This window comes from Citrobacter freundii complex sp. CFNIH2 (assembly GCF_002880615.1).
GTDB lineage: Bacteria > Pseudomonadota > Gammaproteobacteria > Enterobacterales > Enterobacteriaceae > Citrobacter_A > Citrobacter_A amalonaticus_F.
In genome coordinates, this window is the sequence record NZ_CP025757.1 from 3,387,252 (window position 1) to 3,848,624 (window position 461,373).

Here is a 461,373-nt window from a genome sequence, read left to right on the forward strand (position 1 = left end):
TAAGCCACAATCCAGGTAGACCCCATGATGAAGATCATGCTGATGGTGTTAAGTTTGCCGGAGGAAACCTTCGTTTTATCGCCTTTGTAACCGAACTTCAGCACCAGACCATTCAGCCCTTCCAGCGTTCCCAGGTAGTGACCGAAGAAGGATTTGAAGATGGCAACCAGCGCAATAATCGAGGCGCCATATTCCAGCACGGTGGCGAAAGTCGACTTCGTTCCGGACAGGGAAGCGAAGTGGTTTGCCAGATAAGACAATACCGGAATGTTCTGTGCTTTCGCATCTGCCATGTTTGCCGGAGAGAGCGTGAACAGGCAGCTAAAGGCGAAGAACATGACCACAGCGACCATCAGCATGCTGGCGCGAGAGATGATCTGAGAACATTTCTGCTCGGTGTATTCACGGCCAAAATCTTTCTCGTATTCTTCACGCTTAGAGACCACGAAAGACGAAACGATCGGCGAGAAGTTGAACGAGAACACCATGATGGAAATCCCCAGCCACACGGTGACCAGAATGCCATCGTGACCGGTTAAGGCGATATTACTGATATCGACCTGATCGATCACCGCAGAGTTCCAGTAAGGGATCAGCGACAGCGAGATCAGCACCAGGCTGGCAATGAACGGCCATACCAGGTAGCTCATCACTTTAACCATCAGATCCTTACCAAACCAGATAACGAACGCCATCAGCAGCAGCAGGAACAGTGCCACAAAACCACGGTTCAGCGCCGGCATCTGTAACTGGTTTTCCCAGAACGTCATGAACGTGTTGGTAATGGTGACGCCATAAATCCACAGCAGCGGACAAATCGCGAAGAAATAGAGGAACGTGATGACCACGCCGCCCGTCTTACCAAAGTGCTCTTCAACCGTTTCCGTGATGTTGCCGGACGGGTTTGACCCGGACAGACACAGACGCGCCAGCGCACGGTGGCAATAAAACGCGATGGGGTACGCCAGTACCAACATCAAAAGAATGGGGATTAAACCGCCAAATCCTGCGCGGATGGGGAAGAACAACACCCCGGCGCCGATGGCAGTACCAAATAAACCCAGTGTCCAGGTGGTGTCTGATTTACGCCAGGACGACTGTTTTGTCTGGCTGGATACAATGCTGTCAGTAGTACTCATATCCTATCCTCAACGAAGAGATTAATAGCCGGGTTTATGCGTCTGCTAAACCCGTAATTTGCGATACACGGGAAAGATCGATATTGCCGCCAGAAATAATGCTGACCGTTTTTCTGTTCTGGATATAGGCATCTAATTTCCCGCTTAATAAAGCAGCACATGCCAGTGCGCCTGCACCTTCTGTCACCACTTTGTTGCGTTGAATTAAAGCAATCATGCTGTTACGAATTTCGTCTTCGCTGACCAGGACAATGTCATCCACTAATTCACGCACAATTTCGTAAGTTAATTTACCCGGGCGGGAAACATCACAACCATCCGCCAGGGTGCCGGTCGTTCGGTGCGTGGTTATTTCTCCAGCCTGATAAGACGCCGCCATGCCGTGTACGTTTTCAGACTGCACGCCAATCACTTTAATGGTCGGGTTAATAGATTTTATGGCAATAGCAATACCGGCGATTAAACCGCCGCCGCCGATAGGAACAATCACGTTATCGACGTCATACAGGTCTTCCATAATTTCCAGACCGATAGTGCCCTGGCCGGCAATGACTTTCGGATCGTCATAGGGTGGGATAAAAATACGCCCTTCCATTTCGACAATCTCACTGACCTTGGCGATGGTGTCGTTGAAGTTATCGCCGTGCAGCACCACTTCCGCCGAGTAGTCGCAGGTAGCGGCCACTTTCGATTTCGGCGCGCCCTTCGGCATCACCACTTTGCCATCAATGCCCAGCATCGCACAGGAGAGGGAAACCCCTTGAGCGTGGTTACCCGCTGAACACGCGACAACGCCTTTGCGTTTTTCCGCATCCGTCAATGAACTGAGTTTGTTAAATGCGCCACGAATTTTAAATGAGCCGGTACGCTGCATGTTTTCAAACTTAAGGAATATTTCCCCTTTGCACCGCTCACTAAAATAGTTTGAGCGCGGCATGCCTGTTTTATATATTTTCCCCGCCAGTCGTTTTTTTGCTTCGAGGATATCTTCAATGGCAACCGGGAGATCGTAAGTAATGTGCATTGTAACCTCTTACCTGATAGTAAAGTAATAGATAGCCGTAACCAACGTCTGATATTAAGAACGATGGTATGAATTGAGGATTAAATTAAATTTAATCTGTTAGTTAATTTCAATTAATTGCTTTCGTCTGCAACCTTTATAAGATGAATATTCTTTGGCTAATTCAACCAAAACCGATGCGGCTTTTTTAATACGATAGTTTTTTGACCATATTGCGGCATAGCGCGCAATGGGTAACGATTCTTCTACAGGGAGAGTAATAAACTGGTTCGAACCAAAAGGTGCGGCCATATCGCACGGGATGACGGTCAAAAAATTAGCATTGAGAACAAGATTGTAAATGGTCACAACAGAGTCGGTTTTAACGATGTTTTCGATGCTGATGCCATTTCTTTGCAGGGTGGTGAGGAGTTCGCTGTAGTAGCCCATATTCGTTTGTGGCAACACCCACTGTTCGTTCTGCAACGATTCCAGTGTGGTGGTGCCGGTGCATGTTCGGGACTTATTCGCCACCAGCACGAACTCCGACTCAAAGAGCGGCTCGACGTGCAGATCCTGCAATTTCATTTCATCGCTGAGCGTACCAATCGCGAAGTCCAGTCGCCCGTCGCGGATCGCCGGCAGGAATGAGGAGAGTTGCGCCTCATACATGGAGACCTGTGATTTTGGGTAGACCTCTTTGAACTTCTGGATCATATCGGACATAAAGGTAAAGCCAATCAGCGAAGGAAACCCGAATGAGATATCAACCACCGTGTTGTCGGTCATGCTGTTCATCTCATTCACCATGTTTTTCATCTCACGGGTGATGGATTCGGACCAGGAGAGTAAAACCTGCCCGGCATGGGTTAAGGTGACGCCGGTATTTTTGCGAACCACCAACTCAACGCCAAAATAAGCTTCAATATCGTTAATGATTTTACTAACAGCTGGCTGAGTTAACCCTAATTCTTTTGCCGCAGAACCGATAGAACCGCTTCTGATTACTTCCTGAAAGACCACCAACTGCTGTGTTTTTGGGAGAGCAAACGTATTCATATCGACCTGCGTTAATAACTTTGTTGACGGCGTGAAGTGTAACAAATTACATGAAGCAGGATATGTGCGACCACTCACAAATTGCCTTCACCTATATTTCAAGGGGTTATTTGTAAATAAATAAATCATTTATATTCAATTGGTTATACAAATACCATGTCACTTTAGTCTGATTTTTGTCAAAAAAATAGGGGGGGATAACTATATTTTATGGCGATAACACACGTTATTTTTCCCTCACATCTAAAAATGAGGAATGACGATATTTCAAGCAATTATCGCGTAGTTAATGGTCAATTTGTTCATTAAATTTAATAAGTAATTTATCAAATATAATTAGATCCAGGACATAAGTTGGGTTAAATAACGTTATACATCACGTTTTTTTGCCTTATTTGTTTGTAAAGAAACATTGAATTTATCATTAATTAAATATAAGCACACAAACAGTTATCATTTACAACAACGTGTTAACACTGACATTTTCCTTTTTTTTAGTGTGTAATTTTAGACAAGAGAACGTTTGCTTTTCGTTTCTCTTGCCAAAGTCATCACTGGCAGCGTTTTGTGTTGATGCTCACAGAACCAGAAATCTCTTTATCGGCCCAGTGAATGTCCCCATTCACGCAGTCGCTGAAATAGCACATATAGCGCAGGAATAAAGAGGATCCCCACGACTGTCGCCATAACCATTCCACTGAATACCGTGGTCCCGATAATGCGACGACTCTGAGCCCCGGCACCGGTTGCCAGCATCAATGGCAGAACGCCAATGATAAAGGAAACGGCAGTCATCATGACCGCACGGAAACGGCGCGCCGCGCCTTCTTTTGCCGCCTCAAGCACGGATAATCCGCTTTCGCGGCGCACGCGGGCGAACTCAACGATCAATATGGCATTCTTAGCGGCCAGCGCGATGAGCAAGACCAAACCGATTTGCACATACACATCGTTTGCCAGCCCCAGTAGCCACAGTGTTATCAACGCCCCGCCGATCGCAAACAGTACCGACAACATCACGCTCGCCGGAAGCGTCCAGCTTTCATACTGGGCGACCAGAAACAACCATGCCATTACCACAGCGGCGATCAGGATCCACACTGCCTGATTGCCTGACTGCCGCTCCTGTAAGGAGATCCCACTCCAGGCGTAGTGATAGCCTGTGGGCAGATTCTCTGCGAGAATTTGCTCCATCACGGTCATCGCCGTACTACTGCTGACGCCAGGTGCGGCGGAGCCGCTCACAGAGACAGACGGGAACTGGTTATACTGTTGCAGGAAGGGGGCGCCCACGGTGGGCGTAACGGTGACCAGATGACTCAGGCGCACGCGCTCGCCACTGTTGCTGCGAACGAACTGATCGCGAATCTGATCGGCCCGTTCGCGCCACGGCATGTCGTTTTGCATCACGACATGATAGACACGGTTATTCACACTGAAATCCCCGGCGCGCGTGCCGCTGAACGCGGTTTGCAGACTGCTGAAAATACGGGAGACCGGCACATCCAGACTGGCCGCTCGCTCGCGATCGACAGTTAAGGTCAATTGCGGCACCGTGCTGCTCCAGGTGGTAAAAACATGGCGAAGCTGCGGGTGTTGATTCGCTATCTGCAAAATCTGATTTGTCACCCTTTCAAGTTCTTGTGAAGGCTGTCCGGCCTGAGCCTGAATGCGCAAGTCGAAACCAGCTGCATTACCGAGTCCAGGTAACGCTGGAGGTGCAAAGGTCATGATCGTCGCTTCAGGTAACGCCATGAGCTGGTGTTGCAGGGACTGCATGACGGTGGACAACGCGGGACGCTGCCCCCAGTCTTTAAGCATAACGGAGATAAATCCGCCATTAGAACCAGCCGTACCATTGAGAATGTTAAACCCGGAAACCTGCACCACATCCGCAACTGCTGGATTCGCCGCAATAATCTCCCGGGCGCTGGCCATCACGCGCTCCGTACGCTCAAGCGATGCCGCTTCCGGTAACTGTACGCTGGCAAAAAAGTAGCCCTGATCTTCCTGCGGCAGGAAGCTTTTTGGCATGGACAACAGCGCAACGGCAATCAAAGCAGCCACTGCCGATGTCGCCAATAGCGCGTACCACGGGCGGCGATTCATGGCATCGACGACGCTCGCATAGCCACCCCGAACGGCATCCAGTCCGACATTAAAATAGCGATAAATCGCTGCCGGACGCGCCGGGCGTGGGCGCAACAGCATCGCACACAATGCTGGCGTCAGGGTTAGTGCCACCAGACTGGATAACGCCACTGCCGTGGAGAGCGTCACCGCAAACTGACGATAAAGTTCCCCGACAATCCCCGGTAGCATCGCCACGGGAACAAAGACCGCCAACAGCACAAGGGTGGTGGCGATCACCGGGCCGGCGATCTGACGTAATGCCTGCGCGGTGGCGGCACGACGCTCCATCCCTTCCGCCATCAGCGATTCCACGTTTTCGACAACCACGATCGCATCGTCCACAACCATGGTCAGCGCCAGAATAATGGCAAACAGGCTCAACGTGTTCGCCGAATAGCCCAGGGCATAAAGCATGCCAAAGGTGCCAATCAGCGAGACCGGAATCGCGACGGCGACAATCAGAGTCGCCCGCCAGCTTTGCAGAAACAGCGATACAATCGCCACCACCGCCAGCAGGGTCAACGCCAGCGAGACGCCAATCTCTTTAATGGTTGCCGCCACAAAACGTGTGGTATCAAATTTGACGTCATAGGTGAGTCCATCCGGAAACTGCTTCGCTAATCGCGCCAGCTCCGTTCGCACTTCTCCCGCGACGCGCAGGGCGTTCGCCGACGGCGTGGGATAGATCCCCAGATAAGCAGAATCAAGACCATTAAGCTGTGCGCCAGAGGTGTAGCTGCGGGAACCGAGTTCAATCGTGGCGATATCGCCTAAACGCACCAGTTGTCCCTGATCTCCGGCACGAATAATGACATTGGCAAACTCGTCGGCCTGAGTGAGTCTCCCCAGCCCATTAATGGTCAGGGTCTGCTGCTGTCCGTTGAAGACGGGAGGCATCCCAACCTGACCGGCAGCCCCCTGCACATTTTGCTCACGCAGGGACTGAGCAATATCGTCAGACGTGATGTTCAGGGCATCCATTTTGTCCGGATGCAACCAGATGCGCATGCTGTACTCACGCGCCCCGAACATCTGCACCTGCCCAACGCCAGGCAGACGTGCCAGCGCTTCACGCACCTGCGTACTGGCGTAATTACTGACAAACAACAGTGAATGACTCTGGTCAGGCGAGTAAAGACTGACCCCCATCATCAGATTGGTGGCGCGCTTACGTACCTGTACACCATTTTGTTGGACCTCGGACGGCAACTGGGCAATAGCCTGCGCCACCCGATTTTGCACATCAATCGCCGCGAGATCCGGATCGGTGCCTGCCGCAAAGGTAATATTCAGGCTCCAGGTCCCCTCGTCTGAACTGGTCGATTCCATATAGAGCATATGGTCTACGCCGTTCAGTTGTGTCTCCAGCGGTGTGGCGATAGCTTCCGCCACATCAGCTGCACTCGCGCCAGGCCAACTGGCGCTGACATTCACGACCGGGAGGGTAATTTGTGGATACTGCTCAACCGGGATCAGTTTGAGGGCGATCCCTCCCAGCATCATGATGACCAGAGCAATCACCATCGCAAAGCGTGGTCGGCGGATAAAAAACGTCAGCATGGCATGTCCTTATTTCAGTCGCTGGATCGGGGCGCCCGGGAACAGGCGCTGAGCGCCTTCCACGACAACAAGCTCACCCGGCGCCACACCGGAAAGGACCTGAAAATGGTTATCAACCTGCTCTGCAAGCGTCAACAGGCGCTTTTCCGCCCTTTCATCCTCGCCAATAACCCAGGCAAAAAAACCATCGCTATTTTGTTGAATGGCGGCAACCGGAAGCGTCACGATCTCCTGTTCCATTTGCGGGCGCAGCCAAACCCGGGTATTGCCGCCGGGCAACAGGAGGTGGCGGGGATTGGCAAATTCTGCCCGCAGCATGACGCTGGCGGTTCGCGGATCAACGCGATTATCCACTGACGTCAGTTCACCAGTTTCCCGTCCACCCGCCACCTCAATCTGCGCCTGCCAGGCCTGTTTCATCGCCGTGATATCCGCATGCTGATCGGCTTTGATCACGAAGTTGTGCTCTTCAAGGGCAAAGGCGATACGCACCGGGTCGAGCTGTACGACTTCTGCGAGGACGCCGCTGGACGGCCCCACCAGACTGCCGACGTGAAATTGGCTATGACCGATACGCCCGGTCAACGGCGAATGAATCCGTGTGTATCCCAACGTCACATTGATGGCTTCTATGCGTGCCTTCGCCTGCTCTACCGCTGCGCGACTGACATCACGCTGCATGCGGGCGTTATCGACGTCCTGTTGGCTGATGGAGTGATTATTCTTCAACCCCTGATAACGCGTGAGCAGTTGTTGTGACTGGCGCAATGTGGCTTCTACGCTGCTCAACTCGGCCTTCGCCAAACGCAAGGTGGCGCGATGGGCTGCGTCATCAAGTTCAAACAGCAACTCCCCTTTATTCACATACTGTCCGTCGCGAAAATGAATCCTGTTAATGACGCCTTCGGTCCGGGCCCGAAGTTCAACGGTATGGATAGCTTCAATACGTCCAGGGATCTGTCGTTCCGGGGTGTGGCTTATCTGGGTTGCGGGTGTCACCCGCACCGGGAGAGGGTTGGCAAGAGCGGGGTGTACGACACCAAGAAACAGCGTCCCCATTAACATGAGGCGGTGGAGATTCATTTTCACAGCGCATTCCTTTGCTCTGGAAGACAGAGCGATAAGTAAGACATTCAGGGCCACAGGCGGATGGGAGTGTTACGTTTTGCACCTAAACCCTCAGTCAACGAGGTGACCAGTGCCGGTGTTCTTTGCGCTGCCATCAAGAAAACCGACATTGATTTACAGAAAACGCGTTTTGTCTAATGACGGGAAGTTGATCGCGGGACGCCGGATGGCGATGCTATCGCATCTTATCCGGCCTGGAGGATTTAGTGTGCTGTTCGTCGGCCTGATAAGCGAAACGCCATCAGGCAACAGCGTTGTAGCCGCCTGTAAGTTTTTGCAGCCTATAAAAGTAAAAACCCCGCCGAAGCGGGGTTTTCTTTGAAGAGTGAAGCTGACTGATAAGCCGCTTTCTTTCAGGTATAGCGTCGTGGACAGTCATTCATCTGACCTTCGCCACCCAACCCTACAAAAGCAAAAACCCCACCTGATGGCGGAGCTCTTAAAGTGGTGAAGCTGACCGATAAGCCGCTTTCTTTCAGGTATAGCGTCGTGGACAGTCATTCATCTGACCTTCGCCGCACAACCCTACAAAAGCAAAAACCCCGCCGAAGCGGGGTTTTCTTTGAAGAGTGAAGCTGACCGATAAGCCGGGTTCTGTCGTGGACAGTCATTCATCTAGGCCAGCAATCGCTCACTGGCTCAAGCAGCCTACCCGGGTTCAGTACGGGCCGTACCTTATGAACCCCTATTTGGCCTTGCTCCGGGTGGAGTTTACCGTGCCACGGACTGTTACCAGCCGCGCGGTGCGCTCTTACCGCACCCTTTCACCCTTACCTGATCCCACTTGCGTGGGCCATCGGCGGTTTGCTCTCTGTTGCACTGGTCGTGGGTTTCCCCCCCAGGCGTTACCTGGCACCCTGCCCTATGGAGCCCGGACTTTCCTCCCCTCCGCCTGTCTCCCCCGAAGGGGACGACGACGAAGCGGCGACTGTCTGGTCAGCTTCGGCGCGCAGTATAGAGGGTTTGCACGCCCTTGTCACCCTGCACTGCGCATTCCCACTGCCAGCGTCGCCGCAATGTTTCGCGACGCCCGGTAAATGTTGTCAAATGCGCCGCGAAAGGCCTCTTCCAGAGTACCAATACTGGTCAATACGCTGAATACGGCATCGATACCATATTGATGTACCACGCCGACATCCCGCGTCAGACTGCCCGCAATACCAATCACCGGCTTGTGGTATTTCTTCGCCACGTTCGCCACGCCCACCGGCACTTTGCCGTGAATGCTCTGGCTGTCGATGCGCCCTTCACCGGTCACAACCAGCGTACAGTCGTGAATATGTTCTTCCAGATTGAGCGCCTGAGTGACGATCTCAATCCCGCTTTTCAACTCCGCGCCGAGAAATGCCATCAGCGCCGCCCCCATGCCGCCCGCCGCGCCTGCGCCTGGGACGTTTTTCACATCCACACCCAGTGATTTTTTAATGATATCCGCGTAGTGAGCCAGATTGCGGTCCAGTTCGAGAATCAGCGGCTCCGTCGCCCCTTTTTGCGGACCGAAGATCCGCGAGGCTCCCTGTTCGCCCACCAGTGGATTGGTCACATCACAGGCAACGCGAATAGCACACTGTTTAATGCGCGGATCCAGACCAGACACATCAATGGTGTTGAGAGTGTTCAGGCTGCCGCCGCCGTAGCCAATTTCAGTTCCGTTGGCATCACACAGCTTCGCACCCAGCGCCTGAACCATCCCGGCACCGCCGTCATTGGTCGCACTCCCGCCAATGCCGATAATAATATTGCTTGCCCCACTGTCCAGCGCCTGCAAAATAAGCTCCCCAGTGCCACGAGAAGTGGTAATCAGGGGGTTACGTTTGTCGGGGGGAACCAGCGCCAGTCCGCTGGCGGCCGCCATTTCGATAAACGCGGTCTTTCCATCGCCTGACATGCCCCAGTTGGCATTCACTTTTTCACCCAGCGGTCCGGTCACCAGAGCGGAATGTGCAGAACCGTGCGTGGCGGCAATCATGGCTTCAACCGTCCCCTCGCCCCCATCGGCGACCGGAACGGAAACATACTGCGCATCGGGGAAAATTTCCCGAAATCCTTTTTCTATCGCCTGAGCTACCTCAGTAGCAGAGAGGCTTTCTTTATAAGAGTCTGGGGCAATTACGATTTTCATGATGATCGCCTGTTACTGCACAACGCCGAATGGCGTTTTACTTATCCGGCCAACAATCCAGGCCCGGACTGCGACGCGCTATCCGGGCACAAGGTCATTAGCGAGTGACTTCCACTTTCGCCAGTTTCTCGTAGTAGCATGCCAGAGCACTGTGGTCGGCGGTTCCCAGGCCGTCAGCACGCAGCGCCTGCATCATCTCCATAACGGCCGCTGTCAGCGGAAGCTGAGCGCCAACACCGTGAGACGTATCCAGCGCGTTTGCCAGATCTTTAATGTGCAGATCGATACGGAAACCGGGCTTGAAGTTACGATCCATCACCATCGGCGCTTTCGCATCCAGGACGGTGCTGCCCGCCAGGCCACCACGGATCGCCTGATAAACCAGATCCGGGTTTACGCCGGCTTTGGTTGCCAGGGTCAGCGCTTCAGACATCGCGGCAATGTTCAGCGCCACAATCACCTGGTTCGCCAGCTTGGTAACGTTACCCGCGCCGATATCACCGGTATGAACAACGGATCCCGCCATCGCTTTCAGCAGATCGTAGTATTTATCGAAAATCGCCTTGTCGCCGCCAACCATCACCGACAACGTACCGTCGATCGCCTTCGGCTCACCGCCGCTCACCGGTGCGTCCAGCATATCGATGCCTTTGGCTTTCAGCGCGTCGCTGATCTCACGGCTCGCCAGCGGCGCGATGGAGCTCATATCGATCAGTACCGTCCCCGGTTTCGCCCCTTCGATAATGCCGCCTTCGCCCAGCGCAACCTCTTTCACGTGCGGAGAGTTTGGCAGCATGGTGATGATCACATCACACTGCTCAGCAATCGCTTTGGCGTTAGAAGCGGTTTCTGCGCCTGCCGCGATAACGTCAGCGATCGCTTCAGGATTACGGTCAGAAACCACCAGCGAGTAACCTGCTTTCAGGAGGTTTTTACTCATTGGTTTACCCATGATACCCAAGCCAATAAAACCAACTTTCATAGTCATATCAATTATCTCTCTTGTTTCGGTGGTGGTTATTTCTTAAAGGAATCAGCCAGTTTCTGCGTGGCGGAACGGAACACGCCCAGGTCGCTGCCGACAGCAACAAACGTGGCACCCCATTCCAGATAGCGACGTGCGTCGGCATCAACCGGCGCCAGAATACCGCTCGGTTTGCCGTGCGCTTTTGCACGGGCAAAGATGTGCTGAATGGCTTTCTGCACCTCAGGATGAGACGCATTGCCGAGGTGACCTAACGCCGCAGCCAGATCGCTTGGGCCAACGAAAATACCGTCGACGCCTTCGGTGGCGGCGATAGCATCGACGTTATCCACGCCCTGCTGGCTCTCAATCTGCACAATGATGGTGATATTTTTGTTGGACTGCGCGAAGTAATCCGGGACGGTACCAAACATGTTGGCGCGATGCGATACGGACACGCCACGGATCCCTTCTGGCGGATAGCGTGTCGACGCAACGGCGTTCACCGCCTCTTCTTCTGTTTCAACAAACGGGATCAGGAAATTGTAAAAACCGATATCCAGCAGACGCTTGATAATCACCGGCTCATTGGTCGGTACACGCACAACCGGCGCGCTGGAACTGCCTTTCAGCGCCATCAGTTGTGGAATAAAGGTGGAGACATCATTTGGCGCATGCTCGCCATCCAACACCAGCCAGTCGAAGCCCGCCAGTCCTAAGACTTCGGTGCTGATGGGGCTTGCCAGCGCTGACCAGCAGCCAATCTGAATCTGATGCGCAGCCAGCGCTGCTTTGAATTTGTTCGGGAAGATGTCGTTATTCATCACTTTTACCTTGTCACTTAACCGTTAATTATTTCTGCAGTTCCATACGTTTAATGTCACCGACAATAAACAGGTAGCACACCATGGCCATCAGCGCGGAACAGCCAACGAATACCAGCGCGGCGTTGAAGGAATGCAGTTCACTTACCAGGTAACCGATAACCAGCGGCGTTACGATAGACGCCACGTTGCCAAAGACGTTAAATACTCCGCCGCACAGGCCCACAATCTCTTTCGGCGCGGTGTCTGAAATCACCGGCCAGCCCAGTGCGCCAAATCCTTTACCAAAGAAGGCCAGCGCCATCAGCGTCACCACCAGCGCGGTGTTGTCGGTGTAGTTGCACAGAATGATGGTGGAGGCCAGCAGCATTCCCAGCACAATCGGCAGCTTACGCGCAACGGTGATAGAAAAACCGCGCTTAATCAGATAATCCGAGAACACGCCGCCCAGTACGCCGCCAGCGAAACCACACAGCGCCGGAATCGAAGCCACCAGACCCACTTTCAGGATCGACATTCCTTTTTCCTGCACCAGGTAAATCGGGAACCAGGTCAGGAAGAACCAGGTGATAGTGTTGATGAAATACTGTCCGAAGAACACGCCAAGCATCATGCGGTTGGTCAATAACTGCTTGATGTAATGCAGTTTTGGACCACTTGCCACTGCGCTGCCCGGTTTTTTGTGGTCCATATCCACGACCGCACCGTTTTCAGAGATGAACTTCAACTCTTCTGCGGACATCCGCGGGTGGTCGGTGGGGTTATGAATCAGTTTGACCCACAACGCCGTCAGGACAAACCCGATCACGCCCATCACAGTGAAGACATGCTCCCAGCCCCAGGCAAAGGTCAACCAGCCCAGCAGCGGCGAGAACAGCGCCAGCGAGAAATACTGAGCAGAGTTAAAGATTGCCGACGCGGTTCCACGCTCTTTGGTCGGGAACCAGGCCGCAACAATACGGGCGTTTGCCGGGAACGAAGGCGCTTCCGAGAACCCCAACATAAAGCGCATAAAGAACATGGAAACCCCCGCCCAGGCCAGCGGGAACATATCCACGAAGCCTTGCAGGAAGGTGAACAGCGACCAGAAGAACAGGCTGTAGGTGTAAACTTTTTTCGAACCAAACTTATCGAGCAACCAGCCGCCGGGGATTTGCATCAGCAGGTAGGCCCAGCCAAATGCAGAGAAGATGTAGCCCATTGACACGGCGCTCAACTGCAACTCTTTAGCAACTTCGGTACCGGCAATGGATAGCGTCGCCCGGTCCGCGTAGTTAACCGCTGTAACAATAAAAATTATCAGCAGAATTAAATAGCGGGTATGCGTACCTTTCTTTTTTTCTACAACTGTATCCAGGATCATTTTATTTACCTCAGGCACTTAAGCAGACATTTTTATTATTATTTATTGATGACAGACGCTATCGCTTATTAATAAGTACAGATACTTATTTCGTGATTCAGTATAATCAGGCGGAAAGCATTACGCATTGTGCAGATGCTCATTAACAACGTTAATTACAAATAATATCTTGAGCAAATGCACATAACGCTGGGCGCTGATGCACATATTTACGCTTTACTGCCCCTGATAGCAGGGCTTTCGCCATAACGAGTGATCTGGATCACATTCTTATTTTTGAACTCCTGACATCCTTATTTCACGACAGATCTTCCTTATTTTAATAATCAGATTCGCAGAATCTCTCTATATTAATATCACCCCGGCTGGAGAATACTGGACAATGGCCAACATCGAAATCAGACAAGAATCGCCGAGCGCATTTTATATAAAGGTCCACGAGACAGATAATGTGGCGATCATTGTTAATGACAATGGTTTGAAAGCCGGGACGCGATTCCCGGATGGACTGGAGCTGATTGAACATATTCCACAGGGACATAAAGTCGCGCTGGTGGATATTCCGGTTCATGGCGAAATCGTACGTTACGGTGAAGTGATCGGCTACGCCATGCGCGACATTGCACGCGGAAGCTGGATTGATGAATCCATGGTTGAGCTACCGAAAGCGCCGCCGTTGAACACTCTGCCACTGGCGACCAAAGTACCGGAACCGTTGCCGCCGCTGGAAGGCTATACCTTTGAAGGGTACCGCAACGCCGATGGTAGCGTAGGCACCAAGAATCTGCTCGGTATCACCACCAGCGTGCACTGCGTGGCGGGCGTGGTGGATTATGTCGTCAAAATCATTGAGCGCGATCTGCTGCCTAAATACCCGAACGTCGATGGTGTGGTCGGACTTAACCACCTGTACGGTTGCGGCGTGGCAATTAACGCTCCGGCAGCCGTGGTGCCGATTCGTACCATCCATAACATCTCGCTGAACCCAAACTTTGGCGGCGAAGTGATGGTCATTGGCCTGGGCTGTGAAAAACTACAGCCGGAGCGTTTACTGGAAGGTACTGACGATGTGCAAAGTATTCCGGTCGACAGCGCAAGCATCGTCAGCCTTCAGGACGAGAAGCATGTAGGTTTTCGTTCTATGGTCGATGATATCCTGCAGGTCGCTGAGCGCCATCTGGCTAAGCTGAATCTGCGCCAGCGCGAAACCTGCCCGGCCTCTGAACTGGTCGTCGGCATGCAGTGCGGCGGCAGCGATGCGTTTTCCGGTGTGACGGCGAACCCGGCGGTGGGTTACGCCTCTGACCTGTTGGTACGCTGCGGCGCCACGGTGATGTTCTCCGAAGTCACCGAAGTGCGTGATGCGATTCATCTGCTGACGCCGCGCACCATCAACGAAGAGGTGGGTAAACGTCTGCTGGAAGAGATGGCCTGGTACGACAATTATCTCGATATGGGGAAAACCGATCGCAGCGCTAACCCCTCCCCGGGTAACAAAAAAGGTGGTCTGGCGAATGTGGTGGAAAAAGCGCTGGGCTCAATTGCGAAATCCGGTAAAAGCGCGATTGTCGAAGTGCTCTCTCCGGGTCAGCGCCCGACCAAACGCGGTCTGATTTATGCCGCAACGCCCGCCAGCGATTTTGTCTGCGGCACACAGCAGGTCGCGTCCGGGATCACCGTCCAGGTGTTCACCACGGGTCGCGGTACCCCCTACGGCCTGATGGCCGTGCCGGTGATTAAGATGGCAACCCGTACCGAACTGGCAAATCGCTGGTACGATTTAATGGATATCAATGCGGGCACCATCGCCACGGGCGAAGAGACCATTGAGGAAGTCGGTCAGAAACTGTTTGAGTTTATTCTCGATGTCGCCAGCGGCCGTAAGAAAACGTTCTCCGATCAATGGGGACTTCACAATCAGCTGGCCGTATTTAACCCGGCGCCAGTGACCTGATATTTTCGAAACGAAAGCAACCGAGAAAACGGGGATTAATCCCCGTTTTTTCTTTTCTGTCCGCGAAAGATAAGGTGATAGTGCTCGCAGTTTTGAAGGTTAATTTTTCGCCCGCCATTTTTCGATTTTCGTTGGTGTAAAAATCCTAACCCGTTGAAAGAAAGAATAATGTCTGAGCCCTCTCTTTTCGCCCTCTTTTCGTTTTGATAAAAGAGAAACCTACCGAAAAGCCGGGCTGTTTTAATGCGATAATTCCCTCATTTTTCCCCCTTTGACTTTCCCCTTTGTTAAACACAAGATTCAATGGCTTCTGTAATTTACCTCACCGACATTCTGACCCGAATAAAGAGGGAAGTTATGTATACCTTGAATAAAAATAATGTCGCCCTGGCATGCCTTTTTTCCTGTTTACTGGCCGCGCCGGCGGTTGCCAGTGCAGAAGGCCAGACGACAGATAAACCCGTTAAATTACGCTACACGCTATGGGATCGAAATCAACTTCCCGGCGAACAGCAGTTGGTTAATGAGTTTGAAAAAAACAATCCCGGTGTGAAAGTTGAAATTGAACTAACGCCCTATGATCAATATTTCATAAAACTCAGTTCAGCGGTCGGGGGAAATGTGGCGCCGGATGTATTCTGGATGAATATGCCGAATTTTCAGCAGTACGTTAAAAACGGCATGCTGGAACCACTGACCCCTTATTTAAAAGACAAATCATCACCAAATCTTGATGATTTCGTGAAAAGCTCTGTCGATGCTTATCAGTACCAATCTGCGCAATACGCTATTCCACGTGATATCGACGCGATTGCCGTCTGGTATAACAAAAAAATGTTTGATCAGGCTGGCGTAACCTATCCCGATAAAAACTGGACGTGGGACGATTTAAAACAGAAATCGGAACAGTTACGTAAAAATCTGGATCAGCATTCTTATCCGTTGGCGATGGATCTCGGCAGCGGTCAGGACAGTTACTTTAACCTGCTGCTCCAGGCCGGCACTCAGATTGTCCTGCCAGAGGGTAAAACGGACGTTGCCAGCGACAACGCGATCGCCATGTATCGCGACGTTCAGGGAATGCTGAAGGCAGGATTGCTCCAGCCGCCAGGCGAAATGAAAGCCGCCGACGTCTTCCAGTCCAACCGGGTGGCGATGATCTACGCGGGCTCCTGGTGGGCGCTGCCGTTCTCGCAGAACGAACTGATTAACGATCATGTCGGCGTAGTCCCGATGCCCAAAATGGCAGAACAGGCTGGCGTCTCTCATAGCCTGGCATTCGCCATGTCGGCCAAAAGCCAGCATAAAGAGGCCGCCTGGAAATTCATTGAATTTATGAGTTCAGAACATGCGCAGCAAACGCTGGCGGCGGGCAAAGTGGTGATTCCGGCCAATCAGAAAGTCGCCAAAGCGTGGGCGGAAGGCTTTAAGGATGTTGATGTTTCCGCCTATATCGATTCACTGGCATTTTCTCATAAATATCCCACCGCCGGATCCAATACCGCGAAATGGAATAGCATTCTCAACGACGGGCTGAAAAAAGTCTGGATGGGAAATGATCCGCAACAGGTTATGCCGGGTGTCGCAAAACGCGTTGAGCGTGAAATGCAGAAATAATAGTGAGGGAGCCTTGCTCCCTCTCACCTCTCCTGCGTTAACCCATTAATTGTTTGTAAAGTGAGCATCCCGGAGTCTGTATGAGCTATTCAGATGAAGCGGCATCCCCGCCGTTATCGGCCAGGGAACCCCATAAAAAATCCCTGACCCGACTGGAAAAAGAAGAACGTTTCTGGGGGTGGATAATGATTCTGCCGCTGTTGGCAGGATTAGTTATTTTTTACTTTACGCCGTTCTTCCAGAACGTATTTTACAGTTTTACCGATCTGGGCGAGTTTCAGATCTGGACGACAATCAGTCTGGATAATTACATTAATTTATTCAGCGATGATGAATTCCGTTCGGCGATCGTTAATACACTGGCCTATGTCTTTATCTGTGTACCGGTGATCACGGTCCTGTCTTTACTGCTGGCGATTGGTTTAAACCAGGCAATTCGCGGTCAGTGGCTGTTCCGTACGCTGTTATTTCTTCCGGCCGTCACGATGCCTGCCGCCATTGCGATGGTCTGGCAGTGGTTGATGAACCGTAATTTCGGTTTGCTCAATCAGATCCTGGCTTATTTCGATATTCCCGCCATTGGTTGGCTGTCCGATCCGGATATTGTCCGTCTGAGCGCCTCACTGGTCATTATCTGGTCGGCTATCGCCCTGAAGATGATCATTCTGCTCGCCGGATTGCAGGGGATCCCGAAGCAGATTTATGAAGCCATGTCCCTGGATGGCATCAGTAAACTGCGCGGCTTCTGGTCTATTACCCTGCCGTTAATGATCCCGACGCTGTTCTTTGTTCTGGTGATTTCGTTTATCGAAACGCTGCAAATATTCGATGTGGTGTATCTGCTGTTTGGCAGTTCTTCGATGGTGGACGAGCAGACCATGACTATCGCTTACCTCTTTTATAAATACGCCTTTATCTACCATGAAAAAGGGTACGCCTCCGCGATTGCCGTGGTGATTTTCGTTATCACGATGGTACTGACCCTGCTGCAGATATGGATAGGCAAACGGCTTAAAGCACAGTAAGGCAACCACTATGTTCATGACAAAACGTGAAAAATGGCTGATTTATGGCCTGATGATCCTGGCGACGCTGGTCACGGTGGTTCCCTTTATCTGGATGATCATCACCTCGTTTAAAACCCAGGCGGAAAGTATTGCCTTTCCGCCGATCCTGCTGCCCGCCAATCCGGGGTTTGAGGCGTACGATAAAATCTTGCATGAGATGCCATTCGGCAGCTTTTATTTTAACTCGATCGTTTCCACGCTGGTTATCGTCATCTTACAGACGCTGATTGCCGCGATGGCGGCGTATGGTTTCTCCCGCCTGCGTTTTAAAGGGCGCGATCTTCTCTTTATGCTCTGCATTTCGATTCTGATGGTTCCCGGACAGATCTTTTTGATCCCGCAGTTTTTAACGATCGAGAAAATAGGTCTGCTGAACTCAATTCCAGGTCTGGTGCTGCCGGGATTATTCAGTATTTATAGCGCCTTTTTATTGCGTCAGTTTTTTCTGTCCGTACCGAAAGAGCTGGAAGAAGCGGCCATTATGGATGGCTATAACCATTTAACGATCTTTTTCAAAATCATGCTGCCGCTGATTAAACCGGGGATTATCGCCTGCGTCATTATTAACGGGTTGTGGAGCTGGAATAACTTAATGTGGCCGCTCATCGTCAATACCTCAATGGACAAAATGACGCTGCCGGTGGGCCTGGCCTCGCTCTCAGGTCGCGCCGGGGTGGAGTATCCCATGCTCATGGCGGGGGCGTTGCTCGCGATTATCCCCATGTTGTTACTTTATATTTTCTTCCAGCGCTATTTCATTCGTGGCATCGCCGGTGCCGGAATTAAAGGATAAGGGGCATTGTTATGTCAGGCATTCAATTACAGTCAGTAGGCAAAATCTATCCGAATGGCTTCCAGGCGATTCATGGCGTTGACCTTGAAATTCACGATGGCGAATTTATGGTTTTTGTCGGGCCATCTGGCTGCGCAAAATCAACGTTACTGCGCATGATCGCCGGTCTGGAAGAGATTACTCATGGCCATATTTCAATTGGCGAACGGTGCGTCAACGACCTGCTGCCAAAAGAACGTGGCGTGGCGATGGTTTTTCAAAACTATGCCCTCTATCCCCACATGACAATCTACAAAAATATGGCCTTCAGCCTGCAGGGCAAAATGGACAAGCAGGAGATAGAGGTTCGCGTGCGGGAAGCCGCGCGCAAACTGGAAATCGAAGCGCTTCTCGATAAAAAACCCGGTCAACTTTCAGGGGGCCAGTGTCAGCGCGTTGCCGTTGGCAGGGCCATTGTACGTAAGCCTGAGGTGTTTTTGTTTGATGAGCCGTTGTCCAATCTCGACGCCAAACTGCGCGTATCGATGCGCGTGCGCCTGACCGAACTTCACCGCCAACTGCGTCACGAAGGGGTGAACGCGACAATGGTGTATGTCACACACGATCAGATTGAAGCGATGACCATGGGTGACCGCATTTGCGTGCTCAACGGTGGACGGATCATGCAGGTCGACACGCCGGGCAATATCTACCATCAGCCAAAGAATAAATTCGTGGCGGGCTTTATTGGTAATCCGGCGATGAATATCCATCTTCTGGCGCTCGACCCGGCTACGCACGGACTCCGTCTGGATGACGCGCTGACCTTGCCCTTAACCGCGCGACTGGCCTCCCAACTGACGAATTATCCGCACGACAGCGTCTGGTTTGGCATTCGTCCGGAGGCGATTCAGTTGGCGCAGCACAATGATCCTGCGGCTTTCGACGCCCGGATCACCAACGTGGAAAGAATGGGCAATGAAGATCTCCTGCATTTCGATATCGGCGCACAGCAAATGATCCTGCGAGTCAATTCGTCACCGGACTGGAGTCCGCTGCCCGGCGAATCGATCAAGGTGAAATTCAATCTCGAAGCCGCCTTTTTATTCGATAAGCAGGATGAAGAGAATTTAGCCGGAGCCTGATGGCGCAAACGTCATCAGCAATCGCAAGAAATTTCAGTTTATTTTTTTAATGCCCCACGGCGCAGAACAACGCGAATTCAGGCGAGGGCAAAATGAGAGGCTTATATGTGTGCAAAGAAAGTGACTGTGTTAGTGGTGGGTGCAGGCGCGCGCGGCGAAATCTATTCTCGCTACGCGCTTGAGCATCCGGACCGCATGCAGGTGGTCGGCGTGGCGGAACCCAGAGACGCGTATCGCCAACAATTTGTCGCTCAGCATAAAATTGAGCAGGAAAACATCTTTCGCGACTGGAAAGAGGCGGCGGCCCGCCCGCGAATGGCAGACGTCGTACTGATTTGTACTCAGGATACGATGCACAAAGAACCTGCCGTCGCGTTTGCCGACCTCGGCTATCATATTTTGCTGGAAAAACCGATCGCCCCCACGCCGGAAGATTGCCGCACCATTATTGCTGCGGTGAAGCGCAACAACGTCTTATTGGGTGTCGCCCACGTTCTGCGCTACACCCGCTACACGCAAAAACTCAAGTCCCTGCTCGACAGCGGGGTGATTGGCGATATCGTCAGCATGCAGCATCTCGAGCCGGTAGGTTACTGGCACCAGGCGCACTCTTTCGTTCGCGGTAACTGGCGTAACGAAGCGGAATCGTCGTTCATGCTGTTACAGAAATCCTGCCACGATATGGACTGGATCCGCTACATCATGGGCGATCACTGTCAGGATGTGACCTCATTTGGCAACCTGAGTCATTTCGTGAAGGAGAATCAGCCGGAGGGCGCCGCCGACCGCTGCCTGGATTGCCAGGTTGAGGCGACCTGCCCCTGGTCAGCCTGCAAAATTTATCTTGGTGAGGATCACAAATGCACGCCACATTTCCGTCGCGTGCTGACGGCGGATCCCACCGAGGAAAACGTCCGTCAGGCGCTGCGCGAGGGTCCGTATGGCCGCTGCGTTTATCGCTGCGATAACGACGTGGTGGATCATCAGGTGGTCAACTTGCGTTTCGCGCATCAGCAAACCGTGACGTTCACCATGACCGCCTTTACCCGTATGGAAGATCGAAAGACGCGTCTTTTCGGTACGAAAGGCTATCTCGAGGGCAATGGCGAGCAGATCCGGGTGTTTGATTTTCTGACGGACAGCGAGACGCTCTACACGATCGATGAGATCGCCGCAGGCACGCAGACCCAGATGGGAGGCCATGGCGGCGGGGATTACTATCTGATGGATCGCTTTATTCACGCCGTGATGGCGGGCGATCAAAGTATGATTCTCTCCGGCCCGGATGAATCGCTGGAAAGTCACTTAATGGTCTTTGCTGCAGAGCGCGCTCGCAAGGAAAACTGTCTGGTTACACTGTGAAGTTCGAGGAGATGTGGCATGTTTTACGGTGTTGATATTGGCGGCACAAAAACTGAAATTGTCGCCTTTGATAAGGAAATGCAGGTTTGCTGGCGCAAGCGCGTAGCCACGCCGGTTCAGGATTACGAACTCTTTCTCTCGACCTTTACCTCGCTCATCGATACCGCCGACTGGGCAACGGGAATGCAGGGTAAAATAGGCATTGGCATGCCAGGGCTGATGGACAGGCATACCGGAAAGCTGCTGTCGTCAAACGTCCCCTGCCTGACCGGACGGCAGGTGATGGACGATCTGGCGCACCGACTCAACCGCTCGGTGGCCCTGGACAATGATTGCTGCTGCTTCGCGCTGTCGGAGGCGCATACCCAGCAGGCTCGTCAGTTCTCGCGAATCTTTGGCGCCATTATCGGCACCGGCATGGGCGGAGGACTGGTGATCGACGGGCAGTTGTATCGTGGGCGCAACCGGATGGCCAGCGAGTTTGGGCATTTACCGCTGCCCGCCACCTTTATGCGCCGTTATAACCTGCCGGAGATCACGTGCGGCTGCGGCTTAAAGGGCTGTCTGGAGCGCTATCAGTCCGGTCCCGGTTTACTCTGGCTGCATAAGCACTTCAGCGGGGAACAGCTCAAAATGGAAACGCTGCTGGAAAACTACCGTCATGGCAACGCCAGCGCCGTCGTCACGGTTGAGGCGTGGATTGATATGCTGGGCTGTACGCTGGCGCAGTTGCAGCTCATTCTGGATGTTGACGCCTTTGTTCTGGGCGGCGGCGTCTCCAACATTGAGGAAATTTACACCTTATTGCCAGGCGCCATGTCGCGCTATCTCTTCCCCGGACTGGCCCCCGCGAATGTCTTCCCGGCCGTGCATGGCGCGTCCAGCGGCGTACGCGGCGCCGCCCTGTTGCTGGTCGAACAGGATGCACTGATGCACTAAGCGATCGCCGGCAAAACACGCTTTTGCCGGCGTTCTCCCTTATTCATCCACAATAACGACATCCACCCCCATCTGGCTGAGCGCCTGATGGTAATGTTCCGGGATACCGCTGTCGGTAATTACCCGGTCAATACCGCTGATTTCACTGATCATACAAAAACTTTTGCGGCCGAACTTGCTGGAATCCGCGACGACCGTAACCTCCTGCGCCACCTGACACATCACCTGGTTAAGGTGCGCTTCCCCTGGATGCGGCGTGGTGATCCCGGCCTCCAGACAAAATCCATCAACGCCCAAAAAAAGCTTATCAAACCGATACTGTCTGAGCTGATGTTCCGCTGAAGGGCCGTACAGCGAGTAAACGCTTTGCCTGACATTTCCCCCTAATATCATGACATCCACCCGTTCAAAATTGGCGAGTTCCCAGGCAATGTTAAGCGCGTTGGTCATCACCACCAGATCGCGACGACTTTTAAGCAATGGAGGAATAAGCGTGGTGGTCGAGCCGGAATCGAGAATCAGCGTGTCACCATCTTTCACAAAACTGGCCGCTTTTTCGGCAATCCGCGATTTCACATCGCGGTTCAGTCGGTCTTTGTCCTGTAAGGGGCGATCGAGGGCAAAGTGTTGATTTAATACGGCGCCGCCATAGGAGCGCATGACGCAGCCTTTCTGCTCGAGATAACGTAAGTCATTGCGGATTGTGACGCTTGAGACGCCAAAATGCACGCTCAGGGGTTCGACACGAACGCTACCTTGATCGCATAACAGATCTATTATTTGCTCGCGACGTCTTAAGTTATCCAGCATTGCTTTTGCTCCATTGCATATTGTTATGTTTTAGCGATTTATCGCTTTCGTTTTCTTTTTAATATATTAAATCAGAAGACTTAAGGCGAATTTGTGAACACGTCCGCAGCGCGGATTTTGACAAAAAAGCCTGTTTTTCTTTCGTTTTATCTAAACCGAAAATGAAAAATGCGAAAGATCGAAAAGCGTGCAGGACAGGTGAGCGGGAGAAGGAGACGAAAAATCAGTGAAAAAACGAAAGCGGGTTCGGCAAAAACCCGCTGACATTTTTCTTTTTGCTTAATTGAAGGACATCACATTTTTGAATTTTAACGATGCCGCTTAGACGATGATGACCTCAACGCCGCTGCGATGAAACTCCTTCAGGCTCTCTTCGGGAATGCCTTCATCGACAATGATGGTGTGAATACGTTGGGTATCAATAATTTTATGCAGGCTCGAGCGGTTAAATTTACTGGAGTCAGTGACCACGATAATCCGTTCCGCCACTTCACACATCCGGCGATTCAGTCGGGCTTCGTCTTCGTTATGGGTGCTGACGCCCCGCTCTAAATCAATGGCGTCGACGCCCAGAAACAGCATATCGAAGTGATAATTCTGCAACGACTGCTCGGCCTGGTCGCCATAAAACGACTGCGACTGACGACGCAAGTGACCACCGGTCATCAACAACTCCACGCCATCCGCTTCCAGTAAGGCATTGGCGACGTTCATCCCGTTGGTCATCGCAATCACATCGGTATGCTGACGCATCAGACGCGCAATCTCATAGGTCGTGGTGCCGGAGTCCAGGATCACGCGGTGACCCGGTTTGATCAACCCCACGGCCGCTTTGGCGATACTGCGTTTCACCGCCGTGTTCAGTGAGCTTTTATCTTCGACGGAAGGCTCCACGCCTGGCGTATTGCTGTCGCAAATCAATGCGCCGCCATAGGCGCGAACGGCGATCCCCTGCTTTTCCAGGAACGCCAGATCGTTGCGGATCGTCACCGTGGAAACGCCAAACAATCCCGAAAGATCGTTCACCTGTACGCTTCCTTGCTGCCGCAACCGCTGGATAATCTGCTCACGCCTTTCGCTGGTGCCTGACACCCGCTTGTCTCCAGAAGCATCGGTATTGCTCATAAGAAATCCTTTGGCTAATTCTTTCGTTTCATTTCGTTTCGCCTATTAACGCCTTTCTTTTATCGGAATGCAAGCCGAAAAAAGCCGACCAGAGGGGTGAAAAACCCGGCTGAATGCTTTCATTATGTTTCTTTTGTGAAACAGATCGGAAAACTATTATCTTTCGTTTTATTTTTATAAGACCATGATGCAGTATCAAGTGAAACAAAACGAAAGATTACATGTCGCAGTTATCTGACCTGGAGAGGAAAGTGAAACATCTGACTGATATGGTGGAACAGCATAAACGAGGTAAGACAAACGGAATTTACGCCGTTTGTTCCGCGCATCCGCTGGTGCTGGAATCCGCAATACGCTACGCGCAGGCAAATCACTCGCCGCTGCTGATTGAAGCAACCTCAAATCAGGTTGACCAGTTTGGCGGTTACACGGGCATGACCCCAGCCGATTTTCGCCATTTTGTCTGCCAATTGGCCGACTCACTTGATTTCCCACAGGAGCAGCTGATTCTGGGGGGCGACCACCTCGGTCCAAACCGTTGGCAAAATCTGGCCGCAGAACCGGCAATGGCCAATGCCGACGAACTGATCAGAAGCTATGTCGCCGCCGGATTCAAAAAAATCCACCTTGATTGCAGCATGTCCTGCCAGGGCGATCCCGTGCCATTGACCGATGCCATCGTCGCGGAACGTGCCGCGCGTCTGGCGAAGATCGCCGAAGAGACCTGCATTGATCATTTTGGTGAGTCGGATCTGGTTTATGTGATTGGCACTGAAGTACCAGTACCGGGCGGAGCCCATGAGACGCTGACCGAACTGGCGGTAACCACGCCCGAGGCCGCACGTGCGACGCTGGAAGCCCATCGTCACGCCTTTGAAAAACAGGGACTCGATGCCATCTGGCCCCGCATTATCGCGCTGGTGGTACAACCCGGCGTTGAGTTCGACCATACCCACATCATTGATTATCAGCCACAGAAAGCCGTCGCGTTAAGCAAGATGGTGGAAGCGTATGACACGCTGGTTTTTGAGGCGCACTCCACGGACTACCAGACGCCGCAGTCGCTGCGCCAGTTAGTGAAAGATCACTTTGCCATCCTGAAAGTCGGTCCTGCCCTGACCTTCGCCCTGCGCGAAGCGCTGTTCTCGCTGGCCGCCATTGAAGAAGAGTTGCTCCCGGCAAAAGCCTGTTCCGACCTGCGTCATGTCCTTGAGAGCGTCATGCTCGATCGTCCGGAATACTGGCAGAGTCACTACCACGGCGATGGCAATACCCGTCGCCTGGCGCGCGGCTACAGCTATTCCGATCGTGTTCGTTACTACTGGCCGGACAGCCAGATTGATGAGGCGTTTGAACGACTGGTGCGTAATCTGGCGGATGAACCGATTCCCCTGCCGCTCATTAGCCAGTATTTACCTTTGCAGTACGTGAAAGTGCGCGAGGGAGATCTCAATGCCACACCGCGAGAACTCATCATCAACCATATTCAGGACATACTGCAGCAGTACCATGCCGCCTGCCAGGGCGTAACGTCCCAAAACGGATAACAAAAAAGAGGAACACGCTATGCCAAATATTGTACTCAGCCGTATCGACGAAAGGCTCATTCATGGTCAGGTCGGGGTGCAGTGGGTCGGATTTGCGGGGGCAAATCTGGTCCTGGTCGCCAACGATGAAGTGGCGGAAGACACTGTGCAACAGAACCTGATGGAGATGGTGCTGGCGGAAGGGATCGCCGTGCGTTTCTGGTCGCTGCAAAAAGTGATCGACAACATTCACCGCGCCGCCGACCGGCAGAAAATTTTGCTGGTCTGCAAATCCCCCACCGATTTCCTCAGGCTGGTCGAAGGTGGGGTTCCTGTTACACGCATCAACGTCGGAAATATGCACTACGCCAATGGCAAACAGCAGATTGCGAAAACAGTCTCTGTCGACTCGACCGATATTACGGCGTTTAACGGCCTGAAAGCCGCGGGGGTGGAATGCTTTGTTCAGGGCGTTCCGACAGAACCCGCGCAGGATCTCTTTAAACTCATCTGAGGCCTTCACCATGGAAATTAGTCTGTTACAGGCTTTTGCATTAGGTATCCTCGCCTTTATTGCCGGCCTGGATATGTTCAACGGATTAACACACATGCACCGCCCGGTGGTGCTTGGGCCGCTGGTCGGCCTGATTCTGGGCGATCTGCATACCGGTATTTTAACCGGCGGTACGCTGGAACTGGTGTGGATGGGACTCGCACCGCTGGCAGGCGCGCAACCACCAAACGTCATCATCGGCACCATCGTGGGTACAACGTTCGCCATTACAACAGGGGTGAAACCGGATGTCGCCGTGGGCGTCGCCGTGCCGTTTGCCGTGGCGGTGCAAATGGGGATTACGTTCCTGTTCTCCGTGATGTCTGGGGTGATGTCCCGCTGCGATCGCATGGCGGCGAATGCCGACACCGCCGGTATTGAACGGGTCAACTATCTGGCGTTACTGGCACTGGGGATCTTCTATTTTCTGTGTGCGTTCCTGCCGATTTACTTCGGCGCAGAGCACGCGAAAACAGCCATTGATGTTCTGCCGGAACGTCTGATTGACGGTCTCGGCGTCGCAGGCGGCATCATGCCAGCCATCGGCTTTGCCGTACTGCTGAAAATCATGATGAAAAACGTCTATATCCCTTACTTTATCATCGGTTTCGTGGGAGCCGCCTGGCTCAAGCTGCCGGTACTGGCGATCGCCGCCGCGGCACTGGCTATGGCGCTGATCGACCTGCTGCGTAAATCTCCAGAACCAACCCAACCAGCGGCCCAGAAAGAGGAATTCGAAGATGGCATCTAATCAACAAACTCTTCCGACTGTTTCCGACAGCGAAGAAACGCTGCTTTCCGGCGTAAACGAAAACATCTATGAAGATCAGAGCATTGGCGCAGAGCTGACCAAAAAAGATATCAACCGGGTCGCCTGGCGTTCCATGCTGTTGCAGGCGTCATTTAACTATGAACGTATGCAGGCTTCCGGTTGGCTTTACGGGCTGCTGCCTGCGCTGAAAAAGATCCACACCAATAAACGCGACCTGGCGCGCGCCATGAAAGGCCACATGGGTTTCTTCAATACCCACCCCTTCCTGGTGACGTTTGTCATTGGCATCATTCTGGCGATGGAGCGCTCAAAGCAGGACGTTAACAGTATTCAGAGCACCAAAATTGCCGTTGGCGCACCGCTCGGCGGGATTGGCGATGCGATGTTCTGGCTGACGCTGTTGCCGATTTGCGGCGGCATCGGGGCCAGTCTGGCCTTGCAGGGTTCGATCCTCGGCGCAGTGGTCTTTATTGTACTGTTTAACGTGGTCCATCTGGGTCTGCGTTTTGGCCTGGCGCACTATGCTTATCGTATGGGGGTCGCCGCCATTCCGCTCATCAAGGCCAATACGAAGAAAGTGGGCCACGCGGCGTCTATCGTCGGGATGACGGTCATTGGCGCGCTCGTGGCGACCTATGTGCGTCTGAACACCACGCTCGAAATCAAGGCGGGGGATGCGGTCGTTAAGCTCCAGGCAGACGTGATCGACAAACTGATGCCCGCTTTTTTACCGCTGGTCTATACCCTGACGATGTTCTGGTTAGTCCGTCGCGGCTGGAGTCCGCTGCGCCTTATCGGTATCACCGTGGTACTGGGTGTCGTCGGCAAGTTCTGTCACTTCCTGTAAAGCAAAGAGGTCTTCGATGTTAGGTATTATTTTGACGGGGCACGGTGGGTTTGCCAGCGGTATGGAAAAAGCGATGAAACAGATCCTCGGCGAGCAGTCGCAGTTTATCGCCATCGACTTTCCGGAAACCTCCACCACTGCGCTGCTCACCTCGCAGCTTGAGCAGGCGATTGAACAACTGGACGGCGAGGAAGATATCGTGTTCCTGACCGACCTGCTCGGCGGCACACCGTTTCGCGTCGCCTCTACGCTGGCGATGTTGAAACCTGGCCGGGAAGTGATCACCGGCACTAACCTGCAACTGCTGCTGGAGATGGTGCTGGATCGCGAAGGACTCAGCAGCGAAGCATTTCGTGTGCAGGCGCTGGAGTGCGGGCATCGCGGCCTGACCAGCCTGGTCGATGAACTGGGGCGTTGCCGCGAGGAGCACCCCATCGAGGAAGGGATATGACGCAGGTTTTGCGCGCCAGACGCCTGCTCACCGAGCAGGGCTGGCTGGACGATCATCAGTTGCGCGTTGAAGAAGGCGTCATCACGGCCATCGAGCCGATTGCTGCGGGTATCACCGTGCGCGACGCCGAGCTACTGTGTCCCGCCTATATCGACACTCACGTCCACGGAGGCGCGGGGGTCGATGTGATGGACGATGAACCGGACGCACTCGATAAGCTGGCGATGCACAAAGCGCGTGAAGGGGTTGCCAGTTGGCTCCCCACCACCGTCACCGCGCCGCTGAAGACGATTCACCGCGCGCTTGAGCGCATCGCTCAACGTTGTTATTCCGGCGGGCCTGGCGCTCAGGTGCTCGGAAGTTATCTGGAAGGGCCGTACTTCACGCCGCAGAACAAAGGCGCCCATCCCCCGGAACTGTTTCGGGAACTGGACCTCACGGAACTGGATGAGCTGATCGCCATTTCACGACAGACCCTGCGGGTGGTGGCGCTGGCACCGGAAAAACCGGGCGCATTGCAGGCGATTCGCCATCTCAGACAGCAGGGTGTGCGGGTGATGCTGGGGCATAGCGCAGCAACCTGGGCGCAAACCCAGGCCGCCTTTGACGCAGGCGCGAACGGACTTGTGCACTGCTACAACGGCATGACCGGACTCCATCACCGGGAGCCTGGAATGGTCGGCGCAGGACTCACCGATCCACGCGCGTGGCTGGAGCTCATCGCCGACGGACACCACGTCCATCCGGCCGCCATGAAGCTCTGTTGCTGCTGTGCCAAAGAGAGGCTGGTACTGATCACTGATGCGATGCAGGCCGCCGGTATGCCCGACGGAAACTACACGCTGTGTGGTGAAAAAGTCGAAATGCACGACGGAATTGTGCGAACCGCATCGGGTGGCCTGGCGGGCAGTACGTTGTCGGTGGATGCGGCAGTGCGCAATATGGTTGAACTGACAGGTATCGCCCCTGAGGATGCGATCCATATGGCCTCGCTCCATCCGGCGCGACTGCTGGGGATCGACAGCCACTTAGGATCGTTAGCCGCGGGCAAACGCGCCAGCATGATCGCCCTCGACGGCGGACTGCATTTACAACAGATCTGGATTCAGGGTCAGCTCCTCCCCCTTTGACCCTTTTTTTTCTCCCTGGCCTTCGATCATGAATCGTAAGGCCTTTCTTTTCCTTTCGCTTAAGAAAACCCTCACCCCAGGACGTTCAGAGAGAATTATTACAGATCAATAAGATAAAAACGCTCTCCGTACAATCGATCACACTTTTCGTTTTATTTCATTTTGCATCATTGAACTTTCGATTTCTTTCCTATAGATTTTAATCAATCGATCATGTGAACAAGTGAAACGAAACGAAAGATAGCGACATTTTGCCAGCGTCTGATGTGGAATTCACAAGACTAAGGACTTACGTTATGCCAGAAACCTATACCCCTGCAGCGGCAACAACCGGAACCTGGACTGAAGAAGAGATCCGCCAGCAGCCTGCCAGTTGGATCCGATCGCTGACGAACATTGACGCGATTCGTACCGCGATCGACAACTTTCTCGCACCACTACTGCGCAAAGACGATCTGCGGATCGTTCTGACCGGAGCGGGTACCTCGGCATTCATTGGCGAGATCATCTCTCCCTGGCTTGCCAGCCACACGGGGCAAAACATCAGCGCAGTACCGACCACCGATCTGGTCACCAATCCGATGGATTATCTGAATCCGGCGCATCCGCTGCTGCTGGTCTCGTTTGCCCGTTCCGGCAACAGTCCGGAAAGCGTGGCCGCAGTGGAACTGGCAAACCAGTTCGTCCCTGAGTGCTATCACCTTTCGATCACCTGCAATGAAGCGGGCAGCCTGTACCAGAACGCGGTGGCAAGCGATAACGCCTTTGCTTTGCTGATGCCGGCAGAAACACACGATCGCGGTTTTGCGATGACCAGCAGTATTACCACCATGATGGCCAGTTGCCTGGCGGTGTTCGCACCGAAACTCTTCAACAGCCAGACCTTCCGCGATGTCGCGGATCGCTGCCAGACGATCCTGTCTTCACTGGGGGATTTCAGCCACGGCGTGTTTGGCAATGAAAGTTGGAAACGGATCGTCTACCTCGGCAGCGGCGGATTGCAAGGTGCGGCGCGTGAATCGGCCCTGAAAGTGCTGGAACTGACCGCCGGTAAGCTGGCGGCGTTTTACGATTCGCCAACCGGCTTCCGTCACGGTCCGAAATCACTGGTGGATAACGAAACGCTGATCGTGGTGTATATCTCCAGCCACCCTTACACCCGACAGTACGATCTCGATCTGCTGGCGGAGCTGCGTCGCGATGATCAGGCCATGCGCGTTGTTGCCATTGCAGCCGAAAGCGATTCCCTTATCGAAGCCGGCCCGCATATTTTGCTGCCGCCTGCGCGTCATTTCATCGATACCGAACTGGCGTTCTGCTACCTGATGTACGCCCAGGTCTTTGCGCTCACCCAGTCCATTACTGTCGGTAATACGCCGGATACCCCTTCCCGCAGCGGTACGGTCAACCGCGTGGTACAGGGCGTCGTTATTCACCCGTGGCAGGCTTAAGAGGATCCGATCATGAGCATCATTTCCACGAAGTATCTCTTGCAGGATGCCCAGGCAAAAGGCTACGCCGTACCGGCCTTCAACATCCATAATGCCGAGACGATCCAGGCGATCCTCGAAGTGTGTAGCGAAATGCAATCGCCGGTGATCCTCGCCGGTACGCCAGGCACCTTTAAACATATCGCGCTGGAAGAGCTTTACGCGCTGTGCACCGCCTACTCCACCACCTACGGTATGCCGCTGGCGCTGCATCTCGATCATCATGAATCGCTGGACGACATTCGCCATAAAGTGAACGCCGGAGTGCGCAGCGCCATGATCGACGGTAGCCATTTCCCGTTTGAAGAAAACGTGAAGCTGGTGAAATCGGTGGTAGATTTCTGCCACGCCCGCGATTGCAGCGTCGAAGCGGAGCTGGGGCGACTGGGTGGCGTCGAAGATGATATGAGCGTTGACGCAGAAAGCGCCTTTCTGACCGATCCGCAAGAGGCCAGACGCTTTGTTGAGCTGACCGGCGTCGACAGCCTTGCCGTCGCCATCGGTACCGCGCACGGCCTTTACACCAAAAAACCGAAAATCGATTTCCAGCGTCTGGCTGAAATTCGTGAAGTGGTGGATATTCCGCTGGTGCTACATGGCGCGAGCGATGTGCCTGACGAGTATGTCCGCCGCACGATAGAGCTTGGCGTCTGTAAGGTTAACGTCGCCACCGAACTGAAAATTGCCTTCGCCGATGCCGTAAAAGCGTGGTTTGCCGACAACCCACAGGGCAACGATCCGCGCTACTACATGCGTGTCGGTATGGATGCGATGAAAGAAGTGGTGAGAAGTAAAATCACGGTTTGCGGTTCGGCCAACAGATTAGTGGTTGATCACGATTTACAGCCTAAATAATTCGAGTTGTAGGCAGGCGGTAAGGGAGTGAATCCCCAGGAGCTTACTCGAGTAAGTGACTGGGGTGCACGACAAATCTGTCAGGAACAGATTTGAACGTCGCGGAGCGGCGGCCCGTAAGGGCGAGTCTCAAGGATGAGACGAGTAACTCAGCAACCAACGCACCTGCAGCTTGAAGTATGACGGGTATAGCCTAAAACCGTTTCAACACGATATTCAGAAGCGTTATCTGATTAATATCAGGTAGCGCTTTCTGGCCAAATAGCGGAGGAGAATAACGAGATTACATCACGCTGATTTAATTAATGAATGCGATACGGTAAGAATAATATATTTCAACAAACTCGGTCATTCAATTATTTTATGGTGAGGATTTAAGTATGGGCAGTCCAAATATCCTGTTAACGCGTATTGATAACCGACTGGTGCATGGTCAGGTGGGTGTCACCTGGACATCAACAATCGGCGCCAATCTACTGGTCGTTGTGGATGATGATGTCGCTCAGGATGAGATTCAGCAGAAATTAATGGGCATCACCGCAGAAACCTACGGTTTCGGTATCCGCTTCTTCTCTATAGAAAAAACCATCAATGTCATCGGTAAGGCCGCGCCACATCAGAAGATCTTCCTGATTTGCCGCACCCCGCAAACGGTCAGAAAGCTGCTCGAAGGCGGTATCACGCTCAACGACGTGAACGTCGGCAATATGCACTTCTCGGAAGGCAAAAAGCAGATCAGCAGCAAAGTTTATGTCAATGAGCAGGATCTTCAGGACCTGCAGTTCATTAAGAAACATGGCGTAAACATTTTTATTCAGGATGTCCCTGGCGATCAAAAAGAAGCGATCCCGGAGTAAATAACAAGCCAATGTTTTCATATTAAAGGGACTTATTTACATGAGGTGTTCAAAATGCATGAAATAACGCTTTTACAAGGGATATCCCTCGCGGCATTAGTCTTCTTTCTGGGAATCGATTTTTGGCTGGAAGCCCTGTTTTTATTCAGACCAATTATTGTCTGTACGCTCACTGGCGCCATTCTTGGCGACATTCATATTGGTTTGATCACCGGCGGTCTGACCGAACTGGCTTTTGCTGGTTTGACGCCTGCCGGCGGTGTACAACCGCCAAACCCCATCATGGCAGGGTTGATGACCACGGTGATCGCCTGGTCTACTGGCGTGGACGCCAAAACCGCCATCGGCCTTGGCTTGCCCTTCAGCCTGCTGATGCAATACGTGATTCTGTTCTTCTATTCCGCCTTCTCCCTGTTTATGTCCAGGGCCGACAACTGCGCGAAAGAAGCCAACACCCGCGCATTTGCCCGTCTGAACTGGCTGACGACGCTGATTGTCGCCTGCTCTTACGCCATTATCGCGTTTCTGTGTACCTATCTGGCGCAGGGCGCCATGCAGGCACTGGTGAAAGCCATGCCCGCCTGGCTTACTCATGGTTTTGAAGTCGCGGGCGGTATTCTGCCTGCCGTTGGTTTTGGTCTGTTGCTGCGCGTGATGTTCAAAGCGCAGTACATTCCTTACCTGATCGCTGGCTTCCTCTTTGTCTGCTACATCCAGGTCAACAACCTGCTCCCGGTCGCCGTCCTCGGCGCGGGATTCGCCGTGTACGAATTTTTCAATGCTAAAGCTAAACAGCAGGCGCAACCCCAGCCTGTCGCCCGTAAAAATGATGATGAAGAGGATTACAGCAATGGGATCTGAAATCAGTAAAAAAGACATTACCCGTCTTGGCTTCCGCTCTTCCCTTCTTCAGGCGAGCTTTAACTATGAAAGGATGCAGGCGGGCGGCTTTACCTGGGCGATGCTGCCGATTCTGAAAAAAATCTATAAAGATGATAAGCCGGGCCTGAGTGCGGCCATGAAAGATCATCTGGAATTTATCAATACTCACCCCAACCTCGTCGGTTTTCTGATGGGGTTACTGATCTCCATGGAAGAGAAAGGAGAAAACCGCGACACCATTAAAGGTCTGAAAGTGGCGCTGTTTGGCCCCATCGCCGGGATTGGCGATGCTATTTTCTGGTTCACCTTACTGCCGATCATGGCGGGGATCTGCTCCTCTTTCGCCAGCCAGGGCAATTTGCTGGGGCCAATTCTGTTTTTCGCCGTCTATCTGATGATCTTTTTCCTGCGCGTCGGCTGGACTCACGTCGGCTATTCGGTTGGGGTAAAAGCCATTGATAAGGTGAGGGAAAACTCGCAGATGATCGCCCGTTCAGCGACGATTCTCGGGATCACGGTGATTGGCGGTCTGATCGCCTCTTACGTCCATATCGATGTCGTGACCTCTTTTGCCATCGACAGCACGCACAATGTGGCACTACAAAAGGACTTCTTTGACAAGGTCTTCCCGAACATTTTACCGATGGGCTACACGCTGCTGATGTACTACCTGCTGCGGGTGAAAAAAGCGCATCCGGTCCTGTTAATCGGTGTCACTTTTGTGCTTTCTATCGTCTCTTCCGCACTCGGCATTTTGTAAACCGAACGGGGCGCGACGATACGTGCGCCCCTCGTCAAAAGGATGACTGACAAATGCAATGCATACAGTACTGCGACCACTACGATGCGCTCAGCGATCGCGCCAGCGAACGGTTGATTCAGGTCATACAGGACAAACCTGACGCGACGATTTGCCTGGCGACCGGTGCCACACCTGAACTGACCTATCGTTTCTTTGTCGAGAAAATACAGCAGCATCACATTGATATTCGGAACGTGACCTTCGTGAAGCTCGATGAGTGGCTGGGAATTCCCTTACACACGCCGGGTACCTGCGAATCGTTCCTGCAACAGCACATCGTGCAACCGCTTGGCCTGCGCCCGGAACAGTTGATCGGTTTTCAGTCGGAAAATATCGACGAAGCGGAGTGCGAACGCGTGACGGATTTGATTGCCTGTCGGGGCGGTCTCGATTTATGCGTACTGGGCATCGGCAAAAATGGTCATCTGGGGCTGAACGAGCCGGGAACCGCGCTGGAGCCGTGTTGCCATATCAGCAGGCTTGATGACCAAACGCGCCATCACGACATGCTGAAAACGGCCGGTCGTCCGGTGACGCACGGTATCACGCTGGGCCTGAAGGAGATCCTCAACGCAAAAGAAATTTTGCTGCTGGTTGCCGGGGAAGGCAAGCAGGCCGCTGTCGAAAAATACCTGACCGCTACCGTGACAACGGCGATTCCGGCCTCGTTTTTATGGCTGCATGACAATACGACATGCTTATTGGATGGCTCGCGATATTCTGATCGGTAACAACTCACCTCAACAGACACGCTGCAACGTTGCAGCGTGTCTGTTGAATTTACGCCCCCTGCTGCTCCAGCGCATGTTTGTACAGGGCGTTCTTTTTCACGCCGTGGATTTCAGCCGCCAGCGCCGCGGCTTTCTTCAACGGCAACTCGGCCTGTAACAACGCAAGGGTGCGCAGGGCATCGGCGGGCAGTTCATCTTCCTGCGCCTTGTGCCCCTCTACAATCAGCACCATCTCGCCTTTACGCCGGTTTTCATCCTCTTTAACCCACGCCAGCAGTTCACCCACCGGTGCGCCGTGGATCGTCTCCCAGGTTTTGGTCAGCTCGCGCGCCAGCACCACATAACGGGATTCGCCCCACACCGCGACCATATCTTCCAGACTGTCTAACAGGCGATGGGTGGATTCATAGAAAATCAGCGTACGCGGCTCGGTTTCGATAGCTTTCAGCGCGTCACGGCGTCCTTTTGATTTCGCCGGTAAAAAACCTTCATAGCAGAAGCGATCGGACGGCAACCCCGCCGCGCTTAATGCAGCTATCGCCGCACAGGGCCCCGGCAACGGCACGACACGGATGCCCTGCTCACGACAGGTACGCACGAGGTGGTACCCCGGATCGTTGATCAGCGGCGTTCCGGCATCGGAAACCAACGCGATGTTCTGCCCCTCTTTCAGCTTCGCCACCAGCGTTTCCGCTTTTTGCTGCTCGTTATGATCGTGCAGGGCGAACAATCGGGCATTAATCGCGAAATGCTGCAATAATAATCCGGTATGACGAGTATCTTCCGCGGCAATTAAATCAACGGCTTGTAACACTTCGAGGGCTCGTTGGGTAATATCAGACAAATTCCCGATTGGAGTAGGTACAATAAAGAGTTGGCCGCGAGAATTCTCCGCCGATTCGTGTTGTGTCATTGTGTCGTCCGTATTGCCGATTTAATATTGAGCATTGCGTATAAAAAATATCACTGGATACAGTATGGTACCCTTAACATTCTCTCGTTTAAAAGCCGCGCGCTGTCTGCCCATCGTTCTGGCAGCCCTGATTTTCGCCGGCTGTGGCACCCAGGCGCCCGATCAGAGCACTGCCCATATGCAGGGCACAGCGCAAGCTGATTCCGGCTTTTATCTGCAACAGATGCAGCAAAGCGCAAATGATAGCAAGACCAACTGGCAATTACTCGCCATTCGTGCACTGCTGAAAGAAGGCAAAAGCCAGCAGGCTATCGACCTGTTTAATCAGTTGCCGCAGGATCTGAATGATACCCAGCGTCGGGAACAATCGCTGTTAGCCGTTGAGATCAAACTGGCACAGAAAGATTTTGCCGGCGCGCAGGCGCTGCTGGATAAGCTCACCCCGTCTGATTTTGAGCAACATCAACAGGCTCGCTACTGGCAGGCGCAGATTGACGCCAGCCAGGGTCGCCCGTCACTCGCGCTACTGCGTGCCCTGATAGCTCAGGAGCCGCTGCTCAGCGAGAAAGATAAACAGAAAAACATGGACGCCACCTGGCAAGCACTGTCTGCCATGACGCAGGAACAGGCCCAGGCGCTGGTGATCAATGCCGATGAAAACGTGCTGCAGGGCTGGCTGGATCTGCAACGCGTCTGGTTTGATAACCGCAGCGATCCGGACATGATGAAAGCCGGTATTGCCGACTGGCAAAAACGCTATCCGCAAAACCCGGGAGCAAAACTGCTGCCCACTCAACTGGTCAATGTGCAGAGCTTTAAACCCGCCTCAACCAGCAAAATTGCCTTGCTGCTGCCGCTGAACGGTCAGGCTGCCGTATTTGGTCGCACGATCCAACAGGGCTTTGAAGCGGCCAAGAATCTCGGTACGCAACCTGTTGACGCACAGCCCGCCGCGCAACCGGCTCCGGTCGCTGCCCCAACGCCGGCAGACCCGCAGCCGCAGCCAACCGATGGCGTCGCCAGTCCTTCCCAGGCGTCGGTGAGCGATTTGACCCACGACGAGCAGGCTGAACAGCCGGCGCCGGTCAGCGCACCGCAGGCAACGCCGGCGCAACCAGCCACCGCAAGCGCGGCGGCAAATCCATCTGCTGAACTGAAAATTTATGACACCAGCGCCCAACCGCTCGATCAGATCCTGACGCAGGTTCAGCAGGATGGCGCAAGCATCGTGGTCGGCCCGCTGTTGAAAAACAACGTCGACGAACTGATCAAAAGTAACACCCCGCTGAATGTACTGGCGCTAAACCAGCCGGAATCGGTACAGAGCCGGGCAAACATCTGCTACTTCGCCCTCTCACCGGAAGATGAAGCGCGTGATGCCGCGCGCCATATCCGTGAACAGGGTAAACAGTCGCCGCTGTTGCTGATCCCGCGTAGCGCGCTTGGCGATCGTGTTGCTAACGCCTTTGCCCAGGAGTGGCAAAAACTGGGTGGCGGTACGGTGTTGCAGCAGAAATTTGGCTCAACCGCGGAACTGCGTATGGGCGTTAACGGCGGTTCCGGCATTGCCTTAACCGGTAGCCCGGTTGCCGCGGGCACACCGTCTCAACCTGGCGTCACCATTGGCAATTTAACCATTCCAGCGCCGCCTACGGATGCGCAAATCAGCGGTAACGGTGGGCGTGTGGACGCCGTGTATATTCTGGCAACGCCCAATGAGATCGCCTTCATCAAGCCGATGATCGCCATGCGCAACGGTAGCCAGAGCGGTGCAACGCTGTACGCCAGTTCGCGCAGCGCGCAGGGAAATGCCGGTCCGGACTTCCGTCTGGAAATGGATGGCCTGCAGTACAGCGAGATCCCGATGCTGGCGGGCGCAAACCCGTCGCTGATGCAGCAGGCGCTCGGCGCTGTGAATAACGACTACTCGCTGGCGCGCATGTATGCGATGGGCGTGGACGCCTGGTCGCTGGCAAACCATTTCTCCCAGATGCGTCAGGTACAGGGCTTCGAAATTAATGGGAATACCGGCGCGCTGACCGCCAGTCAGGATTGTGTGATTAACAGGAAGTTATCATGGCTCCAGTACCAGCAAGGGCAGATTGTCCCCGCCAGTTAACGAGTAAACAGGCCGGTGACGCGTGGGAAACCACTGCGCGTCGCTGGCTGGAGTGCAAGGGACTGCATTTCATCGCCGCCAACGTGCATGAACGCGGCGGCGAGATCGACCTGATTATGCGTGATGGCAAGACAACCGTCTTTATTGAGGTTCGCTACCGACGCTCTACGGCGTTCGGTGGCGCCGCTGCCAGTGTGACGCGCAGCAAGCAACGCAAATTATTACAGGCTGCCCGCTTGTGGCTCGCGCGCCACAATGGGAGTTTTGATACTGTGGATTGCCGGTTCGATGTGTTAGCCTTCACCGGAAATGATGTTGAGTGGTTCAGGAATGCGTTTACTGACTGCTCATAATTGAAGATTCAGAGCAGACCCATTGGGCGTATATTGTTGCAGTCAGCCTGGACACGGACAGCGCGGAACCGCCGGAGCGTACTGGTCGTACGTGAGGAGTGTGAGTACTGCCCTGGTCTGAAATGGCAAATAAAATAACCTAATGAGTTAGCTCTTAAGGATTAGCGTGTTAGACAGAATTAAAGTCTGCTTTACCGAAAGCATTCAAACTCAAATTGCCGCAGCAGAAGCCCTCCCGGATGCTATCTCTCGTGCCGCCATGACGCTGGTTCATTCACTGCTCAATGGCAACAAAATTCTCTGTTGTGGTAATGGGACATCCGCTGCCAACGCACAGCATTTTGCTGCCAGCATGATCAACCGTTTTGAAACAGAACGTCCCAGTTTACCTGCGATTGCACTAAATACGGATAATGTGGTCTTAACAGCGATTGCCAACGACCGTCTGCATGACGAAGTGTATGCAAAACAGGTTCGGGCGTTGGGTCATGCGGGTGATGTCTTACTGGCCATCTCGACGCGCGGTAACAGCCGCGATATCGTGAAGGCCGTGGAAGCAGCGGTCACGCGAGACATGACGATTGTGGCATTGACCGGGTATGACGGGGGTGAACTGGCTGGACTGTTAGGGCCACAGGATGTTGAGATCCGCATCCCTTCGCATCACAGCGCGCGCATTCAGGAAATGCATATGCTGACGGTAAACTGCCTGTGCGATCTGATCGATAACACGCTTTTCCCCCACCAGGATGATTAAGGAGTACACATGAAGGCTTTATCGCCAATCGCAGTCCTTATTTCTGCTCTGCTGTTGCAAGGTTGTGTGGCCGCCGCTGTTGTCGGTACAGCCGCCGTTGGTACCAAAGCAGCAACAGACCCACGTAGTGTAGGCACTCAGGTGGACGATGGAACCCTGGAAGTCCGCGTCAACAGTGCGCTGTCGAAAGATGCGCAGATCAAGAAAGAAACGCGAATTAACGTGACGGCTTATCAGGGTAAAGTGTTGCTGGTCGGCCAGTCGCCGAATAGCGAGCTCTCCTCACGCGCCAAACAGATTGCTATGGGCGTCGATGGTACCACCGAAGTCTATAACGAGATCCGTCAGGGTGAGCCGATTGGCATGGGCACCGCCTCGAACGACACCTGGATCACCACCAAAGTACGCTCTCAGTTACTGACCAGCGACCAGGTTAAATCTTCAAACGTGAAGGTGACAACCGAAAACGGTGAAGTGTTCCTGTTAGGCCTGGTGACCGAACGTGAAGCAAAAGCGGCTGCGGATATCGCCAGCCGGGTCAGCGGCGTGAAGCGCGTGACCACCGCGTTTACGTTTATTAAGTAAGTCCTTGTGTGCCGGATGACGGCGTAAACGCCTTATCCGGCCTACAGAATGTATCAACGAAGCGCCCCGGCATTCGACAGAATGTACGGCCGTAGGCCGGGTAAGCGAAGCGCCCCCGGCATACCTTTTTTATATCAGCGCAAGACTCCCCACTATCACGCCAGTGATAACCACTAGCACCGCCGTTAACCACAGCGCTTTTGCCGGGAACGCTTTACGTAGCATGATCAGCGACGGCAGGCTGACGGCGGGTAATGTCATCAACAGTGCAAGCGCAGGCGCAGTCCCCATCCCTGCCAGCATCATGGTCTGCACAATCGGGATTTCTGCTGCGGTCGGGATCACAAACAGACAACCGGCTACCGCCAGCGCAATCACCCACAGCAGACTGTTATCGATCGCCCCATCCGCATGCGGGAACAGCCAGACACGCGCAGCACCCAGTACCAGCACCGCCAGAATGTAGACCGGAATAGTGCTCCAGAACAGCGTCCATAGCGCGCGGCCCCAGCGAACAAAGAACCCATCCTGTGCGTCCGGCTGCGTGATTTCCACCGGCAACGCAGTCTGCGGAGGCTCTTTCACCCATTTTTGTACCAGCGTCGCCACTACCAGCACCATCGCCAGTCCGGCGACCAGACGGATCGCCGCGAAATGCCAGCCGAGGACAAAGCCCATAAACACCAGCGTCGCCGGATTTAATAACGGATTCCCCATCCAGAAAGCCAGTGCCCCGCCCATCGAAACCTGTTGGCGACGCATCCCCGCCGCCACCGGTGCGGCACAGCAGGTGCACATCATGCCGGGCAGGGAGAAAAGCGTCCCGAACAGCGTGCCGCGAAAACGCGCTTGCCCGAGCGTACGTAACAGCCAGTCACGCGGGATCAGAACCTGAATCAGCGAGCCGAGGATCACCCCCAATACCGCTGCCTTCCAGACCGCAATGAAATAGACCATTGCATAATCCCAGGCCGCCTGCCAGGGGTTCGCATCAGCCTGCGCCAGAATAGATTTACCGATGCTGTGAGTTTCTGCGGCGGTGAAGGCTTTCCCGTAATAAGGCTGCCATTTCACATACCAGAGACCGACGATGACGACGAGAAAGAAAAGAGCGGGTTTCCACCATTGAAACGGTGTTGCCGCCTGAGATGAAGACTGACCAGCCATAGCATTCCCCAGGGAGTATGAGAGTAATAAGCCGGGGAATACTACGCCTTTGGGAAATGTTTGGAAACGTTATATTTTCCGGATGCCTTGTCTGGCCTACGATTCACGCGTCAGGCGGCTCTTTCCCGCAGTTGAGACGAGGTCAGGATCGTCACGCCGTCGTGTTCAGGCGCCAGCGCTTCTGACAGCATCGCGCGCGCCACGTCCCGCGCGTCAATTGACTTCCAGTTGCCCGGTAGTAGCCAAAACAACGGCGAAAAAAGGGTTTCAGTGAACCGCTGTCGGGTCCGGTCGCCGAGCAGCATCGATGGACGCGCAATCGTCAGCCTTGGCCAATCTTGCGCGATTAGCGCCTCTTCCATCTCACCTTTTACACGGTTGTAGAAAAACGGCGAATGGGCGTTGGCCCCCATCGCGCTCACCACCAGCATATGCTGTGCGCCCAGACGGAGGCCGGTCAACGCGGTGTCGACCACCAGCGTATAGTCGGCATGGATAAACGCCTCTTTACTGCCGGCTTCCCGGCGGGTCGTGCCCAGGCAGCAAAAAACAATATCGACAGGATCGGTGACCTGCGCCAGCGCATCGGTCAGTTGCGGATCGTAGGGATTATGGACGCCAGGCATATCCGCCAGCGGGCGTCGCGTCGGCGCGGCAATGGAATGGATCTTCGGTTCATTAAGCAGCATCCGCAGTAAATGTCCGCCAACCAACCCGGTTGCTCCGGTAATCAGTACCTGACTCATCCTCACCCCTTTCCAGAATAGTCCGCCTTGCGCCCTCAGTCTCATCGACCAGGCTTATTAGTTCACGGTGTAATTATCCATCATCATGGAAAAATTGCCTTATCCAATGCCAATATCGCGGAGGACGCATGAGTAAGAAGATTGCCGTTTTGATCACTGACGAGTTTGAGGATTCAGAATTCACCTCACCCGCTGCAGAATTTCGCCAGGCCGGGCATGAGGTCATTACGATTGAAAAACAGGCGGGTAAAACGGTGAAAGGCAAAAAGGGCGAGGCCAGCGTCACCATTGATAAAGCGATTGATGAGGTCCGGCCTGCTGATTTTGATGCCCTGCTGTTACCTGGCGGTCACTCACCGGATTACCTGAGAGGTGACGATCGCTTCGTCACCTTTACGCGTGATTTCGTGAACACCGGTAAACCGGTCTTCGCCATCTGCCACGGGCCACAGCTACTGATCAGCGCCGATGTCATTCGTGGTCGTAAACTCACAGCGGTGAAACCGATCATTATCGATGTGAAAAACGCGGGTGCGGAATTTTACGATCAGGAAGTGGTGGTTGATAAAGACCAACTGGTAACCAGTCGTACCCCTGACGATCTGCCGGCGTTCAATCGCGAAGCATTACGTATCCTCGGTGCCTGACTGACGTAACCAAACCAACTTTTTACCAAAGCCCAGGGTGTTGTCGGTAAACTTGAGTTCATCCAGGCGGATTTCCCATACTGGCGCTGACAGCATTCTGGCGACCGGGAAGCGGCGGAGATAGGCCTGTCGCGCGGCGTCGCTTTCTTCCCCTGTCAGTTGACGAATCTCGCCTTTAAACTGCACGCCGCGAATCAATGCGACCGTTTTGGGTTGACCGTTTACCGTTCCCGCTACGGGGGCCTGCGGGCCTGACATCTGCGCATGCCGCGTTTTCTCTTCCGTCAGCAGATAAAAAACGACCTTTTTAGCGTCGAAGAGATAAAACGCATTTGCACACCACAGTTCGCCTTCATGATGCACGCACCAGGTCACAACGTGTTGTTTCGCCAGCCAACGACTGATCGCAGTGAGTGTTTCCATCTCGGTTCTCTTTTATACTGGATGCCAGAAACGTAACACGCCGAAGGCCACGATGACACCCTGGTATCTTTATCTGATCCGTACCGCCGACAATGCCCTGTATACCGGGATCACGACCGACGTAGCGCGCCGCTACCAGCAGCATCAACGGGGTAAAGGCGCGAAGGCGCTACGGGGAAAAGGGGAGCTGACGCTGGCATTTTCCGCACCGGTTGGCGATCGTTCACTGGCGTTACGCGCAGAATACCGGGTCAAAAGACTCACCAAGCGGCAAAAAGAACGGCTGGTTGCAGAAGGCGAAGGGTTTGCAGCGTTACTGAATGACCTGCAAACCCCGGCGCTTAAAAACGATTAAAGTGATCGTGATACTCGACCAGTCCCGTCACGCCGCTTAGCGCGTCTTCCGCTAAACGGTGTACCTGGAACGCGCTTTCGGTGCCCGGCCAGCGGCAATGCAGATCGTAATGGGCGGCCAGTTCAAAACCAAAGCGACTGTACAGTGCCGGATCGCCCAGGGTGACCACGGCGGCATAGCCAAATTCGTTGAGCGAATCCAGTCCTTCATAGACCAGCTGGCGCGCCAGACCTTGCCCACGGTAGTTTTCATCGACGGCCAGCGGTGCCATACCGACCCACTGCAGATCTTCACCCTGCACGTCGACGGGGCTGAATGCCACGTACCCCACCACCTGACCTTCATCGTCGGTGGCGACCAGACCGAGCGTCAGAAAACCATCTTCACGTAGATCGTGAACCAGTTTTGCTTCCGCATCGCTTTCGAATGAACGACGCAGCAGGGCATCAATGCCGGGGGCGTCAATGGGAATTTCTACTCGAATCAGCATGGTTCACCTACCGATGTTTGTTTGGTTTCTGGCGAGTATTTCATGCCCGCCTCAACAAAATCTGCCAGTTGCAGCAGCATAACGCGCAACGCTTTGGGCATCTGCTCCAGCTCAATGGCATCCATCAGGTTCTTCACATACAACCCTAACTCCGTATCCCCTTCGATCACCAGGCGGCGCTGGAAGAAGAGCGTATCCGGATCCTGCTTACGCGCGGCGATCATCAACAGATCGCTGGCATCAGCGCTAAAACTCACGTCGGCTTGCGCATCCTCGCTGACGATCAGTTTGTCATTCTCGACTGAGGTATACCACTTCAGGCCGATATCGCGAACCGTAATGCTTAACCAACGGCCTTCCAGGAATTCCAGTTCACCGTCTGCCAGGGCCTGGCGAAACTGCCAGCTCAGGACTTGTTCCAGAACCTGGCGTTGCAGTGCAAAGGGCGTCAGTTTAACTGGCACACTCATCAGAGACGGACCGAAATGTACTAAGCGTGAACGCAGCTTATCTAACACGAGCTTTACTCCCTGTTTCAATTATCCTGCTATTTTGCCATATCAGATAAACGACATAGCGGCGTAAATCAACAATTGCGTACGAAATCTCTACCTCTTTATTACTGATATCAATACGACTTTAACTGCCTTAAATCAAAAATTGTCGCAGCAAGGTTAACTAAAATCCTTGTTCGTTAACAATTATGCGTCCCAGGCGGCGCAATCTTCAGGATAAATTATGGAGCTGCTCTGCCCTGCCGGAAATCTCCCGGCGCTTAAGGCGGCCATCGAAAACGGCGCTGATGCTGTTTATATCGGGCTTAAAGATGATACCAACGCCCGCCACTTCGCCGGCCTTAACTTTACCGAGAAGAAATTGCAGGAAGCGGTGAGTTTTGTCCATCAACACCGCCGTAAATTGCACATCGCCATTAACACCTTTGCGCATCCGGACGGTTATGCCCGCTGGCAGCACGCGGTGGATATGGCCGCGCAACTGGGCGCGGATGCGCTGATCCTTGCCGATCTCGCGATGCTTGAGTATGCCGCAGTTCGTTATCCGCATATTGAGCGCCATGTCTCTGTTCAGGCTTCGGCAACGAATGAAGAAGCGATCAACTTTTATCACCGCAATTTTGATGTTGCCCGCGTCGTCCTGCCACGCGTGCTCTCGATTCATCAGGTGAAACAGCTTGCCCGCGTGACGCCCGTACCGCTGGAAGTTTTTGCTTTCGGCAGTCTATGCATTATGGCGGAAGGTCGCTGTTACCTCTCGTCCTATTTAACCGGTGAATCTCCCAATACGGTAGGCGCCTGCTCCCCTGCCCGCTTTGTGCGCTGGCAGCAGACGCCGCAGGGGCTGGAATCTCGCCTGAATGAAGTGTTGATCGACCGCTATCAGGACGGGGAAAACGCCGGTTATCCGACGCTGTGTAAAGGTCGTTATCTGGTTGATGGCGAGCGTTACCACGCACTGGAAGAACCAACCAGCCTGAACACGCTGGAACTGCTGCCGGAACTGTTGGCAGCGAATATTGCCTCGGTGAAAATCGAAGGCCGTCAGCGCAGCCCGGCCTATGTCAGCCAGGTCGCGAAAGTGTGGCGTCAGGCGATCGACCGCTGCATGGCCGACCCGCAAAACTATGCGCCGCAGGCAGCCTGGATGGAGACGCTCGGCGCGATGTCCGAAGGCACTCAGACGACGCTCGGCGCGTATCACCGTAAATGGCAGTGAGAAAAGCAATGAAATATTCCTTAGGGCCGGTGCTTTACTACTGGCCGAAAGAGACGCTGGAAGACTTCTATCAGCAGGCCGCCGCCAGCAGCGCGGATGTTATCTATCTCGGCGAAGCGGTGTGCAGCAAACGCCGCGCCACGAAAGTCGGCGACTGGCTGGATATGGCGAAGTCGCTCGCCGGTAGCGGCAAGCAGGTGGTGCTTTCAACGCTGGCGCTGGTGCAAGCCTCTTCTGAGCTGAATGAGCTGAAGCGTTATGTCGAAAACGGCGACTTTTTGCTGGAGGCCAGCGATCTTGGCGTGGTGAATATGTGCGCCGACCGCAAACTCCCGTTTGTCGCCGGACACGCGCTGAACTGCTACAACGCGGTCACGCTGCGCCTGCTGCTCAAACACGGGATGGTGCGCTGGTGTATGCCGGTAGAACTGTCCCGCGACTGGCTGATGAACCTGCTCAATCAGTGTGATGAACTGGGGATTCGCCAGCAGTTTGAAGTGGAAGTCCTGAGCTACGGGCATCTGCCGCTGGCTTACTCCGCTCGCTGCTTTACCGCTCGCTCGGAAGACCGGCCGAAAGATGAATGCGAAACCTGCTGCATCAAGTACCCGAATGGCCGCGACGTGCTCTCTCAGGAAAATCAACAGGTGTTCGTCCTCAATGGCATTCAGACCATGAGCGGCTATATCTACAATCTGGGTAACGAACTGACGTCAATGCAGGGTCTGGTGGATATCGTGCGTCTGTCACCGCTGGGAACCGAAACATTCGCTATGCTCGACGCCTTCCGCGCCAATGAAAATGGCGCATCGCCTCTGGCCCTTGAAGCACACAGTGATTGTAACGGTTACTGGAAACGCCTGGCCGGTCTGGAATTGCAGGCCTGATGCCTCTCTGCCGGATGGCGGCATAACTGCCTTATCCGGCCAACTCCAGGCCTGATCATCAGGTATTTTCTGTCCGCCACGCGTTTTATAAAGCTCACTTTGTTAACTACGGTTATCATTTTTTAATGCACTATTAAAAAATATGCCGATGACAAAGTGAGCCGTTATGACTGACAAAACCATTCCTTTCTCGGTGCTGGATCTGGCGCCGATTCCTGACGGATCCTCAGCAAAAGAGGCGTTCTCGCACTCGCTGGATCTTGCCCGTCTCGCGGAAAAACGGGGCTACCATCGCTACTGGCTGGCGGAACACCACAATATGACCGGTATCGCCAGTGCCGCAACTTCAGTGCTGATCGGCTATCTGGCCGCCAACACCCGCACGTTGCACCTCGGTTCCGGCGGCGTCATGCTTCCCAATCACTCACCGCTGGTGATCGCCGAGCAGTTCGGTACGTTGAATACGCTCTATCCGGGACGCATTGATCTCGGCCTAGGACGCGCGCCGGGCAGCGACCAGCCGACAATGCGAGCCCTGCGTCGTCATATGGGCGGCGATATCGATAACTTCCCTCGCGACGTCGCTGAGCTGGTGGACTGGTTTGACGCGCGCGATCCCAATCCGCAGGTACGCCCGGTGCCTGGCTACGGCGAGAAGATCCCGGTCTGGCTGTTAGGCTCCAGCCTCTACAGCGCACAGTTAGCCGCACAGCTTGGCCTGCCGTTCGCTTTTGCCTCCCACTTCGCACCGGATATGCTGTTCCAGGCGCTGCATCTGTACCGCACGCAGTTCCGGCCATCAGCACGGCTGGAAAAACCGTATGCCATGGTGTGCATCAACATCATTGCCGCCGACAGCAACCGTGATGCGGAGTATCTGTTCACCTCGATGCAACAGGCTTTCGTCAAGTTGCGGCGTGGTGAAACGGGCCAGCTCCCGGCGCCGATTCAAAATATGGATCAGTTCTGGTCGCCGTCAGAGCAGTACGGTGTACAGCAGGCGCTGAGCATGTCGCTGGTGGGCGATAAAACGAAAGTACGCCACGGACTGGAGTCAATTCTGCGTGAAACCCAGGCGGACGAGATCATGGTTAACGGGCAGATTTTTGATCATCAGGCGCGTCTGCACTCGTTTGATCTGGCGATAGATGTGAAAGAGGAGCTGGTGGGGTAGTTTTTTTGCCGGATAGCGGCTTCGCCTTATCCGGCCTACTCAATTCCTGTAGGCCCGGTAAGCGTAGCGCCACCGGGCATTTTGGTTACTGATACACAGGTAATAAATTAAAGCTCGACAGGATGTGTACCAGCGCGTTACCGACACCGAAAACCAGAATCAGGACAATTATCGGCTTACCACCCCAGACACGGAATTTCGGGCTGCCAAAGCGCTGACGTGACTTGCGAGCCAGCAGCGCCGGCACAATCGCGGCCCAGATGGTCGCCGCCAGTCCTGCGTAGCCAATGGCATACAGGAATCCGTTCGGCCACAACAACCCACCGACAATCGGCGGAACAAAGGTAAGCAGCGCCGTTTTGAAGCGCCCCAGCGCCGAATCGTCAAAACCAAACAGATCCGCCAGATAGTCAAACAGTCCCAACGTAACGCCGAGGAATGAACTCGCCACCGCAAAGTTGGAGAACACCACCAGCAACAGGTCCAGACTGCGACTGTTCAGCACCCCGCTTAGCGCCTGCACCAACACATCAATATTGCCGCCCTTCTGCGCGATACCGATAAACTCAGGACGAGGAATGTTTCCCATCGTCCCCAGCAACCAGACGCTGTACAGCACCAGCGCCAGCAGCGTGCCGTACACCAGGCACTTCACAATGGTGCGCGGGTCTTTACCGTAGTATTTCATCAGGCTTGGGACGTTACCGTGGTAGCCAAACGAAGCCAGACAGAACGGCAGCGTCATCAACAGGTACGGCGTATAAGAGGCGTGACTTTCCGCGACGTTAAACAGCGTTGTCGGCGTGACGTGCCCGAGCAGACTGCCGAAAGTCAGGAAGAAAGTAATGACCTTCGCACCCAGCACGATCGCCGTCATGCGGCTCACCGCTTTGGTACTCAACCACACGACAAACGCCACCAGCAGGGCAAAGCCAAACCCTGCCGCACGCGCAGGTACATTCAGCGACATTTCGCTGAAGGTATGGTGCAAAATAGAACCGCTCGCGGAAATATAAGCGTAGGTCAGGATATAGAGCACGAAGGCAATAGAAATACCGTTGACCACGTTCCAGCCTTTGCCCAGCAGATCTTTGGTGATGGTGTCGAAGCTTGAACCAATACGATAGTTGAGGTTTGCTTCGAGGATCATCAAACCGGAATGCAGCATGCAGAACCAGGTAAAAACCAGCGCCGCCATTGACCAGAAAAACCACGCACCGGACATGACCACCGGCAGAGAGAACATCCCTGCGCCGATAATGGTGCCGCCGATGATCACCACGCCGCCGAGCAGCGAAGGTGATGTCTGGGTGGTGGTTAGTGTTGCCATTTAGCGATTTCTCCAGCGAATAATGTTGTGGCCGCATTTTAATGTGCTGCACTGTACCAGTACAATAGTACGAATGAAATAAAAAAAGCCCCGATAATTTTACCGGGGCTGTATCTATTACTTTACATCAGTAAGCAAGAAGTTTTACGCGTCACGACGACGGCTGGAACCTTCTTCACGACGTGGGGCACGGCTACCTTCGCGACGTTCACCGCTGAAACGACGACCATCACCACGACCGCCTTCACGACGCTCACCGCCGAAACCGCGACCGCCTTCACGACGCTCGCCACCGAAGCTGCGACCACCGCCACGACGTTCAGTGTGCGGCTGTGCATCGCCCAGCAGCTGCATGTTCATCGGCTTGTTCAGGATGCGAGTGCGCGTAAAGTGCTGCAGTACTTCACCCGGCATGCCTTTCGGCAGTTCGATGGTGGAGTGCGAAGCGAACAGCTTGATGTTACCAATGTAACGGCTGCTGATGTCGCCTTCGTTTGCAATCGCGCCAACGATATGACGAACTTCAACACCATCATCACGGCCCACTTCAATGCGGTACAGCTGCATATCGCCAACGTCACGACGTTCACGACGCGGACGGTCTTCACGGTCGCCACGCGGGCCACGATCGTTGCGGTCACGCGGACCACGATCGTCACGGTCGCGGAACTCACGCTTCGGACGCATCGGCGCATCTGGCGGCAGAATCAGCGGACGTTCGCCCTGCGCCATCTTCAGCAGAGCGGCAGCCAGGGTTTCGATATCCAGCTCTTCGTCTTCCGCCGTCGGCTGCAGTTTCGCCAGCAGCGCACGGTACTGATCCAGATCGCTGCTTTCCAGCTGCTGCTGTACTTTAGCCGCAAATTTTTCCAGACGACGTTTGCCCAGCAGTTCTGCGTTCGGCAGTTCAACTTCCGGAATGGTCAGCTTCATCGTGCGTTCAATGTTACGCAGCAGACGACGCTCGCGGTTCTCAACGAACAGCAGCGCACGGCCTGCACGACCCGCACGACCGGTACGACCGATACGGTGAACGTAAGACTCGGAATCCATTGGGATATCGTAGTTTACGACCAGGCTGATACGCTCAACGTCCAGGCCACGGGCCGCAACGTCGGTTGCAATCAGGATATCCAGACGACCGTCTTTCAGACGTTCCAGGGTCTGCTCACGCAGTGCCTGGTTCATGTCGCCGTTCAGCGCAGCGCTGTTATAGCCGCTACGCTCCAGCGCTTCAGCCACTTCCAGAGTCGCGTTTTTGGTACGAACGAAGATAATCGCCGCATCAAAATCTTCCGCTTCCAGGAAACGCACCAGCGCTTCGTTTTTACGCATGCCCCAGACAGTCCAGTAGCTCTGGCTGATGTCCGGACGAGTCGTGACGCTGGACTGAATGCGCACTTCCTGCGGCTCTTTCATGAAGCGGCGGGTAATGCGACGAATCGCTTCCGGCATGGTGGCAGAGAACAGAGCGGTCTGATGACCTTCCGGGATCTGCGCCATGATGGTTTCAACGTCTTCGATGAAGCCCATACGCAGCATTTCATCGGCTTCGTCCAGTACCAGACCGCTCAGACGAGACAGATCCAGGGTACCGCGTTTTAAGTGATCAAGCAGACGACCCGGCGTACCGACGACGATCTGCGGCCCTTGACGCAGGGCGCGTAACTGCACGTCATAACGCTGGCCGCCGTACAGGGCAACCACGTTCACGCCGCGCATGTGTTTAGAGAAATCCGTCATGGCTTCGGCTACCTGAACCGCCAGTTCGCGGGTCGGTGCCAGCACCAGAATCTGAGGTGCCTTCAGCTCAGGATCAAGATTGTTGAGCAGCGGTAAAGAGAACGCTGCCGTTTTGCCGCTACCGGTCTGGGCCATGCCCAGAACATCGCGACCGCCCAGCAGATGCGGAATGCACTCTGCCTGGATTGGAGATGGTTTTTCGTAACCCAGATCGTTAAGGGCTTCAAGGATAGGAGCCTTCAGGCCCAGATCTGCAAAAGTGGTTTCGAATTCAGCCATGTAGTACGTGTGCCTCAAAATTAATGGCGGCCAGTCTACATAACTCATCATGAAATTGATCTGCAATTTTCATTGAAAAGTGTGAACCGGCTCAAAGTAGGTGTATTAACGAACAACAACGCCCTCACCCGTGAAGGTGATGGCAATCAAAAAAGATTACGGGCTGATGTGTACGTCAGCTATTGCTGGTCCGATTCTGCCAGGTCATCTTGGTCCTGGCCCAGGAGCGATAATTCCAACAATGCATATCGGTGCTCAACAAAGTTATGAACGTTGTTAGCCACCGCCAGTTTGAACAATGCCGTAGCGTTGTCCAAATCCCCCAGACTTAGGTAGTACTTACCTAAATAGAAGTTGGTTTCACTGAGATGCTCAGCGAGCGAGGTGTTATCCGTTGCGTCCGCCTTGAGCCTATCCATCAGCGTTGCTTCGCTAATGTTGCCCAGGTAGAACTCGACAATGTTCCATCCCCATTGTTCTTTATCCGATTTCTCGAAGCGCTGTTTCAGCGCGACTTTCGCCTGCTTCTCATCGAGCTTCTGCTCAGCGAGATAAAGCCACAGGCTGCGGAAAGGATCATTGGGATCGTCTTGATAAAACGCCAGCAGATCATCTTGCGCTAACTTGTCGCGACCGCCGTAATACAATGCGATACCGCGATTTAAGTGCGCGTAGTTGTAAGTTGGATCAAGCTCAAGTACAGAATCAAACGCTTCATAGGCAGCATCAAAATTGCCTGCCTGCGTTAAATAAATGCCTAAGTAATTGAATACTTCAGGCATATCAGGTCTGATTGCCAGCGCTTGTGAAAAATCATTTCGCGCTAATGCCCTCAAACCGAGACTATCATACAACACTCCGCGCTCATATAAAAGCTGTGCGCGTTCGTCATCGGTTAAAGCCCGACTGGCAAGAATTTGTTCCATGCGTGCCAGAATCACTTCCTGCTGCAAAGTCGGTTGCAATGGTACTGCGAGGACTTCACTCTTACGCCAGGTGGAGTTACTGCATCCAGCCAGCGTGAGTGCTGTTGCCACGAAACACCAGCGCAAAAAAGGCTTCATTTCCCACTCCCGAAGACAACGATTAATTGAACGTCCTGTTCCCCGGTTGCTAACAAGGCGTCCTGCCAGGTTAAAAGCCCTCCGCAACCGCGGAGGGCAAATGGCAACCTTACTCGCCCTGCTGGCTAGCCGGAGCTTCCGGTGCAGCCGCTGGCTGAGATTGTTCAGTTGCTTCTTTAATGCTCAGACGTACACGGCCCTGGCGATCAACTTCCAGAACTTTAACCGGTACTTCCTGGCCCATCTGCAGGTAATCGGTCACTTTCTCTACGCGCTTATCTGCGATCTGCGAGATGTGTACCAGACCTTCTTTACCGCCGCCGATGGCAACGAACGCACCAAAGTCAACGATACGGGTCACTTTACCGTTGTAGATACGGCCTACTTCGATTTCTGCGGTGATCTCTTCGATACGGCGAATTGCGTATTTCGCTTTTTCACCGTCGGTTGCTGCGATTTTCACGGTACCGTCATCTTCGATTTCGATGGTGGTGCCGGTTTCTTCGGTCAGCGCACGGATAACAGAACCGCCTTTACCGATCACGTCTTTGATTTTGTCCGGGCTGATCTTGATAGTGTGGATACGCGGTGCAAACTGAGAAATGTCGCCGCGTGGCGCATTGATCGCCTGTTCCATCACGCCCAGGATGTGCAGACGCGCACCTTTAGCCTGGTTCAGAGCAACCTGCATGATCTCTTTGGTGATACCTTCAATTTTGATATCCATCTGCAGAGCAGAGATACCGTCACGGGAACCCGCAACTTTGAAGTCCATATCGCCCAGGTGATCTTCGTCGCCCAGGATGTCAGACAGAACAACGTAGTTGTCGCCTTCTTTCACCAGACCCATCGCGATACCCGCAACGGCCGCTTTGATCGGCACGCCTGCGTCCATCAGCGCCAGGGAGGCACCACACACGGAAGCCATGGAAGAAGAACCGTTGGATTCGGTGATTTCAGAAACCACACGAACGGTGTACGGGAATTTATCCAGATCCGGCATCACTGCCAGCACGCCGCGTTTCGCCAGACGACCGTGACCAATTTCACGACGCTTCGGAGAACCTACCATGCCGGTTTCGCCGACGCAGTACGGAGGGAAGTTGTAGTGGAACAGGAAGTTGTCAGTACGCTCGCCCATCAGTTCGTCGAGGTTCTGCGCATCACGGGTGGTACCCAGGGTCGCGGTAACCAGCGCCTGAGTTTCGCCACGGGTGAACAGAGCGGAACCGTGGGTACGCGGCAGTACGCCAGTACGTACGTCCAGACCACGAATCATGTCTTTTTCGCGGCCATCGATACGCGGCTCACCGGCCAGTACGCGGCTACGAACCACGTTTTTCTCGATTGCGTGCAGGATTTCACCCAGTTCGTTAGCGTCCAGGGATTCATCTTCTGCCACCAGCGTCGCGATGGTTTCAGACTTGATCACGTCAACCTGAGCATAACGCTCTTGTTTGTCGGTGATGCGGTAAGCGTCGCTCAGGCGCGCTTCAGCCAGCGCAGCAACGCGCGCGTTCAGCGCTTCGTTGACGGCTTCTGGCTGCCAGTCCCAACGTGGTTTACCGGCTTCTTTCACCAGTTCGTTGATTTCTTTGATAACAACCTGCTGCTGATCGTGACCAAACACGACAGCACCCAGCATCTGGTCTTCGCTCAGCAGTTCTGCTTCGGACTCAACCATCAGCACGGCGGCTTCGGTACCAGCAACCACCAGATCCAGCTTGCTCTCTTTCAGCTCGTCCTGAGTCGGGTTCAGTACGTACTGGTCATTGATATAACCCACACGTGCCGCACCGATTGGGCCGTTAAACGGAATACCAGACAGAGACAGTGCAGCAGAGGCACCGATCATCGCGACGATATCCGGGTTAACCTGCGGGTTAACGGAAACGACGGTGGCGATAACCTGAACTTCGTTCACAAAACCTTCCGGGAACAGCGGGCGAACCGGGCGGTCAATCAGACGCGCGATCAGGGTTTCGCCTTCGCTTGGACGGCCTTCACGACGGAAGAAGCTACCTGGGATACGGCCAGCAGCGTAGGTACGCTCCTGATAGTTAACGGTCAGCGGGAAGAAGTCCTGGCCCGGCTTCGCTTTTTTCTGGCCGACAACGGTCACGAATACCGCAGTGTCATCCATGCTAACCATAACAGCGGCAGTGGCCTGACGGGCCATCATGCCGGTTTCCAGCGTGACGGTATGCTGACCGTACTGGAATTTACGAACGATCGGATTAAGCAAAATAATATCCTTTCAAATTTTTGGCGACACAGACTGAATCGCCGTTAATACCCGATCTTCTGCGCATCCTCGCGACTAATGACAACCCTAACCCATACGAAATTGGGTAAAGCCTCTCATTAGCCGCGCGAACCTCTGCAACGGAAGATCATTCATAGCAACAATACAATAGTTTCCAGTGAATTGCTGCCATCTGCTTGAAAAAAGGGGCCATGAAGGCCCCCTTTTACGAAACTCGCAAGAATTAGCGACGCAGACCCAGACGCTCGATCAGCGCGGTGTAGCGTGCAACATCTTTACGTTTCAGGTAGTCGAGCAGTTTACGACGCTGAGAAACCATGCGCAGCAGACCACGACGGCTGTGGTGATCTTTTTTGTGCTCTGCAAAGTGGCCCTGCAGGTGGTTAATCTGTGCAGTCAACAGAGCAACCTGAACATCGGTAGAACCGGTGTCGTTTGCATCACGACCGAACTCAGAAACGATTTTAGCTGTAGCTTCAGTACTTAGAGACATTTTAAAACTCCAAAGTATTAAGTATGAAAGGACGCCGATCTCTAATTCAGCGTTCCCAGTGTACGCCAGGTGAACTGTTAAAAAATTCACGCGACGTTAAGCGGCAGTATTCTACTCGTAGCGCCTTCTTATCGCAAGACGAACCCGTGCTACGCCGGATACTCCACCACTAATCGGCGAGGAGCCACCCGACCTTCGTCGTCGATCTCGCCCATACCGATAAATTTACCGTCATCACCTTCCGTGACACGGACTAACCCTTCCAGCGGCGCGCCGTTTGTACGAACCGGGTTACCGTTTTTGAAGTAAACCGAAGAGGTTAGCGGCAAATTAACGATAGGGTAGTCCGAAGCTGGACTGTCCATCGGCATCAACAGCGGATCAAGCAGTTGTGCTGCCGGGATCCCCTGTAGCTCCGCCTGTTCGACCATTTCACGCAGACGTTCCAGTGTGACCATACGATCCACCGGATATTTGCTGACCGTCAAACGACGCAGGAAGATTACGTGCGCGCCACATCCCAGTTTCTCACCCAGATCGTCAATAATAGTACGAATATAGGTGCCTTTCGAACAGTGCACTTCCAGCTCCAGTTCATCTCCTTCATGACGGATAAACAGCAGCTCGTAAACGGTAATCGGTCGGGCTTCACGCGGCACTTCAATGCCCTGGCGCGCGTACTCGTACAGTTTTTTGCCCTGATACTTCAGCGCCGAATACATCGACGGCACCTGCTCGATATCACCGCGGAACGTGTCCAGCGCGGCAGCCAATTGCTCAGGGGTGAAGGTGACCGGGCGCTCCTGCACGATTTGCCCATCGGCATCGGACGTGTCTGTACGCTGTCCCAGACGGGCAATCACCCGATAACGCTTGTCAGAATCCAGCAGATACTGCGAAAACTTGGTCGCTTCCCCGAGGCAAATCGGCAGCATGCCGGTCGCTAACGGATCCAGCGCTCCGGTATGCCCGGCGCGGTTGGCGTTATAGATGCGTTTGACTTTTTGCAGTACGTCATTGCTGGACATGCCCTGCGGCTTATCCAGCAGCAGGACACCATGAATGTCGCGACCACGACGACGAGGACGACTCATTAGTCCTCCTTGCTGTCGTCCGGGTTTACACGACGTTCTTCGTCATGTTTAACCACGTTGGTCACCAGGTTGGACATGCGCATCCCTTCCACCAGCGAGTTATCGTAGAAGAAGGTCAGTTCCGGCACGATACGCAGACGCATCGCTTTACCCAGCAGGCTACGGATGAAACCGGACGCTTCCTGTAACGCTTTGATGCCCGCCTTGATAGCGTCTTCATCTTTGTCATTCAGGAAGGTGACATACACTTTGGCATACGCCAGATCGCGTGACATTTCGACACCGGAAACGGTGGTCATCATGCCCAGACGCGGGTCTTTAATTTCGCGCTGCAGGATGATTGCGATTTCTTTTTGCATCTCCTGTCCCACGCGCTGCGGGCGACCGAATTCTTTCGCCATAATAAATTCTCCAGACAAAAAAGGGGCCTTGAGCCCCTTTTAAAAATTATTGCCGGGTGGCGCTTCGCTTCCCCGGCCTACGCAAAACCATCTTCTAAGTATTTCGGGTTGCAACAAGGCGGCAAGGGCGTGAATCCCCGGGAGCATAGATAACTATGTGACCGGGGTGAACGCACGTAGCCAACGCAGTGGCGGCCCGAAAGACGACGAAGATTATGCGATCGTACGCTGAATCTCGATGATCTCGAACACTTCGATCATATCGCCAACGCGAACGTCGTTGTAGTTCTTCACGCCGATACCACATTCCATGCCGTTACGGACTTCGTTAACGTCATCTTTGAAGCGGCGCAGGGATTCCAGCTCGCCTTCATAGATAACCACGTTGTCACGCAGGACGCGGATTGGGTTGTGACGTTTGATCGTCCCTTCGGTAACCATACAGCCCGCGATGGCACCAAATTTCGGTGATTTAAACACATCACGAACTTCAGCCAGACCGATGATCTGCTGTTTCAGTTCCGGAGACAGCATACCGCTCATCGCCGCTTTCACTTCGTCGATCAGGTTATAGATGACGGAGTAGTAGCGCAGATCCAGGCTTTCTGCTTCGATCACTTTACGTGCAGAGGCATCAGCACGGACGTTGAAGCCAACCAGAATCGCGTTGGACGCCGCAGCCAGGGTCGCGTCGGTTTCGGTGATACCACCGACACCAGAACCGATGATCTTCACTTTCACTTCGTCGGTAGACAGTTTCAGCAAGGAGTCGGAGATCGCTTCCACAGAGCCCTGAACGTCGGCCTTCAGCACGATGTTCACTTCGTGAACTTCGCCTTCGGTCATGTTGGCGAACATGTTCTCGAGTTTGGATTTCTGCTGACGCGCCAGTTTCACTTCACGGAATTTGCCCTGACGATACAGCGCAACTTCACGTGCTTTCTTCTCGTCACGTACCACAGTGACTTCGTCACCGGCAGCCGGAACACCAGACAGACCCAGGATTTCCACTGGAATGGACGGACCCGCTTCCAGTACTTCCTGACCCAGTTCGTTACGCATCGCACGAACGCGACCGTATTCGAAGCCGCACAGTACGATATCGCCTTTGTGCAGCGTACCTTCACGCACCAGTACGGTAGCAACCGGACCACGACCTTTATCCAGGAAGGATTCGATAACCGCACCGCTCGCCATCCCTTTACGGACCGCTTTCAGTTCGAGAACTTCGGCCTGCAGCAGGATCGCATCCAGCAGTTCGTCGATACCGGTACCTGCTTTTGCAGAAACGTGGACGAACTGGCTCTCACCGCCCCACTCTTCCGGCAGAATGCCGTACTGGGACAGTTCGTTTTTAACGCGATCCGGATCGGCTTCCGGCTTATCGATTTTGTTCACCGCCACCACAACCGGCACACCCGCCGCTTTCGCGTGCTGAATAGCTTCGATGGTCTGCGGCATCACGCCGTCATCTGCTGCAACAACCAGAACCACGATATCCGTTGCCTGCGCACCACGAGCACGCATGGAGGTAAACGCGGCGTGACCCGGGGTGTCCAGGAAGGTGATCATACCGTTGTCGGTTTCAACGTGGTAAGCACCGATGTGCTGGGTAATGCCGCCCGCTTCGCCAGAGGCCACTTTCGTTGAACGAATGTAGTCCAGCAGAGACGTTTTACCGTGATCAACGTGACCCATGATGGTCACAACCGGTGCGCGCGGTTCAGCCGCAGCACCCGTATCACGGTCGCTCATTACGGCTTCTTCCAGCTCGTTCTCACGACGCAGGATAACTTTGTGTCCCATCTCTTCGGCAACCAGCTGTGCGGTTTCCTGGTCGATCACCTGGTTGATGGTCGCCATTGCACCCAGCTTCATCATCGCTTTGATGACCTGAGAGCCTTTAACCGCCATCTTGTTCGCCAGATCGCCAACGGTGATGGTTTCGCCAATCACAACGTCACGGTTAACGGCCTGAGCTGGCTTCTGGAAGCCCTGCTGCAGTGCGGAACCTTTACGCTGTTTGCCGCCTTTACCACCGCGAACCGCGGCACGCGCTTCTTCACGGTCAGCTTTGGATTCAGCGTGTTTATTGCCTTTCTTCGCCGGACGCGCCGCTTTCGTGTTGCGACCACGGCCACGGCCGCCTTCCACTTCACGATCGTTTTCGTCTTCGGCCTGGCGAGCGTGCTGAGAAGTGGTGACATGATAATCGCTCTTATCTTCTTCCACTTTTTCCTGCTCAGCCCACACGCCTGCATTCTCTTCCGCCATACGGCGAGCTTCTTCCGCTACGCGGCGCGCTTCTTCTTCAAGCTTGCGACGTGCTTCTTCTTCCGCTTTACGCTTCAGCTCTGCAGCTTCATTCTCACGGCGGGCTTTCTCGGCCTGGGCGGTTTTGGTCATATCGTCAGTCTGTTGATTGCTCACTTTGTCTTTTTCCGCAGCTTCGCGTTTCGCTTTATCAGCGGCGTCACGCTTAGCTTGTTCTGCGGCCTCACGGTCAGCTTTTTGTTGCGCCTCGCGTTTGGCCATTTCTTCTGCCTCACGACGGGCCTGCTCTTCCGCTTCACGCTGCGCTTGCTCTTCCGCGGCAAGGCGTTCGGCCTCTTGCGGATCACGTTTCACAAAGGTGCGCTTCTTGCGGACTTCGATTTGTACCGATTTGCTTTTTCCACCGGTACCTGGAATGTTCAGGGTGCTGCGCGTTTTACGCTGCAGCGTCAGCTTATCCGGGCCAGAACCATTTTCACGGTTCAGGTGCGCCAGTAAAGTCTGTTTTTCTTGTGCGGACACAGAGTCATCAGCAGACTTCGGGATACCGGCATCAGCAAATTGCTGTACCAGGCGATCCACGGAGGTCTGTATCTCTGCGGCCAGCGCTTTTACGGTTACATCTGTCATGCTGTTCCTTCCTGCTACAGTTTATTACGCTTCGTCGCCGAACCAGCAAATATTACGGGCAGCCATAATCAGCTCACCGGCTTTTTCGTCGGTCAACCCTTCGATATCAGCCAGATCATCAATGCCCTGTTCGGCGAGATCTTCCAGCGTACAAACACCACGGGCAGCCAGTTTGAAGGCCATATCGCGATCTAATCCTTCCAGATTCAGCAGATCGTCAGCCGGCTTGTTATCACCGAGGCTTTCTTCCTGGGCCAGTGCCAGAGTGGTCAGTGCGTTTTTAGCACGCTCGCGCAATGCTTCAACGGTTGGCTCATCAAGGCCATCGATTTCCAGCAGTTCTTTCATTGGCACGTAGGCCAGTTCTTCCAGGGTTGCGAACCCTTCTTCAACCAGAACAGTGGCGAACTCTTCATCAATATCGAGATATTTGGTGAAGGTATCGATCGCGGCATGTGCTTCAGCCTGATGTTTAGCCTGGAGGTCATCAACGGTCATCACGTTGAGTTCCCAGCCGCTTAATTGTGAAGCCAGGCGGACGTTCTGACCATTACGTCCAATTGCTTGCGCCAGGTTACCGGCTTCAACGGCGATATCCATGGTGTGTTTATCTTCATCCACCACGATAGACGCAACGTCAGCAGGCGCCATAGCGTTAATCACGAACTGCGCCGGGTTATCATCCCACAGGACGATATCGATGCGCTCGCCGCCCAGCTCGGTCGAAACCGCCTGAACGCGTGCGCCACGCATACCGACACACGCGCCGACCGGGTCGATACGCTTGTCGTTGGTTTTCACCGCGATTTTCGCACGGGAACCCGGATCGCGAGCGGCTGCTTTAATTTCAATCACTTCTTCGCCAATTTCCGGCACTTCAATGCGGAACAGTTCGATCAGCATTTCCGGCTTGGAGCGCGTCACGAACAGCTGTGCGCCACGTGCTTCCGGGCGAACAGAGTAAAGAACGCCACGAATACGGTCGCCAGGGCGGAAGTTTTCGCGCGGCAGCATATCTTCACGCAGGATCACAGCTTCAGCATTGCTGCCCAGATCCAAAGAGATGTTGTCGCGGTTCACTTTCTTCACCACGCCGGTGATGATTTCACCTTCGTGTTCACGGAACTGATCGACAACCATCGCGCGTTCAGCTTCACGAACTTTCTGTACGATAACCTGTTTTGCGGTCTGGGTAGTGATACGGTCAAAGGTCACAGATTCAATCTGATCTTCAACGTAATCGCCCAGGTTCAGGCTTTCGTCTTCAAAACGCGCGGCTTCCAGCGTGATTTCTTTCGTCGGCTGGGTCACTTCTTCAACAATCACCCAACGACGGAAAGTGTCAAAATCACCGCTTTTACGATCGATTTCTACGCGAACGTCAATCTCTTGTTCATATTTTTTCTTTGTCGCTGTAGCCAGCGCACTTTCCAACGCTTCAAAAATTTTCTCGCGTGGCAGCGCCTTTTCATTGGATACGGCTTCAACAACAGCCAAAATTTCTTTGTTCATCGCGGGCTTTTCACCTCATCCAGACTGTTAAAAGTGGGGAACCAGGTTCGCCTTCTGGATATTACTCAGCGCGAACACTTCATCTTTTCCTTCGACTGTGACGGTGATCATTTCACCATCTACCGCTTTGATAACGCCCTGCCATTTACGGCGATTCTGTACCGCCATGCGGAGTACCAGCGAAACTTCTTCACCCAGGAAACGCACATAGTGTTCAGCAGTGAACATTGGGCGGTCGAGACCCGGTGAGGAGACTTCCAGGTTGTAAGCCACAGTAATAGGATCTTCGACGTCCAGAACTGCGCTCACCTGGTGGCTCACATCAGCACAATCATCAACATTGATGCCATCTTCACTATCAATATAGATGCGCAGTGTGGATGTGCGACCGCGAATAAATTCGATGCCGACCAGCTCGTAACCTAAGGCTTCAACTGGCGCTGTAATCATCTCTGTTAATTTTTGCTCTAATGTGGACAAGCCCACCCCCAAGACATAAAAAAAGGGCCTAAAGCCCAGTTATTCTGTAGTCAGATAACAAAAAACCCCGATAAATCGGGGCTTTAGATAACTGAACCCTATAACCGCAACTGCGGTCTGGAGAACCTTCCGAAAGAATTTTTTTCAAATCCAGCTACGAAGGCCATAGTCTTCACAGTATATTTGAAAAAGAACTCTAAGGGAAAGTGGTTGCGGGGGCCGGATTTGAACCGACGACCTTCGGGTTATGAGCCCGACGAGCTACCAGGCTGCTCCACCCCGCGCCTGAAACGTGGCAAATTTTACTCGTTTTGGGTAAAAGATGCAAATACTGCTGGGATTTGGTACCGAGGACGGGACGTAAAATCTGCGCGTATTATATTGATTACCCCCCCATTGTGTCAACCTTGTTAACGACATAACCTGACACGCCGTCATCAGCGTAATTTGCGGAAAAAAACACGAAACTCTTCCTGTCTCCGTAAAAAGATGATTAAATGAAAACTCATTTATTTTGCATAAAAATGCACTGAGAGCAGAAAGCCGATCTCACCTTCAGTCTATCAAGCAGGGTTTTATTTTATGACGACGATTCTCAAGCATCTCCCGGTAGGTCAACGTATTGGTATCGCTTTTTCCGGCGGCCTGGACACCAGCGCGGCACTGCTGTGGATGCGACAAAAAGGGGCTGTCCCATATGCATATACTGCGAACCTGGGTCAGCCAGACGAGGAGGACTATGATGAGATCCCTCGTCGTGCAATGGAATACGGTGCAGAGAACGCTCGACTGATCGACTGCCGTAAACAACTGGTTGCTGAAGGTATCGCCTCGATTCAGTGCGGTGCATTCCATAACACCACTGGCGGGCTCACCTATTTCAATACCACGCCGCTGGGTCGTGCAGTCACCGGCACCATGCTGGTTGCAGCGATGAAAGAAGATGGCGTCAATATCTGGGGCGACGGCAGCACCTATAAAGGAAACGACATCGAGCGTTTCTATCGCTATGGCCTGCTGACAAACGCTGAATTGCAGATTTACAAACCGTGGCTGGATACGGATTTTATCGATGAACTGGGCGGCCGTCATGAGATGTCTGAGTTTATGATCGCCTGCGGTTTCGACTACAAAATGTCCGTCGAAAAAGCCTACTCCACGGACTCCAACATGCTCGGCGCGACGCACGAAGCCAAAGACCTCGAGTTTCTGAATTCCAGCGTCAAGATCGTCAACCCAATCATGGGCGTGAAGTTCTGGGATGAGAACGTGAAGATCGCGGCGGAAGAAGTCACCGTTCGTTTCGAACAGGGTCATCCGGTCGCGCTGAACGGTAAGACCTTCAGTGACGATGTGGAAATGATGCTGGAAGCGAACCGCATCGGCGGTCGTCACGGTCTGGGAATGAGCGACCAGATTGAAAACCGTATTATTGAAGCCAAAAGCCGTGGTATTTACGAAGCCCCTGGGATGGCGCTGCTGCATATCGCCTATGAGCGTCTGCTGACGGGTATCCACAACGAAGACACCATCGAGCAGTATCACGCCCACGGCCGTCAGTTAGGTCGTCTGCTCTATCAGGGCCGTTGGTTCGATTCTCAGGCGCTGATGTTGCGTGATGGTCTGCAACGTTGGGTCGCCAGCCAGATTACCGGTGAAGTGACGCTGGAACTGCGTCGCGGCAACGACTATTCGATCCTCAATACCGTGTCCGACAACCTGACCTATAAGCCAGAGCGTCTGACAATGGAGAAAGGTGACTCCGTGTTCTCACCGGACGATCGTATTGGGCAGTTGACCATGCGTAACCTGGATATCACCGATACCCGCGAGAAGCTGTTCGGCTATGCGCAGTCTGGTCTGCTGACCGCCTCTTCCGCAACCGGCCTACCACAGGTTGAGAATCTGGAAAATAAAGCGAAATAAATATTCATCATCTTAAGGCCGCGAAAGCGGCCTTTTTTATGCGCGGAATATAGGGCGTCTGTAGATCGGATAAGGCGTTTACGCCGCCATCCGACATTATCACAACGCCTGATGGCGCTACGCTTATCAGGCCTACACAGGACAGCCACAAATGACAGGCGAAAAAAAAGACGCTTTTCAGCGTCTTTCTTTCGGAATATTGGTACTGAGGATGGGACTCGAACCCACAAGCCCGTTAGGGCACTACCACCTCAAGGTAGCGTGTCTACCAATTCCACCACCTCAGCACGGATACTACGATTACTGTGGGATATCGCTGGTCGGCTTAGCCGGAGCAGCTGGCTGAGGCTGTTCGGTTTTCGCCGGCGCACTCAGATTTTCCCACTCACTTCCTTTATTGGTTTTGTTGCTGTTGATATTGCCCAGCACCAGACTGATGATAAAGAACAATGTCGCCAGCACAGCCGTCATACGGGTCATGAAGTTACCAGAACCACTTGAACCAAACAGCGTAGCGGAAGCGCCTGCTCCGAAGGAGGCTCCCATATCAGCGCCTTTACCTTGCTGCAGCATGATCAAGCCCACAAGGCCAATTGCCACAATAAGGAAAACTACCAAAAGAGCTTCGTACATAATCAACCTGTTCCTTGCGGAGTTGCCGCATACCAATGCTTCTAACCAATAACGCGGGATATTTTACTGTTTCCCACTGAAGCGGGTGTGAATACTAACCAAAGCGAATGACCTTCGCAAGGGCAATTTTAGTGCATTGTATCAACTGCGGAAAAAAACAGCAAAAGCCGGTTTTCCCTTTAATAAAAAGGCAGCAAACGCCGCCTTTTTATGCAGTTAAGTCTGTCTTACACCGCTTTGACCGCATCCGCGATGCGATGGGCGAACTCGGTCACCTGGGCTTCGTCTTCGCCTTCAACCATCACGCGGATTAACGGCTCAGTGCCCGATTTACGCAGCAGTACTCGCCCACGACTTCCCAGTGCGGATTCCACGTCCGCGGTCACGGCTTTCACCGTTTCATTTTCCAGCGGATCGCCGCTGCCGGCGGTGTAACGCACATTCACCAGAATCTGCGGGAACATTTTCATGCCGCTGCACAGATCGTGAAGGCTCATGTGGTTACGCACCATCGCAGCCACCACCTGCAGACCGGCAACAATGCCATCACCGGTGGTGGTTTTATCCAGCAGAATGACGTGACCAGAGTTTTCCGCGCCGATACGCCAGCCTTTTTCCTGCATTTTTTCCAGCACGTAGCGGTCACCGACTTTCGCACGGGTAAACGGAATGCCGAGTTGCTTGAGCGCCAGTTCCAGACCCATGTTGCTCATCAGCGTCCCGACCGCGCCACCGCGCAGTTGTCCCTGACGCAGGGCTTCACGGGCGATGATATACATGATCTGATCGCCATCGACTTTATTGCCTTCATGGTCAACCATGATCACGCGGTCGCCGTCGCCATCCAGCGCGATACCCAGATCGGCTTTTTCCGCGAGCACGCGGGCCTGCAAGGCACGCACATCGGTGGCGCCGACTTCTTCGTTAATATTCACGCCATTTGGCTCACAGCCAATGGTAATCACCTTCGCACCCAGTTCACGCAGCACGTTAGGCGCAATGTGATAGGTTGCTCCATTGGCGCAATCCACCACAATTTTAAGTTCATTCAGGCTCAACTCGTTCGGGAATGTGCCTTTGCAAAATTCAATGTAACGCCCCGCTGCGTCAACGATGCGGCTGGCTTTACCGAGCTCAGCGGAGTCCACACAGGTGATCTCTTTTTCCATCTCCGCTTCAATGGCTTCTTCGACGGCGTCGGGCAGCTTGGTACCGTCGATGGAGAAGAATTTAATACCGTTGTCGTAGAAGGGGTTATGCGATGCGGAGATCACAATCCCGGCTTCGGCGCGGAAAGTACGCGTCAGGTAAGCAACCGCAGGCGTCGGCATTGGTCCTGTAAACGAGGCGGACAACCCTGCCGCCGCCAGGCCCGCTTCAAGCGCTGACTCCAGCATGTAACCGGAAATTCGGGTGTCTTTGCCGATGATGATTTTACGCGAGCCGTGGCGCGCCAGGACTTTACCGGCCGCCCAGCCCAACTTCAGTACAAAATCAGGCGTAATCGGCGCATCGCCCACGCGACCACGGATCCCATCAGTGCCAAAATATTTACGGTTACTCATAGCGTTTGTTTTCCTTTGCGGACAATGTGGCTTCCACCACACGCATCGCTTCTACGGTTTCTTTGACGTCATGGACACGAATGATCTGCGCCCCCTGCATAGCAGCAATGACCGCACAGGCAAGGCTACCGCTCAGACGCTCTGATGGACCCACATTGAGCAGTTGGCCCACCATCGATTTACGTGACATTCCCACCAGCAGCGGCAGGTTAAAATGGTGAAATTCAGCCAGTCGCGCCAGTAATGTATAGTTATGGGAGAGATTTTTACCGAAACCGAATCCCGGGTCGAGCAACAATTTCTCTTTTGCGATGCCAGCCCTTTCACAACGTGCTATTTGCTCAATAAAGTAGCGATTTACATCCGCAAACACGTCCTCATATTTGGGTGCTTCCTGCATGGTCTTCGGCTGTCCCTGCATATGCATCAGACAAACCGGCAAACCGGTTTCTGCCGCTGCCTCCAGCGCGCCGGGTTCAGAGAGCGAGCGAATATCGTTAATGATGTGAGCGCCCACTCTTGCTGATTCGCGGATCACTTCAGGCTTTGAGGTATCCACCGAAATCCAGACTTCAAAACGTTGGGCAATCGCCTCAACCACCGGGATAACACGCGCCAGTTCCTCTTCCACACTCACATCCGCCGCACCGGGGCGCGTAGACTCACCGCCGACATCAATGATGGTCGCCCCGGCATTAATCATCAGATTGGCATGTTTAACCGCCTCAATCAGCGTGTTATGCGTTCCACCATCTGAGAAGGAATCCGGCGTGACGTTAAGGATCCCCATCACATGAGGATGGCTAAGATCCAGTGAAGTGCCCTGGGCATAGAGTTTCATGGTGTTATCCCTGGTATAAATTGATAAGAAAAAACCCCGGAGCAAGCACCAGGGTTTTCAATAAAACGCAGTCATCAACAACGGTAACTTATTTGTCGCCTAACTGCTCTGACATGGTATTACCTGGGTTCGGCGTGCGCGGTTCATCAACCGGGCGCGGCGCACGAGGTGTGCCATTGTTGTCAGAATTGTTAGAGCCCGGTTCTTCCCAACCAGCTGGCGGGCGAACATCGCGGCGAGCCATCAGGTCATCAATCTGCGGCGCATCGATGGTCTCATATTTCATGAGCGCATCTTTCATGGCGTGCAGGATGTCCATGTTGTCATTCAGGAGCTGACGCGCACGATTGTAGTTACGCTCAATCAGCGCTTTCACTTCCTGGTCGATGATACGCGCGGTTTCATCGGACATATGTTTCGCTTTTGCAACGCTACGACCGAGGAATACTTCGCCCTCTTCTTCCGCGTACAACAGCGGACCGAGTTTGTCGGAGAAGCCCCACTGGGTCACCATGTTACGCGCCAGGTTAGTTGCAACCTTAATGTCGTTCGACGCACCGGTAGAAACATGTTCAACACCGTAGATGATCTCTTCTGCCAGACGACCGCCGTACAGCGTGGAGATCTGACTTTCCAGCTTCTGACGGCTGGCGCTGATCGCGTCGCCTTCAGGCAGGAAGAAGGTCACACCCAGCGCACGACCGCGCGGGATAATCGTCACTTTATGCACCGGATCGTGTTCCGGTACCAGGCGACCGATAATCGCGTGGCCTGCTTCGTGGTACGCGGTCGATTCTTTCTGCGCTTCCGTCATCACCATGGAGCGACGTTCCGCACCCATCATGATTTTGTCTTTCGCTTTCTCGAACTCAACCATCGACACGACGCGCTTGTTGCCACGAGCAGCAAACAATGCCGCTTCGTTCACCAGGTTCGCCAGGTCCGCACCGGAGAAGCCCGGCGTACCACGGGCAATGATTGCCGCGTCGATATCCGGCGCCAGCGGTACGCGACGCATATGCACTTTCAGGATCTGTTCACGACCACGCACATCCGGCAAGCCGACCACAACCTGACGGTCGAAACGGCCTGGACGCAGCAGCGCAGGGTCAAGAACGTCTGGACGGTTAGTTGCCGCGATAACGATGATACCCTCGTTACCTTCGAAACCATCCATCTCAACCAGCATCTGGTTCAGGGTCTGTTCACGTTCATCATGACCACCACCCAGACCTGCGCCACGCTGGCGACCTACAGCATCGATTTCATCGATGAAGATAATACACGGTGCTGCTTTCTTGGCCTGTTCGAACATGTCACGCACACGAGATGCACCGACACCGACGAACATTTCCACGAAGTCAGAACCTGAAATCGTAAAGAATGGAACCTTCGCTTCACCTGCAATGGCTTTCGCCAGCAAGGTTTTACCAGTACCCGGAGGACCGACCATCAGGACGCCTTTCGGGATTTTACCGCCCAGTTTCTGGAAGCGGCTCGGCTCGCGCAGGTATTCGACCAGTTCCGCTACCTCTTCTTTCGCTTCGTCACAGCCTGCGACGTCGGCAAAAGTGGTTTTGATCTGATCTTCCGTCAGCATGCGCGCTTTGCTCTTACCGAACGACATGGCGCCTTTGCCACCACCGCCCTGCATCTGACGCATAAAGAAGATCCAGACGCCGATCAACAGCAGCATTGGGAACCAGGAAATGAAGATGGAAGCCAGCAGGCTCGGTTCTTCTGGTGGTTCACCCACAACCTTGACGTTCTTAGTCAGCAGGTTATCAAGCAGCTTCGGATCGTTTACCGGAATGTAAGTCGTGTAACGGTTACTATCTTTCTTGGTAACGTTAATCTCACGTCCGTTGATACGTGCTTCACGAACCTGGTCGTTGTTGACCTCTTGCAGGAAGGTAGAGTAATCCACCTTACGGCCATTAGACTCGCTGGGCCCAAAGCTCTGGAATACTGACATCAGCACAACGGCAATGACCAGCCAGAGTATTAGGTTTTTCGCCATGTCACTCAAGGGATTAACCTCTTATTACAACTGTGTTAAAAACAGCGTCAGGATACTCTATATCCAGCGTCTTTCAAACTTTCGTCTGAAATCGACCAGTTATGGTTTACGCCCGGTCGCTACAATATACACTTCACGCGAACGTGCGCGAGAAGAGTCCGGCTTACGAACTTTCACCTTCGTAAACAGGGAGCGAATTTCCCTTAGGTACTCATCGAAACCTTCGCCCTGGAACACCTTCACTACAAAACTGCCACCTGGCGCTAGCACATCACGACACATTTCTAACGCCAGTTCCACCAGATACATGGCACGGGGGATATCCACCGCCGGTGTTCCGCTCATGTTTGGTGCCATATCTGACATGACAACCTGGACTTTACTGTCACCCACGCGTTCCAGCAGCGCTTTCATGACAAGTTCATCACGAAAATCGCCCTGAAGAAAGTCCACACCAACGATAGGATCCATAGGTAAAAGATCACAAGCGATGATACGGCCTTTGCCGCCAATCTGCGAGACCACATACTGTGACCAGCCTCCTGGCGCAGCACCGAGATCGACTACTGTCATCCCCGGCTTAAAAAGTTTGTCACTTTGCTGTATTTCATCAAGTTTAAACCAGGCACGGGAACGCAACCCCTTTTTCTGTGCCTCTTGAACATATTTATCGCTAAAGTGTTCCTGAAGCCAGCGACTCGAGCTGGCAGAACGCTTCTTACCTGTCATTTAACTTTCCCATCGGGGCAGAACATCGTTGCCATACGGCGTAAATTTCCACGCACTATTTGGCGATATATGGGAGATGGCGGTAGAATGACCCGTTTTCAATCCCAACGTAAGCAAAAATATACGATGAATCTGAGTACTAAACAAAAACAGCACCTGAAAGGTCTGGCACATCCGCTCAAGCCGGTCGTTATGCTTGGCAATAATGGTTTGACCGAAGGGGTACTGGCCGAGATTGAACAAGCGTTAGAGCACCATGAACTTATCAAGGTGAAAGTCGCGTCTGAAGATCGCGAAACAAAAACCTTGATCGTGGACGCTATCGTGCGCGAAACCGGCGCCTGTAATGTACAGGTCATCGGTAAAATGCTGGTGCTTTATCGCCCGAGTAAAGAACGCAAAATCTCGCTGCCACGCTAAGAATATCCTAAAGTCGAACACAAAACCTGTGTAAAACGAGGGATTTCCCGCAAGCAGGAGAGCAAAATGCCACGCTCTCTTCGTTGATAAAAGGCCGCTATGCGGCCTTTTTCCTTTCTTTACAATACATCAACATCTTGAGCACTTACAGGTATTCTACCTTAGTGACTTCATATTCCACTTCACCGCCCGGCGTTTTGATCACCACGACGTCATCCTGTTCTTTGCCAATCAGACCGCGTGCAATTGGCGAGTTGACGGAAATCAGGTTCTGTTTGAAGTCCGCTTCGTCATCGCCCACGATACGCCAGGTCTGCTCTTCGTCGTTATCAAGGTTCAGAACGGTGACCGTCGCGCCAAAGACAACGCGACCGTTATTCGGCATTTTGGTGACATCGATGACCTGTGCATTCGACAGCTTCGCTTCGATGTCTTTGATACGACCTTCACAGAACCCCTGCTGTTCACGCGCCGCGTGATATTCCGCATTCTCTTTCAGATCGCCATGCTCACGCGCTTCGGCAATAGAGGCGATAATTTCAGGGCGGCGCACAGATTTCAGAAAATCCAGCTCTTCGCGTAATTTTTCTGCACCACGTAAGGTCATCGGAATCGCTTGCATTGGTTATACCTCTTGAACATTCCTGTAGGGGGCGACGCTGTGCCCCGGCTGTTAAGCCTGCCCCGGTATGGCGTCATACCCGGGCCAGAAGCAAAAAAATACCGACCCGGACGCAAGGTCCAGGTCAGCTACAATTCTTAATTTGATACGTATTTTACCCTGGAGTTCCCTATGGGTCATCGTTTACTTTCCAGGGCATTGCGCCGTAGTATGACGGCTTGTTTCCAGGTTGTTAGCGCGAGATTATGCGATTTTCCAGATTTATCATCGGATTGACCACCAGTGTAGCGTTCAGCGTCCAGGCCGCGAACGTTGACGAGTACATCAACCAGCTCCCTGCCGGAGCCAACCTTGCCCTCATGGTTCAGAAGGTCGGCGCCCCGACTCCCGCAATTGATTATCATAGTCAGCAAATGGCACTTCCTGCCAGTACGCAGAAAGTGATTACCGCGCTGGCGGCCTTAATTCAGCTTGGCCCTGACTTCCGCTTTACGACCACGCTGGAGACCAAAGGTAGCGTTGATGCGGGCGTTCTCAAAGGTGACTTAGTGGCGCGATTTGGTGCCGATCCGACGCTAAAAAGACAGGATATTCGGAATATGGTAGCGAACCTGAAAAAATCAGGCGTCACGCAAATCACCGGAAATGTCCTGATTGATACCTCTGTTTTTGCCAGTCACGATAAAGCGCCGGGATGGCCCTGGAACGACATGACCCAGTGCTTCAGCGCGCCGCCTGCGGCCGCCATTGTCGATCGAAACTGCTTCTCGATTTCGCTCTACAGCGCGCAAAAAGCGAACGATTTGGCCTATATTCGCGTGGCGTCTTACTACCCGGTCACGATGTTCAGCCAGGTTCGCACCCTCGCGCGCGGCTCTGCGGAGGCGCAATATTGTGAGCTGGACGTGGTGCCGGGCGATTTAAACCGCTTCACGTTGACCGGGTGTCTGCCGCAGCGTGCCGACCCTCTGCCGCTGGCATTTGCCATTCAGGACGGCGCCAGCTATGCCGGGGCGATCCTGAAAGATGAGCTCAAACAGGCCGGTATCACCTACAGCGGAACGTTATTACGCCAGACGCAGGTCAATGAGCCAGGCACCATTGTGGCAAGCAAGCAGTCTGCGCCGCTGCACGATCTGCTTAAGATTATGCTGAAAAAGTCGGACAACATGATTGCCGATACCGTCTTCCGGATGATTGGTCACGCACGGTTTAATGTACCGGGAACGTGGCGTGCGGGCTCCGATGCCGTGCGGCAAATCCTGCGTCAGCAAGCAGGGGTCGATATTGGCAACACGATTATTGCCGATGGCTCCGGCCTGTCGCGCCATAACCTGATTGCCCCCGCTACCATGATGCAGGTACTGCAATACATCGCACAGCACGACAACGAGCTGAACTTCATCTCAATGCTGCCGCTGGCGGGCTATGACGGCTCTCTGCAGTACCGTGCGGGTCTGCATCAGGCGGGCGTCGACGGTAAGGTCTCAGCGAAAACGGGGTCATTGCAGGGGGTATACAACCTGGCGGGCTTTATTACCACCGTAAGCGGGCAACGGATGGCGTTTGTACAATATCTGTCGGGTTATGCGGTAGAACCTGCCGATCAACGTAACCGCCGCATTCCGCTGGTTCGCTTTGAAAGCCGATTGTACAAAGATATCTATCAGAATAACTGAGTCAGCAGAAACAAAAACCCCGGCAACATGCCGGGGTTTTCTTGAGATTAACGCTTATAGATGAACTCGACGCCTTCTTCGTCGTCTTCGTCCCAGTCGTCATCCCAGTCGTCCTCTGCTTCTTCTTCCACTTCTGCGATTTGCTGGCGATGATAATCATCCCACATGAACTCGACTTTCTCTGGCTGCTTCTCTTCTTCCGCCTGAGTAATCGGGTTCTCGATGATAAAGGTCATCACATCCCAGCAGAGATCTTTCACGCCCAGTTGGCTGGCGGCAGAGATCAGATAGTACTTATCTTCCCAGCCCAGCGCCTGCGCGATAGCTTTGGCTTTCTCTTCCGCTTCGGCTTTGTCCAGCAAATCGATCTTGTTGAACACTAACCAGCGCGGTTTGGCTGCCAGATCCTGACTGTATTTTTCCAGCTCGCCGATGATGATGCGCGCATTCTCAACCGGATCGGAACCGTCGATCGGATCGATATCGATGAGGTGCAGCAGTACGCGGCAACGCTCAAGGTGTTTCAGGAAGCGGATGCCCAGACCAGCACCTTCCGCAGCGCCTTCAATCAGCCCTGGAATGTCCGCGACCACGAAGCTCTTCTCGTTATCCATACGGACAACGCCGAGGCTCGGCACCAGCGTGGTAAACGGATAATCCGCCACTTTAGGCTTCGCCGCAGAGACCGCTCGGATAAAGGTCGATTTACCGGCATTTGGCATCCCCAGCATGCCCACATCCGCCAGCAGCATCAGCTCCAGCAGCAGGTCACGCTTGTCACCCGGCGTCCCCATTGTTTTCTGCCGCGGCGTACGGTTGACGGAGGATTTAAAGCGGGTGTTACCCAGACCGTGCCAGCCGCCTTTTGCGACCATCAGACGCTGACCGTGTTTGGTCATGTCGCCCATGGTTTCGCCCGTGCCCTGGTCGATCACACGCGTCCCTACCGGCACTTTAATGGTGACATCTTTCCCGCGTTTACCGGTGCAGTCACGGCTGGCGCCATTCTGACCTCGCTCTGCGCGAAAAGATTTCTCAAAACGGTAGTCGATCAGGGTGTTCAGGTTTTCGTCTGCTTCCATCCAGACGTCGCCACCATCACCGCCATCGCCGCCGTCCGGACCGCCTTTCGGGATATATTTCTCACGGCGGAAGCTTACGCAACCATTACCGCCATCGCCTGCAACGACCAGAATCGTTGCTTCATCAACAAACTTCATTTTACTCTCCGTAAATCATTCGCCTGAGCGGGGCTGCGATACCACCGATTCATGCTTACGTAATCCGCCCCAAATACGATGACCAATGGCGGAGTACATCGCGCCCGCAACCACGACAAACGCACCGAGATAACCGAGAAGGTTTAACATCGGTCTGGCGAAGAAATCGGGCCAGGCCATAGATAAAAGATCTGAAAATAACAGCGTAAACAGCGGGGTGAGCGTGATTAATGCGCTCACCTGCGCTGCCTGCCATCGCGCCATCGCTTCCGCCAGGGCGCCATATCCTACCAGTGTATTCAGCCCACAGAAAATTAAACAGGCTAGCTGCCAGTCACTGAGCTGAGCTATCACGCCGGGCTGCGCCAGCGGCAATAGCGCTATCGTACATAAAGTGTACAGTAAAAACAGAATCTGCGGTGATGCCAGACGCCGCAATAACACCTTTTGCGCGACACCATAGCTTACCCAGACCGTAGCCGCACCGACGCCAAAAATGACACCCCAGGTGTAATCGGTCAGCCTGGTAAAAATTTCGATCAGACTGGTATTGAAGAACATCACCAGTCCGCACAACAGCATTATCGCGCCGACAATCTGCGTACCGCGCATTTTCTCTTTAAGGATAAATACGCTCGCGACCATCATGCCCACCGGCGACAGTTGGCCGATCACCTGCGAAGCCGTTGGGCTTAAATACTGCAGGGAAGAGCTGAACAGGATGAAGTTGCCAAAGAGCCCACCGGTAGCAATCGCCAACAGGACCAGCCAACGCGGCTTGCGAAAAATGCGCAGCGGCGGAAGCTTACGCTTCGCGGCCAGAATCGCCCCGAGGCCAACACTGGCGATTAAAAAACGGTAAAAAACGATGGTAGGAGGCTCCATCACCTCCAGCACCTGCTTCATAGCAATTGGCAAAGCCCCCAACACACCGCCGTTGTGAGCGCCAAAAGAATACCAATGCCAGCCTGCTGCTTCATGCCCGTTTTCCCTGCAAGGGCTCGTTATCCGGTGCAAAACGGTTTCACGAGCATATTTACCGGTCGTCGAATGTAAAAAGCCCCGCAACAGGTTGCGGGGCTTTTATCCGTTACCGGACCACGAAAAACTTACTCAGCAACGATGCTGATGTATTTACGGTTGTTCGGGCCTTTAACTTCAAATTTCACTTTACCGTCTGCTTTAGCAAACAGAGTGTGGTCACGACCGCAACCTACGTTAGTGCCAGCGTGGAACTTGGTACCACGTTGACGAACGATGATGCTACCCGCCAGAACGGATTCGCCACCGAAACGCTTAACGCCCAGGCGTTTAGCTTCTGAATCGCGACCGTTACGAGTTGAGCCGCCAGCCTTTTTATGTGCCATTTAAATCTCTCCTCAGGTCTTAGGCGCTGATGCCAGTAATTTTCACATCAGTGAACCACTGACGATGGCCCTGCTGCTTACGATAGTGTTTACGACGACGAAACTTAACGATTTTAACTTTCTCGCCACGACCGTGAGCAACAACTTCAGCTTTGATAACGCCGCCATCAACGAAAGGAACGCCGATTTTGACTTCTTCACCGTTTGCGATCATCAGAACTTCAGCGAATTCAATAGATTCGCCAGTTGCGATGTCCAGCTTTTCCAGGCGAACGGTCTGACCTTCGCTTACTCGGTGTTGTTTACCACCACTTTGGAAAACCGCGTACATAAAAAACTCCGCTTCCGCGCACACCTTTTCAATGATTCAGAGTGCGCTATAAATATTCACAATAGGGCGCGAATATTACGCAAAACGTGAGCCTTTGACAAGTGCTACAGTCAATACATGAAGAAAAAAAACACAACGTGTATGGTAACGTTTATCTGCGGCGTTTTTTCAGTACAATCAGCATATATTTCTAACCCTAAACCCTAAGTTACCTTGCCGCATGATGAGGTAAACGGGGCGAAAAGCCCGGCTTTTGCGATGAATTTAGAAAAAATCAATGAGTTAACCGCGCAAGATATGGCGGGTGTCAATGCGACAATCCTTGAACAGCTTAATTCCGACGTCCAACTGATCAATCAGTTGGGCTATTACATTGTGAGCGGTGGCGGTAAACGCATTCGCCCGATGATTGCCGTACTCGCGGCGCGCGCCGTTGGCTATCAGGGAAATGCCCATGTCACGATCGCGGCATTGATCGAATTTATCCACACCGCCACCCTGCTTCATGACGATGTGGTGGATGAATCCGATATGCGCCGGGGTAAAGCCACGGCTAACGCCGCGTTTGGCAATGCCGCCAGCGTGCTGGTTGGCGATTTTATCTATACCCGAGCTTTCCAGATGATGACCAGCCTCGGCTCGCTGAAGGTGCTGGAAGTGATGTCTGAAGCCGTGAACGTCATTGCTGAAGGTGAAGTCCTGCAGTTAATGAACGTTAACGACCCGGACATTACGGAAGAAAGCTATATGCGCGTGATCTACAGTAAAACAGCGCGTCTGTTTGAAGCGGCGGCGCAGTGTTCCGGTCTCCTCGCGGGCTGTAGTGAAGCCGAGGAAAAAGGACTGCAGGATTATGGTCGCTATCTGGGCACTGCATTCCAGTTGATTGACGATCTGCTGGACTATAACGCCGACGGCGAACAGCTCGGTAAAAATGTCGGTGATGACCTGAACGAAGGCAAACCGACGTTACCGCTGCTGCATGCGATGCGTAACGGCACGCCAGAGCAGGCGCAAATGATTCGCCATGCGATCGAGCAAGGCAATGGCCGACACCTCCTGGAGCCCGTGCTGGAAGCGATGAACGCCTGCGGCTCACTGGAGTGGACACGCCAGCGTGCGGAAGAAGAGGCTGACAAAGCCATCGCTGCGCTGCAAGTGCTGCCGGATTCCCAATGGCGCGAAGCGTTGATCGGCCTGGCACATATCGCCGTCCAGCGCGACCGTTAATAACGATGGAATCATCCCGCTGCTCTGCGCGGGATGATTCATAAAAGCTCTAATAAAACCCACGCAATCTCTCTACTCCACTGCAAATAAAGCAAAAACTCTTAATAAATTCTGAATATTCAAACTCTTTACTCGAACATATTAGAACGACAATTCTCTGAGCGTATAGTGTCTTCTGCAAATTGATTGTGTCAATCAACGATGAATGACCATAAACGAGGGGATAAATGGAGAGCAAACTCATTGACTGGCATCCGGCAGATATCATTGCTGGATTACGTAAAAGAGGGACATCAATGGCTGCCGAGTCGCGCAGAAATGGATTAAGTTCCTCCACGCTGGCAAACGCCTTAACCCGACCGTGGCCGAAAGGCGAGCTGATCATTGCGAAAGCGCTCGGAACGGATCCCTGGGTGATCTGGCCTTCACGTTACCATGACGCGAAAACCCATGCGTTTATCGACAGAACGCGCATGATGCGGGCGGCACGTCGTGACAAGCAGGATGTAGAGTAAGGCACAAAGCAGTAGCCCCGGCCATCGGCAATGGGGCTACTGCTTTCATTGACACTTATTCGGCTTTTACGCGCTCGATATTGGCACCCAGCGCGCGCAGTTTATCTTCGATACGCTCGTATCCGCGATCGATATGATAAATACGATCCACAACCGTCGTCCCTTCCGCAATACATCCCGCCAGTACCAGACTGGCCGAAGCACGCAGATCCGTCGCCATCACCTGCGCGCCGGAGAGCTTATCGACACCGTGACAAATGACGGTATTGCTTTCGATTTCCGCATGAGCGCCCATACGGCTCAACTCAGGCACGTGCATAAAGCGGTTTTCAAACACGGTTTCCGTGATGAATCCGGTCCCTTCCGCTACCAGGTTCAGCAGCGTGAACTGGGCCTGCATGTCCGTCGGGAATGCCGGGTGCGGCGCGGTGCGCACGTTGACGGCTTTTGGACGTTTACCGTGCATGTCGAGGCTGATCCAGTCTTCACCTACTTCGATATCCGCGCCGGCATCGCGCAGTTTCGCCAGTACCGCGTCCAGCGTATCCGGCTGCGCGTTACGGCAGATGATTTTGCCGCGAGAAATCGCCGCGGCGACCAGGAAAGTCCCGGTTTCGATACGGTCCGGCAATACGCGATAGACACCGCCGCCCAGACGTTCTACGCCTTCGATGGTGATACGATCGGTACCCTGGCCGGAGATTTTCGCGCCCAGCGCAATCAGGAAGTTGGCCGTGTCGACAATTTCTGGTTCACGTGCGGCGTTTTCAATGATGGTGGTGCCTTCCGCCAGCGTGGCGGCACACATGATGGTGACCGTTGCGCCAACGCTGACTTTATCCATGACGATATGCGCGCCTTTCAGGCGGCCATCCACGGAAGCTTTCACATAGCCTTCTTCCAGCGTGATCGTGGCGCCCAGTTGCTCCAGACCGGTGATATGCAGGTCAACCGGACGTGCGCCGATCGTGCAACCGCCAGGCAGAGAAACCTGGCCCTGACCAAAACGGGCCACCAGCGGTCCCAGCGCCCAAATTGATGCACGCATGGTTTTTACCAGGTCATACGGTGCGCAGAAAACATTCACGTCGCGGGCATCGATGTGCACGGAGCCATTGCGTTCCACTTTCGCGCCAAGCTGACTCAGCAGTTTCATCGAGGTATCAACGTCCTTCAGTTTCGGGACGTTCTGGATCTCTACCGGCTCTTCCGCCAGCAACGCCGCAAAAAGGATCGGCAGAGCGGCGTTTTTCGCGCCAGAAATTGTGACTTCGCCCTGGAGCCGGGTTGGCCCCTGTACACGAAATTTATCCATGATGTTGTTCTCAGTTAAAATTCATCGTCGTTACCGGTGTATCACCCGTAACTCAAAAACCGTTTAGTTTGCGATCGCGCGCCCACTCTGCGGGGGTATACGCTTTGATCGACAGGGCATGAATGCGGTTGTCCGCAATGTACTCCATCAGCGGCGCATAGACCGACTGCTGCTTCTTCACCCGGCTCATGCCGTCAAACATCTCACCCACGGCAATAACCTGAAAGTGACTGCCATCGCCAGAGACGTGGACTTCCTGGAGGGAGAGTGCGTTCATCAGCACACTCTGAATTTCATTATTTTCCATGGGCTCTTCATTCGTCAGATTGTGAAAACAGCCCAACATCTTAGAGCAAAGTTGCGCTGTCATAAATAAGCAAAAAGCCTCGCGGGTCAATCCGGCGAGGCTGTAGATAATAACGTACTGATATTACTGACGCGGAAGCACGTCAGCCGGCAAATTATAGAGTTCCGCCAGGGTAAAGACTTTGTCGTTCACCCCCGACAGCGACACGTTGTTGCCCTGCTCTTTCGCCAGACTGATGAGATGGACCAGCAGCGCCAGTCCCCCCGTATCCACTCGGGAGACCTGGCTGAGATCGATGCAGGTCACACCGGTCATCGCTTCAATGCGCGCATCCCACAAAGGATTAAGCACATCCTGGTCCAGTTCTCCCACCAGCGACAGCTTGTCACCGTCACGCGTCCAGTTGAGTGACTGCGTCATTACTTCTTCTCTTCCAGCGTGATTTTTTGCTGCGAGATAGATTTCAGCTGCGCCGTCAGACCATCGATTCCTTTAGTACGCAGCAGATCGCTCCACTCGTTCTGTTTGGTGGTGATCATGCTGACACCTTCGGCGATCATGTCATAGGCCTGCCAGTGACCCGTCTGGGTGTTTTTACGCCACTGGAAGTCCAGACGCACCGGAGGGCGACCGTTTGGATCGAGAATGGTTACACGGATCGGAACGATGCTCGCATCGCCCAACGGTTGTTCCGGAGCAATCTGATACGTCTGCCCGTGATACATCGCCAGCGCCTGGCCGTAGGCCTGTTTCAGGTATTCGCGAAACGCGGCGAAATAGGCTTCACGCTGAGCCGGAGTAGCCTCTTTGTAGTAACGCCCCAACACCAGCGCGCCAGCGTATTTCACCTGCACATACGGCAGCAGCTCCTGATCAACCACATCACGCAGATAGTCCGGATTAGAGCGGATTTTCGGCTGTTCGTTTTTCAGGCGGTCGAAGGTTTTCTGCGCCGCTTCATCCATCAACTTGTAAGGGTTGGTCTGATCGGCTGCAATGGCGGTGCTCAGCGGTGCAATCACCAGCAGAGCCACCATCATTAAACGCTTAAGCATAATTCGATTCTCCTGAGATTAATTCGTTGTGCCCGCAGGCCCAGTGGCTTCATTATGGCCTTCGGTCGGCGCCGACGCATCGCCAGAATTCTTATTGTCATCGCCTTTACTGTTGCTGTTGTAAAGGAACTGACCAATCATGTCTTCCAGCACCATCGCGGATTTGGTGTCCTGGATTGTGCCGCCATCTTTGAGGATAGACGTTCCCAGCTCAGGATCTTCAAAACCAACGTTCAACGCCAGATACTGTTCCCCCAGCAGACCGGACGTCCGGATGCTCAGCGAACTGGTATCAGGGATGTGGTTATAGCGTTCTTCGATGTCCAGCGTCACGCGCGGTAAATAGGTCTTCGGATCCAGGGAGATATCCGCCACGCGGCCCACGACCACACCACCGATACGCACTGGCGAACGCACTTTCAGGCCGCCGATATTATCGAATGTCGCGTAAATCGTGTAGGTCGGTTCTGTGCGCATAGAGGTCACGTTGGCCGCCTTCAGGCAGACAAACAGCGCGGCCAGCAATGCGGCTAACAAGAAGATCCCCACCCAAATTTCATTTTTTTTCGTTTGCATGAACTCAATTCCCAAACATCAATGCGGTCAGTACAAAGTCCAGACCCAGAACGGCCAGCGACGAGTGCACAACGGTGCGTGTGGTTGCCCGGCTGATTCCCGCCGAGGTTGGAATCGCATCATACCCATTGAATAATGCAATCCAGGTTACCGTAATGGCGAACACCACGCTTTTAATCAAACAGTTGACCAGATCCAGACGCCAGTCGACGGCATTCTGCATCGCGGACCAGAAGAAGCCAGCATCAATCCCCTTCCAGCTTACGCCGACCAGAGAACCGCCCCAGATCCCGACGGCCACAAACAAAATCGTCAGCAGCGGCAGCGAAATCACGCCCGCCCAGAAACGCGGAGAGATCACCCGGCGCAGTGGATCGACGGCCATCATTTCCATACTGGAAAGCTGCTCGGTCGCGCGCATCAGGCCAATTTCAGCGGTCAGCGCAGAGCCCGCACGCCCCGCAAACAGCAGCGCGGCGACGACCGGACCGAGTTCACGCAGCAGCGACAGCGCCACTAACATCCCCAGACTGGTTTCCGCACTATAGGTGGTGAGTACCAGATAGCCCTGCAGCCCCAGCACCATGCCGATAAACACGCCAGAAACAATAATGATCAGCATCGACAGGACGCCCACATTATAAAGCTGGCGCACCAGCAACGGCGCGTGCTTACGAAACTCCGGTTTGCCAACCAGCGCATTGAACAACATTAACCCGGCGCGCCCGAACGTTCTGAGAGTTTTAATCCCCTTATGTCCCAGCGTCGCCAGTGCATTTAACAGCATGAGTGGCTCAACTCCCTGTTCCGAGTAAATCAGAGTGATAATCGCCCGCAGGATAACGGAACGGGACCGGCCCGTCTGCAATGCCATCCAGGAACTGACGCACACGCGGGTCGTCATTCTCTTGCAACGCCTGCGCGCTGCCGTGGGCCACAATCTTTTTGTCCGCCATAATATAGGCGTGATCGGCAATGCTCAGGACTTCCGGCACATCGTGAGAAACCACGACGCAGGTCACGCCCAGCGCATTATTTAATTCAGAAATCAGTTTGACCAGCACGCCCATGGTGATCGGATCCTGTCCGACAAACGGTTCATCAAACATGATGAGATCCGGCTCCAGCGCAATGGCGCGTGCTAACGCCGCCCGGCGCGCCATCCCACCGGAGAGTTCAGAGGGCATCAGTTTTGCCGCGCCGCGCAGACCGACGGCTTCCAGTTTCATCATCACCGTGCTCTTCAGCAACGGCGGGGGAAGCGTGGTATGTTCGCGTAACGGATAGGCCACGTTATCAAACACGTTCATGTCGGTGAACAGCGCCCCGGACTGAAACAGCATACTCATCCGTTTGCGTACCGTGTAGAGGCGCGAGCGAGACATCTCAGGAATGTTCTCGCCATCAAACAAGATCTCTCCTTGGTCCGGCACAATTTGTCCGCCGATCAGACGCAACAGCGTCGTTTTACCGATGCCCGATGGCCCCATGATCGCGGTTATCTTGCCACGCGGTACGGTCAGAGAGATGTTATCGAAAATGCAGCGGTCGCCGCGCGTAAAGCTGACATCGCGCATATCGACTAAATTCGCCACAGACTGCCCCATTGATTCATCCTTCGTGTTGCTTGTTGATCTCAGCATGGCGTGGAATTCAGCCATGAACCCAACATATTTACAGAATATTACCCGTGCTGGTTAGCTAAAGCTGGCATTTGTTTTACTTTTTAGCTGCATAAAGTCAAAATTAAGACTTCGTTACGGTTTCCAGACGATCCCGGTGGACCGGCGAGTATACCTGAAGAAAGGACTTTAGATGCTTTTAGCAACGGCGCTGTTAATTATTGGTTTATTATTGGTCGTCTACGGCGCCGACCGCCTGGTTTTTGCCGCGTCAATCTTATGTCGAACCTTCGGGATCCCGCCGCTGATTATCGGTATGACGGTAGTCAGTATAGGCACATCTCTGCCTGAAATTATTGTTTCTGTCGCCGCCTCTCTGCACGGGCAGTTAGATTTAGCCGTCGGCACCGCGCTCGGCTCTAACATTACCAACATTTTGTTGATCCTCGGGCTTGCCGCGCTGCTCCACCCTTTTACCGTGCATTCCGATGTTCTGCGTCGCGAATTGCCGCTAATGTTGCTGGTTAGCGTTGTGGCCGGATCCGTACTGTATGACGGACAACTCAGCCGCAGCGATGGTATCTTTCTTTTACTGTTAGCCGTGTTATGGCTGCTGTTCATTGTTAAAATCGCCCGTCTCGCTGAGCGTCAGGGCAATGACAGCCTCACCCGGGAGCAGGTTGCCGAGTTGCCGCGTGAAGGCGGATTACCGGTGGCGTTTTTATGGCTGGGCATTGCGCTGATTATCATGCCGATGGCGACCCGAATGGTGGTGGATAACGCCACTGTGATTGCCAATTACTTCGCGATGAGCGAACTGACGATTGGCCTGACGGTGATCGCCATTGGCACCAGCCTGCCTGAACTGGCAACCGCCATCGCGGGCGTGCGCAAAGGTGAGAACGATATCGCGGTGGGCAATATCATCGGCGCGAACATTTTTAACCTCACCATTGTTCTCGGCCTTCCCGCGCTGATTACGCCGGGTGACGTCAATCCGCTGGCGTTCAGCCGTGATTACAGCGTGATGCTGCTGGTGAGCATCATCTTTGCATTAGTTTGCTGGCGGCGTCCCCGCCAGTCCAGTCGCGGCGCGGGCGTGCTGCTGACCGGCGGTTTTATCGTATGGCTGGCGACGTTGTATTGGCTATCGCCACTTCTCGTTGGATAACTGGAAACAGACATATGTCGCACTTAGCGTTACAACCGGGTTTTGACTTTCAGCAAGCCGGCAAAGAGGTTCTGGCGATTGAACGTGAAGGCCTGGCGGAGCTCGATCAGTACATCAACCAGGATTTCACTCTCGCCTGTGAAAAAATGTTCAACTGCACCGGCAAAGTGGTGGTGATGGGCATGGGGAAATCGGGGCATATTGGCCGCAAAATGGCCGCGACCTTTGCCAGCACCGGTACCTCCTCATTCTTCGTTCATCCGGGCGAAGCCGCCCACGGCGATCTGGGGATGGTGACCTCGCAGGATGTAGTGATTGCCATCTCCAACTCCGGGGAATCCAGCGAGATCGCGGCCCTGATTCCGGTTCTTAAGCGACTGCAGGTTCAGCTTATCTGCATGACCGGTCGACCAGAAAGCAGCATGGCGCGTGCTGCGGATGTCCATCTGTGTGTTAAAGTACCGCAGGAAGCCTGTCCGCTTGGACTGGCCCCGACAAGCAGCACCACCGCCACATTAGTGATGGGCGATGCGCTGGCGGTGGCGTTGTTAAAGGCGCGCGGCTTTACCGCTGAGGATTTTGCGCTGTCACATCCGGGCGGTGCGCTGGGGCGTAAACTGCTGCTGCGCGTGAACGATATTATGCATACGGGTGATGAAATCCCGCATGTCACCAAAGAAGCCAGCCTGCGCGATGCGCTGCTGGAGATAACCCGCAAGAACCTTGGGATGACCGTGATTTGCGATGATGCGATGAAGATCGACGGTATCTTCACCGACGGTGATTTACGTCGCGTCTTTGATATGGGCGTTGATGTGCGCCAGCTCGGTATCGCCGACGTGATGACGCCAGGGGGCATTCGCGTGCGTCCAGGAATTCTGGCGGTCGATGCCCTGAACTTAATGCAGTCTCGTCATATCACCTCCGTAATGGTTGCCGATGGCGACCAGTTACTCGGTGTGTTACATATGCATGATCTCCTGCGTGCAGGCGTTGTGTAGAAATTCAAGGATAAAGAGAAATGAGCAAAGCAGGTGCGTCGCTTGCGACCTGTTATGGACCCGTCAGCGCGGATGTCATCGCCAAAGCAGAGAATATCCGTCTGCTGATTCTTGATGTTGATGGCGTGCTGTCGGATGGCCTGATTTATATGGGCAACAACGGTGAAGAACTGAAGGCTTTCAACGTCCGTGATGGTTACGGGATCCGTTGTGCGCTAACGTCTGATATCGACGTCGCCATCATTACCGGACGAAAGGCTAAACTAGTAGAAGATCGGTGTGCCACACTGGGGATCACGCATCTGTATCAGGGGCAATCAGACAAACTGGTCGCCTTTCACGATCTGCTGGCAAAACTGGCGATTGCACCGGAAAATGTGGCCTACGTCGGTGATGATCTGATTGACTGGCCGGTGATGGAAAAAATTGGCCTGAGTATTGCCGTTGCGGATGCGCATCCGTTACTGCTCCCGCGCGCGGATTACGTTACGAAAATCGCGGGCGGACGCGGCGCGGTACGAGAAGTCTGTGATTTATTATTACTGGCGCAGGGTAAGCTTGATGAGGCCAAAGGGCAATCGATATGAGTAAAGCCAGACGTTGGGTTATCATTCTACTGTCGTTGGCCGTGCTGGTGCTGATTGGGATTAACCTGGCCGATAAAGACGACACGGCGCAAGTGGTGGTGAATACGAGCGATCCGACCTACAAGAGCGAGCATACGGATACCGTTGTCTACAGTCCGGAAGGCGCGCTGAGCTATCGTTTGATCGCCCAACATGTTGAATATTATTCCGATCAGGCCGTTTCGTGGTTCACACAACCCGTATTAACGACGTTTGATAAGGACAAGATCCCGACGTGGTCAATCAAGGCTGATAAAGCCAAGCTGACTGAGGATCGGATGCTGTATCTTTATGGTCACGTTGAAGTCAACGCGCTGGTGCCTGACGCTCAACTTCGCAGAATTACCACCGATAACGCGCAGATCAATCTGGTGACGCAGGATGTTACCTCTGAAGACCTCGTCACGTTATACGGAACAACATTTAACTCCAGCGGACTGAAAATGCGCGGCAACTTACGCAGCAAGAACGCCGAGCTGATTGAAAAGGTTAGAACCTCCTATGAAATTCAAAACAAACAAACTCAGCCTTAATCTTGTGCTTGCCAGCTCACTTCTGGCCGCCAGCATTCCGGCGTTCGCCGTCACCGGCGATACCGAACAGCCGATCCACATTGAATCGGACCAGCAGTCTCTGGATATGCAGGGCAACGTCGTGACCTTCACCGGCAATGTCATTGTGACCCAGGGCACGATCAAAATTAACGCCGATAAAGTGGTCGTTACCCGCCCTGGCGGTGAAGAGGGTAAAGAGGTCATTGACGGCTTCGGCAACCCGGCCACGTTCTATCAAATGCAGGACAACGGTAAGCCGGTAAAAGGCCATGCGTCGAAAATGCATTATGAATTGGCGAAAGACTTTGTCGTGCTCACCGGCAATGCGTACCTGGAACAGCTCGACAGCAACATCACCGGGGACAAAATTACCTATCTGGTGAAAGAGCAGAAAATGCAGGCCTTCAGTGAGAAAGGCAAGCGTGTGACCACCGTTCTGGTTCCGTCGCAGTTGCAGGACAAAAACCAGGCCCCGGCTCAGAAGAAGAGTAACTAATTCGTTATGGCAACATTAACTGCAAAGAATCTGGCGAAGGCCTACAAAGGCCGCCGCGTCGTGGAAGATGTCAGCCTGACCGTCAACTCGGGCGAGATTGTCGGTCTGCTTGGGCCGAACGGTGCGGGTAAAACCACCACCTTCTACATGGTCGTCGGCATTGTGCCGCGCGATGCCGGTAACATCATTATTGATGATGAAGACATCAGCCTGCTGCCGTTGCACGCCCGCGCGCGCCGCGGAATTGGCTATCTGCCGCAGGAAGCGTCGATTTTTCGCCGCCTGAGCGTGTACGATAACCTGATGGCCGTGCTGCAAATTCGTGACGATCTCTCCAGCGAACAACGTGAAGACCGCGCTAACGAGCTGATGGAAGAGTTCCACATTGAGCATCTGCGCGACAACATGGGTCAGTCACTCTCCGGCGGGGAACGTCGCCGTGTGGAAATCGCCCGCGCCCTGGCCGCTAACCCGAAATTTATCCTGCTGGATGAACCGTTTGCCGGCGTTGACCCCATCTCCGTTATCGATATCAAACGCATTATTGAGCATCTGCGTGACAGCGGTCTCGGCGTGTTGATTACCGACCATAACGTCCGCGAAACGCTGGCCGTGTGTGAACGAGCCTATATCGTGAGCCAGGGACACCTGATCGCGCACGGTACGCCGACAGAAATCCTGCAGGACGAGCACGTGAAGCGCGTATACCTTGGGGAAGACTTCAGACTCTGATAGGGTAGAAGTTTGCGACGTCATAGCGGGAGAAAACGACTCTGAACATGAAGCAAGGTTTGCAACTCAGGCTGAGCCAACAACTGGCGATGACGCCGCAGCTACAACAGGCGATTCGTCTGTTGCAGTTGTCCACGCTGGAACTGCAACAGGAACTCCAGCAAGCGCTGGAAAGCAATCCGTTGCTGGAGCAAACCGATCTTCACGACGAAGTTGATACCCGCGAAACTCAGGACAGCGAAACGCTGGATACCGCCGACGCTCTCGAACAAAAAGAGATGCCGGAAGAGTTGCCGCTCGACGCCAGCTGGGATGAAATCTACACCGCCGGTACGCCGTCGGGCACCAGCGGCGACTACATCGACGATGAGCTCCCCGTTTACCAGGGTGAAACCACGCAGACCCTACAGGATTACCTGATGTGGCAGGTGGAACTCACCCCGTTCTCCGATACCGACCGCGCAATCGCCACGTCGATTGTGGATGCCGTTGACGACACGGGTTATCTCACCGTTTCGCTGGACGACATCCTCGAAAGCATGGGCAATGAAGAGGTCGGTCTTGATGAAGTCGAAGCCGTTCTCAAACGTATTCAGCGGTTTGATCCCATAGGCGTGGCGGCAAAAGATCTGCGCGATTGCCTGCTGATCCAGCTCTCACAGTTCGACAAAGCGACCCCCTTCCTTGAAGAAGCCCGATTGATCATCAGCGATCATCTCGATCTGCTGGCGAACCACGACTTCCGCACTCTGATGCGCGTCACACGTCTCAAAGAAGAAGTGCTCAAAGAGGCGGTCAATCTGATTCAGTCACTCGATCCCCGCCCGGGTCAGTCGATCCAGACCGGCGAACCAGAATACGTGATCCCGGACGTGCTGGTACGTAAGCATAACGGTCACTGGACGGTTGAGCTCAACGGTGACAGCATTCCCCGCCTGCAGATCAATCAGCACTACGCCGCAATGTGCAACGGTGGGCGTAATGACGCCGACAGTCAGTACATCCGCAGTAATTTGCAGGATGCGAAGTGGTTGATTAAGAGTCTGGAAAGCCGCAACGATACCCTGCTGCGCGTCAGCCGTTGCATCGTTGAGCAGCAACAAGCCTTCTTTGAGCAAGGCGAAGAATTTATGAAACCGATGGTGCTGGCAGACATCGCCCAGGCCGTCGAGATGCACGAATCGACCATTTCTCGTGTGACGACGCAGAAGTATCTGCACAGTCCACGCGGCATTTTTGAACTGAAGTATTTTTTCTCCAGCCATGTGAATACCGAGGGGGGTGGCGAAGCGTCCTCCACGGCGATCCGCGCACTGGTGAAGAAGTTGATTGCGGCGGAAAACCCCGCGAAGCCCCTGAGCGACAGCAAGCTAACGTCGATGCTGTCGGAACAAGGCATCATGGTGGCGCGCCGCACCGTTGCGAAGTACCGAGAGTCTTTATCCATTCCGCCGTCAAACCAGCGCAAACAACTGGTTTGACCCAACCGATAAGGAAGACACTATGCAGCTCAACATCACTGGAAACAACGTCGAGATCACAGAAGCCCTGCGTGATTTTGTGAATACCAAGTTCGCCAAACTCGAACAGTATTTTGACAGGATCAATCAGGTCTATATTGTGTTGAAAGTGGAGAAAGTCACCCACATCTCGGATGCAACACTGCATGTAAACGGTGGCGAAATTCACGCCAGCGCGGAAGGTCAGGACATGTACGCCGCCATTGATGGCTTAATTGACAAGCTGGCAAGACAGCTCACCAAACACAAAGATAAATTGAAACAACACTAATTGTCCGGGCAGTTAGCGGGTGCAGGACGGCCTGTTGTGCAGAACAACAGGCCATTTGTACAGTTAGCGCTCCGAATCCGCTCCGCTGTTGTGGGACGGATTCTTAGGTGAAATTATGATAAATAACGATACGACTCTACAACTGAGCAGTGTACTTAACCAGGAATGTACGCGCAGTGCCGTTCACTGCCAGAGCAAAAAACGCGCGCTGGAAATCATCAGTGAACTGGCTGCAAAACAGCTCAGTCTACCGCCGCAGGTCGTTTTTGAAGCGATCCTGACGCGCGAAAAAATGGGCAGTACCGGCATCGGCAATGGGATCGCCATCCCGCACGGTAAGCTGGAAGAAGATACCCTGCGCGCCGTCGGCGTGTTTGTGCAACTGGAAACACCCATCGCCTTCGACGCGATTGATAATCAACCTGTTGATCTGCTTTTTGCCCTGCTGGTGCCTGCGGATCAAACCAAAACGCACCTGCATACGCTATCGCTGGTGGCTAAGCGTCTGGCGGATAAAACCATCTGCCGTCGACTGCGCGCCGCGCAGAGCGATGAAGAGTTGTATCAAATCATCACTGACACCGAAGGCGGTCAGGATGAAGCGTAACTCCCCTTTTGTCGTGGTGAGGAGAAACAGTACATGGTACTGATGATCGTCAGCGGTCGTTCAGGGTCAGGTAAATCTGTCGCCCTGCGCGCGCTGGAAGATATGGGCTTTTACTGCGTGGATAACCTTCCCGTAGTATTGTTACCCGATCTGGCTCGCACGCTTGCCGAACGCCAGATTTCGGCTGCCGTCAGCATTGACGTACGCAATATGCCAGAGTCGCCGGAAATTTTTGAGCAGGCGATGAACAACCTGCCCGAGGCGTTCTCGCCGCAGCTGCTGTTCCTCGATGCCGATCGCAACACGTTGATTCGTCGCTACAGCGATACGCGTCGTCTGCACCCCCTCTCCAGCAAGAACCTGTCGCTGGAAAGCGCCATTGATCAGGAAAGTGACCTGCTGGAACCGCTGCGTTCTCGTGCCGACCTGATTGTCGACACCTCAGAAATGTCGGTGCATGAACTGGCAGAAATGCTGCGGACACGCCTGTTGGGTAAACGCGAACGTGAACTGACGATGGTGTTTGAGTCCTTCGGCTTTAAGCACGGAATCCCCATCGATGCCGATTATGTTTTCGACGTCCGCTTTTTGCCAAACCCCCACTGGGACCCGAAACTGCGGCCGATGACCGGTCTCGACAAACCCGTCGCCGCCTTCCTCGACAGACACACAGAAGTACACAATTTTATCTACCAGACTCGCAGCTATCTTGAGCTATGGTTACCCATGCTGGAGACCAACAACCGTAGCTATCTGACCGTTGCTATCGGTTGTACCGGCGGGAAACACCGTTCGGTGTATATTGCAGAACAGCTGGCAGACTACTTCCGCTCACGCGGTAAAAACGTACAGTCACGCCATCGTACGCTGGAAAAACGCAAAACATGACCGTGAAGCAAACTGTTGAAATCACGAACAAGCTGGGCATGCATGCCCGGCCAGCAATGAAGCTCTTTGAATTAATGCAGGGATTTGACGCGGAAGTCCTGCTACGAAATGATGAAGGCACCGAAGCGGAAGCCAACAGCGTCATCGCATTGCTGATGCTGGACTCCGCCAAAGGCCGACAGATTGAAGTTGAAGCCTCCGGCCCGCAAGAGGTTGAAGCGCTGGCGGCCGTCATCGCGCTTTTCAATTCGGGATTCGACGAAGACTGAGTTTTCTCGCGCCACGGATACCCTCACAGAAAACGCCATCTGGCGTTTTTTTCGTTTTTGCTCCCCTTAACTGTACAATTCGTGCGCTTTTTCACTTAAGAATTACCTTAAGAAAACCTTAAGACAAGTCGTTTAGGTTTCATTTAACCTGAGTGTTCATACTGAATTATTGTCAGTAAATATTTCCAGGATATCACTCATGATTCGTTTATCAGCAGAGACTCCCCTGGGCACCGGACGACATCGTAAGTGTTATGCGCATCCGGATGATGCCCAACGTTGTATTAAGATCGTTTACAACAGTGGCCAGGGCGGCGACAAAGAGACACAGCGTGAACTGAAGTACTATGCCCACCTCTCTCGCTACCTGAAAGACTGGAGCGGTATCCCGCGCTATTACGGCACGGTCGAGACCGACTGCGGAACGGGTTACGTTTACGATGTGATTGCCGATTACGACGGCAAGCCGTCCATCACTCTCACCGAATTTGCCAAACAATGTCGTTACGAAGACGACTTTGTCGTGCTACGTCATCTGCTGAAGACGCTAAAACGCTACCTGCGTGACAACCATATCGTCACCATGACGCTGAAACCACAAAACGTTCTTTGTCACCGTATCAGCGAATCGGAAGTAGTGCCGGTAGTGTGCGATAACATTGGTGAAGGGACGCTGATCCCGCTGGCGACCTGGTCAAAATGGTTCTGCCATCGTAAGCAGGAAAGACTGTGGCAGCGTTTTATCGCCCAACCGGTACTGGCCGTCGCGCTGGAAAAAGACGCCCATCCAAAAGAACGCAGCGGGCTGTCACTCTCTTCGCGCGAGGCGTAATGCAGATTTAATGCAGGTGGTGGCGGGTCATAAACGACTCCCCACCCAATTGTCGCATTTGACGCAGTATCCACGCCTGACGGCTACGCACATAGCCTGAAGGTGCTGCGGCCTTAAAACGCAGAGGATTGGGTAATACCGCGGCAAGCAACGCCGCTTCTGACTGGGTCAATCGGCTGGCCGGTTTGCCAAAATAGCGCTGTGCGGCGGCTTCGACGCCAAATACGCCATCACCAAATTCCGCGATATTCAGGTAGACCGTCAGGATCCGCTTCTTGCTCCAGACAGTCTCTACACCGACGGTAAGTCCGGCTTCAAGCCCTTTCCGCAACCAGCTACGCCCATCCCAGAGAAAGAGATTTTTAACCGTTTGCTGTGACAATGTTGACGCGCCGCGAATGCGGTTTTCATTACGTTCGTTATGTGACAACGCTTTCTCGATAGCGGCGACGTCAAAACCCCAGTGATCCGGGAAGGTCTGATCTTCTGCGGCAATCACCGCGAGTCCCATCCACGGTGAGATTTCGTCCATGCTCACCCAGTCAGAGTGGGCGACATAACCAAAATCGCCCTGAAGCCAGGCGCCAATCTGCCGCTCGACCATCACCGCCGAAAAAGGAACTGGCATCACGCTGAACAACGCGATGCCCCCACCCCAGAATACAGCGAGCACCAGCACGACACGTAAAATTATCCGGCGCAGAAAGGCGGCGACTCCTTTTTTCATTCCGCCAGAACCAGCACGCGTGATACTAGTTTTTCAATCCCCATTGCCGCCTGAGCGATGTCCTGCGCCAACATATAGGCCGGCGTGGTGACGATTTTATTGTCTTCATCAACGACGATATCATCGACCGGGCACGGCACATGCTCCGCCCCCATCTCTTCCAGCACTTCCGCTGTATCAATATCGGTCCCGATTGTCAGACGCAGCGGAAAGTCGAAGATTTTCGGCAGCATGGCCGGCGCGATGCACATAAAACCCAGCGGCTTGCCCGACTGATGCATCGCCAGAGCGAGCCCGGCTAAATCCGGGTCAACCCGGCATTCACTGCCCTGACTGGCAAAGTTGCTCAAATTCTTGGCCGCGCCAAAACCACCGGGAACAATCAGCGCATCCAAATCTGCTGAGACTGCCTGAGAAAGCGGACGAATATTGCCGCGCGTAATACGGGCCGCTTCGATCAGCACATTGCGGGTTTCCGCCATCGTTTCGCCCGTCAGATGATTAATCACATCGGCCTGCGCTTTGTCGGGCGCAAAGCAGACGGCCTGCGCGCCGCTGCGGGCAATGGCCAGCAACGTCAGTACGGTTTCATGAATTTCAGCACCGTCATACACACCGCATCCACTGAGAACTACGCCAATTTTTTTCATTCAAATGTCCTTTTCACCACTGTCTGCAGCACATTAATAATTGTGATTAAAATGCTACGCTTCACACATTTAACTGATTCATGTAACAAAGCATTTAAGATTTGCTATCTTAACTGCGTGCGGCCCGAATTTGAGCGCTGCGCCTTTTAAATCACAATTATAACTTACGGCGCAGCCACGATTTCCCTGGTGTTGGCGCAGTATTCGCGCACCCCGGTCAAACCGGGGTCATTTTTTTCCAGCGTTTGCCACCCAGGCCTTTAATACCGCAACGTCGTGTTGCCACTCCTGCTTCATCTCTTCAATCCATTCACCCACGTTATCTTCCCATGCCGGAAGATCGGGTGACTGGATCTGCTGCCCCAACTGTTGCAGATGACGGAGGCCAACAGAACCCGCAGCTCCTTTAATTTTGTGTCCTTCTTCAACCACGCCTTTTTTGTCTCGCGCGGTCAGATTGGATTCCAGAACGCTTAAATAACCTGGCATCATCTTCTCGAACACCGCCAGGCCATCGGTAATCAGTTTCGGCCCCACCAGCTCTATGTACTGTTCCAGCATCGGAATATCTAATAGCGCTTGCGATTTACTGCTCTCTTCAGATTTCACCGTGCACTCCTCCTCATCTTGGGTATCCCAGTACTTCTTAATCATGGCGGTTAACGCCGGTACCGACAGCGGCTTGCTCAGCACGTCATCCATACCGGCATCCAGATACTCTTTTTTATCTTTCAGGACGTTTGCCGTCAGCGCCACCAGCGGCGGCAGATCTTCACGCGCATAGCGCTGGGTCAGCTCGCGTGAAATATCGAGGCCGGTCATGTCCGGCAACTGAATATCCAGCAATACGAGGTCGTATTCGCCCGGCGTGAACATCTCCAGCGCCGCTTTTCCGGTCATGGCGACATCCACGCTATTGCCGAGTTTTTCCAGCACCGAGCGCGCCACTATGACGTTCAGTTCGATATCTTCCACCAGCAGGACATTCAACGCCGGCAGCGGTAAATCGTCATCCTCAAATGCATCTTCAACTTCTTCTGCCACCGCTGGCGCATGGACGGTCAGGGTGAAGATCGAGCCTTTACCTGGCTGACTTGCCACGGTGATATCTCCACCCATGTTTTTCGCCAGACGACGCGAGACTGCCAGACCGATGCCTGTACCGGTCGCTGGTTTTCCGCCGTGACTGTCTTTCACCTGATAATACATGGCGAAGATTTTGTCCTGCTCATCCTGCGGAATGCCGATGCCGGAATCTTCTACTTCAAAGTGCAGAATGCTGCCTGCATCGTAACGCACGCGCACGGTCACCTGGCCCTGCTGGGTAAACTTCACCGCGTTGCTGATCAGGTTCCACAGGATCTGCCGCAGACGCGTGCCGTCGGTCACCACTTTATGCGGCAGCGGCAAGGTTGGGTCGAGCACAAAACGCAGTCCTTTCTGCTGCGCCTGCAGGCCGGAGAGATTCTCCAGATCGGCCATGAAACTGGTGAAATCCACCGGCTGGTTATCCAGTTGAACCTTACGCCGCTCCATCTTATCCATATCAATGATATCGTTGAAAATATTCCCCAACGTCACGGCGGAGACATGGATGGTTTTCAGGTATTTTTCCTGCTCGGTCGTCAGGTCAGTGTCCAGCAGAATGCGGCTCAGACCGACAATTCCGTTCAGCGGTGTGCGCAGTTCGTGGCTGATGGTGGAAATAAAGGTAGTTTTATCGCGGCTGGCGCGCTCAAGCGCATCCTGATAGCGCTTGCGCTCGGTAATATCTCGACCAAAACCCATCAGACCATGACGTTTACCGACGCGATCGTAATAAGGCACTTTGCGGATTTCAAAACAGGCTTTGCGCCCATCCGGATAATCGAGCCATTGCTCATAGGTCAGCGACACATTATGGCGAAAGACTTTTTCATCGGTCTCAATGACCTTTTCGGCCGCTTCCGGCGAGTACACATCGGCAGGCTTTAAATGCACCAGCTGTTTTTCGCTTTTGCCGGTGAGCAACTCCATCGCCCGGTTACAGCCGGAAAACTCTTTATCTTCGTTGCGATAAAAAACCAGATCCGGCGAGGCATCCAGAAAGGAGCGTAAGAAGGAGGATTGCTGTTCAAGCTGGATCTGCGCCTCTTCGCGCTCTTTGATCTCAACTTTGAGCTGCTCAAACGTGGACTGGCGTTCCGCCTCTGCCTTTTCGCGGTCGGCAATCTCCTGATTCAACTGCGAAATATTATCTTTCAACTGGACATTAAGCTTAAGGTCGCGCTCGCGCATCTCTTCCAGCTTTTGCACCAGTCGGGATAACCGCTGACGGGATTCCTCCAGTTGCTCCACCACCACCGACAAAAAATAGACCGCCCAGGGGGTGATTAACAGACCAAAGAAAATGGAGCGGATGACATCGATCTGTTCGACCCGACCATGCAGCACCATGGTGACCGCCATCTGCACCACAATTGCCAGCACAACGAGCGCTAACGCCAACAACAGCGAAAAGCGCACCAGACCCAATTTCATCATCAGGTCCACATAGTACTGCGCCAGCATACGAATTTGCTTCATCAGGGATTTCCTTTACGACAACCTGGCACAATAATACTCAATTCTGGGCAAGACGTTGAAGAATGTGCAAGAAATGCGAATGCCCGTCATAGTTCAGGCGTCAGGCGGAACCCATGCCCGTCCGAGCGCAGAACCCTGTACACCATGCGCATTCAGATAACGATCCAGTTCCACCATCCCGGTCCAGCGGTTTTCGCACCACAACGGCGCCAGCAGCGTGGGACGGCGCGCGCTGGCGGAAATACGATGATAAATCACCTCCGGCGGGGTATGACGGATCATCTCGCCTGCGGTTCGCGTGTAGTCATCCAGTTCAATCCCGTTCAGACGCCCTGCTTCCCACGCCCTGGCCATAATGCTGCCCTTCACGATGTGCAGCGGATGCAGTTTGATGCCATCCACACCCGTCTCTACCACCCGCTCAAGCGTTTGCAGGCATTCCGTTTGCCCTTCTCCCGGCAGGCCGACAATAAGGTGCGAACAAACTTTCAGGCCGCGCTCACGGGCAAGGCGGGTCGTGCGCTGGTAACAGGCAAAATCGTGACCACGATTAATACGGTGTAGCGTTTTGTCATGCGCGGTTTGCAGCCCCAGCTCCAGCCACATTTCATAGCCCTGGTCTTTATACTCACAGAGCAGATCGAGAACCGCCTCCGGTACGCAGTCGGGACGCGTTCCCACACACAGGCCGACAATACTGGCCTGACTGACCGCCTGCTGATACATCGAGCGCAACACCTGCACTTCAGCAAAGGTACTGGTATAGGCCTGGAAATAGGCCAGATAGCGTTTCGCGCGATTAACCAGATGCGCCTGGCGCGCGAGTTGTTCGGCGATCGAATGATGCTGCTGCGCTTCATCCGCAAAAGAGGCCACATTACAGAAAGTGCAGCCGCCGCGTCCGATGGTGCCATCGCGATTTGGGCAGCTAAATCCGCCGTGGAGCGTCAGTTTATGAACCTTTTGCCCATAACGCCGAGAAAGATCCCCACCAAACATATTGACTAATTTCTGTAACTGCATAATCTGATAGACCGCGCCTTGAAAAGAGGCCAAAGCCTGCCATTTTTAGCCCTTATCGGCGATGACCTGGATCAATCGCCCTGGCAGGCTTTTATCAATTGCATATCCAGTCAAAATAAACGATATTTCATTCACAACCCAGCCAATTACTTTTCCTTATCTCCGGTCATTTTTTTTATCTTCTGACGTCGATTGCGCAAAAACAGTATCATGGAATGTCATATCGCAACAAACCAGCACAAAACACTACATCTGACGACGAATAAAGCGGAGACATGAGCTAACAAGCGGTTATGACAGTGAGACAGATCACACTCCCCGTCTCGTTTCCAGTACGTTAATTCAATGTCAAAATGATATTATTCTTAATATTTTCATAAAGATATATGCTCTGTAGCACATTATTAGAGAAATAAGATTGCCATTTGACCTGTGTGTGGATTCCCGATAACGTGGAAATCCGCTGGAAGCTTTCTGGATGAGCGGTGTGCTCATCATATTTATGCAGTAATTGAGATTCCCTCTGACAGCAAGTCCTCAAACTTGTTTGACCTAAGCGAAATGGATAAAGAGGGCGAATGCGAGGTACGCGTATGACACGCAAACCCCGTCGCCATGCTCTTGGTGTGCCCGTGCGCAAACGGTATCGGAAGGGGGTCTCGCAGAGCCTGGGGAGGTTCACTGATATGTTGTACGATAAATCCCTTGAGAAGGATAACTGTGGTTTCGGCCTGATCGCCCACATAGAAGGCGAACCTAGCCACAAGGTAGTGCGTACCGCCATACATGCACTGGCCCGAATGCAGCACCGTGGCGCAATCCTCGCAGATGGTAAAACCGGCGATGGTTGTGGTCTGCTGCTGCAAAAACCTGACCGCTTTTTCCGCATCGTTGCCGAAGAGCGCGGCTGGCGTTTAGCCAAAAACTACGCGGTCGGCATGATCTTCCTGAACAAAGATCCTGAACTGGCCGCCGAATCTCGCCGTATTGTCGAAGAAGAGCTTCAGCAGGAAACCCTGTCGATTGTTGGCTGGCGCGATGTGCCGACCAACGAAGGTGTACTGGGTGAAATCGCCCTCTCCTCCCTGCCGCGTATTGAACAAATTTTTGTGAATGCCCCTGCGGGCTGGCGTCCGCGCGATATGGAACGTCGCCTGTTCATCGCCCGTCGCCGTATTGAAAAACGACTGCAGGAAGACAAAGACTTCTACGTCTGTAGCCTGTCAAACCTGGTCAACATCTATAAGGGTCTGTGTATGCCGGCGGATCTGCCGCGCTTCTACCTGGACCTCGCGGACCTGCGTCTGGAATCGGCCATCTGCCTGTTCCACCAACGCTTTTCCACCAACACCGTGCCGCGCTGGCCACTGGCGCAGCCGTTCCGCTATCTGGCGCACAACGGTGAGATCAACACCATTACCGGTAACCGCCAATGGGCCCGCGCCCGTACCTATAAATTCCAGACCCCGTTGATCCCGGATCTGCACGACGCCGCGCCGTTCGTTAACGAAACCGGCTCCGACTCCAGTTCAATGGATAACATGCTGGAACTGCTGCTGGCGGGCGGGATGGACATCATCCGCGCCATGCGTCTGCTGGTACCGCCAGCCTGGCAGAACAACCCGGATATGGACCCGGATCTGCGCGCCTTCTTTGACTTCAACTCCATGCATATGGAACCGTGGGACGGCCCGGCTGGCATCGTCATGTCCGACGGGCGTTTCGCCGCCTGCAACCTCGACCGTAACGGTCTGCGTCCGGCGCGCTATGTCATCACCAAAGATAAGCTGATCACCTGCGCATCTGAAGTCGGGATCTGGGACTACCAGCCTGACGAAGTGGTCGAAAAGGGCCGTGTCGGCCCCGGCGAACTGATGGTTATCGACACCCGCGGCGGCTGCATTCTGCACTCCGCCGAAACGGACGACGACCTGAAAAGCCGCCATCCGTATAAAGAGTGGATGGAGAAAAACGTCCGCCGCCTGGTGCCGTTTGAAGATCTGACTGACGATCAGGTGGGCCAGCGTGAACTGGACGACGATACGCTCGCCAGCTACCAGAAACAGTTTAACTACAGCGCCGAAGAACTGGATTCCGTTCTCCGCGTGCTCGGCGAAAACGGTCAGGAAGCGGTCGGTTCAATGGGGGACGATACCCCATTTGCCGTGCTTTCCAGCCAGCCGCGCATCATTTACGACTACTTCCGCCAGCAGTTTGCCCAGGTGACGAACCCACCGATCGATCCGCTGCGTGAAGCGCATGTCATGTCGCTGGCGACCAGCATCGGTCGCGAGATGAACGTCTTCTGCGAAGCGGAAGGCCAGGCGCACCGGCTGAGCTTTAAATCACCGATTCTGCTGTACTCTGATTTCCAGCAGCTCACGACGATGAAAGAAGAGCACTATCGCGCCGACCGGCTCGATATCACCTTCGATGCGACGCAAACCACACTGGAAGAGACGGTCAAAGCACTGTGCGATACCGCCGAGCAGATGGTACGCAGCGGCACCGTTCTGCTGGTGCTGACGGACCGCAATATCGGCAAGAATCGTCTACCGGTACCGGCCCCGATGGCTGTCGGCGCAGTACAGACGCGCCTGGTAGAACAGAACCTGCGCTGCGACGCCAACATCATTGTCGAAACCGCAAGCGCGCGTGACCCGCACCACTTCGCCGTGCTGCTGGGCTTTGGCGCGACGGCCATCTACCCCTATCTCGCGTACGAAACGCTGGGCCGTCTGATCGACACGCAGGCGATCGCCAAAAACTACCGTACCGTGATGCTGAACTACCGTAACGGCATCAATAAAGGGCTGTACAAAATCATGTCCAAAATGGGCATCTCGACCATCGCCTCCTACCGCTGCTCCAAACTGTTTGAAGCGGTGGGCCTGCATGATGATGTCGTTGCGCTGTGCTTCCAGGGCGTGGTCAGTCGTATCGGCGGCGCGGGCTTTGCAGACTTCCAGCAGGATCTGCTGAACCTGTCCAAACGCGCCTGGCTGGCACGTAAACCCATTTCGCAGGGCGGCCTGCTGAAGTATGTGCATGGCGGCGAATACCACGCCTACAACCCGGACGTGGTACGTACCCTGCAACAGGCGGTACAGAGTGGGGAATACAGCGACTATCAGGAATACGCAAAACTGGTCAACGAGCGTCCCGCGACGACACTGCGCGATCTGCTGGCGATTAATCCTGGCGACGACGCGGTCAGCATCGAGGACGTCGAACCGGCGAGCGAACTGTTCAAACGTTTTGATACTGCAGCAATGTCGATCGGCGCACTGAGCCCGGAAGCACATGAAGCGCTGGCCGAAGCGATGAACAGCATCGGCGGTAATTCCAACTCCGGCGAAGGTGGCGAAGACCCGGCGCGCTACGGCACCAATAAAGTGTCACGCATTAAGCAGGTGGCCTCCGGTCGTTTCGGCGTCACCCCGGCATACCTGGTTAACGCCGACGTGATTCAGATTAAAGTCGCTCAGGGCGCAAAACCGGGAGAAGGCGGTCAGCTACCGGGTGATAAAGTGACCCCGTACATCGCCAAACTGCGCTACTCGGTACCGGGTGTGACGCTGATCTCCCCGCCGCCGCATCACGATATCTACTCTATCGAGGATTTAGCGCAGCTGATTTTCGACCTGAAGCAGGTGAACCCGAAAGCGATGATCTCCGTGAAGCTGGTGTCCGAACCGGGCGTCGGTACTATCGCCACCGGCGTGGCGAAAGCCTACGCTGACCTGATCACCATCGCCGGTTATGACGGCGGCACCGGTGCGAGCCCGCTCTCTTCGGTAAAATATGCGGGCTGTCCGTGGGAACTGGGCCTGGTGGAAACCCAGCAGGCGCTGGTCGCCAACGGCCTGCGTCATAAGATCCGTTTGCAGGTCGATGGCGGTCTGAAAACCGGCGTGGATATCATCAAAGCGGCGATCCTCGGTGCAGAAAGCTTCGGCTTCGGTACTGGCCCGATGGTGGCGCTGGGCTGTAAATATCTGCGTATTTGCCATCTCAATAACTGTGCAACCGGTGTGGCAACCCAGGACGACAAACTACGTAAGAACCACTATCACGGTCTGCCGTTCAAAGTGACCAACTACTTTGAGTTTATCGCCCGTGAAGTGCGCGAGCTGATGGCAAGCCTGGGCGTAACCCGCCTGGTGGATCTGATTGGCCGTACCGACCTGCTGAAAGAGCTGGACGGATTTACCGCCAAACAGCAGAAACTGGCGCTGTCCCGACTGCTGGAAACCGCGGAGCCGCATCCCGGCAAAGCGTTGTACTGCACCGAAAACAACCCGCCGTTCGATAACGGTGTGCTGAATGCGCAGTTGCTGCAACAGGCGAAACCGTATGTCGATGAGCGCCAGAGCAAAACCTTCTGGTTCGATATTCGTAACACCGATCGTTCTGTTGGCGCATCGCTCTCGGGATATATTGCCCAGACCCACGGCGATCAGGGACTGGCCTCTGACCCAATCAAAGCGCACTTCAGCGGTACCGCAGGCCAGAGCTTCGGCGTCTGGAACGCGGGCGGCGTGGAACTGTACCTGACCGGCGATGCTAACGACTATGTCGGCAAAGGCATGGCAGGCGGTCTGCTGGCGGTGCGTCCTCCGGTTGGTTCCGCTTTCCGCAGCCATGAAGCGAGCATCATCGGCAACACCTGCCTGTATGGCGCGACCGGTGGTCGTCTGTATGCCGCAGGGCGTGCGGGTGAACGTTTCGGGGTGCGTAACTCTGGCGCGATCACCGTGGTGGAAGGGATTGGCGACAACGGGTGTGAATACATGACTGGTGGGATCGTCTGTATCCTCGGCAAAACCGGGGTGAACTTCGGCGCGGGTATGACGGGCGGGTTCGCCTACGTGCTGGACGAAGATGGTGAGTTCCGTAAACGCGTAAACCCGGAACTGGTCGAAGTGCTGGGCGTTGACGAACTGGCTATCCACGAAGAGCATCTGCGTGGCCTGATCACCGAACACGTGCAGCATACCGGTTCACAGCGCGGAGAAGAGATTCTGGCTAACTGGTCAGCCTTCGCTAACAAATTCGCGCTGGTTAAACCGAAGTCCAGTGATGTGAAAGCACTGTTGGGTCACCGTAGTCGTAGCGCAGCAGAGCTGCGCGTGCAGGCGCAGTAAGGGGTAGCAGCAATGAGTCAGAACGTATACCAATTTATCGACCTGCAGCGCGTTGATCCGCCGAAGAAGCCGCTGAAGATCCGCAAAATCGAGTTTATTGAAATCTACGAACCGTTTTCAGAAGGTCAGGCAAAAGCGCAGGCGGACCGTTGTCTTTCCTGCGGCAACCCGTACTGTGAGTGGAAATGCCCGGTTCATAACTACATTCCGAACTGGCTGAAGCTCGCCAACGAAGGACGCATTTTTGAAGCAGCGGAACTGTCTCACCAGACCAACACGCTGCCGGAAGTGTGCGGGCGCGTATGCCCGCAGGATCGCCTTTGCGAAGGTTCCTGCACGCTAAACGATGAGTTTGGCGCCGTCACCATCGGCAACATCGAGCGTTATATCAATGATAAAGCGTTCGAAATGGGCTGGCGTCCGGATATGACCGGCGTTCGCCAGACCGACAAGCGAGTGGCAATCATCGGTGCCGGTCCGGCTGGCCTGGCCTGTGCCGACGTGTTGACCCGCAACGGCGTGAAGGCCGTGGTGTTTGACCGTCACCCGGAGATTGGCGGCCTGCTGACCTTTGGCATTCCTGCCTTCAAGCTGGAAAAAGAGGTGATGACTCGCCGCCGTGAAATTTTCACCGGTATGGGGATTGAGTTCAAACTGAATGTGGAAGTGGGGCGTGACGTACAGCTCGACGATCTGCTGAAAGAGTACGATGCGGTATTCCTCGGCGTCGGCACCTATCAGTCCATGCGCGGCGGGCTGGAAAACGAAGACGCCGATGGCGTATTTGACGCCCTGCCGTTCCTGATCGCCAACACCAAGCAGATCATGGGCTTTGGTGAAACCACCGACGAGCCGTACGTCAATATGGAAGGTAAACGCGTGGTGGTGCTGGGCGGCGGTGATACTGCCATGGACTGTGTGCGGACCTCTGTTCGTCAGGGCGCAACGCACGTCACCTGTGCCTATCGCCGTGATGAAGAGAACATGCCGGGCTCCCGCCGCGAAGTGAAAAACGCGCGCGAGGAAGGCGTTGAGTTCCAGTTCAACGTGCAACCGCTGGGTGTGGAAGTGAACGCCAATGGCAAGGTCAGCGGCGTGAAAATGGCACGTACCGAAATGGGTGCGCCGGATGCGAAAGGCCGCCGCCGTGCGGAGATCGTTCCAGGTTCCGAGCACATCGTACCGGCAGATGCCGTGGTCATGGCGTTTGGTTTCCGTCCCCACAGCATGGAGTGGCTGGCAAAACACAGCGTAGAACTGGACTCACAGGGGCGTATCATCGCTCCGGAAGGCAGCGACAACGCCTTCCAGACCAGTAACCCGAAAATCTTCGCCGGTGGTGACATTGTGCGTGGTTCGGATCTGGTGGTGACCGCCATTGCCGAAGGTCGCAAAGCGGCTGACGGGATCATGAACTGGCTGGAAGTATAGTAAACCTTTCTGACTCCCCTGCCCCGAGTACTCGCTCAGGGATGGGGAGTCACCCTTGCTTTTCGCAATATCCCACCTTCATTCTTCGAAAGCCTGACGAAAAATTACTGGCAGATGAACTCATTCGTTCGCAAATAGCACTGACAGCGCAAAAAGCTGAATCCTCAGAAACGTCGCTGACGGAATGATGAAAGGACTGAATATGTATAACGTAAATCCGGATGGTAAAAACCATCCGGTATTGTTATGCGACTAACAGGCTGGCGCGAACCTTGACGACAACTTTCGTAATCGCTTTCGGTTCACCCACACTGCACCCCGGTTTGTGCGGCTCTCCGGGCATAAACACCGCGAACATACCTGGTTGTAGGGTAATGCTTTGACTGTCAGCAATCTCACGGCAAAGCTGATAATCCTCCTCAACATGCATCTCTTCGCACTGGCGTGCAGAATCCGCCACGCCGAACTGAATGCGTTCCTCTCCTGCCAGCAGTAGCTGGATATCGATGTACTGCTCGTGCAGCTCTGCCTTTTTCTCCGTCGGCGATTGCGTGGCAAACTGCATCACATTCATAAAGACATCGTCCCCACGAAGCTCAACGCGGCCCGGGGTTTTCTCCTGCGGTCTGGCGGTTAACGCCAGCGTCAGTGCCTCTTCCAGCACAGGATGCAGACCGGCAGCAGATAACGTACGAACTTCACCCAATATCATCCTTTCTCTCCTTGTGCTAACAATGCCGCGCCCAGCAATCCCGCGTCGTGGCGGTAGTACGCCGCGCTGAGTTCTACGTGATAGACCGGGGGCATCTGTTCGAGACAGGCACGGACCTGCGCCAGATACCCTTGCGCCAGTCCAACACTGCCGCCGACAACCACCCGCTGACAATCGGTGACCGCTTTCGTATCGGCAATCAGCCGCGCCAGCACCTGTGCGGAGTAAGCGACCAGTCGGCGGGCCTGTTCATCGCCCTCTGCCGCGCGGGAAAAAATGGTTTTTGCATCACATCCGGCAAGTGCACCTTGCGCTGCGGCAGCAATACCGCGTCCCGACGCGACAGCCTCGACGCACCCCACCCGCCCACAGCCACACACTGGCCCATTAGGGTCCGCGAGGGTATGGCCCAGGTGTCCGGCCAGACCGCCGGTACCGGTGACTAACTGACCGTCGCTGACCACACCGCCGCCCACTCCGGTTGAAACGGTGATAAACACCATATCGCGCGTATCATCGGCAATCGCGTGATATTCCGCCCATGCGGCAGCCTGCGCATCATTGATCGCCAGCGTCGGTAATCCGGTGAGCGTTTCTAACGTCTGCACCAGCGGAAAGTGAAGCAATCCGCCCAGATTTCTCGGGTTAATCGCCAGCAGATTGCCTTCACGAATAATCCCCGTCGAGGCAACCGCCACCCGATGCGCCTGTGCCTGCAACGGTTGCACCAGCGTTTTCAGCGCGTCGCGTAGTGCCTGAGACGTTTTACTGGCGGGGGTGGGCAGCTCGCGACGTTCGCGAATCTGCATATCATCCTCCACCAGCGCGGCGGCGAGTTTAGTACCGCCAATATCAATTGCCAGCGTCGTCATAGCACCGCCCTTTTCAACGCCGTGTTATACCATTCGCAGATGTGCTCCAGCCGGGTAATCGCAGATCCTACCGTTACGGCCCAGGCGCCGTGGCGCATCGCTTCACCGGCCTGCGCCGGGGTGTTGTAGCGACCTTCAGCAATCACCCGGCACCCGGCCTCACTCAGCGATTTCACCAGCGCCAGATCCGGTTCATCAGGGGTTTCTGCCGTGGTGTAACCCGAAAGCGTGGTGCCAATAATGTCTGCACCGAGCGCCTGACAGGCCAGGCCGTCCTCCTGCGAGGAGCAATCGGCCATTGCCAGCACCTGGTGGTGATGGATACGCGCCAGCAGCGCCGCAACCGGCACCGGACGCACACGGTCAGTCCCGTCAATCGCGATAATGTCCGCGCCGGCCTGCGCCAGTGCATCCACATCTTCCAGAAACGCGGTGATGCGCACCGGAGAATCCGCAAGATCGCGCTTGAGAATGCCGATGATCGGCACGGAAACCACCGCGCGCGTCGCCTCCAGATTCTCAATCCCTTCAATACGTAACGCGACGGCCCCAGCCTGCTCTGCCGCCAGCACCATCGCTGCCACAATCTCGGGTTTATCCAGCGGACTGCCGGGAACCGGCTGGCAGGAGACAATCAAACCACCACGCGCGGCAATGTTTTTATCCAGTTGTGCAAGTAACGACATACTTCTTCCCTTACGAGTATTGCCCGGCGCAGGACCGGGCAAGTGGATTAACTTTTGCTTTTGACTAAGGGGCTTTTATCACCGCCGAACGGGATGGCGCCGCTGAACGGTTTACCGTCGATAGCGTCATGGGTACGTAGCGCCTCCGGTCGCAACCAGCGCTGGACGCGGGATGGCATATCCAGACCAATCAGCAGAATCACCACAAAGGTCAGGCTAAAAGAGAGCGATCCTAGCGCGGTGCCCAGATCCAGGCGTTGGGCAATCAGCGCCCCCAGAATCGGTGCCAGCGCCCCGCCGAGCGCCCCGACGTTATAGGTGAAGCCCAAACCCGCCGCACGCTGGTCGGTATCGAAATAGCCGCCGATCAGTTTCGGTAAGATTCCTGAGATTCCCTGGCCCAGCATCTGCTGGAAAAACAGCAGGAAACCGAGGACCCAGACGTTTGTCCCACCTATCGCAAACACCGGAATGATCAACACCTGCGAGGCCAGCAGGCTGCACACATAAGCTTTGCGGGTCCCCAGCCAGTCGCCGAGAAAACCGCCCACGCAGCAACCGACCGCGGCGCCAAAGCCGCTGAAGAAGAGTACGCGCGCCACGGTGGAAGGATCGTACGCCAGTTCCGTTTTCAGATACGTCGGCAACAGCGCCTGAATCGGCCACGAGTAGAGGAAAGCAAACAGGACGACAATCATGAGCATCACGCCCGTCGGCCAGCGCTTGCCGCTGCTTTGCACCATGAAGCTGATAAAGATCACCGCGCACAGCAAACCCAGTACCGCGACAATCGCCGCATTTTGAAGATCACCGGCAAAACAGAACCACAGTGCGGTCGCCGCCGCGATCGTCATCAGAATGTTGACGACGCGATGCTCACCCCGATAGAGAATATCAACCATCGTGCGTACTGGCGCTTTGCCTTCATGCTTCTCTTTCCAGTCCTCTGCTTCCGGTATGTTTTTCCGCAGCCAGAGGGCAAAAATAATCGGCAGAATGCCAATGAAGAACAGCGCGCGCCAGCCCCAGACCGGCACCACCAGACTGTAGACCTGAGCCGCAATCACGGCGCCAACGGAGAAACCCGAGATCAGAAAACCACTGGCCTTATTACGCAGATGTTTCGGCCAGCTTTCAATAACATAGGTCGCACTGGAACCGTATTCTCCCGCCATTCCCATGCCAATCACCAGTCGGGCGATAAACATGGTGGTGTAACCCGGCGCGAAACCACAGGCCAGCGTCCCCATTGAGAACAGAATAATACTGGTGACCATCGCCAGACGGCGTCCATAGCGGTCACCCATTGCGCCCAGCATTAACCCGCCAAACCAGCGGGAAATAAAGGCTGCCGAAATCAGGCTCGCCGCCTGAACCGTCGTCAGCCCGAATTCTCCCTGCACTTCCGTCAGCACAAGGGCAATCAACACAAAATCAAAACCATCCAGTAAATATCCCAACCATGCAGCGGAGAATGCCCGCCATTGCGCGCGGTTGAGATGGCGATACCACGGGATGCTTTGGGTAGAAGTACTCATTTTACTCTCCCGACGATTTTTGTTGTTGTGCCGGATGACGACTTTGCCTTATCCGGCACACGATTCTTTTTGTCGGCCGGGTAAGCGCAGCGCCCCCCGGCACTACGTTACGTGGTTACGCCTTCTCTGCCATTAACTGCTGCGCCAACGCCTTCAGTGCCGGCAGATATTTTTCATCCACGGGGGCAAACGGCTTACGACACAGCGGGACAGACACCACGTCCATATAGTGCAGAACCGTTTTCAGCCCGCGGAACACGCCGGTCTTAATGAGGAGATCGATAACCTTATTGCACTCTGTTTGCAGCTTTTGCGCAGTCCGGATGTCCCCTTCTTTGAGCGCTTTCACAATTCCCAGATATCGCCAGCCCATGATGTTGTAAGTACTGCCGATACCGCCGTCCGCTCCGGCCAGCAGGCCAGAAGCGAAAATTTCGTCATAACCGTTGTAAAGCACCAGATCCGGATGCGCGCGACGGATCTGCTCCATCTGAAACAGATCGCCTGACGTTTGTTTCAGTGCGCCAACGCCTGGCAACGTCACCAGCGTGTTGATCTGATCCAGGGTTAACTTCACGCCGCTTAACGCCGGAATGTTATAGACCACCATCGGCAGGCCATCCGCCGAATCAATGATGGCCCGGTAATGATCGCAGTGCTCTTCAAAACTGAACGGATAGTAGAACGGCGTCACTGCGGAGACAGCGTCAAAGCCGTAACGATGCGCTGCACGGGCGAGCTGCTGGCTCTCATGGGTGCTGACCGTCCCAACGTGCGCGATCAGCGTGACTTTGCTCTTCGCCTCTTCCGCAACCACTTCCAGCCCCTGCTCCCTTTCCGCGCAGCTCTGCACAAAGGCTTCGCCGGTGGAACCGCCTACGTACAACCCGTCGATACCCTGCGCAATGTTGAAACGCACCAGCCGGCGCAGGCTCTCAATATCCAGCTTTTGTTGGTTATCGAAAGGGGTTAACAACGCTGGCATTACGCCTCGTAAATCTTTTGCCATAACGACCTCTGTCATGATTAGTGTTATCTAACTGCATACCTTTATACCTGTTATACCAGAACAACGAAGCAGCAATATAATGCAGAACGCTTATAGTGCGATCTGCTTCACTAAACGATCGTCAGGATCGCGATCACTTACGCATTTTTGAATTTTTACCGAGGGCGTGCCAGGTGGCGGAAACGCTGTTGAGATGAGATTGCAATGCGCGATCGGCTTCATCCGGATCGCGTCGGCGAATCGCGTCCACGATGGCGATATGCTGCTGATAACTCACATTATTATGTTCGTAAAGTTCACGATCCGGCACGGTCGGGCGAGCGGCGATCAGCCAGTCAAGCAGCGCAACGTGGATCGCCATAAAGATCGGATTGCCGGGAATCTCCGCCAGCACGCGATGAAAATCGACATCTGAACGAATGAACAGCGCATTGTCATCCAGCGACTGACTGTTGATCTCAAGCGCTTTTGCCAGTAGATCGATCTGCTCTTCTGTCGCATTCTCCGCGGCATAACGCACGAGGCTGGACTCAAAGAACAGGCGCAACTGCTCAAAGTGGGCAATACCGCCAGGATGTGCGAGGAAATCTTTTGCCATCCCGGACAGTTCACCAATGATGGTGTCCGCCGAAGGGCGCGAAACGCGGGCGCGTTCGCCATTGTTGATTTGCACCAGACCTTTACGCTTCAGCGCTGCCAGCGCCTCACGCACAGAGGGACGACCGACGTTAAAAAAGGCCATCAGTTCCCGTTCGGACGGCAACTGTTCCCCCTCACCGAACTCACGGCGACGGATCATCTGCTCTAACTCTTCCTCGACCATTTCCGACAGCTTTTTACGCGCCAGCGGACGACGGCGAAGGCTACGCCCAATAGTGGCTGGAGAATCTTCTGCTTGAGAATCGAATGCGTTCATAAGACCTATTTGCGAGTCACGGTGACAAACAACAGCAGGCTCATCGTAACACAGGATCGGAAGGAGGGGGAAACCACGGCCGGCGCGATCAAAAACAGGCCCAGTGGGCCTGTTTTCATCTATTTAACAACACGTAATGCCGGTCGCCCACCACGCGGCGGCGGCGGATCGTCATCCGGATTGTTGTCATCGTCATGATCCGGTTTATCACCATCAATGACTGACATAACGGTTTCGCTCTCTGCGCCAGATGTCGCATCATCATCATTGAGACTGGCAACATCTTCATCATAAGCCGCTTCCGGTTCAAACATCGTTCCGGCACCGTTTTCACGCGCATAAATAGCCAGCACTGCCGCTAACGGCACAGAAACCTGACGCGGAACGCCGCCGAAACGCGCGTTAAAACGCACTTCGTCGTTAGCCAGTTCCAGATTCCCCACCGCGCGCGGTGCAATGTTCAGGACAATCTGTCCGTCGCGGGCATATTCCATCGGAACATGCACACCCGGCAACGTCACATCCACCACCAGGTGCGGCGTGAGCTGGTTGTCCAGCAACCACTCATAGAAAGCACGCAGCAGATACGGACGACGTGGTGTTAGCTGTGACAAATCCATCAGTATTAACCCCGGCCAAGACGCATTTCGCGTTCAGCTTCGGTTAAGGACGCCAGGAAAGAATCACGCTCAAAGACGCGGGTCATGTAACCTTTCAGCTCTTTCGCGCCCGCACCGCTGAACTCAATACCCAGCTGCGGCAGACGCCACAACAGCGGCGCCAGGTAGCAATCCACCAGGCTGAATTCATCGCTCAGGAAATACGGTTTCTGACCGAATACCGGCGCAATCGCCTGCAGTTCTTCACGCAGTTGTTTGCGGGCAACGTCAGCTTCTGAAGCAGACCCGTTAACGATGACGTTCATCAGCGTATACCAGTCTTTTTCGATACGGTGCATGTACAGGCGGCTTTCACCACGTGCCACCGGGTAAACCGGCATTAATGGCGGATGCGGGAAACGCTCATCCAGGTATTCCATAATGATGCGAGATTCCCACAGGGTCAGCTCACGATCTACCAGTGTCGGGACGCTCTGATTCGGGTTGAGGTCAATCAGATCCTGAGGTGGATTGTCCTTTTCCACGTGCTCGATCTCGAAACTTACACCTTTCTCAGCCAGCACAATGCGGACCTGATGGCTATAGATGTCAGTAGGACCAGAAAACAGCGTCATTACCGAACGTTTGTTGGCAGCGACAGCCATGAAAACCTCCAGGTATATTCAGAATTTTTACTGCTACCAGCCATCGCATGGCCAGTCAGAAGTGATGTCACCCACGTCGGAAAAGTCATCATCGTTCAAAAAGCAAACAAAAAATGAGCAATACCCGATATTTGGGCAGAAAATTGGATGATAGTTTACCAGATTTTGTGACCTTTGTGGTGAGTCGATTCTGGAAATGGGGAAAAAGAGGGTTTTGTCAGAGGATTACGCCAGATTTATCCATAAAAAAACCCGCCGAAGCGGGTTTTTTCGCCAACCGTAATCTGCCAAAGGCAGAAAACAATTAACGTTTGGAGAACTGCGGACGACGACGTGCTTTACGCAGGCCGACTTTCTTACGTTCAACCTGACGAGCATCACGAGTTACGAAGCCAGCTTTACGCAGTTCGGAACGCAGGGACTCGTCGTACTCCATCAGAGCGCGGGTGATACCGTGACGGATCGCACCAGCCTGACCAGAGATACCACCACCTTTAACAGTGATGTACAGATCCAGTTTCTCAACCATGTCGACCAGTTCCAGCGGCTGACGAACTACCATGCGGGCAGTTTCACGACCGAAGTACTGTTCCAGAGAACGTTGGTTGATAACGATTTTGCCGTTGCCCGGTTTGATGAAAACGCGAGCTGCGGAACTTTTGCGGCGACCAGTGCCGTAGTATTGATTTTCAGCCATTGCCTATAATCCCGATTAGATGTCAAGAACTTGCGGTTGCTGTGCCGCGTGGTTGTGCTCGTTGCCAGCGTAAACTTTCAGTTTACGGAACATAGCACGACCCAGCGGGCCTTTTGGCAGCATGCCTTTAACCGCGATTTCAATCACACGCTCAGGACGGCGAGCAATCATCTCTTCAAAGGTCGCTTCTTTGATACCACCGATGTGGCCGGTGTGGTGATAGTACACTTTGTCAGTACGCTTGTTGCCGGTTACAGCAACTTTGTCAGCGTTCAGAACGATGATGTAATCACCGGTATCTACGTGCGGAGTGTATTCCGCTTTATGCTTACCGCGCAGGCGACGAGCCAGTTCAGTAGCCAGACGGCCCAGAGTTTTACCGGTCGCGTCAACAACGTACCAGTCGCGTTTTACGGTTTCTGGTTTAGCTGTAAAAGTTTTCATTAAAAGCTTACCCAATAAATAAGTTACACGTTGGTGAACACCCAAACGTTATGTCAGTTGAGGTTCACACGACAAAGTCCGGCAAACCTACCCCTTCGAATAGCCAATGCCAGCACACAAAAAGTTTTGGGAAAAAAACTTTCTTGTAACGTGGGGTCGCAAGATTATAGAGAAGTCGGGGTCAAAGATCGACCCCTAAATGTGATTTGCTCAACAGTTTATTGCCAGCCGTCAGGGCATGTGCTCTCGCTTCAGATACTCTTCACTCTGCATCTCCTGTAAACGCGACAGGCAGCGCTGGAATTCGAACTTCAGTCGTTCGCCCTGATACACCTCATATAAAGGCACGGCGGCGCTCACCACCAGCTTGACGTGGCGCTCGTAAAATTCATCCACCAGCGCGATAAACCGACGCGCTTCGCTTTCCATTAACGGCGTCATTATTGGCACGTCAAACAGCATCACCGTATGGTAGAGGCGTGACAGCGCAATGTAGTCATGTTGGCTACGGGCATCGACGCACAGGGTGTGAAATGATACCGCCAGCGTCTGATTTTCCATGCCCAGCGTCGGCAATGGGCGATGATTAATCTCCAGAACCGGTCCTTGCTGTTCACGTCTGGCGCCCGCCAGCGCCAGCCAGAGGTTGTCCATCTGCTGCTGCGTTTCATTATTCAGCGGTGAGAGCCACAAATGCGCCTGGGTCAATGTCCGCAAACGATAATCCACGCCTGCGTCTACGTTCATGATGTCGCAATGCTGCTTAATCGCATCGATGGCGGGAAGAAAACGCGTGCGCTGTAACCCGTTACGGTACAGCTCATCTGGCGGAATATTCGAGGTTGCCACCAGCGTAATACCGCGCGCAAACAGCGCCTTCATCAGGCCGCCGAGCAGCATGGCGTCGGTAATATCAGAAACAAAAAACTCATCAAAACACAGCACATCCGTTTCGGCCTTAAAGCGGTCGGCCAGGATTTCGAGCGGATCGGTTTGTCCCTGCAGCGCGGTTAACTCCTCATGGACGCGCAGCATGAAGCGATGGAAGTGCAGACGCTGCTTACGAACGCCTGGCAGGCTATGGTAGAACAGATCCATCAGCCAGGTTTTTCCGCGCCCTACGCCCCCCCACATATATAAGCCTCGCACCGGCGCGCGGTGTATCTCTTCTTTTTTCCCCAGCAGTTTACCCACGCGGGCCATAAACCCTTTTGCTTCGGGAACCGCAGATGTGTTCGCCGTTAACGCCTGGTAAATGTTCTCCAGACGATTGACCGCTTCTCTCTGCACGTCGTCGGGCTGGTGAGTGCCTTCGTTAATGGCTTTCAGATAACGCGATGTGGGGGTAGAGCTCTGCATGATGTTATTGTTATTCCTTGAAAATCGGTGTGCCGTCGTTCACGGTTGACGAAAAAAAGGCCGTTCTACACTACGCGATATAAAGACGGGATTCCACTTCTGTGGGATTAGCGGTTATAGTGGCAGTATCAGGCGCAGGCATGGAGCCTAAAGCCAACACCCTACGGAAACAAAAGACAACGGGAGATGTTCATGACCTGGGAATATGCGCTAATTGGGTTAGTCGTCGGCATCATCGTCGGTGCTGTAGCCATGCGTTTTGGTAACCGGAAATTACGCCAGCAACAGGCGTTGCAGTACGAACTGGAAAAGAATAAAGCTGAGCTGGAAGAGTACCGCGAAGAGCTGGTCAGCCATTTTGCCCGCAGCGCCGAGTTGCTGGACACCATGGCCCACGATTACCGTCAGCTGTATCAGCACATGGCGAAAAGTTCCAGCAGTCTGCTGCCGGAACTGTCTGCGGAATCTAACCCGTTCCGTAACCGTCTGGCCGAGTCTGAAGCCGGCAACGACCAGGCTCCGGTACAAATGCCGCGTGACTACTCCGAAGGCGCATCCGGCCTGCTGCGTAGTGGGGCAAAACGCGACTGACCGCACAGCGATAATATTTTTCCTGGGCGCAGCGATTGCGCCCACCGCTTCTCTCCCGTCCCGACTATCATTTAATCATTATCCGCATTGTTAGCAGATTGAAAATTCAATAACATCAAACTGTTTTGAATCGTCTTTCCCTTTACTCAAGGTACGAGAGCAGGATCAATGAAAATACAAACCCAGCTGTTGAGTGCATTAGCGTTAAGTGTCGGGTTAACTCTCTCGGCGCCGTTTCAGGCCATTGCGTCGATTCCAGGCCAGGTTCCCGGCCAGCCCGCGCTTCCCAGTCTTGCCCCGATGCTCGAAAAAGTGCTGCCTGCCGTCGTTAGCGTGAAGGTTGAAGGCACCGCGACTCAAACGCAGAAAGTCCCGGAAGAGTTTAAAAAATTCTTTGGCGATGATCTGCCCGATCAGCAGGCGCAGCCGTTTGAAGGACTGGGTTCCGGGGTCATTATCGATGCCGCAAAAGGCTATGTCCTGACCAACAATCATGTGATTAATCAGGCGCAGAAGATCAGCGTTCAGTTGAATGACGGGCGTGAATTCGAGGCCAAACTGATTGGCAGCGACGATCAAAGCGACATCGCCCTGCTGCAAATTCAAAACGCCAGCAAGCTGACGCAAATCGCCATTGCCGACTCGGATAAACTGCGCGTGGGCGATTTTGCCGTGGCGGTCGGTAACCCGTTTGGTCTGGGGCAAACCGCCACCTCCGGTATCGTCTCAGCGCTGGGACGCAGTGGGTTGAACCTGGAAGGTCTGGAAAACTTTATTCAAACCGATGCTTCAATCAACCGCGGGAACTCCGGTGGCGCGCTGCTTAACCTGAACGGCGAGCTGATCGGTATTAACACCGCTATTCTTGCGCCTGGCGGCGGCAGCGTCGGGATCGGTTTTGCCATCCCCAGCAATATGGCCCGCATCCTGGCGCAGCAGCTGATTCAGTTTGGTGAAATCAAGCGGGGTCTGTTGGGGATTAAAGGGACCGAAATGACCGCCGACATCGCCAAAGCCTTCAAGATAGACGTGCAGCGCGGCGCCTTTGTCAGCGAAGTACTGCCGAACTCCGGTTCAGCCAAAGCGGGCATTAAGTCCGGCGATGTGATTACCAGTCTCAACAGCAAACCGCTCAACAGTTTTGCTGAGCTGCGTTCCCGGATTGCCACCACAGAACCCGGCACTAAAGTGAAGCTGGGCCTGTTGCGTAACGGCAAACCGCTGGAAGTGGAAGTGACACTGGATACCAGCACCTCGTCGTCTGCCAGCGCGGAGATGATTGCCCCGGCATTACAGGGCGCGACGCTGAGCGATGGTCAGCTCAAAGACGGTAATAAAGGCATCAAAATTGACAGCGTTGAAAAGAGCAGTCCCGCCGCACAGGCTGGTTTGCAGAAGGATGATGTGATCATCGGGGTCAACCGTGACCGCGTGAATTCTATCGCCGAGATGCGCAAAGTGCTGGAGGCCAAACCGTCCATTATTGCGCTACAGATCGTCCGCGGTAACGAGAGCATTTATCTGCTCCTGCGTTAAATCCAGACGACCGGGCATCAGCCTCGCGTGTGATGTCCGGTTAACTCGTGATATGCTGCTGCCGTTCCCTTTATTAATGACGCCTCCATCATGTTAGTGAAGCTCTTACGTTCGGTCGCAATTGGTTTGATTGTTGGCGCCATTCTTCTGGCCGCCATGCCTTCGCTACGCAAAATCAACACCCTTTCTGCGCCGCAATATGACAGTGCCGACGAGACGCCCGCCAGCTATAACTCTGCGGTACGTCGCGCGGCTCCCGCTGTGGTCAACGTCTATAACCGCAGTATGAACAGCACCGCGCATAATCAACTGGAAATTCGCACCCTGGGTTCAGGCGTGATTATGGATCAGCGCGGCTACATCATTACCAACAAGCATGTGATCAACGATGCCGATCAGATCATCGTCGCTTTGCAGGATGGGCGTGTGTTTGAAGCGCTGCTGGTTGGCTCCGATACGCTAACCGATCTGGCGGTACTGAAAATCAATGCCACCAGCGGTCTGCCGACGATTCCGATCAACGCCGGGCGTTCACCGCATATCGGCGACGTAGTACTGGCGATCGGTAACCCTTATAACCTCGGACAAACCATCACCCAGGGCATTATCAGCGCCACGGGGCGTATTGGTCTGAACCCGACCGGACGGCAGAACTTCCTGCAAACGGATGCCTCGATCAACCACGGTAACTCCGGTGGGGCGCTGGTGAACTCGCTGGGCGAGCTCATGGGCATCAACACCCTGTCGTTTGATAAAAGCAACGACGGCGAAACGCCGGAAGGGATCGGCTTTGCCATTCCGTTCCAGCTGGCAACCAAAATTATGGATAAGCTGATCCGCGATGGCCGTGTTATCCGTGGCTACATTGGGATTGGCGGTCGTGAAATTGCCCCACTGCACACGCAGGGCGGCGGTATGGACCAAATCCAGGGGATCGTCGTGAACGAAGTGGCGCCGGATGGCCCGGCGGCGCAGGCCGGTATTCAGGTTAACGACCTGATTATCTCCGTGAACAGCAGACCTGCGGTCTCCGCACTGGAAACCATGGACCAGGTAGCAGAGATTCGCCCAGGTTCGGTCATTCCGGTGATTGTCATGCGTGATGATAAGAAGCTGACGCTACAGGTCACTATTCAGGAATACCCGGCAACCAATTAGTTACCGGCAATCAGGCAATAAAAAACCGGAGACATATATTCGCTCCGGTTTTTTTATGGCTTCGCGGTTCGATTACTTGTTAACGAACTCTTCACCCAGTTGAATATCTTTCTTCAGGGTATCCAGCATGCCTTCCAGCGCGTTCTGCTCGAATGCGCTCAGTTTGCCGATAGACTGGCGCTCTTCTACGCCATTTTTACCCAGCAGCAGCGGCTGCGAGAAGAAACGTGCATACTGGCCATCGCCTTCAACGTAGGCACATTCAACAACGCCTTTTTCGCCCTGCAGCGCGCGAACCAGAGAAAGACCGAAACGAGCGGCCGCCTGGCCCATAGACAGGGTTGCCGATCCGCCACCTGCCTTCGCTTCAACCACTTCGGTACCTGCGTTCTGAATACGCTTGGTCAGGTCAGCGACTTCCTGGTCAGTGAAGCTCACGCCCGGGATCTGCGACAGCAGTGGCAGAATGGTCACGCCAGAGTGTCCGCCGATAACCGGAACTTCAACTTCAGTCGGCAGTTTACCTTTCAGTTCCGCCACAAAGGTGTTGGAGCGGATGATGTCCAGCGTGGTCACGCCAAACAGTTTATTTTTGTCGTAAACGCCTGCTTTTTTCAGTACTTCTGCTGCAATAGCGACAGTGGTGTTCACCGGATTGGTGATGATACCGATGCAGGCTTTCGGACAGGTCGTCGCGATCTGCTGTACCAGGTTCTTCACGATGCCCGCATTGACGTTAAACAGGTCGGAACGATCCATGCCCGGTTTACGCGCCACACCCGCGGAGATCAGCACCACGTCAGCACCGTGCAGTGCCGGGGTCGCATCTTCACCGGAGAAGCCTTTGATTTTCACAGCAGTTGGGATATGGCTAAGATCTACAGCCACACCGGGAGTCACTGGAGCGATGTCGTACAGGGAGAGTTCTGAACCTGAAGGCAGTTGGGTTTTTAACAGTAGTGCAAGCGCCTGGCCGATACCGCCGGCAGCGCCGAGGACTGCGACTTTCATCCTAAACTCCTTATTATATTGATAAACTAGTGTTTGTTGCTCCGCGGCGGCGACGTTAAACCACAAATTCGATGAATACAATCACCCGTATTCAATTCTGTGTTGTCACGCGAATTTAGCTTTTATGCATTTAATTGACGTAATCCGAAGATGTCTGTGCAGTAGAGCAACTTTCCAACAGGTGGTGACAATATACCCTACTGCCAGCCCAAAACAACATCAATTTGATAACAATTAATTTACTTTTAAGCTTATTTGCGAGGCGTGACACAGGCATGTTTCTTGATAACAATATTTGATAAAATTCCGCTCTTTCATAACATTATTTCAGCCTTCATTTGGGCAGACCATTTGCATAAAAATTCATCTGTATGCATAATAATGTTGTTTCCACTCTCATACTACGGGTGACTTATGCGAAGCTCAGCTAAGCAAGAAGAATTAGTTAAAGCGTTTAAAGCGCTACTTAAAGAAGAAAAATTCAGCTCTCAGGGTGAAATTGTCCTCGCCTTGCAGGATCAGGGCTTTGATAACATCAACCAGTCCAAAGTATCACGCATGCTGACAAAGTTTGGTGCGGTGCGTACCCGCAATGCGAAAATGGAGATGGTGTACTGCCTCCCGGCGGAACTGGGCGTACCCACCACCTCCAGCCCACTGAAAAACCTGGTGCTTGATATCGATTTTAACGATGCAGTGGTGGTGATCCACACAAGTCCTGGCGCGGCGCAGTTGATCGCCCGTCTGCTGGACTCGCTGGGTAAAGCGGAAGGCATTCTGGGCACTATCGCCGGGGATGACACCATTTTTACCACCCCGGCGAATGGCTTTACGGTAAAAGATCTCTACGAAGCCATTCTGGAGCTGTTCGAACAAGAGCTCTGACCCTCTCTCCCCCGTCGCCTGAGGCGGCGGGGTAAAACCCTGCATTAACGCCCACTTCCCGTTAATTTATCTGCCTGTTATTTAGCAAATAGTGCGCTTATCTGCCCAAAATCATTCACGCAGTGAATATGCAAACTCAAAACCGCACAAATCGCAAAACTTCATATCTACATGATTTTATTAGATATAAACAAAAACCATTACTTTTTAATTCCAGATAAGCATAAAAAAAGAAATTTTCATTACTTACGTATCGATGAAACAATTAGCGTGGTATTAATTTATCACGTGATTAGTGTATACTTGATTTTGTGATGAGGGTCACGAAACGAAGACCCCCAATAATAAATTCGACGAGGTACTTATCATGAAAATCAAAACAACTGTTGCTGCGTTAAGCGTTCTCTCTGTTCTTTCTTTCGGCGCATTCGCCGCAGATTCTATCAGCGCAGAACAAGCACAAAATCGCGAAGCGATTGGCTCTGTCTCCGTAAGTGCAATCGGCTCTAGCCCAATGGACATGCATGAAATGCTGAACAAAAAAGCCCAGGAAAAAGGCGCATCAGCGTATCAGATCACCGAAGCCCGTAGCGGTGACACCTGGCATGCCACTGCCGAATTGTACAAATAAACCCTCGTCGTCTAGTCCGACGACCTTGCCCCCGACTGTCGGGGGCTTTTTTATTTCTCAATGACGCACATTAAAACGCAACTGACCTTCCAGTTCTTCTTCCGCTTCATCAAACAACAAAATCAATGCGCCATAACGTCGGCGTGACTTCTCGGGTAGATGTACAAACTCGATCTCCAGCGGTAACGGCAGCGCTTCACTCATGATGATGTCCCACAGAGAGTCGAGATCGCTCACTTTCTCTTTGGCCAGGCCAAACATCCGCGCAAACTCGCGGTAAAAGTCGTCCTGATCCTCAATTTCATCAAAATCAAATGTATAGATATTCATCTATCGCCACCTTCCCGATATCGGTCTGACTACAGCCCGCCAATATGCAGGGTTTTCACTTCCAGAAATTCGTCTAACCCCAGCACCGATCCTTCACGCCCCAGCCCGGACTCTTTCACCCCGCCAAACGGTCCCAGTTCGGTGGAAACCGCACATTCGTTTATCCCGATCATGCCGCTCTCAATAGCCTGAGAGACACGGAACACCCGTTGTAGGTTTTGCGTATAGAAGTAAGCGGCCAGGCCAAACGGCGTGTTGTTCGCGCGCTCAATCACCTCTTCTTCGCCGGTAAAGCGGAAGCAAGCGGCAACCGGACCAAACGTCTCTTCGCTCGCCAGTTTCATGTCGTCACGACACTCACCCAATACCGTAGGTTGCCAGAAGTTGCCGCCGAGCGCGTGCGCTTTCCCGCCCGCCAGCACTTTGGCTCCTTTCGCGACAGCATCTTCAACGTGCTCACGCACTTTATCGACCGCAGACGGTTCGATCAGCGGCCCGACGACGACGCCGTCATCCAGACCATTCCCCACCTGCAATGCCTGAACCGCATCGGCCAGTTTGCGGGTGAATTCGTCGTAGACACTCTCCTGAATATAAAAGCGGTTCACGCTGACACAAACCTGGCCGGCATTACGGAACTTATTAGCGATAGCGCCTTTTACCGCCGCATCGATGTCCGCATCGTCGAACACGATATAGGGAGCATTGCCACCGAGTTCCATCGACACTTTTTTCATGGTTTCCGCTGCGTTACGTACCAGCGTTTTACCGACAGCCGTTGAACCGGTGAACGAAATTTTGCGCACCGCATGGCTTGCCATGATGGCATCGCTGATTTCCGGCGTATTGCCCGCTACGGCGTTGAGTACGCCATCAGGTACCCCCGCTTTCTTCGCCAGCGTAAGCAGCGCAAAGGCACTCAGCGGCGTGTTATTGGCCGGTTTTATCACCCCGGTACAGCCCGCCGCCAGCGCCGGACCGAGCTTACGGGTCAACATCGCCATCGGGAAATTCCACGGCGTGATTGCCGCCACGACACCAATCGGTTCACGGGTCGCCAGGATGCGGGAGCCGGGTTTGATCGGCGGGATGATTTCACCGTTGGCACGCTTCGCCTGTTCGGCAAACCATTGGATAAAACTGGCTGCGTACTCGACCTCACCCTCGGCTTCTTTCAGCGGTTTCCCCTGTTCGGTGGTCATCAGCCGTCCCAGCCAGCTTTTGTTTTCGATAATCAATTCATACCAGCGGTACAAAATTGCCGAGCGCTCTTTTGCCGTTTTTGCCCGCCAGGCAGGAAATGCCTTACTGGCCGCCGCAATAGCCTCTTCGGTCTGCTGTTTTCCTGATTTCGCCACCTTCGCGATCGTTTCGCCGGTCGCCGGATTAAGCACGTCAAAGGTGCTATCAAGCGTTTTCCACCGTCCATCAACCAAATATCCCGTCTGAAAAAGTTCGTTGTCCTGAAGCGTTTGCATGATGTTTTCTCCTTCTGATGTCCTGCGTTGCGCACATCGAATAAGTATAGCCATAAAAAAACCGACGCTTTTGGCATCGGTTTCTGAGGGTTAGCTGTCGGTTAGCGCATGCTGGTACTTGTGCAACATGCCGGTCAGTCGTTTCACCGGTTCGGTGACCTGCGGCGGCGCTTCCCAGACTCGCAGTTTTTCCTGGTACACGTCCAGCTCATCCAGTAGCTGACCAAAATAGCGTCGGCGCTTGTCGTCATTCACGGCTGAAATGACATGATCCGCCGTACGACGCAACTGCTGGTGGAACGCGGAAAGATCGTCGTTGACCGGAATCGGCGCATCTCGCAGACGCTGATGCGCAATGATCATCGTCAGCGCCAGGCGGAACTTCGGCAAATCCCCCGGGAATTTATTCATCAACAGAAATAGCTGCTGATAAAGCGCGGGAAGATGGTTCTCTTTGCGCCGGACCACGTTAGTGGTCATCGCTGACACCGCCGCAGAAACAAACTGGTTGAGCAGCACACGACCCGTACGATCGCGAGAATTATCGCGCACAATCACAATGACCAGAAAGGCCAGCACACAGCCCACAATCTGCCCTAACGCACTGTCCAGGAACTGACTGAAGTGGAAGGTCATCGGGTTATCCAGCACGATAATGTTAATGGTACTGGCCAGCGCGCCCATCGACCCCAGTCGCCGCTTCTGTACTTCGATCCCCAGAAAGAACCCCAGCACTGCGAGGCTCAGACAGAGCAACAGCATGCTCTGCTGGGTATTGGGGAGGATCACCAGAAAATAGAGCGCCCCCAGCGGCAGCGCGGCAAGCGTACCGTAGATAAAGTCGATAGCGACCATGCGTGGGTTCGGCAGACGCATCGCCAGCGAAGTCACTACCGCAATCATCACCATCGCGCCGTTACCAGAAGTCCAGCCGGTCCACAGCCAGAACAGCGTTCCCAGCACACAAGAGAGCGTGGTGCGCCAGAAGTTCACCATGGCATGGTGACGTTCCGCGGACTCGACTTTCACCACCGGTTCTCCCTGCAACACCTCCTCTTCCGTAGCGCTGATTTTGGTATTGCTGATCACGCCGCGCTTTAGCAGCAGATAACGCGTTGCCGCCCCAGCCCAGGTATACAGCGTGACGGGCGTTTCACGCTCGCCGGTCCAGGCAATCACCCGGCGCAGGCGCTTAAGCTGTTTATGCACATCCTGCGCGGTTTCAACCGGCATGGCGAAAAACTCGCGGAAGGTATCGGTGATCAGCTCAGGACGCGTGTTCTGGATCAGATAGGTTTCGCAGGATTGCGTAATCATGGTCAGCGACAGGGTATTGATCGCTTTCAGGCGGCGATTCGCCCGCGCCCAGCGGGAGGATTCCATGTTCAGGTTGCTGCGCATTCCTTCCAGCGCCGTGGCCCGGCGCACCAGATCGCCCCAGGCCTTGTCCACTTCTTCACTATCGCCATGTTTAATGCACAACTGCATCAGTTGGTACTGCGCCACCAGCAGGCTATCCAGCTCACGATCGACCTCTTGCTTGATCGATCGCGGAGAAAAGAGCAGATCCGCAATGATGGCGCAGACAATCCCGATAACAATCTCGCTACAGCGTTCTACGGCAAATTGCGGCGTTAGCAGCGGTTCGGTTTGAATAGTGATGACAATAATCAGCGCGGTGTAGCCCGATAATCCCCACGCATAGGAGTTCTCAATGCGCACCAGTGAAGAGAGCCAGGTACAAAACCCCGCCCAGATACAGCACACCAGAATCATTAGCAGCGGTGCGCGGATCATCGCAATGATGATCACCAGCGCCGCAATACAACCCATAAAGGTGCCGACAATGCGCAACATTCCGCGATAACGAATCGCGCCAGAATACGGTTCGCCGCCGGCGGCAAAGGCCGGACCCGCTGCAACAATCGCCGCCGTCAGCACCGCCCAGCGTGGTGTTTCAAGCTGAAAGTGAAAACCGACAAACAGCGCAAGGACAATCGCGCAGGCCAGTTTGACCGCAAAGCGAATGTGCTGGTTGGCGATGGAAAAAATGCCCATCGCGATTAACCAAATTCGCGCAGACGGTGCGCCATTTTACGGAAGAACGAGTCATTGTTTTCGTCACGATCCTGCTTACCGGTGATCACGACAGTCGCGGTGGTACCGGCTGGCCACAGGTTTTCCTGTTGATCGTCAAGCTGGATACGCACCGGAACGCGCTGTGCGAGGCGTACCCATTCCAGATTGGAATCGATCGTCGCCATGCCTTTGTCATCGCGTGTGCTGCTGGCATTGGTGACCCCTGCCGCGATGCTATCGACTCTCCCTTTTAACACCTTATTGCTACCCAACGGGGTAATTTCGGCACGATAACCCGGGCGGACGCCCTCCAGCTTGGTCTCTTCCATATAGACCAGCACATAAAAGGAGTTCTGTTTCACCAGCGCCACGGCGGTTGAACCTCGGGTAATAAACTCACCGGTATAGACGTTCAGGTTGGTCACCCAGCCATCCGCAGGCGCGCGAATGACGGTACGTTCGAGATCTAACCTGGCGAGGTCGCGAGTCGCCTGCGCTTTGGCAAGCTGATGTAATACGGTTTGCAGAACATTGTTGGCCTGATCAATCTCTTCACGGGACATGGCCTGGACGCCAAGACGGTTACGGCGTCCGGCTTCCTGGCGTTTCTCTTGCGCCAGCACCTGATAATAGGCTACGTCGGCTTCGGCCTCTTCCAGCGCTTTTTGGTAGCGTGGTTGATCGATGGTGAACAGCACCTGATCTTTCTTCACCAGTTGATTATCATGCACCTTAACGGTAGTGATGAGTCCGGCAACGTCCGGCGCGATGGCAACCACGTCTGCGCTGAAGCGGGCATCACGCGTCCACGGTGATTCGGTGTAATAGACCCAGGCGCGGAAAATAGCGATGAACGCCAGGCTGACCAGAACGAGGGTAATGGCCGTACGGGAGATTTTTCTTGTTAGCGTTTTCACTTCAACCTCAAACGAACAGGCGCGATATCAAGTAAAAGAGACAGCAATACAGCGCAGTATTAAACAGAGCCGGATGCCAGACAAAATCATAGATGCCCGTAGGCACCAGCACCCGGCGCACCAGCCAGAAAATCGCCAGTGACAGAAGCAATTCAAAGAATATCGGTGGGAAGGACAGACCAAACACCACGATAACGGGAAACAGACTCATGTTGACCTTGATATTGTAGAGAGTGCAGGCGATACCGTTTTCAGCGAATGTCGACGCGGAGAAGGGCAAGGAAAGCCAGGCGAGAGCGACATAGCCTTTATTTGAATAATAATATATTACCGTAACTGTTATGCTGTTATCTATAATATGTGATCTAAATCACTTTTAAGCCAGAGTGAATAATGGAACGATTAAAGCGCATGTCGGTGTTCGCGAAAGTGGTGGAATTTGGTTCCTTCACCGCCGCCGCCAGACAGCTACAAATGAGTGTTTCGTCAATCAGCCAGACGGTGGCAAAACTGGAAGATGAACTTCAGGTCAAGCTGCTGAACCGCAGCACGCGCAGCATTGGGCTTACCGAAGCCGGAAAAATTTATTATCAGGGCTGTCGGCGTATGCTGCATGAAGTGCAGGATGTTCACGAACAGCTTTATGCCTTTAACAACACGCCGATTGGTACGCTGCGCATTGGTTGTTCTTCAACCATGGCACAAAATGTCCTCGCGGGGATCACCGCCAAAATGCTCAAAGAGCACCCTGGCCTGACGGTCAATCTGGTCACCGGCATTCCGGCACCCGACCTGATTGCCGACGGTCTGGATGTGGTTATCCGCGTGGGCGCCCTCCAGGATTCCAGTCTGTTTTCCCGCCGCCTGGGCGCAATGCCGATGGTGTTATGCGCGGCGAAAAGCTATCTCGCCCAGTACGGGATACCGGAAAAACCGGCCGACCTCACCAACCACTCCTGGCTTGAATACAGCGTGCGTCCGGATAATGAGTTTGAGCTGATCGCACCGGAAGGGATCTCCACGCGACTGATCCCACAGGGACGGTTTGTGACCAACGATCCAATGACCCTCAACCGCTGGCTGACCGCCGGTGCGGGGGTCGCCTACGTCCCGCTGATGTGGGTGATCAACGAGATCAACCGGGGCGAACTTGAGATCTTACTGCCGCGCTACCAGTCCGATCCGCGCCCGGTCTATGCGCTATATACCGAAAAAGACAAACTGCCGCTGAAGGTACAGGTAGTGATCAACTATCTGACCGACTATTTCGTCGACGTGTCGCAGATTTTTCAGGGTATGTACGGTCGGGGAAAAGAGAAATAGGCATCTTCTTGAGGCAAGACAATAGCGGATAACGGCCAAAAAGCCCCGTTATCCGCCAGCAACACGCCAGCCGTCTGACTACGCCTCATCCACCCAAATCCGCATCTCCCCTTCGCCACGGTTGGCCCAGCTAAACCATGGGATAAATGTCAGTGTTTGAGCCTGACACGCGCCAGGGGCGGTGTCATAGTGCCACAGCGACTGTTCACCCGGCTGCGTCGGGCATTTTCGCGATCCTTGCGCCTGGAGCAATACCTTGTGGGCGAAAACGCCTTTCCCTTCGATAAGGGTAAACGCGCTCTCTTTCGGCAAGCTCAGATTATGCAGCAACGCGCCGTTGTCGGCCTCTTCCAGACAGTACACCAACGGCCCACGCTGTAGCGCAACTTTTCCCGCCACGTGGCGCACCTGCGGGTTGCCGTAAACACGGCGTACCGGCATCGGCAGCGTTAACGTGAGGATGTCGCCCGCCCTCCAGTCACGGTGGAGATGCAGATAGCCCTTGCGTACCTCACCCTCGACAGGCAAACCGTTGAGCAGTACCTGTGGATTATTGCACCAGTCCGGCAGTCGCAGTGCCAGCGTATGCGCCACCGGCTGTGGGGATTCAATACTTATCTCCACCCGTTCCTGCCAGGGGAAATTACCGCTAATCTTCAGGCCCAGCTCGCCGCCGTTAACCGGAACCGTTACGCTGTTGCCAATATACAGGTTGATGTAAAGCGCTTCCGGGCGCGGCGTATAAATATAGTGACCAATAGAGGTCAGCGTTCGCGCGATGTTCGGCGGGCAGCAGGCACAGCCAAACCAGCGCTGACGAACAGGTTTAATGTGATCGTAAATATGGTTGAATTTCAGTACGTTTGGCTGCACTTCCAGCGGATTCACATAGAAGAAATGCTTGCCGTCCAGCGCCATGCCGCCCAGAACGGTGTTGTAGAGCGCGCGCTCCATCACATCGGCGTACTGGCTGTCGGCTTCCATTTCCAGCATCCGGCGCGCGAACATCATCAGGCCGATGGAGGCGCAGCTTTCAGCGTATACCGTATCGTTCGGCAAATCGTAATCGCAACTGAACGCTTCGCCTCGCCCCTGCGAGCCGATGCCGCCGGTGATGTACAGCTGGCGTTGCGCCATGTTTTTCCACAGCCGCAGGCAGATCTGGCGCTTCTCTTCGTCCTGACTCAAGCGCGCCAGATGCGCCACGCCGGTCATCAGGTAGACAAAACGCACCGCGTGACCGATGGCCGTCTGTTGCTCCGTTAACGGTAAATGCGCCTGGCTGTAGTCTTTATCGTGCGTCATCCAGCCCGCGCCGTAAATCAGCCAGTGCGACGTGCCGCCGCGTTTTTCAAACTCAATGTCGTAATAGTGCGGCTGCGTACCGCGCGCTTCAACAAAATAGCGCGACAGATTCAGATAGCGCGATTCCTGTGTCACTTCATACAGCCGCATCAGCGCCAGTTCCACCTCCGGATGGCCGGGATATCCGTGCAGCTTGTGCTCTTCTTTACCGAACACGCTGTCGATATAGTCAGCAAAGCGGCACACCACGTTCAGCAGGCTACGCTTGCCGGTGGCCTGAAAGAAGGCGACGCCCGCTTCAATCATGTGTCCGGCGCAGTAAAGCTCGTGGCATTCGGCCAGATTGCTCCAGCGTTTGTCCGGCGCTTTGGCGGTGAAATACGTATTCAGATAACCGTCTTCACACTGGGCGGCGGCAATCAGCTCGATCACCTCATCGGCGGTTTTCTCAAGTTCTGCATCTGGCTTCTGGCACAGTGACCACGCCACCGCCTCCAGCCATTTCGCCACGTCGCTGTCCTGGAACACCATGCCGTAAAACTCCCCTTGCTGCCGCCCGGCGGCAATGCGGAAGTTTTCAATCGCATGGCTGGGGTCCGCTTCCGGAATACGATCGTTCAACGCATCCCACTGATAAGGGATGACCACATCGCGCACCAGTTGCTGGTACTGGCCGAAAAATGGATCGCTGACCTTAAGCCGGTGGAGATCCACTTCCATGATTTCAGGTTTCATTTTTTGCTCCTACAGGACCTGGGCGTGACGCTGGCGTAAATCATCGGAAATACGGGCCATCATCGGGTTATTGAGTTTACAGGCGCGGATGGACAGCGCCAGCAGCAGGTGGAACAGTGCAGGCAGCAGACTTTCCATGGAGAAAATCCCCTGCAATGACGCGGGCGTCTGGTTTTCCGCCCCTGCTTTGTAGGCCACGGCAATAAACACCAGGCTGATAATCCCGGCGCTGGAGGCCCACGCCAGCTTGATAAAAAACAGGTTGAAGGCGAAATTCATGCCGGAGGATCGCACGCCGGTTTTCCACTCGCCGTAGTCGTCGGCAAAGGCCATCAGTGAAAAGTGCAGTGGTAGAGTAAAGCCAAGGATAATGCCGTTACCGAGGATCACGACCAGCCATAATGTCTGCCAGTCAGGACTGGCGGGCAGAAACCACATAATGACCGCAAGTAAAGCTAACACCAGGTTGGTGTAATAGTAGAGTTTGACCGTATCAACGCGGCGCGACAGCAGGTTAACCATCACCGAACCGATAATGGAAGCGAACGTTACCATGGTAAAAAACAACGACGTATAAGCGGTGCTGCCCTGCAACACGTAAGTGATGAAGTACATGTAGCCGCCGCCGCGAATATTGAACACGTTAATCAGCAGAAATGACATCAACAGCATTAGCAGTAACTGGTCGTTTTTGCGCAGGCCCGCCAGATGTTCGCGCAGGGAAAAGTGCCCCATCACGTTGAGCGACACCCGCTCACGCACCCAGAAGAAGCAGCACAGGAACATCACTACCGCGACGGCGCACAATACACCGACGCCAAGCTGATAACCCTGCGCGGTGTTGCCATCACCAAGCGTCTCCACCAGCCACGGCAACCCAACGGAGACCAGAAAGCCCGCGACGCCACACAGCACAAAGCGCCAGGACTGGCAGGCGATCACTTCAGAGTGACGCGTCGTCATGGTGTTGATTAGCGCGCAGTAGGGAACGTTGATCGCGGTATAGCTCACCGAAAGCAACAAATACGTGCCAAAGGCCCAGGCGATTTTAATCCCCATTGATGCATCCGGGACGGTAAAGGTCAGCACCCCAATAACGCCGATGGGCACGGCTATCCACAGTTGCCATGGGCGGAAACGCCCCCAGCGGCTGCGGGTACGGTCAGCGACCACGCCCATAATCGGATCGGAAATAGCGTCAAAAACACGCAGTACTAAAAACAAGATGCCAACCAGCGCGGGGGTCAGCCCGAAGATATCGGTATAGAAAAAGGTTAAAAAGTTCATGATCAGGCAGGTGATCACTGTGCCACCTGCATCGCCCAGCCCGTAGCCGATCTTTTCGCGTATCGACAATTTTTCGTCGGGATGACTTCCGGCAATATCCGTTTCCGTCAGTGAAGTAGAGGTCATATAAAGGTTCCTCGTCTGAAGCAGATTTATCCCGATAAATTCACAGGATTCCGGTTTTAATAAGAAAATTCAGATGTAATTTTGCCCGGAATTACCGTGTCAACAAGGCGATAAACAGGTATAAAAAGATGACGATTCCGACCTGCTGGCAAAACTGTGAGGCCGATCGGTGAATATCAAATAACTTTTTATTAATCATATAGAAAGGTTATTTTTATCTAAAAAAACGCGAGAAATTACATATCCATGCTTGATTTATCCATAGCGCTTCCGATTAGGGTACAAAACGGCGGTTTGTTTATCTCGCGCGGCGTAGGTAGCCACCCGGCACGCAGGCTGGAATCCTGGGAGTTGATTTTTGTACAGCAGGGGACGCTGACAATCAGAGAAAACGACGTCCTGTTTGAGGTTAAGGCCGGAGAAAGTTTGTTGCTATGGCCCCGGCGCCGCCACGTCGGGATAGGGGATTTCCCGCCGGATCTCACATTTTACTGGGTGCATTTTGACGTGCTGCCAGCGACCACCAATCCGACGCAGTTACTATCGCTACCGCAGCATATCAGCGTCAGCAGCCCACAGTATGTCATGTCGCTGTTTCGTCAGTTTTTAAGTGAACAGGAAAACAGACGTCACGGTCCGGCACTGGAATTTATTCTGTTGCTGATTTTGCAACAAATCGCCTCTGCGGTGGGGAGTGAAACCCACGGTGATAACGCCGGTGTGGCGCTGGCCTATAAGGCGCGTAAACATATTCGCACACAATATCACCTGCCAATCTCGACGTCGCAACTTGCCCGGGAGTTGCACTGCAATGCCGATTATCTCGGGCGAGTCTACCGACGGATATTTCACATGACGATGACTGAAGCCATTCATCGCCAGCGCGTCAGCGCCGCAGAGAAGCTATTGATTAGCGATTCGCTGGCATTAAGCGAGGTGGCACAGAAGTGTGGATTTAATGACGTCGGCTATTTTCGGCAGATTTTTCGTAAACACACTGGACTGACGCCAGCTGCGTGGAAACGCCGGTATTGTAAGGAACATATTAATTCAGACTGAAGCCAGAGATGGCCGGATGGGGCGTTTATCCCCATCCGGAAAATGGCGTTACGCGGTGCCCCCCACCGTCAGGTTATCGACCTTCAGCGTCGGCTGACCAACGCCAACCGGCAGGCTCTGACCTTCTTTGCCACAGACGCCGACGCCGTTATCCAGCTTCAGGTCGTTCCCGACCATCGAAATCTGCTGCATCGCTTCGATACCCGAACCAATCAACGTGGCCCCTTTCACCGGCTTCGTCACTTTGCCGTTCTCAATCAGATACGCCTCTGAGGTAGAGAAGACGAACTTACCGGAGGTGATATCCACCTGACCGCCGCCAAAGTTTGGCGCATAGATCCCGTACTCTACGGACTCAATGATCTCTTGCGGCGTGGATTTACCCGGCAGCATATAGGTGTTGGTCATGCGCGGCATCGGCAGATGCGCGTAAGACTCGCGACGGCCGTTTCCGGTAGGTGCAACGCCCATCAGGCGCGCATTCAGTTTGTCCTGCATATAACCTTTCAGAATGCCGTTTTCGATCAGGACGTTGTACTGACCCGGCGTGCCTTCGTCATCAATGGCCACCGACCCGCGACGATCCACCATCGTTCCATCGTCCACCACAGTGCACAGTTCAGAGGCGACCAGTTCGCCCATATGACCGCTGAATACCGAGGTGCCGCGACGGTTAAAGTCCCCTTCCAGACCATGCCCCACCGCTTCATGCAGCAGTACGCCCGGCCAGCCGGCACCCAATACGACGGGCAGCGTCCCGGCAGGCGCGGCAACCGCGGACAGGTTCACCAGCGCCATGCGCACGGCCTCTTTCGCCCACGCGTCGGCGCGGACGTCGCCATCCAGATCGGCGAGGAAATAATCGTAGCCAAAACGCCCACCGCCACCGCTGGCGCCGCGCTCACGTTTACCGTCTTCTTCCACCTGCACGCTGACCGACAAACGCACCAGTGGACGCACATCGGCGGCCAGCGTCCCGTCCGTGGCGGCAACGAGGATCAATTCATACACGCCGGTCAGGCTGGCCGACACTTCCTGTACTCGCTTATCCGCTTCGCGGGCGACTTTATCGACGCGGCGCAGAATATCGAGCTTCTCTTCACGGCTCATGCTTTGCAGCGGATCGACAGAGGTGTACAGCGCCGGATACTCCACGGCACCGAGAGTCTTCACTTTCCCGTCGCCATTGTCACGCACGATGGTACGCGCGGCGCGCGCACTCTGTTCCAGCGCCTGCAGACTGATCTGGTCAGCATAGGCAAACCCGGTTTTTTCACCGCTCACTGCGCGAACGCCAACGCCCTGATCGATATTGTAAGAACCATCTTTAATGATGCGGTCTTCTAAAACCCAGGATTCGTGATAGCTCGACTGAAAATAGAGATCGCCGTAATCAAGACGACGTTCGGCCAGTTGGCCCAGAATGGCGAACAGATCCTGATGTTTCAGGCCGTTCGCCGCTAGCAATTGTTCACTTACCAGGTTCAGACTCATCGTTATTGCTACTCGTTAGTGACTGCAGATAGAGGATCTATGTACTGAGAGTGGGGCAATTCCTTGCCCCCGTCAAATCATTGCGAATTTTCTTTCCGCGGCTGGCGCAGGACTTCGTTGATCTGTGGTTTATCGAGTGGACCGGTGATCCGATAGCGCAGAATCGAGACTTTACTCCACAGCGGTCCAAGCACTTTACTGGCGGCAAAGACTGCCGCACCAACGATCGGGTTCACCGCAAACGCAGCGGCGACCCCCACCGTGGCGGAGATTTCCGGTGCCACCACCGCTTCAACATCCAGCTCGCGGCGCACCAGGTTGACCGAGCCTTTCATGGCGATATCCGCTTCCAGTCCGTCCACCAGCGTGTCGTCGGTATGCAATATGCCGTCTTTGATCCAGGCGGTGCTGCGAATGGAGTCGAAGTAAAATCCTTCATTGAAGGTATCGCTAAAATCGAAACGCAGTTTACGCAGCAGCGCGTCAAAGCTCAGCAGGCGCAGCAACTGCCCCGCGTGACCGGTGCTTAGCTCGGTGATCTCCCCTTTACCCAGGCGGGTGCGGATAATGCCGTTCAGCGAGGCTTCCTCCGGCTTCCACGGCGGGTTGCGCCAGTGCAGATCGTAATCCACGTTAAACGAGGCGTTGCGAATCGGTGTCGAAACGCCAAAGAATCCGGCCGCCGCATCAATCTTGTTACCCCGCAGTTTCCCTTTTAAAGAGGTACGCTCGCTGCCAGGGGTGTTCACCCACTGTCCGTCCGCCGTCAGTCGGGTGAAGCCGGTATCCAGCAGGCCGTTACTCAGGTTCAGGGTGTCGCCCTGAATGGCCACATCCGCATCGATGCGTCCGTATTTCTGTCCCCACATCCAGCACTCTTCACAGCGCAACTGCACGTCAGGCCAGCCGCGGAAACTAAAGCGTTCTACGGATGCAAATGGCGAAGCCGGCGCGTCGCTGTTATCCGTTTTAGCCACGGAGGGGTTGTAATAGAGGTATTTGATGTTTGCCAGCCACGGCGCGTTATTGCGCATTGCCAGCGTTGCATTGATCTCACGCCCCTGCGCCTCGACTTTAGTGCCATTCGACGCCGGTTCAGAAACGAGGCTCAAGTTGTTCCACTGTTGTCCCCCCAGCGTTAACGCTGGCGTGCGCAGCGTAATATGTTGCGGGAAATTCGCGTTGGCTCCGACGTTGTCCGCCGCACCTTTCTGGAACAGGGCCAGCCACTGTGCGCCATCCATCGCGGGTAGATTCAGCTCAATGCCTTCCTGTTCAGGCAAAGGCGGCGCCGTCCGGCTTTCCGCTGTCCAGATCGCGCGATCCAACGTCAGCTTCTGATTCAGCAACCAGCGGCTGTTAAAATGATTTTCCTGTCCGGCGCTACCGGTCAGCGTAAAGCTACGCAGGTCGCCGGTTGCTTTAATTTTGACGGGTAACGCCTCACCGGCTTTTTTATCCAGCGGAGAAGGTAAGTGACTACTTACATTCCTGAGATCGCCGTTCAGTTCAATGTTGTACGTTGTCCCGGAATGATACGGCAGGTCGATACCCACTTTACCGTCCCAGGCCAGGCTGCCGCTGAGCGCGTCATTGACCTGCGATGGCAATACGCCGGTACGAGCGGGCTGCCAGTTGCCGTTGAGATTCACCGCGACCTGATAGGCTTTCGTTCCTTCCGTGGTGGTGAAATCAACGTTCACCGGCTGATTAAACCAGTTCGCCGTCATCGGCTCGCTTTTCAGGTTGCCATTGGTAAAGCTGAATTTGCCGCTGAGGTTTTTCAGGGTGCTGTCGAGCGGTTTGATAAACAGGCTATTATCGCGCAGCGACACATCGCCTTTTGCGGTAACCATTTCGCCATCCAGCGGGATATCCAGATGTAAGCGAGCATTCACATCACCGTCGATCTGCAACTGCTCAAGCGTGGCGCCCAGCGACGACTTCAACGGCGTGTCATCAAAATACGGCCCCACCGCCTTGCCCGGCCCCTGAATATCGGCGTCAATCAGCAACTTCTCTTTGGCGTAGTCCGGGATGATCGCCGTCAGGTTCGTGGCCTTCACGCCGCCTAAATTGACGCCATCGGTTTTCATCCACAGGCCGTCGTTAAGGAAATCCAGCTCGATATTCAGATCGGTCAGCGCAGGCCAGTCCGGCTGAAAGGCAAATTTCGCATTGCGCAGTGGGACCAGCACTTCAAACTGGCCTTCGTTGTGCTTGTACGGGAACAAATGCGGATTACCGCCGTACACCAGCGTCGCGTTATCCGCTTCTCCCCCCTGAATCGCGCCGCTGAGATAGTCCGCCAGCGCCTTGCCCATCAGATTTTCCGGGAAGTAACGCCAGGCCTGAGAGCCGTCATCGGTGCTGATACCCGCCAGAATCCCCAGCCAGGGGTCATCGCCTGTCGGCTGCAGATAGCGGAAGCCGCCGCGCGCGTGGACCGCTTTCGCTTTCACATCGATATTACGACCGTCCAGCTGAAAACCGTTGTCATTCTTCAGCCAGTTCAGCGTGGCAACGCCGTCTTCAATTTCTAATGGCGCACGGAAGACCGTTTCGTAGGGCATTTTTGCCTGTTTCATCGACGCGGTCAGTGCGCCATTTTCCACGCTCCCGGAGAGCGTTCCTGAGAAGTTCTCCGCCCCCGGCAATAGCTTCCACTGTTTCCACGCCAGATCGCGCCATGAGGCCTGAAAACGTGTCTTTTCCGTGGCCTGAAGCGGGATATCCAGCGCCAGAGTATCGATATTTCCGCTCGGTTGGGTGGCAAGCCAGATATCACCCAGCGCGGGCGAAAGCTTAGACACCATCGGGCGCAGCCCCTCAAGTCCGGCCAACTCCAGATGGCTGGCGCGGATGCGCAGTTCGTCACTGCGCTTGCCGTCTGCGCCGCCGACTTCCTGCTCGGGGATCCAGGCGAGCTGTAGCGCTCCGCGCGGCCAGGCCTTACCGTCCATCGTGATGCGGGTATCGGGAATAGAAAACTGCCAGCCCGGCTGTTCACGACTGATATGCGCCGTCAGATTATCGACAGAGAGCGTATGGAGGTTATTGTCGCCTTTCCAGCTCGCGCCCCCCTGTTTCAGCCAGACGTCGCCACCGGCGATCTCTCCTTTGCTGATGGTCATCCAGCCTTCGAGGCTAAAGCGCGCAGTCTCCAGCGCCACGTTATCCTGCATCCATTTGCCCAGCCACGGTTTCACGTCGATATCGTCGGCCTGCAGCCAGACCCGACCATTATTCAGCAGCCCTTCATCATCACGCAGATCCATGCGCACCTGCATGACGCCGTGTTGACCGGTCAGACTGGAGAGGCTGACTTGTCCCTCCGCGCGGTGGCGATTTTTACCATTAACCCAGGTGAGTTGCGGAATCGCCAGTTCAGCGCGCTGACCGGAGAGCGTCAGAAAGCTGATTTGACTGTCGCGGAGATCGAAGTGATCGAACTGGCGCAGGAAAAGATCGTTGATTCGGCTGGCTTCCAGCCCGTCACCGCTTTCGCTACGTTCAATCGGCGTGTTGGTACGGAAATTCAGTTGCCAGAAGGTGAGATCGCGAAATTGCCAGCGCATGTGCAGCAAGCTCTGCCAGACATCCAGCGCCAGGGTAACGCGTTTTACCGAGAATTCGCCGCCGTCTTTCAGCTCCGCGCGGATATCACGTGCTTCGAGGGTGGGACCAAAATTTTGCCAGTTGGCAGAGAGCTGGCTGGCCTTAACCGGCAGCCCCGTCGCAGACTCAATTTTGCTGAGGATCGTCGGACGCCAACTGTCGAGATGCGGTAATGCCAGGCGCAAACCACTGACCAACAGCGCTACGACAACGACGAGCGCGGCTCCAGTGAGCAATAATATCCCCGGCAATCGCCTCACGCGTCTCTCCTTGTCTGCCTGAAAATGCGCCGCCCGTCACACGGCACCGTATCGGTTTACATCATTACGACGTCAAACTGCTCCTGGTTATAGAGCGGTTCAATTTGGACTTTCACCTGTTTGCCGACAAAAATCTCAACTTCCGCCAGCGCGTGCGACTCTTCCCCTTTCAGGGTTTCTGCCACTGCCGGAGAAGCATAGACCAGGAAGCGGTCGGAGTCGTAGGCGTGGTGCACGCGAACGATCTCACGCATGATCTCATAGCAGACGGTTTCCACCGTCTTCACCGTGCCGCGTCCGTGACAGGTCGGACACTCGTTGCACAACACATGCTCCACGCTCTCACGCGTGCGCTTGCGCGTCATCTCCACCAGACCCAACTGCGAAAAACCGTTAATGCTGGTTTTCACCCGATCTTTACTCAGCGCCTGCTCAAGCGAATGCAGTACCCGGCGACGGTGATCCTCATTATTCATGTCGATAAAATCGATAATAATGATGCCGCCGAGATTACGCAGTCGCAGCTGACGGGCAATCGCCTGGGTCGCTTCAATATTAGTGTTGAAGATGGTGTCATCAAGATTACGATGGCCGACAAACGCGCCGGTGTTGATATCGACGGTGGTCATCGCTTCAGTTTGATCGATAATCAGATAGCCGCCGGATTTCAGTTCAACTTTTCGCTCCAGCGCACGCTGGATCTCATTCTCAACGTCAAAGAGATCGAAAATCGGCTGGCGTCCGCTGTAATGCTCCAGCTTGCTGGTCATTTCCGGGATGTACTCCGCAGTAAACTCCAGCAGGGCTTCATAGGTCAGACGGGAATCCACGCGAATGCGGTCTAACTGTGCGTCAGCAAAATCACGCAGCACACGTTGCGCCAGCGCCAGCTCGCCATACATCTGGTAACGCGTCTGCGGGCGCTTTTTGCGCTCCATCACCTTGGTCCAGACGCGCTTGAGATACGCGGCATCTGACGCCAGATCGTCTTCACAAACGCCTTCTGCCGCAGTGCGGATGATAAACCCGCCCTGCTCATCGCAGTACTCAGCAACCACTTTCTTCAGACGCTCACGCTCGGCTTCACTTTCGATACGCTGAGAAACGCCCACGTGCGAGGCGCCGGGCATAAAGACCAGATAACGAGACGGCAAAGTGATGTCGGTGGTCAGACGCGCGCCTTTGGTGCCTAACGGATCTTTCACCACCTGCACCATCAGATCTTGCCCCTGACGCACCAGCTCCGAAATATCGCGAACGGTGAACTGCTTCTGCTCTTCACCCGCTACGCATTCGGTGTGCGGCATAATATCGGAAGCGTGAAGAAACGCGGCTTTATCCAGCCCAATATCTACAAAAGCCGCCTGCATACCCGGAAGTACGCGACTGACCCGACCTTTGTAGATATTGCCTACGATCCCGCGTCGCGCTTCGCGCTCAATATGAATTTCTTGCAGAATACCGCCATCAATGTACGCCACGCGTGTTTCCGATGGCGTTACGTTTACCAATAATTCAGCCGTCATGTTTATCCCTTTTCTCACGCAGTGAGTTAAAATTGCTCAGCAACTCATACGTTTCAACCAGCGGTAAGCCGACCACGGCGTGATAGCTGCCATTTATCTTCCTGACAAAACAGCCACCCCGCCCCTGAATACCGTATGCACCTGCTTTATCCATCGGTTCACCGCTGGCGATATAGTCAGCGATATCCGCATCCGTCAACGCTCGGAACGTCACCTCGGTCATCACCAGGCAATCGAGCACATACTGGCTATCCGCCAACGCAACGGCCGTCATCACCTGATGCGTTTGGCCGGACAACTTGCGCAACATCAGCGCCGCATGGTGTGCGTCACGCGGTTTCTCTAACACTTCACCGTTGAGGATAACGATGGTATCCGCCCCCAGCACAGGGAGATCGCGCGGCGTCTGCGCCACGCCGGCCTGGGCTTTTTCCCGCGCCAGACGCGACACATATTGCTGTGCGCTTTCTCCCTCGCCACGCGTTTCTTCGATTCCCGTAACAATACGCTCGAAAGAAACGCCTAACTGCGTGAGCAGTTCCTGACGACGCGGCGAACCGGAAGCTAAGTATAGAGATGTCATAGAAACCTTTATTGCACTGCAAATTGCTGGCGGACTTTACGCATCAGCAAGAAAAGCCACGGCCAGAGCACACCGTTGACTACACTACTCCAGAACACTTCAGGTCTGAAAGAGACGTTGATCACTAAAAACTCTGACCAGAAAACAATAATATCCACCACCAGCGAAAGCAACATCACCACCAGCGCCTGCTGCCAGAGCGCCAGATTGCGAAAGAGCTGAAATTTCAGCGCAACCAGGTAAGCGATGATGCTCATCGACAATGCCCGCACGCCGAGCGTGGAACCACTAATGAGATCCAGTATGGCACCCATCACGAAACCTGTGCCCACATTGACGCGATGCGGCAGGGCGAGGATCCAGTAGAGTAAAATGAGCAGCACCCAGTTTGGCCGAAAGACAATGATCTCATCTGGCCAGGGCATCACTTGCAGTAACAGTGCGATAAAGAACGAGAGCCAGATAACCCAGCGACCCTGGCTACGATAGCTTGCCACTACTGGCCTCCCGGCGCACGCGCTGGAGGCGGCGTCGCACCCGCTGGCGGAGCGGCAGGTGATGACGTGATACCGGTCGCTGGCGCAGGCACGGGCGGCGGCGGCCCCATCATATCCGGAGACGGCAACACTTGCGGCATCATCTGCATCAGACGTTCATTCGCCACACGATGCACCTCTTCCGGCGTCATCGGGTTGGCGCCGTTACGGTCGGCCCCCCACAGCAGCAGCAGATAGCGCAGACGCTGTAAGCCCGCAGTAGGACGCGCCTGAATCACGGTGTAAGCACGTTGAGTATCCAGCTTAACGGAAGAGACCACCGCAACCGGATAGCCTTCCGGGAAACGACCGCCCAGACCAGACGTTACCAGCACATCGCCAACGCGAATATCAGTATTGGCCGGCAGGTGTTCGAGTTGCAGATCGTCGGTACAGCCGTTACCAGCCGCGATCACCCGGATGTCGTTGCGCAACACCTGAATGGGCAACGCATGAGTGGCATCGCAAATCAGCAGGACGCGGCTGGTCAGCTTCGCCACCGCGACGACCTGACCGACAACGCCTTTATCGCTGATTACCGGCTGGCCTTCGTAAACCCCGTTCACGCTGCCTTTGTCGATAACCACCTGGTCGCTGTAGGGATCGTTAACCGTGGAGATGACCTGCGTCACCATCTTTTGTTCATCCTGACGCAGCGGCGAACCCAGCAGCTCGCGCAGGCGCGCGTTCTCCTGTTTGTACTGCCCCAGCATCAGCAATTCACTGTTTTTCAGCAGCAGTTCCTGGCGCAGCGCCCGGTTTTCAAGCTCAAGCTGGTCGCGTGATGCGAGCGTTTGCGAGACGCCATCAAGCAGTTCACGGGGACCATTGGAAATAAAGTAGAAAGGACTGACGGCGGTATCCATGTACGTACGGATCTGACTGAACGTACCCAGGCGGCTGTCGGCAATAATAACGCCGAGCGCCACCAACACCGCCAGAATAAGGCGAATCTGTAGCGAGGGGCCACGGCTAAAAATTGGCTTCATAAGTTTGCGTATTCTCGTATCAGAGTCGGCAGGACAGCGTGACGCTCTCCTGCCGGCACCCGATTACTCTTCGCTGAACAGGTCGCCGCCGTGCATGTCGATCATTTCCAGCGCTTTGCCGCCGCCACGCGCCACACAGGTCAGCGGGTCTTCAGCGACAACAACTGGAATACCGGTTTCTTCCATTAACAGACGATCAAGGTTACGCAGCAGCGCGCCACCGCCAGTGAGCACCATTCCGCGCTCGGAGATATCAGACGCCAGTTCCGGCGGGCACTGTTCCAGTGCAACCATCACCGCGCTAACAATACCGGTCAGCGGCTCCTGCAGAGCTTCCAGAATCTCGTTAGAGTTCAGGGTGAAGCCGCGAGGAACACCTTCTGCCAGGTTACGACCGCGCACTTCGATTTCACGCACTTCGTCGCCCGGATAGGCAGAACCGATTTCATGCTTGATACGTTCTGCGGTGGCTTCACCGATCAGGGAACCGTAGTTACGGCGCACATAATTAATGATGGCTTCATCGAAGCGATCGCCGCCGATACGGACAGAAGAAGAATAGACCACACCGTTCAGGGAGATAACGGCGACTTCCGTCGTACCGCCACCGATGTCCACAACCATCGAGCCGGTTGCCTCAGAAACAGGCAGACCCGCACCGATTGCCGCCGCCATCGGCTCTTCAATCAGGAAGACTTCACGGGCGCCAGCGCCCTGTGCGGATTCACGAATAGCACGACGCTCAACCTGAGTGGCACCAACCGGTACACACACCAGCACGCGCGGGCTTGGACGCATAAAGCTGTTGCTGTGCACTTGTTTGATAAAGTGCTGGAGCATTTTTTCAGTCACGAAGAAGTCGGCAATAACACCGTCTTTCATTGGGCGAATAGCAGCAATGTTGCCCGGCGTACGACCCAGCATCTGCTTCGCATCATGACCTACTGCAGCCACGCTTTTCGGTGAACCGGCACGATCCTGACGAATGGCCACAACGGAAGGCTCATTCAATACGATGCCTTGTCCTTTTACATAAATGAGGGTATTCGCGGTACCCAGGTCAATGGACAAGTCATTGGAAAACATGCCACGAAATTTTTTCAACATACTAAGGGATAATCCTGAAAGCTGGGGCGGAAAACAAAATCCGCTTACTTTACCAACCACACGCAGCAGCGACAAGGCGCAAAAATCATCTGCTACGGTGAAAATTAGTGCAGTTCGTTTCCTTTGTTACAAATCTCTACCTGAGTCCCTCAGGGCTGAGCACTTCAGCAGCAATCCTCGCCCTCATTTGCAACCGATTTAAGGTCATTCACCTGCATGTGTGCTGTTACAAAATGGCGAGCAGACAAGCACACCCCCATGAAGGCACAGCGCGCGTTATTCTACGTGAAAACTGAACAAACGGCAGGTTAAACCGAGTATCTTTGAGAATATTTTTTCACATTGGTATCCAGCGGCTGGGAGGCGGCAAAAAAATCCCCCTGTCCACCGGAAACACCACGCGCTGTCAGCGTCTGCCACTCACCGCGCGAACGTACGCCCGTTGCGTAAACCTGGGTGCGGGTGCCTGAGCACGCCTCCACCAGGCTTTGAACCAGCAACTGGTTTTCCGTTCGCTTCTCAATGTTTCTGACCAGGCTCGGATGGAGCTTGATCAATTCCACATTGAGTTCTTTAATCCAGCTGGTGCTCACCAGCGTTAAACCCGCCTGCGTGACGGCAACCCGAACGCCCAATGCATTCACTAAACGGATAACGGGCTGCAACCGGCTGATGTGTTGACCTACATCCGCCTCCGCAAGTTCAATAATTATGCGTTTTCGTTGCGATTTTTCACACTGCATCAAGGTATCGCGCAACCAACGCTGAAAACGCGGGCGAATCAGCGACTCTACCGTCACCTGCATCGCCAGATTCTCCTCCGGCCAGTAGTTCAACAGCGGGATGACGCGGCTTATTTGTAAGCGGTCATACTCTTCTGATAAACCGAACTGTAAAACCATCGGCATGTATTCCGCCGTGCTGACCTCTTCATTACCATCAAAGATGCGGCACATCAGTTCCCGATGATGCACGTGTCCGTCGCGGCTGACGGCCGGTTTCTGATAAATTCGCGGGCCGCCACGGCTGAGCATCTGCTCAATCAGCGTCCGCCAGCGCACGTTGCCACGCCCTTTTTCCGGCAGAGAGTCGTCATACACCGCCCAGCTATTTCCGCCCTGCAACACGGCATTGCGGGTTGCCGCCTCCGCATGTTCCATCACCTGCTCAGTCGACTGCCCGCTACGCCAGGCGCAAATGCCGATATGTACCATATCGTCACGATCGAGCATTTTATTAGTCGGAAGTGCATCGACCGCTTTTAAAAGTTGTCCGGCTACGCTTTCCGCCTCTTTCAAAGTGCGGTGCGGCAGCAGAACGGCAAAGTCGCTGCGATGGTAGCGCGCCAGTAGCGACCCCGGATAACGCATCATAAAGGTGGACAATAAATTGATCAGACTAAACAGTTCTTCTTCGGCGAGGTTACGTCCCCAACTGTCGCGCAACAGGTTAAAGTCCGGCAGGCGAATCATCATCACCACGCCATGCGCGCCGACCTTCTCCTGATCTTCCAGCAGCGTCGCCAGTTGGTTGTCAAAAAAGAGCCGATTGCTGAGGCCGGTTTTGGTGTCCTGGGCGGCGTAAGAGCGAATCAGTGTATCAAGACGGCTCCGCTGCTCCTGGGCGCTCTGGATTTCGGACAGCAGCATATCCAGCGCGCTACTGGTGCGCGCCGGCCATTCATAGACCGTACCCCGTACACTGGCTCCACGTTCTCCATTCAAAATTCGCGTCGAACGTATCTCCAGCAGTTCCTGACCGGAAAGTTGACGCTGAAGCCAACGTACCGACAGAAACAGCATCAGCACAATAAAGCCAATGGCCAGCGTGAGTGGTGCCGTCGTCATCAGTGAATGAAAATAGTTACCCATCGGATCCTGATAGACCAGATCCATCGTCATTCCCGGATGCTTCATCAGCGGAACCGAGAGCTCGCGAAAGAGATTACTGGTACCAACCGGGCGATAGCTGCTGTTGCGGGTTTGGCTATAAATGACCTTTTCGCCCTGCAACAGATCGACGCGTACGACGTCGGCTGACACCATCAGTTCGTCGATTTTCGACGTTAACTGTTTGAAATCGCGTGAAACAAGATGCGTGTCAATGGCTGTCGCCACCGCCTGGACACGATGGGTCATCTTGTACTGGATGGCGTTGTAAAAGCTCAGCGAGCAGCCGATCAGGGTGACAAAGATCGTTAACCCGGTGAGCAGCGTGACAAAAGCTGAGAATTTCGTCGTTAATCGCATCCTTGAGTTAACTCCGACGGTTGAATTGCGACACGAAACTGCTTAACCAAACGCAAAATTCGTCCGGTTGCGCAAAGAGTGAGTGCATACTACCAAATCAGGTGTATCTGGCAATTTATTGCGTTGCATCGGATTCACGTTTCAATTAGCGAGTATAGTCTTCAGACGTCATTTTCCAATCCACCATGCAGAATTGAGGACAGGTTATGCAGGCTTTGATCTTAGAACAGCAGGACGGTAAAACCCTTGCTTCCGTGCAGACTCTCGAAGAAAGTCGGCTGCCGGAAGGCGATGTCACAGTGGATGTTCACTGGTCCAGTCTGAACTATAAAGATGCGCTCGCCATCACCGGAAAAGGAAAAATCATCCGCAACTTTCCGATGATTCCTGGCATTGATTTCGCCGGTACCGTTCGGACCAGCGAAGATCCTCGTTTTCATGCGGGCCAGGACGTGTTGCTGACCGGCTGGGGCGTTGGTGAAAACCATTGGGGTGGTCTGGCGGAGCGGGCACGCGTGAAAGCGGACTGGCTGGTTGCGCTGCCAAAAGGGCTGGACAGCCGTAAAGCAATGGTGATCGGCACCGCCGGGTTTACTGCCATGCTGTGCGTGATGGCGCTTGAAGACGCGGGTATTCGTCCGCAAGACGGTGAAATCGTAGTCACCGGCGCCAGCGGCGGCGTCGGCAGTACCGCGGTCGCGCTGCTGCATAAACTGGGCTATCAGGTCGTTGCGGTGTCCGGACGCGAAAGCACCCATGATTATCTCCGCCAGTTGGGCGCAAGCCGTATTCTGGGTCGTGATGAGTTCGCCGAATCTCGTCCGCTGGAAAAACAACTGTGGGCGGGGGCAATTGATACCGTGGGCGATAAAGTACTGGCGAAAGTGCTTGCGCAAATGAACTACGGCGGCTGTGTCGCAGCCTGTGGCCTGGCGGGCGGTTTTGCCCTGCCAACGACGGTGATGCCGTTTATTTTGCGCAACGTTCGCCTGCAAGGGGTGGATTCTGTAATGACGCCACCAGCACGCCGCGCTCAGGCCTGGCAGCGTCTGGTGAATGACTTACCGGAATCATTCTACGCACAGGCGGCGACGGAAATTTCGCTGGCCGATGCGCCGACGTTCGCCGAGGCCATCATTAATAACCAGGTGCAAGGCCGTACGCTGGTTAAAGTGAAGTAAACGCAGACGCCGCAGAAATTTACACTTAATTAACGAAATTTCGCTGCGCGCTGACAGACTCCCTGCCATAGTAACTACGCATTATGTGTACGCCGGGAGTCTGTTATGAAAAAATTACGTCCACTCACAGAAGCCGATGTCACCGCCGAATCGGCTTTCTTTATGCATCGCCGCCAGGTGCTGAAAGCGCTGGGGATCGGGGCTGCCGCGCTGTCGCTGCCGATATCCGCGCAGGCGGATCTGTTGAGCTGGTTCAAGGGCAACGATCGCCCACCCGCGCCCGCCGGCAAACCGCTGGAATTCAGCAAACCCGCCGCATGGCAAAACACGCTGCCTTTAACGCCAGAAGATAAAGTCACTGGCTACAACAATTTTTACGAGTTTGGTCTGGATAAGGCCGATCCTGCCGCCAATGCGGGCAGCATGAAAACCGATCCCTGGACGTTGAAAATCAGTGGTGAAGTGGCCAAACCATTAACCCTGGATCACGATGCGCTAACCACACGCTTTCCTTTAGAGGAACGGATTTACCGAATGCGCTGCGTCGAAGCCTGGTCGATGGTGGTGCCGTGGATTGGCTTTCCTTTACATAAGCTGCTGGCACTCGTCGAACCCACCAGCAATGCAAAATATGTCGCGTTCGAGACGCTTTATGCGCCGGACGATATGCCGGGACAAAAAGATCGCTTCATTGGCGGCGGATTGAAATATCCCTATGTCGAAGGACTGCGCCTGGACGAAGCGATGCATCCCCTGACGCTGCTGACCGTTGGCGTATACGGTAAAGCATTACCGCCACAAAACGGCGCGCCTGTACGCCTGACGGTGCCATGGAAATATGGCTTTAAAGGCATTAAATCGATCGTCAGCATTAAACTGACTCGCGAACGACCACCCACCACCTGGAATCTTGCGGCTGCCGATGAGTACGGTTTTTACGCCAATGTGAATCCGCATGTTGATCACCCGCGCTGGTCGCAGGCAACGGAACGATTTATTGGCGCAGGCGGGATTCTGGATGTCCAACGGCAACCCACCCTACTGTTTAACGGCTATGCCGATGAAGTGGCCTCGCTCTATCGCGGCCTGAATTTGCGGGAGAATTTCTAAGTGCGGCTGAGAGCAAAACAGATAACCTGGTTGAAAGTAGTGCTTCATCTGGCGGGATTGCTGCCGTTTCTCTGGCTGTTCTGGGCCATTAATAACGGCGGGCTCAGCGCCGATCCGGTAAAGGACATCCAGCACTTTACCGGTAGGACGGCTCTGAAATTTTTGCTCGCCGCCTTGCTGGTCACGCCGCTCGCACGCTACGCTAAACAGCCATTATTGATACGCACCCGTCGTCTGCTGGGGTTATGGTGTTTCGCCTGGGCCACGCTGCATCTGACCAGTTACGCGCTGCTGGAGTTAGGTATCCATAATCTCGGATTGTTGGGACGAGAACTGATTACGCGTCCGTATTTAACGCTTGGGATCTTCAGTTGGCTCATCCTGCTCGCGCTGACGCTAACATCAACACAGGCGGCACAACGAAAATTGGGTAAGCGCTGGCAACTTTTGCACAACGTCGTCTATCTGGTGGCGATCCTCGCGCCGATACATTATCTGTGGTCGGTGAAGATTTTGTCGCCTCAACCCATCATTTATGCCCTGCTCGCACTGCTGCTTTTGGCCTGCCGTTACAAGAAGTTCCGCCAGTGGTGGCGCTAGTTTGGCGAACTGTGCAGTCGGTTACAAAATGCAGAGACTCGGATGTTATTTGTGTGTTAGCGGTTGATTATCTTCCCTGATAAGACCAGTATTTAGCTGCCAATTGCTACGAAATCATTATAATGTGCGACCTTGGCTCCCTGGACGGCGTTTTTAGACCGCTGAAAAGGTGACAATCGAGCATTGAAGGTATATTTTGTTTTTTGCCGGAGGATTGCAGCAAATCGCTGCATGTTAACCGACAAGTCTCACATGAATCGTTGAGGCGGAATATACCGGCGCCCTGGCTGGCAGAAGCCGTTTTGCCGTCAGGACTCACGCTTTACAGACAGCGCTTAACGCCTGTCACAATCACACTAAACAAAGAGTACGGAACCCACTCATGGATATTCGTAAGATTAAAAAACTGATCGAGCTGGTTGAAGAATCAGGCATCTCCGAACTGGAAATCTCTGAAGGCGAAGAGTCTGTACGCATCAGCCGCGCAGCGCCAGCAGGTAGCTTCCCGGTAATGCAACAAGCCTACGCTGCACCAATGATGCAGCAGCAACCTGCTCTGTCTAACGCAGTTGCTCCGGCAGCAGAAGCGCCGGCAGCCGCCGCAGCAGAAATCAGTGGTCACATCGTACGTTCCCCAATGGTTGGTACTTTCTACCGCACCCCGAGCCCGGACGCAAAAGCGTTCATCGAAGTGGGTCAGAAAGTCAATGTAGGCGATACCCTGTGCATCGTTGAAGCCATGAAAATGATGAACCAGATCGAAGCGGACAAATCAGGTACCGTGAAAGCCATCCTGGTCGAAAGTGGTCAACCGGTAGAATTTGACGAGCCGCTGGTCGTCATCGAGTAACGAGGCGCACATGCTGGATAAAATTGTTATCGCCAACCGCGGCGAGATTGCATTGCGAATTCTTCGTGCCTGTAAAGAGCTGGGTATCAAGACTGTCGCTGTGCACTCAAGCGCGGATCGCGATTTAAAACACGTATTGCTGGCGGATGAGACGGTTTGTATTGGTCCGGCTCCGTCCGTAAAAAGCTATCTGAACATCCCGGCTATCATCAGCGCCGCTGAAATCACTGGCGCGGTAGCGATTCACCCAGGTTATGGCTTCCTCTCTGAGAACGCCAACTTTGCTGAGCAGGTTGAACGCTCTGGCTTTATCTTCATCGGCCCGAAAGCGGACACCATCCGTCTGATGGGTGACAAAGTGTCGGCGATCACCGCGATGAAGAAAGCGGGCGTCCCGACCGTACCGGGTTCTGACGGCCCTCTGACTGACGATATGGATGCGAACCGCGCCCATGCAAAACGCATCGGCTATCCGGTTATCATCAAGGCGTCAGGCGGCGGCGGCGGTCGCGGTATGCGCGTAGTACGCGGTGATGCCGAACTGGCGCAATCCATCTCCATGACCAAAGCGGAAGCGAAAGCGGCTTTCAGCAACGACATGGTTTATATGGAGAAATACCTCGAGAACCCACGCCACATCGAAATTCAGGTGCTGGCAGACGGTCAGGGTAACGCGATTTATCTGGCTGAGCGTGACTGCTCTATGCAGCGTCGTCACCAGAAAGTCGTCGAAGAAGCACCGGCACCGGGCATTACCCCGGAACTGCGTCGCTACATCGGTGAGCGTTGCGCGAAAGCGTGTGTGGATATCGGCTATCGCGGCGCGGGCACCTTTGAGTTCCTGTTCGAAAACGGCGAGTTCTATTTCATCGAAATGAACACCCGTATTCAGGTTGAACACCCGGTAACTGAAATGATCACCGGCGTTGACCTGATCAAAGAACAGCTGCGTATCGCCGCAGGCCAACCGTTGTCAATCAAGCAAGAAGAAGTGCAGGTGAAAGGCCATGCGGTGGAATGCCGTATCAACGCCGAAGATCCAAACACCTTCCTGCCGAGCCCAGGTAAAATCACCCGTTTCCATGCGCCAGGTGGCTTTGGCGTGCGTTGGGAATCGCATATCTATGCCGGTTACACCGTACCGCCATACTATGACTCAATGATCGGTAAGCTGATCTGCTACGGCGATACCCGTGACGTGGCGATTGCCCGTATGAAGAATGCGCTTCAGGAGCTGATCATCGACGGCATCAAAACCAACATTGATTTGCAGACCCGCATCATGAACGACGAGCATTTCCAGCATGGTGGTACCAACATCCACTATCTGGAAAAGAAACTCGGTCTTCAGGAGAAGTAATTCTCCGTGCAATAAAAACGGGCTCGAAAGAGCCCGTTTTGCAAACCATCGCTATTCTGATAAGGCCCGAACTTTCGGGCCTTATCTTTATCTTTTTATCGGCGAGAGGAATACTCAGGCATGACGGTATATTTCCCGCTACCGAGAAACATCATGCAGAACCCTCCACACAAGTACAAAGCCTGAAGCTCAAGTGCCCATGATCCCTGAGGCGTCAGCGCAAATACTTTTCCGTCCATCACCAACCAGGTTGCAAACAGCATTGTAAAAGTAAAAATTGCCGCCGCATATCGCGTCATCACCCCGAGAATCAACATCAAGGGCGCAATGATCTCACCAATGAACGATCCCCATGCGATAAAACCCGGTAAATGATGGGATTCCAACAGGAATACGACAGATCCAAGACCGTGCTTTGCCTTCGCCACACCATGAAAAAGCATCAGTCCGCCAAAGACCACCCTGAGAATTAATTTAGCCGCATCCGGATTATTAGTGTATCGATGAAATATTTCATCAATTTTTTTTAACGTCATATCATTCTCCACCCTAAACTGTCTTTTTATTAGTATGAATACTGGAAACCCACCCGGAAGCGCGTTTGTCTGTCGTCTTGCATTTTATTTACGGATACATTACCGATCTCCATATAAGGGGCCCAATTCTTATCGATGGAATACGCGATCTTAAAATCGTGTTCATAGTCAGAATGGCTGTTGTTGTAGATATCCGTGTTGGCATGGAAGTAAACATAGTTATATTCAAACTTCCAGTTACCTGTTTTATACCCAATCCATGTATCGTAACGCCCGGTTTCTTTATTATATAAAGATTCATCATTCTGCACGGTATAGTCATAGCGATAACGCAGATTGAGATAAAAACCATTGCCCAGTAAAGTACCGAGTAACAGGTTAGGCTTATAGATAGTGTTACCCGAGTTACTATCAATGTTAAACGCGGGAATCAGATAGATATTCGGGTTGATCACATAACGATAGCTGATAGTGGCCTCACTACCGTTATTATCTAATTCATTAAAAGGCTCATCCGCATCTTCGCCGCTGGATTTGTAGCGGGCCTCAACAGAAAAACCGAATTGGTTATCAAAGCGATGCGAAAAATAGATACGGTCTTTATTGACTTTACCGTCATCAAAATAATCATGGCGTAAATCGATAACCGATTCAGCCGCCAGGACATTGCAGCTAACCAGTAATGCGACGGCACTAATACTAATTCTCTTATTTAATCTCATATAATAATTCCATGTATAAACGCAAAAAAACCTTTCCGTCTCCGACAGAAAAAAGAAAAGGTAATGCCACTGTGAATCGACATGCCTAAAAACCTGAGAGCAGGGTTCAGCACCGGTTAAGAATATTATCGTTATATCACTCTGTAAATTACAGTTACAGGGGAAATATGCGATCCGACAAACAAAATAAGATACATAAGAAAATATCCATATAAATATTAATTAGCAAACAACCGAACATTCATTTTAATAATAAATAGACATCTTTATTACTATGGTATTTAATAATATCTTGTTAGTGACTTTATTATTAATTCACCCGATTAAAACCATCTAAAGCGATACTCTTCTTAACGTTAAAAAATAAAACAATCATAGTCATATGAATGAAATAAAAATTTAAAAACCATTCATGATATATGCAATTTCTGGATCTATTTTGTTTAATAAATTTATCGTTTTTATTCTTGTCGATTTATAACACCGGATTGAGATCGTTCATCTACCGTCACCTTTCTCTCCCCCCAGGCCTGCGGCTTAAGGTACAATCCCCGCTTTCTTTTTCCACAAGGGACAAAAAATGGACAAACGTTTTGTTCAGGCCCACAAAGAGGCGCGCTGGGCGCTGTGGCTGACCCTTCTCTATCTGGCTGCCTGGATAGTTGCCGCTTACCTGCCAGGCGTAACGCCGGGTATTACCGGGTTGCCGCACTGGTTTGAACTGGCCTGTCTGCTGACGCCGCTGATCTTCATTTTACTGTGCTGGGCCATGGTGAAATTTATCTACCGTGACATTCCCCTGGAGGATGACGATGCAGCTTGAAGTCATTCTGCCGCTGGTAGCCTATCTGATCGTGGTGTTTGGCCTCTCTGTTTACGCCATGCGTAAACGGCAAACCGGCACCTTCCTGAATGAGTATTTCCTCGGCAGCCGCTCAATGGGCGGGATCGTGTTGGCAATGACGTTGACCGCGACATACATCAGCGCCAGTTCGTTTATTGGTGGGCCAGGCGCTGCCTATAAATACGGGCTGGGTTGGGTACTGCTGGCTATGATTCAGCTCCCCGCCGTCTGGTTATCGCTGGGGATCCTCGGCAAGAAATTCGCCATCCTTGCCCGTCGCTATAATGCTGTCACCCTCAACGACATGCTGTTTGCCCGCTACCAGAGTCGCCTGCTGGTGTGGCTGGCGAGCCTCAGCCTGCTCGTGGCGTTTGTCGGCGCCATGACCGTACAGTTCATCGGCGGCGCACGCCTGCTGGAAACGGCGGCGGGTATTCCCTATGAAACGGGCCTGCTGATTTTCGGTATCAGCATTGCGCTGTATACCGCATTCGGCGGCTTTCGTGCCAGCGTGCTTAACGACACGATGCAGGGACTGGTGATGCTGATTGGCACCATCGTGCTGCTGGTCGGTATCGTGCATGCGGCCGGTGGCCTGAGCCATGCCGTGGAGACCTTAAACGCCATTGACCCGAAACTGGTTTCACCACAGGGCGCCGATGACATTCTGTCTCCGACCTTTATGACCTCATTCTGGGTACTGGTGTGCTTTGGTGTGATCGGCCTGCCGCATACGGCGGTGCGCTGCATCTCCTACAAAGACAGTAAAGCGGTACACCGGGGGATTATCATCGGTACCATCGTGGTGGCGATCCTGATGTTTGGTATGCACCTTGCCGGCGCGCTGGGTCGTGCGGTGATCCCTGACCTGACGGTGCCGGATCTGGTTATTCCGACGCTGATGGTAAAAGTGCTGCCGCCTTTCGCTGCCGGGATCTTCCTTGCCGCGCCGATGGCGGCCATTATGTCGACGATCAACGCCCAGTTGCTGCAAAGTTCCGCTACGATCATTAAAGATCTCTATCTCAATATTCGCCCGGAACAGCTGCAGAACGAGACGCGCCTGAAGCGAATGTCGGCGATGATCACCCTCATCTTAGGCGCACTGTTATTGCTTGCCGCCTGGAAACCGCCAGAGATGATTATCTGGCTGAATCTGCTGGCGTTTGGCGGTCTGGAAGCGGTGTTCTTGTGGCCGCTGGTACTTGGCCTTTACTGGGAACGCGCGAACGCGACCGGGGCGCTGAGTGCGATGATTGTCGGCGGCGTGCTGTATGCGATTCTCGCCACCTTTAACGTTCAGTACCTGGGCTTCCACCCGATTGTGCCCTCGTTGCTGCTAAGTTTGCTGGCTTTCCTGGTCGGAAACCGTTTCGGTTCTCCTGCCCCGCAAGCCGCTGTATTGACTACTGATAAATAAAGAGTTTTGCTATGCCATGGATCCAATTAAAACTGAATACGACGGGCGCTAACGCGGAAGAGTTGAGCGATGCCCTGATGGAAGCGGGTTCCGTTTCCATCACCTTCCAGGACACGCACGACACGCCGGTTTTTGAGCCATTGCCGGGCGAAACCCGCCTGTGGGGCGATACTGATGTCATTGGTCTGTTTGATGCAGAAACCGATATGAAAGAGGTCGTCGCCATCCTGGAACACCATCCGCTGCTGGGCGCCGGGTTCGCGCATAAAATCGAACAACTGGAAGATAAGGACTGGGAACGCGAGTGGATGGATAACTTCCACCCCATGCGTTTTGGCGAACGCCTGTGGATCTGCCCAAGCTGGCGCGATGTACCGGATGAAAACGCCGTCAACGTGATGCTCGACCCCGGTCTGGCGTTTGGCACCGGCACGCATCCCACCACCTCACTGTGCCTGCAGTGGCTCGACAGTCTCGATTTAACCGGCAAGACCGTGATCGACTTTGGCTGCGGTTCCGGCATCCTCGCTATTGCCGCGCTGAAACTGGGCGCCGCGAAAGCGATTGGTATCGATATCGACCCGCAGGCGATTCAGGCCAGCCGTGATAACGCCCAGCGTAACGGCGTATCAGAACGTCTGGAACTCTACCTGCCACAGGATCAGCCAGACGCCATGAAAGCCGACGTGGTGGTCGCCAACATCCTGGCAGGCCCATTACGCGAACTGGCACCGTTAATCAGCGTCCTGCCCGTTACAGGCGGTCTGCTGGGCCTTTCCGGTATCCTTGCCAGCCAGGCCGACAGCGTGTGTGAAGCCTATGCGGATCTCTTCACTCTCGATCCGGTCGTTGAGAAAGAAGAGTGGTGTCGAATCACTGGCCGTAAGAAGTAATCTCCAGCGCCGATTGCGCCGTCTCCACTTTGCGGCGCAATCATCTGCTGAAATGAGAGCATAGTCACATTAAGTCACCATATTCCGCTGATTAATTCAGCAGAATATCTTGTCAGCCTTCACCGTTGCGAAGAAAAAATGAGAAGTTACGCAAAATTATATGCGTACAGATTTTCATCACAATTTTGTAATATAATGATTTGTATGGCTAATTATTTAAAGGCGCTTACTTGAACGGCGATTCTTTGATCCACCTCAGAGGATTGGTCAAAGTTTGGCCTTTCATCTCGTGCAAAAAATGCGTAATATACGCCGCCTTGCAGTCACAGTATGGTCATTTCTTAACTCATGCGCATCGGACAATACCAGCTTAGAAATCGCCTGATCGCAGCGCCCATGGCTGGCATCACTGACAGACCTTTTCGGACGCTGTGCTATGAGATGGGAGCCGGATTGACCGTATCCGAGATGATGTCGTCTAACCCGCAGGTTTGGGAAAGCGACAAGTCCCGTTTACGGATGGTGCACGTTGATGAGCCAGGAATTCGCACGGTGCAAATTGCCGGTAGCGACCCTGTTGAGATGGCCGATGCCGCACGGATTAACGTGGAAAGCGGCGCCCAGATTATTGATATCAATATGGGGTGTCCGGCTAAAAAAGTGAATCGTAAGCTCGCAGGTTCAGCCCTCTTGCAGTACCCGGATTTAGTGAAGTCGATACTGACCGGGGTGGTTAATGCAGTGGACGTCCCTGTGACCCTGAAGATTCGCACCGGCTGGGCTCCGGAACACCGTAACTGCGTAGAGATTGCCCAACTGGCTGAAGACTGTGGCATTCAGGCTCTGACCATTCATGGACGCACCCGCGCCTGTTTGTTCAATGGAGACGCTGAGTACGACAGTATTCGGGCAGTTAAGCAGAAAGTTTCCATTCCGATTATCGCGAATGGTGACATTACTGACCCGCTTAAAGCCAGAGCTGTGCTTGACTATACGGGGGCTGATGCCCTGATGATAGGCCGCGCAGCTCAGGGAAGACCCTGGATCTTTCGGGAAATCCAGCATTATCTGGACACTGGGGAGTTGCTATCCCCCCTGCCTCTGGCAGAGGTTAAGCGCTTGCTTTGTGCGCATGTTCGGGAACTGCATGACTTTTATGGCCAGGCAAAAGGGTACCGAATCGCGCGTAAACACGTCTCCTGGTATCTCCAGGAGCACGCTCCAAATGACCAGTTTCGGCGCACATTCAACGCCATTGAGGATGCCAGCGAACAGCTGGAGGCGTTGGAGGCATACTTCGAAAATTTTGCGTAAACAGAAATAAAGAGCTGACAGAACTATGTTCGAACAACGCGTAAATTCTGACGTACTGACCGTTTCTACCGTTAACTCTCAGGATCAGGTAACCCAAAAACCCCTGCGTGACTCGGTTAAACAGGCACTGAAGAACTATTTTGCTCAACTGAACGGTCAGGATGTTAATGACCTCTATGAGCTGGTACTGGCTGAAGTAGAACAGCCCCTGTTGGACATGGTGATGCAATACACCCGTGGTAACCAGACCCGTGCTGCTCTGATGATGGGCATCAACCGTGGTACGCTGCGTAAAAAATTGAAAAAATACGGCATGAACTAATCTCGATTAGCGAATTGCTTGTTTAAAAAGGCGCTACTCGGCATGGGGAAGCGCCTTTTTTATACGCCTCTTTTGCGGAGTTGATATGAACTCACGATGTGAACCACACTACTTTGGTGATGAATCCGCGTCGATCATCCACGGAGATGCGCTGACAGAACTCAAAAAACTCCCCGCTGAAAGCGTCGATTTAATTTTTGCCGACCCGCCTTACAATATCGGAAAGGATTTTGACGGGATGGTCGAGTCCTGGGATGAAGACGTCTTCCTGGGCTGGCTGTTCGCGTGCATTGAGGAGTGTCATCGGGTGCTGACAAAACAGGGCACGATGTACATCATGAACAGCACCGAAAACATGCCGCATATCGATCTCAAATGCAGAACGCTGTTCACCATCAAAAGCCGGATTGTTTGGTCTTATGACAGTTCAGGCGTGCAGGCGAAGAAATTCTTTGGCTCAATGTATGAACCGATCCTGATGATGGTCAAAGATGCCAGACAGTATACGTTCAACAGTGATGCCATTCTGGTCGAGACCAAAACTGGCGCGAAAAGAGCGCTAATTGACTACCGTAAAAACCCGCCACAGCCGTACAACACGCAAAAAGTTCCAGGCAACGTCTGGGAATTCCCCCGCGTGCGTTATTTGATGGATGAATATGAAAACCACCCGACGCAAAAGCCCCTTGCCTTGTTAAAACGGATCGTTCTGGCCTCCTCCAATCCTGGCGATACGGTGCTGGATCCCTTCGCCGGCAGCTTTACCACTGGCGCCGTGGCGGTCGCATCGGGACGTAAATTCATCGGTATTGAAGTCAATAATGAGTATGTGAAGATGGGACTCAGACGGCTGAACGTCAGCTCGCACTACTCCCCGCCAGACCTGGCGAAAGTCAAAAAGAGAAAGACGAAAAACCTGTCAAAAAAGAGCCGAACGGCGTCGGATGTGGTGAAGATCACAGCAAAGTAAAAGCATTGTAATCCTGCTTTTCAGGACGCTTTTTTCGTGTATATTTCCTGCACGCTTGGGCATGAATACACAGGATTTGGCAATGATTCGTAAGTATTGGTGGCTGGTTGTTTTCGCGGTCTCCGTGTTCCTTTTTGATGCGTTACTGATCCAGTGGATTGAACTGATCACCACAGACGTCGATAAATGCCGCAATATGGATTCGGTCAATCCGCTCAAGCTGGTCAACTGTACCGATTTGCAATAACGGGAGATTGATAGGCAGGAGAAATAATTATAGGCTTTCCGGCGTTAATTGCATGACATATCCATCAGGAATTAACATCCTTAATACATTATCCACCAGCGCCGGAGCCTGCTGATAAAGATCGTAGCGGGCGGAATTCATCAACCAGTTTTTCACGATCCCGCTAAAACTACCGTGAATAATAATTAAGACAACGTCTAAATCCAGGGTTCTGGGAATCAACCCTTGCGTCATACTCGCCTGCAATGCGTCGCGCAGTCCCTTCTGGCTAAACCCAATTTTCTCTCGTATTTCTTGTTCTGATATCATTCCCTCATGAAATTCACATTTATGATATAAAATTTGCAGCAATGCCTGCTGTCGGGGAATTTCCGCGATATATTGCAATCCGGCGATTAACTTTTCGCGCAACTGCTGTAAGGGATTATCACAGACATGCAAAGCTAAGCGTTCCTGAATAAGATCACGTAATGGCGGCTGCTGTCGCCAGAGTTCATTGAAGAGCTGCGTCTTGTTGTCAAAATGCCAGTAGATGGCACCCCGGGTGACCTGGGCTGCGTCGGCAATGTCGTTAAGCGTCGTGTTACCAACACCTCGCGTGGCAAACTGGATGATTGCGGTCTCAATCAAATGTTGTCGCGTTTTTAACGCTTCGGCTTTTGTTCTCTTAGCCATCGGTTATCGCTTCAGAGGCAGAATAAAAAAGGAACATGGCAATTCAGAATTGCCGATAAAAAATAACTGTATCACTTCATCCGTTCAGAGATGAAATAAAAGCGAATAGCCTCAGCACGAAACATTCAATTAAATAAAAACCACAAATGAAACCAACAAAAAACATTCATACAGCAAATGTGCATTTCCAAATATATTAACCAGCAACAAGGTATGACAAAGAAAAACAAAATGAAAAGACAAAGCCATCACTTTTTTGCTTTTACGTGCCGTAGACCTGGTCATAAAATAAGTATTGCTTACATCGCACGCTAATAATTTGTAGGATAGCCCACTGTTATTTCTTCGTGCACGTTATCGCCTTACCGTTATCCGGTAAATAACGAGCTATTGGTTTTTAAGGAACAGTAATGACGAAACATGCCAGGTTTTCACTCCTGCCCTCATTTATCCTCATCTCTGCTGCGTTACTTACCGGTTGTAACGATCAGGGAGATAAGCAAGCTCAGGCAACCGAACCGCAGGTGACCGTTCATGTGGTCACCGCCGCGCCGTTAGCGGTAACGACCGAACTGCCGGGGCGGACATCGGCATTCCGCATTGCGGAAGTTCGTCCACAGGTCAGTGGTATTGTTCTCAAAAGAAACTTCACTGAGGGCAGCGATGTTCAGGCCGGGCAATCACTGTATCAGATCGATCCTGCCACTTATCAGGCAAATTACGATAGCGCAAAAGGGGAACTGGCGAAAAGTGAAGCTGCCGCCGCCATCGCCCATCTGACGGTTAAGCGCTATGTTCCGCTGGTAGGCACAAAATACATTAGCCAACAGGAATACGATCAGGCGATGGCGGATGCGCGTCAGGCCGATGCGACGGTCATTGCCGCACGAGCCGCGGTTGAGAGCGCACGTATCAATCTTGCTTACACCAAAGTCACCTCGCCAATCGATGGCCGTATTGGCAAATCCAGCGTCACGGAAGGCGCGCTGGTCACCAATGGTCAGGCAACAGCACTGGCTACCGTGCAGCAGCTCGATCCTATCTATGTCGATGTCACCCAGTCCAGTAGTGACTTTATGCGACTTAAGCAGTCCGTTGAACAGGGCAGCCTGCATAAAGACCCCGCCAGCAGCAGCGTCCAGTTGGTGATGGAAAATGGCACGGCATATCCCCTGAAAGGGACACTGCAGTTTTCTGATGTCACGGTGGACGAAAGCACAGGCTCCATCACCCTTCGCGCCGTCTTCCCTAACCCGCAGCACGCTCTGCTGCCGGGGATGTTTGTTCGCGCTCGCATTGACGAAGGCGTTCAGCCCAACGCCATTTTGATCCCCCAGCAGGGCGTAACGCGTACGCCTCGTGGCGATGCGACAGTGCTGCTCGTCAATAGCCAACGTCAGGTTGAGCCGCGCACGGTTGTCGCTTCTCAGGCCGTCGGTGACAAATGGCTGATTAGCGAAGGCCTGCAGCCTGGCGATCGGGTGATTGTCAGCGGATTACAAAAAGCCCATCCCGGCGCGAAAGTGAAAGCCACCACGGATGCCAATACTCCTGCGGCAAACGCAGCGCAATAAGGTCACCGGATATGGCAAACTTTTTCATTAGACGTCCTATCTTTGCCTGGGTGCTGGCCATCATTTTGATGCTGGCTGGTGCCCTGGCGATTATGCAACTGCCCGTTGCGCAATACCCGACTATCGCTCCGCCAGCGGTAGCCATTTCCGCAACCTATCCAGGAGCCGATGCGCAAACAGTGCAGGATACGGTGACTCAGGTTATCGAACAGAATATGAACGGTATCGATAACCTGATGTATATGTCCTCCACCAGCGACTCTGCGGGTAGCGTGACCATCACCTTAACCTTTCAGTCCGGAACCGACCCGGATATTGCCCAGGTTCAGGTACAGAACAAACTGCAGCTGGCGACGCCATTGCTGCCTCAGGAAGTTCAACAGCAAGGGATCAGCGTAGAAAAGTCGAGCAGCAGTTTCTTGTTAGTGGCGGGGTTTGTCTCTGACGATCCGCAAACGACCCAGGACGATATCTCCGACTACGTTGCTTCAAACGTGAAAGATACGATCAGCCGTCAGAACGGTGTGGGCGATGTACAGTTGTTTGGCGCGCAGTACGCGATGCGTATCTGGCTGGATGCTAATCTGCTGAACAAATACCAGCTCACGCCGGTCGATGTGATCAATCAACTGAAAATACAGAACGACCAGATCGCAGCGGGTCAGTTGGGCGGAACGCCCTCGCTGCCAGGGCAGCAGTTGAACGCATCTATCATCGCGCAGACGCGACTGAAAGATCCTGAGGAATTCGGCAAAGTCACATTACGGGTAAACAGTGACGGTTCCGTCGTCCATCTTAAAGATGTCGCACGTATCGAACTCGGGGGGGAAAACTATAACGTTGTCGCCCGAATTAACGGTAAACCGGCAGCGGGTCTGGGGATCAAACTGGCGACCGGGGCCAACGCTCTGGATACCGCCAAAGCGATTAAAACCAAACTCGTTGAGCTGCAACCCTTCTTCCCGCCAGGGATGAAAGTGGTTTACCCGTATGACACCACGCCGTTTGTGAAGATCTCCATTCACGAAGTGGTAAAAACACTGTTTGAAGCGATCGTCCTGGTCTTCCTCGTGATGTATCTGTTTTTACAGAATATCCGTGCGACGCTCATTCCGACGATTGCGGTTCCCGTTGTGCTATTAGGTACATTTGCCGTGCTCTCGGCGTTTGGCTACTCGATCAACACCCTGACGATGTTCGGGATGGTGCTGGCGATCGGCCTGCTGGTCGATGACGCCATTGTGGTAGTGGAAAACGTTGAACGTGTGATGATGGAGGAAAAGTTGCCGCCCAAAGAGGCAACCGAGAAATCCATGTCGCAGATCCAGGGGGCGCTGGTTGGGATCGCGATGGTGCTGTCTGCCGTCTTCATCCCAATGGCCTTTTTCGGCGGATCCACCGGGGCTATTTATCGCCAGTTTTCCATCACGATTGTGTCGGCAATGGCGCTTTCGGTTCTGGTGGCATTGATCCTGACCCCGGCACTTTGCGCAACATTGCTAAAACCAGCGTCCGCCGAACACCACGAGAAGAAAGGGGGATTTTTCGGCTGGTTTAATGCCAAATTTGATCTCAGCGTTAACCACTACACCAACAGCGTCAGCGGCATTGTGCGCAAAACCGGACGCTACCTGCTTCTTTACATCCTGATTGTCGTCGGGATGGGGGTACTGTTTCTCCGTCTCCCCACCTCCTTTCTGCCTGATGAAGATCAAGGCGTATTCATGACGATGGTTCAGTTACCCGCAGGTTCAACCCAGGAACGCACCCAAAACGTATTGGATCAAGTCACCCATTACTATCTGACGAATGAAAAAGCGAACGTCGAAAGCGTGTTTACGGTCAACGGGTTTAGCTTTAGCGGCCAGGCGCAGAACGCGGGTCTGGCCTTCATCAGCCTGAAACCCTGGGATGAGCGTAGCGGTAAGGAAAACAGCGTTGAAGCGGTGATTGCGCGTGCAACGCGCGCGTTCAGCCAGATCCGGGATGGGCTGGTCTTCCCCTTCAACATGCCGGCGATAATTGAACTGGGCACCGCGACTGGTTTCGACTTTGAACTGATTGACCAGGGGGGGTTGGGGCATACAGCGCTAACATCCGCGCGTAATCAGTTAATGGGTATGGTGGCTAAGCACGCCGATCTGCTGGTCCGTGTTCGACCTAACGGTCTGGAGGATACCCCTCAGTTCAAGCTGGATGTCGACCAGGAAAAAGCACAGGCGCTTGGTATTGCGCTGTCAGACATTAACGAAACAATCTCGGCATCGTTAGGCGGCTACTACGTTAACGACTTCATTGACCGCGGACGAGTGAAGAAAGTGTATGTTCAGGCAGATGCGAAATTCCGTATGCTGCCAGAAGATATCAATAATCTGTACGTTCGTAGTGCCAACGGCGAGATGGTGCCTTTCTCAGCCTTCAGCTCAGCCCGCTGGGTGTATGGTTCTCCGCGCCTGGAACGCTTCAACGGTATGCCGTCGATGGAACTGTTGGGTGAGGCTGCCCCCGGTCGAAGCACCGGTGAAGCGATGACCATGATGGAAAGTCTCGCGTCAAATCTGCCTAATGGTATTGGTCATGACTGGACGGGAATGTCATATCAGGAACGTCTTTCAGGCAATCAGGCACCGGCACTGTATGCCATCTCGCTGATCGTCGTGTTCCTCTGTCTTGCCGCACTGTATGAAAGCTGGTCCATTCCGTTCTCGGTAATGCTGGTAGTCCCGCTCGGCGTGGTGGGTGCGCTTCTGGCTACTTCCCTGCGTGGGCTAAATAACGACGTCTATTTTCAGGTCGGACTGTTAACCACGATTGGGCTTTCCGCGAAAAACGCCATTCTGATCGTGGAATTTGCCAAGGATCTGATGGAGAAGGAAGGTCGTGGCCTGATCGAGGCCACGCTTGAGGCGGCTCGCATGCGTCTGCGCCCTATTCTGATGACTTCACTCGCGTTCATCCTCGGCGTAATGCCGCTGGTCATCAGTCGCGGGGCAGGAAGTGGCGCCCAGCATGCGGTCGGAACCGGTGTGATGGGAGGGATGCTGACGGCAACGCTGCTGGCCATCTTCTTTGTGCCGGTGTTTTTTGTGGTCGTCAGAGGCCGATTTAACAAATCCCAGAGTTAATGTGTAAATTAAGGCGTCTACGGACGCCTTTTTCCTTCTGGTATCTTTCTTTATTTATTAAACAGATAGTCATTTGCTCTGCGTAATACTCAATTCTCTCCTTCATTATTTTTACAATCCACATGAATTGAGATTATTCCATATGCCAATCTTTTTTTAAGCGGTGGTAAAATTCGTTCCGTATTCGCAAAGGGTCAGCATTCTCTGTTGCTGCATTTAGCGGAACGCTTATTGTTGAGGTAACACCATGAAAAGATTAATTCCAGTAGCATTGCTCACGGCATTGCTGGCGGGCTGTGCACACGATTCACCCTGCGTTCCGGTTTATGATGATCAAGGACGTCTCGTTCATACCAATACCTGTATGAAAGGGACGACCCAGGATAACTGGGAAACCGCAGGCGCCATTGCTGGCGGGGCCGCAGCGGTTGCAGGCCTGACGATGGGGATCATCGCGCTGTCAAAATAACATTCTCAGAGCGCGGTACTTGCCGCGCTCTTAGCCTAAGAACACTGTTTTTCATATCATTCAACGTGTTGAAAAATACGTTAGCTAATACATTTTAATAATCAATAACGTCCAGCCCTTTCTCGTTTCTCATTTATCTTTCAATACTCACGCCCTCGATATTCACGCCCGAAATCGTTATTTCATTTTGCGCGCATTATTTTAAATATTTTGCTCCAAAATGTGGCTTACGTTTCAATTTCGCACCATTTCAGGGCGCTGCATTTATTTTTTCCTGTCTACACTCTGCTTATTGCGTCGGATATTCACGCGCAAAACCTGGCATTACCTTTGCTTAGAAGAGTATGGCCAATGCCACAGACAGGTTAAAGACGTTGCAGAACGTCTCTCTATAACAATAATTTCTTTGCCACACAGGATGCATTATGAAAAAGATGATGATAGCCACACTGGCTGCGGCCGGCGTGCTGCTTGCGGTTGCCAATCAGGCACATGCAGGAACCACGCTGGATGCGGTAAAAAAGAAAGGGTTCGTACAATGCGGTATCAGTGACGGTCTTCCCGGTTTTTCTTACGCTGACGCGGACGGGAAATTCTCCGGGATAGATGTGGATGTTTGCCGTGGCGTTGCCGCCGCCGTCCTGGGAGATGATACAAAAGTAAAATATACCCCACTCACCGCAAAAGAACGCTTCACCGCATTACAGTCTGGCGAAGTCGATCTTCTCTCCCGTAATACGACCTGGACCTCCTCGCGTGATGCCGGAATGGGTATGTCCTTCACTGGCTTCACCTATTACGACGGCATTGGCTTCCTGACTCACAACAAAGCGGGTCTGAAAAGCGCGAAAGAGTTAGATGGCGCTACCGTTTGTATTCAGGCGGGAACAGATACGGAACTGAACGTGGCGGATTATTTTAAAGCCAACAACATGAAATACACCCCGGTGACTTTTGACCGTTCAGATGAGTCGGCAAAAGCGCTGGAATCCGGACGTTGCGATACCCTCGCCTCTGACCAGTCCCAACTGTATGCCCTGCGCATCAAACTCAGCAACCCGGCTGAATGGCTTGTGCTGCCAGAGGTCATCTCGAAAGAGCCGCTGGGGCCGGTTGTTCGTCGCGGCGACGACGAATGGTTCTCTATTGTGCGTTGGACGCTGTTTGCCATGTTGAATGCCGAAGAGATGGGCGTGACGTCGAAGAACGTCGATGAGAAAGCGGCGAACCCGGCAACACCGGATATGGCACACCTGCTGGGCAAAGAAGGCGACTACGGTAAAGATCTGAAGCTCGACAATAAATGGGCTTACAACATCATCAAGCAGGTGGGTAACTATGCGGAGATCTTTGAACGCAACGTCGGATCGGAAAGCCCGCTGAAGATCAAACGTGGACAGAACAATCTCTGGAATAACGGCGGCATTCAATACGCACCGCCGGTGCGTTAAGTCGTTGTGATGTAACGAGCGCCGCACAGGCGGCGCTCAGTTCAGAGTTATGGTTACCGAGGCTTTCCTATGTTCCATCGCCGCTCAAGTGTAAAAGGGTCACTCTCCTTTTCAAACCCTGCGGTCCGCGCCTGGCTGTTCCAGATCCTCGCCATTCTTGCGGTCGTTGCAGTTGCTATCTATCTCATTCATAACACGATTAATAATCTAAGCAGTCGCGGCATTACCTCGGGCTTTGCCTTTCTCGACCGTAGCGCTGGGTTTGGCATCGTCCAGCACCTGATCGACTATCAGCAGGGTGACACGTACGGACGTGTTTTTGTGGTGGGCTTGCTTAATACGCTGCTGGTTTCCGCATTGTGTATTGTCTTCGCGTCATTTATCGGCTTCTTTCTCGGACTGGCGCGTCTTTCAGATAACTGGCTACTGCGTAAACTCTCGACGGTTTATATTGAGACCTTTCGTAATATCCCGCCCCTGCTGCAAATCTTTTTCTGGTACTTCGCGGTTCTGCGCAATTTACCCGGCCCACGTCAGGCCGCGAGCGCGCTGGATATGGTCTTTCTGAGTAATCGGGGACTCTATATCCCGTCTCCGCAGTTAGGGGAAGGCGTACTCGCTTTCGTGCTCTCGGCAGTGATTGCCATTGTGCTATCCGTGGGTCTGTTCCGCTTCAATAAAATGCATCAGATGAAAACGGGACAACTTCGCAGAACCTGGCCTACCGCATTAAGTCTGATTGTGCTATTGCCGCTCATCGCGCACTGGCTTTTTGGCGCGGCGCTGCACTGGGATATCCCGCAACTACGCGGCTTCAACTTCCGTGGCGGAATGGTGCTCATTCCTGAACTGGCGGCCCTGACGCTGGCGTTATCGGTATATACCTCGGCGTTTATTGCCGAAATCATCCGGGCAGGCATTCAGGCTGTCCCCTACGGTCAGCATGAAGCCGCCCGTTCTCTGGGGTTACCCAATACCGTGACCCTTCGCCAGGTCATTATTCCTCAGGCACTTCGCGTCATTATTCCACCGCTGACCAGCCAGTATCTGAATATTGTGAAAAACTCATCGCTGGCCGCCGCCATTGGCTATCCCGACATGGTATCGCTGTTCGCCGGTACGGTACTTAATCAGACAGGACAGGCTATCGAAACGATCGCCATCACGATGTCGGTGTACCTGATCATCAGCCTGAGCATCTCGCTGTTGATGAACATCTATAACCGACGAATCGCCCTCATTGAGCGCTAAGGAATCATGATGACAAAAGCATTGCTGTCTCATCCCATGCGCCCGGCCAGTAACGGTCCTGGTCGTTCGATCGTATGGGTACGCAAAAATCTCTTTTCCAGTTGGTCAAACAGCCTGCTGACGCTGTTCTGTCTGTGGCTGATGTGGGAGTTGATTCCCCCTTTGTTGAACTGGGCGTTCCTGCAGGCCAACTGGGTGGGCTCCACCCGTGCAGACTGTACCAAAGCTGGCGCCTGCTGGGTGTTCATTCACGAACGTTTTGGACAGTTCATGTATGGCTTGTACCCGCATGACCAGCGCTGGCGTATCAATCTGGCGTTGATCATTGGGTTGGCTTCCATTGTGCCGATGTTCTGGAAAGCATTGCCGCGGCGCGGGCGCTATATCGCTGCCTGGGCTGTCATCTACCCGATCATTGTCTGGTTCCTGTTGTATGGCGGTTTTCTTGGTCTGGATCGCGTTGAAACGCGCCAATGGGGCGGGCTGACGTTAACCTTAATCATCGCATCCGTCGGGATCGCGGGGGCACTGCCATTAGGAATTTTGCTGGCACTGGGACGTCGCTCTCATATGCCCGTCGTGCGGATCTTATCCGTCATTTTTATCGAGTTCTGGCGTGGCGTACCGCTGATCACCGTACTGTTTATGTCTTCGGTCATGCTGCCGCTGTTTATGTCAGAAGGAACCAGCATCGATAAGCTTATTCGGGCGCTGGTTGGCGTGATCCTCTTCCAGTCGGCCTACGTCGCGGAAGTCGTTCGTGGGGGGCTACAGGCATTACCGAAAGGGCAATACGAAGCAGCAGAGTCGCTGGCGTTGGGCTACTGGAAAACCCAGGGGCTGGTCATTCTTCCTCAGGCCCTGAAGCTGGTGATCCCTGGGCTGGTGAACACCATTATCGCCCTGTTTAAGGATACCAGTTTGGTCATCATCATCGGCTTGTTCGATCTGTTCAGCAGCGTGCAGCAAGCGACGGTTGACCCAGCCTGGCTGGGTATGTCGACAGAAGGCTATGTCTTCGCTGCTCTGATTTACTGGATTTTTTGTTTCAGCATGTCGCGCTATAGCCAGCATCTGGAAAAGCGCTTTAACACCGGGCGTACACCGCACTGAGGATTCTATGAGCCAATTATTAATACAACCTGCCGACGCGATGATTACGCTGGAAAACGTCAATAAGTGGTACGGACAGTTTCATGTTCTTAAGGATATCAACCTGCGCGTAAAACAAGGGGAACGCATTGTGTTATGTGGGCCTTCAGGTTCGGGAAAATCAACCACCATTCGCTGTATTAACCATCTGGAAGAACATCAGCAGGGACGAATCATTGTCGATGGCATTGAGTTGAATGAGGACATCCGCAATATCGAGCGCGTCCGGCAGGAAGTCGGCATGGTGTTCCAGCATTTCAATCTCTTTCCTCATCTGACGGTTCTGCAAAACTGTACGCTGGCGCCGATTTGGGTGCGTAAGATGCCGGTAAAAGAAGCCGAGGCGCTGGGAATGCACTACCTGGAACGCGTGCGTATTGCGGAGCACGCGCATAAATTTCCAGGGCAGATCTCCGGAGGACAGCAACAACGCGTGGCTATTGCCCGCTCGCTATGTATGAAACCCAAAATTATGCTGTTTGATGAGCCCACGTCGGCGCTGGATCCCGAAATGGTGAAAGAGGTACTGGATACGATGATTGGCCTGGCGCAATCAGGAATGACAATGCTTTGCGTCACACATGAGATGGGATTTGCCAGGACGGTGGCAGACAGGGTGATCTTTATGGATCGTGGGGAAATTGTTGAGCAGGCCCCGCCGGATGAGTTTTTTGCACATCCTAAATCAGAACGTACTCGTGCGTTTTTATCGCAGGTAATACACTAAGCAGAATGCAAAAAAGCCATCCTGACGGATGGCTTTTTGCTTTTCTGTGCCCAACCCCGCCTGATGGCGGCCCAGATCAGGTCTGTCGTTCAGGAAAAACAAAAGGCCCAGTCTTTCGACTGAGCCTTTTGTTTTATTTGATGTCTGGCAGTTCCCTACTCTCACATGGGGAGACCCCACACTACCATCGGCGCTACGGCGTTTCACTTCTGAGTTCGGCATGGGGTCAGGTGGGACCACCGCGCTACAGCCGCCAGACAAATTCTTTTCTACTGTGCCGAACTTTAACCTAATTAAGTGGTGCTGATACCCAGAGTCGAACTGGGGACCTCACCCTTACCAAGGGTGCGCTCTACCAACTGAGCCATATCAGCACGCTAAATTTGATGCCTGGCAGTTCCCTACTCTCGCATGGGGAGACCCCACACTACCATCGGCGCTACGGCGTTTCACTTCTGAGTTCGGCATGGGGTCAGGTGGGACCACCGCGCTACAGCCGCCAGGCAAATTCTTTTGTGCTCAGTACGCAATATTTTATCGCATCAGCTGCGCTGGCTGCATTCGTGAACGTCAGTCACATACTCATGTATGCTCCTTCCGTCACTTCATTTGCCGCCCTGCCGCTGCGCAAACTATTGCGCACTACAATCCGGTATCAAACTGAAAATTCTCTCTATTCCGCCAAAACATCTTCGGCGTTGTAAGGTTAAGCCTCACGGTTCATTAGTACCGGTTAGCTCAACGCATCGCTGCGCTTACACACCCGGCCTATCAACGTCGTCGTCTTCAACGTTCCTTCAGGACCCTTAAAGGGTCAGGGAGAACTCATCTCGGGGCAAGTTTCGTGCTTAGATGCTTTCAGCACTTATCTCTTCCGCATTTAGCTACCGGGCAGTGCCATTGGCATGACAACCCGAACACCAGTGATGCGTCCACTCCGGTCCTCTCGTACTAGGAGCAGCCCCCCTCAATTCTCCAGCGCCCACGGCAGATAGGGACCGAACTGTCTCACGACGTTCTAAACCCAGCTCGCGTACCACTTTAAATGGCGAACAGCCATACCCTTGGGACCTACTTCAGCCCCAGGATGTGATGAGCCGACATCGAGGTGCCAAACACCGCCGTCGATATGAACTCTTGGGCGGTATCAGCCTGTTATCCCCGGAGTACCTTTTATCCGTTGAGCGATGGCCCTTCCATTCAGAACCACCGGATCACTAAGACCTGCTTTCGCACCTGCTCGCGCCGTCACGCTCGCAGTCAAGCTAGCTTATGCCTTTGCACTAACCTCCTGATGTCCGACCAGGATTAGCTAACCTTCGTGCTCCTCCGTTACTCTTTAGGAGGAGACCGCCCCAGTCAAACTACCCACCAGACACTGTCCGCAACCCGGATCACGGGCCTACGTTAGAACACCAGCCATTAAAGGGTGGTATTTCAAGGTTGGCTCCACACGAACTGGCGTCCGCGCTTCAAAGCCTCCCACCTATCCTACACATCAAGGACCAGTGTTCAGTGTCAAGCTATAGTAAAGGTTCACGGGGTCTTTCCGTCTTGCCGCGGGTACACTGCATCTTCACAGCGAGTTCAATTTCACTGAGTCTCGGGTGGAGACAGCCTGGCCATCATTACGCCATTCGTGCAGGTCGGAACTTACCCGACAAGGAATTTCGCTACCTTAGGACCGTTATAGTTACGGCCGCCGTTTACCGGGGCTTCGATCAAGAGCTTCTCCGCGAGGATAACCCCATCAATTAACCTTCCGGCACCGGGCAGGCGTCACACCGTATACGTCCACTTTCGTGTTTGCACAGTGCTGTGTTTTTAATAAACAGTTGCAGCCAGCTGGTATCTTCGACTGATTTCAGCTCCACGAGTAAATCGCTTCACCTACGTATCAGCGTGCCTTCTCCCGAAGTTACGGCACCATTTTGCCTAGTTCCTTCACCCGAGTTCTCTCAAGCGCCTTGGTATTCTCTACCTGACCACCTGTGTCGGTTTGGGGTACGATCTGATGTTACCTGATGCTTAGAGGCTTTTCCTGGAAGCAGGGCATTTGTTGCTTCAGCACCGTAGTGCCTCGTCATCACGCCTCAGTGTTAAAGTGAACCGGATTTACCTGGAACACACACCTACACGCTTAAACCGGGACAACCGTCGCCCGGCCAACATAGCCTTCTCCGTCCCCCCTTCGCAGTAACACCTGGTACAGGAATATTAACCTGTTTCCCATCGACTACGCCTTTCGGCCTCGCCTTAGGGGTCGACTCACCCTGCCCCGATTAACGTTGGACAGGAACCCTTGGTCTTCCGGCGAGCGGGCTTTTCACCCGCTTTATCGTTACTTATGTCAGCATTCGCACTTCTGATACCTCCAGCATGCCTCACAGCACACCTTCACAGGCTTACAGAACGCTCCCCTACCCAACAACACTTAGTGTCGCTGCCGCAGCTTCGGTGCATGGTTTAGCCCCGTTACATCTTCCGCGCAGGCCGACTCGACCAGTGAGCTATTACGCTTTCTTTAAATGATGGCTGCTTCTAAGCCAACATCCTGGCTGTCTGAGCCTTCCCACATCGTTTCCCACTTAACCATGACTTTGGGACCTTAGCTGGCGGTCTGGGTTGTTTCCCTCTTCACGACGGACGTTAGCACCCGCCGTGTGTCTCCCGTGATAACATTCTCCGGTATTCGCAGTTTGCATCGGGTTGGTAAGTCGGGATGACCCCCTAGCCGAAACAGTGCTCTACCCCCGGAGATGAATTCACGAGGCGCTACCTAAATAGCTTTCGGGGAGAACCAGCTATCTCCCGGTTTGATTGGCCTTTCACCCCCAGCCACAAGTCATCCGCTAATTTTTCAACATTAGTCGGTTCGGTCCTCCAGTTAGTGTTACCCAACCTTCAACCTGCCCATGGCTAGATCACCGGGTTTCGGGTCTATACCCTGCAACTTAACGCCCAGTTAAGACTCGGTTTCCCTTCGGCTCCCCTATTCGGTTAACCTTGCTACAGAATATAAGTCGCTGACCCATTATACAAAAGGTACGCAGTCACCCCATTAAAGAGGCTCCCACTGCTTGTACGTACACGGTTTCAGGTTCTTTTTCACTCCCCTCGCCGGGGTTCTTTTCGCCTTTCCCTCACGGTACTGGTTCACTATCGGTCAGTCAGGAGTATTTAGCCTTGGAGGATGGTCCCCCCATATTCAGACAGGATACCACGTGTCCCGCCCTACTCATCGAGCTCACAACACATGCAGTTTTGTGTACGGGGCTGTCACCCTGTATCGCCGGCCTTTCCAGACCGTTCCACTACCACACATGCTGATTCAGGCTCTGGGCTGCTCCCCGTTCGCTCGCCGCTACTGGGGGAATCTCGGTTGATTTCTTTTCCTCGGGGTACTTAGATGTTTCAGTTCCCCCGGTTCGCCTCGTTAACCTATGTATTCAGTTAACGATAGTGCAACGAATTGCACTGGGTTTCCCCATTCGGACATCGCCGGCTATAGCGGTTCATATCACCTTACCGGCGCTTTTCGCAGATTAGCACGTCCTTCATCGCCTCTGACTGCCAGGGCATCCACCGTGTACGCTTAGTCGCTTAACCTCACAACCCGAAGATGTTTCTTCCGATTCATCATCGTGATTGCGAAAATTTGAGAGACTCGAACACACCAATAAAGATGTGTCGTTTCAATTTTCAGCTTGATCCAGATTTTTAAAGAGCAAAACTTCGCAGTGCACCTTTTCAGGTTCACTCTGAAGTTTTCTTGATTACGTTCTACAGTATGGTGGAGCTATGCGGGATCGAACCGCAGACCTCCTGCGTGCAAAGCAGGCGCTCTCCCAGCTGAGCTATAGCCCCATACAGTGTAGTCAGAACCTCTGTACCGATAATTTTTCCTGAGACAAGGCGTGGAATGGCGAAGCATACTTAAAGTATGCGAGTCGTTTCACAACGCAGTATTCAGGGAAAATCTGGTAGGCCTGAGTGGACTTGAACCACCGACCTCACCCTTATCAGGGGTGCGCTCTAACCACCTGAGCTACAAGCCTGTAGAGGTTTTACTGCTCGTTTTTCATCAGACAATCTGTGTGGGCACTGCAAAGGCAGGTTCTTTCAGGTAAGGAGGTGATCCAACCGCAGGTTCCCCTACGGTTACCTTGTTACGACTTCACCCCAGTCATGAATCACAAAGTGGTAAGCGCCCTCCCGAAGGTTAAGCTACCTACTTCTTTTGCAACCCACTCCCATGGTGTGACGGGCGGTGTGTACAAGGCCCGGGAACGTATTCACCGTGGCATTCTGATCCACGATTACTAGCGATTCCGACTTCATGGAGTCGAGTTGCAGACTCCAATCCGGACTACGACATACTTTATGAGGTCCGCTTGCTCTCGCGAGGTCGCTTCTCTTTGTATATGCCATTGTAGCACGTGTGTAGCCCTGGTCGTAAGGGCCATGATGACTTGACGTCATCCCCACCTTCCTCCAGTTTATCACTGGCAGTCTCCTTTGAGTTCCCGGCCGGACCGCTGGCAACAAAGGATAAGGGTTGCGCTCGTTGCGGGACTTAACCCAACATTTCACAACACGAGCTGACGACAGCCATGCAGCACCTGTCTCACAGTTCCCGAAGGCACCAATCCATCTCTGGAAAGTTCTGTGGATGTCAAGACCAGGTAAGGTTCTTCGCGTTGCATCGAATTAAACCACATGCTCCACCGCTTGTGCGGGCCCCCGTCAATTCATTTGAGTTTTAACCTTGCGGCCGTACTCCCCAGGCGGTCTATTTAACGCGTTAGCTCCGGAAGCCACGCCTCAAGGGCACAACCTCCAAATAGACATCGTTTACGGCGTGGACTACCAGGGTATCTAATCCTGTTTGCTCCCCACGCTTTCGCACCTGAGCGTCAGTCTTCGTCCAGGGGGCCGCCTTCGCCACCGGTATTCCTCCAGATCTCTACGCATTTCACCGCTACACCTGGAATTCTACCCCCCTCTACGAGACTCAAGCCTGCCAGTTTCGAATGCAGTTCCCAGGTTGAGCCCGGGGATTTCACATCCGACTTGACAGACCGCCTGCGTGCGCTTTACGCCCAGTAATTCCGATTAACGCTTGCACCCTCCGTATTACCGCGGCTGCTGGCACGGAGTTAGCCGGTGCTTCTTCTGCGGGTAACGTCAATCACTGTGGTTATTAACCACAATGCCTTCCTCCCCGCTGAAAGTACTTTACAACCCGAAGGCCTTCTTCATACACGCGGCATGGCTGCATCAGGCTTGCGCCCATTGTGCAATATTCCCCACTGCTGCCTCCCGTAGGAGTCTGGACCGTGTCTCAGTTCCAGTGTGGCTGGTCATCCTCTCAGACCAGCTAGGGATCGTCGCCTTGGTGAGCCGTTACCTCACCAACAAGCTAATCCCATCTGGGCACATCCGATGGCAAGAGGCCCGAAGGTCCCCCTCTTTGGTCTTGCGACATTATGCGGTATTAGCTACCGTTTCCAGTAGTTATCCCCCTCCATCGGGCAGTTTCCCAGACATTACTCACCCGTCCGCCACTCGTCAGCAAAGCAGCAAGCTGCTTCCTGTTACCGTTCGACTTGCATGTGTTAGGCCTGCCGCCAGCGTTCAATCTGAGCCATGATCAAACTCTTCAATTTAAGTTTGATGCTCTTAGAATTAAACGTCGTAATGAATTACGTGTTCACTCTTTGAGACTTGGTATTCATTTATCGTCCGAGGACGTTAAGAATCCATGTCACTCTGAGTGCCCACACAGATTGTCTGATAAATTGTTAAAGAGCAGTTGCGACGCGCTTTAGCGTTCTGTCGCGAGGTGGCGTATATTACGCTTTCCTCTTTCAGAGTCAACCCTGATTTTCAGGATTTTTCTCTTCGCTGTGACGACCATCTTGTGAAGCATTTCACTTTGTCGTCTCAACGGAGGCGCATTATAGGGATCCCATTTTTTTGCACAAGCCTTTTTTGGATCTTTTTTTCCGTTTGCTGCTTTTTCATCCCTTTCGCTCCATTCATGCGCAATTTGGCGGATTTTTGATAGCTAAAGCACTTGCGCAAGGCCAGAAATGCAACCAAAGTCATCATTACTGTTCTCTTTCCTTGAGGTAAACATGTCTGACGTATTACGTCCTTATAAGGATCTTTTCCCACAGATCGGCCAACGGGTGATGCTCGACAGCAGCAGTGTGATCATTGGCGATGTTCGCCTGGCGGACGATGTGGGGATCTGGCCACTTGTCGCGATCCGTGGCGATGTGAATTACGTTGCGATCGGGGCGCGTACGAATATTCAGGATGGCAGCGTGTTGCACGTCACGCACAAATCCGCCTCCAACCCGGATGGCAACCCGCTCATTGTGGGAGAAGATGTGACAGTCGGGCATAAAGTGATGTTGCACGGCTGCATCATTGGCAACCGGGTCCTGGTCGGTATGGGATCGATTCTGCTGGATGGCGCGGTGATAGAAGATGACGTAATGATCGGGGCGGGAAGCCTGGTGCCGCAAAACAAACGCCTGGAGAGCGGCTATCTCTACTTAGGGAGCCCGGTCAAACAGATCCGGCCGCTAACAGAGGAGGAGAAAGCGGGTTTGCAATACTCCGCCAGAAATTATGTGAAATGGAAAGACGAGTATCTCGCTCAGGGTAACCAAACCCAACCATGAACGTCTTCTTGCTGGGACTGGATCAGCGCTTCCGCTTCTTCTTCCAGATCCCAGCGATGTTCGCAAAAGTGAGCTAACCATTGTTCCGCCGTTTCACCACCAAAGCGATTTGCCAGCGTTTCTCCCTTAATCGCGCACATTAACTGCATACCATTAACCAACGCGGGAAAGCAGACCGCTTTTTTCTGCGCGTCCCACTCTTCCCGGTCTGGAAACAGAATGGCCTGATTCATGCGGACAGCTCCTGCTTGAGGCGCGCAATCACCGGTTCAATTTCCGGCAACACGCCGTGCCAGAGCAGAACGGCATGAGCCGCTTGCCCCACCAGCATCCCCAGGCCGTCGGCATAACGTTTCGCGCCCTGACGTTCACACCAGGAGAGAAACGGCGTATTGCCCTTTTGGTAGAACATGTCGTAACAACATACGGACGGACGAATGAGCGATGCCGGGATCGCCGGGATCTCACCACTGATGCCGCTGGAGGTGGCATTAATGATCAGATCAAACTCATGTCCTTCCAGCTCATCCATACCCAACGCCTGCACGCTGCCGGTATGTGCAAAAACCTGTGCCAGTTCTTCCGCACGGGATGCCGTTCGGTTGACGATAGTCACCCCGCAATCCATAGAAAGCAGTGGTAACAGTACGCCACGCGAAGCGCCACCCGCGCCAATCAGCAGGATACGCTGCCCCGGCCGGATAAATGACAGACGTTCAAGATCGCTTAGCAGACCGATGCCATCCGTATTATCACCAAGCAAGCGACCATCATCGAGCCGCTTGATCGTATTCACCGCACCGGCCAACGCAGCCCGCTCCGTGAGTTCATCAGCGCGGGCAAATGCTTCTTCTTTAAACGGCACCGTGACGTTCACTCCTTTACCGCCATCGGCAAAGAACGCGTTCAGCGTGTTGATGAAATCATTAACAGGCGCCAGCACACGGCCATACGGATGCGCAATCTGCAACTGCTGCGCAAATTGCTGATGAATAAACGGCGATTTGCTGTGCGCGATTGGATTACCAAAAACAGCATAGGTTTCCATCATCTTACCCCTGTCGAAACAGCTCGCCCGTCAGGGCATCACGGATTTCCGAAGGATTCAAGCGACCGCCGGTTTCTCCTGATACCACCGGGAAGTCTGTACCAAACTGTGCGCGGACTTCCTCAACCGTACGGCAAGGGGGTAATCCACTCAGGTTAGCGCTGGTTGAAACCAACGGTTTGCCATAAGCCTGGCACAAGGCGACCACCAGCGGATGATCCGTCACGCGCACCGCCAATGAATCAAAACGCCCCGTCAACCAACGAGGCGTCGTCGCCGGCGCGGGGAAAACAAAGGTCACCGGACCAGGCCAGCGTGCAAACACGGCATCACGCTGGGCATCGGTCAGCATACTGTCGTTAATATACGGCTTGAGCTGCTCAAAACTGGCGGCGATCAAAATTAACCCTTTATCGACCGGACGCTGTTTTAAGGCCAACAGACGATTTACGGCCACTTCGCTGTCGGGATCGCACCCGACGCCAAAGACGGCTTCTGTTGGATAGGCGATGACATTCTCTTTATTCAGTACCTCTATTGCGTCAGCGATAGGGTCTGTTGGCAGGTTATTATTCACTTGTTTGTTCCGCCGAAACCGGCTTTCCACATTGTTTACTGGCGCAAAAGTGCTTCACACCCTGCGCGGTTTTCTTTTCGATGAGTAGCGGATAGTGGCACTCAGGACACTCTCCGGCTATCGGTTTGAAGTTAATGACAAACTGGCACTCCGGATAGCGATCGCAGGAGTGGAAGGTTTTGCCATAACGGGAACGCCGCTGGACCAGATGGCCCGTCTGGCATTGAGGGCAGGTAATTGCGGTTTCATCAGGTTTATCAATGAGCTCGGTATGCTCACATTCCGGATAGTTGCTGCAGCCGATAAACATGCCAAAACGCCCCTGGCGCAACACCAGCTCAGCGCCGCAGTCAGGGCAATGTTTCCCCTCCAGAACTTTGACGATATGTCCGTCCGCTGAGGATTTCAACGGACGGATATAGTCACATTCCGGATAGTGCGAGCAACCAAGAAACGGACCGTGTTTCCCGGAGCGAATCACCAGTTCAGCCCCGCACTGTGGACAGGGCTCATTTTTACGCACCGAAAACAGTGCTGATTTAGCCATAACAACTCATGCTGAATTAAAGTTGATTAATGCAGCATACCTTCATTCACTTCAAAGAGTAATTCTTCCATTTGCTGATATGCATTTTCACAACCCGGAATGTTGAACAAAACCATCAGGATGACCCACTTCAGGTCTTCCAGGTCGAATTCTGCGGTATCCAGCGCAAGCACACGTTCAATCACCATTTCTCGCGTTTCGAGGTTTAGCACCTGAATCTGCTCAAGGAATAACAGGAATCCCCGGCAACTGGCATCCAGTCGGTCACACTCTTCTGGAGTATAGATACGCACAGAGAGAGGATCGGAGGCGAGCTGCATCGGCTCGGCAAGACCTTCCTGGTAGTCAGCAAGCTTTTCCAGCCACAGGAGCGCGTTGTAGATGTCTTCACGATCAAAACCAGCGTCGGTAAGATCCCGTTCAAGTTTGTCCTGATCCACACGTAATTCAGCTTCATTGTGGATATATGTCTCAAACAAATACATTAGTACGTCGAACATGGCATGCCCTCCTCAATCGGACATAGCCGCCGGGTACAACTGCGATCCATCCTGCTAACTCCAGTTCGAGTAGCTGAGCCACTACCTCTGGCACAGGTTGGCCGGCACGTTCAGCGACGACGTCAACAGGTGTTACCTCATCTCCTACGTTAGCCAGGAGCTCGGGAAATGGCAATGCTGCGCCTTCCTGATCTGATGAATAAAGTGATTTTTCAGGCTCATCTGGCAGCCAATGCAAGCCGTACTGCAAATTTTCCATGATTTCCTCCGGGGCCGTCACAAGGGTGGCGCCCTGCTTCACCAGCCAGTGTGGCCCTTCGCTTCCAGGGCTGCCGAGGGGGCCGGGTATGGCGAACACCTCTCGTCCTTGCTCCAAGGCACAGCGCGCGGTGACCAGCGAGCCACTGCGTAATGCCGCCTCAATCACCAGAACCCCTTTGCTCAAGCCGCTAATGATACGGTTCCGACGGGGAAAGTTGCGCGGTAAAGGGGCCATCATCAGCGGGAATTCGGACACCAGCGCGCCTCCCGTTTCCAGCAACGCATCGGCCATCCCGGCATGTCGGCGGGGATAGATGGATTGCAGGCCGTTTCCTAATACGGCAATGCTTTTCCCCTTTGACTGGATCGCCGCCCGATGGGCGATGCCATCAATACCTCGTGCCAGACCGCTGGTAATGGTGATTTCCCAACTGGCCAGTTTCTCACAAAACAACTGCCCCCACCGTTCGCCATACCATGACGGCGTTCGGCTTCCCACGACGGCGAGTTGAAAATCATGGAGACATTGCGGGGAGCCAACGACAAAAACCGCGCCGGGATAATCTTCAATGGCGCGAAGCTGCGCAGGATAATCATCACTGTCTGCCAGCAATAAGTCATGGTGCGGCGACTCAAGCCAGCGAAGGGTCTTTTCCAGTTCTTTTTCCGGAAAGGTCAAAAAGCGCGTGGCCTGGGAAGGGGAAAGGCCCGCACGTCGCAGTGCGGCAATATCAATATCCGGGTGTGATATCAGTCCGTGAGCGACTTGCACCATCTCATCGCCAAACAACTCATTCACAGCCATTAAACGTAACCAAATTTCGGTACGGGTCATCCTTGTCCCCCTGCCACAAGCAGTCTTAGCAATCTTTGCGATTGGTCACTGATGCTGTCAATCAGAGGGGGATTTGTCTAGAATAGAGGTAATAATCTTTCCAACTCCTGAACACAACTCTGGATAACTATGTCAGTTTTGCAAGTGTTACATATTCCGGACGAGCGCCTTCGCAAAGTCGCAAAGCCGGTAGAAGAAGTGAATGCAGAAATTCAGCGTATCGTCGATGATATGTTCGAGACGATGTACGCAGAAGAAGGTATTGGCCTCGCAGCAACGCAGGTTGATATTCATCAGCGGATTATCGTCATTGACGTGTCGGAAAATCGTGACGAACGCCTGGTGTTAATTAACCCGGAACTGCTGGAAAAAGAAGGCGAGACCGGTATTGAAGAAGGTTGTCTGTCTATTCCGGAACAACGTGCTTTAGTGCCGCGTGCTGAGAAAGTGAAAGTTCGCGCGCTCGATCGCGAAGGTAAACCGTTTGAACTGGAAGCCGACGGCCTGCTGGCTATCTGTATTCAGCACGAGATGGATCACCTGGTCGGTAAACTGTTTATCGATTATTTGTCACCGCTGAAGCAGCAACGTATTCGTCAGAAAGTTGAGAAACTCGACCGCCTGAACGCACGAGCTTAAGGACAAGAATCAACGTGTCAGACTCACTACGTATTATTTTTGCGGGTACACCTGACTTTGCAGCGCGTCATCTTGACGCGCTGTTGTCTTCTGGACATCACGTTGTCGGTGTGTTTACCCAACCTGACCGCCCGGCAGGTCGGGGGAAAAAACTGATGCCAGGCCCGGTGAAAGTCCTGGCCGAAGAAAAAGGCATTCCGGTTTTCCAACCCGTCTCCTTGCGCCCGCAGGAAAACCAGCACCTGGTGTCTGACCTGAACGCAGATGTTATGGTCGTCGTAGCGTATGGTCTGATTCTGCCGAAGGCCGTGCTGGATATGCCGCGTCTCGGCTGTATTAACGTCCACGGCTCCCTGCTGCCCCGCTGGCGTGGTGCGGCCCCTATTCAACGTTCACTCTGGGCGGGCGATGCTGAAACGGGCGTCACCATTATGCAGATGGACGTCGGTCTGGATACGGGCGATATGCTCTACAAACTCGCCTGTCCTATCACCGCGCAAGACACCAGCGGCACGCTGTACGACAAGCTGGCAGATCTTGGTCCGCAAGGGCTGATTGAAACGCTGAAGCAGTTAGCTGAGGGCCGTGCAAATCCACAAGTGCAGGATGAAGCGCTAGTCACCCACGCAGAAAAGCTCAGTAAAGAAGAAGCGCGCATCGACTGGTCGCTTTCTGCGGCACAACTGGAACGTTGCATTCGCGCATTCAATCCCTGGCCAATGAGCTGGCTGGAAATTGACGGCCAGCCGGTGAAAGTCTGGCAGGCATCCGTGATAGAGACGCCGACGCAGGCAGAACCGGGAACCATCCTTGACGCCACGAAACAAGGCATTCAGGTCGCGACCGGCAACGGAGTCCTGAACCTACTCTCATTGCAACCCGCCGGGAAAAAAGCGATGAGCGCCCAGGATCTTCTGAATTCACGTCGGGAATGGTTCATTCCTGGCAACCGTCTGGTCTGACGGCCACTTCTGATAACGCCCGGTGTTGCCGGGCCTTTTTATTTTTGCGGTTATGAATAAGAAATTTAACTTACGCAGTATGGCGGCGCAGGCCGTTGAACAGGTCGTCGAGCAAGGGCATTCACTGAGCAATGTCCTGCCGCCGCTACAACAAAAAGTCTCCGATAAAGACAAAGCGCTGCTTCAGGAACTCTGTTTTGGGGTTTTGCGCACGCTGTCGCAACTCGACTGGTTGATCAACAAACTGATGTCCCGCCCGATGACGGGAAAACAGCGCACCGTGCACTACCTGATTATGGTGGGATTCTATCAATTACTGCATACCCGTATTCCTCCACATGCAGCGCTGGCGGAAACGGTCGAAGGCGCCGTGGCGATAAAGCGCCCGCAGCTTAAAGGGCTGATAAACGGAGTTCTGCGTCAGTTCCAGCGTCAGCAGGAAGAACTGCTCGCAGAATTCGCCAGCAGCGACGCGCGTTTTCTGCACCCTGGCTGGCTACTGAAACGCCTGCAAAAGGCGTATCCCACGCAATGGGAAGCCATTGTCGATGCCAACAATCAGCGCCCCCCGATGTGGCTACGCGTGAATCGCACACACCATACGCGCGACAGCTGGCTGGCGCTGCTCGAAGATGCCGGGATGAACGGTTTCCCCCATCCAGACTATCCTGATGCCGTCCGTCTGGAAACACCAGCACCGGTCCATGCGCTTCCGGGGTTCGAGGAAGGATGGGTCACCGTTCAGGACGCCTCTGCTCAGGGGTGCGTAACCTTCCTTGCTCCGCAAAACGGCGAGCACATTTTAGATCTGTGTGCAGCACCAGGCGGTAAAACCACCCACATTCTCGAAGCAGCTCCCGAAGCAAACGTGCTGGCAGTTGATGTGGATGAACAGCGCCTCTCCCGCGTTTATGACAACCTGAAACGTCTCGGGATGAAAGCAACGGTTAAGCAGGGTGACGGGCGTTTCCCTGCACAATGGTGCGGCGAGCAGCAGTTTGATCGCATCCTGTTAGATGCCCCCTGCTCTGCAACCGGGGTTATCCGTCGTCACCCGGATATCAAATGGCTCCGCCGCGATCGCGATATTGCCGAACTGGCAAAGCTACAGGCTGAAATTCTTGATGCCGTCTGGCCGCATCTGAAATCCGGCGGCACGCTGGTCTATGCCACCTGTTCCGTGCTGCCGGAAGAGAACAGTCAGCAAGTTCACGCCTTCTTGCAGCGTACGGCGGATGCCATGCTGAGCGAGACAGGCACACCCGACATGCCGGGTCTGCAAAATCTGCCGGGTGCAGAAGACGGTGATGGCTTCTTTTACGCTAAGCTAATCAAAAAGTGATGGGATAACGGGTCACGACTGATGAAAATAATCATTCTGGGCGCAGGACAGGTGGGTGGAACGCTGGCAGAGAACCTGGTCGGCGAGAACAACGACATCACTGTGGTGGATACTAACGGTGAACGCCTGCGCAGCCTGCAGGATAAGTTCGATCTGCGTGTCGTTCAGGGACATGGCTCGCACCCACGCGTGTTGCGCGAAGCCGGCGCGGATGATGCAGATATGCTGGTTGCCGTGACCAGTTCCGATGAAACGAACATGGTTGCCTGCCAGGTGGCCTATTCGCTGTTCAACACGCCGAACAGAATCGCCCGTATCCGCTCTCCTGATTATGTCCGTGATGCGGACAAGCTGTTCCACTCAGAAGCCGTGCCTATCGATCACCTGATCGCGCCCGAGCAGCTGGTCATCGACAGCATTTACCGATTGATCGAATATCCAGGCGCGTTACAGGTCGTCAATTTCGCAGAAGGTAAAGTGAGCCTTGCGGTAGTAAAAGCCTATTACGGTGGCCCACTGATCGGGAACGCGCTCTCAACGATGCGGGAGCATATGCCGCATATCGATACCCGCGTTGCGGCGATTTTCCGTCACGACAGACCAATCCGCCCACAGGGCTCCACCATTGTCGAAGCGGGTGACGAAGTCTTCTTTATTGCCGCTTCCCAGCACATTCGTGCGGTGATGAGCGAACTGCAGCGCCTCGAAAAACCTTACAAGCGCATTATGCTGGTTGGCGGCGGGAACATCGGGGCAGGTCTGGCGCGTCGTCTGGAAAAAGATTACAGCGTGAAATTGATCGAACGCGATCAACAGCGCGCTGCCGAGTTGGCCGAAAAACTGCAGAATACGATCGTCTTCTTTGGCGACGCCTCGGATCAAGAATTGCTGGCCGAAGAGCATATCGATCAGGTCGATCTGTTTATTGCCGTTACGAACGACGATGAAGCTAACATCATGTCAGCGATGTTGGCTAAGCGAATGGGGGCGAAAAAGGTGATGGTGCTGATCCAACGCCGCGCTTATGTCGATCTTGTCCAGGGTAGCGTGATCGATATTGCGATCTCCCCCCAGCAAGCAACCATCTCGGCTCTCCTTAGCCATGTGCGAAAAGCGGACATCGTTGGCGTATCTTCATTACGCCGTGGCGTCGCGGAAGCGATTGAAGCCGTCGCTCACGGCGATGAAAGTACCTCACGCGTTGTCGGCCGGGTCATCGACGAGATAAAACTGCCGCCAGGCACGATTATTGGTGCAGTAGTGCGTGGCAACGATGTGATGATTGCCAATGACAATTTACGTATCGAACAAGGCGATCACGTCATTATGTTCCTGACGGATAAAAAGTTTATTACCGACGTCGAACGCTTATTCCAGCCAAGTCCTTTCTTCCTTTAACATTGAAGGGTGCATTATTCGCACCCTTTTTAATCCCCTGATTTATCAAGGCTTAATTCATACGGTTAATCTCAATACTTAAATGGCAAATGCCTTAACATTTGTTAAACTTATTAACGTCAGCTGCATAGGGAGAATATAATGAGCATTATTAAAGAGTTTCGCGAATTCGCGATGCGCGGGAATGTTGTCGATTTGGCGGTGGGTGTCATTATCGGTGCGGCGTTCGGTAAAATTGTATCGTCACTGGTTGCCGATATCATTATGCCGCCGCTGGGTTTGTTAATTGGTGGGATCGATTTTAAGCAGTTTGCCGTCACGTTGCGCGATGCGCAGGGAGATATCCCGGCCGTTGTGATGCATTATGGCGTGTTTATTCAGAACATCTTCGACTTTGTGATTGTGGCATTTGCTATTTTCATGGCAATTAAGCTCATTAACAAACTCAATCGTAAGAAAGAAGAGCCGGCGGCTGCACCTGCACCGACGAAAGAAGAAGTCTTGCTTACTGAGATCCGCGACCTGCTGAAAGAACAGAATAATCGTTCTTAACAGACGGCAGAAAGCAGAAGGCCAGTGGTAAAAAAGTGATTCACTTTCTTGCCACTGGCCTCCCAGTTACCCCGGCTACCGTGTTTGCCTTTACGTAAATAACTCCCTTTCCCTTTCTTATTCTTTTCAACACGCTGTCTGAATAGCGGGTCATGTAATAATGCCTCAATGGCATTGTCCTTTATCTGCCCTTTCGTATGCTGATAACGACTCATAATAGCTCCAGTTTGTAGTTTAACGGCGGGAGTGTAGTCCCACCTGTCTGATAAATCAACAGCCCGACTTCACTCCACTGGCTCCTTGTTCCAGAGCTTCCAGGATTGAGCAGTACACACTGCTATGCGCTGTGCCACAACAGGCATCGTTCAGACGCTGCAATGAACGCTGCATACTTTGCAGTTCGGCAATGCGCGCTTCGACTTCTTTCAGCCTGTCCTGCACGATCCCTTTGGATTCCTGGCAGGTGTGATGTTCGGGATCGATACGGATCGACAACAATTCACGGATCGACTCAAGGGTAAATCCGAGCTGTCGGGCATAGCGGATGAATTTAAGCCGCTGAAGATCCTTTCCCGTATACAACCGGAAACCACCTTCTGTGCGCACCTCATGCTCCATCATCTGCTGTTTTTCATAGTAGCGGATCGTATCAGGGGTCACTTCCGCCAGCTTTGCTAACTCACCAATGCGATACATGTCCACTCCATTAATTGTCGTTAATTTTATGCAGCAGCTTATCGGCATACTCACCGCGTAAAAATTCCGTGCTTAGACCGGCCTGCCGCAGCTTCAGTTCCAGCAGTGACAAACGCCGACTCACTTCCAGATACTGCGGATCATCCTGCCTAAGGCCTTTCAGCAGATCCAACAACTGGATGGCTTCTTTTCGCTGCTCCAGTTCGGGCGGCAGACAGCCTGCGTTCTTCAGTAAACGATAACCGGCACGTAGCTCAACAGGCACATGTGAATCATCTTCCAGCACCAACGGTTCGCCAGCGCCGCTAAGATCTTCGAATTCGCCTTTTCTTTGTGCATCAATGATATGACGCTCTGCCCACTGGTCCAGTAACCACATAATGACTCCAGGGGATGAACAAAAAGAGTACAGATATTGTAGATAAGTGGGGGTGCTGCGGATATAAAAAAACCCGCCGGGGCGGGTTTTTTTACGTTACTACAGATTACTCTGCAGCAGCTTCTGCTTTCGACTCAGAGCGATCAACCAGCTCGATGTATGCCATCGGCGCGTTGTCGCCTGCACGGAAGCCACACTTCAGAATGCGAGTGTAACCACCGGCGCGGCTCGCAAAACGCGGGCCCAGCTCGTTAAACAGTTTTGCCACGATCTCGTTATCACGAGTGCGGGCGAATGCCAGACGACGATTAGCTACGCTATCAGTCTTGGCAAGAGTAATCAGCGGCTCAACTACGCGACGCAGCTCTTTCGCTTTAGGCAGGGTCGTCTTGATGATCTCATGACGAACCAGTGAACCTGCCATGTTGCGGAACATAGCCTGGCGATGGCTGCTGTTGCGGTTCAGTTGACGACCACTCTTACGATGGCGCATGACCTTATCCTTCTCAGTAAAACCTTAACCTGTGATCCGGTTACTCGTCAGCGATGCTTGCCGGTGGCCAGTTTTCCAGGCGCATGCCCAGAGACAGTCCACGGGAAGCCAGCACGTCTTTAATCTCAGTAAGAGATTTTTTACCAAGGTTAGGCGTCTTAAGAAGCTCAACCTCAGTACGCTGTACCAGATCACCGATATAGTGGATAGCTTCTGCTTTAAGGCAGTTAGCAGAGCGGACAGTCAATTCCAGATCGTCAACAGGGCGCAGCAGGATCGGATCGAATTCTGGTTTCTCTTCTTTCACTTCCGGCTGACGTACATCACGTAAGTCAACGAAAGCTTCCAGTTGTTCAGCCAGAATGGTCGCCGCACGACGAATCGCCTCTTCAGGATCGATTGTGCCGTTGGTTTCCATTTCGATGACCAGCTTGTCCAGGTCGGTACGCTGTTCTACACGCGCTGCTTCAACATTGTAGGCAATACGCTCTACAGGGCTGTAGCATGCGTCGACCAGCAGACGGCCGATTGGGCGCTCATCTTCTTCCGAATGAATTCGGGTAGAAGCCGGCACATAACCACGACCGCGCTGAACTTTGATACGCATGCTAATAGACGCGTTCTCATCGGTCAGGTGGCAGATCACGTGCTGCGGCTTGACGATTTCGACATCCCCGTCATGGGTAATGTCGGCTGCAGTCACAGGGCCAATGCCAGATTTATTCAAGGTAAGAATAACTTCATCTTTACCCTGAACTCTCACCGCCAGCCCTTTCAGGTTGAGCAGGATTTCCAGGATATCTTCCTGAACGCCTTCTTTGGTGCTGTACTCATGTAGTACACCATCAATCTCAACCTCGGTCACCGCGCAACCCGGCATCGATGAGAGCAGAATACGGCGCAGTGCGTTACCCAGAGTATGGCCGAAGCCACGCTCTAAAGGCTCAAGGGTCACCTTGGCGTGCGTCGAACTCACTTGCTCGATATCTACCAGGCGCGGTTTTAGAAACTCTGTCACAGAACCCTGCATTGTGTCCTCTCTTTGGTACTAAGCTTTACTTGGAGTAAAGCTCGACGATCAGGTGTTCGTTAATGTCCGCAGACAGATCAGAACGCTCAGGCTTACGCTTGTACGTACCTTCCATCTTGCCAGCATCAACTTCCAGCCAGGTTGGCTTTTCACGCTGCTCAGCCAGCTCCAGAGCGGCTTTCACGCGAGACTGCTTCTTCGCTTTCTCACGAATGCTAACAACGTCATTCGGACTAACCTGATAAGAAGCGATGTTAACAACACGACCGTTTACCATAATCGCTTTATGGCTAACCAGCTGACGTGCTTCTGCACGAGTGGCGCCGAAGCCCATACGGTATACAACGTTGTCCAGACGACCTTCCAGCAGAGCCAACAGGTTTTCACCGGTGTTGCCTTTCAGACGTGCTGCTTCTTTGTAGTAGTTACGGAACTGACGCTCCAGCACACCGTAGATACGGCGAACTTTTTGCTTTTCACGCAACTGCACACCATAGTCAGACAGACGCGGTTTACGCGCACCGTGCTGGCCAGGAGCTTGTTCAATTTTACACTTGGTATCGATCGCGCGAACGCCAGACTTAAGGAATAAGTCGGTGCCCTCACGACGGCTCAGCTTGAGCTTAGGACCCAAATATCTTGCCATTTTCTTTCTCCAACAAACCTGGAAAACGAAGCGTTATACGCGGCGTTTTTTCGGCGGACGACAACCGTTATGAGGGATCGGAGTCACATCAGTAATATTAGTGATGCGGAAACCAGCGGCGTTCAGAGCACGAATAGTAGATTCGCGGCCTGGACCCGGACCTTTAACCATAACTTCCAGATTCTTGATACCGTATTCTTTTACGGCGTCAGCGCAACGCTCTGCTGCAACCTGAGCTGCGAACGGAGTAGATTTGCGAGAACCACGGAAACCGGAACCACCGGCTGTTGCCCAACCCAGCGCGTTACCCTGACGATCAGTGATAGTCACGATGGTGTTGTTGAAAGAAGCATGGATATGAGCCACGCCGTCAGAGACTTGTTTTCTTACACGTTTACGTGCACGAATTGGTGCCTTTGCCATTATTCAATCACCCCGATTATTTCTTGATCGGTTTGCGCGGACCCTTACGGGTACGTGCGTTGGTCTTAGTACGCTGACCGCGCACTGGCAGACCACGACGATGACGCAAACCGCGATAGCAACCAAGATCCATCAGGCGCTTGATGCTCATGCTGATTTCACGGCGCAGATCACCTTCAACGACAAATTTGGCAACTTCGTCACGCAGCGTGTCGATTTGTCCTTCAGACAGCTCACTGATCTTAACATTTTCAGCGATACCCGCTGCAGCCAGGATGGCTTTAGAACGGGTCTTACCGATGCCGTAGATCGACGTTAACGCGATCACTGCATGTTTTTGATCAGGAATGTTAATGCCTGCTATACGGGCCACTATGCACTCCTACTATTTAATATGTACGCACCATGCTGAAAAGCCCGTTTTCAGGATACTCAAATGGAAACGTACAGACATACAAAAGATTGGCTGGCTAATCTAGCCAGCTCAACCCAACTTTGCAAGAAAAATATGCGAATAAATCAGCCTTGGCGCTGTTTATGCTTCGGCTCGGCACTGCAAATCACACGGATGACACCATCACGCTTAACGATTTTGCAGTTACGGCATAATTTCTTGACGGAAGCACGAACTTTCATTTTTACTCTCCGTAACTTCTCGGGCGACCAATTATCGGCCGTAGCCTTTCAGGTTCGCCTTCTTCAATGCAGACTCGTACTGACTAGACATCATCAGAGTTTGCACTTGAGCCATAAAGTCCATAATCACGACAACAACGATAAGCAGTGAGGTCCCACCGAAGTAGAACGGTACTTTCATTGCATCACGCATGAACTCCGGGATCAGGCAGATAAAGGTAATGTAAAGCGCACCGACCAAAGTCAGGCGGGTCATTACTTTATCGATATACTTCGCCGTTTGCTCTCCCGGACGAATTCCTGGTACAAATGCACCGGACTTCTTCAGGTTATCTGCTGTTTCACGCGGGTTGAAGACCAACGCCGTGTAGAAGAAACAGAAGAAGATGATTGCAGACGCATAGAGTAACACATAAAGCGGTTGCCCAGGCTGCAAATACAGCGAAATTGTTGTCAGCCAGTTCCAACCAGTACCGCCCCCGAACCATGACGCGATGGTTGCCGGGAACAGAATAATACTGGAAGCGAAGATTGCCGGGATTACCCCCGCCATATTCACTTTCAGCGGTAAATGTGTGCTCTGTGCAGCATAGACACGACGACCTTGCTGACGTTTGGCGTAGTTTACCACAATGCGGCGTTGACCACGCTCAACAAATACAACAAAGAACGTCACTGCAAATACTAATACTGCAACCAACAGCAACACGAGGAAGTGCAGGTCGCCTTGACGCGCTTGCTCGATAGTATGGGCAATGGCTGGCGGGAGTCCCGCGACAATACCGGCGAAGATAATGATCGAGATACCGTTACCGATACCACGTTCAGTAATCTGTTCGCCCAACCACATCAGGAACATCGTCCCTGTGACCAGACTGACAACAGCGGTGAAGTAGAATGCAAAGCCCGGGTTCATAACCAGGCCTTGCATACCAGGCATATTCGGCAGACCGGTAGCAATACCGATCGACTGGAATATCGCCAGCACCAGAGTACCGTAGCGGGTGTACTGGCTGATCTTACGACGACCAGACTCCCCTTCTTTCTTAATTTCTGCCAGCGTTGGGTGAACCACCGTCAGCAGCTGGATAATAATTGATGCCGAAATGTACGGCATAATACCCAGGGCAAAGATAGAAGCACGGCTGAGAGCACCACCAGAGAACATGTTAAACATTTCAATGATGGTGCCTCGCTGTTGCTCAAGCAGTTTGGCAAGTACAGCGGCATCAATACCAGGGATCGGAATGAAAGAGCCAATACGGAACACGATAAGCGCACCGATAACAAACAGCAGTCTGCGTTTCAGCTCGCCTAAGCCACCTTTGGCGCTTTGAAAATCTAATCCCGGTTGTTTAGCCATCTGCTACTTATTCCTCGATTTTACCGCCAGCAGCTTCGATAGCAGCACGAGCGCCTTTAGTAACACGCAGACCACGAACAGTTACCGGAGTAGTGACTTCACCAGCCAGGATCACTTTCGCGAACTCGATCTGGATACCGATAATGTTAGCCGCTTTCAGCGTGTTCAGGTCTACAACACCGCCTTCTACTTTAGCCAGGTCAGACAGACGAACTTCGGCTGTAATCGCTGCTTTACGAGAAGTGAAGCCGAATTTCGGCAGACGACGATACAGAGGCATCTGGCCGCCCTCGAAACCGCGACGTACGCCACCGCCAGAACGAGACTTCTGACCTTTGTGACCACGACCACCGGTTTTACCGAGGCCAGAACCGATACCACGACCCAGGCGTTTACCCGCCTTTTTGGAGCCTTCGGCCGGAGACAGAGTATTTAAACGCATCTCTTACTCCTCAACTTTAACCATGAAGGAAACCGCGTTGACCATACCACGAACAGCAGGAGTATCCTCGCGCTCTACGGTGTGACCAATACGACGCAGACCCAGGCCAAGCAGCGTTGCCTTGTGTTTCGGCAGACGACCGATTGCACTGCGGGTTTGAGTAATTTTAATAGTCTTTGCCATGGTTTATTTCCCCAGAATTTCTTCAACGGATTTACCACGCTTGGCAGCGACCATTTCTGGAGAATTCATATTTTCCAGGCCATCAATAGTTGCACGAACCACGTTGATCGGGTTGGTGGAACCATATGCTTTAGCCAGAACGTTATGAACTCCAGCAACTTCCAGAACGGCGCGCATTGCACCACCGGCGATGATACCGGTACCTTCGGAAGCTGGCTGCATGAATACACGAGAACCCGTGTGAACACCTTTAACCGGGTGTTGCAGGGTGCCGTTGTTCAGCGCGACGTTAATCATATTGCGACGGGCTTTTTCCATCGCTTTCTGGATCGCTGCTGGAACTTCACGCGCTTTACCGTAACCAAAACCAACGCGACCGTTACCATCGCCTACTACAGTCAGAGCTGTGAAGGAGAAAATACGACCACCTTTTACGGTTTTAGATACGCGGTTTACCGCGATCAGCTTTTCCTGCAGTTCGCCAGCTTGTTTTTCGATGTGAGCCATCTTACACCTCTACCTTAGAACTGAAGGCCAGCTTCACGGGCAGCATCTGCCAGTGCCTGGACACGACCATGATATTGGAACCCGGAACGGTCAAAGGACACATCTTTGATGCCTTTTTCCAGAGCGCGTTCAGCGACAGCTTTACCCACAGCTGCAGCCGCGTCTTTGTTACCGGTGTACTTCAGTTGTTCAGCGATAGCTTTTTCTACAGTAGAAGCAGCTACCAGAACTTCAGAACCGTTCGGTGCAATTACCTGTGCGTAAATATGACGCGGGGTACGATGTACCACCAGGCGAGTTGCGCCCAGCTCTTTGAGCTTGCGGCGTGCGCGGGTCGCACGACGGATACGAGCAGATTTCTTATCCATAGTGTTACCTTACTTCTTCTTAGCCTCTTTGGTACGCACGACTTCGTCGGCGTAACGAACACCCTTGCCTTTGTAAGGCTCAGGACGACGGTAGGCACGCAGATCTGCTGCAACCTGGCCGATTACCTGCTTATCAGCGCCTTTCAGCACGATTTCAGTTTGAGTCGGACATTCTGCAGTAATCCCTGCCGGCAGCTGATGGTCAACCGGGTGTGAGAAACCTAATGACAGGTTTACTACGTTCCCTTTAACCGCTGCACGATAACCTACACCAACCAGCTGCAGCTTCTTAGTGAAGCCTTCGGTAACACCGATAACCATTGAATTCAGCAGGGCACGCGCGGTACCAGCCTGAGCCCAACCGTCTACGTAACCATCACGCGGACCGAAGGTCAGTGCATTATCTGCATGTTTAACTTCAACAGCATCGTTGAGAGTACGAGTCAGCTCGCCGTTTTTACCTTTGATCGTAATAACCTGACCGTTGATTTTTACATCAACGCCGGCAGGAACAACGACCGGTGCTTTAGCAACACGAGACATTTTTTCCTCCGATTAGGCTACGTAGCAGATAATTTCGCCACCAAGACCAGCCTGGCGCGCTGCACGATCAGTCATAACACCTTTAGAGGTAGAAACAACCGCGATACCCAGACCCGCCATAACTTTCGGCAGCTCATCTTTACGTTTGTAGATGCGCAGACCTGGGCGACTGACACGCTGAATGCTTTCTACAACAGCTTTACCCTGGAAATACTTAAGAGTCAGTTCCAGTTCCGGCTTGGTGTCGCCTTCAACTTTAAAATCTTCAATAAAACCTTCTTCCTTCAGCACGTTGGCAATTGCCACTTTCAGCTTGGAGGAAGGCATGGTGACCGCAGCTTTGTTCGCGGCCTGACCGTTACGGATACGGGTCAGCATATCCGCGATCGGATCTTGCATGCTCATCTGTCTTTACTCCCGTGATTCAATTGGTGACAATTACCAGCTAGCCTTTTTCAAGCCTGGTACTTCACCGCGCATAGCGGCTTCACGTAACTTGATACGGCTCAACCCGAACTTGCCCACATAACCATGTGGACGACCTGTTTGACGGCAGCGGTTACGCTGACGAGACGGGCTGGAATCACGCGGCAGAGACTGCAGCTTAAGAACAGCGTTCCAACGATCTTCGTCGGAAGCGTTCACATCAGAGATGATCGCTTTCAGTTCAGCGCGTTTCGCGAAGTATTTATCAGCTAAAGCTACGCGTTTTACTTCGCGTGCTTTCATTGATTGCTTAGCCATTCAGTAACCCTACCTTACTTGCGGAACGGGAAGTCAAAGGCAGCCAGCAGAGCACGGCCTTCTTCGTCAGATTTCGCAGTAGTGGTAATGGTAATATCCAAACCACGAACGCGGTCGACTTTATCGTAGTCGATTTCTGGGAAGATGATCTGCTCACGGACACCCATGCTGTAGTTACCACGACCGTCGAATGACTTAGCGGACAAGCCACGGAAGTCACGGATACGCGGTACAGCAATAGTGATCAGGCGCTCAAAGAACTCCCACATGCGTTCGCCACGCAGAGTTACTTTACAGCCGATCGGATAGCCCTGACGGATTTTGAAGCCTGCAACAGATTTGCGTGCTTTGGTGATCAACGGCTTTTGACCGGAGATTGCTGTCAGATCAGCTGCTGCGTTATCCAGCAGTTTTTTGTCAGCGATCGCTTCACCAACACCCATGTTCAGGGTGATCTTCTCGACCCGAGGGACTTGCATGACAGAATTGTAGTTAAACTCAGTCATGAGTTTATTAACTACTTCGTCTTTGTAGTAATCATGCAGTTTCGCCATCGTACTACTCCAAATTACTTGATAGTTTCGCTGTTAGACTTGAAGAAACGGACTTTTTTGCCGTCTTCGAATCTAAAGCCTACACGGTCAGCCTTACCGGTTGCCGCATTGAAGAGTGCAATGTTAGAGATCTGAATAGCTGCTTCTTTCTCTACAATGCCGCCTGGTTGGTTCAGAGCCGGAACCGGCTTCTGGTGTTTCTTAACCAGGTTGATACCTTCAACGATGACCTTGCCGGAAGACAGGACATTCTTAACTTTACCGCGTTTACCTTTATCTTTACCGGTTAACACGATAACTTCGTCATCACGACGGATTTTCGCTGCCATGATTCGCTCCTTAGAGTACTTCTGGTGCCAGAGAGATAATTTTCATGAACTTCTCGTTACGAAGTTCACGAGTTACCGGCCCAAAAATACGCGTACCGATAGGTTGCTCGCTGTTATTGTTCAAAATAACGCATGCATTACCATCGAAGCGAATGACAGAACCGTCCGGGCGACGAACACCCTTCTTGGTGCGCACCACTACCGCCTTCAGCACATCACCTTTTTTGACCTTACCACGCGGAATTGCTTCTTTGATGGTGATCTTGATGATGTCGCCTACGCCTGCGTAGCGACGGTGCGAGCCACCCAGAACCTTGATACACATTACGCGACGTGCACCGGAGTTGTCGGCGACGTTCAGCATAGTCTGTTCTTGGATCATTTTAGTGCTCCGCTAATGTCAACTACTACTGAGACCCGAAATCAGGTCGTTAAAAAAGCCCCATATCGAGGGCGCGGCATTATAACACCGCTCTCAGGATATGGGTAGAAAAAATAAACGGCCCATCGCTGAGCCGTTTATTCGTTGAGAACGCGTACTGTATTACAGAACCGCTTTCTCTACAACGCGAACCAGCGTCCAGGACTTAGTCTTGGACAGCGGACGGCATTCACGGATTTCAACCTTGTCGCCGATACCGCATTCGTTGTTCTCGTCATGTACGTGCAGTTTGGTCGTACGCTTAATGAATTTACCGTAGATCGGGTGTTTCACAAAACGTTCGATAGCAACAACAATGGATTTCTCCATTTTGTCGCTAACAACGCGACCTTGCAGAGTACGGATTTTATCGGTCATTACGCACCCGCCTTCTCAGTCAGTAAAGTCTTAACGCGTGCGACATCACGACGCACTTGCTTCAACAGGTGAGACTGTTGCAGCTGGCCACTTGCAGCCTGCATACGCAGGTTGAACTGCTCACGCAGCAGGTTCAGCAGCTCGGTGTTCAGCTCTTCAACACTCTTCTCACGCAGCTCTTTTGCTTTCATTACATCACCGTCTTAGTTACAAAGGTGGTTTTAATCGGCAGTTTCGCTGCTGCCAGCTTGAATGCTTCACGGGCCAGCTCTTCCGGTACGCCGTCCATTTCATACAGGACTTTACCCGGCTGAATCAAGGCAACCCAATACTCCACGTTACCTTTACCTTTACCCATACGCACTGCCAGCGGCTTTTCAGTGATCGGTTTGTCCGGGAATACACGGATCCAGATCTTACCTTGACGCTTAACTGCACGGGTCATAGCACGACGTGCTGCTTCGATCTGACGGGCAGTCAGACGACCACGGCCAACAGCTTTCAGACCGAAGCTGCCGAAGCTAACATCCGCGCCAGCAGCCAGACCGCGGTTACGGCCTTTGTGCATTTTACGGAATTTTGTACGCTTTGGTTGTAACATCAGCGACGCTCCTTATTTACGGCCTTTACGCTGCTGCTTTTTAGGTTGAGCAGCCGGTTTTTCCGGTTGTTCAACAGCAGCCATACCACCCAGGATCTCGCCTTTGAAGATCCATACCTTAACGCCGATTACACCGTAAGTGGTGTGCGCTTCAGAGGTGTTGTAGTCGATGTCAGCACGCAGAGTGTGCAGCGGTACGCGACCTTCGCGGTACCATTCGGTACGTGCGATTTCCGCGCCGCCCAGACGGCCGCTAACTTCAACTTTGATCCCTTTAGCGCCCAGACGCATTGCGTTCTGTACAGCACGCTTCATCGCACGACGGAACATAACACGACGTTCCAGCTGAGAAGTGATGCTGTCAGCAACCAGTTTTGCGTCCAGTTCAGGTTTACGAACTTCGGCGATATTGATCTGTGCAGGAACGCCAGCGATATCCGCTACGACCTTACGCAGTTTTTCTACGTCTTCGCCTTTCTTACCGATTACGATGCCCGGGCGAGCAGTGTGAATAGTCACACGGATGCTCTTAGCCGGACGCTCGATAACGATACGAGATACGGACGCTTTAGCCAGTTCCTTAGTCAGGTACTGACGTACTTTAAAATCGCTGTCCAGGTTGTCAGCGAATTCTTTGGTGTTCGCAAACCAGGTAGAGTTCCATGGTTTTACAATACCCAGGCGAATACCATTAGGATGTACTTTCTGACCCATTGCTAGTCTCCAGAGTCTCAGCGATCGGACACAACCACAGTGATGTGGCTGGTGCGCTTCAGGATGCGATCTGCACGACCTTTTGCACGCGGCATAATGCGCTTCATGCTCGGGCCTTCGTCTACGAAAATTTTCGTAACTTTCAGATCGTCAATGTCAGCGCCATCGTTGTGTTCAGCGTTAGCAATGGCAGATTCCAGTACCTTCTTGACCAGTACAGCCGCTTTCTTGTTGGTGTAGGTCAGAATATCCAGAGCCTGCGACACTTTCTTACCGCGAATCAGGTCAGCAACAAGGCGAACCTTCTGAGCAGAAGAACGAGCATGGCGATGTTTAGCGATAGTTTCCATCTCTTCCTCCTACCTTATTTCTTCTTCGCTTTTTTATCAGCAGCATGGCCGCGATAAGTACGAGTCGGTGCGAATTCACCCAGTTTGTGACCGACCATTTCATCGGTTACAAATACTGGAACGTGCTGACGACCATTATGGACAGCGATGGTCAAACCGATCATGTTAGGAAAGATCGTTGAACGACGGGACCAAGTGCGCAGGGGCTTCTTGTCTCCGCTTTCCACCGCTTTCTCTACCTTCTTCAGCAAGTGCAGGTCAATAAAAGGACCTTTCTTGAGAGAACGTGGCATGGCTTATCCTCTAAAATTATTTGCTACGGCGACGTACGATGAATTTATCAGTACGCTTGTTGCTGCGGGTCTTTTTACCTTTGGTCTGAACGCCCCACGGAGTTACCGGGTGCTTACCAAAGTTACGACCTTCACCACCACCATGTGGGTGGTCGACTGGGTTCATCGCGGTACCGCGAACGGTCGGACGAACACCACGCCAGCGTGCAGCACCTGCTTTACCCAGAACGCGCAGCATATGCTCAGCATTGCCAACTTCGCCCAGAGTTGCACGGCAGTCTGCTTCGACTTTACGCATTTCACCAGAACGCAGACGCAGGGTGACATAAGCACCATCACGAGCAACGATCTGAACGTAAGTACCAGCGGAACGTGCCAGCTGACCGCCTTTACCTGGTTTCATTTCTACGTTATGAACGGTAGAACCAACCGGGATATTGCGCATCGGCAGGGTGTTGCCTGGTTTGATTGCAGCATCAACGCCAGATTGGATCTGGTCGCCAGCTTTCAGGCCTTTAGGGGCCAGGATGTAACGGCGCTCACCGTCTTTGTACAGAACCAGCGCGATGTTCGCGGAACGGTTCGGATCGTACTCAAGACGTTCAACAACTGCCGGAATACCATCTTTGTTGCGTTTGAAGTCAACAATACGGTATGCCTGCTTGTGGCCACCACCGATATGACGGGTGGTGATACGGCCATTGTTGTTACGACCACCGGATTTGCTGTTTTTTTCCAGCAACGGAGCAAAAGGTTTGCCCTTGTGCAGCTCAGGGTTAACCACTTTAACTACGTGGCGACGACCCGGAGATGTCGGTTTACATTTAACAACTGCCATTGTATTACTCCTCCGACTTACTCAGCGCCGCCAACGAAGTCCAGATTCTGGCCTTCCTTCAGGGTGACGTAAGCTTTTTTCCAGTCGCTACGACGACCGATACGCTGTCCGTGACGTTTAACTTTCCCTTTAACAACCAGGGTGTTAACGACTTCGACTTCGACTTCAAACAGTTTCTGCACAGCAGCTTTGATCTCTGCTTTGGTCGCGTCTTTAGCAACTTTGAGAACGATGGTGTTAGTTTTTTCCATCGCAGTAGACGCTTTTTCAGAAACGTGCGGTGCACGCAGCACCTTCAGCAGACGTTCTTCACGAATCATGCCAGCATCTCCTCAACTTGCTTAACAGCATCAGCAGTCATTACGACTTTGTCGAAGGCGATCAGGCTAACCGGGTCGATACCAGTTGCATCGCGTACGTCAACCTTGTGCAGGTTGCGCGCAGCCAGGAACAGGTTTTCGTCCAGCTCACCGGTGATGATCAGCACATCTTCCAGAGCCATGTCTTTCAGTTTCTGTGCCAGCAGCTTAGTTTTAGGCGCTTCAACAGAGAACTTCTCGACAACGATCAGACGATCCTGACGTACCAGTTCGGACAGAATGCTTTTCAGCGCGCCGCGGTACATCTTTTTGTTAACTTTTTGACTGTGGTCCTGCGGACGAGCAGCGAAGGTCACGCCACCGGAACGCCAGATCGGGCTCTTGATAGAACCTGAACGCGCACGGCCGGTACCTTTCTGGCGCCACGGCTTTTTGCCTGAACCAGTTACTTCAGCACGAGTCTTCTGAGCACGAGTACCCTGACGAGCACCAGCTGCATAAGCAACAACAACCTGGTGAACCAGCGCTTCGTTGAAATCACGACCGAAGGTAGTTTCGGAAACAGTCAGCGCGCTCTGCGCGTCTTTCAATACTAATTCCATTGCTATCCCCTTACGCCTTCACAGCTGGTTTAACGATCAGGTCGCAACCGGTTGCACCCGGAACACCACCTTTAACCAGCAGCAGGTTGCGCTCAGCGTCAACGCGTACTACGTCAAGGCTCTGAACGGTTACACGCTCGTTACCCATCTGGCCTGCCATTTTCTTGCCTTTGAACACTTTGCCCGGAGTCTGGTTCTGACCGATAGAACCCGGAACGCGGTGAGACAAGGAGTTACCGTGAGTCGCGTCCTGGGTACGGAAGTTCCAGCGCTTAACGGTACCTGCGAAACCTTTACCTTTAGAGGTACCGGTTACGTCAACTTTTTTAACGTCAGCAAACAGTTCAACGCTAATGCTCTGACCAACAGTGAATTCTTCACCATCTGCCAGACGGAACTCCCACAGGCCGCGGCCAGCTTCTACGCCAGCTTTAGCAAAGTGACCAGCTTCCGGCTTAGTTACACGGTTAGCTTTTTTAGCACCAGTGGTAACCTGAACAGCACGATAGCCATCGCTAGCCAGATCTTTAACCTGAGTAACGCGGTTTGCTTCAACTTCGATTACGGTTACTGGGATAGATACGCCATCTTCAGTGAAGATGCGGGTCATACCCACTTTTTTACCGACTAAACCAATCATTGTATCAACCTCTCAATCGCTCGATGACCTGATTAACCCAGGCTGATCTGCACGTCTACACCGGCAGCCAGGTCCAGACGCATCAGAGCATCAACGGTTTTTTCAGTTGGCTCAACGATGTCAACCAGACGCTTGTGAGTACGAATCTCATACTGATCACGCGCGTCTTTGTTGACGTGCGGAGAGATCAGAACGGTGAAACGCTCTTTGCGGGTCGGCAGCGGGATCGGACCACGGACTTGCGCACCAGTGCGCTTAGCAGTCTCGACGATTTCCGCGGTTGATTGATCGATCAGACGATGATCAAACGCTTTAAGGCGGATACGGATTCTTTGGTTCTGCATGAGACCAGAGCTCCAATTATTTTATAAACGAAAATGATTACTCCTCAGACCCATTACGATTGATGGGAGAGTGTAACCGTTCTTACGTAGCTCCCCGATTGGGAGCATTGTTAGACAGCCAAATCGGCTATCCGAGGTTCAGATCGAACCTGCCGTCAATTAAGACAAGCCCGCGCATTATACGCAAATATCAGACTGAAGCAAGTGTCGCGTAGATATTAATCACTTCGCCCGTAATGCGAACAGGGTTCCGGGATTTTCTGTTGTGAAAGAAACACAGCGGATTTACTGGAAAGCGTCCCTCAATACTCATAGTAGCGCCTTGCTCCCTTATCAACCTTCTTTAAAGTAGCGCTATGGTTGATGGAGGATGACATGATATCTGCTGCCCTACCCTTTCTGCTGCTGTATACCGCATTGTCTTTGACTTTGAGTTTCTGCGATATGCGCAGCGGACGACTGCCGGACCGGTTTACCTGCCCGTTGCTGTGGGGCGGATTGATCTTTCACCTGTGCATCATCCCGACACAACTTGCCGATGCCGTATGGGGCGCCGTCGCGGGTTACGCCAGCTTTGCCTTTATCTACTGGGGTTATCGGCTGGTTCGTAAGCAAGAAGGGCTCGGCTATGGTGATGTGAAATTCCTTGCCGCGCTGGGTGCCTGGCATGGGTGGATGCCTTTGCCTTTTTTAATCTTTTGGGCGGCGCTGCTGGCGTGTTTCGGTATTGTGGCTGTGGGGATAGTTCATGGAAAATCGGCATTAAAAAACCCGCTGCCTTTTGGGCCATTTCTGGCAGCTGCGGGTTTCATTACCGGATATTACCATTTCACCTCAGGGGCGATTAGCTGGTCACTTTAATTTGCGACTGCAGGTAATTTTGCAGACCAATTTTCGAGATGAGATCCAGTTCTGTCTCCAGCCAGTCGATATGTCCTTCTTCATCCGCAAGGATTTCGATCATCATATCCCGGCTGACATAATCATGAACGGTATCGGCATAGGCGATAGCTTCACGTAAGTTTTTCGCCCCTTCGAGCTCTAACCGGAGATCGGACTGCAGCATCTCTTCGACATCTTCGCCAATCCCCAATTTGCCGAGATCCTGTAGGTTCGGGATCCCTTCCAGAAACAAAATACGCTCAATATATTTATCCGCGTGTTTCATTTCATCGATGGATTCATGGTACTCGACATCATTGAGGCGAGTCAGGCCCCAGTTTTTGAACATACGTGCATGGAGAAAATACTGGTTGATCGCGACAAGCTCATTTCCCAATAGTTTATTGAGATAATTTATGATTTTAACATCACCTTTCATTTTATAGTCCCTCCGCTTCCACTCTCCAGAGCATAGATGGGGCTACAGGGATGTCAAAAAAAAGAGTGTGACTCAGGCGATCTCTTTAAATTCTGGCATTTGCATTAATTCATCCTGCATGACTTCGCGTGCCGCACGAACGCATTTACCGCATTGATTTCCCACAGGAATAAACTTGCGTAACTGCTGGAAGGATTGAGGATGAAACTGACGTACCGCCTGGCGAATTTTTTTATCACTTACACCATTACACAAACAAACGTACATGATCGCTCCCGTTCAATTTCTGCGCAAAGTGTAAATGAGAATAGTTATGATTACAATAGCACAATTCTCTCTACGTAACGGGAGTGGAGTTAAAATTGCGAAGAAATATGACAAGCCAAATAACGGGCAGCAAAAAGGGCGCCGAAGCGCCCTTTTTTAGTGCAGAACTAATGAGTAATTATTAGCTCATTACTTTAGCAACAACGCCCGCACCTACAGTACGGCCGCCTTCACGGATTGCGAAACGCAGACCGTCGTCCATCGCGATCGGGTGGATCAGGGTAACAACCATTTTGATGTTGTCGCCCGGCATTACCATCTCAACGCCTTCCGGCAGTTCGATGGTGCCAGTCACGTCAGTAGTACGGAAGTAGAACTGCGGACGGTAGCCTTTGAAGAACGGAGTATGACGGCCGCCTTCGTCTTTGGACAGGATGTACACTTCAGATTCGAATTTGGTGTGCGGCTTGATAGAACCCGGCTTAGCCAGTACCTGACCACGTTCGATTTCTTCACGTTTGATACCACGCAGCAGAACACCAACGTTCTCACCCGCACGGCCTTCGTCCAGCAGTTTGCGGAACATTTCAACGCCAGTACAGGTAGACTTAGCAGTCTCTTTGATACCAACGATTTCAACTTCTTCGCCAACTTTGATGATACCGCGTTCTACACGACCGGTAACAACGGTACCACGACCGGAGATGGAGAATACGTCTTCGATCGGCAGCAGGAACGGCTTGTCAATCGCACGCTCTGGTTCCGGAATGTAAGAATCCAGGAAGCCAGCCAGTTCGATGATTTTCGCTTCCCACTCTGCTTCGCCTTCCAGCGCTTTCAGAGCAGAACCACGAACGATCGGCGTGTCGTCGCCCGGGAAATCGTACTGAGACAGAAGTTCACGAACTTCCATTTCTACCAGTTCCAGCAGCTCTTCGTCATCAACCATGTCGCATTTGTTCAGGAACACGATGATGTACGGAACGCCTACCTGACGACCCAGCAGGATGTGCTCACGAGTCTGCGGCATCGGGCCGTCAGTCGCAGCAACAACCAGGATCGCGCCGTCCATCTGCGCAGCACCGGTGATCATGTTTTTAACATAGTCGGCGTGACCCGGGCAGTCTACGTGTGCGTAGTGGCGAGTCGGGGTGTCATATTCAACGTGAGAAGTGTTGATGGTGATACCACGAGCTTTTTCTTCCGGCGCGTTATCGATCTGGTCGAATGCACGAGCAGCACCGCCGTAGGTTTTAGCCAGTACGGTAGTGATTGCAGCAGTCAGGGTAGTTTTACCGTGGTCAACGTGGCCGATGGTGCCGACGTTAACGTGCGGTTTTGTACGTTCAAATTTTTCTTTAGACACGGCTATATTCCTTACTATAGCGCTCTCCCCTTGTGGAGAGAGCACGGGACTTAGGTTTTAATCCTGTGGATTATTTACCACGGGCTTCGATTACGGCCTGAGCAACGTTGTTCGGTGCATCATCATACTTCAGGAATTCCATAGTGTACGATGCGCGACCTTTGGTCAGAGAACGCAGCTGAGTTGCATATCCGAACATTTCAGACAGCGGAACTTCAGCGTGGATCTTAACGCCAGTGACTTCGGATTCCTGACCGCGCAGCATACCGCGACGACGGCTCAAGTCACCGATAACATCACCGGTGTTTTCTTCCGGCGTTTCTACCTCAACCTTCATGATTGGCTCAAGCAGAACTGGTTTAGCTTTCTTAAAGCCTTCTTTAAAGGCAATAGACGCAGCCAGTTTAAACGCCAGTTCAGAGGAGTCAACGTCATGGTAAGAACCGAAGTGCAGACGAACACCCATATCAACAACCGGGTAACCTGCCAGCGGGCCGGCTTTCAGCTGCTCCTGGATACCTTTATCAACGGCAGGGATGTATTCGCCAGGGATTACACCACCTTTAATGTCGTTGACGAACTCGTAGCCTTTCGGGTTAGAACCCGGCTCCAGCGGGTACATGTCGATAACAACATGACCATACTGACCGCGACCACCAGACTGCTTGGCGTGTTTACCTTCGATATCGGTAACTTTCGCACGAATCGCTTCGCGGTAAGCAACCTGAGGTTTACCGACGTTCGCTTCAACGTTGAATTCACGCTTCATACGGTCAACGATGATGTCGAGGTGCAGTTCACCCATACCGGCGATAATGGTCTGGTTAGATTCTTCGTCAGTCCATACGCGGAATGACGGGTCTTCTTTAGCCAGACGGCCCAGAGCCAGACCCATTTTTTCCTGGTCAGCTTTGGTTTTCGGTTCTACGGCGATGGAGATTACCGGCTCAGGGAATTCCATACGCTCCAGAATGATCGGCGCATCCGGGTCACACAGGGTGTCACCAGTGGTTACGTCTTTCAGACCGATCGCAGCAGCGATGTCGCCCGCACGAACTTCTTTGATCTCTTCACGTTTGTTAGCGTGCATCTGAACGATACGACCGAAACGCTCACGTGCAGATTTCACAGAGTTCAGTACGGTATCACCAGAGTTAACCACACCGGAGTACACACGGAAGAAGGTCAGGTTACCCACGAACGGGTCGGTAGCGATTTTGAATGCCAGTGCAGAGAAAGGCTCGTCGTCGCTAGCGTGACGCTCAGCAGGCGTATCTTTACCGTCGTCCAGGATACCGTTGATCGCAGGTACGTCAACCGGGGATGGCAGGTAATCAATTACCGCATCCAGCATCGCCTGAACACCTTTGTTCTTAAATGCAGAACCACAGGTTACCAGGATGATTTCGTTGTTCAGAACGCGCTGACGCAGAGCTTTTTTGATCTCTTCTTCAGTCAGTTCTTCACCACCCAGGTATTTCTCCATCAGCTCTTCAGAAGCTTCCGCAGCGGACTCGATCAGGTTCTGGTGCCATTCTTCAGCCAGTTCCTGCATGTCAGCCGGGATATCTTCGTAAGTGAAGGTAACGCCTGCATCTGCTTCGTTCCAGTTGATGGCTTTCATTTTCACCAGGTCAACAACACCGGTGAACGCTTCTTCAGCGCCAATCGCCAGCTGCAGCGGAACAGGGTTCGCGCCCAGACGGGTTTTGATCTGACCAACAACTTTCAGGAAGTTCGCACCCATACGGTCCATTTTGTTAACGAACGCAATGCGCGGAACTTTATATTTGTTTGCCTGACGCCATACGGTTTCAGACTGCGGCTGAACACCACCAACTGCGCAGTAAACCATTACCGCACCATCAAGAACACGCATGGAACGTTCTACTTCGATAGTGAAGTCAACGTGCCCCGGGGTGTCGATGATGTTTACGCGATGCGGTTCATACTGCTTAGCCATACCAGACCAGAATGCAGTAGTCGCTGCGGAAGTGATAGTAATACCACGTTCCTGCTCCTGCTCCATCCAGTCCATGGTGGCTGCGCCGTCATGAACTTCACCGATTTTATGGTTTACACCGGTGTAGAACAGAATACGTTCGGTAGTAGTGGTTTTACCGGCGTCGATGTGCGCACTGATACCGATGTTACGGTAGCGTGCGATGGGTGTTGTACGAGCCATTTGATTCCTCGTTTATCTTTTAGGCGTTCAATTTAAGTAGCCCAAAGCGGGCTGCTTACTGGAAGCGCCCGCCTGGTGACTAAAACTCCGAAGGGATTACCAACGGTAGTGTGCGAACGCCTTGTTGGCTTCTGCCATACGGTGAACGTCTTCACGTTTCTTAACTGCAGTACCTTTGTTGTCTGCAGCATCAGAAAGTTCGTTCGCCAGGCGCAGAGCCATGGATTTATCACCGCGTTTACGAGCAGCTTCAACGATCCAACGCATTGCCAGAGCATTACGACGAACCGGACGGACTTCAACTGGTACCTGATAAGTAGAACCACCAACGCGGCGAGACTTAACTTCGACAGTCGGGCGCACGTTTTCGAGGGCTACTTCGAAAGCTTCCAGTTCAGATTTACCAGAACGCTGAGCCAGGGTCTCCAGCGCGCTGTATACGATTGTTTCGGCAGTAGATTTTTTACCATCTACCATCAGGATATTTACAAATTTAGCCAGCAGTTCTGATCCGAACTTCGGATCCGGCAGAATTTTACGCTGACCAATGACGCGACGACGTGGCATGGAAATACTCCGTTGTTAATTCAGGATTGTCCAAAACTCTACGAGTTTAGTTTGACATTTAAGTTAAAACGTTTGGCCTTACTTAACGGAGAACCATTAAGCCTTAGGACGCTTCACGCCATACTTGGAGCGAGCTTGCTTACGGTCTTTAACGCCGGAGCAGTCAAGCGCACCGCGTACGGTGTGGTAACGAACACCCGGGAGGTCTTTAACACGACCGCCACGGATCAGGATCACGGAGTGCTCCTGCAGGTTGTGACCTTCACCACCGATGTAGGAAGTCACTTCGAAACCGTTAGTCAGACGAACACGGCATACTTTACGCAGTGCGGAGTTCGGTTTTTTAGGAGTGGTAGTATATACACGAGTACATACACCACGTTTTTGCGGGCATGCTTCCAGCGCAGGCACGTTGCTTTTTGCAACTTTGCGAGCGCGTGGTTTGCGTACCAGCTGGTTAACTGTTGCCATTAAATAGCTCCTGGTTTTAGCTTTTGCTTCGTAAACACGTAATAAAACGACCTCATACAATATGAGGACGCCGAATTTTAGGGCGGTGTCGAAAAGGTGTCAAGAAATATACAACGATCACACAATCACCAGGCCATCTGGCTGGCGTGCTTAACCGTAAGTCTGACGAAGTCAGTATAGTCAACCCTGACGACACTGTCTGAAATTTGACCACCCAAACCACGAGCGTCAATGTCTTCTTTCAGTGCATATACCGTTATGGGGATGTTTTGCAGGCTTTCAAGGAAGCGGCTGCCTTCTACTGCAGCGGTAATACCATCCTGGAGCAACAAAAGTTCATCGCCTTCTGCGAGCAGACGCAGGATTGCAGAGAAATCAGAGAGCCACGCGGAGCGGTGTAAAGTATGCAGCATGAAAACCTCAGAATCTCAGGATGACATCGTAGTTGCCCAGCTCGCGACGCAGCGCGTCTGGCTCCAGCGGCGTCGCCTCGACGACAAAACTGGCCCCTTCTTCGAGTCCACGCTCGCGCAGCGAGGCGGCGCATAACCAGCACTGTTCGATATCGTACAGCCCCAGCAGTTTGAAGGTCGCAATATAGTCGCGAGCCAGAATGACATCCGGCTTTTGTCCCTGAAGGATCTGAAAGACGCCATCGCCTATAAAGAAGACGCCGATCTCTTCAGTTAGCGCCGACGTCGCCAACAGCGCGTCCAGCCCTTCACGACCCGATGCGCTACCGTGCGGCATTGTGGAAAAGACAAAGGCAATACGTTTCATCAGAACTGTACCACGCGATCGCAGGTCAGTGAGGCTTGTGCCAGCGCGCCCAGCCCGCTGAGGGTAAAACCCGGCTGCAGATTGGCGGACGCCAGCCCCAGTCTGCCCGCTTCTGTTTCATCGACCACACCGCGGCGCAACGCCGCCGCCACACAAATGTTCAGCTCAACGCCATGTTGTGTATTCATTTGTTGCCAGGCCCGGACCAGATCAAATTCATCACTGGCCGGAGAGGTCAACTGGTTGGCGTTATACACCCCTTCCCGATAGAAAAAGACGCTGCTTAACGTATGGCCTTCTTCAATCAGCGCCTGAGCAAACTGCAATGCGCTGCTCGCCTGCTGGGTACCATACGCCGGACCGGTAACCACAATGGCAAAACGCATTACTTATCTTGCCCCTGGAAGTCGCCGCTCTTGAACTGGCGAATATAGAGGTACACGGTGTGCTTGGAGATGTTCAGACGATCGGCAACCTGGTTGATGGCGTCCTTAATATCGAAGATGCCTTTCTCATAGAGATTCAGGACGATCTGGCGGTTCTTGGCATTATTGGAGACATTACGATCGGCGTTCACCTCTTCAATGGTGAACTCCAGCGTCTGCGTCACCAGATCTTCCACGGAAGAGGCGAAGTTAACAGACGATCCCACTTCCGGGGTCTCCGGGGGAATAAAGGTATTCATGATCTGCGAGAACGGGACATCAAGGTTCATGTTAATGCACAGCAGACCAATCACGCGATGCTCGCGATTGCGAATGGCAATCGTCACTGACTTCATCAGAACGCCGCTTTTCGCACGGGTAAAGTAGCATTTGGAAACGCTGCTATCTGCACCGGTCATATCGTGCAGCATCCGTAACGCAAGGTCAGTAATCGGCGAACCGATTTTGCGTCCCGTATGTTCGCCGTTGGCAATGCGAATGGCGGAACATTTCAAATCCTGCAAAGAGTGCAATACGATTTCACAGTGGGAACCAATGAGCATCGCTAACCCGTCCACCACCGCTTCGTAGGATTTCAGAATATCAAAGTCGGTTTGATCGAAAGGACGTTGATCCAGTAAATCAAGCTCACTGGTTTCGTTGGTTAATAGCGACCTGGACATGAAAAAAAACACTCCTTTTCAGGAGCCTGTCGTTATGTTTTCAGGGCAGGCTCATTAATTTTGTGGATGATTAAATTAATACAGTGGTGGTTCCACTTTCCACTATTAATTATATCCGGCCTGCACAAAAAAAACCGCCGCTCTGTTCGGCGGCGGTTCTCAGTTTTTATTTTTTAGCGGCATCTGCTGCTTTTGCATCAGCTTCTGCTGCTGCTTCTGGCTTGTCATCCGCCTTCGGTGCTGGCTTGATATCCAGCAGTTCTACGTCGAATACCAGCGTGGAGTTAGCCGGGATCCCCGGAACGCCGGTTTTGCCGTAAGCCAGCTCCGGTGGGATGACCAGCTGAATCTTCCCGCCTTTCTTAATGTTCTTCAGACCTTCAGTCCAGCCAGGGATAACACCATCCAGACGGAAAGAGAGCGGTTCGCCACGGGTGTAGGAGTTATCAAACTCTTTACCGTCGATCAGCGTACCTTTGTAGTTCACCACCACAGTGTCGCTGTCTTTCGGCGCTTCGCCGGTACCGGCTTTCTCAACTTTGTAGAGCAGGCCAGTCGAAGAGGTCTTCACATCTTTCTCTTTCGCAAACTTGGTGCGGAACGCTTTTCCTTTGGCTTCGTTGTCAGCCGCGTCTTTTTCCATCTTCGCCTGAGCGGAAGCTTTCACGCGTGCTTCAAAAGCCTGCAGAGTCTGCTCGATTTCCTGGTCAGACAGTTTGCTCTTATCAGCAAACGCATCCTGAACGCCGGCGATCAACTGGTCTTTGTCCAGTTTGATGCCCAGTTTTTCCTGTTCTTTCAGGGAGTTTTCCATATAGCGGCCCAGCGATGCGCCCAGTGCATAAGCCGATTTCTGGTCGTCATTTTTGAACGCAGCTTTGCTGTCAGCGGCGGCGGCCGGTTTTGCGGCGTCCGCTGCGAAGGTGATCGGGGCGTGCAGAGCAACGGCCATCGTGGTCGCCAGCAGAGTGACTTTAAACAGTGATTTCATCCATATCTCCAGGGCCGGGGCATCTCACCCCATGGTTAACTTTACTATGAGAAGCGTACTATAAAGCGTTGTCGAACAAATCAACATACGGACATGCCTGATTATCGCTACTTTTGAGACTCTTTTTGTTTAAATTAGTTTCGATAAGACTGAATCAGGGCTGTGTATTCAGACAAAGTTAAGTAGAATCCGCCGCGACCAGAGACAATCGATGAGGTGAATCATGCAGGATACAACGATGGAAACCCGGCTGGCCGAGCTGGAAAGTCGGCTGGCTTTTCAGGAAATCACCATTGAAGAGCTCAACGTAACGGTAACCGCTCACGAGATGGAAATGGCCAAATTGCGCGATCATCTGCGACTGCTGACGGAAAAGCTCAAGGCGAGCCAGCCTTCCCACATCGCCTCCCAGGCCGAGGAGACGCCGCCGCCTCATTATTGAGACGTAAAAAAAGCGGGTAAACCCGCTTTTTTTGTATCCGACGGCACCAACGCTTATCGGACAGTCTCATAAATACCCAAAGGATTTCGAGTCACAGCAAGGCGGCAAGCTTGAGCAAGCCCCGGGAGCATAGAAAGCTATGTGACCGGGGTTCGAAAGCGCAACCAACGCTGCTGTGGCTTGAAAGACAACGGGTATTAGTGGCAACCGCAGCCACCGTTGCCTTTACCACCGCCACCGCAGCAGCCTTCGCCGCCGTGCTCGTGACCGTGGTCATGGCCGTGACCGCCGCAGCAGCCGTCGTGATCGTGGTCATGGTCGTGACCGTGCGCACCGTGAACGTGGCCATGAGCCAGTTCTTCTTCGGTCGCTTCGCGGATCGCCACAACTTCAACGTTGAACTTCAGATTCTGACCCGCCAGCATGTGGTTGCCGTCAACCACAACGTGGTCGTCTTCCACTTCGGTAATTTCTACCGGTACCGGACCCTGGTCAGTTTCAGCCAGGAAACGCATACCAACCTGCAGCTCGTCAACGCCCATGAAGACGTCTTTAGGAACGCGCTGCACCAGGTTTTCATCATACTGACCGTAAGCGTCGTTCGCGCCTACCGCAACATCGAATTTGTCGCCAACATCATGACCTTCCAGCGCTGTTTCCAGGCCAGAGATCAGGGAACCGTGACCATGCAGGTAGTCCAGCGGCGCACTCACCGGAGACTCATCAACCAACACACCGTCTTCTGTACGTACCTGATAGGCCAGGCTGACCACCAGGTCTTTTGCTACTTTCATGATATCTCCTGAGCGTGGGAAAATTGCTGGCGCAGATTGTAGCGGAAATCTGCACCTGTGTACCCCTTAGCTTAAAAAATCTCGGGCCATATCGCTAGTCTGGATGAAATATCCCGATCACTTGCTCTTCTTTGCGAACGTGGTCGCGGGCTTCTTTATCCGCTTCCCGCATCTGATGCCCGCACTTAACACATTCAACAATATCAATATTATTCTCGCGCCACATCGCCAGAGAATCCTGCGCCTGGCAGGAAGGGCATTTCGCCCCTGCAATAAAACGTTTACGGATTGCCATACTTATCCTCTATTCGAATTCATCCCAGCCATCCAGTTGGCGTCGTTCTTGTTGCATCTCGCGCTGGAAAATCTCCTCCAGTTCCCGTCTGGCTTCTCTGGCGCGAGAGATTTGTACCGTATCGGCATGCATCGGGATGAGTTCCCTCAGCATCCGCATATCCAGCCGGCGGAAATGCAGTTGCGCCCGCTGCGCCTGATGAGGATGCATTCCCAACGACACCAGCGTTTTGCGTCCCAACTCCAGCGCACTGGAAAAGGTCTCACGGGAAAACTGCGCGACCCCCGCCTGTAATAACTCATGCGCTTCGACGCGTCCGCGCGCTCGCGCAAGAATATGCAAATGCGGGAAATGCTGCTGGCAGATCTCCACCAGTTTCATCGTATCTTCCGGTTCATTACAGGTAATGACGATAGATTCTGCCGCCTCTGCGCCCGCGGAACGCAGCAGATCTACCTGCGTGGCATCGCCGTAATAGACCTTATAGCCATATTTACGCATCAGGTTCACCGCGCTGATGTCCCGCTCCAGCACGGTGATGCGCATCTTATTCGCCATCAGCAAACGGCCGATAACCTGACCAAAACGGCCAAAGCCCACCACGATGACCTGCGGCTTATCATCCTCAACCCACGGCATTTCATCTTCTTCATCCGGGCCGTTAAGCTGGCGGGACAGCCATTTATCGATAAGCTTCATCAGCATCGGCGTGGTCATCATCGACAGCGTGACGGTCACCAGCAAAAGCGCCATCTGATCGCCCTGAAACAACCGCTGCGACGACGCAGTCGAGAACAGCACAAAAGCGAACTCTCCGCCCTGGCTCAACACGCCAGCAAACTGCATTCTTTCAGAACTGCGCAGGCCGTACAGTCGCGCCAGCAGATAAAGCACCAACGTTTTGACCGCCACCAGCACCACCACGCTTGCCACAACCCACAGCAAGTGGGTATACAGCACGCCCAGATTGAGTGACATCCCGACAGAAATAAAGAAGAGCCCCAGCAGCAGTCCTTTAAACGGATCGATCGCGGTTTCCAGCTCGTGCCGGTATTCACTTTCCGCTAACAGCACCCCGGCGATAAACGTGCCGAGCGCCATCGACAGCCCCAGCGCATCCATAAACAGTGCCGATCCCAGCACCAGCAGCAGCGTGGCGGCGGTAAACACTTCGCGCACGCCGGAGGCGGCAATAAAGCGAAACACCGGACGCAGCAGATAGCGTCCGCCAATCAGCATGCCAGCAAACGCCAGCACCTTCATGCCGATCTTCATCCAGTCAAAGTCTTCATCGGCCGAACCGGCTAACAGCGGCACCAGCGCGAGCGCCGGGATCACCGCCAGATCCTGGAACAGCAAAACCGAAAAGCCCAGTTGTCCGGATTCGCTGCGATTCATCCCTTTTTCGCGCATCAACTGTAGCGCCATCGCGGTTGACGACATCGCGAGCCCTATCCCGCCGACAACTGCCGCCTGCCATGAGAAATCGGTCAACATCAACAGTCCGGCCAACAGCGCCGCACTCAGCAGAACCTGTGCCGCCCCGACGCCAAAGATAGAACGCCGGAGCTGCCAGAGCTTCGACGGGTTCAGCTCCAGCCCGATGATAAACATCAGAAACACGACGCCGAGTTCAGAGAAGTGGAGAATCTCATCCACGTCGCTGATGAACCCCAGCCCCCACGGGCCAATGGCAATTCCCGCAAGCAAATAGCCCAACACGGCGCCAATACCCAGCCGCGATGCCAAAGGCACCGCAGCCACCGCCGCGAAGAGAAACAGCACTCCCGCAGTCAATAAATCGGAACCTTCCATCAGCGGCCTCCCACAGGAACAGGATGGGCAAGCCAGTCGCCATACGCTTTTGCATGGCTTTCCAGCTCCTGCGCGCTTTGTCGTCTGGCCCAGTAGATAATAATGGGACTCAGCCAGTGCATCCGGCACATCCCTGCCGTCAGTTCGAATGGCCGCAGTACATCGCTCATCGGGTAGCGGTTCAACGCGTCATAGCGATAGGCGCTCTCCGGTTCACCCGTTGTGATCACGCTCCGCCAGTACTTTCCCGCCAACTGATTTCCCCCGGGGCCGCTGGCAAAGCCACGGCTCAATACGCGGTCCAGCCACTCTTTCAGCAACGCCGGACAGCTATAGGTGTACAGCGGGTGCTGAAACACGATCACGTCATGCTCACGCAGTAGCGCCTGCTCATGCGGGATATCGATAAAAAAATCAGGATAGTGTGCGTAGAGATCGTGCACCGTAACGTTGCTGAGCTGCGTGGCCGGCTTAAGCAGTACCCGGTTAGCCACCGAGTCCTGAGATTCCGGATGGGCATACAGCAGCAAGACCTTTGCTGGCTGAGACATCATCCCCCTCCCGGTTTGTTTCTGTTTTTGTGTATAGTCGTCGTTTTGGGCTACCATTGCGGCCCGGTGCGGAAAATGGCCCACACCTTACATTATCATAATGATAAATTAACATAGTCTGAACATACGGCGCCTTATGATTGTTTTCTCCTCGTTACAAATTCGTCGCGGCGTGCGCGTCTTACTGGACAATGCCACTGCCACCATTAATCCGGGCCAGAAAGTGGGTCTGGTGGGTAAGAACGGCTGCGGGAAATCTACCCTGCTGGCATTGCTGAAAAATGAAATCAGCGCAGATGCCGGCGGTTTTACCTTTCCCGGTAGCTGGCAGTTGGCGTGGGTGAATCAGGAAACACCAGCCCTGCCCCAGCCCGCGCTGGAATATGTCATTGACGGCGACCGCGAATATCGTCAACTGGAAGCCCAGTTGCATGACGCTAACGAACGTAACGATGGACACGCCATTGCCACCGTCCACGGCAAGCTGGATGCCATCGACGCCTGGACCGTACGCTCCCGCGCTGCCAGCCTGTTGCATGGTCTCGGTTTTTCTAATGAACAACTGGAACGTCCGGTCAGCGACTTTTCCGGCGGCTGGCGTATGCGTCTCAACCTGGCCCAGGCGCTGATTTGTCGCTCCGATCTCCTCCTGCTCGATGAACCGACCAACCACCTCGATCTGGATGCGGTTATCTGGCTGGAAAAATGGCTGAAGAGCTATCAGGGCACTCTGATTCTGATCTCTCACGACCGTGACTTCCTCGACCCGGTAGTAGATAAAATCATTCATATCGAACAGCAAACGATGTTCGAGTACACCGGCAACTACAGCGCGTTTGAAATTCAGCGCGCCACGCGTCTGGCCCAACAGCAGGCAATGTATGAAAGCCAGCAGGAGCGCGTGGCGCATCTGCAAAGCTATATCGATCGCTTCCGCGCCAAAGCCACGAAAGCAAAGCAGGCGCAGAGCCGTATCAAGATGCTGGAACGCATGGAGCTGATTGCCCCGGCGCATGTCGATAACCCATTCCATTTCAGTTTCCGCGCGCCGGAGAGCCTGCCGAATCCGCTGCTGAAAATGGAGAAAGTGAGTGCCGGTTATGGCGAACGCATCATCCTGGACTCCATCAAACTGAACCTGGTGCCGGGATCGCGTATTGGTCTGCTGGGACGTAACGGCGCCGGTAAATCCACGCTCATCAAACTGTTGGCGGGTGAGCTGTCCCCTGTCAGCGGTGAAATCGGACTGGCGAAAGGCATCAAGCTCGGTTACTTCGCCCAGCACCAGCTCGAGTATTTGCGGGCGGATGAGTCTCCGTTACAGCATCTGGCGCGACTGGCGCCACAAGAGCTGGAACAGAAGCTACGCGACTACCTGGGTGGCTTCGGCTTCCAGGGCGATAAAGTCAGCGAAGAGACGCGTCGTTTCTCCGGCGGCGAAAAAGCGCGACTGGTGCTGGCGCTGATCGTCTGGCAGCGCCCGAACCTGCTGCTGCTCGATGAACCGACTAACCACCTTGATCTCGACATGCGTCAGGCATTAACCGAAGCGCTGATTGAATTTGAAGGCGCGCTGGTGGTGGTTTCGCACGACCGCCATTTGCTGCGATCCACAACCGACGACCTGTACCTGGTGCATGACCGCAAGGTCGAGCCGTTCGATGGCGATCTGGAAGATTATCAGCAGTGGCTGAGCGATGTGCAGAAGCAGGAAAGCCAGTCTGACGAGGCACCAAAAGAGAACATCAACAGCGCGCAAGCGCGTAAAGATCAGAAGCGTCGAGAAGCCGAACTGCGGACGCAAACCCAACCGCTGCGTAAAGAGATCGCCCGTCTGGAAAAAGAGATGGAGACGCTGAACGCACAGTTGGCGCAGGCGGAAGAGAAGCTGGGCGACAGCGAACTTTACGACCAGAGCCGCAAAGCCGAGCTGACGGAGTGTCTGCAACAGCAAGCCAGCGCTAAAGCCGGGCTGGAGGCGTGCGAAATGGCCTGGCTGTACGCCCAGGAACAGCTCGAGCAGATGCTGAGCGAGTAACGGTGATGACACACGTAATCCTTCACGACCCTGAAATGCCAAACGGCAGCAGTGACGAATTTCGCCCGATGCGCGGTATCAGTAACTGCCACCTACAGACTATGTTGCCGCGTTTGATCCGCCGAAAGGTGAATTTTGACGCCCACTGGCAGCGTCTGGAATTGCCCGACGGCGACTTTGTCGATCTGGCATGGAGTGAAGATCCCCATCAGGCGAAGCACAAGCCGCGCCTGGTGGTCTTTCATGGTCTGGAAGGCAGCCTGAACAGTCCGTACGCGCATGGCCTGATCGAGGCGGCAAAGAACCGTGGCTGGCTTGGCGTGGTGATGCACTTTCGCGGTTGCAGCGGCGAACCGAATCGCCTGAACCGCATTTATCACTCCGGTGAAACCGAAGACGGAACCTGGTTCTTAGGCTGGTTGCAGCGGGAATTTGGCCATGCGCCGACGGCCGCCGTAGGCTACTCGCTCGGCGGAAATGTGCTGGCGTGCCTGCTGGCTAAAGAAGGGAAAAACATCCCGCTTGATGCGGCGGTCATTGTCTCAGCTCCTTTTGTACTGGAAGCCTGTAGCTACCATATGGATAAAGGCTTTTCCCGTGTTTATCAGCGCTATCTGCTCAACCTGCTGAAGGCTAACGCGTCGCGCAAGCTGGCGGCCTATCCGGGCTCGTTGCCGGTGAGTCTGGCGCAGTTGAAATCCCTGCGCCGGATCCGCGAGTTTGACGATCTGATCACCGCTAAAATCCACGGCTTCGCCGACGCTATCGACTACTATCGTCAGTGCAGTGCAATGCCCTTACTCAGCGACATCGCCATTCCGACGCTGATCATCCACGCGAAAGACGACCCGTTTATGGATCATCATGTGATCCCCAAAGCGGAAGATTTGCCGCCGCAGGTGGAATATCAGTTAACCGAACATGGCGGGCACGTTGGATTCATCGGCGGGACGCTACGTCGGCCAGAAATGTGGCTGGAATCGCGTATCCCTGGCTGGCTGACACCGTATCTGGAGGCCTAATCATGCAGATCCCCTGGCAGGACCTTTCCCCCGAGACGCTGGACAATCTGATCGAAAGCTTTGTGTTGCGCGAAGGTACCGATTATGGTGAACATGAACGTACCCTTGAGCAAAAAGTCGCCGACGTCAAACGCCAGTTACAGTGTGGAGAAGCGGTGCTGGTGTGGTCTGAGTTGCACGAAACCGTCAACATCATGCCGCGCAAGCAATTTCGCGAATAACCCGCACGCTATCGGCCGACTATAATAAAAAATCAATTTATTGATGGAGTTAACATGTCTGCCAAACATCCGGTGATTGCGGTAACAGGATCCAGCGGCGCGGGGACCACCACCACCAGCCTCGCGTTCCGTAAAATTTTTGCGCAGCTCAACCTGCGCGCCGCCGAGGTGGAAGGCGATAGTTTTCACCGCTATACCCGTCCGGAAATGGATATGGCGATCCGCAAAGCACGCGACGCCGGACGCCACATCAGCTATTTTGGCCCCGAAGCCAATGACTTCGGTCTGCTGGAACAGACGTTTATTGAGTACGGTCAGACGGGCAAAGGCCAGTCGCGTAAATATCTGCATACCTACGATGAAGCCGTCCCGTGGAATCAGGTGCCGGGGACGTTTACCCCGTGGCAACCCCTGCCGGAACCCACCGATGTGCTGTTCTATGAAGGCCTGCACGGCGGCGTCGTCACGCCCCAGCATGAGGTCGCAAGCCATGTTGATCTACTGGTCGGCGTGGTCCCCATCGTTAACCTGGAGTGGATCCAGAAGCTTACCCGCGATACCAGCGAACGAGGCCATTCTCGTGAAGCGGTGATGGATTCGGTGGTGCGTTCGATGGACGACTATATCAACTACATCACGCCGCAGTTCTCCCGCACCCACATTAACTTCCAGCGCGTTCCTACCGTGGACACCTCAAACCCGTTCGCGGCCAAAGGCATTCCGTCACTGGATGAGAGCTTTGTCGTGATCCATTTCCGTAATCTGGAAGGGATCGATTTCCCCTGGCTGCTGGCGATGCTGCAGGGTTCATTCATTTCCCACATCAATACATTGGTGGTACCTGGCGGCAAAATGGGGCTGGCAATGGAACTCATCATGTTGCCGCTGGTACAGCGACTGATGGAAGGCAAGAAGATCGAATAAACGATGGGAAGTGCCCGATGGCGCTACGCTTATCGGGCCTACAAATCAGGAATCTGTAGGCCGGACCAGACGCTAGCCGCCATCCGGCGACATGAATAATTACGCCGCAATCACTTCATACGAATGGGTAATGTTGACCGCTTTTCCCAGCATCAGCGCCACAGAGCAATACTTCTCCGCCGACAGATCGACCGCACGCGAAACAGCGGCATCCTTCAGGTCATTTCCCGTGACAATAAAGTGCAGATTGATGTGGGTGAACAGGCGTGGCGCCTCTTCGCGACGTTCCGACGTCAGTTTCACTTCGCAGTTCGTCACATCCTGACGGCCTTTTTGCAGGATAGAAACCACGTCAATTGCGCTGCAACCGCCCGCGGCCATCAGCACCATTTCCATCGGGCTCGGCGCTTTATCGCCAGAGTTACCGTCCATCAAAATCTGGTGTCCGGAAGCCGACTCACCCAGGAAGGTTAACCCCTCAACCCATTTAACACGCGCTTGCATATTTTTTAACTCCAGTGCGTCAATTTTCCTGACAGATTACGCGTACATAACAATTCTCGCAACGGAAGGCGACCTCCGTCATGCTGAAGCGAGACACCAGGAGACACACGGCTAAAGCTATGCTAAAACAGTCAGGATGCTACAGTAATACATTGATGTACTGCATGTATGCAGAGGACTTCACATTAAAGGCTGCAGTTTGTTTTTGACAGCCTCTTCCCAGGACGCGGGAAGCACATTTTTGCAACCCCAGAGACAGCGGCATTTTTTGGCTCTGGAGACAGCTTATAACAGAGGATAATCGCGCATGGTGCTTGGCAAACCGCAAACAGACCCGACACTTGAATGGTTCTTGTCTCATTGCCACATTCATAAGTACCCGTCCAAGAGCACGCTGATTCACCAGGGTGAAAAAGCAGAAACGTTGTACTACATCGTTAAGGGCTCAGTGGCAGTGTTGATTAAGGATGAGGAAGGGAAAGAAATGATCCTTTCTTATCTGAATCAGGGTGATTTTATTGGCGAACTGGGCCTGTTTGAAGAAGGCCAGGAACGTAGCGCATGGGTTCGGGCGAAAACAGCGTGTGAAGTGGCTGAAATTTCCTACAAGAAATTCCGTCAGTTGATCCAGGTGAACCCGGATATTCTGATGCGCCTCTCTTCCCAAATGGCTCGCCGCCTGCAAGTCACTTCAGAGAAAGTCGGTAACCTGGCCTTCCTCGACGTGACCGGTCGTATCGCCCAGACTCTGCTGAATCTGGCGAAACAACCTGATGCGATGACTCACCCGGACGGTATGCAGATCAAAATCACTCGCCAGGAGATTGGTCAGATCGTTGGCTGCTCTCGCGAAACCGTTGGTCGTATTCTGAAGATGCTGGAAGATCAGAACCTGATCTCCGCTCACGGTAAAACGATCGTCGTTTACGGCACTCGTTAATCTCATCGGAAATGACGCGCTACCCGGTAGTGCGTCATTTTTGTTTTGCCAATGTGGCGCAGACTGATTTATCACCCAGAAATCAACTATGCACTACGTCAAACGCTGGTGCTCTGTTTGCCCGTGGCCGTCGGCCTGATCATCGGGCAGTTACATCTGGGCCTGCTCTTCTCTCTGGTTCCCGCCTGCTGCAACATTGCCGGGCTTGATACTCCGCACAAACGCTTTTTCAAACGCCTGATTATCGGTGCATCGCTGTTTGCCGGCTGTAGCCTGATCATGCAGCTGCTGCTGGCGCAGGCGGTGCCGTTACCCCTGATCCTGACCGGCCTGACGCTCACGCTCGGCGTCACCGCTGAATTGAGCTCCCTTCACGCGCGATTGCTTCCGGCCTCGCTGATTGCGGCGATTTTCACACTGAGCCTCGCGGGAAATATGCCGGTCTGGGAGCCGCTGCTGATCTACGCGCTGGGCACATTATGGTATGGGTTATTTAACTGGTTCTGGTTTTGGCTCTGGCGCGAACAGCCGCTGCGCGAGTCACTGAGTCTGTTATACCGGGAACTGGCGGATTACTGCGAAGCCAAATACAGCATGTTGACCCAGCACACCGACCCGGAAAAAGCCCTGCCGCCGCTTCTGGTGCGCCAGCAGAAAGCCGTCGACCTCATCACTCAGTGCTATCAGCAGATGCACATGCTGTCGGCACATCACAATAATGACTATAAACGGATGCTGCGCGCCTTTCAGGAAGCGCTGGATCTGCAGGAACATATCTCCGTCAGTCTGCATCAACCGGAAGAAGTGCAGAAGCTGGTCGAGCGCAGCCACGCGGAACAGGTGATTCGCTGGAATGCGCAAACGGTCGCCGCTCGCCTGCGCGTACTGGCGGATGACATTCTGTATCACCGGCTGCCGACGCGGTTCACCATGCAAAAGCAGATTGGCGCGCTGGAAAAAATTGCTCATCAGCATCCGGATAACCCCGTCGGGCAGTTCTGTTACTGGCACTTCAGCCGTATCGCCCGCGTGCTTCGCACCCAGCGCCCGTTGTACGCCCGCGATCTGATGGCCGATAAGCAGCGTCGGCTACCGCTGCTGCCGGCGTTGAAAAACTACCTCTCGCTGAAATCTCCGGCGCTACGTAGCGCCGGGCGGATCAGCGTCATGCTCAGCATCGCCAGTCTGATGGGAACCGCGCTGCATCTGCCGAAGCCTTACTGGATCCTGATGACAGTGCTGTTTGTGACGCAAAACGGTTACGGCGCCACCCGCGTGCGCATTCTGCACCGTTCAGCGGGAACGCTGGTGGGGCTGATTATCGCAGGCGTGACGCTGCACTTTCATATTCCTGAGGGATATACGCTGGCCTTGATGCTGGTAATAACCCTTGTCAGTTATCTGACCATCCGCAAAAACTACGGCTGGGCGACGGTTGGATTTACCGTCACAGCGGTGTATACCCTGCAACTGCTGACACTGGACGGCGAACAGTTCATCATTCCACGATTTGTCGATACGGTAATAGGCTGCCTGATTGCGTTTGGTGGCACCGTCTGGCTGTGGCCGCAGTGGCAGAGCGGTCTGTTGCGTAAAAACGCCCATGATGCGCTGGAGGCCGATCAGGAAGCCATTCGTCTGATTCTGAGCGACGATCCGCAACCCACGCCGCTCGCCTGGCAACGTATGCGGGTCAACCAGGCGCACAATACGTTGTTCAACTCGCTCAACCAGGCGATGCAGGAACCCGGCTTTAACAGCCATTATCTGGAAGATATGAAGCTGTGGGTGACACACAGTCAGTTTATCGTCGAACATATCAATGCGATGACCACGCTGGCGCGTGAGCATACGATGCTGACGCCGGACCTGGCGCAGCGGTATCTGCAATCGTGTGAAATAGCGCTGCAACGCTGTCAGCAGCGACTGGAGTATGACGGGCCCGGCAGCTCAGGGGATGTGAATATTCTGGAAGCGCCAGAAATGCTGTCCCACGGACCGTTAAGTACCCTGGAACAGCATCTGCAGCGCGTTATTGGTCACCTTAACACTATGCACACCATCTCGTCTGTGGCATGGCGTCAGCGGCCGCACCACGGAATCTGGCTCAGCCGTCGCTTGCGGGATATGCGGGGTTAACACGGATTACCGGATAGCGGCATAACGCCTTATCCGGCCTGCACGGAGCGCGTTATCGACACCAGGCCTGATAAGCGCTACGCCATCAGGCAAACGGTTAACCGACAACCTTCGCAACAGCCTGTGCAAAACGCTGCATCCCTTCGTCGATATCCGCCTCTTCCACCACCAGCGATGGGGCAAAGCGCATCACGTCAGGACCGGCATTCAACACCATCACGCCAGCCTCCGCCGCCGCATAAAGGAAATCACGCGCGCGTCCTTTGTATTGTGGTTTCAGCTCGGCACCAATCAACAGGCCCATACCACGAATATCGCTGAACACGTGGTACTGCTCATCAATCTGCTGCAGATGTTGAACGAATCTCTGCCGCTTCGCCTGTACGCCACCCAGCACGTCCGGCGTGTTGATGATGTCGAATGCCGCTTCCGCCACGGCGCAGGCCAGCGGGTTACCGCCGTAGGTCGAGCCATGAGAGCCGACGTGAAACGCTGAAGCAATCTCCTGCGTCGTCAATACCGCGCTCACCGGGAAGCCGCCGCCCAGCGCTTTCGCACTGGTGAGAATATCCGGCGTCACGCCATAGTGCATATAGGCAAACAGATCGCCGGTACGCCCCATCCCGCTTTGTACTTCATCAAACACCAGCAGTGCCTGATGCTGATCGCAGAGCTCGCGCAGACCTTTCAGGAACGCTGACGTCGCGGCCAGAACGCCCCCCTCACCCTGTACCGGCTCAACCACGACAGCACAGGTATGATCATCCATCACCGCTTTCACTGCGTGAAGATCGTTAAACGGAACGTGGACGATATCCGCCGGTTTTGGCCCGAAACCATCGGAATACTTCGGCTGACCGCCGACAGTGACGGTAAACAGTGAACGACCGTGGAACGCATTATGAAAGGCAATAATTTTGGTTTTGAACGGGCTATGGCGCACGCAGGCATAATGACGCGCCAGCTTGAACGCCGTTTCGTTGGCTTCTGTCCCGGAATTCATGAACAGCACGCGCTCGGCAAAGGTGGCATCGATTATTTTTCGTCCCAGACGCAGTGCGGGTTCGTTGGTAAAGACGTTACTGGTATGCCAGAGCGTTTCACCCTGGGTTTTCAGGGCCGCCACCAACGCCGGATGGCAATGCCCCAGCGCGGTCACCGCAATTCCTCCCGCGAAATCAACATAGTCTTTGCCCTGCTGATCCCAGACCCGACTGCCTTTCCCTTTTACCGGAATAAATTCCGCCGGTGCATAAATCGGCAGAATGACTTCATCGAAAGTTGCCCGGGTTACTGCCGTTTGTTCAGTTGCCATCTCATGCCCATCCAGTTATGCAAAAATGAATGTGAAAATATAATCACAAAATATGCATAAAAAATCATCGGATAGCAACCACAAATCACCGATTAAGGAAATTTGCCAGCAGCTGATGCCCCTGTTCGCTGAGAATACTTTCCGGGTGAAACTGCACGCCTTCCAGATCCCACGTCGTATGGCGGATCCCCATAATCTCCTGCGTTTCGCTCCAGGCAGTCACCTCAAAGCCGTCGGGGAGTGTGGCGGGGTCGATGACGAGCGAGTGATAGCGGGTGACGGTAAGCGGGTTAATTAACCCCTGAAACACGCCCTGTCCCGTGTGGTGGATAGGCGACGTTTTTCCGTGCATCACTTTTGCGGCGCGTACGATCGTTGCACCAAAAGCCTGCGCCATCGCCTGATGCCCCAGACAGACGCCCAGGATCGGCAACCGTCCGGCATAATGGCGAATCACCTCCAGCGAAATTCCGGCATCATCCGGGGTGCAGGGGCCGGGCGAGATGACGATTTTTTGCGGCTGTAGCGCATCGATCTGCGACAGCGTCAACTCATCGTTGCGCTTAACCTGCACGTCAGCGCCCAGCTCACAAAAATACTGATAGAGGTTCCAGGTGAAAGAATCGTAGTTGTCGATAAGCAGGATCATGGCGGCTCCGGTCGAGGAAAACCGCGCTATTTTACTCAGTTTCCTCGGCTTCGCTTACCCCTTTACGAAATATCGCCTGCAATGCGCTAAGGTCGCCCATCGCCCCTTCCTGATTCGCCCGACTCCATTCCGCCACCGGCACATCTGCCCAGCGAAGAAGATAACCAGCATGAATAGCCAGTTGTTCGAAGAAAATCCGCTGTGCCATGCCGCTGCCAAGACGAAACGGATGTAGCACGTTGATCTCACAGTAATAATGCGCAAGGCGGCTGACGAACTTCTCTTTCGGCAGCCCCATCAGGTAGCCCTCTTCCTCCAGATCCTGCATCAGGGCATTCCCCTCTTTTTCGATGTAAGCGAAATGACAGAAACGGGTATCACCCTGATAGATATCCACTTCACGCAGATGACCCGCCCAGTCAAAGACGTCCTGGTAAAGCTGACGATGAATCGCACACAGATGAGGCAACCCGCGCTTCGACGGGCCCAGTTCGATGGTCGCCGCACGCAATGCGGTCAGTTCGTAAGCGGCCTGCTCCAGACGCCCGACCTGGTGGATCCCCAGACGGTTACGCATCACATTCAGTCCGGGGTAGAGATACGGATCGCGGTCGTCGCCGATTTTATCGCTCATAGTGCCTCCGGAGTTCTTCCAGACGCGCCAGCGCCTCTGCGGCATTAAGCGTGACTAACGGACTTTCGACGCCCTCAAGACAGCGGCTGGCCTGAAAATTCACGTTGCGCTGCTGTTCCCAGAGCCGGGATTTTTGCCTGTCGGTGAGTTTTTTCACTGTACGCCTCCCTGATTGATCCGTGTTTGCCACAAGTATAAGCAGCAAAACGCGGTTACGCAGGGAGGATAAAACGACGCGGGCTTGCAACACCCGCGCGGGGAAGGATTACGGCAGCACTTTTGCGGAGAGGATAACCACCGGTTTTGACGGCACATTCTGGTAAGGGCCGACATCATGGGTCGGCACCTGGGAAATCTTATCGGCCACGTCCATCCCTTTCACAACTTTACCAAATACGGCATAGCCGAAGTCACGCTGGCCGTGATCGAGGAAAGCATTATCCGCCACGTTGATAAAGAACTGGCTGGTCGCGCTGTCTTTATCGGCAGTACGCGCCATCGCGATGGTGCCGCGCGTGTTACGCAGGCCGTTATCGGCTTCGTTTTTAATCGGAGGATTAGGTTTCTTCTGCTGCATCTGCTCGGTGAAGCCGCCACCCTGGACCATAAAGCCCGGAATGACACGGTGAAACGTGGTGTTGTTATAGAAACCATTGTTCACATAATCGACAAAGTTTTGCACTGAAACAGGCGCTTTCTGGCTATTCAGTTCCAGTTCAATATTACCTGCAGAGGTTGTCAGCAAAACGTGCGGATCCCCTTTTGCTGCCAGCGCTGCGGGAGAGAGAGCAGAAAGGGCGAAAACAGCTGCAACAGCCGCCAGGGTCGATTTGAGCATGAGATTTCCTTTAGGAGAGCGGTAACAAAAGCCAGTGGTTTGATTCTAAAGAGCCTTCAGGGACAAGGCCATCCCTTTACCTAATTTTACGTACCTGAAACATATGTAACTTCATCAATGCCTTAATTATTGTGATTTATATCACCTTTAAATATGTAACAGACTCTGTAATTTCCGATAAAAGTTTAAATCCATCACTAAAACGCCTAAAATCCGCCCGTTCCCGGCGCCGTCAATGCGCTTTACTTCCATTTACAGGCCAGTCATGACTAACAGCAATCGTATCAAGCTCACATGGATTAGCTTTCTCTCCTACGCCCTCACCGGTGCGTTGGTTATTGTCACCGGGATGGTGATGGGAAACATCGCAGAGTATTTCCAGTTGCCGGTTTCCAGTATGAGTAACACTTTCACCTTCCTGAACGCCGGTATCTTGATCTCCATTTTCCTTAATGCCTGGCTGATGGAAATTGTTCCGCTGAAAACGCAACTGCGCTTTGGCTTTATCCTGATGGTGCTGGCCGTTGCCGGTCTGATGTTCAGCCATAGTCTGGCTCTGTTCTCTGCCGCAATGTTTGTGCTGGGGCTGGTCAGCGGGATCACCATGTCGATTGGTACGTTCCTGATTACGCAGATGTATGAAGGTCGTCAGCGCGGCTCCCGCCTGCTGTTTACTGACTCCTTCTTCAGCATGGCTGGGATGGTTTTCCCAATGGTCGCCGCGTTCCTGTTGGCGCGCAGCATCGAGTGGTACTGGGTGTACGCCTGCATCGGCCTGGTCTATGTCGCTATTTTTCTTCTGACCTTCGGCTGTGAATTCCCGCCGCTGGGCAAACACGCGCCGCAAAGCGATACGCCAGTCGTGAAAGAGAAATGGGGCATCGGCGTCCTGTTTCTGTCTGTCGCTGCGCTGTGTTACATCCTCGGTCAGTTGGGCTTTATCTCCTGGGTACCTGAGTACGCGAAAGGGTTGGGGATGAGCCTGAACGATGCCGGTACGCTGGTCAGCAATTTCTGGATGTCGTACATGTTCGGGATGTGGGCCTTCAGTTTCATTCTGCGTTTCTTCGACTTACAGCGCATTCTGACCGTCCTGGCGGCACTGGCCACCGTGCTGATGTACCTGTTCATCACCGGGACGCCTGAACATATGCCGTGGTTTATTCTGGCTCTCGGCTTTTTCTCCAGCGCCATCTATACCACTATTATCACCCTGGGTTCGCAGCAGACCCGCGTAGCCTCGCCAAAACTGGTTAACTTCGTCCTGACCTGCGGCACCATCGGCACCATGCTGACGTTTGTCGTCACCGGTCCTATCGTGGCGCACAGCGGTCCTCAGGCGGCCTTGCTCACCGCGAATGGCCTGTACGCCATCGTCTTCGTCATGTGTTTTATCCTCGGTTTTGTGACCCGTCATCGCCAGCATGACGCCCCGGCAGCACAGTAACGTTATTTGCCGGATAGTGATCCTCTTTGTAGGCCGGATAAGGCGCTGTCGCCATCCGGCCTTTTCACGTTTCTCTCCCCTTCCTCGAAGGATGTAGGCCAGCCAATCTTTAGTGGTAGCCTTCCTCCGCTAAAAACCCCTTGTTTTGTACGTTATTTGTACGATCGCGAAAAGTCTGATATTTCCGCAACTTAAGAAAATGCTGTCAAATCAGCAATATACCCCTTAAGAGGTATATAAAGGTGAATTTGATTTGCATCAATAAGTGGGAGTGCTGAATCGTTAAGGTAGGCAGTAATAGAAAAGAAATCGAGGCAAAAATGAGCAAAGTCAGACTCGCTATTATCGGTAATGGTATGGTCGGCCATCGCTTTATTGAGGACCTTCTTGATAAATCCGACGCTGCCAATTTTGATATTACTGTTTTCTGCGAAGAACCCCGCAAGGCATATGACCGTGTGCACCTGTCATCCTACTTCTCACATCACACCGCAGAAGAACTGTCTCTGGTCCGTGAAGGATTTTACGAGAAGCACGGTGTTAACGTGCTGGTCGGCGAACGTGCGATTACCATCAACCGCCAGGAAAAAGTGATTCACTCCAGTGCGGGCCGTACGGTTTACTATGACAAGCTGATTATGGCGACCGGTTCTTATCCGTGGATCCCGCCTATTAAAGGTTCCGAAACCCAGGACTGCTTCGTTTATCGCACCATCGAAGACCTCAACGCGATTGAATCCTGCGCCCGTCGCAGCAAGCGTGGTGCGGTCGTCGGAGGCGGTCTGTTAGGTCTGGAAGCGGCAGGCGCGCTGAAAAATCTTGGCGTGGAAACCCACGTGATTGAATTCGCCCCGATGCTGATGGCCGAACAGCTTGACCATATGGGCGGCGAACAGTTGCGTCGCAAGATTGAAAGCATGGGCGTGCGCGTGCACACCAGCAAAAACACCCAGGAGATCGTTCAGCAAGGCACTGAAGCCCGTAAAACGATGCGTTTTGCCGACGGTAGCGAGCTGGAAGTGGACTTTATCGTCTTCTCCACCGGTATTCGCCCACGCGACAAACTGGCGACCCAGTGTGGTCTGGAGGTCGCGCCACGCGGCGGGATTGTGATCAACGATGCCTGCCAGACGTCCGATCCGGATATCTACGCCATCGGCGAATGTGCCAGTTGGAACAACCGGGTGTACGGTCTGGTCGCACCGGGCTACAAAATGGCGCAGGTCGCCGTTGACCATATCCTCGAGAACGAAAACGCCTTCGAAGGCGCAGATTTAAGCGCCAAGCTGAAACTGCTGGGCGTTGACGTTGGCGGTATTGGCGACGCACATGGTCGTACGCCGGGTGCCCGTAGTTACGTTTACCTCGACGAAAGCAAAGAGGTCTACAAACGCCTTATCGTAAGCCCAGATAACAAAACCCTGCTCGGCGCTGTACTGGTGGGAGATACCAGTGATTATGGCAACCTGCTGCAACTGGTTCTGAACGCTATCGAACTGCCGGAAAACCCGGACTCGCTGATCCTGCCCGCCCATGCCGGCAGTGGTAAGCCGTCTATCGGCGTGGATAAACTGCCAGACAGCGCGCAGATTTGCTCCTGTTTCGACGTCACCAAAGGTATGCTGGTCGCCGCCATCAACAAAGGCTGCCACACCGTTGCCGCGCTGAAAGCCGAAACCAAAGCCGGTACCGGCTGCGGCGGCTGTATCCCGCTGGTTACCCAGGTGCTGAACGCCGAACTGGCGAAACAGGGTATCGAAGTAAACAACAACCTGTGCGAGCACTTTGCTTACTCGCGCCAGGAACTGTTCCACCTGATTCGTGTGGAAGGCATCAAAACTTTCGATGAACTGCTGGCAAAACACGGTAAAGGTTATGGCTGCGAAGTGTGTAAACCGACCGTGGGCTCTCTGCTGGCCTCCTGCTGGAATGAGTACATCCTGAAACCGCAGCACACCCCGCTGCAGGATACCAACGACAACTTCCTGGCGAACATTCAGAAAGACGGAACCTACTCCGTGATCCCGCGCTCTGCCGGCGGTGAAATCACGCCGGAAGGTCTGGTTGCCGTAGGTCGTATCGCCCGTGAATTTAACCTGTACACCAAAATCACCGGTTCTCAGCGTATCGGCCTGTTCGGCGCGCAAAAAGACGACCTGCCGGAAATCTGGCGCCAACTGATTGAAGCTGGCTTCGAAACCGGCCATGCCTACGCCAAAGCGCTGCGCATGGCGAAAACCTGTGTGGGCAGCACCTGGTGCCGTTACGGCGTGGGTGACAGCGTGGGCTTCGGCGTTGAGCTGGAAAACCGCTACAAAGGCATTCGTACCCCGCACAAGATGAAGTTCGGCGTTTCCGGCTGTACCCGTGAATGTGCCGAAGCCCAGGGCAAAGACGTCGGTATCATCGCGACCGAGAAAGGCTGGAACCTGTACGTCTGCGGTAATGGCGGGATGAAGCCGCGTCATGCGGATCTGCTGGCAGCGGATATCGATCGTGAAACTCTGCTCAAATATCTCGACCGTTTCATGATGTTCTACATCCGTACGGCGGACAAACTGACCCGTACCGCACCCTGGTTAGACAACCTGGAAGGCGGCATTGAGTATCTGCGCTCCGTCATCATCGACGACAAACTGGGTCTGAACGAACATCTGGAAGAAGAGATGGCTCGTCTGCGCGAAGCCGTAGTCTGCGAGTGGACGGAAACCGTCAACACGCCGTCTGCCCAGACGCGTTTCAGACACTTCATCAACAGCGATAAACGCGATCCGAACGTCCAGGTGGTGCCTGAACGTGAACAGCACCGTCCGGCCACGCCGTATGAACGCATCCCGGTCACTCTGGTGGAGGAAAACGCATGAGCCAGTGGAAAAACATCTGCCACATTGATGACATCCTGCCCGCAACCGGCGTCTGCGCGTTGTTAGGTGAGGAACAGGTCGCTATTTTTCGTCCGTATCACAGCGACCAGGTGTTTGCGATCAGCAACATCGACCCGTTCTTTGAATCCAGCGTGCTGTCCCGCGGATTGATTGCGGAACACCAGGGTGAATTGTGGGTCGCCAGCCCGTTGAAAAAGCAACGCTTCCGCCTGAGCGACGGCCTGTGCATGGAGGATGAAAGTCATTCCGTGGCGCATTACGACGCGCGGGTGAAAGACGGCGTCGTGCAGTTGCGCGGTTAATGAATTTTAGGGAGGCGCAACGCCTCCCTTTTTTAACGTATTAGTAGTTCTGTTTTTTCGCAGGACTGATAAGCGTAGCGCCATCAGGCAAATTGCATCAGCGCATTGCCTGATGGCGGCATAAATGCTTATCCGGCCTACGGTTACGTTTTTATTTTTTTCATTTCAAGGATAATCATGTTCACAGATACGATTAACAAATGTGCGGCTAACGCTGCCCGCATCGCACGCCTGTCGGCAAATAATCCTCTCGGTTTTTGGGTCAGTTCTGCGATGGCCGGTGCTTACGTTGGTCTCGGTATTATCCTGATTTTCACTCTCGGTAACTTACTCGATCCGTCCGTGCGTCCACTGGTGATGGGCGCAACCTTTGGGATCGCCTTAACGCTGGTGATTATTGCGGGTTCCGAACTGTTTACCGGTCACACGATGTTCCTGACGCTTGGCGTCAAAGCGGGCACCATCAGTCAGGGGCAAATGTGGGCGATTTTGCCGCAGACCTGGTTGGGTAATCTGGTGGGTTCTGTGTTCGTCGCACTGCTGTACAGCTGGGGTGGCGGTAGCCTGCTACCGGTCGATACCAGCATCGTACACTCGGTCGCGCTGGCGAAAACCACGGCTCCGGCAACGGTACTGTTCTTCAAAGGCGCGCTGTGTAACTGGCTGGTTTGTCTGGCAATCTGGATGGCAATCCGTACCGAAGGCGCCGCGAAATTTATCGCTATCTGGTGGTGTCTGCTGGCGTTTATTGCATCCGGCTATGAACACTCGGTTGCCAACATGACGCTGTTCGCCCTCTCCTGGTTCGGTCACCACAGCGAAGCCTATACCCTGGCGGGGATTGGTCATAACTTACTGTGGGTAACACTCGGCAATACTTTGTCCGGTGTCGTGTTCATGGGGTTAGGTTATTGGTATGCTACGCCAAAATCGGAGCGACCGGCTCCGGCAAAAATCAACCAAACTGAGGCTACAGCCAATAATTAAGGGGTAATGTCGTGGATCATTTGCCTATATTTTGTCAACTACGTGACCGCGACTGTCTGATTGTCGGCGGTGGTGATGTCGCAGAACGCAAAGCACGGTTACTGCTGGAAGCAGGCGCTCGTTTAACGGTTAATGCGCTGGCGTTTATTCCGCAGTTCACCGTATGGGCAAATGAAAACATGTTAACGCTGGTGGAAGGACCGTTTGATGAAGCCCTTCTCGACCCGTGCTGGCTGGCGATTGCCGCGACCGATGATGATGCGGTCAATCAGCGCGTCAGCGATGCCGCAGAATCCCGTCGTATCTTCTGTAACGTCGTGGATGCGCCAAAAGCCGCCAGTTTCATCATGCCCTCGATTATCGACCGTTCACCGCTAATGGTGGCGGTCTCCTCCGGCGGCACCTCACCGGTGCTGGCCCGTCTGCTGCGTGAAAAACTGGAATCCGTTTTACCTCAACATTTGGGTCAGGTTGCACACTACGCCGGGCAGCTTCGTCCCCGGGTGAAAAAACAGTTTGCCACGATGGAAGAACGTCGCCGCTTCTGGGAAAAGCTGTTTGTTAACGACAGGCTGGCGCAGTCGCTGGCGAATGCCGACCATAAAGCGGTAGAAGACACTACCGAGCAGATGCTCAGCGAGCCGTTGGATCATCGTGGTGAAGTGGTGCTGGTAGGCGCAGGCCCTGGCGATGCCGGACTTCTGACGCTAAAAGGATTGCAGCAAATCCAGCAGGCCGATGTGGTGGTCTATGACCGTCTGGTTTCTGACGATATCATGAACCTGGTGCGTCGCGACGCCGACCGTGTATTTGTGGGTAAACGCGCAGGCTACCACTGCGTTCCGCAGGAAGAAATTAACCAAATCCTGCTGCGAGAAGCGCAACAGGGCAAACGCGTCGTCCGTCTGAAAGGCGGTGATCCGTTTATCTTTGGCCGTGGTGGCGAAGAGCTGGAAACGCTGTGCCACGCTGGCATTCCATTCTCCGTGATACCGGGAATTACGGCAGCGTCCGGTTGCTCCGCCTACTCCGGCATTCCGCTGACTCACCGTGACTACGCCCAGAGCGTACGTCTGGTTACCGGACACCTGAAGACCGGCGGCGAGCTGGACTGGGAAAACCTGGCAGCAGAAAAACAGACGCTGGTGTTCTATATGGGGCTGAATCAGGCGGCCACTATCCAGCAAAAACTGATCGAATTTGGCATGCAGGCCGATATGCCGGTCGCACTGGTTGAGAATGGCACCTCGGTGAAACAGCGGGTTGTGAGTGGCGAACTGGCGCAACTGGGCGAACTGGCGCAACAAGTCGCCAGCCCGGCGTTGATTATTGTCGGCCGCGTGGTTGGGCTGCGTGATAAGCTAAATTGGTTCTCAAATCATTAAAACCAGGTCGTTAATTGTGAAGGCCGGATATATCCGGCCTTTTTATTCTCTTCCTAATAAAAAGTCCGAAAATGGACTAATTGTTAATCAATACATTACAACAAGTTAAGCCCATTCCCTGCTTTCTTATTCAGGTAACTACTGACGCCAAAATAATATTCCGATATCGTTAACATGAGCAGTGGCGAATTATATTCACCTCTTCAATCGGTAAATTATACATATTTAACACATAGGGAATGTAAATGAATAAGTTTATTAAAATGGCACTGGTAGGTGCAGCACTGGCAACACTGACAGCATGTACCGGCCATATCGAAAACCGTGATAAGACCTGCTCTTATGATTACCTGCTGCACCCGGCTATTTCTATTTCCAAAATGATTGGCGGTTGTGGGCCAGTCGCTCCGGTAGCGAAGTAATCGTTTCAAATCCAGAATAGACAGAGTTAAAAAAACCGGGAACATTTTCCCGGTTTTTTTTATTTTTCACAGCCGTTACGGTTTGGCGACAAAACCAATCGCTTCGTAGACCGCTTTCAGCGTAGCCGATGCCCGCGCACCCGCTTTTTCCGCGCCATCTTTCATCACCTGCTGCAGGAAGGCTTCGTCGTTGCGGAAACGATGATAACGCTCCTGCAACTCGGTCAGCATGCCGGAAACGGCATCGGCGACGTCGCCTTTCAGGTGACCATACATCTTGCCTTCAAACTGTTTTTCCAGTTCAGGAATGCTCTGTCCGGTCACGGCAGAGAGAATATCCAGCAGGTTAGAAACGCCCGCTTTGTTCTGCACGTCGTAGCGCACCACCGGCGGCTCTTCGGAATCTGTTACCGCACGTTTGATCTTCTTGACCACCGATTTCGGATCTTCCAGCAGACCAATCACGTTGTTGCGGTTGTCGTCTGACTTGGACATCTTTTTCGTCGGCTCCAGCAGAGACATCACGCGGGCGCCTGATTTAGGAATAAACGGCTCAGGAACTTTGAAGATATCGCCATACAGCGCGTTGAAACGCTGAGCAATATCGCGGCTCAGTTCCAGATGTTGTTTCTGGTCTTCACCCACCGGCACCAGGTTGGTCTGATACAGCAGGATATCTGCCGCCATCAGTACCGGATAGTCAAACAGACCGGCGTTGATGTTCTCAGCGTAGCGCGCTGACTTATCTTTGAACTGGGTCATACGGCTCAGTTCGCCAAAGTAGGTGTAGCAGTTCAGCGCCCAGCTCAGTTGCGCATGTTCAGGCACATGAGACTGAACGAAAATGGTGCTTTTCTCAGGATCGATACCGCACGCGAGGTAGAGCGCCAGCGTATCCAGCGTCGCTTTACGCAGTTGCTGGGCATCCTGACGAACGGTGATAGCATGCTGGTCAACGATGCAATAGATGCAATGGTAATCATCCTGCATGTTCACCCACTGACGCAGTGCACCCATGTAGTTACCAATGGTCAATTCACCTGAGGGCTGTGCGCCACTAAAAACGATGGGCTTAGTCATTTTTCGATTCCTGATTTTCGCTATGCGGAAGCCCGAGAGCGGGCAGTAGTTCATTAATGCGGTCGTACATGACGTCTGGCTGGCTCAGCGAGATCGGTTCACCGTAGTTGTAGCCGTAGGTGAGGCCAACGGACGGGCAGCCAGCGGCTTTTGCCGCCTGAATATCATTACGCGAATCCCCAACGAAGAGCAATTGCTCTGGCGCAATGCCGAGCTTACTTGCCACCAGCAGCAGCGGATCCGGATGCGGTTTTTTGTTCTGGACGTCGTCACCGCCAATAACGACGCTGAAATATTTACTGATATCCAGCGCGTCGAGCAATGGCGCAACAAACGGCGTCGGCTTGTTAGTCACCAGACCGAGCGGCAGCCCTTTGGCGTGCAGTGCACCCAGCGTATCGGCGACATCAGGGAACAGAAACGTCCCTTCTTCTGCAACATCTCCGTAGTAACGGTCAAACAGCTTACGCAGAATACGGACCTGCTCCTCGACGGGAATATCTTCATCGACCGGCGGTTTGCCCATCGTCTTACGAAGTGTGGCGCGCTCCTGACGAGACCAGGTTAACGCACGCTCCATCAATACATCAGCACCGTTACCAATCCAGGTAATGACGCGCTCTTCACCGGCAACCGGCAGCTCCAGCGCATACAGCGCCATGTCCACTGCGGCGCTCAATCCCGGCGCGCTGTCCACCAGAGTTCCGTCGAGATCGAAGGCGACGCCCCGAATATCCTGCAATTTATCCATGAGTTACCTTTGCCAGTTCGCTGCGCATGTCATCAATGACTTTTTTGTAGTCTGGCTGATCGAAAACGGCGGAACCGGCGACAAACATGTCGGCTCCCGCAGCGGCGATTTCAGCAATGTTGCTCACCTTCACGCCGCCATCCACTTCGAGGCGAATGTCGTAACCCGACTCGTCAATGCGACGGCGGACTTCGCGCAGTTTGTCCAGCGTTTGCGGAATGAAGGACTGACCGCCAAAGCCCGGGTTAACGGACATCAACAGGATCACGTCCAGCTTGTCCATCACATAGTCCAGATAGCTCAGCGGCGTCGCTGGATTGAAGACCAGCCCCGCTTTACAGCCGTGCTCTTTAATCAGTTGCAGCGAGCGGTCAACGTGTTCGGAGGCTTCCGGGTGAAAGGTAATGATGCTGGCGCCGGCGGCAGCGAAATCCGGGATGATTCGATCGACCGGTTTCACCATCAGATGCACATCGATGGGAGCCGTAATGCCATATTTACGCAGGGATTTCAGTACCATCGGACCCATGGTCAGATTCGGTACATAGTGGTTGTCCATGACGTCAAAATGCACGACGTCACCACCGGCAGCCAGAGCTTTCGCGGTGTCCTCACCCAGGCGAGCAAAATCAGCCGACAGGATTGAGGGGGCAATCAAATACTGTTTCATCCGCTTCTCCTTGAGAATTATTTATTCGCGGGTGAAACGACTCCTGGTTTGTACAGAGCCAGCAGTTCGTCCACCTTTTTACGTGTGCCGCCGTTGCTGCTTATACTGCGCCGCACTTTGACCTGAAAATGTTCCGCCGCTTTATACCATTCGCGGGTATCCGGCGTGTCATGGTTCGAAATTAACACCGGGATCTGCTTACTGACCAGCTTTTCGGCCATTTTCGCCAGATGGGCCTGCTCTTTCGGGCTAAAGCTATTGGTATGATACGCGGTGAAATTCGCCGTTGCTGACAGCGGGGCGTAGGGCGGATCGCAATAGACAACCGAGTTCGCATCCGCTTGCTCCATGCACTCATCATATGAGAGGCAGTGGAATTCCGCATTCTGCGCTTTTTCCGCAAAGTGATACAACTCAGCTTCCGGGAAGTAAGGCTTTTTGTAACGTCCAAACGGCACGTTAAACTCACCGCGCAGATTGTACCGGCACAGGCCGTTGTAACCATATCGGTTCAGATACAGGAACAGGACCGCGCGGCGGAAAGGATCCTGGCTGGCGTTGAACTCTTCCCGGAACTGATAGTAGACCTCAGCCTGATTGCTTTCTGGGTTAAACAGTTCACGGGAAGCCTTCACGTACTCGTCGGTACGGGTCTTCACGATCTTATAGAGACTGATAAGATCGCTGTTGATATCGGCAAGAATATAACGAGAAAAGTCGGTGTTAAGAAACACCGACCCTGCACCCACAAAGGGTTCGACCAGGCATTCACCCTGCGGTAAATGCCGTTTGATGTCGTCAAGCAGGGGATATTTTCCCCCTGCCCACTTCAGAAAAGCGCGATTTTTTTTCATGCTGACTAACTAATTACACCTTCTCCGGCTGTGGAGAAAGCTCCGACAGCATCCTGCGCTTTAACATTATTTCAGATCGGCCTGTACCTGATGCAACGGTTTGGCCCACGGATTTTTTGCCTGCACATCGGCTGGCAGCGTGGAAACCGCGCGTTTCGCATCTTCTTTCGAGGCATACACGCCAGACACCAGAACATACCACGGTTGACCGTTACGCGTCGTCTGATACACCACATAGTTTTTCAGATTCTCTTTCTTCGCCCAACCATTCAGGTTGTCGTAGTTAGAAGAACTGCTGAGCTGCAGGGTGTAATGACTGGACGGTGCGGACTTCAGCGATCCGACGTTACCGGCGCTTTTAGCGCCAGCTGCGCTACCCGCCGTTGCCGCTGGTGCGGTCTGAGCAGGTGCTGCCGATTGTGCGGGTGCTGCTGTCTGTGCCGGCGCGGTGCTGACCGTCGCTTTCGGCGCCGTCGTGGCCGTAGGCGCTGCGGGTTCAGTCCGTTTAGGCTGAGCTGCCGGTTTCGGCGCTACAGGCGTCGTTTTCGCGGTGGTCTGTGGTTTCTTCGGTTCGATCACAACTTGCTTACGTTCTGGACGCGTGGTGGCCGGACGCTCGCTGCCAGGTACACTCGCCGTCTGGCTCGACGTACTACCATTACGCACGGGCGCAACGGTCGCCGGTTCTGTTGGCAGCGTAGAGTTCGCCACCACATTGTTCACCTGTTCCTGGCCCTGCGGTTGCGTCAGTGCATTGTTCAGATCGCCCTGCACTTCTACACGCTGTTGACCTTCTGTGGTCGCAGGCGTTTGGCCCTGCGTTGGCGTGGAAGAGATAGGCGGCAAAGAAACATCCTGCTGCGTGTTGCCCGCAGTCTGTTCAGCGGAAGTGCTTCCCGGAGCCGGTTGGGCACCGTTTGCCTGGTCAGCGGCATTGCCGGTGAGATCGATATTTTTCTCGCCAGACGCCGTTTGTTCACTTGAAGACGGGGTGGACGGCGCTTTCAGCGCGGAGCCAATACCGATGATCAGCAGCAGCAGAACCAGCACGCCCACGCCCATCATCATGTACTGGCGGGAAGCGGGTTTACCGGCGGCTTTTTTACGCTTACGCGGACGACGCTCGACGCGTTCTTCATCCACGAACTCTTCATCATCGGATTCGTAATCCTCTTCCCTCTCTTGCTCATCAAGGCGTTCTTTACGCCCGCGCGCAGGACGGCGATCGTCAGCGTCCAGATCAACATCATCAAAGTTGATCTGCGGTTCACCGCGTTCTGAAGATTGACGAGAACGACCAGTACGACGATCGCTGGGATCGGGTTTCAGCTCGTCTTCTGGTTTGAATTCATCCATTTAACACCCCACTCAAAGGCTAATGCTTACGACGTTGCAACTAACCTGAATCTAAATGGCCGATACGTGAGCCGTATCAGTCCGCCTTTCTTGTTGCTACGCCTGCTGGCAATCAGCAATAGCGTTAAGAACCACCTCATGCGACACACCGCCGCGTACTTCACTTTTCCCTATTGCCAGCGGAAGGACTAAACGTATTTCTCCCGCCAACACTTTTTTATCACGCAACATGTGCGGCAGGTAAGCCTGCGCGGACATCTCGCGCGGTCCGTGGACCGGCAAGCCGGCACGTTTAAGTAACGTGATGATGCGCTGCGTATCTTCTGGTGCAAACTGCCCCAGGCGTTCCGACGTCCGCGCAGCCATTACCATACCTGCTGCGACCGCTTCACCATGTAACCAATTGCCATAACCCATTTCAGCTTCAATGGCATGACCGTACGTGTGCCCAAGATTCAGTAAAGCACGTAAGCCGGTTTCGCGCTCGTCTGCGGCAACAACTTCGGCTTTCAGCTCACAACAACGACGAATACACCAGGCCATTGCCGGTCCGTCCAGACGCAGTAACGCATCCAGATTCTCTTCCAGCCAGCTAAAGAATTCGCCATCAAGGATAATGCCGTACTTGATCACTTCCGCCAGACCGGACGCCAGTTCACGGGCAGGGAGCGTTTTCAGACAGTCGAGATCCACCACCACGGAGGCCGGCTGGTAAAACGCGCCGATCATATTTTTGCCGAGGGGATGGTTTACGGCGGTTTTACCGCCAACGGAGGAGTCGACCTGCGACAAAAGCGTCGTCGGGACCTGGATGAAGCGCACGCCGCGCTGATAGCTGGCAGCGGCAAAACCGGTCAGATCGCCAATGACGCCGCCGCCCAGTGCGACCAGCGTCGTATCACGACCATGCGGTTTTTGCAGCAAGGCGGTGAATACCGTATCCAGCACCGTCAGGCTTTTGTACTGCTCGCCGTCAGGCAGGATGACGCTATCAACGTTCACACCCGCTTGTTCAAGTACGTTGCGAATCTTATCAAGATAAAGGGGAGCCAGGGTTTCGTTGGTGACCAACATAACCTGATCGCCCGATTTCAGCGGTAAGAATGAAGCTGGTTCGTTAAACAAACCAGCCGCGATGGTGATAGGGTAACTACGTTCCCCGAGAGTGACGGTAATCCTCTCCATGACGCGACATCCACCTTAATGACTTATACCCGCTTACCGAGTGTGTATTAAGCCAGAATCAGTTGCTTTCCAGCATATGAATAATCTGGTTTGCAACGACTTTGGCGCTCTGATCATCGGTACGAATGGTTACGTCGGCAATCTCTTCATACAGCGGATTGCGTTCGTCGGCCAACGCTTCCAGAACTTCACGAGGCGGCGCTTCTACCTGCAACAGCGGACGTTTTTTATCGCGCTGCGTACGCGCAAGTTGTTTTTCGATGGTCGTTTCGAGATAGACCACGACGCCACGCGCGGAAAGACGATTACGGGTTTCACGCGATTTTACAGAGCCACCACCGGTAGCCAGCACAATACCCTGTTTTTCCGTCAATTCGTTGATGACTTTCTCTTCACGATCGCGGAAGCCGTCTTCACCTTCTACGTCGAAGACCCAGCCCACATCAGCTCCGGTTCGTTTCTCAATCTCTTGATCAGAATCGTAAAATTCCATATTGAGTTGTTGAGCTAACTGGCGCCCAATAGTGCTTTTTCCGGCACCCATAGGCCCAACCAGAAAGATATTGCGTTTCTCTGCCATTTTTTCGGTACTACTAAGACTATTCGTTAATGATAAACCCGCGTCGCAGACACTGAGCGCAGCAGGACATGAACTGAAACCTCATAAGATATTGCGAGAGTCAGACTGAAAATTATCTCAATACTCAAGCAGGTTTGGCAACTGAATAAATCATCAAACCAGATTGTAGACAACCCGAGTCGGCGTTGCCGGACGGCGATGAGAAGTACCGACTCTCAAATCGGTACTCCTTGTATGCTAAATAGCTGCGCACGTCAAATCCCTGAAACGAGTTAAGTGCAAAAACAACGGTGTTTCATGCATAAATCATTCTGTCGAGACCAATCTGGGCGTAATAAATACCACCAGCTCACGACGTTCGTTTTCTTTCCCATCGTGGCGAAAGAGTTGTCCAAACCAGGGGATATCGCCTAACAGCGGAATACTGTCCTTCCCAGTTTTATTCTTGTTTGAAAAAATGCCGCCCAGCGCCAGCGTCTCTCCGCTTTTTACCTCGACCTGCGTTTCAATTTCCTGCTTATCGATGGCCAGTACCTCGCCGTCTGCCTGTTGCAGCACCTGCCCCGGCATGTTCTGGCTGATGCGCAGCTTCAGGCGAATTCGCCCCTTCGGTAAAACCGTTGGGGTAACTTCCATCCCAAGCACGGCCTCTTTAAATTCCACCGACGTCGCGCCGCTTTCGCCGCTGGAAACCTGATAGGGGATCTCGCTCCCCTGCTTGATGCTGGCGGGCTGCAGATGAGAAGCCAGCAGTCGCGGACTGGCGATAATATCGAGCTGCTGCTGTTGCTCCAGCGCGGACAGCTCCAGATCCAGCAACCGCCCATTAATACGACCAATATTGAACCCGACACGAGTGGTGGCATTTGCGACCGAGAGATCGCTGGCTATCGTCGTCACTTGCCCCACGGCACCGGCTTTCTCGGCCTCTGCCAGCGTCCATTTCACCCCCAGCTCACGCAGGCTTTTTTCATTAATGGTGACGATATGCGCCGCCAGTTCTACCTGTTCTATCGGGAGATCCATTTGCGCCACCCACTGTTCCACCAGCGCCAGCGTCGGCGAGTTATCCCTGACCAGCAGTCGATTAGTGCGCTTATCCACCGTGAGGCTACCTTTGGCACTCAGCAGTTTATCCCCCGCTTTCGCCAGTTCAGTGGCATCGGCGTAATGCAGGGCAATATGCCGATTCTCCAGCGGTAAGTTCGCCTGGCGTCTTGCGACTTCCGCCTCCTGTCGCGCCGCCTCTTCACTCTGCCAGCTCTCGGAATGCACATGCAAAATCGCCCCTTCCTGACGTAACACCAGTCCGGCGCTTTTCACTACCGTCTGGAGCGCCTGTTTCCACGGGACATCCGTCAGATGCAACGACACCACGCCGCTGACATCCGGCGATACCACAAGGTTTTTTCGCTCCTGTTCAGCTAGCGCCTGAAGAACCTGCGTGACGGGAACATCATCCACCACCAGCGTCACGTTCTGGGGTTTTCCGGCCTGAACCGGCTGCAGGATGGCGATCAACACCACCAGTATCCATTGCTTCATTACCCTCTCCTTGTCGTTGCCACTGCCACCGGGGCGGGTCACACTCTTTACCTGTGCTCACCGTCAGCGTCTGTGCCGTGAGTTGCACGATAGTCCAGCCGTTATCCAGAACCTCATGTTGCTCGACACGGCGCCAGTGATGCTGCCCGTCCTGAAGCAGTCCAATATTTCGTTCCCCCCGGCTCACCATCCCCTGGAATCGCCATTGCGCCAGCTCAGCACCATGGCAATGATCTTCAGGCTGGCGGAACGGATCGCGCATGCCGGTCAGCATCGACAATGAAAGAGCCACCAACACCGCGTCCCTACCCTTCATGGAGAGGCTCCAGCCTGAGCGTTAACACTCGCTCGTCGTTTTCCGCTTTCAATGAGAATCCACTCACGGACATGCCTCGCGCCGCCAGATAACCAAACAATGACACCATCGCCTCCCACGGCGCCTTCACCGCAAGTTCTCCGCCCTGCGCCGATGGGCGCCAGTACAGTAACTGCACATTCGGCACCTGAAGCGTGAGTGGTGAAAACACCGGCGTTTGCGATGCCGATGAAATCTGTGCCTCTGTCTGCGCGCCAAAGAGGTGATACAACGTTGAACTGAGCTGACGGTTTGCCACCCGTTGCTGGTTAAGCGCGTCATCATCACGCATTCCCGGTAAGAACAGAAAAAACAGCGCGATCGTACTTAGCGCGGCCACCCAACTTACCCAACAGATAATGCGGGTACGCGGCGAAAAGGCGCACCAGGCGTCAAAGAGGGCGATCATGCGCTTCTCTCCATATCACCCGGTACTGGAACTGCCAGTATCCCTGCGCATCCCGTAGGGTGGCGCCGGTATGGCTTATCTCAAACATCGGTGAGTCTCGCAGGGCGGCTTCCAGTGTGCTGAGCGCAGAAAAGGTGAGCGCTTTTCCACTGAGCTCCAGCGAGCTCTGCTGGTAGTCCATGCTGGTCAGCCAGGCCTGTGCCGGCAAACTCAACGCAAGGTTTTCCAGCGCGGGCTGCCAGCGGCGGGTCTGCTCGCGCAATCTGTCTCGTTGAATGGCTTGCTGCGCCTGACGTTGGCGCGCCTCCAGCCGGGGTTTCACTGTTGTCAGTGCCGTGGCAAGTTGCTGCTCCGCCTGCAGTAAAACCACATTTGCCTGCCCGCTCGTGGCGCGGGTGAGATATCCGAGCAGCGTTAGTACCAGCACGATCGCCGCTGATGCGCCGAATAGCCCACCCCACATACGCAGACAGGCGTTACGCCGCTGTTGTCGCCAGGGCAAAAAATTGACGGGAGGATGCATCAACGCATTTCTCCCAGCGCCAGTCCAAGCGCAACGGCGAATGCATGACCTTCCCTGGGCACGGGAGGCTGACGGATTGAAACCGCCTGCCAGGGGTCAAAATCCTCTTCTGCGCAGAGCGCCACCTCTTCGGGTCTGAGGGAAAGCCCGGCAGCCAGGTCGTGAAGATGAGCGATCTCTGCCCGCGATTTGCGCCCCCAGGCGTTGCGCGTTGCCCACAGCCACTGCGTATCATCACGCCACGCCAGGCAGGTCTGTTCCGGGGAAAGAAAAGGCAGCAGACGCTGCAATGCGCAGGCATCCGGCGTGATCGCCGTGACGTTTACACCGAGTGTTTTCGCCAGCGTTAACAGACCCGAAATCTCTTTGTCCTGCGCGGCAGTGACCGTATAGGCCGGGGCGAGCGCATCTTCGCTATAGTCAAAGCGCAGCGCCGCCGATTCCATGTCCAACTCACGTGCCATCGAACCTGTCAGCCAGGCAGTTTGTTCACGCTCGCGAAGCGACATTGAGGGGCGTGGAAAGCGCTTTTGCCGCGTCCGACTCGCAGGAAAAGAGAGGTGAATATGATGGCGTTGCGGCAGCTCGCGACTCCACGGTTGTAACACCGCAACAAGCTGTTCGGCGTCGTGGAAATGTCCGTCGTTGATGGTGTGTTGCACCAGCGGCAGACGCCACCAGCGCTGTAGATACCACCCCGACGCGCCGCGAACGACGGCAACCGCCAGGGCTTCGTGTGGCTGAATGTGTAAGCCGACTTGCCAGAATCTGAAAGCCATTGCTGATGATCTCCTTATCACCCGTCGCTCTCGCGGGTATATCAATGCGTCTGGCTTGCCTTTATACTACCGCGCGGTTGTTTATAAACTGCCCAAATGAAACTAAATGGGAAATCTCCGGTGAAGTTCGTAAAGTATTTATTGATCCTTGCAGTATGTTGCATCCTGCTGGGAGCAGGCTCGATTTATGGCCTCTATCGCTATATTGAGCCACAGTTACCTGACGTCGCGACGCTTAAAGATGTGCGTTTGCAGATCCCGATGCAGGTTTACAGCGCAGATGGCGAGCTCATTGCGCAATATGGTGAAAAACGTCGTATTCCGGTGACGCTCAATCAGATCCCGCCGGAAATGGTCAAAGCTTTTATCGCCACAGAAGACAGTCGTTTCTATGAGCACCACGGCGTTGACCCGGTGGGGATTTTCCGTGCGGCCAGCGTTGCACTGTTCTCCGGTCACGCCTCTCAGGGGGCGAGTACCATCACGCAGCAGCTCGCAAGAAATTTCTTCCTCAGTCCTGAACGCACGCTGATGCGTAAGATTAAGGAAGTGTTCCTGGCGATCCGCATTGAGCAATTGCTGAGTAAAGATGAGATCCTCGAACTCTATCTGAACAAGATCTACCTCGGTTACCGCGCTTATGGCGTTGGGGCTGCGGCGCAGGTCTATTTCGGTAAATCAGTCGACCAGTTGGATCTGGGTGAGATAGCGGTGATTGCCGGTCTGCCGAAAGCGCCATCTACCTTTAACCCGCTTTATTCGATGGACCGCGCGACCGCACGTCGTAACGTGGTGTTGTCGCGTATGCTGAGCGAAGGGTACATCACTCAGGCACAGTACGATCAGGCGCGTAATGAGCCGATCGACGCCAACTATCATGCGCCGGAAATCGCTTTCTCCGCCCCGTACCTGTCAGAAATGGTGCGTCAGGAGATGTACAACCGTTACGGCGAAAACGCCTATGAAGACGGTTACCGCATTTACACCACGATCACCCGCAAGGTGCAGCAGGCCGCGCAACAGGCGGTACGTAATAACGTGCTGGACTATGACATGCGCCACGGCTATCGCGGTCCGGCCAACGTGCTGTGGAAAGTGGGTGAAACCGCATGGGACAGTAAAAAAATCACCGATACGCTGAAAGCGCTGCCAACTTACGGACCGTTGCTGCCGGCGGTGATCACCAGTGCAAACCCGCAGGAAGCGACGGCGACTCTGGCAGATGGCACCTCGGTCTCGCTGCGGATGGAGGGCATTCGTTGGGCGCGTCCTTATCGTTCGGACACTCAACAAGGCCCGACGCCGCGTAAAGTCACTGACGCGGTACAGACCGGCCAGCAGATCTGGGTGCGGAAGATGGGCGAAGCCTGGTGGCTGGCGCAGGTCCCGGATGTGAACTCCGCGCTGGTCTCTATCAATCCGAAAAACGGGGCTGTGCTGGCGCTGGTCGGCGGTTTTGACTTTAACCAGAGTAAGTTCAACCGTGCTACTCAGGCGCTGCGTCAGGTCGGTTCGAACATTAAGCCGTTCCTCTACACTGCCGCGATGGACAAAGGTCTGACCCTGGCGAGCATGCTGAACGACGTGCCAATCTCTCGCTGGGATGCGGGTGCCGGTTCCGACTGGCGTCCGAAAAACTCACCACCACAGTACGCAGGCCCGATTCGTTTACGTCAGGGGCTGGGTGAATCGAAAAACGTGGTGATGGTGCGCGCCATGCGGGCAATGGGCGTGGACTACGCGGCGGAATATTTGCAGCGTTTCGGCTTCCCGGCACAAAACATTGTGCATACCGAATCCCTGGCGCTGGGCTCCGCGTCATTTACTCCGCTACAGGTGGCGCGTGGTTATGCAGTCATGTCGAACGGCGGCTTCCTGGTTGATCCGTATTTCATCAGCAAGATTGAAACGGACCAGAACGGTGTGATTTTCGAAGCGAAACCGAAAATTGCCTGCCCGGAGTGTGATATCCCGGTGATTTACGGTGATACACAGAAATCCAACGTTCTGGAAAACAACAATGTGGAAGATGTCGCCATCTCTGGCGAGCAGCAGAATGCCGCCGTGCCAATGCCCAAACTGGAGCAGGCAAATCAGGCGTTAGTGGCACAGATCGGGGCGCAAGAGTACGCACCGCACGTGATCAACACGCCGCTGGCTTTCCTGATTAAGAGCGCGCTGAATACCAACATCTTCGGCGAACCCGGCTGGATGGGCACCGGCTGGCGTGCAGGTCGCGATCTGAATCGCCACGATATCGGCGGTAAAACCGGGACCACCAACAGCTCGAAAGATGCCTGGTTCTCCGGCTACGGTCCGGGGGTGGTCACCTCCGTGTGGATTGGATTTGACGATCACCGTCGTGACCTGGGGCGCACCACTGCCTCTGGCGCGATCAAAGATCAAATCTCCGGCTACGAAGGCGGCGCGAAGAGTGCGCAACCCGCGTGGGATGCTTACATGAAGGCGGTGCTGGAAGGGGTTCCTGAGGAGCCGCTGACGCCGCCACCGGGCATCGTCACGGTCAATATCGACCGCAGTACCGGACAACTGGCAAACGGCGGTAACAGCCGGGCAGAATATTTCATCGAAGGCACGCAGCCGACACAGCAGGCGGTGCATGAGGTGGGAACCACCATCACTGATGGTGGTGAAACACACGAACTGTTCTAAATAAAAAAGGCGCTGCGGCGCCTTTTTTCATTCCTACAAGAAATCCCGTTTACAGCCGCCCCTGCCCTTTCAGCCATTCGCGAACAAGGAACAACGCGCTCACGTTTCGTGCTTCGGTGAAGTCGGGGTCTTCCAGCAGATCCATCAGATGCGCCAGCGGCCAGCGCACCTGCGGCAACGGTTCGGGTTCATCGCCTTCCAGTGACTCGGGATAAAGGTCTTCCGCCACCACGATATTCATCTTGCTGGAGAAGTAAGACGGCGCCATGCTGAGTTTTTTCAAAAAAGTCAGATCGTTTGCCCCAAAACCGACCTCTTCTTTCAGTTCCCGGTTCGCCGCTTCAAACACGCTTTCACCGGGGTCGATCAACCCTTTGGAAAAGCCCAGCTCATAGGACTCTGTTCCCACCGCGTATTCACGAATCAGGATCAGATGATCGTCAACGATCGGGACAATCATTACCGCTTCACGGGTAGAGGGACGCATCCGTTCATAGACGCGACGCACGCCGTTGCTGAATTCGAGGTCCACGCTTTCAACGCTAAATAGCCGCGACTGCGCGACAGTTTCGACGTTCAGAATGGTGGGTTTTTGTAATGATTTGCTCATCGTGAGAATCTATGCCGTGAAATCAGTCGTTATTGTGCGATACGTAACACGGTTTCGGCAATGCGAATTGCCGGTTATTTACATTTATGTAACCTAATAAAAATATAATTCCTGGTTCAAATTAAAAGTCAATAGGTTGAAATAGGTCCAGGAATTTGCTGATATTCCGCTTTTGTAGGTTTTGCTATCATCAGCATTCACTGGGATGCGCTGAAAAATGCTCAAGTTCAACTCCATGCTTGCCGATAGCCAACCACGGGATCACGTTTATTGTGACAGGGTGCGACTGACCACGCCTGACAGATTAAGTAAGATGGGGAAAGCATGAGCACCATTCTGATTTTTTTAGCGGCGTTGCTGGCCTGCGTATTGCTGGCCTGGTGGCGACTTAACGTTCGTGCCAGACGGCGTAAGCTGCCATGGACGAATGCGTTCTCAGAGGCGGCAACGCGCAAACTCACGCCTGAAGAACGCAGCGCCGTTGAAAATTATCTTGATAGCCTGAGCCAAATCCAGCAGGTACCCGGTCCGACAGGCGCCAGCGCGGCCCCGGTTTCCCTGACGCTGAATGCTGAAAGCAATAGCGTCATCATTCTGACCCATTCCATCACCCGCTACGGCATCACGACGGACGATCCGAATAAGTGGCGCTACTACCTCGATTCCGTTGAAGTCCATCTGCCGCCCTTCTGGGAACAGTATATTAATGATGAAAACAGCGTTGAACTGATCCACACCGATACGCTGCCGCTGGTGATCTCGCTGAATGGTCATTCCCTGCAAGAGTATATGCAGGAGGCGCGTGGTTACGCGCTGCAACCGACCACGTCCACACAGGCGTCGATTCGCGGCGAAGAGAGCGAGCAAATTGAGCTGCTGAACATTCGTCAGGAGACGCATGAAGAGTATGCGCTCAGCCGCCCGGCCGGTTTCCGCGAAGCGCTGTTGATTGTCGCCGCCTTCCTGCTGTTCTTTTTCTGTCTGGTAACGCCGGACGTCTTTGTGCCGTGGATGGTGGGCGGAGCCGTGCTGTTGCTGGCGGCAGGATTGTGGGGCTTATTCGCTCCGCCGTCGAAAACCGCGCTACGCGAAATTCACTGCCTGCGGGGAACGCCGCGCCGCTGGGGACTGTTTGGCGAAAATGACCAGGAGCAGATTAACAATATCTCGCTGGGGATTATCGACCTGGTTTATCCGACTCACTGGCAGCCTTACATTGCGCAGGATCTCGGCCAGCAAACAGATATTGATATTTATCTCGATCGCCACGTCGTGCGTCAGGGGCGGTTTTTATCCCTGCATGACGAGGTCAAAAACTTCCCGTTGCAGCACTGGGTACGCAGCACGATCATCGCGGGTGGTTCGCTGCTGGTATTGCTCATGCTGCTGTTCTGGATCCCGCTCGATATGCCGATTAAGTTCACACTATCGTGGATGAAGGGTGCACAAACCATCGAAGCGACCAGCGTAAAACAGCTTGAACAGTCGGGCGTGCGCGTCGGCGACACGTTGAATCTTCGCGGTACCGGCATGTGTAATATTCATGCGCAGGGTACCTGGAGTGCGCAAACCAGTTCGCCGTTTATGCCGTTTGACTGCTCGCAGATCATCTGGAATGACGCCCCAGCGCTGCCGTTGCCAGAATCCGATCTGGTGAACAAAGCCACTGCGCTCTCGCAGGCCGTTAACCGCCAGTTGCACCCCAAACCGGAAGATGACTCTCGCGTCAGCGCGGCCTTGCGTTCCGCTATTCAGAAATCGGGCATGGTGCTGCTGGATGATTTTGGCGATATCGTCCTGAAAACCGCCGAACTGTGCGCAGCAGAAGATGAGTGTGTGCGCCTCAAAAATGCGCTGGTTAACCTGGGGAACAGTAAAGACTGGAACGCGCTGGTGAAACGTGCCAACGCAGGCAAACTGGACGGGGTTAATGTTCTGCTGCGTCCCGTCAGCGCCGAATCGCTCGACAATCTGGTCACCACCTCCACCGCGCCCTTTATTACCCGCGAGACCGCCCGCGCCGCCCAGTCGCTGAACAGCCCTGCCCCTGGCGGATTCCTGATCGTCAGTGATGAAGGCAGCGATCTGGTCGATCAGCCCTGGCCGACCGTATCGCTGTACGACTACCCGGCGCAGGAACAGTGGAGCGCCTTCCAGCGACTGGCGCAAATGCTGATGAACACGCCGTTTAGCGCCGAAGGGATCGTCACCAATATTTATACTGATGCCAATGGCACGCAGCACATTGGCCTGCACCGCATTCCCGATCGTTCCGGTTTGTGGCGTTATCTCGGCACCACGCTGCTGATGCTGACGATGTTAGCCTGCACACTCTATAATGGCGTGCAGGCATTCCGCCGCTATCAGCGCCATCGCACCCGCATGATGGAGATTCAGCAGTACTATGAAAGCTGTCTGAATCCGAAGCTCATCAGCGCTCCGGAAAGCCTCATCTGATAACATGTCTGCGGCGCCGGGTGTGCTACCCTGTGCCGCATCGCGTTTTCTTCTGGAGAGTTCCCATGCATATTGATATTGCCTGGCAGAACGTGGATACCGTTCTGTTAGACATGGATGGCACGCTGCTCGACCTGGCGTTTGATAACTACTTCTGGCAAAAGCTGGTGCCTGAAACCTACGGGGCGCAGAACGGGATCTCGCCACAAGAGGCGCAGGAACGCATCCGCCAGGAATATCACGCCGTGCAGCATACGCTAAACTGGTACTGTCTTGATTACTGGAGCGATCGTCTGGGTCTGGATATCTGCGCGATGACCACCGCGATGGGGCCGCGAGCCGTGTTGCGTGACGATACGGTCCCCTTTTTAGATGCGCTCAAAGCCTGCGGTAAACGACGGATTTTGCTGACCAACGCGCATCCGCATAATCTGGCCGTGAAGCTGGAGCATACCGGTCTGGCCTCACACCTTGATTTATTACTTTCTACCCACACATTTGGATATCCCAAAGAGGATCAGCGGTTATGGCGCGCCGTGGCGGAAGAAACGGGAATGAGTGCAGAGAAAACGCTGTTTATCGACGATAGCGAACCTATTCTCGATGCGGCGGCGAAGTTTGGTATTCGTTATTGCCTCGGTGTAACTAACCCCGACTCTGGCATTGCGGAAAAAGAATATACGCGCCATCCGTCACTGAATGACTACCGCCGACTGATCCCCTCACTGATGTGAAGGAGACGCCATGAAAGAGAAGCCCCCGGTTGAGGTCAGACTGGATAAATGGCTATGGGCTGCGCGGTTTTATAAAACCCGCGCACTGGCCCGCGAAATGGTGGACGGCGGGAAAGTTCACTATAACGGACAGCGCAGTAAGCCGAGCAAGATCGTCGAACTGAACGCTACGCTGACGCTGCGTCAGGGCAATGATGAGCGCACCGTGGTGATCAAAGCGATTACCGAGCAGCGTCGTCCGGCCAGTGAAGCCGTCACGCTGTACGAAGAGACGCCGGAAAGCGTAGAGAAACGCGAAAAAATGGCGCTGGCGCGTAAGCTTAACGCTTTGACCATGCCGCACCCGGACAGGCGACCGGACAAAAAAGAACGCCGCGACCTGTTACGATTTAAACACGGCGACAGTGAATAACTGTCGCCCGCAAGAGAGATGATTATGCCGCAACATGACCAATTACACCGCTATCTGTTTGAAAACTTTGCCGTGCGCGGCGAACTGGTAACCGTATCGGAAACCCTGCAACAGATCCTCGAAAACCATACCTATCCGCAGCCGGTGAAAACCGTGCTGGCTGAGTTACTGGTCGCCACCAGTCTGCTCACGGCGACGCTGAAGTTCGCCGGTGATATCACCGTTCAGCTCCAGGGTGATGGTCCGCTGAGCCTCGCGGTGATCAACGGCAACAATAATCAGCAGATGCGCGGCGTCGCGCGTGTCCAGGGTGAGATCCCGGATGATGCAGACCTGAAAACGCTGGTCGGCAATGGTTATCTGGTCATTACCATTACCCCGGAAGAAGGTGAGCGTTATCAGGGCGTTGTCGGTCTGGAAGGCGATACTCTGGCGGCATGTCTGGAAGATTACTTCCTGCGTTCTGAGCAGTTGCCAACCCGTCTGTTCATTCGTACCGGTGATGTTGACGGGAAAGCCGCTGCCGGCGGAATGCTGCTGCAGGTGATGCCGGCCCAGGATGCGCAAGCAGATGACTTCAACCATCTGGCCACGCTGACCGAAACCATCAAAGCGGACGAGTTACTGACCCTGCCCGCTAATGAGGTACTGTGGCGTCTGTATCATGAAGAAGAAGTCACCCTTTACGATCCGCAGGACGTTGAGTTCAAATGCACCTGCTCTCGCGAACGCTGTGCTGGCGCACTGAAAACGCTGCCGGACGAAGAGGTGGATAGCATTCTGGCGGAAGAAGGCGAAATCGATATGCATTGCGACTATTGCGGGAGTCACTACCTGTTCAATGCTATGGATATTGCCGAGATCCGTAATAACGCCTCCCCTGCCGATCCGCAGGTTCACTGATCAATATCCTGAACCGGTCGGACGACGCGAAGCGTCTCCGACCGTCTGCAATTTATTCCGCACTTTTTGCTAAAATTTTCTTTCGTGGTGAATCGATATTTTGTATGTAAGTGGTTTGTTAATTTCCCGCATGAATGCGATTACACTCACAACATTCCCGTGAAAAATACTAATTTTTAACCTTTCAGGAACATTTTCCACAACTAAAAAGTCATTCCTGCCATAATAAGCCCCGCTTCGTGACTGGAGTCACAGCGTTTTCAGTCAATCGTGATTTTGTCCAGATAAGTAAATCTATGAGCCTTGTCGCGGTTAACACCCCCAAAAAAACCTTACTATTTCAGGTAATACATATTGGCTAAGGAGCAGTGATATGCGCGTGAAACGATTAACCCCGCAAGATCTCAAGGCTTATGGTATCAGCGACGTTCAGGATATCGTTTACAACCCGAGCTATGAAACCCTTTATCAGGAAGAGCTAGACCCAAGCCTGGAAGGTTACGAGCGCGGTGTGTTGACGGACCTGGGTGCCGTTGCAGTTGATACCGGTATTTTCACCGGACGTTCGCCGAAGGATAAGTACATTGTTCGTGATGACACCACGCGTGACACGCTGTGGTGGTCCGACAAAGGAAAAGGCAAGAACGACAACAAACCGCTGTCCCAGGAAACCTGGCAGCACCTGAAAGGATTAGTCACCAAACAACTTTCCGGTAAACGTCTGTTTATCGTTGATGCTTTCTGTGGCGCAAACGCCGACACCCGCCTCTCTGTCCGCTTCATTACTGAAGTGGCGTGGCAGGCGCATTTCGTGAAGAACATGTTTATTCGCCCGAGCGATGACGAACTGGAAGGCTTTGAGCCTGACTTTATCGTGATGAACGGCGCGAAATGCACAAACCCACAGTGGAAAGAGCAGGGTCTGAACTCCGAGAACTTTGTCGCCTTCAACCTGACCGAACGTATCCAGCTGATTGGTGGTACCTGGTACGGCGGCGAAATGAAGAAAGGCATGTTCTCAGTGATGAACTACCTGCTGCCGTTGAAAGGCATTGCATCGATGCACTGTTCCGCCAACGTGGGCGAGAAAGGCGACGTTGCCGTGTTCTTCGGTCTTTCCGGCACCGGGAAAACGACTCTCTCCACCGACCCGAAACGTCGTCTGATCGGCGATGACGAGCACGGCTGGGACGACGATGGCGTGTTCAACTTTGAAGGCGGTTGCTACGCAAAAACAATCAAGCTGTCGAAAGAAGCGGAACCGGAAATCTACAACGCTATCCGCCGTGATGCGCTGTTAGAAAACGTCACCGTGCGCGACGATGGGACTATTGATTTTGACGACGGTTCGAAAACCGAGAACACTCGCGTTTCCTATCCGATCTACCACATCGAAAACATCGTTAAGCCGGTTTCCAAAGCCGGTCATGCCACGAAGGTGATCTTCCTGACCGCTGACGCTTTTGGCGTGCTGCCACCGGTTTCCCGCCTGACCGCCAACCAGACGCAGTACCACTTCCTGTCTGGCTTCACGGCTAAACTGGCAGGGACTGAGCGCGGTGTCACCGAGCCGACGCCAACCTTCTCAGCCTGCTTCGGCGCAGCATTCCTGTCGCTGCACCCGACGCAGTATGCTGAAGTGCTGGTGAAACGCATGCAGGCCGCTGGCGCGCAGGCTTACCTGGTCAACACCGGCTGGAACGGTACGGGCAAACGTATCTCTATCAAAGATACCCGCGCGATTATCGACGCCATCCTGAATGGTTCTCTGGACGATGCGGAAACCTTCAGCCTGCCGATGTTTGATCTGGCGATCCCGACTGAGTTGCCAGGTGTAGATACTCGTATTCTCGACCCGCGTAATACCTACGGGTCTCCGGAGCAGTGGCAGGAAAAAGCGACTGCGCTGGCGAAACTGTTCATCGAGAACTTCGAGAAATACACCGATACGCCAGCAGGCGAAGCGCTGGTCAGCGCCGGACCGAAGCTGTAAGCCACCAGAGCGGATAAAGCAAAAATAACAAGGGAGGCATTTCGCCTCCCTTTTTTACGTCTCTTTGGTTGTTCCCTGGACGCGGACCACTGGAACCGGTAGCCAGGCGCGGATAGAAAGTCCGCCCCGCTCACTGGTACCAATTTCCAGCATACCGTTATGGTTATCGATGATTCGCTGCACGATCGCCAGCCCTAACCCGGTACCGCTGGTGCTACGCGCACTGTCGCCACGCACAAAGGGCTGGAACAAGTGTTTACGCTGTTCGGGCTTAATGCCGGGACCGTCATCTTCCACCTGGAACCAGGCGCGATGAGGTTCCGTCCCGCTGCTGACTTTGATCCATCCGTTGCCGTAACGTGCGGCGTTAACCACCATATTAGCCACCGCTCGTTTGATAGACAGCGGGTGCATTTTCACCTGAATGCTGCCCGGCTGTAGCGCGGTCTCAATTTCACGCTCATAGCCACTTTCTGCCGCCACCACTTCGCCCAGCACGGCGTTAAGATCGGCCATCTCCATCGGCATCTCCTGACCGGTACGCAGATAGTCGATGAACTGCTCAATGATCGCGTTGCACTCTTCGATATCTTTGTTGATGGACTCCGCCAGATAACCATCCTGCTCGCTCATCATCTCTGTCGCCAGGCGAATACGCGTCAGCGGCGTTCGGAGATCGTGACTGACCCCCGCCATCAACAGCGTTCGGTCATCCGCTAACTGCTTCACCCCCGCCGCCATATGGTTGAACGCACGGGTCACCGAGCGCACCTCGGACGCACCATACTCGCGCAGCGGCGGTGGAATAATGCCTTTCCCTACCTGCAGCGCGGCATGTTCGAGATCCACAAGGGGTCGGTTTTGTATACGAATAAACAGCCACGCCCCCCCTATCGCCAGCAACATGATGGCCAGCGTATAGCGAAACAGCGGGGAGAAATCGCCCTGATGAATTTCCGTTAACGGCACGCGCACCCAGATATTGGGCGACAGCCAGGTTTTCAGCCAGACAACCGGTGAACTTTTGTTGACCTCAACGCGCACTTCCGTCGGCCCGCCCAGCTGCTGCGCCATCTGATGGCTTAAAAATTCATAGTGTTGCGCCCAGCGCAGTCCCGCCTCTTCGGCGGCTTCATTGGAGTAGAGAGAAATCCCCAGCTCACGGTAAATTTCCCGGCGAAAAGCGGGAGGCACCACCAGTTGCGTGCCGTCCTCCAGTTGCAGTTTATCGGTCATCAGCATACGCACTTCGTAGGCCAGGACCTTATTAAACTGCTGGAGACTCGGCAGAATCGCAAAGTTCAGCACCACCAGATAGGTCGTCACCAGGCTGACAAACAGCAGGGTGACGATGAGCAACAACGTGCGGGCAAATGAACTTCGTGGCGAGAAGCGCATTCGCCTCATGCTTTAGAACCGTCCGGTACGAAGACGTAGCCCAGGCCCCACACGGTCTGGATATAACGCGGATGAGCGGGATCCTCTTCGACCATACGACGCAGACGGGAAATCTGTACGTCGATGGAACGTTCCATTGCAGAATACTCACGGCCACGCGCCAGGTTCATCAGTTTGTCACGGGACAGCGGCTCACGCGGGTGGCTCACCAGCGCTTTCAGTACCGCAAATTCACCACTGGTGAGCGGCATCGGCTCGTCTTCGCGGAACATTTCGCGGGTTCCCAGGTTCAGCTTGAACTTACCAAAGGCAATGACCGCTTCTTCCTGAGAAGGCGCGCCCGGCAGTTCGTTCGCCTGACGACGCAGCACCGCGCGAATACGCGCCAGCAGTTCGCGTGGGTTAAACGGTTTCGGGATATAGTCATCGGCGCCGATTTCCAGCCCGACAATGCGGTCAACTTCTTCCCCTTTCGCCGTGACCATGATGATCGGCATCGGGTTACTCTGGCTGCGCAGACGGCGGCAAATAGACAGTCCATCTTCACCCGGCAGCATCAGATCCAGTACCATAAGGTGGAAAGATTCGCGGGTTAGCAGACGATCCATTTGCTCGGCGTTAGCGACGCTTCGAACCTGGAAGCCCTGCTCGGTCAGATAACGCTCCAGCAGCGCGCGCAGGCGCATGTCGTCATCGACCACCAGAATTTTATAGTTCTCTTGCATTGTTTGTACTCCCAAAGGTTCGCAACAATTGAAGGTATGTATTCTTAAAAAAGCTTACGTTCGTCACCAGCGAATTCTGGTATGAATTCCAGGCTAAATTGTTACAAAGCATATTTAACAGCAGCTTAAGTATACAATGAAACGCGCAGCACATTATTTATTCTGTTATCAGGGTGACGTAATACGAATTGTGCGCTTCGTCACAGACTTAAAGGTAATCAACAAGATGAAAACGCCTCTGATCACCCGGGAAGGGTACGAAAAACTCAAAAGCGAGCTCAATTACCTCTGGCGTGAAGAACGCCCGGAAGTCACCAAGAAGGTGACCTGGGCGGCGAGTCTGGGTGACCGCAGCGAGAATGCCGACTACCAGTATAATAAAAAGCGGCTACGTGAGATCGACCGACGCGTCCGCTACCTGACCAAATGCATGGAGAATTTGAAGATCGTCGATTACTCCCCGCAACAGGAAGGCAAAGTGTTTTTCGGCGCCTGGGTCGAGATCGAAAATGACGATGGCGACACCCGTCGCTTTCGGATTGTCGGTTACGATGAAATTTTCGGCCGCAAAGATTACATCTCCATCGACTCGCCGATGGCGCGCGCGCTGCTGAAAAAAGAGGTCGGCGATCTCGCGGTGGTCAACACGCCTGGCGGGGAAGCAAGCTGGTACGTGAATGCGATCGAATACGTAAAATGAGCAGGAACAATCCGAAGCCCCGCGCTATGGCTGGCGTTTTTGCCCATCAATCCGTATAACTGTTCCCTGATTTTTTACTCAGTAGATGAAGCCAATCCATGATGAATGATTCTTTCTGCCGCATTATTGCGGGTGAAATTCAGGCCCGGGCCGACCAGGTCACCGCTGCCGTTCGCCTGCTTGACGAAGGGAACACCGTGCCGTTTATCGCACGTTACCGTAAGGAAATCACCGGCGGCCTGGATGATACGCAGTTGCGTAATCTGGAGACCCGACTGGGCTATTTGCGTGAACTGGAAGAGCGCCGTCAGGCCATTCTCAAGTCCATTTCCGAGCAAGGCAAACTGACCGATGATCTGGCTAATGCCATCAATGGCACGTTAAGTAAGACCGAACTCGAAGACCTTTACCTCCCGTATAAACCCAAACGCCGCACCCGTGGACAGATAGCGATTGAAGCCGGTCTGGAACCGCTGGCCGACCTGTTGTGGAACGACCCGTCACACGATCCGGACACCGAAGCGGCGAAATATATCGATGCAGAGAAAGGGGTTGCCGACAGCAAAGCCGCACTTGATGGCGCACGCTATATCCTGATGGAACGCTTTGCCGAAGACGCTGCGCTGCTGGCGAAGGTACGTGATTATCTGTGGAAAAATGCCCATCTGGTTGCCAGCGTAGTCAGCGGCAAAGAAGAGGAAGGCGCAAAATTCCGCGACTATTTCGATCATCACGAGCCGATCGCCTCCGTGCCTTCTCACCGTGCGCTGGCGATGTTCCGTGGCCGTAATGAAGGCGTGTTGCAGCTTTCGCTGAATGCCGATCCGCAGTTCGATGAGCCGCCGAAAGAGAGTCACTGCGAGCAAATCATTATGGATCACCTCGGCCTGCGTCTGAACAACGCACCGGCAGACAGCTGGCGCAAAGGCGTGGTGAGTTGGACGTGGCGTATCAAGGTGCTGATGCACCTCGAAACCGAACTGATGGGGACCGTCCGCGAGCGCGCGGAAGACGAAGCAATCAACGTATTCGCCCGCAACCTGCACGACCTGCTGATGGCGGCACCGGCGGGTCTGCGCGCCACCATGGGTCTCGATCCGGGTCTGCGTACCGGGGTAAAAGTCGCCGTGGTGGATGGCACCGGTAAGCTGGTCGCCACCGATACCATCTATCCTCACACCGGTCAGGCGGCGAAAGCTGCCGTAGTGGTGGCTGCGCTGTGTGAAAAGTACAATGTGGAACTGGTGGCGATTGGTAACGGCACCGCCTCGCGTGAAACCGAACGCTTCTTCCTCGACGTACAGAAACAGTTCCCGAAAGTGACGGCGCAAAAAGTGATTGTCAGCGAAGCCGGAGCGTCAGTCTATTCCGCGTCAGAACTGGCGGCCCAGGAGTTCCCGGATCTCGACGTTTCGCTGCGCGGCGCGGTCTCCATTGCGCGCCGTCTGCAGGATCCGCTCGCTGAGCTGGTGAAAATCGATCCGAAATCGATCGGCGTCGGACAGTATCAGCATGACGTCAGCCAGACACAGTTAGCCCGTAAGCTGGATGCGGTGGTGGAAGACTGTGTGAACGCCGTCGGCGTTGATTTGAACACGGCATCGGTTCCGCTGTTAACCCGTGTAGCCGGTCTGACCCGCATGATGGCGCAGAATATCGTGGCCTGGCGCGATGAGAACGGGCAGTTCCAGAATCGTCAGCAACTGCTGAAAGTCAGCCGTCTGGGGCCGAAAGCCTTCGAACAGTGCGCAGGCTTCCTGCGTATTAACCACGGTGATAACCCGCTGGATGCTTCCACCGTTCACCCGGAAGCCTATCCGGTCGTGGAACGTATTCTGGCGGTAACCCAACAGGCGCTGAAAGACCTGATGGGCAACAGCAGCGAACTGCGCAATCTGAAAGCCGTCGATTTCACCGACGACAAGTTTGGTGTCCCGACCGTCAGCGATATCATCAAAGAGCTGGAGAAACCGGGTCGCGATCCGCGTCCGGAGTTCAAAACCGCGCAGTTTGCCGATGGCGTCGAAACCATGAACGATCTACAGCCGGGGATGATTCTCGAGGGTGCCGTCACCAACGTCACCAACTTTGGCGCGTTTGTGGATATCGGCGTTCACCAGGATGGACTGGTCCACATCTCATCGCTGTCGAACAAGTTTGTCGACGATCCACACACGGTGGTGAAAGCAGGCGATATCGTGAAGGTGAAAGTGCTGGAGGTTGACCTGCAGCGTAAGCGTATTGCCCTGACAATGCGCCTGGACGAACAGCCGGGTGAAACCAATGCCCGTCGCGGCGGCGGCAATGACCGTCCGGCAGCGAAAGCGGCAAAACCACGTACTCGTGAAGCGCAACCCGCCGGCAACAGCGCGATGATGGATGCGCTGGCGGCAGCAATGGGTAAAAAACGTTAAGTTTGGATCATGTGCCGGATGGCGGCGGAATCGCCCTATCCGGCCCGTTAACGCATTCACCTTCTCCATCACGTTATATTTATCACGCCATTAACAGATGAAACCTTAATTAAACATTAACAACGTTAATTTATTAAAAATTCAAATCATTTCACCTGCTGGTTATTATTTTTGAGCCATATCAAAAATGACGCAGATTATTATTCAAACCAACATTCCGTCACATTTAATCGGTTGAAGATAAAAACCATTCTCATTATCATTGTATTGTAGAATATTTAGTCTTTCCTTCGTTGGCTAATCATCTGGTCTCATGCCGCGCCCCTTTGCCCCATGAGGTAAACATCCAGTTAGCGAGAAATAAGTAGGCTCTTATGCAATTTACTCCAGATACTGCGTGGAAAATTACCGGTTTTGCCCGTGAAATAAGTCCTGCATACCGTCAGAAACTGCTTTCCCTCGGCATGCTCCCGGGTTCCTCATTTAACGTGGTGCGCGTCGCCCCCTTAGGCGATCCTGTTCATATTGAAACGCGTCGCGTTAGCCTGGTATTGCGTAAAAAAGACCTGGCATTATTAGAAGTGGAAGCGGTTTCCTGTTAATACAGTGAGTCAATAACGATGAAAAAATTAACCATTGGTTTAATTGGTAATCCAAATTCCGGCAAGACGACCCTATTTAACCAACTGACCGGTGCGCGCCAGCGCGTAGGCAACTGGGCCGGGGTCACCGTAGAACGTAAAGAGGGGCAATTCACGACCACGGATCATCAGGTCACGCTGGTCGATCTGCCCGGCACGTATTCGCTCACTACCATCTCTTCGCAAACCTCTCTGGATGAGCAGATTGCCTGCCACTATATTCTGAGCGGCGACGCCGACCTGTTAATTAACGTGGTAGATGCCTCAAATCTTGAGCGTAACCTCTATCTGACGCTGCAACTGCTTGAGCTGGGCATTCCGTGCATTGTCGCACTCAACATGCTCGACATTGCGGAAAAACAGAAAATCCGTATTGATATCGACGCCCTTTCAACCCGCCTTGGCTGCCCGGTCGTCCCGCTGGTTTCTACTCGTGGACGCGGTATCGAAGCGCTGAAGCTGGCGATTGACCGCCACAGCAAGAATGAAAACGTCGAACTGGTGCATTACGCCCAGCCGCTGCTGCGTGAGGCCGATAAACTGGCAAACGCAATGGCAAAAGAGATGCCGGTACAACAACGCCGCTGGCTCGGCCTGCAAATGCTGGAAGGGGATATCTACAGCCGGGCATACGCTGGTGACGCCGCTGCGCAGCTGGAGATTTCACTGGCGCATCTGAGCGACGAGATGGACGATCCGGCACTGCATATCGCCGATGCGCGTTACCAGTGCATTGCGGCGATCTGCGACGTGGTGAGCAACACCCTGACGGCAGAGCCCAGCCGCTTTACAACAGCGGTGGATAAAATCATCCTCAACCGTTTTCTCGGTCTGCCGATCTTCCTGTTTGTGATGTACCTGATGTTCCTGCTCGCCATTAACATTGGCGGCGCGCTGGCCCCGATTTTTGATGCTGGCTCTGTGGCGATCTTTATTCACGGTATCCAGTGGATCGGTTATACCCTTCACTTCCCGGACTGGCTAACCATCTTCCTCGCACAAGGGCTTGGCGGCGGGATTAACACCGTTCTGCCGCTGGTTCCGCAGATCGGCATGATGTACCTGTTCCTCTCGTTCCTCGAAGACTCCGGTTACATGGCGCGCGCAGCGTTTGTGATGGACCGTCTGATGCAGGCGCTGGGACTGCCGGGCAAATCATTCGTTCCTCTGATTGTCGGCTTTGGCTGCAACGTGCCGTCGGTGATGGGAGCCCGTACCCTGGATGCGCCACGCGAGCGTCTGATGACCATCATGATGGCACCGTTCATGTCCTGTGGGGCGCGACTGGCGATTTTCGCCGTGTTTGCTGCGGCTTTCTTCGGGCAGAACGGCGCGCTGGCGGTGTTCTCCCTGTATGTGCTGGGCATTGTGATGGCAGTACTGACCGGTCTGATGCTCAAACACACGATCATGCGTGGCGAAGCCTCTCCGTTTGTTATGGAGCTTCCGGTTTATCACGTCCCGCATATCAAGAGCCTGATCATCCAGACCTGGCAGCGGCTGAAAGGATTTGTGCTGCGCGCCGGTAAAGTGATCGTCATTGTCAGCATCTTCCTGAGCGCGTTTAACAGCTTTTCGCTCAGCGGCAAGATTGTCGATAACATCAACGATTCGGCGCTGGCCTCCGTCAGTCGCGTCATCACCCCCATCTTCAAACCGATTGGCGTTCACGAAGACAACTGGCAGGCAACGGTCGGGCTGTTCACGGGCGCGATGGCGAAAGAAGTAGTGGTTGGTACGCTCAACACGCTCTATACCGCAGAAAACATTCAGGATGAGGAATTTAATCCGGCTGAATTTCATCTTGGCGATGAGCTGCTGAGCGCGCTGGATGAAACCTGGCAGAGCCTGAAAGACACCTTCAGCCTGAGCGTACTGGCGAACCCTATTGAAGCCAGCAAAGGCGACGGAGAAATGGCGACCGGCGCAATGGGTGTCATGGATGCGAAATTTGGCAGCGCGGCGGCAGCTTACAGTTACCTGATTTTCGTCCTGCTGTACGTTCCGTGCATCTCGGTAATGGGGGCAATTGCCCGTGAATCGAGCCGCGGCTGGATGGGCTTCTCCATTATGTGGGGCCTGAACATTGCCTACTCGTTGTCAACCCTGTTCTACCAGGTTGCCAGCTACAGTGAGCATCCACGCTACAGTCTGGTCTGCATCCTGGCCGTGATCCTGTTTAACGTTGTGGTGCTGGGACTGCTGCGTCGGGCGCGTAGCCGGGTGGATGTCAATCTGCTGGCCACGCGGAAAAACGCCAGCGACTGCTGCGCCAGTACAACCACCGGCGATTGCCACTAAGGTGTCACGATGGCTTCGCTGATTCAGGTTCGCGATTTACTGGCCCTGCGGGGGCGCATGGAGGCCGCGCAAATTAGCCATACATTGCATACGCCGCAGCCGATGATCGACGCCATGCTCAATCAACTGGAAATGATGGGTAAAGCCATGCGAATTCAGGAAGAGCCTGACGGCTGTCTCTCCGGAAGCTGCAAAAGTTGCCCGGAAGGCAAAGCTTGCCTGCGTGAATGGTGGGCGTTACGCTAGGTTGATACCGGATGGTGGGATAAACGCCGCCATCCGGTATTTTGCGTGCCCGGTCCCACAACACTCAATCACTTTCTGCAAGGCCACGATTTCCTCCCGCCCTCTTCGCACCGTTAACAATAGGGAGATGCTTTCCCGCCTCCTGCCCGCTAGAGTCACGCCATCTTTTATTCCGGTGAGGGATCGCCATGAATACAGCCTCCAGCGCGACACCGCATGATGCAATTTTCAAAACATTTTTGAGCCACCCGGCAACCGCGCAGGATTTTCTTCAACTCCACCTTCCTGCCTCCTTACGTGCGCTTTGCGACCTGCAAACACTGAAACTGGAACCGACGAGTTTTATTGAGGAGGAGTTGCGTGCGTACTATTGCGATGTGCTGTGGTCACTGAAAACCCGCGAAGGAGAGGGGTATATCTACGTCGTCATTGAACATCAGAGCACCGCCGATCCGCATATGGCGTTCCGTCTCATGCGCTACGCGATTGCAGCAATGCAACGACATCTGGATGCCGGCCACCGGACACTCCCCCTGGTGATACCCATGCTGTTTTATCACGGTACGGTCAGCCCCTACCCTTTCTCGCTCTGCTGGCTGGACGAATTTGACGACCCGGAAGCCGCACGACGACTGTATGGCGCAGCATTGCCACTGGTGGATATTACCGTCGTTTCCGATGACGAGATTATGCAGCATCGTCGCATGGCACTCCTCGAACTGGTGCAAAAGCATATCCGCAAGCGGGATCTACTGGGGTTAGTGGAAAAACTGGCGACCCTGCTTATTACAGGACACGCTAATGACAACCAACTAAAAGCTCTGTTTAATTATCTGTTGCAGGCGGGCGACACCGATCGCTTTCGCGATTTTATTCATGGCATGGCCGACCGATTACCCAAGCACAAGGAGAGATTGATGACTATCGCCGAAAGATTACGTCAGGAAGGGCATCACCGTGGTCTTCAGGAGGGCCATGTCAGTGGATTACAGGAAGGACTGGAAAGGGGGATGGAAGAGGGGGATGGAAAAGGGTTTGCAGCAGGGTAAACGTGAGGAAGCACTGCGCATCGCGGCCAGCATGCTGGCTGACGGCATTGACCGCCAGACCATCCTCAGAATCACCGGGCTTACCGCCGATGACCTCATCACGCGAAACCATTAATCTCAGGCCCGGAAGGTTCTTTCCCCTTCCCGGGCGCTTCTTTTCGCGTTACAGCCTCTGCTTCAGCGCCACCAGCGCCTGACAAAACGCATCAGGATGCGAAATAAACGGGGCATGCGCCGCCCCGGCAAAGATCAGCGATTCGCTCTCTGGCCATAGTGCATCAAGCAGTGGCACCACCTTGCGGGGAACCAACCCATCCAGATAGCCGTACAAGCGCAGGAACGGCACCGTTAACGATGTCAGTGACTCGCGCAGATCAACCGTCCTGAGGATCTCCAGCCCGCCGTTAAGCACATCTACCGGCGGCATCGGCAGCGCCAGCACGGTTTTCTTCAGCGCGCGGGCATCCTGGCGTGCCGTTTCCGTCCCCATCGTTTGCAATGCCAGAAAGCGCTCCACCGTCCGCTGGAAGTCTTCGCTGAGCTGCTGCTGGAATCCCGCCAGAACATCTGGCTTAATCCCCGGCCATGCGTCACGTGCGCTGAAACAGGGTGATGACGCCACGGTTACCAGCGCCTGAACGCGTTCGGGATGGGTTAATGCCACCTGACTTGCTACCAGTCCGCCAAGACTCCAGCCGAGCCAGATAGCGTTCTCTGGCGCCTGTTGCAACACGCACTCCGCCATTTCCTCAAGTGCCATAGCCCCAAAACCCTGGCTGCGGCCAAAGCCCGGTAAATCGACCAGATGCAGCGTGAAATGCGAGCTCAGTTCCTCGCTAATGCAATGCCACACTTCGGCGTTAAGTCCCCATCCGTGCAGCAGCACAAGATGACAATTTCCCTCTCCACGGGTCTGCCACCAGATGTCATTCATCAGTTACTGTTCTCTTTTCGCCAACAAGGATGAACCTATGCTAACAGTACCGGGATTATGCTGGCTATGCCGAATGCCGCTGGCGCTGAGTCGTTGGGGGATCTGTTCTGTCTGCGAACGCGCTGCGCGTCGGCACGTATCGCTCTGTCCACGATGCGGACTCCCCTCCGCGCATCCCACAATGGCCTGCGGTCGCTGCCTGCAAAAACCGCCGCCCTGGCAGCGGCTGATTGCCGTCAGCGATTATGCCCCGCCGCTCAGCACGCTTATTCATCAACTTAAGTTTTCCCGGCGCAGCGACATCGCCCCCGCGCTGTCGCGCGTTTTGCTGCTGGAGGTGTTGCAGGCACATCGTCAGACCGGACTGACCCTGCCGGACAGGCTGATTAGCGTACCTCTCTGGCAGCGACGTCACTGGCGAAGAGGGTTTAATCAGAGCGATCTGTTATGCCAGTCGCTGTCCCGTTGGCTGCGCTGCCCCTGGGACAGTCGAAGCGTTACGCGCATTCGCCCTACCGCCACTCAGCACCATCTCAGCGCCAGATTGCGCAAGCATAACCTGAAAAATGCCTTTCGCCTTGAATTGCCGGTAAAGGGACTCCATATGGTTGTTGTGGATGATGTCATCACGACCGGGAGTACCGTCGCGGAGATCGCGCAGTTGCTTTTACGCAACGGCGCGGCGACTGTCCAGGTATGGTGCCTGTGTCGAACCTTGTAGAGCCTCGATGATGGGCGTATTATAACCAACTAAAATAGTCAACTATTAGGCCATTACTATGATTCGTATTTCCGATGCTGCACAAGCGCACTTTGCCAAACTGCTGGCAAATCAGGAAGAAGGGACACAAATCCGTGTATTTGTGATTAATCCCGGTACGCCTAACGCTGAGTGTGGCGTTTCTTATTGTCCGCCGGACGCCGTGGAAGCAACCGACACCGCCCTGAAATTTGACCTGCTGACCGCTTATGTTGATGAGCTGAGCGCGCCCTATCTGGAAGACGCTGAGATCGATTTCGTGACCGATCAACTGGGTTCCCAACTGACGCTGAAAGCGCCGAACGCGAAAATGCGTAAAGTGGCTGACGATGCGCCGCTGATGGAGCGTGTGGAGTATATGCTCCAGTCGCAAATCAACCCGCAGCTTGCCGGTCACGGTGGTCGTGTCTCTCTGATGGAGATCACCGACGAAGGCTACGCCATTCTGCAGTTTGGCGGCGGCTGTAACGGCTGTTCCATGGTCGACGTGACTCTGAAAGAAGGGATCGAGAAGCAGCTGCTGAACGAGTTTCCGGAACTGAAAGGCGTTCGCGACCTGACCGAACACCAGCGCGGCGAACACTCCTACTACTAAGTTCTCTGCTCGCGTAATGCCCGATGGCGCTAGCGCTTATCGGGCACACTGCCCCCTCTTTGCGTCTTCTGCAACATCCTCTTCGATAATTTGACCTGCCTCGCATAATTTAAATTTTGCCTGCCGGGGTGATTCTCAATCACCCCATGTTACCCGTATCATTCATATGGGCACCAAACACACACATCACATCCGACTAAACTAGATAGTTTTAAGGGTAATCCGTCGAGGTGCCGTTACGTCTCTGTTCCCGGTTGGGACAAACGTAGTTTGTCGTCAAAACGTTGACGTTACCCATAACAAATTGAAAGGCCAGGTAAATCATGCCATTAGTCATCGTTGCTATCGGTGTAATTTTGTTATTACTCCTGATGATCCGCTTCAAAATGAACGGCTTCATCGCCCTCGTCCTGGTGGCGCTTGCGGTTGGATTGATGCAAGGAATGCCGCTGGATAAAGTCATTGGTTCCATCAAAGCTGGCGTCGGCGGCACCCTGGGAAGTCTTGCCCTGATCATGGGCTTTGGCGCCATGCTCGGCAAAATGCTGGCAGACTGCGGGGGTGCGCAACGTATCGCCACCACGCTGATTGCGAAATTTGGTAAGAAACACATTCAGTGGGCCGTGGTATTAACCGGTTTCACCGTCGGTTTTGCTCTGTTCTATGAAGTGGGCTTTGTGCTGATGCTGCCGCTAGTGTTCACCATTGCCGCCGCGGCTAACATCCCGCTGCTGTATGTCGGTGTTCCAATGGCTGCGGCGCTCTCCGTAACGCACGGCTTCCTGCCGCCGCACCCGGGCCCGACCGCTATCGCCACCATTTTCCATGCCGACATGGGTAAAACCCTGCTGTTCGGTACGATTCTGGCAATCCCGACCGTCATTCTGGCGGGTCCGGTCTTCGCTCGCTGCCTGAAAGGCATTGATAAGCCGATCCCGGAAGGTCTGTACAGCGCAAAAACCTTCACGGAAGAAGAGATGCCGAGCTTTGGCGTCAGCGTCTGGACCTCACTGGTTCCGGTGGTGCTGATGGCGATGCGCGCCATTGCAGAGATGATCCTGCCCAAAGGCCATGCCTTCCTGCCTGTTGCCGAGTTCTTTGGTGATCCGGTGATGGCAACCCTGATTGCAGTACTGATCGCCCTGTTCACCTTCGGTCTGAACCGTGGCCGTTCAATGGATCAGATTAACGATACGCTGACCTCTTCCATCAAAATTATCGCGATGATGCTGTTGATCATCGGCGGTGGCGGTGCGTTCAAGCAGGTGTTGGTCGACAGCGGCGTGGACAAATACATTGCGTCCATGATGCACGAAACCAATATCTCTCCGCTGCTGATGGCATGGTCGATCGCCGCCGTTCTGCGTATCGCGCTGGGTTCTGCTACCGTTGCCGCTATTACGGCGGGTGGGATTGTCGCTCCGCTGATCGCGACCACCGGCGTCAGCCCTGAGCTGATGGTTATCGCCGTCGGTTCCGGTAGCGTCATCTTCTCTCACGTGAACGATCCGGGCTTCTGGCTGTTCAAAGAGTACTTTAACCTGACCATCGGCGAGACCATCAAGTCCTGGTCAATGCTGGAAACCATTATCTCTGTCTGCGGCCTGATTGGCTGTCTGCTACTGGGAACAGTGGTTTAACGCTAAAAAAGAACCCGCCAGCTGGCGGGTTCTTTATTTTCACGTCTTCTTCGCTGCCGCTTTTCGCCGCTTATCCAGATCCTTAATCAGCTTGTTCACCCTTTCATCGGCAAACATCGCTTCAAGGGTCGTGGAGAGCTTACGACGCCAGTTTTTATACTGTGAACTGGTCCCCGGAATGTTGACCGGTTCCGCCATATCCAGCCAGTCTTCCGGCTGTAATCCTAATAACGCACTGTTGCTGTCGGCGATATAACGCTGCATCGCGCGATTAAGCGTCGGCGTCATCGCCATCAGCGAGGCCTTATGCCCGGCACGTTTTGGCAGGCAACCGTACTTGTGCAGCGCATCTAATAGCCCCTGTTTCGCCCGTTCACGATCCTGATACAGTCCGCGCAGTACCACTTCATCAGGATACAGTCCCAGCGCTTTGCCGAGCGTCAGGTCGCCGCTGTCCCAATAGCCTTTGAGCGTAGGAAGATCATGCGTCGTCGCGACAGCCATTGATTGTTCCGGATACGCTTTCGGCGCACGGCAGTTTTTCTCATGGTCGTTCTCGAAATAGAGCACTTTGTAAGAGTACACGCCGCTGGTTCGCAGCTTGCCGACAATCTCCACCGGAACGGTCCCCAGGTCTTCACCAATCACCATGCAATGATGACGCTGACTTTCCAGCGCCAGAATCGACAACAGGTCATCGACCGGATAGTGAACATAGGCGCCGTGGTCGGCGGTTTCACCGTAGGGGATCCACCACAAACGCAGCATCGACATGACATGATCAATACGCAGCGCGCCGCAGTTTTGCATATTCGCCCGCAGGAGTTCGATAAACGGCTCGTAGGCGCGCGCCGTAATAATATGCGGATCCATCGGCGGCAGGCCCCAGTTCTGTCCAAGCGGGCCGAGGATATCCGGCGGCGCGCCAACAGAGGCTTTCAGGCAATACAGCTCGCGATCGCACCAGGTTTCCGACCCACCTTCCGCCACGCCCACCGCCAGATCGCGATACAGGCCAATTGGCATCGTAAAGCCCTGACTGGTCTCCCAGCAGGCGGCAAACTGGGTGTATGCCAGCCACTGCAGCCAGAGCCAGAAATCCACCTCATCACGATGTTCATGACAGAATGTTTTCACCGCGGGTGAATCGATCGACTGGTAAGCTTTTGGCCAGACCGGCCAACCCCAGCGCAGTTCGTCCTCTTTCACCTGATGGGCATGCAGCGCATCAAACGCCGCCTGCCAGTACAGACTATCGCCTTCCTGAGCCACGAACGCCCGGAACGCCGCCATCTGTTCATCGTCGCGCGCGGCAAATCCTTTCCACGCCATGCGCAGCGCCGTCATTTTCAGCGCGGTAACGGTGGTATAATCAACCCATTCTGCGTCGCGCGCCTGTTGCAGCGCCTTTTGCGTGGCGGGTTTCTGCCACCAGGCCTGCGCCTCTTTACTCAGGCGAAAATCATCTACCGCGTTCACGTCGATATAAATGACGTTCAGCCAGCGGCGCGAAGACGGGCTGTATGGGCTGGCGCTCTCCGGGTTTGCCGGATAGAGCGCGTGGATCGGGTTGAGGCCGATAAACGCGCCCCCACGTTTCGCCACATCCACCAGCATCGATTTCAGATCGCCAAAGTCACCAATCCCCCAGTTACGCGCTGAACGCAGCGTATACAGCTGCACGCAGGCGCCCCAGAGTTTCTGCCCATTCAGCAGCGCCTGCGGCTCGTAGCAGCGTTTTGGCGCCACGATGATGCGGCAATGGTGGCGCTGTTCATCCTGCGTCAGGGTCAACGTGTGATAACCCAGCGGCAGCTTTGTTGGCAGAGTAAAGGATTTTCCGCCAGTGGCGTGCCCCTTAAACTGCGCCCCCTCTTCGGTGGTCAACAGCCAGTTGAATTCACCGTGTCCCTCCACCGTCAGCGACATTTTTTTGCCTGCGGTGTAGACCATCACATTCGGCACCGCCGTGACCGCCACCTTTGCGGCGGCAGCGGTACGGTGCATAGCATCCAACAAACGTCGCTTGGTTTCGGCACCAATTGACTGCGGCTTGCCGTGGGCATTGATATAATCGGGACTGATCCCCGCCGCCAGCGCGGCATTATCCAGACGTTTGTTATCCATCGCGCTTCCTTAGCGTTTCGCCTGCCAGATTCGGGTCTGATAATCGCGAATGGAGCGATCCGAGCTGAACATGCCGCAGCGCGCGGAGTTCAGGATCGCCGCACGCGTCCAGGCCTCCTGGTCACGATACAACACATCCACCTGTTTCTGCGCCTCAACGTAGGCCGCAAAGTCCGCCATCACCAGATACGGATCGCCACCCTGTTTGCCTATGCTGTGCAGCATCTGATCAAAAGCATGCTTGTCGCCTGCGCTGAACTTCCCGCTCTCCAGCTCTTTCAGCACGGCATCGAGCACTTTATCCTTTTTGCGCCATTTCAGCGGATCGTAGCCTTTGGCTTTCAGCGCCTTCACCTGTTCCACGGTATGGCCAAAGATAAAGATATTCTCGTCACCCACTTTCTCGGCGATTTCCACGTTCGCGCCGTCCAGGGTACCGACCGTCAGTGCGCCGTTTAACGCCAGCTTCATGTTGCCGGTTCCGGAAGCCTCTTTCCCCGCCGTGGAGATCTGCTCGGAGATATCCGCCGCCGGAATCAGCATTTCTGCCGCTGACACGCAGTAATCCGGCAGGAACACCACTTTCAGCTTGTCGCCAACCTTCGGGTCGTTGTTGATGGTTTCCGCCACCTTGTTAATGGCAAAGATGATGTTTTTCGCCAGGTAGTAACCCGGTGCCGCCTTCGCGCCAAACAGGAACACGCGCGGTACGCGGTTTGCCTGCGGGTTTTCGCGAATCTCTTTATACAACGCCAGGATATGCAGCAGGTTCAGGTGCTGACGTTTGTATTCGTGCAGACGCTTAATCTGAATATCGAAAATCGCCTGCGGGTTAATCTCAATCCCGGTACGAACCTTCACAAACTCAGCCAGGCGCACCTTATTTGCCTGCTTGATATCACGCCAGGTCTTGCGGAATTTGGCATCGTCGGCGTACTTCTCAAGGTTGATCAACTGATCGAGATCGTTCGCCCACTCTTTCTTCAGCGTTTTATCAAACAATGCGGCCAGTTCCGGGTTGCACTGCTTGATCCAGCGACGCGGCGTGATGCCATTGGTCACGTTATGGAACTTGTTCGGCCACAGTTGGTGATATTCCGGGAACAGATCTTTCACCACCAGGTCGGAGTGCAGCGCGGCAACGCCGTTAACCGCAAAGCCACTGACCACACACATGTTCGCCATGCGCACCTGTTTGTCGTGAACCACCGCCAGCTTTGCCCAAACCTGCTTGTCGCCAGGCCAGGTTTTATCGACCAGCGTCTTAAAGCGATCGTTAATCTCTTTGATGATCTGCATATGACGCGGCAGTAGCGCTTTCACCAGCTTCTCATCCCAGCACTCCAGCGCTTCAGGCATCAGGGTATGGTTGGTATAGGCGAAGGTTTTACTGGTGATCGCCCAGGCGTCGTCCCAGCTCATCTGATGCTCGTCAAGCAGCACGCGCAGCAGTTCCGGAATCGCAATTGTCGGATGGGTATCGTTCAGTTGAATGACTTCGTAATTCGCCAGCTCATGCAGTTTGCGGCCAGCCAGATGATGACGACGCAGAATATCGGCCACTGAACAGGCACACTGGAAGTATTGCTGCATCAGACGCAGCTTCTTACCCGCCGTGTGGTTGTCGTTCGGGTAAAGCACTTTGGTCAGTTTATCGGCGTCAATCCCCTGCTGTTCTGCACGCAGGAAATCGCCGTCATTAAATTTGGTCAGGTTAAACGGATGAGCATGCGTGGCCTGCCACAGACGCAGCGGTTGCGCCACGCCGTTACGGTAGCCCAGCACCGGCAGATCCCACGCCTGCCCGGTAATCACAAAGCCGGGTTCCCAGTGACCGTCTTTTGTCACCTTACCGCCAATCCCCACCTGCACGTCAAGCTGCTCGTTATGACGGAACCACGGGTAGCTACCACGATGCCAGTCATCCGGCGCTTCCCTTTGCTGACCGTCGGCAAAGGACTGACGGAACAGACCGTACTGATAGTTCAGACCATAACCGGTGGCAGATTGCCCCACGGTCGCCATTGAGTCCAGGAGGCAGGCGGCAAGACGACCTAATCCGCCGTTGCCCAACGCCGGGTCGGTCTCTTCTTCCAGCAGATCGGTCAGATTGATGCTGTGCGCTTTCAGCGCATCACTCACTGCCTGATACCAGCCCAGGTTAAGCAGGTTATTCCCCGTCAGACGACCAATCAGGAACTCCATAGAGATGTAGTTCACATGGCGCTGATTTTTCGCCGGTTTCGCTACCGGTTGTGCACTGAGAAGTTCCGCCAGCGCGCCGCTGACGGCGTGCCACCATTGACGGGACGTCATTTCGTGAGCTGACAGTAAACCGAAACGCTGCCACTGACGTGTCAGGGCTGCCTGAAATTGCTCTTGATTGAAGGTAGGCTGTGACATAGGAATTCCGGGTCCTTTGATAAAAAACAACGTTATCGCTAGTTTGCCAGGCTCAATGTTGACCTTCCTCATCCCACTCTGGATTAGGCGGGGAGGAGTAGTGGGGATGAGCGTAAAAGTGTGATCGCCGCCACTTAAAGGTAGCGTACAGGATGAAGATTGGTGGCAAATTCACCACGCTGAAGACAAGGGTAGCGCTGGACAATGACAAAAATTCAGAAGGCACTCATCAGGTATATGTTAATTGAGAAACCGTTTCTAACCTGAAATATCAAAAGGCGGTCGGAATAATCGCATTGAAATTAAGTTTCTGTCACGTTAGAGGGCCACTTTCGCTAATAAAAGCAAAGATCATCGGGATAAAATGGTCATATTTCGCACTGTAGAATCCCCCCTCCAGACCAGTCAGTTTGCGCCTTGCGCGTGATTGAAAGCGGTTTCTGTCATAGTTATAAAGATTTGTGACAGAGTGCAAATTCAGAAACACAAAACGGCCTCTTAACTTGCAATAAGGTGCTTTCTGGCCGACCTTATATCTATTAATTACGAAGCGCAAAAAAAAATCGCAGTCCCCCATTTTCCACAGTGAAGTGTTAACTATGTTGATTCCGTCTAAACTAAGTCGTCCGGTTCGACTCGACCATACGGTGGTTCGTGAGCGCCTGTTGGCTAAACTTTCCGGCGCGAACAATTACAGACTGGCCCTGATCACAAGTCCTGCAGGTTATGGGAAGACGACGCTCATTTCACAATGGGCCGCCGGAAAAAGTGAACTCGGCTGGTACTCACTGGATGAAGGCGACAACCAGCAGGAGCGTTTTGCCAGCTATCTGATTGCCGCGGTACAGCAGGCCACCAACGGTCATTGCACCACCAGCGAAGTGATGGTGCAAAAACGGCAGTATGTCAGCCTGACCTCGCTTTTCGCGCAGCTCTTTATTGAACTGGCGGAGTGGCATCGCCCGCTGTATCTGGTCATCGACGATTACCATCTGATCACCAATCCGGTGATTCATGAGTCCATGCGCTTCTTCCTGCGTCACCAGCCTGAAAATCTCACGCTGGTGGTGCTGTCGCGTAACCTACCGCAGCTCGGAATTGCCAACCTGCGCGTGCGCGACCAGCTTCTGGAGATAGGCAGTCAGCAATTGGCCTTTAATCACCAGGAAGCCAAACAGTTTTTTGACCGCCGCTTGTCCTCCCCCATCGAAGCTGCCGAAAGCAGTCGGATGTGTGACGATGTGGCGGGCTGGGCGACCGCATTGCAGCTCATCGCCCTTTCTGCGCGGCAAAACAACCACTCTGCTCATCAGTCGGCTCGCCGTCTGGCGGGAATTAACGCCAGCCATCTCTCGGATTATCTGGTCGATGAAGTGCTGGACAGCGTCGACGTCAGCACCCGCCTCTTCCTGCTGAAAAGTGCGGTTTTACGTTCGATGAACGATGCGCTGATTGTGCGTGTGACCGGCGAAGAAAACGGTCAGATGCGACTGGAAGAGATCGAGCGGCAGGGACTTTTCCTGCAGCGGATGGATGATACTGGCGAGTGGTTCAGCTATCACCCGCTGTTTGGCAGCTTCCTGCGTCAGCGCTGTCAGTGGGAACTGGCGACCGAGTTACCCGATATCCATCGTGCCGCCGCAGAGAGCTGGATGGCACAGGGATTTCCCAGCGAAGCCATCCACCATGCACTGGCGGCGGGCGATGCGCATATGCTGCGCGATATTTTGCTTAACCACGCGTGGGGATTGTTCAACCACAGCGAACTGGCGCTACTGGAAGAGTCGTTAAAAGCGCTGCCGTGGGAAAGCCTGCTGGAGAACCCGCGTCTGGTGCTGTTGCAGGCCTGGCTGATGCAGAGCCAGCATCGCTACAGCGAAGTAAACACCCTGCTGGCCCGTGCTGAACAAGAGATTCAGGGCGTGATGGACAGCACGCTGCACGCCGAGTTTAACGCGCTCCGCGCTCAGGTGGCGATCAACGACGGGAATCCCGATGAAGCCGAACATCTGGCAAAACTGGCGCTGGATGAATTGCCCATTGCCTTGTATTACAGCCGTATTGTGGCGACCTCGGTACACGGCGAAGTGCTGCACTGTAAGGGCGATCTCTCTCGCTCCTTAACGCTGATGCAGCAGACCGAACAGATGGCGCGTCATCATGATGTCTGGCACTACGCGCTCTGGAGCTTGATCCAGCAGAGTGAAATCCTCTTTGCCCAGGGATTCTTGCAGGCCGCCTGGGAAACCCAGGAGAAAGCGTTTCAGTTGATTAAAGATCAGCATCTGGAACAGTTGCCCATGCATGAATTTCTGGTGCGCATTCGTGCCCAACTGCTATGGGCGTGGGCACGACTGGACGAATCAGAAGCTTCTGCACGTAGTGGTATCGAAGTACTCTCAGCCTTTCAGCCGCAGCAGCAGCTACAGTGCCTGGCGCTACTGGTACAGTGCTCGCTGGCCCGTGGCGATCTGGACAACGCCCGCAGCCATCTTAACCGCCTGGAAAATCTACTGGGCAACGGTCACTACCATAGCGACTGGATCTCAAACGCCGATAAAGTTCGGGTGATCTACTGGCAAATGGTCGGCGATAAAAAGTCGGCCGCCAACTGGCTGCGCCAGACGCCGAAACCGGAGTTTGCCAATAACCACTTCCTGCAAGGCCAGTGGCGTAATATCGCCAGAGCGCAAATTCTGCTGGGCGAATTTGAACCCGCTGAAATCGTACTCGAAGAGCTGAATGAAAATGCGCGCAGCCTGCGCCTGATGAGCGATCTGAACCGTAACCTGCTGCTGCTCAACCAACTTTACTGGCAGGCCGGGCGCAAAAATGACGCTCAGCGCGTGCTGCTTGATGCCCTGCAATTAGCCAACCGCACCGGATTCATCAGCCATTTCGTGATTGAAGGCGAGTCGATGGCGCAACAGCTACGCCAGCTTATTCAACTGAATACGCTGCCGGAACTGGACCAGCACCGCGCGCAGCGCATTCTGCGTGAGATCAACCAACATCACCGCCACAAGTACGCCCACTTTGACGAAGGTTTTGTAGAACGCCTGCTGAACCACCCGGAGGTCCCGGAGCTGATCCGCACCAGCCCGCTGACGCAGCGCGAATGGCAGGTGCTGGGGCTAATCTACTCCGGCTACAGCAACGAGCAAATCGCTGGCGAACTGGCGGTGGCGGCGACCACCATCAAGACGCATATCCGCAATTTGTATCAGAAACTGGGCGTGGCGCACCGTCAGGATGCGGTACAACACGCACAGCGGCTGCTGAAAATGATGGGTTATGGGGTGTAGCACGCCGGTCTTTCGCTGGCGTCAACATCAGGTATGTTCTGACGCAAACTGGTGCGCCTGGCAGGTAATGAATTCCGCAAATGACGCGACGCCAGGCGCGAGATGCCGCCCCTTCGGCGTCACCAGATAGATTGCCCGCTCCAGCGCCAAATCTTCAAACGGTAAAATCACGATATCTTTATGGTTAAACTGGAACAGGGTTAATCCGGTCGTAATGCTGATCCCGTAGTTGGCGGCAATCAGGCCCATCATCGTGGTGAGTTGGCGCACTTCCAGTTGATAATCAAAGCTCATGGCCAGATTTTCGCAGAGCTTATCGGTGTACTGCCGAATGCTGGTGCCGACGCTGAAACCAATAAAGGGATAATCGCAAACCTGACTGAGCGATACCGAAGATTGTTGTGCCAGAGGATGTTCGCGATGGCAGAGCAGATAAAATTTATCCGAGAACAATAACGTTGAATCAAACGTGGTCAGCGAGGGTTGCCCGGCGGTTAATGCCATATCCGCCTGACCATCCAGCAATGCTTTTAAACAACGATCCCACTGAGTGTCGATCAGTTTCACATTACTTTGCGGCACTCTCTTACTGTATTTCACCAGTATTTCAGGTAGCCACTCCACCGCCAGCGAAGGCAACACCGCCAGGGTGATATCGTTGTTATTACCCGCCACCCGGTCTTTGATTTCACCCACAGCATCATCATGACTCTGTACAATATTGCGCGCCAGATCGAGAAAATGAATGCCATCCGCATTCAACAACACGCGCCGCGTATCCCTGTCGAATAGCCGGTAGCCAATTTCCTCTTCCAGTGATGCAATCAGGGTACTAAACGCGGGCTGAGAAAGGTTAAACCGACGGGCCGCCTGAGTAAAACTATCAGCCTCACTTAATATTAAAAATGCCCTGAGTTGCTTAATCGAAAGATTCATTTCACACTCCTGCCATCGAAATCACTAATTATTTTATCGGTTTTTAAAATGAATAAAAGGCAGATAATTTCTTTTTATGACCAACCCCACATTAACCGCATTTTAATTTCGATGAACTGCCCTGCCACCACTAAAGTCATTTAAGAAGAACATACTCGATATACAGAATAACATATTGTTTATAATTGCATTTTTATATTCAAGCAAATTAACTATAGCGTTATTCTTATTTCAAATAATCGTACTAACTTTTACGACAAATGACTTCATCGGATTTACAAATTAGTACTACCAGGCACACTGTGATAAAAATTAATGCACTGATAAAGCCTATAACCCTCTGCACATAATTAACATTATATTTACTTTCAACCTTCGAAGCAGATAAATTTATAAAAATATTAAGGAGAAACACATGCTGGCGCTAATAGGTGTGCTTACCATAGCCACCTTATTATTTTTTATCATGTCTAAAAGGATGTCACCTCTGGTTGCTCTGATCGTCATTCCGGTGATTGGCGCGCTGGCCGCAGGTTGCGGAGCAGATACCGCAAAATATGTGGTCGAAGGCATCACAAAACTGGCCCCAATGGCGGCAATGTTTGTCTTTGCGATCGCTTTTTTTGGCGTCGTGACGGATGCCGGGATGTTTGACCCTATTGTGCGCGGTATTTTGCGCTTCGTAGGGACCAATCCGGTTAAAATCATCATCGGCACGGGCCTTCTGGCGCTTATCGCCCACCTTGACGGTAATGGCGCGGTGACTTTCTTAATCACCGTCCCCACCATGCTGCCGCTGTTCAATCGCCTCGGCATGGACAAACGGATCCTGCTTGGCATTGTTGCGCTCAGCGCCGGGGTCAATTTTTTACCCTGGACCGGGCCAATGATTCGCGCCTCTGCCGCATTGAACGTCACCACCCATGACCTCTTTATTCCGTTAATTCCAGCACAGCTCGCAGGCCTGACCTTTATGGTCATCATGGGCTGGTACTGGGGTAAACGCGAAGAGAAACGCCTTGGCGCAGCCCACTTTGCTGCAGCCGCAGGCGATTTTTCGCATCATAAGGAACTGACCGAGCAGGAAAAAGTCCTGCGTCGCCCGCATCTTTTCTGGGTGAATATCGCACTGGTTATTGCCGTGATCGGCACGATGGTGTTCACCCGCATCTCCCCCACAGTGGCCTTCATGATCGCCCTGACGCTGGCGCTGATGATCAACTACCCAAATGTTGAAATGCAGAAAGAACGGATCAACGCCCACGCAAAAGCGGCGCTGATGATGGCCAGTATCCTGTTCGCGGCGGGGGCATTTACCGGAATCATGGGCGGCGCTGGCATCCCATATTCCGTTCATTGTCGGACTGATCTCGATGCCGTTGTCGTTGATTTTCGATCCAGACTCTTACTACTTCGGCATCATGCCTGTCGTTGCGCATACCGTGGACATTATGGGTATCCCTGCCATTCAGGTTGCTCAGGCATCAGTGCTAGGTCAGATGACTACCGGCTTCCCGGTCAGTCCACTGACTCCCGCGACCTTCTTGTTGGTCAGTCTTGCCGGTGTCGACCTCGCGGATCACCAAAAATTCTCCATCCCGGTCCTGTGGGCAGCCAGCGTCATTATGACCTTTGCCGCCGCCCTCACCGGCGTCTTCCCGATTTAACAGCACATTTCTTGTTAAGAATTAAGGAAATAAAATGAAAACCATTCGAATTGGTTCCGGAGCAGGCTACGCAGGCGACCGCATTGAGCCTGCGGTTGAACTGGCCGAAAAAGGGGAACTGGATTACCTGGTGTTTGAATGTCTGGCAGAGCGCACTATCGCCATTGGACAAAAACAGAAGCAGCAGGATCCGAACAAAGGCTATAACGAACTGCTCGAAGCGCGGATGCGCGCGGTGTTACCGATCTGTCACGCCAAAAGTGTGCGGATCATCTCTAACATGGGTTCCGCCAACCCGCTCGCAGCCGGAAAAGCGGTACTGAAAATTGCCCAGGAGCTGGGTTTGCATGGTCTTAAAGTCGCGGTGGTCACGGGCGATGAAGTGTTGTCGCTCATACAATCAATGGACCTGACGCTGGACGAAGCCGGCGTCCCTGTTTCTCGCTTTGAAAAAACCTTACTTTCCGCGAACGCGTATTTAGGCACGACGGGGTTACTGGAAGCGCTTGATTCCGATGCAGATGTGGTGATTGCCGGACGCGTCGCCGACCCGTCTCTCTTTCTTGCACCCATGATGCATGAGTTCAACTGGGCCGCTGATGACTGGCATCACCTGGGCATGGGGACCTGTATCGGCCATCTTCTGGAGTGCGCCGGACAAATCACCGGCGGATATTACGCCGATCCTGGGGTGAAAGATGTTCCTCATCTGGCACACCTCGGTTTCCCGCTGGCAGAAGTCAGTGAAGATGGCAGCGCCACCATCACCAAAGTGGCCGGCTCTGGCGGACAAGTCACCGAAGACACCTGCAAAGAGCAACTGCTGTACGAGATCCACCGGCCGGATCGTTATCTCACTCCTGACGTCGTCGCTGACTTTAGCCATGTGCGTTTCAGCCAATGCGGTCCGGATGCGGTATGGGTTACTGGCGCGACAGGCGCACCACGTACCGAAACGCTGAAGGTCTCCGTCGGTTATCAGGACGGTTTTATCGGTGAAGGTGAAATTTCCTACGCCGGTCCGGGCGCGGTAAATCGCGGTCGTCTCGCCCTCGACATCGTGCGTGAGCGCTTCGCGATTTGCCACGTTAACGCACAGGAAACACGTTACGACCTCATTGGCGTCAATGCGCTGCATGGTGAAACGCGCGGTCAGTACAGCGATCCCTATGAAGTGCGCGCCCGTGTTGCTGCCCGCTGTGCCACCCGTGCGCAGGCGGTTACCGTCGGCAACGAAGTGGAAACGCTTTATACCAATGGCCCTGCGGGCGGCGGTGGTGTCATGAAATCGGTAAAAGAAATACTGGCCATGGACTCCACCCTCATTCCGCGTCAATGCGTTCAACACCACGTTACCGTACTGGAGAATAAATAATGAAATTACGTGAAATAGCCCATTCCCGTACCGGAGATAAAGGAAATATTTCCAATATTTCATTAATTGCCTGGCGTGCGGAAGATTATGTCGCGCTGGCAGAACAGGTCACCGCCGAAAAAGTCAAAGCCTGGTTTGGCGATATCGTACAGGGCGAGGTGATTCGCTATGAATTACCGGAACTCGGCGCCCTGAATTTCGTGATGCATAAAGCTCTGGGCGGTGGCGTCACTCGCTCACTGGCACTGGATATGCACGGCAAAGGGCTGAGTTCCGCGTTGCTGGATATGCCCATTTAATTCTTTTCGGACACGAACATCCTCAATCTTCGGCGGGGTTTCATAACTCCGCCAAGGGATCCTTGTCCTCAAAACAGCAAGAACACCATTATGCAAAACAAAAGAATAACGGCGGAGAAATTCCGCGAATTATTACATGACGGCATGAGCATTATGTTTGGCGGCTTCATGGGCGTCGGGACGCCGGAATATCTGGTGGCAGAAATTATGCGCTCGGGTGTGAAAGCGTTAACGCTCATCGGCAATGACACCGCTTTTATCGATAAAGGCATTGGTCCGCTGATTTCTAATGGTCAGGTCAAAAAAGTGATCGCCTCTCATATTGGCACCAACCCGGAAACCGGTAAGAAGATGATTTCCGGCGAGCTCGATGTTCAGTTAGTGCCGCAAGGGACGCTCGCCGAGCAGATCCGTGCTGGCGGCGCCGGACTGGGGGGATTCCTCACGCAAACCGGGCTGGGCACGGTGGTGGAAGAAAATAAACAGACCCTGCTGGTCAACGGTGAAAAATGGCTGCTGAAACAACCTCTGCGCGCGGATCTCGCTATTCTTCTCGCCAGTCACGCCGATGAGGCTGGCAATCTCACCTATGACCTGACGGCCCGAAACTTCAACCCGGTAATGGCGCTGGCCGCCGATGTGGTCGTGGCTGAAACCCGCGACATCGGCGCGCTGGGAAGCATTCCTCCCGTGCACGTCATCACCCCTGGTGCGTTGGTGGATTATCTGTTTGTGGAGGCTCGGTGATGAATGCAAAAGAACGTATTGCCCGCCGCGTGGCGCAGGAATTACACGATGGCGATGTCGTCAATCTGGGCATTGGCCTGCCAACGCAGGTCGCGAACTACCTGGCCGAAGATATTCAGGTCACGTTGCAGTCAGAAAATGGTTTTCTTGGCCTCGGTCCTCTGGACGAGGTAAATGCCTGCCTCGTCAATGCAGGCGGTCAGCCTTGCGGCATGATCCCGGGGGCGGCGATGTTCGACAGTTGCTTCTCTTTCGCCCTTATTCGCGGGGGACATGTTGATGTCTGTGTGCTCGGCGGTTTGCAGGTCGATGAACGCGGAAACCTCGCCAACTGGATGGTGCCTGGCAAAATGGTGCCCGGTATGGGCGGGGCGATGGACCTCGTGGCAGGGGCGAAAAAAGTCATTATTGCGATGGAGCACTGCGCAAAAAATGGCGAGCCGAAGCTATTGCACCAGTGCAATTACCCCTTAACGGCGGTCGGCAAGGTCAGCAAAGTCATCACCGAACTCGCCGTATTTAGCTTTGTGAACGGAGAAATGATCCTCGATGAAATCAGCGACACCATCACGCTTGATGAACTTCGTGCGCGCACGGAAGCGAACTTCCGTCTTAGTACACACCTGAAAACATTGCAACCTGCGGGGGCTCTGGCATGAACGACTCGATTGTGATTGTGAGTGCGAAACGCACCCCTATCGGTAAATTTTCCGGCAGCCTGGCTGACATCCCGGCGGTAATGTTGGGCGCGACCAGCGTCCGGGCAAACCTGCTGGACCTTCCGTCAGATATGAACATTGACGAAGTGATCCTCGGCAACGTGTTACAGGCCGGATTAGGGCAAAACCCGGCTCATCAGGTGACGCATCATGCGGGCCTGGCGGAGAGCGTTCCGTCATTCACGGTCAATAAAGTTTGCGGTTCCGGCCTGAAAACCGTCGCGCTGGGCGCGCAGTCCATTCTGAGTGGTGATAACCAGACCTGCATTGTCGGCGGGATGGAAAACATGAGCGCCGCCCCCTACCTGCTGGCCCGCGCGCGTCAGGGATATCGTATGGGCAACGGTGAGCTGACTGACGTGATGATCCACGACGGACTCTGGTGCGCCTTCAATGATTATCACATGGGGGTCACGGCAGAAAACATTGCCAAACGCTATCACTTAAGTCGCGAAGAGCAGGACCAGGTGGCGCTGGCATCGCAACAAAAAGCACTCGCTGCAATTAATGCCGGTTATTTCAGACAGGAAATCGTACCGGTGACCCTGAAGCGTAAAAAAGAGGTCTGCCTGTTTGATACCGATGAGTTTCCACGTCCGCAGACCGATGCCGGTTCGCTGGCGAAACTGCGTCCGGCCTTTGAAAGTACGGGTACAGTAACTGCAGGTAATGCCTCCGGCATCAATGACGCGGCGGCGACGCTGGTCCTGATGTCCGAACGCGCTGCGCGTGCGCGTGGGATTACGCCGTTGGCGCGCCTGAAAAGTTGGGCTTCGGCTGGGGTTGACGCCAGTATGATGGGACTCGGGCCGATCCCGGCGACAAAACGGGCGCTGGAAAAAGCCAAAATGACCGTCAGCGATCTGGATTTAATCGAAGCCAACGAAGCCTTTGCCGCACAGTATCTTGCAGTTGCTCGCGAACTCGACTTCCCGGAAGAGAAAGTGAACGTCAACGGCGGCGCGATCGCGCTGGGGCATCCTATCGGCGCAAGCGGCGCACGGATTCTGGTAACGCTGGTTCACGCGTTGCAGCAGCGCAATAAAAACACCGGGCTGGCAACGCTGTGCATCGGCGGTGGTCAGGGGATCGCGGTGATTGTTGAACGTCTGTGAGCCTGTCGTCTGCATGTCCCCGGCACGCCGGGGACGGCAGTACGTTTAGCACAGTTCCAGTTGAATATGGTTATCGGTAATCACCTGGAGTACGCCCGCCGGCGGCAGAACGTCGGTATATACCGCATCCACCAGGCTGATACTGCCCATATTCACCATCGCATTACGGCCAAACTTCGAATGATCCACCACTAACATAACGTGGCGGGAATTCTCGATAATCGCGCGCTTGGTGCGCACCTCATGATAGTCGAACTCCAGCAGCGAGCCGTCGCTGTCGATGCCGCTGATCCCCAGAATGCCGAAATCCAGACGGAACTGGGAAATAAAGTCGAGCGTCGCTTCGCCAATGATGCCGCCGTCACGGCTGCGAAGTTCGCCGCCCGCGAGAATAATGCGAAAATCTTCTTTTACCATCAGCGTGTTCGCCACGTTGAGGTTGTTGGTCACGATACGCAAATTGCTGTGGCTGAGCAGCGCGTGCGCCACGGCCTCTGGCGTGGTCCCGATATCAATAAACAGCGTTGAACCGTTGGGGATCTGCGTGGCGACCTTGCGCGCAATGCGCTCTTTTTCCGCCGTCTGCGTGGCTTTACGGTCGTGCCACGGCGTGTTGACCGAACTGGACGGCAGCGCCGCGCCGCCGTGATGGCGCAGAATCATGTTTTGATCGGCCAGGTCGTTGAGATCCCGGCGAATCGTTTGTGGGCTGACGGAGAAATGCTCCACCAACTCTTCAGTACTGACGTATCCCTGTTTTTTTACCAGCTCAATGATTGCATCATGTCGTTGTGTTTGTTTCATTGTTATTCCCTGGAACTATGTTCGTTTTCGCGCATTTATCGTATCCGCGAACGCCATTGCCAACCCAACTGCCAGCCCGGCGATATGTGCGCCATTGGCCATTGACATCCCAAACAAATCAAACCATCCGGCGACGATCCAAATCAGCGCGAAAATAATCAGCCCCCGCTGCAGGTAGATCCCGCTTTGCGGATCGCGCTCGCCACGCAGCCAGACGTAACCCATCAGCGCATAAACGACGCCGGAAAGCCCGCCGAACCACGGGCCGCTAAACTTATGCTGTACATATCCGCTCAGCAGGGCGCTGATGACCGTAATCACAATCAGTTTGCCGCTGCCTAAACGTTTTTCAACCGCACCGCCAAGATACCACCACCACAGCAGGTTGAAGAGGATATGCATCAGCGAAAAGTGCATGAAGGCGTGAGTGAAGTAGCGCCAGACGTCAAACTGTAATGACGGGTCAAACGGCCAGGCCAGCCACACCATCACGGTTTGATCGCCAACGATATTCATGACGATAAACACCAGAATGCAGGCCGCCATAATCAGCCAGGTGACCGGGCCGGCACGCTCACGCAGTGTGGCAATAAACGGGAAGCGGCGATAATGAAGTCCACTGCCGGTATGACCGGACTGCCAGCTGGCCGCGAGATAGCGCGGATCGCCGGGATTCTCCAGAAAACGCGCCAGCTCCGCATGCACACGTTCGGCCTGCGTTTCATCCGCCAGCCAGACATCGCTTTGATGATGTTGTTGAATGGTCAGGATAACGCCCTGCGTCGCCATGTAATCAACAAAGGCCTGCGCCACGCGGGGGTTAGCAAAAGAGGTAATCATCAACATTGTTGCTGTCGCTTAATCCATACAAAAGAGGACAGTATATATACCCTTCTTATTTCAAGCTGCATCTTTGTTGGCTACAAAGACGAACCGTATGTCACTTCTGCAGGGAAATGGCGATGCCAGGCGTCAAATCCGCCGTCTACGCTGTAGACCGCGTCATAGCCTTGCTGGAGCAAATATTGCGCCGCGCCTTTGCTGCTGTTGCCGTGGTAGCACATGACCATAACCGCCGTATCGAAATCATGATCGCGCATAAACGAGCCCAGCGTGTCGTTCGTCAGGTGAAATGCCTGGGGAGCATGACCCATCGCAAAACTTTGTGGATCGCGGATATCCACCAGTACCGCCGCGCCCTGATGCAGCTTCTGGTGCGCTTCTTCAACATTAATACATTCAAACTGATCCATACATTCTCTTCTTTATATCGTGCAGGTGAAACGTTTTCGGCATTTTACCCGTTAGTGTACGTCCCCATGGGAGTGAAACGCCATAATGTTATATGTATCACTGTAAATTGTTTATTCGATGTTACCAATGACACGTTTCTTTGCTATTATGCTCGATAACGAACATTTATGAGCTATAACGAAAGTGCAAGAGGGCAGCATGGAAACCAAAGATCTGATTGTGATAGGGGGAGGCATCAACGGTGCCGGTATCGCGGCAGATGCCGCTGGACGCGGTTTATCCGTGCTGATGCTGGAAGCGCAAGATCTTGCGTGTGCGACCTCCTCTGCCAGTTCTAAACTCATCCACGGTGGCTTGCGCTACCTGGAACACTACGAATTCCGGCTGGTGAGCGAAGCGCTGGCTGAACGCGAAGTGCTGCTGAAAATGGCACCGCATATCGCTTTCCCGATGCGCTTTCGTCTGCCGCATCGCCCGCACCTGCGTCCGGCATGGATGATTCGCATTGGTCTGTTTATGTACGATCATTTGGGCAAACGCACCAGCCTGCCGGGTTCTGCCGGTTTGCGTTTTGGCGCAGAGTCTGTACTGAAACCGGAAATTGTGCGCGGTTTCGAATATTCCGATTGCTGGGTAGACGATGCGCGTCTGGTACTGGCCAATGCCCAGATGGTGGTGCGTAAAGGGGGGGAAGTGCTAACCCGTACTCGCGCAACCTCTGCGCGTCGCGAAAACGGTCTGTGGATCGTCGAAGCCGAAGATATCGATACCGGTAAGACATTCACCTGGCAGGCGCGTGGGCTGGTCAACGCCACGGGTCCGTGGGTAAAAGAATTTTTCGACGAAGGCATGCATCTGCCTTCGCCATACGGTATTCGCCTGATCAAAGGCAGCCACATCGTGGTGCCGCGCGTCCATACCCAGAAACAGGCTTATATCCTGCAAAACGAAGATAAACGCATTGTGTTTGTTATTCCGTGGATGGATGAATTCTCAATCATCGGCACCACCGACGTCGAATACAAAGGCGACCCAAAAGCGGTAAAAATCGACGAAAGCGAAATCAATTACCTGCTGAAAGTGTACAACGCGCACTTCAAGAAACAGCTTGGTCGCAACGATATCGTCTGGACCTATTCTGGTGTGCGTCCGCTGTGTGACGACGAGTCGGATTCACCGCAGGCCATCACCCGCGATTACACGCTGGATATTCATGATGAAAACGGTAAAGCGCCGCTGCTTTCTGTCTTCGGCGGTAAGTTAACCACCTACCGTAAGCTCGCCGAGCACGCGATGGAGAAACTGTCGTCGTACTATCAGGGCATTGGCCCGGCATGGACCAAAGACTGCGTGCTGCCAGGCGGTGAAATCGGTGGCGATCGCGAAGACTACGCGGCGAAACTGCGCCGTCGCTATCCGTTCCTGACAGAATCGCTGGCGCGCCACTATTCGCGCACCTACGGCAGCAACACGGAGTGGATTCTGGGTGAAGCCACGACGATCGCTGACCTGGGCGAAGACTTCGGCCATGAATTCTACGAAGCAGAGCTGAAATATCTGGTGGACCACGAATGGGTTCGCCGCGCGGACGATGCGCTATGGCGTCGTACGAAAGAAGGCATGTGGCTCAACGCCGAACAGCAGTCCCGCATGACCCAGTGGCTGGCGGAGTACGTCGAGAAACATCAGCTTTCACTGGCGTCTTAAATAATATTACGCCCGATAGACACGCGCTACCGGGCGTTTTATTACTTTCAGAGTGACTTCATTTTCCGTTTCCGCGCTTGTCCAAGCGCATCTGCAGTTCGTAATGCAGCAAGTACCGCTTCAGGCGTAATTTCGCAGGGTTCATTATGCATCGTTTCTCCCACCTGACAGGCTGCCTGTGCCACTGCCAGTAGCTCATTATCGTTGACGTCAGCCAGACCAATATCTGCCAGCGTTATCGGTAGCCCCACGTCCTCACAGAACTGATAGACCTCTTCGACAAGTTCAGGCGCCCTGTCGGTTAACACCAGCATTGCCAACGTACCAAAGGCCACTTTTTCACCGTGCCAGTACTGATGTGTTGCGGGAAGTACGGTTAAACCATTATGAATAGCATGCGCTGCCGCCAGCCCTCCACTTTCAAAACCGAGCCCGGATAACAGCGTATTGGCTTCAATCACATGTTCCAGCGCTGGCGTAACCTGGTGCTGCTCACAGGCCAGCTTTGCCATACGACCGTAGCGAATCAATGTGTTGTAACAGAAACGGGCCAGCTCAAAAGCCGTCATAGGGCCTGGACGGGATGTCATATTCCCGGCCCCTTTTATCCGACAATCCTCGGCTTCAAACCATGTCGCCAACGCATCCCCCATTCCGGAGATTAAGAAACGCACTGGCGCGGCGGCAATAATGGCGCTGTCCACCAACACCAACGTGGGATTACGGGGGATCATCAGATAGCGTTTGAATTGACCTTCCTGTGTATAGATGACGACTAATGAGCTGCAGGGGGCATCTGTTGAGGCAAGCGTGGGAACGACGGCAATAGGAAGACGCAAGCTTGCCCCTGTCGCTTTGGCGGTGTCTAACGTTTTTCCACCGCCCATACCCACAATAACATCCGCCCCGACTTGCTGCGCACGCGCAGAAATTCTGGCGATCTCTTCATCACTGCATTCGCTATTGAAAACCTCAATTTCAAAATCAAGCACGCCGTGAAGTGCCGACGCGAGCGTATCCTGATATCTCTCGTAAACCACAGGATCTTGTAAAATAAGCGCTTTATGCCCTAAAGAGGCGAGTTCCTGAGGCAGATGCGTTGTCAATGCGCCCTTTCCCTGAACATAGCGAGACGGAAATATTGCCGTTGTGACCATTCAAATTCTCCTTACCAGTAAAGTTCAATATACAGAACATAGATTCTATATGGGGAATTTATTGCAAGATCCTCGACGTACACAACTCACAAATCAGTAGAAAGCGTCATACTGTGAAGAGTGACACACTTTTGATGCTTCCCCGGAAAACTGGCCTGCTTTTAGCAAGGAAACGTGATTCTGCGGTTTTTGCAGCAGGATATGAAGCAAATCACAAAACATAACCTTGCTGACAATATGGAATTGACGCTCAAAATTTATCCCCTCATAGTATTTGTATACAGAACAATAGTTCTATATACAGAACAAGTTACCTCTACTATTAAGGGATGCACTAATGAGCATTGAACTCGATAAACCGACTACGCGAGGACGCTGGCTACATATCATTCCAGCCACCATCCTCGTTTATATCGTGGCTTACATGGACAGGACGAACATCGCGATTGGGATTGCGGGAGGGATGGAAGAAGACCTGGGGATGACCGCCTCGTTTGCTGGTCTGGTCGCCGGTATTTTCTTTATTGGTTATATCTTTTTGCAAATCCCCGGTGGTCAAATTGCAGAACGATTCAGCGCCAAGAAATTAATCGCCTGGACCATCGTCGCATGGGGCGGCTTCGCGCTGCTGACCGGTTTTGTCCAGACACCAACCCAGTTGCTGATTATCCGCTTTATCCTTGGCGTCGCGGAGGGTGCGGTCTATCCCGCTATCCTCGCGCTGATTGGTCACTGGTTTCCCAATGAAGAGCGCGCAAGAGCGATTGCCTATTTCCAGATGAACCTTGCCGTGGCCTCAATCATCACCGGGCCGCTTTCCGGCTGGCTGATCGAAACCTATGGCTGGCGAGAAATGTTCATCATCGAAGGCTTACTTTCTCTCGGCCTGCTGTTCGTCTGGTTGCCTTTGGTTTCTGACCATCCTCACCAGGCCAAATGGCTGGATCCTAAAGAGCGCGCCTGGATCGAACAAAAACTGCAGGCCGATCGCGCACTGACGATCGGGGGTGAGACAAACAGCATCCGCAATGTTCTGCGCAGCATTAACTTATGGAAGCTGATCGGGATCTATTTCTTCGTGCAGGTCGGTTTCTACGGCTTCGCGCTCTGGATGCCAAACCTGATTAAACACCTGACCGGCAGCGGAATGACTATCGTCGGCTTGCTGACGGCGGCACCGTACATTTTGTGCATCGTCGGTCAGTACTACATTGCCAAATGGTGCGACAAAACCATGAATCGCCGCCTCTACACGGCAATTCCGTTGCTGGGCTTTGCCGCCTGTCTCGCACTCTCCCTGCTGTTGAAAGATAACGTCTGGCTGGCATACGGCATGATGGTCATCTGCGGCTTCTTCCTGCAAGCCTATGCGGGGCCGTTCTGGACATTACCGCCATTACTCTTCGCTCCCAACGTGCTGGGCGGCGTACGCGGCACCATCAACGCATTAGGCAACATCGGCGGCTTTATTGGCCCTTATCTGGTGGGCTTGTTAACCGTCACGTTCTCACAAACGGCGGGGATGACGGTGCTGGTAGCCGCACTCCTCATCGCCGTCGCGCTGCTGTTCAGTTTACCTTCGGTTACTGCCCGTCCTGCAGGCAGTAGCCACTCTCATCATGCATCGGCGCCTGAGACGTCGCTCAAACAAGAAGGAATCGCCAAATGAGTCAGAAATGCCAACACGCCCGTGACCTGTGGTCACAACTGGACGCCCTGCGTCTGGGGATGAATTACACCAAAGAAGATGTCAATAAACTGCAGGTTCTGGTGGATGATTGCTACGGCGAAAGTCATCCCGGCAGCTTTCATCTTAATCATCTGGGTGATGAAGCCGTCTTAGGCATTCACGAAAGCGGCGGTCGTGCCGTTCGTCACCACGTGACCGATATTTGTGATGGCTGGGGTCAGGGTCATGACGGGATGAACTATATCTTAGCCTCCCGCGAGGCTATCGCGAACATGGTCGAAATTCATGCCTCCGTCGTGCCATACGATGCCGGTATCTTGATCTCCAGTTGTGATAAATCGATCCCGGCGCATCTGATCGCCGCTGCACGCCTGAATCTACCGATGCTGCATATCCCCGGCGGCTCTATGCGTCCGGCGCCGAATATGAGCACGTCCGATCTCGGTGGCATTACCGCCAAACTCAAGAAAGGCGAGATCGGCATCCAGCAGGTGGAGGCCATGCAGCAGTGCGGTTGTCCGACGGCAGGCGCTTGCCAGTTTATGGGCACCGCCAGCACGATGCAGTGCATGTCTGAAGCGCTGGGCCTTGCCTTACCGGGAAGCGCGTTACTGCCCTCCACACTGGCGGAAATTCGTCGCATCGCTCGGAGCGCCGGTCATCAGGCGCTATATCTGGCAGAGAAAAATATCACGACGCATAAGATTCTCACGCCTGCCGCGTTTGAAAACGCCATTAAGGTCCATGCCGCCATCGGCGGCAGTACCAATGCCATGATCCATCTCCCGGCAATCGCCCATGAGCTGGGTTGGGAACTGAAACCTGAACTGTTTGACCAGATAAACAATGAGATCCCTTACCTCACCAATATTCAACCCAGTGGTCAGTATGTGACAGAAATGATGTGGTTCGCGGGCGGCGTGCCGATGGTGCAATGGTATCTCCGCGACTATCTGGATCTGGATGTCCTGACGGTGACTGGCCGGACGCTGGGTGAAAACCTGGAGATGCTCCATCAGTCCGGTTTCTTTACCCGCAACCACGGTTATCTGAGTAATTACCGGGTCAGTTCGGAAGAGGTGATTCGTAAACCAGAAAACGCCACCAAGAAAGGGTCGATTGCCGTGTTAAAAGGCAATATCGCACCAGAAGGCGCAGTCATTAAATATGCCGCCTGCGCGCCAGATATGCACCACCATATCGGCCCTGCGCGCGTCTTCAATTCGGAAGAGGATGCCCAGCAAGCCATTATTCATAACCACATCGAACCGGGTGATGTCATTTTTATCCGCTACGAAGGGGCTAAAGGATCGGGAGCACCGGAAATGCTCATGACCACAGACGCAATTGTTTACGACAAACGTCTTGATGGCAAAGTCGCCCTGATTACCGATGGTCGTTTCTCCGGCGCGACCAGCGGCCCTTGTGTCGGCCATGTTTCACCGGAAGCCGCTGATGGCGGTCCCATTGCGCTTGTCGAAGATGGCGACCTCATCGAAATGGACGTCAAAGGGCGCAAGCTCAACATTGTTGGCATTCACGGGGAGTACAAAACAGAAGAAGAAATTCAGCACTGTCTTGAACGCCGTCGGACAAACTGGACAAAACCGGATTATTCAAACCGACGCGGCGTCTTTAAGCAATTTACGACCAACGCAACCTCATTAATGGCGGGAGCCTGGATTAAATAACGTCCCTGGTGGGCGGCATTATCGCCAGCCCACCTGCTTTTAAGGATAAACTCATTATGCAAACAGAAAAATTCAACGGTGTCTTTCCGCCTGTTCCGACCATTGTTAATGCCCAGGGGAAATTAGATAAGAAAGGGATGGCGACCTTACTTGACCATCTTATTGCGAACGAGGTTAACGGTGTATTATTGCTTGGCAGCGGCGGTGAGTTCTGCCATATGACAAAAGAGCAGCGTCTGGAAGCCGCTGAATTTTGCGTTCAACATATCAATCATCGAATTCCCGTGCTGTTAGGGATCAGCAGTACCAGCACGCAAGACGTCATTGATTACGGTCGACATGCTGACAGTCTGGAAGTCGATGCCGTACTGGTCCTCAATCCTTATTATGCGCGGCTGACCGATGATTATATTTATCACCATTTCAAAACTGTCGCCGAAAGTATCAAAACACCGGTTATTCTCTATAACTTTCCGGCGCTTACCGGCCAGGATCTCAGCATTGATTTAATTACCCGGCTGGCACATGACATTCCCAATATCATCGGTATAAAAGATACCGTGGATAACATTAGCCATATTCGCGAAATCATCAATACTGTACGACCGGTTCGCCCTGACTTTGTTATTTTCTCGGGTTACGATGAATATATGATGGACACGTTGATCATGGGGGGAAATGGCGGTATCCCTGCGACCGCTAACTTTGCTCCGCAGTTAACCTGTGGAATTTATCGTGCCTGGTGCGAAAAAGAGTATGAGACGCTGTTTCGCCTGCAACGCCGACTGTCTGCGTTATCAACCATTTACAGTCTGGATACGCCTTTCTTCGGGATCATCAAAAAAGCCATCCAACTCAGCGGCATTGATATCCCGGTTGAGGTTATGCCGCCAGTGCAACCGGCAAGCGAGGCGCATATCGCCAGCCTGAAAAAGGTTTTACAGCGCGCCGGGTTGTAACCCTCATCAGCGGGCTTAGCGCCCGCCTTTTCTTTGTGCAGCGAAAAGACTAGCGCAACATCGACGACAGACGACGACTGGCATCCATCATCTGCATGGCAAGCGCTTCTCGTTTATCATCCGGGATCTGGAACGCAACGCCCGACACGCTCAAGGCCGCCACTACCTTCCCTTCGGCATTAAATATGGGCACAGCGATGCAACGGACGCCTAAAGAATCTTCTTCGTTATCATAGCCCCAGCCGCGCTGACGGATCCCGGCCAATTCCTGCTTCAGGATATTCACATCGGTAATCGTCGTTTCGGTATAGCGCGTCAGAACCTGATCGGGCGGCAGCAGCTCATCCAGCTCTTCCGGATTAAGCCAGGCAATCAGCACTTTCCCCAGACCCGAACTATGCAGCGAAAGGCGCTTGCCCTCCCAACTGCGGATCACAATTGCCTGTGGGCTTTCCAGCTTGAGAAGATAAATAGGAGAGTCTCCTTCAAGCACGCCAAGATGACAGGTTAAACCCGTCGCATTGCGAATTTCTTCCAGGACGGGCAGCGCTATTTTTTTAATATCGTACTGTTCTGCGGCTTTATTCCCTAATTCGTAGAGACGTAGCCCCAGATAATATTTGTCTTTTTCCTGACGCAATAAGCCATGCGCAACCATGCCCGTCAGTAAAGAGGAGGTACTGCTTTTTGCGATTCCCGAATTTTGATGAATTTGCGTGAACGTCGCGCCATCGCATTCCATCAGATAAGCGAAGACGCGCATAATTTTGTCGAGGGCGGGAATCGATGTTGTGATTTTTTTCATAACTTTATCAATTAATTATAATTAATTCCTCGGACACTATACACCAGCAGACGGTTGTTATTCCATATCAATGCACAATCACCGCGCACAAAAAAGGAGCCCGAAGGCTCCTTTTTTAACATGACGACTTACAACCGCACCGGATCAATATGCCAGATGTGGTCAGCATACTCCTTGATGGTCCTGTCAGAGGAGAAGTAGCCCATGTTGGCGATATTGAGCATCGCTTTGGCGGTCCACTCTTCCGGACGGCCATACAACTCATCCACCTTGTCCTGACAATCGACATAGCTGCGATAGTCCGCCAGCACCTGATAGTGATCGCCGAAGTTGATCAGTGAATCCACCAGATCACGATAACGCCCAGGCTCTTCCGGACTGAACATGCCGCTGCCGATTTGTGTCAGCACCTGATGCAGTTCCTCATCTTTATCGTAATATTCACGCGGTTTATAGCCCTGCCTGCGCAGTTCTTCGACCTCTTCCGCCGTGTTACCAAAAATAAAGATGTTCTCTTCGCCAACGTGTTCCAGCATCTCCACGTTCGCCCCGTCCAGCGTACCGATAGTCAACGCGCCGTTGAGTGCGAACTTCATGTTACTGGTGCCGGAGGCTTCCGTCCCTGCCAGCGAAATCTGCTCAGACAGATCCGCCGCCGGAATGATCAGCTGCGCCAGGCTCACGCTGTAGTTGGGGATAAACACGATCTTCAGCTTATCGCCAATCTGCGGATCGTTATTGATAACCTTCGCAACGTCATTAATCAAGTGAATGATGTGCTTCGCCATGTAATAGGCCGATGCGGCCTTACCGGCAAAAATATTCACCCGCGGTACCCACTGCGCATCCGGATTGGCCTTGATGCGGTTGTAGCGCGTAATCACGTGCAGCACATTCATTAACTGACGCTTGTACTCATGAATGCGCTTGATCTGGACATCAAACAGCGCTTTCGGATTCACCACCACATTGAGTTGCTGCGCGATATAGTTTGCCAGCCGCTTTTTGTTTTCCAGCTTCGCCTGACGTACCGCATGATTGACCAGCGGGAAATCGCAGTGCTGTTCGAGTTCATGCAGTTGGCTCAGATCGGTACGCCATGTGCGACCAATATTCTCATCCAGAACACCGGAAAGCGACGGGTTCGCCAGCGCCAACCAGCGACGCGGCGTCACACCATTCGTCACGTTGCAGAAACGGGTCGGGAAAATGGTCGCAAAATCCGCGAACAGCGACTGAACCATCAGGTTAGAGTGCAATTCGGAAACGCCATTCACCTTATGACTCACGACGACCGCCAGCCACGCCATACGTACGCGGCGACCGTTGGACTCGTCAATGATCGACGCGCGTCCCAGCAGACCGGTATCGTTCGGATACTGCTCCTGCAACGTTTTCAGGAAGTAGTCGTTAATTTCAAAGATGATCTGCAGGTGGCGCGGCAGGATTTTACCCAGCATATCCACCGGCCAGGTTTCCAGCGCTTCGCTCATCAGCGTGTGGTTCGTGTAGGAAAAGACCTGGCAGCACACTTCAAACGCGTCGTCCCAAGTGAACTGATGTTCATCGATCAGCAGGCGCATCAGCTCCGGGATCGACAGCACCGGGTGCGTGTCATTCAGGTGAATGGCAATCTTATCCGCGAGGTTGTCGTAGGTTTTGTGCAACTGATAGTGACGGCTCAGGATATCCTGCACCGTCGAGGAGACCAGGAAATACTCCTGACGCAGACGCAGTTCGCGCCCGGAGTAGGTGGAGTCATCCGGATACAGCACGCGCGACACGTTCTCGGAGTGGTTTTTATCTTCCACGGCGGCGAAGTAATCGCCCTGATTGAATTTACCGAGGTTGATTTCGCTGCTGGCCTGCGCATTCCACAAACGCAGCGTATTGGTGGCGTCAGTATCATAACCGGGGATAATCTGATCGTACGCAACCGCGAGGATCTCTTCGGTTTCAATCCAGCGCGTTTTCTTGCCTTCCTGCTGAATACGCCCGCCAAAACGGACTTTGTAACGCGTGTTATGGCGTTTAAATTCCCACGGGTTACCGTATTCCAGCCAGTAATCGGGAGACTCTTTCTGTCGCCCATCGACGATGTTCTGCTTGAACATCCCGTAGTCGTAGCGGATACCATAGCCGCGCCCCGGCAGCCCTAAGGTTGCCAGTGAATCCAGGAAACAGGCAGCCAGCCGCCCGAGACCGCCGTTACCGAGACCTGGGTCGTTTTCTTCATCGATGAGTTCTTCAAGATCTAAGCCCATCGCCTCCAGCGCGCCCTGGACATCGTCGTAAATCCCCAACGATAACAGCGCATTGGAAAGGGTACGTCCAATCAGAAACTCCATCGACAGGTAATAAACCTGGCGGGTTTCCTGTGACAGTTGGGCACGGTTAGAACGCAGCCAGCGCTCCACAAGACGATCGCGCACCGCAAACAGCGTCGCGTTCAGCCATTCATGCTTATTGGCAATAACCGGGTCTTTACCAATCGTGAACATCAGCTTGTAAGCGATAGAGTGCTTAAGCGCTTCTACACTCAGCGTCGGCGATGCATAGGTAAATGGAGCATTCATAATGATGATTCCTGAATATCTATTTCAAGCGATAGTAAAGCTCGCGGTATGACTTCGCCGCGACTTGCCAGCTAAAATCCATCGCCATCGCTTGCCGTTGCACAAACCGCCAGAGCGAAGGTCGAGACCACAGCACGAAAGCGCGCCGGATAGCCCGCAGCAGGGACCAGGCGTTGCTGTCCTCAAACACAAACCCGCTGGCGATGCCATCGGCAAGGTTTTCCAGCGAACTGTCGGACACCGTATCTGCCAGTCCACCGGTACGTCGTACCAGCGGCAGCGTGCCGTACTTCAGCCCGTAGAGCTGCGTTAATCCACACGGCTCAAAGCGGCTCGGCACCAGAATGACGTCCGCGCCGCCCATGATGCGGTGCGAAAACGCTTCGTGATAGCCAATCTGCACGCCGACCTGGCCGGGATATTCGGCGGCGGCGGCAAGAAAGCCTTCCTGCAACACCGGATCGCCCGCCCCCAGCAGCGCCAGTTGTCCACCCTGCTCCAGCAGACCCGGCAGCGCCTCCAGCACCAGGTCCAGCCCTTTCTGGCTGGTCAGGCGACTGACGACGGCAAACAGCGGAACCTTATCATTCACCTTCAGTCCCATCGCGATCTGCAACTGGCGCTTGTTTTCCGCCTTCTCTTCCAGCGAATCACGCGTATAGCGCGACGCCAGCAACAGATCCGTCTCCGGGCTCCAGATTTTCTCATCCACCCCATTCAGAACACCAGAAAGACGCCCTTCACGATGGCGCTGTTGCAGCAGCCCTTCCATACCGTAGGCAAACTGCGGCTCGGTGATCTCCCGCGCGTAGGTTGGGCTGACCGCCGTGATATGGTCGGCGTAGTACAGACCGGCCTTCAGGAATGAAATCTGACCGTTAAACTCCAGACCATGCATGTTAAAGAACGACCATGGCAGTTGGATGTCATTCATGTGTTGTGCATAAAACATGCCCTGATACGCCAGGTTGTGCACAGTAAACACCGATTTCGCCGGACGTCCGCGCGCGGCCAGATACGCAGGCGCCAGGCCAGCATGCCAGTCGTGCGCATGCACCACATCCGGGCGCCAGAATGGATCAAGCCCACAGGCCATTTCACATCCTACCCATCCCAGCAGTGCAAAACGCAGCACGTTATCGGTGTAGGCAAACAGGTTCGTATCGTGATACGGACTCCCTGGACGATCGTAGAGATGCGGGGCATCAATCAGGTAAATCCCCACACCGTTGTAATGACCAAACAGCAGGCTAATCCTGCCCGCGAACGTGTCGCGGCGGGTGACCACTTGCGCATCCGTGATGCCTCGACGAATGTCGGGAAACGCGGGCAGCAGAACGCGGGCATCCACACCATCCGCGATTTGCGCTGCCGGCAACGCGCCAATCACATCTGCCAGCCCCCCTGTTTTCAACAGGGGAAACATCTCCGAACATACATGTAAAACCTGCATTCTCACTCCTGTTTGACCTGCAGTTTGCGCAGCATTTCGCGCGTCACCAGCACAATGCCTTCCTCAGAACGGTAGAAGCGACGGGCATCTTCTTCCGCATTTTCGCCAATCACCATGCCTTCAGGGATAACGCAGGCGCGATCGATAATGCAGCGGCGCAAGCGACATGAGCGGCCAACCCAGACTTCAGGTAACAACACTGCCGAATCAATATTACAGAATGAATTCACCCGCACGCGCGGGAACAGAACGGACTGCACCACCACTGAACCCGAAATAATACAACCGCCGGAAACCAGCGAGTTCAGCGTCATGCCGTGACTACCCGAACGGTCCTGCACAAATTTCGCTGGCGGCAACGATTCCATGTGGGTGCGAATCGGCCAGTTCTGATCGTACATATCCAGCTCCGGAGTCACGGATGCCAGATCGAGGTTCGCTTTCCAGTACGCTTCCAGCGTTCCGACATCACGCCAGTACGGCTCAGACTCTGGATCCGACTGAACGCAGGACAACGGGAAGGGATGTGCATAAGCCATGCCAGCTTTGGTGACTGTCGGAATGATATCTTTGCCGAAGTCATGACTTGAGCCGTCGTCGCCGTCATCCTTTTCCAGCAACTCATAGAGGTAATCGGCATCAAAAATGTAGATCCCCATGCTGGCGAGGGATTTTGTGGCATCGCCTGGCATCGCGGGTGGGTTCGCCGGTTTTTCAACGAACTCAATGATCTTCTCGTTTTCATCGACCGCCATCACGCCAAACGCGCTGGCCTCTTCGATAGGCACCGGCATACAGGCCACGGTGCAGCGCGCGCCTTTCTCGACGTGGTCGATCAGCATGCGCGAATAATCTTGCTTATAGATATGGTCACCCGCCAGGATCACCACATATTCCGCTTTATAGCGACGGATGATATCGAGGTTTTGCGTCACCGCGTCTGCCGTGCCGCGATACCAGTTTTCGCCCTGCATTCTTTGCTGGGCAGGCAGCAAATCGACGAACTCGTTCATCTCCTCGCTGAAGAATGACCAACCACGCTGAATATGCTGTACCAGAGTGTGAGACTGATATTGCGTGATGACGCCAATACGGCGGATCCCGGAGTTAATACAGTTGGATAACGCAAAATCGATAATACGAAACTTACCACCAAAGTGAACGGCCGGTTTTGCACGTTTGTTGGTTAAATCCTTCAGACGAGTGCCTCGTCCTCCCGCCAGAATCAGGGCAACCGATTTCAACGGCAACTGGCGCGCCAACATTAAACGGTCATTCTTATCTAAACTCACCATGACTAACTCCTTTTTGATCATCTCTGGAACACACACAGTCCGTGCGCAGGTCCCGGCCAGACAGCCGTAATTACCGGATTATCCTCTCCGGCAAACGGGGGAACAGCGCGCCATTCCCCTTCAGGTAAAACAATTTCAGCGGTATCAAGCGCGGCATTAATGGCAATAAGAAAACGGTCCGACAGCAGGATTTGCATCTGCATTGACCCGTATTGCCATTCATCCGCACTCAGTGGTTGTGCGTAGCGATTAAGCCAGCGCACGTTGCCATCGCCCTCTTCCCACCAATGGTCTCCCACCAGCGCCGGGATTTGCTGGCGCAGTTTGATTAATGCGGCGGTAAAATCGATTAATCCCCCGCTCGCCTGCGACCAGTCCAGCCAGGTCAATGCATTGTCCTGGCAGTAGGCGTTGTTGTTGCCATGCTGACTGTGTCCGTGTTCATCACCGGCCAGCAACATGGGCGTTCCCTGAGAAAGTAAAAGCGTCGTCAGCAACGCATGAATGCTGTCGCGGCGACGTTCGACGACCTCCAGAGTGCCGCCTAATCCTTCTTTACCATGATTATTGCTATGGTTATTGTCGGTTCCGTCCCGATTTTCCTCTCCGTTTGCCTCATTGTGTTTCTGATTGAAACAAACGCAGTCTCTGAGCGTAAAACCGTCATGTGCGGTGACCAGATTGACGGAAGCGGAAGGGCTGCGCCCATCACGCTTAAACACGTCGCTGGAGGCCGCAAAGCGCCCGGCAAACTCGCCGAGCGACACATTGCGCTGTAGCCAGAAGCGGCGTGACGCATCGCGAAAATGATCGTTCCACTCCGCGAACGGCGCGGGGAAATTCCCCACCTGATACCCACCGGCCCCGATATCCCACGGTTCAGCGATAAGCTTAACGCCGGACAGCACCGGACACTGTTTGATGGCGGTGAACAGCGGCGCATCCTGGCGAAACGCCGGCGTGCGCCCCATCACCGGTGCCAGGTCAAAACGAAACCCATCGACGTGGCAGGTTTCAACCCAGTAGCGCAGGCATTCAAGGGCATATTCCACCACGCCAGGATGGCTGAGATTGAGCGTGTTACCGCAACCGGTCCAGTTGTGATAATCACCGTCCTCTCTGATCCAATAATAGCTACGGTTGTCGATTCCGCGCAGGGAGATGAGCGGACCGTCCAGATCCAGCTCAGCGCTGTGGTTGAGCACTATATCGAGAATGACCTCAATGCCTGCTTTGTGCAGCGCCTTAACGGCATCGCGAAATTCATCCAGCGCCGTCTCTGGCGAGCAGGCATAGGCTGGATGCAGCGCAAACAATGCGACGGGGTTGTAGCCCCAATAGTTCGACAACCCCAGCCGTTGTAAACGCGGTTCACTGGCGAAATGCACGACGGGCAGCAATTCCAGCGCGGTAATCCCCAAATGCTTCAGGTAGTTGATCATCACCGGATGACCAAGCGCGTTGTACGTGCCGCGAATCTCCTCCGGGATCTCCGGATGCAGGTACGTTAACCCTTTGACATGCGCTTCATAGATGACGGTATTGCCCCACGGCGTGCGCGGCGGGGCATCGTCTTCCCAGTCATAGCGATCGGCTGTCACCACGCACTTCGGCGCAATGGCAGCGTTATCGCGATGATCCGGCTGGTCATAACCCGCATGCATCAGCGGGTCATCTTTCAGGTCGCCCTCTACGCGACGCGCGCAGGGATCAATCAGCAGCTTAGCCGGATTAAACCAGTGACCCTGCGCTGGTTGCCACGGCCCATGTACACGGTAGCCATAACGCAGACCGGGACGGGCGTCGGCCAGATAGCCGTGCCAGACATCGCCGGTGCGCGCCGGCAGGTCGTAGCGCTGCTCATTGCCCGACGCGTCAAACACACACAGCTCAACGCGCTCGGCATGGGCGGAAAAGAGCGTGAAATTCACGCCATGTCCGTCATACGTTGCGCCATGCGGTGTGGCGTTGCCGGCAACCAGTTGCGTCATTCCGCCTCCCGAACCAGCCAGATTGTCGACAGCGGCGGCAGCGTCAGACTCAGGGATTGCGGGCGTCCGTGGCTGGATATCTCATCGGTATGGACCGCCCCGCCGTTCCCGGCATTGCTGCCGTGGTAGTGCATCGAGTCGGTATTGAGAATTTCACGCCATTTGCCCGGCTGATTGACGCCAAAGCGGTAACCGTGACGCGGCACCGGCGTGAAGTTACTGACGACGATAATTTCATTCCCGACCTTATCGCGACGGACAAACGCCAGTACTGACCGTTCGTTGTCATCCACCACCAGCCATTCGAAGCCGTAGGAATCAAAGTCAAGTTCATGCAACGCTTTGTGATGACGATAGGTCAGGTTGAGGTCGCGCACCAGGCGCTGCACGCCGTGGTGCCAGTTGTCACCGCCCTCAAGCAGGTGCCAGTCGAGGCTGGCATCGTGATTCCACTCACGCCCCTGAGCGAATTCGTTGCCCATAAACAGCAGTTTTTTACCCGGGAAGGCCCACATCCAGCCGTAATAGGCGCGCAGGTTGGCAAATTTTTGCCACGCATCGCCAGGCATACGGTCGAGAATCGATTTCTTACCGTGCACCACTTCATCGTGCGACAGCGGCAGAACAAAGTTTTCGGTGTAGTTGTAGAGCATGCCGAACGTCAGCTTATCATGATGATATTGACGAAAAATCGGATCCAGCTTCATGTAATCGAGAGTGTCGTGCATCCAGCCGAGGTTCCACTTGTACCAGAAACCCAGGCCGCCCATATCCTGGGGACGAGAGACGCCGGCGAAATCCGTCGACTCTTCCGCCATGCTCACCGCCCCCGGCACCTGTTCACCGAGAATGCGGTTGGTGTTACGTAAAAACTCAATCGCTTCCAGGTTTTCGCGACCGCCGAATTCATTCGGGATCCACTCGCCCTCTTTGCGGCTGTAATCGCGATAAATCATCGACGCCACGGCATCCACGCGCAGGGCGTCAATACCAAAGCGTTCAATCCAGTACAGGGCGTTGCCCACCAGATAGTTACTGACTTCACGACGACCATAGTTATAGATCAGCGTGTTCCAGTCCTGGTGATACCCTTCGCGCGGGTCGCTATGCTCGTACAGTTTGGTGCCATCGAACTCCGCGAGAGCAAAATCATCCGACGGAAAGTGGCCCGGCACCCAGTCAAGGATCACGTTCAGACCCGCCTGATGCGCAGCGTTCACGAAATAACGGAAATCATCGCGCGTGCCAAAACGACGCGTTGGCGCATAAAGACCGGTAGGCTGATAACCCCAACTGCCGTCAAACGGATGCTCATTCACCGGCAGCAGTTCGAGATGGGTAAAGCCCATCCATTTCACGTATGGGATGAGCTGATCGGCCAGTTCGCGGTAGCTCAGCCAGAAGTTGTTGTCGGTATGGCGACGCCACGAGCCCAGATGCACTTCATAGATGGAGATTGGCGCGTCGAACTGGTTCGCTTTTTTGCGTGCCTCGGTCTGTTCCACTTTTTCGGGCAGACCGCAAATGAGCGAGGCCGTTTCCGGACGCATCTGCGCTTCAAAGGCGTAAGGGTCGGCTTTCACCCGCAGATTACCGTTGGCGTCGATCATCTCATATTTGTAGAGCTGACCGTGCTGTGCGCCGGGGATAAACAGTTCCCAGATGCCGCTTTCTTTGCGCAGACGCATCGGGTGACGACGACCATCCCAGAAGTTAAATTGTCCGACAACTGAAACACGACGGGCGTTCGGCGCCCAGACGGAGAAACGGGTTCCCGTGACGCCATCCATGGTGTCCGCGTGCGCGCCCAGGGTTTCATAGGGACGCAAATGGGTGCCTTCCGACAGCAGCCAGGCATCCATATCCTGAATCAGAGGGCCAAAACGGTAGGGATCATCAATCAGATTTTGCTGGCCGTGCCAGACAACGGCGAGCTGGTAGCGAAAAGGATTTTTACGACGAGGTAATACACCGCTGAAAAAACCGCGTGAGTCGAGGCAGTCCAGTTTGCCGACTTTGCGCCCGGTTTTAGGTTCGATCACCCACACTTCAGTGGCATCAGGTAAAAGCGCGCGGACTTCAAGTCCGGCTGGGGTTTGGTGCATACCGAGTACGGAAAAAGGATCCGCAAAATGACCGGCAATTAGCGCATTAATCACGTCTCTATCGATACGATCGGACATGGTTTTCATCCTGTTTTTTGGTGTCACTCCTCCAACTGATGTTTGATATCAGTCAGCGACACTTTTTTTTGACCTGAACGGCGCAGCACAATTGTGCATCCTCTCTGCCCCGTCCTACCTTCAGGTAAAGCCCTGATACCGCGATCAGGACACCCTTAAAGAATAGCCAACACTTTCATTAACTCCTGCATAAAGATAATACATCTGCGTTTACTCCTTTTTTACGCATAAAAAGGGGTGACTCAGCACCCCTTGAAATAACAATCGCTGTTACGCCAGATGGCGCAACATGCGGCGTAGCGGCTCTGCCGCCCCCCATAGCAGCTGGTCGCCCACCGTAAAGGCTGACAGGAACTCCGGCCCCATATTCAGCTTACGCAGACGGCCAACTGGCGTGGTCAACGTACCGGTAACGGCCGCTGGGGTTAACTCACGCATGGTGATATCCCGATCGTTTGGCACCACTTTCGCCCACGGATTGTGAGCCGCCAGCAGTTCTTCCACGGTCGGAATGGAAACGTCTTTTTTCAGTTTGATGGTGAATGCCTGGCTGTGGCAGCGCAGCGCGCCAACACGCACACACAGGCCATCTACCGGGATGACGGACGCGGTGTCGAGGATCTTGTTGGTTTCCGCCTGGCCTTTCCACTCTTCGCGGCTCTGGCCGTTATCAAGCTGTTTGTCGATCCACGGAATCAGGCTTCCTGCCAGCGGGACGCCAAAGTTATCCACCGGCAGTTCGCCGCTACGGGTCAGTTGGGTGACTTTGCGTTCGATATCGAGAATGGCGGAAGAAGGGGTTGCCAGTTCATCAGCGACGTAGTTATGCAGTTGGCCCATCTGGTTGAGCAGTTCGCGCATATGACGCGCGCCGCCACCGGAGGCCGCCTGGTAAGTCGCGACCGACACCCAGTCCACCAGGTCATGGGCAAACAGACCGCCCAGCGACATCAGCATCAGGCTGACGGTACAGTTACCGCCGACGAAGGTTTTAATCCCGTTGTTCAGGCCATTGGTGATGACATCCTGGTTAACCGGGTCGAGAATAATGATCGCGTCATCTTTCATGCGCAGCGAAGAGGCCGCATCAATCCAGTAACCCTGCCATCCGCTTTCACGAAGCTTTGGATAGATTTCGTTGGTATAATCGCCGCCCTGACAGGTCACAATGATATCGAGCGCTTTTAGCGCGTCCAGATCAAAGGCGTCCTGAAGTGTGCCGGTCGAGGTACCGCCGAACGTCGGCGCAGCCTGCCCAAGCTGGGAAGTTGAAAAGAAAACAGGGCGAATGGCGTCGAAGTCGCGCTCTTCAACCATGCGTTGCATGAGAACAGAGCCGACCATACCGCGCCAGCCGATAAAACCAACATTTTTCATAGCGTTTTTTTCCTGCAAAGATGTGTGCTGTGTATGCTGACCAGTGTCCTACTGGCTCATCCTTCACCATACAAAAAGCAGCCAAAGTCGCAAGTGAATTTAATCAATGATAGCGATGCCATCAGAAATGCGACTTATCCCGCTGCTTAAGCGAGCAGAAAGTCCGAGGCAATTATCAGGGAATTTGAGTTATGAATGAAATCATTTCTGCAGCCGTTTTATTGATCCTGATTATGGATCCGCTCGGTAACTTGCCCATTTTCATGTCCGTACTGAAACATACCGAACCAAAGCGGCGTCGGGCGATCATGGTGCGCGAGCTGTTCATTGCGCTGTTGCTGATGCTGATTTTCCTTTTCGCGGGCGAGAAAATTCTCGCATTTCTGAATTTGCGAGCCGAAACGGTTTCAATATCCGGGGGCATTATCCTGTTCCTGATCGCCATCAAGATGATCTTCCCCAGCGCCACCGGAAACAGCGCCGGTCTTCCGGCAGGCGAAGAACCTTTTATTGTTCCGCTGGCGATCCCGTTAGTTGCCGGTCCAACGATTCTGGCCACGCTGATGCTGTTATCGCATCAGTATCCGAATCAAATGGGGCACCTGGTGATTGCCCTGCTGCTGGCCTGGGGCGGTACGTTTGTGATTCTGCTGCAGTCGTCGCTATTTCTGCGTCTGCTGGGTGAGAAAGGGGTGAACGCGCTGGAACGCCTGATGGGATTGATTCTGGTGATGATGGCGACCCAGATGTTCCTGGACGGTATTCGGATGTGGATGAAGGGATAAAACAACAAAGCCGGGCGATTGCCCGGCTTTGTGTCACCTGTAAGTCGGATAAGGCGTTTACGCCGCCATCCGGCAATCTGCCCGGTATTGCCGGATGGCGCTATGCTTATCCGGCCTACATTTTTTTCAGCTAAGCAGTGAAAACGCCACCATCCCCACCATCGCGCCCACGGTGCCGAGGATGGTTTCCATCATCGTCCAGGTCTTCAGCGTTTGTGCTTCTGTCGCACCGGTGAATTTCCCGAACAGCCAGAAACCGGCATCGTTCACGTGACTGACGACGATCGAACCGCCCGCGATACAGACAGACAACGCCGCCATCTGCGCCCCGGAGAAGTTCAGTTGTTCAATTACCGGCATCACCAGCCCCACCGCCGTTAAGCAGGCTACGGTCGCGGAGCCCTGAATGATACGTACCGCTGCCGCCAGCACGAAGCAGGTAATGGCAATCGGCAAGCCCATCCCGGTCAGCGCTTCACCCAGCGCCGGGCCCACGCCAGAATCCACCAGCACCTGCTTGAAGACACCACCAGCACCAATCACCAACAGGATGATCCCCGCCGGTTGCAGCGCGTGACCGCAGATCTCCATGACCTTATCTTTCGGCATCCCCTGACGCATCGCCAGGCCGTAAATCGCCACCAGACAAGCCACCAGAATCGCGGTGAACGGATGACCAACAAATTCAAACCACTGGTAAGCCGTGGAACCGACCGGTACAAAGCGTGCGGCGATGGTTTTCAGCCCCACCAGCACCAGCGGCAACAGGATCAGCGACAGGCTGAAGCCAAAGGACGGCATTTTGCCCTCGCCCAGGTGCGGTTCGGTAATATCGTCAGGAATATTCAGCTCAACGTAGCGGCTGATAAAATTGCCCCACAGCGGCCCGGCAATAATCATCCCTGGAATGGCGGCACACAGACCAATCACAATCATCCAGCCAAAGTCGGCGTGCATCTGAGAAGCGAGCAGCATTGGCGCAGGCCCCGGCAGCAGAAATGCGGCGGCCGCCGCCACGCCCGCAAACAGCGGGATCACCAACTTCACCAGGTTCGTACCGGTATGACGCGCCATCGAGAACGCGACGCTAATCAGCAGAACAATTGCCACTTCAAAGAACAGCGGCAGCGCACAAATCAGTCCCGCCAGCCCAATCGCATAGTGCGCGCGACTGTGGCCGAAGGATTTCAGCATCTTGACCGCAATCTGATCGACCGCGCCCGTTTCATGCAAAATCTTGCCGAACATAGCCCCCAGAGCAACCACAATCGCCAGGAAGCCAAGCGTACCACCCATCCCTTTTTCCATTGTCGCCGCGATTTTATCGAGCGGCATACCGGAAAAGAGACCGGCACCAATAGACACCACCATCAAAGCAACGAAGGCGTGCATACGCGCCTTCATCACTAAAAACAACAGCAGCAGAACAGAGCCTACTGCTGTTAAAACAAGCGTTAATGTACTCAAAACTTACTGCCTTTTATTAATGACCTCGATGGTGCTGGCAACAACACCTTCCAGTGGCTGATCGATATCCACCACCAGTACGTCGTTTTCGTCAGCACCCGGTTCTTGCAGGGTTTCAAACTGCGTCACCAGCATCTGGGTTTTGAAGAAATGGCCTTTACGCGCCTTCAGACGGCTTTCGATCACGTCGAAATCGCCTTTCAGGTAGATGAAAGAGAGGTTCGGGTTACCGTCACGCAGCAGGTCACGGTAGTGTTTTTTCAGTGCGGAACAGACGATCAGCGAAACCTTGTTGGTACGCTGCATCGCAAACGCGGCGTCATTCAGCGCCTGCAACCACGGCTTACGGTCGTCATCATTGAGCGGCTCACCGGAGGCCATTTTCTCAATGTTGCGACGCGGATGGAGAAAATCGCCATCAAGAAACGCGGCATGCAGTTGATGCGCCACTTCGCTGGCGACAGCGGATTTGCCGCTGCCCGATACGCCCATCAGAACGTAAATGTGGTGATCATGGTTAGTCGTGCTCAAAGTGGTGCCCCCACAGTACAAGAATCAGGAATTGTTACGGGTAACTGTTATCGGTAACATTGTCCAGCCTGACTAAAACAGAAGCAATATCCAAACGTGCGAGAAGTGAATAAGTGTGAGCTACTTCAAATTTGTCGGGTTAAATAGATCCACCTGGTGACAAGGTGAAACCTAAATCTAACATTTTTGGCGTGACGCTCTCGCCACGAATACGCGCCAGCAGACGTTCTGCGCCAATGCTGCCCATACGCTCACGCGGCGTCAGCACGCTGGCCAGACGCGGTTCCATCACCTGACCGATATCATGGCCGTGGAAACCGGCAATCGCCATATCGTCCGGGATCCTCAACCCTAAACGCTGGCATTCAAAGGCCGCGCCCACTGCCAGGTCATCGTTAGTACAGAAGATACCGTCCAGTTGCGGGTATTCGCGACGCGCCTGACGGATAAGCTCAATCCCCGAGGAGTAAGAAGAAGACTGCTCCACCATCACACTGTAGGGCAACAGACCGGCATCCAGCATCGCCTGTTCGTAACCCTTCTGTTTGATGATAGTACGTTCGTCGAGACGTGCCCCCAGATAGGCGATATGCCGATGCCCGCGTGCAATAATCGCGGCGGTCATTTGACGTGCGGCTTCAAAGTTGTCAAAACCGACGGCGATATCGAGGCAGGGCGACTGACTGTCCATCAGTTCAACCACCGGAATCCCCGCCACTTCGATCATTTTCAACGTGCGCGGCGTGTGGGTACGTTCAGTCAGGATCAGACCATCGATGTTCCAGGAGAGCATCGACTCCAGACGCTCCTGTTCCATCTCCGGCTTATAGCCGTAGTGCGCCAGCATGGTTTGATAACCATGCGCATCCGTCACGGTCTCAATACCGCGTAAGACTTCGGCAAAAACCTGGTTGGTTAACGACGGCAGCAAAACGCCAATGGCCCGGCTGGTGGCGTTGGAGAGGATATCAGGCGCGCGATTGGGAATATAACCCAGTTCATCAAGTGCAGCAGCGATCTTGCCCCGCAATGCAACGGAGACTTGCTCCGGATTACGCAAAAAGCGGCTGACCGTCATTTTGGTCACGCCAACACGGTCAGCTACATCCTGAAGTACTGGTCTTTTCTTCTTCATCGTCCTGAGAAATCGTAAGTGAGAGATTTGCTCAGTTTATCACGGACAAAGCGCAACCTTCCCCGTTTAAAGGGAAGGTTGCGTAATTATTTATACCGGAGGCAGATCAAACAGCAGGATTTCGCTATCGCTGTCAGCATGAATTGACAGCGCCTGCTCATCCCAAATCGCCAGACCGTCGCTGGTGGTGGCTTTAGTGCCGTTAATGCTCACCTCACCTTTTACCACCTGGATCCAGACGCGACGTTCAGCGGCAATCTGGTGCACTGACTGTTCGCCTTTCACCAGCGCCCAACGATACAGTTCCATATCCTGGTACACTTTCAGCGAACCGTCGCGAGCGTCCGGCGACAGCACCAGCTGTTTGCCCTGCGCGGCGTCGAAACGGCGCTGCTCGTAACGCGGCGTGATGCCGGTTTTTTCCGGAATGATCCAGATCTGATACAGACGCAGACGATCCGTTTTGCTCGGGTTGTACTCAGAGTGACGGATCCCGGTCCCCGCGCTCATAATCTGGAATTCACCTGCCGGCACCTGCTCTTTATTGCCCATGCTGTCCTGGTGTTCTACTGCGCCTTCCAGCACGTAGGTCAGGATTTCCATGTCTTTATGTGGGTGGGTACCGAAACCCTGGCCGGCATCAATCACGTCGTCGTTAATCACGCGCAGTGCCGAGAAGCCCATAAAGTTGGGATCGTAGTAGTCAGCAAAAGAGAAGGTATGCCAGGAATCCAGCCAGCCATGATTCGCGTGGCCACGGTCGTTTGCTTTGCGTAAGTAGATCATTGTGTTCACCCCCAGATGTTTTCGATGGAGTAAGTGTGGACCGAATCCATCATCAATCATAGAGGGTGAAAATTGACTCCTCTGTTCAAAAATTATGAACAAGTCCAGAGGAGTCAACCCGGCTTATCGGGCAAGGGTGATCGTGGCCGGAGAAGCCTGTTCGAATGCCCGTTCGAGGAGTTCAAGGTTGGTCAGAACGTCAGATTCCTTGACATAATTCGGCGCGCCCGTGGTGAGAGTGTCATACAGCGCGTCATAGACACGACCATAGTCGCCCGTTTCCGGTTTGACCTCTTCTTTCACCGTCACCCCGTCGTCGTTGACGTACTCCAGCACGCCAACGGAATCATCCGCTGCAAAGCCCGGTTCGCCCGGCATGATGTTGGCCTTCAGGCTGGTTTCCTGCTGGTCAATGCCGTATTTGATAAACGAACCTTTGGTGCCGTGTACGATAAACTTCGGATAGTCAATTTTCACCAGATGGCTGGTTTTGACGATGGCCTTTAAATCGCCATAAAACAGTTGCGCTTCAAAGGTGTCGTCCGGATTGGCCTTATTACGCAGGCTGCGGATATCGTACGCCACATGGTCCGGACGACCGAACAGCGAGATAACCTGATCCATGGTGTGTACGCCCAGCCCATAAAACGCGCCATCCTGCGGTAAACCAGGTTGAGTTTCCGCGACCGGGCGGTAGTAATCGAAGTGGCTTTCCACTTCCACAATCTCACCCAGCTTGCCGCTTTCAATCGCCTTTTTGGCGGTCAGGAAGCAGGAGTCGAAGCGACGGTTCTGATACGGCGTCACCGTCAACCCTTTGCTCTGCGCCAGTTTAAACAGCACCTTCGCTTCAATCATTGTCGGGGTGAATGGTTTCTCCACCAGCACGTTCTTTCCGGCCTCCAGCGCCCGTTTCGCATAGTCAAAGTGGCTGTCGGCGTGGGTACAGATGACAACCAGCTTCACCTTAGGATCATTGAGCACGTCATCGAGATCGCTGGTGAAATGGATGTGTGAGTAGGCAGGCGCCTGCTCTTCCGGCTTCGCACGACGGCGAAAGATATGGGCCACATGCCAGGTATCTTTACGGTGAAGTACATACGGGAGATGGTAGCGAGTCGCGCTCTTGCCGAATCCAATAAATGCGCAATGTAAGGTCATGATGCTGTCCTTTCAGAAGGTGATGACTTACACCATAGCGCAAAGCGGAGAGAGACAAAATGTGGGACGACCCTGGAGAAGGGGATGCCAATGCAGACCGATCGGCCGTCGGCGTCGCGGTCAGTTTGTTCACAGCAAGCGCGCAGGGCCCGAAGCGTAATTAATGTACGTGAGGAGCACGAGCACTTCCCGTGAACAAAATGACAAGTAAGCCAGGCTGAAAAAAAACCAAAAAAAAAGCCAGCACCCGGCTGGCTAAAGTAATACTGGAAGCAATGTGAGCAATGTCGTGCTTTCAGGTTCTCCGCAAGGGTCTTCCTGAACGCAGAGCAATAATAATCATTCTCATTCGCAGTTGTCCAGCGATTTTTACAAAAAAATGCGGTTGACGACATTTTTAATCTCAGCGACTGTAAAGGCTCAATGAACCCTGAAGGAGATCAGGAATGAGTGAGATCGTGATACGCCACGCTGAAACTAAAGATTACGACGCGATTCGTCAGATCCATGCCCAGCCGGAGGTGTATCACAACACGCTACAGGTTCCTCATCCTTCCCTCGAGATGTGGCAGGTGCGACTCGGCGAACAGCCTGGCATCAAACAACTTGTCGCCTGCATTGATGATCGCGTTGTCGGACATTTGTGCATTGCGGTCGTTCAGCGTCCGCGTCGCAGTCACGTCGCCGATTTTGGTATTTGTGTCGATGCGCAATGGCAAAACCGCGGGGTCGCCAGCGCATTAATGCGTACCATGATCGACATGTGCGACAACTGGCTGCGCGTTGAGCGCATCGAATTAACGGTGTTTGTCGATAACGCCCCCGCCGTAGCCGTGTATCAAAAGTATGGATTTGAGATTGAAGGTACCGGCAAAAAATACGGCCTGCGTAACGGCGAGTACGTCGATGCCTATTTTATGGCGCGGATGAAGTGACAAATTGCCCGGTGGCGCTACGCTTACCGGGCCGACAGCTGCACAAACGTAGGCCCGGTAAGGCGAAACCGCCACCCGGCAACAAAATCAATATCCTGCCGTTAAATCGTCCACTGTGCGTGGGTCTGATGCGCCGTACAGCGCGCCGTCTGGCCCTACCATAATGCTCTGCGTGCTACCCATCGCCTCTTTCAGCGCAACCTTTTGCCCTTTTTGCTCAAGCAGTTTGAGGGTATCCGGGCTAAAGCCTTTCTCCACACGCAGCTCATCCGGCAGCCACTGATGATGGAAACGCGGCGCGTTGGTCGCTTCCGCCACATTCATCCCGAAATCGATGCTGTTGACCACCATTTGCAGCACGGTCGTGATAATACGACTCCCGCCCGGACTGCCCGTAACCAGCCAGGTTTTGCCGTCTTTCACCACAATGGTGGGCGACATTGACGACAGCGGGCGTTTCTTCGGTCCAACGGCGTTGGCATCGCCCCCCACCAGACCATAAACGTTTGGCACGCCCGGTTTGGCTGAGAAGTCATCCATCTCGTTATTCATCAGAATGCCGGTGTTACCCGCCACAATGCCGGTCCCGAAGGTGGTGTTGAGGGTATAAGTGACCGCCACGGCGTTGCCGTCTTTATCCACCACCGAGAAGTGAGTGGTCTGGTTACTCTCGTATGGCGCCAGTTTACCTGGACGAATTTCGCTGGAGGGTTTCGCCTTGTTGATATCGATCCGTTCAGCAATCGATTTGGCGTAATCTTTGTTGGTCAGCGCCTGCCACGGCACCTTCACAAAATCCGGGTCGCCCAGGTATTCTGAGCGATCGGCATAGGCCTGTTTCTCCGCTTCCGCCATCACCTGCATGGCGTCCGCACTGCCGAAGCCGTATTTCTTCATGTCGAAGTTTTCAAGGATATTCAGGATTTGCACGATGTGGATCCCGCCAGAGGACGGCGGCGGCATGGAGAAGACCTGATATCCGCGATAGTCACCGCTAATCGGCGTGCGCTCTACCGCCTGATAGCCCGCCAAATCTTCTTTGGTCATCAGCCCGCCATTTTTCTGCATTTCCTGCGCGATCTGGTCGGCAATCGACCCTTTATAGAAGGCATCCGGTCCCTTTTCCGCAATCAGCTCCAGGCTTTTCGCCAGATTTTTTTGTACCAGCTTGTCGCCCTTTTTCAGCGGTACACCATCCTTCCAGAAAATAGCTTTGCTGTTTTCGTGGTTCGGCAACACTTCGCTGCCGTAGGTTTTCAGATCGTCCGCCAGCGCATCGTTAACCACAAAGCCCTCTTCCGCCAGTTTGATCGCCGGACGCACCACCTTGTTGAGCGGCAGGGTGCCATATTTTTCCAGCGCCAGAGAGAACCCGGCCACGGTGCCCGGCGTGCCGGACGCCAGATGGGAGGTCAGCGATTTTTTACTGTCCGGATTGCCCTGGTCGTCGAGGAACATATCGCGCGTGGCGTGAGCGGGCGCCATTTCGCGAAAATCGATCGCCGTGGTCTTTCCGTCTTTGGTGCGCAGCAACATAAAGCCGCCGCCGCCCAGATTACCGGCCTGCGGATGCGTCACCGCCAGCGCATACCCTACGGCGACCGCAGCATCCACGGCGTTCCCGCCCTGTTTGAGAATATCCACACCAACCTTTGTGGCCATGGCATCGACCGAGGCCACCATCCCCTGCTTCGCGCGAACGGGATGGAACACATCCTCTTCCACCCCATACGATACCGGAGGGGGTGGAGGGGGAGCAGCAAGTACGCTGAAACAGCTTCCTGAGAGCAGAGCAGCAAGGGCTACCCGGCGTAAGAACGTCGGTTTTATCATCGTGATTCTCCAAAGATGCGGGGTCAGCCCCCCACTAAGCCTGGTGCATAACTCTGAAATGATCCTCGTTTCGCCGGGAAAGGGGTAAACTTAAGAGATACCTCAGTGGAGGAAAGATGATGAAACGATACTTAATTTTGACAGCGCTACTGCCGTTTGCCTGTCTCGCACAGCCGATTAACACGCTGAACAATCCGAACCAGCCGGGTTATCAGATCCCCAGCCAGCAGCGGATGCAAACGCAAATGCAGACGCAGCAAATCCAGCAGAAAGGGATGCTGAATCAGCAGTTAAAAACGCAGACGCAGCTTCAGCAGCAAAATCTGCAAACGCAGATGAACAACAATCAACAGCGGATCCAACAGGGTCAGGTACGCGAACAACCGTTACCCAATACCAACGGCGGAATGTTGAGCGGCAATACGCGCCTGGAGAGCGGCCAGCAGCACATGCTACCGCCGCGTCAGAATGGCGATATGCTTAATCCGCAGCAGTAAAGTCCGGACCAATCACATCAATTGCATCGGTACAGATGCAATCCACGCCCCAGCGTAGCAGTTCCGCCGCACGCTGGGGTTTGTTGACGGTGTACACCAGAATATGTAATCCCGCCGCTTTCAACTGCCTGACCCGCGCTTCATCCAGTAGCCTGTGATTCAGGTGAATCGACACGCACGCCAGGCGAGTGGTCAGCTCGCGCCAGTCATCACGCCACTCGTCGAGCAGTAGCCCGCGCGGCAGTTCAGGCACTGCCGCTTGTGCGGCTTCCAGCGCATCAATTTCAAATGATGACAGCAGCGGCGCCGCCATCCCCTGCCACAGATCGCGTGCGGCGAGGGCAATCGCTTTCCCCGTCAGCGGTCCGGTTCCGGTAGTCGGTTTAATTTCGATATTGGCCATCAGGCCATGCTGGCGGCAACGCACTGCCACCTGCGAGAGCAGCGGCAGCGGTTCGCCTTTAAACTCGCCGCTGTACCAGCCACCGGCATCCACCCGCAGCAAATCCTGCCAGTTGAGCTCTCCCGCCACGCCCCAGCCGTTGCTGGTGCGCTCAAGGTTATCGTCGTGCAGCAGGAAAATTTCCCCGTCCTTCGACAGCTTTGCGTCGAACTCAATCATGGTGTGCCCGTAATGCGCGCCGACGTCGATCGCCGCCAGCGTGTTTTCCGGCGCCAGTTTACCGCCGCCACGATGGGCGACGATGTGGGGATAAGGCCAGTGACTCATACACGTTGTCCTGTTTCACCATCAAAAAGGTGCAAATGATTTTCCGGCAGATGTAACCACAGCGTGCTGCCTGCCTTTGGGCGTTCCTGATGGGCCAGACGCACCACCAGTTTCTGATCGCCCCAGCGACCGTGCGCCAGATTATCGGCACCCAGCATCTCCAGCGTGTCCATTACCAGCGGCACACCGCCCTCCGCCTGGGAGCTTAGCGCAATATGTTCCGGGCGGATACCCAGCGTCATTTTTCGCCCGGCGTAACCACGATAGTACCAATTGATGGGCAGCGCCATGCCGCTTTCCAGTTCGAAGTGCGTACCCGCATGGCTGATACGACCTTCCAGCAGGTTCATCGCCGGACTGCCGATAAAGCTCGCCACAAAGCGGCTGGCCGGTTTTTCATAGACCTCTACCGGCGTGCCAATCTGCTCGGCAATACCTTTGTTCATCACCATCACGCGTTGGGCGAGCGTCATCGCTTCGACCTGATCGTGGGTTACGTATAGCGAGGTAGTTTTCAGACGACGGTGCAGATGCTGGAGCTCCAGACGCATCTGCACGCGTAGTTTGGCATCGAGATTCGACAGCGGCTCATCAAACAGGAACACCGCAGGGTCACGCACAATGGCGCGCCCCATCGCCACGCGCTGGCGCTGACCGCCGGAAAGTTCACGCGGACGGCGTTTGAGCAGACCGTCCAGTTCGAGAATACGCGCCGCTTCTTTCACCCGTTGTTCGATGTGGCCCTTGCCCATCCCACGGATTTTCAGTCCCCACGCCATGTTCTCTTCCACGCTCATGTGCGGGTAGAGCGCATAGTTCTGGAAGACCATCGCGATCCCGCGATCTTTTGGCTCCATTTCAGTCACGCGCTGGCGGTCGATCCAGATATCGCCGCTCGTAACGCGCTCCAGCCCGGCCACCATCCGCAGAAGCGTTGATTTCCCACAGCCGGACGGGCCGACCATCACAATGAACTCACCGTCCGCCACGTTCAGCGTCAGCGGTTGAATCACCTGGGTTTTGCCATCCCAGCTTTTAGTTACTGCCTGTAATTTTAAACCTGCCATCGCGGTATCCTACTTCTCACTGTCTACTAAACCACGCACAAACGCCCGCTGCATGGCTAAAACGATAATGACCGGGGGGATGAGGGTCAGCAGCATTGCCGCCATCACCTGATTCCACAAGGTGGTGCCTTCGCCGGTGGCAATCATGCCTTTGATCCCCGCTACGGCAGTCCCCAGATTGACGTCGGTAATAATCAGCAACGGCCACAGATACTGGTTCCAGCCATAGATAAAGGTGATGACGAACAGCGCCGCCAGATTGGTTTTCGACAACGGCAGCACGATGTCGCGGAAAAAGCGCATCGGCGAGGCGCCGTCAATGCGTGCCGCTTCAATCAGTTCATCCGGCAGGGTCATAAAGAACTGGCGGAACAGAAAGGTGGCGGTCGCCGATGCCATCAGCGGCAGCGTCAATCCTGCGTAACTGTCGAGCATTCTCAGGTTGGCGATCACTTCCACCGTCGGGAAGATACGCACTTCAACCGGCAGCATCAGGGTGATAAAAATCATCCAGAAAAACAGATTACGCAGCGGAAAACGAAACCAGACGATGGCAAAGGCGGAAAGCATTGAGACCGCGATTTTCCCCACCGTAATGCCAAACGCCATGATGAAGCTGTTGAGCATCATCAGCCAGAACGGCGCGCTGTTCACACCGACGCCGTTGACCCAGATGTTTTTCATGTTTTCCAGCAGATGCGTACCGGGGATAAGCGTCATCGGCGTTTCAAACACCGCGTTGTTGTCCAGCGTCGCCGCGACAAACGCGACGTACAGCGGGAACAAAATCACGACAATCCCCAGAATCAGCATGGTGTGGCTGAATATCGTCAGCCCGCGACGGTTCTCAATCATTGGTAACGCACCTTACTTTCCACATAGCGGAACTGCACCACCGTCAGAATGATGACAAGGAACATCAGTACCACCGACTGCGCGGCAGACGCAGAGAGATCCAGCCCGGCAAACCCTTCGCGATAGATCTTATAAATCAGCGTCGTGGTGGCCTGTACCGGACCGCCGGCGGTCGCGGCATCGATCACCGGGAACGTGTCGAAGAAGGCGTAGACCAGATTGACCACCAGCAGGAAGAAACTCACCGGCGCGATCAGCGGTAACGCCAGCCTGAAGAAGCGGCGGACAGGCCCTGCGCCATCGATCGCGGCGGCTTCAACCAGCGAACGTGGGATCGATTGCAATGCGGCAAAGAAGAAAAGGAAGTTGTAACTAATTTGCTTCCAGACGGAAGCAAAAACCACCAGGAACATCGCCTGTCCGCTGTTCTGCGCGTGGTTCCAGTCATAACCAAACTGCTCAAGGATGTGGGTAATTAGCCCACGTCCTGGGTTAAACAGGAAAATCCACAGCACGGCGGCCACCGCTGGCGCCACGGCATAGGGCAGTAGCATCAGCGTCTGATACAAACGACTGCCGCGCACCACGTAATCCACCAGCGCGGCGAAGAACAACGACACCAGCAGGCCGCTGAAGGTCACCAGCGCGCTGAATTTGATCGTCGTCCAGAAAGCGTCGAGATAGTAGCTGTCATGAAACAGCGTGACGAAATTGTCCAGCCCCACGAACTGACTGGACAGCCCAAACGGATCGACGCTTTGTAGTGAATACCAGAGCGCTTCGCCCGCAGGCCAGATGAAGAAAATGACGGTGATCGCCAGCTGTGGTGCGACCAGCAAATAAGGCAGCCAACGCGAGCGAAACACCGGACGAGATGATGACATTGAGATAGTTGTCCTGAACTGTGCCGGGTGACGGCTGCCGCCTTACCCGGCCTACAGGAGATACCCCGTAGGCCGGATAAGCGCAGCGCCATCCGGCATTTCCATCATTTAGACTTCGTCGACTGCTCAAAGCGGCGCAGCAACTGATTACCTCGCTCAACAGCGGCATCCAGCGCCTGCTGCGGGGTTTTCTTGCCGGTCCACACGCTTTCCAGTTCTTCATCAACGATGGTACGAATCTGCGGCATATTGCCCAGACGCAGCCCTTTGGTGAACGGCAATGGCGGCTTGTTCAGCATCTGGCGGGTCGCAATATCCGCACCAGGGTTCTTGTCATAGAAGCCCTGCTCACGAGTCAGGTCGTAAGCCGCTTTGGTGATCGGCAGATAACCGGTCTTCTGATGCCATTCGGCCGCATTTTCCGGTTTTGCCAGGAAGTCGAGGAACCCGGCAACGCCTTTGTAGGTGTCGCTGTCTTTGCCCTGCATTACCCACAGGCTCGCGCCGCCGATGATGGCGTTCTGCGGTGCGCCTTTGGCGTCAGCATCGTAAGGCATCATGCCGACGCCATAGTTGAATTTGGCGTAGTGACGGATATCGGCAAGCGAACCGGAAGAGGCGGTGGTGATAGCGCAATCGCCGTTATAGAACTTCTCAGTGGATTCGTCTTTACGACCGAAGTAGCTGAAATCGCCCTTCTTGTTCAGTGCTTCCAGCAGCGCGATGTGTTTTACCTGCTCTGGCTTGTTGAACTCCAGCACCGCATCAGTACCGTCGAAGCCATTGTTCTGGGTCGCCACCGGCAAACCGTGCCAGGCACTGAAGTTTTCAATCTGGATCCAACCCTGCCAGCCGCTGGCGTAGCCACACTTCATCCCCGCGGCTTTCAGCTTCGCGGTGTAGTCCGCCAGATCCTGCCAGGTTTTCGGCGGCTGCTCCGGATCTAAGCCCGCTTTTTTGAAGGCGTCTTTGTTGTAGTACAGCACCGGAGTGGAACTGTTAAACGGCTGAGACAGCAGATGCCCGGTTTTCGAATCGGTGTAGTAACCGGAAACGGTCGGTACAAACTGCGATTCGTCGAAGTTGATGCCCGCATCCTTGAACACTTCGTAAACCGGTTTGATCGCTTTCGAGGCCATCATCGTCGCGGTACCGACTTCATAAACCTGCAGCAGTGCCGGTGCATTTCCGGTACGGAACGCGGCGATACCGGCGCTCAGGCTCTGCTCGTAGTTACCTTTGTACACCGGCACAATCTTGTAATCCGGGTGGGTGTCGTTGAAACGTTGCGCCAGGGAGTCAACTTCTTTACCCAACTCCCCTTCCATGGAATGCCAGAACGGAATGGTGGTAACGGCCATTGCGTTCGTCGCAAAAGCCAGACCAACCGCCAGACCCAAAGCTGTGTGTCGTAACGATGTCATTGTCATCATCTCTCTTATTGTGCCGGATGCGCGAAATCACGCGTTTTATGCTCGCGAGGTAACATGACATGCGCGAATGACAGAAAGATAACCGTTAGATGACGAAGCGGTGACAGCCAGGCTTCAGGTGAATGACGTTTCGGTGGCAAGAAAACAGAAAAAAAGCCGGGTGGCGGCTTCGCCTTACCCGGCCTGGTCGATCCTATAAGCCCGGTAAGCGTATGCGCCACCGGGCAATACAAACGGCCTGGTCTTGTAGGCCTGATAAGACGCAATGCGTCGTCATCAGGCATCACCGACCGTTTAACCGCCTAAATAGGCGCTACGCACCGCTTCGTTGGCCAGAAGCCGCGCGCCGGTATCCTCGAGAACGACATGGCCGTTCTCCAGCACGTAACCGCGATCGGCCAGCTTCAGCGCCTGATTGGCGTTCTGCTCAACAAGGAAGATGGTCATTCCCTGTTCGCGCAGTTGTTCGATAGTGTCGAAGATCTGCTGGATAATAATCGGCGCCAGCCCCAGAGATGGCTCATCAAGCAGCAGCAGGCGCGGCTCGCTCATCAGCGCACGACCAATCGCCAGCATCTGCTGTTCACCGCCGGACATGGTGCCCGCACGCTGAATACGACGCTCATGCAAACGCGGGAACAATTCGTATACCCACTTGATGCGTTCCTGGAACTGATCGCGCTCGGCAAAAAAACCGCCCATCGCCAGATTCTCTTCCACCGTCATGCGGGAAAACACGCGACGCCCTTCCGGAACGATCGCCACCGCTTCACGCATGATTTTCGCTGTTTGCCAGTCGGTAATGTCTTTGTCATCAAACACAATCCGGCCGCTGGTTGCTCGCGGATCGCCGCACAGCGTGCCGAGCAGCGTGGTTTTTCCCGCGCCGTTGGCACCAATCAAGGTCACAATCTCTCCCTGATTGATGTGCAGGCTCACCTCGTGCAGCGCCTGAATTTTGCCGTAGTGGGCACTGACTTTGTCAAAGGACAACATGACTTTTTCCATCTTATGCCTCACCAAGGTATGCACGGATCACGTCCGGGTTATTACGAATCTGTTCCGGCGTCCCGTTCGCCAGCGGCGTGCCCTGGTTCACCACGTAAATACGGTCGGAAATCCCCATCACCAGCTTCATATCGTGCTCAATGAGCAGAATGGTGGTGTTGTGATGGTTGCGCAGTTCGGCAATCAGTTCGTCCAGCTCTTTGGTCTCTTTCGGGTTAAGACCCGCAGCCGGTTCATCCAGCATCAAAATTTCTGGCTGCGTCACCATACAGCGGGCGATCTCCAGACGGCGCTGGTCGCCATAAGCCAGGTTGCTGGCCTGACGGTTCGCATGTTCCAGCAACCCGATACGCTCAAGCCAGGTGGCCGCACGATCCAGCGCTTCGCTCTGCGCCCGACGAAACGCCGGGGTTTTCAGCAGACCGGAAAACACGCCTGTTTTCAGCTGCTGATGCTGCGCCACCAGCAGGTTTTCAATCACCGTCATTTCACGAAACAGACGCACGTGCTGGAAGGTTCGCACCACGCCCATCCGGGCAATTTGTTGTCCTGGCAGCCCTTCAAGGTGCTGATCGCGAAGCTTAATGGTGCCGCCCGTCGGCTTATAAAAACCGGTCAGGCAGTTAAACACCGTGGTCTTACCGGCACCGTTCGGCCCAATCAGCGACACAATTTCTTGCGGATGCAGCTCCAGTTCAACGTTGTTCACCGCCAACAGACCGCCGAAGCGCATCATCAGGCCGTTAACCGATAATAATGGCTGACTCATGCCTGCTCTCCTTTCGCTTCCCCGTTTTTCAGCTTCAACTGTGGACGGGTCATCGGCAGCAAGCCCTGCGGACGCCAGATCATCATCAGTACCATCAAACCACCCAGCATTAACATGCTGTATTCGTTGAAATCACGCATCAGTTCACGCGACACCACCAACAGAATAGCCGCGAGGATCACTGCAAACTGTGAGCCCATCCCGCCGAGCACCACAATCGCCAGCACAAACGCCGATTCGGCAAAGGTGAACGATTCAGGGCTGACAAACCCCTGACGCGCCGCGAACAGCGTACCGGCGAAACCGGCAAACGCGGCGCTGATGGTAAAGGCGGTCAGCTTGATGCGCGTCGGACTCAGGCCCAGCGAGCGACAGGCGATCTCATCCTCACGCAGCGCTTCCCACGCTCGTCCCAGCGGCATGCGCAGCAGGCGGTTAATCACAAACAGGCTCAACACCACCAGCAGCAGCGCGACCAGGTAGAGGAAAATCACACGATCGGACGGATCGTATTTCACATTAAAGAAGTGGCTGAAGGTATCCCAACCGCCTTCACGTGCACTGCGGCTGAACTCAAGACCGAACAACGTCGGTTTCGGGATCTGACTGATGCCGTTCGGACCGCCGGTGATTTCCGTATTGTTGAGCAGCAGAATACGGACGATCTCACCGAAGCCCAACGTCACAATCGCCAGGTAGTCGCCGCGCAGACGCAGCACCGGGAAGCCCAGCAGGAAGCCCGCGGCTGCCGAAACCAGTCCTGCCAGCGGCAGACAGGTCCAGAAGCCGAGACCGTAATAGTGGTTCAGCAGCGCGAAGGTATATGCGCCAATCGCGTAGAAGCCGCCGTAGCCCAGTACCAACAGGCCGGAGAGCCCGACGACGACGTTCAGCCCCAGGCCGAGAATGATATAAATCATGGTCAGCGTGGCGATATCCACCGTGCCGCGCGAAACCATAAACGGCCACGCCACGGCAATCACCAGCAGCGCAATCAGGAACAGCTTCTGCTTCACGGTTGAGCCATCAATCGCTGGCAGAATAAACTTCGGCCCGGAGACGCTCTTCAGGCTCTTCTGGAAGATAGGGCGCAGCATCTGGAAGAAAAAGACCACGGCCGTGCCGATAAACACCCACTGCCAGCGGATGTCGGTAGCGGTGTCCACCACCAGTTTGGTGCCATCCAGCTGTAGCTGAACGCCCATAAAGACGCCCGCCAGAACGAAGAACATCGCGGCAGAGAGCAGCGCCATTGCAAAATGCATCGGTTTCATACTTTCTCTACCTCCGGACGACCCAGAATCCCGGTCGGCATCACCAGCAGTACCAGAATCAGCAGGGCGAACGACACCACATCTTTGTATTCCGTACTCAGATAAGCAGAAGAAAGCGCTTCCGCGACGCCCAGAATCAGGCCGCCAATCATCGCGCCTGGGATGCTGCCGATCCCGCCAAGAACCGCTGCGGTAAAGGCTTTCATCCCGGCCATAAAGCCGATATAAGGGTTAATCACCCCGTAGAATTGCCCGAGCAGCACGCCGGCCACTGCCGCCATTGCTGCGCCAATCACAAAGGTCAGCGCAATCACGCGGTCCGTGTTAATCCCGAGCAGGCTGGCCATTTTCAGGTCTTCCGCGCAGGCGCGGCAGGCGCGACCCATGCGGGAATAACGAATAAAAATGGTCAGCGCCAGCATCGCCAGGAAGGTCACAACCCAGATGACCAGTTGCATGGTGGTGATCGAGGCGGAGAAGTTTTCGCTGGCCCCTACCACCCATTGACCGTTGAACAGGCTGGGCAGCGCCACGTCGCGCGAACCTTCCGTCAGGCTGACGTAGTTTTGCAGGAAGATAGACATCCCAATCGCGGAGATAAGCGCAATCAGACGTTTGGAACTCCGGACGGGCCGATAAGCCACCCGCTCAATGCTCCAGCCGTAGGCGCTGGCAATGATGATCGCCCCAATGAATCCGGCAGCCACCAGCAACCAACTGGTATCAATCCCCATCATCATGAGTGCTGCGATAATCATAAAAGAGACATAGCTACTGATCATGTACACCTCGCCATGGGCGAAGTTGATCATGCCGATAATGCCGTACACCATGGTGTAACCGATAGCGATCAGCGCGTAGGTGCTTCCCAGCGTGACGCCGTTAAACATCTGCTGCAAAAAGTACAGGAACTGCTCGGACATAAAATAACCTTTTAAACCCGACAAACCGGGATGTTGAACCCACTCTACATAATTCGAGTTGCAGAAAGGCGGCAAGTTTGCCCATCCCCGGGAGCGTACACAGAGTACGTGACCGGGGTGGGTGAACGCAGCCAACGCATCTGCGGCTCGAAGTATGACGAGTGGTTGCCTTATTTGGCGGCCGTGGATGCCCCATCGGCGTGCCACTGGAAGACACCAAATTCAAATCCCTTTAGATCGCCTTTTTCATCCCATTTCAGCGGCCCAATGACGGTATCAGCACCGTTTGCTTTTAAATCTTTCACCAGATCCAGCGGCGCTTTGCTGCCAGAACGGTCCATTGCCGTTGCCAGTGACTGCACAGCAGCGTAGGTGATCCACACATACGGACCCGTGGGATCTTTTTTATCGGCTTTCAGCGCATCAACAATCGCTTTGTTGGCCGGATCCTGGTCATAGCGTTTTGGCATGGTGACCAGCATGCCTTCGGCCGCCTCACCCGCGATGTTCGACAGCGACGCATTGCCCACGCCTTCCGGCCCCATGAACGTGGTTTTCAGCCCGACGGAGCGCGCCTGGCGCAGCATCTGACCCATTTCCGGGTAGTAGCCGCCGTAGTACACAAAGTCGATGTTCTCTTTTTTCAGGCGCGCGAGCAGCGCAGAGAAATCTTTCTCGCCTGCCGTGATGCCATCAAAGAAGACGATATTGGCGTTTGCCGCTTTCAGCGTGTCCTGAACGGAGCGCGCCAGTCCTTCACCGTACTGCTGTTTGTCGTGAATAATGGCGATGCGCTGTGGTTTTACCTGCTCGAGAATGTATTTTGCCGCGGTCGGTCCCTGAGAAGAGTCCAGTCCGGCGGTACGCATGATGTGCGCGTAGCCGCGCTGCGTCAGTTCCGGGTTAGTCGCACCAGGCGAGATCATCAGAATGCCTTCGTCTTCGTAAATATCCGACGCAGGCTGAGTAGAAGAAGAGCAGAGGTGACCAATCACATACTGAATACCGTCGTTGACGATTTTGTTCGCCACCGCCACGGCCTGTTTGGGATCGCAGGCGTCGTCATATTCCACACCCACCAGCTTGTCGCCTTTGATGCCGCCTTTCGCGTTGATGTCTTTAATGGCCTGACGTGCGCCGTTAAATTCCATGTCGCCCCACTGAGCCACCGGACCCGACATCGCGCCGACAACAGCAACTTTAATATCCTCTGCCATTGCCGCCTGTGACATCGCCAGTGCAATCACCCCTGCGATGACCGTTTTCGCATTCCGTTTCATTTACTGAATCCCCATTCGTGATGTACTTATTTTGTATTTATATGGTTAAAAAGCAGACTGTGCTTTATTTGTACTACACTATTTTTACCAGTCTGATTAATGGTTTAGCGCAGTATTTTTCGCAAATACAGATTAAAATCTCTATTTTTCAGGCTATTAAGAACAGATAATATTCTGCTTTTCATCATAGATAAACAAAAAAAAGCACACTTGTCAGCATAAAATAACGGGACAATGAGCCGAATAAAACACTGCCTTCCAGGGTATTATCCTGCCTGTTTTTCATTCTCTGATGTTTCGAACTGAGGTTCTGACCGTCATAAAATTAATCACCTGCCAAATGATTTAAAAAAGAGAAAGCGTCCGGATGAATTATTTCGGTACACTTGCACTCTCTTTTGTGATTTGGACATGCTGTCGATGAAGCTGACCATCATTCGTTTAGAACACTTTAGCGATCAGGATCTGATCGACCTGGGCAAAATCTGGCCGGAGTATTCCGCCGCCTCTTTAAGCGTAGATGAAACGCACCGAATCTACGCGGCACGATTTAATGAGCGGTTGTTAGGCGCCGTAAGGGTCACTCTGAGCGGCACTCAGGGCGCGCTGGATTCACTGCGCATCCGTGACGTCACGCGGCGTCGGGGGGTGGGAAAATATCTGGTGGAAGAGGTGATCCATGATAATCCGGACGTCTCCTCCTGGTGGATGGCGGATGTCGGCGTGGAAGACCGGGGCGTCATGGCGGCGTTTATGCAGGTACTGGGTTTCACCGCACAGCAAAACGGCTGGGAAAAGCGTTAGCGACACGCGTCCTCATGTTCCCCTCTCACAGGAAAGCCCATCAATGGACTTTCCTCGCTTAACGCGGATTCAGACAATCTCATCAGGGTGACGACTTACCCCTCCGTGATGGATGAGGTAAGATTCACCATGCCTCTAATTGCGCAGAGAATCATCAAATTTGCGCTCTCATCAACTACTGTCATGGAATGAGCATATGGAAATGTACATCGGGCTGGCCGTCGCCGCCGTCGTGATCCTCTGGGCCATCTTCACCTATAACCGCTTTATCTCGCTGCGTCGTTTTAAAGACGAAGCGTGGAGCGGCATTGCCGTACAACTCAAGCGCCGTCACGATCTGGCCCCCAATCTGCTCAGCGTGGTCAAACGTTATGCCCAGCACGAAAAAGAGCTACTGGAAGAGATCACCCGGCAACGGAGCGTCCTGGTCGGTAATCCTCAACAGGTCGCTGACAGCGAGCAGCAGTATTCTGCAACGCTGAGCCGTATCTTCGCGCTGGCGGAAGCGTATCCTGAACTCAAAGCCAGTGAAAACTTCCTCTCTCTACAGCAATCCCTGAGTGAAATAGAGGAACAGCTACAGATGGCACGCCGCTATTTCAACGGCACAGTGCGAGATTTTAATATTCTGGTTGAATCTTTCCCCAGCCTGCTGCTGGCCCGCCTGTTTAATTTCAGAGCGGAAGTCTTCTTTGAACTGGACTCTCCTGAAGAAGCTCAATTACCCCGGATGGAATGACCACATGCCAACGTTTTCCGCCCGGATACTGCGCGCTTTCAGCCTGTTGCTCCTGTTACTGACAGGCTTTGGTTCTGCCACACACAACGACATCAACATTATCGATGCCTCGCAGATTCCGGCCAATGCGCGACGGATTCCCGCATACGAACATATTCTCTCCTTCGATTCCCGGGCGAGTTTTAATCCGGATGGCAGCATGGAGATGCAGGAAAACATCAAAGTACTCTCTCTGGGCAACGAAATCAGACGGGGGATTTTTCGAACGCTGCCACTGACCTGGAACCGACAGGACGGCAAAATTTTCAGTGTGGACTATGCCATCAAATCAGTCTCACGCGATGGCGCCGCGGAATCTTACAGCCTCGATCGGGCAACCAAAACGCTGACCGTTCGTATTGGCAGCGCCGAGCGGATCCTGAAACCGGGAATTTATCAGTATGAGATTCGCTATCAGGTCAGGAACCATTTCAGCCGCTTTCCTGACTGGGATGAGCTTTACTGGAATGTGACGGGCAACGACTGGAACTGGCCGATTAGAAGAGCCAGTTTTCATCTGCAACTGCCTGAAGCTGCAGATAATTTGAACGCAGAGGGCAAAGATACCCGACTGCGTAGTATCGACGTTTACACTGGTCGCCTGGGGGCAAAAGAAAACAACGCGGTCATCCTGCCCGATGGCAGCATACAAACGTCGCGTCCTCTCGCCACAGGTGAAGGGTTAACCGTTGTCTATACCTGGCCCCGCACAATTCTGTCGAATGCCGCCGCACCAGAGGCGGTATTGCCGTTCGTTCATTTACTGATGCCAACGCTGAAAACCAGTGTCATCTGGCTCCCTCTTCTGTTGCTTATTGGCTACTACGGGCTTTGGTGGCGTAAAAACGTTATCGCCAAAGGGTTAAAAATGCCGCCGGTCGTACCGCAATTCTCGCTGCCCGCAACGATGTCGCCTGGCTATCTGCGCTTCATCACCCGGCGTAAGTATGACGATGTGGCATTCAGCAGCGACCTGCTGGATCTGGTTGCCAAACGTGCCGTGACGATAACGAGCAAGAAGACAACAGCCAAAAGCATATGGTCTTCATCCTCCATTGATGAACAGTGGCTATCCCGTTCGCCGGACGATAGAAACAGGCCGTTAAATGCCACCGATAAACAGCTATTGAGTACACTTTTCAGCGGTAAACGTAAGAATATCAACCTCAGTACGCCACATCAGCAGATGATGATTAATGCCCGTAAGTGGCTGGAAAAACGTTGCGAGGAGCAGAAGCCACAGTTATGCCAGAGCTGGGGGAAACCGTTTCGTCGCTGCATTTACATTGCTCTGCTTGTTCCGATCGTTTGCGGCGTCTGGTTTAGCCCGGCAGCAGCGCTCCTTACTATTCCGGGCCTGCTGTTTATGACGGTGGGGGTTTCGTTGGTACTCTTTTCCCTGAACTTTTTACGCCACCCGATAATAGCAGTGCGCAGTTGGGGACCGATTCCTATCCTGATGGCGCTCGTATTTGGTCCTTTTGCCCTCACAGCAGGAAGTTTGTTCCTGTTTGGCATGATCCCCATCACCCAACTTCCAGCGGGATACGTTGGCGCACTGCTGACCGCCATGGTGTTGTGCGCGGTCATTGGCTGGAAAACGCCGCGCTATACGCAGCGTGGGCTGAACGATTTAGCCGTCGCTAAAGGGCTAATGCGCTATATCAAAACGGCCGAAGAGCCACGTTATCAGGCGCTTTATCCACCCGACCAGCGGATTGCGCACTTTGAAAGCCTGTTGCCCGTTGCGCTGGCACTCGGTGTAGGGAAAACGTGGGCAAATACTTTTGCCCGGTACTTAGAGAGTACGGGCACGATGTCAGAGATTTTTGAAAAGGCTGACTGGGAGAATGTGAATCACTTTTGTCGGGGCTGTCATTCTGCGGCCAGCGCAAAACCCGATCGTAGCTCCACAGGCTCTTCAGGTTCAGGCTACAGCGGTTCCGGTTCCTCAGGCAGAGGATCGTCAGGCGGGGGATCCGGCGGTGGTGGCGGGGGCGGCTGGTAAGAAAAGGCCGGATAACGATTATCCGGCCAACAAAGCAGCGCCGCAAAGGCGCCGTGGAAATTACTTCGCGTCGGTCGCCGTACCGTTGGCATGCCAGTCGAAGACGCCGAATTCAAAGCCCTTCAGATCGCCCTTCTCATCCCACGACAGCGGCCCCATTACGGTATCCACGGAGTTCGCTTTCAGCCAGGTGGCGATTTCAGCCGGATCGGCTGACTGGTTCAGGCCCGCCTGCAAAGATTGCAGCGCGGCGTAGGTGGTCCACACGAACGCACCGCTCGGATCCTGTTTCTTCGCCTTGATCGCATCAACGATAGGTTTGTTCGCAGGCACCTGGTCGTAGTTCTTCGGTTTGGTCACCAGCAGACCTTCGGCCGATTCACCGGCGATGTTAGACAGGGAAACGTTGGCCACCCCTTCCGGGCCCATGAACTGCGTTTTCAGACCCGCGGCACGTGCCTGACGCAGGATCTGACCCATTTCCGGGTGATAACCGCCGTAGTAAACGAAGTCGATGTTCTCTTTCTTCAGACGCGCCACCAGCGTGGAGAAGTCTTTCTCACCGGCGGTGATACCGTCAAAGAACACCACGTTAGAGTTGCCCTTCTTCAGGTTTTCCTGCACGGCACGCGCCAGACCTTCACCGTACTGTTGTTTGTCGTGAACGATCGCGATGCGCTGCGGCTTCACTTTTTCCAGAATGTATTTCGCGGCGGTCGGGCCCTGATCTGAATCCAGGCCCGTGGTGCGCAGCACCAGCTTATAGCCACGCGCGGTCAGTTCCGGCGCCGTTGCCGCCGGGGTGATCATCAGAATGCCTTCGTCTTCGTAGATGTCAGACGCAGGCTGAGTGGAAGAGGAGCACAGGTGGCCGATAACGTATTTGATGCCGTCATTAATCACTTTGTTTGCGACTGCGACCGCTTGTTTCGGGTCACAGGCATCATCATATTTTACGATCTGCAGTTTTTCGCCTTTGATTCCGCCTTTGGCATTAATGTCTGCAACCGCTTGTTCCGCGCCAGTAAACTCCTGGTCGCCATACTGGGCTACCGGACCGGACATCGCACCGACAACAGCGACTTTAATATCGGCCTGAACCATTGTGCTGAATGCCAACGCGATACATCCTGCCAGTAACGCTTTACCCTTCATATTCATCCTGACCTTCCCCATTCTTATGGTTATTACGACTATTGTGATGTTGTTGTGTAGCGCTTTATTTCAATTATAGGTGTGCGGCTCGCGCATTTTCAGCACACTCTGCTAAAACATACCCCATTTTTATAGTTTTGGAATAGCTAATTTCATATTCAAATAATAAGTGAACGACATAACGTCGTGCCGCCCGGTGATGGACGGCACAGGTTTATCGTGTCAGCGAGTGGGTGATAATGCCGAGCGCCTGACGAAATTGCGCGTCAGGGATGGTGAGCGGATAAAGAAAACGGATGACGTTGCCATACACACCGCAACTCAGCAGCAGAAGTCCTTCCTGCAAGGCGCGATCCTGCACCTGGCGCGTGAATTCCGGGGAAGGTTTTCCGCTGTGCGGGTCGTTAAATTCTACCGCCACCATCGACCCCTGCGCGCGAATATCAGCAATAAACGGGCAGTCCGCTTTTGCCTGGTTCAACGCCCCGACCAGCGTCGCGCCCAACGTGGCGGCGCGGGCGCAGAGCTGTTCTTCATCAATCACATCCAGCACCGCGTGTGCCGCAGCAACCGCTAGCGGGTTCCCGGCATACGTTCCCCCCAGACCACCAGGCGCAGGCGCATCCATCACTTCGGCACGGCCAGCGACCGCAGAGAGCGGCATACCGCCCGCCAGACTTTTCGCCATCGTCATTAGATCGGGTTGTACGCCATGGTGCTCCATCGCAAACAGCTTGCCGGTACGGGCAAAACCGGTCTGCACCTCATCGGCGATCAACAAGATACCGTGGGTATCGCACAACGCCCGTAGTGACTGCATGAACTCCGTTGGCGCAATATTAAAACCCCCTTCGCCCTGAACCGGTTCAAGAATGATGGCGGCGACCTGATCCGGCGCGATATCGGCTTTGAAAATGCGCTCCAGACTTTGCAGCGCATCAACGGTGCTCACGCCATGTAACGCATTAGGATACTGAGCGTGATAAACCGAACCAGGAAACGGGCCAAAACCGATTTTGTAGGGCGCCACCTTACCGGTCAGCGCCATCGTCATGAAAGTCCGGCCATGAAATGCGCCGCCAAAGGTGATTAACCCAGGCCGTCTGGTATACGCGCGGGCAATCTTCACCGCATTTTCCACCGCTTCGGCACCGGTGGAGAAAAACGCCGTTTTTACCGGCCCCTGAATAGGGACACGCTGATTGATCCGTTCTGCCAGTCGGACATAGCTTTCGTAGGGAACAATCTGGTAGGCAGTATGGGTAAAGGAATGGAGCTGTTTTTCGATGGCGGCGATCACTCTGGGATGCCGGTGCCCGGTATTCAGCACCGCAATACCCGCGGCAAAATCGATCACCTCGCGGCCTTCCACATCCCACAACGTTGCGTTTTCCGCTCTCTCGGCGTAAAAGCCACACATCACGCCGACCCCACGCGGCGTCGCCTGCAAACGCCGTTCATTCAGTTCGTTATTTTTCATTTTCTTCCCCTAAGATGCGCACAACCCATCGGTAAGTGTTTGCCAGGGGGGAGGAATTCGCCAGAGCAGGCGCTAAAAAAACAAAAACCCCGGACAGTTATCCAGGGTTTTAGCGGGGACTTCGCGGGAGTTACGCTTCGATAGCGGCGCGAAGTTTTTTCATGGCGTTCTTTTCAAGCTGACGCACACGTTCTGCGGAAACACCGTAGCGATCGGCCAGTTCCTGCAGCGTGGATTTGTTATCTTCGTCCAGCCAGCGGGCGCGGATAATGTCCTGACTACGCTCGTCGAGACCTTCCATCGCGTGGGTCAGTTTGTTGGCAGCCTGATCTTCCCAGTTATCCTCTTCAATGCCGTCGGCAAAGTTAGAGGTTTTATCCTGCAGATACAGGACTGGTGCCATCGGCTGGCTGTCGGACTCATCGTCCGAGGACATATCAAACGTCATGTCCTGCGCCGCCATACGAGATTCCATCTCGCGGACGTCTTTACTGGAAACACCCAGCTCACGCGCAACCATTTCGACTTCATCCTGATTAAACCAGCCCAGACGCTGCTTGGTTTTACGCAGGTTGAAGAACAGCTTACGCTGTGCTTTAGTGGTCGCCACTTTCACGATACGCCAGTTACGCAGGACGTATTCGTGGATCTCAGCTTTGATCCAGTGCACGGCGAAGGAAACCAGGCGCACACCCACTTCCGGGTTGAAACGGCGCACGGCTTTCATCAGACCGATATTACCTTCCTGAATCAGATCCGCCTGCGGCAGGCCATAGCCCGCATAGTTACGAGCAACATGAACAACAAAGCGCAGGTGAGACAGGATCAGCGTCTTAGCTGCTTCCAGATCGCCCTGGTAATGCAGCTTTTCAGCCAGTGCCCGTTCCTCGTCAGCCGACAACATCGGCCACGCGTTCGCAGCCCGGATGTAAGACTCCAGGTTACCAACAGGGGCTAAAGCTAAATTTTGCATTTCTTTGGTCATTCAAATCCTCTCAATTTTTATCGTCTGGCACTACAGCGATAGACATCAGCAACAACCGTGCCAGCGTTAATGAGCAACGAGATTAGCATTCACTCTTTTATCAGACCGTGATTTTATCCACAAGTTCAATGCAACGTTGTGTATAAATTACGCACAAATTGTGACATGAAGATGAAAAGCGGGGAAGAGACAACAGGAACTCTTTCCCTGCGAACGGAAACCCATTGCAGGGAAAGATTATATCACGGTTTTACTAATCGGGAGTAAAGTGACGTAAATGTTGAACCGTCGCCAGCCACGCCGCCACCCAGCCGATCATCGAACACACCAGCAGCAGTAACAGGCACTCATCGAACGATAAGCCATTGAGATCAAACTTCGTTCCGAAAACCTGCGCCACTTCCGTGACCGCCGACGACAGTCGTAACACCAAAATTTCTGACAAAATCAGTGAAAGAAATGCGCCGGAAAAACCGAGCAATGCGCCGCCGTACAGGAACGGACGCAGGATAAATCCATCCGTCGCACCAATCAGTTTTTGCACGTTAATGGTATCGCGACGGGCAAAAATACTCAGCCGCACGCTGTTACCAATGACGAGGAAGACGGCGGCAACCATCAGCACACCAATCATCGCCGACACACGCCCGACCAGACCGGTCAACGCTGCCAGACGGGCAAACCAGCTGTCATCCATCCGTACTTCATCAATCCCGTTAATGCGGGAGACGCGGTCGCGCAACGTATTCAGCGAATCGGTGCTCTGGAAGTCAAGTTTCGGAATCACCACCGCTACCGCAGGCAAGGGGTTCTCTTCCAGCATATCCAGCGCGCCGCCAAATCCGGACCAGTTGCGGAATTCACCAAGGGCATCTTCACGGGAAAGGTAGTTCACCTTTTCCACGCCCTGCTCAGCCTGCAACTGAGCGACGACGCCTGCCGCCGCATCATCATCCAGCGTTTTTTGCAGATAAACGGTGATCTGCGGAGACGGGTAATACTGCGTCGCCGCCTGGTTAACGTTTTTGTAGACCATGTAGCAGACGCTCGGCAGAGTCAGGGAGATGGCAATCACCATCACCGTCAGAAACGTCGCCAGCGGTTTGCTTTTCAGATCCTGTAACGCGCCCTGGAACGCATAGCGCACCTGCTCGTTAAAGACGTTGGTTTTACGCGAGTTCGGCTTTGGCGACGGTTTCGCCCGCTTCGGCGCGTTACGTCCACCGTCACCGGAGGAGCCGCCAGAACGACGAAAACGGTCCAGTCGTCCACCGAACTGTTTGATTTGGTTGATAGCGTCGCGCTTATTCACGGGCTTCGCCTCCATGCAAATGGCCATCGCTCAGGGTAAGCATACGGTACGACCGACGGGAAATGAGTCCGATGTCGTGCGTCGCCATCAGCACCGTCACCCCGACGCGGTTAAACTCTTCGAACAGACGCAGGATCCCTTCCGACAGCGCGTCGTCCAGGTTACCGGTCGGTTCATCCGCCAGCAGTACCGCAGGCTTGTTCACTACCGCACGAGCGATACCGACACGCTGCTGCTCACCGCCGGAGAGTTGAATCGGGAAGTTCTTCGCTTTGTCCAGCAGTCCGACCTTGTCCAGCGCCGCCGACACGCGACGACGAATGTCATCCCCGCTGGCACCGGCGATAATCAGCGGGATCGCCACGTTGTCGAATACCGTTCTGTCCATCAACAGGTGGTGATCCTGGAAAATCATGCCGATCTGACGACGCAAAAACGGCACTTCACGGTTTTTCAGACGTGTGATGTCATGCCCACTGAAGAGGATTTTCCCGGCGCTGGGCCGTTCAATCCCACAGATAAGCTTCAGCAGGGTACTTTTCCCCGCGCCGGAGTGGCCGGTCAGAAACGCCATCTCGCCTGGCTGCATATGGAATGTGACCCCTTGCAGCGCTTGTCTCCCACCGAGATAGGCCTTGCTGACATGTTCAAAGCGAATCATTGTTAATCCTCTCGGGCAAAAAGTGCCTCTATAAAATCGTCCGCCTTAAACGGACGTAAATCCTCGATACGTTCGCCCACACCAATATAGCGGATAGGGATGCCAAACTGATCGGCCACCGAGAAGATCACCCCACCTTTCGCCGTACCGTCCAGCTTGGTCAGGGTAATACCGGTCAGACCCACCGCTTCATGGAACAGTTTGGCCTGGCTTATCGCATTCTGCCCGGTGCTGGCGTCAAGCGTCAGCATAACTTCATGCGGCGCGTCTTCGTCCAGTTTCTTCATCACGCGAACGATTTTTTTCAGTTCTTCCATCAGGTGCGATTTGTTTTGCAGACGACCTGCGGTATCGGCAATCAGCACATCAATGTGGCGCGCCTTCGCCGCCTGAATGGCGTCAAAGATAACGGAAGCGGAATCCGCGCCGGTATGCTGGGCGATCACCGGAATATTGTTACGTTGGCCCCAGACCTGCAACTGTTCGACCGCTGCGGCGCGGAACGTATCGCCCGCCGCCAGCATCACGGATTTCCCTTGCTGTTCAAACTGACGCGCCAGCTTACCGATAGTGGTGGTTTTCCCCACCCCATTCACGCCGACCATCAGAATCACAAACGGCGTTTTGCCTTCAACGTTCAGCGGTTCGTCGACTTTCGCCAGAATCTCGCCCATCTCGTCTTTCAGCAGGCCATACAGCGCCTCGGCATCTTTAAGCTGTTTGCGGCTGGCGCCTTCGGTCAGATTAGTGATGATTTTGCGCGTGGTTTCCACGCCCACATCAGCAATCAGCAGTTGTTCTTCCAGTTCTTCAAACAGATCATCGTCGATTTTCTTACCACGGAACAGACTGATAAATCCGGAACCGAGGTTTTCTTTCGTTTTCAGTAAGCTGCGCTTCAGACGCGCAAAAAAGCCTTCTTTGGTCGGTTTTTCCTGCTCCTGAATCATCTCTTCAACCGGCGCGTCTTCTTCCGCTACCGGCACGACCATCTGCGCGTCTTCCGCCGCTTCCGCCGCCAGCGCCTGTGCTTCCAGCTCTTCGTCAGTCAGTTCCGGTTCGTTTTGCGCCTCTTCTTCCACCGCTTCAACAATCTCAACGGTTTCCGCTTCGGCCTGCCACTCTTCGGCAGAGGTTTCCTCTTCGGCGTTCACCTCTTCCGGCAGCGGCAATTCTTCATGCTCAACGGCAATCTGTGGCTCAACGCGCTCTTCAGCGACCACGGGTTCGGGTTCAGCAGACGGGAAGGTTTCGATTTCCTGAACCTGTTCCGTCACCTCAACCACTTCTTCAGCAAAGGCTTCCGTCTCTTCTTTGCTGTGAAGCGGCGCTTGCTCTTCTACGTCAGCCGACGTTTCAACGGGCTCGTCGGACGGTAATTGCGCTTCAACACCCTGCTGCTCTTCGGTTTTTTGTTCTTGTTCCTGCTCTTTTTCACCAAAGCCCAGCCAGGAAAAGAAGCCACGTTTTTTCTGTTTTGCCATCTGCGATTACGCTCCTGGGGACTCATTCTCTTGCCGCCTTGAGGCATCCTGAATGATTTTGTGTATACACGCTAAAAAAAATGATGAAATAGTCTATCACTTTACTTAATCCACATCACCGCCTGGAATCATCTGCACACGGCGGTTTGAGCAACAGAAATGAAAAAAACGAATCACTCAGGTAGCGGCCAAATCCGCATTATTGGCGGACAATGGCGCGGCCGCAAACTCCCGGTCCCCGACAGCCCCGGTCTCCGCCCGACAACGGACCGCGTGCGTGAAACGCTGTTTAACTGGCTGGCGCCGGTGATGCCAGAGGCCCAATGTCTGGACTGTTTCGCCGGAAGCGGCGCGCTGGGGCTGGAAGCGCTATCACGCTATGCCGCTGGCGCCACGCTGCTGGAGATGGATCGCGCGGTCTCTCAGCAGTTACAAAAGAACCTGGCTACGCTGAAAGCAGGGAATGCAAAAGTCGTTAACACGAATACCCTGACATTCCTGGCGCAGTCGGGCACGCCGCACAACGTGGTGTTTGTCGATCCGCCGTTTCGTAAAGGGTTACTGGAAGAGACCTTAAGCCTGCTGGAAACTCACGGCTGGCTGGCGGATGTTGCCTGGATTTACGTGGAAAGCGAAGTGGAAAACGGTCTGCCGCCCGTGCCGACGAACTGGTCATTGTACCGGGAAAAAATCGCCGGGCAGGTCGCGTACCGTTTGTATCAACGCGAAGCACAAGGAGAAAGCGATGCTGATTAATCTTGGTCGACTACTGATGCTCGGCGTGTGGGCATTCTTATTGCTAAACCTGGTGCAACCCTTCCCGCGACCGCTCAACATCTTCGTTAACGTCGCCCTCGTGTTCATGGTACTGATGCACGGCATGCAACTGGCGCTGCTGAAGTCCACTCTGCCCAAAGACGGGCCGCAAATGACCACCGGCGAGAAAGTTCGTATTTTCCTGTTTGGCGTGTTTGAGCTGCTGGTCTGGCAGAAGAAGTTTAACGTCAAAAAGTAATGCTGCATGAAAGTGCCGGATAGCGCTTCGCTTATCCGGCCTGCAAAGGCGAGCGGTTTCCCGTCTTATTGCTGAGCAACAAAATCGACGAAGCGCGACCCTTTGTAGCTCAGCGTCCCTTTCTCTCCTACCGTCAGCGCATGATACTGCGTCGCGTTAAGGCGGAACGTTTTTTCCAGTCCTCCGTTCTGCGGCCTAAAGCTGACCTCATAGCGCATGCTGGTTCCCGCTGGCGTGACCTGTTGTTGTCGGGAACGTCGGTCATTGATGGGTTTTTCACGCTTATTACTGACCACCATCTGCGTTTGCCGGAGCGGCGCCGCCTCGTTATCGGCTTTTTCCCGCCGCTGTTGCATAAAGCGAAACGAGGCTGCAACAATGATTAACACAATGATAATAATGAAGAAAAGTGGCGGCTTACTCATATTGATAACCCATCAGAAAATGCGGAAATAAGCATACTCTGCCCGTTATGGTGTTGTCATCAGGTGGTCACGACCTCTACACTGAACAGCAGGGTTGTGAGCATACCGCTTACGAAAAAATAACGAATTCAAGGAACTAAGATGCTTTGGTCGTTTATCGCTGTCTGCCTTTCCGCGTGGTTATTTGTGGATGCCTCCTACCGTGGCCCCGTCTGGCAACGCTGGGTCTTTAAACCCGTCACCTTATTACTCCTGCTGTTACTGGCCTGGCAGGCGCCGATGTTCAATGCGGTGAGCTATCTGGTACTGGCCGGTCTTTGCGCCTCACTGGTTGGCGATGCGCTGACATTACTGCCACGTCAGCGACTGCTCTATGCGATTGGCGCCTTTTTCCTCTCGCACCTGTTGTACACCATCTATTTTGCCAGCCAGATGACGCTCTCTTTCTTCTGGCCGCTGCCGCTGGTGCTGATGGTGCTGGGCGCTCTGCTGATTGCGGTGATCTGGACACGCCTCGAAGAGCTGCGCTGGCCGGTCTGCACCTTTATCGCCATGACGCTGGTTATGGTCTGGTTGGCCGGTGAACTGTGGTTTTTCCGCCCCACCTCGCCTGCGTTGTCGGCGTTTCTGGGCGCGTCACTGCTGTTTATTGGCAACATCGTCTGGCTGGGCAGTCATTACCGCTGTCGTTTCAGCGCGGACAACGCCATCGCTGCTGCCTGCTACTTTGCCGGACACTTCCTGATCGTCCGTTCGCTTTATCTCTAATAACGCTTGACTCTGGAGTCGACTCCAGAGTGTATCCTCCGGTTAATGAGAAAATTATCATCAACCGGAGGATGCCATGTCGATACCTGCTCACGATGGCAAAAAAGCCCCACAATTTTCATCTTTTAAGCCTGCTCCCTCGCCGCAGAAGTCCGATGACTGCTGCTGCGAAGGTACATGCTCTCCCCCTGAATCCGTTGTCGATACGGTAAAAGGCACCCGCTACAGCTGGAAAGTGTCCGGAATGGACTGCGCCGCCTGTGCCCGCAAAGTGGAAAATGCAGTGCGCCAGGTCAGCGGCGTCAACCAGGTCCAGGTGCTGTTTGCCACCGAGAAGCTGGTCGTCGACAGCAACGGCGATCTCCGCCAGCAAATCGAGCACGCGGTGCAAAAAGCGGGTTACACCCTACGCGATGAACAGGCGAAGGAAGAGGCTCCTGAATCACGCTTTAAAGAGAACCTGCCGCTGCTGACGTTGATCGTCATGATGGCGCTCAGTTGGGGACTGGAGCAGTTCAACCACCCGTTTGGCCAGTTAGCATTTATCGCCACGACGCTGGTCGGCCTGTTCCCGATTGCCCGCCAGGCGCTGCGTCTGATTAAAACCGGCAGTTGGTTTGCCATTGAAACGCTGATGAGCGTCGCGGCTATCGGGGCGCTGTTCATCGGCGCCACGGCAGAAGCGGCAATGGTGTTGCTGCTGTTCCTGATTGGCGAACGCCTCGAAGGCTGGGCCGCCAGTCGTGCCCGTAAAGGGGTCAGCGCGCTGATGGCGTTGAAACCAGAAACCGCGACGCGTCTGCGCGATGGCGTACGCGAAGAGGTGGCAATCAACACCCTGCAACCGGGCGACATCATTGAAGTCGCTGCCGGGGGACGTCTGCCTGCCGACGGTAAACTGGTCTCTGGTTTTGCCAGTTTTGATGAGAGTGCGCTGACGGGAGAGTCGATCCCGGTGGAACGCGCCACCGGTGATAAAGTCCCGGCGGGGGCGACCAGCGTGGACCGTCTCGTCACGCTGGAAGTACTCTCTGAACCAGGCGCCAGCGCGATTGACCGCATTCTGAAGTTAATCGAAGAGGCCGAGGAGCGTCGTGCGCCAATCGAGCGTTTTATCGACCGCTTCAGCCGGATTTATACGCCTGCGATTATGGCCGTCGCCCTGCTGGTGACGCTCGTCCCGCCGCTGCTGTTCGCCGGCTCCTGGCAGGAGTGGATTTATAAAGGGTTAACGCTGCTGCTGATCGGCTGTCCGTGTGCGCTGGTCATCTCCACGCCTGCGGCCATCACTTCTGGACTGGCGGCAGCGGCCCGTCGCGGGGCATTGATTAAAGGCGGCGCGGCGCTGGAACAGTTGGGCCGTATTACCCAGGTCGCCTTTGATAAAACCGGGACGCTGACCGTCGGGAAACCGCGCGTCACGGCGATTCATCCAGCCACCGGCGTCAGTGAGTCTGAACTGCTGGCGCTGGCGGCAGCCGTCGAGCAAGGCGCAACGCACCCGCTGGCGCAGGCCATTGTGCGCGAAGCTCAAACCACAGGTCTGACAATCCCGTCCGCCGAGGGGCAACGGGCGCTGGTAGGGTCAGGTATTGAAGCACAGGTGAATGGCGAAAGCGTTCTGATTTGCGCTGCCGGTAAACGTCCTGCCGACGCCTTTTCCGGAGAAATTAACCAGCTTGAAAGTGCCGGGCAGACGGTCGTTCTGGTCCTGCGCAACGAGACCGTGATCGGCGTCATCGCCCTGCAGGATACGCTGCGCGACGATGCTCGCACTGCCATCCGCGAACTGAACACGCTGGGTGTGAACGGCGTGATCCTGACTGGCGATAACCCGCGCGCAGCGGCCGCCATTGCTGGCGAACTGGGTCTGACGTTTAACGCCGGGCTGCTGCCGGAAGATAAAGTGAAGGCGGTCACCACGCTGAATCAACAGTCGCCGCTGGCGATGGTAGGTGACGGCATTAACGATGCGCCAGCGATGAAGGCCGCCGCGATTGGTATCGCGATGGGGAGTGGGACGGATGTCGCGCTGGAAACGGCGGATGCCGCACTGACGCATAACCGCCTCACGGGGCTGGTGCAGATGATCCAACTGGCGCGCGCGACCCACGCCAATATCCGTCAGAACATCACCATTGCGCTGGGACTGAAGGGGATATTTCTCGTCACCACGCTGCTCGGAATAACGGGTCTGTGGCTGGCGGTGCTGGCGGATACCGGGGCGACGGTGCTGGTCACCGCTAACGCACTGCGGTTGTTACGTAAAGGGTAGAGCCTATTTCTCGCCTGATGGCGCTAACGCTTATCAGGCCTACAGGCTGTTCTTCATTCGTAGGCCGGATAAGCGTTAGCGCCATCCGGCATAACAAGATTACTGGCCTTTACGCACCAGATAGCGGTACGGCAGAGAGTCGGTCTCTTTTGCCACCAGCTCATGTTCCATAAAGGTACAAAACCCGGGAATATCACGGGTGGTCGCCGGATCGTCCGCCACAATCAGCAGCGTTTCGCCGGTCTGCATGTTGCGTACGGTTTTACGCACCATCATCACCGGTTCCGGGCAGCGGAGTCCCTGGGCATCAAGGGTATGGTCGGGAGAGGAAAACAGATCGCTCATCGTGGTCTCATTCGCTAAAAAAACGGCTGTAGTTTACGCTCAGTTCGGGCGTAAGCCAATCAGGTTAACGATTGCGTGAAAAATAGCCATTGCAATGCCACCGCAAAGCAGTATTATGCGGCGGCCTGAAAAAGGAAGACGCGTTATTGGTGCAGTCAGTTTGTTTGAGGCCAGCGCACAGCGCCCGGAACGTACACGTCGTACGTGAAGAGCGCGAGCACTGCCCGAGAGCAAAATGGCCATGCAATAGCGTGTAGCACGAATTGGGTTCCCTCACCCCAATCATCAATTAAAAAGGTACAACATGAATGCATTTACACACTCGCAGCGCGTAAAAGCGTTGTTCTGGCTATCGCTATTCCATCTGCTGGTGATCACCTCCAGTAACTACCTGGTCCAGCTCCCGGTCTCCATTTTTGGTTTTCACACCACCTGGGGCGCGTTTAGCTTTCCGTTTATTTTCCTCGCTACCGACCTGACCGTGCGAATTTTTGGCGCGCCATTGGCCCGTCGAATTATCTTTGCGGTGATGATGCCCGCATTGCTGATCTCCTATGTGATTTCGTCGCTGTTCTATATGGGCTCCTGGCAGGGATTCGGCGCGCTGATGCACTTCAATCTGTTTGTTGCCCGTATCGCGGTCGCCAGCTTTATGGCCTATGCACTGGGACAAATTCTTGATGTGCACGTCTTTAACCGCCTGTGTCAGAACCGCCGCTGGTGGATGGCACCGACGGCCTCGACGCTGTTTGGCAACGTTAGCGACACCCTCGCTTTCTTCTTTATTGCGTTCTGGCGCAGTCCGGATGCCTTCATGGCCGAGCACTGGATGGAAATCGCCATCGTCGATTACTGTTTCAAAGTGCTGATCAGCATCCTGTTCTTCCTGCCGATGTATGGCGTATTGCTGAATATGTTGCTGAAAAAACTGGCAGATAAATCTGAAATCCCGGCCATGCAGACAAGTTGAGCTAAAGGTTCCTTTTCCGGGTTGTGATAAGATGAACAGATGCGCCGTTATGGCCGTTTATCGAAAGGAAGAAGTCAATGCGTAATCTGGTTAAATATGTCGGTATTGGCCTGCTGGTTATGGGGCTGGCGGCCTGTGATAATAGTGATACAAAAGCGCCGGCAGAAGGCACGGCGGCAGAAAGCAACGCAACCGGTCAGCCGGTTTCTCTGCTGGATGGCAAACTGAGTTTCTCACTGCCGGCAGATATGACCGATCAGAGCGGCAAGCTGGGTACGCAGGCCAACAATATGCACGTCTACTCTGACGCGACCGGCCAGAAAGCGGTGATTGTTATCGTCGGCGATAACACCAACGAAGAGCTGTCTGTGCTGGCAAAACGCCTTGAAGATCAGCAGCGCAGCCGTGACCCGCAGTTGCAGGTGGTGACCAACAAATCCATCGAGCTGAAAGGTCACACGCTGCAACAGTTAGACAGCATCATCTCGGCGAAAGGCCAGACGGCTTACTCTTCTGTGGTGCTGGGTAAAGTCGATAACCAACTGCTGACTCTGCAAATTACGCTGCCAGCGGACGACCAGCAGAAAGCGCAAACGGCCGCTGAAAACATCATCAATACGCTGGTTATTCAGTAACCATCAGGATGATGAGACGGCCTCTGGCGATTCCTGCAGAGGCCGTTTTTTTAACCGCCAGGTTAACAGCAGCGCAACCGCCACCAGACCTGCCGCCGCCAGATAAATGACCGGAACCCCCGCCCAACTCATCACCAGCCCAGCCAACGGTCCCGTCACCCCCAGTGACAGATCCATAAACACCGTATAAGTTGCCAGCGCCGAGCCCTGATTCTGCTGCGGCACCGCTTTTACCGCTACCACGCCAAGCGCCGGGAAGACCAGCGAAAACCCCATTCCTGTCAGCAGTACACCGATTTTTGCCATCCACGGCACCATCGCCACGCCCACCAGCAACAGTCCAACAATCTCAACGCTAAAGCAGATCATCGCCACATTCAGACCGCCCAGGCGGTTGATGCCGTTCGGAAACAACAGACGCGTACCGATAAATGCACAGCTAAACAGGGTGAGCGCGAATGCCGCGCCGTCCCAGCCTTTGGCGTCATAGAACAGGGTGATAAAGGTGGCGATCACCCCGAAACCTGCCGAGGCCAGCGCCAGCGCCATTCCGTATAGCCAGACGCGTCCAAGCACCGCGCGAAACGGCAAAGGCTTCCCTTTGCTCGCTTTCACCGCAGGGCGCGGAATCGCTAACAAAATGGCCAGCAGCGCGATCCCCATGATAATCAGCGCTAATCCCTGTAGCCCGCCCCAGCTGTAAAACAGCACGCCGAGCGGCGCGCCGACCGCCATCGCCCCGTAGGTCACAATGCCGTTCCAGGAGATCACCCGCCCGATATGCAACGAGCCCACCACGCCCACACCCCATAGCGTCGAGCCGGTCCCGGCGAAGCTCTGTCCAATCCCCAGGATCACACGCCCCAGACAGAGCAGCAATAAACTGACGACCGGCCAGCTACTGGCGCTTCCTGCCAGAAAATAGCCCGCCCCGCTGAGAAAACAGCCGCACAGGCCAAAAACCACAATCTTTTTTGGCCCGAGCAGATCCGCATAGCGTCCCGCATGAGGGCGGCTGAGCAAGGTCGCGAAGTATTGCAGGCTGATGACCAGACCCGCCCAGAAGGCGCTAAAGCCCATGACATCATGCACATAGCCGGGCAAAACCGCGAGCGGCAGGCCGATGGTCAGGTAGCTGGCACAGTTGAACATCACAACAGAAACAATGCGCAGATTGAGGCGCAATCCATTAAGCGCCGGTTCAGCGACGGGTTCGGGCATGGGGGATCACCACGTTTTTACAACAATGTTTCATTTCTACCACGCTACGCCGGGAAAATCAGCAGCCAGATTAGGAATATCGGCAGCCAGCGAGCCGCTACACTTAATGAAAATCAAAAAAGGATGTAAACATGACAACCCCTCAGCCCGACAAAGCCGGTCTACATATTCTGCTCAAACTGGCCTCGCTGGTCGTCATTCTCGCCGGGATCCACGCCGCTGCAGATATCATTGTGCAACTGTTGCTGGCGCTCTTTTTCGCCATTGTCCTCAATCCACTGGTCACCTGGTTTATCCGTCGGGGAGTGAAACGCCCGGTGGCGATCACCATTGTGGTGGTCGTAATGCTGTTCGTGCTCACCGCGTTGATTGGCGTGCTGGCGGCCTCGGTGAATGAATTTATTGCCATGCTGCCGAAATACAACAAAGAACTGACGCGCAAAGTGCTGTATGTGCAGGAGATGATGCCGTTTTTAAATCTGCACATGTCTCCGGAACGGATGTTACAACGCATCGACTCCGACAAAATTGTCACCTTCACCACCACGCTGATGACCGGGCTGTCAGGCGCGATGGCCAGCGTCATTCTGTTGGTGATGACCGTCGTTTTCATGCTGTTTGAGGTCCGCCATGTGCCTTACAAAATGCGTTTTGCGCTGCATAACCCGCAAATCCACATTGCCGGACTGCACCGGGCGCTGAAGGGCGTTTCGCACTATCTGGCGTTAAAAACGCTACTCAGCCTGTGGACCGGACTCATCGTCTGGCTGGGACTGGAGCTGATGAACATTCAGTTTGCCCTGATGTGGGGGGTGCTGGCGTTCCTGCTGAACTATGTACCCAATATTGGCTCGGTGATTTCCGCTGTTCCGCCAATGGTTCAGGCGCTGCTTTTCAATGGCGTCTATGAGTGCGTGTTGGTGGGGGCGCTGTTTCTGGTGGTCCATATGGTATTGGGCAACATGGTTGAACCGCGCATGATGGGCCATCGCCTGGGCATGTCGACGCTGGTGGTGTTTCTTTCTTTACTGGTTTGGGGCTGGTTGCTCGGCCCGGTGGGGATGTTGCTCTCCGTTCCCCTGACCAGCGTCTGTAAAATCTGGATGGAGACCACAACAGGCGGCAGCAAACTGGCAATATTACTGGGCCCAGGGCGGCCGAAAAATCGATTACCGGGATAAATCCGCCCTACCAACCAGGGTAGTTTTATTCACTTACAGGTGAAAGTATTATAAGGCGCGCTTTTGTTACCTGGACGTTTCAATAAGCGCGCGGTTTCCTTCGCGAAATGCGTTCCAGGTTTTTCCGCAGTGCATTTAATCCAAATTAAATGATATCGACAGTTTAATTTAAGTGAAAACTAACTAATACCATGATAATCCGGAAGATAAACGTTCTGCCGTGTGCATGAATTAATTTCAGAATTTTCACGGTGTTCCGTCAAAGTTAACATTAAAAATAGTCGGTATTATTGTTACTAAAACTAAATTCAGAAATGCATTCAACGTTAATATAAATAGTGATTTTGATAGGGAGTTTTCATGAAACAATACATTAAGTGGTTTGCGGCGATTGCCGTTGTCGGTGCGCTGGCAGGTTGTGCGCGTACTGCCCCCATCGATCAGGTTCACTCTTCAGTGACTGCAGGCCATACCCAGGATCAGGTGAAAAACGCGATCCTGAAAGCAGGCGTTCAGCGTAAATGGATCATGACGGAAGCGGGTCCAGGCGTGATCAAAGCGCGTCAGCAGTCTCGCGACCACGTCGCAGAAGTGCGTATTACCTACACCGCCTCCAGCTACGATATCAAATACGACAGCAGCCTCAACCTGCAGGCTTCTGGCGGTAAAATTCATAAAAACTACAACCGCTGGGTACGTAACCTGGATAAAGACATTCAGTTGAACCTGTCTGCGGGTGCGGCTCTGTAATAACGCCTAAAGTCGGGCCGCGTTCGGCCCGATAATCTCTTTTTGTTTTCTTAACAGGTTGTACTCGCCATGTACGAACAGGATCCCCTCAGCGCACTGGATGCGATCACTGAAGCGCAGCGTATCGCCTTCGCCCCCATGCTGTTTCAAACCGCACTTTGCCTGCGAAATGCTGATGTACTGGCCTACCTTGACCGCCAGGGTAAACAGGGTGCAACGCTGGAAGACATTACCGAAAACAGCCACGTCAACGAATATGCGGTCAGCGTATTACTGGATATGGGATTAAGCGGGCGCATCATCACCCATAAAGCGGGACGCTATTATCTGGCGAAAATCGGACATTTCCTTTTGCATGACACCATGACTCGCGTGAATATGGATTTCACCCATGATGTCTGTTATCAGGGATTGTTCTTTTTAGAGAATGCCCTGAAAGAAGGAAAACCGTCCGGGTTAAAAGTGTTTGGCGACTGGCCCACCATTTATCCGGCATTGTCGCAATTACCGCCGTCCGCACGTGAAAGTTGGTTCGCCTTCGATCATTACTATTCTGACGGGGCGTTTGACGCGGCATTACCGCATGTATTCGCCAGTTGTCCTGCAACCCTGTACGATGTAGGCGGAAATACGGGAAAATGGGCAATACGCTGTAGTCAATTCGACGAAAATATCGCGATAACGTTATTAGATTTGCCACAACAAATTGCACTTGCCCGCGAAAATATCGAAAATGCAGGATTATCCGATCGCATCGATTTTCATGCAGTGGATATGCTTGGCGACGCGCCTTTACCCACCGAGGCCGATATCTGGTGGATGAGTCAATTTCTTGACTGTTTTTCACCGGAGCAAATTGTCGCCATGCTCAGCAAGGTTGCCCGTGTGATGAAACCCGGCGCAAGGCTGTGCATTATGGAGCTGTTCTGGGATGCACAGCGTTTTGAAGCCGCCTCATTCAGTTTGAATGCGTCTTCGCTTTATTTTACCTGCATGGCGAACGGCAACAGCCGTTTCTACAGCGCAGAGAAATTTTATGGCTATCTGGACAAGGCAGGGTTCCAGGTGGACGAACGCCACGACAACTTAGGCGTTGGACATACCTTATTGATATGTCAGAAGAAAAAATAACAAAGTAGCATCTGAACGCTACTGGAATCACCGGTTTACCGCGGACGCGCGTTGATGAAATTCTCACTAAACATTACCGACTGGCGGGCGATGGCGCCAGGTCTGAGCGAATTGATACAGTGGCTGCAATGGTCACGGCATCCGTACGCCATCGATCCGTCGGCGGCACAAGGCAAACTGCGTGAACTGCCGATGATGACCGCCCGTCGTCTTAGCTCCGGCAGTAAACTGGCCGTCGAGTGCGGGCTGGCGATGCTGCGTCGCCACGATATTGATGCGGTGCTATACACCAGTCGCCACGGAGAACTCGAACGTAACTACCGGATTCTGCATGCGCTGGCGACGGAGCAGGCGCTCTCGCCGACCGATTTTGCCCTGTCGGTACACAATTCAGCGGTGGGCAACCTGACCATCGCGGCTAAACACCCTATCGTCTCGTCATCACTTTCTGCCGGGCGCGATAGCTTCCAGCAGGGGCTATGTGAAGTCATCTGCCTGCTACAGGCGGGTTATCAGCGTGTGCTGATGGTCGATTTCGACGGTTTTCTTCCCGAGTTTTACCACCCGCGCCTCCCGGAAAATATGCCAACCTGGCCTTACGCCACCGCGCTGGTCTGTGAAGCAGGCAACGACTGGGTGTGTCAGAGCGAACCGACTCAGGCTGGCACTGAAACGGCACTCCCGCAAAGCCTGTTGTTTTTACAGCACTATTTGCAGAATGCCAGCTCGTTTACCCTTCCGGGTGAGCGAGTGAACTGGCACTGGAGTCGGTCATGAAAGGGGTTATCTCCATGCTGAACCGACTCTGGCGGATCGCCATGACCGGCTTCTGCTTCGCCCTCTTCGGACTCGGCGGGCTGCTGCTTTCGGTCGTCTGGTTTAACATTTTATTAGTGTTCGTATGGGACAATGCCCGGCGTCGCCGCATTGCCCGACGCAGCATTGCCGCCAGTTTCCGTCTCTTTTTAACGGTAACCCGGGTGCTGGGCGTGCTGGATTATCAGATGAACGGGGTGGATATTTTGCGTCAGGAACGCGGATGTCTGGTGGTCGCAAATCACCCCACCCTGATCGATTATGTCCTGCTGGCGTCGGTGATGCCCGAAACAGACTGTCTGGTGAAGAGCGCACTGCTGAAGAACCCGTTCCTTAGCGGCGTAGTGCGTGCCGCGGATTATCTGGTGAACAGCCAGGCCGACGCCCTGTTACCAGCCAGCCAGCAACGCCTGGCGCAGGGCGATACGATTTTAATTTTCCCCGAAGGCACCCGCACTCGCCCCGGCGAGACCATGACGCTGCAACGCGGCGCGGCCAATATCGCCGTGCGCTGCGGCAGCGATATTCGCGTAGTGACCATCCATTGCAGCCAGCGCATGCTGGATAAAGAAAGCAAATGGTATCAGGTCCCCCCACAAAACCGCTGTTTACCGTCGAGGTACGCGAGCGGGTGAAGATTGACCACTTTTACGACGCAAATTTACAAGAACCGGCGCTGGCGGCAAGACAGCTAAACCGGCATCTTTTGCTTCAATTACAACCAGGTACGTTACCTCTCTCAGGAATTAATGATGCAAGCGCTTTATCTTGAAATTAAAAATCTCATCATAACAACATTGAATCTGGACGAACTGTCGACAGACGACATTGACACCGAGGCGGCGCTGTTTGGCGACGGCCTGGGGCTGGACTCGATTGATGCCCTGGAACTGGGACTGGCGGTAAAAAATCAGTACGGTGTGGTGCTTTCCGCGGAAAGTGAAGAGATGCGTCAGCACTTCTTCTCCGTCGCCACGCTGGCATCGTTCATTAATGCGCAACGTGCCTGAGGAGAGTCCGTTATGACCGATCAACACGCCATTTATGACGAAGTCTCTGCGCTGCTGGTTAAGCTGTTTGAGATAGACCCGCAGGACATCAAACCTGAGGCGCGTCTGTACGAAGATCTTGAGCTGGACAGCATCGATGCGGTCGACATGATCGTCCATCTGCAAAAGAAAACCGGTAAGAAGATCAAGCCGGAAGAGTTCAAAGCCGTACGCACCGTGCAGGATGTCGTTGTCGCGGTAGAACGCCTGCTTAAAGAAGCCTGATTCGCCGTGTCGGGCGTTCGCACATTGCCTGTGCTGACAGGCGTGCTGTTGCTTGCCTGGCCTTTCCTGATTTGGTTTGGTCTGGCGCACCACAGCCTGCAGTGGTTACTGCCGCTGATGGCACTCCTGCTGTTCTTACGCTTTCGCCAGACCCGGCGACAGGCGGGTCCGCTGCGCATAGTCACTCAGGTGGTGGCAGCAGTGGGTATCACCCTGTGCGTCGCCAGTTACCTGCTTAAAGCCCATCAGCTTCTGCTGTTTTATCCGGTTGTCGTGAATGCCGTCATGCTTGCCGTTTTTGGCGGTTCGCTCTGGTCATCGATGCCCATCGTTGAACGACTGGCGCGACTGCGCGATCCCCAACTTCCGGATGTGGCGGTGCGATACACCAGCCGGGTGACGCAGATCTGGTGCGCCTTTTTTATCGTCAATGGCGGCGTGGCGTTGTTTACCGCCCTCCATGGCGATATGGCGATGTGGACCGCATGGAATGGCATGATTGCCTACCTGCTGATGGGGTTACTGATGGGCAGCGAATGGCTGGTACGCCATTGGATGATGAATCGAGATTCACAATGAAACAGACCCTGACGCTTGCCGAATGGCTCACCTCCCCCCGTCCAGCGAACACGCCTGTCGCCTGGCTGGACGAACGCCACTGGACGCTCGGTCACTTGCGCCACGATGTCGCGCAACTGATGGCACACCTGCAACAGCAGGAAGGCGATCGCTGGGCGCTCTGTTTTGAAAACAGCTATCTGTTTATTGTCGCGTTGCTAGCGACCCTGCATGCGGGGAAAACGCCCGTGATTCCGGGGCATAATCGCGTCTCTTTGCTCGACGAGCAGCGGGCGTTGTTTGACGGCGTGCTGAGCGATAAAACGCTCGGCTGGCAGGGGCCGCTGTGGGTGGTCAGCTCAGCAATGACGCTCAGCGATGAGGCGTGCTTCTTCCCGCCCCTGCGCCACGATGCGTATGTTGAGCTGTTTACCTCCGGTTCGACGGGACAGCCGAAGCGCATCGTCAAACCTGTTGCCCGTCTGGACCACGAAGCCGAACTGCTGGCGGCGCGCTTTGCCGACCGCCTGACGGGGTGCCGGGTGGTAGCCTCCGTCGTGCCGCAGCATCTGTACGGTCTGACGTTCCGTATTTTCCTGCCAATGGCCCTGGGCCTGCCGCTGCATGCAGCCATGCTCTACTACGCGGAGCAGCTGGCTGCGCTGGGTCACGAACATCGCTATGTGTTCATCAGCAGCCCGGCGTTTTTAAAGCGTCTCGACCACCAGCTTCCCGCACCGCCGGTGGCAATGATTTTGTCGGCGGGCGGCATGCTACCGTGGCAGGACGTCACGCAAACCGCCGCCTGGCTGAACGTCTGGCCGGATGAAATCTACGGTAGCACCGAAACCGGTATTCTCGCCTGGCGCTATCGTCAGCAGGAGAACGTCGCCTGGCTACCCTTCCCTGGCGTGTCATTTACCGCAGAAGATGCCGCATTTCGCGTCTTTTCTCCGCTGATTGCCGACGCTAACGGTCTGTTGCTCGACGATATCCTGCAATTTGAGCCAAACGGCCAGTTCCGCCTGATGGGACGCCGTGGACGGGTAGTCAAAATTGAAGAGAAGCGCATTTCGCTCAGCGAAGTCGAACAACGCCTGCTGGAGTTGAAGGGCATCCGCGAAGTCGCCGCCCTGCCGATCACCCGCGGCGGTCGCCAGGGCGTGGGCGTACTGCTGGTACTGGATGACGAGGCGCGCCAGCGCTGGCAGAACAGCGGGGGAAAAACGCAGGAGCTGACGTGGCGGCGAGCGCTGTTGCCGTGGCTCGAGCCGGTCGCCGTACCGCGTTACTGGCGGGTCATCGACGAAATCCCGGTCAACAGTATGAATAAGCGTGTCTATGCGCAATTACAGGAGTTGTTTCATGATACCCCATGAAATTGAGCGCCATCAGGCACAGCCCCAACAGGTAGAGATCGTCCTGCATCTCGATCCTTCCCTGTTCTGGTTTAGCGGCCATTTTGCCGTGCAGCCGCTGCTGCCTGGCGTCGCGCAGATGGACTGGGTGATGCACTATGCCACCACCCTGCTCGCTCCCGGCTGGCGTTTTCACAGCATTCAGAACGTGAAGTTCCAGGCGCCGCTGCTGCCGGAAAACACCGTCACACTAACGCTGAGCTGGCAGGAGGCACGTCAGATCCTGACGTTCAGCTATCAACGCCACGATGGCGACGCGCGCCATACCGCCAGCAGCGGGAAGATCCGACTATGTCGTTAACCTTTTCCCCTTGCGTGCTGATCCCCTGCTATAACCACGGCGCCATGATGTCGCGTGTCCTGACACGACTGCAGCCGTTTAATCTGCCGTGTATTGTGGTGGACGACGGCAGCGATGCAGCCACGCAGCAGGAACTGGACAGACTCGCCGTGGACACCGCCGGTCTGACCTTAATCCGTCTGGCGGAAAACACCGGAAAAGGCGCGGCGGTGATCCGTGGATTAGAGGCGGCGGCAGAAGCCGGATTTACCCATGCCGTCCAGGTCGATGCCGATGGTCAACATGCCATTGAAGACATCCCAAAACTGCTGGAACTGGCGCAGACCCATCCTGCCGCGCTGATCTCCGGACAGCCGATTTACGATGATTCCATTCCCCGTTCGCGCCTGTACGGGCGCTGGATAACCCATGTCTGGGTCTGGATTGAAACCCTTTCCCTGCAACTGAAAGACAGCATGTGCGGCTTTCGCGTCTACCCTGTCGGTCCTACGCGCCAGCTGGCGCAGCGGGTGACGCTTGGCAAGAGAATGGATTTCGACACCGAAGTGATGGTGCGTCTCTGGTGGCAGGGTACTCCCAGCTATTTTGTCCCGACTCGCGTGACCTATCCGCCGGACGGACTGTCGCATTTCGATGCTTTCAAAGATAACTGTCGCATTTCGCTGATGCACACGCGCCTGTTCTTCGGCATGTTGCCACGCATCCCGTCACTGCTGCTGCGTCGAACGTCGCCGCACTGGGCGCGCCAGCAGGAGGTGAAAGGGCTGTGGGGAATGCGCCTGATGCTATGGGTATGGCGTTTGCTGGGACGCAAGGCGTTCACGTTGCTGCTCTGGCCGGTGGTCGGCGTCTACTGGCTGACCGCGTCCTCTGCACGCCGCGCCTCACAGAACTGGATCGCCCGCGTGCATGCGCAGTTGGCCGCACGCCAGAGGCCAGTTCCAGCTAACCTCACCAGCTATCAACACTTTCTGCGCTTCGGCAACGCGATGCTCGATAAAATCGCCAGCTGGCGCGGTGAACTGCATTTTGGCCGCGACGTGGTGTTTGCGCCAGGGGCTGAAGAGGCGCTGAACGTCAGCGATCCTCGCGGTAAGCTACTGCTGGCCTCCCACCTGGGCGATGTTGAAGCCTGTCGCGCGCTGGCGCAGTTGCAGGGCAGCAAAACCATCAACGCGCTGGTGTTCAGCGATAACGCCCGGCGTTTTAAGCAGATTATGGAAGAGATGGCGCCGCAGGCCGGACTCAACCTGATGCCAGTGACCGACATCGGCCCGGACACCGCCATTGCGCTCAAAGAGAAGCTGGAGCGCGGGGAATGGATTGCTATTGTCGGCGATCGCATTGCGGTAAATCCCCAGCGTGGCGGCGAATGGCGCGTCTGCTGGAGCCGTTTCATGGGGCAAGCCGCCCCGTTCCCGCAGGGGCCATTTATCCTCGCCTCAATTTTGCGCTGCCCGGTGGATCTCCTCTTTGCCCTGCGTCAGCAGGAGAAGCTGTGCATTCACTGCGAGCCGTTCGCCGATCCGCTGGTACTACCGCGTGCCGAACGCCAGCAGGCGCTACAGCAGACCATCGACCGCTATGCCGAACGTCTTGAGCATTACGCGTTACAGTCGCCGCTCGACTGGTTTAACTTTTTCGATTTCTGGCAGTTGCCGGAACCCAAAAACAAGGAGTAAAGGGTGCTGAACGATCCCCGCTTTACGGCTGAAGTTGAGCTGACCATTCCGTTTCACGACGTCGATATGATGGGCGTGGCATGGCATGGCAACTATTTCCGTTACTTCGAGATCGCCCGCGAAGCGCTGCTGAACCAGTTCGACTACGGCTATCGCCAGATGAAAGCCTCCGGCTACCTGTGGCCGGTGGTGGATACCCGCGTCAAATACCGCAATCCGCTGACCTTTGAACAGCGCATTCGCGTACGCGCGCGTCTGGAAGAGTTCGAAAACCGCCTGCGCATTGGCTATGAAATTTTCGATGCCGAAAGCGGGAAACGCGCGACGACGGGCTACACCATTCAGGTCGCGGTGGAAGAGAAAAGCCGCGAAATGTGCTTCGTCTGCCCGGACATTCTGTTTGAACGAATGGGAGTAACGCCATGAGATTTCTGCCGCTGCTGGCGCTGCTTATCATCCCGTTTGTTAGCGCGTTGACGCTCGACGAGTTGCAACAGCGCTTTACCGAACAGCCGGTGATCCGCGCGCATTTCGATCAAACCCGGACGATTAAGGATCTGCCGCAGCCGCTGCGATCCGCGGGAACGATGTTGATCGCCCGCGACCAGGGGCTTTTGTGGGATCAAACCCGTCCGTTCCCGATGCAATTGTTGCTGGACGATACGCGAATGGTGCAGGCCATCAACGGTCAGCCGCCGCAGACCATCACCGCCGATAACAACCCGCAGATGTTCCAGTTTAACCACCTGCTGCGCGGGCTGTTTCAGGCCGACCGCAAGGTGCTGGAACAAAACTTCCGCGTGGAGTTTGCAGATAGCGGAGAGGGTCGCTGGACGCTTCGCCTGACGCCGATCACCACGCCACTGGATAAGATCTTCGCCACCATCGACCTGGCCGGAAAAACCTATCTGGAACGTATTGAGCTAAACGACAAACAGGGCGACCGCACGGATATCGCGCTTTCCCAACACCAACTGACGCCTGCGCAACTGACTGATGACGAACGCCAACGCTTTGCCGCCCAGTAAACGCCCCGCGCTGTTATGGGGAATCGCCTGCATCATGATGCTGGGCGTGTTGCTGATGTTGCTGCCTCAGGCGCGGCTCAACAGCAGCGTGCTGGCGATGCTGCCAAAACAGGCGCTGGGGGCGATTCCGCCGAGCCTGAATGACGGCTTTATGCAGCGTCTTGACCGCCAACTGGTCTGGCTGGTCAGCCCCGGTAAAAAGGCTGACCCGACAATCGCCCGTAACTGGCTGGCGATGCTGCAACAATCACAGGCGCTGGCAGAGGTGAAAGGCCCGATGGACACCGACAGCCAACAGGCATGGGGCGCGTTCTTCTGGCAGCACCGCAATGGTTTGATTGACCCGCAAACTCGCGCCCGTCTGCAAAACGGCGGCGACGCGCAGGCGCAATGGATCCTGTCTCAACTCTATTCCGCGTTTTCTGGCGTCAGCGGGAAAGAGCTGCAAAACGACCCGCTGATGCTGATGCGCGGATCGCAGCTGGCGATGGCCGAAAACGGCCAGCGTCTGCGGCTGATGGACGGCTGGCTGGTGGCGCAAGACCCCGAGGGAAACTACTGGTATCTGCTGCATGGTGAACTGGCCGGTTCGTCGTTCGATATGCAACAAACGCATCATCTGGTGACCACGCTCAGCACGCTTGCAGAGGAGCTGAAAGCGCGCTATCCGCAGGCGCAGCTACTGTCGCGTGGCACAGTCTTCTACAGCGATTACGCCAGCCAGCAGGCAAAACAGGATGTCTCCACGCTCGGCGTGGCGACGGTGCTGGGCGTGCTGCTGCTGATTGTCGCGGTGTTCCGCTCGCTGCGCCCGCTGCTGCTGTGTCTGCTGTCGATTGGCATGGGCGCGCTGGCGGGAACCGTCGTCACGCTGCTTGCCTTCGGTGAACTGCATCTGATGACGCTGGTGATGAGCATGAGCATCATCGGCATCTCCGCCGACTACACGTTGTATTACCTGACCGAACGGATGGTGCACGGCGCGGAAACCTCGCCGTGGCAAAGCCTGGCGAAAGTGCGAAATGCCCTGCTGCTGGCGCTGCTGACCACCGTCGCGGCCTACCTGATCATGATGCTCGCCCCCTTCCCCGGCATTCGCCAGATGGCAGTATTTGCGGCCGTGGGGCTGAGTGCCTCCTGCCTGACGGTGATTTTCTGGCATCCGTGGCTGTGTCGCGGGCTACCGGTGCGTCCGGTTCCGGCGATGGTGTTGATGCTGCGCTGGCTTGCCGCCTGGCGACGCAATAAGAAGCTCTCCGTAGGTCTGCCGGTCGCACTCGCGCTTTTCTCACTGGCGGGTCTGGCGGCCCTGCGCGTGGATGACGATATCTCACAGTTGCAGGCGCTACCGCAGCACATACTGGCGCAGGAAAAAACCATTACCGCGCTGACCGGACAGAGCGTCGATCAGAAGTGGTTTGTGGTGTACGGCGACGCCCCCCAGCAGACGCTGGAACGGCTGGAAGCCTTTGTCCCTGCGCTGGCGCAGGCGAAAAAAGAGGGACTGCTCAGCGGCTATCGCACGATCCCACTGAATTCGCTGGCCCGTCAGCAACAGGATCTCGCCTTGCTGAAAAACGCCGCGCCGGCGGTCATCCACGCCCTGAACAGCGCCGGGCTGACGACGGTCAATCCCGATCTAACCCCTATGCCGGTTACCGTTGACGCCTGGCTTGCCAGCCCGGCCAGCGAAGGCTGGCGGCTGCTGTGGTTGAGCCTGGCCGACGGTGAAAGCGGCGTACTGGTGCCGGTGGAAGGCGTCAAACAGAGCGCTGCGCTCAACGCGCTCAGCGAGAAATATCCCGGCGTCGCGTGGGTGGATCGCAAAAGCACCTTTGACAGTCTGTTTGCGCTGTATCGCAACGTACTGACCGGTTTGCTGTTTATTGCGCTGGCGGTGATTGCCTGCGGCGCGATCGCCCGATTGGGCTGGCGCAGAGGAGGTGTCAGCCTCGTGCCGTCGGTATTGTCTTTGGGCTGCGGCCTGGCGGTGCTGGCATTGAGCGGGCATGCGGTCAATCTGTTCTCGCTGTTGGCGCTGGTGCTGGTACTGGGGATCGGCATTAACTACACGCTGTTTTTCAGTAATCCGCGTGGGACGCCTCTGACCTCCCTGTTAGCCATCACGCTGGCAATGATGACCACCCTACTGACGCTCGGCATGCTGGTCTTTAGCGCCACCCAGGCGATCAGCAGTTTTGGCATTGTGCTGGTAAGCGGTATTTTCACCGCGTTCCTGCTTTCCCCTCTGGCGATGCCGACGAAAAAAGAGAAGAAACGAAAATGATGAAACGTCTTTTTGCCGGATGGCGACTACGCCTTATCCGGCCTGGTGGGTCAACAGGTTGGCGTAGCGCCATCGGGCAGTTAACACTGTGCCTCTTCGCGCTGATCCTCACCGGCTGCAGCCACTCTCAGAAACCGCAGGAAGGCCGACCACAGGCGTGGCTGGAGCCAGGTACGCGGGTGACGCTGCCTGCACCGGGCATATCTCCGGCAGTGAATGCTCAGCAGTTGCTCACCGGCAGCTTTAACGGCAAAACGCAGTCGCTGCTGGTGATGCTGAATGCCGATGATAAAAAAATCACGCTGGCGGGGCTGTCGTCGGTGGGTATTCGTCTGTTCCTCGTCACTTACGATGAAAAAGGGTTGCACACCGAGCAGTCCATCGTGGTTCCGCAACTGCCGCCCGCCAGTCAGGTGCTGGCTGACGTAATGCTCAGCCACTGGCCGATTAGCGTCTGGCAGCCGCAGTTGCCGAAAGGCTGGACGCTGACGGACAGCGGCGACAGGCGTGAACTGCGTAATGCCCGCGGCAAACTGGTGACGGAAATCACCTACCTGAACCGCAAAGGCAAGCGCGAGCCGATCAGCATCGAACAGCATGTCTTTAAATACCACATCACCATTCAATATCTGGGTGACTGATATGATTTACATTTCTGCGGTGGGCATGATTAACGCGCTGGGCAACGATACCGATGAAATCGCCGCCAACCTGACGCATGGCGTTGCGCCCGGCATGCGCCCGCGTACCGGCTGGCTACAGGGATATCCTCACGCGGTACTCGCCGGCGTGGACGGCGAACTGCCCGCCATCCCGGACGACTTTAGCGCCCACCGTTCGCGCAACAATCAGTTACTGCTGGCGGCGCTTAGGCAGATCCAGCCGCAGGTTGATGAGGCCATTGCGCGCTACGGTCACGATCGGGTTGCGGTGGTGCTCGGCACCAGTACGTCCGGTCTGGACGAAGGCGACACGCACGTTAACCTGACGCTGAACGGCGAAGAGAGCCAGCACTGGCAGTACCCGCAACAGGAACTGGGCGACCCGTCGCGCTTTCTCAGCCACTGGCTGAAGCTGGATGGCCCGGCATTCACTCTCTCCACCGCCTGTTCTTCCAGCGCTCGCGCGATTATCAGCGGTCGTCGCCTGATAGCGTCCGGTCTGGCGGACGTTGCGATCGTCGGCGGCGCAGATACCCTGAGCCGGATGCCGATCAACGGCTTCCACAGTCTCGAATCGCTCTCGCCAACGCGCTGTCTGCCATTTGGCCGTGACCGTAGCGGGATTACCATTGGTGAAGGCGCGGCGCTGATGCTGTTGACCCGCGAACCGCAGCCTATCGCGCTGCTTGGCGTAGGGGAATCCAGCGACGCGCACCATATTTCGGCGCCGCACCCGGAGGGCGTCGGGGCCATTCGCGCCATCCAACAGGCGCTGGACGATGCCGGTATCACACCGGAACAGGTGGGATACATCAATCTGCATGGCACCGCCACGCCGCTGAACGACCAGATCGAATCCAGAGTGGTCAACGCGCTGTTTGGCGAACGCGTCCCGTGCAGCTCGACCAAACACCTCACCGGCCACACGCTGGGCGCGGCAGGGATTACCGAAGCGGCGCTCAGCATGCTGATTTTGCAGCATGACCTCCCTCTGCCAGCGCAGGACTTTAGCCTGTCGCCGCGCGATCCGGCGCTGCCGCCCTGCGGCATCATCGAGCAACCTCAGCCGCTTGAACGCCCGTTTGTCTTGTCGAATTCGTTCGCCTTTGGCGGCAATAACGCCAGTATTCTGCTCGGGAGAATGTCATGAGCCACTATTTATCACCCGGCGAATACCTGCCGCACGACGCGCCCATGCTGCTACTCGAAGAGGTGGTCAGTGTGGGTGAAGACACCGCCGTTTGTTGCGTCACGGTGGGGGGCGGCGGCGTTCTCGCACCGTTCCTTGATCCGCAGGGCAATTTACCCGGCTGGTTCGCGCTGGAACTGATGGCGCAGACCGTCGGCGTCTGGTCCGGCTGGCACCGCCATCAGCAAGGTCAGGGGGCGATTTCGCTCGGGATGGTGCTCGGCGCGCGCGAACTGATTTGCGCAGCCGGTGTTCTGCCTGCAGGAAAAACAGTATCCATTACCGTCAAGTTGCTGATGCAGGACGACCGTTTCGGCAGCTTCGAATGCACAATTACCGCTGACGAAGAGACACTGGCGACAGGCCGCGTCAATACCTTCCAGCCGTCGGCAGAAGAACTTCATTCTCTATTTCAACAAGGAGCGTCCGCATGAGTCGTTCAGTTTTGGTTACCGGCGCCAGCAAAGGTATCGGTCGCGCAATCGCCCGCCAGTTGGCAGCAGACGGCTTTGTGGTCGGCGTCCACTATCACCGTGATGCGCAGGGGGCGCAGGAGACGCTGGACGCCATTCTCGCCGTCGGCGGCGCAGGCCGTCTGCTCAGTTTTGACGTGGCGAACCGCGAGCAATGCCGCGAAGTGCTGGAACAGGATATCGAAGAGCATGGCGCGTGGTACGGCGTGGTCAGTAATGCAGGCGTTGCGCGCGATGCCGCCTTCCCGGCGCTCAGCGACAGCGACTGGGACACGGTGATCCACACCAACCTCGACAGTTTTTATAACGTCATTCAGCCGTGCATCATGCCGATGATTGGCGCGCGCCAGGGCGGTCGGATCATCACCCTGTCGTCGGTATCCGGCGTGATGGGCAATCGTGGGCAGGTGAATTACAGCGCCGCCAAAGCCGGGATTATCGGGGCCACCAAAGCGCTGGCGATTGAACTCGCGAAACGCAAAATTACCGTCAACTGCATCGCGCCGGGGCTGATCGACACCGGAATGATCGACATGGAAGAGGCCGCGCTAAAAGAAGCGATGGCGATGATCCCAATGAAACGCATGGGTCAGGCGGACGAAGTCGCCGGACTTGCCAGCTATTTGATGTCGGATGTGGCGAGCTACGTCACCCGTCAGGTGATTTCCATCAATGGAGGGATGTTATGACACGTCGCGTGGTGATAACGGGCATGGGCGGCGTCACCGCCTTTGGGGAAAACTGGCAGGACGTTTCCGCCAGACTGCGGGCCTATGAAAACGCCGTGCGCAAAATGCCGGAGTGGCAGGTTTATGACGGACTACATACCCTACTGGGCGCGCCGATCGATGACTTCACGCTGCCGGAGCATTACACCCGTAAGCGCATCCGCGCGATGGGTCGCGTGTCGTTGATGTCCACGCGCGCCACCGAACTGGCGCTCGAACAGGCTGGACTGATTGGCGACGACGTGCTCACCAACGGGGAAACGGGGATTGCGTATGGCTCATCCACCGGCAGTACTGGCCCGGTGAGTGAATTTGCCACCATGCTGACCGAGAAGCACACCAATAACATCACCGGCACCACCTATGTGCAGATGATGCCGCACACCACCGCCGTCAATACCGGTCTGTTTTTCGGCCTGCGCGGACGCGTGATCCCTACGTCCAGCGCCTGCACGTCCGGCAGCCAGGCGATTGGCTATGCGTGGGAAGCCATTCGCCACGGTTATCAAACCGTGATGGTGGCAGGCGGCGCGGAAGAGCTGTGCCCGTCGGAAGCCGCCGTCTTTGATACGTTGTTCGCCACCAGTCAGCGCAACGAGCAACCGAAAACCACGCCGTCGCCGTTCGATGAACAGCGCGATGGGCTGGTGATTGGCGAAGGCGCCGGGACGCTGATCCTTGAAGAACTCGAACACGCCAAAGCGCGCGGCGCGACGATTTACGGTGAAATCATTGGTTTTGCCACCAACTGCGACGCCGCACATATCACTCAGCCACAACGGGAAACCATGCAAATTTGCATGGAACAATCGCTGAAAATGGCCGGGTTAAACGCGCTGGATATCGGCTATATTTCCGCGCACGGTACGGCGACGGATCGTGGCGATATTGCGGAAAGTCAGGCGACCGCCGCAATTTATGGCGATAATGTGCCAATCTCCTCGCTGAAAAGTTATTTTGGGCATACCCTTGGTGCCTGTGGCGCGCTGGAAGCCTGGATGAGTCTGCAAATGATGCGCGAAGGCTGGTTTGCGCCTACGCTAAACTTAAAACAGCCCGACGCCAACTGCGGCGCGCTGGATTACATCATGGGTGAAGCCCGCAAGATTGATTGTGAATTCTTACAGAGCAACAATTTTGCGTTTGGCGGCATCAATACGTCCATCATCATCAAACGTTGGTCCTGACATGTATCGGATCGTACTGGGAAAAGTTTCGACACTCAGCGCAGGCGCCTTGCCGTCTGCGTTAACCGATCTGGCGCCGCAGGGTCCGCGACGCGCACGCTGGCTGGCCGGTCGCGTTCTGCTTTCCCATACCCTCTCGCCGCTGCCGGAGATTGTTTACGGCGAACAGGGGAAACCCGCGTTTTCACCCGAGACATCGTTGTGGTTCAACCTGAGCCACAGCGGTGACGACATCGCCCTGCTGCTGAGCGACGAAGGCGAAGTGGGTTGCGATCTCGAAATCATCCGCCCGCGCGCCAACTGGCGCTCGCTGGCAAATGCGGTCTTCAGCCTCGGAGAACATGCCGAAGTGGAAGCGGAACATCCGGATCGGCAGCTCGCCGCATTCTGGCGTATCTGGACGCAAAAAGAGGCGATAGTGAAACAGCGCGGCGGCAGCGCGTGGCAAATCGTCAGCGTCGACAGCACCTTTGACTCCGGGCTTTCACTGAGCCATTGCCAGGTCGATAACCTGAGCCTGGCCGTCTGCACCCCCACGCCCTTTACCCTGACCGCAGAGGCGGTGCAGTGGCTGGAAAATTTGACGTAAGATTTGTGGGAAATTCGGGTCGTGATGCCAATTTAGTGATAATGATGAATGGTTAAATACCAGCCAATGATCTTGTCATGCATCACCTCTGATTTTGAAAAACAAATCTTCCTGCGAGCCAGTCGTTTTATGTATGTGCGCAAATTCAGATTGTGACGTTCAATACGCTGCGTGTATTTTTTGCTGATGACATGGCTGGCGGGGGGGTGCCCCTATAAAGTTGTCAAGCATGTTTATGATGCCGCAGGGGTATAAAAAGTACCGTCACGCATCATGGCGAACAGAACGTCACAGCGTCGTCTTGCCAGGGCGATAAGTGCCTGATTGTGTCGCTTTCCCTGCCTCATTTTGCGTGTGTAGTAAGCCCTGGAGAGCGGATCTCTTAGCGCCGCGAAGGCCGACAGGAACAGCGCCCGTTTGAGGGTTTTATTGCCTCGCCTTGATGGGTGTTCGCCACGTATTGACGAACCGGAGCGCCGGGTTACCGGCGCAAGGCCAGCATAAGCAGCGAGATGTGCGGCAGAGGCGAAGGCGCGGCAGGCGACCTCTGTGAGGAGTCTGGCTGCGGTCCTGACACCGACTCCGGGCATGCTGGTCAGGACCGGGTAAAGAGGGTGAGCAAGAACCCGCTGTTCCACCTCAAGGGCCACCTCGTCTCTTTGCTTACGCAGCGTGATGAGCTGGAGTGCCAGGCGTGGCAGAACGACGACAGCGGCATTCGTGCCGGGAACGACGACGGTTTGCTGTGTTAGTGCCTGGGTGATATCTGTAGCAAGGCGCTTTCCCAGACGGGGCGCGAGTTTGCAGAGCTGGGTTGCCAGTTTCTTCTCACCCAGCGAAGCAAGTTTATCGGGTGAGGGATATCTCTGGAGAAGATCGAGTACTGCCGGGTGATCCAGTCGCGGACCGATAACGCGCTCCAGTGCCGGATGTATCTGTGTCAGGAGACCGCGGATACGGTTGCTGGCCTGCGTTGTCTGTGCAGCAAGATCATCATCGAAGCCACAGAGCATGGAGAGCTCGGCGATTTGCTCGTCAGCCAGCTTCAGAGTGCGTAGCGCGTGAGGCAGAGTACGGGCAGCTTCGGCGATGATGGCTGCATCACGAGCATCGGTTTTGGCTTCACCGGCATGTAAGTCGGCGATACGGCGCATTGCCAGCCCGGGGAGGTATCCGACAAGGACACCTTCAGAACGGGCAACGGCGACGGGTAACGCACCGATGGTGGCAGGCTGGTCAACAACCAGCAGTATCTGACCATGTTGTTTCAGGTCAGATACCAGCGCTCTGAGTTTGTTTTCGTCGTTGGGTAATGCTTTGTCGAACAGGCGTTTACCTGAACGATTAACGGCAACGGCGTGATGGGTATCTTTACCGACATCAACGCCAATAAAGACCTGGACTGATTCGTAATCGCTGGATTCGGTCATTCTGTCTCCCTGTTTATACGGGTTAACCAGATAACCTCGGGGAGCAGGTACCGGCATCCACGTTACAGACGGTCCCGGCATAAAGTGCCTGACCTAGCCCCTATTAGCGGTTACCAGCGCCCCACCAGACCCGGTGACATCACCCCCCGGATCATGGACGACTGGGGGCAGTAATCATGCCGGGTCTGGCTGGCTAACACCCCTAGTATAAGGGGTTCGAATAAAGTAACGGGGGCAGAAGTGTTCCATAAACTAGCCAGGCATCCGTCATGTAAAAGGCGATCTTAAAGGGGGCTAATAATGCCAGCAGACGCTCAAAGTCAGTGCATTGCGGGGGCCAAAGACATGTGCCAGAACCCGCTTGCGGATGCGGTCATAAGCATAAAAGAGCCACCGCGGGTTGCCCTTGCAGCGGACAAAAGACCACTGTGCATCTGCCTCGCAACAGATAACAACCTCAGTGTCGGGGCAATATTGTTGACTACCCGTTCTGGCGAGAGTTTTTTAAATGGCGTAGTACGGTATTAAGGCTGATATTGAGAACACGGGCGGTATCACGACAACCCGCTCCGTTCATCGCCATATTGACAATAGCTTGATGAGTACCGGGTTTAGATGCGACATAACGGAAATTGAGCTGGAAGGTTTTGAGGCAGAGCATACAGCGATAACGTCGGACACCGGATGCAGAATGACCATTACTGCGGACGCCATGGGTTTCATTGCAACGGGGACAGATAATATCAATCGTAGCCATTCAGAGTTCACTCTCAAAAAAACAGAGTATACATCAGACACTAAATAAGCGTCGCGACCCAAAATGATTAGTGACAAACTGCCGAAGGGTAAATTTATTTTATCCATATTCAACTTGCCATTGCAATAGAAATAATTACGGATATTTATATTCGGCATTTGATTTATAACTATCGTCTTCATCCATTGGTGAAGGATATTCTTTAATATATTCTATAGCTATATTTTTTGATTATTCAAGTTCTTGCGAAGACATTTCATTTACGAGTTTTTCTTGCAACTCCCTAGCCTCGTTCAAACCATTTGAAGCGGCTATAGCAAACCAAGCATAAGCTTTTTTATGATCTGCAATCATCTCTTCTGTGCCATCGGAATACAGTATCCCCAAATTATTTTGAGCTACGGAATATCCTTGACAAGCAGATGGTATCAATAATGATAACGCCGCCCTCCTATCTTTATTAAAGCTATTACCCCCTTGGGCATAAAGCAAAGCAAGTGAATTCTTAGCCCTCATCGAACCTAGATCTACAGCTTTCTGATACCATATCATAGCTTACCTATCATCTTTTGGAACACCTAAACCATAGTAATATATCCTTCCCATTGCATACATTGCCATAGTATTATTCTTTACTGCTGCTTGTATAAACCACTTGTGAGACGCTCTATAATTTTGAGGAACACCTTTCCCTTCAAAATATAACATGCCAAGATTGAATGCTGCTTTTGCATATCCCTGAACAGCTGATTTTCGATACCATTCATTTGCTTCTTGAAGATTTTCATTAACACCCCTACCATTTTCGTAGGCAACACCAATATTATATTGAGCCAACGCATATCCTTTTTCTGCAGATTTATTATACCAGTATGCAGCCTTCGTATGGTCTTTAGCTTTTTCATACAAGATACCCAGTTCGTTCTGAGCAAACTTATCACCTTGCTCAGCTGCTCTACGCAGTTCATTTTCATAGACCTTCTGCTTATCTATATTACTTATTTTTTATCAATCAATACAATCCTGCCAGAAAAATAAATTACCAGGAACAGGATTCCCATCAACATTAAAAAAATAAAACCAACATATTTTTTCATTTTCAATCCATTAGAATATTGTAATTATTGCTTTTGACTGTATGAAAATAATGTATCAACTAAAAAATCAGATACCTTACCTTGAAACTTTGAAGATCCTTTATTCATAAAGCTTTTGGCACAAGTCAACATCAATTTTTTAGAGTCTCTCTCATTCTGAGTTATAATTGATTTGGCAGTACTTTCAATACATGCAGCACTCCTTTCTGCTACAGACGCCGCGCTTCCATAAGTAGCCATTCCCGCGATGGCTGGAATAGTGGCGACTCCAAGTACATATTCACCCAGTGGGTTATATACATTATGCATTGCCTCAGCATTATGTATGGCTTGCTCTGTATCTTCTTGTGGTAAGAAACGTACTGCTGAATCAATGTTTTGACAATACGGTCCTAACCCACCATCCCCTAATGAATTCCATCCATTTAGACCTAGTGGATCTATTCCAGATACCGGGTTCAGCGGGTATCTGTATAAATTCCATCCCCATCAGCCCTATCGGATCTTGGGTGATATACTTTCCCTGCTGCGAGTCATAGTAACGATGTCGATTGTAGTACAGGTCGCACTCATCGTCATATTCCTCGCTCCACGTAATGCTGTTGTTCGGATTAATCAGCGGCAGCCTACGGTGTATCATTGTAAATCAACAGCTATTACTTTGCTGTCGGAGTAAGTGAAAAGTACTGTGCCAACATAAGTACCCTCGCCAGATTTCTTGATCACCTCTAGGTCTGCTTGCTTTGCTGCAAGTAATATCTGTTCCTGTGAGGTTGACTTCAGTAATAAAGGTAGTAATTTTTTCAGATCGGAGGCCTGCCGATTCCGGTAATGAATTTCATCCATCCCGTAAGTTGTCATCACCCCTAAATCAAATACTCGATATAACAAAACAACATTTATCAAGATCGAACATAACAGCGCAAATCTAATTATTCTCACCATCACATCGTCCCCCACGGAATTATTTTTCGCCCGCTGTTGCAGCATCATGTGCAAATGTCTTGCAATTATTCCCTATCAGGCTATAACAGTCATGTTTTTTACTAAAATCTTCGGCATATTTATTCGCATTGTTGTAATTAGTATCGGAATAATACGTTGGCGTTATGGCCGAGCCATGTCCATATGTTTCTGAGGTGAATTTATACAATGCATCTAGCGACTCTTTGGTTGGTTGTCCATCTTTACCTATGCTTAAGTCTGGAACAGGCCTCCATCTTACATTCCCGCACTCTTTGTCTGTGTAGCGACCAAATTCATAATACCGAGTTTTTCCTGTTTTAGGATCAACAGTAACAATTGCACCATGGCCGAGAGGCAAATTGAACACCATTCCGGTATTAACTGGGTAATAATCATAGTTAATTTGTATCGCATCCAACCCCAGGGGATCAACCCCCTGTATCGGATTTAAAGGATACGTATACCAGGGCAAGATTACGAAACCCCGCACCCCGCACCCCGCACCCCGCACCCCGCAAGGACTGTAGCCAGATACCCTCTGTCCATTGCTGCTTTTCTCATCTTGCGTCGCAGTCCTGCTTTGAACACCGTTTCTTGCCGAAGAATATTTACTGCAATATGTCTTATCCCCGAAAATAATTCAGCACCATTCCCTCTTCTTATTCGACAGTCATCTTCATTCATTGCAGTATCCAGACACCAATGCAAACAGTTCTCTATCGACCAATGTTCCCTGATGGATTTCGCAAATTTCTCGGCGGTTAAATTTGCTGAACTTATATAATAACGCACCTGCATTTCTGGTTCTTTAACTTGAGATGCTACTTCTTTACGGAAGGAAACAGCCACGCATAATTTCTTCAACCCTTTCCATTCAAAAGTAAAATCAATCAATTCATCAGGAACATCACTTACAATATGTAAACGAGTTTCTTCTCTTCCATGATTTTTTTCAGTTGTTGAATAACTATCGTACTCAGGGTTATTAAATTCTTTCAGAGGGAATTTTTTCAAGTGCTTTTTGTAATCGTCCCTGATTTCCCTTCACTGCAAATAAATAATCCCCCTCCAGAGAAACGATCTTCTCTGCAATATCCTTTTGGCACCCCATTGCGTCTGTTGTAATGATTTTATCTTTAATATTCAACAAGTTAATTAACTCAGGAATAGCAGTGATTTCATTGCTTTTGTCAGCAGTTTTTAGTTGCCCAAGAACGACACCGCCCATTGCGGAAAATGCGCTGATAACATGTATTGCCCCACGCCGACGGCTTTTATCATAAGAGCCTCGAAGCGTTTTTCCGTCGATAGCTATAACACTGCCGTCTTCTGAGCTATGGCAATCACGCATCCAGTTAAGAAAGCATTCATGAAATTTTTGTGGGCTTATGCAGGAAACAACACGTGCGATAGTATCATGAGCCGGAATACCATTATCAAAATCGCCATATTCCTTTAAAAAATCAATGTGAGTCTCGCCAAAATCCTGGATATCCTCCCAACCCTCAGCGCCAGAAATAATAGCGAAAATCGTCAAAAGAAGAATATCTGACAATTTATGCTCTACTTTCCAGGGTTGTCTGTAATCTGGAATAATTGAAATATGAGCCATTAATTTTTCAAGCTTCATAATCTGTTCTCCTTATTTTTCAGGAGATATTTGATCATATATAAAGTCAGAAGGACAGTTGCACCAGATGAGGATTGGCTTAATTTTTAAACAAAAAATGCTGATTCATTAGTACAAAAAACATACTTTTGATGAATCTTGTCCCGTTCTCTCACTAAGCATTAGTTAGATAATTTTTCATCATTTATGCAATGTTTTCTAAGGAATTCACTTACCATATTGTCAATTCTTTCTTTTTTCTCTAACCTATCCAGGTAATTACAGGAAAGGTAGAATTGAGTCCCCTCACTAATAGAAAAGACATAATCCGGTGGCTCAGCATTTTCATGGGTGTTTGTAATAATCCAAAAATACGGGGATTTTTCATTCTTGGTGGAGATTCCTAAAATATCATATGATTGACCTTTATAATTTATAGCCTGTTTTATAAATACTGGAACTATCTCTTTGTTTAGTGTAAAAGGAGAATTGTATTCACTTCTTTCAGCAAAACCTTGCAATAAAACATAGAATGGTTTATTTGCCAACTCTCCGTGCGTAAATATCCGATAAATTAATCCCCCTAAAAAAAGAAGCGAGACAATAAACATAATCAGTACAACCAGATAACGCTTATTCATGGGTTAAAACTCGTTAGATTATAAGGAATAGCACCATCTTGGGGTAAAAATACAGAGGGGACACTTGAAGATGTTCTTGCAATCATCGATACAGTAGATGGAAGAAATGATGGTATTCCTTGTATGGCTTCACCATAGCTATTTGGCATTAAAGCAGCACTTATTGCATCTTTTGCAACTCCTGCGTGATCCATTGCATCTATAACCATAGTTGCGCAGTTATGGGTCATATATCCATAATCACTTGCATCTGTCCTGTAATTATTATTAATATAATCAATCATGAGTTGTTCTTGCTCTGGGGTAGTTTTAATTGTATATGCTATTGTACTTCTACGCTTTGCCTGGCTAGCTAAATAAGTTATAACACTTTCACCACGTTTAGTTTGTGTTGCATAGCTGTATACTCCCTTTCCAGTAAACGCCATCGCAGAATGTCCTAATGGATTACCGTCTGTTGGTCCTCCAGATAAAATGAGAGTGTCCAATCCAAAGGGATCGATATTTGTGACCGGATTTAATGGGTAATTATAAAGGTTCCATCCCCCCATCAGCCCTATCGGGTCCTGCGTGATATACCGTCCCAGTCCCGGATTGTAGTAACGGTGCCGGTTGTAATACAGCCCCGATTCCTCATCATACTGTTGCCCCGGCAGCCGGATAAGTTGCTCCAGGTCTGCCGGGTTATCCTCACTCAGCAGGTTTCCCCATTCATCATACTCCCCGCGCCACGCCACCTGGTTATCCGGGGTAATCAGCGCCAGCGGCAGACCACGGTGGTCGCAGTGGTAAAGATGCAGCTTTCTCTCCGGCTCATCGTGTGGCTCCAGCTGTCCCGCCATCTGCTCCGGCGTCAGCCCGCATCCCGCCAGCCATGCCCGGCTCTCTTCACTCACTGCGTTACGCCGCAGCTCTCCCTCCAGCCTGTCCAGCATCGCCCTCAGCGCTGCCGGAAACTGCACTGCCTGACCGTCCTCGCTCCCTTCCTGCTCCAGCTTCTCCGCCAGGCTGCGGTGCTGCGCCTTCGTCTGCTCTGCACTGTCGGTTTCGATGCGCACCAGCGGCGTGAAGCTCCCCGGCCCGTACACTGTCTGGACGCGGCTCTGTGCCGTCTGAGTGGTCGTCAGCCTGTCTCCCTCCCAGCCGTACCACGTCACTTCCGCCTTTTTCGCCAGCGCCATATACCCCGCAAGACTGCGCTCCCGCTTCCACACCCGTTTACCCACCCGACGGCCCAGCGGGTCGTAAATATACCGTCCCTCTGTCTGCGTTTCGCCGTGTTGTGTGTGCACATAGTGGACCAGCCGGTGCTGGTTATCATATTCGTAACGGTGTGCTCGTTCGTCGTTCATCCTGATAACCCCTTCCGGGATGCGGTCCGTCTTCTCCGTCAGTCTGCCGTATTTGTCATAGCGGTACAGGTACTGCACATCTTCCGTGATGCGGTTATCCGCCCACACCGTGCTGCTGCTCTCAGGGTAAAACTCCGGGTCCGGCAGCCGGTTGCCCGCCGGGTCCGTGGCATACAGCAGGGTGATGTCCAGACCGGGACGGGTGGTGTGGACTCCTGTTAAGCGCCCTGTATCGCTGTAGTGGAACGCCCTTGTCTGCTGCGGCCCGCTGATGCGTACCAGCCTGCCTCCCTCATCGTAACCGTATTCCCGGTTCAGTTGCGGCTGCGTCAGGTGCTGCTGAAGCTGGCCGCCCGGTGTGTATATGCTGGTCAGTTCATAACTTTCCGGGAGGGTGTCCGGACCGAACCGCCGCGACACCTCACGGTGCAGTCGGTCTCGCGTGTATTCCACCAGCGGCATGTCGCCCAGCTTCATTCCCGCCAGATAACCGCTCCCGTACGTCAGCCACTCCACCAGCGGCAGACCGTCCGGCTTAAACCGGTTCGCCAGCCCCGGCTCACTGTATGCCTGCTGTGTCTCATGCTGCCATAACAGTTCCCCGGTCTCAGGGGCATTCACCGTCTGCTGCTCACTGATGAGGCGGCCTTTATCGTCGTAACCGTAGTGAATGGTGACGCGGTGTCCCTCGCTGAGATGGCTCAGCTCCGTCAGCCAGCCGTGTTCGTCGTAGCGCCACTGTTCCGCCGCCTCGTCGTTGACGGTGCGGTGCGTCAGCCGGTCTGATTCATCGTAATGCCAGAGGGTGACAAGGCTTTCGTCCTCACTGCGTATAAGCTGCCCGGTGGCGGCGTAGCGGTAACGCTGCGTCCTGCCGTCAAAGCCGGTCTGCTGTGTCAGACGGTCCGAAAGGTCGTACGTGAAGGTGGTGTGGCTGCCGTTTTCGTTAGTGAGTTGCGTCACACGGCCTGCGGTATCGTATTCCACCCGGCGCGTCAGGCCGCCGGTGGTGGTGTTCACTGCCCGGCCCGCCGCATCATACGCGGTTTCCGTGCGCACGCCGTCCGGTCCGGTGACGGCTGTCAGGTCGCCGGCGTCGTTATAGCCGTAACGGGTTTCATGTCCCTGTGCGTCTTTCTGGCTGACCAGCCTGCCGCGGGTATCATACTGCCGGTAAAGACTCAGCCCTTCCTCGCGGTGAATGGCGGTGGTCTGGCCGTAACGGTCATATTCATACCGGGTCTGATACCCCGAACAGTCGGTGAAGGTCAGCAACTGTCCGTAGCGGCTCCAGGTCAGCTGTTTCCGGCTGCCGGTGGCATCCTGTACTGCAGAGGGGGATTCATCCTGCGGACTGTCGTAAAAATACTGCGTCGTCCCGCCAGCACGCGACGTCTCCGCTGTCAGCCTGCCGTTATCGTCGTATTCCTGTGTGCTCCGCAGCCCGTCCGGGTATGTGATGGAGGTTAACTGCCGCCGGCTGTTGTAACCATAGCGCACACGCCGGCCATCCGGTGATGTGATTTCTGAAACGTCACCGGAGGCAATATTGTGCCGGTATTCCGTTTTTCTCCCCGCAGCGTCGGTCTGCGCGGTGAGCCAGCCCAGGATGTTGTACTCGCTGAGGGTTTCGCTGCCGTCGGCGTGACACTTTTTCACCACCCGCTTCAGCCCGCCTTCACCGTCAGTGTGCAGCACTTCACGGCGGTTCAGACTGTCGGTGATGGCGACGGCATTTTTCTCATACTCATAACGGTAATCCAGCCCTGCCGGGTTGTGCTGCTCCACCACACGGCCGGCGGCATCGTAGCGGTAGGTGGTCTGCGGACGTCCGGCATAACCGTGTGCCACCATCCTGCCGGGGTTACCGGCATCGTATGTGAAGCGCCGGACCAGCACGCCGCCCCGGTCATACACCGCCGCCAGTTCCCCGCGGTCAGTGTATTCATAGCGCACCAGCGGTATCGCCGGCAGGCTGTCCGGGTATGCCGGGTCCTGCACCAGCCAGACCGCCTCCAGACGGATACCGTCATCGGTACCGTACCCCGTGGCAGGCAGCGCCTCAGGCCAGGCCGCTAAACCAGACCGGCGGGCAGCGTCCGCGCGCTGCGCCTGCGTGGACAGCGCCAGGCGAAAGCGGCGACCGGCGCCGTCGGTGACGGCCGTGATATGGCCGGTGAACACCCCGTCAGCCTCACGATGACAGGTGAGCGTGCGCCCCGGGTTATCCGTCAGCCCGGTCAGCACCCGGTACGGCGGCAGCGGTGCGGGCAGGACCTCATCCGCACCCGGCACCCGCTCACTCCAGCCCAGCAGCCACCACGGTCCCTGCAGGCTGTCTGTTGCCAGGTACACATGCTCGCTGGTCCGGACGTCTTCCGGCAGACTCAGCCAGAGATGGTGCAGGGGATTGCTCTTGTCCAGTGTCAGCACACCGCCTCGCGCCAGCCAGAAGCGTTCGCTACGACTGAAGGCGGTTTCACCGGGAAACAGGTGTTCAAAGTAAATGCTGCGTCCGCCGTTGTCATTGAGGATAAGTTCCTCATCGCGAAGCTGTAAGCGGATATCGAAAGGGGCTTTCCAGCCGGGACCGAAGATGCCCGACGGGGCAGGCGTTTTCGTCCGGTAGCTGCTGTAGGCGCGGGTGAGAACAAACGGCAGGGGACCGGGCAGGGCGATATCGGTTTCACCGGGCAGGACTTTGGCGCCGAGTAAGGGATTGACCGGCGGGCCGTAGGTGACGCCGCCAGGGCAGACCGAGCAGGCCACGCCGGTGGGTGCGCCAATCATCACGCCCGCCGAGCCCTGGACTATCGGGCCGCCGACAGCCGTCATGTCGCCCATCCGGGCGACCGGTTTTCCGCTCATGCTCAAATCCTTTTTAAATCAGGTATTGAGCAAGGAGCCTACCGGGAACAGTTCGTGAAAAAAGAGCAAAAAAGGCGCTGGGGGAAATTTTGAGAATATATAAAGATCAGGGGATACAAAAAAAGCGCCAGTCGGCGCTTTTTTTTGACAGCTGAAACTTATTTGCTGCCCGGGATGTTGAAGCGCTTGTTGAAGCGGTCAACACGGCCACCGGTTGCAACGTCACGCTGTTTGCCAGTGTAGAACGGGTGGCATTTACCGCACACGTCCAGGTTCAGATCGTGACCAACGGTAGAGCGGATTTTCATGACGTTACCGCAAGAACAGGTAGCAGTAATTTCTTCGTATTTCGGGTGAATATCTTTTTTCATGGGGAAACCTCAGTTTAAGGCCGCGTCGCTCTTCCAGCCCTAACGCCAGACACCACGCGATGTTGATAGTATAGTTTTGACACAAGCAATTTGCATCAAAGGCGGCGAATCATACAGAAATTAGCCCACTCATGCAAACTGATTCGCTCGTCACCCACGACTAATGTGTATACTAACCCGCCAGATTTCAAGTCAGGACGATTTATGCCCGTAGCGCACGTTGCCTTACCCGTTCCGCTTCCACGCACCTTTGACTATCTTCTGCCGGAAGGCATGAACGTCAAGGCCGGGTGTCGCGTGCGCGTGCCGTTTGGCAAGCAGCAGGAGCGTGTCGGGATCGTGGTCTCGGTCAGCGACAAAAGCGAGCTGCCGCTGCATGAACTGAAAGCGATCGTTGACGTGCTGGATGATGAGCCGCTCTTTTCGACCTCCGTCTGGCGTCTGCTGATCTGGGCGGCGGATTATTATCATCATCCCATCGGCGATGTGCTGTTCCACGCCCTGCCCATCCTGTTGCGCCAGGGGAAACCCGCTACCAACGCGCCAATGTGGTACTGGTTTGCCACCGAAGAGGGTCAGGCCGTTGATCTCAATAGCCTGAAGCGTTCCCCCAAACAACAGCAGGCGCTGGCTGCGTTGCGACAGGGAAAAATCTGGCGCGATCGCGTGGCCGATCTCGAATTCAACGATGCCGCGCTTCAGGCGCTGCGTAAAAAAGGCTTGTGCGAACTGGCGAGCGAAACGCCTGGTTTTAGCGACTGGCGCACAAATTACGCGGTCTGCGGCGAACGTCTGCGCCTGAACACCGAACAGGCCACCGCCGTTGGCGCCATTCACAGTGCGTCAGACAGTTTCTCTGCCTGGTTGCTGGCCGGGGTGACGGGGTCAGGTAAAACCGAAGTTTACCTGAGCGTACTGGAAAACGTCCTCGCGCAGGGTAAACAGGCGCTGGTAATGGTGCCGGAAATTGGCCTGACGCCGCAAACCATCGCCCGCTTTCGCGAACGTTTCAACGCGCCGGTGGAAGTGCTCCACTCCGCGCTCAACGACAGCGAACGCCTCTCTGCCTGGCTGAAGGCGAAAAACGGCGAAGCGGCGATCGTCATTGGCACCCGATCCTCCTTATTTACACCGTTTAAAAATCTTGGCGTGATCGTGATCGATGAAGAACACGACAGTTCCTATAAACAGCAGGAAGGCTGGCGCTACCATGCCCGCGATCTGGCGGTCTGGCGCGCCCATAGTGAACGCATCCCGATTATCCTCGGTTCGGCCACCCCGGCGCTGGAAACGCTGTGCAACGTGCGGCAGAAAAAATACCGCATGCTGCGCCTGACGCGCCGGGCCGGAAACGCGCGCCCCGCCACCCAGCACGTACTGGATTTAAAAGGTCAGCAGGTACAGGCTGGTCTGGCGCCGGCACTGATCGCCCGTATGCGCCAGCATTTACAGGCCGACAACCAGGTGATTTTATTCCTCAATCGCCGGGGCTTTGCGCCTGCGTTGCTTTGCCACGACTGCGGCTGGATTGCAGAGTGTCCGCGTTGCGATCACTATTACACCCTGCACCAGGCGCAACACCACTTGCGCTGCCACCACTGCGACAGTCAGCGCCCGGTGCCGCGTCAGTGCCCCTCCTGCGGCTCCACGCATATGGTGCCAGTCGGGTTAGGCACCGAGCAGCTTGAACAAGCCTTAGCCCCCTTCTTTCCCGGCGTGCCGATTTCCCGCATTGACCGCGACACCACCAGCCGAAAAGGATCGCTTGAGCAGCATCTGGCGGAGGTGCATCGCGGCGGCGCAAGGATCCTGATCGGCACCCAGATGCTGGCGAAAGGCCACCATTTCCCTGATGTGACGCTGGTTGCGCTACTGGATGTGGATGGTGCGTTGTTCTCCGCAGACTTCCGCTCGGCGGAGCGCTTTGCCCAACTTTATACTCAGGTTTCCGGGCGCGCAGGACGCGCAGGCAAACAGGGGGAAGTGGTTTTGCAGACTCACCATCCGGAACATCCGCTGCTGCAAACCCTGTTGCATAAAGGCTATGACGCGTTTGCCGAACAGGCGCTGGCCGAACGCCAAACGATGCAACTGCCGCCGTGGACCAGCCACGTCATCGTGCGTGCAGAAGATCATAATAATCAGCAGGCTCCGCTGTTTTTGCAGCAGTTGCGTAATCTGATCCAGGCCAGCCCGCTGGCAGATGACAAGCTCTGGGTGTTAGGTCCCGTTCCGGCGCTGGCGCCAAAGCGCGGCGGACGCTATCGCTGGCAGATTTTATTGCAACATCCGTCACGAATTCGTTTGCAACATATCGTCAGTGGAACGCTCGCGCTCATCAATACCTTACCGGATTCACGCAAGGTGAAATGGGTGCTGGATGTCGATCCTATTGAGGGATAATCCCCTCACGATGCGAGGCGGATCGTAAAATTTAACACCCATCACACTTTTTATGAAAATTCTGTAACCGTTTCCATTCGCTATCTGATAAAAATGTTTCCGATGTGAATTTAAACAGGGATTGTGCTGCGCCGGATTTCCCAGGCGAGGAGAAAGAGTGAAACCGAATAAGCAGGTTGCTGCCGCTACAATGAAAGATGTTGCTATGAAGGCGAAAGTCTCAACGGCAACCGTGTCTCGCGCGCTAATGAACCCGGATAAAGTCTCTCAGTCCACCCGAAACCGGGTTGAACAGGCAGCTGTAGAGGTGGGGTATTTACCGCAGGCGGCGGGACGCAACGTCAAACGCAATGAATCGCGAACCATCCTGGTGATTGTTCCGGATATTTGCGATCCCTTCTTTAGCGAACTGATCCGTGGGATCGAGGTCACCGCCGCCAGTCATGGTTATCTGGTGTTGATCGGCGATTGTGCGCATCAGAACCAGCAGGAAAAAACCTTCGTCAATCTGATCATCACCAAGCAAATTGATGGCATGCTGCTACTGGGCTCTCGTCTGCCGTTTGACGCCAGTATTGAAGAGCAGCGCAATCTGCCGCCGATGGTGATGGCGAACGAATTTGCGCCGGAACTGGAACTGCCCACCGTCCATATCGATAACCTGACCGCCGCCTTCAATGCCGTGAACTACCTGCATGAGCTGGGACATCAGCGCATTGGCTGCATTGCCGGGCCGGAAGAGATGCCGCTGTGTCATTACCGCTTGCAGGGTTACGTACAGGCGCTGCGTCGTTGCGGTATTACCGTTGATCCACACTATATCGCCCGTGGGGATTTTACCTACGAAGCGGGCGGCAATGCGCTTAAACAACTGTTCGACTTGCCGCAACCACCGACAGCGGTATTCTGTCATAGCGATGTCATGGCGCTTGGCGCCCTCTCATGGGCCAAACGTCAGGGCATCAACGTCCCGGATGACCTGTCGATTATTGGTTTCGACAACATCGCCCTGGCGGAATTTTGCGATCCGCCGCTGACCACCGTTGCACAACCGCGCTTCGAAATTGGTCGCGAAGCGATGCTGTTGCTGCTTGACCAAATTCAGGGGCAAAATGTCAACAGCGGCTCGCGTTTAATGGATTGTGAGCTAATCCTTCGGGGCACGACGCGCGCCTTAACGTAAACCTTTCAGACACCGTGTCTGGTCAAAGGCCCGCCGCTTAAGTAACATGGCGGGCTGACGAACGAATCAATACAGCGAAACGATAGTGGCACAACGAGATTATGTACGTCGCGGCCAACCGGCACCTTCGCGGCGCAAAAAGAGCACCTCACGGAAAAAGCAACGCAACACGTCTGCGGTATCGCCCGCAATGGTCGCCATTGCCGCCGCCGTGCTTGTGGCCTTTATCGGTGGTCTGTACTTCATTACGCATCATAAAAAAGAAGAATCCGAAACGTTGCAGGGTCAGAAAGTGACCGGCAACGGGTTGCCGCCAAAGCCGGAAGAGCGCTGGCGCTATATTAAAGAGCTGGAAAGCCGCCAGCCGGGCGTACGTGCGCCTACAGAACCGTCTGCCGGTGGTGAAGTCATGAAGCCGGATCAACTGACTGAAGAACAGCGCCAGCTACTTGCGCAAATGCAAGCCGATATGCGTCAGCAGCCGACGCAGCTCAACGAAGTGCCGTGGAACGAGCAGACGCCGGCACAGCGTCAGCAAACGTTGCAGCGCCAGGCTCAGCAACGTCAGGTTGAGCAACAACAGCAGCAGTGGAACAGCACGCCGCCGGTTCAACAGCCGCGTACGCCGCCACAGACGCAAACGCGTACTGCGCAAACGGCGCCAGTACAGCAACCGTCGAAGCCTGCCACGCAGCCGCAGAAACCTGCCGCGACGTCGCAGCCGTACCAGGATCTGCTACAGACCCCAGCGCACACCACAGCGTCGCAGCCAAAAACACAGCCAGTTGCGCCGGTTGAGCGCGTGCCAGAGGCACCGAAGCCGACGGCAGAGAAGAAAGATGAACGTCGCTGGATGGTGCAGTGTGGTTCGTTTAAAGGCGCTGAGCAGGCAGAAACCGTGCGTGCGCAGTTAGCTTTTGAAGGCTTTGACTCCAAAATCACCACCAACAATGGCTGGAACCGCGTGGTCATCGGGCCGGTGAAAGGCAAAGAGAATGCCGACAGCACCATTAGCCGTCTGAAGATGGCAGGTCACACAAACTGTATTCGACTCGCCTCCGGGGGTTGAAACCCCCAAAATCCCCCCCATCTATAGTTGCATTACGCCCCGTACACTGTGCGGGGCTTGTATTCTGTATTTGTAACCAAGGGGTCTGCTCGTGACAACAATAGTAAGCGTACGCCGTAACGGCCATGTGGTTATCGCCGGTGATGGTCAGGCCACACTGGGTAACACCGTAATGAAAGGCAACGTGAAGAAAGTGCGTCGTCTGTACAACGACAAAGTCATTGCTGGCTTTGCGGGTGGTACGGCGGATGCATTCACGCTGTTCGAACTGTTTGAGCGCAAGCTGGAAATGCATCAGGGACATCTGGTCAAAGCCGCCGTTGAGCTGGCGAAAGACTGGCGTACCGATCGCATGCTGCGCAAACTTGAAGCGCTGTTGGCGGTCGCGGATGAAACCGCCTCCCTCATCATCACCGGTAACGGTGACGTCGTGCAGCCGGAAAACGATCTGATTGCCATCGGCTCCGGCGGTCCCTACGCCCAGGCTGCGGCACGTGCTCTGCTGGAAAACACCGAGCTCGGCGCTCGCGACATTGCTGAAAAAGCGTTGGATATTGCAGGTGATATCTGCATTTACACCAACCATTTCCATACCATTGAAGAATTACCGTCTAAAGCGTAAGGATCTCCCATGTCTGAAATGACCCCACGCGAAATCGTCAGCGAACTGAATAAGCACATCATCGGCCAGGATAACGCCAAGCGTTCCGTGGCGATTGCACTGCGTAACCGCTGGCGCCGCATGCAGCTCGACGAAGAGCTGCGCCATGAAGTCACACCGAAAAACATTCTGATGATCGGCCCAACCGGCGTCGGTAAAACCGAAATCGCCCGTCGTCTGGCAAAGCTTGCCAACGCACCGTTCATCAAAGTGGAAGCGACCAAATTCACCGAAGTGGGTTATGTCGGTAAAGAAGTCGACTCTATCATCCGCGATCTAACCGATGCCGCCATCAAAATGGTTCGCGTCCAGGCGATCGAAAAAAACCGCTATCGTGCGGAAGAGATGGCAGAAGAGCGCATTCTTGATGTGCTGATCCCACCAGCTAAAAATAACTGGGGCCAGGCGGAGCAACAGTCTGAACCGTCCGCTGCGCGTCAGGCGTTCCGTAAAAAGCTGCGTGAAGGTCAGCTCGACGATAAAGAAATCGAGATCGATCTTGCCGCCGCGCCGATGGGCGTGGAAATCATGGCGCCTCCGGGAATGGAAGAGATGACCAGCCAGCTGCAGTCCATGTTCCAGAACCTGGGCGGGCAGAAGCAGAAAGCGCGTAAGCTGAAAATCAAAGACGCGATGAAGCTGCTGATTGAAGAAGAAGCGGCCAAACTGGTGAACCCGGAAGAGCTGAAACAGGAAGCTATCGACGCCGTTGAGCAGCACGGGATCGTGTTTATCGACGAAATCGACAAAATCTGTAAGCGCGGCGAATCCTCAGGCCCGGACGTGTCCCGTGAAGGCGTACAGCGCGACCTGCTGCCGCTGGTTGAAGGCTGCACCGTCTCGACCAAACACGGTATGGTCAAAACCGACCACATTCTGTTTATCGCCTCCGGCGCATTCCAGGTGGCGAAACCGTCTGACCTGATCCCGGAACTGCAGGGCCGTCTGCCGATTCGCGTAGAGCTGCAGGCGCTGACCACCAGCGACTTCGAACGTATTCTGACGGAACCTAACGCTTCTGTTACCGTGCAGTACAAAGCGCTGATGGCGACCGAAGGCGTCAACATTGAGTTTACAGAATCCGGTATCAAGCGTATTGCTGAAGCAGCATGGCAGGTTAACGAGACTACCGAAAACATCGGTGCCCGTCGCCTGCACACCGTTCTGGAGCGTCTGATGGAAGATATTTCCTATGATGCGAGCGATTTGAACGGTCAAAGCATAACAATTGATGCGGATTATGTGAGCAAACATCTGGATGCGCTGGTCGCAGATGAAGATCTGAGCCGTTTTATCCTATAATCGCGTTCACTGCATTTTCATCATTGTTGATGGGGCTGAAAGGCCCCATTTTTATTGGCGCTAAATATGACTGAACAACAACAAATTAGCCGCTCCCAGGCCTGGCTGGAAAGTTTACGACCCAAGACCCTACCGCTCGCCTTCGCGGCGATCATCGTCGGTACGGCCCTGGCATGGTGGCAGGGATACTTTGATCCGCTGGTCGCCCTGCTGGCGCTCATTACGGCAGGGCTTCTGCAAATCCTGTCAAACCTCGCCAACGACTATGGTGATGCCGTTAAGGGCAGCGATAAGCCGGATCGTATTGGGCCGCTGCGTGGGATGCAAAAAGGGGTGATCACCCAACAGGAGATGAAGCGCGCGCTGATCATCACCGTCGTGCTCATTTGCTTGTCCGGTCTGTCGCTGGTTGCGGTGGCGTGCCGCACACCGGCGGATTTTGTCGGTTTCCTGGTGCTCGGCGTGCTGTCGATCATTGCCGCTATCACCTATACCGTGGGCAATCGTCCTTATGGCTATATCGGTCTGGGCGATATTTCCGTGCTGGTCTTCTTTGGCTGGCTGAGCGTGATGGGCAGTTGGTATCTGCAGGCGCATACGCTGATCCCGGCGTTAATCCTTCCGGCTACCGCCTGCGGTCTGCTGGCCACCGCCGTGCTTAACATCAATAATCTGCGCGATATCAACAGCGACCGGGAAAACGGCAAGAACACGCTGGTTGTCCGCCTCGGCGCCGTAAATGCCCGTCGTTACCACGCTTGCTTACTGATAGGAACGCTGGTCTGCCTGGCGCTGTTTAACCTGCTTTCGCTGCAAAGTCCGTGGGGTTGGCTGTTCCTGCTGGCCGCACCAGTGCTGGTAAAACAGGCGCGTTACGTGATGCGCCAGATGGAACCGGCAGCGATGCGCCCAATGCTTGAACGTACAGTAAAAGCCGCGTTGCTGACTAACCTACTGTTTGTCGTCGGGATTTTCTTAAGTCAGTGGGCAAGATAACTGACAAATATCAATTAACAATTGATGATTTTGCCAACAGTACGCTTAGCGCGATATACTAAAAATTCTCGCAGCAACTGAACGTTAAGCCTATGAAATACGATACTTCCGAGCTTTGTGACATCTATCAAGAAGATGTCAACGTCGTGGAACCCCTGTTCTCTAACTTTGGAGGACGGTCGTCGTTTGGCGGACAAATCGTCACGGTGAAATGTTTCGAGGACAACGGGTTGCTGTACGATCTGCTCGAACAAAATGGCCGTGGTCGCATTCTGCTGGTCGACGGCGGCGGTTCTGTCCGTCGTGCGCTGGTCGACGCCGAACTGGCGCGTCTGGCTGTACAAAATGAATGGGAAGGCCTGGTCATCTACGGCGCGGTGCGTCAGGTAGACGATCTGGAAGAGCTGGACATCGGCATTCAGGCGATTGCCGCGATTCCGGTAGGTGCAGCAGGTGAAGGGATTGGGGAAAGCGATGTGCGCGTCAATTTCGGCGGCGTGACCTTCTTCTCCGGCGACCATCTGTACGCCGATAACACCGGAATCATTCTCTCCGAAGACCCGCTTGATATCGAGTGATCAAAAAAGGCACCGCAAGGTGCCTTTTTTATGCGCGGTATCATCTGAGACAATGCCGGATGGCGGCGCAAGCGCCTTATCCGGCCTACAAGCGACTTGCTCAGGAATCCTCTAAAGATTTCGCGTTAGGGCAAGGCGGCAAGCGAATGAATCCCCAGGAACGTAGTAAACTACGTGACTGGGGTGAATACGCGCAGCCAACGCCGCCATAATGTGAAAGATGACGAGGATTAGACTTCTTCCATGCGGCCCAGCAACGCCTGCAGACGATCCTGCCAGCCATTCTGCTGTTCTCTCAGAGACTGATTTTCGCGCTCGAGCTCTTCGCGGCTGTGCTGTGCAGATTGCACTTCCTGCGCCAGCGAGCTGTTCTTCTCTTTCAGCTCTTCAATTTCCATCTGCAACAAGGTGATGGTATCAATCGCCTGCTGTACTTTTGCTTCCAGTTTCTCAAACACTTCTAAAGACATGGTCATACTCTCCTGAATTGCAAGGCGACGCTTCACGTGAACGCGCACAATATATAGTGCCGATTGTATGAAGCCCCGCCCTCCCTGTCCAGCGGCATCCCGCGCTGATTGCGGTTTGCAACACTTTTCAGTCGACTCTTACAGACATCGACGGCCTACCCCTTAAGTGTTAACACTTTGGTTAATGAAATGATTCAGCTCACACTATTTTTGTATAACAAAACGCGCTTTATGGCGCGAAAACGCTCATTTTATTGACGGAGCACACACATTTTAAGTTCGATATTTCTCGTTTGTGCTCGTTAACGATAAATTAACAGTGTGCCTACAGGGCATCGCGGACGTCAGTGACCTCCTCGCATACAATAAACATTAAACTCTTCAGGATCCGATTATGAGTCAAACATCAACCTTAAAAGGCCAGTGCATTGCTGAATTCCTCGGTACCGGGTTGTTGATTTTCTTCGGTGTGGGGTGTGTCGCTGCGCTTAAAGTCGCGGGTGCGTCTTTTGGACAGTGGGAAATCAGCGTCATCTGGGGACTGGGGGTAGCCATGGCTATCTACCTGACCGCAGGTGTGTCTGGCGCACATCTCAACCCGGCAGTCACTATCGCGTTGTGGCTGTTTGCGTGTTTCGACAAGCGCAAAGTTGTTCCTTTTATCCTTTCTCAATTTGCCGGTGCCTTTTGCGCAGCGGCGTTAGTTTACGGGCTTTACTACAATCTTTTCGCCGACTTCGAACAAACGCACCACATTGTACGTGGCAGCATTGAGAGTGTTGATCTGGCCGGCACTTTCTCAACGTATCCCAACCCACATATCAATTTTGTGCAGGCCTTCGCGGTTGAAATGGTGATTACCGCTATCCTGATGGGGCTTATTCTGGCGCTGACTGATGACGGTAACGGTGTACCGCGTGGCCCGCTGGCTCCTTTGTTGATTGGTTTACTGATTGCGGTTATCGGCGCATCCATGGGCCCACTGACCGGGTTTGCGATGAACCCGGCACGTGACATCGGTCCGAAAGCGTTCGCCTGGCTCGCGGGCTGGGGTAATGTCGCCTTCACCGGTGGCAAAGATATTCCTTACTTCCTGGTGCCGCTGTTTGGCCCCATCGTTGGCGCTATTTTGGGCGCTTTCGCCTATCGCAAGCTGATCGGTCGCCATTTGCCGTGCGATACCTGTGCCGTGGAAGAGAAGGAAACCACGACCACTTCACAACAAAAAGCTTCGCTGTAATGTGACTACGGGACAAATAATTATGACTGAGAAAAAATATATCGTTGCGCTCGACCAGGGAACCACCAGCTCCCGCGCCGTCGTGATGGATCATGATGCCAATATCGTAAGCGTCTCACAGCGCGAATTTGAGCAGATCTACCCGAAAGCAGGCTGGGTAGAACACGACCCGATGGAAATCTGGGCAACGCAGAGCTCTACTCTGGTGGAAGTCCTGGCGAAAGCGGACATCAGTTCCGATCAGATTGCAGCTATCGGGATTACTAACCAGCGTGAAACGACCATCGTCTGGGAACGTGAGACCGGTAAACCTATCTATAACGCGATTGTCTGGCAGTGCCGTCGTACCGCGGATATCTGCGAACGCCTGAAGCGCGATGGCATGGAAGAGTACATCCGCAATAACACCGGTCTGGTCATTGACCCGTATTTTTCCGGCACCAAGGTGAAGTGGATCCTCGACCACGTCGAAGGCTCTCGTGAGCGCGCACGTCGCGGCGAACTGTTGTTCGGAACCGTTGACACCTGGCTTATCTGGAAAATGACCCAGGGACGCGTACACGTAACGGATTACACCAACGCCTCACGTACCATGCTGTTCAACATCCACACGCTGGACTGGGACGACAAGATGCTGGATGCGCTGGATATTCCACGCGCCATGCTGCCGGAAGTGCGTCGTTCTTCCGAGGTCTACGGTCAGACCAACATCGGCGGTAAAGGCGGCACGCGTATTCCGATCTCCGGCATCGCCGGTGACCAGCAGGCGGCGCTGTTCGGCCAGCTGTGCGTGAAGGAAGGGATGGCGAAAAACACCTACGGCACCGGCTGCTTTATGCTGATGAACACTGGTGAGAAAGCGGTGAAGTCTGAAAACGGCCTGTTGACCACCATCGCCTGCGGCCCGACCGGGGAAGTGAATTATGCGCTGGAAGGTGCCGTGTTTATGGCGGGCGCCTCCATTCAGTGGCTGCGTGATGAAATGAAGCTCATCAGCGACGCCTTCGATTCCGAGTATTTCGCGACCAAAGTGAAGGACACCAACGGCGTGTACGTCGTGCCGGCCTTTACCGGCCTGGGCGCGCCGTACTGGGACCCGTATGCGCGTGGCGCGATCTTCGGTTTGACCCGTGGTGTGAACTCCAACCACATCATCCGTGCAACGCTGGAATCTATCGCTTACCAGACTCGCGACGTACTGGAAGCAATGCAAGCAGACTCCGGTATTCGCCTGCACGCCCTGCGCGTGGACGGCGGCGCGGTCGCCAACAACTTCCTGATGCAGTTCCAGTCTGACATTCTCGGCACGCGCGTTGAACGTCCGGAAGTGCGTGAAGTAACGGCGTTAGGTGCGGCCTACCTGGCCGGTCTGGCGGTCGGTTTCTGGCAGAACCTTGATGAACTACAGGAGAAAGCGGTCATCGAACGTGAATTCCGTCCTGGCATCGAAACCACCGAGCGTAACTACCGTTACAGCGGCTGGAAGAAAGCGGTCAAACGCGCGCTGGCGTGGGAAGACCACGAAGAGTAATCGTGAATTGCCGGATAACGACGCGAAAGCGTCTTATCCGGCCTACGAATTGTATTACGGGTGCGGGAACAACCCCGCACACTCCCCCTCTGATATCAATAATTCCCTCCTCTCCCCTGTGCTACACTTCGCGCCATTCCTTTCTGCTACGAGTTTGCTATGAGACGAGAACTTGCCATCGAATTTTCCCGCGTAACCGAAGCGGCGGCGCTGGCTGGCTACAAATGGTTAGGACGTGGTGATAAAAACACCGCCGACGGCGCGGCGGTTAACGCCATGCGCATAATGCTAAACCAGGTCAACATTGACGGGACCATCGTGATCGGGGAAGGCGAGATCGACGAAGCGCCGATGCTTTACATCGGTGAGAAAGTCGGTACCGGTCGCGGCGACGCGGTGGATATTGCCGTCGACCCCATTGAAGGCACACGAATGACGGCGATGGGCCAGGCCAACGCGTTGGCCGTTCTGGCCGTTGGTGACAAGGGCTGCTTCCTGAACGCGCCTGACATGTACATGGAAAAGCTGATTGTCGGACCAGGCGCAAAAGGCAGCATCGATCTCAATCTGCCGCTGGAAGAAAACCTGCGCAATATCGCCGACGCGTTGGGCAAACCGCTGAGCGAACTGACGGTGACGATTCTGGCGAAACCGCGCCATGATGACGTGATCGCAAAGATGGCGACGCTTGGCGTACGCGTATTCGCGATTCCTGATGGCGACGTTGCCGCGTCCATCCTGACCTGTATGCCGGACAGCGAAGTGGATGTGCTGTACGGGATTGGCGGTGCGCCGGAAGGCGTGGTGTCCGCTGCGGTGATCCGCGCGCTGGATGGCGACATGCAGGGCCGCCTGCTGGCACGTCATGATGTCAAAGGCGACAGCGAAGAGAACCGACGCATCGGCGAACAGGAGCTCGCACGCTGTCAGGCAATGGGCATCGAGGCCGGTAAAGCGCTGCGTCTGGATGAAATGGCGCGCAGCGACAATGTCATCTTCTCCGCAACCGGCATCACTAAAGGCGATCTGCTGGAAGGGATCAGCCGTAAAGGTAATATCGCGACCACCGAAACGCTGCTAATCCGCGGTAAGTCACGCACCATCCGCCGCATTCAGTCGATTCACTACCTCGATCGCAAAGACCCGGACGTGCAGGCGCACATCCTGTAATTGATTTGTTCGTTCGAGCCTTCCAGCCCCTCCGGGCTGGAAATCTTTCCGCCAACGAACGAAGATAAGGGAACGAGACCAGTACAGGAGAAAACCATGGCAGATTGGGTAACAGGCAAAGTCACAAAGGTACAGAACTGGACCGATGCCCTGTTTAGTCTGACCGTTCACGCCCCCGTTCATCCCTTTACCGCAGGTCAATTTACCAAGCTCGGTCTTGAGATTGACGGCGAGCGCGTTCAACGCGCTTACTCGTATGTGAATGCCCCTGATAATCCCGATCTGGAGTTTTACCTGGTTACCGTGCCTGACGGTAAGCTAAGCCCACGTCTGGCGGCACTCAAGCCCGGCGATGAAGTACAGGTGGTGAGCGAAGCCGCCGGCTTCTTTGTGCTCGACGAAGTACCGGATTGTGACACGCTGTGGATGCTGGCAACCGGCACCGCCATCGGTCCCTATTTATCGATTCTGCAACTGGGTAAAGATCTCGAACGTTTCAAAAATCTGGTGCTGGTCCATGCTGCGCGCTACGCCGCCGATTTAAGCTACCTGCCGCTAATGCAGGCGCTGCAAAAGCGCTACGAAGGCAAACTGCGGATCCAGACGGTGGTGAGCCGGGAGACCGTCGCAGGTTCACTGACCGGCCGCGTTCCGGCACTGATTGAAAGTGGCGAACTGGAAAAAGCGGTAGGCTTACCGATGGATAAAGAGAGCAGCCATGTGATGCTGTGTGGAAATCCGCAAATGGTTCGCGACACGCAGCAGTTGCTGAAAGAGACCCGGCAGATGACCAAACATTTGCGCCGCCGACCTGGTCATATGACCGCAGAACACTACTGGTAATACGGTGTCGGATGAACGTTCTGCCTTAACCGGCCTACCGTAGGCCGGGCAAGCGAAGCGCATCCGGCGTGCGGTTCAGGGCGCTGATTTAAACGCGACATCCTGCGTGTCTTTACCGTATTTATTTTCGCCCTGGGTACCAACAAACGCCCCCAGGTCGATAAGGGTCATGATGAGGATCAGCGTCGGTACAAAGCGTCCGACTACCCATTGCCACATCCCCGGCAAAATCGCCCAGTTGCCGGCTAACAGCATCCAGGCAAGAATAATCAATAATGCCCACAACCCCGAACGCCCACGATCGTGCAGACGTTTCACCGTAACCGCCGCCGTCGGCCAGAGCAGACACACCAGGGCAAAGGGAGCAATCTGATCGGGGAGTAATTTTTGACTCTCAAGCGAAAACAGAACCACCATGCTGACAATCCACAGCGCAATCCAGATCCAGAAATCACGGCGTCCAATACGCCCTTTAAATGAGAATAACCACTGCTGTAGGGTCATGTCTGTTCCTTTAAAATGACTATCTTCGACAGTTTACCCTTTTGACAAGCCAGACGGTTATCGTTTTAATCGTGAACAGTCATAACGAAAGGTAAGATTGATGAAGCCAGGATGTTCACTGTTTTTATTATTGTTTTCTGCGATGCTCTCCAGCCCTCCGGCGCTGGCGGTTGAGCCATTGGCGGCCACCACCGCGCCGTATTTACTCGCTGGCGCTCCCACGTTTGACCTTTCCATCAGCCAGTTTCGCGAAAACTTTAATACGCAAAATCCGAAGCTTACCTTAAATGAATTCCGCGCCATCGACAGTAGTCGCGACAAGGCCAACCTCACCCGTGCGGCCAGCAAAATTAATGAAAACCTGTACGCCTCGACCGCTCTTGAGCGCGGAACGCTGAAGATCAAGAGCATGCAGATAACCTGGCTGCCGATTCAGGGGCCAGAACAGAAAGCGGCGAAAGCCAAAGCGCTGGAATATATGGCGGCAGTGATCCGTACGGTCGCCCCCTTGCTGACCAAAGAGCAGAGCCAGAAAAAGCTGCAAAAGCTGCTTACGTCGGGGAAAAATAAGCGCTATTACGCGGAGACCGAAGGCGCAATTCGCTATGTTGTCGCAGATAACGGCGAAAAGGGGCTGACCTTCGCGGTTGAACCGATTAAGCTGGCGTTATCTGAAAACCTGGACAGGTCCAATTGATGATAAAAAGCAAAGCCTTTCCGGGGAGTGATCTCTATACTGTTTCACAGACCATGCTGCCCTGAGGGGCGGCCATCTTCCTTAATTCGCTGACAAAGCGTGGAGAATAGAAATGCGACATCCTTTAGTGATGGGTAACTGGAAACTGAACGGCAGCCGCCACATGGTAAACGAACTGGTTGCTAACCTGCGTACAGAGCTGGCTGGCGTCGCTGGCTGTGCGGTAGCGATCGCGCCGCCGGAAATGTATATCGATCTGGCAAAACACGCTGCGGCCGGTAGCCACATCCTCCTGGGCGCACAGAACGTTGACCTGAACCTGTCCGGCGCATTTACCGGTGAAACAAGCGCTGAAATGCTGAAAGACATCGGCGCACAGTACATCATCATTGGCCACTCTGAGCGTCGTACTTACCACAAAGAGTCTGACGAACTGATCGCGAAAAAATTCGCCGTGCTGAAAGAGCAGGGTCTGACTCCGGTTCTGTGCATCGGTGAAACCGAAGCTGAAAACGAAGCGGGCAAAACAGAAGAAGTGTGCGCGCGTCAGATCGACGCCGTGCTGAAAACACAGGGCGCTGCGGCATTCGAAGGCGTGGTTATCGCTTACGAACCGGTTTGGGCAATCGGCACCGGCAAATCCGCAACGCCAGCGCAGGCACAGGCCGTTCACAAATTTATCCGTGACCACATTGCCAAAGCGGACGCGAAAATTGCTGAGCAGGTCATCATCCAGTACGGCGGTTCCGTAAACGCAGCCAATGCGGCAGAACTGTTCACTCAGCCGGACATCGACGGCGCGCTGGTTGGCGGTGCTTCTCTGAAAGCTGACGCTTTCGCTGTGATCGTCAAAGCAGCTGAAGCGGCAAAACAGGCTTAAGTTGTGCAGTCGGGGGAACCTCTCCCCCGACTGATCTCCGTATTACCAGTATCCCAGCCAGCGCCACCAGAAAGCCCCGGTCACCGCCCAGATAGTCAGGTTCACCACACTCATCACCAGCCCCGTCTTCCACCATTCCGCCAGCGTGGCGTAGCCAGATCCAAAAATAATCGGCGCAGTGCCCGTACCATAGTGGGTGAGCGACATCATCAATGAGGAAGAGAAACCGAGCATCAGCCCCAGCAGGGCCGGTGGCGCGCCCAGACCTAACCCCGCGATGAAGAAGGCGGAGAACATGGCCGTGATATGCGCCGTGGTGCTGGCGAAAAAGTAGTGAGAATAGACGTAAAGCAGGATCAACAGCAGTGTCGCAATACTCCAGTGGACGCCAAGATGATTGATTGCCGTCCCCACACTGGTCGCCAGCCAGCCGACCAGACCCAGTTTGCTGAGGAAATCCGCCATCATCACCAGCGCGGCAAACCAGACAATGGTATCCCAGGCGCCGCGGCACTTAAGGATATCCTCCCAGTGTAATACCCCCGTCACCAACAGAATCGATAAGCCGATCAGCGCTGCGCTGGTGGGGTTAACGGTCCAGCCGCTGCCCATGATCATCGCAGGAACGCCAGCCCACAGGCAGAGCAGTAAAATGAACACCGCCAGCGTGATTTTTTCCGCCAGCGACAGCGGGCCGAGAAGATCCAGTTTTTGCCGGGCGAACTGCGGCGCATTGGGCGTGCGGGTAATGGCAGGTGGATAGAGCCACCAGATGACGATGGGCATCGCCAGCAACGAGACTACCGCAGGAAGAAGCGCCGCAATGGCCCACATCCCCCAGGTCATGTTCAATACCCCATCCGTTCCCTGGGACAAAAAGGTGACAATGAGAGGGTTAGGCGCCGTTGCGGTGATGAACATCGCCGAACTGATCGGATTAATGTTGTAATTCACCAGCGCCAGATAGCGCCCCGTTGAGCCATTTTCACTATTACCAGGCTGCGACCCAAGGCTGTCGGCGATGGCGCGCATCACCGGGTGGATAATGCCGCCGCCGCGCGCCGTGTTACTTGGGGTGACGGGGGCAATCAGCGTTTCCGCGAGGGTTAATGCCCATGCGATACCTAAGGTTCGCTTACCAAACAACGCAATAAATCCGTAGCCGATACGCGCCCCAAGTCCTGTTTTCAGCAAGCTTTGCGACAGCATGATCGATAAACCGATCAACCAGATCAGTTGGTTAGAAAAGCCGCTCAGCGCATCGTTAAGCGCTGCCGCAGGCTTACCGGGATTCGTCACGCCGGTCATCGCCACCAGCATGATCGCCACAACAGCAATCGCCCCGATGGGCATCGCTTTACCAATAATGGCCGCAATCGTGCCGATAAACAGCGCCAGCAGATGCCACGCCTGTGGCGTCACGTCCGCCGGACAAGGGATGATAAACCAGATGGTCAGTGTGATAACAATCGAGATGATGGCGGGCCAACCGCGAATGGGGGTCAATCTATCCATGGATCAATCCTTGAGTATCCTGCGCATAAGTATGCGTTTCAGTATTAACCGTCATTCGTGCAGGTAAAACTCACCACCCTCTCACAAAACTAAAATAATCAGGCAATTAACACTACAATTTTCCTAATAGATTAAACCATGCATAGTCCAGTGGCAGCAGGACCAGATAAGTCATCACCGCCAGCACCAGACACAGTAGCATCCCGGCTCTCGCCGGCACCCTGCCCAACGCCATCGCCACCACAATAGGCGATGCCTGATACGGCAGCAGCGGCGTTGAATAGCCGAGCACCTGAATCATAATCACCGACAGCAGCGGAAACTGCGTGGCCTCAGAAAAGCTCTGCGCCAGGGTGGTATACAGCGCCGGAACGCCGTTGGCGGTCATAATGAAGTTAAGCGCGGTGGTGATGCCGGTCAGGGCGAGGAAACTGGTGAACGGTTTCTCCGGATCCAGCGGCATCACATGCAGCAGCGCTTCACCGACAGCACTGCCAATACCGGTTTGCGTCACAACGCTCGCCAGGCCAAGAATACCGGCAACATAAATGCAGGTACGGATGTTTACTCCCGTGGAAAACTCCTCTCCGTTGATGAACCCGACGCGCGGTAACAGGGTGATGACCGCTGCCGCCAGTCCGGTCCACGCCGGGCCAATGCCATGCCAGCTTTCGCTGACCCACATCACCAGCACGACTGCCAGCATCCAGGCCAGCCGTTTTTCGTCGCGGCTCATCGGCTCCGGTGGTGAGAATTCACGGGGCGCATGGGGTTTTCCGGGAAACAGCCAGCAGATCAGCGCAATCAACAGCCCGCCTTTCAGCCAGCCTAATACCGGCGTATGCAGCAGCAGGTAAGGCAGATAGTTGAGGTGGATGCCGTACGACCCCTCCGCCGCCCCGCTCATCACGAGATTCGGCACGTTGGCGGGCAGAATGGTGGCGGAAAGCTGAAAAGTGCCAAAACCCACAGCAAGCGCCAGTCCATACCACGCACGAGTGCCATCGAGGATCCCGGCACGCTTCGCCATCGCCGCAACGACGGGCATCAGCAGTGCGATACGCCCCATATTGGAGGGCATCACAAACGCCAGCGCATAGCTCAGCAGCACCACGCTTGAGACCATCAGCGGCCAGGATTCCGTCAGCCGTGATGACAGCGCTCTTGCCGCCCTGTCCGCCAGTCCGGTTTTGCGGATCGCCACGCCCAGCACAAAGCCGCTGAATACCAGCCAGAACGCCGAGGAGGCAAAGCCGCCAAAGATGACATCTGGTGGGGCGATTTTCGCCACCATCGCCACCGTGAAGAACAGCAGCGCGGTGATAAATTCCGGCAATAGCGAAGTTGCCCAGAGCAGGATGGTGACAATCACCACCAGCGAGGGCAGAAACAGAGGGTGTGAAAACCAGAGCGACATGCCTGTCTCCTGTTGTTTTTTTCAACAAGAATACGGGGGCATCCCCCTTCTGTAAACGCGCGTCTCCCCCTAAAAAAGCAGAGGGTCAGTGATAATGGATTTCGCCGAAGTAGTCAGACAGCACATAGTAGCGGCAATACTCAAAGGGATGCGCTTCCCCCGCCATAAACGTCTGGCGCGCCACAGAAAGAAGCGGTTTGTTCTCAGCGATCTGCAACTTCTCACAAAGATCGGGACCGGGCAAAATGGCATCGACCTTTTCGATCGCCGAATCGCTTTTCACATTCAACAGGTGATAAAGCGAGGTATGGGCCAGTTCATCGGCCGTCAGCGTGAGGCCCGGAAAAAAGGAGAGATCGAGATAAATTTTCTCGTGGTTAAACGGGCGCTCGTTCAGGTATCGCACCCGAGAAATATAGAGATAGTGATGATGGGCCGGCAGACTTAAACCATCTTCCTGCGCGTCACGCGCCCGGCGTGTGGCGATCTCCAGAATGCGGTTCTCAACCGCCACGCTGGCATCACGCAGGTCGCTGGTGATCCCGCGAAAGGTATGACCATAGCTGACGCCTTCCGGCACCGCGCTCACCACAGAACCACTTCCGCGCTGAGAGGTGATCACACCGGCGTTGATCAACTCACTCCACGCCTGTTTCACGACGATCAGCGACACATTATAGGTTTGCGCGATCGCTTTTTGCGTTGGCAACTGACTCCCCAGCGGCAGAGTGCCGTTCTGGATCTGCTGGCAGATGATATAAAACAACTGCTTATACAGCGGAGTGAAACTCGTTTTATCAACCTGCAAGCCATTTACCTCGAAAGTCTGCCAGTCGGGGACGGTTGTCGCCGCCCCCGCAGGGCAGCGCGCTACCCTTTAATCTGTCTGGCGAGTTCAGCCAAATCGAAATGATTCATACGATTAACGGTAGTTAAATAGTCGGCAGGAAAAGCATCAGCACCGTGCCAGGCGCCGGAGAGTGCCCCAACCATGGTGGCGACGGTATCGGTGTCATTGCCGATATTAACGGCGGAAATGATAGCATCAACGGCCGAATCCGGACAACACGCGAACAGACCAAACGCTGCCGGAACCGCCTCGCTGACGTGCAGCCCGGACCCGATGATATCGGCAATCTCGACAATCGCCGTCTCCCAGTGGGCGTGCCGCTTGCCGATCGCCACCGCCAGTTCAATACGACGCGCCACCGACGGCCCGGCAACCATCATCGCACCCTGTTCTGCCGCCAGCGCATAGCCCCGGTCCGCGCCGTAAATCCCGGCCGCAATGATGCTTTCCGCACTCGCGACAGACTGTAGCGCCTCGCTGGTTGCCGCCGCCATCGCCGCTGCGCCAGACATCGCCAGTACGTTATTGTGGGTAAAGCGGCAGATATCCAGCGCAGTCTGAATCGCTTTTTCTATGTCGCCAGGATGCAATACAGCGGCAGGCCAAATCTTCATTGCCGCGCCGTTGGTGGCTTCCGCATTCCCCTTATTGATAATCTGTACCGACTGCTTCTCGCCTTCCAGTTCCCCCTGCAGGGATACGCGATTATCGTTAAAGATGGCTTTCATCGCGGCCCGGGTGGTTGGCCCGGTAAAATTGGCGTAGTACGGATAGGCCAGCCAGCGCTGGAAGGCTTCACGCATTGCCTCATCACTCACCTGACGATGGTGCTGTAGCAGGGCGTCCATGATGTACTTCGCCTGAATAAAGTCATCGGTACACATTCCGGCTTCATTACAGCGACCAAACGTATCGGCGGGCGGTTTCTCAAAACCGGTTACCCAACCACCGAAGTATTCGCGAATTTGTTGCTGAGTACGCACTTCGGTCGCCGCGCCCATCGCGTCCGCCGCAGCGGCGCCAATCAGGCAGCCCAGTATTTTGTTAATTTCAACGTGCATGAATGACTCCTTAACGGTTTAGCATATTTGTTCCAGTGGATGGCTGGCGCGAAAAGCCGCGAGCTGTTCAGGGTAAGGCAGCGCGGTCATCGCCCCTTTTGCCGTGACCACCATCGCGCCGCAGGCGTTGGCGGTACCGATCGCCTGCGCCAGCAAGTGACTGTCCCAGGAAGCGGCCTGTGAAAGGGTATAAAGCAGCCCGCCGACAAACGCATCGCCCGCTCCGGTGGTGTCCACCACGGAAATTTTCGCGGCCGGGAACGCGCATTCGCCCTCTGGCGTCACCAGGTACGCCCCAGCATCGCCCAGTGAGATAACGGTGGTTTCACAGCCAAGTTCACGCATCAGATAGCGTGCGTCCTGCCAGCGTTCGACCTTACCCAGCCAACACAGCTCATCCGCAGAGACCTTGCAGATAGAGGCCAGCGCAATAGATTGTGCAAGTAAGGGGGCGATTTCATGGGTATCCCGCCACATGCTGACGCGCAGGTTGACGTCGAACATGACGTGCCCTCCCGCCGCCTTCATGCGTCTGGCGCCTTCCAGACACGCCTCACGCGCCGGACTGTCGGTCAGGCCAATCGAGCTGAAGTAAAACCACTCGTTGGCGCTGAAGGTCGGTAAATCCTGCACCGAGACAAAAGTGTCCGCGCCGGGATGTACCAGATAGGTAAAACTGCGCTCGCCTTCTGGCGTCAGATTGACGATCAGTACCGCGCTGGTTTGCTGTGGGTCGAGGCGCAACGAACCCACGCCTACCCCGTTTTCCGCCAGCGTCTGGCGGAGGAAACGTCCGGCGTCATCCTCCCCAAGACAGCCGATAAATTCACAGTCGCCACCCAGTCGCGCGATGCAAACGGCGACGTTAGCCGATGCGCCACCCGGACATTTCAGGTAGGTGTCCGCGCCTTCCGGCACCAGATCCACGGACGCATCGCCAATCACCCAGACTTTTTTGAGATGATTCATCTGCTCCTCCTCACGCCTGACGCTGCGCCAGTTCACTCTGGATATCGCGGTAATAATCGTTGTTGATCAGATACTTTTTCATCACCACGCCAACCACCAGATGGAAGATGGCAGGGATGAGCGTCATCATCAGCGCAATGCCGGTCAGCGAGCTTGCACTCTGCTGGACATCCGCCTGGTAGCCGAAGTGGCTCAGCAGGAAGCCAAGGACGCCGCCGGCAATCCCCATCCCGAATTTCTGAAAGAACAGAATGCCGCCGAAAGCCAGTCCGGAAACGCGCAGCCCGGTTTTCTTCTCGCCGTAATCGACCGCCTCCGCGATGGAAGACCAGAACACCGGCATTTGCATGTCGCAAAAGAAGTTGATGAGAAAGTAAAAGACAAAGGCGAGGATCAGGTTCTGCTGCCCGACGCAGAGATACATGCCGATACTCAGCGCGAAGGTCATCAGTTGGGTGTAGCGGAACATTTTTATTTTGTCCCAGAACTTAGTCACCCACGTGGTCGCAATCATCGCCAGAATAGACGCCACGACGCCGACGGTCAGGAACGGTGAAATCAGGCTGTCACCGCCATTCAGATAATATTTGGCGTAATAGGCGGCGACCGAACCGCGGATCACGTAGCCGCACATCAGCAACATAATCACCACGCCCAGAATCAGCCACTGGTCGTTACGCAGCAGATTCGCGAACTGCTGTTTGACTGACAGTGACGGCAACTCAGGCTCGCTGCGTTCGCGGGTGGTCATAAAGCAGAAGATAAACAGCACAGCGCCCATCGCCCCCATCAGGCCCATAGAGAGCTGATAACCCAGCGCTTTATTGCCTTGTCCCAGCCAGACCGCCAGCATGGGAACCACAATCGTCACCAGAAACGCGGCGATTTTGGTCATCACAAAACGATACCCGTTGGCGCTCAGACGCTCACCCGGATCGTCCGTGATGACGCCAATCAGAGAGATATAAGGGATGGTGATCGCGGTATAGACCAGCGTCATCAGGATGTAAGTGAAATAGGCCCACGCCAGCTTCGCCGTATACGCCATATCCGGCGTGATAAACATCAGATAGACGGCAAAGCCAAATGGAATGGCAAACCATAACAACCATGGACGATAGCGTCCCCAGCGGGTCGACACTTTGTCGGTCAGCATTCCCATTGCCGGATCGATAATGGCATCGATCATCCGCACAACCACCAGCAGCACCCCCACATCTGCTGCCCGTAAACCGTAAATATCCGTGTAGAAATATGCCAGCAGTAGCTGCATGGCAATAATCACTACGTTGATCGCCATATCCCCGGCGCCGAAACCTATTTTTTCCACGATAGACAATTTCATATCGGTATTCCTTTTGCGCCGTTCAGCGCAAGAATGTCGAAAAAAGGATGACGTAACTACGTGAAATAAAAGCTTTTATGATTAACGCATGACCCAGAAAACCAGGATCAGGTGTTATGAGGGAGTGTAATGGAATCATAAAAGATATAAAGGTATACCTTTATATCTTTTGATCGAATTCACATTATTTTAACCAACGATACATCTTCGCTGGCCTGAAGTGGGAGATTGTGCAAAAAAACACCGACAACCGTCGGCATGGCGATCAGGGCTGAGTCAGGAGCTTACAGTCGTGATCCTGAATTTCTTCCGCCGAGGCCCGGTTAAACGCCAGCATGTTGCGCTGCGTCGCCAACAGAACAAAAGCGTCATCGCTTTGACGCGCCAGCGCCAGCGCATAGCTGCCCATTCGCTCGCGCGCTTCCGGCACCTCTTCTGCCAGCATCATAAACGGACTGCGCTGCGCCAGTTCGCTTTCCGTCACGCGACGGGCGAGATATTCATGACCACGCAGTCCGCCCGGCAACGGTAGCCAGCGGGTGCTGATTTTGGCCTGGTTAGCGTCCAGTTGCGCTCTGACATCAGGACGAAGGCAGGAGATATGGATGTGGAAATGGTTTTGCGTCCGTCCGCTGCGCGAATTGATTGCCAGCGAAACGACGCGGTCCGGAATATCCTGGCCATACTTCTGGCTCATGAAATCGCGCGCCTGCCAGGCCAGCCAGAAGAAATTCGGCGTGTATTGTTCCACCAGCAACGGACTCTCGGTGCCGTTAATGCGGTAAGTCGGCATCAACAGATATTGCAGCGGGCCATTGCGATCTTTAAAGACCACATATCCGGCATCGGGCTTCACTTCGGCACATGGCGCAGGGTTTTGATGCTGCAACTGGTTGGGCAGGCATTGCTCAAGGACAATCTTACGCAACGCATCCGGGTTTCCGGCCAGCTTCCAGTAGCCAAAACCTGCCGCTGCGACAATAACGACAACGGCCAGTAGTCCACAGCCTGTTTTTTTCATAACGCGTTCCCTGTATCTCAACGGCCTGCAAGAGTAACGCAAAATGATGACAAATAAAAAAGCCCGGCGGCAAGTGCCCCGGGCCTCTACTGCGCTCCGCGTTTAGCGCTTGCTGATCTGATCGAACGTTCCGCCATTCGAGAAGTGTTCTTTCTGCGCTTTCGTCCAGCCGCCGAACTCCTGATCAATGGTGAAGAGCTTCAGTTTCGGAAACGCATTTTCGTATTTCTTCGCCACATCCGCATCACGTGGGCGGTAGTAGTTTTTCGCCGCAATCTCCTGACCTTCCGGTGAGTAGAGATACTTCAGATAGGCTTCTGCCACGGCCTGAGTGCCTTTCTTCTCGGTCACTTTATCCACGACGGAAACCGTCGGTTCAGCCAGAATGGATTCGCTCGGCGTCACGATTTCAAATTTATCTTTGCCCAACTCATTGGTCGCCAGCAGCGCTTCGTTCTCCCAGGCGATCAGTACATCGCCGATGCCACGTTCCACGAAGGTATTGGTCGAACCGCGCGCGCCAGAATCCAGCACTTCGACATTCTTAAACAGTGCCTTCACAAAGTCCTGCGCTTTCGCCTGATCGTTGTTGTTGTGGTGCAGTGCATAGCCCCAGGCAGCCAGGTAGTTCCAGCGTGCACCGCCGGAGCTTTTCGGGTTCGGGGTGATCACTGAAACGCCGGGCTTAACCAGATCGTTCCAGTCATGAATTTGCTTCGGGTTACCTTTGCGAACCAGGAACACAATGGTGGAAGTGTAAGGCGCAGAGTTGTCCGGCAAGCGCTTGATCCAGTTTTTATCAATACGGCCGCGCTCGGCAATCGCATCAACATCATAGGCCAGCGCCAGCGTCACCACATCCGCCTCAATGCCGTTAATCACCGAAGTCGCCTGTTTGCCTGACCCGCCGTGCGACTGACGAATCACCACGTTATCGCCCGTTTCTTGCTTCCAGTGCGCGCTAAAGGCTTTGTTGTACTGCTCGTACAGCTCACGTGTTGGATCGTAAGACACGTTCAGTAATTGAATATCCTTTGCCAGAACGCCGCTGGATGCCAGCAGCAAGGTTAACCCCACGCCCCATTTGTTCATCGCCCAACTCTCTTATGTTGTGTTGTGATGAGCAAAGCGTGCCAGAAAGGCATCCAAACATTAAAGAATAAAAAAAGATTGGCTATAACTTGGGGGAATATATGAAGGGCTTATGCCGGATGGCGGCTGACGCCTTATCCGGCCTACAAGTCTTTGCGATCTGTAGGCCGGATAAGCGTAGTGCCATCAGGCGCAGAGAAGAATCAGTACAGTTTCTTCGCGCAATCCAGCCAGTCACCTTTGAACGGACGCTTCATGTTTTCGATAGCATCGATGATGTCATGGTGAACCAGTTTTTCGTTCTGAATACCGACGCAACGACCACCGTGACCTTCCAGCAGCAGTTCAATGGCGTAAGAACCCATACGGGAAGCCAGGATGCGGTCGTAAGGCACTGGAGAACCGCCGCGCTGGATGTGGCCCAGTACGGTCGAGCGGGTTTCACGGCCCGTCTCTTTCTCAATGTAATGCGCCAGTTCGTCGACATCGCACATGTGCTCAGTGATTGCCACGATAGCGTGTTTCTTACCCTTCGCGATGCCCGCTTTGATTTCAGCGACCAGATCGTCACGGCTGAATTCCACTTCCGGTACCACAACGAACTCACAGCCACCGGCAATCGCCGCCGCCAGCGTCAGGTCGCCACAGTAACGGCCCATCACTTCAACGATAGAGATACGCTGGTGAGAAGACGAGGTGTCGCGCAGACGGTCAATCGCTTCAACCACGGTGCCCAGCGCCGTAAAGTAACCGATGGTGTAGTCAGTGCCTTTGATATCGTTATCGATAGTGCCAGGCAGACCGATGCACGGAAAGCCCATTTCAGTCAGGCGTTTCGCCCCCAGGTAAGAACCGTCACCGCCGATCACCACCAGCGCGTCGATTCCACGTTTTTTCAGGTTTTCGATAGCCACGGCGCGGACGTTTTCGTCACGGAACTCCGGGAAGCGAGCGGAACCCAGGAAGGTACCACCGCGGTTAATCATGTCGGACACGCTATAACGGTCAAGTTGCACCATGCGGTCTTCGTACAGACCCAGGTAGCCATCATAAACCCCCATGACTTCCAGTCCTTCCGTCAGTGCTGCACGCACCACACCACGGATTGCTGCGTTCATGCCCGGCGCATCACCGCCGCTTGTCAACACACCGATTTTCTTAATCATGACTACCTCTGAACTTTGGAATGCAAAATGAAGTCTGTTGCCGGAAGTCGATCCTGCATAGCGAGACGATCCAACGAATATGCAAATAGTATAACAATCACTTCCTGCTGAATTGATTCAGGTCAGGCCAAATGGCGGTAATTTATACACAAAATGCGGGCCTGGCTCTCTTTTTTTACGCTCACTTACGAAAGCTCAAACCTTTTGCCTTCCCTGGGGACGACGGAACACGGGTCCTGATGGATAATGACATCGGAGCCCGGAAAACGCCGTAAAATCGCCTGCTCTACCTGTTCAGCCACAACATGCGCCTGAACGAGCGGCAGATTATCTTCCATTTCCAAATGAATCTGAATAAAGCGGGTCGGCCCTGACTGCCGCGTACGGAGATCGTGAGCACCACTGACGCCCGGCCATGATGTCACGATGTCAAAAATTTCCTGACGTTCTTCATCGGGTAATGCGCGATCCAGTAACGACTGGACGGCATCATAGCCCATGCGTAATGCACTATATAAAATATAGATGCCAATCCCCAATGCAAACAATGCGTCCGCGCGATGCCAGCCGTACCAGGCCAGACCGAGCGCCACGAGAATCGCACCGTTCATCATAACATCAGACTGATAATGAAGCATATCTGCCCGTACTGCCTGGCTTTGCGTCCGCTTCACCACCCAGCGCTGAAACGAGACCAGCACCACAGTACATATCAGGGCGATAATGGTTACCACAACCCCCACGCCGGGATCCTTCATCGGCGTAGGTGAAATCAGATGCTGGATACCGGTTAAAAACAAAAACAGCGCCGAACCGGAAATGAACATGCTTTGCGCCAGCGCGGCCAGCGATTCCGCTTTGCCATGACCAAAGGTATGTTCATCATCCGCCGGCTGCAGCGAATAGCGCACCACTAACAGGTTAGTGAGCGACGCGGCGATATCTACCAGCGAGTCGACCAGCGCCGCCAGAATACTCACCGATCCGGTATACCACCACGCAAAAATTTTGATCAAAAGTAACAGCGACGCCATCACTGTCGCGGCAATGGCCGCCCGACTGACTAACCGCCCATAGGATTGATTCATAAACACTCCTGCCCTCTTATGCCGGTAGTATAACGGATGGTGTAAGACAGTCAGTGATTATGACAGTGACAATTTACAGGCAAAAAAAACCCCCACATCATGTGGGGGAAGACAGGGATGGTGTCTATGGCAAGGAAAACAGGGTTTACTACTGGGAACGTGAGTTGCTACTACTCAATAACTTCAACGAAGAACTTTTTTGCCATTGCGTCACGTCGCGCAACTGCTCCATTCTTTGTTGATGCTTCTCGTTTAAAACCGCTTGCTGCTCGGGGGTAAGCAGGCGATACATCTGGTTGCGGACTCTGGCCATTTCGACCTGTCTGCTAACCTGTGCCTGCGCCATCTTTTCTGCCTGAGCGCGTACCGCGGTTTCATCAAAATTTTCTGCGGTAATAAGACGATGCATCGTCTCCATTTCGCTAACATTAACAGGCGCCTGTTCATGTCGGGCCTGCTGCATCAGATCTCGCATCTGTTGACGCTGATGTTCGGTTAAACTTATGCCGTCAAACATATGGCTTTGTACAGTGCGCGGCGCAGGGGATTCACCCGGGTGCCAGTTATCGCCTGTAACGACTTCAGCTGCATGGCTAACCGTACTGAGTGCCAGCGTTGAGGCCATGACGGCAGCGGTAACTTTGCGCATCATTTGCTCCCAAAATCTTTTCTGTCGCGATTCAACGAGAGACAGTTTACGATTCGGGCTGCAAACATGCGTCAGGGGGTGTAAAACAACGTAAAGTCATGGATTAGCGACGCCTGATGACGTAATTTCTGCCTCGGAGGTACTTAAACAATGAATAAAATCCTGTTAGTTGATGATGACCGAGAGCTGACTTCCCTGTTAAAGGAGCTGCTCGAAATGGAAGGCTTCAATGTGCTGGTTGCCCATGACGGGGAGCAGGCGCTTGAGCTTCTGGACGACAGCATTGATTTACTTTTGCTTGATGTCATGATGCCGAAGAAAAACGGTATCGATACGCTGAAAGCGCTTCGCCAGACACACCAGACCCCCGTGATTATGCTGACCGCCCGCGGCAGCGAACTGGATCGCGTACTCGGCCTTGAGCTGGGTGCGGATGACTATTTACCGAAACCGTTTAACGATCGTGAACTGGTCGCCCGTATCCGCGCGATCCTGCGTCGTTCACACTGGAGCGAGCAGCAGCAGAGCAGCGATAACGGTTCGCCGACGCTGGAAGTGGATGCCCTTAGCCTTAACCCGGGCCGCCAGGAAGCCAGCTTTGATGGCCAGACGCTGGAGTTAACCGGTACCGAATTTACCCTGCTCTATCTGCTGGCGCAGCATCTCGGCCAGGTGGTATCGCGTGAACATTTGAGCCAGGAAGTGCTGGGTAAACGCCTGACGCCTTTCGACCGTGCCATCGACATGCATATCTCCAACCTGCGGCGCAAACTGCCGGAGCGGAAAGACGGGCATCCGTGGTTTAAAACCCTGCGTGGTCGCGGCTATCTGATGGTTTCCGCTTCATGATAGGGAGCTTAACCGCGCGCATCTTTGCCATCTTCTGGTTGACGCTGGCACTGGTGTTGATGTTGGTACTGATGTTACCCAAGCTCGACTCACGCCAGATGACCGAGCTACTGGACAGCGAACAGCGCCAGGGGTTAATGATTGAGCAACACGTAGAAGCTGAACTCGCGAACGATCCACCCAATGATTTAATGTGGTGGCGTCGCCTGTTCCGTGCGATTGACAAGTGGGCGCCGCCGGGACAGCGGTTATTGCTTGTGACCACCGAAGGACGCGTGATCGGCGCAGAACGTAGTGAAATGCAGATCATTCGTAACTTTATTGGTCAGGCGGACAACGCCGATCATCCGCAGAAGAAAAAGTACGGTCGCGTTGAAATGGTGGGGCCCTTCTCCGTCAGAGACGGGGAAGATAACTACCAGCTTTACCTGATTCGACCGGCCAGCAGTTCCCAATCCGATTTTATCAACCTGCTGTTTGACCGCCCGCTGTTGTTGCTGATTGTCACGATGTTAGTCAGTTCCCCGCTGTTGTTATGGCTGGCGTGGAGCCTGGCGAAACCGGCGCGTAAGTTGAAAAACGCGGCGGATGAGGTGGCTCAGGGTAACCTGCGTCAGCATCCGGAACTGGAAGCCGGCCCGCAGGAATTTCTTGCCGCAGGCGCCAGTTTTAACCAGATGGTGACCGCGCTGGAACGGATGATGACCACGCAACAGCGTCTGTTGTCTGATATCTCACACGAACTGAGAACCCCGCTCACCCGTCTGCAACTGGGGACCGCGCTGTTGCGTCGCCGCAGCGGCGAGAGTAAGGAACTGGAGCGTATTGAGACCGAAGCGCAGCGTCTGGACAGCATGATCAACGATCTGCTGGTCATGTCGCGCAATCAGCAGAAAAACGCGCTGGTCAGCGAAACGATGAAGGCCAATCATCTGTGGGGCGAGGTGCTGGATAACGCCGCCTTTGAAGCCGAACAGATGGGCAAATCGCTCACGGTGAATTTCCCGCCGGGACCGTGGCCGCTGTACGGTAACCCGAACGCGCTGGAAAGTGCGCTGGAAAACATCGTCCGTAACGCCCTGCGCTATTCACACACGAAGATTGAAGTCGGCTTCGCGGTGGATAAAGACGGGATTACGATCACGGTGGATGATGATGGTCCTGGCGTCAGTCCGGAAGACCGTGAGCAGATTTTCCGCCCGTTCTATCGTACCGATGAAGCGCGCGATCGCGAATCCGGCGGCACCGGTCTGGGTCTGGCGATTGTAGAAACCGCCATTCAGCAGCATCGCGGCTGGGTGAAAGCCGAAGACAGCCCGCTGGGCGGTTTACGGCTGGTGATTTGGTTGCCGCTGTATAAACGTTCGTAACGGTATAGTGCCGGATAGCGGCGTAAACGCCTTATCCGGCCTACAACTCTCCACGAACGGTAGGCCTGATAAGCGTAACGCCATCAGGCATTTTTTCCGTTGCGGATAGCAGCGCTTATTTTCCCCACAAACGCCGTGATTGATCTTCGATTTTGCCGCTTAAACGACGCTTTTGCATCGTTCGCGTCCAGCTCTTCGACAGCCCTGCCGCTGACAGTAAACGATGGTACTGTTCATCATCAAAAGGCATATGCCAGGCTATGGCGATCGCCTCCTGCACGCTGACGTCGCTAACGCGGGAGAGCAACTCCAGTGGCGCATCGGCTGACACCATGCCAGGCGCAATCACGCTGCACAGCCAACCCGTTTTGCCGCAGTTCTGCATCAGGCTCGCCATATCACTGATACCAAAGTGGAAATTGAGCTTGAAGCACGGTGAACGCGGCTGAGTGACCTGAATCAGCGCTTCGCCCCAACGGAAAATATCGCCGATATAAACATTTTGTTCCGTCAGGCCATCGGTAGAGAGGTTCTCGCCAAACGCCGGGGCCACGAATTGATCCGCTTGCTCCGGGAATTCACGCGCCCAGTACAGGTAATGCTCGCGCGGATAATGGCATAGCGCACGATCGGGCCCGCCGTGGATTTTCGTTTCTGCCTGTTCATCGCCTTCCAGACCCAGTTCCGTCAGCATCAGTTCGCCATCGACCTGAATTTTGCCAATCGCACTGGGGCGGCTTCCCGCGTAGTCCTGAATCTTGCCGCTGAACACGTCTACTGGATATCGCATCTGGTCCCTCTCCCCGATAAATTTGCCCTATTTAACCACAATTATTTTACCTCAACCGCGCAAAATGAGAGCAAGGTTCACACGACGCGCAGATATCCATGCTATCAATGGAAGTGATTTTGAAACGCCATTTCATAATAAGGAGTCAACAACGTGACAGGTCAAACGCAGTTTGCTGGCGTCTGGTGCCCCTCCATTACGCCAATGGATCAGGATGGTAATATCGATCTCAACGGTCTGAGCCAACACCTTCAACGCCTGACTGACGCAAAAATCGACGTAATTTTGCTGATGGGCAGTATCGGGGAGTTCGCTTCCTTCACCCTCGACGAACGCCTGCTGTTGATTCGCGAGGCGCGCGCCATGAGCTCGCTGAAGATGGTGGCTAACGTCTCCTCCACCTGCATCCACGATGTCTTGCGGATGGCGCAGGAAGCCTATCGTACGGGCTACGATGCAGTGATGGTTCTGCCGCCCTATTACTACGGTCAAACGCCGAAGCAGCTGCTGAGCTACTTCCGCCAGTTGGGACAAAAGCTTAGTGGTAAATGGTTCGCCTACAACTTTCCGCCGCGCACCGGCAGCGATTTAACGCCGGATCTGGTCGCCCAGCTTGCCAGCGAGTTCCCGAACTTTGCCGGGATCAAAGATACCGTTGACTGTCAGTCGCATACCCGCAGAATGATCGAGGCAACTCAGGCCGTGCGTGACGACTTTGCTGTCCTCTCAGGCTATGACGAGTACTTTATTCCCAATCTGCTGGCTGGCGGCGCGGGGATTATCTCTGGACTCAACAACGTGATGCCGGAGCTGTTTGTCAGTGCGCGTGAAGCGTTCAAGGCCGGTGACCTGGCGGCCCTTCGCGACATTCAGCAGAAAATTGGCGTGTACATGTCGATTTATGCTATCGGCGAAGATTTCGTCACCACCATCAAGACGGTGGTATCGCGGAAGTTTGGCTATTGCACGGGGGTTTCACGCAATGCGGGCGGCGAGTTAAACGAACACGATTGCCGAACGATTGATGAGGTGTTTGGTCGTTAAAAGACAAGGCCCGGTGAGATTCACCAGGCCTTGTTATGACGCAAAAACAAGCCGGATAAGCGTAGTGCTATCCGGCTTTATTGTATTATTTCACTGCATTCTGGATTTCGACTGTCGCCACTTTTGCTTTGACCTTCTTCGACCAGATGGAGGTGATAATCGGCACCAGGATTGATGTCACAATCACCGAGGTAGCGACCAGCGAAGTTGCAGCCGGCGCCATCGGTTTAAACGCGGGCACCATTTCTGCGATCAGTACCGGTGTCGCCACTGCAGCCCCTGCTGAGCTGGAGGCGGCAATCCCTGCTGTACCGTCACCGCCGCCAATCAGTTTATCGGCAATGATCAGTGGGATACCGGTGACGATAATCACCGCCACACCCAACAGAATACCCAACAGACCGGTCTGTGCGATCACGCTCAGATCGATGGTATTACCCAGCGCAAAGGCGAAGAAGGGGATCAGCGTCTGGACGGCTTTACTGAAGAATTCGCGCAGTTCCGGGTCCAGGTTACCCAGCGTGAAGCCCACCAGGAAAGGCAGCACTGCGCCGACAAACACATGCGGTTCAAACGACGCAATCCCGGCCGTACCGAGGATGATCATCGTCATCAGCGGGCCAGATTCCAGTGACATCAGAACAAATGCCCCGGCCTCTTCTTTGGTGCCGTACTGTTGCATAATGGACGCGTACAGCCCGCCGTTGGTCATGTCCATTGCCGCAACCAGCGCCAGTGTCGACAGCCCGGCAAAGAATCCTGCCTCCACGCCATGTTCAGGAATAATCCGCGAGGCAATCGCCGCCACCACCCACGCCACGGCAATTTTAGTCACCACCAGCGTCCCGGACTTACGCAGGACGGTACCCGTCGCGCTCAGCTTGATGGAGGCCCCCATGCAGAAGAACCACACGGCCAGAATAGGCACCGTGCCGGTGATCATCCCGTTGGTGAATGAGCCAAAATATTTCCCCGCGTCAGGAGAGAACGTGTGACACAACGCGCCCAGGAACAGAGGGACGAGCATCATGCCACCAGGGATTTTTTCTATCGTGCGTTTAATCTGCATTTCCATCACCTTCCGATGTAAAGATGTGTCAACGATAGACATTCAGCACAATAATAAAAGTGATCCCCACCACATAACAAAACAATGTTTCAATTTTTGTGGATCACTGTTTTCGATTCGATTTTGATCACAAAAAAACCCCACCGGCCACGCCGACGGGGTCATATAAACGCGATGTCTTGTTAAATAAGACTTATTTTTTTGCAGCGAAACGCGCAGCCGCTTCGTCCCAGTTCACCACGTTCCAGAACTCTTTAATGTAGTCCGGACGACGGTTCTGGAATTTCAGGTAGTAAGCGTGTTCCCAGACGTCCAGGCCCACAATCGGGAAGCCGGACGCGCCAGAAATCGCTTCGCCCATCAGCGGGGAATCCTGGTTTGCGGTTGAAACGACCGCCAGTTTGTCGCCTTTCAGCACCAGCCAGGCCCAGCCGGAACCGAAACGAGTTGCGGCCGCTTTTTCAAACTCCGCTTTGAAGTTATCAACAGAGCCGAAATCGCGTTCGATAGCCGCTTTCAGATCGCCCTGCAGGGTAGTGCCCTTTTTCAGGCCTTTCCAGAACAGGCTGTGGTTAGCGTGACCGCCTGCGTTGTTACGCAGAACGGTTTTCTTGTCGGCCGGTACCTGATCCAGTTTAGCGATCAGCTCTTCAGCAGACAGGTTAGCGAATTCAGGCAGACTTTCCAGCGCCGCATTGGCGTTGTTTACATAGGTCTGGTGGTGTTTGGTATGGTGGATTTCCATCGTCTGCTTATCGAAGTGCGGTTCCAGCGCATCATAAGCGTACGGCAGGGATGGCAGTGTATAACTCATAATCATCTCCATTATTGTCGAGCGGCCGGGTGTTAACGCCGCGTAAGCAGTTGGTTCATTATAGTTAATTAAATGATATTGAAAATGATTATCAATGCCGTACTTTTACTAAGGTTATTACATTAGCGTCTATTGCTGATTATGTGAGCCATATCACCCACTTAACCGGGTCTTTGCCAGAAAGGGAAAATCGCGGCAATCGGCAAAAGGTTATACATCTGCGCAATTTTTAAACTCATGACGTCGGAAGGGTAGAAACGACGATAAAAACAATGAGGATGATGTGATGAGTAACGCGATTACGATGGGTATTTTTTGGCATTTGATAGGTGCGGCCAGTGCAGCCTGTTTCTATGCCCCGTTCAAACAAGTGAAACAGTGGTCATGGGAAACCATGTGGTCGGTCGGCGGGATTGTCTCCTGGCTGATCCTTCCGTGGACCATCAGCGCCATGCTGCTGCCCGACTTCTGGGCCTACTACCGTTCGTTCAGCCTCTCCACTCTGCTTCCGGTGTTTCTGTTCGGCGCAATGTGGGGCATCGGCAATATCAACTACGGTCTGACCATGCGCTACCTCGGCATGTCGATGGGGATTGGCATTGCCATTGGCATCACGCTGATTGTCGGTACGCTGATGACTCCTATCATCAACGGCAATTTTGATGTGTTGATTAACACCGAAGGCGGGCGTATGACGCTGCTCGGGGTGTTGGTTGCGCTGATTGGCGTCGGGATCGTCACCCGCGCGGGCCAGCTCAAAGAGCGCAAAATGGGCATCAAAGCCGAAGATTTCAACCTGAAAAAAGGGCTGCTGCTGGCGGTAATGTGCGGCATTTTCTCCGCAGGCATGTCATTTGCGATGAACGCCGCGAAGCCGATGCATGAAGCCGCCGCGGCGCTGGGTGTCGACCCGCTGTATGTCGCCCTGCCAAGCTACGTGGTGATCATGGGCGGCGGCGCGCTGGTCAACCTGGGCTTCTGTTTTATTCGTCTGGCAAAAGTGAAGAACCTGTCGGTAAAAGCCGACTTCTCACTGGCAAAATCGCTTATCATCACCAACGTGCTGTTGTCCGCGCTGGGTGGCCTGATGTGGTATTTGCAGTTCTTTTTCTACGCCTGGGGCCACGCGCGCATTCCGGCGCAATATGACTACATCAGTTGGATGCTGCACATGAGTTTCTACGTGCTGTGCGGCGGTATCGTCGGTCTGGTACTGAAAGAGTGGAACAACGCCGGACGTCGTCCTGTCAGCGTCCTGAGTCTGGGATGCGTGGTGATCATCATCGCCGCCAACATTGTCGGTCTGGGTATGGCAAGCTAATCCGTTGAATTACTGAGATGACGCCACTGACTGGGCGTCATCCCGGTTTCCCGCGTAAACACCACAGAAAAGTAGTTACTGTCTTCAAACCCACACTTCATCGAAATCTCACCGATCATCAGACGGCTGTGCTGAAGCAAATATTGCGCATGACAGACACGGACCTGGCGCTGATACTGGTTAATTGTCATTCCGGTCTGGCTACGAAACTGCTGGCGCAGCACGCGTTCACTGCACGCTTCCCGATCGCAGAAGGCATCCAGCGCAAACGGACGTTCCAGACTGGCGGCCAGCGCGGTAATCAGTTTATCCAGCAGCGTTTCGCTGGAGGTCGCCGGCAGCGTGTCGGTCGCATAGCGATGACGCTTCAACGTCATCACCAGTTGGCCAAAGAGCAGCTCCGCCATGTCGTTGGCGATCGGATCATGCTGGTTACTTTCATGCTCAAGCTGGCTTATCACCTGGCGCGCCTGCGTCATACCGACACTACCCAGTCGCCAGTGCGGTTGCCGCGGCGTACCGTTAAAACCCGGGATCGCGTTCTCCCAGCCCAGATTCAGCTTTAGCCGCTCCGGGCAATAGATAATGTTCTGTAACACGAGGTCGTTAACGGAGGTGTAGGAGTGCTTGTCTTCAGCGCGAATATAGAATAGATCGCCACGGGTAATGCGATAGGGACGGTCGTTGAGCACATGCAGGCCATTACCGCGCCAGACGATCACCAGCTCACAAAAATCATGCGTATGTTCGGCAAACACATCCTGCGGATAGCGATCGGCGACAGCGACGGCCTGTCCGGCATTCGCAAAGAAGTCGTCTTTTAGAAGAATCAGTTGATTCACCACCTGAATATTCCTTGCCGGATGACGGCTTCGCCTTACCCGGCCCGCAAATTACGTCAACACCCAGGCCGGATAAGACGCCACCGCGTCGCCATCCGGCATCACAGATTGATGATTATTAACATTCTGGCGGTGAAAAACGTTGATAGCATTCGCGTTACTGAAGTAACGCATCTCGTCCCTGGCGGATGTCACGCGGCGACCAGTCAAATTCACGGCGAAACAGGGTCGAAAAGTGGTTACTGTCGCCAAAACCACAGCGATAGGCGATTTCTGTAACGCTTTCATCGCTATGACGCAACAGATGGCGGGCTTTGATTAAGCGCAGACGGTTGAGATAGCGCTGCGGCGTCAGCCCGGTCTGTTGTTTCAACTGGCGGTGCAGCGTGCGCAGAGAAAGCGAGAAGCGATCGGCCAACGCCTCCCAGCAGACCTCCTCCGCAAAATGATCTTCCAGCCAGGCCATCAAATGGTTCAGGCGCGCATCGTTATTTTCCGCCCCTTCCATCAGGCTACTTTTGCGTAACAGCACCAGCAGTTGCATAAACAGAATTTCGCGATTGGCCACGCCGGGGAGATCGCTCTCATCGCCGTCCTGTTCCATTTTTGCCACCAGCTGGCGCACCTGTTGTAGCGCACTCTGATTCACCCGCCAGTGGGAGGGATACACGCCATCCTGTTCCTGCGGCAGTAACTGATCCAACCCGGCCAGAAAGCGGAACGCATCGGGCGAACGGTAGAGCACATTGGTCAGACAAAGATTGTCCGTATGCTCATACAAGTGTCGGTCATGATCGCGGACAAAGCAGACCGTACCGCCGCTGATGGTATAGGGCTGTCCATTGAACACATGAATACCGGTGCCATGTTCCACAATCACAATCTCATGAAAATCATGATGATGTTCTGGAAAAGCGGACTGGGGTAGCCGGGGCTCAATGGCCACAGGCGCTTTACCTGATGGAAAAAAATCCACGCAGTGCAGTACGGTCATGATGGCATCCAGGTCAAATGAACATGTCAGAAATAGTAATTAAGGGTTAGCCACCTCACCTTAAATTTTTGACATAAAACCGTGCAAACAGGGTCAATTTTTCAAGAAAAGACGGGAAAGATCCGGAAATGCGGACGGCGTCACATCAGGGGAAATCGCGCTTATTACCGGAAACTGTGAACGTTATCACGTTCACCTTTGCTTTCTTGCCAGCGGCCAATTTTGCCTGTCAGTAACAAGAAGGTGAGCCATGACGAGGTTTTCTAGACTGGGCCTAATGAAACTCAGAAGGACCTCACTATGACTTTTCGCCATTGTGTCGCTGTCGATCTTGGCGCCTCCAGCGGACGCGTAATGCTGGCGCGCTATGACAGTGAACATCGCACCCTGACGCTGCGTGAAATCCATCGCTTCGTCAACTGTCTGCAAAAGCAGGACGGTTTCGACACCTGGGATCTCGACAGTCTCGAAGACGCCATCCGCCTGGGGCTGGAAAAAGTCTGCGATGAAGGTATCCGCATTGACAGTATCGGTATTGATACCTGGGGTGTGGACTATGTCCTGATCGATAAACAAGGCCAGCGCGTCGGGCTGCCGGTTTCCTACCGTGACAGCCGTACCACGGGCGTGATGCAACGCGCACAGGAACAGCTCGGTAAATGCGCCATTTATCAACGCAGCGGGATCCAGTTTCTGCCGTTCAACACGCTCTACCAGCTGCGTGCGCTGGTTGAACAAAAGCCGGAGTGGGTTTCACAGGTCGCACATGCCCTGCTGATCCCCGACTACTTCAGCTTCCGTCTGACCGGGGAGTTGAACTGGGAATACACCAACGCCACCACCACGCAACTGGTAAACATCAACAGTGATGACTGGGATGAGACGCTGCTGGCGTGGACGGGAGCGGACAACGCCTGGTTTGGTCACCCGACGCATCCGGGCAACGTGATTGGTTACTGGATTTGCCCGCAGAAGAATCAGATCCCCGTAGTGGCCGTCGCCAGTCACGACACCGCCAGCGCGGTGATCGCCTCGCCGCTGGCTGATAAACACAGCGCGTATCTCTCATCCGGCACCTGGTCGTTAATGGGCTTTGAAAGCAGAACGCCTTACACCAACGACGCCGCGCTGGCTGCGAACATCACCAATGAAGGCGGCGCGGAAGGGCGTTATCGGGTACTGAAAAATATCATGGGTCTGTGGCTGCTACAGCGCGTGCTGAAAGAGCGTCAGGTGGATGACCTGTCCGCGCTGATTGCCGCAACGCACGCATTGCCCGCCTGCCGTTTTCTGATCAACCCGAATGACGATCGCTTTATCAACCCCGCCAACATGAGCGCTGAAATTCAGGCCGCCTGTCGCGAGTCCGGACAGCCGGTGCCTGATAGCGACGCGGAACTGGCGCGCTGTATTTTCGACAGCCTCGCACTGCTGTACGCCGATGTTCTGCAGGAACTGGCGACACTGCGCGGCGAATCGTTCAGCCAACTGCACATTGTCGGTGGTGGCTGCCAGAACGCCCTGCTGAACCAACTGTGCGCCGATGCCTGCGGTATTCGCGTCATGGCGGGGCCTGTTGAAGCGTCTACGCTCGGCAACATCGGTATCCAGTTGATGACGCTGGATGAACTCAACAACGTCGATGACTTCCGCCAGGTGGTCACCGCCAATTACAACCTGACCACGTTTACCCCCAATCCTGACAGTGAGATTGCCCGCTATGTGACGCAATTTCATTCAAAACGACAGACAAAGGAGCTTTGCGCATGACCACTCAACTGGAACAAGCCTGGGAACTGGCGAAACAACGCTTCGCCGCAGTAGGTATTGATGTCGAGGAGGCACTGCGCCAGCTCGATCGTCTGCCGGTCTCAATGCACTGCTGGCAGGGCGATGATGTTGCCGGTTTCGAAAACCCGGAAGGATCGCTCACCGGCGGTATTCAGGCCACCGGTAACTACCCGGGTAAAGCGCGTAATGCCCATGAGCTACGCGCCGATCTGGAGCAGGCGCTCAGCCTGATCCCAGGTCCTAAACGCCTGAACCTGCACGCCATCTATCTGGAATCCGATACCCCGGTCGCCCGTGACAAAATCAAACCGGAACACTTTAAAAACTGGGTGGAGTGGGCAAAAGCGCATCAACTCGGTCTGGATTTCAACCCGTCCTGCTTCTCGCATCCGCTGAGCGCTGACGGCTTCACGCTGGCACATGCCGACGACACTATCCGCCAGTTCTGGATCGACCACTGCAAGGCCAGCCGCCGCGTATCCGCATACTTTGGCGAGCAACTGGGCACGCCGTCAGTGATGAATATCTGGATCCCGGACGGCATGAAAGATGTCACCGTGGACCGCCTGGCTCCGCGTCAGCGTCTGATGGACGCGCTTGACGAAGTCATCAGCGAAAAACTGAACCCGGCGCATCATATCGACGCCGTTGAAAGCAAACTCTTTGGCATCGGCGCAGAAAGCTACACCGTCGGTTCCAACGAGTTCTACATGGGATATGCCACCAGCCGCCAGACCGCGCTGTGCCTTGATGCGGGCCACTTCCATCCGACAGAAGTGATCTCCGACAAAATCTCCGCCGCCATGCTGTATGTGCCGCGTCTGCTGCTGCACGTGAGCCGCCCGGTGCGTTGGGATAGCGACCACGTGGTGCTGCTGGATGATGAAACCCAGGCGATTGCCAGCGAGATCGTACGCCACAACCTGTTCGATCGCGTCCACATCGGTCTCGACTTCTTCGACGCCTCCATCAACCGCATCGCGGCATGGGTCATCGGCACCCGCAATATGAAAAAAGCGCTGCTGCGCGCCCTGCTGGAGCCAACCGAACATCTGCGCCAACTGGAGACCAACGGCGATTACACCGCACGTCTGGCGCTGCTGGAAGAGCAGAAATGTCTGCCGTGGCAGGCGGTATGGGAGATGTATTGCCAGCGCCATGACACGCCCGCCGGCAGTCAGTGGCTGGAGAGCGTGCGCGCCTATGAGAAAGAGATTTTGAGCAAACGCGGTTAACACATCATTGCCGGATGGCGCTGCGCTTATCCGGCCTACTGACACACTCAACATCGTAAGCCCGATAAGCGCAGCGACATCGGGCATTGACTAAGACAGGTAGATCTTTTATGCAAAATATTCTCGACGCCTGGTTTGTCCAGGGGATGATTAAAGCCACCTCCGACGCCTGGCTGAAAGGCTGGGACGAGCGCAACGGCGGCAACCTGACGCTGCGTCTCGATGACGCGGATATTGCCCCTTTCAGCGCCGATTTCCATCCAACGCCACGCTACATTGCCCTGAGCCAGCCAATGCCGCTGTTGGCGAACACGCCGTTTATCGTGACCGGCTCCGGTAAATTCTTCCGCAACGTACAGCTCGATCCCGCCGCCAATTTAGGCATCGTGAAAGTGGACAGCGACGGAGCGGGATACCACATTCTATGGGGGCTGACGAACGAGGCGGTGCCTACCTCTGAGTTGCCGGCACACTTCCTGTCACACTGTGAACGCATCCAGACCACGCAAGGTAAAGATCGCGTGATCATGCACTGCCACGCCACCAACCTGATCGCCCTGACCTATGTGCTGGAAAACAGCACCGCGCTTTTTACCCGCAAATTATGGGAAGGCAGTACCGAGTGTCTGGTGGTCTTCCCGGATGGCGTGGGCATTCTGCCATGGATGGTGCCGGGCACCGATGAAATCGGCCAGGCCACCGCGCAGGAAATGCAGAAACATTCGCTGGTGCTGTGGCCGTTCCACGGCGTATTCGGCAGCGGCCCGACGCTGGATGAGGCGTTTGGACTGATCGATACCGCCGAGAAGTCCGCCGAAGTGTTAGTCAAAGTGCTGTCGATGGGCGGTATGAAGCAAACCATCAGCCGCGAGGAACTGATCGCGCTGGGTAAACGCTTTGGCGTCACCCCGCTCGCCAGTGCATTAGAACTGTATTGATAACAACATCGCGCCCCGCTCACTGAGACGGGGCGAACTCTGTCACCTGCAAATCCAAACCATTCCCTATGGGAATCAACATGATGTGGAGTAAAAGCAATGAATATAAAGACAAGCTTGATCCTCACCGTTGCCGCTCTGGCGTTGTCCGGTTCCGCTTTAGCTGAAGTAAAAATCGCCCTGGTGGCGAAATCGTTAGGTAATGGATTTTTCGAAGCGGCAAACGTCGGCGCCCAGGAAGCGGCTAAAGAGATCGGTGATGTCAAAGTGATCTACACCGGTCCCACCACAACTACCGCTGAAGCGCAGATCGAAGTATTAAATGGGCTGATCGCCCAGGGCGTCGATGCGATCGCCATCTCTGCCAACGATCCCGATGCCGTTGTGCCCGTCCTGAAGAAAGCGATGCAGCGCGGAATCAAAGTGGTGTCATGGGATTCCGGCGTCGCGCCTGCGGGACGGCAGATCCACCTTAACCCGTCAAATAACGCCCTGATTGGCGAAACCAACGTCAAACTCGCCGCCGATGCGCTGAAGGCATTGAACGTGGAGAAAGGCGATGTGGCGATCCTGAGCGCCACGCCAACGTCGACCAACCAGAATATCTGGATTGCGGAGATGAAAAAGGTGCTTGCGCAGTATCCGTCTATCAACCTGGTGACTGTGGCCTATGGCGACGATCTCTCAGACAAGAGCTACCGCGAAGCGGTAGGACTGCTCAAATCTTACCCGGACCTGAAAGTGATCGTCTCCCCATCTTCCGTCGGTATTGTCGCCGCGGCACAGGCGGTGAAGGATCAGGGCAAAATTGGCAAAGTGTATGTGACCGGCCTCGGACTGCCGTCTGAAATGGCGGGCGCGGTGAAGTCAGGCGCGTCGAAAAGTTTTGCGATCTGGAATCCTATCGATCTGGGCTATGCCGCGACGTATCTGGCGGACGATCTGGTCAAAGGCACCGCCAGCAAAACCGAAGCCAATATGGGGAAACTGGGCAAAGTGCAACTGGATGCCGACGGCAATGGCGCGATGGCTGAACCATTTGTTTACGATGCCAGCAACATTGATAAGTTCTCAAAAATCTTCTGATCCCAGGGTCACGCCGCCGGATGACGTTGTGCTTATCCGGCCGGCGAGTACCGAAACGTTTTGTAGGCCGGATAAGCGTTAGCGCCATCCGGCAACGCTACATGAAGAGGAGAACTGACATGTCCACCCCTTTACTACAACTTCATGGGATCACCAAGATATTCCCCGGCGTGCGCGCCCTTGAGAACGTTCAGCTCGATCTCTGGCCAGGCAAAGTGACCGCGCTGGTGGGCGAAAACGGCGCAGGGAAATCCACGCTGGTCAAAGTCATGACCGGCATCTATCAGCCTGAAGAGGGGGAAATCCTCTACAAGGCCATTCCCATTCAACTCCCGAACCCGGAAGCGGCGCATAAAGTCGGCATCACTGCGATTCATCAGGAAACGGTGCTGTTCGATGAACTGTCGGTGACCGAGAATATTTTTGTCGGCCAGTACCTGTACACCGGCCTTTTCAAAAAGCTCGACTGGCCAGAAATGCACCGTCGGGCGCAGGCGATCCTCACCCGCCTGGAAGTGCAGATCGATCCACGCGCCACGCTGAAAACCCTGAGCATCGCCCAGCGCCATATGGTGGCCATTGCCCGCGCGCTCTCCTTTGAGGCCCAGGTGGTGATTCTCGATGAACCGACCGCCGCACTGTCGCAACACGAAATTCTGGAGTTCTATCAAATCGTTGAGCGCCTGAAGCAGGAAGGCAAAGCGATTCTGTTTATCTCCCACAAGTTCGATGAAATCTTTGAGCTGGCGGACCACTACACCATTCTGCGCGACGGCGCATTCGTCAGTTCCGGCGACATCCATGAGATTAGCGAAGAGCGGATGGTCGCCATGATGGTAGGACGCGCGATTACCCAGACCTTCCCGAAAGTGGCCTGCGAGAAAGGTGAGACGGTGCTGGAGGTGAAAGATCTCTGCCATCCCACTGAATTTGCCCACATTGATTTCACCCTGAGAAAAGGGGAGATCCTCGGCTTCTACGGGCTGGTGGGGGCGGGACGGACCGAGTTGATGCAGGCGCTGTCCGGCGTATCCCGGCCTTCTCACGGTGAAATCCGTCTCAACGGACGGGCCATTCATTTTCATCAGCCCGCCGATGCGATTCGTGCCGGTATTGTCTGCGTGCCGGAAGAGCGGCAAAAACAGGGGGCCATCATTGAAATGAGTATCGCCGAGAACATCAGCCTGCCGCAGTTGAGTAAGCTGAATCCGCACGGCGTGCTCAATGCGGCACGAGAGTGGCAACTGGCGGACAGCTATGCTAAACGCCTGCAGGTCAAAGCGTTTAGCTGGCGTCAGGCGGTCGAGACGCTTTCTGGCGGCAATCAGCAAAAGGTGGTGATCGGTAAATGGCTCGCCACCCACCCTGAAGTGATTATTCTCGACGAGCCGACTAAAGGCATCGATATCGGCTCAAAAGCGGCGGTACACCAGTTTATGTCCGAACTGGTGGCGCAAGGGCTGGCGGTGATCATGGTCTCCTCTGAGCTCCCGGAAGTGATGGGCATGGCGGACAGAATTATCGTCATGCACGAAGGGCTGATGGTCGCGCAATACCGCGCCGGAGAAGCCACGGCGGAGGCCATTGTCAGCGCCGCCAGCGGCATCGGTAAGGAGGCCGCATAATGATTCAGCGCCTGCTCAAACATCGCGAAGCCCTGCTGGCAGCAGTCATCCTCCTGATGATCGCCGCCATCGGCAGTCGCGTCCCGTCGTTTGTCTCTCCCGGCAACCTGGCCGAGATCTTCAATGACACCTCGATTCTGATCATCCTCGCGCTCGGGCAAATGATGGTGCTGCTGACCAAAGGTATCGACCTGTCGATGGCCGCTAATCTGGCGCTCACCGGGATGATCGTCGCCCTGCTCAACTTCCAGCATCCTGAGATCCCCGTCTGGGCGTTGATGTTACTGGCAACCGTCTGCGGTCTGGTGATGGGAATGATCAACGGTCTGCTGGTCTGGAAGTTAGGCATTCCGGCGATTGTGGTCACGCTCGGCACCATGAGCATTTATCGCGGCATTATCTTTTTGCTGTCGAATGGCGGCTGGATTAACTCGCATCAGATGAGCGACAGCTTCCTCGCCGTTCCTCGTTTTGCACTGCTTGGCCTGCCGGTACTGAGCTGGTGCGCCATCGCCGCCGTTATCGTGGTGAGCTACTTCCTGCGCTACAGCCGCACAGGGCGGGCGCTGTACACCGCAGGCGGGAATGCCACTGCGGCGTATTACACCGGAATCAACGCCGGGAAAATGCAGTTCGTCAGCTTCTGCCTGTCGGGCGCCCTCGCCGGTTTCTGCGGCTACCTGTGGATTTCCCGATTCGCTGTTGCCTATGTCGATGTAGCTAACGGTTTTGAGTTACAGGTTGTGGCAGCCTGTGTGATTGGGGGTATCAGTACGATGGGAGGAATCGGTCGCGTTCTCGGCTGCCTGTGTGGCGCATTGTTCCTTGGCGTGATCAATAACGCATTGCCCGTCATTGGCATCTCACCCTTCTGGCAGATGGCTATTTCCGGCGCAGTGATCGTGATTGCCGTTCTGCTCAACGAACGCAGCAATAAACACAGAGGCCGCTTAATTCTGCGCAACGCGGCGCTGGCACGGCAAAAACAGGCGGTGAACTCATGAGTAAAGTGATGACGTCTGAAGCGATCGAACGCTCCCCCGACACGCGCGCGGTCTGGCAACGCCTGTTGTGCTGGGAAGGTTTTCTGTTCGCCGTCACCCTGGCGGTGTTTATCGTCAACGCGCTGGCCTCGCCGTACTTCCTCAACATCTGGAATCTCTCCGACGCAACGTTCAACTTCACCGAAAAAGCGATCATCGTGCTGCCAATGGCGATGCTGATTATCGCCCGGGAAATTGATCTCTCGGTGGCGTCAACCCTGGCGCTCAGTTCGACGGCCATGGGGTTCTGCGCGGCAGCGGGAATGGATACGCCCCTGCTGGTCTGCGTCGGGCTGGGAACCGGACTCTTGTGCGGGCTGCTGAACGGCATCCTGGTGACGCGGTTTAACCTCTCATCCATCGTGATCACCATCGGCACCATGAGTTTGTATCGCGGCATAACCTACATTTTACTCGGCGATCAGGCGCTGAATGCTTACCCGGAAAGCTTTGCGTGGTTTGGTCAGGGCTACGTCTGGGGCGCGCTGTCGTTCGAGTTTGCGCTGTTTATCGTGCTGGCGATAGTGTTCACCTTCCTGCTGCACAAAACGAACTTTGGTCGCCGCACCTACGCCATCGGCAATAACCCGGTGGGCGCGTGGTACTCCGGCATTAACGTGAAACGTCACAACCTGATTTTATTCGCTCTGGTCGGACTCATGGCGGGACTGGCCGCCGTGTTGCTCACCTCCAGACTCGGCAGTACGCGTCCCACCATCGCGATGGGCTGGGAGCTGGCCGTGGTGACAATGGCGGTGCTGGGTGGCGTCAATATTCTCGGCGGCTCCGGCAGCATGACCGGCGTCATCATCGCAGCGTTCCTGATGGGGCTGGTGACCTTCGGCCTGAGCCTGCTCAACGTGCCGGGCATCGTGATGTCGATCATTATCGGCGCGATGCTGATCGTGGTGATCTCGCTGCCGATTCTTACCCGCCGAATGATGCAACGACGACGAATCTGAATCCCTCCGGCGACATGGAGTTTTGCCGCCGGAAATATCATCACTTTAAGGAGAAACAACATGAGCTTTATGCTGGCACTTCCGAAAATCAGTCTGCACGGCGCAGGCGCGATTGGCGATATGGTGAACCTCGTTGCAAATAAACAATGGGGAAAAGCGCTGATCGTCACCGACGGTCAACTGGTTAAGCTGGGCCTGCTCGACAGTCTGTTTGCGGCGCTGGATGAGCACAACATGTCGTACCATCTGTTCGATGAGGTGTTCCCGAACCCGACCGAAGCGTTGGTGCAAAAAGGCTACGCGGCTTATCAGGACGCGAACTGTGATTACCTCATCGCCTTTGGCGGCGGCAGCCCGATCGATACCGCTAAAGCCGTGAAAATCCTCACCGCGAACCCGGGACCTTCCACCGCCTACTCCGGCGTGGGGAAAGTAAAAAACCCAGGCGTACCGCTGGTTGCCATCAACACCACTGCCGGAACCGCCGCCGAGATGACCAGTAACGCAGTGATCATCGACTCCGGACGTCAGGTGAAAGAGGTCATCATCGATCCGAACATTATCCCGGATATCGCCGTGGACGATGCCAGCGTGATGCTGGAAATCCCGGCCTCCGTGACGGCAGCAACCGGTATGGATGCGCTGACCCACGCGGTGGAGGCGTATGTTTCTGTTGGCGCGCATCCGCTGACCGACGCCAATGCGCTGGAAGCGATTCGCCTGATTAACCTGTGGCTGCCGAAAGCGGTCGATGAGGGTCACAACCTGGAAGCGCGCGAGCAAATGGCGTTTGGTCAGTATCTGGCGGGGATGGCGTTCAACAGCGCCGGTCTGGGGCTGGTTCACGCCCTGGCGCACCAGCCGGGCGCCACGCATAACCTGCCGCACGGCGTTTGTAACGCCATCCTGCTGCCGATTATCGAAAACTTTAACCGCCCGAACGCGGTAGCGCGTTTTGCCCGCATCGCGCAGGCGATGGGTGTCGATACCCGTGGTATGAGCGATGAAGCAGCAAGTATGGAAGCGATCAACGCCATCCGCGCGCTAAGCAAACGTGTCGGTATTCCGGCAGGTTTCAGCCAGCTTGGCGTCACCAAAGAGGATATCGAAGGCTGGCTGGACAAAGCGCTGGCTGATCCTTGCGCACCGTGTAACCCGCGTACGGCCAGCCGTGACGAAGTGCGCGAGTTGTATCTGGAGGCGTTATGATCCGCAAAGCGTTCGTGATGCAGGTGAATGCCGACGCGCATGAGGAGTATCAGCGTCGTCATAATCCCATCTGGCCGGAGCTGGAAGCCGTGCTGAAAGCGCACGGCGCGCATCATTACGCGATCTATCTCGATGCGCCGCGCAATTTGCTGTTTGCGACTGTAGAGATTGAGTCCGAAGAACGCTGGAACGCCGTTGCCAACACTGACGTTTGTCAGCGCTGGTGGAAGCATATGCGCGACGTCATGCCCGCGAATCCGGATAACAGCCCGGTGAGCGCAGAGCTGAAAGAAGTGTTTTATCTGGAGTAATCGATGAGCCCGGTAGACATCAGCGCTACCGGGCCTTTTCGTTTAGAAATAATATTTAAAGCGAACGCGACCACCATAACGATTATCAGAATCGTCGCCGTTCACATTATCTCCGTCGCTATCCAGAATTGAGTAATATGCGCCAAGGTAAATATTGAAGTTTTGCATATTCATCACGTTAGCGAACTGATACGAAGCGTGAATAGTATGAATGTCATAGGTGCCTTCATTATTAATCCAGCAGCCGTCATCACACACCACCCCTTCAAAGTCATCAATCTTGTTATGCGCGTAGATATAACCTAATTCAAAACGTTTCCACAGCGCGTTCAGGCCGGCGGTAAAATCGTTTTCATTACTGGCATCAAGATAAGCAGTATTCAGGTTTACCACGATGCCATTCTCCGGATCGGTCTTTAAACCATTCCATGTCATCGTCATACCGTAACCGGTACGGTCCGACTGATCGACAAATTTGCCGTTTGAGTTGGTGTAACCATAGGCGTTATTGACGACGTTCGATTCCATCGCGGCAGCGACAGAGAACGCATCCTGCGACCATGAAATAACCGGACGCAAATAGGCAACGTTTTTCTGTTGATCCATTTTCCGACCGTGGAATTCGTCATCGTTATAGAGTGAAGTTCCTTCCTCCAGCAGCGTGTTTAACTCGAAGTACCAGTTATCCACCTGCTTGCTGACGAGGAAGTTGCCGCCGGCATCAGAACGACCGCGGCCTTCTTTCATCATGTAGATATACCCGCTGCCGTCGTCATACAGATCGTTGGCGGTATTCCCCGAATGCTCTACAAAGGTATCCTGATTCAGTGGGAACATGTCGTAGGCTTCGAAGCGTCCCACTTTCACCTTCCAGTCATTTTCTTTACCAAAGAAGAAGACGGCATCATCGATATTCACCGTACCGGACATATCACCCAGCGGTTGGGCGGAGAATCCGGCATAATAACCATCATCCAGCTTACGTGTGCCATCAAAACCCAGCAAAATTCGGCCATTGATATTCCACTGTTCGTTAGTCGGATCATGGTCAACATTGGCATTGGTCATTGCCAGCAGGCCATGATTACTTTCCGCATCCATGTTGAATTCAACATCACCATAGATTTTCAGATCGCCATAACCGGAAAGCAGCAGATTCGGTGTCGCGGCATTCTTTTTTGTCTCCTCAGGAGGGGTCTGGCCGTTAACTGGCGTGTTGCCCTGCGCCGCCTTAATTTCACGGATTTCGGTTGCCTGTTGGGTCTGTAATTGCTGGACCTGGCCTTCCGCCTTCGCCGCCCGATTTTCTGCGGCCTCCAGTCGTGCTTCCAGTTGTTCGAGCCGTTGTTCCAGAGTCATTTTTTGCGTTTTAGCAAAACCATTATTAGCGATTAATAACAGACCTATTGCTAAAGCCAGCGTCGATTTCCTCATTTATTTGCGCTCCTTGAAAATAAATAACGGACAGCGTATTTCTTTTAGAAATACGCAAAATGAATAACAAGATAGTATGTATTATTTTTATATTTAATAACGGCAGCAATTGACGATAATAATCAACTGTTACAGCGCCACAGGCCAGCAATTACTAACATGCAGCTTTCTTTGTGTAAACGCAGAAAGCTTTCAGTTCGTGAGGAATATAACAAAAGGGCTTAAATAAACGAAATATCATAAAAACAATTAAATATGAATTAAGATGAAAAATAATTAGAAGTAATCATTCGGGGGCGCTTTTTGCATACCATAGCGGTGAAATTCCAGGTTCGCTAAACTCTGCTCGGCCACCAGAATCGCCTGGGTATCCGCTTCCAGCGCCTGGAAGATATGCTCCTGATCGGCGGGATAACAAATATAGTCGCCCTCACCTAACACTTCTGGCGCTTCTGTCAGTCCGACCAACGCTTTTCCCTTCGTCACAATAATATGTTCGATCGAGCCTGGTGGATGCGGCTGAGAAATGCGGTCGGCTCCGGGCTGGGTCAACAACAGATAGATATCGCGCCGTGCGCCAGGCGGGCAAGCGGCCAGTAAAATCGCCTGATAGTGCGCCTGTTCGGCCACCACTTTCGTGCCCTCACCGCAACGGATCACCTGCGTTTTTTGCACCTGCGGCTCCAGCAGTCGCGCAAAGGGAATATCCAGCGCCACGCAAAGCGACCAGAGGGTTTCCAGACTAGGATTACCATTCCCCGCTTCCAGTTGGGAAAGCGTCGACTTGGCGATCCCCGCCCGTCGGGCGATTTCTGCCAGCGACAGCCCCGTCCGCTGACGTTCGCGAACCAGACTTTTGGCGATCACGCTGATGGGTTGTGTCATACCCGACTCCATGTTTTTTATATCGAACGAATCGTTCATCTTGTCAAACGCTGATGTTGCGTTCATTATAATGGAAATTCGTTCGATATGGCTAAATCATGGCGCACTTCTTCTCCTGTCTGAAGGCAGATACGATAAAAGCAATCTTTCTGGTCTGCCTGGCGGTAGGCGTAGTAGGGATGTCCTACGGTTCACTGGCGATGGCTTACGGCTTCCCGGTGTGGGTGCCGTTTGTACTCTCTATTTGTGTACTGGCAGGGGCGTCCGAATTTATGTTTATCGGCATTGTCGCCAGCGGCGGGAATCCGTTAGCCGCTGCCGCAGCCGGTTTACTGGTTAACGCCCGCCATGTTCCGTTTGGCGTGACGGTACGCGACCTGGTCGGCACCCGCGCGGCGAGTTTTTTCGGCTGCCATATTATGAACGATGAAAGCGTCGTGTTCGGCCTGTCGCAGAAAACCCCGGAACAGCGCAAAGCCGCCTATTGGCTATGCGGCCTCGGCGTTGCCATTCTGTGGCCGCTGGGGACCCTGCTGGGCACCGTGGTGGGTCAACTGCTGCCAGCCCCCGAAACCATCGGGCTGGACGCCGTGTTCCCGGCTATCCTGCTGGCTCTCGTCGTCCCGGCGTTTAAAAACCGTACCACCCTGATTCGGGGCCTGAGCGGAGCCGCCGTGTCGCTCGCCGCCGTTCCTTTTGCGCCGGTCGGACTGCCGGTGCTGCTCTCCCTGCTGGGCTTACTGACGAGGAAAAAATAATGGGCAACATGACGCTGTTTATCGTCGGTATCGCTCTTTTATCGGCAGGCACCTATTTAATGCGCCTCGGCGGCGCAAAGCTGGGCAGTCGCCTGGCGCTTTCTGAACGCGCTCAGGCGCTGTTATCCGACGCCGCCACAGTACTGCTGTTTTCCGTCGCTTTGGCCACCACCTTTTATGAAGGCGAGCACTTTGCTGGCATGGCGCGCGTCCTCGGCGTGGCATTCGCGGTCTTTCTTGCCTGGCGTAAGATGCCATTGATTGTGGTGATCGTCGCCGCAGCCGTGGTGACCGCGCTGCTGCGAATGGTGGGGATACACTAAAAAAGCGCCCGCGGGCGCCCTTGAAGTGGTAACGACAATCTACCGTTCAGGTTTTGTCTGTCTGTTCGCCTATCCAGGCGATAACGGATTCAACATCCAGCGTTTGCTGTTGATCTACTGTAAATACCGGTCCGAGCCGCATTGGCTCAGCGCGTTCTGCCAGTTGCGCCAGCTCGGGTAGATACTCCTCGCCAGGATGACCCGGCTTGCGATCCTGTAAGCGGGTGGCATAGCGCGTCACCGCCAGCTCAGGCGTGATGCGGTTCCACACCTCCAACACCTTCTCAACACCCGCCTGCTGCAATAGCTGTTGCAACGTCTCGCGAGGCTGAAAGCCAAACCAGGCATCAACCAGCCAGACAACGTTCGCCGGAGAGTGGCCGATAATCGACCAGATCACCTCATAGGCCGCACAGCCCAGCTGCCGGTTGAAAGGCCGGTCGATATCCGTAAAGCGCGCCATAAACGGCTCTTTGATCCCATCAATCGTCAGCAGTGGCAGACTGAACGTCTCGGAGAGTTGACGAGTAATCGTACTTTTACCTGAAGCGGGAATCCCGTTAATCAGGATGACTGTTTTACAGTCCGGCGCGAGGTGTCGTTTCATAGCAACGCGACCACCTCTTCCCGGGAACGTGCCGCCCGCAACTTCGCCATGCGTTCATCGTTATCGAGTAAGGCGACGATGGCGCGGATGCCCTCTTCAATATGCGCATTACTGTCCTGTGCGCCAAACATAATGACAATGTCGGCAGCTTCACTGTCGGCAAACTGAATGGGTTTATCCAACAGCACCATGCTAAAACAGTTACGCTTCACGCCGCATTCTGGACGGGCATGGGGGATCGCAACACCTTCATCAAAGACATAATACGCCCCATGACTGAGGGTATTGTCGATAACCGCCTGACTGTATTCCGCTGAAATATACCCTTTTGCGACCAGTGGTCTGGCCGCCAGTTGAATCACCTTCTGCCAGTCGTTTTCCGCGACGCCAACCTGAATCGCATCGGCCTCGACCAGTAATTCTTTTATCGTCATGACGACTCCCTAAGCGCTTAATAAACCCGACGCTAAATATTCCGGCGAATAACATTACGCAACTCATCTATACGCACAAAAAGCGAATCAATATCCTGCCGATGCGTCTGACTTTTGGCATAGACCGACAACGCCCGGTTATAGATCAGCATTAATGCTTTCTGTATTTCACCATTACCTGGGTTGCCCTGCAGTTCACCTTCCAGCCTGGCGATTTCTCCCGCCAGAACACGGGATTGTTCATCATAATCTTCCGGCGGGCGTGTTTCTTTTTTCCATAACGATTTCAAAGATTCAAACATAGCGATCCCCCGCCCTGATGGACAACAGGGCAACAAAACATCATTTATTAATAACGGAGTTATTTAAATAACGCGATCTTTTCCATTAATACCTGGGTTACTGCATTATTTGCCGGAATTAAAAACTTACGGACGCTGTCATTCACCTTGCCTTTCTCAAAGGTGTTTTTACACTGATCAACCCACTGCACGTTCATTTCCGTGCCGACATTCACTTTATTAATCCCTTCGGTGACGGCCAGGCGCATATCGTCGTCACTCACCCCCGTCCCACCGTGTAACACCAGTGGAACACCGGTCGCAGCGCTGATCTCTTGTAGCCGCTGATGTTGAATCTGCGCCTTGCCGGTATACAGGCCGTGCACTGTGCCCACCGACACCGCCAGCATGTCGACCCGCGTTTCATCGACAAAGCGTTTGGCATCTTCTACCGTCGTAAAGCAGATATCTTCTGCCGCCACCGCTTTACCATCCTCTGAGCCACCAATAGCCCCGAGCTCGCCTTCCACCGTAATATTGCGCGGTCTCGCCATCTCCACCACGATGCGGGTATTACCGATATTCTCTTCCAGTTCCAGGTGCGAGCCGTCATACATGACTGAGGAGAATCCGGCATTCATCGCCGTCTCAATGGCGCTGATATCAGAGCAGTGATCCAGATGCAGACAGGTCGGGACATTCTCGCTCTCCGCCAGTGAACGCACCGCATCAACCAGCAGGCGATAACCCAGATATTCTGCCGTCCCGGTTGAAATCTGAATCATTAACGGGCTATTCGTTTTTTGCGCCGCTTTAAAAAACGCAGGCATCATTTCAATACAGTGCAGGTTAAAGGATCCAATCGCTTTGAAATTTCTTTCCTGGCCGATTTTTAGGATCTCGTTGAAGTTATACAGACTCATGAACATTTTCCCCTTTTGGCTTAGCGGATTTACCGTTTACGAACCATGCCAGTGCGGCAACAAAAACAATGAACAACGCGACAAACAGCCAGTTATTCTGGAAGGCGTGGCCTAAAACGAGGCCGGAACTGATGACGTCAGAATCGCTAAACGTGACGCCGGTGAAGCCGTAGGTTTCCAGCATCGGCACCAGAATCGCAGGCAGGAAGGTGATGAACAGACCGTGAACGACGCCGCCGATCATCGCGCCACGACGGCCGCCCAGCGCGTTGCCAAAGACGCCTGCGGTCCCCCCGGCGAAAAAGTTGGTTAGCAGACCCGGCAGGATCATCGCCAGACCAAACATCGGGAACACCAGCATGCCGATGATGGAACCGACAGTGGTCGCCAGGAATCCAACAATCACCGCGTTGGGCGCATAAGGGAACAGAACCGGGCAATCCAGCGCGGGCTTAGCATCGGGAACGATACGCATGGCGATACCACGAAACGCCGGAACCAGTTCGTTGAGCAATAAGCGCACGCCGCTGTAGAGCACGAAGACGCCAGCCACAAACTGAATGGACTGCATGAAGGCATACATCAGGTAGTTCACGCCGCCGGAGAACTGGGCGATATATTCCGGACCCGCCGCCAGCGCCGGAATGAGGTACATCGGCACCATCACTACCGCCATGGCGAGATAGGTATCCTGTAAGAACTTGAAGTTATCGGGTAATTCAAGATCTTCCGTGGAGCGAGATCCTTTACCTACCACTTTGGCCACCGCCGCCTGCACGAGATAGCCGATAGTACAAAAGTGTCCCAGCGCCACATCATCCGAGCCGGTGATGCGTCTGACCACCGGTTGCGCCAGCGCAGGCATCAGTACCGCCATCACGCCGCCAAAAATCCCGCCAGTCAGAATCAACGGCAGTCCGGTGAGCCCCGATTTATAGCCAATGACCGCGCCAATGGTCGCCATCCACAATAAAGCTTGTCCGGTCAGGAAGATGTATTTCAGCGGTGTCAGACGTGCGATGATGATATTGACGGCAAAAATCACCATCAGGGTTAACGCCACTTCTGAGCCCAACTCACGGTTAGCTAACCCGGCAATGGCGGCCACATCGGTAATGTAGCCCTTCATACCAAATCCCTGAGTAAAAATATCGTTCAGGAAGGTCAGTGTGGCGACAATAATATTGATCCCGGCCATCATGATTAAAAAACCGAGCAGCGTTTTAAACGTCCCCTCTGCGGTTTTTCCCGGTGATTTCTTTTGCAGGATCAGTCCGAGCATCGCGATAAACGCGATTAATATCGACGCCTGACCGAGCAAATCCTTAACGATGAATTCAACGAAGCTATTCATAATGAGCTACCTTCAGATTCCGCTCTTTTAAAAACGCGACGATTTTGGCTTCAATTTCGTCTTTGTCCGTGAGCTTATTCAGAACCACGACCCGTTTAATTTCTTCTTCACTGGCATCAGCCGTTAAAATGTCAGCAAAGGTTTTTTGCGTCAGGATCATGTCAGATTTAAACGCCCCTGCTTCAGATACCGTGGTATGTTCGATATGAGCAGGAATTTCCAGTTTCTTTAAAACCGCTTTCGCCGTCATTTCAATAGCAAAACTTGAACCGAGGCCGCAGCCACATACGCAAAGAATTTTCAGCATGTAAGGTCTCCTCAAATAATATTGAGTTGTTTGGCAAGTTTGTAATGATGTCCTTCTGTATCGACCAGACGTTTTTTCATACTTACGAGATCAATCGGAATAGGTTTGTTGCTTTGATTTATAATAATCGCTTTATTTTTCATCCCTGACTGGATGCACCGAACCACTTCGCTCGCCATAATGGTGCCCTGATAAATTTCTTCACAGGTCGGATCGCCATTACGTAAACCGTAACCAACAATCGTTTTACGAATTCGCTCGCCAATACGCGGTTCGAGTTGCTTAATCATGGTGTCAATCGCCCCCTGAAAGCCGGGAGAATATTCTCTGGTGTAGCCTTCTGAGCACAGGATAATCACGCTGTTCTGGACGGTCAGTTTTTGCTTTACCCGTTCCGCCAGGGCGTCAAGCGACATCTGGGATTCCGGAATCAGGGCGATATCCGCATTGCATTTAATCGCGGATTGCAGCGTTAATTCACCACAATATCCTCCCAATAACTCCACCATAAACACGCGACCGGGTAGCGCTCTGCCCGTATTTCGTAAACGAGAAACCTCCTTAATAATCTGTTCGCAGGCGGTCGAAAAACCAATCGTATAATGACTGCCATAAACATCATTATCGATAGTCATCCCCACGCCAAAACAATTAATATCAAATTCGCTCAGGGTATTGAGAAACTGTAAACTGCCGTCGCCGCCCGCCATAATTAGCACATCAATATGCAGCGACTTGAGTTTTCTGGCGATCGTTTCATATTCGCTACGCTGCAACTTACGGGTTGTTCTTCCCGAGGTAATGAGAGGGATTGCCGCGATAGAAAAATCGACCAAATCACGCCATGCAACATCATGGTGATTTTTTTCCAGCAAGCCTGGAATACCACCATTGAATAAGGTAATTTCTGCATCCGCGAGTCTGGCGATCTGGAATATGAAATTATTTATTCCAGAAACATCGCCACCACTAATGACAATACCAATTTTCATTGCGTTTCCTCCGAAGCACCCGTGGAAACATTTTTCCCTGACTTCAAGCCCGTTATTTGCAACGAAGATCACATTATGCCGATAAATTTGTCAGGGAGTAGTATTGACAGCCGCCATAACCAGACGTTTTTTGTGAGATTCTTCACATTTAAAATTAGCGACGGAGTTAACACTTATTTTTTTATTTATTTAGATATCATTGAGTTAATGCAGAGAGGAAAATCCCTTAGCTTCGAACTGTTTTTCCTTTAGCAGACGTATTTTATAAAAAGATAAAAATGTGATTAAGACCCCATTTTTATTTTCTGTTAGTGCCTTTGAAGGGAAAAAGAGGGACGGGAAAGGAATAGCAGAGACAAAAAAAGCGCCTCAAGGGCGCTCTTTCGACAATGAAGATGAACTTATTTCAGCAGTTCCGCCGTCATGTGCACGCGGTTACCGGTGTAAGCCTGAGTGATTTTATAGGAACTTGCACCAGCCTGTTCAGCCTGAGCGGCGATTTTTGCTTCAGCACTTTCCAGAGTAGAACCGGTCGCCGTCACAGACTGAGCAGCGAAAGAACCGAAAGAAGTAGCGAGAGCGATAACTGCGACAAAAGTTTTGATGCTTTTCATGATATAAACCCTTTAACTTAGTTGTTTGAATAAGGCACCGTGCCTTGATGTGATAAATAATAGGCCGTTACTCAGACAACTAAAAGCGGAAGGATTTGCCCATCTTATTCAAATTAATTGAATCAAAATCACTCAGCGATTAAACGTTGCGGATGGGTATAAATGGTCGCCCTGCCTGGCTTACAGAACCCCACCAGCGTCAGATTGCAGCGCTCCGCGACGGCTACCGCCAGCGTGGTGGCGGCAGAAACCGCAAACAGGATCTCAACGCCGCACATTGCAGACTTCTGCACCATCTCATAGCTTGCACGGCTGGAGACCAGCGCTGCTCCCGGCATCCAGCTCTCACCTTCGGCGGCACGGTGCCCCAGCAGTTTATCCAGCGCAACATGTCGACCGACATCTTCATGCCCGCCCGCCAGTTCACCCGATGGCATCACCCACGCCGCAGCATGCGTACACCCGGTGAGCTGCCCCACTGGCTGAAAATCCTTCAGATGCCTTAATGCGTGATCAAGTCTGGCGAGGTTAAAGGTCTGGGTGAACGGCAGCGGCTGCACGGGTTTACCGATGTCATTGAGCTGCTCAACGCCGCACACGCCACAGCCGGTGCGTCCGGCCAACGCGCGACGGCGTTCTTTCAGCCCCATAAAACGGCGACTGGAAAGCTCGATCTGGACTTCGAGACCATTACAGGAGGGCACAACATCCATGCCATAGATCTCGCGCGGGCTGTCAATAATCCCCTCAGACAAGGAAAAACCGACCGCAAAATGTTCCAGATCCTTCGGCGAGGCCATCATGACAACATGAGAAATGCCGTTATAAACCAGTGCCACAGGCACCTCTTCAGCTACCTCATCCGGCTGAGGGTGTTGCAAATCCTCACGCTTCCAAAGGTTAATCTGGCGAGAACTCGTGACATTTATCACATTTTCGACTTCTTTTGGATGTATCTTATTCACTTTCTTTTAACCGTATAAGAACACACGTACCAACATTGTGGTATTCTGTCACAAGCCCCTCCTGGATGGGGGGAATTGACCCAATTCTGGACCTTTGCGGTCCCGTCCGCAAAGAAAAATAACAACCACACCCTGAGCGCTCACCAACATGAATGTGAAAGGGATGTGACAATGTCGAAAAAGGAGCAAACCATGCAGGTCAGCAGAAGGCAGTTCTTTAAGATCTGCGCTGGCGGTATGGCAGGCACCACGGCGGCAGCACTGGGCTTCGCGCCCGGCGTAGCGCTCGCGGAAACACGGCAATATAAACTGCTGCGCACCCGCGAAACCCGTAATACCTGCACTTACTGTTCCGTTGGTTGTGGGCTGTTGATGTACAGCCTCGGCGACGGTGCAAAAAACGCCAAAGCGTCGATCTTCCATATCGAAGGTGACCCGGACCATCCGGTCAACCGCGGTGCGCTCTGCCCGAAAGGGGCCGGTCTGGTGGACTTCATCCACTCCGAAAGCCGCCTGAAATTCCCGGAATACCGCGCGCCAGGCTCGGATAAATGGCAACAGATCAGTTGGGATGAGGCATTTGACCGCATCGCGAAACTGATGAAAGAAGACCGCGATGCCAACTACATTGCGCAAAACGCCGATGGCGTCACCGTTAACCGCTGGCTCTCGACCGGGATGCTGTGTGCTTCCGCGTCCAGTAACGAAACCGGCTTTTTAACGCAAAAATTCACCCGCGCGCTCGGTATGCTCGCGGTCGACAACCAGGCGCGTGTCTGACACGGACCAACGGTAGCAAGTCTTGCTCCAACATTTGGTCGCGGTGCGATGACCAACCACTGGGTCGACATTAAGAACGCCAACCTCGTCGTGGTGATGGGCGGTAACGCCGCTGAAGCACACCCGGTCGGGTTCCGCTGGGCGATGGAAGCGAAAATTCACAACGGCGCGAAGCTGATTGTGATCGATCCACGTTTCACGCGTACGGCGTCGGTGGCCGATTTCTATGCTCCAATCCGTTCTGGTACTGACATTGCCTTCCTGTCAGGCGTGATGCTGTACCTGCTGACGAACGAAAAATATAACCGCGAATACACCGAGGCCTACACCAACGCCAGCCTGATCGTGCGTGAAGATTTCGGCTTCGAAGATGGCCTGTTCACCGGCTATAACGCGGATCAACGCAAGTACGACAAGACCAGCTGGAACTATGAGCTGGACGAAGAGGGCTTTGCGAAACGCGATACCACCCTGCAACACCCGCGCTGCGTCTGGAACCTGCTGAAACAGCACGTCTCCCGCTACACGCCGGACGTGGTGGAAAACATCTGCGGTACGCCAAAAGCCGACTTCCTGAAAGTCTGCGAGTACATTGCGGAAACCAGCGCGAAAGACAAAACCGCGTCGTTCCTGTATGCCCTCGGCTGGACACAACACTCCATCGGTTCACAGAACATTCGCACCATGGCGATGATCCAGTTGCTGCTTGGCAACATGGGGATGGCAGGCGGCGGCGTTAACGCCCTGCGTGGCCACTCCAACATTCAGGGGCTGACGGACTTAGGCCTGCTATCGCAAAGTCTGCCGGGCTACCTGACGCTGCCGAGTGAAAAACAAGCCGACCTGCAAACGTATCTGGCCGCCAACACGCCGAAACCGCTGTTGAAAGACCAGGTCAACTACTGGGGAAACTACCCGAAATTCTTCGTCTCGTTGATGAAGGCCTTCTATGGCGATAAAGCGACAGCAGAAAACAGCTGGGGCTTTGACTTGCTGCCGAAGTGGGACAAAGGGTATGACGTGCTGCAGTACTTCGAGATGATGAAAGAGGGCAAGGTCAATGGCTATATCTGCCAGGGCTTCAACCCGGTCGCATCATTCCCGAACAAAAACAAAACCATCGCCGCGCTGTCCAAACTGAAGTTTCTGGTGACGATCGATCCGCTCAACACTGAGACCTCCACCTTCTGGCAAAACCACGGTGAGTCGAACGATGTGGATCCGTCGAAAATCCAGACCGAAGTGTTCCGCCTGCCGTCCACCTGCTTCGCCGAAGAGAACGGCTCGATCGTGAACTCCGGTCGCTGGCTGCAGTGGCACTGGAAAGGCGCGGACGCCCCGGGGATCGCAGTCACCGACGGTGAAATCCTGGCCGGTATCTTCCTGCGCCTGCGCAAGATGTATGCCGAGCAGAGCGGTGCCAACCCGGAACAGGTGCTGAGCATGACCTGGAACTACTCCACCCCACATGAACCGGCATCGGAAGAAGTGGCGATGGAGAGTAACGGCAAAGCGCTGGCCGATCTCATCGACCCGGCAACGGGCGCAGTGATCGTGAAGAAAGGCCAACAGCTCAGCTCGTTTGCTCAGTTGCGTGACGATGGCACCACCTCCAGCGGCTGCTGGATTTTCGCCGGTAGCTGGACGCCGGAAGGCAACCAGATGGCGCGTCGCGATAACGCCGATCCATCCGGTCTGGGCAATACGCTGGGCTGGGCATGGGCGTGGCCGTTGAACCGCCGCATCCTGTACAACCGTGCTTCCGCTGACCCGCAGGGCAACCCGTGGGATCCGAAGCGCCAAATCCTGAAATGGGACGGCGCGAAATGGGGCGGGATGGACATTCCGGACTACAGCGCCGCCGCACCAGGCAGCGATGTCGGACCGTTCATCATGCAGCCGGAAGGGATGGGTCGCCTGTTTGCCCTCGACAAGATGGCGGAAGGGCCGTTCCCGGAACACTACGAACCGTTTGAAACGCCGCTGGGAACTAACCCGCTGCATCCGAACGTTATCTCTAACCCTGCCGCCCGTATCTTTAAGGGCGACGCCGAAGCGCTGGGTAAAGCCGATAAGTTCCCGTACGTCGGGACCACTTACCGTCTGACCGAGCACTTCCACTACTGGACCAAGCATGCGCTGCTTAACGCTATCGCACAGCCGGAACAGTTTGTGGAGATCGGTGAAACGCTGGCGAACAAGCTCGGCATCGCGCATGGCGATACCGTTAAAGTCTCCTCTAACCGTGGCTATATCAAAGCCAAAGCAGTGGTGACCAAGCGTATTCGCACGCTGAAGGCAGACGGTAAGGATATCGATACTATCGGTATTCCCATTCACTGGGGCTATGAAGGCGTGGCGAAGAAAGGGTTTATTGCGAACACCCTGACGCCGTCGGTGGGCGATGCAAACTCACAAACGCCGGAATTTAAGTCCTTCCTGGTGAACGTGGAAAAGGTGTAACGGAGACGACTTATGGCTTATCAATCGCAAGACATTATCCGTCGTTCCGCGACTAACGGTCTCACCCCCGCGCCTCAGGCGCGGGACTTCCAGGAAGAGGTAGCGAAGCTCATCGACGTCACCACCTGCATCGGCTGCAAAGCCTGTCAGGTGGCCTGTTCTGAGTGGAACGATATCCGTGATGAAATCGGTAGCAACGTCGGGGTGTACGACAACCCGGCGGATTTAACTGCCAAATCCTGGACGGTGATGCGCTTCTCGGAAGTGGAGCAGAACGACAAACTGGAATGGCTGATCCGCAAGGATGGCTGTATGCACTGTGCCGATCCAGGCTGCCTGAAGGCATGTCCGGCTGAAGGCGCTATCATTCAGTATGCCAACGGGATTGTCGACTTCCAGTCTGAGCAGTGCATCGGTTGCGGTTACTGTATCGCCGGTTGCCCGTTCGACGTGCCGCGACTGAACCCGGAAGACAACCGCGTCTACAAATGTACGCTGTGTGTTGACCGCGTGACCGTCGGCCAGGAGCCAGCCTGTGTGAAAACCTGCCCAACCGGTGCTATCCACTTTGGTTCCAAAGAGGATATGAAAACGTTGGCAGGCGAGCGCGTGGCAGAGCTGAAAACCCGTGGTTACGACAACGCTGGCCTGTACGATCCGGCAGGCGTTGGTGGGACGCACGTGATGTATGTGCTGCACCATGCCGACAAACCGAATCTGTACCACGGTCTGCCGGAGAACCCGGAAATCAGCGCCACCGTGAAATTCTGGAAAGGGATCTGGAAGCCTCTTGCAGCGGTCGGCTTTGCCGCGACCTTTGCGGCCAGCATCTTCCACTACGTCGGTGTCGGTCCGAACCGTGCGGATGAGGAAGAAGACAACCTGCATGAAGAGAAAGACGATGAGGTGCGCAAATGAAAAGACGTGACACCATCGTGCGCTACACGGCGCCGGAACGCATCAACCACTGGGTCACCGCCTTCTGCTTCGTGCTGGCGGCGGTGAGTGGACTGGGCTTTTTCTTCCCGTCCTTCAACTGGCTGATGCAAATCATGGGGACTCCGCAGCTGGCGCGTATTCTGCACCCGTTTGTGGGCGTCATCATGTTTGCCTCGTTCATCATCATGTTCTTCCGTTACTGGCACCACAACCTGATTAACCGGGATGACATTTTCTGGGCGAAGAACATTCGCAAGATTGTCGTCAACGAAGAGGTGGGTGACACCGGGCGGTATAACTTCGGTCAGAAATGCGTGTTCTGGGCGGCGATTATCTTCCTGGTGCTGCTGCTGGTGAGCGGTGTGATCATCTGGCGTCCGTACTTTGCGCCCGCGTTCTCCATTCCGGTGATCCGCTTCGCGTTAATGCTGCATTCATTTGCCGCCGTCGCGCTGATTGTGGTTATCATGGTGCATATTTACGCCGCGCTGTGGGTAAAAGGCACCATCACCGCGATGGTGGAAGGCTGGGTAACCCGCTCCTGGGCGAAGAAGCATCACCCACGCTGGTACCGTGAAGTTCGCGAAAAGCAGGATAAGACTCAGCCGTAAGCAAAGGCTGTTCGTGAACCGATAAAATGACGCCGGAGACTGAGTTTCCGGCGTTTTTTTTAAGAATTGTTTTTTGTTTTGACAACTTTTTGACAACTTTATACAGATAACAGACCAATCGTCGTTGCGGTCGCATAAGAATGGAGTCGATTCTTAAGACAAGGAGACGTACCGTGAATCTCAAACACCTCTTCGCAGCCCTGGCATTGGGACTGCTTGCGACAACAACGGCGGCACAACCCCCCGCGCCGAAAGTGACGATTAAATCCGAACTGGCCTCCCCTCTGGTGCTGGAAAACAGCCAGGACAAAAACTACCTCAAAGTGTCACTGACGGGTTTCCCGCTGCATGCAACTAAACGCAGCCCGATCAACCTCGCGCTGGTAATTGACCGCTCCGGCTCGATGCGCGGCGACCGCATCGAACAGGCGACGGAAGCCGCCGTGATGGCGGTGAACACCTTAAGCGCCCAGGACACGCTCTCGGTGGTGATTTACGACGACGTCGTGGATGTCATCGTGCCGGCGGCCAAAGTCGGCAATAAAGCGACGCTTATCAGCCAAATCCGTGAACGACTGACCGCACGCGGCGGTACCGCACTGTTTGCCGGGGTCAGCCGCGGTATCAAAGAAACCAGTAAATTCCTCGATAAGGCCCATGTTAACCGCATCATCCTGCTGTCTGATGGTCAGGCGAACGTCGGTCCCTCCTCCACCAGCGAACTGGCGGAACTGGGTAAAATTGCCGCCCGCAAAGGCATTGCCATCACAACGATGGGCATTGGCGAAGGCTACAATGAAGATCTGATGGCGGCGATTGCCCAGTACAGCGACGGCAACCACGTGTTCGTACAGAATACCGACGCGCTGGAGAAGGCCTTTGCCCATGAGTTTGGCGATGTGATGTCCGTCGTCGCTCAGGATGTGGTGGTACAAATTAATGTTGCCGATAACGTTAAGCCACTGCGTCTGCTGGGGCGTGAAGGTGAAATCCGCGACAACAGGGTGACCGTAAAACTGAACCAGCTTTACGCCAATCAGGAGAAATATGTCATGCTGGAGGTGCTGCCGGCGAAAGGCCAGGCCGCACAGAGTAAGCCGCTCGCTGAGGTCAACGTCAGCTATAACAACCTCGCCACCGGGCAAAAAGAGCGCTGGGATAACAAGATGGCCGTCAGCTATACCGCCTCTGCCAGCGACGTTCAGAAAGCGCAAGTAGAGGATGTGGTCGTCGATTCCGCCATTCAGAAATCCGCCATTCAGAATGAGCAGGCGTTACAGCTCATCGATGAAGGTAAAATGGACGAGGCGAAAGCGATCCTGCGCGAAAACTCCAGTACGCTTAGCGCGTTACCGCTTAGCGCTCCGGCTGCCAGAATGAAGGCACAGGAGAGCGCAGAGGAAAACCTTAAGTTGCTGGACAGGATGGAAAGCGAAAGCAAAGAAGCGTCGCGCAAATCCCTGAAAGAGCAGAGCTATAAAACCAAAAACCAAAGTTCGAAATCGAACTGATCCACAAGGAGTGCTGGATGCTCAGACGCAAGCCGATTTATCTCGTCATGACGCTGATGTTTTTTATCCTGCTTGCTTACCTGGGCGTTCGCACTCTGGAACATGAAGTCTTGTTGCGTCAGTACCAGACCCAGACCCTGGCGAAATCGCAAACCGCCAGCGTCGCCAGGGGTATCGAAAATATTCTGCAGCAAAAAGCCTCCCGGCTACATGCGATTGGCGATTTTATCGACCCTGCTGATGCCGCCACCCTCAGCACGCTCAAAGAGAACGACAGCGACATTGCCGACGTCTTTATTTTGCGGAAAAATCACCTCCTCTACCCCGATGAGCGTCAGCCGTTGAGCAACGAGGATAAAGAGTGGGTACGCCTGCTCAGCCCGCTGGTCAACGATCCCAGCCAACTTGCCAGTCATATGACGCACAGCGAGCAAGACACGCCGCAGGCCGGCTGGTTTATTAGCTTTGAGACTCAGGAACCGTTGTTGATCTACTGGCGACAGAAAGACGGGGCGATCATCGGTTTTCGCCTCTCCTGGGTACAGCTGATGATGGATATGGCGAACGGCATTCAGGTGAACCCGGAGGATCCGCAGCAGATTGTCAGGGTGACGGAAAATGGCCGGCAGCTTTATCAGAACGCGCAGGCGGATCTGCGGCGGCTCACCTTACTGGACTCCCGCACGCTGGAGTATCCGCTCACAACATGGCAGGTCAGCGCTTACGGCGTCAACGTGCCGCTCTGGCATATCTGGCTGTGGGGCGGCGCGTTAATCGTCCTGCTGTTGGTCGCCGTCGCACTGTTGGGCTTCTCGCTGTGGCGGGAATATACCCGCGCGGCGCGTCAGGCGCGCCAGCAGGTCGATTTTGTCAGTCAGGTGTCGCACGAACTGAAAACACCGCTGACCAACATCACGCTCTATGCCGAACTGCTGCGTGAAGGGCTGGATGATGAACAAACGCACGAGCGACGCTATGTGGATGTGATCACTCAGGAAGGGCAACGGTTATCACGGCTTATCCAGAATATCCTGACCTTTACGCGCGCACCGAAACTGCATCTTCAGCCAGTCAATCTCCGCTGTCTGATGACAGAAATCACGCAGATCTTTACGCCTGCGTTGCAGGCAAAAGGCATGACGATTCACATGTCCTGCCCTGAGAATCTGACATTGCACAGCGATCGCGACGTGATCACGCAAATTGTCAGCAATTTTCTGAGTAATGCCGAAAAATACGCTTCGCAGGGTCAGCGGGTGGATCTGACCGTTGAACGCGTTGCGGAAAACGTGGAGATCGCCGTTCGCGACTATGGTCCCGGTATTGCAGAGAATGAGATGTCCTTGATCTTCCGCCCGTTTTATCGGGTCAAATCCTCCATTACCGAGGGTGTTTCAGGTACCGGTATTGGGCTCACCATCGCTTGCCAACTGGCGCAACGCCTGAACGGCAAGGTTCAGGTAACGGCGCAAGAGCCCGGCGTCCGCTTTACCCTTACGCTGCCGCAGGGATGAGAACATGAAGATATTGATTGCCGAAGATGATGCCAACATCCGCCAGGGTTTGGTGGATGCGCTGTCCCGCGAGGGTTATTCGCTCATTGCCGCACCGGATGGGCGTGCGGCGCTGGAGAGTTATCACCGCGATAAACCGGACTTTGTGCTGTTAGATATTATGATGCCCGAAATGGATGGCTACACGGTCTGCCGGGAAATTCGCCGCCAGAACGAACACATTCCCATCGTGTTTCTCTCCGCCAAAGATGAAGAGATCGACCGTGTCGTGGGGCTGGAACTGGGGGCAGATGACTACATCAGCAAACCGTTTGGTATTCATGAACTGCGGGCACGGATAAAAACCATCGCCCGTCGCTGTTTGAACCATAGCGCCACGCAGCCTAACCTCAGCTTTGCTTTTGGCGACCTGACGGTGTTCCCGAATGAGCTGTGCGCCTGGCGCGGCGAGCAAAAGCTGGAGCTTACGCTGCGGGAAGTCCGCATTTTAAGCTGTCTGGAGCGTCATCAAAATCAGGTGGTTACGCGCGATATGCTGTTCGATGCGGCGTGGGGATACGACTATTTGCCCAATAGCCGTACGCTGGATCAGCACATTTCCCGGCTCCGCAAAGTCATCGAACAGGATGCCAATCAGCCGCAGCTAATCCGAACGGTGCATGGTCTGGGGTATCGATATCAGGTATCGTAACGCACACATTGCGATGTCACCGCTATAACCCGCAGGTCGATTGCGGTTATCATTAATGACATTCACCAGAGCGGGCGCGAAATGCCCGCCAATTCACAGAGCGGATTACACATAGCTAAATCTGCCTAACCAGGAAGTGACTGAATGAGCATTCGTATCATCCCGCAAGATGAGCTGGAAAAGAGCGAGAAACGCGCGACGGATATGATTCCACCGTTATTATTCCCCCGGCTCAAAAATCTGTATAACCGTCGCGCCGAGCGTCTGCGCGAACTGGCTGAGAATAACCCGCTGGGGGATTACCTGCGCTTTGCTGCGCTGATCGCCCATGCCCAGGAGGTGGTGCTGTATGACCATCCGTTGCAGATGGATCTGACCGCACGCATCAAAGAAGCCAACGATCAGGGTAAGCCACCGCTGGATATCCATGTTCTGCCGCGCGACAAACACTGGCAGAAACTGCTGCACTCGCTGATCGCCGAACTGAAACCTGAGATGAGCGGCCCGGCGCTGGCGGTGATCGAAAATCTGGAAAAAGCCTCCGAACAGGAACTGGAACAGATGGCCAGCGCCCTGTTTGCCTCTGATTTCGCCTCGGTCAGCAGCGATAAGGCCCCGTTCATCTGGGCCGCGCTGTCGCTGTACTGGGCGCAAATGGCCAGCCTGATCCCGGGCAAAGCCCGCGCGGAATACGGCGAGCAACGTCAGTACTGCCCGGTGTGCGGCTCGATGCCGGTCTCCAGCATGGTGCAAATTGGCACCACTCAGGGGCTGCGCTATCTGCACTGCAACCTCTGCGAAACTGAGTGGCATGTGGTTCGTGTTAAATGTAGCAACTGCGAGCAAAGCCGCGATCTGCACTACTGGTCACTGGACAATGAGCAGGCGGCAATCAAAGCCGAAAGCTGCGGTGACTGCGGAACCTACCTGAAGATCCTCTATCAGGAAAAAGACCCGAAAGTGGAAGCCGTCGCCGACGACCTCGCGTCGCTGGTGCTGGACGCGCGCATGGAACAAGAAGGCTTCGCCCGCAGTTCCATCAACCCGTTCCTGTTCCCGGGTGAAGGGGAGTAAACGCCTGCAACGTGTGATACCGGACGGTGCTTATCGTCCGGTTTGCAACTGATAAGGGGTAATGACGCCAGGGATCCCTGCAAAATCTCTGGTGTTGCGCGTCACAAGCGCAAACCGATGAATCTGCGCGGTAGCCAGTATGATCGCGTCCGGAAGTTTTATCCCATATTCCTGCCTGAGATTCACGCTTCGCTCAGCAATTTCCAGTGATACACCGATGATATTGAACGCACTCAATGCCACACGCGTACGATATTCCTGATGGTATTTTTTTGCCCCCACCATGACTTCCATCCAGGTAATCAAGCTGATGGCATTCTGCGGCGGATACGCTTCCAGTACCCGCTGCGCTTCCTGGTGCCCGCTAAATAAATCAATCAGGATATTGGTATCGAACAACACGGGTCCCTTTTGCATTACCATTCCTCGCGCAGCGTCCTCTGATACTCAACGCCGTCTTCCTCACAACCCTGCCAGAGCCCCAGCGCATTGGAAATTGTGGTTTCAGCCTGGCCTTGCCTTTCAAGGTACTGTTCAACCGCTTCGCGCAGCAACTCCGCACGGGGCAGATTCCGCTGCTGCTTGAGATCATCAAGGCGTTTGATCACCTCATCGGATAAGTCGAGTAATATTCTGCCCATGTCCATTCCAGCCATTATGCTCACATATACCTCCAGTATATCAGTGGCGAATAATTTTCAAACAACATACACCGTCGGCAAGCAGGAAAAAAGCGATCCCCGTAGTGACTTTTCCTTTTGCGAGGCGCTTTCCAGAATTTCACCCTGACCCAAATCCACCATTCTCTTTCATGAAAAACCAGGTTATAACACTGTATATTCATACAGATTTAAGGGATTAAGAAAATGGCGCTTGAAAACGGTATCGCACAACTGGTCGAGGAATTTATTGCGGCGGGTCGCCCTTCTGCTCGACAGCAACATATTGATGACCGGAGAGCGGGCTATATCGCCAGTACCGTGCTGGCCGGAGAGACCGAAACGCGCGTAGAAGTCAGCGATGTTGAGCTGGAGGGGATGACGCTGCGCGTCGTATCGCCGCGCCACGTTTCGGGCGCTCTGCCCTGCGTTATTTACTACCACGGCGGCTGTTTCGTGAGCGGCGGATTTGCCACCCACGATAATCAGTTGCGGCAACTGGCGCATACCAGCGGTTGCCGGGTGATTGCCGTACAGTACCGCCTCGCGCCAGAACACACGTTTCCTGCGGCGCATGACGATGCCGAAAAAGGGGCCAACCTGATCTGGCAATATGCGGAGCAGCTTGGCGTTGAACGTCAGCACATCACGCTTGCCGGGGACAGTGCGGGCGGACACCTGGCGCTGGTAACGGCATTGCGCCTGAAGGCAGCAAAGCAATGGCTACCCGCACAACTGGTGCTGATCTACCCGATGCTCGACGCGACCGCAAAGTGTGAGAGCTATACCCGCAACGGTCTGGACTACATCATTACCCGCGACACCTTGCTTACCGGGTATGAGAGGTATATGCCCCATACCGACCGCCAGCATCCCGAAGCCAGCCCACTCTGGCGAGATGATCTCAACGACTTACCGCCCACGCACATCATCACCGCTGAATTTGATCCGCTGCGCGACGAAGGCGAACTTTTGTATCACCGACTGACGGCACAACGCGTCGACTGCACCTGCCAGCGCTACCTCGGCGTGATTCATGGGTTTTTCCAGCTAGCCGGCGTCAGTCATGCAGCACGCAGCGCAATGCAGGATATTGCCTGGCGTGTTGCACGGTAAAATATCCCGGTTTTCCGTTGATAGTGCTATCTTGTGTGAATTAATAACACAAGAGGATAAACACATGCCCAGAACGACCAGCATTACGATCGGAGAACACCTGGATCGTTTTATCAATGACATGATTGAAAGTGGGCGCTACGGTTCCACCAGCGAAGTCATTCGTTCAGCGTTACGCTTGCTTGAAGAGCAAGAACTCCGTAACAACGCGCTGCGTGATACGCTGGAGGAGGGGATTCGTAGTGGTGAAAGCGACCTCACATTGCAGGATATCGCAGCAAGGAAAAAGCGCCATTTGAATGTATAAACTCACTCATCGGGCTGTCGACGATTTCGAATCTATTTACGAATATACGTGGAAAAAGTTTGGCTCCCTGCAGGCCGATAAATACACCGGAGAACTGGATTTACTGTTTACGTTATTAGCCAAAAACCCCGTAATGGGACACGACACGTCCAACATCAAAGAAGGTACACGCCAGGTGAATCACCGTCAGCATGCCATCTTTTATCAAAATACGGATTACGGTGTTCTGATAATCCGCATTTTGCATCATCAGATGGACCCAATGCGCTACTTCACTTGACCCCTACTCTTCCTCGTTTCCACCTTCTTCATAGGGGCCAAATGGTCGGGCGGGCAGGACGATGTAAATACCTTCAAAAATAGCGCCCGGTGTGTCATCGCCCAGCAGTTCTACCTGCAGTTGAACCCGCGCCTTTTTCCCGCGCGCCAGACGGTCGAGATCGCCGCTCAATGAGCCGAGATCGGCAACTGCGGCGGGTCTGCCGCTGATAGGCTTACTATAGCGGATATGGGCGTCAGCAAGAATAATCGTGCCACCCAGATGGCGCTCACGCAGCATCAGCCAGATAAGCCCCCAGCCGGTCAGCGTAGCCAGCGAAAACAGGCTCCCGGCAAACAGCGTGTGATGCGGATTTTGATTTCCGGTTTCCGGCATGGTGGTAATAAATTTTTGCCCGGTGTACTGCTGAATACGGACACCCATCTTCTCGCTCAGCGGGATGTGCTCATACCACGCCTGCTGCAGTTGTCCGCACCAGTCGCCGCGATGCAAAATGTCATCGAGCGAGGCAACCGGTTTGATCATCAAAAAGTGGCGGACTGGCGTAGTTTGCGGCGTGGTGATTTCGCCCTGATTGACAAACCCCAGCTTGGCGAAGAATTCGACTGCGTCTTCCCGCGCGCTACAGGTCACTCGTTTGACCCCTTCCTGACGCGCGACGGACTCCAGCGTCATCGCCATCAGCGTTCCCAACCCCTTCTCCTGCACGGTGGGATCGACAGCCATGAAACGGATGGAAGCCTCATTATCGGCATTGATGTACAACCGCCCGACGGCAACCAGATTGCCCTCTTCATCCACCACCATCTGGTGGTGCGCCATCGCGTCCCAGGCATCACGCTCGGAACCCTTCGGTTGATGCAGCGGCTTGCGCAGCATTTCCCAGCGAAACTGATAGTAACGCTCTAATTCTTCTTCTGTTTGCGGTACTCGAAGGTGATACATAGCTGTACTCTCTCTTGTTACCCGCGGCCACGCCGGAAGCTGATTCATACCTGTAACCAGAACGTCACGGGGCCATCATTCACCAGCGCAACCTGCATATCCGCAGCGAAGCGACCGGTCTGCGTGTTCATTTCCTGCTGACGGCAGCGTTCGACGAAATAGTCGTACAGGGCCTCCGCCCGCTCCGGCGTCGCCCCTTTAGAGAACCCCGGGCGCATGCCGCGCTCGGTATCCGCCGCCAGCGTAAATTGTGAAACCACCAGCACGCTCCCGCCCGCCTGTTGCACGTTCAGGTTCATCTTGCCTTCGGCATCGCTAAAAATACGGTAGCCGAGCACGCGTTCACACAGGCGATTCGCTTTCTGCTCGTCGTCATCCTTTTCGACACCCAACAACACTAAAAGTCCTGAGCCAATTTCACCCGTCACTTCGTCCACCACGGTGACGCTGGCACGGGTTACGCGCTGAATTAATGCAATCATGGTTGGTCTGCTTCTTCTTGTTCTGCGGCTTGTTTGAGTTTGCGGTATTCCCCGAGAGTGACAGTTATTTCCGCGCCAAGCAAGACGATACACCACGTCCAGTACACCCAGACAAACAAAATGGGTACCACCGCCAGCACGCCGTAAATAAGCTGATATGACGGGAACATGGTGATATAAAGCGCGAAACCTTTCTTTCCGGCCTCGAACAGTACCGCGGCGACAAAGGCGCCGACAATCGCATCTCGATTCGGTACGCGCGTGGTCGGCACCACGCTGTAGAGGAGCCAGAATGAGAGCCAGGAGAGGATCAGCGGAAAGAGGCGCAGCACATCATCAATCACCGTATTGAGATCGCTGGCCCAGCGTAATGAGAGAAGATAGGAACTGATCGCCAGGCTGGCCCCTGCCAGCAATGGTCCCAGCGTCAAAATCATCCAGTACACGGCAAAGGAGTACACTTTTGGCCGCGTGCGCGTACTGCGCCAGATAGTATTCAGAGCGCTATCAATGGCATACATCAACAACAGCGCGGTGACGATTAACCCGCAGGCTCCCACCGCCGTCATTTTATTAGAGTTGGCGACAAACTGTTCAATATAACGTTGGATCACATCGCCCGTTGCCGGGATAAAGTTGGCAAAAATAAAGTGTCGCAACTGGACGCTGACATCGGAAAACATCGGAAAAGCGGCGAAAAGCGCAAATACAACGGCGATCAGCGGCACTAATGAGAGCAACGAGACGTAGGCAAGATTCCCTGCCAGGGTCGTCATATTGTCCTCATCAATGCGCTTCCAGAGGAGCTTCAGCCAGGCCCAGATCGGTCGGGTATGATGCCTGGCTTTTTGATGCACGGTTTTTAGCATAACAACTTCGCGAAATAGTCAGGGATGACGGTTTTATCGGTCACCAGAATGCTGGTTATCCCCAACTGGTTGGCCCCTTCTATATTATCGACGTTGTCGTCAAAAAAGACCGTATCGCTCGCTGAAAAACCCTCTTGCTGTAACACATGCTGATAAATCCGCGTCTCCGGCTTGCGCATCCCCAGATCCTGCGACAAATAAATATGGTCCGCCGCCTGGCGAATCTCTGGATATTCATCTGGCCAGAACGTCGTATGCAGCCGGTTGGTGTTCGACAGGACGACCACGCGATGCCCCTGCTCACGCAGTTTCTGCATGATATCGATAACCTCAGGCCGCAGCGCGACAAAAACGGCCTGCCAGCCGTGGGAAAACTGTTCGTAGCTCAGCGACAGATCCATCTCATGGCAAAGGGCCTCGGCAAACGCTTCGTCAGTGATTTCTCCCCGTTCGTGCTGATGGAAGGCCTCACCCATCGTAAAGCTCTGCTTTAGCGATGCCAGCGGCACACGGCTCAGATCGCTCCAGGTACCTAATACGCGGTTGAAGTCGATATCGACAATCACATTACCCAAATCAAAGATATAGAGCATGTCCCTCTCCTTACTTGCCGTGGATGAATAACTGTAGCGGGAAAGGGGCGTTTTGACTATGCGCCCGTCAGGGAAAGATGAAGGAAAAAAAGGCGATGCCCTGAGGGCATCGCCTTGTTCTGGTGTGATATTTATCGGTTTCTCAGAAGCTGTATTTCACCCCGAACATCGCGGTGGTATCGCTGTAGCTGTTGTCGCCTACCTGCTGCGCAACGTTACCCCACACCTGCAGGCGAGGATTGATTTGCCCTTCGACGCCCACTTTCAGTTCACCAATGTTACGTGTCCCGCTGATTTCATCCTTGATGGAGCCCATCTGTACGGTCTGATTATTGGTATTGTGGATCCAGTTTGCTTCAATAAACGGTTGGAAATCGCGGCCTTTATCGGCATCTTTCTCCGCGTGACCTTTCAGGTAAGCACGGACACCAAGGCGTGTCATCAGGTTACCATCCGTCTTGTCTTTCACCTGAGTTCCGTTGTGTTCGCGGTGTGAATCAGCCTGCACGTCCATCCAGATAACCTGTGCTTTCGGTTGGATCCAGTAGGTTTTATTCTCACTTTCCCCGACCAGGAAGCTGTAACCGCCTTCAACAGACGCCGTGATACCGTCGGATTTGTAGTTTTCGCTGGCCAGATGATCGCCGCTAACGGTGTTATCAAACCAGTTATACAGCACCCAGCTATCCAGATAGGTCCCGGTCTTATCCGCTTCATTGGCATACCAGGTGGCATACAGACCCACGCTGTAACCATCTACCTGACCACGAGACGCATAGCCAGTGTAGCTGTTACGGGTTTTACTTTTCTGGTTGGCATAACCCGCCATGGCACCCAGATGCCAGCGATCGAGGCCGTCACTGCTCCATTGCGCCAAATCGCCGCCTAACTGCAGAACATAACGGTTAGCGGTGGTTTTCAGCTGTCCGCTGCCGTCAGTGAAGCGATTATGGCCACCTACGTTACGCATCCACATGGTGGTGACTTTTTCTTCGCCAGTCAGCATGTCGGTGTACTGAGTCTCACCCAGACGGTCGTGCAGACGGGTGATAAACATGGTATTAGCCGCATAGTTGTTCGCCAGATAGCTCCCAAATTCAGGGCGATACTGGTGCTCCACAGGCGGTGGGGTTGGCGCTGGCGGTCCTGGAGGATCAACCGGGTCTGGCTGTGCGGGATCGGGATCTGGCTCCGGTTCTGGATCAACGGGCGGCGGCGGATCCACCGGTGACAGTTCGCTGGTCAGATACCAGTCACTGGCTTTTTTCACCACATCATAGTCATACGCACCGGCGACGATACGCCCTGATTTTGTAAAGGTACCGTCAGAGTTGCCGGCAACCTCGACAATTTTGATCCCATCGACAGTCAGTTCACCGACACCACCAATGTTGTTGATGCCCACTTTGGTATTACCGGAGGTATCGCCATTCACTTTCAGCATGTCAGTTAATGAACCGTCACCTTCCAGTACGGTGTTCAGCACTAACAACGCGTTGGTCCCGATGTAGTTTCCTATCACAGTCAACGTCTTGAACGTTCCCGCATCATCGCGAGACACGCCGTCAGGACTGTAGCGCAGCGTCGCCTGATCCAGGGTCAGGTTTGTTAACACAGAGGATTTGGTCATCATCCACTGGCTGTCATCCCCTTTGATGTTCAGATTCACGGTTGACACATCGTCGACACTGGAAGAACCCACAAAGCTGGAGGTATCTGCCATATTCAGCGCAATTTTGCCGCCGTTGATAGCGTTAATATTGCCTTCAATATCAAAGACGCCTTCGGTATCCGTCAGAGCCGTTCTGTCAATATTGAGTCTGTCGGTTCTCTGGTGAGTATCGGCGATCGCCGGAACGGCCAGCGCCTGGCTGGAGATAATAGAATCTACCCCGTTGGCCTGAATCACATCCGTGCTATTAGCGGCTCGGAGTTTAGCACCGCCAGCCAGATAGACATGGCCGGGACGCACGTTATCGGTGTAAGTCCCCTGCTGCTCAGTTGCTGCATAAATCGCAAACGCGTTTTCACCCGTCGTCGAAATATCAGCACCATCACCTAGCTGGACAATACCGCCTTTGTTGGCGTAGACGGCGTGGCCTGCTTTCGTGGCGGTCGAGATCTCAGAATCATCACCGACAAAGACGTAAGCGTTACCTAAGGTGTTATTGTTTCGTTGATATAAAAGATAATCTAGCGCACTAATGTTGTTCAGATCGACATCCCGGTTACCGGCATAAACTGCATAACCTCTACTATCGCTGGTATTTGTCGCCGTCCCAGTACCTGTAACCTTAATCACATTACTACCGGCTAACACAATAATACTATTGGCACTGGCATTCTGGAAGTTGTTGGCCCGGACCGCTACCCCATCCTTTACAGCAATATTGGACGATCCTGTGACATATACTAATGAATCATAGTTGTTATTAAAATCAGATGCAGCGTTAATACCGTCCGCCGAGGAACCCGTGGTTTCAATCGTTAAGTTTCGGGCTTTTAAGAAAACGGCCTCGCTGTTACCTCTGATCGCATCAGCCGCCGAACCAGATGTTTTAACCGTCAGGTCTTTGAGATCTAGCGCGCTCATGCCACTGGTTTGCAAATAAACACCGAAACCTTGTAAAGGTATCTTTCCCTGGGCAGTAGTCGTGACCGTTATGCTGTCATAATCACTGAGTGGGGTCGCGCCTCCATAGAAATAAAGAACGTTATCAAAGTCAAGCGTTTGCGCTACACTGGCTGTTGGAACAAAGCCGCCAGCAGTAACAAGCGCTACGGCAATGCTTAATGCCGTTTTTTTTAATATGGAACTTTCATCCATACTCTTATTTGTAATTTTCATTTACTCACCTCTTCCTTAAAGGTTCCTACTGCTCTGCTGACCATTGAGGAATCAGAACGCCGTAATATGTAGTTGAAGAAAAAATTAATATAAGCCCCCCGCCATCCATTAGCTAAATAAACGGAATCACATAAGATGGAGGGAATTAGCACCTTTATAGACTGAATACATTTAATTATATCGCCTGTCAACTAATAGCCTGCAGCGCTAAAAAGACAAAATTAAGAACACAATTAATATATTGATAGAATTCTTATAGGATGAATCGAAATTAATTAAAGAATGGTTTTCCAGAGAAGTGAACACCGATAAAACAAAGAAATTTTTGCAGGTCGTGAAAAATAACGAAAGAATATTAGGAATTTTACAATACAGACCAGGATGAATCTCGAACAGTAAAAAATGTGAGCAAGACCGCCTTCAGGGACGGTCTTCGATGGCGCGGAAAGTTACGCAGAAACGACATCATCCTGGTCCGGACTAACCTGGACGATTTCAACCTGATGAGACTGGAGAAGCGTATGGAGGGCCGGACCGGGAAGCTCATCCGTAAACAGTGCAGTGACGGAAGAGATATTGCCTATCTCAACCGCCGCTGAAGCGTGGTATTTCGTATGGTCGGCAGCAAGCAGAATATGCCTTGCGTGGGCCATCATCGTCTTCACCACGCTGGCCTCATTGACGTCAAATTCTAACATCGCGCCATCGCTTTCAATCGCCCCGACGCTGGTGACGAGATAGTCCGCACGGAAATCGCCGACGAACGCGGTCGCAGAAGGGCCAATAATACCGCTGTTATGTGGCCGCAGTGTTCCACCGGGGACCATCACTTCGAAGCGGGGATTGTTATAGAGAATATGCGCAACCCGAAGGCTATTGGTGATGATGCGCAGATGATTGTGGTTCAATAACGCTCGCGCCACCTGTTCCACGGTGGTGCCAATGGTAATGAACACCGTTGAACCATCTGGAATATAGTCCGCCACCGCTTCCGCGATGGCTTTCTTCTCTTGCGTCCACGAGACTTCACGTTGCTCAAAAGCGGTGTTAACCACGCTGGATGCGCGGCCTGCACCGCCGTGATGACGGGTAATCAGCCCCTGTTCGCTTAATTTACGAATATCACGGCGCACCGTCTGCGTAGAGACATCCAGTAAACCCGCCAGTTCATCAATGTTCATATACCCACGCTCACCAACGAGCGATAGCAACTGATCATGCCGTGGGTTACCGGTCAGTTCGGTAAAACTCATGAAAATTCCTCGAAAAACCATTGCCCTGCATTTTATACAAAAAGTGACAGAAAAGATCGGGTTTGATCACAGTCAGGAATTCCTGCACGCCCGCCGGGTCGGGTACACTTCAGCGCCGCCACCCCACTGGCGAATCTGACCGCGTCTTTCAGTTCGCTTCCTGACGCGAGGCTGAATGCCAGTGCACCGTGGAAAACATCGCCTGCCCCGGTTGTATCCACCACATCCACCGCAAAACCGGCCTGGTGTTGCAGCATGCCATTTTCTATCCAGTAACACCCTTCGCTACCTTGCGTGACGTAGACATGTCCATTTGTGAGCGTTTGTGATTGTTTCAACGCCTTGGCGGTCTCATTGATGCCCGTCAGGCGCGCCAGACCCGGGGCCGAAAACGCGGCATGATCGCTTAAAGCCACCAGCTCACTAATGTCCTGCGGCGTCACATCGCCATCCAGTAGCGTCTTCACGCCCGCCTGACGCGCCAGCGTAAAGGCCTGCTTTGCCCCTTCATGCCAGCGAACGTCCGCCAGTACCACATCCCACTGAGAAAAGTCGATGTCGTTAAGCCAGTCAGCCTCCATCAGCAGATCGGGGCTGGGGAAATTAACGATAATCCGCTCCCCATGAGCGTCGACCATAATGGCGGACTGCGAAGACTTCGCTCCGGCATAGCGCCGGGTGTATCGGGTATTTACCCCCAGGGATTCCAGCTCCGCCAGCAGGTGTTTTCCGGTGTCGTCATCACCCACGCGGCCAATAAAGTCCACCTGAGCGCCCAACCTTGCCGCAGCCACTGCGGCTGTCGCAGCAGGCCCGCCGCCCACTTCGGTATAACGATTCGCCACATACTTACCGCCCTCCGTTGGTAGCGTTTCTACATAATAGATGCGATCCAGCACAGTAATACCTACACAAGCAATACGAATCATGGTCGTTCCTTAAGCATTTCGGGATGAGATTATTTTAATTCCACAAAATGTTTAAAAAGTGACGGCTGTCAATTTTTTGACCATAAATTACAAATACGATCAAAAACAGACATAAACAACCGGTCATAAGTGACAAAAAATGACACCACCGTCTCAGGAGAACGATATGGCAGTAATCGCATTTATCGGATTAGGACAGATGGGCGCCCCAATGGCGAGCAATTTACTAAAGCAGGGTCACCAACTCAGCGTTTTTGACGTTAACGCCGATGCCGTACAGCGTCTGGTCGAAAAAGGGGCACAACCAGCCCGCTCTCCAGCACAGGCCGCAGAAGGCGCTGAGTTTGTCATCACGATGCTGCCCAACGGCGATCTGGTACACAGCGTGTTATTGGGTGAAGGCGGTGTTTGTGAAAGCCTCTCCCCACAAGCTCTGGTGATCGATATGTCAACCATCCATCCCTTACAGACTGACAAGCTGATCGCCGACCTGCGCGCTAAAGGTTTCTCCATGATGGATGTACCGGTCGGGAGAACCTCCGACCACGCCGTTGCCGGTACATTGCTGTTGCTGGCGGGCGGCACACCGGACCAGGTCGAGCGCGCCACACCGGTACTGATGGCAATGGGCAATGAACTGATTAACGCCGGAGGCCCCGGGATGGGGATCCGCGTGAAATTGATTAACAACTATATGAGCATCGCGCTGAATGCCCTGTCAGCCGAAGCCGCCGTGCTGTGTGAAGCACTGGGCCTCTCCTTCGATGTGGCGTTACAGGTCATGAGCGGTACACCCGCAGGTAAAGGTCACTTCACCACCTCGTGGCCGAATAAAGTGCTGAAAGGCGATCTTTCCCCGGCCTTCATGATCGACCTGGCCCACAAAGATCTTGGCATCGCGCTGGATGTCGCCAACCAGCTGCACGTTCCTATGCCGCTCGGCGCAGCGTCCAGGGAAGTTTATAACCAGGCGCGAGCCGCTGGCCGTGGGCGGGAAGACTGGACCGCCATTCTTGAACAGGTTCGCACTTCTGCCGGACTGAAAAACCACCATTGACAGGTAAAAAGGACTGAAGAATGACCACGTACACCCTGAAAGATATCACACGACCTTCCGGCGGTTTCGCCATGCTGGCCGTTGACCAGCGTGAAGCGATGCGCCTGATGTTTGCCGCCGCAGGCACGCCAATGCCGGTCACCGATCAGCATCTCACGGATTTTAAAGTCAATGCTGCAAAGATTCTCTCGCCGTATGCCTCCGCGATCCTGCTTGACCAACAGTTTTGCTACCGCCAGGCGGTAGAGCAAAACGCAGTTGCCAAAAGCTGCGCCATGATTGTCGCCGCCGACGCCTTCATCCCAGGTAATGGCATTCCCGTCGACAGCGTGGTGATTGATAAAAGCATCAATCCGCAAGCCGTAAAGCAGGATGGCGCGAAAGCCTTAAAGCTGCTGGTGCTCTGGCGTAGTGATGAAGACGCGCAGCAACGTCTTGAAATGGTGAAAGAGTTCAATGCGTTGTGCCATAGCCATGGTCTGTTGAGCATCATCGAACCGGTGGTCCGTCCGCCGCGTCGCGGAGATAAATTCGATCGCGAACAGGCAATTATCGATGCCGCTAAAGAGCTGGGCGACAGCGGCGCCGATCTCTACAAGGTCGAAATGCCGCTGCATGGTAAAGGCACACAACAAGCCCTGCTCAGCGCGTCTCAACATCTGAACGAACACATCAATATGCCGTGGGTCATTCTCTCTTCCGGCGTTGACGAAAAGCTGTTTCCACGCGCGGTCAGCGTCGCGATGAGTGCTGGCGCTTCCGGTTTCCTGGCCGGTCGTGCGGTCTGGTCATCGGTGGTTGGCCTGCCGGACAGCGAGATGATGCTGCGTGATGTTTCTGCACCTAAATTGCAACGCTTAGGTGAAATTGTCGATGAAATGATGGCCCGCCGCCGTTAATACGAGGATCAAAGAATGAAATGGTTTAACACAATGAGCCACAACCGCTGGCTGGAACAAGAAACCGACCGCATCTTCAATTTTGGTAAGAATGCGGCAGTACCGACCGGATTCGGCTGGCTGGGTAACAAAGGACAGATCAAAGAAGAGATGGGCACGCACCTGTGGATCACCGCCCGTATGCTGCACGTCTATTCCGTCGCCGCTGCGATGGGCAGACCAGGCGCTTACAGCCTGGTTGATCACGGCATCAAGGCTATGAACGGCGCGCTACGGGATAAAAAATACGGCGGCTGGTACGCCTGTGTGAATGACGAAGGCGTGGTGGATGCCTCCAAACAGGGATACCAACACTTTTTTGCGCTGCTGGGCGCTGCCAGCGCGGTCACCACCGGACACCCTGAGGCCAGGAAACTGCTCGATTACACCATTGAAGTCATTGAGAAATACTTCTGGAGTGAAGAAGAGCAAATGTGTCTGGAATCCTGGGATGAAGCGTTTAGCAAAACCGAAGACTATCGCGGCGGCAATGCCAATATGCACGCCGTTGAAGCCTTCCTGATTGTTTACGACGTCACCCATGACAAAAAATGGCTGGATCGTGCGATCCGCATCGCCTCGGTCATCATTCACGATGTCGCCCGCAAAGGGGAATACCGTGTCAATGAGCACTTCGACGTGAACTGGAACCCGGTCCGCGATTACAACAAAGACAACCCCGCTCATCGTTTCCGCGCCTATGGCGGCACGCCTGGCCACTGGATTGAGTGGGGGCGTCTGATGCTGCATATCCACGCCGCGTTAGAAGCAAGATGCGAGCAGCCGCCCGCCTGGTTACTGGAAGACGCAAAAGGTCTTTTCCACGCCACCATTCGTGATGCCTGGGCACCCGATGGCGCTGACGGTATCGTGTACACCGTTGGCTGGGATGGTAAGCCCATTGTTCGTGAACGTGTGCGCTGGCCCATTGTGGAAGCGATGGGCACCGCCTATGCACTGTATACGGTAACGGGCGATCGTCAGTACGAAACCTGGTATCAGACATGGTGGGAATACTGCATTAAGTACCTGATGGATTACGAAAATGGTTCATGGTGGCAGGAGCTGGATGCTGACAACAAGGTCACAACCCGGGTATGGGACGGCAAGCAGGATATTTATCACCTGTTGCATTGTCTGGTCATCCCGCGCATCCCGCTAGCACCTGGTCTGGCACCTGCCGTTGCGGCGGGCCTGTTGGACATTAATGCGAAATAAATCAGTCTGAGAAACACGGCATAGCAACATGCGAACGTTGCCTGTGCCGTTGTTCACGAAGGGGCTCTCATAGACAGGTGACGTGTATGCAAAGTAGTGGGAATTCGATTTTACTCGTTGCGGGCGATTATCGGGCGCAGATTGTTTCTGTCGGTGCAGGTCTTGCCGAACTGACCTGGCAGGGCAAGCATCTGGTCATACCGCACAATCCAGAAGAAATGCCACTGGCTCATCTGGGCAAGGTATTGATCCCTTGGCCTAATCGCATTTCCAACGGCTGCTACCAGTATAAGGGGCGGGACTATCAGTTACCGATCAATGAGCACAGTTCTCAGGCGGCCATTCATGGTCTGCTTGCCTGGCGCGACTGGCAGATTGAGGCGTTGACGGCGACAAGGGTCTCTTTGACGCTTTTTTTACCGCCCAGTTATGGTTACCCCTTCTCGTTGATGTCTCAGGTTATCTACTCACTGGACGCGGAGATGGGGCTTTCTGTTGCCATCATCAGTAAAAATAGTGGTAAACAACCCGCACCCTACGGCGTCGGGATCCACCCCTATTTAACCTGCAATTTAGCGCCTGTTGATGACTGTATGCTGCAACTTCCGGCAAAGCAGGTTTTTGCTGTCGATGCAAAGGCCAACCCCACGACGTTATATCCCGTTGAAGAAATGGATTTGGACTATTCCACCTTGCGTACTGTAGGCGATCAAAAAATTGATCATACCTTCAGGACACACGGTAGCCCGTGGGAAATGCAGATGATTCATCAACAGCAGGCACTGTCCGTCAGTTTATTTTCCGATCAGCCGTGGTTACAGGTTTACAGTGGAGAAAAATTAGATCGTCAGGGATTAGCTGTCGAACCCATGAGTTGTCCACCCAATGCGTTTAACTCTGGGACAGATTTAATATTACTCAAGCCCCAAGAACAACATCAGTTATTTTTTAATATTCGAGGCAAAAAAACAGCAGTGTAATAACTTATTTAATGCAAAAAGCTCATCTCTTCGGACTTAAAAATATCCGGAGTCACATTTTGAAGCTTTATTTGATAATGAAGGAATGACAATGGATTTCTTTACTTTATTTACTCCCGATGGCGTGATGTTAGATAACCAGGTTGTCTATACCGTCATCGCATTAATGTTTCTTTATACCTTTGTGGGGATATGTGCAGGTTTTGGTGGCGGATTAACCACCATGCCGCTCATCACTCTGATGCTGCCCGTTAAAATGGCGACCCCACTTTCCGTTATTGTCGGTACGGCGACGGCCATTTATGCCACCTGGCTGTCACGCAAAGAGACAGACTGGCGTTCGGCGGCGGTGCTGATCGGCTTCTCATTCCTGGGGATCCCGGTAGGCCTGTATGCGCTGTCTTACCTGCCCGATCACATCATGAAAATTGGATTGGGTGGATTTCTGATCCTCTACTCGTTCTACAGCATGTTTATTCCTCGCCTGCCCGTTTACGACCGCCGCTGGATTGCTGCGCCGTTGGGTGCTGTCGCGGGTGCATTGGGTGCTGCCTTCTCGACGAACGGCCCACCGGTAGTGATGTACGGCATGTTGCGTAATTTAGGCCCGGCGGCTTTTCGCGGTACATTGAATGCGTTCTTTACGGCGAATAATATTGCCGTGGTTGGCGGTCTGGCGACCAGCGGGATATTGACGATCTCAACCTTTAAACTGGTCATTTTCTGTATTCCTACCATGATCCTCGGTTCACTGGTTGGACAGTATGTGCATAAACGTATTTCCGTAAAAGTCTTCCGTGTTCTGGTTTTTTTATTGTTGATTGCCTCTGGGGCCATGTTAATAAAAGGGGCAATGGGTATTTCCGCGTTCACTGCGCTCCTGCCACCTTTTGTCTTGCTGGCAGTATTACAGCTATTGCTGGGTAAAAAAATAGCGGAGATCCGTAAAGCGGATACCGGTCAATAATAACGAATTATCTTTTTTACGCGCTACCTAATGGTCGCGCGTAACGGTTTAAAGCGAATGAAAAATAGCAAACCATAATCCATTACTGTGCTCGCGTTCCCTATTTCATGGAGAGTTTTATATGAGTACGCAAACCCGACATTTATCGTTTGTTCAGGTCGAAAAAATTATTGATGGTTTTGCATTACGTTATCAGCAGCGCGTGATCTTACGCCATACGACAGAATCCCCCTGTCTGTGGGTAGGTGCTGGCGTCGCCGATATCGATATGTTTCGCGGTAACTTCAGCATTAAAGATAAGCTTAACGAGAAAATTGCCCTGACCGATGCCACGGTCAGCGAATCAACCGATGGCTGGCAAGTACGCTTTAGCCGTGGTGATGCCGTCAATGCGACGCTGCATATCTCTGTCGATGAAGCGGGTCGTCTGCAGTTGGATCTGCACAACGACGATCGCAACCATAACCGCATCTGGCTAAGACTGGCTGCTAACCCGGACGACCATGTTTATGGCTGCGGTGAACAGTTCTCTTACTTCGACCTGCGCGGGAAACCGTTCCCGCTGTGGACCAGCGAACAGGGGGTGGGCCGTAACAAAACCAGCTACGTCACCTGGCAAGCCGACTGCAAAGAGAACGCCGGCGGGGACTACTACTGGACCTTCTTCCCGCAACCTACGTTTGTCAGTACGCAGAAGTATTACTGCCACGTTGATAATAGCTGCTACATGAATTTTGACTTTAGCGCGCCGGATTATCACGAACTGGCATTGTGGGAGGATAAAACCACCCTGCGTATTGAATGCGCCGACACCTATATCGCGCTGCTGGAAAAACTGACCGCGCTGTTAGGTCGTCAACCCGAGTTGCCAGACTGGATTTATGATGGCGTCACACTGGGCATTCAGGGCGGCACCGACGTTTGCCAGAAAAAACTGGATACGATGCGCCGTGCTGGCGTGAAGGTAAACGGCATCTGGGCGCAGGACTGGTCCGGGATTCGCATGACTTCATTCGGTAAGCGCGTGATGTGGAACTGGAAGTGGAACAGCGACAACTATCCACAACTGGACAGCCGTATCAAACAGTGGAATGCCGAAGGCGTGAAATTCCTTTCATATATCAACCCGTATGTCGCCAGCGATAAAGACCTGTGCGCCGAAGCGGCAAAACACGGCTATCTGGCAAAAGATATGTCAGGTAATAATTACCTTGTTGAATTTGGTGAGTTTTACGGTGGCGTGATTGATTTGACCAACCCGGCGGCTTATGACTGGTTCAAAGGCGTCATCAAGAAAAACATGATCGAACTCGGCTGCGGCGGTTGGATGGCGGACTTTGGCGAATACCTGCCGACCGACACGGTTCTGCATAACGGCGTCAGTGCTGAGATCATGCATAACGCCTGGCCTGCACTGTGGGCAAAATGTAACTACGAGGCGCTTCAGGAAACCGGCAAGCTTGGCGAAATCCTGTTCTTCATGCGTGCGGGTTATACCGGCAGTCAGAAGTATTCCACCATGATGTGGGCTGGCGATCAGAACGTGGACTGGAGTCTGGATGATGGCCTTGCTTCCGTTGTCCCCGCCGCGCTCTCGCTGGCCATGACCGGTCACGGCCTGCACCACAGCGACATCGGTGGTTACACCACGCTGTTTGACATGAAACGCAGCAAAGAGCTGCTGCTGCGCTGGTGTGATTTCAGCGCCTTCACGCCGATGATGCGTACCCATGAAGGTAACCGTCCCGGTGATAACTGGCAGTTTGACGGCGATGGCGAAACCATTGCCCATTTCGCCAGAATGACGACTGTCTTTACCTCTCTGAAGCCGTATCTCAAGCAAGCCGTCGCACAAAACACCGCAACCGGCTTGCCAGTCATGCGTCCGCTATTCCTGCATTACGAAGACGATGCACACACCTACACCCTGAAATACCAATACCTGCTGGGACAGGATCTGCTGGTCGCTCCGGTACATGAGCAGGGTCGCAACGACTGGACGCTGTATCTGCCGGAGGATAACTGGGTGAACCTCTGGACTGGTGAAACCCATCGGGGTGGCGAGATCACCGTGGATGCGCCGCTGGGTAAACCGCCGGTCTTTTATCGCGCGAAAAGTGAGTGGGCGTCGCTGTTTGCATCTTTACGCCACATCTAATAAGGCTCGCCCGTGGGGAAACTCACGGGCAAATGAGGGATAATCATGAGTCAAAACATAACCAATCCGGCAACCCTACGCTTGCCTTTTAAGGAAAAACTCGCCTACGGGATAGGTGATTTAGGTTCCAATATTCTTCTGGATATCGGTACGCTCTATTTACTGAAGTTTTATACCGATGTTCTCGGTTTACCGGGCACATATGGTGGCATTATTTTCCTTATTGCCAAGTTTTTTACCGCGTTTACCGATATGGGAACCGGTATTATGCTCGATTCACGGCGTAAAATCGGTCCAAAAGGTAAATTCCGCCCTTTCGTTATGTATGCTGCGTTTCCGGTGACCCTGCTGGCTATCGCTAACTTTGTCGGTACACCGTTTGAAATTACCGGAAAAACGGTAATGGCGACTGTCCTGTTCATGCTCTACGGGCTGTTCTTCAGCATGATGAACTGCTCCTATGGCGCAATGGTGCCCGCCATCACTAAAAACCCGGACGAACGCGCCTCGCTCGCCGCCTGGCGGCAGGGTGGTGCGACGCTTGGCCTATTGCTATGTACCGTCGGTTTTGTGCCGGTCATGAACCTGATCGAAGGCAATTCGCAGCTAGGGTATATCTTCGCCGCAACGCTGTTCTCTCTGTTCGGACTGTTTTTCATGTGGTGGTGCTATGCCGGGGTAAAAGAGCGCTATGTCGAAGTGAAACCCATCGACGCGGCGCAGAAACCCGGATTATTGCAATCATTTCGCGCCATCGCCGGTAACCGCCCACTGTTCATTCTGTGTATTGCCAACCTCTGTACGCTCGGCGCATTTAACGTCAAGCTGGCGATCCAGGTTTATTACACCCAGTACGTGCTGAACGACCCGATTTTGCTTTCATGGATGGGCTTTTTCAGCATGGGATGTATTTTCATCGGCGTCTTTTTAATGCCGGGGATGGTCCGCCGCTTTGGCAAGAAAAAGGTCTATATCGGCGGACTGCTGATTTGGGTCGCAGGCGATCTGCTTAACTACTTCTTCGGCGGAGGATCGGTCAGTTTTGTCGCCTTCTCATGCCTGGCGTTCTTCGGCTCTGCGTTTGTAAACAGCCTGAACTGGGCGCTGGTCTCCGATACGGTAGAATACGGCGAATGGCGTACCGGCGTACGTTCTGAAGGAACGGTCTACACTGGCTTCACCTTCTTCCGTAAAGTCTCACAAGCGCTGGCGGGTTTCTTCCCGGGATGGATGCTGACCCAAATAGGCTATGTGCCAAACGTGGTGCAATCGGCGGGAACGGTCGAGGGCCTGCGACAACTGATCTTTATTTATCCCTGTGCGCTGGCAGTCGTCACCGTTATTGCGATGGGCTGTTTCTACGATCTCAACGAAAAGATGTATATCCGTATCGTTGGCGAAATCGAAGCCCGTAAACGCGTTATTCCAGTGTGAGAAAGAGTGGCAATTTGCGGGACTTCACGAGGATTGATTATGTCTGACCAAGATCCACTAACCCTGAAACTGAGTTTGCGAGAAAAACTGGCCTACGGCGTGGGCGATATTGGCTCCAATCTCATGCTGAGCGTCGGCACATTATATCTGCTGAAATTTTATACTGATGAGTTGGGAATGCCCGCCTATTACGGTGGGATCATCTTTCTGGTGGCAAAATTCTTTACCGCATTCACCGATATGCTCACCGGATTTCTGCTTGACTCACGCAGAAATATTGGACCAATGGGGAAATTCCGCCCCTTTATCCTGTATGCGGCAATCCCTTCAGCGATTATTGCGACGGTACAATTTATTACCACCACATTTAGCCTGCCGATCAAAACCGCCATCGCAACAGGGTTGTTTATGTTATTTGGCCTTTTCTACAGCCTGATGAACTGCTCTTATGGTGCAATGATCCCTGCGATGACCAAAAACTCGAACGAACGGGCGCAACTGGCTGCTTTCCGGCAGGGAGGCGCAACCGTGGGGCTATTAGTTTGCACGGTGGCATTTATTCCTCTGCAATCGCTCTTTTCTTCTTCAGCCCTCGGCTATGCTTGTGCCGCATTCATTTTTTCTGTCTGTGGATTTGGGTTCATGATGCTGTGCTTCAAAGGCGTGAAGGAGCATTACAGAGAAACCGTCTCATCAGAGCATAAGATGGGTATCCTCAAGTCGTTCTTCGCCATTTTTCATAATCCGCCACTGCTCGTACTCTGTATCGCCAACTTATGTACGCTGGCTGCCTTTAATATCAAATTAGCCATTCAGGTCTATTACACACAATACGTCCTGAACGATCCGCATCTATTATCATGGATGGGATTCTTCAGCATGGGATGTGTTTTAATCGGTGTCATTCTTGTCCCCTGGACGGTTAAATGCTTCGGTAAAAAACAGGTGTACTTAGCCGGTATGGTGTTATGGGCGCTTGGCGATATCCTGAATTATTTCTGGGGCGACAGTTCCTTCACCTTTATCATCTTCTCCTGCATTGCCTTTTTCGGCACCGCCTTCGTTAACAGCCTGAACTGGGCACTGGTGCCGGATACCGTCGATTACGGCGAATGGAAAACGGGGATTCGCGCAGAAGGTTCCGTCTACACGGGATATACTTTTTCGCGGAAGATTTCCGCTGCGCTGGCGGGGTTCCTGCCCGGTATTATGCTGACCCAGATTGGCTATGTCCCAAACATCGCACAAAGTGATGCCACCTTACTGGGATTACGCCAGTTAATTTTTCTCTGGCCCTGTGGTCTGGCGATGATTGCCGCATTGACTATGGGTTTCTTTTATAAGCTCAACGAAGCGCGCTTCGCTTTTATTATCGAGGAAATTAATCAACGAAAAAAGAATAACACTACTTCTGACGTAACTAATAACGATAATAACATCGCTACTGTAAATCTATAAATAAAACTTGCCGCTATTTCCATCCTAATGGATGGCGGCTTCCCTACGCTTAAAAAATGGATTTATGATGAAAACATTAAACACCATCATCCTGTTATCTTCAGTGATATCAACCTCTGTTTTTGCCGGTGCTTATGTCGAAAACCGGGAAGCTTATAATCTGGCCTCCGACCAGCAGGAGATCATGTTACGTGTTGGCTATAACTTCGATATGGGTGCCGGCATCATGCTCACCAACACCTACACGCTCCAGCGTGAAGACGAGTTAAAGCACGGTTATAACGAGATTGAAGGTTGGTACCCGTTATTCAAACCCACGGACAAATTAACCATCCAACCCGGCGGATTGATTACCGACAAGAGTATTGGTTCCAGCGGCGCGGTCTATCTCGACGTCAATTACAAGTTTACTCCGTGGTTTAATCTGACGGTACGTAACCGCTACAATCATAATAATTACAGCTCGGTCGATTTAAATGGCGATCGGGATAATAACGATACCTATGAGATCGGCAACTACTGGAACTTTATTATTACCGATAAATTCTCGTATACCTTTGAACCCCACTATTTTATGCGGGTAAATGATTTTAATAGCAGCAATGGCAAGGATCATCACTGGGAAATTACGAATACCTTCCGTTATCGGATCAACCAGAACTGGCTGCCCTACTTCGAACTACGCTGGCTGGATCGTAACGTAGAACCCTATCACCGCGAACAAAATCAGATTCGCGTTGGGGTTAAATATTTCTTCTGAACAGATTGAGGTAAAGAAAAGCCGCTGATATCAGCGGCTTTTTCGTCACAAGATGATGAATTAATCTTCTTTCGGACCACGGTTCGCGCGGCGGCGATCGTTTTCCGTCAGGTGACGTTTACGAATACGGATAGACTGCGGAGTCACTTCTACCAGTTCGTCGTCATCGATGAACTCCAGAGCTTGTTCCAGGGTCATCTTAACCGGCGGAACCAGAACCGTGGCTTCGTCGGTACCGGAAGCACGCATGTTGGTCAGTTTCTTACCGGTCAGGCAGTTTACGGTCAGGTCGTTGGAACGGCTATGAATACCGATGATCTGGCCTTCGTACACTTCGGCACCGTGACCCAGGAACAGCTTACCGCGGTCCTGCAGGCTGAACAGTGCAAACGCAACCGCTTTACCCTGACCGTTGGAGATCAGTACGCCGTTCTGACGCTGACCCACTTCACCCGGACGTACGTCGTCGTAGTGACTGAAGGTGGAGTACAGCAGACCGGTACCGGAAGTCATGGTCATGAATTCTGAACGGAAGCCGATCAGACCACGGCTTGGGATCACGTAGTCGAGACGTACGCGGCCTTTGCCATCTGGATTCATGTTTTTCAGGTCGCCTTTACGCTCACCCAGTGCCTGCATGACAGAACCCTGGTGCTGCTCTTCAACGTCCAGCGTCACGTTCTCGAACGGCTCTTGTTTACGGCCGTCGATTTCGCGGAAGATAACTTTCGGACGGGAAACCGCCATTTCGAAACCTTCACGACGCATGTTTTCGATCAGAACAGACAGGTGCAGCTCACCACGACCGGATACACGGAACGCATCCGCATCTTCAGTTTCTTCAACACGCAGTGCAACGTTGTGCACCAGCTCTTTGTTCAGGCGGTCAAGGATCTGACGAGAGGTAACGTATTTACCTTCTTTACCACAGAACGGAGAGGTGTTGACGTTGAAGAACATGGTGACGGTCGGTTCATCAACAGACAGCGCCGGCAGCGCTTCCACATTCTGCGGATCGCAGATGGTGTCAGAGATGTTCAGCTCGCCCAGACCGGTGATCGCGATGATGTCGCCTGCTTCTGCCAGATCGCTATCGATACGCTCCAGACCCAGGTGAGTCAGCACTTTACCGACTTTACCGTTGCGGGTTTTGCCTTCGCTATCCACGATAGTAATCTGCTGGTTCGGCTTCACTTTACCGCGTTTGATGCGGCCGATGCCGATAACGCCAACGTAGTTGTTGTAGTCCAGCTGAGAGATCTGCATCTGGAACGGACCATCAAGGTCAACGTCCGGCGCAGGTACGTGGTCGACAATCGCCTGATACAGCGGGGTCATGTCTTCCGCCATATCTTCGTGGTCCAGACCAGCAATACCGTTCAGCGCAGAAGCGTAGATGATCGGGAAATCCAGCTGTTCGTCGGTCGCGTCGAGGTTCACAAACAGGTCAAATACCTGATCGACAACCCAGTCCGGACGCGCGCCAGGACGGTCAACTTTGTTGATGACCACGATCGGCTTCAGGCCATGCGCAAAGGCTTTTTTGGTCACGAAGCGCGTCTGCGGCATCGGGCCGTCAAATGCGTCAACCACCAGCAGCACAGAGTCAACCATGGACATGACACGCTCAACTTCACCACCGAAGTCTGCGTGCCCAGGGGTATCAACGATGTTGATACGATAATCATTCCATTTGATAGCGGTGTTTTTCGCGAGGATGGTAATCCCACGCTCTTTCTCCAAATCGTTGGAGTCCATCACACGCTCTTGAGTTTCGGCACGAGAGTCGAACGTACCGGATTGCTGCAGCAGCTTATCAACCAGGGTAGTTTTACCATGGTCAACGTGCGCGATGATGGCGATGTTACGCAAATTTTCGATCACAACTTTGCCTCAGGCATTAGAAATAGCGCGTTATTGTACACGGATTAATCGCACTACAAAACAGGATCACAAACATCCTCCGCAAACAAGTATTGCAGAGTTTCTTTGTGATCGCTTTCACGGAGCGTTAAAAGGGTTATGTACGGTCCATTGCACCAATATGGTGCTTAATGTTCACATTAAAGCACTATACTGGTGCAACATACACAACATGGTGCAACCCTTTTGCACGATGGTGCGCATGATAACGCCTTTTAGGGGCAATTTAAAAGTTGGCACAGATTTCGCTTTATCTTTTTTACGGCGACACGGCCAATGATTAAAGAATTGAACACCTCGTTACCACGACGACTATGACCAATCTGGAGAGTTAAGTATGTCCGCTGAACACGTTTTGACGATGCTGAATGAGCACGAAGTGAAGTTTGTTGATTTGCGCTTCACTGATACCAAAGGTAAAGAACAGCACGTCACGATTCCTGCTCATCAGGTAAATGCCGAATTCTTCGAAGAAGGCAAAATGTTTGACGGCTCTTCGATTGGTGGCTGGAAAGGCATCAACGAATCCGACATGGTGCTGATGCCGGATGCTTCTACCGCGGTCATCGACCCGTTCTTCGCGGATTCTACCCTGATCATCCGTTGTGACATCCTGGAACCTGGTACCCTGCAAGGCTATGACCGCGACCCGCGTTCTATCGCCAAGCGTGCTGAAGAGTACCTGCGCTCCACCGGTATCGCGGATACCGTTCTGTTTGGGCCAGAACCAGAATTCTTCCTGTTTGACGATATCCGTTTCGGCGCGTCAATCTCCGGTTCTCACGTGGCTATCGATGACATCGAAGGCGCATGGAACTCCTCCACCCAGTACGAAGGTGGTAACAAAGGTCACCGTCCGGCAGTGAAAGGCGGCTACTTCCCGGTTCCACCAGTAGATTCCGCTCAGGACATCCGTTCTGAAATGTGTCTGGTGATGGAGCAGATGGGCCTGGTCGTTGAAGCTCACCACCATGAAGTGGCGACTGCGGGTCAGAACGAAGTGGCAACCCGCTTCAACACCATGACCAAAAAAGCGGACGAAATTCAGATCTACAAATATGTGGTACACAACGTCGCTCACCGCTTCGGCAAAACCGCGACCTTTATGCCAAAACCGATGTTCGGCGATAACGGTTCCGGTATGCACTGCCACATGTCCCTGTCTAAGAACGGTACCAACCTGTTCTCTGGCGACAAATATGCGGGCCTGTCTGAACAAGCGCTGTACTACATCGGCGGCGTGATCAAACACGCTAAAGCGATTAACGCCCTGGCGAACCCGACCACCAACTCATACAAGCGTCTGGTCCCGGGTTACGAAGCACCGGTTATGCTGGCTTACTCTGCCCGTAACCGTTCTGCCTCTATCCGTATTCCAGTGGTAGCGTCTCCGAAAGCACGTCGTATCGAAGTCCGCTTCCCGGATCCGGCTGCGAACCCGTACCTGTGCTTTGCAGCCCTGCTGATGGCCGGTCTTGACGGCATTAAGAACAAGATCCACCCGGGCGAAGCCATGGACAAAAACCTGTACGACCTGCCGCCGGAAGAGGCGAAAGAGATCCCACAGGTTGCAGGCTCTCTGGAAGAAGCACTGAACGAGCTGAACCTGGATCGCGAGTTCCTGAAAGCGGGCGGCGTGTTCACTGATGAAGCCATCGATGCTTACATCGCGCTGCGCATTGAAGAAAACGACCGCGTACGCATGACGCCGCACCCGGTAGAGTTTGAGCTGTACTACAGCGTGTAACCGTATCTTAAACGTCCGACGAATTTCGCGTTGCGGCAAGGCGGCAACGGAGCGAATCCCCAGGATCATGATAACTATGCGACTGGGGTGAGCGAAGGTAGCCAACGCAGCAACGGCGTGAAAAGCGTCAGGAGTTTTTAGTTGCCGTGGAAACTTTTAGCCCATCTCACGATGGGCTTTTTTCACCGTCAACAATCTGATCCTTCGCGCTTTTTCTACATAAAAAGCTATAATGCACTAAATTGGTGCAAACTATTCAGGAGACTGCTGTATGGCAACAGGCACGCTGCCCGATGCTGGGCAGATCCTCAATTCTTTAATCAACAGCATCTTACTGGTCGACGATGAGCTGGCGGTGCATTACGCCAACCCGGCCGCGCAGCAGTTACTCGCCCAAAGCTCCCGCAAACTGTTTGGTACGCCGCTTCCTGAACTCCTGAGCTATTTTTCTTTGAATATCGAACTGATGCGCGAAAGCTTAGAGGCGGGTCAAGGGTTTACCGACAATGAGGTCACGTTGGTAATTGATGGGCGTTCGCACATTCTGTCGCTCACCGCACAGCGTTTGCCGGACAGCCAGATCCTGCTCGAAATGGCGCCGATGGATAACCAGCGCCGCCTCAGCCAGGAGCAGCTACAGCACGCTCAGCAGGTCGCCGCGCGCGATCTGGTACGTGGACTGGCGCACGAGATTAAAAACCCGCTCGGTGGCTTACGCGGCGCTGCACAGCTATTAAGTAAAGCCCTGCCCGATCCGGCGCTGCTGGAATACACCAAAGTCATTATTGAACAGGCTGATCGGCTGCGTAATCTGGTCGACAGACTGTTGGGCCCGCAGATGCCGGGAACGCATGTCACGGAAAGCATTCATAAGGTGGCAGAGCGCGTGGTGGCGCTGGTTTCTATGGAATTACCGGCCAACGTCACGCTGGTCCGCGATTACGATCCCAGCCTGCCGGAACTGCCGCACGACCCGGAACAGATCGAGCAGGTGTTGTTAAATATTGTCCGTAATGCATTGCAGGCGCTGGGGTCTGACGGTGGGGAGATCGTGCTACGTACCCGTACCGCGTTCCAGCTCACGCTGCACGGCGAGCGCTATCGCCTGGCGGCGCGTATCGACGTCGAAGATAACGGACCGGGGATCCCTTCCCACTTACAGGATACGCTGTTTTACCCCATGGTCAGCGGCCGCGAAGGCGGCACCGGGCTGGGATTATCCATCGCCCGTAATTTGATCGATCAGCATTCCGGCAAAATTGAATTTACCAGTTGGCCAGGTCATACCGAGTTCTCGGTTTATCTGCCGATTCGGAAATAGAGGTGCTTATGCAACGAGGGATAGTCTGGGTAGTCGATGACGATAGTTCCATCCGTTGGGTGCTTGAACGTGCTCTCGCCGGGGCGGGTCTGAGTTGTACGACCTTTGAAAACGGTAACGACGTGCTGGGCGCGCTGGCGAGCAAAACGCCGGACGTGCTGTTGTCCGACATTCGGATGCCGGGAATGGACGGGCTGGCGCTGTTAAAACAGATTAAACAGCGTCATCCAATGCTTCCGGTCATCATAATGACCGCGCATTCCGATCTGGATGCCGCCGTCAGCGCCTATCAGCAAGGGGCGTTTGATTATCTGCCGAAACCCTTTGATATCGATGAAGCGGTGGCGCTGGTTGAACGCGCCATCAGCCATTATCAGGAACAGCAGCAGCCGCGCAATATTCAGCTCAACGGCCCGACAACCGACATCATCGGTGAAGCGCCGGCCATGCAGGATGTGTTTCGTATTATCGGGCGGCTCTCTCGTTCCTCCATCAGCGTGTTGATTAACGGGGAGTCCGGGACGGGTAAAGAGCTGGTCGCACATGCCCTGCACCGCCACAGCCCACGCGCCAAAGCGCCGTTTATCGCGCTGAACATGGCGGCGATTCCAAAAGATTTGATCGAATCCGAACTGTTTGGTCATGAAAAAGGGGCGTTTACCGGAGCGAATACCATCCGTCAGGGACGCTTCGAACAGGCCGATGGCGGCACGCTGTTTCTTGATGAGATCGGCGATATGCCGCTGGATGTACAGACCCGTCTTTTGCGCGTATTAGCCGACGGGCAGTTTTATCGCGTTGGCGGCTATGCGCCGGTGAAGGTGGACGTACGAATCATCGCCGCGACTCACCAGAACCTGGAACTGCGTGTGCAGGAAGGCAAGTTTCGTGAGGATTTATTCCATCGTCTGAACGTTATCCGCGTACACCTGCCGCCGCTGCGCGAGCGCCGGGAGGATATTCCGCGTCTGGCGCGCCACTTCCTGCAGGTTGCGGCTCGCGAACTGGGCGTAGAAGCCAAGTTATTGCACCCGGAAACCGAAGCGGCGCTGACGCGGCTGGCATGGCCGGGCAACGTTCGCCAACTGGAAAATACCTGTCGTTGGTTAACCGTGATGGCGGCCGGACAAGAGGTATTAATTCAGGATCTCCCCGCTGAACTGTTCGAAGCCACCGCGCCGGAAAGTCCGTCGCATCTCCAGCCGGACAGTTGGGCCACGCTCCTGGCGCAGTGGGCGGATCGGGCGCTGCGTTCCGGTCATCAAAACCTGCTGTCGGAAGCACAACCTGAAATGGAACGCACGTTACTGACCACCGCGCTGCGTCATACACAAGGCCATAAACAGGAAGCAGCACGTTTGCTCGGATGGGGGCGTAATACCCTGACGCGTAAGTTAAAAGAGCTGGGAATGGAGTAACATCACACGTTTGTGTAAAGATTAATAATTGAGCGCAAATTGCCGTTATTTTGCGCTTTACTGTTCCGATGAGTTCAGTATGATCGTGCCCGGCAAACGGGGGACAAAACATGCTGGAATCGATTATAAATCTGCTATCAAGCGGAGCGGTCGACAGCCATACGCCACAAACTGCGGTTGCCGCAGTACTGTGCGCCGCGCTGGTTGGGCTGTTCAGCTAACACTGTGCCGGATGGCGCTATGCTTATCTGGCTTACAGGCAACATCAATCGTAGGCCCGGTAAGCGTTAGCGCCACCGGGCAACGTTTTATATCACGCGTGAGAACTGCTGCATCCGTGCTTTTTGGCGCAGATACGCATCAAAGCACATGCAAATGTTGCGAATCAGCAGGCGGCCTTTCGGCGTAACCTGAATACCCTTCGCTGTCACATCCACCAGCCCATCTTTCGCCAGCGGCGCCAACAGCTTCAGGTCTTCGGCAAAGTAATCCGCGAAGTTCAGATCCCACTGCTGCTCAACTGCGGCAGTGTCGAGACGGAAGTTGCAGATCAGCGACTTGATGACGTCACGACGGATACAGTCATCGCGGGTCAGCGCGATACCGCGCCATAAGGCATTTCCCTGCTGATCCACCTGCTGATAGTAGAGTTTCAGCTCTTTCTGGTTCTGGGCATAGCAATCGCCAATCATGCTGATGGCAGAAACGCCCATCCCCAGCAGATCGGTGTCGCCCTGGGTGGTGTATCCCTGAAAATTACGGTGGAGAACGCCTTCGCGCTGGGCAATCGCCAGCTCGTCATCCGGGCGGGCAAAATGGTCCATACCGATAAACTGATAGCCGGTCTCTGTCAGCGAGGAGATGGTTTCCTGCAAAATATCCAGCTTCTGCTGCGCGCTGGGCAGATCGGTATCTTTAATTTTGCGCTGCGCGGCAAACAGCGTCGGCAAATGCGCATAGTTAAAGACGCTCAGACGATCGGGGCTTAATTCCGCAACCCGCTTCAGGGTAAAGGCGAAACTTTCCGGCGTCTGTTTAGGTAAACCGTAAATCAGATCGATATTGGTCGAAGTAAAGCCAATGTCACGCGCGTGATTGAGCAGCGCAAAGATAAACTCCTCATCCTGCTCACGATTAACCAGTCGCTGGACCTCTTTGTTGAAGTCCTGCACGCCCATGCTGAGACGGTTGAAGCCTTCCGCGCGCAAATGATCGAGCACATCCAGCTCAATCTCACGGGGATCGACTTCGATCGAAATCTCCGCATCCGCATTGAAGTGGAAATGATTTCGCAGCAGCGTCATCAGACGACTGATTTGCGCTTTATTCAGGTAGGTTGGCGTGCCGCCGCCCCAGTGCAGTTGGCTGACCTGACGTCCGGCAAACAGCGGCGCACGGTGCACAATTTCCTGTTCCAGCGCATCCAGATACTGATCGGCCTTATGCTGCTGACGGGTCACAATCTTATTGCAGCCGCAGAAGTAGCAGAGCTTGTGGCAAAACGGGATATGGACGTAAAGCGAGAGCGGACGCTCAGGATAGCGCGCGACAGCCTGTAAAAACGCCGGTTCGCCAAACGCATCAGAAAATTCCAGCGCGGTCGGGTACGAGGTATAGCGTGGCCCGGAATAGTTATATTTCTGGATCAGGGCCAGATCCCAGTCTATTTGTTGTTCTGACATGCTCACTCCTTCCGATGGCGTCTCTGGCGGGTACGGCGTACCGGCCGCACTCCATGTCGAGTACTAAGCCGGCTGCGCAGCCACTTCTGTCGCCGCGACAACCGCTGTAGTTTAACGAATAACCACACCAGATAACATATAACCGGAAGGGTTATAAGCAGGACGGGCAGGCCCACGGTGTAAACCGTTAGTTACCGCCACGCAGCAGGCGCATCATATCTTCCTGCTTCTCGTCCTCTTCCTCTTCTTCTTCGTCATCATCGTAGGAGAGGCCTAGCTTCTGCATCAGTTCATCAATGCGATCCAGTTTGGCATCCACCCAGGACTGATCTTCTGCGCTCAGGGTTTCGCCTGCTTCCAGACGTTCTAACAGCGCATCCAGGCGCTCATCCGTTTCCAGTAAATCCAACTCAGCCTGCGGTGAAAGCATAGGTTTCTCGCTCTTCGGTTTGTGCTGTTTGGTGACTTTTTCGGTCACACCCAATGGAACAGGGGTTTTACTGCCGATACGTGGATCTTTCTGTTGATTCTTGTTTTTACCGCCTGACGCCGCGTCACCACCGGTCGCACGGCTACCCGCCGCGTGTCCACGGTGTTTTTTCTGACGCTTGCGGTCACGAGCTTCCTGATTCAGCTCTTCACGGGTTTTACGGCGTGCCTTTGCAGGGCCTTTGCCGCGTGGTGTAGAAGTGGATTTCATAGTGATTCGTCTTTGGCTGTTTTATTCAGTATATAATTGCGCCGGAATCTAGCAGAAATAAAGAAAAAAGGCGACAGATTGCTCTGTCGCCTTTTCACCTTACTCACAACCCTGAACGGGTCCTACATTCCCTGTCGGCCGTCAACACACCCTGTCTATCCTTCAGCCTGGAACATTCCGTGTCTTTTCCGTTTCCGTATACCAACGTCTCCGAACGCCTGTCATCCTGACAATCCTGTGTCTTCGCCTCCTGGCGCTCCTGACCCTCATCCTGAGTCGTCTTCCTGTACAGCTATCCTCGCTATGGGGATTACTCTACTCTTTTGGAGCAAAGTAACAAGTCACTGGCAGCACAGTTCTGGCATTTTCAGAATATTACATACTTTTTAATATCATGATTTAGTTGATTTATTTAATTATTTGCTCTGCAATTACTCTGAAATTTCGTATAAGAACGATCGGCAATGTCTCACAACATGCAGGGTTTTTACTCACAACAGACCCATGTCGAAAAATCAGTCTTTTGCTCCTGTTCAGGTATAATCGCGGCAAAGCTTTGACTGACGGAGACGACCGCTTTGATTAACCTGAATTATCAACAGACGCACTTTGTGATGAGCGCGCCTGATATTCGCCATTTACCTTCCGATACGGGGATTGAAGTGGCTTTTGCTGGCCGTTCCAACGCAGGTAAGTCCAGCGCACTGAACACGCTGACCAATCAGAAGAGCCTGGCGCGAACGTCGAAAACGCCTGGCCGCACTCAGTTGATTAACCTGTTTGAAGTGGTCGACGGCAAACGCCTTGTCGACCTCCCAGGCTATGGTTACGCCGAAGTGCCGGAAGAGATGAAGCGCAAGTGGCAACGCGCGCTGGGTGAGTATCTGGAAAAACGCCAGAGCCTGCAGGGACTGGTGGTATTGATGGATATTCGCCACCCGCTGAAAGATCTCGACCAACAGATGGTCCAGTGGGCCGTCGAGAGCAACATCCAGGTACTGGTACTGCTGACGAAAGCGGACAAACTGGCAAGCGGTGCGCGTAAGGCGCAGCTGAATATGGTCCGTGAAGCGGTATTAGCCTTTAACGGTGATGTGCAGGTTGAGACCTTTTCATCGCTGAAAAAACAGGGTGTGGATAAATTACGGCAGAAGCTGGACAGTTGGTTTAACGAACTGGCGCCGGTTGAAGAGGATCAAGGCGGGGAGTAATTTATCGCAACGCCGGATAGCGACGCGGTGCGTCTTATCCGGTCTGGCACGCCTGCCCTCTCTTTCTTTCGCCCATAAAAAACGCCCCAGTCAGAAACTGACTGGGGCGGCTAAAATATTCAGCCAAATCCGATTACGTGAAGTAAAAGGTCTGAAAGATAGAACATCTTACCTCTGTACCCTACGCGAATAACTTTACTCTTTTTTGAGCAGCTCAGAAAGCACTTTTTGTAATTTTTTTTCATTCTTTACATAGGGAATTCCAATGCCCATCACAAAACTCGCGCACTTATGTTGCTTAATTACGAAAAAAGCGCGTTATCTCGCGAGCACTTAGTGCGCCTGATCCCAGTTTTCACCACTTCCGACTTCCACCAGCAGCGGTACATCAATGCGCGTGCAGTTCTCCATCAACTGATGGATCTTTTTCGCTACCGTATCCAGGTCGTCTTTGTGTACTTCAAACACCAGTTCATCGTGTACCTGCATGATCATACGCACGCGCGGTTTTTCCGTTTCCAGCCAGCCATCGACCGCAATCATCGCCCGTTTGATAATATCGGCAGCGGTACCCTGCATCGGGGCGTTAATCGCCGCACGCTCAGCACCCGCACGACGCGCGCCGTTGCTGGATTTGATATCCGGCAGATAGAGGCGACGACCTTCCAGCGTTTCAACGTAGCCCTGCTCTTTCGCCTGAGCGCGGGTACGTTCCATATACTCCAGCACGCCGGGATAACGTTCAAAATAGAGGTCCATGTATTTCTGCGCTTCTTTACGCGGAATGTTCAACTGGCGCGCCAGACCGAACGCACTCATACCGTAGATCAGACCAAAGTTGATCGCTTTCGCGCTACGACGCTGCTCGCTGGTCACGGTCTCCAGCGGCAGACCAAACACTTCGGCGGCGGTGGCGCGGTGAATGTCCTTCCCTTCGGCAAACGCTGTCAGCAGCCCTTTGTCGCGCGACAAGTGCGCCATAATACGCAGTTCAATCTGCGAATAGTCCGCAGAAACAATCAGGTAATCCTTCGGCGGGATAAATGCCTGACGGATACGGCGCCCTTCCTCGTTACGTACCGGAATGTTTTGCAGGTTCGGATCGGTCGATGACAAACGGCCCGTCGCGGTCACAGCCTGATGATACGAGGTGTGCACACGCCCGGTTTTCGGGTTAATCATCAGCGGGAGTTTGTCGGTGTAGGTCGATTTCAGCTTCGCCAGACCGCGATACTCAAGAATCACTTTAGGTAGCGGGTAATCCAGCGCCAGTTCTTCCAGCACTTCTTCAGAGGTTGACGGCGCGCCGCCTGGGGTTTTCTTCAACGGCTTAATGCCCTGTTTTTCGAACAGGATCGTCTGCAACTGCTTGGTTGAAGAGAGGTTAAATACTTCGCCTGCAATCTCATGGGCTTTCTGTTCCAGCTCCGCCAGACGGAGCGTGATCTCCTCGGAGTGCTTGTGCAGCACCGCAGGGTCGATCTTCACACCGTTACGCTCTACTCGAGATAACACCGGAACCAGTGGCATTTCGATGTTTTCAAAGACGTTCAGCGGCCCTTTGTGCTGCTGCAGCTCTGGCCACATTTTCAGATGCAGCTGTAAGGTGACATCGGCATCTTCTGCCGCGTAACGTCCCGCCTCTTCCAGCGCGATCTGATTAAAGGTCAGCTGGTTCTTCCCTTTGCCCGCAATCTCTTCGAAAGTAATGGTTTTATGCTTCAGCCAGCGATCAGACAGACTGTCCATATCGTGACGACCGGCAACGCTGTTCAGAATGTACGACTCGAGCATGGTATCAAAAGCGATGCCGCGCAGTTCGATACCATAATTCGCCAGAATGCCGCGGTCGTACTTGAGGTTTTGCCCGACCTTACGCGCATTTTCATCCTCCAGCAGCGGCTTGAGCATCGCCAGTGCACGGTCGCGGGAGATTTGATCTGGCGCATCCAGATAGTCATGCGCCACTGGCACATAAGCCGCCACCCCCGGCTCAATAGCGAATGAGAGACCTACCAGGTTGGCGGAGATGTTATCCAGACTGTCGGTTTCGGTATCGAAGGCAAACACTGGCGCTTTTTTCAGCTTCGTAATCCACGTTTCCAGCGTCGCTTCATCGAGAATAGTCACGTAGTTATCGTAGGAAAGCACAGTAGCGGCTTCTTCCGGTGCTTCATCAACGACGATCGTTTCCTGCGGTTTAGCCGCCGGTTTCGCCCCTTTCGCCTGTAACCACTTGCCCGCTTCGACATCGGCGGTCCAGCGTTTGAACTCATACTTTTTAAACAACCCAACCAGTTCGTCAGCTTGTGGCTGTTGCACTTCCAGCTGTTCGCAGGTCAGTTCCAGCTCAACGTCTGTTTTGATCGTCGCCAGTTTATAGGAGAGGTAAGCCACCTCTTTATTTTGTTCAAGTTTACCCGCCATGGTCTTCGCACCACGGAACGTCAACCCGGCAATTTTATCTGACTCGGCGTACAGGGTATCCAGACCGCCCAATCCTTGTAACAACGCCTGCGCGGTCTTTTCCCCGACCCCCGGCACGCCAGGAATGTTATCGGAGGAATCGCCCATAAGCGCCAGGAAGTCGATGATCAGTTCGGGCGGCACACCATATTTGGTCACCACTTCATCCGGGCCAAGAATGGTGTTGGTCATGGTATTGATGAGGGTGATATTTGGCGTGACCAGTTGGGCCATATCTTTATCACCGGTGCTGATCAGCACCGGGCGCCCCACTTTTTCTGCTTCACGCGCCAGGGTACCGATTACGTCGTCCGCTTCCACACCGGATACGGCCAGCAGCGGCAGCCCCATCGCTTTCACCATGGCATGCAGCGGTTCGATCTGCGCCCGCAGATCGTCCGGCATCGGCGGGCGATGCGATTTGTAATGCTCGAATAATTCGTCACGGAAGGTTTTACCCTTGGCATCAAATACCACTGCGGCATGCGTTGGCTGATACTGCAGGATCAGGCTGCGCAGCATATTGAGGACACCGTACATCGCGCCTGTCGGTTCGCCTGCGCTATTGGTCAGCGGCGGAAACGCATGGTATGCGCGATAGAGATAAGAGGAGCCGTCTACAAGGATAAGTGGGTTTTCTGGGATCTGAACCATAATGTCCGTGCCTGTTTATCAGATTATGGATAAAGGATGCCACAGACAGGATGAAAACATGAGTTTTTCACCACATTTGTCGTAATTCTTTTGCAGATCTTCTGGATCGCTCGCAAAGCCGCCTGTGGATAACTTTGTGCATAATTAATTTTCATCGCATTAATTTCAAATCGATGCTTTAACCATCATCTATTATATTGTTTAATTTCAATTAGTTATAAAAACCACAGAATAAACCCTTTATGTTTTCATTGAATTACCGAATGTGGATAGATATGGCGTGTTTTTCTCTGTCGCGAAGAACCGTCATTTGAGCCATTTTCTGATAAAATCAGCCCCCTTGCGCGACTTTAGCGTACTGTTTATGGCTAATCCTTTGAATAATTTAATCATGGCGAGATTACTCGCTACAGTCACCCTGTTGCTGAGCATCGCATTGACCATTGTGGTCACGATTTTGTGCTCCGTACCGATCATTCTGGCCGGACTGGTAAAGCTCCTGCTGCCCGTTCCGTTCGTCTGGCGCAAGGTTTCTCTGTTTTGTAATTTCATGATGTACTGCTGGTGTGAAGGCCTCGCCCTGCTGCTGCATCTCAATCCATGGCTGAAATGGGATGTGCAGGGTCTGGAAGGACTGAGCAAGAAAAACTGGTATCTGCTGGTGTGTAATCATCACAGCTGGGCGGACATCGTGGTGCTGTGCGTACTCTTTCGCAAACACATTCCCATGAACAAGTATTTCCTGAAGCAGCAGTTGGCCTGGGTGCCTTTTATCGGCCTCGCCTGCTGGGCGCTGGATATGCCATTTATGAAGCGCTATTCACGCGCTTACCTTCTGCGCCATCCGGAACGGCGCGGTAAAGACGTCGAGACTACCCGCCGGTCCTGCGAGAAATTCCGCGCGCATCCCACCACGATCGTTAATTTCGTCGAAGGCTCTCGCTTTACCGAAGAAAAACGTCAGCAGACCCACTCGCCGTATCAACACCTGTTGCCACCAAAAGCGGCAGGCATTGCGATGGCGCTTAACGTGTTAGGCTCGCAGTTCGATAAATTACTTAATGTTACGCTGTGCTATCCGGAAAACGACCGTACACCATTCTTCGATATGCTGAGCGGGAAACTGACGCGCATTGTGGTTCGCGTGGACATGCAACCCATTCAGGAAGAACTGCACGGCGACTACGTTAACGATAAAGGATTTAAGCGTCGTTTCCAGCGTTGGCTGAATACGCTGTGGAGCGAAAAAGACGTGTTAATAGAAGAGATTAAAGCGGCAACTAAAAACGCCGGTCGCTGACCGGCGCTGCTTTTATTTCTTACCGACCAGGTATTTCAC

Annotated in this window: 447 protein-coding genes, 5 tRNA genes, 4 rRNA genes, 1 other RNA gene and 10 pseudogenes (2 of these 467 running past the window's edge); 206 read left to right on the forward strand and 261 right to left on the reverse strand. The window is 53.9% G+C overall.

All coding sequences use genetic code 11. The features are described from left to right. The 10 genes from tdcC to garP all read right to left on the reverse strand — a co-directional run. On the reverse strand, positions 1-1,139 hold the 5' portion of the coding sequence (tdcC, locus tag WM46_RS16495; RefSeq protein ID WP_061076221.1) for a threonine/serine transporter TdcC. The gene continues 193 nt to the left of window position 1, outside the view; only the first 1,139 of its 1,332 coding nucleotides appear in the window; the start codon lies at positions 1,137-1,139; its stop codon lies off the left edge, out of view. A gap of 34 nt (positions 1,140-1,173) precedes the next feature. Continuing rightward, positions 1,174-2,163, reverse strand: a complete 990-nt coding sequence (gene tdcB, locus WM46_RS16500) for a bifunctional threonine ammonia-lyase/L-serine ammonia-lyase TdcB (protein ID WP_042998242.1) — start codon at positions 2,161-2,163, stop codon at positions 1,174-1,176. A gap of 99 nt (positions 2,164-2,262) precedes the next feature. Next, complete coding sequence (tdcA, locus tag WM46_RS16505) at positions 2,263-3,201, reverse strand: transcriptional regulator TdcA (protein WP_061076220.1); 939 nt, start codon at positions 3,199-3,201, stop codon at positions 2,263-2,265. Positions 3,202-3,798: 597 nt separating this feature from the next. Then, positions 3,799-6,894 (reverse strand): efflux RND transporter permease subunit, encoded by a 3,096-nt coding sequence (locus tag WM46_RS16510; protein WP_102602847.1) that lies wholly within the window; start codon positions 6,892-6,894, stop codon positions 3,799-3,801. Positions 6,895-6,903: 9 nt separating this feature from the next. Then, positions 6,904-7,977: an efflux RND transporter periplasmic adaptor subunit gene (locus WM46_RS16515; protein ID WP_233628629.1), complete on the reverse strand. Its 1,074-nt coding sequence runs from the start codon at positions 7,975-7,977 to the stop codon at positions 6,904-6,906. 612 nt (positions 7,978-8,589) lie between these two features. Next, positions 8,590-8,966: RNase P RNA component class A (rnpB, locus tag WM46_RS16520), an RNA gene on the reverse strand. 32 nt (positions 8,967-8,998) lie between these two features. Then, the gene (garK, locus tag WM46_RS16525; protein ID WP_061076219.1) at positions 8,999-10,144 is read right to left on the reverse strand and encodes a glycerate 2-kinase; all 1,146 of its coding nucleotides are present in this window, start codon (positions 10,142-10,144) and stop codon (positions 8,999-9,001) included. Positions 10,145-10,241: 97 nt separating this feature from the next. After that, a complete protein-coding gene (garR, locus tag WM46_RS16530; RefSeq protein ID WP_042325204.1) occupies positions 10,242-11,132 on the reverse strand; it encodes a 2-hydroxy-3-oxopropionate reductase in 891 nt (296 codons plus the stop codon). Positions 11,133-11,161: 29 nt separating this feature from the next. Beyond that, positions 11,162-11,932, reverse strand: coding sequence for a 2-dehydro-3-deoxyglucarate aldolase (gene garL / locus WM46_RS16535; RefSeq protein WP_042998245.1), 771 nt, complete (start codon positions 11,930-11,932; stop codon positions 11,162-11,164). Between the two features lie 28 nt (positions 11,933-11,960). After that, positions 11,961-13,295, reverse strand: coding sequence for a galactarate/glucarate/glycerate transporter GarP (gene garP / locus WM46_RS16540; protein WP_058587539.1), 1,335 nt, complete (start codon positions 13,293-13,295; stop codon positions 11,961-11,963). 382 nt (positions 13,296-13,677) lie between these two features. On the opposite strand from garP, the gene garD reads away from it, so the two are divergent. The 7 genes from garD (at position 13,678) to WM46_RS16575 (ending at position 22,151) form a co-directional block, all read left to right on the forward strand. Next, positions 13,678-15,249, forward strand: a complete 1,572-nt coding sequence (gene garD / locus WM46_RS16545; RefSeq protein ID WP_102602848.1) for a galactarate dehydratase — start codon at positions 13,678-13,680, stop codon at positions 15,247-15,249. A gap of 357 nt (positions 15,250-15,606) precedes the next feature. After that, positions 15,607-16,866: an ABC transporter substrate-binding protein gene (locus WM46_RS16550; RefSeq protein ID WP_061070612.1), complete on the forward strand. Its 1,260-nt coding sequence runs from the start codon at positions 15,607-15,609 to the stop codon at positions 16,864-16,866. Positions 16,867-16,946: 80 nt separating this feature from the next. Next, positions 16,947-17,891, forward strand: a complete 945-nt coding sequence (locus WM46_RS16555) for a carbohydrate ABC transporter permease (RefSeq protein WP_102602849.1) — start codon at positions 16,947-16,949, stop codon at positions 17,889-17,891. Positions 17,892-17,901: 10 nt separating this feature from the next. Continuing rightward, on the forward strand, positions 17,902-18,726 hold the full coding sequence (locus tag WM46_RS16560; RefSeq protein WP_102602850.1) for a carbohydrate ABC transporter permease: 825 nt from the start codon (positions 17,902-17,904) through the stop codon (positions 18,724-18,726). Between the two features lie 11 nt (positions 18,727-18,737). Then, positions 18,738-19,850: an ABC transporter ATP-binding protein gene (locus WM46_RS16565; RefSeq protein ID WP_102602851.1), complete on the forward strand. Its 1,113-nt coding sequence runs from the start codon at positions 18,738-18,740 to the stop codon at positions 19,848-19,850. Between the two features lie 105 nt (positions 19,851-19,955). Continuing rightward, on the forward strand, positions 19,956-21,212 hold the full coding sequence (locus WM46_RS16570; RefSeq protein WP_102602852.1) for a Gfo/Idh/MocA family protein: 1,257 nt from the start codon (positions 19,956-19,958) through the stop codon (positions 21,210-21,212). Positions 21,213-21,230: 18 nt separating this feature from the next. Next, the gene (locus tag WM46_RS16575; RefSeq protein ID WP_102602853.1) at positions 21,231-22,151 is read left to right on the forward strand and encodes an ROK family protein; all 921 of its coding nucleotides are present in this window, start codon (positions 21,231-21,233) and stop codon (positions 22,149-22,151) included. Positions 22,152-22,190: 39 nt separating this feature from the next. Here the strand turns inward: WM46_RS16575 and agaR are convergent, their stop codons facing one another. Both agaR and WM46_RS16585 read right to left on the reverse strand, forming a co-directional pair. Next, entirely contained in the window at positions 22,191-22,961 is a 771-nt protein-coding gene (gene agaR, locus WM46_RS16580; protein WP_042998253.1) for a transcriptional repressor AgaR, read from the reverse strand. A 321-nt stretch (positions 22,962-23,282) separates the two neighbouring features. Next, complete coding sequence (locus WM46_RS16585; protein ID WP_061076212.1) at positions 23,283-24,086, reverse strand: DeoR family transcriptional regulator; 804 nt, start codon at positions 24,084-24,086, stop codon at positions 23,283-23,285. 221 nt (positions 24,087-24,307) lie between these two features. Between WM46_RS16585 and kbaZ the strand changes: the two genes are divergently transcribed. The 12 genes from kbaZ (at position 24,308) to WM46_RS16650 (ending at position 34,982) form a co-directional block, all read left to right on the forward strand. Further along, on the forward strand, positions 24,308-25,633 hold the full coding sequence (gene kbaZ, locus WM46_RS16590) for a tagatose-bisphosphate aldolase subunit KbaZ (RefSeq protein ID WP_061076211.1): 1,326 nt from the start codon (positions 24,308-24,310) through the stop codon (positions 25,631-25,633). Between the two features lie 19 nt (positions 25,634-25,652). Next, positions 25,653-26,126, forward strand: a complete 474-nt coding sequence (agaV, locus tag WM46_RS16595) for a PTS N-acetylgalactosamine transporter subunit IIB (protein WP_061076210.1) — start codon at positions 25,653-25,655, stop codon at positions 26,124-26,126. 10 nt (positions 26,127-26,136) lie between these two features. Beyond that, positions 26,137-26,916, forward strand: a complete 780-nt coding sequence (gene agaW / locus WM46_RS16600; RefSeq protein WP_061076209.1) for a PTS N-acetylgalactosamine transporter subunit IIC — start codon at positions 26,137-26,139, stop codon at positions 26,914-26,916. Next, the gene (agaE, locus tag WM46_RS16605; RefSeq protein WP_061076208.1) at positions 26,906-27,784 is read left to right on the forward strand and encodes a PTS N-acetylgalactosamine transporter subunit IID; all 879 of its coding nucleotides are present in this window, start codon (positions 26,906-26,908) and stop codon (positions 27,782-27,784) included. The genes agaW and agaE overlap by 11 nt, the downstream gene beginning before the upstream one ends. 16 nt (positions 27,785-27,800) lie before the next feature. Further along, complete coding sequence (gene agaF, locus WM46_RS16610; RefSeq protein WP_042325173.1) at positions 27,801-28,235, forward strand: PTS galactosamine/N-acetylgalactosamine transporter subunit IIA; 435 nt, start codon at positions 27,801-27,803, stop codon at positions 28,233-28,235. Beyond that, on the forward strand, positions 28,232-29,365 hold the full coding sequence (gene nagA, locus WM46_RS16615; protein ID WP_102602854.1) for an N-acetylglucosamine-6-phosphate deacetylase: 1,134 nt from the start codon (positions 28,232-28,234) through the stop codon (positions 29,363-29,365). The genes agaF and nagA overlap by 4 nt, the downstream gene beginning before the upstream one ends. Before the next feature lie 296 nt (positions 29,366-29,661). Next, positions 29,662-30,816 carry an AgaS family sugar isomerase gene (locus tag WM46_RS16620; protein ID WP_061076206.1) on the forward strand — a complete coding sequence of 385 codons (1,155 nt, stop codon included), beginning with the start codon at positions 29,662-29,664 and terminating at the stop codon, positions 30,814-30,816. Positions 30,817-30,828: 12 nt separating this feature from the next. After that, complete coding sequence (gene kbaY / locus WM46_RS16625) at positions 30,829-31,710, forward strand: tagatose-bisphosphate aldolase subunit KbaY (protein WP_102602855.1); 882 nt, start codon at positions 30,829-30,831, stop codon at positions 31,708-31,710. Positions 31,711-32,090: 380 nt separating this feature from the next. Continuing rightward, complete coding sequence (gene agaB, locus WM46_RS16635) at positions 32,091-32,567, forward strand: PTS galactosamine transporter subunit IIB (protein ID WP_046487632.1); 477 nt, start codon at positions 32,091-32,093, stop codon at positions 32,565-32,567. A gap of 54 nt (positions 32,568-32,621) precedes the next feature. Continuing rightward, positions 32,622-33,428: a PTS galactosamine transporter subunit IIC gene (gene agaC, locus WM46_RS16640; RefSeq protein WP_046487635.1), complete on the forward strand. Its 807-nt coding sequence runs from the start codon at positions 32,622-32,624 to the stop codon at positions 33,426-33,428. After that, on the forward strand, positions 33,418-34,209 hold the full coding sequence (gene agaD / locus WM46_RS16645) for a PTS galactosamine transporter subunit IID (RefSeq protein WP_042325161.1): 792 nt from the start codon (positions 33,418-33,420) through the stop codon (positions 34,207-34,209). The genes agaC and agaD overlap by 11 nt, the downstream gene beginning before the upstream one ends. Positions 34,210-34,262: 53 nt before the next feature. After that, complete coding sequence (locus WM46_RS16650) at positions 34,263-34,982, forward strand: galactosamine-6-phosphate isomerase (protein WP_102602856.1); 720 nt, start codon at positions 34,263-34,265, stop codon at positions 34,980-34,982. A gap of 49 nt (positions 34,983-35,031) precedes the next feature. Here WM46_RS16650 and rsmI read toward each other — a convergent pair whose 3' ends face one another. Continuing rightward, the gene (gene rsmI, locus WM46_RS16655; protein ID WP_102602857.1) at positions 35,032-35,895 is read right to left on the reverse strand and encodes a 16S rRNA (cytidine(1402)-2'-O)-methyltransferase; all 864 of its coding nucleotides are present in this window, start codon (positions 35,893-35,895) and stop codon (positions 35,032-35,034) included. Positions 35,896-35,959: 64 nt separating this feature from the next. Between rsmI and WM46_RS16660 the strand changes: the two genes are divergently transcribed. From WM46_RS16660 to dolP, 4 genes are all read left to right on the forward strand, one after another. Beyond that, on the forward strand, positions 35,960-38,014 hold the full coding sequence (locus tag WM46_RS16660; RefSeq protein ID WP_102602858.1) for a penicillin-binding protein activator: 2,055 nt from the start codon (positions 35,960-35,962) through the stop codon (positions 38,012-38,014). Further along, positions 37,972-38,367 carry a YraN family protein gene (locus WM46_RS16665; RefSeq protein ID WP_102602859.1) on the forward strand — a complete coding sequence of 132 codons (396 nt, stop codon included), beginning with the start codon at positions 37,972-37,974 and terminating at the stop codon, positions 38,365-38,367. Before WM46_RS16660 ends, WM46_RS16665 begins: the two co-directional genes overlap by 43 nt. Positions 38,368-38,533: 166 nt before the next feature. Beyond that, a complete protein-coding gene (gene diaA / locus WM46_RS16670) occupies positions 38,534-39,124 on the forward strand; it encodes a DnaA initiator-associating protein DiaA (protein ID WP_023246631.1) in 591 nt (196 codons plus the stop codon). 9 nt (positions 39,125-39,133) lie between these two features. After that, positions 39,134-39,709, forward strand: a complete 576-nt coding sequence (gene dolP / locus WM46_RS16675; protein ID WP_061076200.1) for a division/outer membrane stress-associated lipid-binding lipoprotein — start codon at positions 39,134-39,136, stop codon at positions 39,707-39,709. Between the two features lie 129 nt (positions 39,710-39,838). On the opposite strand, the gene WM46_RS16680 is transcribed toward dolP, so the two are convergent. Beyond that, on the reverse strand, positions 39,839-40,876 hold the full coding sequence (locus tag WM46_RS16680; protein WP_102602860.1) for a permease: 1,038 nt from the start codon (positions 40,874-40,876) through the stop codon (positions 39,839-39,841). A gap of 110 nt (positions 40,877-40,986) precedes the next feature. Continuing rightward, the gene (locus WM46_RS16685) at positions 40,987-41,622 is read right to left on the reverse strand and encodes an NAD(P)H-binding protein (RefSeq protein ID WP_102602861.1); all 636 of its coding nucleotides are present in this window, start codon (positions 41,620-41,622) and stop codon (positions 40,987-40,989) included. Positions 41,623-41,750: 128 nt separating this feature from the next. Here WM46_RS16685 and yhbO point away from each other — a divergent pair, with 128 nt between their 5' ends. Then, positions 41,751-42,269 carry a protein/nucleic acid deglycase gene (gene yhbO / locus WM46_RS16690; RefSeq protein WP_042325142.1) on the forward strand — a complete coding sequence of 173 codons (519 nt, stop codon included), beginning with the start codon at positions 41,751-41,753 and terminating at the stop codon, positions 42,267-42,269. On the opposite strand, the gene WM46_RS16695 is transcribed toward yhbO, so the two are convergent. Next, positions 42,249-42,692, reverse strand: coding sequence for a YhbP family protein (locus WM46_RS16695; RefSeq protein WP_102602862.1), 444 nt, complete (start codon positions 42,690-42,692; stop codon positions 42,249-42,251). The two genes, yhbO and WM46_RS16695, sit on opposite strands and share 21 nt — an antisense overlap. 52 nt (positions 42,693-42,744) lie before the next feature. Between WM46_RS16695 and WM46_RS16700 the strand changes: the two genes are divergently transcribed. Next, on the forward strand, positions 42,745-43,047 hold the full coding sequence (locus WM46_RS16700) for a GIY-YIG nuclease family protein (protein WP_102602863.1): 303 nt from the start codon (positions 42,745-42,747) through the stop codon (positions 43,045-43,047). On the opposite strand, the gene WM46_RS16705 is transcribed toward WM46_RS16700, so the two are convergent. Continuing rightward, entirely contained in the window at positions 43,034-43,537 is a 504-nt protein-coding gene (locus WM46_RS16705) for a GNAT family N-acetyltransferase (protein ID WP_061076194.1), read from the reverse strand. The two genes, WM46_RS16700 and WM46_RS16705, sit on opposite strands and share 14 nt — an antisense overlap. Beyond that, on the reverse strand, positions 43,531-44,055 hold the full coding sequence (locus WM46_RS16710; RefSeq protein ID WP_042325135.1) for an SCP2 domain-containing protein: 525 nt from the start codon (positions 44,053-44,055) through the stop codon (positions 43,531-43,533). The genes WM46_RS16705 and WM46_RS16710 overlap by 7 nt, the downstream gene beginning before the upstream one ends. Before the next feature lie 220 nt (positions 44,056-44,275). Here WM46_RS16710 and WM46_RS16715 point away from each other — a divergent pair, with 220 nt between their 5' ends. The 3 genes from WM46_RS16715 (at position 44,276) to WM46_RS16725 (ending at position 47,332) form a co-directional block, all read left to right on the forward strand. Beyond that, positions 44,276-45,271: a peptidase U32 family protein gene (locus WM46_RS16715; protein ID WP_102602864.1), complete on the forward strand. Its 996-nt coding sequence runs from the start codon at positions 44,276-44,278 to the stop codon at positions 45,269-45,271. Beyond that, complete coding sequence (locus WM46_RS16720) at positions 45,262-46,158, forward strand: U32 family peptidase (protein ID WP_071887619.1); 897 nt, start codon at positions 45,262-45,264, stop codon at positions 46,156-46,158. Before WM46_RS16715 ends, WM46_RS16720 begins: the two co-directional genes overlap by 10 nt. 166 nt (positions 46,159-46,324) lie before the next feature. Then, on the forward strand, positions 46,325-47,332 hold the full coding sequence (locus WM46_RS16725) for a luciferase-like monooxygenase (protein ID WP_102602865.1): 1,008 nt from the start codon (positions 46,325-46,327) through the stop codon (positions 47,330-47,332). 85 nt (positions 47,333-47,417) lie between these two features. Here WM46_RS16725 and mtr read toward each other — a convergent pair whose 3' ends face one another. The 12 genes from mtr to WM46_RS16785 form a co-directional block, all read right to left on the reverse strand. Beyond that, positions 47,418-48,662, reverse strand: a complete 1,245-nt coding sequence (gene mtr, locus WM46_RS16730; RefSeq protein WP_102602866.1) for a tryptophan permease — start codon at positions 48,660-48,662, stop codon at positions 47,418-47,420. A gap of 144 nt (positions 48,663-48,806) precedes the next feature. Continuing rightward, complete coding sequence (gene deaD / locus WM46_RS16735; protein ID WP_042998279.1) at positions 48,807-50,684, reverse strand: ATP-dependent RNA helicase DeaD; 1,878 nt, start codon at positions 50,682-50,684, stop codon at positions 48,807-48,809. Beyond that, positions 50,677-50,757 (reverse strand): protein YrbN, encoded by an 81-nt coding sequence (gene yrbN / locus WM46_RS26405; RefSeq protein WP_010723222.1) that lies wholly within the window; start codon positions 50,755-50,757, stop codon positions 50,677-50,679. Before yrbN ends, deaD begins: the two co-directional genes overlap by 8 nt. A 106-nt stretch (positions 50,758-50,863) precedes the next feature. Beyond that, the gene (gene nlpI, locus WM46_RS16740) at positions 50,864-51,748 is read right to left on the reverse strand and encodes a lipoprotein NlpI (RefSeq protein ID WP_042998280.1); all 885 of its coding nucleotides are present in this window, start codon (positions 51,746-51,748) and stop codon (positions 50,864-50,866) included. A gap of 109 nt (positions 51,749-51,857) precedes the next feature. Next, entirely contained in the window at positions 51,858-53,993 is a 2,136-nt protein-coding gene (gene pnp / locus WM46_RS16745) for a polyribonucleotide nucleotidyltransferase (RefSeq protein WP_061076189.1), read from the reverse strand. Between the two features lie 244 nt (positions 53,994-54,237). After that, entirely contained in the window at positions 54,238-54,507 is a 270-nt protein-coding gene (gene rpsO, locus WM46_RS16750) for a 30S ribosomal protein S15 (RefSeq protein ID WP_000059465.1), read from the reverse strand. 149 nt (positions 54,508-54,656) lie between these two features. Beyond that, the gene (truB, locus tag WM46_RS16755) at positions 54,657-55,601 is read right to left on the reverse strand and encodes a tRNA pseudouridine(55) synthase TruB (RefSeq protein ID WP_102602867.1); all 945 of its coding nucleotides are present in this window, start codon (positions 55,599-55,601) and stop codon (positions 54,657-54,659) included. Further along, positions 55,601-56,002 carry a 30S ribosome-binding factor RbfA gene (gene rbfA / locus WM46_RS16760; protein WP_042998283.1) on the reverse strand — a complete coding sequence of 134 codons (402 nt, stop codon included), beginning with the start codon at positions 56,000-56,002 and terminating at the stop codon, positions 55,601-55,603. The genes truB and rbfA overlap by 1 nt, the downstream gene beginning before the upstream one ends. A gap of 213 nt (positions 56,003-56,215) precedes the next feature. Next, positions 56,216-58,906, reverse strand: coding sequence for a translation initiation factor IF-2 (infB, locus tag WM46_RS16770; protein WP_102602869.1), 2,691 nt, complete (start codon positions 58,904-58,906; stop codon positions 56,216-56,218). A gap of 24 nt (positions 58,907-58,930) precedes the next feature. Next, the gene (gene nusA / locus WM46_RS16775) at positions 58,931-60,418 is read right to left on the reverse strand and encodes a transcription termination factor NusA (RefSeq protein WP_042325113.1); all 1,488 of its coding nucleotides are present in this window, start codon (positions 60,416-60,418) and stop codon (positions 58,931-58,933) included. A 27-nt stretch (positions 60,419-60,445) separates the two neighbouring features. Then, positions 60,446-60,898: a ribosome maturation factor RimP gene (rimP, locus tag WM46_RS16780; RefSeq protein WP_043001756.1), complete on the reverse strand. Its 453-nt coding sequence runs from the start codon at positions 60,896-60,898 to the stop codon at positions 60,446-60,448. Between the two features lie 207 nt (positions 60,899-61,105). Further along, positions 61,106-61,182: transfer RNA gene (locus WM46_RS16785), tRNA-Met, on the reverse strand. A 298-nt stretch (positions 61,183-61,480) separates the two neighbouring features. On the opposite strand from WM46_RS16785, the gene argG reads away from it, so the two are divergent. Beyond that, on the forward strand, positions 61,481-62,824 hold the full coding sequence (argG, locus tag WM46_RS16790; protein WP_102602870.1) for an argininosuccinate synthase: 1,344 nt from the start codon (positions 61,481-61,483) through the stop codon (positions 62,822-62,824). A 200-nt stretch (positions 62,825-63,024) separates the two neighbouring features. On the opposite strand, the gene WM46_RS16795 is transcribed toward argG, so the two are convergent. The 6 genes from WM46_RS16795 to rlmE all read right to left on the reverse strand — a co-directional run bounded on the left by WM46_RS16795 (position 63,025) and on the right by rlmE (position 68,612). Next, a tRNA-Leu gene (locus tag WM46_RS16795) sits at positions 63,025-63,111 on the reverse strand. A 13-nt stretch (positions 63,112-63,124) separates the two neighbouring features. Continuing rightward, complete coding sequence (gene secG / locus WM46_RS16800) at positions 63,125-63,457, reverse strand: preprotein translocase subunit SecG (RefSeq protein WP_042325094.1); 333 nt, start codon at positions 63,455-63,457, stop codon at positions 63,125-63,127. A 227-nt stretch (positions 63,458-63,684) separates the two neighbouring features. Further along, a complete protein-coding gene (gene glmM / locus WM46_RS16805) occupies positions 63,685-65,022 on the reverse strand; it encodes a phosphoglucosamine mutase (protein WP_102602871.1) in 1,338 nt (445 codons plus the stop codon). Further along, positions 65,015-65,863, reverse strand: a complete 849-nt coding sequence (gene folP, locus WM46_RS16810) for a dihydropteroate synthase (RefSeq protein WP_061076185.1) — start codon at positions 65,861-65,863, stop codon at positions 65,015-65,017. The genes glmM and folP overlap by 8 nt, the downstream gene beginning before the upstream one ends. An 88-nt stretch (positions 65,864-65,951) precedes the next feature. Next, positions 65,952-67,883, reverse strand: coding sequence for an ATP-dependent zinc metalloprotease FtsH (gene ftsH, locus WM46_RS16815; RefSeq protein WP_042325087.1), 1,932 nt, complete (start codon positions 67,881-67,883; stop codon positions 65,952-65,954). 99 nt (positions 67,884-67,982) lie between these two features. Next, entirely contained in the window at positions 67,983-68,612 is a 630-nt protein-coding gene (gene rlmE, locus WM46_RS16820; protein ID WP_042291855.1) for a 23S rRNA (uridine(2552)-2'-O)-methyltransferase RlmE, read from the reverse strand. Positions 68,613-68,738: 126 nt separating this feature from the next. Between rlmE and yhbY the strand changes: the two genes are divergently transcribed. Further along, on the forward strand, positions 68,739-69,032 hold the full coding sequence (gene yhbY, locus WM46_RS16825) for a ribosome assembly RNA-binding protein YhbY (protein WP_041686369.1): 294 nt from the start codon (positions 68,739-68,741) through the stop codon (positions 69,030-69,032). Positions 69,033-69,177: 145 nt separating this feature from the next. Here the strand turns inward: yhbY and greA are convergent, their stop codons facing one another. Continuing rightward, on the reverse strand, positions 69,178-69,654 hold the full coding sequence (gene greA, locus WM46_RS16830; protein ID WP_042325084.1) for a transcription elongation factor GreA: 477 nt from the start codon (positions 69,652-69,654) through the stop codon (positions 69,178-69,180). A 245-nt stretch (positions 69,655-69,899) separates the two neighbouring features. On the opposite strand from greA, the gene dacB reads away from it, so the two are divergent. Next, complete coding sequence (gene dacB / locus WM46_RS16835) at positions 69,900-71,333, forward strand: serine-type D-Ala-D-Ala carboxypeptidase (protein ID WP_102602872.1); 1,434 nt, start codon at positions 69,900-69,902, stop codon at positions 71,331-71,333. A gap of 47 nt (positions 71,334-71,380) precedes the next feature. On the opposite strand, the gene cgtA is transcribed toward dacB, so the two are convergent. The 4 genes and pseudogenes from cgtA to rplU form a co-directional block, all read right to left on the reverse strand. Beyond that, complete coding sequence (gene cgtA / locus WM46_RS16840; protein ID WP_061076183.1) at positions 71,381-72,553, reverse strand: Obg family GTPase CgtA; 1,173 nt, start codon at positions 72,551-72,553, stop codon at positions 71,381-71,383. Between the two features lie 15 nt (positions 72,554-72,568). Continuing rightward, a pseudogene (locus WM46_RS16845) lies at positions 72,569-73,533 on the reverse strand (DMT family transporter). 129 nt (positions 73,534-73,662) lie between these two features. Then, complete coding sequence (rpmA, locus tag WM46_RS16850) at positions 73,663-73,920, reverse strand: 50S ribosomal protein L27 (protein ID WP_003861831.1); 258 nt, start codon at positions 73,918-73,920, stop codon at positions 73,663-73,665. Positions 73,921-73,939: 19 nt separating this feature from the next. Beyond that, the gene (gene rplU, locus WM46_RS16855; RefSeq protein ID WP_042325074.1) at positions 73,940-74,251 is read right to left on the reverse strand and encodes a 50S ribosomal protein L21; all 312 of its coding nucleotides are present in this window, start codon (positions 74,249-74,251) and stop codon (positions 73,940-73,942) included. 258 nt (positions 74,252-74,509) lie between these two features. Here rplU and ispB point away from each other — a divergent pair, with 258 nt between their 5' ends. Beyond that, the gene (gene ispB / locus WM46_RS16860; protein WP_102602873.1) at positions 74,510-75,481 is read left to right on the forward strand and encodes an octaprenyl diphosphate synthase; all 972 of its coding nucleotides are present in this window, start codon (positions 74,510-74,512) and stop codon (positions 75,479-75,481) included. A 227-nt stretch (positions 75,482-75,708) separates the two neighbouring features. Further along, on the forward strand, positions 75,709-75,996 hold the full coding sequence (gene sfsB / locus WM46_RS16865) for a DNA-binding transcriptional regulator SfsB (RefSeq protein ID WP_061076180.1): 288 nt from the start codon (positions 75,709-75,711) through the stop codon (positions 75,994-75,996). 55 nt (positions 75,997-76,051) lie between these two features. Here sfsB and murA read toward each other — a convergent pair whose 3' ends face one another. The 7 genes from murA to mlaF all read right to left on the reverse strand — a co-directional run bounded on the left by murA (position 76,052) and on the right by mlaF (position 80,856). Further along, a complete protein-coding gene (murA, locus tag WM46_RS16870; RefSeq protein WP_061076179.1) occupies positions 76,052-77,311 on the reverse strand; it encodes a UDP-N-acetylglucosamine 1-carboxyvinyltransferase in 1,260 nt (419 codons plus the stop codon). A 52-nt stretch (positions 77,312-77,363) separates the two neighbouring features. After that, positions 77,364-77,618: a BolA family iron metabolism protein IbaG gene (gene ibaG / locus WM46_RS16875; RefSeq protein WP_042325065.1), complete on the reverse strand. Its 255-nt coding sequence runs from the start codon at positions 77,616-77,618 to the stop codon at positions 77,364-77,366. 123 nt (positions 77,619-77,741) lie between these two features. Continuing rightward, positions 77,742-78,038, reverse strand: coding sequence for a lipid asymmetry maintenance protein MlaB (mlaB, locus tag WM46_RS16880; protein WP_102602874.1), 297 nt, complete (start codon positions 78,036-78,038; stop codon positions 77,742-77,744). Then, positions 78,038-78,673, reverse strand: a complete 636-nt coding sequence (mlaC, locus tag WM46_RS16885) for a phospholipid-binding protein MlaC (RefSeq protein WP_061076177.1) — start codon at positions 78,671-78,673, stop codon at positions 78,038-78,040. The genes mlaB and mlaC overlap by 1 nt, the downstream gene beginning before the upstream one ends. Before the next feature lie 18 nt (positions 78,674-78,691). Beyond that, on the reverse strand, positions 78,692-79,249 hold the full coding sequence (gene mlaD, locus WM46_RS16890) for an outer membrane lipid asymmetry maintenance protein MlaD (RefSeq protein ID WP_042325059.1): 558 nt from the start codon (positions 79,247-79,249) through the stop codon (positions 78,692-78,694). 4 nt (positions 79,250-79,253) lie between these two features. After that, positions 79,254-80,036, reverse strand: a complete 783-nt coding sequence (gene mlaE, locus WM46_RS16895; RefSeq protein ID WP_042325057.1) for a lipid asymmetry maintenance ABC transporter permease subunit MlaE — start codon at positions 80,034-80,036, stop codon at positions 79,254-79,256. Between the two features lie 7 nt (positions 80,037-80,043). Then, positions 80,044-80,856 (reverse strand): phospholipid ABC transporter ATP-binding protein MlaF, encoded by an 813-nt coding sequence (gene mlaF / locus WM46_RS16900; protein WP_061076176.1) that lies wholly within the window; start codon positions 80,854-80,856, stop codon positions 80,044-80,046. A 208-nt stretch (positions 80,857-81,064) separates the two neighbouring features. Between mlaF and WM46_RS16905 the strand changes: the two genes are divergently transcribed. From WM46_RS16905 to yrbL, 12 genes are all read left to right on the forward strand, one after another. Next, positions 81,065-82,042 (forward strand): calcium/sodium antiporter, encoded by a 978-nt coding sequence (locus WM46_RS16905; RefSeq protein ID WP_102602875.1) that lies wholly within the window; start codon positions 81,065-81,067, stop codon positions 82,040-82,042. A gap of 14 nt (positions 82,043-82,056) precedes the next feature. Beyond that, positions 82,057-83,043 carry an arabinose-5-phosphate isomerase KdsD gene (kdsD, locus tag WM46_RS16910; RefSeq protein ID WP_061076174.1) on the forward strand — a complete coding sequence of 329 codons (987 nt, stop codon included), beginning with the start codon at positions 82,057-82,059 and terminating at the stop codon, positions 83,041-83,043. Positions 83,044-83,063: 20 nt separating this feature from the next. Next, positions 83,064-83,630: a 3-deoxy-manno-octulosonate-8-phosphatase KdsC gene (gene kdsC / locus WM46_RS16915; RefSeq protein WP_042998303.1), complete on the forward strand. Its 567-nt coding sequence runs from the start codon at positions 83,064-83,066 to the stop codon at positions 83,628-83,630. Then, positions 83,627-84,202 carry an LPS export ABC transporter periplasmic protein LptC gene (gene lptC / locus WM46_RS16920; RefSeq protein WP_042325047.1) on the forward strand — a complete coding sequence of 192 codons (576 nt, stop codon included), beginning with the start codon at positions 83,627-83,629 and terminating at the stop codon, positions 84,200-84,202. Before kdsC ends, lptC begins: the two co-directional genes overlap by 4 nt. Beyond that, a complete protein-coding gene (gene lptA, locus WM46_RS16925) occupies positions 84,171-84,719 on the forward strand; it encodes a lipopolysaccharide ABC transporter substrate-binding protein LptA (protein WP_061076172.1) in 549 nt (182 codons plus the stop codon). The genes lptC and lptA overlap by 32 nt, the downstream gene beginning before the upstream one ends. A 6-nt stretch (positions 84,720-84,725) precedes the next feature. Beyond that, positions 84,726-85,451 (forward strand): LPS export ABC transporter ATP-binding protein, encoded by a 726-nt coding sequence (lptB, locus tag WM46_RS16930; protein ID WP_042998305.1) that lies wholly within the window; start codon positions 84,726-84,728, stop codon positions 85,449-85,451. A gap of 47 nt (positions 85,452-85,498) precedes the next feature. Then, positions 85,499-86,932, forward strand: coding sequence for an RNA polymerase factor sigma-54 (gene rpoN / locus WM46_RS16935; protein WP_102602876.1), 1,434 nt, complete (start codon positions 85,499-85,501; stop codon positions 86,930-86,932). Positions 86,933-86,954: 22 nt separating this feature from the next. Then, a complete protein-coding gene (gene hpf, locus WM46_RS16940) occupies positions 86,955-87,242 on the forward strand; it encodes a ribosome hibernation promoting factor (protein WP_003025078.1) in 288 nt (95 codons plus the stop codon). Positions 87,243-87,357: 115 nt separating this feature from the next. Further along, positions 87,358-87,849 (forward strand): PTS IIA-like nitrogen regulatory protein PtsN, encoded by a 492-nt coding sequence (gene ptsN, locus WM46_RS16945; protein ID WP_042325036.1) that lies wholly within the window; start codon positions 87,358-87,360, stop codon positions 87,847-87,849. 33 nt (positions 87,850-87,882) lie between these two features. Beyond that, entirely contained in the window at positions 87,883-88,737 is an 855-nt protein-coding gene (gene rapZ / locus WM46_RS16950; protein ID WP_012908509.1) for an RNase adapter RapZ, read from the forward strand. Further along, on the forward strand, positions 88,734-89,006 hold the full coding sequence (gene npr, locus WM46_RS16955) for a PTS phosphocarrier protein NPr (RefSeq protein WP_042998307.1): 273 nt from the start codon (positions 88,734-88,736) through the stop codon (positions 89,004-89,006). Before rapZ ends, npr begins: the two co-directional genes overlap by 4 nt. 199 nt (positions 89,007-89,205) lie before the next feature. Further along, the gene (gene yrbL, locus WM46_RS16960; protein ID WP_061076170.1) at positions 89,206-89,838 is read left to right on the forward strand and encodes a PhoP regulatory network protein YrbL; all 633 of its coding nucleotides are present in this window, start codon (positions 89,206-89,208) and stop codon (positions 89,836-89,838) included. Between the two features lie 7 nt (positions 89,839-89,845). Here yrbL and mtgA read toward each other — a convergent pair whose 3' ends face one another. The 4 genes from mtgA to WM46_RS16980 all read right to left on the reverse strand — a co-directional run bounded on the left by mtgA (position 89,846) and on the right by WM46_RS16980 (position 94,803). Beyond that, the gene (mtgA, locus tag WM46_RS16965; RefSeq protein ID WP_102602877.1) at positions 89,846-90,565 is read right to left on the reverse strand and encodes a monofunctional biosynthetic peptidoglycan transglycosylase; all 720 of its coding nucleotides are present in this window, start codon (positions 90,563-90,565) and stop codon (positions 89,846-89,848) included. Next, positions 90,562-91,215, reverse strand: a complete 654-nt coding sequence (gene elbB / locus WM46_RS16970) for an isoprenoid biosynthesis glyoxalase ElbB (protein WP_102602878.1) — start codon at positions 91,213-91,215, stop codon at positions 90,562-90,564. Before elbB ends, mtgA begins: the two co-directional genes overlap by 4 nt. Before the next feature lie 228 nt (positions 91,216-91,443). Beyond that, positions 91,444-93,780 carry an aerobic respiration two-component sensor histidine kinase ArcB gene (gene arcB / locus WM46_RS16975; protein ID WP_102602879.1) on the reverse strand — a complete coding sequence of 779 codons (2,337 nt, stop codon included), beginning with the start codon at positions 93,778-93,780 and terminating at the stop codon, positions 91,444-91,446. Positions 93,781-93,873: 93 nt separating this feature from the next. Then, complete coding sequence (locus WM46_RS16980; RefSeq protein WP_102603847.1) at positions 93,874-94,803, reverse strand: TIGR01212 family radical SAM protein; 930 nt, start codon at positions 94,801-94,803, stop codon at positions 93,874-93,876. A gap of 686 nt (positions 94,804-95,489) precedes the next feature. Here WM46_RS16980 and gltB point away from each other — a divergent pair. Together gltB and gltD are read left to right on the forward strand one after the other, a co-directional pair. Continuing rightward, entirely contained in the window at positions 95,490-99,950 is a 4,461-nt protein-coding gene (gene gltB, locus WM46_RS16985) for a glutamate synthase large subunit (protein WP_187394396.1), read from the forward strand. A gap of 12 nt (positions 99,951-99,962) precedes the next feature. Further along, the gene (gene gltD, locus WM46_RS16990; protein ID WP_061076165.1) at positions 99,963-101,381 is read left to right on the forward strand and encodes a glutamate synthase subunit GltD; all 1,419 of its coding nucleotides are present in this window, start codon (positions 99,963-99,965) and stop codon (positions 101,379-101,381) included. A 244-nt stretch (positions 101,382-101,625) separates the two neighbouring features. Here gltD and nanQ read toward each other — a convergent pair whose 3' ends face one another. The 8 genes from nanQ to sspA all read right to left on the reverse strand — a co-directional run bounded on the left by nanQ (position 101,626) and on the right by sspA (position 108,378). Next, a complete protein-coding gene (gene nanQ, locus WM46_RS16995) occupies positions 101,626-102,093 on the reverse strand; it encodes an N-acetylneuraminate anomerase (protein WP_102602881.1) in 468 nt (155 codons plus the stop codon). Further along, entirely contained in the window at positions 102,090-102,965 is an 876-nt protein-coding gene (gene nanK / locus WM46_RS17000) for an N-acetylmannosamine kinase (RefSeq protein ID WP_102602882.1), read from the reverse strand. The genes nanQ and nanK overlap by 4 nt, the downstream gene beginning before the upstream one ends. Beyond that, complete coding sequence (locus tag WM46_RS17005; RefSeq protein ID WP_102602883.1) at positions 102,962-103,651, reverse strand: N-acetylmannosamine-6-phosphate 2-epimerase; 690 nt, start codon at positions 103,649-103,651, stop codon at positions 102,962-102,964. Before WM46_RS17005 ends, nanK begins: the two co-directional genes overlap by 4 nt. Before the next feature lie 47 nt (positions 103,652-103,698). After that, positions 103,699-105,189 (reverse strand): MFS transporter, encoded by a 1,491-nt coding sequence (locus WM46_RS17010; protein ID WP_102602884.1) that lies wholly within the window; start codon positions 105,187-105,189, stop codon positions 103,699-103,701. 115 nt (positions 105,190-105,304) lie between these two features. Next, entirely contained in the window at positions 105,305-106,198 is an 894-nt protein-coding gene (gene nanA / locus WM46_RS17015; RefSeq protein ID WP_102602885.1) for an N-acetylneuraminate lyase, read from the reverse strand. A 133-nt stretch (positions 106,199-106,331) separates the two neighbouring features. Next, the gene (nanR, locus tag WM46_RS17020; RefSeq protein WP_081093659.1) at positions 106,332-107,123 is read right to left on the reverse strand and encodes a transcriptional regulator NanR; all 792 of its coding nucleotides are present in this window, start codon (positions 107,121-107,123) and stop codon (positions 106,332-106,334) included. A gap of 110 nt (positions 107,124-107,233) precedes the next feature. Next, positions 107,234-107,734 carry a ClpXP protease specificity-enhancing factor gene (gene sspB / locus WM46_RS17025; RefSeq protein WP_042998320.1) on the reverse strand — a complete coding sequence of 167 codons (501 nt, stop codon included), beginning with the start codon at positions 107,732-107,734 and terminating at the stop codon, positions 107,234-107,236. Between the two features lie 5 nt (positions 107,735-107,739). Beyond that, positions 107,740-108,378, reverse strand: a complete 639-nt coding sequence (gene sspA / locus WM46_RS17030; protein ID WP_042998321.1) for a stringent starvation protein SspA — start codon at positions 108,376-108,378, stop codon at positions 107,740-107,742. Between the two features lie 113 nt (positions 108,379-108,491). On the opposite strand from sspA, the gene WM46_RS17040 reads away from it, so the two are divergent. Continuing rightward, positions 108,492-108,686 (forward strand): hypothetical protein, encoded by a 195-nt coding sequence (locus WM46_RS17040; protein ID WP_099433685.1) that lies wholly within the window; start codon positions 108,492-108,494, stop codon positions 108,684-108,686. Here the strand turns inward: WM46_RS17040 and rpsI are convergent. From rpsI to zapE, 3 genes are all read right to left on the reverse strand, one after another. After that, positions 108,683-109,075, reverse strand: coding sequence for a 30S ribosomal protein S9 (gene rpsI, locus WM46_RS17045; protein WP_000829818.1), 393 nt, complete (start codon positions 109,073-109,075; stop codon positions 108,683-108,685). The two genes, WM46_RS17040 and rpsI, sit on opposite strands and share 4 nt — an antisense overlap. Before the next feature lie 15 nt (positions 109,076-109,090). After that, a complete protein-coding gene (gene rplM, locus WM46_RS17050; RefSeq protein WP_042325003.1) occupies positions 109,091-109,519 on the reverse strand; it encodes a 50S ribosomal protein L13 in 429 nt (142 codons plus the stop codon). Positions 109,520-109,750: 231 nt separating this feature from the next. Next, positions 109,751-110,878: a cell division protein ZapE gene (gene zapE, locus WM46_RS17060; RefSeq protein WP_102602886.1), complete on the reverse strand. Its 1,128-nt coding sequence runs from the start codon at positions 110,876-110,878 to the stop codon at positions 109,751-109,753. A 192-nt stretch (positions 110,879-111,070) separates the two neighbouring features. Between zapE and zapG the strand changes: the two genes are divergently transcribed. The 3 genes from zapG (at position 111,071) to degS (ending at position 114,163) form a co-directional block, all read left to right on the forward strand. Continuing rightward, positions 111,071-111,469 carry a Z-ring associated protein ZapG gene (gene zapG, locus WM46_RS17065; protein ID WP_043001761.1) on the forward strand — a complete coding sequence of 133 codons (399 nt, stop codon included), beginning with the start codon at positions 111,071-111,073 and terminating at the stop codon, positions 111,467-111,469. A 168-nt stretch (positions 111,470-111,637) separates the two neighbouring features. Then, positions 111,638-113,005, forward strand: coding sequence for a serine endoprotease DegQ (degQ, locus tag WM46_RS17070; protein ID WP_102602887.1), 1,368 nt, complete (start codon positions 111,638-111,640; stop codon positions 113,003-113,005). Positions 113,006-113,095: 90 nt separating this feature from the next. After that, positions 113,096-114,163, forward strand: a complete 1,068-nt coding sequence (degS, locus tag WM46_RS17075) for an outer membrane-stress sensor serine endopeptidase DegS (RefSeq protein ID WP_061076154.1) — start codon at positions 113,096-113,098, stop codon at positions 114,161-114,163. A 72-nt stretch (positions 114,164-114,235) separates the two neighbouring features. On the opposite strand, the gene mdh is transcribed toward degS, so the two are convergent. Next, positions 114,236-115,174 carry a malate dehydrogenase gene (gene mdh, locus WM46_RS17080; protein ID WP_042998326.1) on the reverse strand — a complete coding sequence of 313 codons (939 nt, stop codon included), beginning with the start codon at positions 115,172-115,174 and terminating at the stop codon, positions 114,236-114,238. A gap of 414 nt (positions 115,175-115,588) precedes the next feature. Between mdh and argR the strand changes: the two genes are divergently transcribed. Together argR and yhcN are read left to right on the forward strand one after the other, a co-directional pair. Next, the gene (argR, locus tag WM46_RS17085) at positions 115,589-116,059 is read left to right on the forward strand and encodes a transcriptional regulator ArgR (protein WP_042324992.1); all 471 of its coding nucleotides are present in this window, start codon (positions 115,589-115,591) and stop codon (positions 116,057-116,059) included. A 367-nt stretch (positions 116,060-116,426) separates the two neighbouring features. Beyond that, positions 116,427-116,690 carry a peroxide/acid stress response protein YhcN gene (yhcN, locus tag WM46_RS17090; RefSeq protein WP_042324990.1) on the forward strand — a complete coding sequence of 88 codons (264 nt, stop codon included), beginning with the start codon at positions 116,427-116,429 and terminating at the stop codon, positions 116,688-116,690. A gap of 57 nt (positions 116,691-116,747) precedes the next feature. Here yhcN and WM46_RS17095 read toward each other — a convergent pair whose 3' ends face one another. From WM46_RS17095 to aaeX, 5 genes are all read right to left on the reverse strand, one after another. After that, positions 116,748-117,020 (reverse strand): barstar family protein, encoded by a 273-nt coding sequence (locus tag WM46_RS17095; protein ID WP_042324989.1) that lies wholly within the window; start codon positions 117,018-117,020, stop codon positions 116,748-116,750. Positions 117,021-117,049: 29 nt separating this feature from the next. Further along, positions 117,050-118,498, reverse strand: a complete 1,449-nt coding sequence (locus WM46_RS17100) for an NAD-dependent succinate-semialdehyde dehydrogenase (RefSeq protein WP_102602888.1) — start codon at positions 118,496-118,498, stop codon at positions 117,050-117,052. A gap of 90 nt (positions 118,499-118,588) precedes the next feature. Then, on the reverse strand, positions 118,589-120,556 hold the full coding sequence (aaeB, locus tag WM46_RS17105; RefSeq protein WP_061076152.1) for a p-hydroxybenzoic acid efflux pump subunit AaeB: 1,968 nt from the start codon (positions 120,554-120,556) through the stop codon (positions 118,589-118,591). A 5-nt stretch (positions 120,557-120,561) separates the two neighbouring features. Beyond that, positions 120,562-121,494, reverse strand: coding sequence for a p-hydroxybenzoic acid efflux pump subunit AaeA (gene aaeA, locus WM46_RS17110; RefSeq protein WP_102602889.1), 933 nt, complete (start codon positions 121,492-121,494; stop codon positions 120,562-120,564). 7 nt (positions 121,495-121,501) lie between these two features. Beyond that, positions 121,502-121,705, reverse strand: a complete 204-nt coding sequence (gene aaeX / locus WM46_RS17115; RefSeq protein ID WP_000051841.1) for a p-hydroxybenzoic acid efflux pump operon protein AaeX — start codon at positions 121,703-121,705, stop codon at positions 121,502-121,504. A 182-nt stretch (positions 121,706-121,887) separates the two neighbouring features. Between aaeX and aaeR the strand changes: the two genes are divergently transcribed. Beyond that, positions 121,888-122,817, forward strand: a complete 930-nt coding sequence (aaeR, locus tag WM46_RS17120) for an HTH-type transcriptional activator AaeR (RefSeq protein ID WP_061076150.1) — start codon at positions 121,888-121,890, stop codon at positions 122,815-122,817. Positions 122,818-122,895: 78 nt separating this feature from the next. Here the strand turns inward: aaeR and WM46_RS17125 are convergent, their stop codons facing one another. Together WM46_RS17125 and WM46_RS17130 are read right to left on the reverse strand one after the other, a co-directional pair. Then, entirely contained in the window at positions 122,896-124,857 is a 1,962-nt protein-coding gene (locus tag WM46_RS17125; protein ID WP_410374613.1) for a glycoside hydrolase family 127 protein, read from the reverse strand. A gap of 9 nt (positions 124,858-124,866) precedes the next feature. Then, entirely contained in the window at positions 124,867-126,270 is a 1,404-nt protein-coding gene (locus WM46_RS17130; RefSeq protein ID WP_102602890.1) for an MFS transporter, read from the reverse strand. Positions 126,271-126,516: 246 nt separating this feature from the next. Here WM46_RS17130 and WM46_RS17135 point away from each other — a divergent pair, with 246 nt between their 5' ends. Next, positions 126,517-127,329 carry a helix-turn-helix domain-containing protein gene (locus tag WM46_RS17135; protein ID WP_061076148.1) on the forward strand — a complete coding sequence of 271 codons (813 nt, stop codon included), beginning with the start codon at positions 126,517-126,519 and terminating at the stop codon, positions 127,327-127,329. 48 nt (positions 127,330-127,377) lie between these two features. Here the strand turns inward: WM46_RS17135 and tldD are convergent, their stop codons facing one another. The 8 genes from tldD to csrD all read right to left on the reverse strand — a co-directional run bounded on the left by tldD (position 127,378) and on the right by csrD (position 139,691). After that, entirely contained in the window at positions 127,378-128,823 is a 1,446-nt protein-coding gene (gene tldD / locus WM46_RS17140) for a metalloprotease TldD (RefSeq protein ID WP_102602891.1), read from the reverse strand. Positions 128,824-128,900: 77 nt separating this feature from the next. Then, entirely contained in the window at positions 128,901-132,701 is a 3,801-nt protein-coding gene (yhdP, locus tag WM46_RS17145) for an AsmA2 domain-containing protein YhdP (RefSeq protein ID WP_102602892.1), read from the reverse strand. 56 nt (positions 132,702-132,757) lie between these two features. Beyond that, positions 132,758-134,227, reverse strand: coding sequence for a ribonuclease G (gene rng, locus WM46_RS17150; protein ID WP_042998334.1), 1,470 nt, complete (start codon positions 134,225-134,227; stop codon positions 132,758-132,760). After that, a complete protein-coding gene (locus WM46_RS17155; protein WP_061076146.1) occupies positions 134,217-134,810 on the reverse strand; it encodes a Maf family protein in 594 nt (197 codons plus the stop codon). The genes rng and WM46_RS17155 overlap by 11 nt, the downstream gene beginning before the upstream one ends. A gap of 8 nt (positions 134,811-134,818) precedes the next feature. Further along, complete coding sequence (gene mreD / locus WM46_RS17160; RefSeq protein ID WP_042998336.1) at positions 134,819-135,307, reverse strand: rod shape-determining protein MreD; 489 nt, start codon at positions 135,305-135,307, stop codon at positions 134,819-134,821. Further along, a complete protein-coding gene (gene mreC / locus WM46_RS17165) occupies positions 135,307-136,335 on the reverse strand; it encodes a rod shape-determining protein MreC (protein WP_061076145.1) in 1,029 nt (342 codons plus the stop codon). The genes mreD and mreC overlap by 1 nt, the downstream gene beginning before the upstream one ends. A gap of 63 nt (positions 136,336-136,398) precedes the next feature. Beyond that, the gene (gene mreB / locus WM46_RS17170) at positions 136,399-137,442 is read right to left on the reverse strand and encodes a rod shape-determining protein MreB (RefSeq protein WP_000913396.1); all 1,044 of its coding nucleotides are present in this window, start codon (positions 137,440-137,442) and stop codon (positions 136,399-136,401) included. 308 nt (positions 137,443-137,750) lie between these two features. Further along, the gene (csrD, locus tag WM46_RS17185; protein WP_102602893.1) at positions 137,751-139,691 is read right to left on the reverse strand and encodes an RNase E specificity factor CsrD; all 1,941 of its coding nucleotides are present in this window, start codon (positions 139,689-139,691) and stop codon (positions 137,751-137,753) included. 206 nt (positions 139,692-139,897) lie between these two features. On the opposite strand from csrD, the gene WM46_RS17190 reads away from it, so the two are divergent. The 5 genes from WM46_RS17190 to accC all read left to right on the forward strand — a co-directional run bounded on the left by WM46_RS17190 (position 139,898) and on the right by accC (position 144,792). Continuing rightward, positions 139,898-140,872: an MDR family oxidoreductase gene (locus tag WM46_RS17190; protein ID WP_102602894.1), complete on the forward strand. Its 975-nt coding sequence runs from the start codon at positions 139,898-139,900 to the stop codon at positions 140,870-140,872. Positions 140,873-140,977: 105 nt separating this feature from the next. Beyond that, the gene (msrP, locus tag WM46_RS17195; RefSeq protein ID WP_061076142.1) at positions 140,978-141,982 is read left to right on the forward strand and encodes a protein-methionine-sulfoxide reductase catalytic subunit MsrP; all 1,005 of its coding nucleotides are present in this window, start codon (positions 140,978-140,980) and stop codon (positions 141,980-141,982) included. Beyond that, a complete protein-coding gene (gene msrQ / locus WM46_RS17200) occupies positions 141,983-142,582 on the forward strand; it encodes a protein-methionine-sulfoxide reductase heme-binding subunit MsrQ (RefSeq protein WP_102602895.1) in 600 nt (199 codons plus the stop codon). Between the two features lie 382 nt (positions 142,583-142,964). Next, positions 142,965-143,432 (forward strand): acetyl-CoA carboxylase biotin carboxyl carrier protein, encoded by a 468-nt coding sequence (gene accB / locus WM46_RS17210; RefSeq protein WP_042998342.1) that lies wholly within the window; start codon positions 142,965-142,967, stop codon positions 143,430-143,432. A 10-nt stretch (positions 143,433-143,442) separates the two neighbouring features. Then, the gene (gene accC, locus WM46_RS17215) at positions 143,443-144,792 is read left to right on the forward strand and encodes an acetyl-CoA carboxylase biotin carboxylase subunit (RefSeq protein WP_102602896.1); all 1,350 of its coding nucleotides are present in this window, start codon (positions 143,443-143,445) and stop codon (positions 144,790-144,792) included. A 95-nt stretch (positions 144,793-144,887) separates the two neighbouring features. Here the strand turns inward: accC and WM46_RS17220 are convergent, their stop codons facing one another. Beyond that, on the reverse strand, positions 144,888-145,328 hold the full coding sequence (locus WM46_RS17220) for a DoxX family protein (protein WP_102602897.1): 441 nt from the start codon (positions 145,326-145,328) through the stop codon (positions 144,888-144,890). Positions 145,329-145,357: 29 nt separating this feature from the next. Further along, positions 145,358-146,050: an oligogalacturonate-specific porin KdgM family protein gene (locus tag WM46_RS17225; RefSeq protein WP_102602898.1), complete on the reverse strand. Its 693-nt coding sequence runs from the start codon at positions 146,048-146,050 to the stop codon at positions 145,358-145,360. Positions 146,051-146,630: 580 nt separating this feature from the next. Here WM46_RS17225 and WM46_RS17230 point away from each other — a divergent pair. The 7 genes from WM46_RS17230 (at position 146,631) to WM46_RS17260 (ending at position 152,060) form a co-directional block, all read left to right on the forward strand. Further along, positions 146,631-146,873 (forward strand): YhdT family protein, encoded by a 243-nt coding sequence (locus tag WM46_RS17230; RefSeq protein WP_061076139.1) that lies wholly within the window; start codon positions 146,631-146,633, stop codon positions 146,871-146,873. Then, complete coding sequence (gene panF / locus WM46_RS17235; RefSeq protein ID WP_061076138.1) at positions 146,863-148,314, forward strand: sodium/pantothenate symporter; 1,452 nt, start codon at positions 146,863-146,865, stop codon at positions 148,312-148,314. The genes WM46_RS17230 and panF overlap by 11 nt, the downstream gene beginning before the upstream one ends. An 11-nt stretch (positions 148,315-148,325) precedes the next feature. After that, complete coding sequence (prmA, locus tag WM46_RS17240; protein WP_061076137.1) at positions 148,326-149,207, forward strand: 50S ribosomal protein L11 methyltransferase; 882 nt, start codon at positions 148,326-148,328, stop codon at positions 149,205-149,207. A 348-nt stretch (positions 149,208-149,555) separates the two neighbouring features. Next, positions 149,556-150,521, forward strand: a complete 966-nt coding sequence (dusB, locus tag WM46_RS17245) for a tRNA dihydrouridine synthase DusB (RefSeq protein WP_044327070.1) — start codon at positions 149,556-149,558, stop codon at positions 150,519-150,521. 25 nt (positions 150,522-150,546) lie between these two features. Next, the gene (gene fis, locus WM46_RS17250) at positions 150,547-150,843 is read left to right on the forward strand and encodes a DNA-binding transcriptional regulator Fis (RefSeq protein ID WP_000462905.1); all 297 of its coding nucleotides are present in this window, start codon (positions 150,547-150,549) and stop codon (positions 150,841-150,843) included. Between the two features lie 85 nt (positions 150,844-150,928). Beyond that, positions 150,929-151,813 carry an adenine-specific DNA-methyltransferase gene (yhdJ, locus tag WM46_RS17255; protein ID WP_102602899.1) on the forward strand — a complete coding sequence of 295 codons (885 nt, stop codon included), beginning with the start codon at positions 150,929-150,931 and terminating at the stop codon, positions 151,811-151,813. 82 nt (positions 151,814-151,895) lie between these two features. After that, positions 151,896-152,060: a DUF2556 family protein gene (locus tag WM46_RS17260; RefSeq protein WP_102602900.1), complete on the forward strand. Its 165-nt coding sequence runs from the start codon at positions 151,896-151,898 to the stop codon at positions 152,058-152,060. Positions 152,061-152,087: 27 nt separating this feature from the next. On the opposite strand, the gene envR is transcribed toward WM46_RS17260, so the two are convergent. Further along, positions 152,088-152,735 carry an acrEF/envCD operon transcriptional regulator gene (envR, locus tag WM46_RS17265; RefSeq protein WP_102602901.1) on the reverse strand — a complete coding sequence of 216 codons (648 nt, stop codon included), beginning with the start codon at positions 152,733-152,735 and terminating at the stop codon, positions 152,088-152,090. A gap of 410 nt (positions 152,736-153,145) precedes the next feature. Here envR and WM46_RS17270 point away from each other — a divergent pair, with 410 nt between their 5' ends. From WM46_RS17270 to WM46_RS17300, 7 genes are all read left to right on the forward strand, one after another. Further along, positions 153,146-154,309, forward strand: a complete 1,164-nt coding sequence (locus WM46_RS17270; RefSeq protein WP_102602902.1) for an efflux RND transporter periplasmic adaptor subunit — start codon at positions 153,146-153,148, stop codon at positions 154,307-154,309. A gap of 11 nt (positions 154,310-154,320) precedes the next feature. Next, entirely contained in the window at positions 154,321-157,434 is a 3,114-nt protein-coding gene (locus WM46_RS17275) for an efflux RND transporter permease subunit (RefSeq protein ID WP_102602903.1), read from the forward strand. Positions 157,435-157,681: 247 nt separating this feature from the next. Next, positions 157,682-157,903 carry a membrane protein gene (locus tag WM46_RS17280; protein ID WP_000825639.1) on the forward strand — a complete coding sequence of 74 codons (222 nt, stop codon included), beginning with the start codon at positions 157,682-157,684 and terminating at the stop codon, positions 157,901-157,903. Between the two features lie 425 nt (positions 157,904-158,328). Then, positions 158,329-159,354, forward strand: coding sequence for an amino acid ABC transporter substrate-binding protein (locus WM46_RS17285; protein ID WP_102602904.1), 1,026 nt, complete (start codon positions 158,329-158,331; stop codon positions 159,352-159,354). A gap of 69 nt (positions 159,355-159,423) precedes the next feature. Further along, a complete protein-coding gene (locus WM46_RS17290) occupies positions 159,424-160,605 on the forward strand; it encodes an amino acid ABC transporter permease (RefSeq protein WP_102602905.1) in 1,182 nt (393 codons plus the stop codon). Between the two features lie 9 nt (positions 160,606-160,614). After that, the gene (locus WM46_RS17295; protein ID WP_061076129.1) at positions 160,615-161,718 is read left to right on the forward strand and encodes an amino acid ABC transporter permease; all 1,104 of its coding nucleotides are present in this window, start codon (positions 160,615-160,617) and stop codon (positions 161,716-161,718) included. 7 nt (positions 161,719-161,725) lie between these two features. Continuing rightward, positions 161,726-162,484, forward strand: coding sequence for an amino acid ABC transporter ATP-binding protein (locus tag WM46_RS17300; RefSeq protein ID WP_042324914.1), 759 nt, complete (start codon positions 161,726-161,728; stop codon positions 162,482-162,484). Between the two features lie 142 nt (positions 162,485-162,626). Here WM46_RS17300 and rrf (WM46_RS17305) read toward each other — a convergent pair. The 8 genes from rrf (WM46_RS17305) to WM46_RS26410 form a co-directional block, all read right to left on the reverse strand. Further along, positions 162,627-162,742, reverse strand: a 5S ribosomal RNA gene (gene rrf, locus WM46_RS17305). A gap of 40 nt (positions 162,743-162,782) precedes the next feature. Next, positions 162,783-162,858, reverse strand: a tRNA-Thr gene (locus tag WM46_RS17310). A gap of 14 nt (positions 162,859-162,872) precedes the next feature. After that, positions 162,873-162,988 (reverse strand): 5S ribosomal RNA (gene rrf, locus WM46_RS17315). 198 nt (positions 162,989-163,186) lie between these two features. Then, a 23S ribosomal RNA gene (locus WM46_RS17320) occupies positions 163,187-166,093 on the reverse strand. A gap of 182 nt (positions 166,094-166,275) precedes the next feature. Then, a tRNA-Ala gene (locus WM46_RS17325) sits at positions 166,276-166,351 on the reverse strand. A 114-nt stretch (positions 166,352-166,465) separates the two neighbouring features. Beyond that, positions 166,466-166,542 (reverse strand) — tRNA-Ile (locus WM46_RS17330). 69 nt (positions 166,543-166,611) lie between these two features. Beyond that, positions 166,612-168,153 (reverse strand): 16S ribosomal RNA (locus WM46_RS17335). Together the 16S, 23S and 5S rRNA genes with 3 tRNA genes alongside form the textbook arrangement of a ribosomal RNA operon. A 277-nt stretch (positions 168,154-168,430) precedes the next feature. Continuing rightward, entirely contained in the window at positions 168,431-168,598 is a 168-nt protein-coding gene (locus tag WM46_RS26410; protein WP_187394397.1) for a hypothetical protein, read from the reverse strand. 26 nt (positions 168,599-168,624) lie between these two features. Between WM46_RS26410 and WM46_RS17340 the strand changes: the two genes are divergently transcribed. Beyond that, positions 168,625-169,179 (forward strand): gamma carbonic anhydrase family protein, encoded by a 555-nt coding sequence (locus WM46_RS17340; RefSeq protein WP_042998365.1) that lies wholly within the window; start codon positions 168,625-168,627, stop codon positions 169,177-169,179. Here the strand turns inward: WM46_RS17340 and WM46_RS17345 are convergent. The 6 genes from WM46_RS17345 to dprA are packed head-to-tail and all read right to left on the reverse strand — an operon-like array spanning position 169,155 to position 172,947. After that, positions 169,155-169,412, reverse strand: a complete 258-nt coding sequence (locus tag WM46_RS17345) for a DUF1488 domain-containing protein (RefSeq protein WP_102602906.1) — start codon at positions 169,410-169,412, stop codon at positions 169,155-169,157. The genes WM46_RS17340 and WM46_RS17345 overlap by 25 nt on opposite strands. Beyond that, positions 169,409-170,227, reverse strand: a complete 819-nt coding sequence (gene aroE / locus WM46_RS17350) for a shikimate dehydrogenase (RefSeq protein WP_102603849.1) — start codon at positions 170,225-170,227, stop codon at positions 169,409-169,411. The genes WM46_RS17345 and aroE overlap by 4 nt, the downstream gene beginning before the upstream one ends. A 4-nt stretch (positions 170,228-170,231) precedes the next feature. Beyond that, positions 170,232-170,804 carry an L-threonylcarbamoyladenylate synthase type 1 TsaC gene (tsaC, locus tag WM46_RS17355; RefSeq protein WP_061076126.1) on the reverse strand — a complete coding sequence of 191 codons (573 nt, stop codon included), beginning with the start codon at positions 170,802-170,804 and terminating at the stop codon, positions 170,232-170,234. Next, positions 170,797-171,351 (reverse strand): type I DNA topoisomerase, encoded by a 555-nt coding sequence (locus tag WM46_RS17360; protein WP_102602907.1) that lies wholly within the window; start codon positions 171,349-171,351, stop codon positions 170,797-170,799. The genes tsaC and WM46_RS17360 overlap by 8 nt, the downstream gene beginning before the upstream one ends. 26 nt (positions 171,352-171,377) lie before the next feature. After that, the gene (gene smg, locus WM46_RS17365; protein ID WP_012908442.1) at positions 171,378-171,851 is read right to left on the reverse strand and encodes a DUF494 family protein Smg; all 474 of its coding nucleotides are present in this window, start codon (positions 171,849-171,851) and stop codon (positions 171,378-171,380) included. Continuing rightward, a complete protein-coding gene (gene dprA, locus WM46_RS17370) occupies positions 171,823-172,947 on the reverse strand; it encodes a DNA-protecting protein DprA (RefSeq protein ID WP_102602908.1) in 1,125 nt (374 codons plus the stop codon). The genes smg and dprA overlap by 29 nt, the downstream gene beginning before the upstream one ends. A gap of 129 nt (positions 172,948-173,076) precedes the next feature. Between dprA and def the strand changes: the two genes are divergently transcribed. From def to mscL, 5 genes are all read left to right on the forward strand, one after another. Next, the gene (gene def, locus WM46_RS17375) at positions 173,077-173,586 is read left to right on the forward strand and encodes a peptide deformylase (protein ID WP_042326273.1); all 510 of its coding nucleotides are present in this window, start codon (positions 173,077-173,079) and stop codon (positions 173,584-173,586) included. Positions 173,587-173,600: 14 nt separating this feature from the next. Next, on the forward strand, positions 173,601-174,548 hold the full coding sequence (fmt, locus tag WM46_RS17380; RefSeq protein ID WP_102602909.1) for a methionyl-tRNA formyltransferase: 948 nt from the start codon (positions 173,601-173,603) through the stop codon (positions 174,546-174,548). A gap of 52 nt (positions 174,549-174,600) precedes the next feature. Continuing rightward, complete coding sequence (rsmB, locus tag WM46_RS17385; protein ID WP_102603850.1) at positions 174,601-175,890, forward strand: 16S rRNA (cytosine(967)-C(5))-methyltransferase RsmB; 1,290 nt, start codon at positions 174,601-174,603, stop codon at positions 175,888-175,890. Positions 175,891-175,911: 21 nt separating this feature from the next. Continuing rightward, positions 175,912-177,288 (forward strand): Trk system potassium transporter TrkA, encoded by a 1,377-nt coding sequence (gene trkA / locus WM46_RS17390; RefSeq protein ID WP_012908437.1) that lies wholly within the window; start codon positions 175,912-175,914, stop codon positions 177,286-177,288. A 141-nt stretch (positions 177,289-177,429) separates the two neighbouring features. Then, a complete protein-coding gene (gene mscL, locus WM46_RS17395) occupies positions 177,430-177,840 on the forward strand; it encodes a large-conductance mechanosensitive channel protein MscL (protein WP_042326268.1) in 411 nt (136 codons plus the stop codon). On the opposite strand, the gene arfA is transcribed toward mscL, so the two are convergent. From arfA to rpsJ, 31 genes are all read right to left on the reverse strand, one after another. Further along, positions 177,837-178,055, reverse strand: a complete 219-nt coding sequence (arfA, locus tag WM46_RS17400) for an alternative ribosome-rescue factor ArfA (protein ID WP_102602910.1) — start codon at positions 178,053-178,055, stop codon at positions 177,837-177,839. The genes mscL and arfA overlap by 4 nt on opposite strands. 55 nt (positions 178,056-178,110) lie before the next feature. Then, positions 178,111-178,536 (reverse strand): Zn(2+)-responsive transcriptional regulator, encoded by a 426-nt coding sequence (gene zntR, locus WM46_RS17405; RefSeq protein WP_102602911.1) that lies wholly within the window; start codon positions 178,534-178,536, stop codon positions 178,111-178,113. Positions 178,537-178,546: 10 nt separating this feature from the next. After that, positions 178,547-178,915 carry a DUF1992 domain-containing protein gene (locus tag WM46_RS17410; RefSeq protein WP_102602912.1) on the reverse strand — a complete coding sequence of 123 codons (369 nt, stop codon included), beginning with the start codon at positions 178,913-178,915 and terminating at the stop codon, positions 178,547-178,549. A 106-nt stretch (positions 178,916-179,021) separates the two neighbouring features. After that, entirely contained in the window at positions 179,022-179,408 is a 387-nt protein-coding gene (gene rplQ / locus WM46_RS17415) for a 50S ribosomal protein L17 (RefSeq protein WP_001216372.1), read from the reverse strand. Between the two features lie 40 nt (positions 179,409-179,448). After that, the gene (locus WM46_RS17420; RefSeq protein WP_001162094.1) at positions 179,449-180,438 is read right to left on the reverse strand and encodes a DNA-directed RNA polymerase subunit alpha; all 990 of its coding nucleotides are present in this window, start codon (positions 180,436-180,438) and stop codon (positions 179,449-179,451) included. Positions 180,439-180,463: 25 nt separating this feature from the next. After that, positions 180,464-181,084, reverse strand: coding sequence for a 30S ribosomal protein S4 (rpsD, locus tag WM46_RS17425; RefSeq protein WP_000135226.1), 621 nt, complete (start codon positions 181,082-181,084; stop codon positions 180,464-180,466). A gap of 33 nt (positions 181,085-181,117) precedes the next feature. After that, the gene (rpsK, locus tag WM46_RS17430; RefSeq protein WP_001029684.1) at positions 181,118-181,507 is read right to left on the reverse strand and encodes a 30S ribosomal protein S11; all 390 of its coding nucleotides are present in this window, start codon (positions 181,505-181,507) and stop codon (positions 181,118-181,120) included. Positions 181,508-181,523: 16 nt separating this feature from the next. Beyond that, positions 181,524-181,880 (reverse strand): 30S ribosomal protein S13, encoded by a 357-nt coding sequence (gene rpsM / locus WM46_RS17435; RefSeq protein WP_012908431.1) that lies wholly within the window; start codon positions 181,878-181,880, stop codon positions 181,524-181,526. Positions 181,881-182,026: 146 nt separating this feature from the next. After that, positions 182,027-182,143 carry a 50S ribosomal protein L36 gene (rpmJ, locus tag WM46_RS17440; protein ID WP_000868187.1) on the reverse strand — a complete coding sequence of 39 codons (117 nt, stop codon included), beginning with the start codon at positions 182,141-182,143 and terminating at the stop codon, positions 182,027-182,029. Positions 182,144-182,174: 31 nt separating this feature from the next. Beyond that, a complete protein-coding gene (gene secY / locus WM46_RS17445; RefSeq protein ID WP_001118864.1) occupies positions 182,175-183,506 on the reverse strand; it encodes a preprotein translocase subunit SecY in 1,332 nt (443 codons plus the stop codon). Between the two features lie 7 nt (positions 183,507-183,513). Then, on the reverse strand, positions 183,514-183,948 hold the full coding sequence (gene rplO / locus WM46_RS17450; protein WP_001238917.1) for a 50S ribosomal protein L15: 435 nt from the start codon (positions 183,946-183,948) through the stop codon (positions 183,514-183,516). A gap of 3 nt (positions 183,949-183,951) precedes the next feature. Then, entirely contained in the window at positions 183,952-184,131 is a 180-nt protein-coding gene (gene rpmD, locus WM46_RS17455; protein ID WP_001140434.1) for a 50S ribosomal protein L30, read from the reverse strand. A 3-nt stretch (positions 184,132-184,134) separates the two neighbouring features. Beyond that, positions 184,135-184,638 carry a 30S ribosomal protein S5 gene (gene rpsE / locus WM46_RS17460; protein WP_000940121.1) on the reverse strand — a complete coding sequence of 168 codons (504 nt, stop codon included), beginning with the start codon at positions 184,636-184,638 and terminating at the stop codon, positions 184,135-184,137. A 14-nt stretch (positions 184,639-184,652) separates the two neighbouring features. Next, the gene (gene rplR, locus WM46_RS17465) at positions 184,653-185,006 is read right to left on the reverse strand and encodes a 50S ribosomal protein L18 (protein WP_000358956.1); all 354 of its coding nucleotides are present in this window, start codon (positions 185,004-185,006) and stop codon (positions 184,653-184,655) included. 9 nt (positions 185,007-185,015) lie between these two features. Further along, complete coding sequence (gene rplF / locus WM46_RS17470; RefSeq protein WP_012135817.1) at positions 185,016-185,549, reverse strand: 50S ribosomal protein L6; 534 nt, start codon at positions 185,547-185,549, stop codon at positions 185,016-185,018. A 12-nt stretch (positions 185,550-185,561) separates the two neighbouring features. Continuing rightward, positions 185,562-185,954: a 30S ribosomal protein S8 gene (rpsH, locus tag WM46_RS17475; protein WP_000062611.1), complete on the reverse strand. Its 393-nt coding sequence runs from the start codon at positions 185,952-185,954 to the stop codon at positions 185,562-185,564. A 33-nt stretch (positions 185,955-185,987) separates the two neighbouring features. Further along, positions 185,988-186,293, reverse strand: coding sequence for a 30S ribosomal protein S14 (gene rpsN, locus WM46_RS17480; protein WP_001118929.1), 306 nt, complete (start codon positions 186,291-186,293; stop codon positions 185,988-185,990). 14 nt (positions 186,294-186,307) lie between these two features. Continuing rightward, a complete protein-coding gene (rplE, locus tag WM46_RS17485) occupies positions 186,308-186,847 on the reverse strand; it encodes a 50S ribosomal protein L5 (protein ID WP_001096206.1) in 540 nt (179 codons plus the stop codon). A 14-nt stretch (positions 186,848-186,861) separates the two neighbouring features. After that, a complete protein-coding gene (gene rplX / locus WM46_RS17490) occupies positions 186,862-187,176 on the reverse strand; it encodes a 50S ribosomal protein L24 (RefSeq protein WP_035894981.1) in 315 nt (104 codons plus the stop codon). Between the two features lie 10 nt (positions 187,177-187,186). Next, complete coding sequence (gene rplN, locus WM46_RS17495) at positions 187,187-187,558, reverse strand: 50S ribosomal protein L14 (RefSeq protein WP_000613954.1); 372 nt, start codon at positions 187,556-187,558, stop codon at positions 187,187-187,189. A gap of 162 nt (positions 187,559-187,720) precedes the next feature. Beyond that, entirely contained in the window at positions 187,721-187,975 is a 255-nt protein-coding gene (gene rpsQ, locus WM46_RS17500) for a 30S ribosomal protein S17 (RefSeq protein WP_002438707.1), read from the reverse strand. Then, entirely contained in the window at positions 187,975-188,166 is a 192-nt protein-coding gene (gene rpmC / locus WM46_RS17505; protein ID WP_000644742.1) for a 50S ribosomal protein L29, read from the reverse strand. The genes rpsQ and rpmC overlap by 1 nt, the downstream gene beginning before the upstream one ends. Beyond that, a complete protein-coding gene (gene rplP / locus WM46_RS17510; protein ID WP_000941208.1) occupies positions 188,166-188,576 on the reverse strand; it encodes a 50S ribosomal protein L16 in 411 nt (136 codons plus the stop codon). Before rplP ends, rpmC begins: the two co-directional genes overlap by 1 nt. 12 nt (positions 188,577-188,588) lie before the next feature. After that, positions 188,589-189,290 (reverse strand): 30S ribosomal protein S3, encoded by a 702-nt coding sequence (rpsC, locus tag WM46_RS17515; protein WP_000529945.1) that lies wholly within the window; start codon positions 189,288-189,290, stop codon positions 188,589-188,591. Positions 189,291-189,307: 17 nt separating this feature from the next. Further along, a complete protein-coding gene (gene rplV / locus WM46_RS17520; protein WP_000447529.1) occupies positions 189,308-189,640 on the reverse strand; it encodes a 50S ribosomal protein L22 in 333 nt (110 codons plus the stop codon). 14 nt (positions 189,641-189,654) lie between these two features. Continuing rightward, on the reverse strand, positions 189,655-189,933 hold the full coding sequence (gene rpsS / locus WM46_RS17525) for a 30S ribosomal protein S19 (RefSeq protein ID WP_001138117.1): 279 nt from the start codon (positions 189,931-189,933) through the stop codon (positions 189,655-189,657). A gap of 16 nt (positions 189,934-189,949) precedes the next feature. Further along, entirely contained in the window at positions 189,950-190,771 is an 822-nt protein-coding gene (gene rplB, locus WM46_RS17530; RefSeq protein ID WP_000301864.1) for a 50S ribosomal protein L2, read from the reverse strand. 17 nt (positions 190,772-190,788) lie between these two features. Further along, a complete protein-coding gene (gene rplW / locus WM46_RS17535; protein WP_000617546.1) occupies positions 190,789-191,091 on the reverse strand; it encodes a 50S ribosomal protein L23 in 303 nt (100 codons plus the stop codon). After that, positions 191,088-191,693, reverse strand: a complete 606-nt coding sequence (rplD, locus tag WM46_RS17540) for a 50S ribosomal protein L4 (protein WP_000424395.1) — start codon at positions 191,691-191,693, stop codon at positions 191,088-191,090. The genes rplW and rplD overlap by 4 nt, the downstream gene beginning before the upstream one ends. Positions 191,694-191,703: 10 nt before the next feature. Further along, positions 191,704-192,333 carry a 50S ribosomal protein L3 gene (gene rplC, locus WM46_RS17545; protein ID WP_061076119.1) on the reverse strand — a complete coding sequence of 210 codons (630 nt, stop codon included), beginning with the start codon at positions 192,331-192,333 and terminating at the stop codon, positions 191,704-191,706. A 32-nt stretch (positions 192,334-192,365) separates the two neighbouring features. Then, entirely contained in the window at positions 192,366-192,677 is a 312-nt protein-coding gene (gene rpsJ, locus WM46_RS17550; protein WP_001181005.1) for a 30S ribosomal protein S10, read from the reverse strand. A 375-nt stretch (positions 192,678-193,052) separates the two neighbouring features. On the opposite strand from rpsJ, the gene WM46_RS17555 reads away from it, so the two are divergent. Then, positions 193,053-193,538, forward strand: coding sequence for a prepilin peptidase (locus WM46_RS17555; RefSeq protein ID WP_410374614.1), 486 nt, complete (start codon positions 193,053-193,055; stop codon positions 193,536-193,538). On the opposite strand, the gene bfr is transcribed toward WM46_RS17555, so the two are convergent. The 11 genes from bfr to fkpA all read right to left on the reverse strand — a co-directional run bounded on the left by bfr (position 193,522) and on the right by fkpA (position 201,733). Further along, a complete protein-coding gene (bfr, locus tag WM46_RS17560) occupies positions 193,522-193,998 on the reverse strand; it encodes a bacterioferritin (RefSeq protein ID WP_042326254.1) in 477 nt (158 codons plus the stop codon). The genes WM46_RS17555 and bfr overlap by 17 nt on opposite strands. Positions 193,999-194,070: 72 nt before the next feature. After that, positions 194,071-194,265 carry a bacterioferritin-associated ferredoxin gene (gene bfd, locus WM46_RS17565; protein ID WP_012135433.1) on the reverse strand — a complete coding sequence of 65 codons (195 nt, stop codon included), beginning with the start codon at positions 194,263-194,265 and terminating at the stop codon, positions 194,071-194,073. A gap of 181 nt (positions 194,266-194,446) precedes the next feature. Then, a complete protein-coding gene (tuf, locus tag WM46_RS17575) occupies positions 194,447-195,631 on the reverse strand; it encodes an elongation factor Tu (RefSeq protein ID WP_003031109.1) in 1,185 nt (394 codons plus the stop codon). 70 nt (positions 195,632-195,701) lie between these two features. Then, positions 195,702-197,816, reverse strand: coding sequence for an elongation factor G (fusA, locus tag WM46_RS17580; RefSeq protein ID WP_061076118.1), 2,115 nt, complete (start codon positions 197,814-197,816; stop codon positions 195,702-195,704). 96 nt (positions 197,817-197,912) lie between these two features. Further along, positions 197,913-198,383 carry a 30S ribosomal protein S7 gene (gene rpsG, locus WM46_RS17585; protein WP_042322792.1) on the reverse strand — a complete coding sequence of 157 codons (471 nt, stop codon included), beginning with the start codon at positions 198,381-198,383 and terminating at the stop codon, positions 197,913-197,915. Positions 198,384-198,479: 96 nt separating this feature from the next. After that, positions 198,480-198,854 carry a 30S ribosomal protein S12 gene (gene rpsL / locus WM46_RS17590; protein ID WP_000246815.1) on the reverse strand — a complete coding sequence of 125 codons (375 nt, stop codon included), beginning with the start codon at positions 198,852-198,854 and terminating at the stop codon, positions 198,480-198,482. A 125-nt stretch (positions 198,855-198,979) separates the two neighbouring features. After that, complete coding sequence (gene tusB / locus WM46_RS17595; protein ID WP_061076117.1) at positions 198,980-199,267, reverse strand: sulfurtransferase complex subunit TusB; 288 nt, start codon at positions 199,265-199,267, stop codon at positions 198,980-198,982. Positions 199,268-199,274: 7 nt separating this feature from the next. Next, entirely contained in the window at positions 199,275-199,634 is a 360-nt protein-coding gene (gene tusC, locus WM46_RS17600) for a sulfurtransferase complex subunit TusC (RefSeq protein WP_061076116.1), read from the reverse strand. After that, positions 199,634-200,020, reverse strand: a complete 387-nt coding sequence (gene tusD, locus WM46_RS17605; protein WP_102602913.1) for a sulfurtransferase complex subunit TusD — start codon at positions 200,018-200,020, stop codon at positions 199,634-199,636. The genes tusC and tusD overlap by 1 nt, the downstream gene beginning before the upstream one ends. Then, positions 200,020-200,742 (reverse strand): transcriptional regulator, encoded by a 723-nt coding sequence (locus tag WM46_RS17610; RefSeq protein ID WP_042286247.1) that lies wholly within the window; start codon positions 200,740-200,742, stop codon positions 200,020-200,022. Before WM46_RS17610 ends, tusD begins: the two co-directional genes overlap by 1 nt. A 166-nt stretch (positions 200,743-200,908) precedes the next feature. Beyond that, positions 200,909-201,733 carry an FKBP-type peptidyl-prolyl cis-trans isomerase gene (fkpA, locus tag WM46_RS17615; protein WP_102602914.1) on the reverse strand — a complete coding sequence of 275 codons (825 nt, stop codon included), beginning with the start codon at positions 201,731-201,733 and terminating at the stop codon, positions 200,909-200,911. 223 nt (positions 201,734-201,956) lie between these two features. Between fkpA and WM46_RS17620 the strand changes: the two genes are divergently transcribed. Further along, positions 201,957-202,175: a protein SlyX gene (locus tag WM46_RS17620; RefSeq protein ID WP_042998387.1), complete on the forward strand. Its 219-nt coding sequence runs from the start codon at positions 201,957-201,959 to the stop codon at positions 202,173-202,175. Between the two features lie 197 nt (positions 202,176-202,372). Here WM46_RS17620 and slyD read toward each other — a convergent pair whose 3' ends face one another. The 4 genes from slyD to kefG all read right to left on the reverse strand — a co-directional run bounded on the left by slyD (position 202,373) and on the right by kefG (position 205,630). Beyond that, the gene (gene slyD, locus WM46_RS17625; protein WP_042322804.1) at positions 202,373-202,969 is read right to left on the reverse strand and encodes a peptidylprolyl isomerase; all 597 of its coding nucleotides are present in this window, start codon (positions 202,967-202,969) and stop codon (positions 202,373-202,375) included. Positions 202,970-203,063: 94 nt separating this feature from the next. Further along, positions 203,064-203,264 carry a YheV family putative zinc ribbon protein gene (locus WM46_RS17630; RefSeq protein WP_042322806.1) on the reverse strand — a complete coding sequence of 67 codons (201 nt, stop codon included), beginning with the start codon at positions 203,262-203,264 and terminating at the stop codon, positions 203,064-203,066. 9 nt (positions 203,265-203,273) lie between these two features. After that, on the reverse strand, positions 203,274-205,079 hold the full coding sequence (kefB, locus tag WM46_RS17635; protein ID WP_061076113.1) for a glutathione-regulated potassium-efflux system protein KefB: 1,806 nt from the start codon (positions 205,077-205,079) through the stop codon (positions 203,274-203,276). Continuing rightward, positions 205,079-205,630: a glutathione-regulated potassium-efflux system ancillary protein KefG gene (kefG, locus tag WM46_RS17640; protein WP_042322810.1), complete on the reverse strand. Its 552-nt coding sequence runs from the start codon at positions 205,628-205,630 to the stop codon at positions 205,079-205,081. Before kefG ends, kefB begins: the two co-directional genes overlap by 1 nt. A gap of 136 nt (positions 205,631-205,766) precedes the next feature. Between kefG and WM46_RS17650 the strand changes: the two genes are divergently transcribed. The 4 genes from WM46_RS17650 to WM46_RS17665 are packed head-to-tail and all read left to right on the forward strand — an operon-like array spanning position 205,767 to position 209,835. Then, entirely contained in the window at positions 205,767-207,668 is a 1,902-nt protein-coding gene (locus tag WM46_RS17650; protein ID WP_102602915.1) for an ABC transporter ATP-binding protein, read from the forward strand. Between the two features lie 5 nt (positions 207,669-207,673). Continuing rightward, complete coding sequence (locus WM46_RS17655) at positions 207,674-208,690, forward strand: hydrolase (protein ID WP_225622868.1); 1,017 nt, start codon at positions 207,674-207,676, stop codon at positions 208,688-208,690. A gap of 2 nt (positions 208,691-208,692) precedes the next feature. Continuing rightward, positions 208,693-208,911, forward strand: a complete 219-nt coding sequence (locus WM46_RS17660) for a YheU family protein (RefSeq protein ID WP_042998391.1) — start codon at positions 208,693-208,695, stop codon at positions 208,909-208,911. A 54-nt stretch (positions 208,912-208,965) separates the two neighbouring features. Then, positions 208,966-209,835 (forward strand): phosphoribulokinase, encoded by an 870-nt coding sequence (locus WM46_RS17665; protein ID WP_102602916.1) that lies wholly within the window; start codon positions 208,966-208,968, stop codon positions 209,833-209,835. Positions 209,836-209,934: 99 nt separating this feature from the next. On the opposite strand, the gene WM46_RS17670 is transcribed toward WM46_RS17665, so the two are convergent. Then, positions 209,935-210,339, reverse strand: a complete 405-nt coding sequence (locus WM46_RS17670; RefSeq protein ID WP_042998393.1) for an OsmC family protein — start codon at positions 210,337-210,339, stop codon at positions 209,935-209,937. A 307-nt stretch (positions 210,340-210,646) separates the two neighbouring features. On the opposite strand from WM46_RS17670, the gene crp reads away from it, so the two are divergent. Continuing rightward, a complete protein-coding gene (gene crp / locus WM46_RS17685) occupies positions 210,647-211,279 on the forward strand; it encodes a cAMP-activated global transcriptional regulator CRP (protein WP_000242758.1) in 633 nt (210 codons plus the stop codon). 51 nt (positions 211,280-211,330) lie between these two features. Then, a complete protein-coding gene (locus WM46_RS17690; protein WP_102602917.1) occupies positions 211,331-213,418 on the forward strand; it encodes a YccS/YhfK family putative transporter in 2,088 nt (695 codons plus the stop codon). A gap of 97 nt (positions 213,419-213,515) precedes the next feature. Here WM46_RS17690 and WM46_RS17695 read toward each other — a convergent pair whose 3' ends face one another. The 5 genes from WM46_RS17695 to ppiA form a co-directional block, all read right to left on the reverse strand. Next, complete coding sequence (locus WM46_RS17695) at positions 213,516-214,733, reverse strand: aspartate aminotransferase family protein (RefSeq protein WP_102602918.1); 1,218 nt, start codon at positions 214,731-214,733, stop codon at positions 213,516-213,518. An 85-nt stretch (positions 214,734-214,818) separates the two neighbouring features. Continuing rightward, positions 214,819-215,382 (reverse strand): aminodeoxychorismate synthase component 2, encoded by a 564-nt coding sequence (pabA, locus tag WM46_RS17700; RefSeq protein ID WP_102602919.1) that lies wholly within the window; start codon positions 215,380-215,382, stop codon positions 214,819-214,821. Between the two features lie 31 nt (positions 215,383-215,413). Then, positions 215,414-216,016: a putative adenosine monophosphate-protein transferase Fic gene (locus tag WM46_RS17705; RefSeq protein WP_102602920.1), complete on the reverse strand. Its 603-nt coding sequence runs from the start codon at positions 216,014-216,016 to the stop codon at positions 215,414-215,416. Then, entirely contained in the window at positions 216,006-216,173 is a 168-nt protein-coding gene (locus WM46_RS17710; RefSeq protein ID WP_102602921.1) for a YhfG family protein, read from the reverse strand. Before WM46_RS17710 ends, WM46_RS17705 begins: the two co-directional genes overlap by 11 nt. A gap of 108 nt (positions 216,174-216,281) precedes the next feature. Beyond that, complete coding sequence (ppiA, locus tag WM46_RS17715; protein ID WP_042322832.1) at positions 216,282-216,854, reverse strand: peptidylprolyl isomerase A; 573 nt, start codon at positions 216,852-216,854, stop codon at positions 216,282-216,284. Positions 216,855-217,119: 265 nt separating this feature from the next. Here ppiA and tsgA point away from each other — a divergent pair, with 265 nt between their 5' ends. The 6 genes from tsgA to WM46_RS17745 all read left to right on the forward strand — a co-directional run bounded on the left by tsgA (position 217,120) and on the right by WM46_RS17745 (position 224,282). Then, entirely contained in the window at positions 217,120-218,301 is a 1,182-nt protein-coding gene (gene tsgA / locus WM46_RS17720; protein ID WP_061076106.1) for an MFS transporter TsgA, read from the forward strand. A 320-nt stretch (positions 218,302-218,621) separates the two neighbouring features. Continuing rightward, positions 218,622-221,165 (forward strand): NADPH-nitrite reductase large subunit, encoded by a 2,544-nt coding sequence (gene nirB, locus WM46_RS17725; protein ID WP_102602922.1) that lies wholly within the window; start codon positions 218,622-218,624, stop codon positions 221,163-221,165. Continuing rightward, complete coding sequence (gene nirD, locus WM46_RS17730; protein WP_061076104.1) at positions 221,162-221,488, forward strand: nitrite reductase small subunit NirD; 327 nt, start codon at positions 221,162-221,164, stop codon at positions 221,486-221,488. Before nirB ends, nirD begins: the two co-directional genes overlap by 4 nt. Before the next feature lie 177 nt (positions 221,489-221,665). Then, a complete protein-coding gene (nirC, locus tag WM46_RS17735; protein WP_042998404.1) occupies positions 221,666-222,475 on the forward strand; it encodes a nitrite transporter NirC in 810 nt (269 codons plus the stop codon). A gap of 11 nt (positions 222,476-222,486) precedes the next feature. Continuing rightward, positions 222,487-223,860, forward strand: a complete 1,374-nt coding sequence (gene cysG, locus WM46_RS17740; RefSeq protein ID WP_102602923.1) for a siroheme synthase CysG — start codon at positions 222,487-222,489, stop codon at positions 223,858-223,860. A 245-nt stretch (positions 223,861-224,105) separates the two neighbouring features. Beyond that, positions 224,106-224,282, forward strand: coding sequence for a YhfL family protein (locus tag WM46_RS17745; protein WP_102602924.1), 177 nt, complete (start codon positions 224,106-224,108; stop codon positions 224,280-224,282). A gap of 75 nt (positions 224,283-224,357) precedes the next feature. On the opposite strand, the gene trpS is transcribed toward WM46_RS17745, so the two are convergent. The 12 genes from trpS to WM46_RS17810 form a co-directional block, all read right to left on the reverse strand. After that, a complete protein-coding gene (gene trpS / locus WM46_RS17750) occupies positions 224,358-225,362 on the reverse strand; it encodes a tryptophan--tRNA ligase (RefSeq protein WP_061076093.1) in 1,005 nt (334 codons plus the stop codon). Next, a complete protein-coding gene (gene gph / locus WM46_RS17755) occupies positions 225,355-226,113 on the reverse strand; it encodes a phosphoglycolate phosphatase (RefSeq protein WP_102602925.1) in 759 nt (252 codons plus the stop codon). The genes trpS and gph overlap by 8 nt, the downstream gene beginning before the upstream one ends. After that, complete coding sequence (rpe, locus tag WM46_RS17760) at positions 226,106-226,783, reverse strand: ribulose-phosphate 3-epimerase (protein ID WP_061076091.1); 678 nt, start codon at positions 226,781-226,783, stop codon at positions 226,106-226,108. The genes gph and rpe overlap by 8 nt, the downstream gene beginning before the upstream one ends. A gap of 17 nt (positions 226,784-226,800) precedes the next feature. Continuing rightward, on the reverse strand, positions 226,801-227,637 hold the full coding sequence (gene dam, locus WM46_RS17765; protein ID WP_061076090.1) for an adenine-specific DNA-methyltransferase: 837 nt from the start codon (positions 227,635-227,637) through the stop codon (positions 226,801-226,803). A gap of 66 nt (positions 227,638-227,703) precedes the next feature. Then, positions 227,704-228,993: a cell division protein DamX gene (gene damX, locus WM46_RS17770; RefSeq protein WP_102602926.1), complete on the reverse strand. Its 1,290-nt coding sequence runs from the start codon at positions 228,991-228,993 to the stop codon at positions 227,704-227,706. A gap of 96 nt (positions 228,994-229,089) precedes the next feature. Further along, the gene (gene aroB, locus WM46_RS17775) at positions 229,090-230,178 is read right to left on the reverse strand and encodes a 3-dehydroquinate synthase (RefSeq protein ID WP_102602927.1); all 1,089 of its coding nucleotides are present in this window, start codon (positions 230,176-230,178) and stop codon (positions 229,090-229,092) included. Positions 230,179-230,236: 58 nt separating this feature from the next. Further along, complete coding sequence (gene aroK, locus WM46_RS17780) at positions 230,237-230,758, reverse strand: shikimate kinase AroK (RefSeq protein WP_042322869.1); 522 nt, start codon at positions 230,756-230,758, stop codon at positions 230,237-230,239. A gap of 306 nt (positions 230,759-231,064) precedes the next feature. Next, a complete protein-coding gene (gene hofQ, locus WM46_RS17790; protein WP_102602928.1) occupies positions 231,065-232,303 on the reverse strand; it encodes a DNA uptake porin HofQ in 1,239 nt (412 codons plus the stop codon). Then, the gene (locus WM46_RS17795; protein WP_102602929.1) at positions 232,215-232,619 is read right to left on the reverse strand and encodes a HofP DNA utilization family protein; all 405 of its coding nucleotides are present in this window, start codon (positions 232,617-232,619) and stop codon (positions 232,215-232,217) included. The genes hofQ and WM46_RS17795 overlap by 89 nt, the downstream gene beginning before the upstream one ends. Then, positions 232,609-233,067 (reverse strand): DNA utilization protein HofO, encoded by a 459-nt coding sequence (locus WM46_RS17800; protein ID WP_102602930.1) that lies wholly within the window; start codon positions 233,065-233,067, stop codon positions 232,609-232,611. Before WM46_RS17800 ends, WM46_RS17795 begins: the two co-directional genes overlap by 11 nt. Further along, entirely contained in the window at positions 233,051-233,590 is a 540-nt protein-coding gene (locus tag WM46_RS17805; RefSeq protein WP_061076086.1) for a PilN domain-containing protein, read from the reverse strand. The genes WM46_RS17800 and WM46_RS17805 overlap by 17 nt, the downstream gene beginning before the upstream one ends. Further along, the gene (locus tag WM46_RS17810) at positions 233,590-234,369 is read right to left on the reverse strand and encodes a hypothetical protein (protein ID WP_061076085.1); all 780 of its coding nucleotides are present in this window, start codon (positions 234,367-234,369) and stop codon (positions 233,590-233,592) included. Before WM46_RS17810 ends, WM46_RS17805 begins: the two co-directional genes overlap by 1 nt. A gap of 120 nt (positions 234,370-234,489) precedes the next feature. On the opposite strand from WM46_RS17810, the gene mrcA reads away from it, so the two are divergent. Next, a complete protein-coding gene (mrcA, locus tag WM46_RS17815; RefSeq protein WP_187394398.1) occupies positions 234,490-237,042 on the forward strand; it encodes a peptidoglycan glycosyltransferase/peptidoglycan DD-transpeptidase MrcA in 2,553 nt (850 codons plus the stop codon). Between the two features lie 49 nt (positions 237,043-237,091). Here mrcA and nudE read toward each other — a convergent pair whose 3' ends face one another. Beyond that, positions 237,092-237,652: an ADP compounds hydrolase NudE gene (gene nudE, locus WM46_RS17820; protein WP_061076084.1), complete on the reverse strand. Its 561-nt coding sequence runs from the start codon at positions 237,650-237,652 to the stop codon at positions 237,092-237,094. 324 nt (positions 237,653-237,976) lie between these two features. Between nudE and igaA the strand changes: the two genes are divergently transcribed. From igaA to pckA, 5 genes are all read left to right on the forward strand, one after another. Beyond that, entirely contained in the window at positions 237,977-240,109 is a 2,133-nt protein-coding gene (igaA, locus tag WM46_RS17825) for an intracellular growth attenuator protein IgaA (protein WP_102602932.1), read from the forward strand. 65 nt (positions 240,110-240,174) lie between these two features. Beyond that, positions 240,175-240,843, forward strand: a complete 669-nt coding sequence (gene yrfG, locus WM46_RS17830) for a GMP/IMP nucleotidase (protein WP_061076082.1) — start codon at positions 240,175-240,177, stop codon at positions 240,841-240,843. Between the two features lie 10 nt (positions 240,844-240,853). Continuing rightward, the gene (gene hslR / locus WM46_RS17835) at positions 240,854-241,255 is read left to right on the forward strand and encodes a ribosome-associated heat shock protein Hsp15 (RefSeq protein WP_102602933.1); all 402 of its coding nucleotides are present in this window, start codon (positions 240,854-240,856) and stop codon (positions 241,253-241,255) included. 24 nt (positions 241,256-241,279) lie between these two features. Continuing rightward, a complete protein-coding gene (gene hslO / locus WM46_RS17840; protein ID WP_061076080.1) occupies positions 241,280-242,158 on the forward strand; it encodes an Hsp33 family molecular chaperone HslO in 879 nt (292 codons plus the stop codon). A 373-nt stretch (positions 242,159-242,531) separates the two neighbouring features. Then, complete coding sequence (gene pckA, locus WM46_RS17845; RefSeq protein ID WP_102602934.1) at positions 242,532-244,151, forward strand: phosphoenolpyruvate carboxykinase (ATP); 1,620 nt, start codon at positions 242,532-242,534, stop codon at positions 244,149-244,151. A gap of 54 nt (positions 244,152-244,205) precedes the next feature. Here the strand turns inward: pckA and envZ are convergent, their stop codons facing one another. After that, positions 244,206-245,558, reverse strand: a complete 1,353-nt coding sequence (gene envZ / locus WM46_RS17850) for a two-component system sensor histidine kinase EnvZ (protein ID WP_102602935.1) — start codon at positions 245,556-245,558, stop codon at positions 244,206-244,208. Continuing rightward, positions 245,555-246,274, reverse strand: a complete 720-nt coding sequence (gene ompR, locus WM46_RS17855; protein WP_001157751.1) for a two-component system response regulator OmpR — start codon at positions 246,272-246,274, stop codon at positions 245,555-245,557. Before ompR ends, envZ begins: the two co-directional genes overlap by 4 nt. 226 nt (positions 246,275-246,500) lie before the next feature. On the opposite strand from ompR, the gene greB reads away from it, so the two are divergent. The 6 genes and pseudogenes from greB (at position 246,501) to WM46_RS17890 (ending at position 253,740) form a co-directional block, all read left to right on the forward strand. Beyond that, positions 246,501-246,974: a transcription elongation factor GreB gene (gene greB / locus WM46_RS17860; protein ID WP_042998425.1), complete on the forward strand. Its 474-nt coding sequence runs from the start codon at positions 246,501-246,503 to the stop codon at positions 246,972-246,974. Between the two features lie 98 nt (positions 246,975-247,072). Beyond that, a complete protein-coding gene (locus WM46_RS17865; RefSeq protein WP_102602936.1) occupies positions 247,073-249,388 on the forward strand; it encodes a Tex family protein in 2,316 nt (771 codons plus the stop codon). Positions 249,389-249,762: 374 nt separating this feature from the next. Then, entirely contained in the window at positions 249,763-249,990 is a 228-nt protein-coding gene (gene feoA / locus WM46_RS17875) for a ferrous iron transporter A (RefSeq protein ID WP_012908346.1), read from the forward strand. 18 nt (positions 249,991-250,008) lie between these two features. Further along, positions 250,009-252,330, forward strand: a complete 2,322-nt coding sequence (feoB, locus tag WM46_RS17880; protein WP_102602937.1) for a Fe(2+) transporter permease subunit FeoB — start codon at positions 250,009-250,011, stop codon at positions 252,328-252,330. A 9-nt stretch (positions 252,331-252,339) separates the two neighbouring features. Further along, entirely contained in the window at positions 252,340-252,576 is a 237-nt protein-coding gene (gene feoC, locus WM46_RS17885; protein WP_061076074.1) for a [Fe-S]-dependent transcriptional repressor FeoC, read from the forward strand. A 188-nt stretch (positions 252,577-252,764) separates the two neighbouring features. Then, a pseudogene (locus tag WM46_RS17890) lies at positions 252,765-253,740 on the forward strand (Rpn family recombination-promoting nuclease/putative transposase). Between the two features lie 48 nt (positions 253,741-253,788). Here the strand turns inward: WM46_RS17890 and bioH are convergent. Continuing rightward, positions 253,789-254,559 carry a pimeloyl-ACP methyl ester esterase BioH gene (gene bioH / locus WM46_RS17895; protein ID WP_102602938.1) on the reverse strand — a complete coding sequence of 257 codons (771 nt, stop codon included), beginning with the start codon at positions 254,557-254,559 and terminating at the stop codon, positions 253,789-253,791. Positions 254,560-254,596: 37 nt separating this feature from the next. Between bioH and gntX the strand changes: the two genes are divergently transcribed. The 3 genes from gntX to gntT all read left to right on the forward strand — a co-directional run bounded on the left by gntX (position 254,597) and on the right by gntT (position 257,554). Then, positions 254,597-255,280, forward strand: a complete 684-nt coding sequence (gene gntX / locus WM46_RS17900) for a DNA utilization protein GntX (protein WP_102602939.1) — start codon at positions 254,597-254,599, stop codon at positions 255,278-255,280. Positions 255,281-255,338: 58 nt separating this feature from the next. Then, positions 255,339-255,914: a Fe-S biogenesis protein NfuA gene (nfuA, locus tag WM46_RS17905; RefSeq protein ID WP_042998432.1), complete on the forward strand. Its 576-nt coding sequence runs from the start codon at positions 255,339-255,341 to the stop codon at positions 255,912-255,914. Positions 255,915-256,237: 323 nt separating this feature from the next. Beyond that, positions 256,238-257,554 (forward strand): gluconate transporter, encoded by a 1,317-nt coding sequence (gntT, locus tag WM46_RS17910; RefSeq protein ID WP_042998433.1) that lies wholly within the window; start codon positions 256,238-256,240, stop codon positions 257,552-257,554. 39 nt (positions 257,555-257,593) lie between these two features. Here the strand turns inward: gntT and malQ are convergent, their stop codons facing one another. Continuing rightward, entirely contained in the window at positions 257,594-259,681 is a 2,088-nt protein-coding gene (malQ, locus tag WM46_RS17915; RefSeq protein ID WP_102602940.1) for a 4-alpha-glucanotransferase, read from the reverse strand. Positions 259,682-259,690: 9 nt separating this feature from the next. Further along, positions 259,691-262,084: a maltodextrin phosphorylase gene (gene malP / locus WM46_RS17920; protein WP_102602941.1), complete on the reverse strand. Its 2,394-nt coding sequence runs from the start codon at positions 262,082-262,084 to the stop codon at positions 259,691-259,693. A 599-nt stretch (positions 262,085-262,683) separates the two neighbouring features. On the opposite strand from malP, the gene malT reads away from it, so the two are divergent. After that, a complete protein-coding gene (gene malT / locus WM46_RS17925) occupies positions 262,684-265,389 on the forward strand; it encodes an HTH-type transcriptional regulator MalT (RefSeq protein WP_102602942.1) in 2,706 nt (901 codons plus the stop codon). Positions 265,390-265,416: 27 nt separating this feature from the next. Here malT and WM46_RS17930 read toward each other — a convergent pair whose 3' ends face one another. Then, positions 265,417-266,325, reverse strand: coding sequence for a LysR family transcriptional regulator (locus tag WM46_RS17930; protein WP_102602943.1), 909 nt, complete (start codon positions 266,323-266,325; stop codon positions 265,417-265,419). 466 nt (positions 266,326-266,791) lie between these two features. Here WM46_RS17930 and WM46_RS17935 point away from each other — a divergent pair, with 466 nt between their 5' ends. The 6 genes from WM46_RS17935 to WM46_RS17960 all read left to right on the forward strand — a co-directional run bounded on the left by WM46_RS17935 (position 266,792) and on the right by WM46_RS17960 (position 272,247). After that, the gene (locus WM46_RS17935) at positions 266,792-268,030 is read left to right on the forward strand and encodes a CitMHS family transporter (RefSeq protein ID WP_262360503.1); all 1,239 of its coding nucleotides are present in this window, start codon (positions 266,792-266,794) and stop codon (positions 268,028-268,030) included. After that, positions 268,027-269,367, forward strand: a complete 1,341-nt coding sequence (locus tag WM46_RS17940; protein ID WP_102602944.1) for an acyclic terpene utilization AtuA family protein — start codon at positions 268,027-268,029, stop codon at positions 269,365-269,367. Before WM46_RS17935 ends, WM46_RS17940 begins: the two co-directional genes overlap by 4 nt. Beyond that, positions 269,367-269,666 carry a hypothetical protein gene (locus tag WM46_RS17945; protein ID WP_102602945.1) on the forward strand — a complete coding sequence of 100 codons (300 nt, stop codon included), beginning with the start codon at positions 269,367-269,369 and terminating at the stop codon, positions 269,664-269,666. Before WM46_RS17940 ends, WM46_RS17945 begins: the two co-directional genes overlap by 1 nt. Positions 269,667-269,756: 90 nt before the next feature. Beyond that, a complete protein-coding gene (gene atoD / locus WM46_RS17950; protein ID WP_102602946.1) occupies positions 269,757-270,413 on the forward strand; it encodes an acetate CoA-transferase subunit alpha in 657 nt (218 codons plus the stop codon). Beyond that, a complete protein-coding gene (locus WM46_RS17955; protein WP_102602947.1) occupies positions 270,413-271,072 on the forward strand; it encodes a 3-oxoacid CoA-transferase subunit B in 660 nt (219 codons plus the stop codon). The genes atoD and WM46_RS17955 overlap by 1 nt, the downstream gene beginning before the upstream one ends. Next, positions 271,069-272,247 (forward strand): acetyl-CoA C-acetyltransferase, encoded by a 1,179-nt coding sequence (locus WM46_RS17960; protein ID WP_102602948.1) that lies wholly within the window; start codon positions 271,069-271,071, stop codon positions 272,245-272,247. The genes WM46_RS17955 and WM46_RS17960 overlap by 4 nt, the downstream gene beginning before the upstream one ends. A 45-nt stretch (positions 272,248-272,292) precedes the next feature. Here the strand turns inward: WM46_RS17960 and WM46_RS17965 are convergent, their stop codons facing one another. From WM46_RS17965 to glpE, 3 genes are all read right to left on the reverse strand, one after another. Continuing rightward, the gene (locus WM46_RS17965) at positions 272,293-273,051 is read right to left on the reverse strand and encodes a DeoR/GlpR family transcriptional regulator (RefSeq protein ID WP_061076068.1); all 759 of its coding nucleotides are present in this window, start codon (positions 273,049-273,051) and stop codon (positions 272,293-272,295) included. Positions 273,052-273,066: 15 nt separating this feature from the next. Further along, the gene (gene glpG, locus WM46_RS17970) at positions 273,067-273,897 is read right to left on the reverse strand and encodes a rhomboid family intramembrane serine protease GlpG (RefSeq protein WP_061076067.1); all 831 of its coding nucleotides are present in this window, start codon (positions 273,895-273,897) and stop codon (positions 273,067-273,069) included. Positions 273,898-273,971: 74 nt separating this feature from the next. Continuing rightward, a complete protein-coding gene (glpE, locus tag WM46_RS17975) occupies positions 273,972-274,304 on the reverse strand; it encodes a thiosulfate sulfurtransferase GlpE (RefSeq protein WP_102602949.1) in 333 nt (110 codons plus the stop codon). 199 nt (positions 274,305-274,503) lie between these two features. On the opposite strand from glpE, the gene glpD reads away from it, so the two are divergent. Next, positions 274,504-276,012, forward strand: coding sequence for a glycerol-3-phosphate dehydrogenase (glpD, locus tag WM46_RS17980; protein WP_102602950.1), 1,509 nt, complete (start codon positions 274,504-274,506; stop codon positions 276,010-276,012). A gap of 47 nt (positions 276,013-276,059) precedes the next feature. Here glpD and WM46_RS17985 read toward each other — a convergent pair whose 3' ends face one another. Beyond that, positions 276,060-277,169: a glycerol dehydrogenase gene (locus WM46_RS17985; RefSeq protein WP_102602951.1), complete on the reverse strand. Its 1,110-nt coding sequence runs from the start codon at positions 277,167-277,169 to the stop codon at positions 276,060-276,062. Between the two features lie 337 nt (positions 277,170-277,506). Between WM46_RS17985 and WM46_RS17990 the strand changes: the two genes are divergently transcribed. Genes WM46_RS17990 through WM46_RS18000 form a run of 3 tightly spaced genes read left to right on the forward strand, consistent with a single transcriptional unit; the run spans position 277,507 to position 281,509 of the window. Next, positions 277,507-278,838 (forward strand): MFS transporter, encoded by a 1,332-nt coding sequence (locus WM46_RS17990; protein ID WP_102602952.1) that lies wholly within the window; start codon positions 277,507-277,509, stop codon positions 278,836-278,838. Further along, the gene (gene ilvD / locus WM46_RS17995; RefSeq protein ID WP_102602953.1) at positions 278,835-280,550 is read left to right on the forward strand and encodes a dihydroxy-acid dehydratase; all 1,716 of its coding nucleotides are present in this window, start codon (positions 278,835-278,837) and stop codon (positions 280,548-280,550) included. Before WM46_RS17990 ends, ilvD begins: the two co-directional genes overlap by 4 nt. A 53-nt stretch (positions 280,551-280,603) precedes the next feature. Beyond that, positions 280,604-281,509, forward strand: coding sequence for a dihydrodipicolinate synthase family protein (locus WM46_RS18000; RefSeq protein ID WP_061077962.1), 906 nt, complete (start codon positions 280,604-280,606; stop codon positions 281,507-281,509). A gap of 49 nt (positions 281,510-281,558) precedes the next feature. On the opposite strand, the gene WM46_RS18005 is transcribed toward WM46_RS18000, so the two are convergent. The 7 genes from WM46_RS18005 to asd all read right to left on the reverse strand — a co-directional run bounded on the left by WM46_RS18005 (position 281,559) and on the right by asd (position 293,189). Further along, positions 281,559-282,314, reverse strand: coding sequence for an IclR family transcriptional regulator (locus tag WM46_RS18005; protein WP_061076062.1), 756 nt, complete (start codon positions 282,312-282,314; stop codon positions 281,559-281,561). Positions 282,315-282,442: 128 nt separating this feature from the next. Then, complete coding sequence (gene glgP, locus WM46_RS18010; protein WP_061076061.1) at positions 282,443-284,890, reverse strand: glycogen phosphorylase; 2,448 nt, start codon at positions 284,888-284,890, stop codon at positions 282,443-282,445. A gap of 19 nt (positions 284,891-284,909) precedes the next feature. Next, the gene (gene glgA, locus WM46_RS18015; RefSeq protein ID WP_061076060.1) at positions 284,910-286,343 is read right to left on the reverse strand and encodes a glycogen synthase GlgA; all 1,434 of its coding nucleotides are present in this window, start codon (positions 286,341-286,343) and stop codon (positions 284,910-284,912) included. Between the two features lie 2 nt (positions 286,344-286,345). After that, a complete protein-coding gene (gene glgC / locus WM46_RS18020) occupies positions 286,346-287,638 on the reverse strand; it encodes a glucose-1-phosphate adenylyltransferase (protein WP_061076059.1) in 1,293 nt (430 codons plus the stop codon). 17 nt (positions 287,639-287,655) lie between these two features. After that, positions 287,656-289,629: a glycogen debranching protein GlgX gene (glgX, locus tag WM46_RS18025; RefSeq protein WP_061076058.1), complete on the reverse strand. Its 1,974-nt coding sequence runs from the start codon at positions 289,627-289,629 to the stop codon at positions 287,656-287,658. Continuing rightward, positions 289,626-291,812 carry a 1,4-alpha-glucan branching enzyme gene (gene glgB / locus WM46_RS18030; RefSeq protein WP_061076057.1) on the reverse strand — a complete coding sequence of 729 codons (2,187 nt, stop codon included), beginning with the start codon at positions 291,810-291,812 and terminating at the stop codon, positions 289,626-289,628. Before glgB ends, glgX begins: the two co-directional genes overlap by 4 nt. A 270-nt stretch (positions 291,813-292,082) precedes the next feature. Continuing rightward, complete coding sequence (gene asd / locus WM46_RS18035; protein ID WP_102602954.1) at positions 292,083-293,189, reverse strand: aspartate-semialdehyde dehydrogenase; 1,107 nt, start codon at positions 293,187-293,189, stop codon at positions 292,083-292,085. Between the two features lie 191 nt (positions 293,190-293,380). Between asd and yhgN the strand changes: the two genes are divergently transcribed. Both yhgN and WM46_RS26415 read left to right on the forward strand, forming a co-directional pair. Continuing rightward, the gene (gene yhgN / locus WM46_RS18040; protein ID WP_042998459.1) at positions 293,381-293,974 is read left to right on the forward strand and encodes an NAAT family transporter YhgN; all 594 of its coding nucleotides are present in this window, start codon (positions 293,381-293,383) and stop codon (positions 293,972-293,974) included. After that, a complete protein-coding gene (locus WM46_RS26415) occupies positions 293,959-294,108 on the forward strand; it encodes a hypothetical protein (RefSeq protein WP_187394399.1) in 150 nt (49 codons plus the stop codon). The genes yhgN and WM46_RS26415 overlap by 16 nt, the downstream gene beginning before the upstream one ends. Here the strand turns inward: WM46_RS26415 and gntU are convergent. The 5 genes from gntU to WM46_RS18065 form a co-directional block, all read right to left on the reverse strand. After that, a complete protein-coding gene (gntU, locus tag WM46_RS18045) occupies positions 294,101-295,441 on the reverse strand; it encodes a gluconate transporter (RefSeq protein WP_102602955.1) in 1,341 nt (446 codons plus the stop codon). The two genes, WM46_RS26415 and gntU, sit on opposite strands and share 8 nt — an antisense overlap. A 3-nt stretch (positions 295,442-295,444) precedes the next feature. After that, the gene (gene gntK, locus WM46_RS18050; RefSeq protein ID WP_042322982.1) at positions 295,445-295,972 is read right to left on the reverse strand and encodes a gluconokinase; all 528 of its coding nucleotides are present in this window, start codon (positions 295,970-295,972) and stop codon (positions 295,445-295,447) included. A gap of 139 nt (positions 295,973-296,111) precedes the next feature. Continuing rightward, positions 296,112-297,107, reverse strand: coding sequence for a gluconate operon transcriptional repressor GntR (gene gntR, locus WM46_RS18055; RefSeq protein WP_042998462.1), 996 nt, complete (start codon positions 297,105-297,107; stop codon positions 296,112-296,114). Between the two features lie 90 nt (positions 297,108-297,197). After that, positions 297,198-297,893: a pirin family protein gene (locus tag WM46_RS18060; RefSeq protein ID WP_044253806.1), complete on the reverse strand. Its 696-nt coding sequence runs from the start codon at positions 297,891-297,893 to the stop codon at positions 297,198-297,200. Between the two features lie 123 nt (positions 297,894-298,016). Beyond that, on the reverse strand, positions 298,017-299,054 hold the full coding sequence (locus WM46_RS18065; RefSeq protein ID WP_102602956.1) for an oxidoreductase: 1,038 nt from the start codon (positions 299,052-299,054) through the stop codon (positions 298,017-298,019). 446 nt (positions 299,055-299,500) lie between these two features. On the opposite strand from WM46_RS18065, the gene yhhY reads away from it, so the two are divergent. Beyond that, the gene (yhhY, locus tag WM46_RS18070; RefSeq protein ID WP_102602957.1) at positions 299,501-299,989 is read left to right on the forward strand and encodes an N-acetyltransferase; all 489 of its coding nucleotides are present in this window, start codon (positions 299,501-299,503) and stop codon (positions 299,987-299,989) included. An 87-nt stretch (positions 299,990-300,076) separates the two neighbouring features. Here the strand turns inward: yhhY and ggt are convergent, their stop codons facing one another. Beyond that, positions 300,077-301,822, reverse strand: coding sequence for a gamma-glutamyltransferase (gene ggt / locus WM46_RS18075; RefSeq protein ID WP_187394400.1), 1,746 nt, complete (start codon positions 301,820-301,822; stop codon positions 300,077-300,079). 119 nt (positions 301,823-301,941) lie between these two features. Here ggt and WM46_RS18080 point away from each other — a divergent pair, with 119 nt between their 5' ends. Continuing rightward, positions 301,942-302,319: a DUF2756 family protein gene (locus WM46_RS18080; protein ID WP_061076052.1), complete on the forward strand. Its 378-nt coding sequence runs from the start codon at positions 301,942-301,944 to the stop codon at positions 302,317-302,319. Here the strand turns inward: WM46_RS18080 and ugpQ are convergent. From ugpQ to livK, 10 genes are all read right to left on the reverse strand, one after another. Next, positions 302,303-303,049 carry a glycerophosphodiester phosphodiesterase gene (gene ugpQ / locus WM46_RS18085; RefSeq protein WP_102602958.1) on the reverse strand — a complete coding sequence of 249 codons (747 nt, stop codon included), beginning with the start codon at positions 303,047-303,049 and terminating at the stop codon, positions 302,303-302,305. The two genes, WM46_RS18080 and ugpQ, sit on opposite strands and share 17 nt — an antisense overlap. Next, complete coding sequence (locus tag WM46_RS18090; protein ID WP_102602959.1) at positions 303,046-304,116, reverse strand: sn-glycerol-3-phosphate import ATP-binding protein UgpC; 1,071 nt, start codon at positions 304,114-304,116, stop codon at positions 303,046-303,048. The genes ugpQ and WM46_RS18090 overlap by 4 nt, the downstream gene beginning before the upstream one ends. A gap of 9 nt (positions 304,117-304,125) precedes the next feature. Further along, positions 304,126-304,971, reverse strand: coding sequence for a sn-glycerol-3-phosphate ABC transporter permease UgpE (gene ugpE / locus WM46_RS18095; RefSeq protein WP_061076049.1), 846 nt, complete (start codon positions 304,969-304,971; stop codon positions 304,126-304,128). Next, on the reverse strand, positions 304,968-305,855 hold the full coding sequence (gene ugpA / locus WM46_RS18100; RefSeq protein ID WP_102602960.1) for a sn-glycerol-3-phosphate ABC transporter permease UgpA: 888 nt from the start codon (positions 305,853-305,855) through the stop codon (positions 304,968-304,970). Before ugpA ends, ugpE begins: the two co-directional genes overlap by 4 nt. A gap of 104 nt (positions 305,856-305,959) precedes the next feature. After that, a complete protein-coding gene (gene ugpB / locus WM46_RS18105) occupies positions 305,960-307,279 on the reverse strand; it encodes a sn-glycerol-3-phosphate ABC transporter substrate-binding protein UgpB (RefSeq protein WP_102602961.1) in 1,320 nt (439 codons plus the stop codon). Positions 307,280-307,582: 303 nt separating this feature from the next. Beyond that, positions 307,583-308,296 carry a high-affinity branched-chain amino acid ABC transporter ATP-binding protein LivF gene (gene livF / locus WM46_RS18110; protein WP_061076046.1) on the reverse strand — a complete coding sequence of 238 codons (714 nt, stop codon included), beginning with the start codon at positions 308,294-308,296 and terminating at the stop codon, positions 307,583-307,585. Between the two features lies 1 nt (position 308,297). Continuing rightward, a complete protein-coding gene (gene livG / locus WM46_RS18115; protein WP_042998472.1) occupies positions 308,298-309,065 on the reverse strand; it encodes a high-affinity branched-chain amino acid ABC transporter ATP-binding protein LivG in 768 nt (255 codons plus the stop codon). Beyond that, complete coding sequence (livM, locus tag WM46_RS18120) at positions 309,062-310,339, reverse strand: branched chain amino acid ABC transporter permease LivM (RefSeq protein ID WP_102602962.1); 1,278 nt, start codon at positions 310,337-310,339, stop codon at positions 309,062-309,064. Before livM ends, livG begins: the two co-directional genes overlap by 4 nt. Beyond that, positions 310,336-311,262: a high-affinity branched-chain amino acid ABC transporter permease LivH gene (gene livH / locus WM46_RS18125; protein ID WP_061076044.1), complete on the reverse strand. Its 927-nt coding sequence runs from the start codon at positions 311,260-311,262 to the stop codon at positions 310,336-310,338. Before livH ends, livM begins: the two co-directional genes overlap by 4 nt. A 170-nt stretch (positions 311,263-311,432) precedes the next feature. After that, positions 311,433-312,542 (reverse strand): high-affinity branched-chain amino acid ABC transporter substrate-binding protein LivK, encoded by a 1,110-nt coding sequence (gene livK / locus WM46_RS18130; protein ID WP_102602963.1) that lies wholly within the window; start codon positions 312,540-312,542, stop codon positions 311,433-311,435. 420 nt (positions 312,543-312,962) lie between these two features. Here livK and panM point away from each other — a divergent pair, with 420 nt between their 5' ends. The 3 genes from panM to WM46_RS18145 all read left to right on the forward strand — a co-directional run bounded on the left by panM (position 312,963) and on the right by WM46_RS18145 (position 316,132). Further along, positions 312,963-313,346, forward strand: a complete 384-nt coding sequence (gene panM, locus WM46_RS18135) for an aspartate 1-decarboxylase autocleavage activator PanM (protein ID WP_061077961.1) — start codon at positions 312,963-312,965, stop codon at positions 313,344-313,346. Between the two features lie 196 nt (positions 313,347-313,542). Beyond that, on the forward strand, positions 313,543-314,085 hold the full coding sequence (locus tag WM46_RS18140; RefSeq protein WP_061076042.1) for a LemA family protein: 543 nt from the start codon (positions 313,543-313,545) through the stop codon (positions 314,083-314,085). A gap of 4 nt (positions 314,086-314,089) precedes the next feature. Next, a complete protein-coding gene (locus tag WM46_RS18145; protein ID WP_102602964.1) occupies positions 314,090-316,132 on the forward strand; it encodes a DUF2207 domain-containing protein in 2,043 nt (680 codons plus the stop codon). A gap of 60 nt (positions 316,133-316,192) precedes the next feature. On the opposite strand, the gene livJ is transcribed toward WM46_RS18145, so the two are convergent. The 6 genes from livJ to ftsY form a co-directional block, all read right to left on the reverse strand. Next, positions 316,193-317,293, reverse strand: coding sequence for a branched chain amino acid ABC transporter substrate-binding protein LivJ (livJ, locus tag WM46_RS18150; RefSeq protein ID WP_187394401.1), 1,101 nt, complete (start codon positions 317,291-317,293; stop codon positions 316,193-316,195). A gap of 208 nt (positions 317,294-317,501) precedes the next feature. Beyond that, positions 317,502-318,767 carry a 4-aminobutyrate--2-oxoglutarate transaminase gene (locus WM46_RS18155; RefSeq protein WP_102602966.1) on the reverse strand — a complete coding sequence of 422 codons (1,266 nt, stop codon included), beginning with the start codon at positions 318,765-318,767 and terminating at the stop codon, positions 317,502-317,504. A gap of 130 nt (positions 318,768-318,897) precedes the next feature. Further along, complete coding sequence (gene rpoH / locus WM46_RS18160; protein ID WP_044327806.1) at positions 318,898-319,752, reverse strand: RNA polymerase sigma factor RpoH; 855 nt, start codon at positions 319,750-319,752, stop codon at positions 318,898-318,900. Positions 319,753-320,005: 253 nt separating this feature from the next. Beyond that, the gene (gene ftsX, locus WM46_RS18165; protein WP_042998480.1) at positions 320,006-321,064 is read right to left on the reverse strand and encodes a permease-like cell division protein FtsX; all 1,059 of its coding nucleotides are present in this window, start codon (positions 321,062-321,064) and stop codon (positions 320,006-320,008) included. Next, complete coding sequence (ftsE, locus tag WM46_RS18170; protein ID WP_042998481.1) at positions 321,057-321,725, reverse strand: cell division ATP-binding protein FtsE; 669 nt, start codon at positions 321,723-321,725, stop codon at positions 321,057-321,059. Before ftsE ends, ftsX begins: the two co-directional genes overlap by 8 nt. Before the next feature lie 2 nt (positions 321,726-321,727). Continuing rightward, positions 321,728-323,209: a signal recognition particle-docking protein FtsY gene (gene ftsY, locus WM46_RS18175; RefSeq protein ID WP_102602967.1), complete on the reverse strand. Its 1,482-nt coding sequence runs from the start codon at positions 323,207-323,209 to the stop codon at positions 321,728-321,730. Positions 323,210-323,368: 159 nt separating this feature from the next. On the opposite strand from ftsY, the gene rsmD reads away from it, so the two are divergent. Both rsmD and WM46_RS18185 read left to right on the forward strand, forming a co-directional pair. Beyond that, positions 323,369-323,965 carry a 16S rRNA (guanine(966)-N(2))-methyltransferase gene (rsmD, locus tag WM46_RS18180; RefSeq protein ID WP_102602968.1) on the forward strand — a complete coding sequence of 199 codons (597 nt, stop codon included), beginning with the start codon at positions 323,369-323,371 and terminating at the stop codon, positions 323,963-323,965. Next, positions 323,955-324,224, forward strand: coding sequence for a DUF1145 family protein (locus WM46_RS18185; RefSeq protein ID WP_042998484.1), 270 nt, complete (start codon positions 323,955-323,957; stop codon positions 324,222-324,224). Before rsmD ends, WM46_RS18185 begins: the two co-directional genes overlap by 11 nt. Before the next feature lie 65 nt (positions 324,225-324,289). On the opposite strand, the gene WM46_RS18190 is transcribed toward WM46_RS18185, so the two are convergent. Continuing rightward, a complete protein-coding gene (locus WM46_RS18190) occupies positions 324,290-324,649 on the reverse strand; it encodes a DUF2500 domain-containing protein (RefSeq protein ID WP_061076037.1) in 360 nt (119 codons plus the stop codon). Between the two features lie 141 nt (positions 324,650-324,790). On the opposite strand from WM46_RS18190, the gene WM46_RS18195 reads away from it, so the two are divergent. Continuing rightward, positions 324,791-325,417, forward strand: coding sequence for a lysoplasmalogenase (locus WM46_RS18195; protein WP_102602969.1), 627 nt, complete (start codon positions 324,791-324,793; stop codon positions 325,415-325,417). 76 nt (positions 325,418-325,493) lie between these two features. Beyond that, positions 325,494-327,692 (forward strand): Zn(II)/Cd(II)/Pb(II) translocating P-type ATPase ZntA, encoded by a 2,199-nt coding sequence (gene zntA / locus WM46_RS18200; protein ID WP_102602970.1) that lies wholly within the window; start codon positions 325,494-325,496, stop codon positions 327,690-327,692. A gap of 99 nt (positions 327,693-327,791) precedes the next feature. Here the strand turns inward: zntA and tusA are convergent, their stop codons facing one another. Next, positions 327,792-328,037 carry a sulfurtransferase TusA gene (tusA, locus tag WM46_RS18205; RefSeq protein WP_042323034.1) on the reverse strand — a complete coding sequence of 82 codons (246 nt, stop codon included), beginning with the start codon at positions 328,035-328,037 and terminating at the stop codon, positions 327,792-327,794. Between the two features lie 304 nt (positions 328,038-328,341). Here tusA and WM46_RS18215 point away from each other — a divergent pair, with 304 nt between their 5' ends. Continuing rightward, on the forward strand, positions 328,342-329,007 hold the full coding sequence (locus WM46_RS18215) for a 7-cyano-7-deazaguanine/7-aminomethyl-7-deazaguanine transporter (protein ID WP_102602971.1): 666 nt from the start codon (positions 328,342-328,344) through the stop codon (positions 329,005-329,007). Between the two features lie 77 nt (positions 329,008-329,084). Then, positions 329,085-329,642 carry a DcrB family lipoprotein gene (locus tag WM46_RS18220; RefSeq protein ID WP_044327800.1) on the forward strand — a complete coding sequence of 186 codons (558 nt, stop codon included), beginning with the start codon at positions 329,085-329,087 and terminating at the stop codon, positions 329,640-329,642. A gap of 3 nt (positions 329,643-329,645) precedes the next feature. On the opposite strand, the gene WM46_RS18225 is transcribed toward WM46_RS18220, so the two are convergent. Next, positions 329,646-330,863 carry an MFS transporter gene (locus tag WM46_RS18225; RefSeq protein WP_102602972.1) on the reverse strand — a complete coding sequence of 406 codons (1,218 nt, stop codon included), beginning with the start codon at positions 330,861-330,863 and terminating at the stop codon, positions 329,646-329,648. Between the two features lie 131 nt (positions 330,864-330,994). Between WM46_RS18225 and WM46_RS18230 the strand changes: the two genes are divergently transcribed. The 20 genes and pseudogenes from WM46_RS18230 (at position 330,995) to acpT (ending at position 348,117) form a co-directional block, all read left to right on the forward strand. Further along, the gene (locus tag WM46_RS18230; protein WP_102602973.1) at positions 330,995-332,044 is read left to right on the forward strand and encodes an AI-2E family transporter; all 1,050 of its coding nucleotides are present in this window, start codon (positions 330,995-330,997) and stop codon (positions 332,042-332,044) included. A 372-nt stretch (positions 332,045-332,416) separates the two neighbouring features. Beyond that, complete coding sequence (locus WM46_RS18235; RefSeq protein ID WP_187394509.1) at positions 332,417-332,794, forward strand: hypothetical protein; 378 nt, start codon at positions 332,417-332,419, stop codon at positions 332,792-332,794. A 69-nt stretch (positions 332,795-332,863) separates the two neighbouring features. Continuing rightward, entirely contained in the window at positions 332,864-333,925 is a 1,062-nt protein-coding gene (locus WM46_RS18240) for a methyltransferase (protein WP_061076030.1), read from the forward strand. 54 nt (positions 333,926-333,979) lie between these two features. After that, on the forward strand, positions 333,980-334,702 hold the full coding sequence (locus WM46_RS18245; protein WP_102602975.1) for a beta-ketoacyl synthase chain length factor: 723 nt from the start codon (positions 333,980-333,982) through the stop codon (positions 334,700-334,702). Beyond that, positions 334,699-335,513, forward strand: a pseudogene (locus WM46_RS18250) (lysophospholipid acyltransferase family protein). The gene WM46_RS18245 and the pseudogene WM46_RS18250 overlap by 4 nt, the downstream one beginning before the upstream one ends. Further along, a complete protein-coding gene (locus WM46_RS18255) occupies positions 335,494-335,751 on the forward strand; it encodes a phosphopantetheine-binding protein (protein ID WP_042998497.1) in 258 nt (85 codons plus the stop codon). The pseudogene WM46_RS18250 and the gene WM46_RS18255 overlap by 20 nt, the downstream one beginning before the upstream one ends. 12 nt (positions 335,752-335,763) lie before the next feature. Beyond that, a complete protein-coding gene (locus tag WM46_RS18260; protein WP_102602976.1) occupies positions 335,764-336,015 on the forward strand; it encodes an acyl carrier protein in 252 nt (83 codons plus the stop codon). A gap of 6 nt (positions 336,016-336,021) precedes the next feature. After that, the gene (locus WM46_RS18265) at positions 336,022-336,594 is read left to right on the forward strand and encodes a hypothetical protein (RefSeq protein ID WP_102602977.1); all 573 of its coding nucleotides are present in this window, start codon (positions 336,022-336,024) and stop codon (positions 336,592-336,594) included. Then, the gene (locus tag WM46_RS18270) at positions 336,591-337,952 is read left to right on the forward strand and encodes an AMP-binding protein (protein ID WP_102602978.1); all 1,362 of its coding nucleotides are present in this window, start codon (positions 336,591-336,593) and stop codon (positions 337,950-337,952) included. Before WM46_RS18265 ends, WM46_RS18270 begins: the two co-directional genes overlap by 4 nt. Continuing rightward, positions 337,939-338,292, forward strand: a complete 354-nt coding sequence (locus tag WM46_RS18275; protein ID WP_042998501.1) for a beta-hydroxyacyl-ACP dehydratase — start codon at positions 337,939-337,941, stop codon at positions 338,290-338,292. Before WM46_RS18270 ends, WM46_RS18275 begins: the two co-directional genes overlap by 14 nt. Continuing rightward, positions 338,283-339,974 carry a glycosyltransferase family 2 protein gene (locus WM46_RS18280; RefSeq protein ID WP_102602979.1) on the forward strand — a complete coding sequence of 564 codons (1,692 nt, stop codon included), beginning with the start codon at positions 338,283-338,285 and terminating at the stop codon, positions 339,972-339,974. Before WM46_RS18275 ends, WM46_RS18280 begins: the two co-directional genes overlap by 10 nt. 3 nt (positions 339,975-339,977) lie before the next feature. Continuing rightward, positions 339,978-340,400, forward strand: coding sequence for an acyl-CoA thioesterase (locus WM46_RS18285; RefSeq protein WP_061076023.1), 423 nt, complete (start codon positions 339,978-339,980; stop codon positions 340,398-340,400). Beyond that, on the forward strand, positions 340,397-341,002 hold the full coding sequence (locus WM46_RS18290; protein WP_102602980.1) for a LolA family protein: 606 nt from the start codon (positions 340,397-340,399) through the stop codon (positions 341,000-341,002). Before WM46_RS18285 ends, WM46_RS18290 begins: the two co-directional genes overlap by 4 nt. Next, positions 340,971-343,289: an MMPL family transporter gene (locus WM46_RS18295; RefSeq protein WP_102602981.1), complete on the forward strand. Its 2,319-nt coding sequence runs from the start codon at positions 340,971-340,973 to the stop codon at positions 343,287-343,289. Before WM46_RS18290 ends, WM46_RS18295 begins: the two co-directional genes overlap by 32 nt. Next, on the forward strand, positions 343,286-343,930 hold the full coding sequence (locus WM46_RS18300; RefSeq protein WP_233628578.1) for a DUF3261 domain-containing protein: 645 nt from the start codon (positions 343,286-343,288) through the stop codon (positions 343,928-343,930). Before WM46_RS18295 ends, WM46_RS18300 begins: the two co-directional genes overlap by 4 nt. A 1-nt stretch (position 343,931) precedes the next feature. Next, on the forward strand, positions 343,932-345,101 hold the full coding sequence (locus tag WM46_RS18305) for a beta-ketoacyl-[acyl-carrier-protein] synthase family protein (RefSeq protein ID WP_102602982.1): 1,170 nt from the start codon (positions 343,932-343,934) through the stop codon (positions 345,099-345,101). Then, the gene (locus WM46_RS18310) at positions 345,098-345,574 is read left to right on the forward strand and encodes a 3-hydroxy-fatty acyl-ACP dehydratase (RefSeq protein WP_102602983.1); all 477 of its coding nucleotides are present in this window, start codon (positions 345,098-345,100) and stop codon (positions 345,572-345,574) included. The genes WM46_RS18305 and WM46_RS18310 overlap by 4 nt, the downstream gene beginning before the upstream one ends. Beyond that, positions 345,571-346,302: a 3-ketoacyl-ACP reductase FabG2 gene (locus WM46_RS18315; RefSeq protein ID WP_061076017.1), complete on the forward strand. Its 732-nt coding sequence runs from the start codon at positions 345,571-345,573 to the stop codon at positions 346,300-346,302. The genes WM46_RS18310 and WM46_RS18315 overlap by 4 nt, the downstream gene beginning before the upstream one ends. Then, positions 346,299-347,528, forward strand: a complete 1,230-nt coding sequence (locus WM46_RS18320; protein WP_102602984.1) for a beta-ketoacyl-ACP synthase — start codon at positions 346,299-346,301, stop codon at positions 347,526-347,528. Before WM46_RS18315 ends, WM46_RS18320 begins: the two co-directional genes overlap by 4 nt. A 1-nt stretch (position 347,529) precedes the next feature. After that, complete coding sequence (gene acpT / locus WM46_RS18325; RefSeq protein WP_102602985.1) at positions 347,530-348,117, forward strand: 4'-phosphopantetheinyl transferase AcpT; 588 nt, start codon at positions 347,530-347,532, stop codon at positions 348,115-348,117. 32 nt (positions 348,118-348,149) lie between these two features. Here the strand turns inward: acpT and WM46_RS18330 are convergent. From WM46_RS18330 to rpmE, 14 genes and pseudogenes are all read right to left on the reverse strand, one after another. Next, positions 348,150-348,311: pseudogene (locus WM46_RS18330) on the reverse strand (IS1 family transposase); the annotation flags it as partial. 39 nt (positions 348,312-348,350) lie between these two features. After that, positions 348,351-349,547 carry an IS110 family transposase gene (locus tag WM46_RS18335; protein ID WP_102601400.1) on the reverse strand — a complete coding sequence of 399 codons (1,197 nt, stop codon included), beginning with the start codon at positions 349,545-349,547 and terminating at the stop codon, positions 348,351-348,353. Positions 349,548-349,776: 229 nt separating this feature from the next. Continuing rightward, positions 349,777-350,304: pseudogene (locus WM46_RS18340) on the reverse strand (IS1 family transposase); the annotation flags it as partial. A 231-nt stretch (positions 350,305-350,535) separates the two neighbouring features. Then, positions 350,536-350,856 carry a tetratricopeptide repeat protein gene (locus WM46_RS26660; RefSeq protein ID WP_262360401.1) on the reverse strand — a complete coding sequence of 107 codons (321 nt, stop codon included), beginning with the start codon at positions 350,854-350,856 and terminating at the stop codon, positions 350,536-350,538. A gap of 3 nt (positions 350,857-350,859) precedes the next feature. Beyond that, a complete protein-coding gene (locus WM46_RS26665) occupies positions 350,860-351,213 on the reverse strand; it encodes a tetratricopeptide repeat protein (RefSeq protein ID WP_262360402.1) in 354 nt (117 codons plus the stop codon). 212 nt (positions 351,214-351,425) lie between these two features. Further along, positions 351,426-351,710 (reverse strand): hypothetical protein, encoded by a 285-nt coding sequence (locus WM46_RS26670; RefSeq protein ID WP_262360403.1) that lies wholly within the window; start codon positions 351,708-351,710, stop codon positions 351,426-351,428. A gap of 117 nt (positions 351,711-351,827) precedes the next feature. After that, positions 351,828-351,987 (reverse strand): annotated as a pseudogene (locus WM46_RS26880) (RHS repeat-associated core domain-containing protein); the annotation flags it as partial. A 50-nt stretch (positions 351,988-352,037) separates the two neighbouring features. After that, entirely contained in the window at positions 352,038-352,394 is a 357-nt protein-coding gene (locus tag WM46_RS18355) for a hypothetical protein (protein WP_102602986.1), read from the reverse strand. Then, positions 352,366-352,839, reverse strand: coding sequence for a hypothetical protein (locus WM46_RS18360; RefSeq protein WP_187394402.1), 474 nt, complete (start codon positions 352,837-352,839; stop codon positions 352,366-352,368). The genes WM46_RS18355 and WM46_RS18360 overlap by 29 nt, the downstream gene beginning before the upstream one ends. A gap of 2 nt (positions 352,840-352,841) precedes the next feature. Then, positions 352,842-353,997 (reverse strand): annotated as a pseudogene (locus WM46_RS18365) (ISAs1 family transposase). Positions 353,998-354,158: 161 nt separating this feature from the next. Then, positions 354,159-354,617: a hypothetical protein gene (locus tag WM46_RS18370; RefSeq protein ID WP_102602987.1), complete on the reverse strand. Its 459-nt coding sequence runs from the start codon at positions 354,615-354,617 to the stop codon at positions 354,159-354,161. Continuing rightward, the gene (locus WM46_RS26780; protein ID WP_410374632.1) at positions 354,614-355,045 is read right to left on the reverse strand and encodes a DUF4105 domain-containing protein; all 432 of its coding nucleotides are present in this window, start codon (positions 355,043-355,045) and stop codon (positions 354,614-354,616) included. The genes WM46_RS18370 and WM46_RS26780 overlap by 4 nt, the downstream gene beginning before the upstream one ends. Before the next feature lie 57 nt (positions 355,046-355,102). Beyond that, positions 355,103-358,837: pseudogene (locus WM46_RS18375) on the reverse strand (RHS element core protein); the annotation flags it as partial. Between the two features lie 158 nt (positions 358,838-358,995). Further along, positions 358,996-359,208: a 50S ribosomal protein L31 gene (gene rpmE, locus WM46_RS18380; protein WP_042325590.1), complete on the reverse strand. Its 213-nt coding sequence runs from the start codon at positions 359,206-359,208 to the stop codon at positions 358,996-358,998. A gap of 204 nt (positions 359,209-359,412) precedes the next feature. Here rpmE and priA point away from each other — a divergent pair, with 204 nt between their 5' ends. From priA to rraA, 7 genes are all read left to right on the forward strand, one after another. Further along, positions 359,413-361,611: a primosomal protein N' gene (gene priA / locus WM46_RS18385; protein WP_102602988.1), complete on the forward strand. Its 2,199-nt coding sequence runs from the start codon at positions 359,413-359,415 to the stop codon at positions 361,609-361,611. Between the two features lie 157 nt (positions 361,612-361,768). Beyond that, the gene (cytR, locus tag WM46_RS18390) at positions 361,769-362,794 is read left to right on the forward strand and encodes a DNA-binding transcriptional regulator CytR (RefSeq protein WP_044257471.1); all 1,026 of its coding nucleotides are present in this window, start codon (positions 361,769-361,771) and stop codon (positions 362,792-362,794) included. Positions 362,795-362,879: 85 nt separating this feature from the next. Beyond that, entirely contained in the window at positions 362,880-363,863 is a 984-nt protein-coding gene (gene ftsN, locus WM46_RS18395; RefSeq protein WP_102602989.1) for a cell division protein FtsN, read from the forward strand. A 91-nt stretch (positions 363,864-363,954) separates the two neighbouring features. Beyond that, on the forward strand, positions 363,955-364,485 hold the full coding sequence (gene hslV / locus WM46_RS18400) for an ATP-dependent protease subunit HslV (protein WP_015966504.1): 531 nt from the start codon (positions 363,955-363,957) through the stop codon (positions 364,483-364,485). A 9-nt stretch (positions 364,486-364,494) separates the two neighbouring features. Continuing rightward, positions 364,495-365,826 (forward strand): HslU--HslV peptidase ATPase subunit, encoded by a 1,332-nt coding sequence (hslU, locus tag WM46_RS18405; RefSeq protein WP_044257468.1) that lies wholly within the window; start codon positions 364,495-364,497, stop codon positions 365,824-365,826. 66 nt (positions 365,827-365,892) lie between these two features. After that, the gene (menA, locus tag WM46_RS18410; protein WP_061075666.1) at positions 365,893-366,822 is read left to right on the forward strand and encodes a 1,4-dihydroxy-2-naphthoate polyprenyltransferase; all 930 of its coding nucleotides are present in this window, start codon (positions 365,893-365,895) and stop codon (positions 366,820-366,822) included. 92 nt (positions 366,823-366,914) lie between these two features. Then, entirely contained in the window at positions 366,915-367,400 is a 486-nt protein-coding gene (rraA, locus tag WM46_RS18415; protein ID WP_042998924.1) for a ribonuclease E activity regulator RraA, read from the forward strand. Positions 367,401-367,630: 230 nt separating this feature from the next. On the opposite strand, the gene zapB is transcribed toward rraA, so the two are convergent. After that, positions 367,631-367,876, reverse strand: a complete 246-nt coding sequence (gene zapB / locus WM46_RS18425; RefSeq protein WP_102602991.1) for a septal ring assembly protein ZapB — start codon at positions 367,874-367,876, stop codon at positions 367,631-367,633. A 388-nt stretch (positions 367,877-368,264) separates the two neighbouring features. Here zapB and glpF point away from each other — a divergent pair, with 388 nt between their 5' ends. The 4 genes from glpF (at position 368,265) to fpr (ending at position 372,654) form a co-directional block, all read left to right on the forward strand. Continuing rightward, the gene (glpF, locus tag WM46_RS18430; RefSeq protein WP_042325574.1) at positions 368,265-369,110 is read left to right on the forward strand and encodes a glycerol uptake facilitator protein GlpF; all 846 of its coding nucleotides are present in this window, start codon (positions 368,265-368,267) and stop codon (positions 369,108-369,110) included. 22 nt (positions 369,111-369,132) lie between these two features. After that, the gene (gene glpK, locus WM46_RS18435) at positions 369,133-370,641 is read left to right on the forward strand and encodes a glycerol kinase GlpK (RefSeq protein ID WP_042325572.1); all 1,509 of its coding nucleotides are present in this window, start codon (positions 369,133-369,135) and stop codon (positions 370,639-370,641) included. 159 nt (positions 370,642-370,800) lie between these two features. Continuing rightward, a complete protein-coding gene (gene glpX, locus WM46_RS18440) occupies positions 370,801-371,811 on the forward strand; it encodes a class II fructose-bisphosphatase (protein ID WP_061075667.1) in 1,011 nt (336 codons plus the stop codon). Positions 371,812-371,907: 96 nt separating this feature from the next. Further along, entirely contained in the window at positions 371,908-372,654 is a 747-nt protein-coding gene (fpr, locus tag WM46_RS18445; RefSeq protein WP_102602992.1) for a ferredoxin--NADP(+) reductase, read from the forward strand. A gap of 75 nt (positions 372,655-372,729) precedes the next feature. On the opposite strand, the gene WM46_RS18450 is transcribed toward fpr, so the two are convergent. After that, entirely contained in the window at positions 372,730-373,158 is a 429-nt protein-coding gene (locus WM46_RS18450; protein WP_061075669.1) for a DUF805 domain-containing protein, read from the reverse strand. A 100-nt stretch (positions 373,159-373,258) separates the two neighbouring features. Here WM46_RS18450 and WM46_RS18455 point away from each other — a divergent pair, with 100 nt between their 5' ends. Next, complete coding sequence (locus tag WM46_RS18455; RefSeq protein ID WP_102602993.1) at positions 373,259-373,855, forward strand: YiiQ family protein; 597 nt, start codon at positions 373,259-373,261, stop codon at positions 373,853-373,855. A gap of 112 nt (positions 373,856-373,967) precedes the next feature. Further along, on the forward strand, positions 373,968-374,735 hold the full coding sequence (gene tpiA, locus WM46_RS18460) for a triose-phosphate isomerase (protein ID WP_061075671.1): 768 nt from the start codon (positions 373,968-373,970) through the stop codon (positions 374,733-374,735). A gap of 42 nt (positions 374,736-374,777) precedes the next feature. Here tpiA and WM46_RS18465 read toward each other — a convergent pair whose 3' ends face one another. From WM46_RS18465 to cpxP, 11 genes are all read right to left on the reverse strand, one after another. Further along, positions 374,778-376,250 carry a DASS family sodium-coupled anion symporter gene (locus WM46_RS18465; RefSeq protein WP_102602994.1) on the reverse strand — a complete coding sequence of 491 codons (1,473 nt, stop codon included), beginning with the start codon at positions 376,248-376,250 and terminating at the stop codon, positions 374,778-374,780. 112 nt (positions 376,251-376,362) lie between these two features. Continuing rightward, complete coding sequence (locus WM46_RS18470; RefSeq protein ID WP_102602995.1) at positions 376,363-377,667, reverse strand: SLC13 family permease; 1,305 nt, start codon at positions 377,665-377,667, stop codon at positions 376,363-376,365. Between the two features lie 85 nt (positions 377,668-377,752). Continuing rightward, complete coding sequence (locus tag WM46_RS18475) at positions 377,753-378,475, reverse strand: GntR family transcriptional regulator (RefSeq protein ID WP_061075674.1); 723 nt, start codon at positions 378,473-378,475, stop codon at positions 377,753-377,755. 62 nt (positions 378,476-378,537) lie between these two features. Continuing rightward, complete coding sequence (locus WM46_RS18480) at positions 378,538-379,578, reverse strand: ADP-ribosylglycohydrolase family protein (RefSeq protein WP_044328837.1); 1,041 nt, start codon at positions 379,576-379,578, stop codon at positions 378,538-378,540. A gap of 18 nt (positions 379,579-379,596) precedes the next feature. Beyond that, positions 379,597-380,547 (reverse strand): aminoimidazole riboside kinase, encoded by a 951-nt coding sequence (locus WM46_RS18485; RefSeq protein WP_102602996.1) that lies wholly within the window; start codon positions 380,545-380,547, stop codon positions 379,597-379,599. A gap of 10 nt (positions 380,548-380,557) precedes the next feature. Further along, positions 380,558-381,892 carry an MFS transporter gene (locus tag WM46_RS18490; RefSeq protein WP_042325550.1) on the reverse strand — a complete coding sequence of 445 codons (1,335 nt, stop codon included), beginning with the start codon at positions 381,890-381,892 and terminating at the stop codon, positions 380,558-380,560. 265 nt (positions 381,893-382,157) lie between these two features. Continuing rightward, positions 382,158-382,913, reverse strand: coding sequence for a CDP-diacylglycerol diphosphatase (locus tag WM46_RS18495; RefSeq protein WP_061075676.1), 756 nt, complete (start codon positions 382,911-382,913; stop codon positions 382,158-382,160). Positions 382,914-383,015: 102 nt separating this feature from the next. Continuing rightward, positions 383,016-384,005 carry a sulfate/thiosulfate ABC transporter substrate-binding protein Sbp gene (gene sbp, locus WM46_RS18500; RefSeq protein ID WP_102602997.1) on the reverse strand — a complete coding sequence of 330 codons (990 nt, stop codon included), beginning with the start codon at positions 384,003-384,005 and terminating at the stop codon, positions 383,016-383,018. A gap of 203 nt (positions 384,006-384,208) precedes the next feature. Next, positions 384,209-385,171, reverse strand: a complete 963-nt coding sequence (pfkA, locus tag WM46_RS18505; protein WP_061075678.1) for a 6-phosphofructokinase — start codon at positions 385,169-385,171, stop codon at positions 384,209-384,211. 185 nt (positions 385,172-385,356) lie between these two features. Continuing rightward, positions 385,357-386,259: a CDF family cation-efflux transporter FieF gene (gene fieF, locus WM46_RS18510; protein ID WP_061075679.1), complete on the reverse strand. Its 903-nt coding sequence runs from the start codon at positions 386,257-386,259 to the stop codon at positions 385,357-385,359. 148 nt (positions 386,260-386,407) lie between these two features. Further along, positions 386,408-386,908 (reverse strand): cell-envelope stress modulator CpxP, encoded by a 501-nt coding sequence (gene cpxP / locus WM46_RS18515; protein WP_061077946.1) that lies wholly within the window; start codon positions 386,906-386,908, stop codon positions 386,408-386,410. Positions 386,909-387,058: 150 nt separating this feature from the next. Between cpxP and cpxR the strand changes: the two genes are divergently transcribed. Further along, positions 387,059-387,757, forward strand: a complete 699-nt coding sequence (gene cpxR, locus WM46_RS18520; protein ID WP_001033731.1) for an envelope stress response regulator transcription factor CpxR — start codon at positions 387,059-387,061, stop codon at positions 387,755-387,757. Next, positions 387,754-389,127 carry an envelope stress sensor histidine kinase CpxA gene (gene cpxA / locus WM46_RS18525; protein WP_044328277.1) on the forward strand — a complete coding sequence of 458 codons (1,374 nt, stop codon included), beginning with the start codon at positions 387,754-387,756 and terminating at the stop codon, positions 389,125-389,127. The genes cpxR and cpxA overlap by 4 nt, the downstream gene beginning before the upstream one ends. Positions 389,128-389,242: 115 nt before the next feature. Here the strand turns inward: cpxA and yiiM are convergent, their stop codons facing one another. Then, positions 389,243-389,917, reverse strand: coding sequence for a 6-hydroxyaminopurine reductase (gene yiiM / locus WM46_RS18530; protein WP_061075680.1), 675 nt, complete (start codon positions 389,915-389,917; stop codon positions 389,243-389,245). 153 nt (positions 389,918-390,070) lie between these two features. Between yiiM and WM46_RS18535 the strand changes: the two genes are divergently transcribed. Continuing rightward, positions 390,071-390,961, forward strand: coding sequence for a dihydrodipicolinate synthase family protein (locus tag WM46_RS18535; protein ID WP_061075681.1), 891 nt, complete (start codon positions 390,071-390,073; stop codon positions 390,959-390,961). 85 nt (positions 390,962-391,046) lie between these two features. Here the strand turns inward: WM46_RS18535 and kdgT are convergent, their stop codons facing one another. Further along, positions 391,047-392,030, reverse strand: a complete 984-nt coding sequence (kdgT, locus tag WM46_RS18540; RefSeq protein ID WP_061075682.1) for a 2-keto-3-deoxygluconate transporter — start codon at positions 392,028-392,030, stop codon at positions 391,047-391,049. A 193-nt stretch (positions 392,031-392,223) separates the two neighbouring features. Continuing rightward, positions 392,224-392,844, reverse strand: coding sequence for a superoxide dismutase [Mn] (gene sodA, locus WM46_RS18545; RefSeq protein WP_044257452.1), 621 nt, complete (start codon positions 392,842-392,844; stop codon positions 392,224-392,226). Between the two features lie 286 nt (positions 392,845-393,130). Here sodA and rhaT point away from each other — a divergent pair, with 286 nt between their 5' ends. After that, positions 393,131-394,165, forward strand: a complete 1,035-nt coding sequence (gene rhaT / locus WM46_RS18550; protein ID WP_061075683.1) for an L-rhamnose/proton symporter RhaT — start codon at positions 393,131-393,133, stop codon at positions 394,163-394,165. Here rhaT and rhaR read toward each other — a convergent pair. Both rhaR and rhaS (WM46_RS18560) read right to left on the reverse strand, forming a co-directional pair. Next, entirely contained in the window at positions 394,162-395,010 is an 849-nt protein-coding gene (rhaR, locus tag WM46_RS18555) for an HTH-type transcriptional activator RhaR (protein ID WP_061075684.1), read from the reverse strand. The genes rhaT and rhaR overlap by 4 nt on opposite strands. Positions 395,011-395,164: 154 nt before the next feature. Beyond that, positions 395,165-396,001: an HTH-type transcriptional activator RhaS gene (gene rhaS, locus WM46_RS18560; RefSeq protein WP_102602998.1), complete on the reverse strand. Its 837-nt coding sequence runs from the start codon at positions 395,999-396,001 to the stop codon at positions 395,165-395,167. Between the two features lie 300 nt (positions 396,002-396,301). Between rhaS (WM46_RS18560) and rhaB the strand changes: the two genes are divergently transcribed. The 9 genes from rhaB to rhaM all read left to right on the forward strand — a co-directional run bounded on the left by rhaB (position 396,302) and on the right by rhaM (position 406,201). After that, positions 396,302-397,771, forward strand: a complete 1,470-nt coding sequence (gene rhaB / locus WM46_RS18565) for a rhamnulokinase (protein WP_061075686.1) — start codon at positions 396,302-396,304, stop codon at positions 397,769-397,771. Next, positions 397,768-399,027 carry an L-rhamnose isomerase gene (gene rhaA / locus WM46_RS18570; protein WP_102602999.1) on the forward strand — a complete coding sequence of 420 codons (1,260 nt, stop codon included), beginning with the start codon at positions 397,768-397,770 and terminating at the stop codon, positions 399,025-399,027. The genes rhaB and rhaA overlap by 4 nt, the downstream gene beginning before the upstream one ends. Positions 399,028-399,137: 110 nt before the next feature. Beyond that, on the forward strand, positions 399,138-399,965 hold the full coding sequence (gene rhaD / locus WM46_RS18575; protein ID WP_102603000.1) for a rhamnulose-1-phosphate aldolase: 828 nt from the start codon (positions 399,138-399,140) through the stop codon (positions 399,963-399,965). Positions 399,966-400,064: 99 nt separating this feature from the next. Then, positions 400,065-401,051 carry a rhamnose ABC transporter substrate-binding protein gene (gene rhaS, locus WM46_RS18580; protein WP_102603001.1) on the forward strand — a complete coding sequence of 329 codons (987 nt, stop codon included), beginning with the start codon at positions 400,065-400,067 and terminating at the stop codon, positions 401,049-401,051. A 119-nt stretch (positions 401,052-401,170) separates the two neighbouring features. Next, on the forward strand, positions 401,171-402,676 hold the full coding sequence (locus WM46_RS18585; protein ID WP_102603002.1) for a sugar ABC transporter ATP-binding protein: 1,506 nt from the start codon (positions 401,171-401,173) through the stop codon (positions 402,674-402,676). After that, positions 402,676-403,680, forward strand: coding sequence for an ABC transporter permease (locus tag WM46_RS18590; protein ID WP_102603003.1), 1,005 nt, complete (start codon positions 402,676-402,678; stop codon positions 403,678-403,680). Before WM46_RS18585 ends, WM46_RS18590 begins: the two co-directional genes overlap by 1 nt. Further along, positions 403,677-404,681, forward strand: a complete 1,005-nt coding sequence (locus tag WM46_RS18595; RefSeq protein WP_102603004.1) for an ABC transporter permease — start codon at positions 403,677-403,679, stop codon at positions 404,679-404,681. The genes WM46_RS18590 and WM46_RS18595 overlap by 4 nt, the downstream gene beginning before the upstream one ends. Before the next feature lie 60 nt (positions 404,682-404,741). Next, entirely contained in the window at positions 404,742-405,890 is a 1,149-nt protein-coding gene (fucO, locus tag WM46_RS18600) for a lactaldehyde reductase (RefSeq protein WP_061075692.1), read from the forward strand. After that, positions 405,887-406,201 (forward strand): L-rhamnose mutarotase, encoded by a 315-nt coding sequence (gene rhaM, locus WM46_RS18605; RefSeq protein WP_102603005.1) that lies wholly within the window; start codon positions 405,887-405,889, stop codon positions 406,199-406,201. Before fucO ends, rhaM begins: the two co-directional genes overlap by 4 nt. A 42-nt stretch (positions 406,202-406,243) precedes the next feature. Here rhaM and WM46_RS18610 read toward each other — a convergent pair whose 3' ends face one another. Both WM46_RS18610 and WM46_RS18615 read right to left on the reverse strand, forming a co-directional pair. After that, positions 406,244-407,635 (reverse strand): carbohydrate porin, encoded by a 1,392-nt coding sequence (locus tag WM46_RS18610; RefSeq protein WP_102603006.1) that lies wholly within the window; start codon positions 407,633-407,635, stop codon positions 406,244-406,246. 339 nt (positions 407,636-407,974) lie between these two features. Then, positions 407,975-408,520, reverse strand: a pseudogene (locus WM46_RS18615) (helix-turn-helix domain-containing protein); the annotation flags it as partial. Positions 408,521-408,618: 98 nt separating this feature from the next. On the opposite strand from WM46_RS18615, the gene WM46_RS18620 reads away from it, so the two are divergent. Next, positions 408,619-409,278, forward strand: coding sequence for an AzlC family ABC transporter permease (locus WM46_RS18620; protein ID WP_042998885.1), 660 nt, complete (start codon positions 408,619-408,621; stop codon positions 409,276-409,278). Next, positions 409,278-409,601 carry an AzlD domain-containing protein gene (locus tag WM46_RS18625; protein ID WP_061075695.1) on the forward strand — a complete coding sequence of 108 codons (324 nt, stop codon included), beginning with the start codon at positions 409,278-409,280 and terminating at the stop codon, positions 409,599-409,601. The genes WM46_RS18620 and WM46_RS18625 overlap by 1 nt, the downstream gene beginning before the upstream one ends. 46 nt (positions 409,602-409,647) lie before the next feature. Here WM46_RS18625 and WM46_RS18630 read toward each other — a convergent pair whose 3' ends face one another. From WM46_RS18630 to fdhD, 9 genes are all read right to left on the reverse strand, one after another. After that, positions 409,648-410,208, reverse strand: coding sequence for an AAA family ATPase (locus WM46_RS18630; RefSeq protein ID WP_102603007.1), 561 nt, complete (start codon positions 410,206-410,208; stop codon positions 409,648-409,650). Then, positions 410,205-410,642: a PTS sugar transporter subunit IIA gene (locus WM46_RS18635; protein ID WP_061075698.1), complete on the reverse strand. Its 438-nt coding sequence runs from the start codon at positions 410,640-410,642 to the stop codon at positions 410,205-410,207. The genes WM46_RS18630 and WM46_RS18635 overlap by 4 nt, the downstream gene beginning before the upstream one ends. Positions 410,643-410,674: 32 nt before the next feature. Beyond that, positions 410,675-410,944 (reverse strand): hypothetical protein, encoded by a 270-nt coding sequence (locus WM46_RS18640; RefSeq protein WP_042998881.1) that lies wholly within the window; start codon positions 410,942-410,944, stop codon positions 410,675-410,677. Between the two features lie 59 nt (positions 410,945-411,003). Further along, positions 411,004-411,846, reverse strand: a complete 843-nt coding sequence (locus WM46_RS18645) for a ketose-bisphosphate aldolase (RefSeq protein ID WP_102603008.1) — start codon at positions 411,844-411,846, stop codon at positions 411,004-411,006. After that, positions 411,833-413,200 (reverse strand): PTS sugar transporter subunit IIC, encoded by a 1,368-nt coding sequence (locus tag WM46_RS18650; protein WP_102603009.1) that lies wholly within the window; start codon positions 413,198-413,200, stop codon positions 411,833-411,835. The genes WM46_RS18645 and WM46_RS18650 overlap by 14 nt, the downstream gene beginning before the upstream one ends. Next, positions 413,193-413,507, reverse strand: a complete 315-nt coding sequence (locus tag WM46_RS18655; RefSeq protein WP_042325486.1) for a PTS sugar transporter subunit IIB — start codon at positions 413,505-413,507, stop codon at positions 413,193-413,195. The genes WM46_RS18650 and WM46_RS18655 overlap by 8 nt, the downstream gene beginning before the upstream one ends. An 11-nt stretch (positions 413,508-413,518) precedes the next feature. Further along, entirely contained in the window at positions 413,519-414,499 is a 981-nt protein-coding gene (locus WM46_RS18660; protein ID WP_061075702.1) for a 6-phosphofructokinase, read from the reverse strand. 401 nt (positions 414,500-414,900) lie between these two features. Next, the gene (locus WM46_RS18670; RefSeq protein WP_042998873.1) at positions 414,901-415,113 is read right to left on the reverse strand and encodes a DUF1471 domain-containing protein; all 213 of its coding nucleotides are present in this window, start codon (positions 415,111-415,113) and stop codon (positions 414,901-414,903) included. Between the two features lie 128 nt (positions 415,114-415,241). After that, entirely contained in the window at positions 415,242-416,078 is an 837-nt protein-coding gene (gene fdhD / locus WM46_RS18675; RefSeq protein ID WP_102603010.1) for a formate dehydrogenase accessory sulfurtransferase FdhD, read from the reverse strand. Positions 416,079-416,270: 192 nt separating this feature from the next. Between fdhD and fdnG the strand changes: the two genes are divergently transcribed. The 7 genes from fdnG (at position 416,271) to fdhE (ending at position 425,661) form a co-directional block, all read left to right on the forward strand. Continuing rightward, positions 416,271-419,321: a formate dehydrogenase-N subunit alpha gene (fdnG, locus tag WM46_RS18685; protein WP_187394510.1), complete on the forward strand. Its 3,051-nt coding sequence runs from the start codon at positions 416,271-416,273 to the stop codon at positions 419,319-419,321. A gap of 12 nt (positions 419,322-419,333) precedes the next feature. Beyond that, entirely contained in the window at positions 419,334-420,239 is a 906-nt protein-coding gene (gene fdoH / locus WM46_RS18690) for a formate dehydrogenase O subunit beta (protein ID WP_061075706.1), read from the forward strand. Then, positions 420,236-420,871, forward strand: a complete 636-nt coding sequence (gene fdoI / locus WM46_RS18695; RefSeq protein ID WP_061075707.1) for a formate dehydrogenase cytochrome b556 subunit — start codon at positions 420,236-420,238, stop codon at positions 420,869-420,871. Before fdoH ends, fdoI begins: the two co-directional genes overlap by 4 nt. A gap of 173 nt (positions 420,872-421,044) precedes the next feature. Next, positions 421,045-422,382, forward strand: a complete 1,338-nt coding sequence (locus tag WM46_RS18700; RefSeq protein WP_102603012.1) for a vWA domain-containing protein — start codon at positions 421,045-421,047, stop codon at positions 422,380-422,382. 17 nt (positions 422,383-422,399) lie between these two features. After that, on the forward strand, positions 422,400-423,896 hold the full coding sequence (locus tag WM46_RS18705; RefSeq protein ID WP_102603013.1) for a sensor histidine kinase: 1,497 nt from the start codon (positions 422,400-422,402) through the stop codon (positions 423,894-423,896). A gap of 4 nt (positions 423,897-423,900) precedes the next feature. Continuing rightward, positions 423,901-424,587, forward strand: a complete 687-nt coding sequence (locus tag WM46_RS18710; protein ID WP_102603014.1) for a response regulator transcription factor — start codon at positions 423,901-423,903, stop codon at positions 424,585-424,587. 144 nt (positions 424,588-424,731) lie between these two features. Then, a complete protein-coding gene (fdhE, locus tag WM46_RS18715; protein WP_102603015.1) occupies positions 424,732-425,661 on the forward strand; it encodes a formate dehydrogenase accessory protein FdhE in 930 nt (309 codons plus the stop codon). A 30-nt stretch (positions 425,662-425,691) separates the two neighbouring features. On the opposite strand, the gene WM46_RS18720 is transcribed toward fdhE, so the two are convergent. Continuing rightward, positions 425,692-426,078, reverse strand: a complete 387-nt coding sequence (locus tag WM46_RS18720) for a type II toxin-antitoxin system VapC family toxin (protein WP_102603016.1) — start codon at positions 426,076-426,078, stop codon at positions 425,692-425,694. Further along, positions 426,078-426,320, reverse strand: coding sequence for a CopG family transcriptional regulator (locus WM46_RS18725; RefSeq protein ID WP_161215612.1), 243 nt, complete (start codon positions 426,318-426,320; stop codon positions 426,078-426,080). Before WM46_RS18725 ends, WM46_RS18720 begins: the two co-directional genes overlap by 1 nt. Positions 426,321-426,527: 207 nt before the next feature. Here WM46_RS18725 and WM46_RS18730 point away from each other — a divergent pair, with 207 nt between their 5' ends. From WM46_RS18730 to WM46_RS18740, 3 genes are all read left to right on the forward strand, one after another. After that, complete coding sequence (locus tag WM46_RS18730; RefSeq protein ID WP_102603017.1) at positions 426,528-427,436, forward strand: alpha/beta hydrolase; 909 nt, start codon at positions 426,528-426,530, stop codon at positions 427,434-427,436. Positions 427,437-427,500: 64 nt separating this feature from the next. After that, positions 427,501-427,743, forward strand: a complete 243-nt coding sequence (locus tag WM46_RS18735; RefSeq protein ID WP_102603018.1) for a type II toxin-antitoxin system ParD family antitoxin — start codon at positions 427,501-427,503, stop codon at positions 427,741-427,743. Further along, the gene (locus WM46_RS18740) at positions 427,736-428,023 is read left to right on the forward strand and encodes a type II toxin-antitoxin system RelE/ParE family toxin (protein ID WP_102603019.1); all 288 of its coding nucleotides are present in this window, start codon (positions 427,736-427,738) and stop codon (positions 428,021-428,023) included. The genes WM46_RS18735 and WM46_RS18740 overlap by 8 nt, the downstream gene beginning before the upstream one ends. Positions 428,024-428,026: 3 nt before the next feature. Here WM46_RS18740 and fabY read toward each other — a convergent pair whose 3' ends face one another. The 7 genes from fabY to WM46_RS18775 all read right to left on the reverse strand — a co-directional run bounded on the left by fabY (position 428,027) and on the right by WM46_RS18775 (position 435,942). Continuing rightward, positions 428,027-428,968 carry a fatty acid biosynthesis protein FabY gene (gene fabY, locus WM46_RS18745; RefSeq protein WP_042325456.1) on the reverse strand — a complete coding sequence of 314 codons (942 nt, stop codon included), beginning with the start codon at positions 428,966-428,968 and terminating at the stop codon, positions 428,027-428,029. A gap of 44 nt (positions 428,969-429,012) precedes the next feature. Further along, entirely contained in the window at positions 429,013-429,450 is a 438-nt protein-coding gene (gene dtd / locus WM46_RS18750; RefSeq protein ID WP_102603020.1) for a D-aminoacyl-tRNA deacylase, read from the reverse strand. Continuing rightward, positions 429,447-430,319, reverse strand: a complete 873-nt coding sequence (locus tag WM46_RS18755; RefSeq protein ID WP_044257165.1) for a virulence factor BrkB family protein — start codon at positions 430,317-430,319, stop codon at positions 429,447-429,449. Before WM46_RS18755 ends, dtd begins: the two co-directional genes overlap by 4 nt. Continuing rightward, entirely contained in the window at positions 430,313-430,912 is a 600-nt protein-coding gene (yihX, locus tag WM46_RS18760; protein ID WP_061075715.1) for a glucose-1-phosphatase, read from the reverse strand. Before yihX ends, WM46_RS18755 begins: the two co-directional genes overlap by 7 nt. A 142-nt stretch (positions 430,913-431,054) precedes the next feature. After that, positions 431,055-433,760, reverse strand: coding sequence for an autotransporter outer membrane beta-barrel domain-containing protein (locus tag WM46_RS18765; RefSeq protein ID WP_102603021.1), 2,706 nt, complete (start codon positions 433,758-433,760; stop codon positions 431,055-431,057). Between the two features lie 449 nt (positions 433,761-434,209). Next, positions 434,210-435,013 (reverse strand): DeoR/GlpR family DNA-binding transcription regulator, encoded by an 804-nt coding sequence (locus WM46_RS18770; protein ID WP_061075717.1) that lies wholly within the window; start codon positions 435,011-435,013, stop codon positions 434,210-434,212. A gap of 32 nt (positions 435,014-435,045) precedes the next feature. Continuing rightward, positions 435,046-435,942: a sugar kinase gene (locus WM46_RS18775; protein ID WP_102603022.1), complete on the reverse strand. Its 897-nt coding sequence runs from the start codon at positions 435,940-435,942 to the stop codon at positions 435,046-435,048. Positions 435,943-436,108: 166 nt separating this feature from the next. On the opposite strand from WM46_RS18775, the gene yihU reads away from it, so the two are divergent. The 9 genes from yihU (at position 436,109) to ompL (ending at position 446,912) form a co-directional block, all read left to right on the forward strand. Then, a complete protein-coding gene (yihU, locus tag WM46_RS18780; RefSeq protein ID WP_102603023.1) occupies positions 436,109-436,999 on the forward strand; it encodes a sulfolactaldehyde 3-reductase in 891 nt (296 codons plus the stop codon). Between the two features lie 20 nt (positions 437,000-437,019). Next, positions 437,020-437,898 (forward strand): sulfofructosephosphate aldolase, encoded by an 879-nt coding sequence (gene yihT / locus WM46_RS18785; RefSeq protein ID WP_061075720.1) that lies wholly within the window; start codon positions 437,020-437,022, stop codon positions 437,896-437,898. A 15-nt stretch (positions 437,899-437,913) separates the two neighbouring features. After that, complete coding sequence (gene yihS, locus WM46_RS18790) at positions 437,914-439,155, forward strand: sulfoquinovose isomerase (RefSeq protein WP_061075721.1); 1,242 nt, start codon at positions 437,914-437,916, stop codon at positions 439,153-439,155. Between the two features lie 86 nt (positions 439,156-439,241). Continuing rightward, on the forward strand, positions 439,242-440,135 hold the full coding sequence (locus tag WM46_RS18795; protein ID WP_102603024.1) for an aldose-1-epimerase: 894 nt from the start codon (positions 439,242-439,244) through the stop codon (positions 440,133-440,135). Positions 440,136-440,226: 91 nt separating this feature from the next. Further along, positions 440,227-441,102 (forward strand): sulfite exporter TauE/SafE family protein, encoded by an 876-nt coding sequence (locus WM46_RS18800; protein ID WP_061075723.1) that lies wholly within the window; start codon positions 440,227-440,229, stop codon positions 441,100-441,102. 121 nt (positions 441,103-441,223) lie between these two features. Next, positions 441,224-443,260, forward strand: coding sequence for an alpha-glucosidase (locus WM46_RS18805; RefSeq protein ID WP_102603025.1), 2,037 nt, complete (start codon positions 441,224-441,226; stop codon positions 443,258-443,260). A 45-nt stretch (positions 443,261-443,305) separates the two neighbouring features. Then, positions 443,306-444,694 carry an MFS transporter gene (locus tag WM46_RS18810; RefSeq protein WP_102603026.1) on the forward strand — a complete coding sequence of 463 codons (1,389 nt, stop codon included), beginning with the start codon at positions 443,306-443,308 and terminating at the stop codon, positions 444,692-444,694. Between the two features lie 39 nt (positions 444,695-444,733). After that, entirely contained in the window at positions 444,734-446,152 is a 1,419-nt protein-coding gene (locus WM46_RS18815) for an MFS transporter (RefSeq protein ID WP_102603027.1), read from the forward strand. A 67-nt stretch (positions 446,153-446,219) separates the two neighbouring features. Continuing rightward, a complete protein-coding gene (gene ompL / locus WM46_RS18820; protein WP_061075727.1) occupies positions 446,220-446,912 on the forward strand; it encodes a porin OmpL in 693 nt (230 codons plus the stop codon). Between the two features lie 60 nt (positions 446,913-446,972). Here ompL and typA read toward each other — a convergent pair whose 3' ends face one another. After that, positions 446,973-448,796 carry a ribosome-dependent GTPase TypA gene (gene typA, locus WM46_RS18825; RefSeq protein ID WP_042325427.1) on the reverse strand — a complete coding sequence of 608 codons (1,824 nt, stop codon included), beginning with the start codon at positions 448,794-448,796 and terminating at the stop codon, positions 446,973-446,975. 376 nt (positions 448,797-449,172) lie between these two features. On the opposite strand from typA, the gene glnA reads away from it, so the two are divergent. From glnA to WM46_RS18850, 4 genes are all read left to right on the forward strand, one after another. Continuing rightward, complete coding sequence (glnA, locus tag WM46_RS18835; RefSeq protein ID WP_042325425.1) at positions 449,173-450,582, forward strand: glutamate--ammonia ligase; 1,410 nt, start codon at positions 449,173-449,175, stop codon at positions 450,580-450,582. A gap of 271 nt (positions 450,583-450,853) precedes the next feature. Continuing rightward, positions 450,854-451,903: a nitrogen regulation protein NR(II) gene (gene glnL, locus WM46_RS18840; protein WP_102603028.1), complete on the forward strand. Its 1,050-nt coding sequence runs from the start codon at positions 450,854-450,856 to the stop codon at positions 451,901-451,903. A gap of 8 nt (positions 451,904-451,911) precedes the next feature. Then, positions 451,912-453,321 (forward strand): nitrogen regulation protein NR(I), encoded by a 1,410-nt coding sequence (gene glnG / locus WM46_RS18845; protein ID WP_042325420.1) that lies wholly within the window; start codon positions 451,912-451,914, stop codon positions 453,319-453,321. Positions 453,322-453,431: 110 nt separating this feature from the next. Then, complete coding sequence (locus WM46_RS18850) at positions 453,432-453,542, forward strand: YshB family small membrane protein (protein WP_090050632.1); 111 nt, start codon at positions 453,432-453,434, stop codon at positions 453,540-453,542. An 87-nt stretch (positions 453,543-453,629) separates the two neighbouring features. On the opposite strand, the gene hemN is transcribed toward WM46_RS18850, so the two are convergent. The 3 genes and pseudogenes from hemN to WM46_RS26885 all read right to left on the reverse strand — a co-directional run bounded on the left by hemN (position 453,630) and on the right by WM46_RS26885 (position 456,035). Next, positions 453,630-455,003: an oxygen-independent coproporphyrinogen III oxidase gene (gene hemN / locus WM46_RS18855; protein ID WP_102603029.1), complete on the reverse strand. Its 1,374-nt coding sequence runs from the start codon at positions 455,001-455,003 to the stop codon at positions 453,630-453,632. A gap of 187 nt (positions 455,004-455,190) precedes the next feature. Beyond that, the gene (gene yihI, locus WM46_RS18860; protein WP_061075729.1) at positions 455,191-455,703 is read right to left on the reverse strand and encodes a Der GTPase-activating protein YihI; all 513 of its coding nucleotides are present in this window, start codon (positions 455,701-455,703) and stop codon (positions 455,191-455,193) included. A 103-nt stretch (positions 455,704-455,806) separates the two neighbouring features. Next, a pseudogene (locus WM46_RS26885) lies at positions 455,807-456,035 on the reverse strand (hypothetical protein). A 246-nt stretch (positions 456,036-456,281) separates the two neighbouring features. On the opposite strand from WM46_RS26885, the gene yihA reads away from it, so the two are divergent. Beyond that, positions 456,282-456,914: a ribosome biogenesis GTP-binding protein YihA/YsxC gene (yihA, locus tag WM46_RS18870; protein WP_042998843.1), complete on the forward strand. Its 633-nt coding sequence runs from the start codon at positions 456,282-456,284 to the stop codon at positions 456,912-456,914. A gap of 333 nt (positions 456,915-457,247) precedes the next feature. Here the strand turns inward: yihA and polA are convergent, their stop codons facing one another. After that, positions 457,248-460,034, reverse strand: a complete 2,787-nt coding sequence (gene polA / locus WM46_RS18880; protein WP_102603031.1) for a DNA polymerase I — start codon at positions 460,032-460,034, stop codon at positions 457,248-457,250. Between the two features lie 364 nt (positions 460,035-460,398). On the opposite strand from polA, the gene WM46_RS18885 reads away from it, so the two are divergent. After that, on the forward strand, positions 460,399-461,334 hold the full coding sequence (locus WM46_RS18885) for an acyltransferase (RefSeq protein ID WP_102603856.1): 936 nt from the start codon (positions 460,399-460,401) through the stop codon (positions 461,332-461,334). Between the two features lie 12 nt (positions 461,335-461,346). Here the strand turns inward: WM46_RS18885 and dsbA are convergent, their stop codons facing one another. Further along, positions 461,347-461,373, reverse strand: partial view of a thiol:disulfide interchange protein DsbA gene (dsbA, locus tag WM46_RS18890; protein WP_044327813.1) — the 3' end only. 597 nt of this gene lie beyond the right edge of the window; 27 of the gene's 624 nt are visible here — the last part of the coding sequence; its start codon lies beyond the right edge, outside the window; it ends in the stop codon at positions 461,347-461,349.

Bases quoted from the DNA above. Each gene is read 5' to 3' on its own strand.
- rpsN (WP_001118929.1), bottom strand. From the start codon at position 186,293: ATGGCTAAGCAATCAATGAAAGCACGCGAAGTAAAACGCGTAGCTTTA.
- WM46_RS26410 (WP_187394397.1), bottom strand. From the start codon at position 168,598: ATGATGACTTTGGTTGCATTTCTGGCCTTGCGCAAGTGCTTTAGCTAT.
- yrfG (WP_061076082.1), top strand. From the start codon at position 240,175: ATGCATATTGATATTGCCTGGCAGAACGTGGATACCGTTCTGTTAGAC.
- WM46_RS17360 (WP_102602907.1), bottom strand. From the start codon at position 171,351: ATGGCTAAATCAGCACTGTTTTCGGTGCGTAAAAATGAGCCCTGTCCA.
- WM46_RS18470 (WP_102602995.1), bottom strand. From the start codon at position 377,667: ATGTCGCTCTGGTTTTCACACCCTCTGTTTCTGCCCTCGCTGGTGGTG.
- gntX (WP_102602939.1), top strand. From the start codon at position 254,597: ATGCTAACAGTACCGGGATTATGCTGGCTATGCCGAATGCCGCTGGCG.
- rplU (WP_042325074.1), bottom strand. From the start codon at position 74,251: ATGTACGCGGTTTTCCAAAGTGGTGGTAAACAACACCGAGTAAGCGAA.
- tpiA (WP_061075671.1), top strand. From the start codon at position 373,968: ATGCGACATCCTTTAGTGATGGGTAACTGGAAACTGAACGGCAGCCGC.
- yhdJ (WP_102602899.1), top strand. From the start codon at position 150,929: ATGAACTCACGATGTGAACCACACTACTTTGGTGATGAATCCGCGTCG.
- cpxA (WP_044328277.1), top strand. From the start codon at position 387,754: ATGATAGGGAGCTTAACCGCGCGCATCTTTGCCATCTTCTGGTTGACG.
- WM46_RS26670 (WP_262360403.1), bottom strand. From the start codon at position 351,710: ATGCATAATGTATATAACCCACTGGGTGAATATGTACTTGGAGTCGCC.
- tusD (WP_102602913.1), bottom strand. From the start codon at position 200,020: ATGCGTTTTGCCATTGTGGTTACCGGTCCGGCGTATGGTACCCAGCAG.
- lptB (WP_042998305.1), top strand. From the start codon at position 84,726: ATGGCAACATTAACTGCAAAGAATCTGGCGAAGGCCTACAAAGGCCGC.
- WM46_RS17285 (WP_102602904.1), top strand. From the start codon at position 158,329: ATGAAAAAGATGATGATAGCCACACTGGCTGCGGCCGGCGTGCTGCTT.
- rpsD (WP_000135226.1), bottom strand. From the start codon at position 181,084: ATGGCAAGATATTTGGGTCCTAAGCTCAAGCTGAGCCGTCGTGAGGGC.
- WM46_RS17670 (WP_042998393.1), bottom strand. From the start codon at position 210,339: ATGCAAGCGCGTGTTAAATGGGTTGAGGGGTTAACCTTCCTGGGTGAG.
- gntT (WP_042998433.1), top strand. From the start codon at position 256,238: ATGCCATTAGTCATCGTTGCTATCGGTGTAATTTTGTTATTACTCCTG.
- bfr (WP_042326254.1), bottom strand. From the start codon at position 193,998: ATGAAAGGTGATGTTAAAATCATAAATTATCTCAATAAACTATTGGGA.
- priA (WP_102602988.1), top strand. From the start codon at position 359,413: ATGCCCGTAGCGCACGTTGCCTTACCCGTTCCGCTTCCACGCACCTTT.
- dam (WP_061076090.1), bottom strand. From the start codon at position 227,637: ATGAAAAAAAATCGCGCTTTTCTGAAGTGGGCAGGGGGAAAATATCCC.
- mtgA (WP_102602877.1), bottom strand. From the start codon at position 90,565: ATGAAAAAAGGAGTCGCCGCCTTTCTGCGCCGGATAATTTTACGTGTC.
- WM46_RS18585 (WP_102603002.1), top strand. From the start codon at position 401,171: ATGTCCACCCCTTTACTACAACTTCATGGGATCACCAAGATATTCCCC.
- accB (WP_042998342.1), top strand. From the start codon at position 142,965: ATGGATATTCGTAAGATTAAAAAACTGATCGAGCTGGTTGAAGAATCA.
- ugpQ (WP_102602958.1), bottom strand. From the start codon at position 303,049: ATGAGTCACTGGCCTTATCCCCACATCGTCGCCCATCGTGGCGGCGGT.
- WM46_RS18650 (WP_102603009.1), bottom strand. From the start codon at position 413,200: ATGAATAGCTTCGTTGAATTCATCGTTAAGGATTTGCTCGGTCAGGCG.
- npr (WP_042998307.1), top strand. From the start codon at position 88,734: ATGACCGTGAAGCAAACTGTTGAAATCACGAACAAGCTGGGCATGCAT.
- WM46_RS16575 (WP_102602853.1), top strand. From the start codon at position 21,231: ATGTTTTACGGTGTTGATATTGGCGGCACAAAAACTGAAATTGTCGCC.
- nudE (WP_061076084.1), bottom strand. From the start codon at position 237,652: ATGAGCAAATCATTACAAAAACCCACCATTCTGAACGTCGAAACTGTC.
- nirC (WP_042998404.1), top strand. From the start codon at position 221,666: ATGTTCACAGATACGATTAACAAATGTGCGGCTAACGCTGCCCGCATC.
- nlpI (WP_042998280.1), bottom strand. From the start codon at position 51,748: ATGAAGCCTTTTTTGCGCTGGTGTTTCGTGGCAACAGCACTCACGCTG.
- glpG (WP_061076067.1), bottom strand. From the start codon at position 273,897: ATGTTGATGATTACCTCTTTTGCTAACCCCCGCGTGGCGCAGGCCTTT.
- rpoH (WP_044327806.1), bottom strand. From the start codon at position 319,752: ATGACCAAAGAAATGCAAAATTTAGCTTTAGCCCCTGTTGGTAACCTG.
- WM46_RS18705 (WP_102603013.1), top strand. From the start codon at position 422,400: ATGCTCAGACGCAAGCCGATTTATCTCGTCATGACGCTGATGTTTTTT.
- deaD (WP_042998279.1), bottom strand. From the start codon at position 50,684: ATGGCTGAATTCGAAACCACTTTTGCAGATCTGGGCCTGAAGGCTCCT.
- ompR (WP_001157751.1), bottom strand. From the start codon at position 246,274: ATGCAAGAGAACTATAAAATTCTGGTGGTCGATGACGACATGCGCCTG.
- WM46_RS18280 (WP_102602979.1), top strand. From the start codon at position 338,283: ATGTCGTTAACCTTTTCCCCTTGCGTGCTGATCCCCTGCTATAACCAC.
- arfA (WP_102602910.1), bottom strand. From the start codon at position 178,055: ATGAGTCGTTATCAGCATACGAAAGGGCAGATAAAGGACAATGCCATT.
- rpmA (WP_003861831.1), bottom strand. From the start codon at position 73,920: ATGGCACATAAAAAGGCTGGCGGCTCAACTCGTAACGGTCGCGATTCA.
- rplX (WP_035894981.1), bottom strand. From the start codon at position 187,176: ATGGCAGCGAAAATCCGTCGTGATGACGAAGTTATCGTGTTAACCGGT.
- ptsN (WP_042325036.1), top strand. From the start codon at position 87,358: ATGATAAATAACGATACGACTCTACAACTGAGCAGTGTACTTAACCAG.
- glnL (WP_102603028.1), top strand. From the start codon at position 450,854: ATGGCAACAGGCACGCTGCCCGATGCTGGGCAGATCCTCAATTCTTTA.
- WM46_RS18795 (WP_102603024.1), top strand. From the start codon at position 439,242: ATGCAAAGTAGTGGGAATTCGATTTTACTCGTTGCGGGCGATTATCGG.
- livK (WP_102602963.1), bottom strand. From the start codon at position 312,542: ATGAAACGGAATGCGAAAACGGTCATCGCAGGGGTGATTGCACTGGCG.
- pabA (WP_102602919.1), bottom strand. From the start codon at position 215,382: ATGATCCTGCTTATCGACAACTACGATTCTTTCACCTGGAACCTCTAT.
- greA (WP_042325084.1), bottom strand. From the start codon at position 69,654: ATGCAAGCGATTCCGATGACCTTACGTGGTGCAGAAAAATTACGCGAA.
- kdgT (WP_061075682.1), bottom strand. From the start codon at position 392,030: ATGCAGATTAAACGCACGATAGAAAAAATCCCTGGTGGCATGATGCTC.
- WM46_RS17280 (WP_000825639.1), top strand. From the start codon at position 157,682: ATGAAAAGATTAATTCCAGTAGCATTGCTCACGGCATTGCTGGCGGGC.
- yihU (WP_102603023.1), top strand. From the start codon at position 436,109: ATGGCAGTAATCGCATTTATCGGATTAGGACAGATGGGCGCCCCAATG.
- WM46_RS18610 (WP_102603006.1), bottom strand. From the start codon at position 407,635: ATGAGGAAATCGACGCTGGCTTTAGCAATAGGTCTGTTATTAATCGCT.
- aroE (WP_102603849.1), bottom strand. From the start codon at position 170,227: ATGGAAACCTATGCTGTTTTTGGTAATCCAATCGCGCACAGCAAATCG.
- WM46_RS18300 (WP_233628578.1), top strand. From the start codon at position 343,286: ATGATGAAACGTCTTTTTGCCGGATGGCGACTACGCCTTATCCGGCCT.
- aaeB (WP_061076152.1), bottom strand. From the start codon at position 120,556: ATGGGCATTTTTTCCATCGCCAACCAGCACATTCGCTTTGCGGTCAAA.
- panM (WP_061077961.1), top strand. From the start codon at position 312,963: ATGAAGCTGACCATCATTCGTTTAGAACACTTTAGCGATCAGGATCTG.
- elbB (WP_102602878.1), bottom strand. From the start codon at position 91,215: ATGAAAAAAATTGGCGTAGTTCTCAGTGGATGCGGTGTGTATGACGGT.
- rpsQ (WP_002438707.1), bottom strand. From the start codon at position 187,975: ATGACCGATAAAATCCGTACTCTGCAAGGTCGCGTTGTTAGCGACAAA.
- WM46_RS17985 (WP_102602951.1), bottom strand. From the start codon at position 277,169: ATGGTCACAACGGCAATATTTCCGTCTCGCTATGTTCAGGGAAAGGGC.
- rplN (WP_000613954.1), bottom strand. From the start codon at position 187,558: ATGATCCAAGAACAGACTATGCTGAACGTCGCCGACAACTCCGGTGCA.
- WM46_RS16700 (WP_102602863.1), top strand. From the start codon at position 42,745: ATGACACCCTGGTATCTTTATCTGATCCGTACCGCCGACAATGCCCTG.
- WM46_RS18320 (WP_102602984.1), top strand. From the start codon at position 346,299: ATGACACGTCGCGTGGTGATAACGGGCATGGGCGGCGTCACCGCCTTT.
- WM46_RS16570 (WP_102602852.1), top strand. From the start codon at position 19,956: ATGTGTGCAAAGAAAGTGACTGTGTTAGTGGTGGGTGCAGGCGCGCGC.
- kdsD (WP_061076174.1), top strand. From the start codon at position 82,057: ATGTCGCACTTAGCGTTACAACCGGGTTTTGACTTTCAGCAAGCCGGC.
- WM46_RS17100 (WP_102602888.1), bottom strand. From the start codon at position 118,498: ATGCAAACGCTTCAGGACAACGAACTTTTTCAGACGGGATATTTGGTT.
- mlaC (WP_061076177.1), bottom strand. From the start codon at position 78,673: ATGCTTAAGCGTTTAATGATGGTGGCTCTGCTGGTGATTGCACCGCTG.
- bioH (WP_102602938.1), bottom strand. From the start codon at position 254,559: ATGAATGACATCTGGTGGCAGACCCGTGGAGAGGGAAATTGTCATCTT.
- glpF (WP_042325574.1), top strand. From the start codon at position 368,265: ATGAGTCAAACATCAACCTTAAAAGGCCAGTGCATTGCTGAATTCCTC.
- WM46_RS18480 (WP_044328837.1), bottom strand. From the start codon at position 379,578: ATGCACGTTGAAATTAACAAAATACTGGGCTGCCTGATTGGCGCCGCT.
- WM46_RS17225 (WP_102602898.1), bottom strand. From the start codon at position 146,050: ATGAGATTAAATAAGAGAATTAGTATTAGTGCCGTCGCATTACTGGTT.
- kbaY (WP_102602855.1), top strand. From the start codon at position 30,829: ATGAGCATCATTTCCACGAAGTATCTCTTGCAGGATGCCCAGGCAAAA.
- rsmB (WP_102603850.1), top strand. From the start codon at position 174,601: ATGAATAAGAAATTTAACTTACGCAGTATGGCGGCGCAGGCCGTTGAA.
- WM46_RS18190 (WP_061076037.1), bottom strand. From the start codon at position 324,649: ATGAGTAAGCCGCCACTTTTCTTCATTATTATCATTGTGTTAATCATT.
- rpsC (WP_000529945.1), bottom strand. From the start codon at position 189,290: ATGGGTCAGAAAGTACATCCTAATGGTATTCGCCTGGGTATTGTAAAA.
- mdh (WP_042998326.1), bottom strand. From the start codon at position 115,174: ATGAAAGTCGCAGTCCTCGGCGCTGCCGGCGGTATCGGCCAGGCGCTT.
- WM46_RS18485 (WP_102602996.1), bottom strand. From the start codon at position 380,547: ATGAATCATCTCAAAAAAGTCTGGGTGATTGGCGATGCGTCCGTGGAT.
- fabY (WP_042325456.1), bottom strand. From the start codon at position 428,968: ATGTATCACCTTCGAGTACCGCAAACAGAAGAAGAATTAGAGCGTTAC.
- fieF (WP_061075679.1), bottom strand. From the start codon at position 386,259: ATGAATCAATCCTATGGGCGGTTAGTCAGTCGGGCGGCCATTGCCGCG.
- trpS (WP_061076093.1), bottom strand. From the start codon at position 225,362: ATGACTAAGCCCATCGTTTTTAGTGGCGCACAGCCCTCAGGTGAATTG.
- malP (WP_102602941.1), bottom strand. From the start codon at position 262,084: ATGTCACAGCCTACCTTCAATCAAGAGCAATTTCAGGCAGCCCTGACA.
- feoC (WP_061076074.1), top strand. From the start codon at position 252,340: ATGGCTTCGCTGATTCAGGTTCGCGATTTACTGGCCCTGCGGGGGCGC.
- yhhY (WP_102602957.1), top strand. From the start codon at position 299,501: ATGAGTGAGATCGTGATACGCCACGCTGAAACTAAAGATTACGACGCG.
- ppiA (WP_042322832.1), bottom strand. From the start codon at position 216,854: ATGCTCAAATCGACCCTGGCGGCTGTTGCAGCTGTTTTCGCCCTTTCT.
- WM46_RS17300 (WP_042324914.1), top strand. From the start codon at position 161,726: ATGAGCCAATTATTAATACAACCTGCCGACGCGATGATTACGCTGGAA.
- rraA (WP_042998924.1), top strand. From the start codon at position 366,915: ATGAAATACGATACTTCCGAGCTTTGTGACATCTATCAAGAAGATGTC.
- dusB (WP_044327070.1), top strand. From the start codon at position 149,556: ATGCGCATCGGACAATACCAGCTTAGAAATCGCCTGATCGCAGCGCCC.
- rpsH (WP_000062611.1), bottom strand. From the start codon at position 185,954: ATGAGCATGCAAGATCCGATCGCGGATATGCTGACCCGTATCCGTAAC.
- WM46_RS17630 (WP_042322806.1), bottom strand. From the start codon at position 203,264: ATGGCAATCCGTAAACGTTTTATTGCAGGGGCGAAATGCCCTTCCTGC.
- gltB (WP_187394396.1), top strand. From the start codon at position 95,490: ATGTTGTACGATAAATCCCTTGAGAAGGATAACTGTGGTTTCGGCCTG.
- WM46_RS17620 (WP_042998387.1), top strand. From the start codon at position 201,957: ATGCAGGATACAACGATGGAAACCCGGCTGGCCGAGCTGGAAAGTCGG.
- WM46_RS16510 (WP_102602847.1), bottom strand. From the start codon at position 6,894: ATGCTGACGTTTTTTATCCGCCGACCACGCTTTGCGATGGTGATTGCT.
- tldD (WP_102602891.1), bottom strand. From the start codon at position 128,823: ATGAGTCTGAACCTGGTAAGTGAACAATTGCTAGCGGCGAACGGCCTG.
- yrbN (WP_010723222.1), bottom strand. From the start codon at position 50,757: ATGAAAATTGCAGATCAATTTCATGATGAGTTATGTAGACTGGCCGCC.
- ispB (WP_102602873.1), top strand. From the start codon at position 74,510: ATGAATTTAGAAAAAATCAATGAGTTAACCGCGCAAGATATGGCGGGT.
- WM46_RS18755 (WP_044257165.1), bottom strand. From the start codon at position 430,319: ATGCTAAAAACCGTGCATCAAAAAGCCAGGCATCATACCCGACCGATC.
- hemN (WP_102603029.1), bottom strand. From the start codon at position 455,003: ATGTCAGAACAACAAATAGACTGGGATCTGGCCCTGATCCAGAAATAT.
- argR (WP_042324992.1), top strand. From the start codon at position 115,589: ATGCGAAGCTCAGCTAAGCAAGAAGAATTAGTTAAAGCGTTTAAAGCG.
- panF (WP_061076138.1), top strand. From the start codon at position 146,863: ATGCAGCTTGAAGTCATTCTGCCGCTGGTAGCCTATCTGATCGTGGTG.
- garP (WP_058587539.1), bottom strand. From the start codon at position 13,295: ATGATCCTGGATACAGTTGTAGAAAAAAAGAAAGGTACGCATACCCGC.
- yiiM (WP_061075680.1), bottom strand. From the start codon at position 389,917: ATGCGATATCCAGTAGACGTGTTCAGCGGCAAGATTCAGGACTACGCG.
- mlaE (WP_042325057.1), bottom strand. From the start codon at position 80,036: ATGCTGTTAAATGCACTGGCGACGCTGGGACATAAGGGGATTAAAACT.
- fdhE (WP_102603015.1), top strand. From the start codon at position 424,732: ATGAGCATTCGTATCATCCCGCAAGATGAGCTGGAAAAGAGCGAGAAA.
- slyD (WP_042322804.1), bottom strand. From the start codon at position 202,969: ATGAAAGTAGCAAAAGACCTGGTGGTCAGCCTGGCCTATCAGGTACGT.
- WM46_RS17650 (WP_102602915.1), top strand. From the start codon at position 205,767: ATGATTGTTTTCTCCTCGTTACAAATTCGTCGCGGCGTGCGCGTCTTA.
- envZ (WP_102602935.1), bottom strand. From the start codon at position 245,558: ATGAGGCGAATGCGCTTCTCGCCACGAAGTTCATTTGCCCGCACGTTG.
- agaW (WP_061076209.1), top strand. From the start codon at position 26,137: ATGGAAATTAGTCTGTTACAGGCTTTTGCATTAGGTATCCTCGCCTTT.
- WM46_RS17410 (WP_102602912.1), bottom strand. From the start codon at position 178,915: ATGTGGTTACTGGACCAGTGGGCAGAGCGTCATATCATTGATGCACAA.
- WM46_RS17705 (WP_102602920.1), bottom strand. From the start codon at position 216,016: ATGAGCGATAAAATCGGCGACGACCGCGATCCGTATCTCTACCCCGGA.
- ilvD (WP_102602953.1), top strand. From the start codon at position 278,835: ATGAGTCAGAAATGCCAACACGCCCGTGACCTGTGGTCACAACTGGAC.
- rpsO (WP_000059465.1), bottom strand. From the start codon at position 54,507: ATGTCTCTAAGTACTGAAGCTACAGCTAAAATCGTTTCTGAGTTCGGT.
- WM46_RS18455 (WP_102602993.1), top strand. From the start codon at position 373,259: ATGAAGCCAGGATGTTCACTGTTTTTATTATTGTTTTCTGCGATGCTC.
- glpD (WP_102602950.1), top strand. From the start codon at position 274,504: ATGGAAACCAAAGATCTGATTGTGATAGGGGGAGGCATCAACGGTGCC.
- mreC (WP_061076145.1), bottom strand. From the start codon at position 136,335: ATGAAGCCAATTTTTAGCCGTGGCCCCTCGCTACAGATTCGCCTTATT.
- rplP (WP_000941208.1), bottom strand. From the start codon at position 188,576: ATGTTACAACCAAAGCGTACAAAATTCCGTAAAATGCACAAAGGCCGT.
- WM46_RS17130 (WP_102602890.1), bottom strand. From the start codon at position 126,270: ATGACCTCTACTTCACTGACGGAAACGGATATTGCCGGAAGTCATCCC.
- greB (WP_042998425.1), top strand. From the start codon at position 246,501: ATGAAAACGCCTCTGATCACCCGGGAAGGGTACGAAAAACTCAAAAGC.
- rplO (WP_001238917.1), bottom strand. From the start codon at position 183,948: ATGCGTTTAAATACTCTGTCTCCGGCCGAAGGCTCCAAAAAGGCGGGT.
- WM46_RS18195 (WP_102602969.1), top strand. From the start codon at position 324,791: ATGCTTTGGTCGTTTATCGCTGTCTGCCTTTCCGCGTGGTTATTTGTG.
- WM46_RS18660 (WP_061075702.1), bottom strand. From the start codon at position 414,499: ATGAAAATTGGTATTGTCATTAGTGGTGGCGATGTTTCTGGAATAAAT.
- WM46_RS17190 (WP_102602894.1), top strand. From the start codon at position 139,898: ATGCAGGCTTTGATCTTAGAACAGCAGGACGGTAAAACCCTTGCTTCC.
- agaC (WP_046487635.1), top strand. From the start codon at position 32,622: ATGCATGAAATAACGCTTTTACAAGGGATATCCCTCGCGGCATTAGTC.
- ftsY (WP_102602967.1), bottom strand. From the start codon at position 323,209: ATGGCAAAACAGAAAAAACGTGGCTTCTTTTCCTGGCTGGGCTTTGGT.
- rplM (WP_042325003.1), bottom strand. From the start codon at position 109,519: ATGAAAACTTTTACAGCTAAACCAGAAACCGTAAAACGCGACTGGTAC.
- accC (WP_102602896.1), top strand. From the start codon at position 143,443: ATGCTGGATAAAATTGTTATCGCCAACCGCGGCGAGATTGCATTGCGA.
- dtd (WP_102603020.1), bottom strand. From the start codon at position 429,450: ATGATTGCATTAATTCAGCGCGTAACCCGTGCCAGCGTCACCGTGGTG.
- WM46_RS18635 (WP_061075698.1), bottom strand. From the start codon at position 410,642: ATGACGATAAAAGAATTACTGGTCGAGGCCGATGCGATTCAGGTTGGC.
- WM46_RS18155 (WP_102602966.1), bottom strand. From the start codon at position 318,767: ATGAAAAATAACGAACTGAATGAACGGCGTTTGCAGGCGACGCCGCGT.
- WM46_RS16980 (WP_102603847.1), bottom strand. From the start codon at position 94,803: ATGCAGTTACAGAAATTAGTCAATATGTTTGGTGGGGATCTTTCTCGG.
- cgtA (WP_061076183.1), bottom strand. From the start codon at position 72,553: ATGAAGTTTGTTGATGAAGCAACGATTCTGGTCGTTGCAGGCGATGGC.
- WM46_RS18060 (WP_044253806.1), bottom strand. From the start codon at position 297,893: ATGATCTACTTACGCAAAGCAAACGACCGTGGCCACGCGAATCATGGC.
- hofQ (WP_102602928.1), bottom strand. From the start codon at position 232,303: ATGAAGCAATGGATACTGGTGGTGTTGATCGCCATCCTGCAGCCGGTT.
- gph (WP_102602925.1), bottom strand. From the start codon at position 226,113: ATGGATAAATTGCAGGATATTCGGGGCGTCGCCTTCGATCTCGACGGA.
- WM46_RS17930 (WP_102602943.1), bottom strand. From the start codon at position 266,325: ATGAATCTTTCGATTAAGCAACTCAGGGCATTTTTAATATTAAGTGAG.
- rsmD (WP_102602968.1), top strand. From the start codon at position 323,369: ATGAAAAAAACGAATCACTCAGGTAGCGGCCAAATCCGCATTATTGGC.
- tsgA (WP_061076106.1), top strand. From the start codon at position 217,120: ATGACTAACAGCAATCGTATCAAGCTCACATGGATTAGCTTTCTCTCC.
- WM46_RS18630 (WP_102603007.1), bottom strand. From the start codon at position 410,208: ATGAAACGACACCTCGCGCCGGACTGTAAAACAGTCATCCTGATTAAC.
- WM46_RS17955 (WP_102602947.1), top strand. From the start codon at position 270,413: ATGAATGCAAAAGAACGTATTGCCCGCCGCGTGGCGCAGGAATTACAC.
- agaD (WP_042325161.1), top strand. From the start codon at position 33,418: ATGGGATCTGAAATCAGTAAAAAAGACATTACCCGTCTTGGCTTCCGC.
- WM46_RS18335 (WP_102601400.1), bottom strand. From the start codon at position 349,547: ATGACCGAATCCAGCGATTACGAATCAGTCCAGGTCTTTATTGGCGTT.
- fkpA (WP_102602914.1), bottom strand. From the start codon at position 201,733: ATGAAATCACTGTTTAAAGTCACTCTGCTGGCGACCACGATGGCCGTT.
- ugpB (WP_102602961.1), bottom strand. From the start codon at position 307,279: ATGACATCGTTACGACACACAGCTTTGGGTCTGGCGGTTGGTCTGGCT.
- secG (WP_042325094.1), bottom strand. From the start codon at position 63,457: ATGTACGAAGCTCTTTTGGTAGTTTTCCTTATTGTGGCAATTGGCCTT.
- WM46_RS17665 (WP_102602916.1), top strand. From the start codon at position 208,966: ATGTCTGCCAAACATCCGGTGATTGCGGTAACAGGATCCAGCGGCGCG.
- WM46_RS16695 (WP_102602862.1), bottom strand. From the start codon at position 42,692: ATGGAAACACTCACTGCGATCAGTCGTTGGCTGGCGAAACAACACGTT.
- secY (WP_001118864.1), bottom strand. From the start codon at position 183,506: ATGGCTAAACAACCGGGATTAGATTTTCAAAGCGCCAAAGGTGGCTTA.
- WM46_RS18495 (WP_061075676.1), bottom strand. From the start codon at position 382,913: ATGAAAAAAACAGGCTGTGGACTACTGGCCGTTGTCGTTATTGTCGCA.
- glpK (WP_042325572.1), top strand. From the start codon at position 369,133: ATGACTGAGAAAAAATATATCGTTGCGCTCGACCAGGGAACCACCAGC.
- WM46_RS17960 (WP_102602948.1), top strand. From the start codon at position 271,069: ATGAACGACTCGATTGTGATTGTGAGTGCGAAACGCACCCCTATCGGT.
- nirD (WP_061076104.1), top strand. From the start codon at position 221,162: ATGAGCCAGTGGAAAAACATCTGCCACATTGATGACATCCTGCCCGCA.
- gntR (WP_042998462.1), bottom strand. From the start codon at position 297,107: ATGAAGAAGAAAAGACCAGTACTTCAGGATGTAGCTGACCGTGTTGGC.
- hpf (WP_003025078.1), top strand. From the start codon at position 86,955: ATGCAGCTCAACATCACTGGAAACAACGTCGAGATCACAGAAGCCCTG.
- nanQ (WP_102602881.1), bottom strand. From the start codon at position 102,093: ATGATATTGGGTGAAGTTCGTACGTTATCTGCTGCCGGTCTGCATCCT.
- WM46_RS18305 (WP_102602982.1), top strand. From the start codon at position 343,932: ATGATTTACATTTCTGCGGTGGGCATGATTAACGCGCTGGGCAACGAT.
- glgA (WP_061076060.1), bottom strand. From the start codon at position 286,343: ATGCAGGTTTTACATGTATGTTCGGAGATGTTTCCCCTGTTGAAAACA.
- WM46_RS18645 (WP_102603008.1), bottom strand. From the start codon at position 411,846: ATGAGTCTGTATAACTTCAACGAGATCCTAAAAATCGGCCAGGAAAGA.
- dacB (WP_102602872.1), top strand. From the start codon at position 69,900: ATGCGATTTTCCAGATTTATCATCGGATTGACCACCAGTGTAGCGTTC.
- cpxP (WP_061077946.1), bottom strand. From the start codon at position 386,908: ATGCGCAAAGTTACCGCTGCCGTCATGGCCTCAACGCTGGCACTCAGT.
- tusA (WP_042323034.1), bottom strand. From the start codon at position 328,037: ATGAGCGATCTGTTTTCCTCTCCCGACCATACCCTTGATGCCCAGGGA.
- WM46_RS18140 (WP_061076042.1), top strand. From the start codon at position 313,543: ATGGAAATGTACATCGGGCTGGCCGTCGCCGCCGTCGTGATCCTCTGG.
- fucO (WP_061075692.1), top strand. From the start codon at position 404,742: ATGAGCTTTATGCTGGCACTTCCGAAAATCAGTCTGCACGGCGCAGGC.
- hslO (WP_061076080.1), top strand. From the start codon at position 241,280: ATGCCGCAACATGACCAATTACACCGCTATCTGTTTGAAAACTTTGCC.
- WM46_RS16555 (WP_102602849.1), top strand. From the start codon at position 16,947: ATGAGCTATTCAGATGAAGCGGCATCCCCGCCGTTATCGGCCAGGGAA.
- fpr (WP_102602992.1), top strand. From the start codon at position 371,908: ATGGCAGATTGGGTAACAGGCAAAGTCACAAAGGTACAGAACTGGACC.
- WM46_RS17230 (WP_061076139.1), top strand. From the start codon at position 146,631: ATGGACAAACGTTTTGTTCAGGCCCACAAAGAGGCGCGCTGGGCGCTG.
- WM46_RS16620 (WP_061076206.1), top strand. From the start codon at position 29,662: ATGCCAGAAACCTATACCCCTGCAGCGGCAACAACCGGAACCTGGACT.
- damX (WP_102602926.1), bottom strand. From the start codon at position 228,993: ATGGATGAATTCAAACCAGAAGACGAGCTGAAACCCGATCCCAGCGAT.
- fis (WP_000462905.1), top strand. From the start codon at position 150,547: ATGTTCGAACAACGCGTAAATTCTGACGTACTGACCGTTTCTACCGTT.
- rplR (WP_000358956.1), bottom strand. From the start codon at position 185,006: ATGGATAAGAAATCTGCTCGTATCCGTCGTGCGACCCGCGCACGCCGC.
- WM46_RS17005 (WP_102602883.1), bottom strand. From the start codon at position 103,651: ATGTCGTTACTTGCACAACTGGATAAAAACATTGCCGCGCGTGGTGGT.
- rpsE (WP_000940121.1), bottom strand. From the start codon at position 184,638: ATGGCTCACATCGAAAAACAAGCTGGCGAACTGCAGGAAAAGCTGATC.
- glpX (WP_061075667.1), top strand. From the start codon at position 370,801: ATGAGACGAGAACTTGCCATCGAATTTTCCCGCGTAACCGAAGCGGCG.
- livF (WP_061076046.1), bottom strand. From the start codon at position 308,296: ATGGAAAAAGTCATGTTGTCCTTTGACAAAGTCAGTGCCCACTACGGC.
- livM (WP_102602962.1), bottom strand. From the start codon at position 310,339: ATGAAACCGATGCATTTTGCAATGGCGCTGCTCTCTGCCGCGATGTTC.
- WM46_RS17295 (WP_061076129.1), top strand. From the start codon at position 160,615: ATGACAAAAGCATTGCTGTCTCATCCCATGCGCCCGGCCAGTAACGGT.
- kefG (WP_042322810.1), bottom strand. From the start codon at position 205,630: ATGTCTCAGCCAGCAAAGGTCTTGCTGCTGTATGCCCATCCGGAATCT.
- WM46_RS18765 (WP_102603021.1), bottom strand. From the start codon at position 433,760: ATGAAAATTACAAATAAGAGTATGGATGAAAGTTCCATATTAAAAAAA.
- zapB (WP_102602991.1), bottom strand. From the start codon at position 367,876: ATGACCATGTCTTTAGAAGTGTTTGAGAAACTGGAAGCAAAAGTACAG.
- mscL (WP_042326268.1), top strand. From the start codon at position 177,430: ATGAGCATTATTAAAGAGTTTCGCGAATTCGCGATGCGCGGGAATGTT.
- def (WP_042326273.1), top strand. From the start codon at position 173,077: ATGTCAGTTTTGCAAGTGTTACATATTCCGGACGAGCGCCTTCGCAAA.
- garD (WP_102602848.1), top strand. From the start codon at position 13,678: ATGGCCAACATCGAAATCAGACAAGAATCGCCGAGCGCATTTTATATA.
- WM46_RS17610 (WP_042286247.1), bottom strand. From the start codon at position 200,742: ATGTCCAGGTCGCTATTAACCAACGAAACCAGTGAGCTTGATTTACTG.
- mlaF (WP_061076176.1), bottom strand. From the start codon at position 80,856: ATGGGGCAGTCTGTGGCGAATTTAGTCGATATGCGCGATGTCAGCTTT.
- rapZ (WP_012908509.1), top strand. From the start codon at position 87,883: ATGGTACTGATGATCGTCAGCGGTCGTTCAGGGTCAGGTAAATCTGTC.
- rpsS (WP_001138117.1), bottom strand. From the start codon at position 189,933: ATGCCACGTTCTCTCAAGAAAGGTCCTTTTATTGACCTGCACTTGCTG.
- WM46_RS18290 (WP_102602980.1), top strand. From the start codon at position 340,397: ATGAGATTTCTGCCGCTGCTGGCGCTGCTTATCATCCCGTTTGTTAGC.
- aroB (WP_102602927.1), bottom strand. From the start codon at position 230,178: ATGGAGAGGATTACCGTCACTCTCGGGGAACGTAGTTACCCTATCACC.
- glnA (WP_042325425.1), top strand. From the start codon at position 449,173: ATGTCCGCTGAACACGTTTTGACGATGCTGAATGAGCACGAAGTGAAG.
- infB (WP_102602869.1), bottom strand. From the start codon at position 58,906: ATGACAGATGTAACCGTAAAAGCGCTGGCCGCAGAGATACAGACCTCC.
- WM46_RS16565 (WP_102602851.1), top strand. From the start codon at position 18,738: ATGTCAGGCATTCAATTACAGTCAGTAGGCAAAATCTATCCGAATGGC.
- WM46_RS18735 (WP_102603018.1), top strand. From the start codon at position 427,501: ATGCCCAGAACGACCAGCATTACGATCGGAGAACACCTGGATCGTTTT.
- WM46_RS17695 (WP_102602918.1), bottom strand. From the start codon at position 214,733: ATGGCAACTGAACAAACGGCAGTAACCCGGGCAACTTTCGATGAAGTC.
- sodA (WP_044257452.1), bottom strand. From the start codon at position 392,844: ATGAGTTATACACTGCCATCCCTGCCGTACGCTTATGATGCGCTGGAA.
- WM46_RS18800 (WP_061075723.1), top strand. From the start codon at position 440,227: ATGGATTTCTTTACTTTATTTACTCCCGATGGCGTGATGTTAGATAAC.
- WM46_RS18730 (WP_102603017.1), top strand. From the start codon at position 426,528: ATGGCGCTTGAAAACGGTATCGCACAACTGGTCGAGGAATTTATTGCG.
- rhaM (WP_102603005.1), top strand. From the start codon at position 405,887: ATGATCCGCAAAGCGTTCGTGATGCAGGTGAATGCCGACGCGCATGAG.
- rhaS (WP_102603001.1), top strand. From the start codon at position 400,065: ATGAATATAAAGACAAGCTTGATCCTCACCGTTGCCGCTCTGGCGTTG.
- WM46_RS18815 (WP_102603027.1), top strand. From the start codon at position 444,734: ATGTCTGACCAAGATCCACTAACCCTGAAACTGAGTTTGCGAGAAAAA.
- rbfA (WP_042998283.1), bottom strand. From the start codon at position 56,002: ATGGCGAAAGAATTCGGTCGCCCGCAGCGCGTGGGACAGGAGATGCAA.
- tdcB (WP_042998242.1), bottom strand. From the start codon at position 2,163: ATGCACATTACTTACGATCTCCCGGTTGCCATTGAAGATATCCTCGAA.
- WM46_RS18275 (WP_042998501.1), top strand. From the start codon at position 337,939: ATGATACCCCATGAAATTGAGCGCCATCAGGCACAGCCCCAACAGGTA.
- malQ (WP_102602940.1), bottom strand. From the start codon at position 259,681: ATGGATAACAAACGTCTGGATAATGCCGCGCTGGCGGCGGGGATCAGT.
- WM46_RS18450 (WP_061075669.1), bottom strand. From the start codon at position 373,158: ATGACCCTACAGCAGTGGTTATTCTCATTTAAAGGGCGTATTGGACGC.
- kdsC (WP_042998303.1), top strand. From the start codon at position 83,064: ATGAGCAAAGCAGGTGCGTCGCTTGCGACCTGTTATGGACCCGTCAGC.
- aaeX (WP_000051841.1), bottom strand. From the start codon at position 121,705: ATGAGTCTGTTTCCCGTTATCGTGGTGTTTGGTCTGTCCTTCCCACCG.
- WM46_RS17135 (WP_061076148.1), top strand. From the start codon at position 126,517: ATGCTTGATTTATCCATAGCGCTTCCGATTAGGGTACAAAACGGCGGT.
- rplV (WP_000447529.1), bottom strand. From the start codon at position 189,640: ATGGAAACTATCGCTAAACATCGCCATGCTCGTTCTTCTGCTCAGAAG.
- nagA (WP_102602854.1), top strand. From the start codon at position 28,232: ATGACGCAGGTTTTGCGCGCCAGACGCCTGCTCACCGAGCAGGGCTGG.
- feoB (WP_102602937.1), top strand. From the start codon at position 250,009: ATGAAAAAATTAACCATTGGTTTAATTGGTAATCCAAATTCCGGCAAG.
- ompL (WP_061075727.1), top strand. From the start codon at position 446,220: ATGAAAACATTAAACACCATCATCCTGTTATCTTCAGTGATATCAACC.
- livH (WP_061076044.1), bottom strand. From the start codon at position 311,262: ATGTCCGAGCAGTTCCTGTACTTTTTGCAGCAGATGTTTAACGGCGTC.
- rplD (WP_000424395.1), bottom strand. From the start codon at position 191,693: ATGGAATTAGTATTGAAAGACGCGCAGAGCGCGCTGACTGTTTCCGAA.
- menA (WP_061075666.1), top strand. From the start codon at position 365,893: ATGACTGAACAACAACAAATTAGCCGCTCCCAGGCCTGGCTGGAAAGT.
- csrD (WP_102602893.1), bottom strand. From the start codon at position 139,691: ATGCGATTAACGACGAAATTCTCAGCTTTTGTCACGCTGCTCACCGGG.
- WM46_RS16905 (WP_102602875.1), top strand. From the start codon at position 81,065: ATGCTTTTAGCAACGGCGCTGTTAATTATTGGTTTATTATTGGTCGTC.
- agaV (WP_061076210.1), top strand. From the start codon at position 25,653: ATGCCAAATATTGTACTCAGCCGTATCGACGAAAGGCTCATTCATGGT.
- rplF (WP_012135817.1), bottom strand. From the start codon at position 185,549: ATGTCTCGTGTTGCTAAAGCACCGGTCGTTGTTCCTGCCGGCGTTGAT.
- aaeR (WP_061076150.1), top strand. From the start codon at position 121,888: ATGGAACGATTAAAGCGCATGTCGGTGTTCGCGAAAGTGGTGGAATTT.
- rpmC (WP_000644742.1), bottom strand. From the start codon at position 188,166: ATGAAAGCAAAAGAGCTGCGTGAGAAGAGTGTTGAAGAGCTGAACACC.
- truB (WP_102602867.1), bottom strand. From the start codon at position 55,601: ATGAGTCGTCCTCGTCGTCGTGGTCGCGACATTCATGGTGTCCTGCTG.
- gltD (WP_061076165.1), top strand. From the start codon at position 99,963: ATGAGTCAGAACGTATACCAATTTATCGACCTGCAGCGCGTTGATCCG.
- WM46_RS17655 (WP_225622868.1), top strand. From the start codon at position 207,674: ATGACACACGTAATCCTTCACGACCCTGAAATGCCAAACGGCAGCAGT.
- WM46_RS18090 (WP_102602959.1), bottom strand. From the start codon at position 304,116: ATGGCAGGTTTAAAATTACAGGCAGTAACTAAAAGCTGGGATGGCAAA.
- rpoN (WP_102602876.1), top strand. From the start codon at position 85,499: ATGAAGCAAGGTTTGCAACTCAGGCTGAGCCAACAACTGGCGATGACG.
- arcB (WP_102602879.1), bottom strand. From the start codon at position 93,780: ATGAAGCAAATTCGTATGCTGGCGCAGTACTATGTGGACCTGATGATG.
- WM46_RS16560 (WP_102602850.1), top strand. From the start codon at position 17,902: ATGTTCATGACAAAACGTGAAAAATGGCTGATTTATGGCCTGATGATC.
- WM46_RS18595 (WP_102603004.1), top strand. From the start codon at position 403,677: ATGAGTAAAGTGATGACGTCTGAAGCGATCGAACGCTCCCCCGACACG.
- pckA (WP_102602934.1), top strand. From the start codon at position 242,532: ATGCGCGTGAAACGATTAACCCCGCAAGATCTCAAGGCTTATGGTATC.
- WM46_RS16585 (WP_061076212.1), bottom strand. From the start codon at position 24,086: ATGAGCAATACCGATGCTTCTGGAGACAAGCGGGTGTCAGGCACCAGC.
- igaA (WP_102602932.1), top strand. From the start codon at position 237,977: ATGAGCACCATTCTGATTTTTTTAGCGGCGTTGCTGGCCTGCGTATTG.
- atoD (WP_102602946.1), top strand. From the start codon at position 269,757: ATGCAAAACAAAAGAATAACGGCGGAGAAATTCCGCGAATTATTACAT.
- mtr (WP_102602866.1), bottom strand. From the start codon at position 48,662: ATGGCAACACTAACCACCACCCAGACATCACCTTCGCTGCTCGGCGGC.
- yrbL (WP_061076170.1), top strand. From the start codon at position 89,206: ATGATTCGTTTATCAGCAGAGACTCCCCTGGGCACCGGACGACATCGT.
- WM46_RS18370 (WP_102602987.1), bottom strand. From the start codon at position 354,617: ATGAATAAGCGTTATCTGGTTGTACTGATTATGTTTATTGTCTCGCTT.
- garL (WP_042998245.1), bottom strand. From the start codon at position 11,932: ATGAATAACGACATCTTCCCGAACAAATTCAAAGCAGCGCTGGCTGCG.
- WM46_RS16720 (WP_071887619.1), top strand. From the start codon at position 45,262: ATGGCAGTGAGAAAAGCAATGAAATATTCCTTAGGGCCGGTGCTTTAC.
- WM46_RS16550 (WP_061070612.1), top strand. From the start codon at position 15,607: ATGTATACCTTGAATAAAAATAATGTCGCCCTGGCATGCCTTTTTTCC.
- WM46_RS18810 (WP_102603026.1), top strand. From the start codon at position 443,306: ATGAGTCAAAACATAACCAATCCGGCAACCCTACGCTTGCCTTTTAAG.
- WM46_RS17660 (WP_042998391.1), top strand. From the start codon at position 208,693: ATGCAGATCCCCTGGCAGGACCTTTCCCCCGAGACGCTGGACAATCTG.
- rpe (WP_061076091.1), bottom strand. From the start codon at position 226,783: ATGAAACAGTATTTGATTGCCCCCTCAATCCTGTCGGCTGATTTTGCT.
- WM46_RS17935 (WP_262360503.1), top strand. From the start codon at position 266,792: ATGTCTAAAAGGATGTCACCTCTGGTTGCTCTGATCGTCATTCCGGTG.
- WM46_RS17810 (WP_061076085.1), bottom strand. From the start codon at position 234,369: ATGGCTTTCAGATTCTGGCAAGTCGGCTTACACATTCAGCCACACGAA.
- zapG (WP_043001761.1), top strand. From the start codon at position 111,071: ATGACCTGGGAATATGCGCTAATTGGGTTAGTCGTCGGCATCATCGTC.
- WM46_RS16650 (WP_102602856.1), top strand. From the start codon at position 34,263: ATGCAATGCATACAGTACTGCGACCACTACGATGCGCTCAGCGATCGC.
- mreB (WP_000913396.1), bottom strand. From the start codon at position 137,442: ATGTTGAAAAAATTTCGTGGCATGTTTTCCAATGACTTGTCCATTGAC.
- WM46_RS17010 (WP_102602884.1), bottom strand. From the start codon at position 105,189: ATGAGTACTTCTACCCAAAGCATCCCGTGGTATCGCCATCTCAACCGC.
- dprA (WP_102602908.1), bottom strand. From the start codon at position 172,947: ATGACCCGTACCGAAATTTGGTTACGTTTAATGGCTGTGAATGAGTTG.
- rpsG (WP_042322792.1), bottom strand. From the start codon at position 198,383: ATGCCACGTCGTCGCGTCATTGGTCAGCGTAAAATTCTGCCGGATCCG.
- WM46_RS18775 (WP_102603022.1), bottom strand. From the start codon at position 435,942: ATGATTCGTATTGCTTGTGTAGGTATTACTGTGCTGGATCGCATCTAT.
- livJ (WP_187394401.1), bottom strand. From the start codon at position 317,293: ATGAATATGAAGGGTAAAGCGTTACTGGCAGGATGTATCGCGTTGGCA.
- yhbO (WP_042325142.1), top strand. From the start codon at position 41,751: ATGAGTAAGAAGATTGCCGTTTTGATCACTGACGAGTTTGAGGATTCA.
- WM46_RS17805 (WP_061076086.1), bottom strand. From the start codon at position 233,590: ATGCATCCTCCCGTCAATTTTTTGCCCTGGCGACAACAGCGGCGTAAC.
- glgC (WP_061076059.1), bottom strand. From the start codon at position 287,638: ATGGTGAGTTTAGATAAGAATGACCGTTTAATGTTGGCGCGCCAGTTG.
- yihS (WP_061075721.1), top strand. From the start codon at position 437,914: ATGAAATGGTTTAACACAATGAGCCACAACCGCTGGCTGGAACAAGAA.
- nanK (WP_102602882.1), bottom strand. From the start codon at position 102,965: ATGACGACGCTGGCAATTGATATTGGCGGTACTAAACTCGCCGCCGCG.
- bfd (WP_012135433.1), bottom strand. From the start codon at position 194,265: ATGTACGTTTGTTTGTGTAATGGTGTAAGTGATAAAAAAATTCGCCAG.
- tdcA (WP_061076220.1), bottom strand. From the start codon at position 3,201: ATGAATACGTTTGCTCTCCCAAAAACACAGCAGTTGGTGGTCTTTCAG.
- WM46_RS18720 (WP_102603016.1), bottom strand. From the start codon at position 426,078: ATGCAAAAGGGACCCGTGTTGTTCGATACCAATATCCTGATTGATTTA.
- asd (WP_102602954.1), bottom strand. From the start codon at position 293,189: ATGAAAAATGTTGGTTTTATCGGCTGGCGCGGTATGGTCGGCTCTGTT.
- WM46_RS18670 (WP_042998873.1), bottom strand. From the start codon at position 415,113: ATGAAAAGCATCAAAACTTTTGTCGCAGTTATCGCTCTCGCTACTTCT.
- ugpA (WP_102602960.1), bottom strand. From the start codon at position 305,855: ATGTCATCATCTCGTCCGGTGTTTCGCTCGCGTTGGCTGCCTTATTTG.
- WM46_RS18710 (WP_102603014.1), top strand. From the start codon at position 423,901: ATGAAGATATTGATTGCCGAAGATGATGCCAACATCCGCCAGGGTTTG.
- WM46_RS18770 (WP_061075717.1), bottom strand. From the start codon at position 435,013: ATGAGTTTTACCGAACTGACCGGTAACCCACGGCATGATCAGTTGCTA.
- WM46_RS18260 (WP_102602976.1), top strand. From the start codon at position 335,764: ATGACCGATCAACACGCCATTTATGACGAAGTCTCTGCGCTGCTGGTT.
- WM46_RS18295 (WP_102602981.1), top strand. From the start codon at position 340,971: ATGACGAACGCCAACGCTTTGCCGCCCAGTAAACGCCCCGCGCTGTTA.
- WM46_RS17800 (WP_102602930.1), bottom strand. From the start codon at position 233,067: ATGATCGCCCTCTTTGACGCCTGGTGCGCCTTTTCGCCGCGTACCCGC.
- tusB (WP_061076117.1), bottom strand. From the start codon at position 199,267: ATGCTGCATACTTTACACCGCTCCGCGTGGCTCTCTGATTTCTCTGCA.
- WM46_RS17990 (WP_102602952.1), top strand. From the start codon at position 277,507: ATGAGCATTGAACTCGATAAACCGACTACGCGAGGACGCTGGCTACAT.
- rpmD (WP_001140434.1), bottom strand. From the start codon at position 184,131: ATGGCAAAGACTATTAAAATTACTCAAACCCGCAGTGCAATCGGTCGT.
- glnG (WP_042325420.1), top strand. From the start codon at position 451,912: ATGCAACGAGGGATAGTCTGGGTAGTCGATGACGATAGTTCCATCCGT.
- yihT (WP_061075720.1), top strand. From the start codon at position 437,020: ATGACCACGTACACCCTGAAAGATATCACACGACCTTCCGGCGGTTTC.
- rpsK (WP_001029684.1), bottom strand. From the start codon at position 181,507: ATGGCAAAGGCACCAATTCGTGCACGTAAACGTGTAAGAAAACAAGTC.
- WM46_RS18640 (WP_042998881.1), bottom strand. From the start codon at position 410,944: ATGTTTGAATCTTTGAAATCGTTATGGAAAAAAGAAACACGCCCGCCG.
- acpT (WP_102602985.1), top strand. From the start codon at position 347,530: ATGTATCGGATCGTACTGGGAAAAGTTTCGACACTCAGCGCAGGCGCC.
- WM46_RS18145 (WP_102602964.1), top strand. From the start codon at position 314,090: ATGCCAACGTTTTCCGCCCGGATACTGCGCGCTTTCAGCCTGTTGCTC.
- WM46_RS18185 (WP_042998484.1), top strand. From the start codon at position 323,955: ATGCTGATTAATCTTGGTCGACTACTGATGCTCGGCGTGTGGGCATTC.
- WM46_RS17945 (WP_102602945.1), top strand. From the start codon at position 269,367: ATGAAATTACGTGAAATAGCCCATTCCCGTACCGGAGATAAAGGAAAT.
- aroK (WP_042322869.1), bottom strand. From the start codon at position 230,758: ATGGCAGAGAAACGCAATATCTTTCTGGTTGGGCCTATGGGTGCCGGA.
- crp (WP_000242758.1), top strand. From the start codon at position 210,647: ATGGTGCTTGGCAAACCGCAAACAGACCCGACACTTGAATGGTTCTTG.
- rpsL (WP_000246815.1), bottom strand. From the start codon at position 198,854: ATGGCAACAGTTAACCAGCTGGTACGCAAACCACGCGCTCGCAAAGTT.
- WM46_RS16680 (WP_102602860.1), bottom strand. From the start codon at position 40,876: ATGGCTGGTCAGTCTTCATCTCAGGCGGCAACACCGTTTCAATGGTGG.
- WM46_RS16665 (WP_102602859.1), top strand. From the start codon at position 37,972: ATGGCTCCAGTACCAGCAAGGGCAGATTGTCCCCGCCAGTTAACGAGT.
- tusC (WP_061076116.1), bottom strand. From the start codon at position 199,634: ATGAAACGTATTGCCTTTGTCTTTTCCACAATGCCGCACGGTAGCGCA.
- WM46_RS16715 (WP_102602864.1), top strand. From the start codon at position 44,276: ATGGAGCTGCTCTGCCCTGCCGGAAATCTCCCGGCGCTTAAGGCGGCC.
- rpsI (WP_000829818.1), bottom strand. From the start codon at position 109,075: ATGGCTGAAAATCAATACTACGGCACTGGTCGCCGCAAAAGTTCCGCA.
- WM46_RS18270 (WP_102602978.1), top strand. From the start codon at position 336,591: ATGAAACAGACCCTGACGCTTGCCGAATGGCTCACCTCCCCCCGTCCA.
- msrP (WP_061076142.1), top strand. From the start codon at position 140,978: ATGAAAAAATTACGTCCACTCACAGAAGCCGATGTCACCGCCGAATCG.
- glpE (WP_102602949.1), bottom strand. From the start codon at position 274,304: ATGGATCAGTTTGAATGTATTAATGTTGAAGAAGCGCACCAGAAGCTG.
- WM46_RS18310 (WP_102602983.1), top strand. From the start codon at position 345,098: ATGAGCCACTATTTATCACCCGGCGAATACCTGCCGCACGACGCGCCC.
- WM46_RS16660 (WP_102602858.1), top strand. From the start codon at position 35,960: ATGGTACCCTTAACATTCTCTCGTTTAAAAGCCGCGCGCTGTCTGCCC.
- WM46_RS18255 (WP_042998497.1), top strand. From the start codon at position 335,494: ATGCAAGCGCTTTATCTTGAAATTAAAAATCTCATCATAACAACATTG.
- WM46_RS18850 (WP_090050632.1), top strand. From the start codon at position 453,432: ATGCTGGAATCGATTATAAATCTGCTATCAAGCGGAGCGGTCGACAGC.
- argG (WP_102602870.1), top strand. From the start codon at position 61,481: ATGACGACGATTCTCAAGCATCTCCCGGTAGGTCAACGTATTGGTATC.
- fdoH (WP_061075706.1), top strand. From the start codon at position 419,334: ATGGCTTATCAATCGCAAGACATTATCCGTCGTTCCGCGACTAACGGT.
- glmM (WP_102602871.1), bottom strand. From the start codon at position 65,022: ATGAGTAACCGTAAATATTTTGGCACTGATGGGATCCGTGGTCGCGTG.
- WM46_RS18230 (WP_102602973.1), top strand. From the start codon at position 330,995: ATGACAACCCCTCAGCCCGACAAAGCCGGTCTACATATTCTGCTCAAA.
- sfsB (WP_061076180.1), top strand. From the start codon at position 75,709: ATGGAGAGCAAACTCATTGACTGGCATCCGGCAGATATCATTGCTGGA.
- mlaB (WP_102602874.1), bottom strand. From the start codon at position 78,038: ATGACGCAGTCACTCAACTGGACGCGTGACGGTGACAAGCTGTCGCTG.
- rhaT (WP_061075683.1), top strand. From the start codon at position 393,131: ATGAGTAACGCGATTACGATGGGTATTTTTTGGCATTTGATAGGTGCG.
- fdoI (WP_061075707.1), top strand. From the start codon at position 420,236: ATGAAAAGACGTGACACCATCGTGCGCTACACGGCGCCGGAACGCATC.
- nusA (WP_042325113.1), bottom strand. From the start codon at position 60,418: ATGAACAAAGAAATTTTGGCTGTTGTTGAAGCCGTATCCAATGAAAAG.
- rplC (WP_061076119.1), bottom strand. From the start codon at position 192,333: ATGATTGGTTTAGTCGGTAAAAAAGTGGGTATGACCCGCATCTTCACT.
- mlaD (WP_042325059.1), bottom strand. From the start codon at position 79,249: ATGCAAACGAAAAAAAATGAAATTTGGGTGGGGATCTTCTTGTTAGCC.
- WM46_RS18315 (WP_061076017.1), top strand. From the start codon at position 345,571: ATGAGTCGTTCAGTTTTGGTTACCGGCGCCAGCAAAGGTATCGGTCGC.
- WM46_RS18620 (WP_042998885.1), top strand. From the start codon at position 408,619: ATGGCGCACTTCTTCTCCTGTCTGAAGGCAGATACGATAAAAGCAATC.
- glgP (WP_061076061.1), bottom strand. From the start codon at position 284,890: ATGAATGCTCCATTTACCTATGCATCGCCGACGCTGAGTGTAGAAGCG.
- WM46_RS26780 (WP_410374632.1), bottom strand. From the start codon at position 355,045: ATGGCGTTTACTGGAAAGGGAGTATACAGCTATGCAACACAAACTAAA.
- WM46_RS17340 (WP_042998365.1), top strand. From the start codon at position 168,625: ATGTCTGACGTATTACGTCCTTATAAGGATCTTTTCCCACAGATCGGC.
- rhaA (WP_102602999.1), top strand. From the start codon at position 397,768: ATGACCACTCAACTGGAACAAGCCTGGGAACTGGCGAAACAACGCTTC.
- WM46_RS17420 (WP_001162094.1), bottom strand. From the start codon at position 180,438: ATGCAGGGTTCTGTGACAGAGTTTCTAAAACCGCGCCTGGTAGATATC.
- nirB (WP_102602922.1), top strand. From the start codon at position 218,622: ATGAGCAAAGTCAGACTCGCTATTATCGGTAATGGTATGGTCGGCCAT.
- WM46_RS17690 (WP_102602917.1), top strand. From the start codon at position 211,331: ATGTGGCGCAGACTGATTTATCACCCAGAAATCAACTATGCACTACGT.
- WM46_RS18805 (WP_102603025.1), top strand. From the start codon at position 441,224: ATGAGTACGCAAACCCGACATTTATCGTTTGTTCAGGTCGAAAAAATT.
- ftsE (WP_042998481.1), bottom strand. From the start codon at position 321,725: ATGATTCGCTTTGAACATGTCAGCAAGGCCTATCTCGGTGGGAGACAA.
- prmA (WP_061076137.1), top strand. From the start codon at position 148,326: ATGCCATGGATCCAATTAAAACTGAATACGACGGGCGCTAACGCGGAA.
- sbp (WP_102602997.1), bottom strand. From the start codon at position 384,005: ATGAACAAATGGGGCGTGGGGTTAACCTTGCTGCTGGCATCCAGCGGC.
- agaB (WP_046487632.1), top strand. From the start codon at position 32,091: ATGGGCAGTCCAAATATCCTGTTAACGCGTATTGATAACCGACTGGTG.
- dolP (WP_061076200.1), top strand. From the start codon at position 39,134: ATGAAGGCTTTATCGCCAATCGCAGTCCTTATTTCTGCTCTGCTGTTG.
- zntA (WP_102602970.1), top strand. From the start codon at position 325,494: ATGTCGATACCTGCTCACGATGGCAAAAAAGCCCCACAATTTTCATCT.
- degQ (WP_102602887.1), top strand. From the start codon at position 111,638: ATGAAAATACAAACCCAGCTGTTGAGTGCATTAGCGTTAAGTGTCGGG.
- WM46_RS18065 (WP_102602956.1), bottom strand. From the start codon at position 299,054: ATGACCTTACATTGCGCATTTATTGGATTCGGCAAGAGCGCGACTCGC.
- smg (WP_012908442.1), bottom strand. From the start codon at position 171,851: ATGTTCGACGTACTAATGTATTTGTTTGAGACATATATCCACAATGAA.
- WM46_RS17260 (WP_102602900.1), top strand. From the start codon at position 151,896: ATGATTCGTAAGTATTGGTGGCTGGTTGTTTTCGCGGTCTCCGTGTTC.
- trkA (WP_012908437.1), top strand. From the start codon at position 175,912: ATGAAAATAATCATTCTGGGCGCAGGACAGGTGGGTGGAACGCTGGCA.
- WM46_RS17345 (WP_102602906.1), bottom strand. From the start codon at position 169,412: ATGAATCAGGCCATTCTGTTTCCAGACCGGGAAGAGTGGGACGCGCAG.
- WM46_RS18080 (WP_061076052.1), top strand. From the start codon at position 301,942: ATGAAACGATACTTAATTTTGACAGCGCTACTGCCGTTTGCCTGTCTC.
- sspA (WP_042998321.1), bottom strand. From the start codon at position 108,378: ATGGCTGTCGCTGCCAACAAACGTTCGGTAATGACGCTGTTTTCTGGT.
- rsmI (WP_102602857.1), bottom strand. From the start codon at position 35,895: ATGACACAACACGAATCGGCGGAGAATTCTCGCGGCCAACTCTTTATT.
- rlmE (WP_042291855.1), bottom strand. From the start codon at position 68,612: ATGACAGGTAAGAAGCGTTCTGCCAGCTCGAGTCGCTGGCTTCAGGAA.
- WM46_RS18240 (WP_061076030.1), top strand. From the start codon at position 332,864: ATGTACGAACAGGATCCCCTCAGCGCACTGGATGCGATCACTGAAGCG.
- WM46_RS17290 (WP_102602905.1), top strand. From the start codon at position 159,424: ATGTTCCATCGCCGCTCAAGTGTAAAAGGGTCACTCTCCTTTTCAAAC.
- murA (WP_061076179.1), bottom strand. From the start codon at position 77,311: ATGGATAAATTTCGTGTACAGGGGCCAACCCGGCTCCAGGGCGAAGTC.
- WM46_RS17275 (WP_102602903.1), top strand. From the start codon at position 154,321: ATGGCAAACTTTTTCATTAGACGTCCTATCTTTGCCTGGGTGCTGGCC.
- WM46_RS17095 (WP_042324989.1), bottom strand. From the start codon at position 117,020: ATGAATATCTATACATTTGATTTTGATGAAATTGAGGATCAGGACGAC.
- glgX (WP_061076058.1), bottom strand. From the start codon at position 289,629: ATGACGCAACTGGTTGCCGGCAACGCCACACCGCATGGCGCAACGTAT.
- glgB (WP_061076057.1), bottom strand. From the start codon at position 291,812: ATGTCCGATCGTATCGATAGAGACGTGATTAATGCGCTAATTGCCGGT.
- yhgN (WP_042998459.1), top strand. From the start codon at position 293,381: ATGAATGAAATCATTTCTGCAGCCGTTTTATTGATCCTGATTATGGAT.
- ggt (WP_187394400.1), bottom strand. From the start codon at position 301,822: ATGATAAAACCGACGTTCTTACGCCGGGTAGCCCTTGCTGCTCTGCTC.
- WM46_RS18740 (WP_102603019.1), top strand. From the start codon at position 427,736: ATGTATAAACTCACTCATCGGGCTGTCGACGATTTCGAATCTATTTAC.
- ugpE (WP_061076049.1), bottom strand. From the start codon at position 304,971: ATGATTGAGAACCGTCGCGGGCTGACGATATTCAGCCACACCATGCTG.
- rplQ (WP_001216372.1), bottom strand. From the start codon at position 179,408: ATGCGCCATCGTAAGAGTGGTCGTCAACTGAACCGCAACAGCAGCCAT.
- WM46_RS17125 (WP_410374613.1), bottom strand. From the start codon at position 124,857: ATGAAACCTGAAATCATGGAAGTGGATCTCCACCGGCTTAAGGTCAGC.
- WM46_RS16685 (WP_102602861.1), bottom strand. From the start codon at position 41,622: ATGAGTCAGGTACTGATTACCGGAGCAACCGGGTTGGTTGGCGGACAT.
- WM46_RS16705 (WP_061076194.1), bottom strand. From the start codon at position 43,537: ATGCTGATTCGAGTAGAAATTCCCATTGACGCCCCCGGCATTGATGCC.
- ftsH (WP_042325087.1), bottom strand. From the start codon at position 67,883: ATGGCGAAAAACCTAATACTCTGGCTGGTCATTGCCGTTGTGCTGATG.
- rpsJ (WP_001181005.1), bottom strand. From the start codon at position 192,677: ATGCAGAACCAAAGAATCCGTATCCGCCTTAAAGCGTTTGATCATCGT.
- sspB (WP_042998320.1), bottom strand. From the start codon at position 107,734: ATGGATTTGTCACAGCTAACACCACGTCGTCCGTATCTGCTGCGTGCT.
- rplB (WP_000301864.1), bottom strand. From the start codon at position 190,771: ATGGCAGTTGTTAAATGTAAACCGACATCTCCGGGTCGTCGCCACGTA.
- WM46_RS17040 (WP_099433685.1), top strand. From the start codon at position 108,492: ATGAGCAATACCCGATATTTGGGCAGAAAATTGGATGATAGTTTACCA.
- lptA (WP_061076172.1), top strand. From the start codon at position 84,171: ATGAAATTCAAAACAAACAAACTCAGCCTTAATCTTGTGCTTGCCAGC.
- WM46_RS18655 (WP_042325486.1), bottom strand. From the start codon at position 413,507: ATGCTGAAAATTCTTTGCGTATGTGGCTGCGGCCTCGGTTCAAGTTTT.
- WM46_RS17220 (WP_102602897.1), bottom strand. From the start codon at position 145,328: ATGACGTTAAAAAAAATTGATGAAATATTTCATCGATACACTAATAAT.
- folP (WP_061076185.1), bottom strand. From the start codon at position 65,863: ATGAAACTCTATGCCCAGGGCACTTCACTGGATCTTAGCCATCCTCAT.
- yhbY (WP_041686369.1), top strand. From the start codon at position 68,739: ATGAATCTGAGTACTAAACAAAAACAGCACCTGAAAGGTCTGGCACAT.
- agaF (WP_042325173.1), top strand. From the start codon at position 27,801: ATGTTAGGTATTATTTTGACGGGGCACGGTGGGTTTGCCAGCGGTATG.
- WM46_RS18245 (WP_102602975.1), top strand. From the start codon at position 333,980: ATGAAATTCTCACTAAACATTACCGACTGGCGGGCGATGGCGCCAGGT.
- polA (WP_102603031.1), bottom strand. From the start codon at position 460,034: ATGGTTCAGATCCCAGAAAACCCACTTATCCTTGTAGACGGCTCCTCT.
- rhaS (WP_102602998.1), bottom strand. From the start codon at position 396,001: ATGACCGTACTGCACTGCGTGGATTTTTTTCCATCAGGTAAAGCGCCT.
- fusA (WP_061076118.1), bottom strand. From the start codon at position 197,816: ATGGCTCGTACAACACCCATCGCACGCTACCGTAACATCGGTATCAGT.
- yihI (WP_061075729.1), bottom strand. From the start codon at position 455,703: ATGAAATCCACTTCTACACCACGCGGCAAAGGCCCTGCAAAGGCACGC.
- WM46_RS17555 (WP_410374614.1), top strand. From the start codon at position 193,053: ATGATATCTGCTGCCCTACCCTTTCTGCTGCTGTATACCGCATTGTCT.
- WM46_RS18490 (WP_042325550.1), bottom strand. From the start codon at position 381,892: ATGAAATTGTCTATCGTGGAAAAAATAGGTTTCGGCGCCGGGGATATG.
- ibaG (WP_042325065.1), bottom strand. From the start codon at position 77,618: ATGGAAAATAATGAAATTCAGAGTGTGCTGATGAACGCACTCTCCCTC.
- rhaD (WP_102603000.1), top strand. From the start codon at position 399,138: ATGCAAAATATTCTCGACGCCTGGTTTGTCCAGGGGATGATTAAAGCC.
- nfuA (WP_042998432.1), top strand. From the start codon at position 255,339: ATGATTCGTATTTCCGATGCTGCACAAGCGCACTTTGCCAAACTGCTG.
- WM46_RS18215 (WP_102602971.1), top strand. From the start codon at position 328,342: ATGAATGCATTTACACACTCGCAGCGCGTAAAAGCGTTGTTCTGGCTA.
- WM46_RS17745 (WP_102602924.1), top strand. From the start codon at position 224,106: ATGAATAAGTTTATTAAAATGGCACTGGTAGGTGCAGCACTGGCAACA.
- rplW (WP_000617546.1), bottom strand. From the start codon at position 191,091: ATGATTCGTGAAGAACGTCTGCTGAAGGTGCTGCGTGCACCGCACGTT.
- rhaB (WP_061075686.1), top strand. From the start codon at position 396,302: ATGACTTTTCGCCATTGTGTCGCTGTCGATCTTGGCGCCTCCAGCGGA.
- kefB (WP_061076113.1), bottom strand. From the start codon at position 205,079: ATGGAAGGTTCCGATTTATTGACTGCGGGAGTGCTGTTTCTCTTCGCG.
- agaE (WP_061076208.1), top strand. From the start codon at position 26,906: ATGGCATCTAATCAACAAACTCTTCCGACTGTTTCCGACAGCGAAGAA.
- rpmJ (WP_000868187.1), bottom strand. From the start codon at position 182,143: ATGAAAGTTCGTGCTTCCGTCAAGAAATTATGCCGTAACTGCAAAATC.
- hslU (WP_044257468.1), top strand. From the start codon at position 364,495: ATGTCTGAAATGACCCCACGCGAAATCGTCAGCGAACTGAATAAGCAC.
- WM46_RS18220 (WP_044327800.1), top strand. From the start codon at position 329,085: ATGCGTAATCTGGTTAAATATGTCGGTATTGGCCTGCTGGTTATGGGG.
- lptC (WP_042325047.1), top strand. From the start codon at position 83,627: ATGAGTAAAGCCAGACGTTGGGTTATCATTCTACTGTCGTTGGCCGTG.
- kbaZ (WP_061076211.1), top strand. From the start codon at position 24,308: ATGTCGCAGTTATCTGACCTGGAGAGGAAAGTGAAACATCTGACTGAT.
- yhcN (WP_042324990.1), top strand. From the start codon at position 116,427: ATGAAAATCAAAACAACTGTTGCTGCGTTAAGCGTTCTCTCTGTTCTT.
- WM46_RS16725 (WP_102602865.1), top strand. From the start codon at position 46,325: ATGACTGACAAAACCATTCCTTTCTCGGTGCTGGATCTGGCGCCGATT.
- feoA (WP_012908346.1), top strand. From the start codon at position 249,763: ATGCAATTTACTCCAGATACTGCGTGGAAAATTACCGGTTTTGCCCGT.
- rng (WP_042998334.1), bottom strand. From the start codon at position 134,227: ATGACGGCTGAATTATTGGTAAACGTAACGCCATCGGAAACACGCGTG.
- WM46_RS17940 (WP_102602944.1), top strand. From the start codon at position 268,027: ATGAAAACCATTCGAATTGGTTCCGGAGCAGGCTACGCAGGCGACCGC.
- WM46_RS18885 (WP_102603856.1), top strand. From the start codon at position 460,399: ATGGCTAATCCTTTGAATAATTTAATCATGGCGAGATTACTCGCTACA.
- envR (WP_102602901.1), bottom strand. From the start codon at position 152,735: ATGGCTAAGAGAACAAAAGCCGAAGCGTTAAAAACGCGACAACATTTG.
- WM46_RS17155 (WP_061076146.1), bottom strand. From the start codon at position 134,810: ATGACATCTCTATACTTAGCTTCCGGTTCGCCGCGTCGTCAGGAACTG.
- WM46_RS18590 (WP_102603003.1), top strand. From the start codon at position 402,676: ATGATTCAGCGCCTGCTCAAACATCGCGAAGCCCTGCTGGCAGCAGTC.
- agaR (WP_042998253.1), bottom strand. From the start codon at position 22,961: ATGCTGGATAACTTAAGACGTCGCGAGCAAATAATAGATCTGTTATGC.
- garK (WP_061076219.1), bottom strand. From the start codon at position 10,144: ATGAAAATCGTAATTGCCCCAGACTCTTATAAAGAAAGCCTCTCTGCT.
- zntR (WP_102602911.1), bottom strand. From the start codon at position 178,536: ATGTATCGCATTGGTGAGTTAGCAAAGCTGGCGGAAGTGACCCCTGAT.
- malT (WP_102602942.1), top strand. From the start codon at position 262,684: ATGTTGATTCCGTCTAAACTAAGTCGTCCGGTTCGACTCGACCATACG.
- WM46_RS18355 (WP_102602986.1), bottom strand. From the start codon at position 352,394: ATGATGCTGCAACAGCGGGCGAAAAATAATTCCGTGGGGGACGATGTG.
- cpxR (WP_001033731.1), top strand. From the start codon at position 387,059: ATGAATAAAATCCTGTTAGTTGATGATGACCGAGAGCTGACTTCCCTG.
- WM46_RS18465 (WP_102602994.1), bottom strand. From the start codon at position 376,250: ATGGATAGATTGACCCCCATTCGCGGTTGGCCCGCCATCATCTCGATT.
- WM46_RS18225 (WP_102602972.1), bottom strand. From the start codon at position 330,863: ATGCCCGAACCCGTCGCTGAACCGGCGCTTAATGGATTGCGCCTCAAT.
- WM46_RS18005 (WP_061076062.1), bottom strand. From the start codon at position 282,314: ATGAAAAAAATCACAACATCGATTCCCGCCCTCGACAAAATTATGCGC.
- WM46_RS17270 (WP_102602902.1), top strand. From the start codon at position 153,146: ATGACGAAACATGCCAGGTTTTCACTCCTGCCCTCATTTATCCTCATC.
- WM46_RS17795 (WP_102602929.1), bottom strand. From the start codon at position 232,619: ATGAAGGGTAGGGACGCGGTGTTGGTGGCTCTTTCATTGTCGATGCTG.
- WM46_RS17965 (WP_061076068.1), bottom strand. From the start codon at position 273,051: ATGAAACAAACACAACGACATGATGCAATCATTGAGCTGGTAAAAAAA.
- hslR (WP_102602933.1), top strand. From the start codon at position 240,854: ATGAAAGAGAAGCCCCCGGTTGAGGTCAGACTGGATAAATGGCTATGG.
- zapE (WP_102602886.1), bottom strand. From the start codon at position 110,878: ATGCAGAGCTCTACCCCCACATCGCGTTATCTGAAAGCCATTAACGAA.
- yihX (WP_061075715.1), bottom strand. From the start codon at position 430,912: ATGCTCTATATCTTTGATTTGGGTAATGTGATTGTCGATATCGACTTC.
- livG (WP_042998472.1), bottom strand. From the start codon at position 309,065: ATGAGTCAGCCATTATTATCGGTTAACGGCCTGATGATGCGCTTCGGC.
- degS (WP_061076154.1), top strand. From the start codon at position 113,096: ATGTTAGTGAAGCTCTTACGTTCGGTCGCAATTGGTTTGATTGTTGGC.
- garR (WP_042325204.1), bottom strand. From the start codon at position 11,132: ATGACTATGAAAGTTGGTTTTATTGGCTTGGGTATCATGGGTAAACCA.
- pfkA (WP_061075678.1), bottom strand. From the start codon at position 385,171: ATGATTAAGAAAATCGGTGTGTTGACAAGCGGCGGTGATGCGCCGGGC.
- WM46_RS17865 (WP_102602936.1), top strand. From the start codon at position 247,073: ATGATGAATGATTCTTTCTGCCGCATTATTGCGGGTGAAATTCAGGCC.
- WM46_RS26660 (WP_262360401.1), bottom strand. From the start codon at position 350,856: ATGATATGGTATCAGAAAGCTGTAGATCTAGGTTCGATGAGGGCTAAG.
- nanA (WP_102602885.1), bottom strand. From the start codon at position 106,198: ATGGCAAAAGATTTACGAGGCGTAATGCCAGCGTTGTTAACCCCTTTC.
- rpmE (WP_042325590.1), bottom strand. From the start codon at position 359,208: ATGAAAAAAGATATTCACCCGAAATACGAAGAAATTACTGCTACCTGT.
- rplE (WP_001096206.1), bottom strand. From the start codon at position 186,847: ATGGCGAAACTGCATGATTACTACAAAGACGAAGTAGTTAATAAACTC.
- WM46_RS16515 (WP_233628629.1), bottom strand. From the start codon at position 7,977: ATGAATCTCCACCGCCTCATGTTAATGGGGACGCTGTTTCTTGGTGTC.
- WM46_RS18625 (WP_061075695.1), top strand. From the start codon at position 409,278: ATGGGCAACATGACGCTGTTTATCGTCGGTATCGCTCTTTTATCGGCA.